We start from the raw sequence: 453,633 nt of genomic DNA on the forward strand, positions 1-453,633 counted from the left end.
CAGTACGCGGCCATGCCGTCCCTGCACTTCGGCTGGTCGCTGTGGTGCGGGCTCACGATCGCGCTGGTCGCGCCCAGGGCGTGGATGAAGGTGCTGGGCCTGCTGCATCCCTTCCTCACCGTCCTGGCGATCGTGGCGACCGGCAACCACTGGGTCCTCGACGCGGCCGGCGGCGCGGTGGTGGTGGGCGCGGGCTTCGGCCTGACGTACCTCCTGACGGGGCCGAGGACCATCGTGCCCCGGCAGGAGCCCGGAGAACCGGATGAGCGCCCACGCGTGGACCGCGGCCTGTCGCCGGTCTCCCGGCAGAACGACGGAGGCAGGGGCGGGGCGTAGGGGGCTGCGCCCCTGCCTCCATCGGGACGGGCCGACGGCGCCGGGAGGCCGTCGGCCCGAGCACTGCGGGGCGAGGCCCTCAGGCCGTGGTCACCTGCAGGTGCTTGACTCCGTTGATCCATGCGGAGCGCAGCCGGCTCGGTTCGCCGGCCAGCCGGAGACCGGGCATCGCGTCGGCGATCGCGTTGAAGATCAGGTCGATCTCCAGGACGGCCAGGGACTTGCCGAGGCAGAAGTGCGGGCCTCCGCCGCCGAAACCGAGGTGGGGGTTGGGGTCACGGGTGATGTCGAAGGCGTCGGGGTCGGTGAAGACGTCCGGGTCGTGGTTGGCGGAGGCGTAGAAGATGCCGACGCGGTCCCCCTTCCTGATCCGCCGGCCGCCGAGTTCGAGGTCCTGGGTGGCGGTGCGCTGGAAGGCGTTGACCGGGGCCGCCCAGCGGACGATCTCCTCGGCCGCCGTCGCCGGCCGTTCGCGTTTGTAGAGGTCCCACTGGCCGGGGTGGGTGAGGAAGGCGTGCATGCCGTGGGTGATGGCGTTGCGGGTCGTCTCGTTGCCGGCGACCGCCAGCATCAGCACGAAGAAGCCGAACTCGTCGGAGGCGAGGTTCCCCTCGTCCTCGGCGGCCACCAGGGTGGTGACGATGTCCTTCGCCGGGCACTGCTTGCGGTCGGCGGCCATGTTCATGGCGTAGGCGATGAGTTCCATCGCCGACTGCTGGCCGACCTCCTCGGTGATCGCGTACTCCGGGTCGTCGTAGGAGATCATCCGGTTCGACCACTCGAAGATCCGGATGCGGTCCTCCTGCGGGATGCCGATCAGCTCGGCTATGGCCTGCAGGGGGAGTTCGCAGGCGACCTCGGTGACGAAGTCGAAGGGCCCGGCGTGGGCGCCGGCCTCCCGGGCGATGGCGAGGGCGCGGTGGCGCAGGTTGTCCTCCAGCGCGCGGATCGCCCGCGGGGTGAAGACGCGCTGCACGATCTGGCGGACCCGGGTGTGCTCCGGCGGGTCCATGTTCAGCAGGATCAGCCGCTGGGCGTCGATCGCGTCGCGCTCGATGTGCTCGTTGAAGCGGATGATCGCGGTGTTGACCGTCGAGGAGAACAACTCCGGGTGCGTGGAGACGTACTTGACGTCCGCGTGCCGGGTGACGGCCCAGTAGCCCTCGTCCGCGAAGCCCGCGATGCCGGGTGCCTGCGGAATCCAGTGGACCGGTTCCGTGCGGCGCAGTTCGGCGAACTCCGGGAGGGGGACACGGTGGTGCAGCAGGTCGGGGTCGGTGAAGTCGAACCCGTCGGGCAGCGCTGGACAGGGCATCGGCGACTCCTGACGGAGCATCAGACAGAGAGAATTGCGGTGACCGTAGTAACGGGTTCTACAACAAGCAAGGGGTACGGGCTTTTCAGTTGCCGCACGCCCCTTGCGGTGGCGGAGCCGCGCTCAGCAGACTGCTGAGGAGAACTAGAACGCGTACTAGTTCTGCGTGGCGGGCCGGGCCGGGACGCCCCGCGCCGCGCGGGTAACCGTTGAGAGGAATCCCCATGGCCGCGGAACCCGTGATCGTCGAAGCCGTACGCACCCCCATCGGCAGGCGCGGTGGCGCGCTCGCCAACCTGCACCCCGCCTACCTGCTGGGCGAGACCTACCGTGAACTCCTCGGTCGTACCGGCATCCCCGCCGACTGCGTCGAGCAGATCGTCGGCGGCACGGTGACCCACGCCGGCGAACAGTCCATGAACCCCGCGCGCACGGCCTGGCTGACCATGGGCCTGCCGTACGAGACGGCCGCGACCACGGTCGACTGCCAGTGCGGTTCCTCGCAGCAGGCCTCGCACATGGTGGCCAACATGGTCGCGGCGGGCGTCATCGACGTCGGGATCAGCTGCGGCGTCGAGGCCATGTCCCGGGTGCCGCTCGGGTCGGGGTCCAAGCACGGGCCCGGCAAGCCGTTCCCGGAGGAGTGGAACGTCGACCTGCCCAACCAGTTCGAGGCGGCGGAACGGATCGCCCGGCATCGGGGGCTCACCCGGGAGAACGTGGACGCGCTCGGGCTGCTCTCCCAGGAGCGGGCCGCCGCCGCGTGGGCCGAGGAGCGGTTCAAGAAGGAGACCTTCGCCGTCCAGGTGCCGACGACCGAGGCGGAGCAGGGGGCCGGGCAGGGCATGTGGCGGCTCGTCGACCACGACGAGGGGCTGCGGGACACGTCCGCGGAGGCGCTGGCCCGTCTGAAACCGATCATGCCGACGGCGGTCCACACGGCGGGCAACTCCTCGCAGATCAGCGACGGCGCGGCGGCGATCATGTGGGCCTCGAAGCGGATGGCTCGGGCGCTGAAGCTGCGGCCCCGGGCGCGGATCGTCGCCCAGGCGCTGGTCGGCTCCGACCCCCACTTCCACCTCGACGGACCGATCGACGCGACCAAGGCGGTGCTGGGGAAGGCGGGGATGTCGCTCAAGGACATCGACCTCGTCGAGATCAACGAGGCCTTCGCGTCGGTGGTGCTGAGCTGGGCGCAGGTCTTCGACCAGGACCTGGCGAAGGTGAACGTCAACGGCGGCGCGATCGCCCTCGGACACCCGGTGGGAGCGACGGGCGCGCGGCTCATCACGACCGCCCTGCACGAACTGGAGCGGACGGACAAGGAGTTCGCGCTGGTGACGATGTGCGCGGGTGGGGGGCTGGCGACGGGGACGATCATTCAGAGGCTGTGAGGCTGTGAGGCTGTGAGGCTGTGAGGCTGTGAAGCGGGGAGGGCGACGGTTCTGACGGGCTGGGGGCGAAGGTCTCCGGCTCGTGGGGCTGTGGCCGTGGGCTGTCCGGCCCCCGGGGCGGGGCGGCCGGTGGTTCGTGGCGGCGGACCGTGGCGCCAGGGGTGCGCGGTCTCGGAGCGCTGGCGCGGGCGGGGGCTGTCGGGGCCGGAGGCAGAGGTGGCCCTGCTGGTCGTCCCGCGGCCAGCAGGGCCTTCCCCCGTGCGGCCACGTCCCCCGTGCCGCCTCTTCCCCCGTGCGGCAGGTCTCCGTGCCGCCTCTTCCCCCGTGGCGGCCGGTCGCGCCGCCCTTTCCCCCGTGAGCGGCATGTCCCCCGTGGTCGTGCCGCTCCGTGCGTGGCCCCCGTACCGCCCACAGCACCGATTCCACCGGATCGCGCATTGTCAGGCAGGGGTGTCGAGCCTGCCAAACAATGGCCGGACGCCATCTCTCCGCTTAGGTGGCCGGATGCGTACGTTGGTTGTCCGGGACGGTACGGGTGTGGCGGAGGGGAACAGCGCGGTGGCGGGTCGTCGTGAGGTGCCGGTCGATCCGGGGGCCGGACCGGTGCAGCGGTTCGCGTTCGAGCTGCGGAAGCTGCGGACCGAGGCGGGCGGCCTCACCTACCGGGCGATGGCCACGCGCGCGGGCTACTCGATCACCACCCTCTCCCAGGCGGCCGGCGGAGAGCAGTTGCCCACGCTGCCGGTGGCCCTGGCCTTCGTCGGGGCCTGCGGAGGCGACCTCGCGGAGTGGGAGAGCCGCTGGCACCGGGCGGTCGAGGAGGCCGCCACGTTCGACCCGGAGAACGAGGGGGCGGAAGCGGAACCGCCGTACCGCGGGCTGGCCAGGTTCGAGACCGGCGACAGCGGGCTCTTCTTCGGCCGGGACCGCCTCACCGCCGAGCTGGCCGGACTGCTGAGCCGCCGCAGGTTCGCGGCCGTCTTCGGTCCGTCGGGGATCGGCAAGTCCTCCCTGCTGCGCGCCGGTCTGATACCCCTCCTCAGGGAGTCGAGGGAGTCGAGGGAGTCGAGGGAGTCGAGGGAGTCGAGGGAGTCGAGGGAGTCGAGGGAGTCGAGGGAGTCGAGGGAGTCGAGGGAGCAGGGCCGCCGGCTGTCCGGGATCCGGATCCTGACGCCCGGCGACCAACTGGCCCGCACTCACGAGCTGCTCCGGGAGGCGAGCGCTCCGGGCGATTCCAGCGCCGCCGGCGACACCCTCGTGGTCGTCGACCAGTTCGAGGAGGTCTTCACCCTCTGCCACGACACGGCCGAACGGACCCGGTTCATCGACCTGTTGCTCACCGCCCGCGATCCCGGGAGCCGGCTGCGCGTCCTGATCGCCGTGCGCGCGGACTTCTACGGCCGCTGCGCCGAACACCGCGAGCTGGCCGCGGCGCTGGGGGACGCCAACCTGCTGGCCGGGCCGATGAGTCCGGCGGAGCTGCGCGAGGTCGTCGTCAAGCCCGCCGCGGCCGCCGGACTGACCGTGGAGCGGGCCCTGACCACACGGCTGGTCGAGGAGATCACCGACGCGCCCGGCGGTCTGCCGCTGCTGTCCCACGTACTGCTGGAGACCTGGCGGCGCCGCAGGGGCAAGACGCTGACCCTCGCCGGGTACGAGGCGGCCGGTGGCCTGGACGGGGCCATCGCCAAGACCGCCGAGGACGTGTACGGCCGGTTCACCGAGGCCCAGGCGGTGACGGCCCGCCGGGTGCTGCTGCGGCTGATCTCCCCCGGCGACGGCACGCCCGACACCCGCAGGCCCGCCGACCGGGCCGAGCTGGAGGCCACGGGCACCGGCCGGGAGGAGGTCGCCGAGGTCCTGGAGGCCCTGACCCGGGCCCGCCTGCTCACCCTCGACGGCCCGGCCGTCGACCTCGCCCACGAGGCGCTCATCACGGCCTGGCCCCGGCTGCGCGGCTGGATCGAGGAGGACCGGGACCGTCTGCGGGCCCACCGGCAGCTGACCGAGGCGGCCCGCGCCTGGGAGGAACTGGGCCGCGACGCCGGCGCGCTGTACCGGGGGAGCCGGCTCGCCACGGCACGGGAGTACTTCGGCGGGCCGCGCCACACCGACGACCTGACCGACCGCGAAGCCGCGTTCCTCGCCGCCGGCATCTCCGCCCTCGACCAGGAGGAACGCGCCCGCGCGCGGACCACCCGCCGGCTCCGCGTCCTCGTCGGCTCCCTCGCCTGCCTCCTCGCCCTCGCGCTCACCGCGACCGCCGTCGCCTACTGGCAGCGCCGCAGCGCCCTGGACGCCCAACGGGACGGCCTCTCCCGTCAGTTGGCCGCCCAGTCCGCCGCGCTGCTGGACAGCGACACCGATCTCGCCTCGCTGCTGGCCATCAAGGCGTACCGGACGAGCCCCACCCGCGAGGCCACACGGAGCCTGTACGCCGCCGCGGCCGTACCCCTGGAGCACCGGCTGACGGGACACACCGCGACCGTGTCGGCCCTGGCCTACAGCCCCGACGGCAGAACCCTCGCCAGCGGAGCCTTCGACGGCACGGTACGGCTGTGGGACCCGGCGACCGGCCGTACCCGGAAGGTGTTCGGCGGCCGTGCGGACCAGGACACCCCCGCGTTCGTCCGCACCCTGGCCTTCGGCCCGGACGGCAGGACCCTCGCCACCGGCGGCAGCGACGAGGCGCGGCTGTGGAACCCCGACACCGGGCGCGTCCGGGCCTCGGTCGCCGTCCGTGAGCCCGACGACGACAACATGGCGGCGGTGGGCTTCGACGGCGACGGGCGCGCGCTGGCCGTCACGGAGAGCGGGCAGGTGCTGGACGTGGCCGGCGGCCGCGTCACGACCACGCTCCGGGGGCCCACCGGTCTGGAGATGGCGGTCGCGTTCGGTCCCGACGGACGCACCCTCGCCACCAGCGTCCGGGACCACACCGCGCAGCTGTGGGACCTGGAGACCGGTCGCGTGCTGTTCACCCTCAGGAGCGCCACGGGAGTGGTCAGTTCACTGGCCTTCGACCGCGCCGGGAAGACCCTGGCCACCGGCACCGAGGACGGCACCGTCCATCTGTGGAACGTGGCCGACGGCAGACAGCGGACCACGCTCACCAGCGCCAGCAGCCGCGTGGAGTCCATGGCGTTCGCCCCGGACGGCAGGACCCTGGCCGCCGGCAGCTACGACGGCACGGTACGCCTGTGGGACCTCGCCACCGGACGGGCCCGCACCACCCTCACCGGCCACACCAGCCCCGTGATGTCGGTGGCGTTCAGCCCCGACGGGGACCGGCTGGCGACGGGCGACGAGGCCGGCAGCTTCGGCGGCGGCGACGTCGGGGTCCGGCTGTGGAAGGTGGGCACGGACCGCCCCCGCGCCACGCTGGACGTCCCCGGCGGAGACCTGCAGTCGGTGGCCTACGGCCCCGACGGCGACACCATCGCCACCAGCAGCGTCGAAACGACGGTGCGCGAGGGGAGGACCCGTGGTGTGATCCGGCTGTGGGACGCGGACACTCGCCGTCCGCGGGGCACCCTCGCCGACGGGCTGACCGGCGGCGGACCGGTTCTCTTCAGTCCCGACGGCAGGACCCTGGCCGTCACCGAACGCTCCCGGGGACAGCTGTGGGACGTCGCCACCCGTCGCATCCGGACCACGTTCCCGGTCCGGTTCGTCAACGGGATGGCGTTCAGCCCCGACGGAAGGACGCTGGTGACGGTGGGCGAGGGACTCGTGCTGTGGGACGTCCGCACCGGGCGCCCGCGGGCCGAACTCCCCGAGGCCGAGGAGGGCTCGCCACTGGCGTTCAGCCCCACGGGAGACGTCTTCGCCACCACCGGGAGCGGGGACGCAGAGATCCGGCTCCGTGACCCGGCCACCGGGCGGGTCCGGTCCACGCTCGGCGAACCCCGCAGCAGCGTCTCGCCGAGGACGGCGAAGGGCGGCCCGCCCCCCTTCTTCCGGCAGGTGGAGGCGATGGCCTTCAGCCCGGACGGCCGTACGCTCGCCTCCGCCGACTCCGACGGCACGGTACGGCTGTGGAACACCGGCACCGGACACCTCGACGCCACGCTCACCGTCAGCCTCACGGAGGGCCCCGCCGAGCTGGCGTTCAGCCCCGACGGCCGTACGCTCGCCACGGTCGGCGGCGGCGCGGTGCGGCTGTGGGACACCGCCACGAGGTACGCGCGCGCGAGCTTCCCCGACGGGGGCGGCGCGGTGCGGCCGGCGTTCAGCCCCGACGGCCGCACCCTCGCCGTCGGCGACCGCCGCGACCGCCTGAGCCTGTGGGAGGTGGACCTGCCGCTCCCGGCCGAGGCGGTCACCGGCATCTGCCGGGCGGTCCACCGCGACCTCACCCGGCAGGAGCGGGCGCTGTACCTGCCGGACGGGGAGCCGGGCCGGGTGTGCTGAACCCGGGGTGTGCTGAACCCGGGGTGGGCGGGGCGCCGGGGCCGTGTCGAGGGCGCTCACAGCTCCGGTGGGTCGAGGGCCGTCAGGTCGGACGGGAGCAGCCCGGGGTGGTAGGCGGCGAGAGCGGCGCCGCCGAGCCACCAGCCCCGGTGGATCAGGGCCCGGCACAGGGACGGGCTGAGACGGTCGAAGACGGTGGGGACGAGGGCGAGGTCGCGGCCGTCGTGCGTGCGGTGTTCCGGGAAGGCCGCGCGCCAGCGGCGCGGGAGCGGGTCCGCGGCCGGGAAGTCCGTGGAGAGCTGGACCAGGATGCCCCGGCGGGCCCCGGCGGGGAGTTCGCCGACGGGGCCGAGCGCCGCGGCGCGCTGGAAACGCTCGATCGTGGCCCGGGTGCGGAGCGTGGTGCTCTGGCGGTAGAGGAGCGAGTTGGCCCTCGCCAGGTCGCGGATCACCGGGACGCGGCCGTACATGCCGGGACGCAGCAGGCCGCCCGCGTTGAGGGCGCACAGGAACGTATGGCGGTAGCGGTCGCTGTCGATGGCTTCCAGGCCGGTGTTGTCGTAGGTGCCGCCGTCCAGGAGGGCCGGGTCGTGGCCCGCGCAGGGGAAGGGGGAGCCGTCGAGGACCACGGGCGGGAGGAGTCCGGGCACGGCGGCCGAGGCCGAGACGGCGCGGCTGAGGCGCAGGCCCGTGCCCGCCGTGCGGGCGAGACCGATGGAGTAGTCGCCGTACACGTCGCGTTCGAAGGTGAAGCGGACGCCGGTGGTCATGTTGGCGGCGTTGACGATCCAGCGGACCTGGGGGTCCAGGTCCGCCAGCTCGGTTCCGCCGAGGAACCAGTCGTCGAGGCGCCGGGCCAGCAGGTCGGTGCGGGTGGTGGGGCCGAGGGTGCGCCAGATGTCGCGCAGCAGCGAACGCTTGAGGGAGTGGGCGCAGACGTGGTCGACGACCGGGGCGGTCACCAGCTCGTCCACGGCTCGCGGGGTGAAGTTCCGCTCCCGCAGGGCCGGCCAGGCGGTGGCCAGGCATGCGTTCGCTATCGAGCCGCCGGACACGGACGACGAGTAGCGCAGGTGGCGGAGCAGCCCGGCGTCGGCCAGCAGACGGACGAAACCCAGGGCGGAGAGCGTGGCGCGGAAGCCTCCGCCGGAGAGGGCGAGGGCGACCGGGGTGCCGGTGGCGGGCGGCGGTTCGGCCGGGCGGAGCGGGTCCCCGCAGGGGCGGGCGGTCAGGCCGGTGCCGAGGGCGGGGGAGTCGACGGCCCAGGACGGGCCGTCGGACGGGCCGGTGCGCGCCGCGGGGGAGGGGGCGGCGTCCGGCGGTGCGGGGTGGGGGGCGGGTCGCGTGAAGGTGTCCTGCGCGTGCCGGGACTTGGTCATGGCCGGTCTCCCATCGTGATGACGAGCGCCTGGTCGGCGGGGCCCCTGACATCGACCTCGAAGGCCCGGTCCGCCCGCAGTTCCGCCAGCGCCTCCTCGGCGAAGGGGATGTGGTTGGTGAGGTGGACGACGTACTCGTCCTCGGGCGCGCGGGACTCGACGAGCCACCGCAGGGTGTCCTCGCCCGGGTGGTGGTGGCGGACGCCGTCGGCCGAGATGACGTAGTGGTCGGCCCGGATCCGCTCGAAGAAGTCCGGCTCCACGTTGCGGTCGCTGCCGTGGTGCGGGAGCTTCAGCAGGCCGACGTGGAACGGGGCGGCGTCGTCGAGCAGGTCGAGGGCGCGCAGCCCGGCGAGGACGTGGTCGCCGCGGGCGTCGCCCGTGAGCAGGGCGGTGCCGTCCGCGTGCCGCAGGAGCAGCACGATGCTGGAGAGGTTCGGCACCGAATCGTCCGCGTAGGCCGCCGAGATGACCTCCGGGTCGCCGCGCTTTCTCGCCTCGTGCCACTTCTCCGCCAGCTCGGCCAGCGCGCCCTCGTCCGGCGCGACGACCGTGACGTCCAGGTCGTGCAGGGTGGCCTCGGCACCCTCGGTGAGGGGGCCGCGGAAGGGGGCGTTGCCGTCTAGGCGCAGGGCGACGGCCGCGTCGCGGATGTCCCGGCCCTGGTTGTAGCTGGCGGTCACCGCCGCCTCGGAGGCGGCGGCGCGTTCGAGGAGCGGGTGGACGGAGGCGCTCAGGCCGGGAGCGTGCCGGTCGACCAGCTCCTCCACGGCGTTGAACCACAGTGCGTCCACCTCGTACGGCAGGGCCTCACCGTCCTGCTGGGCCTGCCGCATGTCCCGGAAGAGGCGGACGAGTCCGCCCGCGTGGTCGTCGTCGACGTGGGAGAGGCAGACGACGTCGAGGTGGGGAGGGGAGCCGTCGCGCGGGGGGTCGTGCGCGGGCGGGTCGCCGCCCCGGCCGGCGCGGTCCCCGTCCGGGCCGGTGAGCCGGTGCAACCGGCCCTGGAGGGAGGCCCGGTAGACACCGGCCGGGCCGCCGTCGACGAGCATGACCCGTTCGTCGTCCGGGCCGCGCCCCTTCTCGGGGGCCTGTCCGTCCTGCTCCGCGCCCCAGCGGACGAGGAAGCAGTCGCCGTGGCGGGCGTCGAGGAAATCGAAGGTCAGCATGGTCGCCTGCCTCGCCGGACCGGTGGCTCGGCCGTCACACGGACTGCATGGCGCGCAGCACGTCGACGAGCCCATGGCCCTGGAAGTCGCGTTCACGGGCGAGGTCGGTCGCCGTCGCGCAGAGGATCTCCTTCACGCGCTCGGGGCGGCCGAGCAACTCGCGGTAGCGGGCCAGCAGCATGGCCGCTGCCCCGCTGACGTGTGCCGCCGCCTGGCTGGTGCCGTGCATGGCGGCGATACCCTCGCCGGGGATCGGTCCGTCGATGTCCTCCCCCGGCGCCACCAGATCGGGTTTGGGCCGTCCGTCGCCGGTGGGACCACGGCTGGAGAAGTAACTGACGCCGTGGCGGTGCGGATTGCTGCGGTGGGTGGAGCCGACCGTGATGACCGACTCCGCGTTGCCGGGATCGGAGATGCTGATGTCCTGGAAGCCGGTGCCCAGCGTGCGTACGGCCCCGGTGAATCCGGCGTTCCCGGCCGCCGTCACCACGACCACCCCCGACCGGGTCAGCCGGTCGCACTCGACGCACACCGGTGTCCACCCCGTGGAGTGGGTGGCGACGTCGTGCGGCACCGACAGACTGAGGTTGACCCCGGCGATGACGAACCGCCCGGCCTGTTCGTTGATGTGACGGATCGCCTGCAGCGCGGTGACGATGGAGAACTCGTCGCCCTCGCCTTCGTCGTTCAGCACCCGGAAGTCGTACAGCCGGATGCGTGGACAGATGCCCCTGAACTCCAGCTCCGGCCACCACCCGCCGATGATCCCGGCGATGTGCGTGCCGTGCTGGTCGCCCGGTGGTACGTAGGGGTCCGGCTGACCCGGGGCGGGCGGGCCGGGGGCCGGGCCGCTCTCCACGGACGGCAGGGCGGCCGACCAGTTCACCAGCCCGTTGACCAGTGCGTCGTCCGGGAGTTTCGCCCGTACGCAGGTGAAGTCGAAGGAGCGGGCGATGCGCGACTCCAGTCTGCGCGGCGGTGTGGCGGCGGTGTCCCACTCGTGGAACGCCGAGTGCCGCGCGTCGATGCCGCTGTCCACGACGGCCCAGCCGATGGAGGCGCTGTCCACCGAGAACACCTGCTCGGCGGCGTCGGCTTTGATGGTCCGCCGGGACCGTACGACCGCGCGGGTGGCCCGGCGGTTCGTCGTCACGGAGACCACGGGGTACTTCTGCCGCCGGTCGACGACCTGTCCGACCGGGCTGTGGGCGCCCCGCACCGGATACACGTCCGGGAGGGCCTCGGCCAGCATGCGGACGAGCACGCCGGTGACGTCCCGTTCGCGCGGACGCCCGCCCGCGTCCGCCACCACCCTCGCCAACAGGTTGAGGAACCAGGTGAGTTGCCGGCCGCGTTCCTGCCGGCGCCGCATGTTGTCGTGGATCTCGCTGGTCGCCGGTGCCCGGATGTGCCCCCGCAGTGCCGCGTCGATCCCCTCCGCGCCGCTCTCGACGGCGAGTTCGTGGGCGACCCGCACCACCCCGGCGAGACTGGTCAACGGCAGCAGCGCCGTCACCAGTTCCTCCAGCGTCAGCTGCGCCACGACGAAGCTCCCGGCCGCGACCGGCCGGGCCGCCTCCGTCAACCGCAGCCCCTGCAGGCGTTCCAGGGCCCGCTCGACCCCGTACTCCTCGCGGACGGCGAGGATCAGATCCTGCCGGTACGAGGAGGAGGACGAGGCCGAGGGTGAGGACGGTGGCGTCGGCGGGGGAGTCGGCGGCGGTTCGGCGAAGGCCAGCCACACGTCGAAGTGCACGGGACAGTCGGTCGCCCAGAGGACGGGGACGGGACCCGTTCCGTAGAACACCGCCAGGAGTTCCGATCGGTCCATCATGGCTCCCGATGCGCAGGGCGTGGGAGGGACTTCAGGGACTCCCTCCATTCTCCGCCCCGGCCCCGGCCCCCGCATCCGGGACCGACACGACGAAGAAAGCGGCGGCCCCGGGGATCGGGGGCCGCCGCCTTCGGTCCGGTTCGGCCGGTTCGGTAGGTTCGGCCGGGTGGAGCGAGTCGTGCCGGATCAGTACCAGTTGTTGGCCTGCCAGAAGTTCCACGCGCCACAGGGGCTGCCGTAGCGGTCCTTCATGTAGTCCACGCCCCACTTGATCTGGGTGGCGGCGTTGTTCTTCCAGTCGGAGCCCGCGGAGGACATCTTCGAGCCGGGGAGCGCCTGGACCAGGCCGTAGGCGCCGGAGGACGCGTTCGTCGCGTGGATGTTCCAGTCGCTCTCGTGGTCGACGATGTGGGAGAAGCACGTGTACTGGGCCGAGTTCCCGATCATCTTCTTCGCGACAGCCTGTGCCTGGGAGGCCTCCGACGCGGCCTGGGCGGGCGCGGCGGCGAGCAGCGCACCCGTGGCGGCAGCGGCCAGGGTGACACCGGCGAGGGCCTTCTTCGGGGAGGCGATGCGGCGGAGAGCGGAGCGGGTCACGGGGATCCTTTTCTACGGGGACATGGTCGTCGCGGGCATGCCTTCACCACGCGGTGTGCGGTGGGGGCGTACGTCGGCGCCGAGGCCCGGGTGGGCTCGTCGGCGCCGTGCGACTCATCCAGAGAAACAGCCCGAGCGGACGTCCGCAATGACCCCTTTTGCTAGTTGTGGTCGTATCCGCGTCGAGAGCCCCGTCTGTGACGTGGCTCTCATTGCGCAGGTCAGCGGGCATTTCCTCATGCGCATGCCATGAACTTCGATCTACGACCCCGGTTCGTATGTGATGTGGGCCCTGTGGGGTGGTTCACGGCTCGTGCGACGGACGGTGAGCCTCGCTGCGCGGAGCGTTCACCGGGAGGGCGGGCTGAACGTGACCGCGCTCTCGAACGCGGCCCTGCGGGTGGCCCGGCGCAGCGCCTTCAGCAGCGGGGTGCCGAGGGTGAGGGTCAGGGCGGCGGTGACGACCGCGCGGCCCAGGTCCCAGCCGAGGGACGTGGCCAGGCAGTACGCGAGGAAACGGGCGAGGTTCGCGGCCGGGTCCGCCGACGCGTCGAAGGCGATGTTCGAGGCGAGTGTGTCGATGAAGGGCCAGCCGTACAGGTTCATGACCGTGCCGTACGCGAAGGCGGCGACGAAACCGTACACGGCGAGCAGGGCGAGTTCGCCGCGGCCGCGCAGGCGGTGCGCGCCCGGCAGCAGCCCGGCCCCCATCGCGAACCATCCCATCGACAGCATCTGGAACGGCAGCCACGGCCCCACGCCCCCGGTGAGCAGCGCGGACGAGAACATCGTCACCGCTCCGAGGGTGAACCCGAAGCCGGGGCCGAGGACCCGGCCGCTGAGCACCAGGAGGAAGAACATGGGCTCGATGCCGGCCGTTCCGGCCCCGATGGGGCGCAGCGCGGCGCCGGTCGCCGCGAGCACGCCGAGCATCGCCACGGCCTTCGCGCCCAGCCCGGCCTCCGAAAGCGTCGCGCCGACGACCCCGACCAGCAGGACGAGCAGCCCCGCGAACAGCCAGGGCGCGTCCTGCGCGTGCGCGGTGACCCGCGATCCGGGGTCCGCGAAGAAGGGCCAGCCGAAGGCCGCCGCGCCGACGAGGCTGACGAGGAGGAGGGCGGCCACGGTGCGGGGGGAGAGGGGGACGGGGCGGGGGTTCTTCGGCCTCGGGGTCGGGGTCGGGGTCGGCCTCAGGGCCGGGTCCGGGTCCGGGTTCGGAGCCGGCCTCGGATCCGGGTGGGCGGAGGTGTGGGGGTTCGTGGGGGAGGGGCCGCTCATGGCTGTTCCTCGGAGTGGGGCGGGACGGCTCGCAGGGCGCCGCGCACCTGCGTCGTGGTCAGCCATGTCTGGGGCGCGAGGATCTTCGTGACCTGCGGGGCGAAGGACGGGGAGCCGACGACGACCTCGGAGGTCGGGCCGTCGGCCACGATCTCGCCGTCGGCGAGGATCACGACGCGGTGGGCCAGCTCGGCGGCCAGTTCCACGTCGTGGGTGGCCAGGACGATCGCGTGGCCGGCCGCGGCGAGCGCACGCAGGGTCGTGACCAGGCGGGACTTGGCCGCGTAGTCGAGGCCACGGGTCGGCTCGTCGAGGAGCAGCAGCGGTGGGCGGGCCGTGAGGACGACCGCGAGCGCGAGGGCCAGCCGCTGCCCCTCCGACAGATCCCGGGGGTGCGTACCGTCCCCGACCCCGGGCAGCAGCTCCGAGACGAGCTCCCGGCACGTGCCCGGCTCCGCCCCCGCGTCCCGGTCGGCCGCCGAGCACTCCGCCGCGACCGTGTCGGTGTAGAGGAGGTCGCGGGGCTCCTGCGGTACGAGCCCGACCCGGCGTACGAGATCCCCGGGCGCCGTCCGGTGCGGGACCAGCCCGCCCACCCGCACCGAACCGGCCGCCGGTTCCACCAGTCCGACCAGGGCCGCGAGCAGCGTGGACTTTCCGGCGCCGTTGCGGCCCATGAGGGCGATCGTCTCGCCGGGGGTGACGGTGAGGTCGATGTGGGCGAGGGCATGGACATGGCCGCGGTGGACATCGAGGGCCGCGACGGCCGCCGGTGTGCTGGGCAGGGGGAGGGGGTGGGGGGCGGCGTGCCTGCCGAGGAGACGCCGGAGCAGGGGGAGCTTCGGCGCCGGGAAGAGTTCGGGAGCGTCGGTGAGACGCGGGGCGCGGGTGGCGTGTGGCTGATCTCGCGGTTCCCCGCGGCCCTGAAGGGCGCATGCGGCGTCCGGCGTCAGCGTCGCGAGGCGTTCCCGCAGCGGGCCTGCCGCGCGGCGTGCGGCGCGGACGGTCAGGGGGAGGGGGGACCAGCCGGCCGCCCGGCCCAGGTCCACCACCGGCGGGTAGACCGGGGAGACCGCCATCACCTCGGCCGGGGTGCCGAGGACCGGCGGGGCGCCGGGGGCCGGGAGGAGGGCGACCCGGTCGGCGTACTGGACGACGCGCTCCAGGCGGTGCTCGGCCATGAGCACGGTGGTGCCGAGGTCGTGCACGAGCCGCTGGAGAACGGCCAGGACCTCCTCTGCGGCGGCCGGATCCAGTGCGGAGGTCGGCTCGTCGAGGACGAGCACCCGCGGGTGCGGGGTGAGGACGGACCCGATGGCGACGCGCTGCTGCTGGCCGCCGGAGAGCGTGGCGATGGGCCGGTCGCGGAGACCGGCGAGCCCCAGCAGGTCGAGCGTCTCCTCCACCCGCCGCCGCATCACGTCCGGAGCGATCCCCAACGACTCCATCCCGTAGGCGAGTTCGTCCTCGACGGTGTCGGTCACGAAGTGCGACAGCGGATCCTGCCCCACGGTGCCGACCACGTCGGCGAGTTCACGCGGTCGGTGCGTACGGGTGTCCCGTCCGGCCACCGTGACCCGGCCGCGCAGGGTGCCGCCGGTGAAGTGCGGCACGAGTCCGCTCACCGCGCCGAGCACCGTCGACTTGCCCACGCCCGACGGCCCGACGAGCAGCACGAGTTCACCCTCCAGGACTTCGAAGTCCACGCCCCGGACGGTGGGTTCGGCCGCTCCGTCGTACGTCACGGAGACATCCTCGAAGCGGATCACGCGGGTTCCTTCGTCGGTGGGGCGGTGGTCGGCGGGGAGCCGGGCCGGGTGGCCCTCGGCGGGGCGGGCACGACGAACGCGGGCAGCAGACCCAGCAGGACGGCGGCGGCCGGCCGGAGGGGGAGGTCCGGGGAGGTCGGGGGGACGACGGTGGGGTGCAGGGCGGCGGAGTCGTACGCGGCGAGGACGATCAGCAGCACGGCGACGGCGATGCCGGAGCCGGCCACCAGCCAGGCGCGCACGCCCCACGCGTCCGGCCGGTAGCGGGTGCGCGGCGAGCGCCGGCCGCCCAGCCGCAGGCCCGTGAGCGCGGCGGCCAGTCCGGTGAGCAGGACGGGGAGGCCGTAGGTGCCGCCCTCGGCGGTCAGTACGCCGTACGTTCCCGCGCACACGCCGAGGAGCCCGCCGAGGGTGAGCGCGGCGGTCGTACGGCGGACCGGGGCGGGGACCCGAGCGGTACGGCCGTAGCCGCGCGCGTCCATCGCGGCCGCCAGCGCGACCGACCGCTCCAACGCGCCCTCCAGCACCGGCAGTCCGACCTGCAGCAGCCCCCGCACGCCCCGGTCCGGCCGCCCGCGCAGGCGTCGCGCGGACCGCAACCGCTGGACGTCCGCCACCAGATGCGGCGCGAACGTCATCGCCACCACCACCGTGACGCCCGCCTCGTACAGGGCGCCCGGGAGGGACTTGAGCAGCCGCGCCGGGTTCGCGAGGGCGTTGGCGGCGCCGACACAGATCAGCAGGGCGGCCAGCCGCAGCCCGTCGTACAGCGCGAACAGCACCCCCTCCGTCGTGACCCGGCCGCCCAGCCGGATGCCCTGCGACCAGGCGGGGAGCGGCACTTCGGGCAGGGTGAACAGGGTGTGCGTACCGGGGACGGGCGAGCCCAGCACGACCGCGAAGCCCAGCCGGACGACCAGAACGGCCAACCCCAGCTTCACGAACGCGGCGTACGACCGGGCCCAGGGCGCGTCGGTCCGGTGCGTGGCCACGACATACCCGGCGACCGCGACGAGGAGGCAGAGCAGCAGGGGGTTCGTGGTCCGGGACGCGGCGACCCCCAGCCCGAGCGCCCACGACCACCAGGCGAGGGCATGCACACCGGCCCCCCGGACCGCGGGCCGGCCCCCGAGCGCCCGCACCGCGAAACCGTCCGTCCGCCGCGCCGCGGGGCCGGTCGCCTGTCCCGCCGAGTCGCGGGACCGACCTCCGGCCGACTCCGCCTCGGGGCGTCCCGAGAACCACCGCATCAGGCTCCCCTACCCCCGGCGCCGCCGCGCCTGCCACACCGCCGCGCCCCCGAGCACGGCGACGGCCCCCACACCCACGAACAGCCCGACGGAGGGCCCGCCCTCCGTGTCGGAGGCGGCGGAGGGCGACGAACTCGCGGCACCGGTACGCCCGTCGGCACCCGCGTCCGTACCCGCCCCCGCACCCGCACCCGCGTCCGCATCGGATCCGACCGCCTCCCCACACCCCCTCCCCGGATATCCGGCGATCGCGCAGAGCATCGCGTTCGTGTCGTACCGCAGCGGCTTCGCGACGGACGCCAACGCCTCCGCCGTACTCGCGTCGTCCGGAATCCGCGCACACGCCGTACGTGCCACCGGAGGTGTCTCACCGTCCGGTGCGTCCGCCGCCGTACCGAAGTCGACGACCAGCGCGACCCGCTTCTCGCCGTCCCGCGCGGCAGTCCTCCCGCAGATCGCGGCGAAGCCGGCGCCCCCGCGCGGCCGGGCCGCGTCCGCGGAGTCGCGGCTGACCGCGAACCGGAACCCCTGGACGTCCCCGTCGGACGGCCGCGCGGTCGACGGCCCCTGCGTGGCGTACGCCCAGGCCGAACCGTCCCGCTCCCAGAACGACCAGTAGCGGTAAGCGGCGGCCTGGGCCTGCCCCGCGCCCACACCCCCCAGCACGAGCAGGATGCCGCCCAGCAGCACGCCACCACGCAACCGGAGCCAGAGCCGCGAGGCCGGCCCCGGTCCCCCGTCCCGCCGGTGCCCGGTCACGCCTCCCCCCGCTTCCTGCCGGCCCGCACCGCCACGAACCCGGCCACGGCCGCGACGACGAGCCCGAGCCCGGCACCGGCCGTCCACCACACCCCCGCACCCGGCCCGTCGCCGTCCCCCGAACCGGCCGAGTCGTCGCTCGGCACGGAGGAGTAGTCGTCCACGTCGCGCGCGGGACCGGTGTCCTTCAGCCGGGCCACGAGGTCCGCGCCGCCGAAGTCACGCGGGTCGGCACCGGCGGCGTTCGTGGCGAAGACGAGCTGGGCGTACGCGGCGGGCCCGGCCTTGGCCGCCCAGGCGCCGTAGTTCTTCGCCAGCCAGGCGAGCGGCTTCTCGGTCGCGCCCCGGTCCCCGGCGGCGGCGAGCGCGACGACGGCGTCGGCGGTGTTGCCGTGGTCGGGCTGGTCCTCGGCGCCCGCGAGGGCGGACGTCAGGTGGCCGTCGGCGGCGAGGTCGCCCGCCAGGTGGACGGCCCCGTTGTGGGCCAGGTCCGCCGGGGAGTCACCCGGGACACACTCCTTCGCGAAATCCCCGCGGGCCCCCGATCCGCTCCCCGCTCCGGCCGCGAACCCCGCACCCAGGCTGCCGAGTACGGCGGCCGCCGTGGCGTCGGCGTTGGCGGTGAGACCGCCGCCCTTCTTGTCGGGCTGATAGGCGAAGGCGCCGCCGTCCTTCGCACCCCCCTTGCCGCCCTTGCCGCCCTTGCCGTCCCCGCAGGGCAGGGCGAGGGCGCGGAGGGCGTCGTAGGGCGTGCTGCCGTCCTTCGACTGCTTCTCGGGGGCGTCGCCCACGGCGGTCAGCGCGCCGATGACGACGGACGTCGAGTTCGCGTCGCTGGGCCCGCCGGCGGTGTAGCCCCAGCCGCCGTCCTCGTTCTGCTCGGCCTTCAGCCAGCGCACGGCCCGCCGGGCGGCGGCGTCCTGCCCGCCGACAGCGGCGAGCGCCTGCACGGCGGCGGCCGTGCTGTTTGTGTCGACCGCCGTCCCGGCGTCGCAGGGAGCGGTGGCGTCGGGACGGTACGCCGGGAACGCCCCGTTCGCGCACTGCTGGCCGACGAGCCACTCCACCGCCCCGGCACCGGGCTCCTCGCCCACCGTGTCCAGCGCGAGCAGCGCCAGGGACTGCCGCCAGACACCGTCGTAGGTGGGGTCGGTGGAGCCGTACAGCCCGGTGGGGATCGCCTGCGAGGGCGAGGCGGCGGGAGCGGGGGAGGAGTCGGTGGACACGGAGGCGGCGTCGTCGGCGGAGGCGACCGGCGCGAAACCGGTCCCGAGTCCGGCTGTGACGGCCAGTACGGCGACCACCGTGGCGCTGCGGCGGACATGCATGATCGGCGGCTGCCTCTCCCTGACGGGAGCCGGGCACACGGCGAAGCGCCGCGCGGCTCGGCTCCGTATTCCTCGACGGTGCCGTACACCGGCGGGCCGCCGGTGACGCGAGCCGGTCACAACTTCGCTCAGGGCAGTCCGACTTGCCGCCCCCTTGGCGGGGCCGGCTCACGGTTGCGGGTCAGCGCCGGATTTGCACCGGCTTCCCCCTGTACGGGTGTGATGACGACCCGGTCACTGTACCTGCCGGTAGCAAAAAGCCGGAGGGCCGTCCGGGCGCCGGGATAGGTTCGGGCCATGCGCACGGGGAGACTGCTGGGGTCGGGCCGCACGGCCGATGTGTACGAACTCCACCTCGACGAAGGCGAGTCCACGCCGCCCGTCCACGCCGCCCGCACCTCCTTCGCCGAACCCCCCGCCCCCGGCGGGCGCGACGACCGTGACGGAGCCGACAGACATACCGGACGCGACGGCGCCGACGGCCGTGCCGGGGCCGGCGACCGTGTCGGAACCGACGGCCGTGCCGGCGCCGACGACCATGCCGGAACCGGCGGCCCCGCGAGCTCGGGAGGGGGCACCGCGGCCTGGGTGTTGAGGCGCTACCGGGACGGCTGGGGCGACGCGGCGGCCGAGGCCGAGGTCATGGCGTACGTCCGGCGTCACGGATACCCCGTCCCGCGCGTGCGCTCGGCGACCCGCACGGAGATGGTGCTGGAGCGCCTGACCGGCCCCACGATGCTGGAAGCGCTGGCCGCCGGCCTGCTCGACCCGGCGCGGGCGGGCGCCGTCCTGGCCCGCCTCCTCCACACCCTCCACGCTCTGCCGCCCCACGACCGGGCTCCCGCCGCCCCCCTCCCCGGCTCCCGTGTCCTCCACCTGGACCTGCACCCGGACAACGTCATCCTCACGCCCCGAGGTCCGCAGGTCATCGACTGGAGCAACGCCGAGGAGGGGCCGCCCGGCCTCGACTGGGGCATGTCGGCGATGATCCTGGCGCAGGTCGCCGTCGACGTGGCCGACTCGCGCGCGGCGATGGCCCACGCCGTCCTCGTCTCCCTCCTCGCCCACCAGCCCGAAGGCCCCTCCGCCCTGACGGAGGAGGGGCTCGTCGAGGCGGGGCGACGCCGGGCGGCCACCCCGACGATGACCGACCGCGAGGTCGAACTCATGTCAGCCGCAGAGGAGTTGGCCCGAAATGTCATGGACCCGAGGGCGACGGCCCTCAGAGCGCCACGTACGTGACCGGATCGCTCCCCGTCACCGCCTCGGCCCGCCCCAGCTTCACCAGTCGCCGTAGATGCGCCTCCGCCTCGGAGACCGCGATGTTGCGGGAGCCGAAGGGGATCTGGGACCAGGGGCGGTTCCACTCCATGCGTTCGGCGAGCTGCCAGGGGGTGAGGGGGGTCGCGAGGAGGGTGAGCAGGCCGGTGAGCCGGGACTCGTGGTGGGCCAGCAGTTCCCCCACACGGGCGGCGGCGTCGGTGAACGCGTACTGATGGGCGGGCAGGACCTCGGCGGGGCCGAGGCGGCCGATGCGTTCCAGGGAGTCGAGATAGTCACCGAGCGGATCGGTGACGGTGTCGTCGTCCGGGTCCTCGTAGAGGCCGATGTGCGGGCTGATCTCGGGAAGGAGATGGTCGCCGGAGAACAGACGCCCCCGGCCGGGCAGCCGGGAGGGGTGCGCCTCCTCCAGGTGGAGACAGACGTGCCCCGGGGTGTGCCCCGGCGTCCAGATCGCGCGGACGCGGCGGCCGGGGAGGTCGAGGAGTTCGCCGGGGACGATCTCACGGTCGGGGAGCGCGGGCGAGAAGCCGGGCAGGGCACGGGGGCGGCGCGGGGCGCGCAGCGGCGCGAGGTGTTCCTCGGGCGCGCCCGCCGCCGTGAGCTTGTCCGTCATGTACGTGAACCAGCGGTCCGGGCCGGTCCCGCGCGTGCGCCGCACGATCGCCGTGTCCGCCGCGTGCATCGCGATCCACGCCCCGGACGCCTCGCGCACCGCCCCCGACAGGCCGTGGTGGTCCGGATGGTGATGCGTGATCACGACCCCGTGGACCTCCGCGACCGACGTGCCGCACGCCGTCAGCCCGGCGGCGAGCGTGTCCCAGGACGCCGGGTCGTCCCAGCCGGTGTCGACGAGGACCGGCCCCCGGTCGGTGTCGACGACGTACACGAGGGTGTGGCCGAGCGGATTGTCCGGGATGGGGACCTCGATGGACCGTACGCCTCCGCCGTGATCGGTCACGTGTGTCATGAACTCACTATAACTAGAACGAGTTCCACCAGGGATGGGTGTGCGAGCGTACGGCCGTGGCCGTGCGTCGGTGGACGACATGGACTCCTCCCCCGGGAACTGGTATCAGTTCTCTACCAGAAACTGACGGTACGTCAGAGAAGTGGAAAGTGGCTCCGGGAGGCAGCGGCCATGACCGAACTCGTGGAACACGGACAGCTCTTCATCGGCGGGGAGTTGACCGACCCCCTGGGCACCGACGTCATCGAGGTGGTCTCACCGCACACCGAGGAGGTCATCGGCCGCGTCCCGCACGCGTCGCGCGCGGACGTCGACCGGGCCGTGGCCGCCGCGCGCCACGCCTTCGACCACGGCCCCTGGCCGCACATGACCCTCGACGAGCGCATCGAGGTCGTCACCCGGATCAAGGACGCCTTCGCCGTACGCCACGAGGAGTTCGCCCGGATCATCAGCTCCGAGAACGGCACCCCGGTCACCTCCAGCGTGATGGTGCAGGCGCTCGCGTCGATGCTGGTGTGGGACGCCGCGATCACGACGGCACGCGGATTCACGTACGAGGAGGGGCGCGACGGCGTGCTCGGCAAGATCCTCGTACGGCGCGAGCCGGTCGGGGTCGTCGCGGCGGTCGTCCCCTGGAACGTCCCGCAGTTCACCGCCGCCGCGAAACTCGCCCCCGCCCTCCTCGCCGGCTGCCCGGCCATCCTGAAGGTCTCGCCCGAAACCCCTCTGGACGCCTACCTGTTGGCGGAGATCGCCGCCGAGGCGGGCCTGCCCGAGGGCGTGCTGTCCGTCCTCCCCGCCGACCGCGAGGTCAGCGAGTACCTGGTGGGTCACCCGGGCGTGGACAAGGTCTCCTTCACCGGTTCGGTCGCCGCGGGCAAACGGGTCATGGAGGTCGCCGCCCGCAACCTCACCCGCGTCACTCTGGAACTGGGCGGCAAGTCGGCGGCGGTGATCCTGCCGGACGCCGACGCGCAGACCGCCGTCAACGGCATCGCCCCCTTCGCCTGGATGATCAACGGCCAGGCGTGCGTCGCCCAGACCCGCATCCTCGTGCCCCGCTCCCGCTACGACGAGTTCGCCGAGGCCTTCGCGGGCCACGCCTCCGCGCTGAAGATCGGCGACCCCCTCGACCCGGCCACCGAACTCGGCCCCCTGGTCGCCCAGCGCCAGCAGCGCCGCAGCCTCGACTACATCCGCATCGGCCAGGAGGAGGGCGCCAAGATCCTCACCGGCGGCGGCCGCCCCGCCGGCCTGGAGCGAGGCTGGTACGTGGAGCCCACCCTCTTCGGCGACGTCGACAACTCCATGCGCATCGCCCGCGAGGAGATCTTCGGGCCGGTGATCTGCCTCCTCCCGTACGGCGACGAGGCCGAGGCCGTAAGCATCGCCAACGACTCCGACTACGGTCTCAGCGGCAGCGTCTGGACCGCCGACGACGAGCGTGGCATCGACATCGCCCGCCGGGTCCGCACCGGCACCTACTCCGTCAACACCTTCAGCCTCGACATGCTCGGCCCCTTCGGCGGCTACAAGAACTCAGGACTGGGGCGGGAGTTCGGCCCCGAGGGCTATGGCGAGTACCTGGAACACAAGATGATCCACCTCCCGGCCGGGTACGAGCCGCCCGGCGTCGCCACCCTCACCGTCGACGGGGAGGAGTGACCGGCGATGGGTGACCGCTGGCACGTGGAGGTCGACCGCGCCGTCTGCATCGGCTCCGCCCAGTGCACGCACCTGGCCCCGGACGCCTTCCGCCTCGACTCCGCCATGCAGTCCCACCCCGTCGCCCCCGACACCGATGCCGACGAACGCATCCTGAAGGCGGCCGAGGGCTGCCCGGTGGAGGCGATCGCGATCGTCCTGCCGGGCAGCGGGGAGCCGGTGTTCCCGCCCGAGGAGTAGCGGCCTACGCTCTGCGGTCGGTACGAGAACGATCGGGAAGTCGGGGCGGGAAAGCGTGCGGAAGTCCGAGGCCAGGGAACTGATCAGGCAGGCGCGGGAGGCATGGGACGCCGAGGAGTGGCAGCGCGCCGCCGACCTCTACGAACAGGTGCTCGCCCATTTCCCGGACGAGAGACCGAGCGCGGAGTGGTGGTACGACGCCGCCCTCGGCCACAAGTTCCTGCGCAACTGGGACAAGGCGTACGAACTCGGTGTCCAGGCCGCCGCCCGCGCACCGCGCGGAGAGGGCGACCCCGCCTTCTGGAACCTGGGCATCGCCGCCACGGTCCGCCGCGACTGGGCCGTCGCCCGCGACGCCTGGGCCGGCTTCGGCATCACCCTGCCCGACGGCGAGGGTGAGATCCACGGCCGCTTCGGCCATGCCTGCGTCCGCCTGGACGCCGACGGCGCGGCTGAGGTGGTGTGGATAGAGCGGCTGTGCCCGACGCGCGGCCGCGTGCTGAACGTTCCCGTGACCGGCGGCCGCCGCCACGGCGAGATCGTCCTCCACGACGGCGAGCCCAACGGCGAACGCGTCGTCGACGGCTCGACCTTCCCGGTCTTCGACGAGCTGCTGCTCTTCGAGCCGTCCGACCTGCCCACGTTCCAGGTGACGGTCGCGGCCGGTGAGCCGGACGACCTGGACACCCTCGTCACCCTCTTCGCCGACCACGGCTTCGCCGCCGAGCCGGCCGACACCCTGACGACCCACTGCGCCTGCTGCAGCGAGGGCACCCTCCACAAGGAGCCCCGGGCGACCCGCGCGGGCGCCCAGCGTGTCTCCCTCGCGGCCCCGGAGGACGAGGCCCGCCGGCTGCTCGACCGGTGGGCGGGGGAGAAGGCGATCGGGCGGAGCTGGAGCGGACTGGAGGCCGTGGCGTAGAAGGAGGCGCATCCGACCGGAATGCCGGAAATAGTAGAAAAAGTTCCCTTCAGGGGGTTGTCTTCTGCGAGGGGCGTTCTATTGTGGAAATCGGCCTACGAGACGAGTGAGGGAGCCGACCGAAGTAGCCGACAGCGGCGTGAGGCAGCAGATCCGCCGGTGCCGACGTCGACGGTCGGGCTGAGAGGCCGGAAGGCAGCAGGACAGGGCCTGACGGTGACCCCAGCACCTGATGCCGGATGAGTGGTACCGGCACAGGAACCCGTCTCGTAGGTCTTTTTCCTGCCGTACCTGCCGTACCTGCGGCTTCCCTGTCGTTCCTGCGGCTTCCCTGCTGTTCCTGATCGTTCCTGCGGCTTCCCTGCCCGCTTCAGGCCTGCGTCCGCCGGTCCGGGGCCGTCAGGTCGAGCAGGCGGCACACCGTCTCGATGTCGATCTTCACCTGGGCGATCGAGGCGCGGCCGGACAGCCAGGTGATGAGGGCCGAGTGCCAGGTGTGCTCGATGACCCGGACCGCCGACAGCTGCTCCGGGCCCGGGTTCTCCACCCCCATGGCGTCGAGGATGATCGCGGTCGTCTGGTGGGAGACCTGGTCCACCTCGGGGCTGACGCTGCGGTCGGCGAAGGTCAGTGCGCGGACCATGGCGTCGGCGAGATGGGGCTCACGCTGCAGCGCGCGGAAGGCGCGCATCAGGGTCTCGGCGACGCGCTCGGCCGCCGTCGCGCCGCTCGGGGGCTTCTTGCGGAGCGTGCCGTGCATGTGCTCCAACTGGTCCTGCATCGTGGCGACCAGCAGATGGATCTTGGACGGGAAGTAGCGGTAGAGCGTGCCGAGCGCGACCTGCGAGGACTCGGCGACCTCCCGCATCTGCACGGCGTCGAAACCGCCCCGGCTGGCCAGCTGGGCACTCGCGTGCAGGATGCGGCGCCGACGGGCCTCCTGCCGCTCCGTGAGGGGCGGGGAGTCCGGTCGCCCGGCGCCGGCTTCCACCTTGACTTCCGCAGGCATGGGTCTCGTTCCGTGACAGTCGTGACGGTCGGTGAGGGTATGCGATCAAATAGCATGCCAGGGCGTGTGCCGTGGCGTGAATCACCTGATCCACCTCTCACAGCCGTTCTACCAGCCGGTAGATTCAGAGCCTCTTGAACGATCAACTCTGAAACTTGTTCTAGATTACCGTCTCGTCGTAATCTCACGGGAAATCGCAGTGAGAAGGGGGCCAGGAGTGACCGCGGAGGCCAGTCAGGCGGGGTCCCGACGTGACCTCGCCGCGGACGGCGAGCGACCGCTCACCATCGCCCTCCTCACCTATAAGGGGAACCCGTTCTGCGGGGGACAGGGCGTCTACGTACGGCACCTCTCGCGCGAGCTGGCCCGCCTCGGCCACCGGGTCGAGGTGATCGGCTCCCAGCCGTACCCGGTGCTCGACGAGGACGCCGTATCCGTCGACGGTCCGGGCGGGGTCTCCCTCACCGAGCTGCCGAGCCTCGACCTCTACCGCCAGCCCGACCCCTTCCGCACCCCGAAGCGGGACGAGTACCGCGACTGGGTGGACGCCCTCGAAGTGGCGACGATGTGGACCGGCGGCTTCCCCGAGCCCCTGACGTTCTCCCTGCGCGCCCGCCGCCATCTGCGCGCTCGGCGCGGGGAGTTCGACGTCGTCCACGACAACCAGACCCTCGGGTACGGGCTGCTGGGCGACGTGGGTGCCCCCCTGGTCACCACCATCCACCACCCCATCACCGTGGACCGGCAGTTGGAGCTGGACGCGGCCGAGGGATGGCAGCGGCGGATGTCCGTGCGCCGCTGGTACGCCTTCACGCGCATGCAGAAGCGGGTCGCGCGCCGGCTGCCGTCCGTGCTCACCGTCTCCGGCACCTCCCGCCAGGAGATCGTCGACCACCTCGGCGTCCGCGACGACCGGATGCACGTCGTGCACATAGGCGCCGACACCGACCTCTTCTCGCCGGATCCGGCCGTGGCCCGGGTGCCGGGCCGGATCGTCACCACCTCCAGCGCGGACGTGCCGCTCAAGGGGCTCGTCTTCCTCGTCGAGGCGCTCGCCAAGGTGCGCGCGGAGCACCCCGCCGCCCATCTCGTCGTCGTCGGCAAGCGGCCCACCGAGGGCCCGGTCGCCCAGGCCGTCGAGCGCTACGGCCTCGAAGGCGCCGTCGAGTTCGTCAAGGGCATCTCGGACGCCGAACTCGTCGACCTGGTCCGCTCGGCCGAGGCCGCCTGCGTGCCCTCGCTGTACGAGGGGTTCTCGCTGCCCGCCGCCGAGGCCATGGCCACCGCCACGCCGCTGGTCGCCACCACCGGCGGAGCGATACCGGAGGTCGCCGGACCCGACGGCGAGACCTGCCTCGCGGTGCCCCCGGGCGACGCGGGCGCCCTGGCCGCCGCCCTGAGCCGGCTCCTCGGCGACCCGGAACTCCGGCGCCGGCTCGGCCGCGCCGGCCGCGAACGGGTGCTCCGGCGCTTCACCTGGGCCCGCGCCGCCGAGGGCACGGTGGCCCACTACCGCGAGGCCATGGCCCGCGCCGAGGGCCGCCGGCCGACGGCCGCCGCGAGCGTCGCACCGGCGGAGCGCCACTCCGCCGAAGCCCCCGCAGCCCCCGCAGCCCCCGAAACCTTCGATGCCGCCCATGCCGCCGAGGACGGGGAGACCCACGAGGGCGTCCCGGCCGTCGGCGACACAGTCGAGACCAACCGCGAAAGCGCCAACCGCGAAAGCAGGGCCACGTGCTGACCGTCGATTTCTCCCGGTTCCCGCTCGCCCCGGGGGACCGGGTCCTGGATCTCGGCTGTGGAGCGGGCCGGCACGCCTTCGAGTGCTACCGGCGCGGCGCCCAGGTCGTGGCCCTCGACCAGAACGGCGAGGAGATCCGCGAGGTCGCCAAGTGGTTCGCGGCGATGAAGGAGGCCGGGGAGGCCCCGGAGGGCGCGACCGCCACCGCGATGGAGGGCGACGCCCTCGCGCTGCCCTTCCCCGACGAGTCCTTCGACGTCGTCATCATCTCCGAGGTGATGGAGCACATCCCCGACGACAAGGGCGTCCTGGCCGAGATGGTCCGGGTGCTGCGGCCCGGCGGCCGCATAGCCATCACCGTCCCGCGCTACGGCCCCGAGAAGGTCTGCTGGGCGCTCTCCGACGCCTACCACGAGGTCGAGGGCGGCCACATCCGCATCTACAAGGCGGACGAACTGCTGGCCAGGATCCGCGAGGCGGGCCTCAAGCCCTACGGCACCCACCACGCGCACGCCCTGCACTCGCCGTACTGGTGGCTGAAGTGCGCGTTCGGCGTCGACAACGACAAGGCGCTGCCCGTGCGGGCGTACCACAAGCTGCTGGTCTGGGACATCATGAAGAAGCCGCTGCTCACCCGGGTCGCCGAGGAGGCGCTGAACCCGGTGATCGGCAAGAGCTTCGTGGCCTACGCCACCAAGCCGCACCTGCCACCACTGGCCGACCGGGACGCCGGTGGCGTGTCCGAGGCGGCCGCCAAGTGACGACGCCCCGGACAGAACACCTGGTCCTGCCCGGGGTCCTCACCGCGGAGGAGGCCGCCGCCACCGTGCGGGGCATCCTCGCGGTGCAGCGCGAGGACGGTGCCATCCCGTGGTTCCGCGGACACCACCTCGACCCCTGGGACCACACCGAGGCGGCCATGGCCCTGGACGCGGCCGGCGAGCACGAGGCCGCCGAACGCGCCTACGCCTGGCTGAGCCGGCACCAGAACCCCGACGGCTCCTGGTACGCCGCCTACGCCGACGGGGACCCCGACGACGTCACCGACCGGGGCCGCGAGACCAACTTCGTCGCCTACATGGCCGTCGGCGTCTGGCACCACTACCTGGCCACCGGCGACGACACCTTCCTCGACCGCATGTGGCCCGCCGTGTACGCGGCGATCGAATACGTCCTGCGGCTCCAGCAGCCCGGCGGCCAGATCGGCTGGAAGCGCGAGGACGACGGCACACCGGTGAACGACGCGCTGCTGACGGGCAGTTCGTCCATCCACCACGCACTGCGCTGCGCCCTCGCCATCGCCGAACAGCGCGAGGAACCGCAGCCCGACTGGGAGTTGGCGGTCGGCGCGCTCCGGCACGCGATACGCCGGCACCCCGAGCGGTTCCTCGACAAGGACCGCTACTCGATGGACTGGTACTACCCCGTCCTCGGCGGGGCGCTGACCGGTGCCGAGGCCAAGTCCCGGGTGGAGGAGGGCTGGGACCGCTTCGTCGTGCCAGGCCTCGGCGTCCGCTGCGTGGTCCCCAACCCGTGGGTGACCGGCGGCGAGTCGGCCGAACTCGCCCTGGCGCTCTGGGCGATGGGCGAGTCCGACCGCGCCCTGGACATCCTCCAGTCCATCCAGCACCTGCGCGACCCCGGCTCGGGGCTGTACTGGACGGGTTACGTCTTCGAGGACCAGGCCGTCTGGCCCGAGGAACTGACCTCCTGGACCGCCGGCTCCGTGCTGCTGGCCGTGGCCGCGCTGGGCGGCGACGAGGCGACCTGCGCGGTCTTCGGCGGGGAGCGCCTGCCGCGCGGGCTGGACGACTTCGACGACTCGGAGTGCTGCTGAGGTGAGGGGGGCGGCTGCCCCGGCTCCTCAGCGGTGCGGGGAGCTGCGCGACCTGCCCCCACCGGACCCGCACCCGCTCAGTGGCGGTGCATCCGGTTGGCGATGGCGTGCCCCAGGAACAGGTACACCACGGCCGCCAGGCCGTAGCCCGCCACCACCCGCGCCCACTGCTCGTCGAACGTGAACAGGTCGTGCGACCAGCCGGCGAGCCAGCGGGCCGCGTCATGGATGAACTGCACGAAGTCGTTCGCGCCGTTCGCGCCCAGCAGATACATCAGGATCCACAGGCCCAGGATGAAGGCCATGACGTCGGCCACGATCGCTATGACCCGGCCCGCCTGATTGGAACCGCTATATCGAGACATGCTCAACGGGTTGCCCGTCGGTCCGTCTTGAAACCCCCGCCTCCTCTACGAGTTGAGCTCCGCCAGCACCCGCAGCGTGTGCGGATCGGGCGCCAGCACCAGCAGATCCGTCACCGGTCCCTTGCGCCACGACTCCAGCCGCTCCGCGATCCGTTCGCGCGGCCCGACCAGGGAGATCTCGTCGGCGAAGGCGTCCGGCACGGCGAGCACGGCCTCCTCGCGCCGCCCGTCGAGGAAGAGGCGCTGGATGTGCCGGGCCTCCTCCTCGTACCCCATGCGGGCCATGAGGCCGGCGTGGAAATTGCGCCTGGCGTGCCCCATCCCGCCGATGTAGAAGCCCAGCATGGCCTTGACGGGCAGCAGTCCCTCGGCCACGTCCTCGCAGACCTTCGCCCGGGCCATGGGCGCGACGAGGAAGCCGTCCGGCACCTCGGTCAGCGACGCCTCGTAGGCGTCGGTCCGGAACGGTGACCAGTACAACGGCAGCCAGCCGTCCGCGATCCGGGTCGTCTGCGCGATGTTCTTCGGCCCCTCGGCGCCGAGCAGTACGGGCAGGTCCGCGCGCAGGGGATGGGTGATGGACTTGAGCGCCCTGCCGATGCCGGAGCCGTCCGGCCCGTCGTACGGGAGCGGATGAAAGCGCCCGTCGAGCGTGACAGGCCCCTCGCGTCTGAGGACTTGGCGTACGACGTCGACGTACTCCCTGGTCGCGGTCAGCGGGGACTTCGGGAACGGCCGCCCGTACCAGCCCTCGACGACCTGCGGTCCGGAGAGCCCGAGTCCGAGCAGGGCCCGCCCGCCGGAGAGGTGGTCCAGGGTCAGGGCCTGCATCGCGGTGGTGGTGGGTGACCGGGCGGCCATCTGCGCGACGGCCGTGCCCAGCTTGATCCGCGATGTGTGCGCGGCGATCCAGGTGAGCGGGGTGAAGGCGTCCGAGCCCCAGGACTCGGCGGTCCACACCGAGTCGTAGCCGAGCCGCTCCGCCTCCCGGGCGAGCGGGACATGGTCCGCGGAGGGACCGCGCCCCCAGTAGCCGAGTGCCAGACCGAGCCGCATGGCTGCCTCCTGACGATGCGTCAGCTTCATGGGCGGGAGGCGACTGTACGACAGCGGCCCCCCGCTCGGAAGAGCGAGGGGCCGGCCGTACGACTGCGGGCTTCGTGCCGATCAGCCGCGCTGGATACCGCTGGTGTCCTGCAGCACGCCACGACGGCCGTCCTGCGTCTGGGCCACCAGGTTGGCGCCGCGCTGCTCGACCGCCAGGTACCAGGTGCCCGGCGCGAGTTCGGCGATCGTGGACTGGGAACCGTCCTCGGCGAACAGCGGACGGGCCACCGGCACCGCGAACCAGAACGGCGAGAAGTCACCGGCGGGCGGCTGCGGGGCCGCGGCCTGCTGCTGCGGAGCGCCGCCGAACGGCGCGCCCGGCCCCGGCTGACCGGGTCCGGGCTGACCCGGCCCCGGCTGCCCCGCACCGAACGGGCCCGGCGCACCGGCACCCGGGTACCCGTAACCACCGGGCGGCTGGGCCCCGTACGGCTGCGGCGCGGCCGGACGCGGGGCACCGACCAGGGCGACCTTGAGGGCGGGGACGAGGGGGGTGGCGATGGCGGCGGCAGCCAGGAGGAGGGCAGCGATCAGGCCGAGGATGAGGCCGGCTCCGGAGTCGGGCTCCGAGCCTCCGAAGCTGCCGAAGAGCTCCTCCATCGCGCCCAGTGGGTCGATGATCGACCAGAACGAGGTCCACGCGGCGAAGATCGTCAGCGCCACCCCGAGCTGGCCCAGGTCGAGACCGATGACCTTGGGCGGCTGCGGCAGCGCACGGGCGATGACGATCAGCACCGCACCGATGATGCCGCCGACGTACATGCTCATCACCAAGCCGAGGTTGTCCCAGGCATTGGGGATGTCGTCGCCGGAGCCGTCGAACGTGTCGAGGAACGACGCGATGAACAGCAATACCGCTGCTCCGATCACGACGCCGTCGCCTCTGGTGAGGGAGCGGATATTCACTTCAGGTCCTTCGTCAGTCGTCTCGTCATCGGTGGAGGCGTCGCCGTCACCATGTCGCCGTCAGGCCGTGGTGGGAAGCGCGGGGGTGGCCCCTCATCGTAGGGACGACCTTATCGTCCGGCCGACTTGGGTGTCCGCCGGGATCATCCCGGCGATCACGACCCGCCCGCTACCCTCGCAGGAAAATCACGATTTCCTCAGAGTCCCCCCGCTCCGCTTTCTGCCGCCGGGCACCGCTGGTCAACGGTGCCGGGTCATGGATATCGCGCATCGCGGCGCGTAAGACGAACACGGCGGGAACCGTTGACAGATTGAGACCGCTCGCACTTCATTCCGTGGCGCACCGGGTTAGCGCCCGGAGTTCTCCAAGGGGAGAGTTGTTCAATTTTCGAGGAAGCTCGCGATGCCGTCCGAGATTCCCTGGGCCGCTTTCTGGCGCCAGGGTCCGCTGGTGAGCCGGGCCGCGTCCTTGCCGTCACGCATGTTGCCGCACTCGATGAACACCTTGGGCACGGTGGAGAGGTTGAGGCCGCCGAGGTCGGTGCGGGTGACGATGCCGGTGCCGTCGCCGACGTAGTTGGAGGGGGCGCTGCCGGTGGCGCGCACGAAGTAGCCCGCGATGCGTTCGCCGAGGTCGCGGGAGGGGGCGACGATCGGCCGGGTGTCGGCGGAGCCCTTGTGGACCGAACCCGGCAGGATCACGTGGAAGCCGCGGTTGCCGGAGCCGGAGCCGTCGGCGTGGATCGACACCACCGCGTCCGCCTTCGCCTCGTTGCCGATCCGCGCCCGCTCGTCGATGCACGGGCCCCAGGCCCGGTCGTCGTCCTGCGTGAACTTCACCGTGGCGCCCTGCTGTTCGAGGAGCGTCCGCAGCCGACGGGAGACGTCCAGCGTGAACCGGGCTTCCGGGTAGCCGTCGTTGGTGGTCGTCCCCGTCGTGTCGCACTCCTTGGCGTTCGTCCCGATGTTCACCTTGCGGTTGATCTCGGCCGTGTGCTGGAAGTTGCCGGGGTTGTGACCGGGGTCGACGACGACGACCTTGCCCTTGAGGGGGCCGGTGGCGGCGGGCCCGGAGGGGCTCGCCTGCTCGCCGTCCCCACCGCTCGTGCCGCTGCCGGTGTCCTTGCCGTCGTCGGAGGCGGTCGGTGCGCCGGACGGCTCGGGGGACGCGGCCGGCGTCCTCGCCGACCGGGTCTGCGGCCCCGCCACGCCACCCGAACCGCCGTCCCCGGAGTCCCCGACGGCCTGCCAGACCCCCCACCCGGCCACCGCCCCCACCACGACCGCGGCCACCGCCACGGTCAGCGGACGGCGCAGCGCGGAACGGCGGGACTGGGGCGGATCGAAGTCCGGACCTACATACGACACGTCTGCCACCTTACGGGTCGGGCCCGGCACCGAACGCCCCCGCTCCGTGTGACGCCGCCGGCGGCCCCGTCCCTTCGGACCCGCCCGGTCCGGAACGACGGGGAGCCGGACCGGGGGAGCCGAGTCGCTGACCAGCGGTAGGCGCGGACGCCGTCACGGGATAAAGTCGGGCGGTTACGTCTGAGAGCCGGACGGTCACGTCTGGTGGTGGGGGCGGGGTCCCGGCGCGCTGTCGGTGGGCCCCGGTGGGAGGGCCTGCAGCGCATGAGTCGTCGCTCCAACGGGTTGGCCGGCATCTGGGCCGAGGCACAACGCCAGCAGCAGCGTCAGTCGGAGGAACGGACCCGGCAGCAGCGCGAGTACGAGCGGCAGCAGCGCGCGTACCAGCGCGAGGTGGCGCGCAGCCAACGCGAGCAGCAGGCGGCGTACCGCCAGCAGCGCGAGGCGGAGGCGCGGCGGCGTACCGAGGAACTGGACACGCAGGTCCAGGCGCTGGAAGGGCTGTTGGTCGCGGGCTGCCGGGCCCCGGCGTTCCGGGCCGCGTCCCTCACCCGCACCGAGCGGCTGGAGCCGTTCTCCCCCGGGCCGCTCGCCCAGCCGGTGCCCATGCCGGACCCCGGCCACTACCAGGCGCAGGGGGGCTGGACCGCCCAGCGCCGGGCGCAGGCGCAGGCCGAGGCGCGCGCCCGGTACGAGCACGACTGGCAGGCGGCGCAGGCCGCCGAGCAGCAGCGCCAGCGTCAACTGGCGCAGTACCAGCGGCAGTACGAGCAGTGGGCGGAAGGGCAGCGGGCGGAGATCCGGCGGCACAACGCCGGGCTCGCGCAGATGGCGACGGCCCTGCGCGACGGCGACCCGGAGGCCGCCGTCGACTACTTCTCCGCCGCCCTCTACGCCTCACCCGCCTGGCCCGAGGGCTTCCCCCGGGGGATCTCCGCCGCCTACGACTCGGCGGCCCGGCAACTGGTGCTGGACTGGGAATTGCCCAGGTACGACGTCGTCCCCGAGGCCAAGAGCGTCGTCTACATGCCGAGCGTCGACCAGGACAAGGAGCGCCCGCGCCCGGTCACCCAGCGGCGTGCCCTCTACCGTGACGTCCTCGCGCAGTGCGTCCTGCTCGTGCTCCACGACCTCTTCGCCGCCGACGAGTTCGGCGCCCTGGAGTCGGTCGCCCTGAACGGGTTCGTGGACGACCACGACCCGGCGACCGGCCGTCGCACCCAGCTCGTCCTGGCGACCGTCACCGTGTCCCGGTCGGTCTTCGCCGAACTTCATCTGGAACAGGTCAGCGCCGTGGACTGCCTGACGGACGGGCTCCGGGGCCGGCTCTCCGCCCGCCCCGACCAGCGCACCCCCGTCCGCCCCGAGCGCAGGCCCGACGACGTGGGCAACGGCGTCGTCACCCACGGCGGCGAGGACGAGCCCGACCTGCTGGAGATGGACCCCCTCGCCTTCGAGGCCCTGGTCGCCGAGCTGTTCAGGGCCATGGGCATGCAGGCGGTCACCACCCAGCGCTCGGGCGACGGCGGGGTGGACGTCGACGCCCTGGACCCGGCCCCGATCCGGGGCGGCAAGATCGTCGTACAGGTCAAGCGGTACCGCAACACCGTCCCGCCGACCGCCGTCCGTGACCTCTACGGCACGGTCCAGGACGCCGGCGCCAACAAGGGCGTCCTGGTGACGACGTCCAAGTTCGGGCCCGGCTCCCACACCTTCGCCAACGGCAAGCCGCTGGAGCTGGTCTCGGGCCGCGAACTCGTCGACCTGCTGCACCGGCACGGGCTACGGGGGCGCCTGGCCACCGGCGAACGCCCCGCGCCCGCCTCCTCGACCGCCCCCACCGTGGTGCTGCCCGCCCAGCGGACCCCGGCGGACTCCGCGGATGCCGCTGACTCCGGCCCGGCCTCCGCCCCGGACGACCACAGCGTGCTCGGCATGTACTGGACCGGCGGCGTCGCCCTGGACGTCTGCGCGCTCGTCTGCCACGGCAACCGGGTCCTCAGCGACGATCACTTCGTCTTCTACAACAACCTTCGCACCCCCGACGGCACCGTCCGCGCCGTCCCGCCGACCGCACCCGACAAGGCCGCGATCCTGGTCGCCTTCGACGCGCTGCCGGCGCAGGCCGACCGTCTGGTCCTGGTCGCGGCGATCGACCCCGCCGTGAACCCCGACGCCGACCTCTCCGGCTTCACCGACGCCGGCATCCGCCTCCTGGACCCCTCCCGGGCCGAACAGGGCCGCCTCGACGTCTCCGACGGCCGCGCCGGCGAAACGGCCCTCACCCTCGGCTCCTTCCGCCGCCGCGCGGGCGGCGACTGGGACTTCGTCGTCGGCGGCAAGGGGTACCGGGGCGGCCTGGAGGAACTGGTCCAGGACCACGGCATAGAGGTGGCGTAGCCCGCCGGCCCGGCGGCCCGGCGGTCGAGGTGCCGCGGGTCAGATCCCGGCCCCGGTCCGCCGCAGCACCCGCAGGGAGTCCGTCGCGGAGACCTCCGTGAAGGCCCCGGAGGCCAGGGCACGGAGGTAGACGCGGTACGGGGCCTGCCCGGTGAACTCGTCCTCGGGGTCCGGGAAGACGTCGTGGATGACGAGGAGGCCGCCCGGGGCGATGTGCGGGGCCCAGCCCTCGTAGTCGGCGGTGGCGTGCTCGTCGGTGTGGCCGCCGTCGACGAAGACGAGGCCGAGGGGGGTGCCCCAGAAGGCGGCGACCTGTGGGGAACGGCCGACGACCGCGACGACGTGCTCCTCCAGGCCCGCCCGGTGCAGGGTGCGACGGAAGGTGGGGAGCGTGTCCATACGGCCCACCTCGGGGTCGACGGTGGACTCGTCGTGGTACTCCCAGCCCGGCTGCTGCTCCTCGCTGCCCCGGTGATGGTCGACCGTGATCGCCGCCACCCCCGCCGCACGGGCGGCGTCGGCCAGCAGGATCGTCGACCGACCGCAGTACGTCCCCACCTCCAGCAACGGCAGCCCCAGCCGCCCCGCTTCCACCGCCGCGGCGTACAGGGCCAGCCCCTCACCGGCCGGCATGAACCCCTTCGCCGCCTCGAACGCGCGGAGGATCTCCGGCGCGGGCGCCGGCGCGGGCGGGGGGCTCGAAGCCGCGGACATGGGGTCCTCCGTGTGGTCGTACGTCAGTGGGGGCGCCTCATGCTGTCATGCGGTGATCGGTGGGAGGACTCGGGGAGACCCCTGGCCTACCGGGCCACGGCAGCCCTGTCCTCCTCAGCCCTGTCCTCCTCAGCCCTGTCCTCCTCGGAAACCGCGTCGGCACCCTCGCTGCCGGCGAGCAGCCGGTGCCCGGTCGCCCGGCGGTCGCGCCCCGGCAGAAGCAGGGCCAGGAGAAGGCCGACCCCGACCGCGCCCGTGGCGATGAGGAAGGAGACGCGGAAGCCGTGCATGGTCGGGATCGCGACCCCGCCGACGTGGTGCGCGGTGTTGGCCAGCACCATGCCGACGACGGCGCTCGACACCGACGTCCCGATGGACCGCATCAGCGTGTTGAGCCCGGTCGCCGCACCCGTCTCGGACGGGTCCACGGCACCGATGATCAGCGCGGGGAGCGAGGAGTAGGCGAGGCCGATGCCCGCGCCCAGGACCACCGACACGACCACGGTCTGCCAGGCGGCGCTCATCAGGCCGAGGCCGGCGCCGTAGCCGACGGCGATGATCAGCAGGCCCAGGATGAGAGTGGTCCGGGGGCCGTACTTGGCGGAGATCCGGGCGTAGACCGGCGCGGTGAACATCATCGTCAGACCGAGCGGAGCCACGCACAGGCCCGCGACGATCATCGACTGCCCGAGGCCGTAGCCGGTGGCGGAGGGCAGCTGGAGGAGCTGCGGCAGGACGAGGGAGACGACGTAGAAGGAGACACCGACCATGATCGAGGCGAGGTTGGTGAGGAGGACCTCGCGGCGGGCGGTGGTGCGCAGATCCACCAGGGGGGCGGGAATCCGCAGCTCCCAGACGCCCCAGAGGAGCAGGACCACGGCCGACGCGGCGAACAGGCCGAGCGTGGTCATGGAGGTCCAGCCCCAGTCGCTGCCCTTGGTGATCGGCAGGAGGAACAGGACGAGGCCGGCGGAGAGGCCGAGTGCGCCGAGGTGGTCGAAGCTGCCCGGTGCGCGTGTCTTCGTCTCCGGTACGGCGACGAGGGTCAGCACGATGGACAGGACACCGAGACCGGCGGCGCCGAAGAAGAGGAGGTGCCAGTCGGCGTTCTGGGCGACCGCGGCGGCGAGCGGCAGGGCGAGTCCGCCGCCGACGCCTATGGAGGAGCTCATCAGGGCCATGGCGGAGCCGAGGCGCTCGCGGGGCAGTTCGTCGCGCATCAGACCGATGCCCAGCGGGATCGCGCCCATGGCGAAGCCCTGGAGGGTACGGCCGACGATCATCGGGAGGAGCGCGCTGGTGAAACCGCTGATCAGTGCGCCCGCCACCATGACGGCGAGGCTGGCGAGCAGCATGCGGCGCTTGCCGAAGAGGTCGCCGAGGCGGCCCATGATCGGGGTGGCCACGGCACCGGAGAGCAGCGTGGAGGTCAGTACCCAGGTCGCGTTGCTGGGGGAGGTGTCCAGCAACTGCGGGAGGTCCTTGATCACCGGGACCAGCAGGGTCTGCATCACCGCGACGACGATTCCCGCGAAGGCCAGCACCGGGACGATCGCTCCGGGGGCTTTCGTCGGGCCCGCGCCCTCTGCGGCGGGGCGATCGGCCGTCGGCGGTGTGTGGTGCGTCATGGGGCGGGGCCTCCTGGCCGGGTCAAGGTATGTGCCAGCTGAACCTCGTGTGCCTGGGCAACTATTCCGTTGTTTCGAGTGACTAACGAAAACTTGACCCGCTCATGGAGAAGTGACGGCACGTCAGGGGGTGGCGGGGCGGCGGGGAGCGGCTGGGAGCGGCGGGGACGGTTGAGGAACGGCTGGGACGGTTGAGGAACGGCTGGGACGGCTGGGTACGGCGGGGACGGCTGTGTCTTTGGAGGCCCTTCAGGGCAGGACTCGATTGAGGGTGTCGCGTTCGTGGCCGGTGAGCGGGTTGGGGCCGGCGCTCAGCGCGGCCGCGGCGAGGGCCGGATCGACGACGGTCTCGCCGGTCAGCACCCGGCGGATCGCCTGGGCCAGCTCCTCCACGGGCCCGTCCTTGACCAGGAACCCGGCGGCGCCGGCGTCCATGGCCCGGCGCAGATACCCGGGCCGGCCGAAGGTGGTGAGGATCAGCACCCGGCAGTCGGGCACCTGGTCCCGCAGCGCGGCGGCGGCGTCCAGACCGCTCATCCCCGGCAGTTCGATGTCCAGCAGCGCGACATGCGGCCGATGGATCAGCGCCGCGTCCACGATCGCGTCCCCCGTACCGACCTGCGCCACGACCTGGATGTCCGCCTCCATGCCCAACAGCAGCGCCAGCGCGCCCCGCATCATCCCCTGATCCTCGGCGAGCAGAACCCTGATGGACTTGGCGGTCCGGTGATCCCGGGGCATCTCGTTCACGACCCAAGAGTAGGACGGAGGCGACGATTCGGACGGGTGAGTGAGGCGGGCCGTGCGGGGACACCCCCTACGGATGCCGCCCCCGTCCGCACCCGGCGCCACGCCCGCCAACCCCGCGTCGTCCGCTCCCCGGAGAGTGACCGGCGGTGCGGTGACGGGCAGCTCCGCCCTGACCGCGAAGCCGTCGCGCGGTGCGGGCCCGGCCCGGAGCGTGCCGCCGGCCGCGGTGAGGCGTTCGGTGAGGCCGGTCGTGGGTCTCATGGGTTCGACAGTACGAAGGCGGGGTGCGGCCCTGCAGACGCGTGTGTACGGAGTGTGCGGCAGGACATAGGGCCTGGGCGGAGCGAGAGGTATCTGACGTAGTGTCAGGAGTCTTCACAAGTGCACGGGGCTCGGCTATACAGAGGGTCGCCGGACTGGAACGCGTTCTAGGTGGGCGGGTTCCGGGCCGGCCGTGGCGACCTCGGTGCGACCGCTGGTGCGGACGGTCGTACCGAGGTTTCTCAGCGCGGGCCGGCGTCCCCCGGCTCACCCTCCGCCGGCTGACCCTCCGCCGGTCCCCCGTCCGCCACCCACCGCCCACAGGAGCCCCATGCCCATCGACGCAGCCAAGGCGCTCGCGGCCGAGCCCCGTTCCGCCGAGATCGCGTGGAGTCGCAAGGACGTCCTGCTCTACCACCTCGGTATCGGCGCCGGTGTCCCGGCGACCGACCCCGACGAGCTGCGCTACACGCTGGAGTCCCGGCTGCATGTCCTGCCGAGCTTCGCGACCGTCGCGGGCGCGGGCTCACCGGACGTCATCGGCGGCCTGAACGCACCCGGCGTCGACGTCGACCTGGCCAAGGTCCTGCACGGCGGCCAGCGCGTCGAGGTGCACCGGCCGATCCCGGTCCAGGGGCGGGCGACCGCGACCTCACGGGTGGCGGCGGTGTACGACAAGGGCAAGGCGGCCGTCCTGGTCATGCGGACCGAAGTCGCCGACGCCGAGGGCCCGTTGTGGGTGAACGAGGCACAGATCTTCGTAAGGGGCGAGGGCGGCTGGGGCGGTGAGCGCGGGCCGTCCGCCCGGCAGGAACCGCCCACGACCGCGCCCGACAAGGAGGTCGAGCGGACCGTCCGCGAGGACCAGGCTCTGCTCTACCGCCTCTCGGGCGACTGGAACCCGTTGCACGCCGACCCGGAGTTCGCCGGGCGGGCCGGGTTCGACCGGCCGATCCTGCACGGGCTGTGCACCTACGGGATGACGCTGAAGGCCGTGGTGGACACGGTGCTCGGCGGGGACGTCGGCCGCGTCCGCTCCTACGGGACGCGCTTCGCGGGCGTCGTCTTCCCGGGCGAGACCCTCCGCATCCGGATGTGGCGGCCGGACGACCGCTCGGTGCGGGTGGCGGTGAGCGCCGCCGAGAGGGACGACGCGCCGGTGCTGGCGGACACGCTGGTCGCACACGAATGAGCCCATCGGTACAGACGCAGGTCAGGTACTTCTGAGGGGAGCCGCACCATGCGCGCAGCCGTACTGCACGAGATCGGTCAGGACAAGCTCGACGTGCTCGACGACGTCGAGGCGACGGGCTTCGGACCGGGGCGGGTGAGGATCCGGGTGCGGGCCACGGGGCTGTGCCACTCCGACCTGTCCGCGATGGCCGGGGTGCTGCCGCAGCCCGGACCGTTCGTGCCGGGGCACGAGGGCGCCGGCGAGATAGTCGAAGTGGGCGAAGGGGTCGGCCACCTGAAGCCCGGCGACCGGGTCGTCGTGTGCTGGCTCCCGGCCTGCGGCACGTGTCCCGCCTGCAAGCGCGGTCAGACGCAGCTCTGCCTCGCCGGATTCCTCAACGCCGGCACGCCCAACTTCAAGCGGCCCGCCGGGGACGTCTTCGGCTTCGCGGGCACCGGCACCTTCGCCGAGGAGGTCGTCGTCGACGCCGGCTGCGCGGTGCCGATACCGGACGACGTGCCCTTCGACATCGCCGCCCTCATCGGCTGCGGCGTCACCACCGGTCTCGGCGCGGCCCTCAACACCGCCGATGTGGAGGCCGGTTCGTCGGTCGCGGTCATCGGCTGCGGAGGCGTCGGCATCTCGGCGATCCAGGGTGCCCGGCTCAAGGGCGCCGCCGAGATCGTCGCCGTCGACCCGGTGGTCTCGCGGCGCGAGGCGGCGCTCAGGTTCGGTGCCACCAAGGCGATCGCGCCGGAGGAACTGGCCGACACCAAGCAGTCCGTCACCGCCGGCGAGGGCTTCGACTACGTCTTCGAGGTCGTCGGCCGCTCGGCCACCGCCCGCACGGCGTACGAGGCGACCCGGCGCGGCGGCACCCTCGTCGTGGTCGGCGCGGGCGCTCTGGACGACTTCCTGCAGCTCAGCATGTTCGAGCTGTTCTTCGACGAGAAGCGGATCCTGCCGTCCATGTACGGCGGCGGTGACGTCCTGCGCTCCTACGAGCGGACCATCGCCCTGTGGCGGGCCGGCCGCATCGACCTCGCGGGCCTGATCACCCACCGAGTGCCCCTCGCCGACATCAACGAGGCGCTCGACCAGATGCGGACCGGTGTGGCGCTGCGGACCTGCATCGAGATCTGACCATCGCGCGCGTGCGAGAGAGGAGAGGGGCTCGGATGACTTCGCCGCTCGAAGGACGAACGCTCGAAGGACGAACGCTCGAAGGGCGGCCGCTCGAAGGGCTGTCCGCGATCGTGACCGGCGCGGGGCGCGGACTCGGCCGGGCCGAGGCGCTGGAGCTGGCCCGGCTGGGCGCGGACGTGGTCGTCAACGACTACGGTCGGCCGGGGCGGGACGGTTCCGGTGAGGTGTCCACGGGGCCCGCCGAGGAGGTCGCGGCGTCGATCCGCGCGGCGGGCGGCCGCGCGGTGGCGCACATAGGTGACGTGTCCGACCACGAACAGGCCAGGGAACTGGTCGCGTTGGCGGTCGCCCGGTTCGGCAAACTGGACATTCTCGTCAACAACGCGGGCATCCTGCGCGACCGCATGGTCTTCTCCATGTCCGAGGACGAGTGGGACTCGGTCGTGCGGGTGCATCTCAAGGGCCACTTCAACACGATCCGGTTCGCCTCCGCCCACTGGCGAGCCCGGGCGAAGTCGGGCGAGGGCGGGGGCGACGGCAGAGGCGGGGGACGGGTCTACGGGCGCGTCGTGAACACCTCCTCCGAGGCGTTCCTCGCCGGCTCGGCCGGGCAGCCCAACTACGCCGCCGCGAAGGGCGGCATCGTCGGGCTGACCACCTCCACGGCCCTCGCGCTCGCCAAGTACGGCGTCACCGCGAACGTCATCTGCCCGCGCGCCCGGACCCGGATGACCGAGGACGTCTTCGCGGGTCTCCCGGGGGCCACGACGGACGGCGACGGCACCGGCCTCGACCCGCTCGCCCCCGAGCACGTCGCCCCGCTCGTCGGCTACCTGGCCTCACCCGCCGCCGCGCGGGTCAACGGCCAGCTCCTCGTCGTGCACGGCGGCATGGTCGCGATCGTCGAACGGCCGCGCGTGCGGGCCAAGTTCGACACCAAACAGGACGCCTTCACCTACGACGAGCTCGACGGCCTGCTCACGCCGCACTATGCCGGCCGGCCGGAGGGGGAGACGTTCGCGGCGGCGGAGGTGCTGGGGCTGAGACATGGCCGGGGGGCGGCGGAGGGATAGGGCCCTTCCGGCGGATCTCGGCCCGGGCGTCGCGACGCCCGGCCCGCGTCCCCGTCGGGCCCCCCGCCCGGCCCGCGTCCCCGTACGGGCCGTACCCGCAACGGCGAAGCCCCGCTCGTCGAGGACGAGCGGGGCCCGGTGCCGTGGTGGTCCGCTCCGGCGTCGCATGGACGTTTCTCCAGAGGTGACCGGAACAGAAGCCTGCCGCCGGTCAGGCGGACGTCGTCGGCTCCGTGTGTTCCGCCGGCTTGCGGTGGCGCCCGCGAGGGCTCGTCCTCTCGGCCTCCTGGGCCGCGAGCTGACCCCGGTGCTTTCCGTGGCCGTCCGCCTCGTGGGAGTCGGCCGTGGGCGGCTGGATCGTGTGCACGTCGCTCATTGGAAGTGTTCCCCGTCGAATGATCTTCTTATCGGCGGGTGATTTTAACGGGCGAACCCGACCGCCTCGAAGGCACCCAGCAGGCGTGTCGCCGGGCCGCGTCCACCTCACCCGAGTCCCGCACCCCGCCTTCACCCGACGGTCACCTCCTCGGGCACACGCCCCTCCAACGGCGCCTGTTGCAAGGGCACGGGCCGAGCGGCGACGGGCACGGCCGGCTCCGCCCCGGACACCCCCGCACCTGAGGCTCCGGACGAGGGTGACGCGTCAGTGTCCCCCGGCCCCGGAGCCTCTCCGTAACCAGGCTCCTCCTCTCTCTCCCGGGATGCCTCCGGTGATCCCTCCGGACACTCCGGCTCGTCCGGGTCCCAGGCCACCCCCGTCCGGGCCACCCCGCACCTCACCAGCCCGGTCGCGTAGGGCAGTTGCAGCACTCCCTCCCGGCTCCACAGTCCGGCGCCCGTCAACCAGCCCTCGGGGGCAGGTAGATGGAGGATCCGCCGTGCCGCCGGACGCCACACGCCGACCCAGCTGCCCCGGGGGCCGTCCAGGCGCAGCGCGACCGCGCAGCTCTCGGGGGTCAGGATCTGCCCCGGCTGGATGGCGAACGGGGTGACGCTGTGGCCGTCGGGCACCCGCAGGCACTCGGGGAAGCGGACCGGGAGCGTACTGCCGAGCACGCCCCAGCCGAGCCGGCCGTGACCAGGGGAGGGCGCGTCCGAACGGATCAGGAGCAGTCCGCTGTCGGGGTCGGCGAGCAGGACCCGGTCGTCGCTGTCGTCCGCGATCTGCAGCAGCGGAGAGACCGCGCCGCCCTGCTCCAGATCGACGGCCACCGACTTGGTCCGGCCGTCCCGCTCCTGGTCCAGGGCGAGCAGCCGGCCCGCACCGTCCAGCCAGACCCCGCCCGAACACCGCCCCGGCACCTGCGCCACCACTTCCGGCCCGAAGGCCCCGCCCGCCACCAGCCACACGGTCGTGGCGCTGCGGCCCAGGGCGAGGGCGTACGCCCGCTGCCCGCACGGCGCGGGTGGCAGCAGCCTCATCTCGGTCGTCGGGTCGGCGCATTCGACCGCGCCGAGCGGGAGTTCGCCGGTGCCGGGGCCGGTCGGGTAGAGGAGCGAGAACAGGTGCCGGTCGGCGGCCAGCCGGTGGATGAGGACCCGGCCGTCGGCCAGGGGGAGCACTTCCGTGCCGGGTTCCTCGGGCTGGTTGCCGGGCAGGGGCACGGCGTACGGTTCGGGGCCGTCGAGGGTCCAGCGCTCGGGGAACCAGGACTCGCCGTCGAGCGCGAGGCGCGCCGCGTACGACCCGTCGGCGGTGATCACACAGCCGGGCCCGGTCGCGGTCCGCCCCAGGGGCGCGGGCCGACCCGGCCGGTCCACCCCGCCACCACCGCCCCCCGCGTGCACGCCGGGCCGCCCCGGTTGCGCGCCAAACGGTCCCGCTTGCGCGCCAGGCGCCGCGTGCGCGTCGGCCCCCCCGTGCGTATCGGTCCCCGCGTGCGCGTCGGTCCCCGCGTGCGCGTCGGTCGCGAGTCCCTCGCTCCCGTATCTCTCTCCGGTCGCGTCCGCGCCCTTCTCCTCGTCCCCCGGTCCCGACTCGTTCCCGTGGCCCGTCGAGGGTGGTGGGGAAGCACAGGCCGTCATGGTTCGATCACCTCCGGCGACGAAGCTAGTTTTCGCACGCACAGACGTGGGACAACCCGCACCCCCTTCACACATAAGGATGCTCGTCCCTCGATTCACCTGAGGGAACGCCGATTCATGTGCTGCGGGACGGGCGACAGGGGGGAAGCCGTCCCCCGGGGCGGGAGAGGCGGCCGAGGGGCGGCTGGTCAACCGACCCGCGGCCGGTCTGGGACGGGAGCGGTGCAGGTAGCCTTTGTCCGTGCCCCGTCTGTCTGAAGTCATCGCCGCGCTCGACGCCCTCTGGCCGCCCGAGAGGGCCGAGGGGTGGGACGCGGTCGGCACGGTCTGCGGCGACCCCGACCAGGAGGTCACCCGGGTCCTGTTCGCCGTCGATCCGGTACGGGAGATCGTCGAGGAAGCGGTGAAGCTGGGCGCGGACCTGCTGGTCACCCACCACCCGCTCTATCTGCGCGGTACGACGACGGTGGCGGCCTCGACCTTCAAGGGCCGGGTCGTGCACACCCTGATCAAGCACGACATCGCGCTGCACGTGGCCCACACCAACGCCGACACCGCCGACCCCGGCGTCAGCGACGCCCTCGCCGGCGCGCTCGACCTCAGGGTCGTACGCCCCCTCGTACCGGACCCCGCCGACCCCACCGGCCGGCGCGGTCTCGGCCGGGTCTGCGAGCTGGACCACCCGCTGACGGTCCGGGAGCTGGCCGCGCGGGCCGCCGAGCGGCTGCCCGCCACCGCGCAGGGCATCCGCGTCGCCGGCGATCCCGAGGCGGTCGTCCGCACGGTCGCCGTCAGCGGCGGCTCCGGCGACAGCCTGTTCGACGCCGTCCGCGCGGCCGGTGTCGACGCCTTCCTCACCGCGGACCTGCGCCACCACCCGGCCTCCGAGGCGGTCGCCCACGCGACGGAAGGCGCCCACACACCTCTCGCGCTGCTCGACGCGGCGCACTGGGCCACCGAATGGCCCTGGTGCGAGCTGGCCGCCGCCCAGCTCGACGAGATCTCCGACCGGGAGGGGTGGGGCCTGCGCGTCCACGTCTCCAGGACGGTCACCGACCCCTGGACCGCCCACGCGGCGTCCGCCCACCCGTCGCCCACTTCTTCTGACCCACTGGGAGCCCCCAACTGAACGCCGAGCCCGCCGACCAGATCCGACTCCTCGACGTCCAGGGCCTGGACGTACGCCTCCAGCAGCTCGCGCACAAGCGGAGGTCTCTGCCCGAGCACGCCGAGATCGAGTCACTGACGAAGGACCACACCCAGCTGCGCGACCTGCTCGTGGCCGCGCAGACCGAGGAGAGCGACACCGCCCGCGAGCAGACCAAGGCCGAGCAGGACGTCGACCAGGTGCGCCAGCGCGCCGTCCGCGACCAGCAGCGCCTGGACTCGGGCGCCGTCTCCTCCCCGAAGGACCTGGAGAACCTCCAGCGCGAGATCGCCTCCCTCGCCAAGCGGCAGGGCGACCTGGAGGACATCGTCCTGGAGGTCATGGAGCGCCGGGAGTCCACGCAGGAGCGGGTCGCCGAGCTGACCGAGCGGGTCGGTGCCGTGCAGGGGAAGATCGACGACGCCACCGCGCGCCGGGACGCCGCGTTCGAGGAGATCGACGGCGAGGTGGCGACCGTGACGAAGGAGCGCGAGGTCATCTCGGCTGCCGTCCCCGCGGACCTCCTCAAGCTCTACGACAAGCTGCGCGACCAGCAGGGCGGCGTCGGCGCGGCCAGGCTGTACCAGCGCACCTGCCAGGGCTGCCGCCAGGAGCTGTCGATCACCGACTTCAACGACGTCCGCAAGGCCACGCCCGACACGGTCGTCCGCTGCGAGAACTGCGGTCGCATCCTGGTGCGTACGTCCGAGTCGGGCCTCTAGAGGCAGTCGCGGGCGGGCAGCACAGGGCGGTCGAGGGCGGTCGAGGTCAGTGGGAGGCTTCTGACGTGCGGGAGTTCATCGTCGAGGCCGACGGCGGTTCCCGGGGCAACCCGGGGCCCGCGGGCTACGGTTCCGTCGTCCTCGACGCGGTGACGGGCGAGACGTTGGTGGAGGCCGCCGAGTACATCGGCGTCGCCACCAACAACGTCGCCGAGTACCGCGGGCTCATCGCGGGTCTGAAGGCGGCGTACGAGCTGGACCCGGAGGCGTCCGTCCGGGTCCGGATGGACTCCAAGCTGGTCGTCGAGCAGCTGTCGGGCCGCTGGAAGATCAAGCACCCCGACATGAAGCCGCTGGCCGCCGAGGCCGCGCGGGTCTTCCCGCCCGGCCGCGTGACGTACGAGTGGATGCCGCGCGACCAGAACAAGCACGCCGACCGGCTGGCCAACGAGGCGATGGACGCGGGCAAGCGGGGTGAGCAGTGGTCGCCCGCCGCGTCCACCGCGGACCTGGACACGCGCGCGGCACGGTCCGCCGCGGCCGCCGCACCCGAGCCGTCGGGCCCGCCGGGTGACGCGGCGGCGGGCGCCGCGAAGGCGAGGGCCGCGCTGGCCGGGGCCAAGGGGGACCCCGCGCCGGGGGGAGGGCCGGGCGCCGGACGGGACGCGGGCAGGGCCTTCGGCCGCCAGGCCGCGCCGGCGTCACACGAGACTGCCGGTACCCCCCTCGCCTCCTCGGGCGGCAGCCGGTCCGCCGTGACAGGCGCCGACTCCTCCGGCGGCAGCCGGTCCCCCGAAGCCGGCCCCCGGGCGGCCGCCGATGGCCCCCGAACCGCCCCCGACGCCCGTGCCGCCGCCGCTGCCGCTGACGATCTCCGTGCCGCCAAGAACGTCGCCTCCGCCGCCCCCGATCTCGGGACCCCGGCCACCTTCGTGCTGCTGCGCCACGGCGAGACGCCGCTCACCCCGCAGAAGCGGTTCTCGGGGAGCGGTGGTTCGGATCCGTCGCTCTCCGAGGTCGGCCGGTATCAGGCCGAGCGGGTCGCCGCGGCGCTCGCCGCCCGCGGCACGATCCAGGAGATCGTGTCGTCGCCGCTGGCCCGCTGCCGGGAGACGGCGGGTATCGTCGCGGCCCGGCTCGGTCTCGGCGTGACGGTCGAGGACGGGCTGCGGGAGACGGACTTCGGCGCGTGGGAGGGGCTGAGCTTCGGTGAGGTGCGGGAGCGGTACCCGGACGACATGAACGCCTGGCTGGCCTCCCCGGACGCCGAACCCACCGGCGGCGGCGAGAGCTTCGAGGCCGTCGCGCACCGAGTCGCCGCCACCCGCGACGAACTGGTCGCGACGCACCGGGGCCGGACCGTCCTGCTCGTCAGCCACGTCACGCCGATCAAGACCCTCGTCCGGCTGGCCCTCGGCGCGCCCCCGGAGTCCCTGTTCCGCATGGAACTCTCGGCGGCCTCCCTGTCGGCCCTGGCCTACTACGCCGACGGCAACGCCACTCTCCGCCTCCTCAACGACACGTCACACCTGCGCTGAACGACGGCCACCGAGGCCCGCCGCCTCCCGCGCCAGCCCCTCGATCCGCGCCCAGTCCCGCGCGGCCACGGCATCGGGCGGCAGCATCCAAGTGCCGCCCACACAACCGACGTTGGGGAGGGCGAGATACTCCGGGGCGTTGCCCGGCCCGACCCCGCCGGTCGGACAGAAACGCGCCCGCGGCAGCGGCCCGGCGAGCGACTTCAGATAGGTCGTACCGCCCGCCGCCTCGGCCGGGAAGAACTTCATCTCCCGCACCCCGCGTTCAAGGAGTGCCACGACCTCCGACGCGGTCGACACCCCCGGCAGGAACGGCACCCCGGACGCCCGCATCGCCCGCAGCAGCATGTCCGTCCACCCCGGGCTGACCAGGAAGCGCCCGCCCGCCGCGACGGCCTCCGTCACCTGCGCGGGCGTGATGACCGTGCCCACTCCGACCACCGCCGCCGGAACCTCCGCCGCGATCGCCCGTACGGCGTCCAGCGCACCCGGCGTCCGCAGGGTCACCTCGATCGCCGGCAACCCGCCCGCGACCAGCGCCCGCGCGAGCGGCACGGCGTCGGCGGGGTCGTCGACGACGACCACGGGCAGGACCGGCGCCAAGTCGAGGACGGAGCCGCGCGAGGACGGAGGCGGAGGCGGGGACGGAGGCGGAGGCGGAGGCTGGGACGGAGGTGGGAACGGAGGTGGAGACGGGGCCGCGGGCGGGGGCGAGGGCATGCCGTCATCCTGCCCGGAGCGAGCAGTATGCACAACGCTCGTTGCACATACTGCAATGCCGCCGCAGCAGAGAGGAGAAGACAGTCAGTGGACCTCGTCCACCAGCACATCCAACGTCCACGCCTTCCCCGCCCCCACCGGAGGCTCCACCTCCACCACGTACCCGAGGTCCCGCAGCGCCTCCACCAGCTCCGCCGGGCCCTTGGGCGCGATCCCGGCCGTCAGCAGGCTCCGTACGATGCGGCCCTTGGTCGCTTTGTTGAAGTGGCTGACGACCTTCCGGGTGGGCGCGTGCAGCACCCGTACGGTCGCGGTCCGGCCGGCCACCTCGCCCTTCGGCTTCCACGCGGCCGTGTACGCCGAGGACCGCAGGTCGAGGACGAGTCCGCCGCCGGCGGCCTCGGGGAGCGCGGACGCCATCGGCGTACGCCAGTGCGTACCGAGCGCGCCGACGCCAGGCAGCTTCACGCCCATCGAGCAACGGTAGGAGGGGATCCGGTCCGTCACGCGGACGGCGCCCCACAGCCCCGAGAAGACCAGCAGCGAGCGCGCCGCGCGCTGCTTCGCGGCGGTCTCCAGGGTGGCGAGGTCGAGGGCGTCGTACAGCACCCCCGTGTAGACCTGCCCGGCCGGCCGCGTACCCGCCGTCAGCAGCTCCGCGTTCTTGGCCACCTCCCCGCGCAGCCCCTCGCTAAGCCCGAGCACCTCGCGCGCCTTGTCCTCGTCGCCGGTGCACAACTCCACCAGCTCACCGATCACCGCCTCCCGCGCCCCGTTGAGTGCCGGCAGCGACAACCCCTCCAGCTTCAGGGGAGCGCCACCCGCGGAGGGGGCCTTGCCTTCGGACGGGGGCAGCAGGACGAGCACGGGTGCTCCTTGTTCTCAGGGGGTTCTCGGGGTTCTCGGAGAGCTTTCCGGGGGTTCGGGCTCCGCGACAGCGTACGGGGTGGCAGGGCGGGGCTCCGAAACGCCGAGGGCGGCGGAGGCGGCGTTCCGGTTGCCGCTGTCCGGCGTGGTGGTTCCGCCTGTGCACGGGTCGGCCGGTGCTCTCATGAGGGTGCCGCCCCCCTCGCCCGCGCACCCGACCCGGGGCCCGACAGGGTGCCGTCCGGCCCGCCCGGCCCTACGCTCGACCCATGCCCCGCCGCCACCTCCGTGTCACGGGCGCCGCCGAGGCCCCGCTCCGGGCGGCCCTGCGCGCGCTGCGCGGGGAACTCGGCGTGCCCGACGCCTTCCCGCCCCAGGTCCTCGCCGAGGCGGAGCAGGCCGCGAAGTCACCGCGCCTGCCGTCGTACGACGCCACGGACCTCCCCCTCTTCACCATCGACCCGCCTACCTCCACCGACCTCGACCAGGCCATGCATCTGTCACGGCGGCCGTCCGACGAGGGCCGTGGACGCCACGGCGGCTACCGCGTCCGCTACGCCATCGCGGACGTCGCCGCCTTCGTCACCCCGGGCGGCACCCTCGACGCCGAGGCCCACCGCCGGGTGACGACCCTCTACTTCCCCGACGGCAAGGTCCCCCTCCACCCCACCCGCCTCTCCGAGAACGCGGCCAGCCTGCTTCCGGGGCACACCTGCCCGGCGGTCCTGTGGACGCTGGACCTCGATGCGGACGGCCGCACCGAGACCGTCGACGTCCGCCGGGCCCTCGTACGCAGCCGCGCCAAGCTGAACTACGCCGACGTACAGAAGCAGATCGACGCGGGCACCGCCGAGGAACCCCTCGCCCTGCTGAAGGAGATCGGGCAGCTGCGTGAGCGCCTGGAGATCGAACGCGGCGGCATCTCGCTCAACATCCCCGAGCAGGAGATCACCGAGCACCCTGCCCCGGACGGCGTCAACAGCGGCGACGGAGGCAACAGCGGCGACGGAGGCAACAGCGGCAACGGCGGCGACGGAGGCAAGAGGGGAAACGGCAGCGCACGCTACGAGCTGACCTACCGCACCCCGCTCCCCGCAGACGGCTGGAACGCCCAGATCTCCCTCCTCACGGGCATGGCCGCCGCCGAACTGATGCTCGCCCATGGCACCGGCGTACTGCGCACGCTCCCCGCCGCACCGGACGGCGAGGTCGGCCGCCTGCGCCGTACCGCCAAGGCCCTGCACATCGACTGGCCGCACCATGTCTCGTACGCGCAGCTCGTCCGCTCCCTCGACCCGCACGACCCGCGCCACGCCGCCTTCCTCCTGGAGTGCACGACCCTGCTCCGGGGCGCGCACTACACGCCCTTCCGTGACGGGCACCTCCCCGACATCACCTCGCACTCCGCCGTCGCCGCCCCCTACGCCCACTGCACGGCCCCGCTCCGCCGCCTCGTGGACCGCTACGCCTCGGAGATCTGCCTCGCGGCGGCGGCCGGCACCCCGGCGCCCGACTGGGTCCTGTCGGCCTTCGACACCCTCCCCGACGAGATGACCGCGGGCACCCGACGGGCCGGACGCGTGGAGCGAGAGTGCGTGGACATCGTCGAGGCGGCACTGCTGAGGGACCGCGTGGGGGAGGTCTTCGAGGGCTGTGTGGTGGACGTCGAGGAGGATCAACCGGCCGCAGGAACAGTGCAGTTGGAGATGCCGGCAGTCATCGGCCGTGTCGTGGGCACCCCTGGCGACCGGCTGCCGCTGGGGGAGCGGTTGCGGGTACGGCTCACGCAGGCCGAACCGGGAGCGGCGAAGGTGCGGTTCGTTCCGGCGTGAACTCCCGCACCAGGCGCACGAGTTGATCGGACTCGTCGGCGTGGAAACGCACCAGACGCACCTCTCTGGGACGCCCGAAGAAGGTCAGGTACGTGACGGGCGAGGCCAGTTCGACAGTGACGGTGGTCTGCGAACCCACCTCCATGTTCAGCTCACCGTCCCGCTTCTCGTGCGTCGTACGCAGCTCACGCCGTACCGAAACGATGGCGTCGAGCGGTACGCGCAGATCCACGGTGGCGAAGCGGCGCAGGCGCAGGGTCGTGCCGGTGAGGACGTGGGGGCGGGTCACGGAGGCGGCGTGGAGACCCACGACGATGAGGATCGTGTAGAGGTCGAGGACGAGGAAGGCCCCGTGCGCGAGGGGATGGTCACGCAGCAGTACGGCCATGGTCACGGTCTCGACGACACACACGAAGCCGAACCCGAACATCATGGCCCCCTGCCCGCGCGCGTACCCGAACGCCCGCCCACCGTCCTCGACCCCGTGCGGTCGCCGGGCCACCCAGCGCAACAGGCTGCCCAGCAGCAGGAATTCATGCCGGACGAGAGAGCAGGCGATCCGCCAGGCGCTCCTGAATCCCGCCGCCGTCCTGGCCGCACCTGCCGTCCTGGCCGCACCTGCCGTCCTGGCCGCACCCGCCGTCCTCGCCGTCCTCGCCGTCCGCGCGGTGCTCGCCGTCCTCGCCGTCCTCATGGGCGGTCCTCTCTCAGTGTCCGAAGCGTGCGGCGGATGGCCTCCGCCTGGGCCGGGGCGAAGTCGGCGTAGAAGGCGCGGAGGAAACCGCCGCTGCCGCCGTCACCGCCGTCGATGTCCAAGTCGGTGTCCGGCGGGACCATGTCCGGCGGCACCAGTTCGGCGAGTACACGGGCGGCCTCCGCCACGCGGGGGTCGTCGGGCTCGGCGTCGGCGAGCGCGTCGAGCAGCGCGTACGCCTCACGCACCCGCTCCACCGCGCCGGGGGCGTCCATCATGCTCTCCAGCGCGGCGAGCATCTCCGCACGAACCTGCGGCGTCGCGGTGGTCTCCAGCAGCGCGAAGACCTCCCGGTCCTTGGCGGCCATCGGGGACTGCGGCGCGGGCTCGAACCTCCCGAAGAGCGAGGCGAGTTCGGTGGACACGAGCCCCTCGGCCGGCAGCCGCCCGGCACGCGCGTCCTCGATCAGGACGCGCAGTCGCCCCCGCCGCTCCCGGATCTCCTTCTCCTGCCGGGCCAGATCCTCGTCCAACTCCCCGAGTACCTCGACGAGTTCGCGCCCGGCATCGTCCGCGAGCACGTCCCGCACCTCGGCCAGCCCGAGCCCCAGCTCCGTCAGCCGCCGGATCCGCGCCAGCACCACCGCGTGGCGCAACGTGTAGACCCGATACCCGTTCGCCCGTCGCCCCGGCTCCGGCAACAGCCCGAGATGGTGATAGTGCCGCACGGCCCGCGGCGTGACACCGACGGTCGCGGCCAGCTCTCCGATCCGCATGCGACCAGTAGAAACGTTGACGCTGCGGCAAGGTCAAGCCGCGGGGTCGCGGCCGACCGCGAGGTCTGGAGACATCGGACCTCCTCCGCGTCCGCCGGGCGTAGCCTGGAGACGGGCGAAGGGGGAGACCGGAGTGAGCGCACGCGGCGAGACACGGTGGACCCGAGCGACCCTCGGGCATCCCGACCGTCCCCTCGACCTCCTCACGGCCCGCTTCGACCGGCATCGCTACGCCCCGCACACGCACGAGGAATTCAGCATCGGCATCTGCGTCCAGGGCGCCTCGTGCATCGACTACCGGGGCGGCGCCCTCACGGTGGGGGAGGGCTCCATCGTCGTCCTGGACCCGGGCGAGGTCCACACCGGAGAGTCGGCCTTCGGCACCTACGCCTACCGCGGCCTCTACCCGGCCCCCGACCTCCTCACCGACGGCATCCTCGGCGGCATCCCGCACTTCCGCGACCCGCTCCTCCACGACCCCGAACTCGCCGCCGCCCTGCGCACCGCCCACACCGAGCTGAGCACGGGCCCCGACCCCCTGGAAGCCGAGTCCCGCCTCCCCTGGCTGCTCACGGCACTGGCCCGCCGGCACTCCACGTCCCGTCCCACCTCCGACACCATCCCCGGCGCGAACGGCATCGCCCTGACCGTACGGGACCGTCTCGCCGACGAGCTGGCGGCTCCCCCCTCCCTCGCCGACCTCGCCGCCGACCTGGGCCTCTCCCGCTACCAGCTCCTGCGCGCCTTCCGTACGACCATGGGCATGCCCCCGTACGCCTGGCTCGCGCAGTACCGGGTGAGCCGGGCGCGGGCGCTGCTGGAGGCGGGCGGCCGCCCGGCGGAGGTGGCCGGTCAGGTGGGCTTCGCGGACCAGGCCCACATGACGCGCTGGTTCAGCAGGGTGCTGGGAGTGACGCCCGCGGCGTACCGCAACAGCGTTCAAGACGTACACCGCTGACCGGGCGAAAATCGTCCCATGACTGCACGCGGCTGGGCCTTGTTCTCCTTGATGGGAGTCCTCTGGGGCATTCCCTACCTGATGATCAAAGTGGCGGTGGACGAGGTGTCGCCGTCCATGGTCGTCTTCGTACGCTGCGCCCTGGGCGCGGCCCTCCTGCTCCCCTTCGCGATCCGCCAGGGAGGACTGCCGCGCGTCGTCCTGCAGCACTGGCGCCCGATGCTGGCCTTCGCCGTGATCGAGGTCATCGGCCCCTGGTGGACCCTGACCGACGCCGAACGCCACCTCTCCAGCTCCACGGCCGGCCTCCTGATCGCGGGCGTCCCCATCGTGAGCGTCCTGCTGGCCCGCTTCTTCGGCGACACGGAGCGCCTGGACGCCCGCCGGACGACGGGCCTCGCCCTCGGCCTCGGGGGCGTGGCGGTCCTCACGATCCCCCACCTGACCGGCGGAAACGTCCTCTCCCTCACCGAGGTCCTGATCACGGTCATCGGCTACGCGACGGCACCCCTGATCATGGCCCGCCACCTCAAGCAGGTCCCCACCCTCCAGCTGATAGCCCCGGTCCTGCTCCTGTCGGCCGTCGTCTACGCCCCCGCGGCGGCCCTCACCCGCCCGTCCACCCTCCCGTCGACCCCGGCCCTGATCTCGCTGGCCGCCCTGGGCGTGATCTGCACGGCCCTGGCCTTCGTGGCGTTCCTGGAGCTGATCCGGGAGGTGGGCCCGACCCGGGCGACGGTCTTCACGTACGTCAACCCGGCGGTGGCGGTGGCGGCGGGAGCGGTCTTCCTGGACGAACGCCTGACCCCCGGCATCCTGGCGTCCTTCGCCCTGATCCTGGCGGGCTCGTTCCTGGCGACGGCATCGTCGGCATCGACGGCATCGACGGGACGGAGGACCGGCGGCCGCCGGGTAGCATGGTCGACACGGCAGACGAGCCGGGCGGACGGCCGCGTGGAGTCCCCCTGACGGGGAACTTCCCGAGGAACGTCCGGGCTCCACAGGGCAGGGTGGTGGCTAACGGCCACCCGGGGTGACCCGCGGGACAGTGCCACAGAAAACAAACCGCCGGGGACCTCGGTCCTCGGTAAGGGTGAAACGGTGGTGTAAGAGACCACCAGTGCCCAGGGTGACCTGGGCAGCTAGGTAAACCCCACCCGGAGCAAGGTCAAGAGGGGCCGCCGTAAAAAGCGACCCTGCGCGGACGTTCGAGGGCTGCCCGCCCGAGTCCGCGGGTAGACCGCACGAGGCCGGCGGCAACGCCGGCCCTAGATGGATGGCCGTCTCCCCGGCCGCCGCGAGGCGACCGGGCGACAGAACCCGGCGTACAGCCCGACTCGTCTGCCGCTAAGGGACCCATGACCAGGGAACATGCTGGTCAGGGGCCCCTTTTCCGTAAGTCGAAGGGCTTCATCAGGCCCCGGTTCGTACCGGTTCAAACCGGTACACGCGGCTGTGAACGTAGCCACCAAGGTAGCCACGAAGGTAGCCACCCACGCGGCCACTGCGGGCACTCGTCCTGATCAATGGGCTGCGGTGATTCTCCGCGCATTACAGCCCGGCTTGCCCGAACGCACGACACCCTCCATCGGCGGAAGGCTGGTGGAGGGTGTCAGGGGTTCGATGCGGGAAGCCTGGAAGGCGTTACGCGGCGATGAGGGCGGCGGTCGGCTTCGGCCGCGCTGTCAGGCCGGCCGCAAGGGTCCCATGCGTCTCGCCGTGGTCCTTGAGGAGGTGGCTGTAAGTACGCCGAATCTCCTCGACGGTGTCACCCACCCATGCGGCTACGGTGTGCTCAGGGATCCCGTTCTGGAGGCAGGTGGAGATAAAGGTGTGCCTGAGGTCGTGGAAGGTAGGAAGGCTCCCTTCCTCGTCCTTGTTGCCCAGCCTCCGCAGGGCGGGTTTCCATAAGTCATCGTTGAAGGTGTTGCGGTTCAGCAGGTTGTTGCGCGGAGTCGAGAAGTAGGCGCGTGCTGGACCGCGCTTGCACTCGTTGATCTTCCGCTTGTGCTCCCACAGCACGGTCTCCGTGAGTCGTGCCGGGAAGCGCGCCTGGTGCTCCACCAGGGCCTCCAGGAGGTACGGGGGTGCTGGCACGACCTTCGAAGGCGTGGGCTCGTCTTGAGCCGGTCGACGAGAAGGCACTTGTAGTCGGTTTCCTTGATCCTCAGCACCTGACGACGCACGCTCAGCAGGCAGCGGTCCCAGTTGATCACGTCCTCGCGCACTCCGAATGCCTCCGCCTGCCGGGTGCCGCACGCGAAACCGAACATGGGGATGAGACGGTAGCGCTTGGGGAACTCGTCATAGATCGCCCAGCACTCCTCCGGGGTGAAGACGTACGACGTTGACCGGCCCACGTACGGGCCGTCGACCTCGTACGTCGGGTTGGAAGCGATCTTCCGTTCTGGAGCGCGTCCTTCATGATCATCTGGAAGACCTTCCAGTGATCGTCCGCAGTGGAGTTGGCGATGTCCTTGTTCGCCTCAAGCTCCTGGAACCCAGGTCTCGACGATGTTCTCAGTCGCCTGTCGTCATAGAGAGCAGGTCAGGAACAGGCTCTCGCCGTCCTTCCACTCGTTGGTCTGATGGTCGAACGAGCGGTGGGCGAGGTGGCGCGGAACTGGGCCGCCGCGGCGTCGGAGGAAGTGAACCGGAGTTCGGGTTGTCGACCAGGTTGCAAACGCGCACGCTTTCATGGGCTCCTTTTTGCGTTCTTCCCAGTCGTAAGAACCCGCTGGTCACAGACAGGCTGACACTTACTCCAGGGGAGCTGTACCCCTTTGGAAAAGGCCCTGTGTGTCCCAGATGGGCTTCCCGCTGGGGTGACGGATCACTACGTTGCCGACATCCTCGATCACCAGGTAGCTGCCGGGATTGCCGCTGGTACCGGTGTTCCTCATCTCGTGACCGTCGGCGTCATTGATGACAAGGCTGCCGTCCTCTCGCATCGTGCAGCGGCCGGGAGATGTTCCAGAGGTCCCCCAGTCCCAAATGGGAATATTATCCTGGTTTTGGTAGAGCACCAGATTTCCATCCCACTGATAAACGAGCCGGTAAGCGCCTGAGCGTGAGAGGAGGGCTCGTCCGGTGGCCAAGGTCTGGCCGGAGGGGATTGAGTCGCTGCTTGACGTGGCACCGGAAGCACTTTCGTCCGCGCTCTCGTCAGCAGGTCTCGGCTCGGGCCCGAGAGGAGTATGCGGCCAGAGATGCCTCGATGCGTGGTCCGAAGTGTCCAGTCGGACAGGGTCGCCGCCGGTGGCGGACGCATCGTTCATCGGTACGGAGACGGCGACGGGGGCACTGCGATCTTTGAGCACACTCTGCAGCGTGTCGTCAGTCCCGTACGCGCGGTTGACGACAAAGGTGATCCTGCCGCCGAGTTCCGCGTTCTTCTGCTGAGGTCTAGGCAGGCCTCGTGCCGGAAGGATTTGAAGGAGCCTCTCATAGACAGTGTTCATGTCCAGGTTCGCCTCCTTTCCGTGGATACCGTTCCAATAGATACTCAGGAAAGCGCCAGTGAATCCGGTGTAGAGCTCACCAGGGGGAGACAGTGCCATGCTGGTAGGGGAAGTGGCGGTCAAGACATAACTTCCTCTGATGTCTGCGAAGTTATTCAGTCCGTCTGGTTCGCCCAGTCCGCCGGCCAAGCCGGAGAAGCAGCAATCGAGGATAACTACCTTGCGTTTGGTGAGGACCGTGGGGTCCAGCAGTACGCGCCGGACATCTGCGTACGAGAGGCTTCGCCAGGGGCGGTCTTCCGCCTTCGCCCTTGTCAGCGCGAGCAAGAGTTGATTGTCCGCGCCCAGAGTATCCGCCAGCCCGTGCCCGGCGTAGTAGAAGATCAGAGTGTCGGTCGCGCGAGCGGCGGCGTCCGCGAGAACCTCCAGGACGGCGGACGGCTCATCTTGGTCTAGAAGTACAGTGCAGTGCTCCGATGGCAGCCCCCAGGGTCCGTGGGTGAACGCCGCATGCAGCGCCTCAAGATTGTTCTTGACTGCTGGCAGATCGGCCAAGCTGCGGTCCCTGTAGCGGGCCGTCCCGACCAGTACAACGTGAGACTCGGTCCCATTGGAGAGCACCTGATTCACGACTGCCGGGTTTCCTGTTCGCCCTCCGCACCGTCGCTCAGGCGTGCGATAATTTCCTCGGCCGATACCTGTGTTCCAGGTTCAATCGTGACTACGACGCCTTGCGTCTCAAATCGTATTGAGCCACTAGAATTCCCGCGTCTCGTGCTCCGGTATGTCAGCACAGCGACGACAAGGCTGCCCAAGGCAGCCGCATTGGCAAGGATGACGTTTACTGCCTCAAACGTTCCACCTTGCTCGCCCGGAGAAGTCGGCGTCACGACGGGCGACATCCGGCCTTGATAGGCCAAGTCCGGGTCCCGGGCCAACCAGCGATACAGGGTGGCGGATCCCCCCTCGCCATCCACGCCGATACGAAGCTCCACGGTGCCCCCGGTTCATCGTGGTCTTCTGTGCCCCATCAGCAGACTTCACACAGAAGATCATCTTCTCTCATGGCCTTCAGCCCTATGTGACCTTCTGGCCAGGTCCATTATGATGTACACCAGCGTTACGCAGTAGTGAATCCGTCAAGAGGCGCCTGTGGGCAGCCCGGCCGCTGCGCGGTCTCCTGTCACGAGCAACGCTCATGAACTGTGAATTGGGGCTCGGGGAGCGTGCGAAAGACGTGTCTTTCCAGGTTCCCGACGACGGTGATGACGGTCTCGCCTGCCACGGACAGGCCCTTTCAGGGGTAGGCCGGCCCGCGGGTGCGGGCCGGCCGGGGCGGTCAGGCGAACAGGAGCTTTCAGGTGAGTGGGCCGGGGATGCCGTCCGCGCCGCCCGTGAGGGAGTCGTGCGCGAGCTGGAAGTCGCGGACACTCTGGCGGTCCGCGTCCGACCACTTCGGACCGGGCCCGCTCGTGTAGTGCTTCCCGTAGTCCTTCCGAACGAGCTGCTGCCCGAGCAGGGTGATGTTCACGTTGGACTTGCCGGGACCGAACTTGCCGACGCCGGGGAACGGCGGCGCGGGCTTCGCCGTGACCTTGCCCGGGAGGGTGCCCAGGAGCTTCTTGAGCGAGGTCTCGCCGGGGACACCGTCCGCGTCATCGCCGCTGAGGCCCAGGGACTCTTTGGAACTCCCGGTAGTTCAGGGTGTCAGCGTCCGTCCAGGTCGGGCCGGCGCCGCTGGTGTAGTGCTTGCCGAACCCGGCCTTGACCAGGGCCTGACCGACCTTGGTGACGTGGTTGCCCTTGGCACCGTAGCCGTACTCCAGGCCGTTGATGGTGACCTTGTAGCGGGCCACCGTGGAGCCGCCGCCGCTTGGAAGGGAACCGCCCGGGTTCGGGGCCGCCTCGTAGTCGCCAGCGGGCATCCCCGCCTTGACCCGCGCGTGGAGCTTGGTGCCGGGGCACGCGGTCGCGAACCCGTCGCGGTGCCCCTTCTTCGCGAGGGCGCGGCCGGTCTTCTTGCACGCCTCCTCGTGCAACGCGCGGCACGCCGCCAGGGTTGCTGCTAGGCAGGCATGGAGCGGGACGGGAAGCCCAAGCCATCAAGGTAGCCACAGAAACGCCCTCCCTGCATGTTTGTGCAGGTCGTAGCGTTGCGGTGATTCTCCCCGGCGTACAGCCCGACTCGTCTGCCGCCACCTGCGGCTTTGCCTCGTTCGAAGATCTTGGGTAGGGCGCTGAGCGCTCTGAACGCCGGAGCCGTACCGCGCCCCCGCGGGCGGCACCTGCGGCAGCGGGCCGTGATCCGAATGGGGTGGGGAATGTCGAGACACCGGCTGTCCAGAAGAGGCCGCTACATCGCGTGGTCGACGGCGGCCTTGATGTGAGCGACGGTTGTTGGGTGGGAGGCCAGCCACTCACCGCACACCCGCCAGCGAGGACTGGTGCCGTCGCTGAACTCGGGGCGCACCTCCGCGACGAATATGTGGTCGCAGTCGCTGCGCGAAGCCATGGAACAGATCACCTCGCCGTGTTGCTTCCGGGCGGGCACGTACGGATGGATCGACAGAATCGGAGAGCGCGTCTCCCGCACCGCACGATGCATGGTGCGAGGGTAACAACGTGGCCTCGCGTCGTAGTCGGCCTTCGGGACCTGGTGGACGGCCGACTCCGGGATGCGCACCCTGCGCCGTGGCGTGTGCACGCGATGGACTACGAGTATTTTGCGACGCGAGCCGAACCGCACGGCCAGCCGCCGCTTCCGCTCGGTGGTGCGCAGGTCGAGGCCAAGTGAGATGCGGAACCGGCTCCGCGCGTGAGGGTGTTGGGGCTCGCCCCGCATGAGGAGGCGGCGCTGGACATCCTCTTGGAAGACGTTGAGCAAGACAGGGGAGAAGACAGAATGGTGGACGCTCTCACCGAGGCGAACCTCAGAGCGTTGGCCGGCCCCCGCTCCTTCGAGCGGGGGCTCGGTTACGTCGATGCGGTGTCAGGGGTCGAGGTCGGTGACGGCTGGGTGACCGCGAGTGTCCACGGCACGGAGCGGTACGAGGTGGAGCTGGCCCTGGACGGGCCCGGCGGGCTGGGCGGTGAGTGCGACTGCCCGTACGGGATGGAGGGCAACTTCTGCAAGCACCTGGTGGCCCTCGGCCTGACCGTGCTCGGCCAGGGGGCGAGCCTGCCTAGGCAGCGGGAGGCGGCCCAGGACCGCGCACAGGACCTCGACCTGTGGCTGTCGGCGCTGTCCAGGGACGAGTTGCTCGACCTGGTGAGGGAACAGATGGGCGAGGACCGGCAGTTGCGGCGACGCCTGGAGCTGCGGGCGGCGGGCGCCCGGGGCGACCTCGCCGGGGTCCGGGCGAGCGTCCGTGAGCTGCTCGACGTACGCCCGTTCGCGCGGTACGGACACGTCGAGTACGCCGACGCCCGTGCCTACGCCGAGCAGGCCGGGCAGGCGGTGTCCGCGATCGCGGCGCTCACCGGCTCCGGACGGGCCGCCGAGGCGATCGACCTGACGCGGGAAGCGATGCGACTGCTGGCCGAGGCCGCGGAGAGCGTCGACGACTCCGACGGATGGCTCGGACAGGTCGGTGCCGATCTCGCCGCCGCCCACCTCGAAGCATGCCGCTCGGCATGTCCGGACCCGGAGGAACTCGCACGCTGGCTGGTCGGCCAAGCACTCGGTGACATCGACGAGGGCCTCACCGAGATCGATCCGCTCGACTACCGGGACGTCCTCGGTGACGCGGGGATGGCCGTCGTGCGCAAGCTGGTGGTCGAGGCATGGCGGGGCAACCGCACCGGGTGGGCCGAGAAGTACCTGCTGGAACGCCTGGCAAAAGCGGGAGGCGACGTCGACACGGTGATCGCCGTGCACGCGGCCGACCTCGCGCCGAACGGCCACACACATCTGCTCATCGCCCGCGAGCTGGACACCGCCGGGCGCCCCGACGAGGCCCTGACCTGGTCTGAGCGTGGCGTCCGGGAGATCCAGGACCTCGCCGCCGTCGACACCGCCCTCGTCGACCACCTCTGCGAACGCTACGCCCAGGCGGCCCGGCTCCCCGACGCCGTCGCCCTGCGCCGTGACCACTTCGCCGCTCGCCGCTCCCTGCTGACCTACCAGCAACTGCGCGCCGCCGCACGGGCCGCCGACTGCTGGCCGGCCGAGCGCGAGGGAGCGCTGGCTGTGCTGCGCGCCGACGCGGAGCGACAGCAACAGGGCTGGTACGGCGGCCCGGTCCTGGTCGACGCCCTGCTCGACGACAAGGACGAGGCCGCCGCGTGGCAGGCCGCAGTGGAGACCGGCGCCCACGACCGACAGTGGCTCATTCTCGCCGACCAGATCCGTCCCGACCGCCCCGCCGACGCACTCGACATCTACCTGCGCCTGGCCGAGCCGCTGTCCACGCAGACCGGCAACACGGTCTACCAGCAGCTCGTCGCCCTGCTGCTGAGCATCCGGGACTGCCACCACCGCCTGGGCACACCGGACATGTTCACCGCGTACATCGCCGCCCTGCGCGACTCCCAGAGACGCAAGCGGAATCTCATGCGGCTGATGGACGACCAGGGGCTGTGAGCTGGGGCCCCGCAATGCCGGAGCCACCCATGGTGTGTGCCCACAGCTCACGTCGCCGATGTCTTGGGGCCCGCCTCTTCCCACGACTCGTTGAGAAGCGGGCTCGGCTTTCCATCCCAGAACGCGTCCACGCCGTCGTGTGCTCTTGTCGCCGCCACGAACAGCAGGGACCGAGCCCGTTGAATCTCCTGCCGGTGGCGGACCGGGTCCGTATCACGCAATCTGTTGACGGCCTCGCGGGGTACCGAGTCCGGCCGCGAGGCCCGCGGTGATCATTCGCTGGCACTCAAGCCCCTGGCACCGGAACATCGTGCCGATGTGTACGCCATCTTCCAGTGGGCGGGGCGGAGGTCCTGCGGACTCGACGAGTCCCAGCAGCTGGTCCTCGGTGGCGAGGGTGCGGTTGACGGGCAGCAGGGGTTCCGACACCGACACCTACGCGGGCCAGAACTGCAACACGTGTTCCTCCACCTCGTACGCGGCCACGAGAAGGCGAGCGTTCCAGTGGTAAGGGGGCTCCAGGCCGGGCCGGTTGAAAAGGTGCTCCGGCGGCAGGGGGTCCTCGAACATGTCGTCGGAGTCGGTGCCGGTGGTGAAGTCGGCCGGGGTGTCGGTCGCGGTGCACGTGAACGTCTCGGTGTGGGTCCATTCACCCGGCAGCGGCTCGGGTTCCCGGTCGTAGACGAGGAAGCTGATCTTGACTGGTTCCCATTCGTTCGATCCCGCGGTGACGGTGAGGCAGCTCCTGCTGTCGGTGGCGGTCACGCGGGTGCGGGAGTCCGTGGACGGCAGGGCGATCCCGTCGGGTTCTCCCATTCCGATGACGTAGAAGGCGTGGCTCAGGGTCGCCATCCCGGTGTACTCGTCCACCGGCAGGATCTCGGGCATGGATCGTCTTCCTTCGTGGCGTTCGGCACGGGGGCAGGCCCCCTGCGCCCAGGGGGCGTGAGGGGCCTGCCGGTGTCGGGTCGGTCGGCGGTGTCTAAGCGCCGGCCTGCACGTAGAACTTGTCTCCGGGCAGGATGTGGTAGCGGCCGAAGAAGGTGCGGATGATGCCGCCCTGCGTGCGGTTCTCCTTCAGCGGCACCCACTTGATGGCCCGGTTGGGCGGGTTGTAAGTGTTGCCGCCCTGTGTGGTCTCGGCAAACGGGTACTCGTCACAGGAGGGCTTGGTGCCGTCGTCGTCGGGGTCCACGGTCCACCAGATGTCACCCGGCGCAGGCCTGACGTTGGGGCCGCAGGCCTCCTTGCGGTTCTCGGTGGCCTTGGCCTTGGTGGCTCGGGTGAGCGGAACCTTGGAGCCGGGGTATCCGATCTTGAGACCGGCCCGCTGGACCTTGCGTATGTTGTCGCCTATCCCAGGCAGGTTCGCCATGTCGGACAGCTTGGTCCAGTCCTTCTCGACGGACATGCGGGTCGGGTAGACGCAGCCCGCGCCGTACTGCCGGTCCTCGTCGTCGCAGCGGTAGGTGGACCCGACATACGCGGCCTCACCGCTGCTGTAGCCCGGCTTCTTGAAGCTGAACTCGTAGCGGGTGTTGCTGGAGCGCGGGTGCCCCTTGCTGACGGTGAAGGTGTGGTCCGCCGAACCGGTGCGGGCGGCACCGAGGGTGAAGGGGCGGGCGAGGTTGCCGCCGGCGCGGACCTGGCAGCCCGAGCGGCATGACGGGTGGAAGCTGGTGCTGATGCCCCGGGCCTCGCCGACGATCGTGGCCTTGCTGACGGTGATCTTCTCGGACCACTTGACCTTCTTGAGGTTCAGGTGGATCTCATGCCACGAGGTGAACGAGGCGGTCCCGACCAGGCGGCCGTTCCTCTTCACGTCGACCTTGATGTCCATGTGGTAGCAGTCCATGGTGCGGTTGACCGCGGTGGTCATCGGGTTGGGCTGCTTGCAGTACCCGGCGGGCTTGCCCGCCGCCTGCGGAGTGACCGCCTCGGCCTTGAAGTCGGCGGTGAAGTCGGAGGACTTCGCCACGGCGGCGGTGACCGTGAGCTCGCTCCTCGCACCCGCCTCCGCGGTTCCGCCGTCGGGGGCTGAGGCGCCGATGGTGCCGGTGGCTGCGACGATCAGCGTCGCGGCTGTGGCGATCAGTTTTTTACGGGATTTCATTCGACCGTGCATGCATTTCTCCCCGTGTTGTTCGAACCTGGGTGACAGCTGTGAAAGGACTGTCGCCCGTGGTGATCACATCACAGGTCGAAATGCTCATGACAGGCATTTATGAGTCGAACTGCCGTTCTATATTGGCCAGTTCCGGTAGCTCCGAGGGTGGCTGATTCTCGTCGTCGGGTGGGGCTGTTCGCTGCGCCCCTCGTACCTGTACCGACGCCGCCCGTCACGTGATCCTCGCGAGCCGGTGTGGGTCGTGGCAGGCAGGCCCGTTACGAGGGAGCGCAGGGTGGCCCTCATGGCGGTTCAGTGGCGGCTTGGCGGGCGCGCTGGGCCCGCGTTGCCGTGCCGCCTCTCAGTCGAGGACCAGCGGCAACTTCGCTGTCAGTAGGCCCAGTTCAGCCAGCACCCCCCTCCCGTCCCGGTGGAACTTGAGGGGGCCGGGTCCTCGTAGGCCGCGGCCAGCGGGTCCTCGCCGGTCGGGGGCTCGTGCGTGACGTGCCAGTACGTCGTCGCGTCGGTCGCGAGGGCGGTGTCGGCGGGGGCCGCCGGCGTGATCAGGACGTCCTGCGCGTCGATGACCAGGTGGCGGACGAGGTCTCTCACGAGCCGGCCGGTGCAGCCCGACGGTCGCTCGACGTCCTCGTCCGCGAGGTCGGCGTCCGCGAGGTCGACGACCGCCGGGCGCAACGTGCCCAGGAAGGCGCGGAAAGGTCCACCTCCGCAAGGTGGTCCGATGCATTGACCCTTCACGGGTCACACGCTTTCATCGCCTGCACCACCCTCGTGAGTCCTGTGCGCAGGGCCGGGGCGGCGGGGTGCGGGGGGCGGCTGGGGTCGTCCCTGGTCGAAGGGGGAGCCGGGTTGATGAGACCGTCCTTACGCATGCTCGTGAACGCCGCTCTGGTGGCTGCCGTCGTCACTCCCGTCCTGCCCGCGCACGCCGATGGCGGGGACGCGGCGCCGTCGCTCGCCCCGCGCACCGAGCGGATCAGCGTGGCCCCCGACGGCATCACCGGCGGCAACGGCCACTCCACCGACCCCGTCGTCAGCGCGGACGGGAGCGTCGTGGCCTTCGTGTCGTCGGCCACCAACCTCGGGCCCGGCACGGACGTGCGGAACAGCGTGTACTACCGGCCCGGGCCCGGGGAGCCGTTGCGGCGCGTCGCCGTGCCGGGGGAGACGACCTCGACTCCGCAGTTGTCCGAGTCGGGGCGGTTTCTGACCTTCGGTTCGTACGCGGCCACGACCGCCACCTCCTCCGTGCATGTCATGGACCTGAGTACGGGGGACACGCAGCGGCTGGCGCCCGCCACGGGTGACGGCTACCAGATCTCCTACGGCATCGCGCCGGTCAGCGCCGACGGGCGGTACGTCGCCTTCGTCGCCCGGCCCGCCGCCGATCCGAACGGGGCGTTCTCCTGCCGGGTCATGCTGCTGGACCGGAGCACGGGCACGGTGCGGCGGGTCAGCCGGGACTCGGACGGGTCCAAGAACTTCCATCGGTGCGACCAGATCTCGATGAGCGCGGACGGACGCAAGGTCGCCTATCTCGAGGGCTACTCGGGGCCGTCCGACGATGACCAGGGTGACATCCTGGTCTACGACCGCAGGAGCGGACGTACCGTGCACGCCGATGCCACCCATGACGGGGCGGTGGCCGACAAGTCGGCGATCGCCCCGGTGCTGAGCGCCGACGGCTCCAAGGTCGGCTTCAATTCCGTAGCCAGCAACCTGGTACCCGGCGTCGATCCCAACGGGAACACCAGCACCTCGTGGAACGCCTTCGTCCGCGACCTGCGCACCGGCACTCTCCGGCGGTACGACGGCCACGCCCCCACCGATCTCACCCTGGTCTCGGATCTGTCCCGCGACGGTTCGAAGCTGCTGCTGAACACGGCGGACATGAACCGCACCTCCCTCGGGCTGACCCTGCGCGACCTGTGCACCGGGAACGAGGAGCTCCTGTCGCCGGGGCAGGACGGCAAGCCCGTCACCGTGGGGGACGCGGCGCTGAGCGGGGACGAGTCGACCGTCGTCTTCGAGTCGTACCACCCCGGCCTCGTGCCCGAGGACACGAACCTGATCGGGGATGTGTTCGTCCGCAGCCGCCTCTGAGGGGGCGAGGCGTCCGGCAATCAGGGTGATAGGGGGGGCATACGTCGTACGGTGTTGTGGCGGTGTCAGAGGCACGCCGTGCGAGGGAGGCCGCTGGTGACCGGGCGGGAGCGACGTTGATCCGTGTGCTGCTTGTCGAGGAGACGGAGTTGATGCGCGGGGCCCTCGCCGCCTTGCTGGCCCGTGAGGAGGACATCGAGGTGGTCGCTGCGTGTCCGACGCCCGAGCAGACGGTGGCGCGGGCGCTGTCGCACCGGCCCGATGTGGTCGTCATCGACAGCGACGGCGGCAGCGGTGAGGACGGGGCACTCGGTACGTCACGGGAACTGGCCCTGCGGTTGCCGGAGTGCCGGACGCTGTTGGTGACCCAGTCGGCGACCGCCGGTTTCCTGCGGCAGGCGCTGGCGTTGCGGGTCGCGGGCCTCATCGGCAAGAACGGTCCCAGCGGCATCCTGGCGGAAGGGGTGCGCAAGGTGGCGGCGGGGGAGCGGTTCGTCGATCCGGAGCTGGCCCTGCTGGCGCTGTCCTCGGCGGAGAGTCCGTTGACGCCGAGGGAGCTGGAGGTGCTGCGGCTGGCGGCGGACGGCGTTCCGACCCGTGAGATCGCCGAACGGCTGTCGTTGTCGGTGGGGACGGTCCGCAATCATCTGAACGCCGTCTCCAGGAAGACCGAGGCGCGCAACCGCATCGACGCGATCCGGATCGCCCGGGAGTCGGGGTGGTTGTAGGCAAGACCAACCGGTGACCCCGCTGGATCAGTGCCGGACACCGCTCGCCGTGTCGGCCCGGCCGGTCCAGCCGGCTCGGTCCGCCGTATCCGCCGTATCCGCCGTATCCGCCGTGTCGGTCGTCTCGTGGTCCCAGTGGCCGATCAGGTCGCGGTAGAGGGCGCAGTCGGCCATCAGGCGGTCGTGGGTGCCAAGGTGGTGGCGTGGGCCGTCCAGGACGAGGACCAGGTCGGCGCGCAGGGCGGAGCTGATCCGGTGGGCGCAGACGATCAGGGTGGCGGGGCGTTCGGCGAAAGCACGTTCGGCGACCGCCTCGGCGGCCGGGTCGAGGTGGCAGGTGGCCTCGTCCAGCAGGACCAGGCGGGCGGGGGGCAGCAGGGCGCGGACCAGGGCGATCAGCTGGCGCTCCCCGGCGGAGAGCTGGGCCGGGTCCACCGGTGCGTCGTAGCCGCCCAGGCGTTCGGCGAGAGGGGCCGCGCCGATGGCGTCGACGGCCGAGTCGAGGTCGGCCGGTGTGGCCGTGGGGTGGAGGTAGGAGAGGTTCTCGCGCAGCGTGCCGGTGAAGACGTATGCCTCCTGCGGGATCAGCACACGCGAGCCCGACAGCCCGTGCGGAGCCGTCGGCGAAGGGTCCCCGTCCGGCGGACGGACGGGGGCGCCGCCCAGCCGCACAAGGCCCTCCTGCGGTTCCAGCACCCCGGCGACGAGCGCGGCGAGCGTGGACTTGCCGGCGCCGCTGGGGCCGACCACCGCCAGATGGGTGCCCGGCGTGAGAGTGAGGTCGAGGTCCCTGACGACGGGTTCGGCGGATCGGGCGTAACCGAAGGTGACCCCACGCAGTTCGACGCCGCCGTCCGCGGGCCACGGCTCCGGCGCCGTCCCGGGCGTCGCTCCGGCAGCCCCGTCGCCCGGCCCGGACGACACGGATCCCTCTTCCGCCGGGGACGCGGACCCCGCCCGCTCCGAATCCGCCGGCGACGCAGGCGCCCGTGTCGCCCGGGCGGACGTCGTCTCCAGGATGCGGGCGGTGGTGACGAGGAGCCACAGGCCGCTGGCGCCGACGCCGCGGACGAAGTTCTGGAGGGCCGGCTGGAGGCTCTGGGAGAGGTAGGTCAGGGCGCCCAGGATCGCGCCGATGGTCATTCCGCCGCGGAGCAGCCAGGGGGTGCCGGCCAGGATGAGGACGAACGGCAGCCAGCCGCCTATGCCCAGGGCGGCGGTGCGCAGGGCGGTGAGGCGGGCCAGGGCGCGGGCCGCCTCGGCGGCCTTGTCGACGCGGGCGTCGATCCGGCGGCGTACCAGATGCTCGGCGCCGCAGGCCGTCACGTCCCGGAGCCCGCCGGCCACCGTGCTCACCTGCTCGGCGATCGCCTCGTCGGCGAGTACGACCGCGCGCTGCCGGGCCGCCAGGGCGCGCAGGGCCAGGAGGAACAGGGTGAGCCCGGCCGTGAGGGGCGGTACGACGAACAGGAGGAGAGCGGGGTCGAGCGCGGTCAGACCGAACAGCACGCTCACCGCCGTCACCGCGAAGGTCTGCACGAACATCACGACCGCCCCGTACGACTCCCGGGCGATCTCCACCTGTTCGGTCAGCCGGGCCACGCCCGCCGTGTCGGGGGGCAGGCCCAGACGCGCGGAGCGGTGCAGTGTGCCGGTGGTGACGAGGGCGACCAGGTCGTCCCGGAACGGTTCGACGACCTCGGCCAGTTGGAGCGTGGTCTGCCGCGTGCCCCAGGCGCCGACCAGGGTGGCGACGGCCAGCAGCCCGAGCCAGCCGAGGCCCTCGGGGACGTGGTCCGCGAGGAAGCCGTCGTCGACGGCCCGGGCGACCAGTAGGCCGGACAGCAGTGCGGGTACGGCCTGGACCAGCGACCAGCCGGCGAGCCGGACGAACTGACGGCGTCGTGTGCGGAGCGTGGAGCGCAGCAGACGACGTGCCCCCGGGTTCACCGCCCGCCTCCGTGGGACTGCGAGGCGGGGCGTCCGCCGTCGTGGGACGGCGTCGGGCGTGGGCCGGGGCGTTCGGGACGGGACGTGGCGTTCTCGGCAGGGTGTGGGCGTGGCGTCTCGCCGTCCGGGCGGAAGACGGCTCGGTATCCCGCATCGGTCCACAGTGCCCGGTGGGTGTCCCGGCCTCGGACGCGGCCCGCGTCGAGCCAGACGACGAGGTCGGCGCGGGCGGCGGTGGAGGCGCGGTGGGTGACGACGAGCCGGGTGCGGGCGGCGAGGGGGCCGGAGCCGGTGAGGACCTGGGTGATCTCGTGCTCGGTGACGGTGTCGAGGCTGGCGGTGACATCGTCGAGGACGAGCAGGCGGCCGACCCGGGCGGACTGGGCGAAGGCGCGGGCCAGGCCGACCCGTTGGGTCTCCCCGCCGGACAGCGGGGCGGTGGCGACGGCGGACGCGTAGCCGTCGGGCATGGTCCGTAGGAAGGTGTCCGCGCGGGCGGTGGCCGCGGCCTCCCGCACCGCCGCGTCCGGCACGCGCTGTGGCGAAGGGCCGAGGGCGATCGCCTCGGCGAAGGTCTCGCCCAGCAGTGTGGGGCGTTCGAAGCCGTAGGCGACGGCCTGCCGCAGGTCGCCGTGGGTCAGGTCGCGCAGTGGTACCCCGTCGAGCCGTATCTCGCCGTCGTCGGGGTCGGTGAGCCGGCCGGCGAGTGCGGCCAGCAGGGACTTGCCGGAGCCCGACCGGCCCACGACGGCGGTCAGGGTGCCCGGCACCACCTCCAGGTCGATGCCGTCCAGGACGGTGGCGCCCTCGGGAGCGCGTACGGTCACGCGGTGGAACTCCAGCCGGCCGCCGCCTCCGGTGGGCAGCCGTGCGTCGCCGTAGGTCATCGGGGGTGAGTCCATCACCTCGGCGACCCGCCCGGCGGTGGCGCGGGCGAGGGCCAGTTTGCCGACGGAGGCGACCAGGGAGCTGACGCCGGTGGCCAGGACGACGTACTCGGTCGCGGCCAGCAGCTGTCCCGGGGTGATGCGGTCACGGGCGAGTTCCAGTCCGGCCACGGCCAGGACGGCGATCTCGAGCAGGGGAACGATCGTGGCGTCCCCGGTGGAGACGCGTGAGAGGGCGCGCCACATTCCCCGGCCGTGGCGGTGGAGTTCGGGCAGGGGAGCGAGGACGCGGTCGGTCTCGCGGGCCAGGGTCCCGGCGGCGGTGATGGTGCGGATTCCGGTGAGGGCGTCGGCGAGCCGGGTGGCGATACGGCCCTGGGCGGCGAAGTAGCGGTCGTTGACGTCGGAGACGTCGCGGGCGAAGGCGTGGACCACGAGGACGATCAGCGGGAGCCCGGCGACGAAGGTGAGGCACAGCCAGGGGTCGATCAGGGCAAGCGCCACCACGGCTCCGAGGGGCGGGATCAGTTCGGTCACCGCCCACACCAGCCCCGAGGGGGCGCTGCCCGCCCGGCTCGTGTTGCCCACCAGACGCGCCGTCAGGTCGCCGGGGGTGTGGCGGCGGGTCGCCCGGGGGCCCATGTCGAGGACGTGCCCGAGCAGGGTGTGCCGCAGCCAGGCGGTGGACCGGGCGTTGGCGACGGCTCCGGCGTAGTCGTCCAGCGCGTCGCACACGATCAGCAGCGCGACGGCGACGGCCGACAGCGTCAGCCACAGGGTGACGTCACCGGAGCCCAGGACGGCGTCGACGGTACGGCCCATGAGGGCGGGCAGGACGACGTACACCCCGGAGAGCAGCAGGGACGTGGCGGCCAGGACCGCACCCCAGGCTCCGCCTCGCCGGACCACCGTCAGCAGCAGACGGTCCGCCGCGCGTCGGTCCCCGCGTTGGTCGCGTCGCTTCACGGCCGCTCCCGTCTCGTACGGTTCCCCCGGCCGGACTTTCGGTTCCTGGGCCGAGGGGGCAAGGGGCGGGGGCACCCGAGGTGCCCCCGCCGTCGTGCCAGGAGCCTGGCCACTAACAGAACAGGAGGCTGAAGAGGCTTCCTCCTCCGAGGAAACAACCCTTGCTCGCCCGGCTGCCCGGCGGCGGCTTCAGGCCGGTCTCCGACTCGATGGTCAGACCCTGCAGTTCGAGGAGTGACATACGTGTTCACCTCCTTTCTCGAACGTCGTCGGGGACGGTGATGTCGAGCGCGGACAGGCCCGGTGTCAGGAAGGGCAGTCCGGTGGGGGCGGAGTGGCACGCGGCGCCCAGGGCGAGCACGACGCCCGCGCCGCCGGTGGCCAGGTCCATGGACAGCCGCATCAACTGCTCGCCGGGGAAGGCGAGTCGGCCGTCGAGTACGCAGGCGTGGCGGGCCAGCCGGCGGATGTGGGCCGCGACCACGGGGTCCCGCGCGGCGGCGGTGCCGGGCGGGTGGGCGCGACTGCGGTGGAGGATCATCCCGGCGACACCGTCGAAGAGACCGGGTTCGACGTAGAACGACGCCCGGGAGGCCTCGCGGATCGCGTCGGCGGCGGTCGCGAACTCGTCGTCCGCGCGCCGGGCCAGGAAGTCTTCGAGGACCATGCCGATGCCGACGCTGCCGTCGGCGAGATAGGGCATGGTGCGGTACCCCTCGTTCACCTCCATCGAGCCTTCCTCGCGGACCACGCAGCGGCGCAGGTCCTGGCGCAGGGCGGTCGCGGCGAGGTCCAGATGAGCCGGGTCGCCGTCGTGTTCGTACAGGCGCAGGAACAGCAGCGCGGGCCCGGACGAGCCGTACATCAGCCCTGCTCGCGGGTGGTCGCCGCCGCTGGTCTCCGGTACTGCGTCGGCGGGTCCCAGCCGGTCGGCGACGGCCGCCGCCACGCGCCGGGCGGCGTCGCGGAAGGCGGCGTCGCCGGTGGTGACGGCGAAACGCAGCAGGCCGAGGCCCAGGCCGGACAACCCGCCCTTGAGGTCGAGGGCCAGGTTCTGCCAGCGCTCGCCGAGACACATGTCGACGATCTTGACGGCTTCCTCGTGGTGGCCGAGGCGGTCGAGGACGAACGCCACGCCGAGCAGGCCGTCGTAGAGGCCGAGGCGGCTGCCGGGCGGTGGCTGGAGTGCGTGCCGGATCAGCCAGTCCTCGTGGTCCTCGTGGCGTCCGGCCCCTGTCACGTCCAGCGCGTACAGCACCCCGGCCGCGCCGTGGGCCAGGCCGAGGCCGCCGCCGGGCGCGGTGAACTGCTCGATGTCGCCCGGGAAGAGCCGGTCGTCGCGTTCGGGCGTGGCGGAGGCGAGGATCGCGGACGTGATCGACTCGCGGGCGCGCAGCCAGCCGGCGTGGTCGGGTTCGAGACGGGTTCGGCGTCGGTCCCGCCGGTGCTCGCGGGATGCGTCCCGGTGTCCGTCCGGCCGTCGCCGGTGATCGTGCGCACGGCCTCGTCGAGGAGGCGGCCGGGGAGCGGGAACAACCGGCCGGCCTCCCCGGCCAGCTGGGCCGCCTTGCCGCGGTCCAGCTCGATCAGTCCGGTCAGCGGCAGGAACAGACAGATCTCCAGGCAGGCCAGCGCGTAGCGGTCGATGTCGAAACCGGTGGCGGTGCGCGGGGCGTGGAAGCCGGGGGCCGCGAGGACCTGGTGCCGGGCGTGTGCCACGTCCGACGCGCCCTCGAAGTCGATCAGGACCACCGTGTCGTCGGGGCGGACCATGACGTTGAAGGTGTGCACGTCACCGATGACGATGCCCCGCTCATGGACCGCCGCGACGGCGTCCCGCACCCGCCGGAACACGTCCAGCGCCCAGGTGGTGTAGTCGGCGAAGGCGGCCGGGTCCGGGTCCAGCGCGGCGAGCGGGCTGCGCTCGACGATCAGCTGGTGCAGGGGCTTTCCCTCGATGAGGTCCTCGACGACGAAGTGGTGGCCGCCGAGCTCGAAGTGGTCGCGGAGCGCGGGCACGCAGGCCAGTCCGCGCAGCCGTTCCAGGGCCTCCCGCTCACGCCGCAGCCGGGTGACGGCGTCCGCGCCGTCCGGGGTCAGTCCCGCGTGGGGCCGGGCCTCCTTGAGGACGACACGGTCCTCGGTACGCCTGTCCACCCCGGCGTACAGCCCGCCGCCGTTGGAGAAGTGCAGTGCCCTGTCGATGCGGTAGGGCAGGTCGGCGACAGTGGTCCGGCGGCTCGCGGCGAGGTGGGGTTCGAGGAAGCCGGGCAGCTCCACCCACTCCGGCAGCCGGAAGACGGGGCCGCGCACGTCGGGCACCAGACGTCCCGAGGGGTCCGCCACCGCTTGCTCCACCACCCCGTCGGCCGACACGCAGTAGCGGTCGGCGAAGGCGCCGTACCTGACGTGGAGCGGGCCGTCGCGCCAGCGCAGATCACTGAGTATGTACGGTCCGGGACGGCCGTCGAGGATGTCGCCCAGTTCGGTGAGGACGCGCTCGCACTCGGCCTCGTCCGTCGGGTACACGGTCACGAACTTCCCGCTGGAACCGCGGTGCGCGTATTTGGCGTTGGCGAGGAACAGGGTCTCCAGGCCGGGGAGGAACTTGAACGCGATACGGCGCGGTACGCAGTAGTCCCACACCTCGTCCAGGACGGTCTGGGCGTTGTCCAGGCAGGCCGAGACGTGGATCTTCCAGCCCTGCGGGGGGAGACGTATGCCCACGGGACGCAGGGCAAGCCACTCGCCGATCTTCTCGCGCTGCCACGATCCGGGGACGGGGGCTCCCGTCTGCCGGAACCGGCCGTGTGTCCCGCCGTGCGAGGACGGGGCGTCATAGAAGTGCGGGTGGGTGAGGCAGTAGACCTCGTACCGCTTGTCCACGGAAGCCTCCCGATCAGGTGCCCTCCTGAGCGGTTGTCCTGGTCCGATGTCTTCCTCTCCCACCATGACAGAGCGGGGGAGCACGGACATCGTTCGTCTGTCACCGGACCCTTGTGAGATGCGCACGAACCCGACCATGCACATTGCACGGGCGGCCTGTGCGCTCGGCACGCACGGCCCGTGCACTCAGCACACCCGGCCCGTGCACTCCGCACGCTCGGGCCCGGCGTGCGCCCTCGTGGCCACTACCCCCGGGCCCGCGCGCGAGCACCACCGGAGCGCCTCGCACGGACATCGCGGTGCGACCTCGCGCGGGCACCGGCGACGACGGAACCTGTCGCATCCATTGACGTCTCTCGCGCCTCACCCTTACCTTCTGGCCGAAGTTACGCACACTGTTCGTTATTTCGGACAAGGTCGTTTCGAGCCGCTCCCGGAAGGGACTTGTCGTGTTTCCCACCCCCGCTCGCGTGCCCACCCCTCGGTGGTCGCCTCGGCGCTGGACGGCGCTGAGCGCCGCGCTGCTGGCCCTCTTCGCGTCACTCCTCGCCGTCCAGCCGGCCCCGCCCGCCGCAGCGGCCGACGGCAGGCCGTACACCAACCCGGTCAAGTCGCAGAAGGGCGCCGACCCGTGGCTGGAGTACTACAACGGCAACTACTACCTGGTGACGACCTCGTTCACCGGTGAGCTGACCATGCGGAAGTCGCCCACGCTGGCCGGGCTGAGCACCGCGCCCAGTGTGCAGGTGTGGTCGGACAGTACGAGCAGCCGCAACTGGAACATGTGGGCCCCGGAGATCCACTTCCTCGACGGCAAGTGGTACCTGTACTACTCCGCCGGGCCGCGCAACTCCGCCTGCTGCGACGACCAGCGCACGTACGTGCTGGAGAGCGCCGGGTCCGACCCGATGGGGCCGTACACCTTCAAGAACCAGCTCGCCGGATCCAACCTCAACCCGGGCGGCTGGCTGATCGACGCCAGCGTGCTCAAGCACGACAACAAGCTGTACCTGGTCGGCAGCGGTTCGGCCGGGGGCAGCAAGCAGAGCCTCGTCATCGCGCCGCTCAGCAACCCCTACACCCTCGCCTCCTCCACCTTCACCGTCATCTCCAGCCCGACGCTGAGCTGGGAGACGCAGAGCGGTGAGGTGAACGAGGGCCCCGAGCCGCTCTACCGCAACGGCCGCACCTTCCTCGTCTACTCCGCGAGCGCCTGCTGGGGCCCCGACTACAAGCTCGGTCAGCTCGAACTCACCGGTTCCGACCCGCTGCTGGCCTCCTCCTGGACGAAGAAGCAGACGCCGGTCTTCGAGCGCAGCGACGCCAACGGCGTGTACGCGCCCGGCCACAACGGCTTCTTCACCTCGCCGGACGGCACCGAGAACTGGATCGTCTACCACGCCAACGACGCCGCGAGCGACGGCTGCGACAACGGCCGTACGACCCGTGCCCAGAAGTTCACCTGGAACGCGGACGGCACGCCGAACTTCGGCACCCCGGTCGCCCTCGGCGCGACCGTCGCCGGCCCGTCCGGCGAGACGGCGACGACACCGACCGCGTACACCATCGTCAACCGCAACAGCGGCAAGTGCCTGGACGTCAACGGCGGCAGCACCGCCGACGGCGCCAACATCTTCCAGTGGACCTGCAACGGCGGGGCCAACCAGAAGTGGCGGATCGAGGACCGCGCCGACGACACCAGCCGTCTGGTCAACGTCGGCAGCGGCAAGGTCGCCGACATCGCCGACTGCGCGAGCGCCGACGGCACCGACGTGCGCCAGTGGTCCTGGCTGAACAACAACTGCCAGAAGTTCCGCATGGTCTACCTCGGCGGAGACCAGGTCCGGATCGTCAACGCCTCCACCGGCAAGGTCATGGACGTCGCCGACTGCGGCACCGCCAACGGCACCGACGTACGCCAGTGGTCCTGGCTGAACAACAACTGCCAGCAGTGGCGGCTCGTCCCCACGACCGCCTGAACCAGGAGACACCCCTACCCATGAGACAACTCTTCACCAAGGCCGCCGTGGCCGGTGCCGCGGCGCTCGCCGTGCTCACCACCATGACCACTCCCGCCCAGGCGGCCGCCCCCGCGTCCCCCGCCGTCACCTTCACCAACCCGATAGCCACCCAGCGGGCCGACCCGCACATCTTCAAGCACACCGACGGCTACTACTACTTCACGGCCACCGTCCCCGCGTACGACAAGATCGTGATGCGGCGGGCCACCACCCTCCAGGGCCTCGCCACGGCCGCGGAGACCACCATCTGGACCAAGCACGCCAGCGGTGAGATGGGCGCCCACATCTGGGCCCCGGAGATCCACTTCATCGACGGCAAGTGGTACGTCTACTTCACCGCCGGTTCCTCCAACGACATCTGGAAGATCCGCCCGTACGTCCTGGAGACCAGCGCCGCCAACCCGATCACCGGCACCTGGACGGAGAAGGGCCGCATCGCCCTCCCGCTCGACACCTTCTCGCTCGACGCGACGACCTTCACCGTCGGCGGCACCCGCTACCTGAGCTGGGCGCAGAACGACCCGGCGGTCGGTGACGGCACCAACATCTACCTGGCGAAGATGTCCAACCCCTGGACGATCCAGGGCAGTCCGGTCATGATCTCCCGGCCCACCGCCGCCTGGGAGAAGGTCGGCCACACCGTCAACGAGGGCCCGGCGGTCATCCAGCGGGGCGGCAAGGTCTTCATGACCTTCTCGGCCGCCGCCACCGACGCCAACTACTGCCTCGGCCTGCTGACCGCCTCCGACTCGGCCGACCTGATGAACCCGGCCTCCTGGGTCAAGACCCCCAACCCGGTCTTCAAGAGCAACGACCGGACCGGCCAGTACGGCCCCGGCCACAACACCTTCACCACGTCCGAGGACGGAAAGTCCGACATCCTCGTCTACCACGACCGCAACTACAAGGACATCAGCGGCGACCCGCTCAACGACCCCAACCGCCGAACCCGTTACCAGAAGCTGTACTGGAACGCCGACGGCACACCCAACTTCGGCATCCCCGTCGCCGACGGCGCGACCCCGGTCCGGCTGTCCTCGTTCAACTACCCGGGCAAGTTCATCCGGCACTGGGAGTACCGCGCCAAGCTGGAGGCCGACGTCACCAACCTGGCCGACTCGCAGTTCCGGATCGTCACCGGTCTGACGGGCAGCGGCACGGTCTCGCTGGAGTCGGCGAACTTCCCCGGCTACTACCTCCGCCACAAGAACAACGAGGTGTGGGTGGAGAAGGACGACGGCACGGCCCTCTTCGACGCCGATGCCTCCTTCTTCCAGCGGGCCGGTCTGGCCGACACCGCGGCCGGGGTCTCGTACGAGTCGTACAACTTCCCCGGCCGGTACATCCGGCACTACGAGAACCTGCTGTACACCCAGCCGGTCGGCACGGCCCTCGACCGGCAGGACGCCACGTTCTACAAGGAGTAGACCGGGAGCAGCGGTCACTCCGGCGGTGTGACCCGCACCAGGCCCGACTGGTACGCCATGACGACCAGTTGGGCCCGGTCGCGGGCCCCCAGCTTCGTCATCGCCCGGTGGACGTGGGTCCGTACCGTCAGGGGGCTCACGTACAGCTTCTCCGCGATCTCGTCGTTGGAGCTGCCCTCGGCGGCCAGGGACATCACCTCGCGTTCGCGGCTGGTGAGCGTGCCCAGCCGGTCGGGGGTGGTGAGCCGGCTGCCGGGGGCCGGGGCGGCGAGGAAGCGGGTGATGAGGGTGCGGGTGGCGGCGGGGGAGAGGAGGGTGTCGCCCGCGGCCACGGTGCGGATGCCGTCGAGGAGCAGGTCGGCGGTGACGTCCTTGCCCAGGAAGCCGCTGGCGCCGGAGCGCAGTGCCTGGGCCACGTACTCGTCGATCTCGAAGGTCGTGAGGATCAGTACGCGGGTGTCGGTCAGTTCCTCGTCGGCGCAGATCACGGACGTGGCGGTGAGCCCGTCGGTGCCGGGCATCCGGATGTCCATGAGGACCACGTCGGGGCGGTGGACGCGGACGAGGTCGACCGCCTCCTGACCGTCGGCGGCCTCGGCGACCACCTCCATGTCCGGGCAGGAGTCGACGAGAATCCGGAACGTGGCCCGCAGCAGGGCCTGGTCGTCGGCGAGCAGGACGCGAATGGTCATGGTGCTGTTCTACTTCCGCAGGTCATGGGTGGCTGCCGCGTCCGGTTCGGGGAGGGCGGGGCGGGTCCGGGCGCGGGGGCGCAGCGGGAGGTCGGTGGTGACCTCGAAGCCGCCCTCGGGACGGCGGCCGGCGCTCAGACAGCCGCCGACGGACTGGGCGCGCTCGCGCATGCCGATGAGCCCGAAGCCCCGGCCGGGTCCGGGAGGGCCGCCGGGGGCGGGCGCGCCGTCGTCGGTGACGGTGATCGTCAGACGGGACTCCTCGTACACGAGGCGGATGCGCGCCGCGTCCACCGCCGCGTGCTTGCTGACGTTGGTGAGGGCCTCCTGCACGATCCGGTAGGCGGTCAGGTCCACTCCGGGGTCGAGCGGCCCGGGGACGCCCTCCGTGGCGACGGAGACCGTGAGACCGGCGGACTCGCAGGCGCTCGTCAGCTCCGGGAGCTGGCCGAGGCCGGGGGTGGGGGCCAGCGGGGCCTCGGGGTCGTCGGGCCGGCGCAGCACCCCGACCGTGCTCTTCAGCTCGCGCAGCGCCGCCGAGGTGGTGGCGGTCAGGTCGGTGAGGATGCGGTGGGCCTGCTCCGGATCCGTACGGGTGAGGTGCGCGGCGGTGCCCGCCTGGGCGTTGGCCAGGGCCAGATGGTGGGCGACCACGTCGTGCAGGTCGCGGGCGATGCGCATCCGTTCCTCGGTGACCCGCAGACGGGCCTCCTCCTCCCGGGTGCGCTCGGCGTGCTCGGCTCGGGACTGCACCGACTTCAGATAGGCCCGCCGCGCCAGTGTGCCCCGGCCCGCGGCGAGCGGCAGCAGCAGCCAGAATGCGGGGCCGATGGTCCTGAGCACCAGCGAGAGCTGGTCCATGGAGTCGGAGAACACCGCGGCGAGCGTCATCGCCGCGATGGTGGTGCAGCCGTAGACGCGGGTGGTCCGGCGGTCGGTGAGCGAGGCCAGCCAGTACAGCGAGGCCATGATCGGCGCCAGCAGCAGGGGGGTGAGCAGATAGCCCAGCGCGACGGCGACGCCGGTGCAGACCGCGGTCACGACGAGGGTGAAGCGCGGGTAGGCGCGGTGCTTCAGCAGCGCGAGACAGGACACGCCCATGAGCGCCACACCGACCTTGTCCTGGTCCGGCGGCCTGGCGCCCGGCAGGGTGAGCGCGCTGCCGAGGGTGGCGCAGCCCATCAGCGCCAGGGCCAGGACCAGGTCGACGACGAAGTGGTGGCGGTCGGAGAACTCCTCCAGACGGTCCGTGTAACGCCGTTCCCGGCTGAGGGGACGAAGGCTCATCGGTGACTCCGGTCGGTGGACTGGGACCATCGTGGTCGACGCGGTGGGTGAACGCCCCGGGGGCCGCCCGTGTCCTTCGCCACGGGCGGCCCCGGTGGGGGGTGGGGGAGGGAGGGGAGCGGCCGGATCAGGTGCGGGTCACTTCCAGCTCGGCCGTCTCGGCCGGGGCCGGAGCCGCGTCGGCGTGACGGGTCAGCGCCTCACCCTCCACATCCACCCGCGGCAGCGCCCGGTCCAGCCACTTCGGCAGCCACCAGGCCCGGTCGCCGAGCAGGGTGAGCACGGCCGGCACGATCGCCATCCGGACGACGAACGCGTCGAACAGGACCGCCGAGGCCAGCCCGAACCCGATCATCTTGATCATGGAGTCGCTCTCGCCGATGAAGCCGGCGAACACCGCGATCATGATCAGGGCGGCGGCCACCACCACCCGGGCGCTGTGCCGGAAGCCGCTGGTGATCGCCTCGTCGGCCCGGTCGCCGTGGACGTACGCCTCCCGCATCCGCGAGACGAGGAACACCTCGTAGTCCATCGCGAGGCCGAACACGATGCCCACCAGGAAGATCGGCATCAGGCTCATGATCGGGCCGGTCTGCTCCACCCCCAGCAGCTCCGCGCCGTGACCCTGCTGGAAGACCAGGACCACCACGCCGAGCGAGGCGAGCACCGACAGCAGGAAGCCGGCGGCGGCCTTCAGCGGGACGAGCAGGGAGCGGAAGACGACCATCAGCAGGATGACGGCCAGACCCACCACGACCAGCAGATACGGGACCAGCGCGGACTGCACCTTGCCGGAGATGTCGATGTTCAGCGCGGTGGTGCCGGTGACCTCGAACGTCGCTCCCGTCTCGGACTCGATCGCGGGCCGCTCGTCGCGGATGACGGTCACCAGGTCCTTGGTCTTCTCGTCGGTCGGCGCCGTCACGGGCACCGCCGAGAAGACGGCGGTGTCGCCGGCCTCGTTGAAGCGCGCGGGGGAGACCGACACGATCCCTTCGGTGGCCCCGATCTCCTTCGCGACCTTCTCCGCGGCGCCCTTCGCGTCGTCGGCGCCCTTGGCGTCCACCACGATCGTCAGCGGCCCGTTGAAGCCGGGCCCGAAGCCCTCGGCTAGCGCGTCGTAGGCCCGCCGCTCGGTGGTGGACGTCGACTTGGCCTCGTCACCGGGCATGCCCAGCTGCAGATCGGTCATCGGGACCGCGAGGGCGCCGAGACCGACGACGCCGAGGAGCAGCACCGGCACCGGGCGGCGCAGCACGAACCGGGACCAGCGGGTGCCGCCGTTGTCCTTGGCCTCCTCCTCGATACGGCCGCTCCTGCGGGCCTTGCGCGAGAGCACGGCGTTCGGCCAGCAGCCGAGGACGGCCGGCACCAGGGTCAGCGCGATCAGTACGGCGACGACGACCGCGCCCGCGGCGGCCAGCCCCATCTTCGTCAGCATGGGGATGCCGACCACGGTCAGTCCGGCCAGCGCGATGACGACGGTGAGCCCGGCGAACACCACCGCCGAGCCGGCCGTGCCGGTGGCCAGCGCGGTCGCCTCCTCGGGCGTACGGCCCCCGGCACGCTCCTCGCGGTAGCGGGAGACGACGAACAGGGCGTAGTCGATGCCGACCGCGAGGCCCAGCATCATCGCGAGCGTGCCGGTCGTGGTGGACAGGCCGAAGGCCTCCGACAGGGCGAGGATCGTGGCCATGCTGAGGCCGACGCCGACGAGCGCGGTCAGCAGCGGCAGCCCGGCGGCGGCCAGCGAGCCGAAGGTCACCAGCAGCACGACGGCGGCGAGAGCGACACCGATGATCTCGGCCGCCCCGCCCGGACCGCCCTGCTCGGCCACCGCGGTACCGCCGGCCTCGACGGTCAGCCCGGACTTCTGGGCCTCCTGCAGCGCGTGCTCCAGGTGGGTCCTGCCGGCGTCGCTGAGCTCGGCCGCCGTGACCTTGTAGGTGACGGTCGCGTAGGCCGTCGAGCCGTCCTGGCTGACCGCCCCGGCCTGGAACGGGTCGACGGCGCTCGCCACCTGCGAGCCGTCCGCCAGATCGGCCACGGTCTCCTCGACGGCCTTCTTGTTCTCGGTGGCGGTGATCTTCTCACCGTTCGGGGCGACGAACACGACCCGGGCGGTGGCGCCGTCCGCGGTGACACCGGGGAAGCGCTGCTCCAGCAGGTCGAACGCCTTCTGGGACTCGATGCCCGGCATGGAGAACTCCTCGTCGGAGGCTCCCGGGGCCTTGAGGGCGCCGACACCGACGGCGCCCAGTACGGCCACCCACATCAGGATGACGTACCAGCGTTTGCGGAAGGCCAGCCGGCCCAGCCGATACAGGAAGGTTGCCATGAGGCGCGGGTCTCCACGTCAGAGGTCGGGGAAGAGGTCTCGGATACCCGCCCAGACTCCCGGCAGGAGCCCCCTCACGTCGTCGTGCGGCTGCCGACAATCCCCGGTACTCAGAACGCAGTACGGCACGGCCTCCGGGTCAACCCGGGGTATGACCGGGGTGACCCGGAGGCCGCTCTGCACGGTGCCTCTCCACGGAGTGCCTCTGCGTGAAGTGTCTCTGCACGGGGTTGCACGGAGTGCCTCTGCGTGAAGTGTCTCTGCACGGGGTGCCTCTACATGGAGTGCAGGGTGTCGCGGGATGCCTTGATGAAGGCCCTCAGCGCGTCCCAGAACGGCGCGTAGCAGCCGTCGAACCGCGCCACGGCACCGGTGTCGCCCTCGATCATGGCCTCGATCGCCTTGTGGAAGGGGTTCGTCGCCCGCCGGACGGTGTTGGCGAGTGCGGCGACGTCCTCGGGCCCCTCCAGCGAGACGACCCAGGTGAGGTTCCGCAGTGCGGCGTACTCGTCCCGCTGCCGTTCCCGCAGCCGCCGCAGTTCCTCGATCCGCTCCGGCCCGAACCCGTCCTCGGCGCCCCGGACCACGTCGGACACCTTCCAGTGCACGTCGTTCAGCCGCTGCGCCTGCTCCATGAACTCCGCGTACGCCGCCCGCCGCGCCGCCCGCAGCCGCTCCACGCGCTGCGCGTCCGCCGTCGTGTCCGCCTGTATCCGCGCCGCCCGCGCGGTCCCCCGGCTCGTCACCCAGCTCGCGAGGACGGCGGTGCCGGCGGTGAGCGCGGCGATCCAGAACGCGCCGTCACCCACGGCCGGGGCCCAGCGAACGTGCGGTGACCCCGTCCAGATGGGCCGTGAAGACCGCGCGGGCGTCCGGGGTGAGGGTGCGCAGGGCGACCAGGGCCGTGACGACCACGTCGCACAGCTCCGAGCCGACGTCGTCCCAGGTGTGGGTGACGCCCTTGCGGGGGTTCTGGCCGGTCACGCCGATGACCGCCTGCGCGACCTCGCCGACCTCCTCCTGCAGCTTCAGCATCCGCAGCAGCAGGCCCTCCCGGCCGCCGTGCGGTTGGTCCGCCTCCAGCCAGGCGTGCAGGCGGGAGACGGACTGCCAGAGGTGGTCGTCGGGGTCGGCGGAGTGCCGCTGCTCGCTCATGGGCGCAGCCTGTCACGCCCCTGTGACAGCGAGGGCCGGTCCGGGAAAGTGACGGCCGCCGGGCAGGGGCCGAGGCCGACGTCGGCCGTGAGAAGGGCCGCTGGGCAGGGGCCGAGGCTGTCGTCCGCCGGGAGAAGGGCAGTTGCCGGGCTCCTCAGGCTCCCCGGGCTCCTCGCGTTCCCCGGGCTCCCCGGGTTCGGGAGCGACGGGTCACTCCTCGAACAGCGCTTCCTGCTCGCCCTCCTTCTCCTTGCGCACCCGCTGGTTGCGCAGGCCCACGACCACCGCCGTGACCGCGGCCGTACCGGCCAGCGCCACCGGGACCATCCAGCCCCGGTCGAAGACATGGCGGAACGCGTGGTCGAGGGAGAGCCGGCCGGGGCCGGCGATCGCGAGACCGGCGGCGGCCAGGCCCAGGGTCGCGGCGTACTCGTAGCCACCCTCGGCGGCGAAGAACCCGTTGGGCGCGTGGATCGCGGTGGCGCCGCCCATCGCTCCCGCCGCGGCCGCACCGGCCGCGGGCGTCGCGAGGCCCAGCGCGAGCAGCGCCCCGCCGCCCGTCTCGGCCAGCCCGGCGGCGGTGGCGCTCGCCCGGCCGGGCGTGTACCCGACGGACTCCATGAAGGCGCCGGTCCCCTCGATGCCGTGTCCGCCGAACCAGCCGAACAGCTTCTGCGTGCCGTGCGCGGCGAGGACGCCGCCCGTGCCCAGCCGGAGCAGCAACAGCCCCAGATCACGTCGGTCGAACGAGGTCATGACCACTCCCGAACAGCAGAGGTACCGGCGGTACCGGCGGAGAACCCGACAGTGCGAACGTGCCTGCATCCCCCAGTGCGAACGCGCGTACGTCCCCCCGCGTATCCACCGTCGCACCGATGACACCTCCCCGACCCGCCCGCGCGCCCGTTCGGGTGGGGGTCGCCCCGTCGCGCGCCTCCGGTGGCGGGTGGCCGCCCGGGGTGTGAGGCTGGCCGCCATGACGATCGCACCCGCCAAACTCAGCGACCCGGCCGTCCGGGCCTTCGTCGCCGCGGTGAACGCCCACGACCAGAACGCCTTCTTCGCGCTCCTCACGGACGACGCGACCATGTCGGACGACGGGTCCGACCGTGACCTCACGGACTGGACCGACCGGGAGATCTTCTCCTCCCACGGCCACATGGAGGTCCAGCGCGAGTCCGCCGGCGGCCGCGCCCTGGTCGCCAACTACCGCAACGACACCTGGGGCGAGATGCGCACCGCGTGGCGCTTCACGGTGTCGGAGGACGGCCGGATCAGCCGCTTCGAGACGGGCCAGGCGTAGCGCGGAACCCGCACCGGGGGCCGGGGGCTTGTGCCGGGGGCTTGCGTTCGTGTGCGCTCCAACCCCTAACGTCCGTGGTCATGGAGACGAACACGCACACCGACCCGTACACCCGGACCCTCGGCCGCAGCGGCATCCGGGTCAGCGCCCTCGGTTTCGGCTGCTGGGCGATCGGCGGCGAGTGGCAGGCCGCCGACGGACAGCCGCTCGGCTGGGGGAAGGTGGACGACGAGGAGTCCGTACGGGCGATCCACCGCGCCCTCGACCTCGGCGTCACCTTCTTCGACACGGCCGACGCGTACGGCACCGGGCACAGTGAGCGGGTCCTCGGCCGCGCCCTCGGCAAGCGTCGCGCGGACGTCGTCGTGGCCACCAAGTGGGGCAATGTCTTCGATGCGGCCACCCGCACCCTCACCGGCCAGGACGACACCCCGGCCCACGCCCGCCGCGCCCTCACCGCCTCCCTGGACCGCCTGGGCACCGACCACGTCGACCTGTACCAGTTCCACCTCTCCGACGCCGACCCCGAGCGCGCGGCCCTGCTCCGCGACGCCTGCGAGGAGTTCGTGCGGGAGGGGCTGATCCGGGCCTACGCATGGAGCACCGACGACCCGGACCGCGCCGCCGTGTTCGCCGAAGGGCCGCACTGCGCGGCCGTGCAGCACCGGCTGAACATCCTCCAGGACGCGCCCGGACTCCTCGCGTTGTGCGAGGAGTCCGACCTGGCGAGCATCAACCGCAGCCCGCTCGCCATGGGGCTGCTCACCGGCAAGCACGCCCCGGGGCGCGCCCTGGAGGCCGGCGACATCCGCAGCACCCCGCCCGCGTGGCTGGAGGGCTTCACCGTCGGCGGAGGCGGCGACCCCGAGTGGCTCGGCCGGGTCGAGGCGCTGCGCGAGATCCTCACCACCGAGGGCCGTACGCTCGCGCAGGGTGCCCTCGCCTGGATCTGGGCCCGCAGTCCGCGGACCGTGCCCATCCCCGGTTTCCGGTCGGTCGCCCAGGCCGAGGAGAACGCGGGCGCGCTCGCGAAGGGACCGCTCACCCCGGACCAAGTGGCCGAGATCGACCGGATCCTGGGACGGTGAACGGCGCGGAAGGCCGTCGGTGAACGGCCCGGAGGGCGGTTGGTGGGGAGAGGCTGTCGACGTCGGGGAGGCACCGCCGCCCTCGACGCGCGGCCGGCCGGACCCGCCGGACACCCGCGCTCGGGCACGGCCCGTAGCAGCGGTCCGGTGGGCAGCCGCTCCGCGCTCCGGTGCTTACCCCGCGGTCCCACGCGAGGTCCGCCCCCTTCCGGAGCATGGAACGGCTGCCACCTCCCCCCTCGGGTTGGTCACGGAAGCCGCTGCCTCCAAGTGTGAAGCTCTCGTGGAGGCGAGCCCTGAGCATATGCCCGCCACGTGCCCGAATGGACCGGAGGAACAGCTTCCGTTTGTGGAAGTTGAGGACTGGAAGACCGTCCGTCGCGGCCCGGCGGGGAGGGCTCGCCGGCCTTCGGGCCGCGGACCGGGCCTCCCGGCGGTGGCTCAGCCCCGTCCGACGTACGGCATCGTCGTCGCCATCACCGTCGCGAACTGCACATTCGCCTCCAGCGGCAGCTCGGCCATGTGCCGTACCGTCCGCGCCACATCGGTCACGTCCATCACCGGCTCGGGCAGGAGCTGCCCGTTGGCCTGCAGCACACCGTTCGCCATGCGCTCGGTCATGTCCGTCGCCGCGTTGCCGATGTCGATCTGACCGACCGCGATGCCGTACGGCCGCCCGTCCAGGGAGAGGGACTTGGTCAGGCCGGTCAGCGCGTGCTTGGTCGCGGTGTAGGCCACGGAGTGCGGGCGCGGCGTGTGCGCGGAGATGGAGCCGTTGTTGATGATCCGGCCGCCTTGCGGATCCTGCTCCTTCATCTGCCGGTACGCCGCCTGCGCGCACAGGAACGCCCCGTTGAGGTTGGTGTCCACGACGTGCCGCCAGGCCGCGTAGTCCAGCTCCTCCACCGGCACCCCGCCCGGCCCGAACGTGCCCGCGTTGTTGAACAGCAGGTCCAGCCGTCCGAACCGCTCGCGCGCGGCGGCGAGGAGCGCGTCCACGTCGCCGGGCCGTGAGACGTCCGTACGGACGACCAGCGCCTTCGGGGCGGCGGTGCCCGGGCGCGCCGCTGTGCCGGCGGCGGCACCGGAATCGGTATCGACACCGGCACCGGCACCGGCACCGGCACCGGCACCGGCACCGGCCTGGGCCGCGGTCTCGGCGAGCTTCTCCTCGCGGCGGCCCGCCAGCGCCACCGACCAGCCGGCGCGCAGCAGTTCCACCGCCACGGCACGGCCGATCCCGGAGCCCGCACCCGTCACGATCGCGATCTTGGTCTCTTCAGCCTTCATGGGCTCGCAGCGTAGGGGAGGCCGTGTGTCGGGCGGCGCAGGTGAGGCCCGGAATATGGAACTCATTCGTCCGCCATCTGGGTGTTGTGTACGTGACACAAGATCGTCGAATCTGGCCACTCCACTACCGAAGCACAACTACCTTCAGAAGAGGGCCAGATGCCACTCCCCACCCATGGACCGACCCCGTCCCGCTCGTCCCACGCACCCGAACTGCGCGCCGCCGCCCGGCACTTCGACCGCCGACGCTTCCTCACCGTCACGGGGGCCGCCGCCGCGCTCGCCTTCGCCACCAACCTCCCGGCGGCCGGCGCCGCGGCCGCCGCCACGCTCGACCCCGGGCAGATCACCGAGGACCCGTTCACCCTCGGGGTGGCCTCCGGCGACCCGCTGGCCGACTCCGTGCTCCTGTGGACCCGGCTCGCCCCGGCCCCCTACCAGCCGGACGGCGGCCTGCCCGCCGAACGCGTCAGGGTCGCATGGGAACTGGCCTACGACGACAGATTCCGACGCGTCGTCAGACGCGGCACCGCCACCGCCCACCCCGAGTTCCACCACACCGTCCACGTCGAGGTCGGCTTCCTCGCCCCCGGCCGCGTCTACTACTACCGCTTCCGCGTCGGCACCTGGATCAGCGAGACCGGCCGCACCCGCACCGCCCCCGGCCACCTGACCGGCTCCACCGCGCTCAACTTCGCGGCCGTCTCCTGCCAGCGCTACGACCAGGGCTACTACACCGCCTACCGGCACCTCGCGGACGAGGACCTCGACGTCGTATTCCACCTAGGCGACTACCTCTACGAGTACGCCGTGAACTCCGTCGGCGGCGCCCGCAACTACACCGACCGCGTCCTGCCCGACGTCTTCAACCACGAGACGGTCACCCTGGAGGACTACCGCCTGCGCTACGCCCTCCACAAGACCGACCCCGACCAGCGGGCCGCCCACGCCGCGCACCCCTTCGTCGTCACCTGGGACGACCACGAGACCGAGAACAACTACGCCGGCGACAACCCCGACGGCGGCGAGCCCTCAGAGGAGTTCCTGCTGCGCCGCGCCGCCGCCTACCGGGCGTACTGGGAGAACCAGCCCCTGCGCCGCCCCCAGCGCCCCGACGGCCCCGACATGAAGCTGTACCGCCGCTTCCGGTGGGGCCGCCTCGCCCAGTTCGACATACTCGACACCCGGCAGTACCGCTCCAACCAGGCGCAGGGCGACGGCTGGCAGATCCCCGGCCCGGAGTCCGCCGACCCGGCGCGCACGATGACGGGCGCCACCCAGGAGCGCTGGCTCCTGAACGGCTGGGACCGGTCCGACGCTGTCTGGAACGTCCTCCCGCAGCAGGTCACCTTCTCCCAGCGCCGCAACGCCGTCGGTGAGGTCTACAAGGTGTCGATGGACTCCTGGGACGGCTACCGCGCCTCCCGCGAACGCCTCCTCGCCGGCGCCGAAGCCGCCGGCATAGAGAACCTCATGGTCCTCACCGGAGACGTCCACGTCGGCTACGCCTTCGACATCAAGCGCGACTTCGACGACCGCTCGTCCCGGATCGTCGGCACGGAACTCGTCGCCTCCTCCATCAGCAGCGGCGGGAACGGCTCCGACAAGCCCGCCAACTGGGACACCTACATGACCGCCAACCCCCACATGCGCTTCTACAACGGCCGCCGCGGCTACACCACCGTCACCCTCGACCGTCATTCCGCCCGCGCCGACTTCAAGGCCGTGCCGTACGTGACGACGACGGGGGCGGGGATCTCCACGGTGGCGTCCTTCGCGGTGGAGGCGGGGGTGCCGGGGCTGCAGCCGGTGTAGGTGGGGAGGGGGCGGGGGCGGGCACCGCGAACGAACCTTCGTTTTGTGCAGGGGGCGGCGGGCGGGCGGAGGTTCGGCGTTGGGGGAGGGGGCGGAACGAACCTTCGTTTTCCCTGGCGCCCACCGCCGTGACCCGGCCCCGTCACCCCGGCCCCGTCACCCTCCAGGGGAGCGAACCTTCGTTTTCGCGGCCCCCGCCCCCGCCCCACCCCCAACCCCACCTACACGAACGAACCTTCGTTCAGCCGCTCCTCGCCGGGATACCGCACCCCCACCCGCTCCCGCAGCGCGTCCAGCGTGCGCATCACGGCGAGGGTGCCGTCGAGAGGTACGAGCGGGGACTCGGTCTCGCCGGCGCGCAGGGCCCGCATGACCTCGATGGCCTCGTGGCGGAGGCTGTTGCGGGGGCCGTCGACCGGATCGGCGGTGAACGTCTGCGCCTCGCGGCCGTCACGGTGCAGGACGAACCGCTCCGGGAAGAAGAACCCGGACGGGATGTCGATGCGGCCCTCGGAACCGGTCACCGACGCGGACGTGCCCGTGCCGCCCACGATGGAGCAGTGCACCGATGCGAGGGCGCCGCTCTCCCACGAGAGCAGTGCTCCGGTCTGGAGATCGACGCCCTCGTCGGAGAGCACCGCTCTCGCCGTGACGTCCGACGGCTCCCCGAGCAGCAGCTGCGCGAACGACACCGGATACACGCCGAGGTCGAGCAGCGCGCCCCCGCCCTGCGCCGGATCCCGCAGCCGGTGCGAGGGCGGGAAGGGCCCCGCCAGCCCGAAGTCGGCCTGCACGGTGCGCACTTCACCGATCGCGCCGTCCCGCACCACCTCGACCAGCCGTCGGACCAGCGGATTGCAGTACATCCACATGGCCTCCATCAGGAACCGCCCGTGCTCCCGGGCCAGCGCGACCAGTTCCTCCGCCTCCCGCACGTTCAGCGTGAACGCCTTCTCGCACAGGACGTTGCGCCCCGCCTCCAGGCACATCCCGGCGGCGGCCCGGTGCGCCGCGTGCGGGGTGGCGACGTACACCACGTCCACGTCCGCGTCCTCGGCGAGCGCGCGCCAGTCGCCGTACGCCCTCGGTATCCCGAAGCGTTCCGCGAAGGTCTTCGCCGAGGCCTCGCTCCGTGAGGCCACCGCCACGACCTCGGCGTCCGGCAGGTCGACGAGGTCCGCCGTGAAGGCCGCGGCGATCCCCCCGGTCGCCAGGATCCCCCATCGCACACGTCCGTCGTTCGACATCGCCACCCCTGTCCTCGGCTCCGGGGCGGGTTTGTGACCCCGCCCACGTCGTACGAGCTGAGAGCATAGGTGGCGGACCGAACGGAGAGGGAGGGGCACATGCCCGAGGGGCACATACCGGGCTCGGCGGCGGCCGAGCGGAGCACGACGGCGGGGGAGCACCCGCAACCGGCCGCGGCGGCGGACCCCCGGCCGTCGACAGCGCAGCCGCCGACACCGCAGCTGTCGAAGCCGAAGCCGAAGCCGAAGCCGACATCGCAGCCGAGGCCGCAGTCGCAGCCACCGAAGCCCTCGACGGGAGCCCCCCGGCCTTCGACGGCGGCCCCCGGGCCCGCCAAGGCGACGCCCGGCTCCGCGAAGGCGACCGCCGCCCTCCGCCGTACCGGTCTCCTCGTCACCCTCATTCTCGGCGGCCTCACCGCGACGCCGCCCCTCGCGATGGACATGTACCTCCCGGCCCTGCCGGAGGTCACCACCTCCCTCCACGCCCCCGCCGCCACGGTCCAGCTCACCCTCACGGCCTGCCTCGCCGGCATGGCGCTCGGCCAGCTCCTGATCGGCCCGATGAGCGACCGGTTCGGGCGCCGCCGCCCGCTGCTCCTCGGTCTCTCCGTCTACATCGTCGCCACCGCGCTCTGCGCCCTCGCACCCACCGTCGAGGCCCTCATCGCCCTCCGCCTGGTGCAGGGCCTCGCCGGTTCGGCCGGGATCGTGATCGCCCGGGCCGTGGTCCGCGACCTGTACGACGGCGACGCGATGGCCCGCTTCTTCTCGACCCTGATGCTGGTCTCCGGCGTCGCTCCCGTCGTCGCGCCGCTGATCGGCGGACAGGTCCTCCGCGTCACGGACTGGCGGGGCGTCTTCGTCGTCCTCACGGTCATCGGCATCTCGCTCCTCGCGGTCGTCTGGACGAAGCTCCCCGAGACGCTCGCCCCCGCCGAACGCCACGGCGGCGGCGTCGGCGAGACCCTGGGCGCGATGCGCGGCCTGCTCACCGACCGGGTCTTCATGGGCTACACGCTCGCCGGCGGCTTCGCCTTCGCCGCCCTCTTCGCGTACATCAGCGCCTCGCCGTTCGTGATCCAGGAGATCTACGGCGCCTCCCCGCAGACGTTCAGCCTGCTGTTCGGAGTCAACTCCGTCGGCCTCGTCGTCGTCGGCCAGATCAACGGCAAGGTCCTGGTGGGGCGGGTGAGCCTGGACAAGGTGTTCGCGGTGGGCCTCACCGTCGTCGCCCTGTCGGCGACCGCGCTGCTGCTGATGTCCCTGGGCGTCTTCGGCGAGGTCGGCCTGGCCCCGGTCGCGGCGGCCCTGTTCGTGCTGATGTCGGCGATGGGCGTCACGCTCCCCAACACCCAGGCCCTCGCCCTGATGCGGGTGCGCCACGCGGCGGGTTCGGCGTCGGCGCTGCTGGGTACCTCGTCCTTCCTGATCGGCGCGATAGCGTCGCCCCTGGTCGGCGTCGCGGGCGAGGACACCGCCGTGCCGATGGCCGTGGTCCAACTGGCGGCGGCACTGGTGGCCGCGACCTGCTTCGTGACACTGTGCCGTCCTTGGAACAGGCGTACGAAACCGGAGGGAGCGGAGAGCTGAGCGCGCCCAGACTGCGCACGGACACCCCGGAACGGGCCGGACTGGACCCCGAGGTACTGCGCCGTCTCGTACGGGACGTGCGCGCGCTGACGGAGGGAGAACGCCCCCTGGCCCCCGGTGCCGTCGTCCTCGCCGGACGCGGCCCCGTCATCGCCGTCGAGGAGGCGGCGGGCTGGGCGGTCCGCTACGAGTCCTACGACGAACGCGCCGACCGGGGACGGGAACTCCCGCCGGACTCCCGCGTCCCGGTGACCCCGCGCACCCCCTTCGACCTGGCCTCCCTCACCAAGCTGTTCACCGCCGTGGCGGCCGTGCAGCAGCTGGAGCGCGGCACCCTCGGCATCGACGCGAAGGTGGGGGCGTACCTCCCCGACTTCACGGGCGCCGCCGAACACGGCCTCACCGTCCGCCACCTCCTCACCCACACCTCCGGACTGCGCCCCGAACTCCCGCTGTACGACTGCCCGTCGGCCGCCGCCCGGCTGACGATGCTCCGCGCGGAGGCCCCGACGGAGCCTCCCGGAACGGTCCACCTCTACTCCGACCTGAACCTCCTGCTCCTGCAGCACGTCCTGGAGCGTCTGACGGGCCGGACCCTGGACGCCCTGATCCGAGACGGCATCACACATCCGCTGGGCATGGTGTCGACGGCCTTCGGCCCCTGCCCGGCCGCCGCGGCCACGGAGGACCAGCGCCGCCCCTGGGCGAAGGCGGACCGGGGCATGGTCCGCGGCCGGGTCCACGACGAGAACGCGTGGTCCCTCGGCGGTGTGGCCGGCCACGCGGGCCTCTTCTCGACCGCCCGGGATCTGGCCGTCTTCTGCCGCACCCTGCTCGCCGGCGGCTCCTACGGCCCCGCGCGCATCCTCGGACCCGACTTCGTCGAGCTGATGTTCACCCCGCCGGGCCTCGGCTTCGCCCTCGACCAACCGTGGTTCATGGGCGAGTTGGCGGGCCGGGGCGCGGCCGGACACACCGGGTTCACGGGCACGTCCCTGGTGCTCGACCCGGCGACGGACACGTTCCTGGTCCTCCTCACCAACGCGGTCCATCCCCGCCGCCGTGATCCCGTCAACGCGGCGCGGGCGGCGGCGGGGACCCGGCTGGCGCGGGCGGTGCGGGGGAGGTGAGCCGCACGGGGGTGCGCGGGCGCCGAGGAGGCGGACGGCGGCGTCCTAGAATCGCCACGTGAACGCCCCCGCCCCCGCCTCCGCCGCCGACACCCTCCGCACCGCCCTCGCCGGCCTCCTCGACGGTCTTCCGCCCAGGTCGGCCACGCGGGCGGTGGAGCGGCTGATCGCGAACTACCGGGGGCGCACGCCGACGGACGCGCCGGTGCTCAGGGACCGGTCCGACGTGGTGGCGTACGCGGCGTACCGGATGCCCGCGACGTTCGAGGCGGTGTGTTCGGCGCTGGAGGCGTTCGCGGTGACGGTGCCGGGGTGGGTGCCCGGCAGTCATGTCGACGTCGGCGGCGGCACGGGCGCGGCGACCTGGGCGGTGAACGCGACCTGGGCGGGCGGCCGTCCGGTGACGGTGCTCGACTGGGCGGAACCGGCGCTGGCCCTCGGCCGGGAGATCGCCGCGGCGAACCCGGAGCTGAAGGCCGCCGAGTGGCAGCGCTCTCGTATCGGATCAGCGCTCACCATCGAGAGCACTGATCTCGTCACGGTCTCCTACGTCCTCGGTGAGCTGACCGCCGAGGACCGCACGGCCGTGGTGGAGGCCGCCGCCACCGCCGCCCGGGCCGTCGTGATCATCGAACCCGGCACCCCCGAGGGGTACGCCCGCGTCATCGAGGCCCGCGCCCGTCTCGTCGCCGCCGGTTTCCACATCGCCGCGCCCTGCCCGCACAGCGCCGCCTGCCCCATCGTCCCCGGCGAGGACTGGTGCCACTTCGCCGCCCGCGTCAGCCGATCCTCCCTGCACCGCCAGGTCAAGGGCGGCTCCCTGCCGTACGAGGACGAGAAGTTCGCCTACGTCGCCGCCACCCGCTTCCCCCCGGCCCCGGCCCCCGCCCGCGTGGTCCGCAAGCCCCAGATCCGCAAGGGCCAGGTCCTCCTGGACCTCTGCGAGACCGAACCCGCCCTCGCCCGCACCACGGTCACCAAGCGCCACGGCGCCCTCTACCGGGCGGCGCGTGACACGGAGTGGGGCGACGCCTGGCCGCCGCCCGGGGACGACGAACAGCCGAGCGGGGCCTGACACGGGGGCGCCCGCCGCGAAAACCGGTTGCGGCGTCCGCACCTCCTACGGCTATCTCATGGATCATGTCCACCACCCCGCAGCTGGCCGAGATCACCCCCGCCAACCTCGAAGCGGCGTTCGCCGTACGCATCCGGCCCGACCAGGAACACCTGGTGGAGCCGGTCGAGAAGTCGCTGGCCGAGGCGTACGTCCGCCCCGGTGTCGCCTGGCCCCGGCTCATCCTGGACGGTGACCGGGCCGTCGGCTTCCTGATGGCCTTCCTCGACATCGACTGGAAGGACGACGGCTCGGGCACCGACATCCGCTCCGGGCTCTGGCGGCTCAACATCGCCGCGGACGCGCAGGGCCGGGGCTACGGCCGTTTCGCCGTCGAGTCGGTCGCCGCGGAGATCCGCCGCCGCGGCGGCGACCGTCTCTTCGTCACCTGGCACCCCGGCCCCGACGGCCCGGAGGACTTCTACCTCGGCCTCGGCTTCCGCACGACGGGGGAGACCAGCGGGGGCCAGACCGTGGGGGTGCTGGAGCTGACCGGCTGACCGCCCCCGCGTCGTGTGCGGCGGGTGAGCCCCCGCACGGGCCTCACCTCTCCTGGGGTTTCTCCTGGCGTTTCTCCTGGAGCTTGCGCAACAGCTCCCGCTTCTGTGCCTGGGGGTCGTGGCCGCCGCCGACGCGGCCGTTCGCGGGACCGCCGCGCAGGGCCTTGCGGCCGAGGTTCCGGCGGGAACCGCCCACTCCCAGCATGTTGCCTGCTCCACCACGGGTCATGACAGCCTCCTCGGTTCAGACGATACGGTTCGTCTCGCCTGTGGTCACCACCATGAGGCGAGACGCACCGTCTTGTCAACCTGCTAGATTCGGAGCATGGCCAACAAGACCGCCCCTGACTCAGCCCGGCGCAGCGAGAAGTCGCGCCGCGCCATCTACGACGCCGCCCTCGCCCTCGTCGGCGAGGTCGGCTACCAGAAGACGACCATCGAGGGCATCGCGGCGCGCGCCGGCGTCGGCAAGCAGACGATCTACCGGTGGTGGTCCTCCAAGGCGGAGGTGCTGCTGGAGGCGTTCATCGATCTGAGCGCCCAGGCGGCGGAGGCCGCCGCCCGGCCCGAGGTGATCGGAGAACGGGCCGCGTACGAGATCCCGGACACCGGTGACCTCGCGGCCGACCTCAAGGCGGTCCTGCGGGCCACCGTCGACGAACTCCTCGACCCCAGGTTCGAGGTCCCCTCCCGTGCCCTGGCCGCCGAGGGAGTGGTCAACCAACAGCTCGGCACCGAGTTCGTGGCCAAGCTGCTCGAACCTCAGCTCCAGCTGTACGTGAAGCGCCTGCGCGCGGCCCAGGAGCAGGGCGCCGTCCGCCCCGACATCGACCCGCGGATCGCCCTGGAACTCTTCGTCTCCCCGCTCGCCCAGCGCTGGCTGCAGTACACGGGACCCATCTCCTACGAGTACACGGACGCGCTCGTCGACTACGCCCTGTACGGCCTCGCACCCCGCTGACCCCGGTCAACCCGCCGCCCCTGGAGGCCGCTCCCGCGCGGGTGTGATCAATCCGACCGGACGGCGGCCGCCCGGGATCCGCGGCCGGGCGGTAAATCCCGTCAAAGCGGGTGATAGTCCACCATCCCTGTCCGTGCTCGGGCATCGCCCCGCCCGCTCTGGACGCGGGCTCCGGCCGTCCCCGGCGCAGGATGGTGGGACCATGGGGACATGCTGTCCGCACCACAGCGAGGCGAGGCGATAGATGAGCGCGACGTTCGGCGGCCGGAGCGGTCGGCAGGGCAGGTTCTCCGAGTGGCTGCGCGCCCGTCGTACCAGCCGCCCGCTCGACGGGGCCGCCGACGCAGCCGGGCGTGAGGAACTGCTGCTCTCCGCAGCCGCCGCCGGACTCCCGCTCGCGCCCGCCGCGTACCCCTCGGGCTACCGGTGTTCCTGCGACCGCGTCGGCTGTCCCACCCCCGCCAGGCACCCGGTGTCCTTCGCCTGGCAGACGCAGTCGACCACCGACCGCGGCCAGATCGAGCGCTGGGCCCGGCACCAGCCGCAGGCCAACTTCGTCACCGCGACCGGCATGGTCCACGACGTGCTGGACGTACCGTTCGCCGCCGGCAGCGAGGCCCTGGAGCGGCTGCTCGCCGCCGGGATCGAGGTGGGCCCCGTCGCGGAGGCCGAGTCCGAGTCGGGCGAGGGGCGGCTGCTGTTCTTCACCCACACCCGGGGCACGCCCGAGGACGAGGACGAGTGGTGGCCCTGCGAACTGGACTGCCACCCGGAGACCATGGACGAGCACCCGGGCCTGCGCTGGCACTGCCGCGGCTCCTACGTCCTCGTACCGCCGGCCCGGCTCCCCGGTGACCTCGCCGTGCACTGGGTGCGCGGCCCCGAGCACCCGCTGCCGGACCCGCTGACCCTGCTGGAGATCCTCACCGACGCCTGCTCCCGCCACCTGGACGAGCAGCCGGACGGCGCGCACACGGCCTGGCCCTCCCGGGGCTGACCCCCGGCCCGGCGGCCGTCCGCCGCACGTCCGGCCCCGTGTCACCGGCGCCCCGCCGTCACTCGCCCTTGGCCCCCGTGAGCCCGCCCACCTGGCTCAGGAACTTCACCGGCTGGTCCGAGTTCGTCTTCGCCGGGTCGAGGACCGCCTGGTTGTTCACGAACTCCAGGGTCAGGGACTGCTTGGGCTCGCCCGTCATCAGCGCCCTGACGGCCGCGTCCCGGACGGGGATGCTCACGCCCTGCGCGGCGGTCTGCTTCTGGTAGTGCCGGGTCGTGAAGAAGACCAGCGCCCCGCCGTCCGTGGTGCGCAGGCCGACCGGCGCGTAGTCGCCGTTGGTGAGAGCCTCGTCGATGAACTGCCGTGCCAGGCCCGGCTTCGTCGCGTTCCGCCGGCGTTCGGAACGCTTCTCCGAGGTGTACGGGCCGTCCGCGAAGAGGGCGCTGTCCTCCCGCAGGTACGTGACGTACTTGTCGGGCAACTCCGCCGGGGCGACGGAGAGTTCGGGGTCGTCCGGCGTGACCGCCTGGGCGTGGCCGCTCGCGTCCTTCTTGAACTCGGGCAGGTCGGCGCGGGGCACGACCGTGAGGAAGGAGACCTCCCACAGGTCGGTCAGCCCGTCCCGGGTGAACACGAACAGCCAACGGTCCTTGGCGTTGCCCTTGTTGGCGTCGGCGTCGGCCACGAACCAGCGCGGCCAGCCCGCCTTCTTCGGGATCGTGTACGTGACGTCGGTCAGCTTCAGCGCCACATGGTTCGGGTTGCCGCCCGGGTTGAGCTCGGCGCCCGAGCGGAGCTTGCCGCCGTCGATGTCGGCGAGCGCGCCGGTGACCCGGGAGGCGTCCTGGGACTGGTCGTAGGCCTTGTCCGCCTTGTTGTACGCGGTGGTGAAGTCCTTCAGCGCCCGCGCCGCCTCCCCCTGCGTCGTCGTGGGGACGACCTCCAGGTCGCCGCGGACCACCACGCACCCGCTCGCCGTCAGCGCCAGCGCGGTCACCGCCGTGGTCAGCAGCGCACCGCGGCCGTACGACGAAAACCCGCCGGACCGGCGAAGTCCGTCGTGCCGGCGGAGTCCGCGGGACCTTCCGCCTGTACGCACCGGACGAACCTCACGAGGCCTTCGTGGGCTCGGAACCCCGAGAACCCTGCTCATCAGGAATCTTCACCTTCCCCTTCCCGGAGGCGAACCCTACCGGGGCGAGGAACAGCGCGAGCGTCGGGATCAGATAGAGGAGCCAGACCGTGACTTGGAGGACCGTCGGGTCGGGCTGGAAGTTGAAGACGCCCTTCAGGAGGGTGCCGTACCAGCTGTCCGGCGGGATCGCCCCGGTGATGTCGAACGCCTTGTCCGTCAGGCCGGGCAGGAAGTCGGCCTCCTGGAGGTCGTGGAACCCGTACGCGAGGACTCCGGCCGCGACCACGACCAGCATGCCGCCGGTCCAGGTGAAGAACCGGGCGAGGTTGATGCGCAGCGCGCCCCGGTAGAACAGCCAGCCGAGCACCACCGCCGTCGCCAGGCCCAGCAGGACGCCGACGAGCGGACCCTCGGTGCCGTCGCCCGACGCCCGCACCGACGTCCACACGAACAGCGAGGTCTCCAGGCCCTCCCGGCCCACCGCGAGGAACGCGGTCGCCACCAGCGCGCCCGTGCCCATCCGCAGGGCCGCGTCCAGCTTGCCGTGCAGGTCGGCCTTGAGATGGCGGGCGGTGCGCCGCATCCAGAAGACCATCCAGGTCACCAGGACCACGGCGAGGATCGACAGGGAGCCGCCGAGCGCCTCCTGCGCCTTGAACGTCAGCTCCTGGGAGCCGAATTCGAGGACACAGCCGAAGGCGAGGGCGAGTCCGACGGCGACGCCGATGCCGGTCCAGATGGGCTTCAGGGCGTCCCGGCGCTCCGTCTTCACCAGATAGGCGATGAGGATGCAGACGACGAGACTGGCCTCCAGGCCCTCCCGCAGACCGATCAGATAGTTCGCGAACACGGTGTCAGTCCTCCGCGGCCGATGAGGAGGAGAACAGCGCCCGGCCCCACCAGTCGTCCGCGTCCCGGACGCCCGGCGGCACCGCGAAGATCGCCGAACCCACGTGCTGGATGTACTCGTTGAGCGCGTCCGTGGCCAGGTTGCGCTGGACCGGGATGAACCCCTCGCGCACGTCGCGCTGGTAGGCGAGGAAGAACAGGCCCGCGTCCAGACGGCCGAGCCCGTCCGTGCCGTCCGTGAAGGAGTAGCCGCGCCGCAGCAGCGTGACCCCGTGGTTGGAGTCGGGGTGCGCGAGCCGTACGTGCGCGTCCGGCAGCATCGCCTTCAGGAACGGCTCGTCGCGTTCCTTCGCCTTGCCGACCGGGGCGCCCTCGCCCTTGTCGCGGCCGAAGATGTCCTCCTGCTCCTGCAGCGAGGTCCGGTCCCAGGTCTCGATGTGCATGCGGATGCGCCGGGCGACGAGATACGAACCGCCCTTCATCCAGGCCGAGTTCGCGTCGACGTCCTTCTCGCCCACCCACACGAACTTCTTCAGGCGGTCCGTCTCCGTGCCGGCGATGTTGCGGGTGCCGTCCTTGAACCCCATGAGGTTGCGTGGGGTCTGCGCCTCGGGGGTGGTCGAGGAGGTCTTGCCGAATCCGAGCTGGGACCAGCGCACCGACACCTTGCCGAAGCCGATGCGGGCGAGGTTGCGGATGGCGTGCACCGCGACCTGGGGGTCGTCCGCGCAGGCCTGTACGCACAGGTCGCCGCCGCTGCGCGCCCTGTCCAGGTTGTCGCCGGCGAACTGCGGCAGGTCGACGAGGGCCTCGGGCCGCCGCCCGGCCAGTCCGAACCGGTCGAACAGGGACGGCCCGAAGCCGACGGTCAGCGTCAGCCGCGACGGCTTGAGCCCCAGGGCCTCGCCGGTGTCGTCCGGCGGGGCCTCGGCCAGACCGCCGTACGCGCCCTCGCCGACCGCCTTCCCCGCGGTCATCCGGCGTGCGGCGGCCGTCCAGTCCTTCAGCATGGCCACGAACGCGTCGCGGTCCTCGGTCTCCACGTCGAACGCGGCGAAATGCAGCCGGTCCTGCACGGGTGTGGCGATACCGGCCTGGTGGGCGCCGTGGAAGGCGACGGCCGCCCCGGCCGCGGGGGCCGCGCCGTCGTCGCCCGGGCGGGCCACGGCGACCGCGCCGCCGGCCGCGGCGGCACCGAGCGCGAGCCCGGCACCGCCCCAGCCGATCAGCGCACGCCGCGACGGGGTACCCGGGCTCTCGGACGCGGGACGGGGCTCGGGGGATTCCTCGGTGGTCATCGTCACTTCACCACGGCGGCCGCGAGCTGCGAGAGGGGCTCGGCGAGCGCGTTCACCGCGTCCGACAGCTCCTTCTGCTCCGCCTTGCCGACCTTGTCGTAGGAGACGAAGTCGTAACCCGTCTTGTCCTTGCGGTACTTGTCGAGCAGCGTGTTCAGGGCCGCGAACTGCTGGTCGAGTTCCTTCGTCAGCTCCGGGTCGTTCTCGGCGGCGACGGACTTCAGCAGCTCGTACGACTCCTCGGCGCCCTCGACGTTGGCCTTGAAGTCGACGAGGTCGGTGTGCGAGTAGCGCTCCTCCTCGCCGGTGACCTTGCCGGTGGCGACCTCGTCGAGGAGCTCCTTGGCGCCGTTGGCCATGGAGGTCGGGGTGATCTCGGCCTTGCCGACCCGCTTCTGCCAGTCCTCCAGGTCGGTCACCAGCTGGTCGGCCAGCTCGGAGTCACGGGCGGTGAGCTTGCCGTCCTTCCACAGCGAACGCTCCAGGCGGTGCCAGCCGGTCCAGTCCTTCTCCGGGTCCTGGCCCTCCTCCAGACCGTCCTCGCGGACATCGACCTTCGGGTCGATGTCGCCGAAGGACTCGGCGACCGGCTCGGTGCGCTCCCAGCCGATACGGGAGGGGGCGTACGCCTTCTTCGCGGCCTCCACGTCGCCGTCCTTGACGGCCTCGGCGAACACCTTCACCAGTGGGATCGTCTCGTCGGCCTGGGTCTGCGCGTACTTCCGGTAGGAGGCGACGGCCTCGTCCAGACGCGGATCGCGGGCGGCGACCTTGCCGCCACCGGTGGCCTTGACGTCCTGGCGGATGCCGTCGCCCTTCATGCCCGGCTTGCAGGCGATCCGGTAGTCGCCCGCCTTCACCTCGGCGGTGACCTTCTGCTTGGTGCCGGGGCCGATGTTCTCGCGCTCGGTGACCACGCGGTCGTCGGGGAAGAGGAGATAGACCTCGGTGACCTTGGAGCCCTTGTTCTCGATGTCCAGCTCGACGTGACCGGCCGGGAACTCCTTCTTCGACACCTCGCACGTGGTGTCGGTCGCGGTCACCGCGATGGCCCCGTCCGCGCCCGCGCTGCTCTTCTCGGTGCAGCCGGTGAGAGCGGTCAGGGCCGCCGCGGTGGTGGCGGCGGTGACGACGGACAGTCTGAGGGGGCGCATTTCGGCTCCAAGGCAGTACACGGAGGACACACAGAGAAGGTGAGGTGTGCCTCAGTTATCTGAGGCTTACCTCACCAGTTGCTGTCCCTCCAGTGAAACCCTCTCCACGGGGCCGTACGAGCACGGACCGATCACGGTGACTCAAAACAGCCCCCATGGTCCGGTCAAGAGCAGGTCAAGTGGCCCATTCCTCGGTCAAGAACGCGGTTTCACGCCCAAGCGCCGACTTTCGCCCCGTTTCGGCGTGATCAGGACATCGCCGTTCCGTGGATGCGGGAACACCTCCACCGGCCGGCCGTACACCTCCGACGGCAGTGCCTCCTCGAAGACCCCGGCCTGCGGCCCCTCGGCCATGATCCGCCCGTCCCGCAGCACGGCCACCCGGTCCGCGTACGCCGCCGCGAGCCCGAGGCCGTGCGGCACGACCACCACCGCTTCCCCGGCCGGCGCCGGCGCCGCTCGGGCGCGCTCACCGCCGCTCGGCGCGGAGAAGGGCCGGGCCGCGAACCCGGTGACCTCCGTCAGCGCCATCGCCTCCGCCGCGGCGGCCCCGTCCTCGCCGTACGCCTCCGGCCCCGCGCCCGGGGCGCCCGCCCCGTCCGTACGGCCTCCTCCCCCGTCGGACCTCTCCGGCTCAACCGGCTTGTCCGTGAAGGTCACTTGGACCGCTCCTCGGTGGGGCCGGGCCGGCCCGATCGCCGTCCGGAGGTGTGGTGACCTGGTACGACCCGGGGCCCGGTTGATGTTTCAATGCCGGGGTGACCGACTTCGATGTGCTGCGGGTGTTCTGCGGACCCCGCGGCGGATACGGCAACGAACTGGGCGTCGTCCGCGAGGGCTCCGTGATGCCCGACCGCGCCGACCGTCAGGAGTTCGCCGCCAAACTCGGCTTCAGCGAGACCGTGTTCGTGGACGACCCCGAGCGCGGTGTGATCGACATCTACACCCCCTCGCTGCGCCTGCCCTTCGCCGGATACCCCTGCGTGGGCGCGGCCTGGCTGCTCGACGTGCCCGAACTGGTCACCCCGGCCGGTGTCGTCGGGGCCCGGCTGGACGGCGAGTTCAGCTGGATCGAGGCGCTGCCGGAGTGGGCCCCGCCCCGCACCTTCCGCCAGTACGCCTCCGCCGCCGAGATCGACGACCTGCGCGTACCGCCGCCCGGCGAGTGGATCTACGCCTGGGCCTGGGAGGACGAGGCGGCCGGGCGCGTCCGTGCCCGTGCCTTCCCCGGCCGGGGCGACGGCATCGACGAGGACGAGGCCACCGGCGCCGCGGCCCTGCAGCTGACCGCCCAGCTGGGCCGGGCCCTGAACATCACCCAGGGCGCGGGCTCCCAGCTGCTCACCGCCCCGCAGCCGCACGGGTGGGTGGAGGTCGGGGGCAGGGTGTTCCTGGAGCGGTAGGGCGCCCGTGGGGTCAGGGGGTGATTGCTGTCCCCGGGACGCTCACGCGCTCAACGGGAACTCGTCCCCCAGGGCGCGAAAGACCGCGGTGTTCAGCGCGAACGCCCGCTTGCACTCGCTCACGATCCGCTGCTTCTCCAGGTCGTCGGCCCGCACCCGGTCCAGCAGCTCCCGGTAGCCCCGCTTGAACGCGGCCGGGTTGGTGATCTGCTCGAAGACGTAGAACCGGACGCCGTCGCCCTTCCTGGCGAAGCCCCAGGTCTTCTCGGCCCGGTCCCGGATGATCTGCCCGCCGGAGAGGTCGCCGAGGTATCGCGTGTAGTGGTGGGCCACGTACCCGCCGGCCCACGAGCGCGCGCACTCGGCGACCCGCGCCGCGTACTCCTCCGTCGCCGGGAGCGCCGTGAGCGTCGCGCGCCAGCCGGGGCCGCGCAGATGCTCCAGGTCCCGCTCCAGCGCGGCCAGCCGCATCAGCTCGGGCTGGACGAACGGCCCGGCGACCGGGTCGGCGGCCAGCCCCGGCGCCGCGCTCTCCAGCGCCTCGTACACGAACCACAGCTGCTCGGTGTACCGCGTGTACGCCTCGACGCCGAGCTTGCCGCCCAGCATGTCGCCCATGAACGTCGTGGACTCCGCCTCGGTGTGCTGCTCGTGCGACGCGGTGCGGATGAGCGTGGAGAACGCCGTGTCCGATGCGACCGACGCGTTCATGGGGCCTCCGGTGCCTGAGTGGGGAAGACGAGAAGCTGACGCCAGTTTCTATGGTTAGGCTTACCTAAGTCAACAGGTTTCCCGACTCCCTGTCGGTAAAACGGTACCCCGAGTACGGCCGGTGCATCCGCCCAGCGAAAAGCCCGCCGCCCGGCCGGAGCCGAGGGCGGGCTGTCTCGCGGGAACCAATCGCGGCGGACTACGGCAGCGTGAGGATCTCCGCGCCCGTCTCCGTCACCACCAGCGTGTGCTCGAACTGGGCGGTGCGCTTGAGGTCCTTGGTGACGACCGTCCAGCCGTCGTCCCACATGTCGTAGTCGTACGACCCCAGCGTGAGCATCGGCTCGATCGTGAACGTCATCCCGGTCTGGATCACCGTGGTCGCGTGCGGGGAGTCGTAGTGCGGGACGATCAGGCCGGAGTGGAACGACGAGTTGATCCCGTGCCCGGTGAAGTCCCGCACGACCCCGTACCCGAACCGCTTCGCGTACGACTCGATGACCCGCCCGATGATGTTGATCTGCCGGCCGGGCCTGACGGCCTTGACGGCACGGGCGAGGGCCTCCTCGGTCCGCTCGACGAGCAGCCGCGACTCCTCGTCCACGTCTCCCACCAGGTACGTGGCGTTGTTGTCGCCGTGCACGCCGCCGATGTACGCCGTCACGTCCAGGTTGACGATGTCGCCGTCGCGCAGCACGGTCGAGTCGGGGATGCCGTGGCAGATGACCTCGTTGACCGAGGTGCACAGCGACTTGGGGAAGCCCCGGTAGCCGAGCGTCGACGGGTAGGCCCCGTGGTCGCACATGTACTCGTGCGCGACCCGGTCCAGCTCGTCCGTGGTGACCCCGGGGGCGATGTGCTTGGCCGCCTCGGCCATCGCCCGCGCCGCGATCCGGCCGGCGACGCGCATCGCCTCGACGGTCTCGGGCGTCTGCACCTCCGGCCCGGTGTACGGAGTCGGGGCGGGCTTGCCCACGTACTCGGGTCGGCGGATGTGTCCCGGGACGGTACGGGTGGGGGAGAGCTTCCCCGGTGCGAGCAGCGACTGGCCAGACATGCCAGCGAGTTTAACCAGCGGTGGTGGGGGACCATGTCGGAGACGACTGCGGAAGGGAACTCAGGTCATGCCTCTGTTCAAACGGCGTACGGCCGGCAAGCCCGGCGAGTGGTTCTACTGCCTGGAGCACAAGAAGGTCGAGGAGGGCCCCGACTGCCCCGGCAAGGACCGTATGGGCCCCTACGCCTCCCGCCAGGACGCGACCCGGGCCATGGAGACGGCCCAGGAGCGCAACGCGGAGTGGGAGAACGACCCCCGCTGGCACGACACCCCCACGACGGACTCGAACACCGACTGACCGGCCCCGGCGGCCACCGGCCATGAGGGCGGCCATCGGCGGTGCGGGCGTCGCGGGCGGTGCCGGGCGGGATCGACCGCCGGCACCGCCCCACTCGTCCCCTCGGCGCCCGGGCAGCCGCGGTGCCTCGATGCCGGTGCCTGCGCGCCGCCCCCGGACGGCGCGCACGTAAAGTCGGCCCATGACCTCTACTGACAGTGCACAGCAGCCCCCCGCGAAGGCCCCGGCCAAGGATCCCTGGGACCTGCCGGACGTGTCGGGGCTCGTCGTCGGCGTGCTCGGCGGCACCGGGCCGCAGGGCAAGGGCCTCGCGTACCGCCTCGCCAAGGCCGGCCAGAAGGTGATCATCGGATCGCGGGCCGCCGACCGCGCCCAGGGTGTCGCCGAGGAACTCGGGCACGGTGTCGAGGGCGCCGACAACGCCGAGACCGCCCGCCGCAGCGACATCGTGATCGTCGCCGTCCCGTGGGACGGACACGGCAAGACCCTCGCCTCACTGCGCGAGGAGCTGACCGGCAAGCTCGTCGTCGACTGCGTCAACCCGCTCGGCTTCGACAAGAAGGGCGCCTACGCGCTGAAGCCGGAGGAGGGCAGCGCGGCCGAGCAGGCCGCCGCCCTGCTCCCGGACTCGCGCGTCACCGCCGCCTTCCACCACCTCTCCGCCGTCCTCCTCGAAGACCCGGAGATCGACGAGATCGACACCGACGTGATGGTGCTCGGCGAGGTACGGGCCGACGTCGAGATCGTGCAGGCGCTCGCCGGCCGCATCCCCGGTATGCGCGGCATCTTCGCCGGCCGGCTGCGCAACGCCCACCAGGTCGAGTCCCTGGTCGCCAACCTGATCTCGGTGAACCGGCGCTACAAGGCCCACGCGGGCCTCCGCCTCACGGACGTGTGAGGCGACGTACGTACGCGTACGGGCATGGGGGAGACTGGACGCCGTACCACTCGTCCGACCGCCCTCCCAGGAGCCGACCCCCATGCCCCCCTCGCTCCCACCCGACCCGGCCCGGCGACTCGCCGTCTACGCCCTCGTCGTCTGTCTCCTCGCGGTCACCGCGGCCGTGGTCTCCTTCAGCCGCGGCAGCTGGCTGGGTGTGGTGTGGGTGCTGATGGCCGGCCTGTCGTCCAACATGACCTGGTACTACGTGCGGAAGGCCCGGCAGGAGCGCCGGGCGGTCACATCCCGGTGAGGCAGATGTCGCTGTCCTCGCGCCAGAAGCGGTAGAGCCAGTAGCCGCAGTCGGACAGCTGGTCCTCGATACCCAGGCCGCGCATGAACGCGTCGATCACGTCCCAGAACACCCCGTTCACCGCCGGGATCCACAGCACCGCGAACACGAGCAGCAGCCCGAAGGGCGCCAGCGGCTCCACCTGGCGGCGGATCTTGTACGACAGCCAGGGCTCGAGGACGCCGTAGCCGTCCAGGCCCGGCACCGGCAGGAAGTTCAGGATCGCCGCCGTGACCTGGAGCATCGCGAGGAAGGCGAGGGCGAACAGGAACGCCGCCGGCACGCCGTCCGTGACGCCCAGCCAGAAGGGCGCGGTGCAGACGGCCGCGAACGCGACGTTCGTCAGCGGACCCGCCGCCGAGATCAGACTGTGCTTCCAGCGGCCCTGGATCCGGCCGCGCTCGATGAACACCGCGCCACCGGGCAGACCGATCCCACCCATGATCACGAAGACGACGGGCAGCACGATGCTGAGCAGGGCGTGGGTGTACTTCAGCGGGTTCAGGGTCAGATAGCCCTTGGCGCCGATGGAGATGTCACCGCTGTGCAGGGCGGTACGGGCGTGCGCGTACTCGTGCAGACACAGCGAGACGACCCACGCCGAGGTCACGAACAGGAAGACGGCCAGGCCCGGCTGCTCGGCGAACCCGGTCCAGGTGGCCCATCCGGTGACCGCCATGACGGCCACGATCCCCACGAAGACGGGGCTGATCCTCCGGTCGCTCCGGCGGGACGCGGCGGTGGTCATGGGGCTCCTAGGACTCTCGGCGGACAAGCGATCACTCGAACGGCCTGCCCGACGGTACCGGCCGCATGCCGAAAACGTCTCGCGATCCCCTCCTGGTTCCTAGCAAGGTGGAGGACGAACGGCCGACGGTCGCGCGGGAGAGTCCGACCCGGCCCGATGTACCGGACACGCGAACCGACTCCGTAGAGACGACCGACAGAGACAATGGACCTCGTGCGCTATCGCATCCTCGGCACCACCCAGGCACTGCAGCCCGACGGCACCCCCGTTCCCGTCGGGGGCGCCCGGCTGCGCGCCCTGCTGACCGTGCTCGCGCTGCGCCGGGGGCGTACGGTGCCCGTGGCCGTGCTCGTCGAGGAGGTGTGGGCCGGCGATCCGCCCGCCGACGCGCCGGCCGCGCTGCAGGCGCTGGTCGGCCGGCTGCGCAGGGCGCTGGGCCCGGACGCGATCGCCTCACTGAACGGCGGCTACCGCCTCGCCGCGACCCCGGACGACATCGACCTCCACCGCTTCGAACGTCTCGCGGACGAGGGCGCCCGCGCGCTCGCCGACGGCGATCCGGCCAAGGCCGCCGACCTCCTCGACGACGCGCTCGCCCTCTGGCAGGGCCCTCCGCTGGCCGACCTCCCCGACCGCGCCGCCGAGGCCGCCCGCTGGGAGACCCGCCGCCTCGACGCCCACCGCACCCGTCTCACCGCCGCCCTCGCCCTGGGCCGCGCCGACTCAGCCCTCCCGGACCTCATCGCCCTCTGCGACACCCACCCCCTCGACGAACCCCTCCAGATCCTCCGCCTCCGCGCCCTGCGCGACACCGGCCGCACGGCGCAGGCGCTGGCCGCGTACGAGGAGGTACGCCGCCTGCTGGCCGACCGCCTGGGCACGAGCCCCGGGCCGGCCCTCGGCGGACTGCACGCGGAACTCCTGCGATCGGACGAACCCGCGCCCCGTCAGGGGCGCCGGGAGCGGCGCGAGAACCCTCGCGAACCCGCGCCCGGCGCCGCACCTTCCGGCCTCGGGCCGCGGACGCGCCCGGAGCCGCACCCCACCCGCCCCCCGGGCAACCTCCGCGCCCGCCTCACCTCGTTCGTCGGCCGGGACACCGACATCGACACCATCCGCCACGACCTCACCACCACCCGCCTCGTCACCCTCCTCGGCCCCGGCGGCGCGGGCAAGACCCGTCTCTCCCAGGAGGCCGGCGAGGCGGTCGCCGAAGCCATGCCGGACGGCGTCTGGCTCGCCGAACTCGCCCCCGTGGACGACCCCGCGAACGTCCCGGAGACCGTCCTGACCGCCCTGGGCGCCCGCGAGACAGTCCTGCGGGGCGCCGGAGCCGAGGAGATGCGCGTCGCGGCGGACCGCAAGGACGATCCGCTGGCCCGCCTCGCCGAACACTGCGCCGGACGCCGCATGCTGCTGATCCTCGACAACTGCGAACACGTCGTGGACGCCGCCGCCCACCTCGTCGACCACCTCCTCCAACGCTGCCCGGAGCTGACCGTCCTCGCCACCAGCCGCGAACCCCTCGGCATACCGGGGGAGTTGCTGCGCCCGGTGGAACCGCTGACGCAGCCCCACGCGCTGCGGCTGCTCGCCGACCGGGGGGCGGCCGCCCGGCCCGGCTTCACCGTCGACGCCGACCCGGAGGCCGCCGCCGAGATCTGCCGCCGCCTCGACGGACTGCCCCTCGCCATCGAGCTGGCGGCGGCCCGGCTGCGCATGCTGACACCCCGCCAGATCGCCGACCGCCTCGACGACCGCTTCCGGCTGCTCACCTCGGGCAGCCGTACCGTCCTGCCCCGGCAGCAGACCCTGCGCGCGGTCGTCGACTGGTCCTGGGAGCTGCTCGACGAGGACGAACGGTACGTCCTCGAGCGCCTGTCGGTGTTCGCCGGCGGCTGCGACCTGGCCGCAGCCGAGGCCGTCTGCGGACCCGCCGCGCTGGAGGCGCTCGGCTCGCTCGTCGACAAGTCCCTGGTGGTGGCGTCCCCTTCGGCGGTTCCCGCGACCGGCACGGGCGGCGAGATGCGCTACCGGCTCCTGGAGACCGTCGTCGAGTACGCGGGCGAACGGCTCGACGAGACCGGCACCCGGCCGGCCGCCGAACGGGCGCACCTCACGTACTACCGCGAACTCGTCCGCACCACCGACCCGTTGCTGCGCGGCTCCGGTCAGCGTGCCGCGATCGAGCTGCTGGAGCTGGAGTACGAGAACATCCGCACCGCCCTCAGACACGCCCTCGCCGAGCGGGACGAGCAGGAGGCGCTCTGTCTGACGCTGTCGCTGTGCTGGTACTGGCAGATGCGCGACCTGAAGACCGAGGCCCGGCACTGGTCCGCCCAGGTCAAGGAACTCGGCCCGAACCCCTTCACCGCGCCCGCGCGCCCCGTCCCGGACCTGCGGGAGCGCACCGTCGAACGCCCGCCGCCGATGAGCCCCGCCGTCCTCGACGAGGCCCGGCGCGGGGTGCACCTCGTCCATCTGGCCTGCATGGACATGGAGCTGCCCGCCTGGCAGACCGCCGAGGCCCAGGAGAAGCTGCGGGTCATCAGCGCGACCTATCGGCCGGGCCAGCCGCAGACCTGCCGCTTCCCGGGCTTCATGTGGTTCTATGCCGTCCTGCTGACCGGCGACATGGACCGGCTGCGCGCCATCCTCGACGCCAACATCGACACCTGCCGCGCCCTCGGCTTCACCTGGGAACTGGGCTCGACCCTGCAGATGCGGGCCAACATCCTCGCCAACCGTACCGACTGGGCGGGCGACGCCCCCGCGGACGCCGAGGAGTCGCTGGAGATCTTCGACCGGCTCGGGGACGCCTGGGGCGCCGCCGAGGCGCTCTCGGCGCGCGGCGAGTTCCTGGAGCGCAAGGGCGAGTTCGAGCTCGCCGCCGCGGACTTCGAGCGGGCCATCGAGTACGCCGAACGGCTCGGCGCCAACGCCCAGTTGGGCATGCTCGGCGTCCGGCTCGGCAGCGTGTACATCGAGAGCGGCGACGCGGAGCGCGGCGAGAAGATGCTGTTCGACGTGTTGGAGGCCGGGCGCCGGGCCGCCGGCGGGGCGGTGCCCGCCGCCCGGCTCTTCCTCGCGATCCGGCTCGGCCGCAGCGGGCGCACGGACGAGGCCCGCGAGCAGCTCACCCTGCTGCGCGCCGACTTCCACGCCGCGGACTTCGTGCTCTTCGCCGGGTTCGTCATCGGCGTCGAGGGCTGGCTGGAGACGATGGACGGACGGTACGAGGAGGCGCTGCGGCTGATGCGCGAGGCGCTGGACCGGAGTCTGGACCGGCTGTCCCGGATGGTCGCGCCGCACTTGCCCGCCATCCATCTCGTGACCGCGGCGATATCCGTGACGGGCGCCGACGGCGGCTCCCGCGCCCTCGACGCGGCCCGGCTCCTCGGCGCGGCCGACGCGCTGCTGCCGCCCGGCCACTTCTCCAGCCCGATGGAGGCCGAGTCCCGCGCCAGGGCCGAGGCCGTGACGCGGGCTGCGCTGGGCGACGCCGCGTACGAGCGGGCGTACGCCGAGGGCGGCGGCCTCACCCCGCAGGAGGCCGTCGCCCTCGTATGACCCTCTGCCGTACCCGTACGGCCCCGGTGGTCAGCTCTTCGTCTTGAACTTGTGGATCGCGATCGGCGCCATCACCGCCGTCAGGCCCACCGACCAGCCGAGCGTGACCAGCAGGTCGTGCGCGATCGGGCCACCGGTCATCAGCCCGCGCGCCGCGTCCGCCAGGGACGACAGCGGGTTGTAGTCGGTGAAGACCTGCAGCCAGCCCGGCATCGACTGGGTCGGCGCGAAGATCGACGATCCGAACTGCAGCGGGAACAGCACCAGGAACCCCATGGCCTGCACGGACTGGGCGTTCTTCATCGTCACGCCCAGCACCAGGAAGATCCACATCAGGGACGACCCGAAGACGACGGCCAGGCCCACTGCGCCGAACAGCCCCGGCCAGCTGGTGATGTCGAAGCCGATCAGCACCCCGACGGTCAGCAGGATGGTCGTGGCGACCAGCATGCGCAGCAGCTCGACGGAGATCTTCGCGAGGAGCACCGAGGACCGGCCGATCGGCAGGGACCGGAAGCGGTCCATGACGCCCTTCTGGAAGTCCTCGTTGAAGCCCGTGCCCACCCCCATGGCGATGTTCATGCCCATCATCGCCATCAGCCCCGGCACCACGTACTGCACGTACTGCTCCTGGCCGCCGCCCAGCGCCTGCCCGATGGAGCCGCCGAAGACGTACACGAACAGCAGGGTGAACACGATCGGCATCAGGACCGCGTCGAACATCGACTCGGGGTCCTGGCGGATCCACAGCAGGTTGCGCCGGACGAGCGCGCCGGTGTGCCGGGCGTGCGCCCGCAGCCCGATCCGGCCGTCGGCCTCGACGGTGTCACCGGTCGTGGGGACGGTGGTGGCGGCACTCATACGGCGACCTCCTCGTAGGCGGGGGACGGGGCCGTGTCCTGCGCCGCACCGGTCTTGTGGCCGGTGAGGGACAGGAACACCTCGTCCAGGCTGGGCAGTTCGGTACTGATCGAGGCGATGGTCACCCCGCGCGCGGTGATCGCGCCGACGACGGCGGTCAGCTGCTCGTCGCTGAGGATCGGCACGAGGAGGGTGCCGGTCTCGGTGTCCACGGTGGTCGTGGCGAGCCCGGTGATGCCGAGGCCGTCCAGCTCCGCGGCCAGGGGCCGCAGGTGCACCGGATCGGCCGGCCGGACCCGCAGCGTGCGACCGCCGACCTGGGCCTTCAGCTCCTCGATACGGCCGCCCGCGATCACCCTGCCCTTGTCGATCACGGTCAGCTCGGAGGCGAGCTGCTCGGCCTCCTCCATGTACTGCGTGGTCAGCAGCACGGTGACACCGTCGCCGACCATGCGCTTCACCTCGGTCCACACCTCGTTCCGCGTGCGCGGGTCGAGGCCGGTCGTCGGCTCGTCCAGATACAGCACGGCCGGGCTCCCGATCATGGACGCGGCCAGGTCGAGCCGCCGCCGCATGCCGCCGGAGTACGTCGCCGCCGGGCGTCCGGCGGCGTCGGTCAGCGAGAACCGCTCCAGCAGACCGGTGGCCCGGCTCTTCGCCTCCTTGCGGGGCAGGTCGAGCAGCCGGCCGATCATGTACAGGTTCTCGAAGCCGGACAGCTTCTCGTCCACGGAGGCGTACTGTCCCGTCAGCCCGATCACGCGGCGCAGCTGCCGCGGCTGCCGCAGGACGTCGTAGCCGGCCACCGTCGCACGGCCCGCGTCGGGGGTGATCAGGGTGGACAGGCACCGTACGAGCGTCGTCTTGCCCGCGCCGTTCGGGCCGAGGACCCCCATCACGGTGCCCTCGCGCACATCCAGGTCGACACCGTCCAGCGCCCTGGTCTCGCCGTAGTGCTTGACCAGCCCCCGCACGGTCACAGCGCCCTTCGCGCCGCCGGAGTTCTTGTCGATTCGTGTCATGGGGACGACACTCCCAGCCCCCACCGACAAACCACCGACAGCCCGCCTACACGGCCGACGCTGCGCCGACACACCTGACGCTCGGGGGAGCGGGTGCGTCGGCGGGGTGCGGGCGCGGGTGCGAGTGCGTCGGCGGGGTGCGGGTGCGGTGGGTGGGGGCTGGTGCGAGTGCGGTGGGTGGGGGCTGGTCGCACCGTTTCCCGCGCCCCTGGGAGGCAGGGGCTGCGCCCCGTGCCTCCCGGGCCCGCACCCGGCGATGTCCGCTAGTGGACGGAGTGCTCCTCCTGCGGGAACGTCCCGCCCACGACGTCCTCCGCGAACGCCTTCGCCGCGTTCCCCATGACCGCCCGCAGATCGGCGTACTGCTTCACGAACTTCGGCATCCGCCCGCCGGTCAGCCCGAGCATGTCGGTCCACACGAGGACCTGCGCGTCGGTCTCGGGGCCCGCCCCGATCCCCACGGTCGGGATGTGGAGCACCCGGGTGACCTCCGCCGCCAGCTCCGCCGGAACCAGCTCCAGGACGACCGCGAACGCGCCCGCGTCCTGGACGGCCTTGGCGTCGCGCAGCAGCTGCTGTGCGGCCTCCTCACCGCGCCCCTGCACGCGGTAGCCCATCGCGTTGACGGACTGCGGGGTGAGGCCGATGTGGGCCATCACGGGGATCCCGGACTCGACCAGGAGCTCGATCTGGCGGTGCGACCGCTCCCCGCCCTCCAGCTTGACCGCGCCGACCCCGGCCTCCTTGACCATGCGGGTCGCCGAGCGCAGCGCCTGCACGGGACCCTCCTGGTAGGAGCCGAAGGGCAGGTCGCCGACGATCAGGGCGCGGCTGGTGCCCCGGACGACGGCGGCGGAGAGCATGGTCATCTCGTCGAGGGTGACGGGCACGGTCGACTCGTAGCCGAGGTGACAGTTGCCCGCGGAGTCGCCGACGAGCATGACCGGGATGCCGGCCTCGTCGAAGACGGAGGCGGTCATCGCGTCGTACGCGGTGAGCATGGGCCACTTCTCGCCGCGCTCCTTGGCGAGGGCGATGTCCCTGACGGTGATACGGCGTGTGCCCTTGCCCCCGTACAGCGCCTTGCTGCCGTCGGAGGATGTCGTCCGGGCAGCCGAAAGCTGCGTCATCGTCCAGCTCCTTCATGTCATCTCGAGGCACCCTGACGGTGTCCCCGGACCACATCCATGGTGGCACTTCGGCAGGAGGAGGGCTAGGGCACGCACGTGTGACCGTCCCGGCATGCGGCATGTAAGAACAGGGTAAAAGATTAACGATACGAGACGGTCCCGTATCGAAATAGGTCTAGGCTCGACGACATGACTACCGCAGTCCCTGATTCCCGCATACCGGCGGCGGTGCACCGGCGCCGCTGGGTGATCCTCGGCGTGCTGATGCTGAGCCTGCTGATCGTGGTGCTCGACAACTCGATCCTCAACGTCGCCATCAAGACGATCTCCACCCCCGAGCCCACCGGTCTGGGCGCCACCCAGAGCGAGCTGGAGTGGGCGATCAACGCCTACACGCTCGTCTTCGCGGGACTGCTGTTCTCCGCGGGACTGCTCGGCGACCGGCTCGGCCGCAAGAAGGTGCTGCTCGGCGGACTCGTGGTCTTCGGCCTCGGCTCGGCGCTGGCCGCCATGTCGGGCTCCCCGGCGCAGCTGATCGTCTTCCGCGCCGTGATGGGGCTCGGCGCCGCCTTCGTGATGCCCGCCACCCTCGCCGTCCTGATGAACGTCTTCGAGCGCGACGAGCAGCCCAAGGCCATCGGCATCTGGGCGGGCGGCGTCGGTCTCGCCATCGCCATCGGCCCGATCACCGGCGGTCTCCTGCTCGACCACTTCTGGTGGGGCTCGGTCTTCCTGGTCAACGTGCCGATCGTCGCCCTCGCGCTCGGTCTGATGATCTGGCTGGTGCCCGACTCGCGCGACCCCGACCCCGGTCGTATCGACCCCGTCGGGGTGGTGCTCTCCGTCGTCGGCCTCGTCCTGCTCGTCTACGGCATCATCCGCGGCGGCCAGCTCGCCGACTTCGCCGATGTCACGGTCCTCGCCACCGTCGCGGCCGGACTCGCGGTCCTCGCCGCCTTCGTGGTGTTCGAGAAGCGCAGCGACCACCCGTCCATCGACATGTCGTTCTTCCGGAACAAGGTCTTCTCCGCGTCCATCGGCGTCATCGGCCTGGTCTTCTTCGCACTGATGGGCGTGACCTTCTTCTCCGTCTTCTACACCCAGACCGTGCGCGGCTACTCCCCGCTCCAGACCGGCCTGCTGATGCTGCCGCTGGCCGTCGCGCAGTTCGTCTTCGCGCCGCGCGCCCGTCTCGTCGTGGACCGCTTCGGCAACAGCGCGGTGTGCACGGCCGCCATGACGCTGATCGCCGGGATGCTGGCCGCGTTCGCCGTACTGGAGGCGGACACGCCGATCTGGATCCTCGAAGTCATCTTCTTCCTCATGGGCGTGGGCATGGCCCATGTGATGACCCCGCTCAGCGTCGTCATCATGCAGGCGCTGCCGCGTGAGAAGGCCGGCTCCGCCTCCGCGCTCAGCAACACCTTCCGCCAGGTCGGCGGCGCCCTCGGCATCGCCGTCCTCGGCTCGGTGCTGTCCACCGCCTACCGCGGCGGCATCGAGGGCGAGCTGCCCCCGGGCGCCCCGCACGCCGCCGCCGAGTCCATCGAGGCGACCCTCGGCCTCGCCGCCCGTCTCGGCGAGCGGGGCGAGGCCCTGGTCGGCCCGGCCCACGACGCCTTCCTGCACGCCATGCACGTGACCGCCCTGTGCGGGGCCGGGGTCGCCCTGATGGGCGCCGTGGCCATGGCGATGTTCCTGCCGGGACGGCCGAAGGGCGGCCAGGAGGACAAGGAGGAGCCCGAGTTGGCGGCCGTCGACCACTGACCCGACAATCGGTCCGGTCCCACGACACACAGAGACGGAGTCGACCTTGAGCCTCGCCGAGAGCCACGCCGCAGACGGCCGCGTCCGGGACGCGGGGCCCGTCCGCGGACGTCCCCGCAGCGAGGCCGTGGAGCGGTCCATCGTCGAAGGCGTGATGAAACTCCTCGAGGAGGGCGTGCCGCTCGCGGAGTTGTCGATCGAACGGGTCGCCCGCACCGCCGGTGTCGGCAAGGCGACCATCTACCGGCGCTGGAGCGGCAAGGAAGCGCTCTTCGTCGACGTACTGCGCGCCGCGGAACCCCCGGACCCCGTGCTGCCCGGCACCTCGATGCGCGACGACCTGGTCGTCTTCCTGGAGGCGGCACGCAGGCGCGGCCTGCTCAACCGGCCGTCGGCGATCCTGCACAACGTCATCGCCCAGATGAAGAGCAGCCCCAAGATCTGGGACGCCTACCACGCGGAGGTCGTCGCCCCCCGCCGCCGGGCCCTCGCCGAAGTCCTGCGCCGGGGCCGGGACAACGGCGAACTCCGCGCCGACGTCGACCTCGACCTCGTCGGAGACCTGGTCTTCGGCCCCATGCTCGTGCGCACCGTCATGCGCCCGGAGGCGCCGCTGCCCGAGGGTCTCGCGGAGAACATCGTCGACACCGTGCTCGAAGGGCTTCGTCCCTCTGCGAAGTGAGTCACAGCGATGTGCGCGTTTCGTTACAGACGTCGGGTCCTGACGGCCGGTTCGGAACTCCGAACAGCGAGTTGTTCGTCCTCGTCCCCGCAAGGCCGCGACGCGGCGTCGGGATCGGCGGCGATCATCCCCTAGGGTCTTTAGTCGCGGGGAAGAGTGCACGGCAGGCAGTGAGGCGACGGTATGGCGCAGGCGTACATGACGGAGACGGGCGGCGGCGACACGGGCCAGGGCCGCGAACGAAACCGGCTCCGGCGCCTGCTGGGCCGCCTCTTCGGCGGCTGGAGAGGGGACCGTCGGATCTGGCGGCGTGGCATCGTCCTCGCCGTCCTCGCGGTCCTCGTCGCACTGGTCATGGTGCTGCACGCCCAGGTCCCCAACGCCGTGGGAAACCTCGGCAGTCTGACGGAGACGTTCCTGCCCTGGCTGGGCGTCGCGATCCCGCTGCTGCTGATCCTCGCGCTGGTGCGCAGGTCGGCGACCGCGCTCGTCGCGCTCCTGGTGCCCACGGTCGTCTGGCTGAACACCTTCGGCGGACTCGTCACCAGCAAGACCGTCAGCGGCGGTGACTTCACCGTCGTGACCCACAACGTCAACGCGGACAACGCCGATCCGTCCGGCACGGCCCGCGAGGTCGCCTCCTCCGGCGCGGACGTGGTGGCCCTGGAGGAACTGACCGAGAACGCGGTGCCGGTGTACGAGAAGGCGCTGGCGGCGACGTATCCGTACCACGAGGTCGTCGGCACCGTCGGCCTGTGGAGCAAGTACCGGATGAGCGGCACCGAGCCGGTCGACATCAAGCTCGGCTGGGAGCGCGCGATGCGTTCGACGGTGGCGACGCCGGTCGGGCCGGTCGCCGTCTACGTCGCCCATCTGCCCTCGGTGCGGGTGAAGCTGGAGGCCGGGTTCACCGCCCGCCAGCGCGACAAGAGCGCCAACGCCCTCGGCGAGGCCATCGCCGACGAGCCGATCGCGCAGGTCGCCCTCCTCGGCGACCTCAACGGCACCATGAACGACCGGGCCCTGAACGCCGTCACCGCCCAGATGCGCTCCACCCAGGGCGCGGCGGGCGACGGCTTCGGCTTCAGCTGGCCCGCCTCGTTCCCGATGGCCCGCATCGACCAGATCATGGTCCGGGGCATGGAGCCGCGGGCGTCCTGGACCCTGCCGGAGACCGGCAGCGACCATCTGCCGGTGGCGGCCCGGGTGACGATCGACACGTCCGGGAGCTGACGCCGCTGGTGAGGCGGCCGCGAGGGGGAGGGGAACAGATCCCCGGTTCGAGTTTGTTCCGTAGAGGAACATACGATGAAACGGAACCCCGCCATCCCCCCGCTCTCCCCGAAAGGTCCCGCCATGCCCTTGGCCCTGCTCGCACTCGCCGTAGGCGCCTTCGGAATCGGCACGACCGAGTTCGTCATCATGGGCCTCCTCCCCGAGGTCGCGGCCGACCTCGGCATCTCGATCCCCGCCGCCGGCCACCTCGTCTCCGCCTACGCGCTGGGTGTCGTCATCGGTGCCCCGCTGCTCGCCGCGCTCACGGCCAGGCTGCCCCGCCGCAAGGTCCTGATCGGGCTGATGGTCCTCTTCGTCGTCGGCAACGCGCTGTCGGCGCTCGCCCCCGACGAGCACTGGCTGCTCGCCGCCCGCTTCCTCAGCGGTCTGCCGCACGGCGCCTTCTTCGGCGTGGGCGCGGTCGTCGCGACCGGCCTCGTCGCCCCGGAGCGCAAAGCCCGCTCGGTCTCGCTGATGTTCCTGGGCCTGACGATCGCCAACGTCGCCGGCGTACCGGTCGCGACCCTCGTGGGCCAGCACTTCGGCTGGCGGATCACCTTCCTCGGTGTCAGTGCGATCGGCCTGGCGGCCATCGCCTCCCTGGCCTTCCTGCTCCCGCGCGACCACGCCGCCGCCCCGACGGCCGGTCTGCGCGGCGAACTGGGCGCCCTGCGCTCGCTCCCCGTCTGGCTCGCCCTCGGCACGACCGTCGCCGGCTTCGGCGCGCTCTTCTCCGCCTACAGCTACATCACGCCGATGCTCACGGAGTCCGCCGGGTACGCCGGGAGCAGCGTGACCCTGCTGCTCGCGCTGTTCGGCGTGGGGGCGACCATCGGCAACCTGGCCGGAGGCCGTCTCGCCGACCACTCCCTGCGGGGCACGCTCTTCGGCGGCCTGGCCTCGCTGATCCTGATCCTCGCGCTGTTCCCGGTCCTGATGTCCGCCCGGTGGAGCGCCGCCCTGGCGGTCCTGCTCCTCGGCGTCGCCGCCTTCGCCACCGGCTCGCCCCTCCAGCTGATGGTCATGGAGAAGGCCGCCGCGGCCCCCTCCCTCGCCTCCTCCGCCAACCAGGCCGCCTTCAACCTCGCCAACGCCGGCGGCGCCTGGACCGGCGGGCTGGCCCTCTCCGCCGGCCTCGGCGCGACCGCCCCGGCGACGGTGGGCGCGGGCCTCGCACTGGTCGGCCTGGCGGTCGCGGCCGTGGCCCGCACCGTGGACGCCCGCCGCACCGCCGCACCGGCACACGCCGGCCGGAGCCACGCGCGCGTGGTGGCATCCCACGTGCCGGGCGAGCGGGAGACGGTACGCGTCTGAGCCGAGCGCGAGCGGTACGCGTCTGGGCAGAGCGTGAGCGGTACGTGTCTGACCCGAGCGCGAGCGGTACGCGTCTGGGCTGGGCGGCCGTACGCGTCTGAGGCGAGCGCGAGCGGTACGGGCCCGAGGCGAGCGGCGCGTCATCGCTCTCGCCCCCCCGCGGATGACCCGCCCCCGGCCCCGGGCTCTCCCGGGACGGGGGCCGGGCGTGTCCCCGGGCCCCGCCGACCGCGTGCGGTAATCCGCTCGCGTCCGGGCCGCCCCGGGCCTACCCTCGCGGCCATGACGGCACAGGGCACGCCCACGGGCGCACGGACCGGTCCCCCCGCTACGGACCCGGTGATCCGGTGGGAGGCCGCCGACGACCACCGAGCGGTGCGCGAGGTGCACACCCGTGCGTTCGGTGACGGCGAGCGGATTCCCGGGCTCGTGGAGGCGCTGCGCACCGCGCCGGCGGCCACGGCGCCGATGTCCTTCGTCGCCACCGTCGACGACCGGGTCGTCGGGCACGTCCTGCTGAGCGCGGCGCGGCTGGACGCGCCGCGCCGGATCGTGGACGTCCTGACCCTGTCGCCGCTGGGCGTGGTCCCCGGCCTGCAGGGACAGGGCATCGGCACCCGGCTCGTCGCACACGCCCTCGCGGCGGCCGACGGGCAGGGGGTGCCGCTGGTCTTCGTGGAGGGTTCACCGCACTACTACGGCACGCGCGGCTTCGAGGGCGCCGTCGCGGCGGGCTTCCGCCCGCCGTCGCTGCGCATTCCCGAAGCCGCGTTCCAGGTCGCCCGTCTGTCCACGCACGAGCCGTGGATGACGGGCACCTTCGTCTACGCGGAGCCGTTCTGGGCCCTCGACTGCGTCGGGCTGCGCGACCCGGCGGCCTGAGAGAGCCCCGGTCCCGCCTACGCCTGCTCGCGCCACCGGTTCGTGATCGGCAGCCGGCGGTCCTTGCCGAACCCCTTCGGGGAGATCTTCGTGCCCGGCGGGTACTGGCGCCGCTTGTACTCGGCGGTGTCGACCATGCGGAGCGTCCTGACGACCAGCTCCCGGTCGAACCCGGCGGCCACGATCGCGTCGGCGCCCTGGTCGCGGTCGACGTAGAGCTCCAGGATCGCGTCCAGGACCGGATAGTCCGGGAGGGAGTCCGTGTCGACCTGGCCGGGACGGAGTTCGGCGCTCGGCGGCTTGGAGATGGAGTTCTCCGGGATCGGCGGGGTCTGGCCCCGCTCCGCCGCCGCCCGGTTGCGCCACTCGGCGAGCCGGAAGACCGACGTCTTGTACACGTCCTTGATCGGGCCGTACGCCCCCACCGAGTCGCCGTACAGCGTCGAATACCCCACCGCCAGCTCCGACTTGTTGCCGGGCGCCAGCACGATGTGGCCCTCCTGGTTGGAGATCGCCATCAACAGCGTTCCCCGGAGCCGGGACTGGAGGTTCTCCTCCGCCAGGCCCGTCAGCTCGGTCGACGCCATATACGCGTCGAACATCGGAGCGATCGAGATGGTCCGGAAGTTGAGCCCCGTGCGGCGCGCCAGCTCCGCCGCGTCGCCCTTGGAGTGGTCCGACGAGTACTTCGACGGCATGGACACGCCGTACACGTTCTGCGCCCCCAGCGCGTCGCACGCGAGTGCCGCGACGAGCGCCGAGTCGATGCCGCCGGAGAGGCCGATCAGGACGGACCGGAAGCCGTTCTTCGCCGCGTACGCCCGCAGACCGACCACCAGCGCCGAGTACACCTCCTCGTCGTCGTCGAGGCGCTCCGCGTACCCGCCGGTCAGCTCCGGCTCGTACGCGGGCAGCGGCTCCTCGGAGATGACGAGCCGGTCGACGCGCAGCCCGTCGTCGACGACCCCGGTGACCGGTTCGGCGGCGCCCGCGGGCAGCTCCAGGTCGAGGACGACGCACCCCTCGGAGAACTGCGGCGCCCGCGCGACCACTTCGCCGTGCCGGTCCACCACGATGGAGTCGCCGTCGAACACCAGCTCGTCCTGGCCGCCGATCATCGCCAGGTAGGCGGTGGTGCAGCCGGCCTCCTGCGCGCGCTTGCGGACCAGTTCGAGGCGGGTGTCGTCCTTGTCGCGCTCGTACGGCGAGGCGTTGATGGACAGCAGCAGCCCGGCCCCGGCGGACCGGGCGGCCGGCACGCGGCCGCCGTCCTGCCAGAGGTCCTCGCAGATGGCGAGGGCGATGTCGACGCCGTGCAGCCGTACGACGGGCATGGTGTCGCCGGGCACGAAGTAGCGGAACTCGTCGAACACGCCGTAGTTGGGGAGGTGGTGCTTGGCGTAGGTGAGCGCCACCTCGCCCCGGTACAGCACCGCCCCCGCGTTGCGCGGGGCACCCGCGGGCTGGCCGTACTTCGGGGCGGCGGACTCGGAACGGTCGAGGTAGCCGAGGATCACCGGCAGCTCCCCGAAGCCCTCGTCGGCGAGCCGCGTGGCGAGCGCCCCCAGCGCGGAGCGGGAGGCCTCCACGAAGGACTGGCGCAGCGCCAGGTCCTCGACGGGATACCCGGTCAGCACCATCTCGGGGAACGCGACCAGATGCGCTCCCTGCTCGGCGGAGTGCCGGGTCCAGCGGACCACCGCCTCGGCGTTCTGGGCGATGTCGCCGACCGTCGAGTCGATCTGATTCAAAGCGAGACGAAGTTGAGGCACGGGGCCAGTGTAATCGTCAGAGCGACACTATGGGGTGTGGGGCGCCCCACGTTCGGTGCGCCCCCATGCCCCCGTGCACCGGAGCCCCGTGCCCCGGCGTTCCCGTGCACCGGCGTTCCCGCGCCCCGTGCACCGGCGTTCCCGCGCCCCCCGCACGCCGGCCGAGAGCTACCGCGGCGCGGCCCCTCGCTTCTTCAGCATCCCCGTCATCAACGAGATCTCGGACTCCTGGGCGTTGACCATGCCCTGCGCGAGCTTCTTCTCCACGCCGACCGTGCACTTGGAGACACAGCCCTGCGCCATGTGGACGCCGCCCTTGTGGTGGTCGATCATCAGCTGGAGGAAGAAGATCTCCGCCCGCTTGCCGTTGAGCTCGCCGAGCTTGTCCATCTCGGCGTCGGTGGCCATGCCCGGCATCAGCGCGCCGTCCTCGCCGGAGGCCATGCCGCCCATGCCCATCCAGGCCATCGGCTCGTCCGACGACACCTTCGGCAGACCCCACAGATCGAGCCAGCCGATCATCATGCCGCGCTGGTTGGCCTGCGTCTGCGCGATGTCGTACGCGAGCCGCCGGACCTCCTCGTCGTCCGTCCGGTCGCGCACGGTGTACGACATCTCGACGGCCTGCTGGTGATGGACGGCCATGTCCCGGGCGAACCCCGCGTCCGCGGAGTCGGCGGCGGGGGCCTTGAGCCCGGACTCGTCGCCGTCGGCGACCGCGTAGGTGATCGCTCCGGCCGCGACGAGCACCGTCGCGGCCCCGGAGGCGATCCAACCGATGTGCTTCATGCTTCCCACTGTCCCAGGCCGCTGACGCTAGGAGATGCCGTTGGTGCAGGCGGCACCCGGCTCGGGCGTCTGCTCGCCCTGGACGTAGGACTCGAAGAACTTGTCGACGTTCGGGTCCTTCGCGCCGGTCACCGTGCGCTGGTGGCCCCACGCGCTGAGCATGATCGGGTCCTTCTGGTCCTCGACCGGGCTCATCAGCGTGTACGGCGTCTTCTTCACCTTCTCCGCGAGCGCCTTCACATCGGCCTCAGGGGCCTTGCTGTTGTACGTCACCCAGACCGCCCCGTGCTCCAGGGAGTGCACGGCGTTCTCGTTCTTGACGGCCTTGTCGTAGACGTCGCCGTTGCAGTTCTGCCAGACCGGGTTGTGGTCGCCGCCCACCGGGGGCTCCATCGGGTACTTCACGCTCTTGGTGACGTGGTTCTGGGTGAGCTTGGTGCTCCAGCTCTTGACGCCGTCGGACCCGGTCTTCCACTTGCCCGTGGACTTGGAGTCGCTCGCCACGCTGCCGCTGTCGCCGGACTGCGAGCGGATCAGGACGGTCCCGCCCACCACGAGGCCGGCGACTATCAGCACGCTGGCGCCGATCGTGAGGATCCGGTTCCGGCGCTCACGGGAGCGCTCGGCACGGCGCATCGCCTCGATGCGTGCCTTGCGGTCCCCGCTGCTGTTGGTCTTGGCGGCCATGGGGTGTGTCCTTAGTGGGGGATGGGTCGGATGGGGCGGTCGGATCAGCTGATCGTAAGTTGATCCGCTCCCTCTCGTAAACGAGGGATCCCGCCTCGCATGCCGCCCGGCCGGCGCCGCGGCCCGTCCACGGAACGGCACGGGCGTTACGGATATCGGCCCGAGCAGGCAAGATGGGCGGCAGAGCGGTTGAACGGCACCGAGAGCGGTACACCCGCACGGCGGGAGGTACACCTACCGTATGCCGGGCGTTCGGCCGGAGGCCGGTCAGCCGATCAAGGTGCGCAACGCGTACGAAATGGTGTTGTGGTGGGATGCTCAGGTGCCCGACCGCCTCCCGTCGCTCGGGAGCAAGGCGGCCTGACCAGCAAGGAATGGGTGGAAGCGGAAGATGGACAAGCAGCAGGAGTTCGTGCTCCGTACGTTGGAGGAGCGCGACATCCGTTTCGTACGCCTGTGGTTCACGGACGTGCTGGGCTTCCTGAAGTCCGTCGCCGTGGCCCCCGCCGAGCTGGAACAGGCGTTTGACGAGGGCATCGGCTTCGACGGCTCGGCCATCGAGGGCTTCGCCCGGGTGTACGAGTCCGACATGATCGCCAAGCCGGACCCGTCGACCTTCCAGGTCCTGCCGTGGCGCGCGGAGGCCCCCGGCACCGCCCGGATGTTCTGCGACATCCTCATGCCCGACGGCTCCCCGTCCTTCGCCGACCCGCGCTACGTCCTCAAGCGCGCCCTGGCGAAGACCTCCGACCTGGGCTTCACCTTCTACACCCACCCCGAGATCGAGTTCTTCCTCCTGAAGGACAAGCCGACGGACGGCTCCCGCCCGACCCCGGCCGACAACTCGGGCTACTTCGACCACACCCCGCAGAACGTCGGCATGGACTTCCGCCGCCAGGCGATCACCATGCTGGAGTCCATGGGCATCTCGGTCGAGTTCTCCCACCACGAGGGCGCCCCCGGCCAGCAGGAGATCGACCTCCGCTACGCCGACGCCCTCTCCACCGCCGACAACATCATGACGTTCCGCCTGGTCATGAAGCAGGTGGCGCTGGAGCAGGGCGTCCAGGCGACGTTCATGCCGAAGCCGTTCTCCGAGTACCCCGGCTCCGGCATGCACACGCACCTCTCCCTCTTCGAGGGCGACCGCAACGCGTTCTACGAGTCGGGCGCCGAGTACCAGCTCTCCAAGGTCGGACGCTCCTTCATCGCGGGCCTGCTCAAGCACGCGGCCGAGATCGCCGCCGTGACCAACCAGTGGGTCAACTCCTACAAGCGCATCTGGGGCGGCTCCGAGCGCACCGCCGGAGCCGGCGGCGAGGCCCCCTCGTACATCTGCTGGGGCCACAACAACCGCTCCGCCCTGGTCCGCGTCCCCATGTACAAGCCCGGCAAGACCGGCTCGGCGCGGGTCGAGGTCCGCTCCCTGGACTCCGGCGCGAACCCCTACCTGGCGTACGCGATGCTCCTGGCCGCCGGCCTCAAGGGCATCGAGGAGGGCTACGAGCTGCCGCCGGGCGCCGAGGACGACGTCTGGGCCCTCTCGGACGCGGAACGCCGCGCGATGGGCATCGAGCCGCTCCCCCAGAACCTGGGCGAGGCCCTGTCCCTCATGGAGCGCAGCGACCTGGTGGCCGAGACCCTGGGCGAACACGTCTTCGACTTCTTCCTGCGCAACAAGCGCCAGGAGTGGGAGGAGTACCGCAGCGAGGTGACCGCGTTCGAGCTGCGGAAGAACCTGCCGGTGCTGTAGGCGCAGGTCGGAGCGGGTTTCCTGCTGCAGCGGCGCGTGGGGCCGACGGTCGAGGACCGTCGGCCCCACGGCATGTCGCCCGCCGGAACGCGGGCGGGCGGGCACGCTGCCGCTAGCGCTGCTCCGCCAGGTCCGCCAGTACCTGGTGCAGGGGCTCCGTGGCCCTGCGGCGGTACTCCTGGATCGCCCACCCGTTGCCGTCCGGGTCCGTGAAGTACATGAAGGTGGCGCCGTCGTCGGGGGCGTACTGGACGGGGTCCGAGACGTCGAGGCCGCGTGCGCGGAGTTCGGCGTGGGCTGCCTTGATGTCGGCGACGCAGAGCTGGAGGCCCTGGTACGCGCCGGGAGTCGGCTTGGTCCCCTGGGCCATGTCCCAGATGGCGTCGCCGAGGGCGATGGAACAGCCGGAGCCCGGGGGAGTCAGCTGGACGATCCGCATGCCCGGCATGACCTCCTGGTCGATGTCGACGTGGAAGCCGACCTTGTCCCGGTAGAAGTCCCGGGCCCGGTCGATGTCGCTGACGGGCAGCGGAATCACTTCGAGCGTGTACTGCATCCCTCGTCCTCCAAGTCGCCGTCGACGGGAGTGTCCCTGCACGACGTACGTGCCGGGTCCCCGTGCTTCTCGCGTTTTCCGGTGCTTCTCGCGTTCCCCGCGCTTCTCGCGCGGGCCTTCGTGCCCGCCGGACCGCCACCGCGTCCGGCCGAACGGCTCCCCCTCACCGAAGCCGAAAACCGTGCCGGGCGCCACCGTGAAACCATGGGCGCCCGTGTCCGTCGTCCGCCGCGGCCGGACAGCGGCGCGCCTCGGCCTCCGGCAGGGCCGGGAAGAGCGCGGCGGCCGTGGACCGCGGGCCGGGGTCACGACGCCTCCGGGGTGCCGAGGAACCGGACCAGCACGGCCGTGCCGACGGGGATCGCGAGGGCGTAGCCGACGAGGAGACCGATGCCCGGGTCGGCCGTGGCGGGCAGCGCCCGGTTCACGGCCGTGGCCGCCAGCAGCGACACCGCAGCCAGCGTCAGGAAGGCGGCCGTCAGGGCACGCCCGCGCGGCGGTCGCGCGTCCCGGTACAGCTCCGCCGACGGCTGCCACGCGGGAATGCTCAGCGTGAGCGCGAGGAGACCGGGGTCGGGCAGCCACCCGAACGGCCACCCCACCAGGGCGATGAGCCCGGCGACGACGGCACCGGCCAGTTCCAGCAGCACGGTGGACGCCACCGTCTCCGACGACACCGCCGCCCGCCACGACCGGGGTCGTGCCGCGCCCCCGCCGCCCTCGCCGCCCTCAGCGTCCTCTTCGCCCCCCACGTCGGCAGGTTAGCGGCGATCGCGGCGCATGCGGCCCCCCGGGACGGCGGAACCGGCACGGACACCGGCCGCGGTCCGCGAAGTCCCTGGTCGCCGACGAGCGGGCACCGAACCCGGCCGACGGCCGACCGGCGCTTCCGTCCGCCACTCCGGTTAGGCTCGTGCCCGTACGACCTTGATCGACGAAGTCGGGTGATCGGGTGAGCGGATGAGCGGGCTTGATCCGACGGGAGGCCGGGGATGACGGCGCCGGGGCGCAGGAGCAGCACGTTCACACGACTGCTGCGGCACGGGTTCACCGATCCGAGCGCCGCCGAGCGGCTGCTGGACAGCGAGGAGCTGTCCGGCGTACGCAACGACCCGGTGCTGCTGGACGCGCTGGGGGCGACCGCCGACCCGAACCTCGCGCTGCTGGGCCTCGTCCGGCTGCTGGAGGCGCAGCCGGACCGTACGGCGCGGCGGGCGGTGCTGGACACGCTGATAGCGGCCAAGCCGCTGCGGGACCGGCTGCTGGGGGTGCTCGGCGCGTCCGCCGCGCTCGGCGACCATCTGGCCCGGCACGCGCAGGACTGGCAGGCGCTCGTGACGTACGAGTCCCAGGATCTGCATCCGGGCGTCGAGGAGTTCGAGCAGGGGCTCGCCGAGGCCACCGACCCGGTCTCGCTGCGGGTGGCATACCGCCGCTGTCTGCTCTCCATCGCCGCCCGTGACGTCTGCGGTACGACGGACCTCGCCCAGACCGCCGCCGAACTCGCCGATCTGGCCACCGCCACCCTGCGCGCCGCCCTCGCGATCGCCCGTGCCGCCGCACCGGAGGACGCGGCGCTGTGCAGGCTCGCGGTGATCGCGATGGGCAAGTGCGGCGGCCACGAACTGAACTACGTCTCCGACGTCGACGTCATCTTCGTGGGCGAGACCGCGGACGGCGCCGACGAGCAGAAGGCGGTCCGCGCCGCCACCCGCCTCGCCTCGCACATGATGCGGATCTGCTCGGAGACGACCGTCGAGGGCAGCATCTGGCCCGTCGACGCCAATCTCCGGCCGGAGGGACGCAACGGGCCGCTCGTCCGCACGCTGAGCAGCCATCTCGCGTACTACCAACGGTGGGCGAAGACCTGGGAGTTCCAGGCGCTGCTCAAGGCCCGGCCGGTCGCGGGGGACCTCGAACTGGGCGAGGAGTACGTCAGCGCGCTCCAGCCCCTCGTCTGGCAGGCCGCCGAGCGGGACAACTTCGTCGCCGACGTGCAGCGCATGCGCCGTCGGGTCGTCGAGAACATCCCGGCCGCCGAGGTCGACCGGCAGCTCAAGCTCGGGCCGGGGGGCCTGCGGGACGTCGAGTTCGCCGTCCAGCTGCTCCAGCTCGTGCACGGGCGGGGCGACACCTCACTGCGCAGCGGGACCACGCTCGACGCGCTGGGCGCGCTGGCCGCCGGAGGATACGTGGGACGGGCCGACGCGGCCCAGCTCGACGACGCCTACCGCTTCCTGCGGTCCATGGAACACCGCATCCAGCTCTACCGGCTGCGCCGCACCCACCTCGTCCCCGAGGACGACGAGGACCTGCGGCGCATCGGCCGCTCGCTCGGCCTGCGCACCGATCCGGTCGTGGAACTGAACCGGGAGTGGCGGCGCCACGCGGCCGTCGTCCGCCGGCTGCACGAGAAACTCTTCTACCGTCCGCTCCTCGACGCCGTCGCCCAACTCGCGCCCGGCGAGATCCGGTTGAGCGCCGACGCGGCCCGCGAACGCCTCGTCGCCCTCGGGTACGCGGACCCGGCGGCCGCCCTGCGCCATCTGGAGGCCCTCGCCTCCGGCGTCTCCCGCAAGGCGGCCATCCAGCGCACGCTGCTGCCGGTCCTGCTGGGCTGGTTCGCCGACTCCGCCGACCCGGACGCCGGACTCCTCAACTTCCGCAAGGTCTCGGACGCGCTCGGCAAGACGCCCTGGTACCTGAGGCTGCTGCGCGACGAGGGGGCGGCCGCCGAGAACCTGGCCCGGGTGCTCTCCGCCGGCCGTCTCGCCCCCGACCTGCTCATGCGCGCCCCCGAGGCCGTCTCGCTCCTCGGCGACGGGGACGGGGCCGCCGGTGGCGCCGGCGGACTCGACCCCCGTACGCGCGCCCACCTGGAGCAGGAGATCCTCGCGGCCGTGAACCGCGCCGACGGCGCCCAGCAGGCGGTCACGGCCGCGCGCGGGGTCCGCCGCCGCGAACTCTTCCGTACGGCCGCCAGGGACATCGTCGGCTCCTACGGCACCGAGGAGACCCCGGCCACCGCCGACCAGGGCGCCCTCGTCGACCTCGTCGGCGGCGCGATCTCCGACCTCAATGCCGCGACCCTGGCGGGCACGCTCCGGGCCGTGGTCCGCGACCGCTGGGGCGAGACCCTCCCCACGCGCTTCGCCGTCATCGGCATGGGCCGTTTCGGCGGCCACGAACTGGGCTACGGCTCCGACGCCGACGTCCTGTTCGTCCACGAGCCGCGAGAGGGCGTCGACGAGCAGGAGGCGTCCCGCGCCGCGAACGCGGTCGTCGCCGAGATGCGCCGCCTGCTCCAGATCCCGAGCGCCGACCCGCCCCTCCTCATCGACGCGGACCTGCGCCCCGAGGGCAAGTCCGGCCCCGTCGTACGCACGTTGAAGTCGTACGAGGCCTACTACCGCCGCTGGTCGCTGGGCTGGGAGTCGCAGGCCCTGCTGCGTGCCGAACCCGTGGCCGGTGACGAGGAGCTGGGCCGCCGCTTCGTCGACCTCATCGATCCGCTGCGCTATCCGGCGGACGGACTCGGCGACGACGCGGTGCGCGAGATCCGGCGCCTGAAGGCCCGGATGGAGACGGAGCGGCTGCCGCGCGGCGCCGACCCGACCCTCCACACCAAGCTCGGCCGCGGCGGTCTGTCCGACGTGGAGTGGACCGTCCAGCTCATCCAGCTCCGGCACGCCCGCAGCGAGCCGGGCCTGCGCACGACCCGCACCCGCGAGGCCCTGGCCGCCGCGCTCGCGGCCGGGCTGGTGAGCGCCGAGGACGCGGCGACCCTGGACGAGGCATGGGTCCTGGCCACCCGCGTCCGCAACGCCGTGATGCTCGTCCGAGGCCGGGCAGGCGACACCTTCCCCTCCGACGGCCGCGAACTCGGTGCCGTGGGCCGCTACTTGGGATACGGCCCCGGACACGTGGGCGACATGCTCGACGACTACCGCCGGATCACGCGACGGGCGCGGGGCGTGGTGGAGGAGTTGTTCTACGGGGGGTGAGACGGGCGCCGTCGAAGCCGCGGTGCGCTGCGACACGTGGGGCCTCCTCAGCGGGTGGGGCCCACCACCGGATCCGGAGCCGTGGCCGCGGCACGGCCCGCACCTGCCGCCCCGGCGCGCCCCGCGACCTGGGCCGCCTTCCCCCCAGCCGGGGCCACCCCCTTGCCCCGACGCGTCAACGCCACCCCCACCAGGACCACGGCCATCCCCCCGACCACCCGGGCCCCCACCCGCTCGTCCAGGAACAGCGCGCCCAGCGTGACCGACACCACCGGCAGCAGATAGCCGACCGCCGCCGCGCTCGTCGCGCCCTCGTCCTCGATCAGGCGGTAGTTGAGGTAGAAGGTCACGCCCGTGCCGAAGACGCCCAGGACGGTGACCGCGACCACGGCGGTCGCGTCCACCCCGGCGGTGCCCGGACCGCCGGCGGGCAGGGCCAGGGCGGCCCACCCCGTCGCGGTGAGGAGCTGCGCGGCGGACACCGCCAGCGGGGCGTCGCGGCCCGTCAGGCGGCGGCCCATGTACGCGAAGGCCACCGCGTAGCTGAGGGCCGCCCCGAGCAGCGCGAGCGCGCCCCCGGTCATCAGCCCCGCACGCTGCCAGGGCGCGAAGATCAGCAGGACGCCCGTGAAGCCGAGCAGCAGTCCGGTGAGGCGGGCGGGGGAGAGGGGGCGGTCGGTGCCGAGGAGGAGGCCGAGGAGGAGGGCCCACAGCGGGGTCGTCGCGTTGAGCACACCCGCCGTGCCCGAGTCGACGGTCTGCTCGCCGATGCCGAAGAGGGCGAAGGGCAGGGCGTTGCAGAAGAAGGCCGCCACCACGAGGTGCCCCCAGGTCCGCCGGTCGCGGGGGAGGCGCTGACGCGTGACGAGGGCGAGGACGAGCAGCACCCCCGCGCCCAGCGCGCAACGCGCGACGGTGATCGCCAGCGGGGACAGCCCGTGGTGGAGGGCGAGTTTGATCCAGAGGAAGCCGGAACCCCAGAGCAGGGCGAGCACGGCCATGCGGAGTGTGGACGCGAGAGGCATGCCCCCACCATCGGACCGCCGACACATAAGGACAAGCGAAGAATGATGCACATACCTTTAAGCTGGTCTACATGCTCGATGTGCGTCGGATGCAGGTGCTCAGGACCGTGGTGACCAGCGGCTCGGTGACGGCGGCCGCGACCGCCCTCGGCTACACCCCTTCCGCGATCAGCCAGCAGGTGGCGGCGCTGGAGAAGGAGGCCGGGACAGCCCTGCTGGAGCGGGTCGGACGCGGCGTCCGGCCCACGGCGGCCGGGCTGCTGCTCACCGAGTACGCCGGCGCGATCGGCCGGCAGGTCGCGGAGGCGGAGACCGCGCTGGCCGACCTGCGGGCGGGGCGCACGGGACGGCTGGCCGTGCGGTACTTCGCCACCGCCGGCGCCGCCCTGGTCGCCCCCGCCGTCGCCCGGCTGCGTGCCGAGCATCCCGGCGTCCGGGTCGAGCTGAGGCTCATCGACCCCGACGACCCGCTCCCGGCCGTCAAGGAGGGCGGGGCCGACCTCGCCCTCGTCGTACGGCCGCGCGGCGCCGCCCCCGACGGCCTACGGCTGCTGCACCTGCTCGACGACACCTACTTCGCCGTCCTGCCCGCCGCGCACCCCCTCGCGGGCCGGACCGACCTGGCGCTGTCCGACCTCGCCGCCGAACCATGGGTCGGCAGCGAGTGGCCTGGGCCGTGTCTGGACGCGCAGCTGGAGGCGTGCGCCGAGGCCGGATTCCGGCCCCGGTTCGTCGTCGAGAGCGAGGACTACACGACCGCGCAGGGCTTCGTCGCCGCCGGACTGGGCGTCGGACTCGTCCCCGGTCTCGGCCTCGGCAACCCCCACCCGGACGTCGTCGTACGCCGCCTCACCGGCCCGGAACCCCGGCGCTCCATCCACGCGGCCGTCCGCGAGACGGCTCCGCCGCAGCCGGCCCTGACCACGTTCGTCAGGGCGCTGCGGGAGGCCGCCGACGCCTCGGGCCCACGCGGAACGGCCCCCGGCTCCGGCGCTACGCCTTGACCGGGGCCGGCTCCCTCTCCCCGGTCCCCACCGCGACCTGGCGGGGCAGCGCGTACGGCAGCGACCCGTACCAGACCCGGGCCACCGCGTAGCCGAACGCGAGGCACAGCATGCCGCCGACCGCGTCCAGCCAGAAGTGGTTGGCGGTGGCGACGATCACGACCAGCGTCAGCGTGGGGTAGAGCAGGCCCAGCACCCGCACCCACGGCACCGACGCCAGCGCGAAGATCGTCAGCCCGCACCACAGCGACCAGCCGATGTGCATCGACGGCATCGCGGCGTACTGGTTCGACATGTTCTTCAGGTCGCCGGAGGCCATCGAGCCCCAGGTCTGGTGGACGACGACCGTGTCGATGAAGTGCTCGCCGGTCATCAGCCGGGGCGGGGCCAGCGGGTAGAAGTAGTAGCCGACCAGGGCGACGGCGGTGGTGGCGAAGAGGACCAGACGGATCGCCGCGTAGCGGCCCGGATGACTACGGTAGATCCACGTGAGGACACCGAGCGTGACGACGAAGTGCAGGGTCGCGTAGTAGTAGTTCATGCCGACGATCAGCCATGTCACCGAGTTCACGGAATGGTTGATCGTCTCCTCGACCGCGATCCCCAGGTGGTGCTCCACCTTCCAGATCCAGTCGGCGTTGGCGAGGGCCTGCGTCTTCTGCTCGGGAACCGCGTTGCGGATCAGCGAGTACGTCCAGTAACTCACCGCGATCAGCAGGATCTCGAACCACAGACGCGGGCGTCGCGGAGCCCTCAGCCGCTGCAGGAACCCCCGCCCCGGCGCGTCCGTGACGGACCGCGGAGCGGCCTGCTCCCGGCCTTCCTCCAGTGTCGTCACGGTCGCCTCACCCATGGGCACAGAGTCTGCCAGATAAGCGGTACCCCACCGATCATCCTCTGGTCGGGTTCATCACGCACGTTCGTCGGGGTACAGCGGAGGCACCTCTCCTCCGTACGTATCGCGCCCACCCCCGTCTTCTCCGTCCTAGGTACGACTCCGGTCCCCAGGAGCCGAAGCGGTCGACCCCCGCACCACCAGTTCCGGCATGAACACGAACTCACTGTGCGGCGCCGGGGTCCCGCCGATCTCCTCCAGCAGCGTACGCACCGCCGCCTGCCCCATCGCCGGGACCGGCTTGCGGACGGTCGTCAGCGGGGGATCGGTGAAGGCGATCAGGGGGGAGTCGTCGAAGCCGACGACCGAGACGTCCTGCGGCACCTGGAGGCCACGCTGGCGGGCCGCCCGGATCGCGCCGAGCGCCATCATGTCGCTCGCGCACACCACCGCCGTGCAGTCCCGGTCGATGAGCGCGAGGGCCGCCGCCTGGCCGCCCTCCAGGGTGTAGAGGGAGTGCTGGACCAGCTCCGCCTCGACCGTCGCGGCCGCCAGCCCCAGCTGGTCCTGCATCGTGCGGACGAAGCCCTCGATCTTGCGCTGCACCGGCACGAAACGCTTCGGGCCGAGAGCCAGCCCTATCCGGGTGTGCCCCAGCGACACCAGATGCGTCACCGCGAGGGCCATCGCCGCCCGGTCGTCCGGCGAGATGAAGGGGGCCTGCACCTTCGGCGAGAAGCCGTCCACGAGGACGAACGGCACGCCCTGGGCTCGCAGTTGCTCGTAGCGCTGCATGTCGGCCGAGGTGTCCGCGTGCAGACCGGAGACGAAGATGATGCCGGCGACCCCGCGGTCGACGAGCATCTCGGTCAGCTCGTCCTCGGTCGAACCGCCGGGGGTCTGGGTGGCGAGGACCGGGGTGTAGCCCTGCCGGGTCAGCGCCTGGCCGATGACCTGGGCCAGGGCCGGGAATATGGGGTTCTCCAGCTCCGGGGTTATGAGGCCCACCAGTCCCGCGCTGCGCTGCCGCAGGCGTACGGGCCGTTCGTAGCCCAGGACGTCGAGGGCGGCCAGAACGGACTGGCGAGTGGTCGCGGCGACGCCCGGCTTCCCGTTCAGGACGCGGCTGACAGTCGCCTCACTGACCCCCGCCTGGGCTGCGATGTCGGCAAGCCGTGTGGTCACAGCACTGGACTGTACCGGCCGGGCCTGCGCTTGCCCACCGGCCCGGCGTCGGGTGCGGGCGGGGGTGCGGCCCGCTGCGGGCTGCTGCGTCATCGCGGTCCCTCGTGATTCTGGTCGGTGTCCGTGGGGGGCGCCCTCGCGCGGGAACGGGGTGGCTGCCGCAGCCCACGACCCGCGCTCCGCAAGGCGCCGACGGAGTGATGATTGCCCGTACGCGCGCGTCGTGGCAAGAGCTTGCAGAGTCTTTCATAGCCGCCCCAAGGCCCACTGATCGGCCCGGATGCAGGGTTGCGCGGGGGTCAGCAGCAGGTCACGACGGAGTAACCATCACCGGTTCTTGCACTTTTTTGCAGCAAGGTCTTTCGTCCGGCTTACATCGCTGTTACGTTCGGCCACGCCCGGCGGCGGCAACGGCGCGCCGGCACTCGGCGGGGACGGCAGACGGGGCCCTCCCTCCCGGCACACGGGCTTTCACCCTCAAGGAGATCTCATGCGGCGTGGCATAGCGGCCACCGCGCTGGCGGCGTCGATCGCCCTCACGGCGACGGCCTGCGGCGGAAGCGACAGCGGCGACTCGGCCGGCGGTCCGGTCACCATCACCTGGTGGGACACCTCCAACGCCACCAATGAGGCACCGACGTACAAGGCCTTGGTCAAGGAGTTCGAGGCCGCCCACAAGGACATCAAGGTCAAGTACGTCAACGTGCCCTTCGACCAGGCGCAGAACAAGTTCGACACCGCCGCCGGTGCCACGGGCGCCCCGGACATCCTGCGCTCCGAGGTCGGCTGGACCCCCGCCTTCGCCAAGAAGGGCTTCTTCCTGCCGCTGGACGGCACCGAGGCCCTCAAGGACCAGGACAAGTTCCAGCCCAGCCTGATCAAGCAGGCCCAGTACGACGGCAAGACCTACGGCGTCCCGTTCGTCACCGACACCCTCGCGCTGGTCTACAACAAGCATCTCTTCGAGAAGGCCGGCCTCACCGAGGCCCCCAAGACCTGGGACGACCTGAAGAAGGACGCCGCCACGATCAAGGGCAAGACCGGCGTCGACGGCTACTGGGGCTCCACCCAGGCCTACTACGCCCAGTCCTTCCTCTACGGCGACGGCACCGACACCGTCGACGTCGCCGCCAAGAAGATCACCGTGAACTCCCCCGAGGCCGAGAAGGCGTACGGCACCTGGCTCGGCCTCTTCGACGGCAAGGGCCTGCACAAGGCGGACACCACCGCCGACGCCTACGCCCACATCCAGGACGCCTTCGTCAACGGCAAGGTCGCCTCGATCATCCAGGGCCCGTGGGAGATCACCAACTTCTACAAGGGCTCGGCGTTCAAGGACAAGGCCAACCTCGGCATCGCCACCGTCCCGGCCGGCACCTCCGGCAAGGCGGGCGCCCCGACCGGAGGCCACAACCTGTCGGTCTACGCCGGTTCGGACAAGGCGCACCAGGAGGCGTCGCTGAAGTTCGTCGACTTCATGACCTCGGCGAAGTCCCAGGAGACCATCGCCCTGAAGAACTCCACGCTGCCCACGCGCGACGACGCCTACACCGCCGAGGTCAAGGCCGACCCGGGCATCGCCGGCTACCAGACGGTGCTCGCCGCCGCCCGGCCGCGCCCCGAGCTGCCCGAGTACAGCTCCCTGTGGGGCCCGCTCGACACCGAGCTGCTCGCGATCGCCGGCGGCAAGGAGCCCCTCGACAAGGGCCTCGGCAACGCGGAGACCGCGATCGCCAAGCTGGTCCCGGACTTCAGCAAGTGACCCCGGGTGGCCGCCGCGTCCCGCCCCGGTGCTCCGGGGACGGAACACGGCGGCCACCGGCCGGCCCCCACAGCCCAGCCCCGAGCGGCCCAGCCCCTGATCTTCCAGAAGGTGTCGAACGATGACAGTCGCCATCGACCGTGCGACCGGCAAGCGCCGAGGCGGACCGGGCGGGCGCCCGGGCCGGCTGACGCGTCTGAGGCAGTCGTACCAGCGGTACTGGTACGCGTACGCGATGATCGCCCCGGTGGTCGTCGTGCTCGGCGTCCTGGTGCTGTATCCGCTGGTCCGCGGCTTCTACCTCACCCTCACCAACGCCAACAGCCTCAACTCGGCGCGCACGATCGGCGTCAACCGCATCGAGGCCACCTACGAGTTCATCGGCTTCGACAACTACGCCGACATCCTGTGGGGACCGACCTCCTACGACCGCTTCTGGTCGCACTTCGTCTGGACGATCGTCTGGACGGCCCTGTGCGTCGCCCTGCACTACCTCATCGGCCTCGGCCTCGCGCTGCTGCTCAACCAGAAGCTGCGCGGCCGCACCCTCTACCGGCTGATCCTGGTCCTGCCGTGGGCCGTCCCCACCTTCGTCACCGTGTTCGGCTGGCGGTTCATGCTCGCCGACGGCGGTGTCATCAACGCCGGCCTCGAAGCACTGCACCTGCCGGCGCCGCTGTGGCTGGAGGACACCTTCTGGCAGCGGTTCGCCGCGATCATGGTCAACACCTGGTGCGGCGTGCCGTTCATGATGGTCTCGCTGCTCGGCGGACTGCAGTCCATCGACTCGACCCTGTACGAGGCCGCCGAGATGGACGGCGCGAGCGCCTGGCAGCGCTTCCGCCACGTCACCCTGCCGGGCCTGCGCTCCGTCAGCTCCACCGTCGTCCTCCTCGGCGTCATCTGGACGTTCAACCAGTTCGCCGTCATCTTCCTGCTGTTCGGCGACACCGCGCCCGAGGCGCAGATCCTCGTGACCTGGGCGTACTACCTCGGCTTCGGGCAGCAGCCGCGTGACTTCGCGCAGTCGGCGGCCTACGGCATCCTGCTGCTGGCCATCCTGATCGTCTTCACCTCCGTCTACCGCCGCTGGCTGAACCGCGATGAGCAGCAGCTCGCGATCTGAGGCAGGAGCCCCCATGAGCACCACGACCGTCACCACCGAGGCTCACGCGGACTCCCCGTCGGCGCGAGCCGCCAGGAACGCGCCCCCGCGCCGCACCCGCCGCCGCGGTGAGAACAGCCCCGCCGGCACCCTCGCCTCCCACACGATCCTCGTACTGGCGAGCCTGGCCGCGCTGTTCCCGATCGCCTGGCTGGTCTTCCTGTCCCTCGGCCCGGACAAGGACGATTACCTGCATCCCGGGCGCATCTTCGGCAAAATGACGTTCGCCAACTATTCGTACGTGCTCCAGGAGACACCGTTCTTCGACTGGCTCGTCAGCACCCTCGTCGTCTCGCTCGGCACCACCGTCATCGGGGTGCTGATCGCGGCGACCACGGGCTACGCCGTCTCCCGCATGCGCTTCCCGGGCTACCGGAAGTTCATGTGGGTGCTCCTGGTCACGCAGATGTTCCCGGTGGCCGTGCTGATGGTGCCGATGTACGAGATCCTCTCGGAACTGAAGCTCATCGACAGCTACCTCGGCCTCGTCCTCGTCTACTGTTCGACGGCCGTGCCGTACTGCGCCTGGCTGCTCAAGGGCTACTTCGACACGATCCCGTTCGAGATCGACGAGGCCGGACGCGTCGACGGGCTGAGCCCCTTCGGCACGTTCGCGCGGCTGATCCTGCCGCTCGCCAAACCGGGCCTCGCGGTCGCCGCCTTCTACAGCTTCATCACCGCGTTCGGGGAGGTCGCCTTCGCCTCGACGTTCATGCTGTCCGACACGAAGTACACCTTCGCCGTCGGCCTGCAGAGCTTCGTCAGCGAACACGACGCGCAGCGCAACCTGATGGCCGCCACCGCGGTACTGGTCGCGATCCCCGTCTCCGCGTTCTTCTACCTCGTGCAGAAGAACCTGGTGACCGGCCTGACCGCGGGCGGCACCAAGGGGTGAGACCCCCTCCCGGGAACCCGGGGCGGCCGTGGTGTCCATCCGACCCCGCTGACACCGCGGCCGCCTCGTCACCCGGACCGAGACCCCCGACGACCCTCGTTCGACGACCGCACCTCCGTTACACACCAAGGACGTCATGAGCCAGCACTCCTCTGCCGACCCGGCCGACAACTCCGCGCTCGCCACCGTCGCCGCCCGCCCCGACTGGTGGCGCGACGCGGTGATCTACCAGGTCTATCCGCGCAGCTTCGCCGACAGCAACGGTGACGGCATGGGCGACCTGGAGGGCGTACGCTCCCGGCTCCCGTACCTGCGTGACCTGGGCGTCGACGCCGTGTGGCTCAGCCCCTTCTACGCCTCCCCCCAGGCCGACGCCGGCTACGACGTGGCCGACTACCGTGCGGTGGACCCGATGTTCGGGTCCCTGCTGGACGCGGACGCCCTGATCCGCGACGCCCACGAACTGGGCCTGCGCATCATCGTCGACCTGGTCCCCAACCACTCCTCCGACCAGCACGAGTGGTTCAGGCGGGCGGTCGCCGAGGGGCCGGGCTCGCCGCTGCGCGACCGCTACCACTTCCGTGAGGGCAAGGGCGCCTCCGGCGAACTCCCCCCGAACGACTGGGAGTCCATCTTCGGTGGCCCGGCGTGGACGCGGGTGACGGAGCCGGACGGCACGCCGGGCGCCTGGTACCTGCACCTGTTCGCCCCGGAGCAGCCCGACTTCAACTGGGACCACCCGGCGGTCGGCGACGAGTTCCGTTCCGTGCTGCGCTTCTGGCTCGACATGGGCGTGGACGGCTTCCGTGTCGACGTGGCCCACGGCCTGGTGAAGGCCGACGGCCTCCCCGACCTCGGCGCCCACGACCAGCTGAAACTGCTGGGCAACGATGTCATGCCGTTCTTCGACCAGGACGGCGTCCACGCGATCTACCGCGAATGGCGCCTGGTGCTGGACGAGTACGCCGGGGAGCGCATCTTCGTGGCGGAGGCATGGACCCCCACGGTCGAACGCACCGCGAACTACGTCCGCCCGGACGAGCTCCACCAGGCATTCAACTTCCAGTACCTGGCCACGTACTGGGACGCGGCGGAGCTGAAGACCGTCGTCGACCGCACCCTGGACGCGATGCGCCCCGTGAACGCGCCCGCCACCTGGGTCCTGTCCAACCACGACGTGACCCGCCACACGACCCGCTTCGCCAACGAACCGGGCCTCGGCACGCAGATCCGTCTCGCGGGCGACCGTGCGCTGGGCCTGCGCCGGGCGCGCGCCGCCTCGCTGCTGATGCTGGCGCTTCCCGGCTCGGCCTACGTCTACCAGGGCGAGGAACTGGGCCTGCCCGACGTCGTCGACCTCCCGGACGAGGTCCGCCAGGACCCGGCGTACTTCCGGGGCGCAGGCCAGGACGGCTTCCGCGACGGCTGCCGCGTCCCGATCCCGTGGACCCGGTCCGGCTCGTCGTACGGCTTCGGTGACGGCGGCTCCTGGCTGCCGCAGCCCGCCGAGTGGCGCGACCTCAGCGTCGAGGCCCAGAGGGGCGCGGCGGACTCGACCCTGGAGCTGTACCGCACCGCCCTGTCCGTCCGCCGGCGGGAGCCCGGTCTCGGCGCGGGCGACTCGGTCGAGTGGCTGAAGGCGCCCGAGGGTGTCCTGGCCTTCCGCCGGGGCGACTTCGTGTGCGTCGCGAACACCACGGGAGAAGCGGTCACGATCCCGGCGTACGGCCGTGTCCTGCTCGCCACCGCCGAGGTGGCCGTGGCCGGGGACGAGGCGAAGCTGCCGGGCGACACGACGGTCTGGTGGACCACCGGCTGAGCCGACGGACCACGGCGGCCGCGGGCGTACCCGCGGCCGGTCTCCAGGGCCCGCCGCCCCGCACCGGGGCGGCGGGCCCTGTCGCGTCGTCCGGCCGGGGTGCGTCCCGCGTGCCTCGGTAGCACAGTGGAAGGAGGTGGGGGCGACGGGGCGATCGGCCAACACCGGGATGTGAGCTAGATGGTTGACGGCACAACGAGCGGTCGGGACCCGGCCGAGGAGACCGTGGCCCCCGACTCGCACGAGCCGTCCCGTCCCGACCGTTCCCCCCACCGGGTCCGTATCCCCGGCTTCGCACGTGCGGACGGGGACATCGGGCTGGGCGACGCCGTCGCCCGTGCGACCGCGGCGGTGGGGATCCGGCCCTGCGGCGGCTGCGCGCGCCGGGCCGCGTCCCTGAACCGGTGGATGACGATCGAAGGCCGACGAGAACGCTGAGCACCGCGCGAGGCGCGTGCACGACGAGGATGCCCGGTGCGGGACCGCTCCGGGCCGGGAGCCCGACGAAGCGTGCGTGAGGAGTGACCCATGGACCCCGAGACCACCGACGGCGTCACCGACACGAGTCCTGCGCCTGCGCCGGAGACCGGGCCACGATCGGCGGCCCCGGCTCCCGCCCCGATCCCGGCGTCCGAACCCGACGACGTCCGTCCCGTGTCCGGCGAGTCCCGCGTCACCCAGGCCTGTTGCGGCTGCGCCGAGCCGGGTTCCCGCCAGGGCGACGGGACGGGCCACGGCGACACCGGCCCCGCTTACGTCTATGTCCTCGGACGCGTGCGCGCCGTGTTCCCCGATCTCTCCGTCCAGCAGGAGTTCTCGCAGGTGGCGGGAGCCGACGGCAGCCGTGACGCCACCGACGCCGACGCGCTGTACCGGGTTCTCTCCGCTCCGGAGAACCGCTACCTCGCGCGCCAGATGTGCTACGTCCTGTCCGTCCAGGGCGTCGACACCTACGTGGTGGAGCCCGTCGAACCCGCGGGCCTGGACGACCTGGTGGATGCCCTGCGCCCGGTACGGGACTGCCGCGACCTCGCCGTGGTCGTCGGCACGCTCGGCGCGCTCGTGCCGCCGGGCGCGTGTCAGGGACTCTCCGTCCCGGTCGTCCATGTCGAGAAGATCTGGGCCTTCGACAGCAGGGAGCTGATCGAGGCGATCGACCGCCCCGAGGACACCTCCCGCAAGGAGTTCGAGAGGACCGCCAGAGAAGTGCTCGACCGGGTGCTCCAGCTCAACAACAACGCCGGTCTCGACCCGACCCACCGGGCCCTCAACTATCTGACGGTGCGGGAGCAGGAGATCTACCGGAAGACCAGTGAGCTGCGCGCCGAGGGCTACACCCTGTCCGAGGTGGAAGCGGCGCCCTCCCGGCTCAGCGTCGGGTCCCAGAGCGTCGTGACGGTCGTCCTCTCCTACACCCACCGCCAGACCAACGTCACCGAGAAGCTGTTCGTCCGGGTCGGCGTCTCCGGGCTGTTCCCCTACCGGGTGACCCCGGTCCAGCGCTACTACGACCGCTGAGCGACGGGCGCCCGACCGCGACCACGAAGAGACAGAGACGACAGACACGAGAGGGAGAAGAGGCGAACGGACATGCGTATCCCCGGATTCGCCGTCGAGCCGACGGCGGCACGCGGAGCGAACGCCGGTGATCTGCTCGTTGCGCAGCAGTTCACCTGCGAGGAGGAACTGAGGCCGGTCTGCCGCCACCAGTGCCGCAACGCCCACAACCCCGCTGCGTGCGTACGGAAGTGCCTGGCGAGGCTCTGCGCGGAGAAGTGGTGACGTCACCATGAGCCTGCCAGGATTCACCGGGACACCGAAGAGCGTGACGGCCGGCGACCGGGTCGTCCCCCAGCAGTTCACCTGCGAGGAGGAACTCGGCCCACTGTGCGAGATCCAGTGCGAGCACTCCTGGAATCCCGCCCGCTGCCGACGCGAGTGCATCAAGGAGAACTGCTACGGCTCCAGGGGATCGTCATGACCTACCCCGGATTCGCGCGGGACTCCGCCCCCGCCGGCCCGGGTGATCTCCTGCACCCGCAGGAGATCACCTGCGAGAGCGTCGAGGGGCCGCTCTGCAGGTCGCGCTGCGAAGGGTTCGACGACTTCGAGGCGTGCTACGCCGCCTGCCTGACGGACCGGTGCCGGGACCCGGCGTGGTGGGGAGGCACGCCATGACCCTCCCCGGATTCACTGCCGCGGCCCCCGTCCCGCCCCTCCCGCCCGTCCGGCGGGCCGGCGGGGCCGACGGGCCCGGCGACCGGCTGTACACCCAACTCGACACGCACTGCGCCACGTTGTGCTCCAACCTCTGCGCCGACGAGTGCCAGGACGCGCCGCCCTACGAGGCTGGCGACTGCCTGAACCGCTGCGCGGAGACCTGCCTCGCGGCCTGCCTTCCGCCCGAGCCCGAGCCCGTGACCGAGTAGACCGGCCGTCCCGTCGAGCGGCCCGGAGGAGAGGGGCGTGCCATGGACCCCGTGGACCTGGTCGGCCTCGCGCCGCTCATGGCACACACCTCGGGCAGGCCCTCGGTCGTCGTCGGGGTGATCGACGGCCGTGTCGCCCTGGACCACCCCGCGTTCGCGGGCCACGCGGTCCGGGAACTGGGCCGGGCCGCCGGTCCGGGACGGTGCGGCCGCGCCGACGTCTGCTGCGCGCACGGCACCGCCGTGGCGGGCATCCTCGCCGGCGAGGGCGGTGTCGCCCCCGGCTGCACCCTGCTGTCCCGGCCCCTCTTCACGGACCGTCCCACCGACGAGGGTCCCGCGACCTGTCTCTCCGGTGTGCGCACCGGGGAACTGGCCAGGGCGCTCACGGAGATCGTCGACGCGGGCGCCCACATCGTGAACCTCAGCATGGCCCAGCCCGCCCCGTCCGGTGTCCGTGACCCCGCGCTGGAGGCGGCCCTCGACCGTGCCGCCGACCGGGGCGTGATCCTGGTGGTCGCCGCCGGGAACCAGGGCCGGGTGGGCTCCTCCGTCCTCACCGACCACCCGTGGGTCGTCCCGGTGACCGCGTACGACCGTGCCGGGCATCCCATGCCCCGGTCCAACCTGGCCGTGTCCATCGGCCGCCACGGGGTCGGCGCCCCCGGCGACCGGATTCCCGGGCCGGGGCCCGACGGCCGCCCCTTCCTGCTGAGCGGTACGAGCGCCGCCGCGCCCTTCGTCGCCGGCGCCTTCGCCCTGCTCCGCTCGGCCTTCCCGCACGCCACCCCGGCGGCCGTACGCTACGCCGTCACCCACGGCCCCGGCCCACGGCGTTCGGTGACCCCGCCGCTGCTGGACGCGTGGGCCGCGTACCGGGCACTTCGCGGTCCGGGTGGTGTGCGGAGCCGGTGACCGGGGCCGCCCCGTCCCAACCTCCCACCCTGTGAAGAGATTTCGGGCATGTGAAGAAGGCGTGTCCGCAGGGTTGACCATGCGTCAAGTGGACTCGTACCTTCCTGACGGTTGAAAATTTTCAGCCATCTTGCAGCAAGAACCGGCAAAAGATCTCGCCGTACGAGCCCCTCACGGCCCAGTGCCCCGCCCTTCGGACCCCTTCAACGGAGAAGGACCCCACACATGACCAGCAGAACCCTGTCCGGCGCGCTCGCTCTCGCGGCGGGCGCGTCGATCGCGCTCACGGCACCCGCCGGGAGCGCGTACGCGTCGCCGCCCGGGACCAAGGACGTGACCGCCGTCCTGTTCGAGTGGAACTTCGCCTCCGTGGCCAAGGAGTGCACCAGCACCCTCGGACCGAACGGCTACGGATACGTCCAGGTCTCGCCGCCCGCCGAGCACATACAGGGCTCGCAGTGGTGGACGTCGTACCAGCCCGTCAGCTACCGGATCGCCGGACGTCTCGGGGACGCCACCGCCTTCCGGAACATGGTCGACACGTGCCACGCGGCCGGCGTCAAGGTCGTCGTCGACACCGTCGTCAACCACATGTCGGCCGGGAGCGGCACCGGCACCGGCGGGTCGTCGTACACGAAGTACGACTATCCCGGCCTGTACTCCTCCTTCGACTTCGACGACTGCACCGCCACGATCAGCGACTACACCAACCGCGCCAACGTCCAGAACTGCGAACTCGTCACCCTCGCCGACCTGGACACCGGCGAGGAGTACGTGCGGTCGGCCATCGCCGGGTACATGAACAGCCTGCTCGGCTACGGCGTCGACGGCTTCCGGATCGACGCCGCCAAGCACATCCCCGCCGCCGACCTCGCCGCCGTCAAGGCGCGGCTGAACAACCCGTCCGTGTACTGGAAGCAGGAGGCCATCCACGGCTCCGGGGAGGCCGTGCAGCCGAGCGAGTACATGGGCAACGGGGACGTGCAGGAGTTCCGGTACGCCTTCGACCTCAAGCGGGTCTTCAACAGCGAGAACCTCGCCTACCTCAAGAACTACGGCGAGGGCTGGGGCTACCTGAACAGCTCCGTCGCCGGGGTCTTCGTCGACAACCACGACACCGAGCGCAACGGCTCCACCCTCAGCTACAAGGACAACGCCGCCTACACCCTCGCCAACGTCTTCATGCTGGCGTACCCGTACGGCGCGCCCGACATCAACTCCGGCTACGAGTTCTCCTCCACCGACGCCGGGCCGCCGAACAACGGTCGCGTCGACGCCTGCTGGCAGAACGGCTGGAAGTGCCAGCACGCCTGGCCGGAGATCATGCGCATGGTCCCCTTCCGCAACGCCACCCGCGGTGAGGCCGTCACCAACTGGTGGGACAACGGGGGCGACGCGATCGCCTTCGGGCGCGGCAGCAAGGGCTTCGTGGCCATCAACCACGAGTCGGGCAGCCTCAGCCGCACGTACCAGACCTCGCTCGCGGCAGGCACCTACTGCAACGTGCAGAACAACACGACGGTCACCGTCAACGCCTCCGGCCGGTTCACCGCGACCCTCGGCGCCGACACGGCACTCGCCCTCCATGCGGGCAAGACCGGCTGCTGACGCGCTTGTAAGCCCTTACCGTTACTTTCAAGCCTCTTGCTGAAACACTTTCGGCGGCGATACGGTCGCGCGGGGTCGGACCCACCAGAGCCGTCATCGCAAGGAGTCCATCCGTGATACCGAGATGGCCGGCGCCGTTCGGGCGCCGAACCACCCACGCCGGACGGGTCGCGGCGGTCGGCGCGGTCACCGTGACCGCGCTGACCGCGGCGCTCGTGCAGCCGCTCACCGCCGGAGCCGCCGCGCCGCCCGCACCTCCGTCCGACGCGAAGCTGGCGAAGACCGCCGCCCGCCACGACCTCACCCGCGAGCAGTTCTACTTCGTCCTGCCGGACCGTTTCGCCAACGGTGACCGGGCGAACGACAGGGGCGGCCTGACGGGCTCGCGCCTGGCCACCGGCTACGACCCCACCGACAAGGGCTTCTACCAGGGCGGCGACCTCAAGGGCCTGACCGAGAAGCTCGACTACATCAAGGGCCTCGGCACCACCGCCATCTGGATGGCCCCGATCTTCAAGAACCAGCCCGTGCAGGGGACGGGGGCCGACGCGTCCGCCGGCTACCACGGCTACTGGATCACCGACTTCACCCGGGTCGACCCGCACTTCGGCACCGACAAGGACCTGGAGACCCTGATCTCCAAGGCCCATGCCAAGGGCATGAAGGTCTTCTTCGACGTCATCACCAACCACACCGCCGATGTCGTCGGCAACGAGGAGAAGTCCTACGACTACCTCTCCAAGGGTGCCTTCCCCTATCTGACCGAGGACGGTGAGCCCTTCGACGACAGCGACCACGCGGGCGGGAAGAAGGACTTCCCGCCGGTCGACCGGGACTCCTTCCCCCGCACCCCCGTCGTCCCGGCCGCGAAGAAGAACGCCAAGGTCCCCGCCTGGCTCAACGACCCGGCGATGTACCACAACCGGGGCGACTCCACCTGGGCCGGTGAGTCCGCCGCCTACGGCGACTTCGTGGGTCTGGACGACCTGTGGACCGAACGCCCCGAGGTCGTCTCCGGCATGGAGAAGATCTACGAGAAGTGGGTGCGGGACTTCCGGATCGACGGCTTCCGGATCGACACCGTGAAACACGTCGACATGGACTTCTGGACGCGGTGGGCCACCGCACTCGACGCGTACGCGGCGAAGAAGGGCCGCGACGACTTCTTCATGTTCGGCGAGGTCTACTCCGCCGACACCGCGGTGACCTCCCCGTACGTCACCCGGGGCCGCCTCGACTCCACGCTCGACTTCCCCTTCCAGGACGCGGCGCGCTCGTACGCCTCCCAGGGCGGCAGCGCGAAGAAGCTGGCCTCGGTCTTCGGGGACGACTACCGGTACACGACCGACAAGGCCAACGCGTACGAGCAGGTCACCTTCCTCGGCAACCATGACATGGGCCGCGTCGGGACCTTCCTGAAGCAGGACGACCCCAAGGCCACCGACGCCGAACTGCTCGCCAAGGACCGGCTCGCCAACGAGCTGATGTTCCTCGGCCGGGGCAACCCGGTCGTCTACTACGGCGACGAGCAGGGCTTCACCGGCGCCGGCGGCGACAAGGACGCCCGCCAGACCATGTTCGCCTCCAGGACCGCCGACTACCTGGACGACGACCTGCTCGGCACGGACCGCACGCACGCCACGGACGCGTACGACACGAGCGCGCCGCTCTACCGGCGGATCAGCACGCTCGCCAAGCTCCGCAAGGCCCACCCGGCCCTCGCCGACGGCGTCCAGACCGAGCGTCACGCGGCCGACGGGGCGGGCGTCTACGCCTTCTCCCGCACCGACGCCGGCACCGGCACCGAGTACGTCGTCGCCTTCAACAACGCGGACGACGCCGAGAAGGCCACCTTCGCCACCGGGTCGGCCCGCATGACCTTCAAGGGCGTCTACGGGACCGACGACACGGTGACGAGCGGTACGGACAATAAGGTCACCGTCACCGTCCCGGCCCGCTCCGCGATCGTCCTCAAGGCCGCCGGCCCCCTCGCGAAGCCCGCCACCGAGCCGTCCCTCACCCTCGGGGCCCCGGCCGCCGGCGCCACCGGCACGGTCGAGATCGGCGCCGACGTCGACGGCGGACAGCTCAACCGGGTCGTCTTCGCCGCCCAGGTCGGCAACGGCAGGTGGAAGACCCTCGGCTCCGCCGACCACGCCCCCTACAAGGTCACCCAGACCCTCGGCGAGGACGTACCCGCCGGAACCGCCCTGCGGTACAAAGCAGTGGTGATCGACCGAACCGGACGTACGGCGAGCGCCACCGCCACCTCCACCACGGGCACCCCGCCCGCCCCCGAGGTCCCCACCGCCTCCTCGCGCGACCACGCGATCGTCCACTACAAGCGCGCGGACAACGACTACACGGACTGGCGGCTGTACGCCTGGGGCGACATCGCCGAGGGCGAGGGGACCACCTGGCCGGACGGCCACGACTTCGTCGGACGGGACGCGTACGGCGCGTTCGCCTACGTCAAGCTCAAGCCCGGTGCCACGAACGTCAGTTACCTCGTCATCGACAAGGACGGGAACAAGGACGTCCCCGCCGACCGGTCCATCGACGTCACGAGAACGGGCGAGATCTGGGCCGAGCAGGGCAAGGAGGCCGTCCTGACCGAGGCGCCCGATCCGCCGGCCCAGGACACCTCCAAGGCCGTTCTGCACTACCACCGCGCCGACGGCAGGTACGACGGCTGGGGCCTGCACGTCTGGTCCGGCGCCGCGAACCCGACGGACTGGTCCAAGCCCCTGGAGCCGGTGCGGACCGACACCTACGGCGCCGTCTTCGAGGTGCCCCTCACCGAGGGCGCGACCAGCCTCAGCTACCTCATCCACAAGGGCGACGAGAAGGACCTCCCCACCGACCAGGCGCTGGACCTCAAGGCCACCGGTCATGAGGCATGGCTGCTGAACGGGCAGGAGAAGTACCTCCTCCCGCAGCCCGCGGGCAGCGCCGCAGCCCTCGACCCGACCACCTCCAAGGCGATCTGGATCGACCGGAACACCGTCGCCTGGAACGGGAACGACACCGCCGCCTCCACCCAGCTGCTGTACTCCCGCACCGGCTCCATCGCCGCGAAGGACGGCACTCTCACCAGCACCGACGAGCGCTGGCTCCGCCTGACCAGGTCGGCCCTGACCGACGCCCAGAAGGCGAGGTTCCCGCACCTGAAGTCGTACACCGCCTGGACCGTCGACCCGCGCGACCGCGACCGGGTCCGCGAGGCGCTGCGCGGTCAGCTCGTCGTCTCCCAGCGCGCGGCGAACGGCGCGGTGCTCGCGGCGACCGGTGTGCAGATCGCGGGCGTGCTCGACGACCTGTACGACGGCTCCGGCGCCGACCTCGGCCCCACCTTCCGCGACGGCCGCCCCACGCTCGCCGTCTGGGCGCCCACGGCCCGGCAGGTCTCCCTCGACCTCGACGGCACCCGGGTCGCGATGCGGCGGAACGACACCACCGGCGTCTGGTCCGTCACCGGCAAGAAGTCCTGGAAGAACAAGCCCTACCGGTACGTCGTCGAGGTGTGGGCGTCGAGCGCCCGCGAGGTCGTCACCAACAAGGTCACCGACCCGTACTCCGTCGCCCTCACCGCCGACTCCGAGCGCAGCCTCGTCGTCGACCTGACGGACAGGTCCCTGGCACCGAGCGGCTGGTCGTCGTACACCAAGCCGAAGGCCGTACCGCTGAAGGACGCGCGGATCCAGGAGCTGCACGTCCGGGACTTCTCCATCGACGACAGGACCGTGCCCGCCAAGCACAGGGGCACCTACCTCGCCTTCACCGACAGGGCCGGCGACGGCTCCCGGCACCTGCGGAAGCTGGCGGAGGCGGGCACCTCGTACGTGCACCTCCTCCCCGTCGCCGACATCGCCACCGTCCCCGAGCGGAAGACCGACCAGGAGACCGTGGACTGCGACCTCGCCTCGTACCCCGCGGACTCCGAGAAGCAGCAGGAGTGCGTGGCGAAGACCGCGGCGGAGGACGGCTTCAACTGGGGCTACGACCCCTACCACTACACGGTCCCGGAGGGCTCGTACGCGACCGACCCGGACGGCACCCGGCGCACGGTCGAGTTCCGGAAGATGGTGAAGGCGCTCAACGCCGACGGCCTCGGCGTCGTGCTGGACGTGGTCTACAACCACACCCCGGCGAGCGGCCAGGCCGACAAGAGCGTCCTCGACAAGGTCGTCCCCGGCTACTACCACCGGCTCCTCGCCGACGGTTCGGTCGCCACCTCCACCTGCTGCGCCAACACCGCGCCCGAGAACACCATGATGGGCAAGCTGGTCGTCGACTCGATCGTCACCTGGGCGAAGGAGTACAAGGTCGACGGCTTCCGTTTCGACCTGATGGGCCACCATCCGAAGGCCAACATCCTGGCCGTCCGCAAGGCCCTCGACGCGCTCACCCCCAAGAAGGACGGCGTCGACGGGAAGAAGATCATCCTGTACGGGGAGGGCTGGAACTTCGGCGAGGTGGCCGACGACGCGCGCTTCGTCCAGGCCACGCAGAAGAACATGGCCGGCACGGGCGTCGCCACCTTCTCCGACCGGGCCCGCGACGCGGTGCGCGGCGGCGGCCCCTTCGACGAGGACCCGGGCGTGCAGGGCTTCGCGTCCGGCCTCTACACGGACCCCAACTCCGCGGCGGACAACGGCACCCCGGCCGAGCAGAAGGCCCGGCTGCTGCACTACCAGGACCTCATCAAGGTCGGGCTGAGCGGCAATCTCGCCCGCTACCGGTTCACCGACACCGCGGGCAAGGAGGTCGAGGGCTCCGAGGTCGACTACAACGGGACCGCCGCCGGGTACGCGGACGCCCCGGGCGACGCCCTCGCCTATGTCGACGCCCACGACAACGAGTCCCTGTTCGACGCCCTGGCCTTCAAACTCCCGAGGTCCACGAGCCCGGCGGACCGCGCCCGTATGCAGGTCCTCGCCCTGGCGACCGCCGCCCTCTCGCAGGGCCCGGCGCTCTCCCAGGCCGGCACCGACCTGCTGCGGTCCAAGTCCCTCGACCGCAACTCCTACGACAGCGGCGACTGGTTCAACGCGATCCACTGGGACTGCCGGGACGGCAACGGCTTCGGGCGCGGACTGCCCCTCGCCGCCGACAACCGGTCCAAGTGGCCCTACGCAAAGCCCCTGTTGACCTCCGTCGAGGTCGGCTGCGAGCAGATCGAGGGGGCCTCGGCGGCCTACCGCGACCTGCTGCGCATCCGTACGACGGAGGACGTGTTCTCCCTCGCCACGGTCGGGCAGGTGCAGTCGAAGCTGTCCTTCCCGCTGTCGGGGAAGGACGAGACCCCGGGCGTGATCACCATGGAACTCGGTGACCTCGTCGTCGTCTTCAACGCCACTCCCGAGCGGCGCGAGCAGACCGTGGACGACCTGGCCGGGAAGGAGTACGCGCTGCACCGGGTGCAGGCGGCGGGGGCGGACTCTACCGTCCGGACGTCGTCGTACGAAGCGGAATCGGGGACCTTCGCCGTTCCGGGGCGCTCCGTGGCGGTCTTCGCACGAACCGACCGTCAGGCGCGCTAGCTTGGGTGGTGCGGGCGGTGAGGGGACGGCCCGCACCACCCCGGCTTCAGCCACGACGAGAGCCTCATGAGTGCGATGGGCGACACAGCGGGCACCACGGTGCTGGTGGTCGACGACGCGGCCGCCGGCCGGTACGCGATGGGCGCGGTCCTGCGCCGGGCCGGACACGGCGTGGTGCCGGTCGCCAGCGCCGGGGAGGCCCTGGCCGAACTCGACCTGCGGCTCCGCTCCGGAACACTGCCCGATCTGGCCCTCGTCGACGTCGGCCTCCCCGACATGAGCGGCTTCGAACTGTGCCGCCGGCTCAAGGCCCGGCCCCTGACCGCGGCCCTGCCCGTCGTCCACTTCTCCGCCGCCTCCGTCGCCCCCGCCGACCGCTGCCGGGGACTGGACGCGGGCGGCGAGGCCTATCTGACGGTCCCCGCCGAGCCGGAGGAGATCCAGGCGGTCGTCCGCGCGGCCGTGCGCGGCGCCCGGACACGCAACGACGCCGAGGCCCTCGTCCGCCGGCTCACCCTGCTGTCCGAGACCATCGTCGACGTGCAGGCCGCCCGCACCCTGGACGAGCTGGCCGCGGCCGCCGCCGAAGGGACCGCCCGGCTCACCCGGTCGCCCGCCGCCGTGTTCGTGCTCGGCGAGGACGGCCACCTCTACAGCGGCACCTCCCGGGCAAGGGCCCGCACCACCCTGCCCGACGCCGGCGCGCACGAGACCGTGGCCCGGCTCATCCGCCGTCTCATCGACGGCGACCCCGGGCCGCGCGACACCGTCGTCCCCGCGCCCCTGTGGCCCCCGGGCTTCTTCCGGCCCGGCGTCACCGAGGACGCCCGGCTGGTCCTGGCCCGCACCGAGAACGGCACGCCCGTCTGTGTCGCCACACCCGTGCACGGCAGGCCGGGAGCGGTGAGCGGTGCCACGGGCCTGGTCGCGCGCCTCGCCCAGGCCACCGCGCTGGCCGCGCAGCCACTGCTGATGTACCAGGTCGAACGCCATGTCGCGCTCACCCTCCAGCACAGCTTCCTGCCCAAGCGGGTGCCCGAGTTCCCCGGCCTCGAAGTCGTCGTCCGCTATGTGCCGGCCTCCAGCCGGACCGAGATCGGCGGCGACTTCTACGCGGCCCTGTCCACCCCCGGCGGCGTGCTGACCGCCGTCGGCGACGTCGTCGGGCACTCGCTGGACGCGGCCACCGTGATGGTGGAGATCCGGCACGCCCTGCGCGCGTACTGCGTGGAGGAGTCCGACCCCGCGGCGCTCGCCCACCGTCTCGACCGGATGCTCCAGCACTACCACCCCGACCTGACCGCCACGGTCTGTCTGGCCCTGGTCGAGCCGGACAGCGGGCGCGTCCTGGTGGCCAACGCGGGCCACATCCCGCCGCTGATCGTCCGCGACCACGGGGAGGCCGAGTACGTGCGGGCCGCCGGGCCCCTCCTCGGGCTCGGCCTCGACCGGCCCGCGCCCACGCAGACGTCACTGCGGCCGACGGATCGGCTGCTCATGGTCACCGACGGGCTCGTCGAGACCCGCGGCATCGATCTCGCGCTCTCCCTGGAGCAGTTGCGGGCCGCCGCGGCGGACGCTCCGGCGGGGACGGCCGCGCTGTGCGACACGCTGCTGCACTGTTTCGGGCGGGACCGGGAGGACGACATCGCCATGCTGGCGTCACGGCTGCGGTTAGGGTGACCTCATGCCGCAGATCACTGTTGACTACTCCGCCGTCCTCTCCGAGGGCTTCGACCGGCCCACGTTCGCCAAGGCCCTGCACGAGGAGGTCGTGCGGACCGCCGCCGCGAAGCCGGAGGCGTGCAAGACGCAGTTCCGGGCGACCGAGGACACGGTCGTCGGGCCCGACACCGACGGTCACGCGATCGTGCACGTCACGCTCGGACTGCTCGCCGGGCGCACCGACGACACGAAGGTGACGCTGACCGAGAACGTGCTGGAGCTGGTCCGGCAGTACGTGAAGCCTTCCGCGGGGCTGGCGCTTCACGCGTCGGCGGAGGTGCGCGACCTCGACCCGTCGTACCGGAAGTTCGAGGTCTGAGCGCCGGGCCCGACAGGCCCTAGCCGCGTCCCAGGGCCACCAGGCGGCCCGCGAGGTCGCTGAACGGGCCGTCCTGCGGTTCGTCGGCGAGGATGCCGCGCAGCAGGGCCGCCATCTCCTCGTCCTGGGCCGCGCTCACCGCCGCCAGGGCCGCGAAGTCGTGGACGAGCTGGACCTCCAGCTCCTCCCGGGGGATACGGCGGCCGTCCAGCCAGATGAGGGCCGTGGACTCGGCGAGGGAGATCCAGGAGCGGATGACGAGTTCGAGCCGCGCGGGTGCCACGTCGACGTCGAGGTGCGAAAGGATCTGGACATAGGCGGCCTGGCGGACACCGTCGATGAGCGCGTTCGTGCGGGACGAGCCGACGGCCGGGCCGCCGCGCATCAGGGCGGAGAAACCGGGGCCGTGCTCGTCGACGAAGTCGAAGAAACGGTGCGTGACGCGGAGCAGCCGGGCACCGAGCGGACCCTGACGGGGCTCGACGAAACGGTTCGCCAGGTCGTCGGAAGCACGCGTCAACGCGGCCTCGTACAGGCTGAGTTTGCCGGGGAAGTAGTGGTAGACCAGCGGGCGTGAGATGCCCGCCGCCGACGCTATCTCGTCGATGGAGACCTCGTCGGGCGAGCGCCGGCTGAACAGCTCGAGGGCGACCCCGATCAACTGCTGCCGCCGCTCCTCCACACCCATCCTGCGGCGCGCACCGGTTCGCATACGAACACTCTACCGATTGATTCCGGCCCGCCAGGGGCGGGACCGGGCGGAGACGTCCGAGGCGCGGGCGGTCACCGGGCGGACTGCAGGGCGCTGATCTCCCGGCCGTTCGCCAGCTTGCCCTTCAACTCGGCTCGCACGCCGTCCCCGGCCGGTACGGCGAGGAGGTTGCCGGGCGCCGAACCGCTGACCCCGCCGCTCAGTTCGACGGACACCGTGTCCTTGCCGCCGGCGGCGAGCATGTACGACTCGCCGTTCGCGGACTTCCAGGGGCCGGCGGCGAGGACGTGCGGGTCCGCCGGGCCGCAGGCGGGAACCTCGTCGGCGGCGGCCGTCACGTACGCGCCCGCCGGAGTGTCGAACTGGGCCAGCACCCGCGTGCCCGCGCCCCGCCACGTCTCGGTGCGCGTGCACACCCAGTCGGCCGTGCCGCTCCCGTCGGGCAGCGGCTGACGGGCGAACTGCCAGGCGTTCACGGTCCGCACCCCCTGCGACCGTACGGCGGCCAGCGAACAGGCGAAGGGCGCCCAGACCGCCGGCGCGGCCGACGCCTCACGCCTCGCCGACACGGCCGACGGGCGCCCGATCGTGAGGTGCGCCGGAGTCACCTCCAACAGGTCGGTCAGCAGCCGCGTACCTCCCGAGGCGTCGGTGACCTGCAGAACGTCCCAGGACCGGCACGCCCCGGTCCGCACCGCCGGACTGGCGAACGGCGCCGTCGTCCCGTCCTTCGCCAGCGCGAGCGGACGCACCCGGGCGCCGGGCTCCGCCAGATCCCGTACGGCCGCCGCGCGCACCCAGGGTGCCGTCAGATAGCGGACGTTGCCGTCGGACCGGCCCAGCACCAGGGCGCTCGCGCCGGCACCGGTCGCTCCGTCGGCCCGGGTCAGGTCCAGGGCGGCCGCGCCCGGGTCGTCGAGGGGCTCGGCGTACCGGGCGATCCGCAGGCCGTCGTGGAGCAGGACGACCCGGAGGCTGTCGACCACCCCCGCGTACAGCAGTTGCGGCGGGCCGGGCGGGGGCCCGGCCTGGGTGCCGAGGGTGACCGCGACCTGCACGGACTCACCGGGGCGGGCCCAGACCGCGAGAGCGCGCCGCAGCAGGGCTCTGTCCTTGACGAGATCGCCGCGCGCGGGCCAGGTGGTGAAGTCGGTGCGCCCCGTCGTCCGCCACGCCGTGGCCGTCGCCGTCGTCAGCTGCCCCGGATCGAGTGCCGCCTGGGCCGCCGGGTTCCGCGCGTACGACGGCGCCGCCGCGCCGTCGGGCCCCCAGCTCTCCCCGGGCAGCCCGAGGAGAGCCCCGGACACGATCACGGCGGCCGTCGCCGCCAGCGCGGCCCTCGTGTGCTGGCGGCGGCGCATCAGATCGGTGGGGCGGGCGTGCAGCGAACAGGGGTCGTACTCGGGGGAGGAGAGCAGCGCGTACTGCCGCGCCGGCACCGAGTCGGCCTCCTGCAGCGCGGCGTCCGGAGCGTCGACCCCCGCCTCTTCGAGAAGCGACCTGATCACCGGGTCGGGGAGCCGCTCCAGGCCCCGCAGGACGTAGGCGGCGCGTCCCGGCGCGGAGAGCGCCGACAGCCGCTGGTCCAGGGCCAGTTCGTCGGCGCCGCCGGAGCGGGGGAAGAGCCTGAGGCCCCACACCCGCGGCAGCGGCGCCGGCAGTTGGGCCCGCTTCGGCCACGCCCAGCGCCGCAGCGGGAGGCCCGCCTCCAGGGCGGTGCGGACGACCTGGAGCCGGACGAAGGCGTACCCGGGGTTGCGCTCCCGGTCCGCGCCCGTCGCCTGCGCCGGGATGAGCGAGGTGGACCTGCGGCCCCTGGGCAGCGCCCGCTGGGTCAGCGCGTGCGCCGTCAGCACGCGGCGGTTCCGGCCCAGGTCCGACGGCAACGTCAGATAGGCCAGCCGCACCAGACGCGGATAGTGCTCGACGAGCGCGGCCTCCGCCTGCTCGACGTCCACGACCGACTCCTGGGCGCGGGACGATGCGGGGCGCGGGGCGACATCCTGTGACTGCACGTTCAGCAAAACGAGCGAATGGTCCGATGGTCACCAGAGCGCTCCGCCGGGTGGGGCGGGGGCGCCTGGGGGTGGGGCGACTGGGGTTGTGCGGGCGGGTGCGGGTGGGTGGGGGTTTCTCGCGCGGTTCCCCGCGCCCCTGAACGCGTCAGCCCCTGCGGGCCTGAAGGGCACGGGGCGCAGCCCCTGCTTTTCAGGGGCTCGGGGAACCGCGCGACCAGCCCCGACTCACCCGCACCCGAAGAACGCACCGAAGAACCCGAGGCCCGCACCCGCCTACGCCAGAGACCACCCGCTGAACTCCACCAGCCCCCGCACCCCGCTCCCCCCGTTCGCCGCACTCATGAAGAGCCCCACGTCCTGCCCCCCGTTCGCCGCCCCCGGCACGCTCACCGACGCCACCACCCGCCAGGTCGCCCCCTCGTCGACGGAGCACTCACCCACGTACGCCCCCACCCCCACCCGGCTCAGCCGCAACACCACCGGTGCCCCGACCCCCGTGATCCGCCGATACGTGTCGAGCGTCCCGTCCCCCGAGCCGTCGTAGGACAGCACCACCCCGTTCGCCGGAGTGACGGCCAGGTTCAGGAACCCGGCCGACCCGGCCGTACCGAGGCCGTTGCGCACCACGATGCCCGCCCGGGCCCAGTTCCCGGTCGCCGCCTGGGAGTCGACCCGGAGCGTCACGGACGTACCGTCCCGCAGCGCCCCCGCCCGATAGGCCGTGCCGAACTCCGAGGTCCCCCGCCACAGGTCCGCCCCGGCCCCGTCGATCGCGAACCGGTCCGCGAGCTGCCCGAAGACCGCCCCGTTGCTGGTGTAGGTGCGCCATCCCGCCTCCAGCGCCCCCGCCTCGTAGAGCGTCCCGTCGAAGCGCCCCTCGACCCGGTCCTCGCCACGGGGGCCGTACGCGGCCGTCACCGTGTAGGGGAGCGGTCGCAGCGGCCGGTCGAGCGGCGTACCCGGCGCGTCCGCGCGCCAGCTCACCGTCCCCGACCCCGCCGCGGCGACGCTCGGCAAGGATGTCGGGCCCTGAGGCTCGGCCGTACCGGCGAAGCCGCCGAGCGCGAAGTCGACCCGCCCGGTGTCCCGCAGCCCGTTGACGTTGCGCAGGACCGCCGACAGCCGCGCGCTCCCGCCGGGCGGCAGCACCGGCGGCTCCGCGGTGACGGTCAGCGTCCCCTGGTACGGCGCCCGCGCCAGCACGTCCCGCACCCGCGCCGCCGTCCGGTACGCGTCGCCCACCGGCCGCAGCGGATAGTCCTCGCGCTGCCGGGTCCACGGCTCCTCGAACGCGAACCAGTCCACGGGCGCCGGGGCGGTGCCCGTGGCGAGCGCGTCCTCCAGGGTGTCGAGCCACTTCTGCCAGCGCGGGACGTAGAAGTCGGCCATGAGGCCGCTCCACTCCCGGTTGCCGTACTCGTGCAGATCCCCCGTGTCGGAGGTGGCGCGCCCGCCCCACACCGTGATCAGGACCTTCGCGGTCCGCTCGAACTCGGCCCGCTCGGCGTCGTCCGTGGCCATCAGCCGTGCGTCGTTCACCCACGGGCCCAGCAGGAACGCGCCGTTCGTGCCCGTGACCTCGTCGGACAGCCGCATCAAGCGGAGCCAGAGCGTGGCCAGCGCGCGGAACGTCGTGAGGTCCCCCCGCCGGTGGGCCGCCCGCAGCTGGGGCAGGTACTGGCGGCTCCGGTGCGCGAGCGCCTGCCGTGCCACGTCCACCACGTCGTACCGGTACGCCGGGTTGCGGCGCCGCCCGGCCGCCACGTCCAGCAGTCCGGCGAGGGCCGCGTCGAAGCGGCCGGGGTCGTAGGTCAGCGTGCGCGGCGCGTACGCGGCGGCCCGGTCCGCGGCGAGGTCCGGGCGGGCGCAGAACAGCGAGTCGTGCGGGTCGCTGCGCTCCACGGCCCGCTGCTGGTACGCGGTCTCGTGCAGCGCCCGCCAGGCCGCGCGCGCCGCGTCGTCGCGGCCGCCGTAGCGGAAGTCGGCGTACGAGGAGAACCAGGCGGCCCGGTCGATCTTCGCCGGTGTCCAGGCCAGGTCGGAGAAGAGCTCGAAGGCCGCCGGGTCGCGGTCGGTGGCCTCCGGCATGTACGCCGTGCCCACGAGCGCGCTGTCCGCCTTGTCCCGCCAGGCGAAGAACTTGTCGTTCCACAGGTGCGCGCGGGCGCCGATGGTCGTCCGGCCGCCGAAGTTGGGGATCGTGCCGAAGCAGTACGGGGTGCCGCCCCAGTCGCGTTCGCGGTCGGTGACACCGGCGTAGCGGTCGGAGACGCCGTCCACGATCAGCATCTTCGACCGGTCGATGGCGTCCAGCAGCTCCGGCAGCGGGTTCTCCTGCCAGCCGAGGATCACCCAGGTGGCGCCCGGGTGGGCCTTCTGGAGGGCGCGTTCGACGCCCTGCGCCGCGTCCGGGACGGGGACGTCGCCCGCCGTGCCGCCCTCGTGCAGGAGGTCCATCTTGAAGTGGGCCGCCGCACCGAACACGTCCCGTGCGTGGCCGTAGAAGGAGGCGGCGACCCGGGCGAAGGAGTCGGTGCGCGGATCGAGCCAGTCGGGGCGTTCGAAACCGTGCCAGACGCCCTGCGGGACGACGTGCGCGTCCCCGCCGTTGCGCTCGACGAACTGCTTGGGGACGTGCCCGTAGTAGCCGGGGAGCACGGGGGACATCCCCAGCTCGCGCAGACGGTCGGTGATGCGCCGGCCGAGTTCGGCCCGGCGGGCGATCAGCGCGGGGGAGAGCGGGCCGCCGTACCCGGAGAGGTTCTGCAGCAGCCACCAGGGCTGGTGGGAGGGGGCGGGGAGCCAGGCGCGGGACTCCTCGTCCGAGTAGCCGAAGTCCTTCAGCAGCCGGTGGTAGACGGCCTCCGTCCCCGCGGTGACCAGCACCTCGTTGCAGCCGTGCGCCGCCAGGAGGTCGATCTGGCGTTCCCAGTACGGCCAGTCCGCGTACGGGGCGGTGTACCCGTCGTTGGTGTCGTTCAGGGCGAAGCGGTGGGGGAGGGCGGTGGATCCCTCCAGGGGGCGGGCGGGGGCGGGAAGGCGGCTCGGCAGGTCCAGTTGGCTGCCGTTCCAGGCCAGGTGGGCCCCGCAGACGTACTTCAGGTACCAGTGGACGCCCATGAGCGCCGTGGCCGGTGTGGTGGCCTCGACCTGGATGTCTCCCTTGGTGCCTGTGACACGGAAGCGGTCGACGGTGTCGCTCCGGTCGAGCAGACTGAGCCGGAACTGTCCGGCATGGCCGGGCAGCAGCCGATTGAGCGCCGAGCGCGCGGGAGCCGTATCGAAGGCGGGGCCCTCGCCAGGGCTCTCCGCGGCGTGGGCCGGGGCCGACCACCGCAGGTGGGTCCCGAGGCCGATGACACCGGCCGAGCCCAGCACCGTGCGTCGCGACGGACCGTTCATGTCTGTGTGCCCCCTGTGTCGACAGTGGCGGCACGCTAACGGGGCGACCGTCCGTGAACAACGGTGCGCACGGAGCTGGCGCGTTCATGTCGCCTGAACGGACCCGGAGGTACGGATGAGTTTGACGAGGAAGAGGCTTGCGGGGGCCGCGGCCGGCGCTGTCGTGGCGCTGCTGGCGCTGACCGGCTGCGGCGGGTCCGACGACGCGGAGACCGCCGTCCCGAAGACGGCGACGGGGACGCTGGAGCACATCGCGGGCGAAGTGGGCTGCAAGCCGGACATGCAGACGGACGCGGACACCATCCGCCAGGCCCTGTGCACGAACAAGGACGGCGACTTCGACGGCAAGTTCGTCCTCGCGACCTTCGCCACCGACCGGGGCCAGGCGGAGTGGCTCGCCGGCGCCAAGGACTACGGCGGCTACTACCTCGTCGGCCGCAAGTGGGTCGCCGTCGGCGAGAAGAAGACGGTGGGCGGGCTGCAGGGCACCCTCGGCGGGGAGATGCAGGAGGGGTCCGAGCACATGAACCCCGGTGGCAGCCACAACGACGGCAGCCACAGCGGCTGACCGTGTCGGCCCCGCCCCGGAACTCCGGGGCGGGGCCGACACGGATACATCCGCGGCGAGCCGGGTGATCCGGGTGACCGGGCGATCCGGGGAAGACCAAAGGCCGGCGGTGGGAGATCCCACCGCCGGCCTTTGGTCTGTGGCTCAGAAGCGCTCGGGTACTACGTGCAGTTCTGGCCGTTGTTGATGCACTGGACCATCTTGTTCATCGTCTCCTGGTTGAAGAAGTTGATGAAGTCGTTGTGGTCGGTGATCGGCTTGTGCAGGTTCTCCGGGAAGGAGTCGACCGCGTAGGGCTTCACGACCTGGCCGTTCTGGATCTGCGGGGCCGGGACGTTGTAGACCAGGCGGACCTGGAGCTGGGGGATGGCCTGGAAGCCGTTCGAGCAGCTGCCGTCCGCCTCGACGAAGTCGACGTGCGTGCGGTGGTTGGCGCTGTCGATGTTCTTGCCGTCCCAGCAGCTCTGGAAGAAGGACGTCCGCACCACGGAGCTGCCCTGCGGGCAGATCGGGTACTTGTCCGTCACCACACGGTCCTCGAAGCCGGTGCAGCTCCAGTTCGTGTTGGCGTTGTTCAGGCCGTTCACGAAGGCCTTGGCGTCACCGGTGATGATGCGCAGGGCCTGCGGCATCGCGACGACCGGGCCACGCTTGTTGCCGACGAACTTCAGCTGGGCCTGGCTCGGCTCGACGATCTTGCCGACGTTCTTGTCCGCGCCGCCGCCGGGCTTGTTGGCGTCGATGTCGTTCGAACCGTCCTGGATGCGGATGACCGGCCAGAAGTACGACGACTTGTCGCCCTGGTTCTGGCAGGACGTCTGCGCGTTGGCCAGGTCCTGGTCGCTCGCGAAGGCGTTGTTGCTCTGGTTGCCCACGTAGTCGTGCTGGTGCTGGGCGCCGTTGCTGACACCCGGGGCGACGATCACGTTGTCCGAGTTGCGCAGCTCGTTCTTGTTGACGCCGCAGTTCGTGGTGAAGGTGCCCCGCGAGCCACCGTTGCCGTTGGCGGCGAGACCGTTGCCGTTCACGCCCTTGGGGCCGCCGTTGGGCTGGACCTGGTTGATGTTGATGAAGTCGCCCGCGACCGGGCCGTTGCCGCCCTGCCCGTTGGCACCCTGGCCCTGACCCTGGCCGCCCTGGTTCTGGCCCTGGCCACCCTGGTTCTGACCGCCCTGGTTCTGACCGCCCTGGTTCTGGCCGCCCTGGTTCTGGCCCTGGCCGCCCTGGTTCTGGCCGCCCTGGTTCTGGCCCTGGCCAGCGCCGGCGTTGGTCTGAGCCTGGTCACCCTTGCCCTGGCAGGCCGCGAGCTGAGCCAGCCCCTGCGGAGCCTGGCCGCCCACGCGCCGGATGTTGATGCCGATCCGGTCGATGGTGGCCGTCCGCTTGGACTTCAGCGGGCCGAGAATGGCGTTGTTGACGAAGTTGGCGTCGCCCGCCTGAGCCTGGCGCGTGTCAGCCAGGCGCTTGTACGCCTCGGTGATCTGCCGGTCCAGCAGCGCCAGCTCCTTGGCGACACCCGCGCGCGCCTTCTTCGGCACCTTCGTCAGCTTCTGACCGACGTCCGGGCAGGCGATGGTGGCCACCTGAGCGGACGCCAGTGTCGCGTTGGGCTTGGACTTCGACTCGCCCGCTGAGGCGTAGAAGTTCGCCCAGACCAGGCCGCCGCCCGCGACCGCGAGCGCCGCGGATGCGGCAATGGCCCGAACGGCCAGCGGCGAGCGTCGTTTGCGTGTGTTGCGTCCCATGGAACTCCTCTGACTTCCTTGCGGGGCTATCGAGGCGCCCGACAGGAGTGAAGCGGCTCCATCAAGTACGCGCTGAGTCCCAGGAGTGTTCAGGCGACTCAGAAATTGATGAGAGATTCGTGGGACAAACTGGTTTCAACACCCCACGCGGCACCGGGAGTTGTCGATCCCCTACGGCGTGTGCGCGACGAGCGGCCCTGACCGGGCCCGTGAAGGGGGTGTTTCGGCTGCTCTGGCCAGGATGCGCGAGAACCGCCGTCACCGTGCCGGTTTGCCCGGTCGGAGTCCCAGCAGCCCCGCCTCCACCGACGCGTCCAGGCCCACCGCCGGCCGGTCCGGTCGATGCGGCGCGGCTCCGCCGAGTTCCGTCAGCCACTCCCAGGTGTCCCGTACGGTCTCCTCCACGGACCGGCAGCGGAGCCCGTCCCGTACGGCGCGGGACACGTCCGCCCCGTGCAGTGCGCCGTGCAGGTCGCTCCCCTCGGGCACCCACACCGGCAGCTGCGTCCACGGCTCGATCCCGGCCCCGAGAATCAACTCCGGTGCCGTCCAGCGGAGTTCGGCCGCACCGCCGGTCACCCGCACGCATGCGTCGAGCAGTTCGCCCATGGTGGCCGTACCGGTGGGGCCGATCAGGTTGTACGCGCCGCTCGATCCCCGTTCCGCGGCGCCGAGGATCCAGCCGGCGAGATCACGGACGTCGACGTACTGCAGGGGGAGGTCGCGGGGGCCGGGCGCCAGGACCGGACCGCCCCGGGCGACACGGGAGAGCCACCAGGGCAGCCGGCCGATGTTCTCGTACGGCCCGAGGATCAGACCGCAGCGTACGAGGAGCGAGCGGTCGGCGCCGAACGCCTCGACCGCGGCCAGCTCCCCGCCCCGCTTGTCGCGGGCGTAGTCCGTCCCTTCGGCGTCCGCCGACGCGTCGTTCACCAGGGGCGCCGACTCGTCGTACCCGGCGGCCGGCGGCCAGGCGTACACCGAGCAACTCGACACGTACACATACCGTTCGGCCACACCGGACAGCAGGCGCGCGGTGTCCCTGACGGCTCGCGGCGCCACCGACCAGGTGTCGACGACGACGTCCCATCCGCCCCCGCCCGCGCAGGCCGCGGCGGAGGCGTCGGCGAGCGCCGCGAGCCCGTCCGGGGCGGTGCGGTCGCCCAGCAACGACCGCACCCCGGCCGGAGGTGCGTGCCGTCCCCGGTGGAAGACGGTCACCTCCCAGCCGCGGGCCAGCGCCGACTCCACGACGGCGCGGCCCACGAACTCCGTACCACCCAGCATCAGAAGTCTCATGCCGCAGACTCTGCCCGCCGGGCGGCCGGTACGGAACGGGAATCTGCTCTCAGGAGATCCGGCTCCACGGACCCGCTCCCGGAAGCCCCGCTCTGGCAAGATCGCTCCGGGGGGATCGCTTCAGGAGATCCGTCAACGGCCCAGCGGGGGCGTGTACTTGTAACCGACCCGCCGTACCGTCTGGATCGCCTGACGGAACTCCGCGCCGAGCTTGCGCCGCAGCCGGGCGATGTGGACGTCGACCGTCCGCCCGTCTCCCACATGCCCGTAGCCCCACACCGTGGTGACCAACTGGTCGCGGGTGTGCACCCGGTGGGGGTGCGCGACGAGGTGGGCGAGCAGCTCGAACTCCAGATAGGTGAGGTCGAGCGGACGCCCGCCGACCTCGGCCGTGCGCCGCACGGTGTCGACCCGGACCAGCTCGTCCGCCGCCCCCGCGGAACCGGAACCGGCGGGATCGGCACCGGCGGAACCGGGACCGGCGGAACCGGGACCGGAACCGACGGCCGCACCGGCGTGGTCGAGGGACAGCTCGGCCTGGACCGCGAACGGCGGCACCGGAGGCTGCTGGTCGGCCGGCAGGAGCACCAGGTAGCCGACCATCGGGGGCCGGCCCGGCAGCGTGGGCAGGGTGTGCTGGGGTGCGGGCAGCCAGGTGGCGCCCGGCGGCAGGAAGTCCGTGATGTCCACGACCTCGTCCCGGCCCACGGCACGCAGCCGGTGCCGGGGGGAGGCGCCGGGCGCGGGGACGGCGACGGACGCGGGGCCCGGCGCGGAGGTCAGCGGGGCGGCGGTCGACAGAGAACGGGTGTTCGCCATGAGAGGTCAGCTCTTTCGCGCGGGAGGATCGTCCGGGAGACCTCGGCGACCGAGTTCGTGATCGGTCCCGCCGAGGGGCGTACGTCGTTCCGCGCCGACCGAAGGCCGGGGTGTACGGCTTTAGAGGGCCGGCGCGTTCGTCGCGCGGCAACACACCCGGTCGAAGTCGTGGTGCTGACGGGAAGGCCAGAAGGGCTCCAGGTCATGGTGACCCGTCGCGCGTGGGTTCTGGAAGCCGGCCATGCGTTCATTGAAGCAGACACACGCCCGTTGCATCAGTCTCCTCTCACTGCTTGGACGCTTCTTCGCCATCGCATCCGCCCCGCGCCGGTCCGGGCCGGCGGACCGGCGACGCCGAAGGGCGCCCACCGGACCGGTGGACGCCCTCTCGGACAGCGCGGGCTCACGGAGCCCCGGGGTGGATCAGACCTGGCCGGCCTTGTCGAGCGCGGTGCAGCAGGTGTCGACGATCAGCCGCGTCACGACGTACGGGTCGACGTTGGCGTTCGGGCGGCGGTCCTCGATGTAGCCCTTGCCGTCCTTCTCGACCTGCCACGGGATACGGACCGAGGCGCCACGGTCGGAGACACCGTAGGAGTACTCGTTCCACGGGGCGGTCTCGTGCAGACCGGTCAGGCGGTCGTCGATGCCGGCGCCGTAGTTCTTGACGTGGTCGAGCGGCTTCGAGCCCTCGCCCAGCGACTCGCACGCGGTGATGATCGCGTCGTAGCCCTCGCGCATCGCCTTCGTGGAGAAGTTGGTGTGCGCGCCGGCGCCGTTCCAGTCGCCCTTGACGGGCTTCGGGTCCAGGGTCGCGGAGACGTCGAAGTCCTCGGCGGTGCGGTAGAGCAGCCAGCGGGCCACCCACAGGTGGTCGGCGACCTCCAGCGGGCCGACCGGGCCGACCTGGAACTCCCACTGACCGGGCATGACCTCGGCGTTGATGCCGGAGATGGCGAGACCGGCCTTCAGGCAGTTCTCCAGGTGGGCCTCGACGATGTCGCGGCCGAAGATCTCGTCGGCGCCGACACCGCAGTAGTAGCCGCCCTGGGGGGCCGGGAAGCCGCCGATCGGGAAGCCGAGCGGGCGCTCGCCGTCGAAGAAGGTGTACTCCTGCTCGATGCCGAAGATCGGCTCCTGGGCGGTGAACTTCTCGGCCACCTCGCGCAGCGCGGCACGCGTGTTGGACTCGTGCGGCGTCATGTCGATGTTGAGGACCTCGCAGAGCACGAGGATGTCGTCGCCGCCGCGGATCGGGTCCGGGCAGGAGAAGACCGGCTTGAGCACACGGTCCGAGGAGTGCCCCTCGGCCTGGTTGGTGGAGGACCCGTCGAAGCCCCAGATCGGCAGCTCCGCACCCTTGGCGTCGTCGGCGAAGATCTTCGTCTTCGAGCGGAGCTTGGCCGTCGGCTCGGTGCCGTCGATCCAGATGTACTCAGCCTTGAAGGTCACGGGACACATCCTTCGGGGTGGGTCACTAGGCGCATGCGCGGGTGCTGCGGCGCTGCGGCACTGAAACGCCGCTGATGCCGGGCAGCCTGTCAACGTGCGATTTCCCGGCCGTTGCTCGAATGTGAACCCCGTGTTACCTGGTGGAGCTGTGGCACGGCTCACGTCCTGGCGGACGCGCAGGTCGTACGCGCGTACGAGGCCGGCCACCGCTTCGCGCGATGGCCGGCCTCACCGGACCGCGGTCGCCCTCCCGTCACCTCACCGTCACGAGAGGGCCCGCTCCGTACCTCGGTGTGCCGCCGTCCGGGCCGGTCTCACCCCACCTGCTCGATCAGCGCGCGGCGGATCAGGAACTTGCCGGGTTCCCGGACCTGTTCGAAGGCGGCGTTGTTCAACAGGGCGCAACTGCCGGAGACCGACGTGACCTCGACGGTCGTGGACTTGTTGTTGTCCAGGTTGGTCACCCGCAGCTTCGTGCCGGCCGGGAACTGGTTGCTGGACGCGGCCGGGGCGCCGCCCTCACCGGAGAGGGTGACGGTGGAGCCGTTGCAGACCTGCCGGCCGGCACCGGCGTTCCCCGTGCCGCCCGCGCCGCCGGTGCTCCCCGCGGCCTCGTCGCCCTGGGGGTCCTGAGCCGACCCCCCGGTCTCCGTGGCCGGTGCGGACGGCTGAGCGGGTTGCGCCGGCTGTGCGGCCTGGGAGCCCTGAGCCGACTCCCCGACCACGCAGTCCGACGCCTTCTGCTGGACCTTGATCTGTGCGACGACCGCCTCGCGGTTGGCGATCCGGGCCGCCGACTGGGCGTCGGGCTTCGCCCTCTGGTCCGCGATGAACCGCTCGTTGTTGCCGAGCGCGGTGGCCAGACCCTGACAGACGCTGGAATCCGCCGCGGTCTGCGCCGCGTTCGACGTGGCCGCCATGGCGAAGGCCCCGCCTCCCGCCACCGCCGCCGCGGTCACGAACAGCGCGACCTTCTTCTTCGTGCCGAGCGTTCTCCTACGCGACATGCGCGCCTCCTGTTCCCGGCGGTCCTTCGGATCGGCCACCGGATCGGACGAGTACGCCGCTACGTACGAGATGTCGAACGGAGCTACTCAACGGTCACAGCGAACTCTCAAGTAACCCACGTCACATGATGCTTGAGGAGTGAGCCGCCCGGACCGCCCGCTACCTGGACAAAGCATCCCGTACCGCCTCGTCCGTGCGGGCCACCACCGCCGTGCCGTCCTCGGCGGTGATGATCGGCCGCTGGATGAGCTTGGGGTGCTCGGCGAGCGCCTTGACCCACCGGTCGCGCGAACCGGCGTCCCGCGCCCACTCCTTGAGGCCCAGCTCCTTCGCCGCGGCCTCCTGGGTGCGGGTGATGTCCCACGGTTCGAGCCCGAGCCGGTCGAGTACGGCGCGGATCTCGTCCTCGCTCGGGACGTCCTCCAGGTAGCGGCGGACGGTGTAGTCGGCGCCCTCGGCGTCGAGCAGGCTGATCGCGCTGCGGCACTTGGAACAGGCGGGATTGATCCAGATCTCCATGCCGCCCACGGTAGCCAACCAGGCGTGAAAACTCGTGTTCCACGTCTGTCACAGGACCCCTCAGATGCCGTCTGGCCAGGGGCGATTGTCAGTGGGGGGTAGTAAAATAGAAGCAGTGTTCGAGGGTTGCCGACGGGGGATTCCGGCGGTGCCCAGACCGCGACAGGAGGATGTCCGTGCCCGCTGCCGCACTGAAGTCCAAGCCGCTGCCCACCCAGTCCACCGTCCAGCATCCCGTCCTGCTCGACCTGCCCTACGCGCCGGTGGTGAAGCACACCCTGCCGCCGGGCCGTCCGCGCGAGTGGTACATCACCCACAACCGGCGTCTGAAGGCCATGCGTCTCGCGATCGCCCTGCTCGACTCCGGGGTCCACGTGCCGAACCAGGCGCGCAACGAGACGATCCGGAGCACGGCCGAGGTCATCGGAGTGCACCCGCCGTCGGACACCACGTGCCACATGGTCCGGGCGCTGATGCGCTACACCCGCTAGGCCCGACCGGCCTGTCGGTGCCGTCCACTTCGTGAGGGGTGGGCGGCACCGGTGCGTTCGGGGGCGTGACGGCGGACGAGGCGGTCCGGCGGGCCGGAAAGAGGGGCGATCTCCGGCCGCCAGGGTTGGCCGGAGATCGCTCTAGCCCTGCCCGCCCGGACTCCATACGATGCGGTCGCCCCTCGGTCTTCACAGCTGCTTCACAGCCCGCGTTCGCACGGGCGGGTTTCTCGTAGGCCGCGGGGTTCTGGCACCTGTCTATTGACATGTGCATGACTAGATGGGAGAACCCCCCATGGTTCGTGGTCTCCTCCTGGGCGGCGCCGTAGCCGCCCTGTTCGCCAGTGCGCTTCCCGCGCAGGCCGATTCCCCCTTCGAGGACCCGCCCCCGGACAAGATCATCATCAAGGTCGCCACGGTGAACGGCTCCGGCTGTCCCCAGGGCACGGCCGCGGTCGCCGTCTCACCGGACAACACCGCGTTCACGGTGACCTACAGCGACTACCTCGCGCAGGTCGGCGGTGGGGCCCCGAGCACCGCGTTCCGCAAGAACTGCCAGCTCAACCTGATCGTCCATGTACCCGGTGGCTTCACCTACGCCATCGCCAGCGTCGACTACCGCGGCTTCGCCTCTCTCGCGCGCGGCGCGAGCGGCGTCGAGAAGGCCTCGTACTACTTCCAGGGTTCCCCGGACACGGCCTCCAGGACCCACACGTTCACGGGTCCCAAGGAGGACAACTGGCAGGCCACGGACGAGACCGACTGGGCCCAGCTGGTGTGGGCGCCCTGTGGGGTCGAGCGCAACTTCAACATCAACACCGAGCTGAGGGTCAACCGGGGGTCGTCGTCGGCCGGCAGCACGAGTTTCATGACCATGGACTCGACCGACGGTGACATCAGCACGATCTATCACCTGGCATGGAAGCAGTGCCCCTCCGGGTGAGCCGGTTTCGCCGGGTGCCCCCTGCTGCGGGGGCACCCGGCGCTCGTCGGTGCCGCAGGAGGAGAAGCACGGGGCGCAGCCCCGGCTTCTCAGGGGCGCGGGGAACTGCGCACCCGCGCCCTCACCGCACCCGCACCGCACCCGCAGATAACCCCTCACCGCACCCCACCCGCAGACAACCCCTCACCCCGCCCCGCAACGCCCACCCGCATCACGCCAGCTCCTTCTCCAGCGGCGTCCGGAAGCGCGGCGTGACGCGCGTGTCACCCACCCACCCCCGCAGCCGCGCGGCCTCCGCCCGGATCGCCCCCTCGGCCTCCCGCCCCACTCCCTCCGTGTCGAGCAGCCGCCACACGATCTCCCCGTCGGAGCGTTGGGCCCAGCCGCCGATCACCCGGCCGTTCCACCACACCGTCGGCCCGACGTTGCCGCTGTAGTCGAAGAGGGCCGGCCGGAGTGCGGGGGCGAGATACCAGTCGCGCTGCTGCCAGCCCATCGCCGTCGGGTCGAGGGCGGGCAGGAGTGCCGCCCAGGGCTCACCGGGGTCGGAAACCGGCGCCTCGTCCTCGGCGGTCACATACGCCGTGCCCTCGTCCAGCGCCACGGCCCGCGCCCCGATCGCCGCCAGCGCCCGGCGGACCTCGGTGACACGCCATCCCGTCCACCACTTCAGGTCGGCCTCGGTCGCCGGGCCGCAGGCCGCCAACCACCGTCCCAGCAGGGACGCCTGCGCCTGCGCCACGTCCAGCTCGGGGTGCGCGGGAGCCACCGCCCACCGGAACTGGTTCGACGTCCAGGAGCCGAGGGGCCGCCCCCGCACGACCCTGCCCTCCACCCCCAGCACCCTCAGCAGCCGCGTCGAGACCGTGTGCGTCCCCTCGTAGCTCTTCCCGGCCGCGTACACGAACCGCTCCCGCAACCTCGGTTCGTCCTCGGCGAGTTCGGACGCGGTGGCCTGGCCCCGGCGGGCCAGCGCGGCCAGCGTCGACTCCTCGACCTCCTTCAGCCAGGCCGCGTCCGGTGCCCCGGCCGCGGCCATGTCCTTCAGCAGCGAGGCCCGCTCCCTCGCGGCGACCGTGATGCCGGTCGAGGCGTGCACCACGGCGGTCAGTCCGGCCGGGAACACGAACACGGTGTGCCGCATCCCGTGCATACGGACGAGTGAGCGGTCCTCGTACAGCGCCCGTTCGGTCTCGGACACCGTCCGCTCCGCATCGGCGAGCCGCGCGCCCACCGCGAGAGGCACCGTCGCGGGGTCCGAACCGTGCAACGCCACCAGGGAATCAGCCACCTCCTCCGGCCTCTCCACCCGTACGGATCCGGCCAACCGCTGCCGCAGCCCCAGCCGCACCCGCCGCTCGGCCACTCCGACATACCGCCGCCGCTCACCAGCCATGCCCACCGCCTTCACCCGTGCGCCGCGCCCGTCCCGAGGATCCGAGGAGCGACCAGGTCCGGGCCCTCGACCGCATCCTCCCGGACCCCACTGACAATCGGGCCCCGAACCCGCCCCCGCCCCCGCTCCTGCCCCGCTACACGTATCGCTCCAGCAGCCCGCCCACGTACGCCTCCAGCCGCGCCCCCAGCACCTGCGGCGTCAGATCCGTCCGCCCCAGCTCCCGCCAGGGCACCGCGAGCTTCTCCGCGTCGGGTGCGTAGGCCAGCGCGTCCAGCAGCCGCCAGTACACGTGGTCCTGGTCCCCGGCCAGTCGACGCCCGCCTCGCGCCTCGTACCGCTCACGGAACCCGAGCCCGTGCTCCACCCCGTACAACAACGCCAGGGCGGTCGAGCAGTGCGCCACATCGAGGTCCGCCGGCCCCCACGAGGTCTCCACCCAGTCCACGACCCCGCTGATCCGAAGACCGTCGTCCGCACCGCCACCCGTACCCGCGAACAGGACGTTCCCGGGATGGAAGTCCCGGTGCAGGAAGCACCCTTCGAACGCGGGCGCCTCCCGCCCGATCACCTCCACCGCCCGCTCCCACAGCGCACCACCCGGCGTGCTGACCCGCTCGGGCGAGGTCCACGCCTGGTACGTGCGAGGCCGTCGCTCCGGAACGACCGCGTGGATCCGGGCGAGCTGCCCGGCGAGCAGGTCCAGCCGTGCCTCCAGGTCCCCGTCCTCCTCCACCCGCGGCGATCCCGGCAGCAGGGACATCAACAACGAGGGATGGCCGGCGAGTTCGGCGGTCGGGTCGACGGCGTGCAGACGTGGCGTCGGTATGCCGTCGTACGGCGCGAGGAGCGCGAGGACCGCGGCCTCACGCTCCAGCAGCCCGGGAGCGTGCAACCGGAAGAACGGCCGCACGAACGACCGCAGGACGAGCGCCGAGCCGTCGTCCAGCGTCAGCCGGCGCATCCGCGAGGTCCAACCACCTCGCAGATCAGCCCAGTTCCGTACGGTGCGGCCCTCAGGGAGCTGCGCGGCCACCCATGCCAGGGTCGCGTCCCACTCATGATCCTCTGATCCCATGGGAGCAGCATCCCCTGGAACCGGCGCCTCCGTCGGACACCGCCGACCGGCAACGGACCTCGACGGCCCGCGAATAAATGAGATGCTCCCGCGTCCTTCGCACGAGCATCCTGGACACGCGGAGCGAAGCCCCTCGGGCACCGGGCCCGCGCAGGACGGGCATCACGCACCGGCGCCGGGGGCCACGCCTCCCCGCACAGTCCTCACCCACGCCACGTCCCGAGGAGTCCCGTCATGGGCACCTTGATCCTCTCGGCGACCGCGGTCCTGGTCGTCATGGGTTTCTCCCACCAGGTCCTCTGGCCGGCCGCCGTCGCCCTGCTCTACCTGTACGTCCGCCACGGTCGCACGGAGCAAGGCTCGTCGGGTTCCCCGCCGGGCGGCGGCCCGGCCCCGCCCGGCTCCTACCGGGCCTACCGCGATCGCCGTGACCAGCAGGCCAGGTGGGAGCGCCGCTATCTCCGAGAACGCCCGTCGGCGACCCGTCGACAGGACCGCGACAAGGGCGCCAGGTAACGACGCGTACGGCCCGCCCGGCAGCCAAGCCGACCGACCGACGCCGCGCGGTACGACCGCTCAGTACGCCGACCGGTAGTTGACGTAACCGATCAGCGCGATGAGCCCCGCCACGCAGCCGAAGACGATCACCGTCGACACCCACGATGACCGCCGCGGTCCGGCCGGGCCTGGGTCGGCGCGGAAGGGCTGGGGCGCGGGAGGGTTCTCCTTCCAGCGAGCGGCGAGCATCCGGGCCCGTGCGGAGGGCTCCTTGTGCTCGGCGTCGTCCGCCCACTTGATGTCGAACTCCCGCTCCTGGTCGTCCTGTTCGGGCATCCTCGTGTCTCCCCGTCTTCATCGAACAGTCGTGCCAGAACAATACGACGGCGCCCCCGTCCCGGAAAGCGGGAACTGGGGCGCCGTCGCACGACTCAGCGGCCGACCGGAACCACACGCCTACGGCGCGGGCTCACGGGCTCGATCACACGTCGCAGAACTGATGAACCGCTCTCTCCATCTGGGGAAACGTCCCCGGGCGGCTCGTTGACCTGTCGGGGAGCGGCTGTCAGCCGTCATTGTCTGTCATCGTCGGCCGCCCTCGGACGGCCCACAGACGGACCGGCCACAGCCCCGATCTGCCGCCGCTCTTGCCCGTCCTGTCCGGTGCGGCGAATGCGCACCGTCCCCGCGTCCAGGTCCACGTGGAAGGGCGGTTCCTCCGCTGGTTTGACGTTCTTGCGCACACGTTCTTGTTCCATGGCACGTTTACCGGCCTGCGCTCCAGGAGTTATCCCCTGGACGAAGTCGACGCCGATGGACGACAAACCCTTCTGTTTGCGCCAGTAGACCCAGCCCCGTCTTTCCATCCATAACAGGACTCGGTCCGCAAGGAACAAGACCATGCCCAGTCCACCGGCTACCCCAACGTTCTGCCACACCAAGCTCACCATGGCCGGTGAACTCGTCAGGTACGCGCAGCGTTCCCGCGTTCGCTGAGGCCGGTGCTTCCTGGCAGCACCGTTGGCACGCCGGGCCGGGCTTGTCGTGTGGCTTGTCGGCTCGCAGGTCAGAGCCTGAGGTTCCCCCGAGATGCGGGAAAAGATGACAGCAGGTCAGATGGGTCTCATGAGAGGAGCCCAGACGATGCCTGCCCGAGGAAGTACCCGATGCAGGGACCGGGCGCGCCGGGCCATCGACTCAGCGTTCAGCATGGGAGTGCCTCCCGGATCCTGAGCGCAAAAGGCCGTCGGCCGTGCCCTTCCCGGAGCGGGAAGAACACGGCCGACGGCCCACAGACGGCCCAGGCGAGCGGAAACCCGCTCTGACCTGGGGCGATATCACACGTCGAAGTACAGCTCGAACTCGTGCGGGTGCGGGCGCAGCTGCAGCGGGGCGATCTCGTTGGCGCGCTTGTAGTCGATCCACGTCTCGATCAGGTCCGGCGTGAAGACGTCGCCCTGGAGGAGGAACTCGTGGTCGCGCTCCAGCGAGTCGAGGACGGCCGGGAGGGAGGTCGGGACCTGCGGGACGCCCGCGTGCTCCTCGGGCGCCAGCTCGTAGAGGTCCTTGTCGATCGGCTCGGCCGGCTCGATCTTGTTCTTGACGCCGTCCAGACCCGCGAGGAGCAGGGCCGAGAAGGCGAGGTACGGGTTGCCGGAGGAGTCGGGCGCGCGGAACTCGACGCGCTTGGCCTTCGGGTTCGAACCCGTGATCGGGATGCGCATGGCGGCGGAGCGGTTGCGCTGCGAGTAGACCAGGTTGACCGGGGCCTCGAAGCCCGGAACCAGGCGGTGGTACGAGTTCACCGTCGGGTTCGTGAAGGCCAGCAGCGACGGGGCGTGCTTGAGGATGCCGCCGATGTAGTAGCGGGCCATGTCCGACAGGCCCGCGTATCCGGCCTCGTCGTAGAAGAGCGGCGAGCCGCCGGCCCACAGCGACTGGTGGACGTGCATGCCCGAGCCGTTGTCACCGAAGATCGGCTTCGGCATGAAGGTCGCGGTCTTGCCGTTGCGCCAGGCCACGTTCTTCACGATGTACTTGAAGAGCTGGAGGTCGTCGGCCGCGGCGAGCAGCGTGTTGAACTTGTAGTTGATCTCGGCCTGGCCGGCGGTGCCCACCTCGTGGTGCTGGCGCTCGACCTGGAGGCCGGACTTGGCCAGCTCCAGCGAGATCTCGGCACGCAGGTCGGCGAAGTGGTCGACCGGCGGGGTCGGGAAGTAACCGCCCTTGTAGCGGACCTTGTAACCGCGGTTGTCCTCCAGCGCACCGGTGTTCCAGGCGCCCGCCTCGGAGTCGATGTGGTAGAAGGACTCGTTCTCCGAGGTCTTGAAGCGCACGCTGTCGAACACGTAGAACTCGGCCTCGGGGCCGAAGTACGCGGTGTCGGCGATGCCGGTGGACGCGAGGTACGCCTCGGCCTTCTTCGCCACGTTCCGCGGGTCGCGGGAGTACTGCTCGCCCGTGATCGGGTCGTGGATGAAGAAGTTGATGTTGACCGTCTTGTCGCGGCGGAACGGGTCGACGCGCGCGGTGGACAGGTCGGCGCGGAGCGCCATGTCGGACTCGTGGATGGCCTGGAAGCCGCGGATCGAGGAACCGTCGAACGCGAGCTCCTCGGCCGGGTCGAAGGCCTCGGCCGGGATCGTGAAGTGCTGCATCACGCCCGGCAGGTCGCAGAAGCGGACGTCGACGAACTTGACGTCCTCGTCCGCGATGAACTTCTTGGCCTCGTCGGCGTTCTGGAACATCCAGCTCCTCCTACTCCCGACGTCCTGCCGGGGTGGTAGTTCGTTCGTGCTGCCAGTGCGGTGGCACACGCTGTCGTCGACACTAGGGACGGGTGATTTCTCGTACGTGACTCATTTGTTTCGCACAAGTTAACCGGACATCCCGCCCCTCACCCCGCCTGTCCGTATGGCAAAACACTCGCAGTACGGTGGACGCGTGGACAAGAGGCAAGCACTCGGATCGTGGCTCTCCGGCCCCCGCGCCGCGGCGGAGGACGCCGGAGTCGACTTCGGATACAGGGGAGAGCAGCTCGGTCTGCCCGGGGAGGGGCCCGGCTCCATCGCCCGGCCCGGCCGCCGTCTCGGCGCCCTCGCCGTCGACTGGGGCCTGTGCCTCTTGATCGCATACGGCCTCATCACCGACGGCTACGACCAGGCCACCAGCAACTGGGCCCTGCTCATCTTCTTCCTGCTGCACGTCCTCACCCTGGGCACGGTCGGCTTCACCCCGGGCAAGCGCCTCTTCGGCCTCCGCGTGATCGCCCAGGACACCGGCACGGTCAACGCCTGGCGCGCCCTCGTCCGCACGGCCCTGCTCTGCCTCGCCATCCCCGCCCTGGTCTGGGACCGCGACGGCCGAGGGCTGCACGACCGGCTGGCGCGCACGGTGGAGGTGCGGGTCTAGCGTCGGGGTCGGGCACCCGGTCCGACGGCCGGTGCGAGACCGTACGACGACGCCGTACGACGAGGGGGCGCCCGGAGTGATCCGGGCGCCCCCTCGTCGTACACGTCTCGTCAGCGGGCCTTCGGGCCGCCCTTGGGCATGCGCATGCCCTTCGGCATCGGACCCTTGGGGAGCGGCATGTTGCTCATCAGGTCGCCCATCGCGCGCAACCGGTCGTTGGTGGCGGTCACCTGGGGGCCGGTCAGGACGCGCGGCAGCTTGAGCATGGTGGTGCGGAGCTTCTTCAGCTCGGTCTGGCCCTCGCCGGTGCCCACGACCAGGTCGTGCACCGGGACGTCCGCCACGATGCGGGCCATCTTCCGCTTCTCGGCGGCCAGCAGGCTCTTGACCCGGTTCGGGTTGCCCTCGGCGACCAGGACGATGCCGGCCTTGCCGACGGCGCGGTGCACCACGTCCTGGCTGCGGTTCATCGCCACCGCTGGGGTGGTGGTCCAGCCACGGCCCACGTTGTCCAGCACCGCCGCGGCGGCACCCGGCTGGCCCTCCATCTGCCCGAACGCGGCCCGCTCGGCCCGGCGTCCGAACACGATCGCCGTCGCCAGGAAGGCGAGCAGAAGGCCCAGGATGCCGAGATAGATGGGGTGACCGATCAAGAAACCGATCGCGAGGAAGACACCGAAGGTGATGATTCCGACAGCCGCGAGTACAAGACCGATCTTCTTGTCGGCCCTGCGGGTCATCTTGTACGTCAGAGCGATCTGCTTGAGTCGCCCGGGGTTCGCAGCGTCCGCTGCGGGTTCCTTCCTCGCCATGGCACGAAGTCTACGTGTCCGGGGAAGCGGGGACGACGGCGGTGCCGGTGGGGACCGGAGACCGGCGGCTGCGCCGGGGAAGCGGCGCCGGGCGGGCGGCGGTGCCGACGGTGGTGCTGCGCACGGGTTCGTGCCGTGAACGGGTGGTGCCGTGAACGGGGTCGTGCGGAGGGGCTTCGGCGGTTACGAGGTGCGCGAGGCGACGGCGGCCTCGAGAACACGCTCGGCCTCGAAACGGTCCTTGGCGCGGCGGCGGTCCTCCAGCACGGAGGTCCACGCGTTACGGCGGGCGGTGCGCTGGCCGCTGCTCAGCAGCAGCGACTCGACGGCACGGAGTGCATCGGTGAACGACGGGATCGGAGTGGCGCGGACGGGTGCGGCCTGCATGGGAGGTCCCCCCTCGGGATGGCTGCTCTGGCTAGGACTCTGTACCGGGTGTGAAACCAGGGTCACTGATTGGTGTTACCAGGGCATGACCGACCGGTCAAACGAGGGTGAAGCCTTGCTTGGTGCCCTTTAAACCCCGACGCGGTCCTGACAGTGCCCTCATCTGCGAGGACGGTCAGGACCGCGGTCAATCGGCCATTACTGGCGAGTAGCTGCTTGTGCTGGGATTCACACGACCTGATGGCACTGCGTGCCATTTGGCCGAGCGTCCGACGGAGGGGTCAGACGGCCTGCGAGGCGATGTACGAGCCCCGCTTCTCGACGGCCATCTGGTAGAGCCGGCCGGCGCGGTACGAGGAGCGGACCAGCGGGCCGGACATCACACCGGAGAAGCCGATCTCGTCGGCCTCCTGCTTCAGCTCCACGAACTCCTGCGGCTTGACCCAGCGCTCCACGGGGTGGTGGCGGACGCTCGGACGCAGGTACTGGGTGATGGTCACCAGCTCGCAGCCGGCGTCGTGCAGCTGCCTGAGCGCCTCGCTGACCTCCTCGCGGGTCTCGCCCATGCCGAGGATCAGGTTGGACTTGGTCACCAGGCCGAAGTCACGGGCCTCGGTGATGACCTTCAGGGAGCGCTCGTAGCGGAAGCCGGGACGGATGCGCTTGAAGATCCTCGGGACCGTCTCGACGTTGTGCGCGAAGACCTCGGGGCGGGACTCGAAGACCTGCTGGAGCAGCTCGGGTACGGCGTTGAAGTCGGGGGCGAGCAGCTCGACCTTGGTGTGGCCGCTCTCACGCTCGGCGGTCTGCCGGTGGATCTGGCGGACCGTCTCGGCGTACAGCCAGGCGCCGCCGTCCTCCAGGTCGTCGCGGGCGACGCCGGTGATGGTGGCGTAGTTCAGGTCCATGGTGACCACGGACTCGCCCACGCGGCGGGGCTCGTCGCGGTCCAGCGCCTCGGGCTTGCCGGTGTCGATCTGGCAGAAGTCGCAGCGCCGGGTGCACTGGTCGCCGCCGATGAGGAACGTGGCCTCGCGGTCCTCCCAGCACTCGTAGATGTTGGGGCAGCCCGCCTCCTGGCAGACCGTGTGCAGGCCCTCGCTCTTCACGAGGCTCTGCATCTTCGTGTACTCGGGGCCCATTTTCGCCCGGGTCTTGATCCACTCGGGCTTGCGCTCGATGGGGGTCTGGCTGTTCCGGACCTCCAGGCGCAGCATCTTGCGTCCGTCGGGTGCGACTGCGGACACATCGGCTCCCTGTGCATTCGATTCTTCGGCGTCCACCAGGGTACGCCCGTACGGTTCTGGCTCCCCGGGGTGGGCAACCTTCGGCTTCACGGCGGCATTCCCGCCGGCCCCCGCCGCCCCTGCCGGTCGCATCCCCGGCGGCCGCACCCCTGCGGTCCCCCCGGCCGACCCCCGGACGACGGTCCGGTGGGGGTCGCTCGCGCGGTTCCCCGCGCCGCTGAAAATGTCGCGGGCCCCCTTCAGAGGCGCGGGGGACCGCGCGAGAAGCCCCACGGGCCCCGCGCCCGACAACGCACCCCGCCCCGGGCTACACCGCCGCCCGCTCCACCACCCGCGGCTTCAGGTCCGCGTTCTCCAGGACGTCCCTGAGGTGCCGCTCGGCCACCGGCAGGACCTCGGCGATCGTGACGTCCCGGCCCAGCTCGCCCGCCAGGGACGCCACGCCGGCGTCACGGATCCCGCACGGGATGATCCGGTCGAACCACTTGTTGTCCGGGTTCACGTTCAGCGCGAAGCCGTGCATCGTGACGCCCTTCGCCACCCGGATCCCGATCGCCGCGATCTTGCGGTCCTCGCGCCGCTGCCCGGCGTTGGAGGGCGCGTACTCCGGCCCGTTCATCCGCGGGTCGAACTCGTCGTCGGTCATCCGGGGGTCGAGGTCCAGCGAGAGCCCGCCGAGCCGCCGCTCGACCGGATCGCCGAGCACCCACACCCCGCTGCGGCCCTCCACCCGCGTGGTCTCCACCCCGAACTCCGCGCACGTGCGGATCAGCGCCTCCTCCAGGCGCCGTACGTGGGCGACCACGTCCACCGGGCGGGGGAGCTTCTGGATCGGGTAACCCACCAGCTGGCCGGGACCGTGCCAGGTGATCTTGCCGCCGCGGTCGACGTCGACGACGGGCGTGCCGTCGAGGGGGCGCTCGTTGTCGGCCGTGCGCCGGCCGGCCGTGTAGACCGGCGGGTGCTCCAGGAGCAGCACGGTGTCGGGGACCTCGTCGGCGAAGCGCGCGGCGTGCACCCGGCGCTGTTCGTCCCACGCCTCCTGGTACTCGACGGCCTCCGTGCCGAACCCCATGCGGACGAACCGCAACCCACTCACGGCAAGCGCCTCCCTCGGCGGTACCGCCGGGCGGCGGTACCGCGATAGCCCTGTCAGGCGCGTGACGCGCCCAAGCCACTGTACGACCGCGCGGCCGGGCGGTGTTCGAGCGGTCTGCGGCGCCGGTGCCGGCCCCCGTCGTACAGGGCGCGGAGGCGGAGCCCGACGCTCGTCGTACGCCCCGGCCGCCGGGCGTACGAGGGGCCCAGCCGGCGCGTGTCGGAGCCCGACCACGTCAGCCGTGCGGCAAATCCTCACACGATCGGATGAATGGACGCGGAAGTGTGCGATCGGACGCTTACTCTCCGCTACATTCGCGCCGTTCACAAGGCCGCAAAAGGCTTCTCACCAGGCAATCCGGGAAACCCCGCCGACACCCGGAAGGCAGGAGACCGCACCGCAGATGACGGAACGACCCGCGCAGCGCACCCCCAACCGCCAGCTCGCCGCCCTCATCGCAGAAGCGGGGTTCTCGAACGCGGGACTAGCGCGCCGTGTGGACCAGCTCGGTCTCGAACACGGCCTCGACCTCAGATACGACAAGACGTCGGTCACCCGCTGGCTGCGTGGTCAGCAGCCCCGGGGGACGACACCCGCACTCATCGCCGAGGTGTTCACCCGCCGCCTCGGCCGCCGGCTCACCGCTCAGGACCTCGGCCTGGACGCCTGCGCCCCCGTCTACGCGGGCCTGGAGTTCGCCGCCACCCCCGAGGAGGCCATCGACATCGTCGGCGGCCTGTGGCGCAAGGACTCCGGCAGCCACGCCGAACTCCGCAAGATCGCGTTCACGCCCGCCGGGCTGGTCGTCCCCAGCCGGGACTGGCTGATCGGCCGTGCCGACGACCGGGTCGGCCGGGGTGATCCGGGCGCCACCCGGGTTCCCCCGCAAGGCCGCCCGGCCGTCCCCCGGCAGCGCAGCCAGACCGAGCGCGGTCCCGGCCAGAAGGTCACCGGCGGGGACATCGCCGCCCTGCGCTCGGTGGGGGAGCTGTTCCGCGCCCTCGACGACGCCTACGGCGGCGGGCACGCCCGCCAGGCCCTCGTGCGCTACCTGGAGCACGAGGCCGAGCCCATGCTGCGCGGCGCCTACGGCGAGCAGGTCGGCCGACGGCTGTTCGCGGCCGCCGCCGACCTGACCCGGCTGGCCGGCTGGACCTCGTACGACATCGGGGCGCACGGCCTCGCCCAGCGGTACTTCGTGCAGGCGCTGCGGCTGGCGCAGGCGGCGGGCGACCGGGCGTACGGGGCGTACGTGCTCGTCACGATGAGCCGTCAGGCGGTCTACCTGGGGCACGGCAGGGAGGCCGTGCAGCTCGCGCGCGTGGCCCAGCAGGGTGTCGGGTCCGCCGTGCCGCCGGTGGTGCAGTCGCTGCTGCACTCCGTCGAGGCACGGGGGCACGCGGTGCTCGGTGAGGTGCGGGCCTCCACGGCCGCGCTCGTGCGCGCCGAGCGCGCCCTGGAGACGGCCCGCCCCGGGGACGAGGTCCCCCACTGGGCACGGTTCTTCGACGAGGCCCAGCTCGCCGACGAGTTCGGGCACAGCCATCGCGACCTCCAGCAGTACCGGGCCGCCGCCCAGCACGCCGAGCGCTCCCTGCAGCTGCGGGCGCCCGCCTACGCCCGCAGCCGCCTGTTCTGCCGTGTCGTCCTCGCCTCCGCCCGTCTGGGCCTCGGCGAACTCGACCAGGCCTGCCAGCTGGGCGCGGAGGCCGCCGGCCAGGCCTCCGAGATGCGGTCCGTACGGGCCGTGGAGTACGTCCGCGACTTCGAGCGCCGACTGGAGCCCTACCGCGACGCGGCCCCGGTGAGGGGGTACCGGGACAAGGTGGCGGCGCTGGGGTAGGCGCGGGAACCGTGACAGGGGCGCCCGGTGCTGTGCCGGGCGCCCCTGTGGGGTCTTCGGGGGCCTGTCACGCGGCCGTTTCCAGAGACTCCTCCGGGAGCGCCGGGCGGACGTCCAGGTCGGTCAGGACGGCGTGGGCGGCCCGCCGGGCGGAGTGCAGGGCGCCCTGCACGGTGCTGGTGTCGCGGTGGTCGCCGCAGACGTAGAGCCCGGCCAGCAGGCGCACCGGCCTGCGCAGGTCGTGCGGCGCGGGCATCGCGGGGACCGCCTCGGGCACGTGGTGCGCGGCGAGGAGCTCCCAGCGGGTCGTGGACGTCCGGTAGAGACGGGCCAGTTGGGCGCGGACCGTGGCGTCGAGGTGGGCGGGGTCCGGGGGAGTGCCGAGGACCACGGAGGTGATCAGGGCACGGCCCACCGGTGCCCGGCTCGGGTCGACCTGGCTGATGACCGCCGTGTGCGAGACGGGCCCGCTGCGGTCGGCGTCGAGGAGTAGCGCCGGTTCGGTCAACGGGGGCTCGTCCGTGGCGTGGTGCAGGACCGTTACCGGGTGGAACGCCGGGACCCGCAGCCCCGGCAGCAGTTCGGCGGCGGACCGGGCGTCGGTGGCCAGCACCACGGCACGGCAGGTGAGCACGCCGTGGTGCACCGTCGTCACCGAGGTCGTGCTGATCGCGGTGACCTGGACCCCCGTCCGGACCGAGCCCGGCGGCAGCGCGGCCGCGAGCAGCTCCGGAAGGGTGTCGGCGCCGCCCTCCGGGATGCACAGCCGGCCCGTCGCGAACGTGTGCAGCGCCAGGTCGGCACAGCGGCTGGAGGTCTCCAGCGCCGGGTCGGCGAGCAGCGCGGCCAGCAGGGGCCGTACGAAACCGTCGATCGTGCGGGGCGGGAACCCCCGGGCGGCCAGGGCATGGGCGACCGGTACCTCCGCCCGGGTGAGCAGCCGCTCGGGCGCGGTCGCGGCGAGCCGGGCCAGGGCCATGGCCAGCCGGGACTGGTCCGCGGGGGCGCCCAGCCGGCCGGGCCGGGCGCCCGCGGAACGGCCCTGGTTCCGGGGGAGCCTGGGGGCGCTTGCGAGGGCGCGTGCGGCAGTGAGTGCGCCCCTCGCGCTCCGCAGGACAGGGGCGGCGCCGGCGCGCTGATGACGGCCGTCGGCGTGCAGCAGGACACCCGGGGCGAGCGGACGCAGGGGGAGCCTGTCCAGGCCCGGCGTGCGGCGCAGTTCCGGGTACGACGTGGACAGCAGCCGCGTCGTCCGGTCCAGACGGAAGCCGTCGACCTTCTCGGTGGACATGCGGCCGCCGACGGCGGGGGCGGCCTCAAGGACGGTGGTCCTCAGCCCCGCCCTGGTCAGATGTCCGGCCGCAGCGAGGCCGGCCACCCCGGCTCCTACGACGATGACGTCTGTGCTTTCGGCGTCCTCTGTGTCCGCCGGGAACGCCGACTGGTGCACCGACTCAAGCACGTGCCCCTCCCGAGGTCGCGCGGCTGCGGGGACGTTATGCCCCCAACATCCTTCTGAAACACCTGAGTTCGGCTTGAGAGTGAAGGTGGGGGCCGGTCCCGGGGAAGGAGCGCGGGACCTCGCACGGGGGCATGGGCGGGGTGCGCGTGCGCCGGGTGTCCGGGGCACGGACCGGCCGGCGACCGAAGCCCCGCCCCACCCGCGCCCGGGCACGCCCGCCCTCGGCCGCCCGTCCTCAGCCGTTCGCCGCCACCCGGATCGCGTCGTCGATCTCCGGATACGTGAACGTGAACCCCGACTCCAGCAACCGCGTCGGAACCACCCGCGTGCTGCCGAGGACATCGCCCGCGACGCCGCCGAGCGCGAGCCGCAGCGCCGGCGCGGGAACCGTGAACAGGGTGGGCCGGCGCAGCACCCGCCCCATCGCCGCCGTGATCTCACGGTTGGTCAGCGGGACCGGCGCGGTCAGGTTGAACGGGCCCGACAGCGACGGCGTGAAGAGCAGATGACGCAGGGCCGCGACCTCGTCGTGCAGGGAGATGAAGCTCCAGTACTGGCGGCCGTCGCCCATCCGCCCGCCGAGCCCGGCCTTGAACAGCGGGAACAGCGGACCCCAGGCGCCCCCGCCCCGGGCCACCACCAGCCCCGTACGCGCGAACGCGGTACGGATCCCGGCCTCCCGCGCGGCCGCGGTCGCCCCCTCCCACTCCACGCACAACGCGGACAGGAACTCCGACCCCGGCTCCGCCGACTCGTCCACGACCCGCTCGCCCGTGAAGCCGTAGAAGCCGATCGCGCTGCCGTTGACGAACACGCTCGGCGGGGTGTCGAGGCGGGCGGCGGCCTCGGCGAGCGTCCTGGTGCCGAGCACCCGGCTGTCACGGATCCTCGCCTTGTACGACTCCGTCCAGCGGCGGGACGCGACCCCCGCGCCGGCGAGATTGACCACGGCCGCGCATCCCGCGAGACCGGCCGTGTCGACCTGCCCCGCCTCCGGGTCCCAGCGCACCTCGCCCCGCGCCCGGGGCGCCCGCCGCACGAGCCGGAGCACCTCGTGGCCGTCGTCGGTGAGGGAGCGGGCGAGCGCCGAACCGATCAGGCCGGACGCCCCGGCGATCGCGATACGGGAGCCGGGTGGAACGGGCGATTCATCCGTCATGCCTCCATCCTGCCCGTCCCGCAGCCGGACAGCGGTCCCGGGGGCGCGAACCGGCCGTCCGGCCGCCCCGCCGCCGTACAGTGGCCGCCATGCCCGTTCCCCACATACGCGTCGCGACCTCGGACGACGAGGACACGCTCAGCCGGCTCGACCGCGACACCTGGTCCACCCTGCACTCCGTCCAGGCCCGCCCCGAGCAGCCGTACCCGTCGTTCTTCAACGAGCGCCACGGCCCGGGAGACCACCTGGTCGCCGAACTCGACGGGACGGTCGTCGGGTACGTCCGCCTCGCCGTGGCCTCCGGCCTGGCCTGTCACACGCACGTCCGCCAGATCCAGGGCCTCGCCGTCGCCGACCGGGCGCGCGGGACGGGCGTCGCGCGGGCGCTGCTGCGCGCCGTCCAGGACGAGGCGCGCCGCCGAGGCGCCCGCCGGCTGACCCTGCGGGTCCTCGGCCACAACACCGCGGCCAGGAAGCTCTACGAGTCCGAGGGCTTCGTGGTGGAGGGGATCCTGTCCGAGGAGTTCCTGCTCGACGGGCAGTACGTGGACGACGTACTGATGGGCCGTCGGCTCTGACCCGACCGCCCGTCAACCGCCCCTACCCCCGCCCTCGACGGGGCACGCGGTCATGAGGTCACGAGGTCACGAGGTCGCCCGTGTCCACCGCCGCCGTCGCGTTCGCCGCGCGCTCGGCGTCCGGGAGGACCTCGTCCACCGTGAGGACGTAACCCGTCTCGGCGTCCGAGGTGGAGCGGGCGAAGACCACGCCGAACACCCGGCCGTCGGTGGTGAGCAGGGGGCCGCCGGAGTTGCCGGGGCGGACCGTGGAACGGATGGAGTAGATGTCGCGGGTCACCGAGTCGGTGTTGTAGATGTTCCGGCCGGTCGCGTCGATACGGCTGGCCACCGTGGCCGCCTGGAGGTCCAGACCGCCGTCCTCCGGATAACCGGCGACGACCGCCGCGTCGCCGCGCCCGGCGCTGTCGTCGAAGCGCAGCAGCGGGGCCTTCAGCCCCGGGACGTAGAGCACCGCCACGTCCTTGTCGGAGTCGAAGAGCACGACCTTCGCCTCGTACGCCTTGCCCACGCCGCCCACCCGCACGCTCGGGGCGTCGATGCCCGCCACCACATGGGCGTTGGTCATCACGTGCTCGGTGGCGTACACGAAACCGCTGCCCTCGCGGCCCTGGGTGCCGGCCACGCCCTCGATCTTCACCGTGCTCCGCTTGGCGGCGCCCGTCGCTGCCGCGGTGACGCTGTCGCCGGACGGCTTGGCGACCTCGGCCGTCGCCTCGTTCTCGAACGGGTTGAAGACCTGCGGGAAGCCCGCCTCGGTGAGCGCTGACGTGGCGTCCGAGAACCAGGCCGGAGTGGTGTCCGGCATGGTGTCCTGCACGGCGCCGAGCAGCGCGGAGTTACGGATCGCGTTGGTCACCACCACCGACGAGGACGCCCCGAGGACGCTCGCGGCCACCCAGGCCACGATGAGGACGGCGAGCGTGTTGGCCGCCGCCCCGCCGATGCCGTCGGCCACCCGCAGCGGACTGCGGTCGATCTCCCGGCGCAGCCGCAGCGCCAGCCTGCCCGCCAGCTCGTGTCCGATCACCCCCGGCACCAGCACCGTCAGCACCGCCGTGACCGTCGCCGTCGGCGTGCCCGCCTCCACCAGCTCCATCATCCAGGGCAGCACCCAGACGCCGGTGGCCGCGCCGCCCACGAATCCGGCGAGGGACACACATCCCGCCACCAGGCCGCGACGGTAACCCGACGCCGCGTAGGCGAGGATCACCAGCATCAGCAGGATGTCGAGCACGTCCACTCCAGCCGCCTCTCTCTAGGGACCCAGTAGTACGCGCGCGGCGGCCCCAGTGATCAGCCGGGCCCCCGCGGCAGCCCGCCGGTCCGCGCGAACCGGCCACCACCGTGCCGCATCCGCCTGGAACAGTGAAAACGCCCCGGGCCACGGTGTTGGTTCCTTCCGCTTCCACCGGGTGGCCCACCCCACATCGCGGGCGGGGCGCATCCGGGTGACTCTGGGGACATGCGTGTGTTCCGGATGTCACGGGGGGCGCGAATACGGCGGCTGCGCCGCGCGTGGCGCCGTCGTACCCGGACCCCGCGCGCCCCGGGCCCGCTCCACCGGCGCTCGCGCCGGTCCCGTGACCGTGTGCGCCTGGCCTGGGAGCGCGCGGATCCGCCCCGGCGCCTCCTGCTGGTGCTGCTGGCCTGTCTGCCCGGTCTGGCGGCCGTCCTCGCGGTGGTCCTGTTCGCGATCGGTGTGGACCGCTCGGGACATCGCGCGGGCCGGCCCGCCGCCGCACGGCCCGCGCTGCCGCACCAGGCACCCAAGCCGCCCATCGTGCCGCGGGCCCGCTGGCTGGAGAAGGAAGCGCCCAGCCAGCCGCCCGCCCGCTACGACGACGAGGTGGCCGCCGTCTTCATCCACCACACGGACTCGCCCAACGGCTACGACTGCGCCGACGCGCCCCGCATCATCCGCTACCTGTACGCCGGCCAGACCGGAGCCAAGGACTGGGACGACATCGGCTACAACTTCCTGGTCGACCGCTGCGGCACCATCTACGAGGGCCGTGCGGGCGGCATCGACCGTGCCGTCACCGGCGCCCACACCCAGGGCTTCAACCACCGCACCACCGGCATCGCCGCCCTCGGCACCTTCACCGCCGGGGTCCCCGTCCCCCGGGCCATGACCGACGCGATCGCCGCCCTGGCGGCCTGGAAACTCGGCCTCTCCGACACCGACCCCCGCGGCAGCGTCCGGCTCACCTCCAGCAACAGCCTCAGCCGCTACCCCTCCGGCACCACCGTGCTGTTGCCCACCCTCGCCGGCCACAGCGACGGCTACATGACCAGTTGTCCGGGCGCGGCCCTCGCGGAACGCCTGCCCGCCATCAGGGAGCTGGCGGCCCGCCTCCAGGGCCGGCGTTGAACCGGATCTCATCAGGTTCACAGACAGCGCGCCGGAGTCTCACAGACTTCTCCCAGACACGCGCCCTACCTTCGTCGGTGTCACGCCGACCGGAGCCTGGGAGAGTGGTGGGGAAAATGATCGGCAGCCGTACGAAGAACGCGTCCCGTGACCCGAAGCGGTCCTGGACCTCGGCCCTGCGGAGCCCCTGGACGGTGGCCTGCGCGGCAGCCGCCGTCGTGCTCGGCCCGTCCGCCGTGACCGCGTCAGCGCTGGACCGCGCCAACGCCGCGCCCCTGCACGGGGTCTCGGCCCCCGAGCACCCAGCCCCCGGCCAGGAGCGACGCCACCACGCCCGGCCGTACACCGACGGGCAGTACGCGTACGTGCCGCGCGCGCAGAGCCGCGGCTCGCGTCCCTGAACCGTCCCGCGACGACGGACCGGCCCGGCCCCCTGCTCGCCGGAGGCACCCGGCTCAGCCCTCGCCTCGCCGGACGGACCGGCCCAGCCCTCGCCTCACTGGACGGACCGGATCAGCTCTCGCCCCGGAAGCGCTCCCAGAGCTTCGGGCAGCGCTCGGCGAGCGCCGCCTCGTCCTCGAAGTCCAGCGGGGTGCCCTCCGGTTCGCCGGGCGGGGGCGGGATACCGAGGTCCGGGGCGACCACACCGGTGAGCTGCTCGTACGCCTCGTCCGCGGCATAGCCCAGCTCCTCGCCGTCCCCGTCGACCTCGTCGTCGAAGTCGTCCAGCAGCCCGGCGAGCGAGTCGGGATCGTGGACCGCGCCCTCGAAGACCTCCCGGCCCTGACCGATCAGCCAGCACCGGAAGAAGTCGAACGCGTCGTCACTGGCGCCGTCGAGCAGTACCCACGCGGCGCCCCAGAGGTCCCAGGTGTAGGCGCGGTTGTAGCGGGACTCGAAGTGCCGGGCGAAGTCCAGCACCGCCTCCGGGTCCAGCCGGCCGAGCCGTTCCACGAGCAGGTCGGCCTGGTCCTCGGGATCGCCCTCGGCGTCCTCGCGGGCCGCGTCCACCAGCTCCCAGAACTCCGTCTCGTCCATCACGGGTCCAGCATCGTGCCTGGGCGGGTGCGACGCACGCGGAGGACGGCGGATTGTTATGACCGCCGCGGACTCCCGGCGGTCTCACGCGTCCGTGTAGAGCCCGGCGAGCCGGCGCGCGTCGCCCGCGAAGCGCTCCCGCAGCTCCGCCGGGGCCAGCACCTCGGCCTCCGGCCCCAGCGCCGTGAGCTGGGTGTGGGCCACCTCCTGCGACTCGACCCGGAGGGTGACCGTGGTCCGGCCCAGCTCGTCGGGGGAGTCCGCCGCCGCCAGGGCGTCGCGCGCGGACACGGGATCCACGACGTACGCCAGCCTCCGCAGCCCCCGCGCCGACAGCCGTACGACGACCTCGGTGTGCAGGATCGACCGGGCGAACCGTTCCGTCTGCTCGTCCCAGTAACCGGGCAGATCGAACTCCTCGTCGCGGGCGAAGCGGTCGCCGCCGTCCTCGACGGACAGGAAGCGGTCGATGCGGTAGGTCCGGAACGAGCCGGTGCCCTCGCCCGCGCTGGGAACGCGGGCGCACAGGTACCAGACACCGGCCTTGAGGACGAGACCGTACGGTTCCAGCTCCCGCCCGACCTCGACGTCGCCCCTGCGGTACCGCGCGACGATCCGGCGGTCGTCCCACACGGCGTCCGCTACGGCGGGCAGCAGCTCGGGGGTCTTCGGCTCCTGGAACCAGCTGGGCGCGTCGAGGTGGAAGCGCTGGGAGGCCGTACGGGAGGCGTCGCGGAGGGAGGGCAGCAGGGCGGCCGACACCTTCAGCCGGGCGGCGGAGGCCGCGTCCTCCAGCCCCATCTCCCGCAGCGCCCCCGGCACACCGCTGAGGAACAGCGCCTCGGCCTCGCTGCGGGCCAGCCCCGTGAGCCGGGTCCGGTACCCGCCGATCAGCCGGTACCCTCCGGCCCGCCCCCGGTCCGCGTACACCGGAACCCCTGCCTCCGACAGCGCCTGGGCGTCCCGGGTGACGGTGCGCTCGGACACCTCCAGCTCCCGGGCGAGTTCGGCGGCGGTCATGGAGGGCCGGGACTGAAGCAGCAACACCATCTTGATCAGCCGGGCAGCACGCATGCGGCCATGATGCCGGGCCGGGGTGACAACGGGGAGGTGCGTCGGCGGGCGCGGGTGCGCGGGGAACTGGGCGACCGGCCCCCACGCTCCCGCACCCGCCGACGAAACCCGCGCCCCGAGTGATGAGGGCCCTTACAGCCCGTACCGCTCCCGCGCCTCCTTGACCGCCGTCGCCTTGACCTCCCCGCGGCGGGCGAGCTGCGCGAGCGCGGCGACCACGACGGACTGGGCGTCGACGCCGAAGTGGCGCCGCGCGGCCTCACGGGTGTCGGAGATGCCGAACCCGTCCGCACCGAGCGAGGAGTAGTCCTGCTCGACCCACTGCGCGATCTGGTCCGGAACCTGGCGCATGTAGTCGGACACCGCCAGCACCGGCCCCTCGGCGCCCTGCAGCGCCTGCCGGACGTACGGCGTCCGCTCCTCCCCGCGCAGCAGCGCGGCATCCGCCTCCAGCGCGTCCCGACGCAGCTCGCTCCAGGACGTGGCCGACCAGACGTCGGCGGCCACCCCCCAGTCCTCCGCGAGCAGCTTCTGCGCCTCCAGGGCCCAGTGGATCGCCGTGCCGGAGCCGAGCAGCTGGACGCGCGGGGCGTTCGCCACCGGGGACAGCCCCGCCGACTCGGCCGTGTTGAAGCGGTACAGACCCTTGACGATGCCCTCGTCCACCCCGGCGGCACCGGGCTTGGCGGGCTGCGGCAGCGGCTCGTTGTAGACGGTCAGGTAGTAGAAGACGTTCGGGTCCTCGCCCGGGGCGGCCTCGCCGTACATCCGGCGCAGACCGTCCTTGACGATCGCCGCGACCTCGTACGCGAACGCCGGGTCGTACGTCAGCGCCGCCGGGTTCGTCGCCGCGATGACCGGCGAGTGGCCGTCTGCGTGCTGCAGGCCCTCACCCGTCAGGGTCGTACGGCCGGCCGTGGCGCCGACGAGGAAGCCGCGGCCCAGCTGGTCGCCGAGCTGCCACATCTGGTCGGCCGTGCGCTGCCAGCCGAACATCGAGTAGAAGATGTAGAACGGGATCATCGCCTCGCCGTGCGTCGCGTACGACGTCGAAGCGGCGATGAAGTCGGCCATCGAACCGGCCTCGGTGATCCCCTCGTTGAGGATCTGGCCGTCCTTGGCCTCCTTGTAGTACATCAGCTGGTCGCGGTCGACCGGCTCGTACGTCTGGCCCTTGGGGGAGTAGATCCCGAGGGACGGGAACAGCGACTCCATGCCGAAGGTGCGCGCCTCGTCGGGGACGATCGGCACCCAGCGCCGGCCGGTCTGCTTGTCGCGGACCAGGTCCTTGACGAGCCGGACGAAGGCCATGGTCGTCGCCACGTTCTGCGAGCCGGAGCCCTTGTCGAAGGCGGCGAAGGTCTTGTCGGCGGCGGCCGGCAGCGGGGCCAGCGCGTGCGTACGGCGGGCTGGGGCGGGACCGCCGAGCGCGGCGCGGCGCTCCTGGAGGTAGCGGACCTCGGCGGAGTCGGCGCCCGGGTGGCCGTATGGCACGACACCGTCGACGAAGTCGCTGTCCTTGATGGGGAGTTCGAGCAGATCACGCATCTGCTTGAACTCGTCCGTCGACAGCTTCTTCATCTGGTGGTTGGCGTTCTTCGACGCGAAGCCCTCGCCGAGGGTGAAGCCCTTGACGGTCTGGGCCAGGATGACGGTCGGGGCGCCCTTGAACTCGACGGCGGCCTTGTAGGCGGCGTACACCTTGCGCGCCTCGTGACCACCGCGCGAGAGGTGGAAGCACTCCAGGATCTTGTCGTCGCTCAGCAGCTTCGCCATCTCGACGAGCGCCGGGTCCTTGCCGAAGAAGTCCTGGCGGATGTAGGCGGCGTCGCGGGTCTGGTACGTCTGCACCTGCGCGTCCGGTACCTCGCGCAGGCGGCGTACGAGCGCGCCGGTGGTGTCGAGCTGGAACAGCTCGTCCCAGGCCGAGCCCCACAGGCTCTTGATCACATTCCAGCCGGCGCCGCGGAACTGGGCCTCCAGCTCCTGCACGATCTTGAAGTTGGCCCGGACCGGGCCGTCGAGGCGCTGCAGGTTGCAGTTGATGACGAAGGTGAGGTTGTCGAGGCCCTCACGGGAGGCCAGGGCGAGTGCCGCCGTGGACTCGGGCTCGTCCATCTCGCCGTCGCCGAGGAACGCCCAGACGTGGGAGTCCGAGACGTCCTTGATGCCGCGGCTGGTGAGATAGCGGTTGAAGCGCGCCTGGTAGATGGCGGAGAGGGGGCCGAGGCCCATGCTCACCGTCGGGAACTCCCACAGCCAGGGCAGGCGACGGGGGTGCGGGTACGACGGGAGGCCGTCACCGCCCGACTCGCGGCGGAAGTTGTCCAGGTGGGACTCGTTCAGCCGGCCGTCGAGGAAGGCGCGGGCGTAGATGCCGGGGGAGGCGTGGCCCTGGATGTAGAGCTGGTCGCCCGAGCCGTCCGCCTCCTTGCCCTTGAAGAAGTGGTTGAAGCCCGTCTCGTAGAGCCAGGCCGCGGAGGCGAAGGTGGCGATGTGGCCGCCGACGCCGTATTTGCTGCCGCGGGTGACCATCGCGGCGGCGTTCCAGCGGTTCCACGCGGTGATACGGCGCTCCATCGCCTCGTCACCGGGGATGCCCGGCTCGGCGGCGGTGGGGATGGTGTTGACGTAGTCCGATTCGAGCAGCTTGGGCAGCGCGATGCCGTTGCCCTCCGCGCGCTCCAGGGTGCGGCGCATCAGGTACGCCGCGCGGTGCGGTCCGGCCGCCTTGGTGACGGCGTCCAGGGAGGCCTGCCATTCGGCGGTCTCCTCCGGGTCCCGGTCGGGGAGCTGGTCGAGCGCGCTCGGCTGGATGGCGTGGGAGTCGGTCATTGCGCCGCCTTCCTCAGTCGAAGGGGGTTCCCTCATCGGTAAGCGTTCGGGGGTTGCCCTTGGTCTTTGGCAGGACAGGGCGACGGGCTCCTGTGGAAGCCCGTCGGTGACTGTAACCCGCTGATCGATGATCGATCAAAGGGTTGCGGGCAAAATATCTTGATCACGAGAAAGTCGGCACGGGGTGCCTTCGGTGGTGGCACCGGGTGACCCTGTGGGCCGGGGTTTGTGCAGGTGGGGCGGCGTTTGAGCGGGGGTGCGCTCAAGGGGTGCGAGGGTGCGGTGCGTGGGCGGCCGCGGGTGCGCGAGCAGCCCCGCCGGGCCGCCGCACGCCGTCGCGCCCTCACCCCCGAGCTGCTGGGCGCCCTACGCCGGCTCGTCGTCCGTGTGCGGGGCGCAGCCCAGCACGTGGGCCTTCACCAGGTCCGCGATCCGAGGATCGCGGCGACGGAACGCCGCCACCAACTCCTCGTGCTCCTCGGCGTACGACTGCTGCACCGTCCCCAGCCAGCGGATCGACAGCGCCGTGAACACCTCGATCCCCAGCCCCTCCCACGTGTGCAGCAGCACCGAGTTGCCCGCCGCCCGCACCAGTTCCCGGTGGAACGCCACCGTGTGCCGGACCTGGGACGTCCCGTCGGCGTTGCGGTCCGCCTCGTACAGCGCGGCCACGTGCGGCTCCAGCGCCGAGCAGTCCTCCGCCAGCCGCTCCGCCGCCAGCTCCGCCGCGATCGCCTCCAGACCCGCCCGTACCGGGTAGCTCTCCTCCAGATCGGCCGCAGTCAGATTCCGCACCCGTACGCCCTTGTTCGGCGCGGATTCGATCAACCGCAGCGACTCCAGCTCGCGCAGCGCCTCCCGCACGGGAGTCTGGCTGACCTCCAGCTCCGTCGCGATCCGCCGCTCCACGATCCGCTCACCCGGCTTCCACCGCCCGCTCACGATGCCTTCCACGATGTGCTCGCGGATCTGTTCGCGCAGCGAGTGGACGACGGGCGCGGTGGTCATGCGGGCTCCTTCGGCGGGGGACAGAGCCCCAAGGGCGTTGACCTCTAGACAATAAAGCCGTGGCCCTCCGGTGGAGAGGCGCACGGGGGTGCTTTCGCGCAGGTGAGACGAGACTTACACGCTCCCGAGGAGCGCCGGTTTGTAAAGACCCGTACCGGCCAGGCTCGACGGCCCCTTCCCCGCCCGGCCGGAGCGGAGCGCCGACGCACCGGTGCCCCGCCCGGAGGACTCCGGACGGGGCACCGTCGTACCGCGCTCAGTGGCCTCTGCTCAGAAGCCCCTGACCAAAGGCGTCACAGACCGAGCTCGACCTCGAACTCGCCCGCCTCCAGGATCGCCTTGACGGCCGTCAGGTAGCGGGCCGCGTCGGCGCCGTCGACCAGACGGTGGTCGTAGGAGAGGGTCAGGTACGTCATGTCGCGGACGCCGATGACGGCGCCCTCCTCCGTCTCGATCACGGCGGGGCGCTTGACCGTGGCGCCGATGCCGAGGATCGCGACCTGGTTCGGCGGCACGATGATCGTGTCGAACAGCGCGCCGCGCGAACCGGTGTTGGAGATGGTGAAGGTCGCGCCGGACAGCTCGTCCGGCGTGATCTTGTTGGCCCGCACCTTGCCCGCCAGGTCGGCGGTGGCCTTGGCGATGCCGGCGATGTTGAGGTCACCGGCGCCCTTGATGACCGGGGTCATCAGGCCCTTCTCGGAGTCCACCGCGATACCGATGTTCTCGGCGTCGAAGTAGGTGATCGTGCCCTCGCCCTCGTTGATCCGGGCGTTGATGGGCGCGTGCGCCTTCAGCGCCTGGGCCGCGGCCTTGACGAAGAACGGCATCGGGGAGAGCTTCACACCCTCACGCGCCGCGAACGAGTCCTTGGCCCGGGCGCGCAGCCGCATCAGGCGGGTGACGTCGACCTCGACGACCGACGACAGCTGCGCCTGCTCGTGCAGCGCCTTGACCATGTTGTCGCCGATGACCTTGCGGATGCGCGGCATCTTGATGGTCTGGCCACGGAGGGGAGAGGCCTCCAGGGACGGCGCCTTCTTGGCGGCGGTGGCATGGCCCCCGGCAGTCACAGCAGCGGCGGGAGCCGGAGCGGCGGCAGCGGCCTTCGCGGCCTCGGCGGCGGCGACGACGTCCTGCTTGCGGATACGGCCGCCGACGCCGGTGCCCTTGACGGAGCCCAGGTCGACACCCTGCTCCGCGGCGAGCTTGCGCACCAGCGGGGTGACGTACGCGCCCTCGTCGGTCGCCTTGGCGGCGGCCGGGGCGGCCGCGGCCGGAGCCGGGGCGGCCGGAGCGGCCGGTGCAGCGGCGGCGGGCGCCGGGGCCGGGGCGGCGGGGGCGGCCGGCGCGGGGGCCGGAGCCGGAGCCGCGGGGGCGGCCGGGGCGGGCGCGGGAGCAGCCGGGGCCGGTGCAGCGGCGGCGGGCGCCGGGGCCGGGGCGGCCGGGGCCGGAGCAGCCGCCGGAGCGGCACCCGGGGCGCCGATGACGGCCAGCTTGGCGCCGACCTCGGCGGTCTCGTCCTCGGCGACCGTGATCTCCAGGAGCACACCGGAGGTGGGCGCCGGGATCTCGGTGTCGACCTTGTCGGTGGAGACCTCCAGCAGCGGCTCGTCGGCCTCGACGGAGTCGCCGACCTCCTTCAGCCAGCGGGTGACGGTGCCCTCGGTGACGGACTCGCCGAGCGCCGGGAGGACCACGTCGGTGCCCTCGGCCGAGCCGCCGCCGGTGGCCGCCTCGGCGGTCGGGGCCGGCGCGGGGGCCTCCTGCTCGGTGGAGGGCGCGGCCGCGGCGGGCTCGGGGGCCGGAGCCGGGGCCTCCTCGGCGGCGGGGGCCGGGGCGGCGGCGGGCGCGCCCGAGCCGTCGTCGATCAGGGCCAGCTCGGCGCCGACCTCGACCGTCTCGTCCTCGGCGACCTTGATGGAGGCCAGGATGCCCGCGGCGGGGGAGGGGATCTCGGTGTCGACCTTGTCGGTCGAGACCTCGAGCAGCGGCTCGTCGGCCTCTACGCGCTCACCCTCGGCCTTCAGCCAGCGGGTGACAGTGCCCTCGGTGACGCTCTCGCCGAGCGCCGGAAGGGTTACGGAAACCGCCATGGTTTCTGTTGCTCCTTAACGAATTGCGGAAGTCTGGATCGTCGCTTCGTCGACCGAGGGGTCAGTCGTGCGAGTGCAGCGGCTTGCCCGCGAGGGCCAGGTGGGCCTCGCCGAGCGCCTCGTTCTGCGTCGGGTGGGCGTGGATGAGCTGGGCGACCTCGGAGGGCAGCGCTTCCCAGTTGTAGATCAGCTGGGCCTCACCGACCTGCTCGCCCATGCGGTCGCCGACCATGTGGACGCCGACCACAGCACCGTCCTTGACCTGCACGAGCTTGATCTCGCCCGCGGTCTGGAGGATCTTGCTCTTGCCGTTGCCCGCGAGGTTGTACTTCAGAGCGACGACCTTGTCCGCACCGTAGATCTCCTTGGCCTTGGCCTCGGTGATGCCCACGGAGGCGACCTCCGGGTGGCAGTACGTCACCCGCGGTACACCGTCGTAGTCGATCGGAACGGCCTTCAGGCCGGCCAGACGCTCCGCCACCAGGATGCCCTCGGCGAAGCCGACGTGCGCGAGCTGGAGCGTCGGGACCAGGTCACCGACGGCGGAGATGGTCGGGACGTTGGTCCGCATGTACTCGTCGACCAGGACATAGCCCCGGTCCATGGCGACGCCCTGCTCCTCGTAGCCGAGACCGGCGGAGACGGGCCCGCGGCCGACGGCCACCAGCAGCAGCTCGGCCTCGAACTCCTTGCCGTCGGCGAGGGTGACCTTGACACCGTCCTGGGTGTACTCGGCCTTCGAGAAGAAGGTGCCCAGGTTGAACTTGATGCCGCGCTTGCGGAAGGCGCGCTCAAGAAGCTTGGAGGAGTTCTCGTCCTCGAGGGGGGCAAGGTGCTTCAGCCCCTCGATGATCGTGATGTCGGTGCCGAAGGACTTCCAGGCGGAGGCGAACTCGACGCCGATGACACCGCCGCCGAGGACGATCGCCGACTTCGGGACCCGGTCCAGGACGAGGGCGTGGTCCGAGGAGATGATGCGGTCGCCGTCGATCTCCAGGCCCGGCAGCGACTTCGGCACGGAGCCGGTCGCCAGCAGGACGTGACGGCCCTGGACGCGCTGGCCGTTGACATCGACGGAGGTCGGGGAGGACAGACGGCCCTCACCCTCGATGTAGGTGACCTTGCGGGAGGCGATGAGCCCCTGCAGACCCTTGTACAGGCCGGAGATCACACCGTCCTTGTACTTGTGCACGGCGGGCACGTCGATGCCCTCGAAGGTGGCCTTCACGCCGAACTGCTCGCTCTCGCGGGCCTGGTCGGCGATCTCGCCCGCGTGGAGCAGGGCCTTCGTGGGGATGCATCCCCGGTGCAGGCAGGTGCCGCCGACCTTGTCCTTCTCGATCAGGGCGACGTCCAGGCCCAGCTGGGCCCCGCGCAGCGCCGCGGCGTAACCACCGCTACCACCGCCGAGGATCACTAGGTCGAAAACGGTGCTGGCGTCGTTCGCCACGTCACGTCCTCCATGCATGTGCGCCGTACGCCGGTCGTCCGAGACCCGCGCGGCGGCTGGTGTCCGGCCGCTCTTCTTCGGCCCTGTGGTGGGGGCCCTGTCCTGCCGAGCCCCATCTTCGCACTTGTCGGAAGGGAACGAGACGCCGGGCCGGGGTGTGAGACACCACACGCTCAGATGTGACGCCACGCCCCGCGGGGGCGTGGGGGACTGTGTGCTCAGCCCCCCACGCCCCCGCGGTCGCCGTGCGACGGATCGACCGAGCTAGCGCAGGGACGTCATCCCAGGTCGCCGGAGGCGGCACGCTCGGCGAGCCGCACCAGCGTCCGCACGGCGGTCCCGGTGCCCCCCTTGGGTGTGTACCCGAAGGGCCCGCCCTCGTTGAACGCCGGCCCCGCGATGTCCAGGTGCGCCCAGGTGATCCCCTCGCCCACGAACTCCTTCAGGAACAGCCCGGCGACGAGCCCGCCGCCGTACCGCTCGCCCATGTTCGCGATGTCGGCGGTCGGGGAGTCCATCCCCTTGCGCAGGTGGTCCGGCAGCGGCATCGGCCACGCGGGCTCACCGGACTCCTCGGCGGCCTCGTGGACCGCGGAGCGGAACGCGTCGTCGTTCGCCATGATCCCGAAGGTCCGGTTGCCCAGCGCCAGCATCATCGCCCCGGTCAGCGTCGCCACGTCCACGATCGCGTCCGGCTTGTCCTCGGACGCCTTGGCGAGCGCGTCGGCCAGCACCAGCCGGCCCTCGGCGTCGGTGTTCAGCACCTCCACCGTCTTGCCGCTGTACATGCGCAGCACGTCACCCGGGCGGGTGGCGGAGCCGGACGGCATGTTCTCGGCGAGGGCGAGCCAGCCCGTGACGTTGACCTCCAGCTTGAGCCGGGCGGCGGCGACGACCGCGGCGAACACGGCGGCGGCACCGCTCATGTCGCACTTCATCGTCTCGTTGTGCCCGGCGGGCTTGAGCGAGATGCCGCCCGAGTCGTAGGTGATGCCCTTGCCGACGAACGCCAGGTGCTTCTTCGCCTTGGAGCTGGTGTACGACAGCTGCACCAGGCGGGGCGTGGCCGCGGAGCCCGCGCCGACGCCGAGGATGCCGCCGTAGCCGCCCTTGGCGAGCGCCTTCTCGTCGAGGACGGTCACCTTGATGCCGTGCTCCTTGGCCGCGGTCTGGGCGACGGCGGCGAAGGCCTCGGGGTCGAGGTCGTTCGGCGGGGTGTTGATGAGGTCGCGGGCGCGGTTCAGCTCCTCGCTCACCGCGGTCGCGCGCTCGACGGCGGCCTTGTGGGCCTTGTCGCGCGGCTTCGCGCCGAGCAGGACGACATCGGCGAGCGGCGCCTTGCCGTCCTTCGCCTTGGGGTCCTTGGCGTTGTTCTTGTAGGCGTCGAAGGAGTACGCGCCGAGCAGCGCGCCCTCGGCGACGGCGCCCACGGCGTCGGCGTCGGCGACGGGCAGCGCGAACGCGGCCTTCTTCGTCCCGGACAGGGCGCGGGCCGCGGCACCGGCCGCGCGGCGCAGCGCCTCCGCGCCGAACGAGCCGTCCTTCTCGGGCACCGCGCCCAGGCCCACCGCCACCACGAGCGGCGCCTTGAAGCCGGACGGCGCGGGCAGCTTCGTCACCTCGCCCTCCGCGCCCGAGGCGCCGAGGGTCTCCAGAAGGCCGGCGAGCTTGCCGTCGTAGGCCTTGTCCACAGCTTCGGCGCCCGGCGCTACGACCAGGCCCCCAGGCCGAGAGGCAGGGCCCTTCGCGACACCGACCACGATCGCGTCGGCGCGGAGGCCGGGCGCGGCGGCGGTGCTGAGAGTGAGAGCAGTCACGGTGGTGAAATCTCGCTTCCGATTGAGTTTCGGTGGCCGAACGGATGGGTCGACGTGCAGAGAACGAGCCTAGGCCCTTGTTCGGCCCATCGGACCTGGGGCGTGGGCCGGTCGCGTTCTCGCCGTCCGCGCGGCGTCCGCTGCGACCAGCCTCCCCGACTTTCCGCTCCGGACGTGCAGGGAGATCCCCATGCCTGAGACATAGGGGGATCCCTTATCGCCCTGCCCGGGGCGCCGTTGAGGGTCTTCGCGCACGGCGCGGTCGGCGCGGCCCCCCGGCCATGGGGGCGCACGGGGCGCACGGGACGCACGCGCGCCGGCGCGGCCCCCGGCGTGGGGGATCATCACCGGGGTACGTCGTCGCACGCCCTGGAGCCCACCCGATGAGCCGCGCCCCCGCCCGCAGCGCCCCTGCCCGCAGCGCCCTGTTGTCCCTGCTCCTGCTGACCGCGGGATGCACCACCGCCCACGACGGCGCCGGCGAGGAGGCGGGCGCCCGCTGGCGGCCCGAGCCCGGTACGCAGTGGCAGTGGCAGCTCAGCGGGCGCCTGGACACCTCCGTCGACGTCCCCGTGTACGACATCGACGGCTTCGACCACTCCGCCGGCACGGTCGCCGAGCTGCACGACGACGGCCGCAAGGTCATCTGCTATCTGTCGACCGGCGCCTGGGAGGACTGGCGCCCGGACGCCGAGGCGTTCCCGGACTCGGTCCTCGGCAGGGGCAACGGCTGGGAGGGCGAGCGCTGGCTCGACATCCGGAGGACCGACGTGCTCGAACCCCTGATGGCCGCCCGCATCGACATGTGCGCGGAGAAGGGCTTCGACGCGGTCGAACCCGACAACATGGACGGCTACCGCAACCGGACGGGCTTCCCCCTCAAGGCTGCCGACCAGCTCCGCTACAACCGTCTCGTCGCCCGCCTGGCCCACGAACGCGGCCTCGCGGTCGGCCTGAAGAACGACCTCGACCAGATACCGGAACTCGTGGACGACTTCGACTTCGCCGTCAACGAACAGTGCGCCCAGTTCGAGGAGTGCGAGGACCTCACCCCTTTCATCGAGGCCGGCAAGGCCGTCTTCCACGTCGAGTACGAGATGAGGACGGCGGACTTCTGCCCCGAGGCCCGGCGCCTGGAACTCAGCTCGCTGCTGAAGAAGTGGGACCTGGGGGTGTGGCGCAGGGCCTGCTGACCACCCCGGGAGGCACCCCTGAGGTCACCCGAGGGCGAACACCACGAGGGCCGCCGTCGCCGCCGTCTCCGCCAGAGCGCCGAAGACATCACCGGTGACACCGCCGAACCGCCTCACGCAGTGGCGGAGCAGCAGCTCGGCGGCACCGCAGGCGACGACGACCGCGAGCACCGCGCGGACCGGGTCCCAGGTTCCGAGCAGCGCTCCCGCGCCCGCCGCCGCGCACCCCACCAGGGCGGCCACGGGCAGCGCGGACCCCGGCCGCACCACCCCCGCCACCGCCGCCCCCAGCCCCTCCGGCCGGGCCGGGGGGACGCCGGCGCGCGCGGCCAGGGTCAGGGCCAGCCGCGCGGCGGTCGCCGAGACGGCCGTCGCCAGCGCGCCCAGCGCCCAGGACTCGCCGTACGCCTCGGTGAGCGCGGCCGCCTGGGCCAGCAGCACCAGGACGAGGGTGACGACCCCGAAGGGCCCGATGTCCGACTGCTTCATGATCCGCAGGGCGTCCTCGGCGGGCCTGCCGCTGCCCAGCCCGTCGGCGGTGTCGGCGAGCCCGTCCAGATGCAGGCCCCGGGTGAGGGCGGCCGGTACGGCGACGGAGGCCACGGCGGCGAGCGGCGGACCGGCGCCCAGGAGCAGCAGAAGACCGCCGAGCGCGGCCGCGCCCAGGCCGACGACCAGCCCGGCGACCGGTGCGCACAGCATCCCGGCGCGCGCCGCCTCCCGGTCCCAGCGATGCACGGTCACCGGCAGCACGGTCAGGGTGCCGAACGCGAAACGCGGGCCGTCGAGGGGCGCGGCGCGGGGCGGGACGGAGGGCTCGGGGGGCGTGGACACCGGCGCAGGCTACCCGGCGGGCCCGACGGCCTCGGCGGCGGCCGGGGACGGTCCTGGATAAAGTTCGCATATGGGTACCTGGTGGGAGCGGAACATCATCGAGCCGGGCAAGTTGCCCCTGCTCCTCGCGCTCACCGCGTTCGTCCTGACGTTCCTGATCACCCGGGTCATCACCCGCCTCATCCGCGCGGGCAAGGGCCCCTTCCGGAACATCAGCGGCAGCGGTGGGGTCCACATCCACCACGTCGTCCCCGGCATCGTCCTCACGGTCGTCGGCGGCTTCGGCTCGGTGGCGAGCGACGGGCACGGTTTAGGCGCGCTGATCTCCGCCGTGCTGTTCGGCATGGGGGTGGGCCTGGTGCTGGACGAGTTCGCGCTGATCCTGCACCTGGACGACGTGTACTGGGGCGAGGAGGGCCGGCAGAGCGTCGAGGTGGTCGTCCTGACGGCGGCCCTGGTGGGCCTGCTGCTGGTCGGCTTCCTCCCCTTCGGCGTCAACGACCTCGACGAGTCGGAGCTGCAGGACCGGGGCGCCGTCATGCTCACCATGGGGACGAACTTCCTCGTCGCCCTGATCGCCCTCGCCAAGGGCAAGGCCCGCACGGCGATCTTCGGGGTGATCATCCCGGTCATCGCCGTCGTCGGAGCCGTCCGCCTCGCCCGCCCCACCTCCGCCTGGGCCCGCCGCTTCTACCGCCGTCGCCCGCGCGCCCGCGCTCGCTCCTGGAAGCGCGCCTACCGCCACGACCGCCGCTGGACCGGCCCCAGCCGCCGCCTTCAGGACTGGCTCGGCGGCACCCCGGACACGGCACCGGCCCTGGAGTCCGCCGCCCGCCCCGCGCTCCCCGCCGGTCCGCCGCGTCCGTCCGAGCGCACCGGTCCGTCCGGGCGCACCGGCCCGGCCGACCGGCCGGAGCGCCGCTGACGCGTGGCCACGATCCCGCACACCAGCAGCACCGCCGCGATCGCCGCCAGATGCTCCTTGCCCGCGAGGTTCTCCTTCACCAGCACCTCGACGATCATCGCCACCACGACCGCGCCCGCCGTGACGTACGCCCGGTGCCGCCAGCCGACGAACACCGCGAGTCCCACCACGGCCGCCGACGGCCCGGTGTCCACGACCCGCGCGTCCGACGCGGGCAGCCCCACGAAGAGGACGTCCGGCCCGAGGGCGATGCCCACGCGCGCGTACAGCGTGCCGGCCAGCGTGGCGGCGTAGGCGATCGCCAGCGTCCGCCGCCGGCCCAGTGAGATCTCCGCGATCCCGAACACGATCAGGATCTGCGCCAGCGCACCCCACACGGGCAGGTCCAGCGCCGGTACGAAGAGGGAGAGCGGCGTCCGCAGCAGCGCGAGCCCGAGCGGGTCCTCGGCCCGTACGGCACCGACGTCCTCGATGAACCGGTAGCCCCAGGGCTGCCGGTGCACCAGGTGCACGACGGTCGCGAGGCAGACGGCGGCGAGCGTCATGGGGGCGGCCCGCAGGCGCCGGCCCGCCAGGGCCGGGCGCACGGTTGCGTACAGGGGTCCCCATTCGGCGCGGGCCAGGCGGGCGGCCCTGTTCAACGGTCCGTCCTCATCCGTGCGACCTCGTCCGTGCGACTTCAGGAACCTGGCGCGCTGTCTCGCCCGCCATGGTCGAAGACCGGCCGGAAGGGTGCGAAGTTGAGCGGGGCCTGCGTGATCCCGGTCTCTCCCCGTCCGTTCGTCCTGTCGCGCGTGAGGAGTCGGGGACGCGGGCGGGCCGGCGGGTGCGGGCCCGGTGGGGCTTCTCGCGCAGTTCCCGCGCCCCTCAGAGCCCAGGCCCCGGTGGGCCTGAAAGCACGGGTTCAGGGGCGCGGGGAACTGTGCGACCAGCCCCCGCCCACCCGCACCCGAACAACCGACCCCCCGCCGGAACTCAGGTCGCGTCGTACTCCTCGACCGGCTTCGCCGGCTCCCGCTCCGTCGTGGCCGGCTCCGCCGGCTCCGCCTCGCGCTCGGGCAGCTCCGCCGCCAGCGCCGCCGCCGCCCGCACCAGCGGCAGCGCCAGCAGCGCCCCCGCCCCTTCCCCGACCTTCACACCGTGGTCGAGCAGCGGCTCGACGGCCATCCGGTCCAGCGCCTTGGCCTGGGCCGGCTCCCCGCTGCTCTGCCCGGCCAGCCACCAGTCCGGCGCCCGGAAGGCGACCCGCTGGGCGACCAGCGCGCACGCCGCCGACACCACGCCGTCCAGGATCACCGGCATCTTCCGCACCGCGCTCTGCAGCAGGAAGCCGGTCATCGCCGCGAGATCCGCCCCGCCCACGGCGGCGAGCAACTGCAGCTGGTCCCCGAGCACCGGGCGGGCCCGCCGCAGGGCGTCCCGGACCGCCGCGCACTTGCGCATCCACGCCAGATCGTCGATCGTCCGGCCGCCCCGCCCGGTGACGACGGACGCGTCGGTCCCGCACAGCCCGGCCACGAGGACGGCCGCCGCCGTGGTCCCGCCGACGCTGACATCGCCGAGGACGACGAGGTCGGTCCCGGAGTCCGCCTCCTCGTCCGCGAGGGCGACACCCACCCGGAACGCGGCCTCCGCCTCCTCGGCCGTCAGCGCGTCCTCGACATCGATCCGTCCCGACCCGCGCCGCACCCGATGCCGTACGACCTCCGCGGGCAGCGTCTCGGGATCGCAGTCCAGCGCGAGGTCCACCACGCGTACGGGTACGTCGAGCTGCCGGGCCAGCACCGCCACCGGGCTGCTCCCGTCGAGAACGGCCCGCACCAGCTCGTCGGCGGTGCCCGCGGCCCGCGCGGAGACGCCGAGTTCGGCGACCCCGTGGTCGCCCGCGAACAGCAGCACCCGGGCCCGGCCGATCGGCCGCACCGGTACGGCCGACTGCGCCGCCGCCAGCCACTCACCCAGTTCGTCGAGGCGGCCCAGCGCCCCGGGCGGCACGGTCTGCCGCTCCCGCCGCGCCTCGGCGTCGCGGCGCACCCCGCCGTCGGGGCGCTCGATCAGATCGGTGAAGTCGTCGAGATTAAGCGAGCTCATTCGCCGAACAGTACCGGCAGGGATCGAACACGACCGCGCCACACCGTGCCCCCGCGGCGTACGCACGTCCCACCGCGCCACGGGCACGTCATTGCGCCCGGGATCCCTCTCACGTACGTACCTTTTTGGGGCGAATGTCCGTACGTCGTCGCCCTGTCGCGTACGGGATCCCGTCGTTCCCAGGAGCCGCCATGCCCCCCACCCCGCGGCCGGAGCCCGGCCGACCCGCCACGGGAGCCGATCCCTTCCACGAACCGCGCCGGGACGACTGCCCCTGGTGCGGCTCACGGCAGTTGCGCACCCGGGTGCGTGCGCCGGAGGGCGGGCGGCGCACGCCGGGCACATTCGTGGTGGACGAGTGCCGGGACTGCGCGCACGCCTTCCAGAACCCCCGGCCCACCGCGGACGGTCTGCTGCTCGGGCGGAACCGGCACCTCGCGGAGGACGACGACCGGGCCGCACTCGACGGGCGCCGGCGCCGCAGACACCACCGGGGCGCCGCCCGCGCGCTGCTGGCGTACCCCGAACCGGAGAGCTGGCTGGACGTCGGCACCGGACACGGCCACTTCCCCCAGGCCGCGCGCGCCGTCCACCCCTACACCTCCTTCGACGGCCTCGACCCGACCCGGCGCGTCCAACGGGCGTGGGAGGAGGGGCGGGTGGAGGAGGCGTACCAGGGTCTGCTCACCGACCCGGAGATCACCGCGCGGCTGCGCGCCCGCTACGACGTGGTCAGCATGCTCCACCACCTCGAACACACCGCCGACCCGCGCGAGGAACTCCGCGCCGCCCACGCCGTACTGCGCCCCGGCGGCCATCTCCTCCTCGAAGTCCCGGATCCGGCACGGCCGTTCGGCAGCCGCCGCTACTGGAGGCCGCGCGATCGGCCCCGCCCCCTCCACCTCATGCCCCTGCGCAACCTGCTCACCGAACTGCGCTCCCTGGGCTACGAGATCCTCGCCGCCCGCCCCTGCACCCCGCTCCCGCCCCGCGCCCACCGCGTCCTCGCGCGCCGCACCGCGCAACAAGCGCCCTCGTAGGCTCCCGCGAGCCGTTCCTCACCCCCGTAGGGACAGGGCCTGCCCCGCCACCACCAGCAACACGTGCTCGCACTCCGCCCCGAAGGACGCGTTGAGCCGTCCGAGTTCGTCACGGAAGCGCCGGCCGGAGGCGGTGGCGGGGACGATGCCCGAGCCGACCTCGTTGGAGACGGCGACCACCGTGCGGCGCGTGTTCCGCACGGCGTCCGTCAGCTCGGTGACACGCGCCCGGAGCGCGCGCTCCCCGCCGTCGGCCCACTCCGCGTCGTCCCACGCCCCCACCTCGTCCATCACGTCCGTCAGCCACAGCGAGAGACAGTCGATGAGCAGCGGCGCCCCGTCGTCGTCCTTCAGCAGGGGGACGAGGTCACAGGTCTCGACGGTGCGCCAGGAGCCGGGCCGCCGCTCCCGGTGGGCGGTGACCCGCGCGGTCCACTCCCCGTCGCCGCCCCGCGTCCCGCCGGTCGCCACGTAGAGCACGTCCGGGAACGCCTCCAGCCGCCGCTCGGCCTCCACCGACTTTCCCGACCGCGCCCCACCGAGCACCAGCGTGCGCCGCGGTACGTCGGGCACGTCCTCGTAGACCCCCACCGTCAGCGTCGTCCCGTCCGGCACGGCGCGCGCGCCCGCCGCCGCGAGCCGGCGCGGCAACTCGCCGTCCGGCGGCACGTCGTGGTCGATGTGCACGGCCACGACATCGGTCGTCGGCCCGACGGCACCCGCCCTGCGCAGCCGCGCCAGCGCGTCCGGCCGGCCCAGGACATCGGCGAGCACCATGTCGTACGGCTCCGTCGCGTGCTCCTCCAGACCGGCGAGCGCCCCCCTCGGCGGCAGGTACAGCAGCCGCTGCCCGCCCGGCCCGGTCACCTCGTACCCGGTGCCCGGAGCGTCCAGGGCCAGGGCCCGGACCCGGTGCCCGGTCAGCAGCGCCAGCTCCCGTCCGTCCGGCACCCGGCCCGGCCGCGGCAGCCCCGGCGGCACCTCGACGGGGGGTCCGTCGTGGGGATGGGAGAGCAGCACCTGCCGCACCCCGGTCAGGGAGTGCCCGGCGCGGGCGGCCGCCAGGGCGGCGCCCGGAGTGAGGTCGAGCAGTAGTGCGCCGTCCACGAGCAGCGCGGTCGCCCCGCGCGCGGCATCACCGAGCGCGGTCGCGCACGCCGCGCACGGACAGTCGGGGCGGGGAAGCCCCGCGGGGGCGCCGGTGCCGAGCAAAGTCAGTTCCACGCCCCCGATTTTCGCGTGTCCCGATGAACACCCGCAGGTCTTGTGCGTCCGACTAGGCTCAGGGGAGGAACCGGATCTTGCTTGGCACCCTGTGTGCGGTGCCGGGCCGGTACTTACGGAGGCTCACATGGCGGCATGGACGTGGCGGTTCGAGAAGGCCGACGGGGCGGAGGTCCAGCCCGCGGTCCAGCCCGAGGAGTTCACGACCCAGGGGGACGCCGAGTCGTGGATCGGGGAACACTGGAAGGAACTCCTGGAGGGCGGCGCCGACCAGGTCCGTCTGTTCGAGGACACGACGGAGATCTACGGGCCGATGAGCCTGCACGCGTAGCGCTCCGCGGTGGGGCGGGGTTCCTGTCCGGGGCTCCGCCCCGATCCCCGTGGGAGAGCTCGGTCGGGGGTGGCGGTTCGTGGACGGGGCGGGTGCGTGGGGCTTCTCGTGCCGTTCCCCAGCCCTTGAGAAGCAGGGGCTGCGGGCCCCATGCTTCTCAGGCCCGCAGGGGCCTTGTCCTTCAGGCCCGCAGGGGGCCTGTGTCTTTCAGGGGCGCGGGGATCCGTGCGAGAAGTCCCCATTCACCCGCACTCGCCGACGAGACCCGCATGCCCGAGCTACGGGGCGCCCCTCACCCACGCACCCCGCACAGGTGCAGCAACGCCGCCACCTGCCGATACGGATCCGTCCGCCCCGCCCGCTCCTCCGCCGCGAGCAGCACCTCCAGATCCCCCTGCCCGTCGGGCACCCCCGCGTCGTCCGCGGCCAGATCCGTGAACACCCGTACCCCGTACCACGCGTGCAACGGCGCCCCGATCCCCGCCAGCGTGTCCGTAAGGGTCGTCAGCCGGTCCGCCCGCACATCCAGCCCGAGCCGGTTGCGGTACGCGGTGGTGTCGAAGGAGGCGAGCGCGCCGGCCCAGTCCCCGGCCAGCCCCGCCCGCATCGCGAGCGCGTCGCCGTTCCGTACGAGCAGCGACAGCAGCCCCCCGGGCGCCAGCATCCGCGCCAGCCCCGCCAACAGCGCGTCCGGCTCCTCGACGTACATCAGCACGCCGTGGCAGAGCACCACGTCGAAACTGCCCGGCAGGAAGTGCACACCCGTGTCGCGGCCGTCGCCCTCGACGATCCGCACCCGGCCCCGGATGCCCTCGGGCTCGGCGGCCAGTGCCTCCCGGGCGACGGCGATCAGCTTCGCCTCCCGCTCGATCCCGGTCACCGCGTGCCCGGCGCGGGCCAGGCGCAGTGCCTGCGTGCCCTGCCCCATGCCCACGTCGAGGACCCGGAGCCGCTGCCCGACCGGGAAGCGGCCCGCTATCTGCTCGTCGACCTGCCGGGAGACCAGCTCCTGCCGCACGACCTCACGCAGGGTGCCCAGCCGGTTCAGCCAGGCCTCGGCCGCACTGCCGGAGAAGGGAGTCGTGCTCAGGGCCGCTCTCCGCGCTTGACCTGCGGCTTCGGCAGCCGGAGGCGACGCATCTGGAGCGTGCGCATCAGGGCGTAGGCGACGGCGCCCTTCTTGTTCGCGTCGGGGAAGCGCTCGTTCAGCTGCTTCTTCAGACGGAAGGCGAGGCCGATGGAGTCGACCACGATCAGCACGATCACGAACAGCCACAGCAGCAGCGCGACGTTCTGCAGCGACGCCACCCGCACCATGCTCAGTACGAGGATGAGCACCGCCAGCGGCAGGAAGAACTCGGCGATGTGGAAGCGCGAGTCCACGTAGTCACGGGCGAACCTGCGCACCGGACCCTTGTCCCGGGCGGGCAGATAGCGCTCGTCGCCGGTGGCCAGCGCCTGGCGCTGCTTCTCCATGGCGGAGCGGCGCTCGTCGCGGGAACGCCTGGCGGCCTCCTTGCGCGTCGTCGGCGTATTGGCGACGCTCCGACGCTGGCCTTGGGCCACACTCCGCTTGGGAGTGGGCCGCCCCTTGGGGGCCTGCGGGTGACGGGTCTGCTTGGAGTCGGTCACCGGCGCCTTGTCGGCGGCCGATTCCTTCTCGCTCTTGGCGCGGCTACGGAACACAAAACCCAAGGGTACGGGGTGCCGGGGCATGGACCCCAGCCGAGTGGGGAACGATCCGGCAACACCCGGCGTCCGTACTGGAGACAGAGGTGGGGCGACAGTGGCCGGGGCAGCCCGGGAACCGGAAAAGGGGGAGCGCGGTGACGTCCCGTCCGTAGGAGGGCCGCGGTGTTCCGTGGGATCGGTGCGTACACGACCCCGGGGAACACCTACTCCCTACGCCGGAGCGCCGCCGTACACAGTCGTCCTTGGGGATGAGCGCATCGGTCCCCGAACAGTGCGGTAATAGAAGCAGGGCCCGTACTGTGGGTTCTGTCGCAGACCTGTGAGCTGGAGTCCGTCAGAAGGGGGCGCGCGAAGCCCATGAGCGGTGTCATGAAGCGTATGGGGATGATCTTCCGCGCGAAGGCGAACAAGGCCCTTGACCGGGCCGAGGACCCGCGCGAAACCCTCGATTACTCGTACCAGAAGCAGCTGGAGCTGCTCCAGAAGGTGCGCCGCGGTGTGGCCGACGTGGCCACGTCCCGCAAGCGTCTGGAGCTCCAGCTCAACCAGCTCCAGTCCCAGTCCTCGAAGCTGGAGGACCAGGGCCGCAAGGCGCTCGCGCTCGGCCGCGAGGACCTGGCCCGTGAGGCGCTCTCGCGCCGCGCCGCGCTCCAGCAGCAGGTGACGGACCTGGAGACCCAGCACACCACCCTCCAGGGCGAGGAGGAGAAGCTCACTCTCGCCGCGCAGCGCCTGCAGGCCAAGGTCGACGCCTTCCGGACGAAGAAGGAGACCATCAAGGCCACGTACACCGCCGCCCAGGCACAGACCCGGATCGGTGAGGCGTTCTCCGGCATCTCCGAGGAGATGGGCGACGTCGGTCTCGCCATACAGCGTGCCGAGGACAAGACGGCGCAGCTCCAGGCCCGCGCCGGCGCCATCGACGAGCTGCTCGCCTCCGGCGCCCTCGACGACCCGTCCGGCATGCACAAGGACGACATCCAGGCCGAGCTGGACCGCCTCTCCGGCGGTACGGACGTCGAGCTGGAGCTCCAGCGCATGAAGGCGGAGCTGGCGGGCGGCCCGTCCGCGCAGCAGCAGGCCATCGAGGGCGGCACCGGCCAGTCGGCCCCGCAGCAGCAGTCCCAGCGGCAGGACACTCCGCGCTTCGACAAGTAGCTGTCACGCGTCCCCGAGGAGGGCGACATGATCGTACGGATCATGGGGGAGGGGCAGGTGAGGCTGGACGACGCCCACTTCGCCGAGCTGAACACGCTGGACGACGTCCTCCTGGCGGAGATGGAGGTCGGTGACGGCCCCGGCTTCCGCCACACCCTCCACGCCCTCCTGGACAAGGTCCGCGAACTGGGCACGCCCCTCCCCGACGACGCCCTGGAGCCCTCGGAGCTGATCCTCCCGGCCCCGGACGCGACCCTGGAGGAGGTCCGGGAGATGCTGAGCGACGACGGCCTGATCCCCGGGTGAGGACCGTGGGACAGGCCCCACAAGGGCCGTACGCCCTCAAGGGGCGCGGGGAACCGCGTGAGAAGCCCCGCCGGACCCGCATGCACCCACTCACCCCGAGCCGCCCCACAGGCACCGTCCTCACAGGTGTCGCCACCACCCGTTCCGCCCCCGACCGGCGCCCCGTACCGTAATCGGTCGTGAGCACCCTCCACCGAGCCAGGACCTGGCTGACGGCGCACCCCCTCGCGCTGGACGCCGCCCTGGCCCTGGGCGTCCTCGCCGCCATGGTGGCGGGCGCCTTCGTCGACCCCCACGCCGAGCACGGCGGCAGGTGGGGCGCCCGGAGCCCCGCGCCCCTCAGCCTCGCGCTCATGGTGCCGGCCGCCGCCGTCCTCGTCGCCCGTCGCCGTGCCCCGCTGGCCGTGCTGGGGGCCACCTCCGCTCTCACCCTCGCCGAACTGGTGACCGGCGACCCGCGCGCCCCGGTCGCGATGTCCGCCGTCATCGCCCTCTACACCGTCGCCTCCACCACCGACCGCCCCACCACCTGGCGCGTGGGCCTGCTGACGATGACCGTGCTGACGGGGACGGCCATGCTCGCCGGCCCGCTGCCCTGGTACGACCAGGAGAACATCGGCATCTTCGCCTGGACCGGCATGGCCGCCGCGGCCGGCGACGCGGTGCGCAGCCGCCGCGACTTCGTGCACGCCATCCGGGAACGCGCCGAGCGGGCGGAGCGCACCCGTGAGGAGGAGGCCCGCCGCCGGGTCGCCGAGGAACGCCTGCGGATCGCCCGCGACCTGCACGACGTCGTCGCCCACCACATCGCCCTGGTCAACGTGCAGGCCGGGGTCGCCGCGCACGTCATGGACAAGCGGCCCGACCAGGCCAAGGAGGCCCTCGCCCACGTCCGCGAGGCCAGCCGCTCCGCACTGGGCGAACTCCGTGCCACGGTCGGTCTGCTCCGTCAGTCCGGCGACCCCGAGGCCCCCACCGAACCCGCCCCCGGACTGGTGCGGCTCGACGAACTCGTCGGCACCTTCCGCAGCGCGGGCCTCGCGGTCGAGGTGGTCCGTGCCGACGAGGGGGTGAGCCTCCCGGCCGCCGTCGACCTCGCGGCGTACCGCGTCATCCAGGAGGCCCTGACCAATGTGCACAAGCACGCGGGCGAGGCGGCGAAGGCCGAGGTCAGCGTCGTGCGCGTCGGCCCGAACGTGGAGATCACCGTCCTCGACGACGGCACCGGGCAGGCGAAGACGGGCGGGGCGGCCGACGGCGGCGGGCACGGACTCCTCGGCATGCGGGAGCGTGCCACCGCGCTGGGCGGCACCCTCACCACCGGTCCCCGCTACGGCGGCGGGTTCCGCGTCCATGCGATCCTGCCGCTCACGACCCGCACGACCGCCGCGCCGGCGGCACGACCGTGACCAGCGCCCCGGGGGACCCCGTATGACGATCCGTGTCCTGCTCGCCGACGACCAGGCCCTGCTGCGCAGCGCCTTCCGGGTGCTCGTCGACTCGGAGCCGGACATGGAGGTCGTGGGGGAGGCGTCGGACGGGGCGGAGGCGGTGCGGCTCGCGAAGGAGGAGCGGGCGGACGTCGTGCTGATGGACATCCGGATGCCGGGCACCGACGGGCTGGCCGCCACCCGCCTGATCAGCGCCGATCCGACGCTCGCCCAGGTCCGCGTCGTCATCCTCACCACCTTCGAGGTCGACGACTACGTCGTGCAGTCACTGCGCGCCGGTGCCTCCGGTTTCCTCGGCAAGGGCGCCGAGCCGGAGGAACTGCTGAACGCGATCCGCCTCGCCGCCGGCGGCGAGGCCCTGCTGTCGCCGACCGCGACCAAGGGCCTGATCGCCCGTTTCCTCGCCCAGCCGGACGACTCGGCCGACGGCGACCAGGGCGCCGCCCGCTCGGAGCGCCTCGCCACCCTGACCGGCCGCGAGCGCGAGGTGCTCGTCCAGGTGGCCGGCGGGCTCTCCAACGACGAGATCGCCGAGCGGCTGGAGGTCAGCCCGCTGACCGTGAAGACGCACGTCAACCGGGGCATGGCCAAGCTGGGCGCCCGCGACCGGGCCCAACTGGTGGTCTTCGCGTACGAGTCGGGCCTGGTACGACCGAAGGTGGACTGAGAGCGCCCGGGACTACTCCACCCGGAGTAGGCGCGGCGTAAGGAAATGGCCCTCGGGAGCGAGGGATAGGGGTACCCCTATGGCCCAGGGTATGAGGTGAGCGCTCACATCCGCTTCACACGGGCGACACATGGGGGGATCCAGCCGCGTGTGGCACGGGCGTTCGTCCTCCGCTCACGCCACGGAAGAGAGACCCTGACCCATGTCCTGGCTGTCCCGGTTCAGCCTCGCACAACGGGCCCTCGTCGGTCTGATGTCGATCATCGCGCTCGTCTTCGGGGCGATCGCGATACCCCAGCTCAAGCAACAGCTCCTGCCCACCATCGAACTGCCCATGGTGTCCGTGCTCGCCCCCTACCAGGGCGCGTCCCCGGACGTGGTCGAGAAGCAGGTCGTCGAGCCGATCGAGGACAGCCTCGAAGGCGTCGACGGCATCACGGGCGTCACCTCCACCGCCAGCGAGGGCAACGCCCTGATCATGGCGTCCTTCGACTACGGCCCCGGCACCGACCAGCTCGTCGCCGACGTCCAGCAGGCCGTCAACCGGGTCCGGGCACAGCTGCCGGACGACGTGGACCCGCAGGTCATCGCGGGCTCGACGGACGACATGCCGACCGTCGTCCTCGCCGTCTCCTCCGACCAGGACCAGCAGGCCCTCGCCGACCAGCTCGACCGGACGGTCGTGCCCACGCTGGAGGGCATCGACGGCGTCGGCCAGGTCACCGTCGACGGCGTACGGGACCTCCAGGTCACCGTCACCCCCGACGAGGCGAAGCTGGCGAAGGCGGGCCTGACCACGATGGCCCTCTCGCAGGCCCTCCAGGCCGGCGGCGTCACCGTCCCCGCGGGCTCCTTCGACGAGGACGGCGCCAACCGCACCGTCCAGGTCGGCGGCGGCTACACCTCGCTGGAGCAGATCGAGAACCTGAGGGTGCGCGGCGAGGGCGCCAAGAAGCCCGTACGTCTCGCCGACGTCGCGGAGGTCAAGGAGGAGCAGGCCAAGGCCGACTCCATCACCCGTACGAACGGCGAGCCGAGCCTCGCGGTCATGGTCACCATGGACCGGGGCGGCAGCGCGGTCGCCATCTCCGAGGCCGTCGAGGACAAGCTGTCCGACATGCGCCGCGACCTGGGCTCCGACGCCACCGTCACCGTGGTCAGCGACCAGGGCCCGGCGGTCTCCAAGTCCATCGACGGCCTGACCACCGAGGGCGCCCTCGGTCTGGTCTTCGCGGTCCTGGTCATCCTGGTCTTCCTGGCGTCGATCCGCTCGACCCTCGTCACCGCGGTCTCCATCCCGCTGTCGGTGGTCCTGGCGCTGATCGTCCTGTGGACCCGCGACCTCTCGCTCAACATGCTCACCCTCGGCGCGCTGACCATCGCCATCGGCCGGGTCGTCGACGACTCGATCGTCGTGCTGGAGAACATCAAGCGTCACCTCGGCTACGGCGAGGAGCGCGAGGAGGCCATCCTCAAGGCGGTCCGCGAGGTCGCCGGCGCGGTCACCTCCTCCACCCTGACGACCGTCGCGGTCTTCCTGCCGATCGGCCTCACCGACGGCATGGTCGGCGAACTGTTCGGCAGCTTCTCGCTGACCGTGACGGCCGCCCTGCTGGCCTCCCTCGTGGTCTCGCTGACGGTGGTCCCGGTCCTGTCGTACTGGTTCCTGCGTGCCCCGAAGGGCACGCCCGAGGACGCCGAGGAAGCCCGCCGCAAGGCCGAGGAGAAGGAGGCGAGGAGCCGCCTCCAGCGCTTCTACGTCCCCGTCCTGCGCTTCGCCACCCGCCGCCGGCTGACCAGCCTGGCCATCGCGGCCGTCGTCCTGGTCGGCACGTTCGGCATGGCCCCGCTGCTGAAGACGAACTTCTTCGACCCGGGCGACCAGGAGGTCCTCAGCCTCAAGCAGGAGCTGAAGCCCGGCACCAGCCTCGCGGCGACCGACGAGCAGACGAAGAAGGTCGAGAAGCTGCTCGCCGGCACCGAGGGCGTCAAGGACTACCAGGTCACCATCGGCTCCTCCGGCTTCATGGCCGCGTTCGGCGGTGGCACCGACACCAACCAGGCCTCGTACAGCGTCATGCTGGACGACTCGGCCACGGCCTCGGACGTCCAGGACACCATCGAGAAGGGCCTCGCCGGGCTCTCCGGCACCGGTACGACGACCGTCGCGGTCGGCGACGCCTTCGGCAGCCAGGACCTGAGCGTGGTCGTGAAGGCCGCCGACGCCGACGTCCTGCGCAAGGCCGCCGGGCAGGTCCGTGACGCCGTCTCGACGATGGACAACGTCACGGACGTCACCAGCGACCTCTCCCAGAGCGTGCCCCGGATCTCGGTGAAGGCCACCGACAGGGCGGCCGCGGCCGGCTTCGACGACCAGACCCTCGGCGCGGCCGTCTCCCAGGCGGTGCGCGGTACGACGAGCGGCCGGGCCGTTCTCGACGACACCGAGCGGGACATCGTCATCAAGTCGGCGAAGCCCGCCGAGACGCTGAAGGAGCTGCGGGACCTGCGGCTCGGCGCGGTGAAGCTCGGCGACATCGCGGACGTCGAGCTGGTGGACGGCCCGGTCGCCATGACCCGGATCGACGGCCAGCGGGCCGCGACGATCACGGCGAAGCCCAAGGGCGACAACACCGGCGCGGTCAGCGCCGACCTCACCGCCAAGCTGGACGCCCTGAAGCTGCCCGAGGGCGCCACCGCCTCCATCGGCGGTGTCTCCGAGGACCAGGACGAGGCGTTCGCCTCCCTCGGCCTCGCGATGCTCGCGGCGATCGCGATCGTCTTCATGCTGCTGGTCGCGACCTTCCGGTCCCTGGTCCAGCCCCTGATCCTGCTGGTCTCCATTCCGTTCGCGGCCACCGGCGCCATCGGCCTGCTGATCGTCACCGGCACGCCCATGGGTGTCCCCGCGATGATCGGCATGCTGATGCTGATCGGCATCGTGGTGACCAACGCGATCGTGCTGATCGACCTGATCAACCAGTACCGCCGCCAGGGCTACGGCACCGTCGAGGCGGTCATCGAGGGCGGCCGTCACCGCCTCCGCCCGATCCTGATGACGGCACTGGCGACGATCTTCGCGCTGCTGCCCATGGCCCTCGGCATCACGGGCGAGGGCGGCTTCATCGCCCAGCCGCTGGCCGTGGTCGTGATCGGCGGTCTGATCACCTCGACGCTGCTGACGCTCCTGCTGGTCCCGACCCTCTACACGATGATCGAGATCCGCAAGGAGCGCCGGGCGAAGAAGAAGGCCCTGAAGCGGGCGGGCAAGGCGTCCGGTCCGGCGAAGTCGGAGGCCGACGCGGAGTCGCCGGAGCCCGCGGGGGTCTGACCCGGATCGGGTGCGGGCCGACGAACCCGGATCGGGCGCGGGCCGACGAACCCGGTTCGGGTGCGGGCCGATGAGAAGAGCCGGGGGCGATGCCCCCGGCTCTTCCCACATCCGCGCTCCCGCCTACGGCAGTGCCAGCATCCGCTCCAGCGCCAGCTTCGCGAACGCCTCCGTCTCCTTGTCGACCTCGATGCGGTTGACCAGGTTGCCCTCGGCGAGGGACTCCAGGGTCCAGACCAGGTGGGGGAGGTCGATGCGGTTCATGGTGGAGCAGAAGCAGACCGTGCGGTCGAGGAAGACGATCTCCTTGCCCTCCGGCGCGAAACGGTTCGCCAGCCGCCGGACCAGGTTCAGCTCGGTGCCTATGGCCCACTTGGAACCGGCCGGAGCGGCCTCCAGCGCCTTGATGATGTACTCGGTCGACCCGACGTAGTCCGCCGCCGCCACGACCTCGTGCTTGCACTCGGGGTGGACGAGGACGTTGACGCCCGGGATCCGCTCGCGTACGTCGTTCACGGACTGCAGGCTGAAGCGGCCGTGCACCGAGCAGTGTCCCCGCCACAGGATCATCTTCGCGGCCCGCAGCTGCTCGACCGTGAGGCCGCCGTTCGGCTTGTGCGGGTTGTACAGGACACAGTCGTCGAGCGACATCCCCATGTCCCGCACGGCGGTGTTGCGCCCCAGGTGCTGGTCCGGCAGGAACAGGACCTTCTCGCCCTGCTCGAAGGCCCAGTCCAGGGCCCGCTTCGCGTTCGACGAGGTGCAGATCGTGCCGCCGTGCTTGCCGGTGAAGGCCTTGATGTCGGCGGAGGAGTTCATGTACGACACGGGCACGACCTGCTCGACCACACCCGCCTCGGTCAGCACGTCCCAGCACTCGGCGACCTGCTCGGCGGTGGCCATGTCGGCCATGGAGCACCCGGCGGCGAGGTCCGGCAGGACGACCTTCTGGTCGTCACCGGTGAGGATGTCGGCCGACTCGGCCATGAAGTGCACACCGCAGAACACGATGTACTCGGCCTCGGGCCGTGCCGCCGCGTCCCGCGCGAGCTTGAAGGAGTCGCCCGTGACGTCCGCGAACTGGATGACCTCGTCGCGCTGGTAGTGGTGGCCCAGCACGAAGACCTTGTCCCCGAGCTTCTCCTTGGCGGCGCGGGCGCGCTCCACCAGGTCGGGGTCGGACGGGGAGGGGAGGTCGCCCGGGCACTCGACACCCCGCTCGCTCCGCGGGTCGGCCTCGCGGCCGAGCAGCAGCAGGGCGAGGGGCGTCGGCTGTACGTCGAGCTCCTGGGTCTGGGCGGTGGTCACGGCACGCACCCTTTCTGTTCTGCGACTCGCCGCCCCGGGGGAGGGCCGGCGGGACATGCGGGCGATCCTTTTCGTCGATTTGACGCTATCTATCATAACCGCTTCACGTCAGTTTGACGATGCCCATAGTGTCCATGTGACATGAATCCCGGCGGCCGCGCCGCGTCCCCGGGCCGCCTCCGTCGCGTGGCGTTGTCCACAGCCCCGGCGACCCCGTGCCCCTGTCACGGACCATGTGCGAGCATGAAGGCAGAAGCGTGGCGAATCCACGCGGCCCGGAATGAATCCGGGGCTCCGGCGGTTGCACCCGTCGGCAAGCAGTCTCCGTACAACCCGGGAGAGATGTAGATGTCCGTATCGGACGAGACCGGCACCGTCACCGACGGCATCATCGTGACCGACGCCGCCGCGGCCAAGGTCAAGGCCCTGCTCGACCAGGAAGGCCGTGAGGATCTGGCGCTGCGCGTCGCCGTTCAGCCCGGCGGCTGCTCCGGCCTGCGGTACCAGCTCTTCTTCGACGAGCGCTCGCTCGACGGTGACGTGGAGAAGGACTTCGACGGCGTGAAGGTCGTCACCGACCGCATGAGCGCCCCGTACCTGGGTGGCGCCACGATCGACTTCGTCGACACCATCGAGAAGCAGGGCTTCACCATCGACAACCCGAACGCGACGGGTTCCTGCGCCTGCGGCGACTCCTTCAGCTAGGGTCCCCGCCCGCGCACGGCAGCCGTACGTGCACGGTGACGATCAGGTACGACGAAGGCGGCGTCCCCTCCGAGGGGGCGCCGCCTTCCGTCATGCGTGCCCGGGCGCGGAGCTGCCCGCCCCTGTGGCGACAGGGCCTAACGCGGCTCCAGCTCCGCGGCGCCGCCCTTGGGGAGCGCTTCGCCGTCCGATCCGACGACCTTCCGGTCGCCGAGCGGTTCGTCGAGCCGCACCGTCCGCTCCAGTGCCTTGGCGATCAGGATGCAGGCCTTGCCCTCCTGCGGGGTGTCGGTCACGGTGACCGTCACCTCGTCCGACTCCTCGCGCACCGAGGCCGAGTACTCACTGCACACCCCGCCCCAGAAGGTCACGGTCAGCTCGTCGCCGGCGGCCGTGTAGCCCTGGATCCGCACATCTCGCGAGGCCGCGCCGCCGGGGGGCGTGTCCCCGGGCCCCTGAGGCTTCCCGGTCGGCTCGGAGCGGGACTCGGGGCCCGCCAGGTAGTCGGGGTCGACCGCCGGATGCGTCACCGTGTAGGTGTCCGCTGCCCCGGCCGGCCGTACCTCGTACAGCCAGGACGGCACCAGCGCGGGGAGCCCGTCCACCTGGTGCGAGGCGAGCCCGAACACCGCCTTCTCGACGGCGACCGTCTCCGGCTTCGGCGCCGTGGTCACCCGCTCGCACGGTGTCTCGCCCGGCACGGCCGTCCCGCTCTCCACGGCCGAGCCGTTCTCCCCCTCCAGCGGGACGGGACCGGTGCAGCCGCCGATGCCGCCGCGCCCGGTGCCGACGCCCTGCCCGGAGTCGTTCAGCAGCTCCAGCGCCCGTTCCGCGTCCACGACGGGATACGTGTCGCCCTTCACCGGCGACTTCAGGTTGCCGCTGCCGCCGAGCACCTGTTCGTCGGCGCCGATCCGGATGCCGGTCGCCCAGCCGTACGTGGGCAGCCCGCCCACCTCGGGATCGGCGTTCACCACCCGTGCGGCGCCCATGAGCTGGGTGGCATCGAGCTTGGCGTTGTCCTGGCCGACGGCCTTGAGCACGGGCATCGCGGCCTTCCTGGCCACCGCCTCGCTCACCGGGTCACCGGCCCCGGCCGAGCCTTCGGACGCGCAGACGTCGGCCTTCCGGCAGTTGTCGGTGCCCGGCGTGTACCGGTCGAACGTCCATGCCCCCGGCGCCTGACGGCTCACCCGCAGCACCGGCTCCGTACCGTCCCCGGCCGCCCCCACCCGCCAGGTCTCGCCCTCGGGGGTGGGGCTGCCCTCGACGCCGAGCGCCTCGGCGAGCCGCGCCACCTCGGGGGCCGTCACCTCGCCCTTCAGCGTGTACACCGGAGCCGAGCCGGGGCCCTCGGGAAGGTCGCCGCCCGCGCGATAGGTCACCCCGTTGGGGTTCGGTTCACCGGGCGCGATGCCGTTCGAACCGCCGCCGGTGTATCCGTCGAGCGCCAGGGGCGGGGGAGTGCCGTCACCGCCCGGCGCGCCGGAGCCCTTGCCGTCGCCCCCGGATCCGTCGGAGGCGGTGGTGGCGAGGAGCGCCCCACCACCCCCGACCAGCAGCACGGCGGCGGCCACGGACGCGACGACCAGCCGGGAGCGCCGGCCGCCACCGCCGCTCACGATGTCGGCGTCACCGGCACGGTCGTCCACGTCACTCGCCGAAGCCGAAGCCGAAGCCGAAGCGTCAGCCGAAGCCGAGGAGTCAGCCGAAGCCGAAGCGTCAGCCGAAGCCGAGGAGGCTGTCGCATCCCCAGCCGCATCCCCAGCCGCATCCGCAGCCCCAGCCGCAGGCTCACCGGCCTGGTCGGCCTGGTCGGCCGCCTCGGCTCCGTCCGTCCCGTCCGCCCCGGTGACGTCATCCCCGGCAGCCCCGATCTCCTCGGCGGCGTCGGGCTCGGGGCCCTCGTCCGGGTTCTCGGGGTTGTCGGGTCGCTCGGAGTTCACCGCATCGCTCCTTCGGCAGGTCGTACACCGCATCCCCTCCTCGGGGGACAGCGATGGGACGCGGCGCGGGAGCGAGCGGTTCCCTCAGTAGCCGTACTCCGGCATCGCGTCCACCAGCCGCGCGGACGTCACCGGCACCGTGACCCCGTGAATGAGCGAAGGGGAGACGGGAGCCGTAATGACCTTCGCGGGGGCCGCCCAGTGCGGAGCCATCCGGGCACAGTCGCCGCGCAGCGCCGCGAGGCTGCCGCCGTCCGGGTCGAACGGAACGGAGCCGTTGATCTTGGGGTTCGTCATACGGGCACCGTACGCACGGCAGACCCTGCGAAGAAAGACCTACTATCGGGTAGTTTCGCCTGCTTCAGAGCAGGTGACCGACCCGGTAGCGTGAACTGTCAATCCCCTCTCCCTTCGCAGGAGTGTGTCCTCGCCGTGCGTATCGCAGTCTCCGGCTCCATCGCCACCGACCATCTGATGACCTTCCCGGGCCGTTTCGCCGACCAACTCGTCGCGGACCAGCTGCACACGGTCTCCCTCTCCTTCCTCGTCGACCAGCTCGACGTGCGCCGGGGCGGTGTCGGCGCCAACGTCGCGTTCGGCATGGGACAGCTCGGCACCCGCCCGATCCTGGTCGGTGCGGCGGGCTCCGACTTCGACGAGTACCGCGCGTGGCTCGACCGGCACGGGGTGGACACCGCCTCCGTGCGCATCTCCGACACGCTGCACACGGCCCGCTTCGTGTGCACCACGGACGCCGACCACAACCAGATCGGCTCCTTCTACACCGGCGCGATGAGCGAGGCCCGCCTCATCGAGCTGAAGACCGTCGCCGACCGTGTCGGCGGCCTCGACCTCGTCCTGATCGGCGCGGACGACCCGGAGGGCATGCTCCGCCACACGGAGGAGTGCCGCACCCGGGGCATCCCGTTCGCCGCTGACTTCTCGCAGCAGATCGCCCGCATGGACGGCGACGAGATCCGGATACTGCTGGACGGCGCCACCTATCTCTTCTCCAACGAGTACGAGAAGGGCCTCATCGAGTCCAAGACCGGCTGGTCGGACGCGGAGATCCTCGCCAGGGTCGGCCACCGGGTGACCACGCTCGGCGCGCGTGGTGTCCGCGTCGAGCGGGCCGGGGAGGACCCCATCGAGGTCGGCTGCCCCGAGGAGGAGCGCAAGGCCGACCCCACGGGCGTCGGCGACGCGTTCCGCGCGGGGTTCCTCTCGGGGCTGGCGTGGGGGGTCTCGCTGGAGCGGGCGGCGCAGGTGGGCTGCATGCTCGCCACGCTGGTGATCGAGACGGTGGGGACACAGGAGTACGCGTTGCGCCGGGCGCACTTCATGGACCGGTTCACCAAGGCGTACGGGGACGAGGCGGCCGCGGAGGTCAAGAAGCACCTGGGCTGAGGCGGGCCCCGCGACCACGGCCCTTCCGGGGTGCCGTGGTCGACGCGCGGTCCGCTGCGGGTCCGTCGGGACCGCTCGCGCAGGTCCCGCGCCCCTCGACAGCCAGGGGCGCGGGTCGCCCGCTACCGCACCCGGCGCACCACGTACGCCGAACCCTCCCGCGCCGGCTTCTCTCCCACGTACTCCTGGCCCCGCATCTCGCACCACGCCGGGATGTCCAGCCGGGCCGCCTCGTCGTCGGAGAGGACGCGGACCGTGCCGCCGACCGGGACGTCCCCGATCACCTTGGCCAGCTCGATGACGGGGATCGGGCACCGCTTGCCGAGGGCGTCCACGACCAGGACGTCCTCCTGCACCACGGTCGCGGGGGCCGGAGCCCCCAGCTTCTCCCGGACCGCCGCGACGGCCCCCGGCAGCACGGACAGGAACCGCTCGACGTCCTCGGCCGCCGCCCCCGCAGGCAGCGACACCCGCACGTTCCCCTCGCTCAGCACCCCCATGGCCCGCAGCACATGGCTGGGCGTCAGCGTGCTGCTCGTACACGAGGACCCGGAGGAGACGGAGAAACCCTCGCGGTCCAGCTCGTGGAGCAATGTCTCCCCATCGACATAGAGACAGGAGAAGGTGACCACCCCGGGCAGCCGGTGCTCCGGGTCGCCCACCACCTCCACATCGGGCACCAGCGACGGCACCCGCGCCCGGATCCGTTCCGTCAACTCCCGCAGCCGTACCGCCTCCGCGGCCGCCTCCGCCCGTACGGCCCGCAGCGAGGCGGCAGCCGCCACGATCGCCGGAATGTTCTCGAACCCGGCCGCCCGCCCCGACTCCCGCTCGTCGGCGGGCCCTTGCGCCGCGAAGCGCACCCCCTTGCGCACGACGAGGAGGCCGACCCCGGACGGTCCGCCCCATTTGTGCGCGCTGGCGGTCAGCGCCGACCAGTCACCGTCCACCGGCCCCCATCCGAGCGACTGCGCCGCGTCCACCAACAGCGGCACGCCCGCCGCCCGGCACGCCTGCGCGACCTCGGCCACCGGCTGCTCGGTCCCCACCTCGTGGTTGGCCGACTGCAGACACGCCAGCGCCGTGTCGGGGCGCAGGGCCTCGGCGTAGGAGGGAGCGGCCACCGATCCCGTACGGGCCACCGCCACCCGGGTGACCGCCCCGCCGTCGGCCTCGTGCGCCTCGGCCGCGTGCAGCACCGACGAGTGTTCGACGGACGACACGATCAGGTGACGCCCCACCCGCCGCCGCCCGGCCAGCACTCCCGCGATCCCCGAGTGCACCGCCCGGGTCCCCGACGAGGTGAAGACCAGCTCGTCCGCCCGGCATCCGACCGCCTCGGCGGCCGCCTCCCGCGCCGCGTCGAGCAGCAGCCGCGCCCGCCGCCCCTCCCGGTACAACCGCGCGGGATCGGCCCACCCCTCGTCCAGCGAAGCCATCAGCGCCTGCCGGGCGACGGGATGAAGGGGAGCGGAGGAAGCGGAGTCGAAGTAGGCCACAGGCCAACGCTAAAGCCTCGGGCCGACGACGAAGGGGCGGGGGAACTGCGCGAACGGCCACAACGCGCGCGCACCCGCCAAATCACCCGAACCCCCGAGCTATTAGGCGCTCGGCATGACCCGCGGAGTGTTGGGCCCCCCTCCCCGCGCGACCCCAAAACGCGTCCAGTAGGGTTTGGTCCGCATAAACATCCAAACCCCTGCCCGTCGCAGGGCGGCGACCGACCAGCGAGAAGGCCGCAGCCATACCGCGCGGGCGAGACTCTCGGGAAGGCGCTACGTGAGTCCCAACGGCTCCGACCGCTCGCCGCGGCGCCCGATGCGGCGGAAGCTGCTGCAGGCAATGACCGCAGGCCTGGTCCTGGCGACCGCCACCGGTTGCACATGGGAGGACTTCCCCCGCCTGGGTATGCCCACCCCGACCACGGAAGAGGCTCCGCGGATCCTCTCCCTGTGGCAGGGGTCGTGGGCGGCCGCGCTCGCCACGGGCGTGCTGGTGTGGGGCCTGATCCTGTGGAGTGCTTTCTTCCACCGGCGCAGCCGCACCAAGGTCGAAGTTCCCCCACAGACCCGGTACAACATGCCCATCGAGGCGCTGTACACGGTCGTCCCGCTGATCATCGTCTCGGTGCTCTTCTACTTCACCGCCCGTGACGAGTCGAAGCTGCTCGACACGTCCAAGAAGCCCGACCTCACGGTCAACGTGGTGGGCTTCCAGTGGAGCTGGTGCTTCAACTACATCGAGAACGTCGAAGGCTCCACCGGCGACGCGGCCACCGACGAGAACCTGGCCGCGATCCCGAACCGGTACAAGGAGGACTTCCCGGCGAACGCCGGCGGCGTCTACACCTGCGGCATTCCTGGTGACAAGAACCCGCAGACCGGCAACCCGGGCCCGACGCTCTGGCTCCCGAAGGGCAAGACGGTCCGCTTCGTCCTGACCTCGCGTGACGTCATCCACTCCTTCTGGGTGGTGCCGTTCCTCATGAAGCAGGACGTCATCCCGGGCCACACCAACGCCTTCCAGGTGACCCCCAACCAGGAGGGCACCTTCCTGGGCAAGTGCGCCGAACTCTGCGGCGTGGACCACTCGCGGATGCTCTTCAACGTGAAGGTCGTCTCCCAGGAGCGCTACGAGGAGCACCTCAAGTCGCTCGTGGAGAAGGGGCAGACCGGTTACGTCCCGGCCGGCATCGAGCAGACGCAGCACGAGAAGAACCGGGAGACGAACGTACTGTGAGCATCCTCAACGAACCTCAGGGTGCCGAGGCAGCGGGTTCCCACTACGAGGACGAGCTGCCGGTCCGGCGCCAGCGGCGTGGTGAGGTCATCGTCAAGTGGCTGACGACGACCGACCACAAGACGATCGGCACGCTGTACCTGGTCACGTCGTTCGCGTTCTTCTGCATCGGCGGCGTCATGGCGCTCCTCATGCGCGCCGAGCTCGCCCGCCCGGGCACGCAGATCATGTCGAACGAGCAGTTCAACCAGGCGTTCACGATGCACGGCACGATCATGCTGCTGATGTTCGCGACGCCGCTGTTCGCCGGGTTCGCGAACTGGATCATGCCGCTGCAGATCGGCGCGCCCGACGTGGCGTTCCCGCGGCTGAACATGTTCGCGTACTGGCTGTACCTCTTCGGCTCGCTCATCGCGGTCGGTGGCTTCCTCACCCCGCAGGGCGCGGCCGACTTCGGCTGGTTCGCCTACAGCCCGCTGTCGGACGCGGTCCGCAGCCCGGGCATCGGCGCCGACATGTGGATCATGGGTCTGGCCTTCTCCGGCTTCGGCACGATCCTCGGTTCGGTCAACTTCATCACCACGATCATCTGCATGCGCGCGCCCGGCATGACCATGTTCCGCATGCCGATCTTCGTGTGGAACGTGCTGCTGACCGGTGTCCTCGTCCTGCTCGCCTTCCCGGTCCTCGCGGCCGCGCTGTTCGCCCTGGAGGCGGACCGCAAGTTCGGCGCGCACGTCTTCGACGCGGCCAACGGCGGCGCGTTGCTGTGGCAACACCTCTTCTGGTTCTTCGGCCATCCAGAGGTGTACATCATCGCCCTGCCGTTCTTCGGCATCATCTCCGAGGTCATCCCGGTCTTCTCCCGCAAGCCGATGTTCGGCTACATGGGCCTGATCGGCGCGACCATCGCGATCGCCGGCCTCTCGGTGACGGTGTGGGCGCACCACATGTACGTCACCGGAGGCGTACTCCTGCCGTTCTTCTCCTTCATGACGTTCCTCATCGCCGTCCCCACAGGCGTGAAGTTCTTCAACTGGATCGGAACGATGTGGAAGGGCTCGCTGTCCTTCGAGACACCGATGCTCTGGGCCACCGGCTTCCTGATCACCTTCACCTTCGGTGGTCTGACCGGTGTCATCCTGGCCTCGCCGCCGATGGACTTCCACGTCTCGGACTCGTACTTCGTGGTGGCGCACTTCCACTACGTGGTGTTCGGCACCGTCGTCTTCGCGATGTTCTCCGGCTTCCACTTCTGGTGGCCGAAGATGACGGGCAAGATGCTCGACGAGCGCCTCGGCAAGATCACCTTCTGGACGCTGTTCATCGGCTTCCACGGCACGTTCCTCGTCCAGCACTGGCTGGGCGCGGAGGGCATGCCGCGTCGTTACGCGGACTACCTCGCGGCCGACGGGTTCACGGCGCTGAACACGATCTCCACGATCGCCTCGTTCGTCCTCGGGCTGTCGATCCTGCCGTTCCTCTACAACGTGTGGAAGACGGCCAAGTACGGCAAGAAGATCGAGGTCGACGACCCGTGGGGCTACGGCCGTTCGCTGGAGTGGGCGACCTCCTGCCCGCCGCCCCGGCACAACTTCCTCACCCTGCCGCGGATCCGCAGTGAATCCCCGGCGTTCGACCTGCACCACCCGGAGATCGCCGCGCTCGAACAGCTCGCGCACGGCGGCCCGGCGGCAGGCGAGCTCGCTGCCAGCGGCAAGGAGGCCGGCAAGTGAAGGTCCAAGGCAAGATGTTCATCTGGCTGAGCGTCTTCGTCCTCGCCATGGCGATCGTCTATGGCGTGTGGTCGAAGGAGCCGGCCGGTACCACGGCGCTCTTCCTGGCCTTCGGCCTGTGCATCATGGTCGGCTACTACCTGGCCTTCACGGCCCGGCGGGTCGACGTGGGCGCGCAGGACGACAAGGAGGCCGACGTCGCGGACGACGCCGGTGAGATCGGGTTCTTCAGCCCGCACAGCTGGCAGCCCCTCGCCCTCGGCATCGGTGGCGCGCTCGCCTTCATGGGCGTCGTCTTCGGCTGGTGGCTGCTGTACTTCTCCACCCCGATCATCCTGATCGGTCTGTGGGGCTGGGTCTTCGAGTACTACCGCGGCGAGAACCAGAACCAGTGACACCGCGCCCGTAGCACGCGCAGAGCGGACGGAAGCCCGGACACTCCGACAGGAGGTCCGGGCTTCCCCCTTTTGCCACGCCGTACGTAGCTCGGTCGGGTCACCCGGCGCGCCACGCTTGACGGGCGTTCCTACGGTGAACTCATGAGCACATCACCCCGTAACCGCACGGTCGCCGGCTGCATCCTGTTGGTGGTCTCCCTGGGAGCGGGCGTCACCGCCTGTGGTTCCGGTGGCCACCCGCTCTCGGGCACGCCCTACGACGCGGCCGACCAGGTCTCCTTCAACACCCCGACCGGTCAGGGCGAGAAGGCCGATCCCGACAAGCCGCTGGAGATCAGCGCGAAGGACGACGGCCGCATCACCGACGTCACCGCCGTGGACGCCGCAGGACGCTATGTGGCGGGCGAACTCTCCGAGGACGGAGACCGCTGGCACTCCACCTCACCGCTCGCCGCCAACGCCCGCTACACGGTCCGGGTGAGCACCGAGGACGAGGACGGCGCCCCCGGCCGCGAGACCGTCGCCTTCGCCACCGGCCGCCCCCTCACCAAGAAGCGCCTGAACGTCACCTTCGGACCGAGGGAGGGCAGGTACGGCGTCGGCCAGCCCGTCACCGCCGAACTGAGCCGGCCCGTGAAGGACAAGGCCGCCAGGGCCGTCGTCGAACGCGCCCTGAAGGTGGACTCCACCCCCGCGGCGGAGGGCGCCTGGCACTGGGTGGACGACAAGAAGCTCCACTTCCGCCCCAAGGAGTACTGGCCCGCCGAGGCCACGATCCGGGTGCACAGCAACCTGGAGGGCCTCAAGATCGGCGACCGGCTCTGGGGCGGGAAGGCCGACCCCATCCAGCTGACCACCGGCGCCAAGATAGTCGCCGTCACGGACGCCGCCTCGCACCAGATGACCGTCTACAAGAACGACGAGGTCATCAAGCAGATACCGGTCACCACCGGCATGCCCGGCTACGACACCCGCAACGGCGTCAAGGTCGTCCTGGCCAAGGAAGGCACCGTCCGCATGACCAGCGCCAGCATAGGCGCGTCGGACTTCTACGACCTGACCGTGCACCACTCCGTCAGGGTCACCAACAGCGGCGAGTACGTCCACGCCGCCCCCTGGTCGACAGGCTCCCAGGGGTACGCGAACGTCAGCCACGGCTGCACCGGCATGAGCATGGGCAACGCCCAGTGGTTCTACGACACCATCAACGAGGGCGACATCGTCGAGGTCGTCAACTCGGCCGGCGACACCATGGCCCCCTTCGGCAACGGCTACGGCGACTGGAACCTCGACTGGAAGAACTGGCGCGAGGGCAGCGCCCTGGTCGGCGGCACCGACGAGATGCCCGCGCCCCAGGTACAGGCCCGCCTGAGACCGGAGTCGGTGTAGGGGCGGGCCCGGTCCTCGGAGCCGGCTAGGCGCTCAGCGCCCGCTTCCCACGGAGCAGCGACGCCAGCGCCGACGCGAACTCCACCGGCTCCACCGGCAGCGTCACCGCCGCGTCCGCCCTGCTCCACGTCGCCAGCCACGCGTCCTGCGGCCGTCCGATCAGCACCAGCGAGGGCGGGCACTCGAAGATCTCGTCCTTGATCTGCCGGCACACGCCCATGCCACCCATGGGCACGGCCTCACCGTCCAGGACGCAGACGTCGATCCCGCCCCTGTCCAGCTCCTTGATCACGGCGGCAGGGGTCGCGCACTCGACGAACTCCACGGCCGGCACATCCGGAGCGGGGCGGCGACCGGTCGCGAGCCGCACCTGCTCCCGGGTGTTGGAGTCGTCGCTGTAGACCAGCACCGTGGCGGTCGGCTGCATTGTTCCTCCGTGACGTCAGCGTCTTTAAGGACAGGCCCGATGCGCGGATGCTACTCCCTCGAAGACCACGTCAGCACCGGTACGGAAGGGAGCAACACTCCGAACGGCACCCCCCGGAGTGAGGGCGGGATAAGCGACCGACATAATGTCGGTCGTGGCGACAGCAACGACAGTAGAAACCGGGCACGCGCACCCGTCGGTCAACCGGCCGAACCTCACCAGCGTCGGAACCATCATCTGGTTGAGTTCCGAGTTGATGTTCTTCGCGGCCCTCTTCGCGATGTACTTCACCCTGCGATCGGTGACCGGTCCGGAGTTCTGGCACGAGAAGGCCGGCACCCTGAACTTCCCGTTCTCGGCGACCAACACCACGATCCTGGTGCTCTCCTCCCTCACCTGCCAGCTCGGCGTGTTCGCCGCCGAGCGCGGGGACGTGAAGAAGCTCCGGATGTGGTTCATCGTCACGTTCGTGATGGGTGCGATCTTCATCGGCGGTCAGGTCTTCGAGTACACCGAGCTGGTCAAGCACGAGGGCCTGTCGCTCTCGTCCGACCCGTACGGCTCGGTGTTCTACCTGACCACCGGCTTCCACGGCCTGCACGTGACGGGCGGTCTCATCGCCTTCCTGCTGGTCCTCGGACGCACCTACGCGGCGAAGAGGTTCACCCACGAGCAGGCGACCGCGGCCATCGTCGTGTCCTACTACTGGCACTTCGTCGATGTCGTCTGGATCGGCCTCTTCGCCACGATCTACATGATCAAGTAGACCGGGCGGCCGGGCCGGGCGGACCGAACGCCTGCCTCGAACCGAGAACGACCCTTCCAGAAGCACCGACGCAGAAGATCCTGACACCGGGGTAATCCGTGAAAAAGCTCTCCGCACGACGACGCCATCCGCTGGCGGCGGTCGTCGTCCTATTCATCGCGTTGGCGGCCTGCGCGGGGCTGTACACCGCCTTCGCCCCCGCGGACAAGGCGCAGGCCGACGAAACCGCCCAGACCCTCACCATCGAGGAGGGCAAGAAGCTCTACGCCGTAGGCTGCGCCAGCTGCCACGGCACCGGCGGTCAGGGCACCTCCGACGGTCCGCCCCTGGTGGGTGTGGGCGCGGCAGCCGTCGACTTCCAGGTCGGCACCGGCCGTATGCCGGCCCAGCAGCCGGGCGCGCAGGTCCCGAAGAAGAAGGTCATCTACTCGCAGGCCGAGATCGACCAGCTCGCGGCGTACATCTCGTCGCTGGGTGCCGGCCCGGAGATCCCGACCGACAACGAGTACAACCCCGAGGGCGCGGACATCGCCGAGGGCGGCGAGCTCTTCCGGACGAACTGCGCTCAGTGCCACAACTTCACCGGCAAGGGTGGTGCGCTGTCCGAGGGCAAGTACGCGCCGAGCCTTGAGGGTGTCGACCCGAAGCACATCTACGAGGCCATGCAGACGGGCCCGCAGAACATGCCGTCCTTCCCCGACACCACGCTGTCGGAGGAGAACAAGAAGGACATCATCGCGTACCTCGACGCGGTCAACAGCGACGACACCGTGGAGCCCGGTGGCCTCAGCCTCGGCGGACTCGGCCCGGTCAGCGAAGGCCTCTTCGGCTGGGTGTTCGGGCTCGGCGCGCTGATCGCCGTCGCCGTCTGGGTCGCCGCTCGGACCGCAAAGGCCAAGAAGTCATGAGTAGCCAAGAGATTCCAGAAGAGAACCTGCCCACCGAGCAGGCAAACGCCCATGGTGCGGTGCAGGTCGCGGACGAGAAGAACCCCTTCGCGGACCCCGGCCTCCCGCCCCACGAACACCGTGTCCAGGACATCGACGAGCGGGCCGCGAAGCGGTCCGAGCGGACGGTCGCCCTGATGTTCACGGTGTCGATGCTGGCCACCGTCGCCTTCATCGCCTCGTACCTGGTGATCGATGTCGACAAGGCGGTCTACATCTGGCCGATCGGTCACATCAGCGCGCTGAACTTCGCGCTGGGTATGACGCTGGGCCTGTCGCTGTTCTGCATCGGCGCTGGCGCGGTCCACTGGGCCCGCACGCTGATGTCGGACGTGGAGGTCGCCGACGAGCGCCACCCGATCGAGGCCCCGCCCGAGGTCAAGGCGAAGGTCCTGGCGGACTTCGCGGATGGTGCCAAGGAGTCCGTGCTCGGCCGTCGCAAGCTGATCCGCACCACGATGTTCGGCGCGCTGGCCCTGTTCCCGCTCTCCGGTGTGATGCTGCTGGGCGGCCTCGGTCCGGCGCCCGGCACCAAGCTGCGGCACACCACCTGGGCCAAGGGCAAGAAGCTCCTCAACATGAACACCAACGAGCCGCTGCGTCCCTCGGACGTCGCGGTCGGGTCGCTGACCTTCGCCATGCCGCAGGGCCTGGACGAGCACGACCACGACTTCCAGAAGAACATCGCCAAGGACGCCCTGATGATCGTCCGGATCCAGCCGGACGACATCAAGGACAAGCGCGAGCTGGAGTGGTCCCACGAGGGCATCGTGGCGTTCTCGAAGATCTGCACCCACGTGGGCTGCCCGATCTCCCTGTACGAGCAGCAGACGCACCACGTGCTCTGCCCCTGCCACCAGTCCACCTTCGACCTCGCCGACGGCGGCCGGGTCATCTTCGGCCCCGCGGGTCACGCCCTTCCGCAGCTGAGGATCACCGTCGGTGAAGACGGCTACCTCGAAGCGGTCAGCGACTTCGATGAGCCCGTCGGTCCTGCCTTCTGGGAGCGCGGATGAGCACTACGACCACCACCGGCTCGCGCGACAAGCGCGAGAAGGCACCGGCCGGCGAGCGCGTCGCCGACTGGGCCGACGGCCGGCTCGGGATCTACTCCCTGGCCAAGTCCAACATGCGCAAGATCTTCCCCGACCACTGGTCGTTCATGCTGGGTGAGATCTGCCTGTACAGCTTCATCATCATCATCCTCACGGGTGTGTACCTGACGTTGTTCTTCCACCCGTCGATGAACGAGGTGGAGTACCACGGCCCGTACGTCCCGCTGCAGGGCCAGCTGATGTCCGAGGCGTTCAACTCGACCATGCACATCTCGTTCGAGGTGCGCGGTGGTCTGCTGATCCGGCAGATCCACCACTGGGCGGCGCTGATCTTCCTCGCCGGCATGTTCGTGCACATGATGCGCGTGTTCTTCACGGGCGCGTTCCGCAAGCCGCGTGAGGTCAACTGGCTGTTCGGCTTCCTGCTGTTCGTCCTCGGCATGTTCACCGGCTTCACCGGTTACTCGCTCCCGGACGACCTGCTCTCCGGCACCGGTGTCCGCTTCATGGAGGGCGCGGTCCTGTCCGTGCCGATCGTCGGCACGTACCTGTCGTTCTTCCTCTTCGGCGGGGAGTTCCCCGGCGGCGACTTCGTGGCCCGTTTCTACTCGGTCCACATCCTGCTGCTGCCGGGCATCATGCTCGGCCTGTTGGTGGCGCACCTGATCCTGGTCTTCTACCACAAGCACACGCAGTTCGCGGGCCCCGGAAAGACGAACAACAACGTCGTCGGCATGCCGCTGCTCCCGGTGTACATGGCGAAGGCCGGAGGCTTCTTCTTCCTGGTCTTCGGCGTCATCGCGGTCATCTCGGCGATCGCCACGATCAACCCGATCTGGACCATGGGTCCCTACCGGCCGGACCAGGTGTCCACCGGCGCCCAGCCCGACTGGTACATGGGCTTCTCCGAGGGCCTGATCCGTGTCATGCCGGGCTGGGAGGTCAACTTCTGGGGTCACACGCTCGTCCTGGGCGTGTTCATCCCGCTGGTGATCTTCCCGCTGGTCCTGGCGGCGATCGCGGTCTACCCGTTCATCGAGTCCTGGATCACCGGCGACAAGCGCGAGCACCACATCCTGGACCGCCCGCGCAACGCCCCGACCCGTACGGGCTTCGGCGTCGCGTGGATCACCTGGTACATGGTCCTGCTGATCGGTGGTGGAAACGACCTCTGGGCGACCCACTTCCACCTGTCGATCAACTCGATCACCTGGTTCGTCCGGATCGCGTTCTTCGTGGCCCCGGTCGTCGCGTTCGTCGTCACCAAGCGCATCTGCCTCGGCCTGCAGCGCCGGGACAAGGACAAGGTGCTGCACGGTCGCGAGACCGGCATCATCAAGCGTCTGCCGCACGGTGAGTTCATCGAGGTCCACGAGCCGCTCAGCCAGGAGCAGCTGCACACGCTCACGGCGCACGAGCAGTACGCGCCGGCCGAGATCGGTGCCGCGGTCGACGAGAACGGTGTCGCCCGCAAGATCACGCGCCTGTCGAAGCTCCGCGCCAAGCTGAGCAAGGGCTACTACGGCGAGGACAGCCAGATCGCCAAGCCCACCGTCGAGGAGTACAAGGAGATCACGAGCGGCCACGGCCACCACTGATCGTCCCGCTTCGCCACACCACGGTCGAAGGGCCCCCGTCCGATCTTCGGACGGGGGCCCTTCGCCGTGCCCGGGGCTGGATAGGGTGGGGTTCACCTTCTTCCACGTCTCGTCTACGACACCCAGGAGCGGCTATGAGCGCTGTGACCCCCGCTGGAGGCGACACCGCGGCGGGCCGTTCCTGGCCGGCGGTCCTGAACGCGCTGCTGTCCGGGCACGACCAGGACGCCGGCGCCACCTTCTGGGCGATGGACCAGATCATGCGCGGCGAGGCGACGGACGCGCAGATCGCCGGGTTCGTGGTGGCGCTGCGGGCCAAGGGGGAGACCGTCGACGAGATCACCGGCCTCGTCGACGCGCTGTACCAGCACGCCAATGTGATCGAGGTGGCCGGGGAGACCGTCGACATCGTCGGCACGGGCGGGGACGGCGCCAAGACGGTCAACATCTCCACGATGTCGTCGATCGTCGTCGCCGGTACGGGCGCGAAGGTCGTCAAGCACGGCAACCGGGCCGCGTCGTCGGCGTCCGGGGCGTCCGACGTGCTGGAGAAGCTGGGCGTCAATCTGGAGCTGACGCCGAAGCGGGTGGCCGAGGTCGCGGAGGAGGCCGGGATCACCTTCTGCTTCGCGGTGAAGTTCCATCCGGCGCTGCGTCATGTGGCCGCCGCGCGCGGGCAGTTGGGCATCCGGACGGTCTTCAACGCGCTCGGGCCGCTGGCCAACCCGGCGAAGGTGCGGGCCCAGGCGGTCGGGGTCGCCGACCCCCGGATGGCGCCCATCATGGCCGGTGTCTTCGCCGGACGCGGCAACTCCTCACTGGTCTTCCGCGGTGACGACGGGCTCGACGAGCTGACGACGACGGCGACCTCACGGGTGTGGGTCGTCCGGGACGGCAAGGTCACCGAGGAGGCGTTCGATCCGCGCGACGTGGGGCTGGAGCTGGTGCCCGTGGAGGCGCTGCGGGGGGCCGACGCCTCGTACAACGCGGATGTCGCGCGGCGGTTGCTGGGCGGGGAGACCGGGCCGGTGCGGGATGCGGTGCTGTTGAACTCGGCGGCTGCGTTGGTGGCGTTGGAGCCGACGTCGGCTTCGCTGGCGGAGCAGCTGCGCGGTGGGATGGAACGGGCCGCGGAGTCGATCGACTCCGGCGCGGCGCGGCAGGCTCTCGAACGGTGGGTCGCGGCCACCAACCGGTAGTCCTTCGGGCGCGGGTCCGGTGGGGCGGGGGGAAACGCGCGGGGCGCAGCCCCTGCTTTTCAGGAGTGCGGGGAACTGCGCGAGAAGCCCCACGGGACCCGCACCCGCTGACGAAGCCGCGCGAGAAGCCCCACCGGACCCGCACTCGTCGGCGAAACCCGCGCCCCCGACCCCTCAGGCCCCATCCCGCCATCCGGACACGAGTTGCGGCGCGACGATCACCTCGCGTACGTTCTGGTTCAGGTCATGAGTGACAGCCCATAGCCCCGGCTGGCTGTCCGGCAACCCTCCTTCCGTGGCGGGGTGCCCCGGGTGAAGACCGGGCCGTAGGCAGCGAGGTCTACGGCAAGCGCGGCTTCGAGGGAGTTCTTCCGTGAGCAAGCGAATGCGATAGGGCCGCCGAGCCCCGCCTCCGCGCACCCTTTTCTCTCTTTCCTCCGCATGCCTCGCTTCGGCATGCCCCTCACGGGAGTTCGCCATGTCTGTCTCCACCCTTGCCGCCGACCAGTCCGTTTGTGCCCCGCTGCCCGTTCTGGGGCGAGATGTCACCGTCCCGCTCGTCACCGGTGGCGAGGTCACCTACGCCGCCCTCGACTACGCCGCCAGCGCCCCGGCCCTGCAGCGCGTCTGGGACGACGTGGCGGCGTACGCGCCGTACTACGGGAGCGTGCACCGGGGCGCCGGGTACCTCTCCCAGCTGTCGACGGACCTCTTCGAGAACGCCCGGAAGACCGTCGCCGAGTTCCTCGACTGCCGGGCCGACGACCAGCTGATCTTCACCCGCTCGACGACGGACTCCCTGAACCTCCTGGCCGAGGCCCTGCCCACCGACTGCCAGGTCTTCGTCTTCGAGACCGAGCACCACGCCTCGCTGCTGCCCTGGCGGGACGCGCGGGTGACGTACCTGGACGCGCCCCGGACGCCGGAGCAGGCCGTCGCCGCCCTGGAGACCGCCCTCGCGGCACGCGACCCGTACGGGCCGGCGCTGGTGTGCGTCACCGGTGCCTCGAACGTCACCGGGGAGATCTGGCCGGTGCGGGAGCTGGCGGCGGCCGCGCACGCGCACGGTGCGCGGATCGTGCTGGACGCGGCCCAGCTCGCGCCCCACCACCCCGTCTCCGTACGGGAGCTGGACGTGGACTGGGTCGCCTTCTCGGGGCACAAGCTGTACGCGCCGTTCGGGTCCGGCGTGCTCGCCGGGCGCGCCGACTGGCTGCGCGAGGCCGACCCGTACCTCGCGGGCGGCGGTGCCAGCCGCAAGGTGACCCGGCGGACGGACGGCGGCGTGGACGTCGAGTGGCACGAGAGCGCCGCCCGCCACGAGGCCGGCTCGCCCAACGTCATCGGCGCCTACTCCATCGCCTCCGCCTGCAAGGCCCTCACCGAGGCCGGGTTCGACACCCTGGTCGCCCGGGAGCGGTATCTGATCGACACCGTACGGGCCGGGCTCGCCGAGGTGCCCGAGGTGCGGACCCTCACCCTCTTCGGCGACGACGCCCCGCGCGTCGGAGTCCTCTCCTTCGTCGTCGAGGGCTGGAACAGCTCCCACTTCGCCGCCGCCCTCTCCGCCGAGTACGGCATCGGCGTACGCGACGGCCTCTTCTGCGCCCACCCCCTCGTCCGTACCCTCCTCGGCACCGACCCGCAGACCCAGGGCGAGTGCGGCGCCCCCGAGGCGGCCCCCGGCGAACGTTCCCTCAACGCGATCCGGGTGAGCTTCGGAGCGGGCACCCCCGACGAGCACGTGGAGCGGTTCCTGGGAGCGGTCAAGGAGCTGGTGCGGGACGGCGCGCGGTGGAACTACCGCACGGAGGACGGCCGTTGCGTCCCGGCGGTCTGACCGCCACCGCCGGTGCGTCCGGCCGCGCGAGAGGCCGCTAGCCGTCCAGCCCGATGGCGAATGCGGCCTCCAGGTCGTGCTGGGAGTAGGCGCGGAAGGCGACGTGCGTGTCCGTGCCGAGAACGCCCGGGATCTTGCTGATACGGCCGGGGATCACGTCCGCGAGGTCCTCGTGCTCCTTCACCCGGACCATGGCGACCAGGTCGTACGTACCGGTCACGGAGAACACCTCGGTCACGGAGTCGATCGCGGCGATCGACTCCGCGATCTCCGGAATCCGGTCCACGCTGGTCTTGATGAGGACGATCGCGGTGATCACGGCTGGTTCTCTCCCTCGGGGGCCGGAGCAGGGACGTTCTTCGACGCGTCCGCTGGCGGTTTCACTCTAGCCCTACGGCCGTAACGCCCCCACGCGTAGACGAACCCCAGTCCGAACCCCACCAGGTGCGCCAGATAGGCGACGCCCGGCCCCGAGGTCTGCCGTCCCGCCGCCAGCCACTGCAGGCTCACCCAGAACGGCAGGGTCACCCACGCCGGGAACCGCAGCGGGAGGAAGAAGAGGAACGGCAGGAGGCTCGTCACCCGCGCCCGGGGGAACAGGTACAGGAACGCGCCGAGGACCGCCGAGATCGCCCCCGAGGCGCCGACCAGCGACTGGGGCGACCCGGCGTGCGCCGCCGCGTACGCCACCAGCGCGAGGTAGCCGCAGCTCACGTAGAACAGGGCGAACGCCACCCGGCCCATGCGTTCCTCGGCCATCGCCCCGAAGACGAAGAGGAAGAGCATGTTGCCCAGCAGGTGCAGCCAGCTGCCGTGGACGAAGAGCGCGGTGAGGGGGGTGAGCGCCGCACGCGGGGCGCCGCCGAAGAGTTCCACGGGGACGACGCCCCAGCGGTGGAAGTACGCCCGTTGCGCCGCGAGCAGCTCGTCCCCGGTGCCGTACACGGGGTTGACGCCCGCCGCCGGTCCGATCAGGAAGATCGCGCAGCAGACGGCGATCAGTCCGTACGTGACGGGCGCCGACTCGTTCCGTACGGCCCGGGCGGCCGGGGTGACCCACTTGCCGATCATGCGCAGAGCATGACGTAACCGGACCCACCAGCACAGACCGCCTCGCCGCCGGCGCGGATCGGGCGCCTCGCCGGAACCGTTCGGCGCCGCCGCCGTGGGCGAACAGGCGTCCGGTGCCGGTCAGGCCGTAGGGTTACGAGCCACAAGCACCGGGACGCCGGCGCTTCACGGAGACTGGAAGAAGGAAGAGCAGCCACGATGACGGTTCCCCTGCCGACGGACACCACCCGCTGGCGCTGCACGCTCTGTGGCAATCTCACGCGGTTCGACGTGACCCGCTCGTCGAAGGTCGTCGAGTACGTGCACCTCGACCTCGCCGGGCAGCCCAACGTCGAGGAGCGCGAGGTGGTCAGTGAGACCATCGAGTCGGTGCGCTGCCGCTGGTGCAACGCCGTGGACCAGGTGGAACTCGTGGACAGGCCGGACGCCGACTCCTGAGGGAGCCGGTCCGCACAGACATTGGGGTGACGGATGGTGGAGACCGCAGGCGGGGGGCCGGGCGACGGCGCCGCCGAGGTGCTCGACCGTCCGCTGCCCGAGGGCGTGCGCAGACGGGTCGTGCAGATCGTCTCGGACGGCTTCGGCGGCCTGACCGTCGGCGAACTGCCCGCACAGCTCAGGCAGTACGCCCGGTTCACCCCGACCCGCCGGGTGAAGTTCGCCGGGAACGCGATGGCGGCAGCCGTGGAGAGCGACACGCTGTTCAGACAGCGGATCGGCGAGCGGTTCCGTGAGGCCCACCCGGAGCTGGCCGGCGCCCTCGACACGGGCGCGCCGCCGCCGGCCGCGGACCCCCTGGACGTGGCGGCCGCGGCCTACGTGCTGCGTCCCACCGGCTGGGTCAAGCTGGTCGCCGCCGCCGGTGAGGAGGCCCTGCGGGCCGACGCCGAGCGCGCCGACGAGGAGAGCCGGGCCGAGCTGGACCGGCTGCGCGAGCAGCTCGCCGAGGCCCGCGCCCACACCAAGTCCGAGACGGAGCGGCTGCGTACGGAGCTGGAGGCGGCGCGGAAGGAGGCCGACTCCCTGCACCGCAAGCTCCGGGCCGCCCTCAGCGACGTCAAGCGGGGCGAGGCCGCCCTGCGCAAGCTGCACGCCGAGACGGAGACCGTGCGCGCCGAGAGCCACGCCCAGGTGTCCGCGGCCGAGAGCGAGAGCCGGCGGCTCAAGGCGAGGCTCGGTGAGGCGGAAGCCGCCCTGGAGGCCGCCCGGCGGGCCGCCCGGGAGGGCCGCAGCGTCGAGGACATGCGCGTACGGCTGCTGCTCGACACGGTGCTGGACGCGGCCCAGGGGCTGCGGCGGGAGCTGGCGCTGCCGCCGGTCTCCGTACGGCCCGCCGAGACCGTCGACGCGGTCGAGCCGGGGCGGATGACCCCGAAGGACATCGCCGCCCGCGCCCTGTCGGAGAACGACCCGGCGATCCTGGACCAGTTGCTGGCGCTGCCGCAGGCGCATCTCGTCGTCGACGGCTACAACGTGACCAAGACCGGCTATCCGCAGATGCCGCTGGAGAAGCAGCGCCTCAGGCTCCTCGGACAGCTCTCCCAGCTCGCCGCGCAGACCGGTGCCGAGGTCACCTGTGTCTTCGACGGGGCCGAGCTGGCCGCGCCGGTGCTGCTCGCGCCGCCGCGCGGGGTGCGGGTGCTGTTCTCCAAGCCGGGTGTCACCGCCGACGAGTTGATCCGTCAGCTGGTGCGGGCCGAGCCGCCCGGCCGGCCCGTCATCGTCGCCTCCACCGACCGCGAGGTGGCCGACGGGATCGCCAAGGCGGGCGCCCGTCCGGTGGCGTCCGCGGTGCTCCTCAAGCGGCTTTCCTGACCATTCGGAGCCGTCCGCCCGTAACGGCAACGAACAGGCGCTATGCCCGAATTGACGGAACTGTTGCGCAACGTAGCGTCAACCGGGCATTACTGGATGTGTGTTGAGTGTAAATTGTGCGCCGTGGGGTGGGAATTTTCCTGTGGGGGATTTGAAGTGATCACCATTGGGTCACTAGGGTCTGGGCTCAAACCTCTGAACGGGTGATCGTCGCCGGAGTCCCCGCCGGCCGGTCGCTCCTATGAAGGAGTTCACCTACCGTGGCGTCCCACCGTCGACCGAAGCAGCCGAGCCGAGCGCGTGTGACCGTGCTCACCACCGCTGCCGCCGCTGCCGTGGCCATCTCCTCGCAGGCCGCCAACGCCGCGCCCTCGGAGAAGCCCAGCAAGGACGAGGTCAAGGCCAAGGTCCACAAGCTCTACGAGGACGCCGGGCGGGCCACGGACAAGCTCAACGGGGCCGAGGAGAAGCAGGAGAAGCTCGAGAAGGAGATCTCCGCGATCCAGGACAACGTCGCCAAGGGTCAGGAAGAACTCAACGAGCTGCGTGAGGGCATAGGTCTGGCGGCCAGCGCCCAGTACCGCTCGGGCGGCATCGACTCCTCGATCCAGCTCTTCCTCTCCGCCGACCCGGACGACTACCTGGACAAGGCCGCCACGCTCGACCAGCTGACCAGCCAGCAGGTCGACGCGCTCAAGAAGATCCAGGACAGGCAGCGCGCGCTCGCGCAGCAGCGCCAGGAGGCCACGGAGAAGCTGGAGGACCTCGCGGACACCCGCGAGACCCTGGCCAAGAAGAAGAAGGAAGTCCAGAACAAGCTGGCCGCGGCGAACAGGCTCCTCAACAGCCTGACGGCCGCGGAGAAGGCGTCCCTGGACGAGCAGGAGACCCGCGCGAGCCGCGACGCCGGGGACCGCGTCGAACTCGGCGACGAGGCGCCCGCCTCCAGCTGGGGCGCCGCCGCCCTCGCCGCCGCGGACACGCAGCTCGGCAAGCCCTACGTCTCCGGCGGCAGCGGCCCCAACTCCTACGACTGCTCCGGGCTGACCCAGTGGGCGTACGCCCAGGCCGGTGTGTCGATCACCCGGACCACGTACACGCAGCAGAACGACGGTACGAAGATCGGCCGCGACCAGCTCATGCCGGGCGACCTGGTGTTCTTCAACAACCTCGGTCACGTCGGCCTGTACGCCGGCAACAACACCGTCATCCACGCCCCGTATCCGGGCAAGGTCGTCCGCTACGAGTCGATGGACACCATCGGTTCCTTCCAGTTCGGTGTCCGCGTCGTCGGCTGACACTCCCGCGCCTGAAGAAAACGGGGCCGACCGTCACACCGTGTGACGACCGGCCCCGTTCTTCTTCAAGATCAGGACACAGTGCCGCCCGAACGGGCGAATTCCCTCATCTCGCGCTGACCCCTTTCCCCGCCGGTGACCTGGGTCCCAGCCCTGACGTCACGCTGTGTGGTCGCCGAGGTCTTTGGCTGTGACACGGTCACGCGGCTACTGTCGGCCGCGCCTCCCTCACCCGCCGTGAGCACGCCCCCGGCGGGGCCGTCCCCCGGCCACGGGAGGGCCCTGTCCGTCGTCGAAGGGAGTGCGGCTTCCCGTGGTGTCCCACAGTCGCCTTGTACCGTCCGGGTTCGACCGGGGCGCGGCCGCCGCCCTCGGTGTGCTGTCCGCCGCTGCCGCCGCCCTCGGCGCCATCCCCGTCCAGCAGGCCGCCGCCGCGCCGCACGACACCACCCGGGCCGAGGTGGACCGGCTGTACGAGGAGGCCGAGCGGGCCACCGAGGCCTACAACAAGGCCGACGAGCGCGCCGACGAGCTGCGCGAGCAGGTCGGTACCGCGCAGGACTCGATCGCCCGCCAGCAGGACCGCGTCAACGCCATGCGGGAGTCGCTGGGTTCGCTCGCCGGCGCCCAGTACCGCTCCGGCGCCGTGGACCCCTCGATCGCGCTGCTGTTCTCCGACGACCCGGACGACTACCTCGACACGGCAGCCGCCCTGGACCGCATCAGCGTCCACCAGGCGGGCGAACTCCACGACCTGCGGCAGGCCATGCGCGAACTCTCCCAGGACCGTGCGGAGGCCGGCGGCAAGCTCGCCGAGCTGGAGAAGAACCGCAAGGCCGTCGCCGAGCACAAGCGGGCCGTCGAGGGGAAGCTCGCGGCGGCCCGCCGGCTGCTCAACTCCCTCCCGGACGAGGAGCGCGCCGCGTACGACCGGGCCTCCCGCTCCACCGCCTCCGGCCGGACCGGCATGCCCGACCCCTCCGCGGCCGTGGCACCCAACGGCCGCGCGGCCGCCGCCGTCGCCGCCGCCCGCTCCGCGCTCGGCAAGCCGTACGTATGGGGCTCCACCGGGCCCCACGGCTTCGACTGCTCCGGCCTGATGGTCTGGTCGTACGGACAGGCCGGTGTCGGCCTGCCACGCACCTCGCAGGCCCAGCGGTACGCCGGCACCCAGGTGCCGCTCTCCCAGGCCCAGCCCGGTGACATCGTCACCTACCGGCCCGACGCCAGCCATGTCGGCATGTACGTCGGCAACGGCCAGGTCATCCACGCCCCCTACCCGGGCGCCCCGGTCCGCCACGACCCCGTCGGCATGATGCCGATCGCCTCGGTCACCCGTCCCTGACCGCGGCACGGTCCCGGCCGCCCCGCCGGCCGGCGACCGGGGCCCCGTACGATCGGAACGTGGCTGGTCGAAGGCGCACGACACGTGACGGGTCCGGGGTGCTCCCGGGCCCCGGACGGGTCCTCCCGGCGGCCGCGCTCGCGCTCGCCCTCCTCGCCGGCTGCGGGGGGCCCGCGGCGCCCGACCCGGACCGCGCCGACGTGCGGCGGATGCTCGACCGCCGCGCCACGGCGGTGCTGGAACGGGACGGGGCGGCCTACCGCGCCACCGAGGCGGCTTCCCCCGGCACCGGTCAACTGGCCACCGGAGAGGCCGAGTTCACCAACCTCCGCGGCCTGCCGCTGGCCTCCTGGTCCTACGACCTCACCACCTTCCACCGCTCCGGCGACCGGGCCACGGCCGAGGCCGCCCTCCGCTACCGGATACGCGGCTACGACCGGGCGCCCGTCACCGCCGCACGGACGCTGAGCCTCGTCCGGGACGATGACGGGAAGTGGCGGGTCGCCGCCGACGAGCCCTCGGAGGAGGGCACCGAGCAGCTGTGGGAGCAGGGGCGGATACGGGCCGTGCGCGGGGCGCACAGCCTCGTGCTGGGGGTCGGGCGGCCGGCGGCGGACCTACGGGAGTACGTGGCGCTGGCGGACCGGGCCGTGCCCGCCGTCACGAAGGCGTGGGGCGGGGACTGGGCGCGGCGGGTCGTGGTGGTCGTCCCCGAGTCGCTGGAGGAGATGGCGGGGCTGCTGGGGGCGCCGGCGTCCGGGTACCGGGGGATCGCGGCGGTCACCACCGGGGAGGCGGGGGGCGCGGCGAAGGCCCCGGCGGACCGGATCGTCGTCAACCCCGACGCGTACGCCCTGCTCGGCGACCTCGGCAAGCAGGTCGTCCTCACCCACGAGACGACCCACGTCGCCACCCGCGCCCATACCGACGCGTCCACCCCTCTCTGGCTCTCCGAGGGCTACGCGGACTGGGTCGGTTACCGCGGTACCGGCCGCACGGCCGCCGACGTGGCCCCCGAACTGCGGCGCGCCGTCGCGGACGGCAGGGCCCCGGCCGACCTGCCCGCCGATTCCGACTTCGGCTTCTCCGGCGACTCCGGCCGGCTCGCCGAGGCGTACGAGGGGGGCTGGCTGGCCTGCCGCATGATCGCCGACCGCTGGGGCGAGGCCCGCCTCGACGCGTTCTACCGGGCGGTCGGTGCGCACGCGTCGCGGGAGGGGGCGGTGGAGGGGGCGCTGCGGGAGGTGCTGGGGACGACGGCCGGGGACTTCACGGGGCGATGGCGGGAGTACATGCGGGTCCAACTGGGGTGAGGTGGGGGTGCGTGGTCGAGTGCGGGTGGCGGGCCGGACAGGCGCGGGGCGCAGCCCCGGCCTTTCAGGGGCGCGAAGAACTGCGCGACCAGCCCCCACCGGACCCGCACCCGACACGCACCACCGGACCCGCACCCGACCACGCACCCCCGGACCCGCACCCGACCACGCACCCCCGGACACCGCCGCTCAGGACCCCAGCCGCTCGGCCGCGCGGGCGCCCCGGCCCGGCACGGGTTCCGGCACGGGCCCCGGCACGGCCCCCGGCACCGTCTCCCGCCACAGCCCCACCGCCGCGAGCAGCGCCGCGAGCACGAGCAGGCCGTTGCGGACGAGGAGGAGCGTGACGCCCAGCCAGTCGCTGGCCACGACACGGTCGAACCAGATCGGAAACTCCAGGACGGTCACGAAGGACGCCCCCAGGACCAGGGCGGCGGGCAGACCCATACGGCTCGCCCGGAAGCAGAGGCACACCGCGGCGAGGCCGACCAGCCACACCATGTACTGCGGGCTGATCACCCGGCTCGTGACCGTGAACATCAGCACCGCCACGAACGCCGCGTCCGCGAGCGTGTGCGGCGCGAACCGCCGGGCCCGCGCCCGCCACAGCAGCAGCCAGGCGAACGCCACCCCGCTGAGCAGCAGGGCCGCGTCGCTCACGGTGTCCACATGCTCGCCGAGGAACTCCACCGAGCCGTAGTTGAGCAGCACCTCGCCGTCCCAGCCGAACTGCCGGGCCACGTGGAGGACGAGGGCGCCCAGCGACTCCACCTCGGTGCCCCGGTCCCGCTGGAACGTCAGGAAGGCGAAGGCGCCGGGCATGGAGACGGCGAAGAGGGCGGCCACCGTGAGGCCGGTGCCCACCGCCCACGCCCAGGTCGTACGCCCGCGCGCGCCCAGGAGCAGCAGCGCCGGCCAGACCTTCAGCAGGGCCGCGAAGGCCGTCAGCGCCCCCATCGCGCGCGGATGGCGGCTCCCGGCGAGGAGCGCGGCGACCGCCACCGCCGTCACCATCACGTCGTAGCGGGCGTACGCGGTCGGGCCGAGCAGCGGCAGGCCCACCGCCCACACTCCCGCGCCGCGCAGGGTCTTCCCCGGCCGGGTGCCCGCGTACAGGAGCAGCGCGAACACCGTCAGGTCGGCGAGGAGGGCGAGGACGAAGAACGCCGACGCGTAGTCCAGGAACGGCAGCAGCGCGGGGGAGAGGATCGCGAGGGCGGCGGCGGGCGGGTACTGCCAGGTGACATCGCCCTGGGGATACGTTCCCGTGCGCAGGGTCTCGTACCAGCCGTGGTAGATCACCGAGACGTCGCCGGTGACGTCCGGGCCCGGGAAGACGTACACCTTGAAGACGAACAGCAGCAGGAGCAGCCGGGTCGCGGCCCAGAGCGTGAGCAGTCCCGACGGCAGCCGTCGCGAGCCCGTCATGTCCTTGTGAGCCACGTGAGTCCCTGTCCGTCCGCCCCGCGTTCCGCGTCTGTGAGGGACATGATCCCCCGCCTGCCTGTGAAGCGGCCGTGCGACGTGGCCGGGGCCGGGGCCGGGGCCGAGGTGCCGGGGCGGGTGCCGGCGGCGGTTCGGTAGGGTCGGCGGCGATGCACAAGACCCTGATCGTCACCAACGACTTCCCGCCCCGGCCCGGCGGTATCCAGGCGTTCCTGCACAACATGGCGCTGCGGCTGGACCCCGAGCAGGTCGTCGTCTACGCCTCGACGTGGAAGCGGAGCCGTGAGGGCGTCCGGGCGACGGCCGACTTCGACGCCGAGCAGCCCTTCACCGTCGTACGCGACCGGACGACCATGCTGCTGCCGACGCCCGCCGTCACCCGCCGCGCGGTCTCGCTGCTGCGGGAACACGGCTGCACGTCGGTCTGGTTCGGCGCCGCGGCCCCGCTCGGTCTGATGGCCCCCGCGCTGCGCCGGGCGGGCGCGCGGCGGCTGGTGGCCACCACGCACGGCCACGAGGCGGGCTGGGCACAGCTGCCCGCCGCCCGGCAGCTGCTGCGGCGGATCGGTGAGGGCACGGACACGATCACCTACCTGGGCGAGTACACCCGCTCCCGGATCGCCGCGGCGCTCACGCCGGACGCGGCCGGGCGCATGGTCCGGCTGCCGCCCGGTGTCGACGAGAAGACCTTCCATCCCGGTTCCGGCGGCGCGGAGGTCCGGGCCCGGCTCGGGCTCACCGACCGCCCGGTCGTCGTGTGTGTCTCCCGGCTGGTGCCGCGCAAGGGGCAGGACACACTGGTCCGCGCGATGCCCGGCATCCTGGCGAAGGAGCCGGAGGCGGTGCTGCTGATCGTCGGCGGCGGACCGTACGAGAAGGAGCTGCGCCGGCTCGCCGACGAGACGGGGGTCGCCGGCCACGTCCGGTTCACCGGTGCCGTCCCCTGGGCCGAGCTGCCCGCCCACTACGGCGCCGGTGACGTCTTCGCCATGCCGTGCCGCACCCGCCGGGGCGGACTGGACGTGGAAGGGCTGGGGATCGTCTACCTGGAGGCCTCCGCGACCGGACTGCCCGTCGTCGCGGGCGACTCCGGCGGCGCCCCCGACGCCGTCCTGGACGGCGAGACCGGCTGGGTCGTACGCGGCGGCTCCCCGGAGGAGGCCGCCGACCGCGTCACCACCCTCCTCGGCGACCGGGAGCTGCGGGAACGCATGGGGCAGCGGGGGCGGGAGTGGGTCGAGGAGAAATGGCGCTGGGACCTGTTGGCGGAAACTTTGAAATCGTTGCTGTAGCCCCGCGCGGGGTGCGGGGAAGCGTGCGACCAGCCACAAGACGACCGGAAGTCGTCTTCCGGGATCACCCCGTACCCCGATAGTGGGCGAGCGCCCCGGACGAGCCCCTAGCCGGAGCCCGAGAATCCGCACATGCTGCGCACATGACAGCAAAACTGATGCAGCGTCAGCTGACGAGACGTCACATCCTCGGTATGGCCGCTCTCCAGACCGCGGCCGGCCTCGGCCTCACCCGCATCGGCCTCCAGTCCGCCCGGGCGGCCGAGCCCGACGCGGTCGACAACGCCCCCGCGATCGTCATCGGCTCCGGCTACGGCGCCGCCGTGGCCGCCCTCCGCCTCGGCCAGGCCGGTATCCGCACCCTCGTCCTGGAGATGGGCCGGGCCTGGACGACCCCCGGCGCCGACGGCAAGATCTTCTGTTCGACCAGGGAACCGGACGAGCGGTCCATGTGGTTCAAGACCCGGACCGAGGCCCCGCTCGCCACCTTCCTCTGGCTGGATGTCGTCAACCAGGAGATCAGCCGCTACCCCGGCGTCCTGGACCGCGTGCGCTACGCCAACATGTCGGTCTTCCTGGGCCGCGGTGTCGGCGGCGGCTCCCTGGTCAACGGCAGCATGGCCGTCACCCCGCTCCAGTCGTACTTCGCCGAGCAGTTCCCGACCGTCGACACCGCCGAGATGTACGCCACGTACTTCCCGCGCGCCCGCTCCATGCTCGGCGTCAGCACCGTCGACCCCGCGTGGTTCGAGTCCACGGAGTGGTACCGCTTCAGCCGGGTCTCCCGCGCCCACGCCGAGAAGGCGGGGCTCAGGACCACCTTCGTGCCGAGCGTCTACGACTTCGGCCACATGCAGCGCGAGGCCGCCGGCACCGCGACGAGGTCGGCCCTCGCGGGAGAGGTCATCTACGGCAACAACCACGGCAAGAAGAGCCTCGACAAGACGTACCTCGCCGCCGCCCTCGGCACCGGCAACGTCACCATCCACACCATGGAAAGGGCCAGGGGCATCCGCCGGCTGGGCGACGGGACGTACGTCGTCACCGCCGACCGGATCGACGCCACGGGCGCGGTCGTCGAGACCAAGGAGTACGGCTGCACCTACCTGTTCCTCGGCGCGGGCAGCGTCGGCACCACCGAACTCCTCGTACGCGCCCGGGCGAAGGGCACCCTGCCCGCGCTGAACGCCAGTGTCGGCGCCGGCTGGGGCTCGAACGGCAACGTGATGCTCGGCCGGGCCAACCACCTGTGGGACACGGTCGGGGCGAACCAGTCGACGATGCCGGTCATGGGCATCGACGACTGGGCCAACACCGCCAACCCCGTCTTCGCCGAGATCGCCCCGCTGCCCACCGGCCTCGAACACTGGGTGAGCCTCTATCTGGCGATCACCAAGAACACCGAGCGTGCCTCCTTCACCTACGACGCCGCGAGCGACTCGGCGAAGCTCGGCTGGAGCGCCGCCCAGAGCGCGGTCTCCTCGTCCATGGCCAAGAAGCTCTTCGACCGGATCAACTCCGCCAATTCCACGATGTACCGGTACGACCTGTTCGGTTCGTCCAACAAGGTGTTCGCCGACGACTTCACGTACCACCCGCTGGGCGGCTGCGTGCTGGGCAGGGCGACCGACGACTACGGGAGGGTGAAGGGGTACTCGAACCTGTACGTCACCGACGGCTCGCTCGTGCCCGGCTCGATCGGGGTGAACCCGTTCGTCACGATCACCGCGCTCGCCGAACGCACGATGGCGCGGGTCCTCGTGGAGGACACCGCGCCATAGTCGTCGTACGTGTCTGACTACTTCTGGTAGATCGCCTCGATCTCGTCCGCGTAGTCCTTGGCCACCACGTTGCGCTTGAGCTTCAGGGACGGCGTCAGGTGCCCCGTCTCCTCCGTGAACTGGGAGGGCAGAATGCGGAACTTCCGCACCGATTCCGCCTTCGACACCGCGGCGTTGCCGTCGTCGATCGCGGCCTGCACGGCCGCGTTCAGATCGGCGTCCGCGCTCAGCGACGCCGCGGTGGAGCCCGCGGGCTTGCCGTGCTCGGCGGCCCAACGGCCCAGGAACTCCTCGTCGATGGTGACCAGCGCGCCGACGAACGGCCGTCCGTCGCCCACCACCATGCACTCCGCGACCAGGGCGTGCGCCCGGATCCGGTCCTCGATCACGGCCGGGGCGACGTTCTTGCCGCCCGCGGTGACGATGATCTCCTTCTTGCGGCCCGTGATGCTGAGATAGCCGTCCTCGTCCAGGGTGCCGATGTCGCCGGTGTGGAACCAGCCGTCGGCCAGCGCCTCCTCGGTCGCGCCCGGGTTGTTCCAGTACTCCTTGAACAGGTGTTCGCCGTGCAGCAGCACCTCCCCGTCGCCCGCGATCCGGATGACGGAACCCGGCAGCGGCTGCCCGACCGTACCGATCTTCTGTCGGTCCCAGGGGTTGAACGCGGTGGCCGCACAGGACTCGGTGAGGCCGTAGCCCTCCAGGACCGTGAACCCGATGCCCCGGAAGAAGTGGCCGAGACGCTCGCCCAGCGGGGCGCCGCCCGAGATCGCGTACTCGCCCTTGCCGCCGAGCACCGCGCGCAGCTTGCTGTAGACGAGCCGGTCGAACACCTTGTGTTTGATCTTCAGGCCGAGGGCCGGACCCGACGCGGTGTCCAGCGCCCTGCTGTACGCGATCGCCGTGTCCGCGGCCTTGTCGAAGATCTTGCCCTTGCCGTCGGCCTGCGCCTTGGCCCGCGCCGAGTTGTAGACCTTCTCGAAGACCCGCGGCACCCCGAGGATCAGCGTCGGCCGGAAGGAGGCCAGCTCGTCGGTGAGGTTCTTGATGTCGGGCACGGTGCCCAGCTTGATCGGCGCCATCATCGGCGCGACCTGCACGAGTCGTCCGAAGACGTGGGCGAGCGGGAGGAAGAGCAGGACCGAGCACTCGCCCGTGCGGAAGAGGGGCCGCAGCCGCTCCACCACGTTCCCGCACTCGGCGAAGAAGCTGCGGTGGGTGAGCACGCAGCCCTTCGGGCGGCCCGTGGTGCCGGAGGTGTAGACGATGGTCGCCGGGTCGTCGGCCTTCGCCAGCGAGCTGCGCTCGTCGACGGCCGCGTCGGAGACGTCCTGGCCGAGGCGGCCCAGCTCCTCCACCCCGCCGCCCTCGATCTGCCACACGTGCTTCAGCGCGGGCAGCCGGTCGCGCACCGACTCTACGGCGGCCGAGTGCCCGTCCAGCTCCACGATCATGGCGGTGGCGCCCGAGTCGGAGAGGATCCACTGCACCTGCTCCGGCGAGCTGGTCTCGTACACCGGCACGGTCACCGCGCCGGCCGTCCAGATCGCGAAGTCCAGCAGGGTCCACTCGTACCGGGTGCGGGACATCAGCGCGACCCGGTCGCCCGGCTGCACCCCGGCGGCGATGAGCCCCTTGGCGGCCGTCCGCACCTCGGCCAGGAACCGGACGGCGTCGACGTCCTGCCAGACGCCGTCCACCTTGCGGGCGATGACGGCGACATCGGGGTGCTGCGCGGCGTTTCTACGGACGATGTCCGTCAGATTGCCGTCCGTCGGGACCTCGTACAAAGCCGGAAGGCTGAACTCGCGCAAGACTGCTGCTCCTCATAGGGCGCCGGCGCCACGACTCTGTGTGCTGCGACGGTGCGGTCCAAGGACGGGAGAGCGCTCAGGTCCGCCTTTTATCGTTCCTACTGGTTGAAAACCTGAGCACAACTGGACTGCCCGGACGTTACCCGTCGGTATGGCCTCTCCGCGAGGGGGGCCGGGTGAGATGTTCTTCGAGTCACACACGGGGGGTTCCCGAGCAGAATAATCCCCCAACTTACTGACTGGCCAGTAACCGCACGTCCGACCGGCTCTGTTCACGTATGCCGCACACGCCTACGCTTGATCGTCATGGCACGCACACCGGGCGGTAACGACAGGACACGCATTCACGTGGTCAGCGACGTGCACGGCAACGCAACGGACCTGGCCAGGGCGGGTGAGGGCGCCGACGCCCTGGTGTGCCTGGGCGACCTGGTCCTCTTCCTCGACTACGCCGACCACTCCCGGGGCATCTTCCCCGACCTCTTCGGCGCCGAGAACGCCACCAGGCTCGTCGAACTGCGCACCGCCCGCCGCTTCGAGGAGGCGCGCGAACTCGGGGCCCGGCTGTGGGCGGGCTTCGGGGAGGAGCGCTCCGCCGTGATCGAGAAGGCCGTACGCAGGCAGTACGCCGAGATGTTCGCGGCCTTCCCCACACCGACGTACGCCACCTACGGCAATGTCGACATGCCCACGCTCTGGCCCGAGTACGCCGGTCCGGGTACGACCGTGCTGGACGGCGAACGCGTGGAGATCGGCGGACGGGTCTTCGGCTTCGTCGGCGGCGGCCTGCGCACCCCCATGCGGACGCCGTACGAGATCGGCGACGAGGAGTACGCGGCCAAGATCGAGGCGGTGGGGGAGGTGGACGTGCTGTGCACGCACATCCCGCCGGAGGTCCCCGAGCTGGTCTACGACACGGTGGCGCGCCGCTTCGAGCGGGGGAGCCGGGCGCTGCTGGACGCCATCCGCAGGACCCGTCCCCGGTACGCGCTGTTCGGGCACGTCCACCAGCCGCTGGCGCGGCGGATGCGGATCGGGGCGACGGAGTGTGTGAACGTGGGGCACTTCGCGGGGACCGGGAAGCCGTGGGCGCTGGAATGGTGAGCCCCGGCAGGCGGTAGCCTTCACGCTGCACATACGTGCGCACCCACCTCCCTCACCGGACAGTCTCTGGAGGAGCCACGGCGATGGCGGAATTCACCAGTTCGAGCATCACGATCGAGGCTGCGGCGGCCGACGTCATGGGAGTGATCGCCGACTTCGCCCGCTACCCCGACTGGACGGGCGAGGTGAAGGAGGCGGAGGTGCTGCAGACCGACGGCCAGGGCCGCGCCGAGCAGGTCCGGCTCGTCATGGACGCGGGCGCGATCAAGGACGACCAGACGCTGGCGTACACCTGGACCGGGGCGAACGAGGTCTCCTGGACGCTGGTCAAGTCCCAGATGCTGCGGTCGCTCGACGGCTCCTACATCCTGAAGCCGGTCGGCGACTCGATGACCGAGGTGACGTACCAGCTCACCGTCGACGTCAAGATCCCGATGCTCGGGATGATCAAGCGCAAGGCGGAGAAGGTCATCATCGACCGGGCCCTGGCGGGCCTGAAGAAGCGCGTCGAGTCCGGGAAGTAGAGAGCCGGGCCGCCGTCCCGGCCGCGGGCACCCCTACGACCGGGGCGGCCGGGCCCGGCCCGCTCGCCGCGCCGGTGTGTCGGTGACCCCCCTTTCGCTGGGTTACCGTTCACCCTCATGCGCACCATCCTGATCACCGGGCCAGGCGGCAGCGGCCGTACGACGGTCGCGGCGGCCACGGCCGTCGAGGCGGCCCGCGAGGGCGCGCGGACGCTCGTGCTGAGCGCGGACCGGGCCGACGGCCTCGGGGCGGTGCTCGGGGTGGCGACCGGGCCGGAGCCCGTGCGCGCGGCACCGAACCTCACCGCATGGCGGCCCGATGCCGCGGCCGGATTCCGTGAGGACCTCGTCGCCTTCCAGGAACGGGCCGCGTCCGTGCTGGGCATGCTCGGCGCCGCCCGGCTGGACGCCGAGGAACTCACCCCCCTTCCCGGCGCCGAGGAACTGACCCTGCTGCGCGCGCTGCGCGACGCCGCGCTGTCGGAGGCGTACGACCTGCTCGTCGTCGACCTGCCGCCCGCCCCGCAGGCCCTCGCGCTGCTGGCCCTCCCGGAGGAGCTGCGGCGGTATCTGCGACGGCTGCTCCCGCCCGAGCGGCAGGCGGCCCGAGCGCTGCGGCCGGTCCTCGGGCGGCTCGCCGGAGTGCCGATGCCCGCCGAGTGGCTCTACGAGACGGCCGCCCGCTGGGACGTGGAGCTGGCCGCCGTCGCGGCGGTCGTCGAGGACCCGGGGACGACCGTACGGCTGGTCGCCGAGCCGGGCCCGGCCGGCGCCGACCACGTACGCCTCGCGGGCGTCGGACTCGCCCTGCGGGCCCTGCCCGTGGACGTGCTGATCGCCAACCGCGTGCTGCCCGAGGGCGCGCACGAGACCTGGCTCGCCGGCCTCGTCGCCCAGCAGCGCAAGGCGCTGGAGGAATGGGAGGAGCCGCCCGCGGCGGGCGGCGCCCGTTCCGTACGGCGCGTCGCCCACCTCGGCCACGACCCCCGCGGCGGTGACGATCTCGCCGCCCTCGGTGTCCCCGGCGCGGGTGACGTGCCGGCCCGGGTCGAGTGGGCCGTCACCGACAACCTCGGGGACGAGGGCGTGCTCGTGTGGCACATCCCGCTGCCCGGGGCGATACGGGACGAGCTGGATCTCGTCCGGCGCGGCGACGAGTTGGTGCTCACGGCGGGACCGTTCCGCCGTATCGTTCCGCTCCCGTCGGCTCTGCGCCGCTGCACGGTCGACGGCGCGGCCCTGCGCGAGGGCGAACTGAGGATCCGCTTCGCGCCGGACCCGCGGTTGTGGCCCCGGACACGGTGAACCGCATACGTCCGTTCGGGTAACGTCGACAGTACGAACCGTAGGCAGGAGCCCGCCATGAGCGAAGAGCGCCCCACGTCCGACGCCGGTCGTCAGGACGCGCCCGAGGAGGCACGGTCGGCCGAGCAGGACCGCACGACCGACCGGGTGCGCGCGACCGACTCCGACGCCTGGGCCACCGCCTGCGAGGAGGACCTCGCCGCGGAGAAGGCCCGCCGCCGGGCGCAGCACGGTCCGCAGCCGGGCTCGGCCGCCGAGGAACTGCGCAGGCTGGTCGACACCGTCGCGGACAAACTGTCCGGGCTGCAGTCGCCGTTGCTCGGCGCCGTCGCCGGGGGAGCGGCCCAGCAGATGGTCAGCCAGGTCGTCCGGCAGGCCAAGGCCGCCGTCGAACCGGTCATCGAACGCAACCCCGACGTCTTCGACCACCTCGCCTCCGCGGGCAGCGAACTGCTCGCCGCGTACCGCTCGGCCGTCGAGGCCCAGGAGCGCCGCTGGACGAGCCGGGACGCCTCCCACCGGGAGGACCGCGGTCAGGGCGACGACCCGGGCCCCGGCGAGCGGATCGACCTGGACTGACGCGGGGCCGTCCGCCCGGCGGACGCCGGGACTGCGGGGGCAGGGCCTCGGGTACGGTTGGCCGTAGCGGGGCTCGACCGAAACTGAGGGATTCATGGGACTCACCATCGGCGTCGACATCGGCGGTACCAAGATCGCGGCTGGTGTGGTCGACGAGGAAGGCAACATCCTCTCGACCCACAAGGTGCCGACCCCGGGCACGCCCGAGGGGATCGTGGACGCCATCGCCGCCGCCGTCGAGGGCGCGCGAGCCGGACACGAGATCGTCGGTGTCGGCATCGGCGCGGCCGGTTACGTCAACCGGCAGCGGTCGATGGTCTACTTCGCCCCCAACATCGACTGGCGCAACGAGCCGCTCAAGGAGAAGGTCGAGGCCCGTGTGGGCCTGCCGGTCGTCGTGGAGAACGACGCCAACGCCGCCGCGTGGGGCGAGTACAAGTTCGGCGGCGGCAAGGGCCACCGCAACGTCATCTGCATCACCCTCGGCACCGGCCTCGGCGGTGGCATCATCATCGGCAACAAGCTGCGCCGCGGTCACTACGGTGTCGCCGCCGAGTTCGGCCACATCCGGATGGTCCCCGACGGACTGATGTGCGGCTGCGGCTCACAGGGCTGCTGGGAGCAGTACGCGTCCGGGCGGGCCCTGGTCAGGTACGCCCAGCAGCGCGCCAACGCCACCCCCGAGAACGCGGAACTCCTCCTCGGCCTCGGTGACGGCACCCCCGACGGCATCGAGGGCAAGCACATCTCCATGGCCGCCCGCCAGGGCGACCCGGTGGCCGTCGACTCCTACCGCGAACTCGCCCGCTGGGCCGGCGCCGGTCTCGCCGACCTCGCCTCCCTCTTCGACCCGTCGGCGTTCATCGTGGGCGGCGGCCTGTCGGACGAGGGCGAACTGGTCCTCGACCCGATCCGCAAGTCCTACAAGCGCTGGCTCGTGGGCGGCAACTGGCGCCCGGTGGCCGAGGTCGTCGCCGCCCGACTCGGCAACGACGCGGGCCTGGTGGGCGCGGCGGACCTGGCGAGAGAGCCCGACCCGATCATGTAGGCACCGGTCGCCACCCCGCGCCCCGTTTCCGGGGGGCGCGGGGCCGTATCGCCACGCGGCCCCGCCGCGGGGGCGCGACCACCCCGCCACCGGCCGTCAGCCGAACGAACGATCCGTGGTTGCCCGGCCCTCCCGGCGGAGCGCCGCCGCGTACATTGATCCACATGACGCCGCTGCCCGACTCCCGCACGAACCCCGACGGTTCGGCGACCGTCCGCGTCCTCAGCTACAACATCCGCTCGATGCGCGACGACACCGACGCCCTCGCCCGGGTGATCGCCGCCTGCGCCCCCGACCTGGTGCTCGTCCAGGAAGCCCCCCGTTTCTTTCGCTGGCGCAAGAAGCTCGCGAGGCTCGCCGCCGCCTCCGGCCTGGTCACCCTCTCCGGCGGCGCCACCGCCTCCGGCCCCGCGCTGCTGTGCAGCCTCCGCGCCACCGTCGAACACACCGACGACGTGCTGCTGCCCCTCACCCCCGGCCTGCACCGACGCGGCTTCGCCACGGCCGTGGTCCGCTTCGGCCGCGCCCGCCTCGGCGTCCTGTCCTGCCACCTCTCCCTGCAGAAGGACGAGCGGTACGAGCAGGGTGGCCTGCTCCTGGACCGGCTGGCCGGTCTGGGCGTGACCCACGCGGTCGCGGGCGGCGACCTCAACGAGCGCCCGGACGGCCGCACCTTCCGCCGCCTCGCCGGAGAACTCCAGGACTGCTGGTCCACCACCCCCTGGGGCGGCGAGTACAGCTCCACGCCCACCGACCCGCACCAGCGCATCGACGCGATCCTGGCCACCCCCGGTATCGAGGTCCTCGGCTGCGGCGTCCCCCTCGACCACCCCGGCATCAGCGAGGACGACCTGAGGACGGCCACGGACCACCTGCCGGTCCTGGCCGCCCTCAGGGTCCCCGCCGAGTCCTAGCCGGCGGCGGGCGGGTACTGCTTGACCCTGTCGACGATCGCCCAGCTGTCCAGGTACGACAGCTGGGTGTAGACCTTCATGTCCTTGCCGTGGCCCGTGGAGCGCTCGTCACGGAAGCCGAGGAAGGCGTAGGTCACCGGGTCGAAGATGAAGCGGTTGCTGTCGGAGCCCGGCGGCCTCCAGGACGCGGCGGGGGCCGCGTACACGATGGCCACGCCGACGCGTCCCTTGGCGTCCTTCTGGTGCGGCAGCGCCTTGACACCCGGCACCATCCCGAGCGCCTCGTACGCCGCCGGGCGCAGCCCCTCGGGCATCACGGGCACCAGCTTGAGCAGTCCGCCGAGGAGGTGGTACAGCTGCCACCACTGCTCCTCGGAGATGTCCTTCAGGGAGGTCCGGCTGTCGCCCGCGGTCCAGTGCTCCTGGAGGGTGAGGATCAGGCGCTCGGGGTCGGTCGGCAGTTCCACGAGCCGGTCCCACTCCTGCGGCGGCCAGCTGCTCATGTTCTTCTCGCGCGGCGGCGACCACCACCCCTTGCCGATCTCCTCGACCCAGGAGCGCCGGGAGCCGTCCACGGAGCGCCAGTTCTCGGCGACGTGCGTCTTCGTCCTGCCGGTCTTCCGGTCGGTCTCCCTGATGATCTCCTTGCTGTAGACGAACTGGTCGTCCCGCGGACTGACCGGCTTCTCGTTCCTGCGCGCGTACGCGGCCGCCCCGTCGAGCACGGTCCGCGCGCTCACGTTCCGCATCGGCGGCAGGTCCGTCACCCGGGGCGTCGCGCTCCTGCCGGGGCCCTCGCCGTCGTGCCGCACGGCGACCAGGACACCGGCCGTGACCGCGGCGGCGACCAGCCCGGCCAGGGCGAGGCGCCGTACGGGGCGGTGGCGCACCGGCGGGGCCTGCCGTGCGGCCGTCCGCCTCGACCGGCTCCCGTCCGACGCGGTGATCGTGGCCAGCAGGCGGGCCCGCCCCCGCCGCCGGGTCTCGTCGTCCAGCGCAGGAGTCCCCGCGTCGAAGGCGGCGAGGTCCCGCAGATCCCTCGCCTCGTCGGTGTCACGCATGGGCGTCTGCCTCTCGGAAAGCGGTCGGGTCGGATCCGCCCAGTGCCTCGCGCAGTCTGCCGCGAGCCCGGTTCAGCCGGGATCTGACCGTGCCGACGGGCACGTCGAGGGCGCGGGCCGCCTCCTCGTAGTCGAGGCCGGCCCAGGCCACCAGCAGCACCACGTCGCGGTGCCGGGCGGAGAGCCCGGCCAGCGCGGCAGCCAGCTCCCGGCGCACCCCCGTGGCACCGGCCCTGGCGACCGCGCGGTCCGCGACCGGCTCCGCGTGCTCCACCGGCTCCGGCAGCCGGGCGAGCGCCCTGAACCGGCGCGCCTCGGCCCGCCGGTGCCGGCCCACGAGGTTGGTGGCGATACCGAACAGCCAGGGGCGGGCGTCGGGCCGCCCCAGGTCGTAGGTGTGCCGCCGCTGGAAGGCGGTGGCGAAGGTCTCCGCCATCAGATCCTCCGCCGCCTCCGGGCCGAGCCGCCGGGCGGCGTAACGGTGCACGGTGCCGGCGTACCGGTCGTAGAGGACGGCGAACAGTTCGGGCTCGTCCCGGGACCGCTCGATCACCCGGGCATCACTCTCCTCGCGATCCTCGTCGCGGGGGCCGACGCCCGGTGGGCCGACGGTCATCGGGACTCCTCTCGTTCGTCCGAACGCCTCGCAGCCTGGGCTCGTTCGGGTCGCGCACCCGTACTTCGCCGTTCCCCGGGATCGGGTTCCATTCCGCGCAACGGCGACCGGCTCCCCGGCCCCGTCCGCGGCAGCGGCGAGGGCCCGCCCGGAACACTCCCGGACGGGCCCTCGCAGGACTGTGGCCGTGGGGTCAGACGACCGCTCCCCGGCCCGGATCGTCCTCGCCCTCGTCGTCGCCGCTCATCCGCATGACCAGCGTGGCGAAACCGCCGAGGAAACCGCCGATGCCCAGGGTGGTGAGCCACCAGGTCATGTCCCAGCCGAGCAGAACGGCGAGCAGCAGCAGGACCGGGCCGCCGATCACCCCCAGCCAGGCGAACTTGGCGGTGGTGTCGGCCTCCGGCAGCGGGGGCGGCTCGGGCGGTACGAAGTGGCCCTCCCCGTCCTCGTCGTCGGCGTCCGGGTCGTCCGGGTCCGGGTCCTCGCCGACCGGGTCGGGCACGCTGTAGTCGCGCGGGCCCGCGCCGACGCCTGGTGCGAACGCGACCGAGCTGCCCAGCGGCCTGGGAGCCGCCGGGCCGCCGGTGTCCGAGGACTTGTCCTCGGCGTCCTCCGGCTCGGCCTCCAGCAGCGCGAGGTCCTCCACCGACCGGAACGGCTTGGCGCCCGGCGGGTCCGGCGGCTCGGTGCCGAACCCGGCCACGATGGCCCGCCACGCGGCGTCCTCGTCGAAGGGCACGTGCTGCTCCTCGCCCGCATGCTGCTCCTCACCGGCGGACCCGCCCGGCGACTCGCCGGACGAGGCGCCCGCCGAGCCGCCCGAGGAGCCGCCCGGGGTGTCGCCGGGCGAGGCGCCGAGAGGCGCTCCCTTCTCCTCCGGCTCACGCTCGGAGTCGTGCTCAGCCACCAGTGGCCGTCCCTTCCCTCTGCTCCAAGGTTCCCGGGCCGGTCCGCTCCGCGGATCCCGGGTCGGACTGCTGTACGGATTCCGCGTCGGACTCCTTCACATCCGCCGCCCCGGACTCCGGGACGAGCCGCGTGACGAACGCGAGGCTCTCCTCGAAGATCCGGCCCGCGTCGTGGTCCAACGTCGCGACGTGATGGCTCTGTTCCAGCAGGATCTCCGTGACGTCCGTGGACGACACCCGGCCGAGGACGCGCTCGGAGTCGACGGGCGGCACCACATGGTCCCGCGGGCTGTGCAGCAGCAGCAACGGCTGGGTCACCTGGGGCAGTTCACCGTCGACGAGACGGAGGAAGTTGCGCAGCGAGTGCGCCGCGTGCAGCGGCACATGGCCGTACCCCACCTCCTCGACGCCCTCCTTCGCGATGTCGCTGGTGATCCCCTTGGTGGTGGGGACGAAGTGCCGGAGCAGCGGCAGGGCGTGCGCGGCCGGGCCGTGCACCTTGTTCGCCGGGTTGACGACCACCACGCCGTCGACCGCGTCCCCGTGCTTGGCTGCCAGGCGCAGCGCCAGCGCGCCGCCCATGGACAGCCCCGCGACGAAGACGTGCGCGCAGCGCTCGCGCAGGGCCCGCAGCTCGCGGTCCACCTCCGCGTACCAGTCCTGCCAGCCGGTCGGACGCAGGTCCTCCCAGCGGGTGCCGTGCCCCGGCAGCAGGGGCAGCGCCACGGTCAGCCCCTGTGCGGCGAGATACTCCGCCCAGGGGCGCAGCGACTGCGGGGACCCGGTGAAACCGTGGCAGAGGAGGACGCCGACCTCCCCGCCCTCGTGGTGAAACGGCTCGGCTCCAGGAAGGACCGGCACGGTTCGGTCTCCTGTTCGTGAGAAGGGTGTGAATACAGTCCGGATGTGGTTCACCGTACGCGACCGCTCCGACACCGACCAGGGGCTTCGCGCGGCGGGGGCCGACACCGGCCAGGGGCGCCGGACTGTTGTCCGGGCGTCCGGGTTAAGGTCTGATCCACGGAACAGAGAGAGGCACTCGGGTGTTGTACGGCGCGATGAAGGTCGCTATCGGGGGACCGCTCAAGGTCACTTTCCGGCCCTGGGTGGAGGGCCTGGAGAACATTCCGCCCGAGGGCGCCGCGATCCTCGCGAGCAACCACCTCTCCTTCTCGGACTCGTTCTTCCTCCCCGCGGTCCTGGACCGCAAGGTCACGTTCATCGCGAAGGCGGAGTACTTCACCACCCCCGGGATCAAGGGCAAGCTGACGGCCGCCTTCTTCAAGGGCGTCGGCCAGCTCCCGGTGGACCGCTCCGGGGCGCGGGGCGCGGGTGAGGCCGCCATCAACAGCGGCATACAGGTCATCGAGAGCGGCGAGCTGTTCGGCATCTACCCCGAGGGCACCCGTTCGCCCGACGGCCGCCTCTACCGGGGCAAGCCCGGCGGTCTGGCGCGCGTGGCCCTCGCCACCGGCGCGCCCGTCATCCCCGTCGCCATGATCGACACCGAGAAGATCCAGCCCCCCGGCAAGGTCCTGCCGAAGGTGATGCGTCCCGGGATCCGGATCGGCAGGCCCCTCGACTTCAGCCGCTACCAGGGCATGGAGCACGACCGCTTCGTCCTGCGGGCGCTGACCGACGAGGTCATGTACGAGATCATGAAGCTCTCGGGCCAGGAGTACGTCGACATCTACGCGACCGCCGCCAAGCGGCAGATCGCGGAGGCGGCGAAGGCCGACAAGGCCGCCAGGGCCGCCCTCGCCAAGGCCGGGAAGGAACAGCCGGGCCGGGGCGGGCCGGCCGGGGAACAGCGGGAACAGGCGCAGGACACCCGGGCGGACCGGGGGCGGCCGGCTTCGTAACGGCCGCTTTCCCGGGTACGGTCGCGTTCCCGGGCGCGATCGTCGCGGGGTGGGGTGGGGTGGGGTGGGGGATATGCCTGAGCGTGAACGAGTCATGCGCATGTCGGTCGAGCAGCCGCTGTGGCGTGCCCTCACCGGCTACCGGGTCCTGACGGTGATCTACGCCATCGGCCTCTTCGCCAGCGCCTACGACAAGTTCGAGCGCCCCTGGCTGGCCATCGCCTACCTGACGGTGCTGGCAGCCTGGACGCTGCTGACCCTGCCGAGAGTGGCGAGCGCGGCCGGCTGCACCAAGCGGTTCCTGGCGGCCGACCTCACCGTCGCGATCGTCGGCATCCTGCTCACCCGGCTCGCCGACTCCGCCGCCCGGGTGGAGGCCGGCGGCCCCACCCTGCCGTCGATATGGACCGCCGGCGCCGTGCTGGCCTATGCCGTCAAGGGCGGCTGGCGCTGGGCCGCCTTCGCCTCCACGCTCGTCGCCGTCGCCAACCTGATCCACCGCGGCGCCCCCACCCGCGACACCGTCCACAACGTGCTCCTGGTCTGGGTCGCCTCCATCGCCATCGGGTACGTCGTCGAGGTGGCCCGCGCCTCCGAGCGCACCCTTGCCCGCGCCCTGGAGATCGAGGCCGCCACCCGCGAACGCGAGCGCCTCGCCCGGGACATCCACGACGGTGTGCTCCAGGTCCTCGCCATGGTCCAGCGGCGCGGCACCGCCCTCGGCGGCGAGGCGGCCGAGCTGGGCCGGATGGCGGGCGAGCAGGAGGTGGCGCTGCGCACCCTGGTCTCCGGCGGCCTGGTCCCCGTCTCCCGGGTCTCGGAGGACGCGGCCGAGGGAGCGCTCGTCCGGGCGGTGGACGAACCGGACGAGGCCGGCGGCAGCGGGGACCCCGTGGACCTGCGGGCCCTCCTCGCCCCCTACGCGAGCGCGAGCGTCACCTTCTCGGAGCCCGGCGGCCCGGTGCCGCTCGCCACGGGCGCCGCGCGGGAGCTGGCGGCGGCCGTCGGCGCGGCCCTGGACAATGTGCGCGAGCACGCGGGCGACGGGGCCCGTGCCTGGATCCTGGTCGAGGACTGGCCGGAGGAGATCGTCGTGACCGTACGGGACGACGGCCCCGGCATCCCCGAGGGCCGGCTCGTCCAGGCCGAGGGCGAGGGGAGGCTCGGAGTGGCCCTCTCCATCCGGGGGCGGCTGCGCGACATCGGCGGCACGGCCGAACTGATCTCGGTGCCCGGCCAGGGCACCGAAGTCGAACTGAAGGTGCCCAGGGCCGCGGAACGGGCCAAGGGCGTACGGGGGAAGGCGGAGAAGCGGTGACGGAGAACGTGCGGAGCGAGGAGAACGTGGGGAGCGGCGGGCCGGCGGACGCGGGCGCACAGCCCGGTGGGAGCGGTCCGCTCAGGGTCATGGTGGTCGACGACCACCCCATGTGGCGCGACGCCGTCGCCCGTGACCTGGCCGAGTCGGGCTTCGACGTGGTCGCCACGGCGGGCGACGGCGAGCAGGCGGTGCGGCGCGCCCGCGCCGCCGGGCCGGACGTCCTCGTCCTGGACCTGAACCTGCCCGCGAAGCCCGGGGTGCAGGTCTGCAAGGAACTGGTCGGCGCGAACCCGGCACTGCGGGTGCTGGTCCTGTCGGCGAGCGGGGAGCACGCGGACGTCCTGGAGGCGGTGAAGTCCGGCGCGACGGGCTATCTGCTGAAGTCGGCCTCGACGGAGGAGCTGATCGACGCCGTACGCCGCACCGCGGCCGGCGACCCCGTCTTCACCCCGGGCCTCGCGGGCCTGGTCCTCGGCGAGTACCGCCGTCTCGCCTCCGAGCCCGCCCCGGCGCCGGGCGCCGACGGGCCCAAGGCACCGCAGCTCACCGACCGTGAGACCGAGGTGCTCCGGCTCGTCGCCAAGGGGCTGAGCTACAAGCAGATCGCCGAGCGCCTCGTCATCTCGCACCGCACGGTCCAGAACCATGTGCAGAACACCCTCGGCAAGCTCCAGCTCCACAACCGGGTGGAACTGGTCCGCTATGCCATAGAGCGCGGCCTCGACGACGAGTAAACGCCACGAATCACCCCATAGGGTGAAGGCGATTTGATCAACTACGATCAACTCACCCTCTATCAACAGCAATTCGCCGAATTGACCTTCCCGCGCATGTCGAAGTGACCTGGATCACTATTAGCGTGACCCTCACCAGGCAACCGCGGCGAAGGGACTTTTCCATGCGCGTCGGAGTACTCACCGGAGGCGGCGACTGCCCCGGGCTCAACGCCGTCATCCGGGGCGCCGTCCGCAAGGGCGTGCAGGAGTACGGCTACGACTTCGTGGGCTTCCGGGACGGCTGGCGGGGTCCGCTGGAGAACGACACCGTCCGCCTCGACATCCCCGCCGTCCGCGGCATCCTGCCCCGCGGCGGCACCATTCTCGGCTCCTCGCGCACCAACCCGCTCAAGGAGGAGAACGGCATCCGCCGCATCAAGGACAACCTCGCCAAGCAGGAGGTCGAGGCGCTCATCGCCATCGGCGGCGAGGACACGCTGGGGGTGGCTGCCCGGCTGTCCGACGAGTACGGGGTGCCGTGCGTGGGCGTCCCGAAGACGATCGACAACGACCTCTCCGCCACGGACTACACCTTCGGCTTCGACACGGCCGTCGGCATCGCGACGGAGGCCATCGACCGCCTCCACACCACCGCCGAGTCGCACATGCGTGTGCTGGTGGTGGAGGTGATGGGCCGGCACGCCGGCTGGATCGCCATCCACTCCGGCCTGGCCGGCGGCGCCAACGCCATCCTCATCCCCGAACAGCGCTTCGACGTCGACAAGGTGTGCGCCTGGGTGACGTCCCGCTTCAAGGCCTCCTACGCGCCGATCGTGGTCGTCGCCGAGGGGGCCATGCCGAAGGACGGGGAGATGGTCCTCAAGGACGGCTCGCTCGACTCCTTCGGCCATGTCCGGCTCTCCGGGGTCGGTGAATGGCTGGCCAAGGAGATCGAGAGGCGGACCGGCAAGGAGGCCCGTACGACCGTCCTCGGCCACGTCCAGCGAGGCGGCACCCCTTCCGCGTTCGACCGCTGGCTCGCCACGCGCTTCGGGCTGCACGCGATCGACGCCGTCCACGACCGGGACTTCGGCAAGATGGTGGCCCTGCGCGGCACGGACATCGTCCGCGTGCCGATCGCCGACGCGACGGCCCGCCTGAAGACGGTCGACCCGAAGCTGTACGAGGAGGTCGGGGTCTTCTTCGGCTGAGGGCGCGCGTGAGGGCGCCTGAGGGCTCGGGGGTGCGGGTTTCGTCGGCGGGTGCGGCCCGGTGGGGCTTCTCGCGCAGTTCCCCGCGCCCCTGACAGCCCAGGCCCTGCGGGCCTGGAAGCGCCGGGCCGCCCCTGCGGGCCTGAAAAGCAGGGGCTCAGCCCCGCCTTTTTCAGGGGCGCGGGGACTGCGCGACCAGCCCCTTACCCACCCGCACCCGACAGCGACCCCGAGACCCACCCACCCCCCGGCCCCTAAACCGGACGCAGTGACTGAACCCCCGCCACCAGCTGACGCACCACACTCACCCCGTCCAGCGTCAGCACCGACTCCGGATGGAACTGCACCCCCGCGAACCCGGGCCCGCGCAGCGCGTGCACCTCACCGCTCCCGCTCCGGCTGACCTCCACCCCGTGGGCCGCCAGCTCCCCGGCCGTCTCGTCGTCGCAGCGGGCCACGAAGCTGTTGTAGAACCCGACGGTCTCGGAGTGCCCGAACAGATCGATCCCGGTCTGCGCCCCCTGATAGGGCACCTCCTTGCGCACGATCTCCAACCCCAGCTCCAGCGCGATGAGTTCGTGCCCGAGGCACACCCCGAGCACCCCGTACCGATGCCCCCGCAGCACCTCGGCGGTCAGCGACCGCAGGAACCGCATCTTGGGGTCGCGCACGTCCTCCGGGTCCCCGGGCCCCGGTCCCAGCACCACCACGCCCTCGTGCGCGAGCACATCGGCCCGCAGCCCCGGCTCGTCGTACCGCCGTACCGTGACCTCCAGCCCCGAGGACCTGAGCAGATGCGCGAGCATCGCGGTGAAGGTGTCCTCGGCGTCCACGACCAGCGCGTGCCCGGTCAGCTCGGCCGTCCGCTCCCGCATCCGCAGCCAGAACGGCGCCAGCGCCCCCCGCCGCCCGTCCAGCGCGGCCCGCACCCGGGGGTCGTCCGCCAGCGCCGGCCCCACCCGTCCGGGCCCGGGCCGCCCCGGCCGCACCCCCAGCGCGGCCAGCACCCCCGCCGCCTTCGCGTGCGTCTCGGCGACCTCGCCCGCCGGATCGGACCCCCGCACGAGCGTGGCCCCCACCGGCACCTTCAGCCGCCCGTCCGCCGCGATGTCGGCCGTACGGATCAGGATCGGCGAGTCCAGGGTCTGCGCCCCTCCCGAGTCCCGTCCCAGGAGCGCCAGCGCCCCCGCGTAGTACCCGCGCCCGACACCGTCCCGCCCGAGGGGCTCGTACCGCTCGATCACCCGGCACGCGTTCTGCACCGGCGATCCGGTGACGGTGGCGGCGAACATCGTCTCCCGCAGCACCTCCCGCACGTCCAGCGAGGACCGCCCGCGCAGCTCGTACTCGGTGTGGGCGAGGTGGGCCATCTCCTTCAGCCGGGGCCCCACCACGACCCCGCCCATGTCGCCGACCGTGCACATCATCTTGAGCTCCTCGTCGACGACCATCGACAGCTCCTCGATCTCCTTGCCGTCGGCGAGGAAGGCCAGCAGCCCCTCCGCTGTCGGCCCACCGGCCGGATAGCGGTAGGTCCCGCTGATCGGGTTCATCACGACCGTCCCGCCGGACATCCGCACGTGCACCTCCGGGCTGGCGCCGACCAGCGTGCGCTCCCCGGTGTGCACCACGAACGTCCAGTACGCGCCCCGCTCGCCCTCCAGCAGGCGCCGGAACAGCGCCAGCGCGTCGGCGCGGCCGAAGCCCCGGATCTCGCCCTCGTACGTCCGCCGGATCACGAAGTTGGCGCCCTCGCCCCGCCCGATCTCCTCGCGCAGCACCCGGTCCACGATCCGCGCGTACTCCTCGTCGTCCACGTCGAAGCCCCCGCCCTCGACCCGGACGTCATGGGCGGGCAGCTCCGCGAGGACCCGGTCCAGGGGCAGCTCGCAGCTCTCCTCCGGCACCAGCACCGACAGGGGCGTCCCGTCGTCGCGGACGTCGAAGCCGCGTTCGCGGATCTGCCGGAAGGGCACGAGCGCCAGCCCCTCGTCGGGGAGGTCGGCGAGCCGCTCGCAGGTGGTCACCGGGCCGATCAGCAACTCCACCGTGTCGTGGTCGTCGAGGCCCGGTGTGCGGCGGCGCAGCAGGGCGAACGGGCGGTCGTCGGACAACAGCCGGGTCAGGTCCATGGGTTCCTCTTCCCTCGGGATCACGGTCGTCGCGGTGATCGGGGAGGAGCGGCCGGGCCCTGGAAACACCGAAGGCCGCCCCTCGGGCGGCCTTCGCGAAGTCTTGCGTACGCGCAGTCAGTGGGCCGCCGGATGAGCGGTCCACCACCAGTTCTGGATCGAGTGCGCGAACATGCGCCGCACCCTACCGGACATCTCGCGAGAACTCATGTGATCCGCGCGGGCGTTCGTCCTAAGATCCTCTACGTTCAGTCTTGACATGTTCGAGTCGATTTGTGGATACGGAAGGGCGAGTGTGTCACCCATAGGGAGAATGAGGCCCCTGGCCTTCGTCGCGACGGCGGCCGTTCTGTTCACCGGGCTCACGGGGCAGCCGGCGGCGGCCGTGGACGAGCCGGTGATGACGAAGCTGACGCTGAGCGGCGACAGGTTCAAGATGACCGACACCAGCACCGTGTCGGCGGCCACCACCCTCGACGGCAAGCTGGCGGACGCCGACCTCGCCGACGTCGTCACCACCGAGTACACCAAGAACTCCGCCGGGGCGAGTGACCCCTGGATGAACCTGCGCACCATGCGCGCGTGCGCCGGCGACGAGACGAAGGCGCTGCCGCCGGTGAGCCGGAAGGTCTCCTGGTGCTGGTCCTCGGCGCACGGCGACGACACCACCCCGCGCTGGTGGCCGCAGGGCATGAGCAGCACCGGCGCCGCCGACGGGGCCGACGGCGCCATCCAGGGCAAGCGCGTCACCGCGGTCGCCTGGCACTACGAGACGTTCAAGACGAACGCGGCCGGCGACTACGAGGCCAACGACAAGTGCAAGACGAACAACCTGCTCAAGCTCACCCTCATCGACCGTGACACCAAGAAGTACCGCCACGTCCTCCTCGCCGAGCCGACGGAGGGCGGCGCGGACTTCAAGTTCGTCACCGGCCACGGCGGCGGCATCGTCTGGTACGGCAACTACCTCTACGTCACGGACACCTCCAACGGCATCCGCGTCTTCGACATCGACAAGCTCGGCAAGGTCGACACCTACGGGTCCGGCATCAACTCCTACGGCATCGACGGCTCGGGCAGGTCCAGCGCCTGCGGCTACCCGTACGTGCTGCCGCAGGTCCACTACTACAAGCAGACCTCCCCGCCGCCCTCCGGCGCGTGCGACTCGGACGCCGTCAACGGCACGCCCGACGCCGACTCCCTGTGCTACTCCTGGCTCTCCCTCGACAAGTCCGGCGGCAGCCCGTACAAGCTGGTCACCGGTGAGTGGTTCGGCACCGCCGCGGGCGGCCGGGTGGTGCGCTACCAGCTCAATCCGACGAGCGCCTCGACCTACCCGGGGCTGCTCAACATGTCCGGCGGCAAGACCGTGATCCAGGACGCCTACGCAGCGTCCCGCTATGTCGGCCTGCAGGGCGGCATGACCTGGACCGACAGCACCGGACTGCTGAACTTCGCCTTCCACAAGGGCTGCGCCCTGCAGCCCGCCGTCTTCTCGCACACCTGGGTGGGCGACACCCGGGCCACCACCGCCTGCAACCGCACGGTCGGGACGACGGTGTACGCGAACGGGAACTGGGCGGTCGGCACACCCCAGGCCCTGAGCTACTGGCCGAGGCTCGGCGCGGACCAGGTGGAGGAGCTGTGGGGGCTCACCGAGCACATCTGCGCCGGTACGACGCTGCGCGGCAGCTTCCCCCACGAGTTCCAGGCCGTGGAGGAGCCGGACGAGAAGAAGAACGCCTGTGACGGCTACAACGCCGCCGCGAACCTCTCGCTGCGCACGGTCTTCGCCGTCGGCTTCGACGACAGCGCGGTCATGAACCTGCACTGACACCGGCGGCCCCGCCGTACCGGTCCGACGAACCCCGCTCCCGATCGAGCGGGGTTCGTCTCACTTGATGAGCATGGGGATGGACGCCCGACACGACCCCGTAATGTGGAGGTCGTGACCGTGAACGCTAAGTCCAGCGCGAGCGCTGGCAACACCTGGCGAGACCTGCCCGCGGCGCAGCAGCCCGAGTACCCCGACACCGAGGCTCTGCGCGCAGTCGTTGCGGAGCTCGAGTCGTATCCGCCGCTCGTCTTCGCGGGCGAGTGCGACCAGCTGCGCGCCCGGATGGCGTCCGTCGCCAAGGGAGAGGCGTTCCTCCTCCAGGGCGGCGACTGCGCCGAGGCCTTCGACGCCGTGTCGGCCGACCACATCCGCAACAAGCTGAAGACCCTGCTCCAGATGGGCGCGGTCCTCACGTACGCGGCCTCCGTGCCGGTCGTGAAGGTCGGCCGTATCGCCGGGCAGTACTCCAAGCCGCGCTCCAAGGGCACCGAGACCCGCGACGGCGTGACCCTGCCGACCTACCGCGGCGACTCGGTCAACGGCTTCGACTTCAACGAGGCCGCCCGCATCCCGGACCCCGAGCGCCTGAAGCGGATGTACCACGCCTCCGCCTCCACGCTGAACCTGGTGCGCGCCTTCACCACCGGCGGCTACGCCGACCTGCGCCAGGTGCACGCCTGGAACCAGGACTTCGTGAAGTCGTCCCCGTCCGGCCAGCGCTACGAGCAGCTCGCCCGCGAGATCGACAACGCGCTGAACTTCATGCACGCCTGCGGGACCGACCCGGAGGAGTTCCGCACCGTCGAGTTCTTCTCCTCGCACGAGGCGCTGCTGCTCGACTACGAGTCGGCGCTGACCCGCGTGGACTCGCGCACGGGCCGCCTGTACGACGTGTCGGCGCACATGGTGTGGATCGGCGAGCGCACCCGGCAGCTGGACCACGCGCACATCGAGTTCGCCTCGCAGATCCGCAACCCGATCGGGATCAAGCTCGGCCCGACGACGACGGCCGAGGACGCGCTGCGGTACATCGAGCGCCTCGACCCGGACCGCGAGCCGGGCCGGCTCACCTTCATCGTGCGCATGGGCGCGGACAAGGTCCGCGACAAGCTGCCCGAGCTGGTCGAGAAGGTCACCGCCTCCGGCGCGACCGTGGCCTGGGTCACCGACCCGATGCACGGCAACACCTTCGAGGCGGCCTCCGGCCACAAGACCCGCCGCTTCGACGACGTGCTCGACGAGGTCAAGGGCTTCTTCGAGGTCCACAAGGGCCTCGGCACCCACCCCGGCGGCATCCACGTGGAGCTGACCGGCGACGACGTCACGGAGTGCGTGGGCGGCGGCGACGAGATCTTCGTCGACGACCTGCACCAGCGCTACGAGACCGCCTGCGACCCCCGGCTCAACCGCAGCCAGTCCCTGGACCTGGCGTTCCTCGTCGCGGAGCTGTACCGGGACTAGGAGCCGATCAGCAGGGATGCTCCTGGTGCGGGAGCGTGAGGTGGGGCGCGGATCACATACGATCCGCGCCCCACTCCACTTTTGCCGTTCCCGCCCGCCGGGTAAGGTTAGGTTAGCCTCACCGATCATCGGGATGGCGCCTCGTACTCGATCCCGGCGGGAGGTGAACCGCGTGTTCGTCTGCAGTTGCTTCGGTGTCACCGAGCAGCAGGTCAAAAAACATGCGGCGGACGGAGCCTGCACACCTCGCCAGATCGCGTCGGCCTGCAAGGCGGGCACGGACTGCGGCTCGTGCGTGCGCCGGATCCAGGCGATCCTCGGCAGGGGCGCGTGTCCGCGCCCGGAGCCGGCCGGCCAGGGGGTGGCGGTCTACGCCGATCTCGGGGAAGCGGCCGAACTCGGGGAAGCGGCCTAGGTCAGCTCTCCGGCTGCTCGATCAGCTGTGCGATGTAGAGCGCCTCGCCCAGCTTCTCCAGAAGTTCCAGCTGGGTGTCGAGGTAGTCGATGTGGTGCTCCTCGTCCGCGAGGATCGACTCGAAGATGTTCGCCGAGGTGATGTCACCCTTGTTGCGCATCACCTCGATGCCGCGCTTGAGGCGGTCGATGGCCTCGACCTCGACCTGCCGGTCGGCCTCGAACATCTCCTTGACCGTCTGCCCCACCCGGACGTGGAACAGTCGCTGGTAGTTCGGCAGTCCGTCCAGGAACAGGATCCGGTCGGTGAGCACCTCCGCGTGCTTCATCTCGTCGAACGACTCGTGACGCGTGTACTTCGCGAGCTTCGTCCAGCCGAAGTTCTCCTGCATCTTCGCGTGCAGGAAGTACTGGTTGATCGCGGTGAGCTCCGCGGTCAGCTGCTCGTTGAGGAATTCGATGACCTCGGGGTCGCCCTGCATCGCAGAAGCTCCTTCCAAGCGGGGGAACTGGGAGGTTGCGCCGCGATGATTGCACCGCCGTCGAAGATCGTCCAGTAAGTGCGAGCTTAGTAAGTAAGTACAGCCTTAGTTCTAAATGTCCGAGTCGGGTGGACCCTGGTCATGTGCACCGGCCGAGGTCTGTCAGGATGGAGTCATGGGTCAGCCGGTGGAACGCGCATCAGGAGATCGCGCAGCTGAGAACGCGGCGTCCTCGCAGCTTCCGCCGGGACAGCGGCTCCAGCGCGGCTGGCCGGTCACCCACTACGGGCCCGTCCCCAAGTTCCGTCCCGAGCGCTGGGACTTCCGGGTCTTCGGCGCCACCGCCGACGGCGAGAAGCACGCCTGGAACCACGACGAGTTCACCGCCCTGCCGTACGCCTCGGTCGTCGCCGATCTGCACTGCGTGACGAAGTTCAGCATGGTCGGCGCCGAGTGGGGCGGCATCCCGGCCCGCACGATCCTGCGGACCGCGCCGCCCGCCCCCGAGGTCACCCATGTGATGGTGTGGGCCGAGTACGGCTTCAGCTCCAACCTCCGCCTCGCCGACTTCGCCGACGACCGCACGATCTTCGCCACCCACAAGGACGGCGAACTCCTCACCGCCGAGCACGGCTTCCCGCTCCGCCTCGTCGTCCCCCATCTGTACGCCTGGAAGGGCCCCAAGTGGGTCCGCGGCATCGAGTACATGACCGCCGACCGCCGCGGCTTCTGGGAGGAGCGCGGCTATCACAACATCGGCGATCCCTGGCAGGAGCAGCGCTACTCGTACCAGGAGGAGCCGGGGGACGGCCCCGAGCTCTGACCGGCCCTGGTCTCGGCCCCTCAGCCGTCCCTGAGCTTCTTCAGCCGCTCGACGTCCGCCGCGTGGCCCTCCTTGCCGCCGGGCGTCTCGATGATCAGGGGGACGCCCTCGGTGGCGGGGTGGGTCATCAGGGCGCGGAACGGGTCCTCGCCGATGTGGCCGGAGCCGATGTTCTCGTGGCGGTCCTTGTGGGCGCCGACCACGTCCTTGGAGTCGTTGGCGTGGATCAGCTTCAGCCGGCCCTCGCCGACCGTGTCCACGAGCAGGTCCAGCGTCCGGGGCATGCCCTCGGGGCCGGTCAGGTCGTGTCCCGCCGCGAAGATGTGGCAGGTGTCCAGGCAGACGCCCAGCTTCGGATGGGCGTCCAGCGCCTCGAAGTACGGTCCGAAGTCCCAGGTGCGCGAGCACAGCGACGACCCCTGGCCGGCCGTCGACTCCAGCAGCAGGAACGGGTCGTCGTCGTGGGTCAGCTCGTCCAGCAGCGGCAGCAGGTACTCCCGCACCTGCTTCAGCGCCACCGACCGGTCCCGCCCGCCGGTCGCGCTCCCCGTGTGCACGACCACCCCGAGCGCGCCGATCTCCCGGCCCCGGCGCAGCGAGTGCCGCATCGACTCCACGGACCTCTCCGCCGTCGCCTCGGTGTGCGACCCGAAGTTGATCAGGTACGGCGCGTGCACGTACGCGGGGATCGACTCCTCGGCGCAGGCCGCCCGGAACTCCTCGTCCTGCCGGGGGTTCCCCACCGGAGTGGCCCAGCCGCGCGGATTGGCGACGAAGACCTGGACCGTCTCGGCCCGTAGATCACGCGCGTACGTCAGCCCGACGGAGTTCAGCCCACCGGCGACGGGGACATGCCCGCCGACGGGGTTGCGGGACGGCCCGGCGAGGCCGGACGACGGGACGGGAAGGGCGGGGGACTGCTGGGTGCTCACGGCACCCAGGGTGCCATGCGGCCGCCGGCGCCCTGCCGCCACCTACGCGGAGCCGACCTCGGGCCCGGTGAGCCCGGGGTCTGCGGGGCGGGGCTCACCGAGGCAAGCGGACCGGCCGGGTCCTGCCGACCGGGTCCGTCGAGCGGGACCCGCCGATCGGGCCCCTCGGCCGAAGCACGTCGGCCGGAGCCCCGGCGGCGGGCATGTCCCCGTCGCCGGTGGCTTCGAAGGGCCGGCCGCCCGTCAGCCGATCTCGATCGTGATCTTCGAGCCCTTGGGTGCCGTGTCGCCGCCGTCGACGGACTGGCCCTTCACCTCGTCGGCGAAGAAGTCGAGGATGCCCCGGTCCTCCTCGACCTCGAAACCGGCGGCCTTCAGCCGGCTCGTGGCCTCGTCGACGCTGTCGCCCACGACGTCGGGGACCTCGACCAGCACGGGCCCCTTGGAGAGCGTCAGGGTGACGGTGTCGCCCGTGCCGACCTGCTTGCCCGCGCCCGGTGACTGCTCCGCGACCAGGCCCTTGTCGAACTCGGAGTTGACCCGCCCCGAGGCGATCTCCCCCTTGAGGCCCTCCGCCTCCAGCTGGGCGGTGGCCTCCTCGACCGAGGCCCCGGACAGCTCGGGCACCTCCACCGGGGCTCCCCGGCTGACCACGATCCTGACGACCGTGCCCGAGGAGACCTCGGTGCCGGAGCCCGGACGGGTGCTGATCACCTGGCCCCGAATGACCTCGTCGCTGAACTCCCTGGTCACCAGGCCCGGTTCGAGCCCGTCGCCTTTCAGCCGGTCCTTCGCGAGGTCCAGCCGGAGGCCCTTCAGGTCGGGCACCCTCACGGTCTCCGGGCCCTTGGAGACCGTCACCGTCACGGAGTCGTTGTCCCGGATCCGTTCACCCGGGGCCGGGTCGGTGCTGATCACCCGGCCGCGCTCGACGGTGTCGCTGTACGCCTGCTTCACGTCGACGTCCAGCCCCGCGCCCTCCAGCCGCGCGGTGGCGTCCGCCTCGCTCTGCCGCAACACGGCCGGGACCTGCGTGAACTGACCCGAGTTGATGTACCAGACGCCCCCGCCCACACCGAGGACGAGCAGCACCGCCACGACGACCGCCAGCACCCCGCGCCGGGACGCCGGGACGCCGCGCGTGCGCCGGGGCGGCGGTGGGGGCGACTGGAAGCGGCTCGTGCGGTCGATCGGGTCGGGATCCAGTCCCACGGACCGCGACACGGCCAGCGAGCGCGGGATCACGCTCGTCCGGTCCTCCGCGGTGTCGTGCCCGCCGGCTATCGCCTGCGGCGGCACCGCGTCCAGCTGCTCCTCGCTCAGCCCGGCCCGCGCCTGAAGCGTCTGCGCGAGCAGCGCGACGGCGTCGTGGGGCCGCAGCTCCGGATTGCGCGCGGTCGCGGAGGCGACCAGCGCGTCCAGCTCGTACGGCAGCCCCGGCACGACGGCCGACGGCGGCGGCACATCGTCGTGCAGCGCGTGGTAGAGCACCTGGGCGGGGGATTCCCCGGCGTGCGGTTTGCCGCCGGTGAGCATCTCGTAGAGCGTCACCCCGCACGCGTACACGTCGACGCGGGCGTCGGTCGTGCCGTGCTCCAGCTGCTCGGGTGCGAGGTAGGAGACGGTGCCGAGGACGCTGCCGGTGGTGCTGGTGACAGTGTCCACGGCCCGTACGAGCCCGAAGTCGGCGACCTTGACCCGGCCGTCGTCCCCTATCAGCACGTTCTCCGGCTTCATGTCCCGGTGCACGAACCCGGCGCGGTGCGCGGCGCCGAGCGCGGCGAGCACCGGCTCCAGGATGTCCAGCGCCGCCCGGGGCTGCAGCGCCCCCCGGTCGCGCAGCACGTCACGGAGGGTGCAGCCGGCCACGTACTCCATCGCGAGGTAGACGTACGAGCCGTCCGTGCCCTGGTCGTAGACCCCCACCACGTTCGGGTGGGACAGGCGCGCCACCGACTTGGCCTCGCGGATGAACCGCTCGACGAACGTCCGGTCCGCGGCCAGCGTCGGATGCATCACCTTGAGCGCGAGGACGCGGTCGAGGCGGGTGTCCACGGTCCGGTAGACCGTGGCCATCCCGCCGACCGCGATCCGCGCCTCGACTCGATACCGGCCGTCGAGCACCTGGCCGACAAGCGGGTCCTGAAGGGTCGTGTCCACGCAGGCGAGTGTACGAGCCGACGCCGATCGGCCCACGGGCCGCACGGCACCGGGGCCGTACTGCAGCAGAGCTGTGACCCGGGCCGGAGGCCCGTGACGGGCGGACGCGCGGCGGTATTCGTTCGACTGTTCGGGTGACGGCGGGCCGGCGTGAGATCCGGCTCAGAACGCGGGGCGCTCCGGATCCAGCCGGGCCAGGCCCTCGCCCGGCGACGACGCCTCGGCGAAGTGCCGGCGGGGGATGCGGCCCGCCCGGTACGCCAGCCGGCCCGCCTCCACCGCGTGCCGCATGCCCTCGGCCATGAGGACCGGCTCCTGGGCCCGGGTCACGGCGGAGGCGAGCATGACCCCGGCGCACCCCAGCTCCATCGCGAGAGCGACGTCCGAGGCCGTCCCCGCGCCCGCGTCGAGGATCACCGGCACGCCCGCGTGCTCCACGATCAGCTGGAAGTTGTGCGGGTTGCGGATGCCGAGCCCCGACCCGATCGGCGAACCGAGCGGCATGACCGCGGCACAGCCCACGTCCTCCAGCTTCCGCGCGAGCACCGGATCGTCGTTCGTGTACGGCAGCACGGTGAAACCGTCGTCGACGAGCGTCTCGGCGGCGTCGAGCAGCTCGACGGGATCGGGCAGCAGCGTGCGCTCGTCGGCGATGACCTCCAGCTTGACCAGAGACGTGCCGAGCGCCTCCCGCGCGAGGCGGGCCGTCAGCACGGCCTCGCCCGCCGTGAAACAGCCGGCCGTGTTGGGCAGCACCCGGATGCCGAGCCGGTCGAGCACGGACAGGACGGAGCCGTGCACGGAGGCGTTCACGCGGCGCATCGCCACGGTCGTCAGCTCCGTGCCGGAGGCCACCAGCGCGCGCTCCAGGACGTCCAGGCCGGCCGCCCCGCCGGTGCCCATGATCAGGCGGGACGAGTAGGTCGTACCGCCGAGGACGAAGGGGTCGTCTGCCATGCGGTCAGCCTCCTTGGACGGCGGTGAGGACCTCGACGCGGTCCCCCTCGGCGAGGGCGGTGGTCGTCCACCGCGCGCGCGGGACGACGGTTTCGTTGAGCGCGGCGGCGACACCGGAGGGCGACGGGGTGAGCGTGCGCACCAGTGCGTCGAGCGCCGTGCCGGGAGCGATCAGCCGGCGCTCCCCGTTCACCAGCACGGTCAGGGTCCCGGTGGTGTTCATACGGGCTGCTCCATGAGTCGGCGGGCCGCGCCGGCGCGGAACCGCAGCGGTGTGAAGTCGCGGGCCTCCTCCGGCAGTTCGCCGGTGGTCAGCACATGGGCCAGCACGTCGCCGGTGACCGGGGTGAGGAGCACTCCGTTGCGGTGGTGCCCGGTCGCGAGGATCAGGCCGTCGAGCCCGGTGGGCCCTAGGAGCGGCGCGTTGTCCGGGGAGGCGGGCCGCAGGCCCGCGCGGGTCTCGGTGAGCGGGAGTTCGGTGATCCCGGGGACCAGTTCATGGGCGTCCCGCAGCAGTTCGTACACCCCGCCCGCGGTCACCGTGGTGTCCCAGCCCTGCTCCTCGCTGGTCGCGCCGACGACGAGTTCACCGTTCTCGCGCGGCACCAGATAGACGTGGCTGCCGCGCACCACGGCCCGCACGGTGCGGCTCAGGAAGGGCGCGTACGGCTCCGGCACGGTCAGCCGCAGCACCTGTCCCTTCACCGGCCGCACCGGCGGCACCACGTCGTCCGGGACCCCGGCGAGCCGTCCGCTGAGGCTGCCGGCGGCGAGGACGACCCGCCCCGCGGACAGCCGGTCGTCCTCGCGGGTACGGACCCCGGTGGCCCGCTCCCGGACCACCGTCAGCTCCTCGGCCCGCGTCCGGTGGAACACCACCCCGGCGCGCCCGCAGGCCGCCACGAGGGCCCTGGAGAGCCGCCTCGGGTCGATCTGGTGGTCCCCGTCGGCCCGCAGCCCGCCCCGCACCCCCGGTGCGAGCATCGGCTCCAGCCGGCGGCAGTCGCGGCCGCTCAGCCACTCCGGGTCCAGGCCCGACCTGCGCTGCAGGGCGTGCAGTTCACGCAGATGGGCGCGGTCGTCGGCGTCCAGCGCGACGGCGAGCGTGCCGCAGCGGCGGTAGCCGAGGCCGAGACCGGTCGCCTCCGTCAGCTCGGCCACGAAGTCCGGATAGCGGCGCGCGGACTCCACGTTGAGCCCCAGCAGCGTCTGCTCGCCGTAGTGCAGTTCGGTGACGGCGGCGAGCATCCCGGCCGCCACCTGCGCGGCCCCGCCGCCCGGCTCGGGATCGACCACGGCCGTCGCGAACCCGCGCAGCGCGGCCCGCCACGCCGTCACGAGCCCGATGATTCCGCCCCCCACGACGAGGACGTCTGACGTGTGCGTACGCGACATGGGCGTCCAGCCCCTCCCTTCGCCGGCATGACCCGGATCAGGTTCGTACGGTCGGAGGCCGCCAGCCTCCCTCTCAGCCCGGTGCGTCCGGGCTCCCGCGAGTGCTCTACGGTGGCCCACCCTAGCCCTCGCCGTTCGCCTCAGAAAGGGAGCCTCGGCCCATGGCCCGCTCGCTCGACGGTCTCGTCCTCGCCCCGGTCGCCGACCAGGCCCCCGGCCAGGTGGGCACCCGCACCCGGTTCGTCTACCACGAGCGGGACGGCGAGATCTGGGCCGAGTACGCGGGCGGCGACGTCGTGCGCGGCCGTCTCGTGGGCACGCGCGCGGGGGACCGGCTGGACTTCCGGTACGTGCAGTTGAAGGCCGACGGGACCACCGCGTCCGGGCACTGCGTCTCACTGGTGGTCGAACTGGCCGACGGGCGCGTCCGGCTGGAGGAGACCTGGGAGTGGGAGTCGGGGCCGGGCCGTGGCACGAGCGCGGTGGAGGAGGTCGCGGGGGAGTGACCGTGGCCCCACCGGCTGACCGACCGGATGCCGGTTGTCTATGGTGACCGGGTGAGCGAGCAGATGCGGCACAGGGGCGGGACGCCGGCGCGGCGCGTGGTCGTCGTGGGCGCGGGCATGGCGGGCGTACAGACCGCGGTCGCACTGCGCGAACAGGGCTTCACCGGCGACGTGACGCTGATCGGGGCCGAGCCCCATCAGCCGTACGACCGTCCGCCGTTGTCGAAGGCCGTACTGCTCGGCAAGGCCGAGGGCTCCGCCTTCGACGTCGACTTCGAGGCGCTCGGCATCGAACTCCTGCTGGGCCGCGAGGTGTCCGGCCTGCGCCCCGCCGACCACGCGCTCGACACGCCCGCCGGACCCGTCCCCTACGACCTCCTCGTCCTCGCGACCGGCGCGGAACCGATCATGCTGCCCGGCGCCGAGGGCGTGCCGGGGGTGCATCTGCTGCGGACCCTGGACGACGCCGAGCGGCTGCGGCCCGTACTGGCCCGGCAGCACGACATCGTGGTCGTCGGCGCGGGCTGGATCGGCGCCGAGTTCGCCACGGCCGCGCGCGAGGCGGGCTGCGCGGTGACGGTCGTCGAGGCGGCCGACCGCCCGCTCGCGGGCGCGCTCCCGGCGGAGGTGGCCGCACCGATGGCCGCCTGGTACGCCGACAGCGGGACCACCCTGCGCACCCACGCGCGCGTGGAGCGCGTCGAGCCCGGGACGGTGGTCCTGGACGACGGCACCCGGGTGCCGGCCGACGCGGTCGTCGTGGGGATCGGTGCCCGCCCGGCCACGGCCTGGCTCAGGGACTCCGGCATCGAGCTGGGCGCGCACGGCGAGGTGGTGGCCGACGAGCACCTGCGCGCCTCCGCGCCCGACGTCTACGCGGTCGGCGACTGCGCCTCCTTCCCCTCGGGCAGGTACGGCCGGCGCCTCCTCGTCCACCACTGGGACAACGCCCTCCAGGGCCCCCGCACGGTCGCCGCGAACATCGTCGGCGAGTCCCCCGAGCCCTACGACCCGGTTCCCTACTTCTGGTCCGAGCAGTTCGGGCGCTTCGTCCAGTACGCCGGTGACCACGCCCCGGCCGACACCATGGTCCGGCGCGGCGACCCCACGGGTGCCGCCTGGTCGGTGTGCTGGCTCCGCGAAGGCCGGCTGGTCGCCCTGCTGGCCGTGGGCCGCCCCCGGGACCTGGCCCAGGGCCGCCGCCTGATCGAGGCGGGCACGCCGGTGGACCCCGGGCTGCTCCAGGACCCGGCCCGGCCCCTGAAGGCGGCGGTGACCTAGGGCCCTGTCCGCCAGAGCCGGCGGCCGCCCGGCGCCGTCGCGGGTACCCCGGCCGGCCGCCGCCGCGGGAGGCCCGGCTACCCACTGTCAGTCCCAGATGGCAGTCTTGGAGACGTGACCGAGATTGACGCAAAGATCGATGCTCTCGTCCCCGCGTGGCTGACCCTCCCCGACATCGCAGAGATGCTGGACGTCGAGGTGACCCGTGTGCGACAGCTGGTGAAGGAAGGCCAGCTCATCGCTGTACGCCGGGGCGAGAACCGCGCACTGCACGTCCCCGCCGCGTTCATCGACGAGGACAAGGTGGTCAAGGGCCTGACCGGCACCCTGACCCTGCTGAGGGACGACGGCTTCACCGACGAGGAGATGCTGGAGTGGCTCTTCACTCCGGACCCGAGCCTGCCCGGCACGCCGGCCCAGGCCCTGAGCGAGAATCGCGGCACGGAGGTGAAGCGCCGCGCCCAGGCGCTCGCCGTCTGACCCGGGACACCGGGAACGCTCGCAGCACCTGAGACGCGCGACACCTGAGACGCGCGACACCTGGAACAGACACCGAAGCAGTCGTCCGGACGGCGTACGGGAGCCGTGGCCCGCGAGGGGCGCGGTCCCGTCACGCCGTGCCGGCGACGCACCGCTCGACGGGGGACCCACGCATGCCCGACGCAGCCGCCCGGCTCGCCGACGCCCGGCTCTACCTCTGCACGGACGCCCGCAAGCGCCAGGCCGACCTGCCGGAGTTCCTGGACGCGGTCCTGGCCGGCGGTGTGGACATCGTGCAGCTGCGCGACAAGGGCATGGAGGCCGCCGAGGAGCTGGAGCACCTCCAGGTCTTCGCGGACGCCTGCCGCCGGCACGGCCGGCTGCTCGCGGTCAACGACCGCGCGGACGTCGCCCACGCCATCGGGGCGGACGTGCTGCACCTCGGCCAGGGCGACCTTCCGGTCCCCGCCGCCCGCGCCGTCCTCGGTGAGCGCGTCCTCGTGGGCCGCTCCACACACGCCGAGGAGGAGGCCGCCTCCGCGGCCGTCCAGGAGGGCGTGGACTACTTCTGCACGGGCCCCTGCTGGCCCACCCCCACCAAGCCCGGCCGCCACGCCCCCGGCCTGGACCTCGTGCGGTACACCGCCGGCCTGGGCACCGACCGCCCCTGGTTCGCCATCGGCGGCATCGACCTCGGCAATCTCGACGAGGTCGTCGAGGCGGGCGCCCGCCGGGTCGTCGTCGTACGGGCCCTCACCGAGGCCGACGACCCCGGGGCCGCCGCGGCGGAGTTCAGCAAGCGCCTGCGCGCTCTCTGACCGGCCCCGCCCTGCCCACGGCTGTCCAAGGCGTGGACAGCGAGTCGGCAAAGCGGACAAAATACCCCGCTCTGGTTGGGGGACGGCCCCGACCTGACTAACCTGCCCGTATGGCCCTAGGAACCGCTTCGACCAGGACTGATCACGCACGCACCGTGCGGGAGATGCTCGCCACGGGCAGGACCACGTACTCCTTCGAGTTCTGGGCGCCCAAGACGGAGAAGGGCGAGCGGAACCTGTGGAACGCCCTCCGCAGGATCGAGGCGGTCGCACCCAGCTTCGTCTCCGTGACCTACGGCGCCGGCGGCTCCACCCGCGCCGGCACGGTGAAGGCCACCGAGCAGATCGCCGCCGACACCACCCTCACGCCCGTCGCCCACCTCACGGCGGTCAGCCACTCCGTCGCCGAACTGCGCAACATCATCGGCCAGTACGCGGACGCCGGGATCCGCAACATGCTCGCGGTCCGCGGCGACCCGCCCGGCGACCCCATGGGTGAGTGGATCGCGCATCCGCAGGGCCTGACGTACGCCGCCGAACTCGTCCGGCTCATCAAGGAGTCGGGGGACTTCTGTGTGGGGGTCGCGGCCTTCCCGGAGATGCACCCGCGCTCCCCGGACTGGGACAGCGACGTGGCGCGCTTCGTCGACAAGTGCCGCGCCGGCGCCGACTACGCGATCACGCAGATGTTCTTCCAGCCGGAGTCGTACCTGCGTCTGAGGGACGCGGTGGCGAAGGCCGGCTGCGAGACGCCTGTCATTCCCGAGGTCATGCCCGTCACCAGCGTGAAGATGCTGGAACGGTTGCCGCAACTCAGTAACGCCGCCATCCCGAACGCCCTGAAAGAGCGGATCGTCACAGCCAAAGACGATCCGGCCGCTGTACGCTCCATTGGCATCGAGTTCGCCACGGAGTTCTGCGCGAGGCTGTTGGACGAGGGAGTCCCCGGGCTCCACTTCATCACCCTGAACAACTCCACCGCGACTCTGGAAATCTACGAGAACCTGGGCCCGCACCACCCACCACGGGCCTAGACCGGTCGCACTCGCGTACGACACACTGCGTTGCGGCCACAGGGAGAGGGGCGTACATGGGCTGGACGGTCCTCTACATCGCGTTCGGTGTCGTCGCGTTGTGGCTGCTGGGTGAGGTGCTGCTGCAGTACAAGGCGCGGCTGCGCTGGCGACTGCTCGCCTTCGCCGGTTTCCTGTGCGTGGTCCTCGGTGTGCTCATCCCGAACGTGATCGTCATCGCGCTGGGCGCCATCGCGTTCGCGGTCGGGCAGACGTACGTGACCCTCTCGTTCCGCCGCGGCTTCGAGGCCGGCTGGGCGGTCCGCCCGCGCCCCGAGGAGGGCGAGGACGGCGGCAAGCTGCCCCGGGCCGGGTTCCCCAAGGCGGGCAAGAAGCGGCGGCGCGGTGAGCCGGACCGCCAGGATGCGGCCCTGGAGCCCACGGACCTGGACTCCACGGCTGCCGGAACGTACCGCCGGGGCGACGACGCGCTCGACGACGACCACGACGACGACGTGTTCGTCCGCCCGCAGTCCACCCCCGCCGCGGCCACCGTCTACTCCCCGGAGCCCATGCCGGACGACACCAGCACGTACGGCGTCTACCGCGACGACAACAACACCTATGCGGGCGCGGGCGAGGAGTCCTACGCGACGGCCGACCGGTCCGCGCAGGACGAGGCATTCGCCTACTACGGCTACGACCAGCAGGGGTACGGCTACGACCCGAACCAGCAGCAGTACGCCGCCTACTCCGACCCGTACATCGGCACGCAGACGTACGACGCCACGGCCTCGTACGACCAGTCCTACGGCCAGCAGGGGTACGGGCAGCAGGGCTACGGCCAGGACCAGTACGGCAACGGCGGCTACGGCGGCGAGACCCCGCCCGGCGGTGTGTGGGTCCCGCAGCAGCGCAACACCGACGACCCCTTCGGCTCAGACCTCCCGGCGGACCAGCAGTACCCGTACCAGGGCAACGGGAACGGCAACGGCAACGGCAACGGCCAGAACGGCTACGACGAGCAGCAGTACCGTTTCTGAAGGCGCCCCCGCAAGCTTCTCCGAAGGCGTCCCGAAGGCGTTTCCGAAGGGCGGCCGGGGTCCCCGGTGAACCCCGGCGTCTCACTGTGAGCCGCGGAAACCGGGTCCCTCCACGATCAGCCCGGCCACCAGCGCGCCCGACATCCCGGCGTGCGGCAGGCCGCCGCCGGGGTGGGACCAGCCGCCGACGGTGAACAGGCCCGGTGTGGCGGTGCTGTTGGACGGATGCAGCAGCCGCCCGTCGCCCGCGGCGAGCGTCGGCGCCGGGACCGCGCCCCCCTCGGCACCCGTCGTCCGCGCGATGTCGGCCGGGGTGCGGATCTCGTGCCAGGCGAGGCGCTCCCGCAGATCGGGGACGGCCCGCTCGGCCGCGGTGATCAGCCGTTGCGCGTACCCCTCCACCGCCTCCGCCCCGCTCACCTCGTGCCCGGCCGGGACCACGCAGGTGACCGTGACCGCCTCGTGGCCGGAGTCCGGCACCAGGGCCGGATCGTCGGGGCGCAGCACCGTCACCGTGGGCCGCGCGACCGTCCCGGCGGCGGGGCCGAACAACAGGTCCAGCTCGGCGTCGCGGTCCTGTGTGTGCACCACCGTCCGGTGCGGCGCACCGTCCGGCCGACGGCCGCGCAGCGCCAGCAGCACGGTCAGCCGGCTCGTCGTCCCCCGCTGCGCAGGGACCTCACCCTCGCTCCGCACGGCCGGCTGCCGCACCCATCGGCCCAGCACCTCGGGCGCGACCCCGGCGACCACGAAGTCGGCCTCCGCGACCGTGCCGTCGGCCAGCTCCACCCCGGCCGCCCGGCCGTCCTTCTCGATGATCCCGGTGACCTCGGAGCCGAAGACGAACTCGACCCGCCGGGCCAGGCACCGCTCGTGGAGCGCCCGCGCCAGTTCCCGCAGACCGCCCCGGACGTACCAGGTGCCGAAGGCGTGCTCCATGTACGGCAGGACCGCCGCGCTCGCCGGCACGGTCCGGGGATCCAGGCCGTACGCGAGGGCGTGGCACTCCAGCAGGGCCGCCAGCCGGGGGTCGCGCAGCTCCCACGCGCCTACCTCGGCGAGCGTGGTGGCGCGGCGGGTGCGCAGGAGACGCCGGTGGGGCACCGAGGGGTACGGTTCGCGCTCGGCGAGCACCTTCCAGTCGGGCCACAGCGGCTCCTCCAGAAGAGGCCGGCGGGTGCGGTCCCATGCCTCGCGGGCCCGCACCAGGAAGTCGCCCCAGCGGTCGCCGGCGCCCGGGCCCAGCGCGGCGTTCAGGGCGGTGACCACGCCCGCGCGTGAGGCGTTGGGAAGCAGCAGATCGGTGCCGTCCGCGAAGACGTGCCGCGCCGCCGGGTCCACCTGGACCAGCTCGACGCGGCTCTCCAGCGACTCCTTGCCCGTCTTGAGGAACAGATCGCGGTACACGGCGGGCAGCGTCAGCAGTCCGGGGCCCGTGTCGAACGCGAAGCCGTCGCGCTCGAAGCGGCCCACGGCCCCGCCGTAGGTCTCCGTGCTCTCGTGCACCACCACGTCGTGGCCGGCGACGGCCAGCCGGGCGGCGGCCGCCATGGCGCCGAGACCGGCGCCGATCACCGCGATTCTTGCCATGCCGGCGACCTTATCGGGCGCCGCTTCCCCGGGGTCTCGCGGGCGTGATCGTCACCGGTCGGAAACAGCCGGGGCCGGTACTGAGTACACAGGGCTGAGTACACGTACTCAGCCGGTGAGATGAGTACGCGCGCGGATGGGCTCCCACCTGCGCGAAGGAGAAGGTGGAGACACGGGAAGGGGCGCGACCGCGGTACCGCCGACACGGGGCGGCGGAACGGCATTCGCGCCCCCACCGCTCCTTCCGCCGACGCGAGTCGACGGGAGCGAGGCACGGGGGAGCACGGGGAGCGGGGGAGCACGGGGGAACGGGGAGAGCGCCGGTTCGAGGTGGCACGCGGGGGACGCTGCCAGTTCGGGCCGGCGCTCTCCCCGTTCCCCCCGCCCGGCGCTCCGGCTCGTCCGGCGCTTCCGTCCCTCCGTCCCGGCCCGGTCAGCGGGTTCCGCCCACCCGGCCCTGGAGCAGCCGGGACAGTGCCGCGTGGACATCGTCCAGGGAGCGGTCCGGCTGGAACGCCTTCCAGTCCAGCGCGGCCACCAGGACCATGCCGACCAGGGCCGACGCCGTCAGGCCGACATCGATCTCGTCGCTCAGCTCGCCCCCCTCGACAGCCTCGCGCAGCACCCCCTCGACGACCGCGACGGCGTCCTGCCGGACGACCATCAGCGTGGACTGCCAGGCACGGTTGGTGCGCCACAGCTCCGCCACGTAGAGCTGGGTGAAGGAGGGGTAGCGGTCGATGAAGAGGAGCCCGGCCCGGATCATCGCGTCCAGCGAGTCGACCCTGCTGCCGCCCTCCTGAGCGGTCCGCTCGGCGGCCTCGCGGAGGGAGGCGGTGAGGAGCCCCACTCCGTGCCGCAGCAGCTCCTCGAAGAGGACCGACTTGCTCGCGAAGTTGTAGTAGACCGTGCCCTTGGCGACACCGGCGCGTTCGGCGATCTCGTCGACCGTGGTCGCGGAGAACCCCTGCTCCGCGATGAGGGTGACGGCCGCTTCGTAGAGTTTCTGCCGGGTCGCCTCGCGACGGCCCCCGCCTGCGCCGCCGGGGGAGTTGCTGCTTTCCATGGCCCTGATTGTCACAGGAACCGTGCCGTGCGCGGTCACAGGCTCAACTCCGGGTGCAACCGGTCCAGGGTCCACACCTGCTTGCGGCGGGCGGACACGGCGGTCAGCGCGAGGGAACCGACGGTGAAGGCCACCAGCACCGCGCACGCCTGCCAGACCGGGCCGAGGCCGCCGCCGGTGATGAGCCTCCTGAGCGCGTCGACGACATGGCTCATCGGCAGGAAGGGGTGGACCGCGTTGAAGAATCCGGGGCTGGTCTGCACGGGGTACGTACCGCCCGCGGACGTCAACTGGAGCATCAGGAAGGCGAGGACGAGGATCCGGCCCGCCGCCCCGAACCGCGCGTTGAGCCACTGCACGATCGCCGCGAAGCACGCCGTCACCAGGAACAGGAAGCCCACCGTGCCGGCCGCCCGCGCCATCTCCAGGCCGACCGCCCAGTGCAGCACCGCCATCAGCGCGACCGTCTGCAGCACGCCCAGCGCGGCCACCGGCAGCCAGCCCGCCACCGCGATCCGCCAGGCCGAGGCGCCCGCCGCGAGAGCCCGCCGGTTGAGCGGCTGGATCAGCATGTACGCCACCATGGCGCCCACCCACAGGGACAGCGGGATGAAGTACGGGGCGAACCCGGTGCCGTAGTTGGGCGCCTTGTGCAGGTCCTTGGTGGCCAACTGCACAGGGTCGGCCATCACTTCGGTGCGCTTGTCGCGGTCCCGCTCGTCGTAGTCGGGGATCTTCTCGGCCCCGTCGTGCAGACCGCCCGCCAGCTTCCCCGAGCCGTCGGCCAGCTTGTACATGCCGCCCTTGAGGTCGGCCGCGCCCGTCTTCAGCGCGCCGACGCCCGTGTCCAGGTCCGCCGCGCCGGTCTTGGCGGTGCCGAGGCCGGTGTGCAGGGTCTTGGCACCCTTGGCGACCTTCGTGGCACCGGTGTCGAGCGCGTTCACCTTGGCGACGGCGTCGTCGAGGTCGGTGGACAGGGTGGGCGCGGCCTTCGCGAGGGCGCGGGCCTGCTTCTCCAGGGTCTGCAGGTCCTTGTCGAAGGCCTTCATGTCACCGCCGTAGTTCTTCACCACGGTGTTGACGTCCTCGGCGAGCACGGCCGCCTTCGCCGCCGCCTCCTTGGCCTTCTTCAGGTCCGCGCAGGCCGCGTCGGGCAGAACCGGGTCCTCGCACCGGCGCCGGTAGACGTCGTCGAGGGTGTCGGAGGCGGTACGGGTGCCGGTCGCGGCGGCCGGTGCCGTCGTCACGAACGCGTCGAGGTGCTCGCGGATCGTGGCCGCCGAGTCGGCGACCAGGGTGGCGGTGTCGGCGATCGTGTCGCCGTTCTTCGCGAGGAAGGGCCGTACCTGGTCCGCCGCGGCGCCCACCTTGTCGGCGAGCTTCCCGGTGCCGTCCGCGACCTGCTGGGCGCCGTCCTCCAGGTCCCCGGCGCCCTTGTCCAGGTCGCTCAGACCGCCGGACAGCTTTCCGCTGCCCTCCTTGGCCGTCCGCAGGCCGTCCGCGAGGTCCCTGGACCCCTTCTCGGCCTTGTCGATGCCGCCCTTGAGGTCGTCGGCGCCGTCGGCCGCCTCCTCGGTCTTCCCGTGCAGGTCCGAGAACGAGATGAAGATCCGGTCCAGGAACGACCGCGACGCCTTCGTCGACGCCGCCGTCCGCACCTCCGAGAACACGGTCCGCGAGATCTGCCCGACGATGTAGTTGTTCGCGTCGTTCGTCCGCACCTGCAGGGCGCCCGTCTCCGGAACGTCTCCGGAACTCGACGCGATCCGCTCGCTGAAGTCCTTCGGCATGGTCAGCGACAGGTAGTACGTGCCGTCCTCGACACCGGCGCGGGCCTCGGCGGCGCTCACCCGGTGCCACTCGAAGGTGTCGCTCTCGCGCAGCCCGTCGGCGATGTCGTCGCCCGCCGTCAGCCTCTCCTTGCCGACCGACGCTCCCTTGTCGTCGTTCACCAGGGCCACGGGGATGCGGTCGAGCCGTCCGTACGGGTCCCAGAAGGACCACAGGTACAGGGCGCCGTACAGCAGCGGCAGCAACAGGAGCGAGACCAGCGCGGCGCGCGGCAGTTTTCCGCGGCCGAAGCGCTTCAGCTCAAGCGCGGCGAGTTTCGGCGAGCGCATCGGCCGTCTCCTTGTCGGTGTCCGTGGCGGTGTCCGTGTCCGTGGCGGTGGCGGTGGCGGTGGCGTCGTCCGGGTCGTCGGTGGCGTCGGTGGACACCACGACCGCCCCCTGAGGTGCTTCGCTGCAGACCGCCACCACCGTGATGCCGGACTCGGTGAGGGACCTCAACAGGGCCCACATCGCGGCCCGTTCGGCGTCGGAGAGCTTCAGGTCGGTGTCGTCGACCCCGAGCAGCCGGGGCCGCCCGACGAGGGCGAGGGCGACGGACAGCCGCAGGGCCTCCATCCGGTCCAGGTCGCGCACCGCGGTCCGGGAGCCCTTGGGCAGGGTCGCGCGGTCGAGCCCGGCAGCGGTCAGGGCGGCCTCGATCCGGCCCTCGGCCTCGGCGGCGCGCTCGGCGCGGGGCCGCAGCAGCCCGCGCAAGGAGCCGTCGAACCGCCGCTGCAGCAGCGCCCGTTCACGCAGGTGCTCGCCGACGGTCAGGGCCGGGTCCAGGTCGGTCACGCCGGGGACATGGGCGAGGGCGCTGACCCGGCGTACGTCCGCCATCCGCTTCGGCAGCCGCAGGGAGCCGACCGTGGCGTGGCCCTCGCTCGGCTTCATACGGCCGGTCAGCGCGAGCAGCAGGCAGGTGCGGCCCGACCCGGACGGCCCTTCGACCGCGATCAGTGAACCGGCCTCGGCGTCGAACCCGACACCCCGGAACGCCCACCCCCGCGGCCCCTTCAGCCCGAACCCCTCGGCGCCGACGGCGACGCCCTCGGCCGTCCCCTGCCGGGCGTCCGCCTCCCGCGGCTCTCCCATGCCCTCAAGCCCCTCTGTGTTTCTTTGAACTGACTGGTCAGTGCAAAAAGTACTCCGAACTTCTGCTCGAAGCAAAAGAGCAGGTCAGAACGGATTGTCAGTGGCATACCGCACGATGAGCACATACGGCACCTCGTATCAGAGCGTGCCGTCCGAAGACGACAGGAGGTTCGTCATGGCCAGCCACCCCGCAGCAGCCGCCAACCGGCGCCGCGCCACCGGCCCTGCCCCCTCACTGACCGGCCCGGTGAGCGACGTGCACCCCGTGCTGCGCCGGGCGACGGCCCCGCCCGCCGCCCTCGACCTGCTCGCCCAGGCCCGCTCCGGACTCGACGAGGCCTCCGCCCACCAGGCGCCCAACGAGCGGTACGCCACCGCCCACCTCGCCGCCCTGCGCACCGCCGCCGCGGTGCTCGCCGCCCGGGGCCGCCCGGAACCCACCCCGAAGCGCCGCGCGAAGATCCGCAGCGCCTGGGAGGTGCTCCCCGAGATAGCGCCCGAACTCGCCGAGTGGAGCGCGCTGTTCGCTGCCGGCGCCGCCCGCAGGGCGCGTGCCGAGGCGGGAATCCGGGGCGCGGCGAGCGCCCGGGACGCCGACGACCTGATACGCGACGTGGCGATGTTCCTGCGCCTGGTCGAACGGATGCTGGTGCTCCAGCCGGTGCTGCCCCAGCCCCGGCGGGACGGCGATCCGGGGGTCCCGGACGCGGGCTGACCGACCGCCCCGGCGCCGCCCATTAGGGTTGGGGCAGTCGCCACCTCCGCCGCGGCCCCCGGCCCGGCGGAGACGCAAGTCCATCGCTCCGCCGTACACCAGGCGGTGCCGCGCCGAGGAGTCAACTGCCGTGTCGGACCCGATGCGCCCCCGCGCCTCCCTCCGTACCGCCGTGGTCTGGGAGGTCCTGCGAGACGCCCTCGACCGCCGGGTGAAGGCCACGGCACGCGAGTCGCTCGACGTCCTGGACACCGGGGGCGGCAGCGGCAACTTCGCCGTGCCCGTGGCCCGTCTCGGCCACCGCGTCACCGTCGTCGACCCCAGCCCGAACGCGCTGTTCGCGCTGGAGCGCCGGGCCGCCGAGGCCGGCGTCGCCGACCGGGTGCGCGGTGTCCAGGGCGACGCGCACGGCCTCTTCGACGTCGCCGAGCGCGGCGGGTACGACGCCGTGCTCTGCCACGGCGTCCTGGAGTACGTGGACGACCCCGCCGAGGGCATCGGCAACGCGGTCGCCGCGCTGCGGCCCGAAGGCGTGCTCAGCCTGCTCGCCGCCGGCCTGGGCGGGGCGGTCCTCGCGCGAGCCCTCGCCGGACACTTCAAGGAAGCCCGGCAGGCGCTCGACGACCCGAACGGACGCTGGGGCGAGGGTGATCCGGTTCCCCACCGGTTCACCGCCGAGCAGCTCACCGCGCTCGTCGAGGGCGCGGGCCTGGAGGTCGCCGCCGTGCACGGCGTGCGGGTCTTCGCCGACCTGGTCCCCGGCGTCCTCGTGGACACCGAGCCCGGCGCCATGGACGCCCTGCTCAAGCTGGAGGCCGCGGTCGCCGAACTGCCCGCCTTCCACTCCGTGGCCACACAACTGCACGTGCTGGGCGAGACGCGAGGGGCCGCCGGGTCCTGATCCGTCCCCCGGGACGAATGGGGTGACCCCCTGATCAGGGCCTCGGCGGCGGATGGAGTACGCCACAGGCCCCCCGATCGGGCGCCGGGAGCCGTATGATCGAGGGAGACCGTTCCGGCATGACGGGCCGTCCGCTGGGGAATTCACACCTCAGCGAGTCGGGGTGCCATGGCGGGTTCCGGTTGGCGAATTGGCGTAGAGGGGCGGGTTTCAAGGGGGCGATTCCCTGCCTATCCTGAAGAGGACCCCCCGGGTCGCCCCGGCGACCGCACGATGAGGAGGACTCCGTGCCGCTCTCAGAGCACGAGCAGCGCATGCTCGAGCAGATGGAGCGAGCGCTGTACGCCGAAGATCCCAAGTTCGCGTCAGCGCTCGAGGGAAGCGGGCTGCGTACGTACACCCGGCGGCGGGTCTACCAGGCGGTCGCGGGCTTTCTGGTGGGTATCGCGCTCCTCATGGCCGGAATGGTCGCACAGCAGATCTGGGTCAGCGTGGTGGGGTTCCTCGTCATGCTGGGCTGCGCCGTGCTCGCCGTCACCGGTTGGCGCAAGGCCCCCAAGCCGGGTGAGCAGCCCACGGGTGCCGCAGGCTCCGCCGGTGGGCGTCGTCAGGCCCGACAGCGCCGCTCCATGATGGACCGAATCGAACAGCGCTGGCAGCGTCGTCGTGACGAGCAGGGCGGCCACTGAGTCCGCCGGATCGCCGATCCGACAGCCACAGCTGAACTGAACACGCACGAAGGGTGACCACCCGAGGGGCGGTCACCCTTCGTGCATGCCCGAAATTCGAACAACCTCACCGCCTCGGGGTGGCCGCGCTCTGCGCCGGCCGGAGCGGACCACAGCCGGCCCGGCCGAGCGCGGCCCCGTACGACGTCTCCTCCACCCACCCCCGCGCCCCCTGCGCACGTCTGCCCCCGCCGGGCGAAGCCGGCGGGGGCAGACACGTGCGGAGCCGTAGGCCTGGCCGCCGCTAGCCGGGCCGGCCCGGCGAGGGGCGTCGCCGGGGCAGCCTCAGCGTCTGGACGCGGACCAGCAGCTCGTCCATGGCCCGCCCCCAGCGTGCGGAGAGGTCCCAGACCACCCGAACGGTCGAACGCGGCAGCAGCAGTGCCCGCAGCTTCGTCCGGCGGTCGGCGTGCGCCCGGAGGCCGACCCCGACCTGGTGCGCGTCCCGGGCCAGACCAGCCGGTACCTGCGGACGCGGAGCGAAGAGGACCTGCTCCACCGCCGCCGCCACCCGGTGCACCGCGTCCGCGGCCGACGGTTCGAGTTCCCCGAGCCGTACGATCCGCGCGGCGGCCTTGCGCGGCGTCTGCGACTCGTCCGGCCCGATCCCGAAGTCCCAGGCCGTGTCGGTCACCTCCTGCCAGGCGGCCAGCGCGTGTGCCGCCGCGGCCTCCGTACGGCCGTACCCGCCGGCTCCGCCCGGATGCGCGGGAGAGCCCGGCGGTCCGTCCGCCTCCTCGGTCACCTCCCGCGCGCCGGCGGGCGCGCGGGCCCCCTTCGGGATCGCGCCGTCATGCGCGCCCAGCCGTACGGAGCGGACTCGCAGCCGCCACAGCATGGGCAGCAGCGGGATCGCCAGCAGCAGGAGTGCCCCCGGCAGGACCAACAGGGTCCAGGGGGAGAAGAACAGCAGCCCCCACAACGAACGCTCCTCGTCGTCCGGACCCGCCACGGCCACCGCGGACTCGCTCGCGCAGGCCGCCAGCTTCACCTCCTGCGGGGTGCAGCTCTCGCTCGCCGACGGCGCGGCCGACGGGGCCGTGGACGCCGACTGCGAGGGCCGGGGCACGTCGGGCAGACCACCCGTGCCGGGGTCCTCCGCCACCGTGTACTGAGGAGTCGAGCCCCGGTTGGGGGTCGGCTCGAAGCGGGTCCAGCCCACACCCTCGAAGTACAGCTCGGGCCAGGCGTGCGCGTCACGCAGGCCCACCGACATCGTGCCGTTCGTCTGCGGGGTGCCGGGCGTGAAGCCCACGGCCACCCGGGCCGGTATGCCCAGGGTCCGGGCCATCGACGCCATCGCGAACGAGAAGTGGACGCAGAAGCCCTCCTTGTCCTGGAGGAACCGGGCTATCGCCCGCGCGCCCGTCCCGGAACGCACCTCGGTGTCGTACGTGAACTCGCCGCTGAACGCGAACCAGTCCTGCAGCTTCACCGCCCGCTCGTAGTCGTTCGTCGCGCCCTCGGTGACGTCCAGCGCGGTCTGCGCCACCACCGGCGGCAGCGAGGCCGGGACCTTGGTGTACTCCCGCCGCAGGGACGGCGGCGGCTCCGGCGCCGAGGCCAGCTGCTCCGCCGTGGGCTGCACGATCAGGCTCTCGACCTTGTACTGGGCGCCCTTGGTGTCCTGGCCGTGGTCGCCGACCAGGGTGCGCCCCACGGGCTCGTACCGCCAGTCGCCGTCGATGTCGACGCTGGAGACCGGGTACGGCATCGGCAGCCAGTTCTGCTCGTAGTCCTCCGCCGCGACGATCCGGGTCTCGATCGAGGTCCGCTTCACGTCCGAGGCGAGCCCGATGGGCGTGCCGAACTCCTCCGGCACCTCGGTGATGGAGCGCTCGGTCGGCGTCCAGGAGGTGCCGTCGAACCTGTCCAGGGACACGATCCGCAGATACATCTCCTGCGTGTTGTCCGTGTTGGTGCGGTAGGAGAGCACCTGGCGGTCCTCGTCCACGTTCAGGCTGCCGCTCAGCGCCACCACGGGGTTCACCGCGGAGATCGTGCCGCCGCCCGAGCCCCCGCCGATGCCGGTGCCCGTGCCGCTCAGCAGTCCCCCGTCTAGGGAGGGCAGCCCGAGCGGCACCACCAGGGCGATGCCCAGCGCGACCGCGCCGATGCGCCGCCCCGTGCGGACCGGGGCCACCGCGCCGCCCGCGGACTCCGCGCGCGGGCCGTGCGGCGCGCCGCCGAAGACCCGGCCCCACTGCGAGAGCCGGTCGCGGCTCTCGGTCAGGAGCAGCAGCAGATAGCCGGCGGAGGCCAGCAGGAACCACAGCCACGCGGCGCCGTCGGACAGGCCCGCCGCGACCGAGTACAGCGCGAGCAGCGGCAGGCCGGCCGGGGCCGCGCTGCGGAACGTCACCGCGAGCGCGTCGACCATGAGGCCTATCACCAGCACACCGCCGATGATCATCAGCTGGATGCCGTCGCTCAGCGGCGCCGGGATGGCGTACCGCCCGACATCGTCCGCGCCCGACCGCAGCAGCTCCGCGAAGTGCTGCAACGCCTCCGGGCCGGGGACGATCCCGGCCACCGCCTGCTCGCGGGCGAAGACCAGCGTCAGCATCATCAGCGCGGCCAGCGCCTGCGCGGCCACGGTCAGCGGCCGCGCCAGCGGGACCCGGCGGGTGAGCGCTCCCACGGCGGTCAGCACACCCAGCATCAGGGCCGCCTGGAAGATCCACGTCGCCGGGTCGACCAGCGGCAGCAGCGCGCACGCCGCCATGATCGTCGCGGCCCAGGCGCACAGCGCCAGCCTCGCCCGCCCGCTCATGACCGTCCCTCCATGCCGCTTCCGGACAGCACACCGAGACGCTGCCGGTCCGCCTGCCGCCACAGGTCCGCCAGCGAGGCGCCGCGCGGGACGGTCAGCGCCGTCCAGCCCGCCTCGTGCAGCAGCTGCAGCGACTCCTCGCTCGCGCTCCCGGCACCGGGCACCTCGCCCGTCTCGGTCGTCCACGTCTCGCTGTCCAGCAGGAAGGCGACCGCGCCGCCGCCGCGCCGGCGCATCTTGCCGATCACCGTCGCCTGCTCCTCGTCGAGGTCGCCGAGGAAGGCGATCAGCAGCCCCTCGTTGCCGCCGCGCAGCGCGTCGTAGGCGGGGGAGAGGCCCGAGCCGTCGGAGTGGTCGATCACCGCGAGGGTGTCCATCATCAGCCCCGCCGCGTCGGCGGACCCCTGGCCGGCACCCGCGAACCCGTCCGCCCCCTCGCCGGGCACCGAACTGCCGGTGTCCGTCAGCAGCCGTACGGAGAAGCCCCGTTCGAGCATGTGGACCAGCGCGGAGGCGGCGCCGGAGACGGCCCACTCGAAGGCCGAGTCCGGGCCCGCGCCGAGGAACGCCTCGGCCCGGGTGTCCAGCAGCACCGTGCAGCGGGCGCGCTGCGGCTGCTCCTCGCGGCGCACCATCAGCTCGCCGTAGCGCGCGGTCGAGCGCCAGTGCACCCGGCGCAGGTCGTCGCCGTGCCGGTAGCCGCGCGGGAGCACGTCGTCCTCGCCGGCCAGCGCCAGCGAGCGCTGCCGACCGTCGCCGTACCCCTTCGCCTCCCCGCCGAGACGCACCGGTGGCAGCGCCTCCACCCGCGGGACGACGGTCAGGGTGTCGTACGTGGAGAAGGAGCGGGTCAGCTCGCACATGCCGAACGGGTCGGTCAGGCGCAGCTGGAGCGGGCCGAGCGGATACCGGCCGCGCAGATCGGAACGGACGCGGTACGACACCTCGCGGCGGCCGCCCGCCTCCACCCGGTCCAGCACGAACCTCGGGCGCGGACCGAGCACGTAGGGCACCCGGTCCTGGAGCATCAGCAGCCCGGTGGGCAGCCGCGAGACGTTGTCCATCCGCAGATGCACACGGGCCTCGCCGCCCGCCGGCACCCGCGCGGGGGACAGCCGGCGGCTGCCCGCGACCCGGTAGCGGGTGCGGTACAGCACGGTCGTGCAGACCAGCGGCAGCACGGCCAGCAGCAGGCCCACCCGCAGCAGATCGCTCTGCCCGAGGACGTACGCGCAGACGGCGGCCGCCATCCCGGCGGCCAGGAAGGAGCGCCCGCGGGTGGTGAGGCCGGCGAGGGCCGTCCGCAGCCCGCCCTTGTCCTGCTCCGGGGTGGGCGCCGGCCCGGGGGTGGTCATCCAAGCCTCCGCGGCGGCTGCTGCGGATACGCGGGCGTGGAGTGGACCGAGCCGAAGCCGCTCTGCGCCTGGGGCGCCTGCGGTACGGGCGTGCGCTGCAGGATCTCCTGCACGACCTGCTCCGGCGTACGGCGGTTGAGCTGGGCCTGGGCGGTGGGCAGCAGCCGGTGGGCGAGGATGGCCACGGCCAGCGACTGGATGTCGTCCGGCAGGGCGTACTCCCGGCCGCTCAGGGCGGCGGTCGCCCTCGCCGCACGCAGCAGATGCAGCGTGGCGCGCGGCGAGGCGCCGAGTCTGAGATCCGGGTGGCTGCGGGTGGCGCCGACCAGGTCCACCGCGTACCGCCGGACCGTTTCCGCGACGTGCACGCCCCGGACGGCCTCGATCAGCTTCACGATCTCGTGCGCGTGCGCCACCGGCTGCATGTCCTCCAGCGGCGAGACGCCGCCGTGGACGTCGAGCATCTGCAGCTCGGCCTCCGGGCTCGGGTACCCCACGGAGACACGGGCCATGAAGCGGTCGCGCTGGGCCTCCGGCAGCGGGTAGGTGCCCTCCATCTCCACGGGGTTCTGCGTGGCCACCACCATGAAGGGGCTGGGCAGCTCGTAGGTCGTGCCGTCGATGGTGACCTGGCGCTCCTCCAGGGACTCCAGCAACGCGGACTGCGTCTTCGGCGAGGCTCGGTTGATCTCGTCGCCGATCACGATCTGAGAGAAGATCGCGCCGGGCTTGAACTCGAACTCCTTGCGCTGCTGATCCCAGATGGACACGCCCGTGATGTCCGACGGCAGCAGGTCCGGCGTGAACTGGATACGCCGCACCGAGCAGTCGATGGACCGCGCCAGTGCCTTGGCCAGCATGGTCTTGCCGACGCCGGGGACATCCTCGATCAGAAGATGTCCCTCGGCGAGCAGCACTGTCAGCGAAAGCCGTACGACCTCAGGCTTGCCCTCGATCACTCGTTCGACAGAACTGCGGACTCGCTCCACAGTGCTGGTCAGATCAGTGAGGCTCGCTCGATCGTCATAGGTCGTCACCCGGCCCTCCTCGGCCCGTTCTTTCTCCGGGCCGTCGCTCTGCGATGCGGACCGGCCCACCCCGAAACACGGACACCACGCGCGAACTGCTCAGCGTGACGTCACATCCGCATTCTTGCTGCCGTTACCAATCCGTGTCACTCGCCTGTGGACAACGGTCTGCGATATGCCGGATCTGTGGTCTTTTGTCAGTCGAGATGCCAGCAGATTGACAGGAAACCGGGGCTGCGCGGGACCGCTCTCCGGCGGTAGGAGAAGGGTCCCGCACGGCCCGGTTCGACTGCTCAGGCCGGGTCGATCTCCCGCAGCAGGCCCGTCTTCACATCGAAGACGAAGCCGCGCACGTCGTCGGAGTGCAGCAGGAACGGGTTGGTGCGCACCCGCTGCATGGACTGCCGTACGTCCTGGTCCACGTCCCGGAAGGACTCCACCGCCCAGGCCGGACGCTGACCGACCTCCGTCTCCAGCTCGGTGCGGAAGTCCTCGGTGAGGGCCTCCAGACCGCAGCCGGTGTGGTGGATGAGGACGACGCTGCGGGTGCCGAGCTTGCGCTGGCTGATGGTCAGGGAGCGGATCACGTCGTCGGTGACCACGCCGCCCGCGTTGCGGATGGTGTGACAGTCGCCCAGCTCCAGGCCGAGCGCGTCGTGGAGGTCGAGGCGGGCGTCCATGCAGGCCACGACCGCGACGCGCAGGACGGGGCGGGCGTCCATCCCGGGGTCGGTGAACGCGGCCGCGTACCGCTGGTTCGCCTCGACGAGACGGTCGGTGACGGTGCCGTCGGATATGGCGCCTTCGGGGCCGGTGGGAATTGCTGCGGAGGTCGTCATAACCATGACGGTACTGGTCACGGCCGCCGAGGGCGCTCTGTGAGAGAGGACAAAGAACGTCATCGAGACTTGTTGTGAGGTAACCCACACGAGTGGCCGAATCTCGACCGTACAGGTGATTTCTCCTGCGTCACCGGTTCACCCGCAGGAGGCACCGCGACGCGCAGGCCGGTTGATTGACCGCGATGGACCGTGGACTAGAGTGACGCGGAGCGGGGGCGAGGCCCCTCGCTGGACTTGAATCCCCAGGAGAACCGGCGACACCCCGGCGTCTCCCCGCGTGCGCGGCGCGTACGTGCGGCTCGCGCCGGACCTGAGAGGGCCCCTTGAGCAACAGCCGCCACGTCCCCGTCATGCTCCGGCGCTGCCTGGACATGCTGGCCCCGGCCCTCACGGAGCCCGGCGCGGTGGTGGTCGACTGCACACTCGGCCTCGGCGGCCACAGCGAGGCCCTCCTCACCCGGTTCCCCGAGGCGCGGCTCGTCGCCCTCGACCGTGACAAGGAGGCGCTGCGCCTCTCCGGTGAACGGCTCGCCCCCTTCGGCGAGCGCGCCACCCTCGTGCACGCGGTCTACGACGAACTCCCCGACGTACTGGACCGCCTGGGTCTCCCGCGCGTCCAGGGTGTGCTGTTCGACCTCGGCGTCTCCTCCATGCAGCTCGACGAGGCCGACCGGGGCTTCGCGTACGCCCAGGACGCCCCCCTCGACATGCGGATGGACCAGACGACCGGCATCGGCGCGGCCGAGGTCCTGAACACCTACCCGGCGGGCGAACTCGTCCGGATCCTGCGGGCGTACGGCGAGGAGAAGCAGGCCAAGCGGATCGTCTCCGCGATCGTGCGCGAGCGCGACAAGGAGCCCTTCACCAACAGCGCCCGCCTCGTCGAACTGATCCGCGACTCCCTGCCGCAGGCGGCCAAGCGCACCGGCGGCAACCCCGCCAAGCGCACCTTCCAGGCGCTGCGCATCGAGGTCAACGGCGAACTCACCGTCCTGGAGCGGGCGGTCCCCGCCGCCGTGAAGGCCCTCGCGGTCGGCGGCCGGATCGCCGTGCTGTCCTACCACTCGCTGGAGGACCGCCTCGTCAAGCAGGTGTTCGCCGCCGGGGCCGCCGTCACCGCGCCCCCCGGACTGCCCGTGGTCCCCGAGCGCTACCAGCCGAGGCTCAAGCTCCTCACCCGCGGTGCCGAACTTCCCACCGAGGAAGAGGTCGCCGAGAACCGGCGCGCCGCCCCCGCGCGTCTGCGCGGTGCGGAGCGCGTGCGGGAGAACCTTGAATGAGGTGCGTGAGGCGAACGAGCCCCACGAGGCGGCCGTACACGGTGCGTGAGGGGTGACGGTGAGTGAGTCCGACAAGCGAACTCGCGGGGACGGTGAGTGAGTCCGGGAACCGAACTCACTGGGAGGACGCGTGAGCAGGAAACCCGAACTGAGAGGCAGGGCCGCCCGTCTCGCGCGGCTCCTGCCCGTGCGGCCCAAGGGGGCGGCGCGCACTCCCTTCGTCCTCCTCGTCGTCCTGCTGCTGGGCGGCGGCCTCATCGGTCTCCTCGTACTGAACTCCGCTCTCAGTGAAGGGTCGTTCAAGCTCGACGACCTCCAGGACGACGTCAAGAGCTACACCGACGAGGAACAGGCGCTCCAGCGCGACGTGGACGCCTACTCCGCCCCCGACGCCCTCCAGCGCCGCGCCCGCGAACTGGGCATGGTCCCCGGCGGAGACCCGGCCTTCCTGAACCCCGACGGCACGGTCGAGGGCGTACCGAGCGCCGCCCGGCAGGCCGTGGCCCGGATGCCGCTCGTCCTCGCGCCCGAGATCCTCGACCCCGGCCCGCCGCCCCCGAGCCCGGCCCTCGCTCCCAGCACCACTTCCAGGACCACTCCGAGCCCCACGCCCCACGCCACCGCGACGCCGGCGCAGCCGCCCGCGTGGACCCCGGCGGCCGGGGACACCCCCGCCCCGCCCCCCACACCCACCAGCCCGTCCGTACAGTCCACCCAGCTCCCGACGACCCCCGGCAGGTGACGGAAGTGGCCGATTCAGGCAGGCAGCCCCCCCGCCGCCGCGTACCCGGACCCGCCCGGCCGGCGCGCCCGGGGGGCCAGCAGCGCCGGCCGGGCCCCGGCGCGCGTCCCGCCGCGCAGCGCCGCCCGGCCCCGCCCCGGCAGCCGGCCGCGCGCACCATCCGGCTGGGCAGCCCCCGCCCCCGGCTGCGCATGGTCAGCCTCGCGCTGACCCTGGTGATGATCGCCTTCGTCGTACGGCTCCTGCAGGTGCAGGCCGTCGACGCGAGCGAGTACGCCTCCAAGGCCGACCGGAACCGGTACGTCGGCCGGGTGCTGGCCGCCGAGCGGGGCGGGATCACCGACCGCAACGGCGTGGCCCTGGCGATCAGCACCGACGCCAACGACATCACGGCCGACCCGACGATGTTCACGCGCGACCAGCTGAAGATCGACGACGGACCCGAGCAGGCGGCCGCGCTCCTCGCGCCGATCCTCGGCGCGGACCAGGAGGCGCTCACCGAGAAGCTGAGCGCCCGGAACACGCGCTACGTCGTCCTCGCCCGCCGCCAGACCCCCCAGGTCTGGAACCAGATCAGCGACCTGAGGTCCGCCCTCGTGCAGCGGTCCGGCGACGAGAAGGGCACGGTCAACGTCCTGGCCGGCGTCTTCCAGGAGCCCAGCAGCCAGCGCGTGTACCCCAACGGCGGCCTCGCCGCCGGGATACTGGGCTGGGTCAACGCCGAGGGCAAGGGCGGCGGCGGCATCGAGCAGCAGTGGAACAGCCGGTTGTCGGGCAAGGACGGCAAGATCCGCTACGCCCAGTCCGGCGGCCGTCTCGTGCCCACCGCGGGCTCCACCGAGACCCCCGCCGTGGCCGGCTCCGACGTCGAGCTGACCATCGACCGCGACATCCAGTGGGCCGCGCAGAACGCCATCACCGACCAGGTGAAGAAGTCCAAGGCCGACCGCGGGTACGTCATCGTGCAGGACACCCGCACCGGCGAGATCCTCGCTATGGCCAACTCGCCCGGCTTCGACCCCAACGACCTCACGAAGGCGAACCCGGACGCGCTCGGCAACGCGGCCCTCCAGGACGCCTACGAGCCCGGCTCCACCGCCAAGGTCATGTCGATGGCCGCCGTGCTGGAGGAGAACGTCGCCACCCCGGGCACCCATGTCACCGTGCCCAACCGGCTGCACCGCGGCGACCGGCTGTTCAAGGACGACATCGACCACCCGACCTGGTACCTGACCCTCAACGGCGTCCTCGCCAAGTCCAGCAACATCGGCACCATCCTCGCCACCGGCGAACTCGGCAGGAACCAGCGCGAGTCCAACAAGATCCTCTACTCGTACCTGCGCAAGTTCGGCATCGGCAGCTACACCGGCCTCGGCTTCCCCGGCGAGACCAAGGGCATCCTCGCCGCGCCCGGCGACTGGTCGACCTCGCAGCAGTACACGATCCCTTTCGGCCAGGGCGTATCGATGAACGCCATGCAGGCGGCCTCCGTCTACTCCACGATCGCCAACGGCGGCGTACGCGTCGAGCCGACCCTCGTACGGGGCACCAAGGGACCGGACGGCCGTTTCACCCCCGCCCCGAAACCCGGCAAGAGCCGGGTCGTGAGCGAGAAGACGGCGAAGACCCTCGCCCGGATGCTGGAGTCCGTCGTCGACGACGAGGAGGGCACCGGCACCAGGGCGCGCATCCCCGGCTACCGGGTCGCGGGCAAGACGGGTACGGCCAACCGTGTGGATCCGGCCACCGGCCGCTACCGCGGCTACACCTCGTCCTTCGCCGGGTTCGCGCCCGCCGACAACCCGAGGATCACCGTCTACTGCGCGATCCAGAACGCCACCAAGGGCAACTACTTCGGCGGCCAGATCTGCGGACCCATCTACAAGGAGGTCATGGAGTTCGCCCTGAAGACCCTCCAGGTCCCGCCCACCGGGGCGAAGCCGGCGAACCTGCCGGTCGCCTTCACGCCCTGACCCGCCTCCGCCCCCACCCGATCCGCCCGCCGATCAGCGCAACCAGCCAGGAACCGCCTCGTGACCATGATCACTCCCGGCCCGGGGGACCACCCACCGCGGCCCCGCTCGCACAAACCCTCGCTTCGCCCCGCCGGGGGTGCGCCCGGTACGCTCACCGCCGTGCCACACGCTGATCAGTCCCAAACCACCCAGAAGGACGTTCCCGTGACATATCCGGGACCGCCCAGGCCGCTCCAGGTCTCCGCCACATCCCTCGCGGACCTCGCCGGCCAGCTGGGCGCCGAGCACCCGGGGAGCGCCGCGGAGGTCACGGGCATCACCCATGACTCGCGCGCCGTGCGACCCGGCGACCTGTACGCCGCCCTGCCCGGCGCCCGGCTGCACGGAGCCGACTTCGCGGACCAGGCGGCCGGCCTCGGCGCCGTCGCCGTGCTCACCGACCCGAGCGGCGCCGAGCGCGCCGCCACCGCCGGACTCCCGGCGCTCGTGGTGGACGACCCGCGCGCGCGGATGGGCGAGCTGGCGGCCACGATCTACGGTCACCCGGGCCGAGACCTGCTCCAGATCGGCATCACCGGCACCTCCGGCAAGACCACCACCGCGTATCTCGTCGAGGGCGGTCTGCAGGCCGTGCGTTCCACGGGCCTCATCGGCACGGTCGAGATGCGCGTCGGCGACGAGCGCATCAAGTCCGAGCGGACCACCCCCGAGGCCACCGACCTGCAGGCCCTGTTCGCGGTCATGCGTGAACGCGGTGTCGACTCGGTCGTCATGGAGGTGTCCAGCCACGCACTGGTCCTCGGCCGGGTCGACGGCTGCGTCTTCGACGTGGCGGTCTTCAACAACCTCAGCCCGGAGCACATGGAGTTCCACTCCGGCATGGAGGACTACTTCCAGGCCAAGGCACAGCTGTTCACACCGGAACGCAGCAGGCTAGGCGTCGTCAACCTCGACGACGCCTATGGCCGGCGGCTCGTCGACGAGGCCACCGTCCCGGTCGTGACCTTCTCCGCCGAGGGGCACCCGGACGCCGACTGGCGCGCCGAGGACGTCCGCGTCGGCCCCATGGACTCGACGTTCACGGTGGTGGGACCCAAGGGCGAGCGGATCAGCGCCAGGTCGCCGCTGCCCGGCTCCTTCAACGTCGCCAACACCCTCGCGGCCGTCACCGCGCTGGCCGTCGCCGGGATCGACCCGCAGACCGCCGCGGACGGCGTCGCCGCCGTACCGGGCGTGCCGGGCCGGCTGGAGCGCGTGGACGCCGGTCAGCCCTACCTCGCGGTCGTCGACTACGCCCACAAGACGGACGCCGTCGAGTCGGTCCTCAAGGCACTGCGCAAGGTCACCGAGGGCCGTCTGCACATCGTGCTCGGCTGCGGCGGCGACCGGGACACGACCAAGCGCGCGCCGATGGGCGCCGCCATGGCCCGGCTCTCCGACACGGCCGTACTGACCTCCGACAACCCCCGCTCCGAGGACCCTCTCGCGATCCTCGCGACGATGCTCGAAGGCGCGGCGTCCGTCCCGGCGCACGAGCGCGGCGAGGTCCTCCTCTTCGAGGACCGGGCCGCCGCGATCGCCGCGGCGGTGGCGCGCGCACAGCCGGGCGACACCGTGCTGGTCGCGGGCAAGGGCCACGAGCAGGGCCAGGACATCGCCGGCGTGGTCCGTCCCTTCGACGACCGCCAGGTGCTTCGCGAAGCTATCCAGCAGACCCAGGGATGAACTTGTGATCGCCCTCTCTCTCGCCGAGATCGCAGAAGTCGTCGGCGGGCAGACGCACGACATACCGGATCCGTCGGCGCAGGTCACCGGACCGGTCGTCCGGGACTCCCGTGAGGTGGTGCCCGGCAGCCTCTTCGTCGCCTTCGCGGGCGAGCGCGTGGACGGTCACGACTTCGCGGCCGCGGTCGTCGAGGCGGGTGCGGCGGCTGTGCTGGCGTCCCGTCCCGTCGGTGTGCCCGCGATCGTCGTGCCCGACGTCCAGACGGCGCTCGGCGCCCTCGCCCGGCACGTCGTCCGCAAGCTCGGCACCACCCTCGTGGCCCTCACCGGCTCCGCGGGCAAGACCAGCACCAAGGACCTCGTCGCCCAGGTGCTCCGGCGCAAGGCGCCGACCGTGTTCACGCCCGGCTCCCTCAACAACGAGATCGGGCTGCCCCTCACCGCGCTCAGCGCCACCGAGGAGACCCGTTTCCTGGTGCTGGAGATGGGGGCCCGGGGCATCGGCCACATCCGCTACCTCACCGGTCTGACCCCGCCGAGGATCGGCCTCGTGCTGAACGTCGGCACCGCCCACATCGGCGAGTTCGGCGGCCGCGAGCAGATCGCGCAGGCCAAGGGCGAGCTGGTGGAGGCCCTGCCGCCCGCGGAGGAGGGCGGCGCCGCGATCCTCAACGCCGACGACCCCCTCGTGCGGGCCATGGCGTCCCGTACGAAGGCCCGGGTGATCCTCTTCGGCGAGTCCGGCGAAGCGGACGTACGGGCCGAGAACGTGACGCTCACGGACGCCGGACAGCCCGCCTTCAGGCTTCACACACCCTCCGGTGCAAGCGATGTGACCATGCGCCTGTACGGTGAGCACCACGTGTCGAACGCGCTCGCCGCGGCCGCCGTCGCCCATGAGCTGGGCATGTCCGCAGACGAGATCGCCACCGCGCTCTCCGAGGCGGGCTCCCTCTCCCGCTGGCGCATGGAGGTCACCGAGCGCCCGGACGGCGTGACGGTCGTCAACGACGCCTACAACGCGAACCCCGAGTCCATGCGGGCCGCTCTGCGCGCGCTCGCGGCCATGGGCAAGGGGCGGCGGACCTGGGCGGTGCTCGGCAAGATGGCCGAGCTCGGGGACGAGGCGCTCGCCGAGCACGACGCGGTCGGACGGCTCGCCGTCCGACTCAATGTCGGCAAGCTCGTCGCGGTCGGGGGCAGGGAAGCGTCCTGGCTGCAACTGGGCGCATATAACGAGGGTTCGTGGGGTGAGGAGTCGGTGCACGTGTCCGACGCACAGGCGGCGATCGACCTGTTGCGCAGTCAGTTGCGCCCGGGGGACGTCGTGCTCGTGAAGGCGTCCCGGTCGGTCGGGCTCGAGAGCGTGGCGCAGGCGCTGCTCGACAGCGGCAACGAGGGTGAGGTCGCCGCCCGATGATGAATCAGATCCTGTTCGCAGGAGTCATTGGTCTCTTCCTGACCCTGGTCGGCACCCCGTTGCTGATCAAGCTGCTGGCCCGCAAGGGCTACGGCCAGTACATCCGCGACGACGGCCCGCGCGAGCACGCCAGCAAGCGCGGTACGCCGACCATGGGTGGTATCGCCTTCATCCTGGCGACGATCGTCGCGTACTTCCTCGCCAAGGTGATCTCGGGCCAGCCGCCGACCTTCTCCGGTCTGCTGGTGCTCGGTCTGATGGCGGGCATGGGCCTCGTCGGCTTCCTCGACGACTACATCAAGATCGTCAAGCGCCGTTCGCTCGGCCTGCGGGCCAAGGCGAAGATGGCCGGCCAGCTGATCGTCGGCATCGGCTTCGCGGTCCTCGCGCTGCAGTTCCCGGACGCCCGCGACCAGACGCCGGCCTCCACCAAGATCTCCTTCGTCCAGGACTTCGGCTGGACCATCGGCCCGGTGCTGTTCGTGATCTGGGCGCTGTTCATGATCCTCGCCATGTCGAACGGCGTGAACCTGACCGACGGCCTCGACGGTCTCGCCACCGGCGCCTCCGTCCTCGTCTTCGGCGCGTACACCTTCATCGGCGTCTGGCAGTTCCAGGAGTCCTGCGCCAACACGCAGACCCTGACCAACCCCTCCGCCTGCTACGAGGTACGAGATCCACTGGACCTCGCGATCGTGGCCTCCGCGCTGATGGGCGCCTGCCTCGGCTTCCTGTGGTGGAACACCTCGCCGGCCAAGATCTTCATGGGCGACACCGGTTCGCTGGCCCTCGGCGGCGCGCTCGCCGGTCTGGCGATCTGCTCCCGCACCGAGCTGCTGCTCGCGCTCCTCGGCGGTCTGTTCGTCCTCATCACCATGTCGGTCGTCATCCAGGTCGGCTCGTTCAAGCTGACCGGCAAGCGGGTCTTCCGGATGGCCCCCCTCCAGCACCACTTCGAACTCAAGGGCTGGTCCGAGGTCCTCGTCGTGGTCCGCTTCTGGATCATCCAGGGCATCTGTGTGATCGTCGGACTGGGCCTCTTCTACGCGGGATGGGCGGCCGACAAGTGACCGACTGGCAGGGCAAGCGCGTCACCGTCGCCGGGCTCGGCGTCTCGGGCATCCCGGCGGCCAAGGTCCTGCACGGCCTCGGCGCCGCCGTCACGGTCGTCAACGACGGCGACGACGAACGCGCCCGCGCGCAGGCCGCCGACCTGGAGGCGCTCGGCATCACCGTGCGCCTCGGCGACGGCGCCACCCTGCCCGCGGGCACCGAACTCGTCGTCACGGCCCCCGGCTGGAAGCCCGACAAGCCGCTGTTCGAGGCGGCGCGCGCGGCCGGCCTGGAGATCTGGGGCGACATCGAGCTGGCCTGGCGGCTGCGGGGACCGGATGCCGCCCCCTGGCTGGCCGTCACGGGCACCAACGGCAAGACCACGACCGTCCAGATGCTCGCCTCGATCCTGACGGCGGCGGGCCTGCGCACGGCCGCCGTCGGCAACATCGGCGTCTCGCTGCTGGACGTCGTCCTCGGTGACGAGCCCTACGACGTCCTCGCCGTCGAGCTGTCCAGCTACCAGCTGCACTGGGCGCCCTCCCTGCGCGCCCACTCCGCCGCCGTCCTGAACCTCGCCCCCGACCACCTCGACTGGCACGGCTCCATGGAGGCGTACGCCGCCGACAAGGGCCGCGTCTACGAGGGCAACCGGGTCGCCTGCGTCTACAACGTGGCCGACAAAGCCACCGAGGACCTGGTGCGCGAGGCGGACGTCGAGGAGGGCTGCCGGGCCGTCGGGTTCACCCTCGGCACCCCGGGACCGTCCCAACTCGGCGTCGTCGACGGCATCCTGGTCGACCGCGCCTTCGTCGAGAACCGGCAGAAGAACGCCCAGGAACTCGCCGAGGTCGCGGACGTGAACCCGCCGGCCCCCCACAACATCGCCAACGCCCTCGCGGCGGCCGCCCTCGCGCGGGCCTACGGGGTGCCCGCCAAGGCCGTACGGGACGGGCTGCGGGCCTTCACGCCGGACGCCCACCGCATCGCGCACGTGGCCGACGTGGACGGCGTCGCGTACATCGACGACTCCAAGGCCACCAACACGCACGCGGCGCAGGCCTCGTTGGCGGCCTACGAGTCGATCGTGTGGATCGCGGGCGGCCTCGCCAAGGGCGCCACCTTCGACGAACTCGTGGCCGGTGCGGCCGGGCGGCTGCGGGGTGCCGTGCTGATCGGCGCGGACCGCGCGCTGATCCGGGAAGCGCTCACGCGACACGCGCCCGAAGTGCCGGTCGTCGACCTCGACCGGACCGACACTGGGGCGATGCTCGCCGCGGTCCGCGAGGCGCGGACGCTGGCGCGGGCGGGCGACACCGTGCTCCTGGCGCCGGCCTGTGCGTCGATGGACATGTTCGTCAACTACAACAAGCGTGGGGACGCGTTCGCGGAGGCTGTCCGCGAACTCTCCTCCGCGGACGGCTGACCCGGCCCGGCCTGGCCTGGCCTGGCGGCGCCGGGTGACACTGGGAGGGACGCGTGACACGGATCCGGTCGGTCGGCGGCGAGGGCGCCCCCGATGCCCAGTAGCCGTACGAGCCGTGCGCCCCTCCAGCGCGTCACCCGGCGGCCGCCCGTCTCCCGGCCGCCGCGCGAGAACCCCCTGCGGCGGTTCCTCACCCGGGCCCGCAGGGCCTGGGACCGGCCGCTGACGGCGTACTACCTGATCCTCGGCGGCAGCCTGCTGATCACCGTGCTGGGCCTGGTGATGGTCTACTCGGCCTCGCAGATCACGGCGCTGCAGAAGTCGCTGCCGGGGACGTTCTTCTTCCGCAAGCAGTTCCTCGCGGCCGCCATCGGCACCGCGCTGCTGCTCGTGGCCTCCCGGATGCCGGTCAAGCTGCACCGGGCACTGGCCTACCCGCTGCTGGCCGGCTGTGTGTTCCTGATGGCCCTGGTTCAGGTGCCCGGAATAGGGCAGTCGATCAACGGCAACCAGAACTGGATCGCCATCGGCGGCTCCTTCCAGATCCAGCCCAGCGAGTTCGGCAAGCTGGCGCTCGTGCTCTGGGGGGCCGACCTGATGGCCCGCAAGGAGGACAAGCGGCTGCTGACGCAGTGGAAGCACATGCTGGTACCGCTCGTTCCGGTGGCGTTCATGCTGCTCGGGCTGATCATGCTCGGCGGCGACATGGGCACCGCGATCATTCTCACGGCGATCCTGTTCGGCCTGCTGTGGCTGGCCGGGGCGCCGACGCGGCTGTTCGTGGGCGTGCTGTCCGTCGCCGGGCTCATCGGGTTCGTCCTGATCAGGACCAGCGAGAACCGCATGGCCCGCCTGGCCTGCATCGGAGCCACCGAACCCCGTACGGACGGCGCCGACTGCTGGCAGGCCGTGCACGGCATCTACGCGCTCGCCTCGGGCGGGATCTTCGGCTCGGGACTGGGCGCCAGTGTGGAAAAATGGGGCCAACTCCCGGAAGCGCACACCGACTTCATCTTCGCCGTCACCGGCGAGGAACTGGGCCTCGCGGGGACGCTGTCGGTGCTCGCCCTCTTCGCGGCTCTAGGCTATGCGGGTATCCGCGTGGCCGGACGCACGGAGGACCCCTTCGTCAGGTATGCCGCGGGAGGCGTGACCACCTGGATCACCGCTCAGGCAGTGATCAACATCGGTGCGGTGCTCGGTCTGTTGCCGATCGCCGGAGTCCCGCTCCCGTTGTTCTCCTACGGGGGATCCGCCCTGCTGCCGACCATGTTCGCCATCGGGTTGCTGATCGCCTTCGCGCGCGACGAGCCCGCAGCGCGGGCGGCGCTTGCCATGCGGCAACCCCGCTTTGGTAGAAAGCGTGGCGGCGGCCCTTCGGGGCCCGGGAGATGGAACACGATGCGACGGCGTGCCTCGGCACGTTCGTCCGGAGAGCGGTGAATTTCGGTGCATGTCGTACTCGCCGGTGGCGGAACCGCCGGTCACATCGAGCCCGCGCTCGCCCTCGCGGACGCCCTGCGCAGGCAGGACCCGACCGTGGGCATCACGGCCCTGGGCACGGAGCGCGGCCTCGAGACACGCCTCGTCCCCGAGCGCGGCTACGAACTCGCGCTGATCCCCGCCGTACCCCTGCCGCGCAAGCCCACCCCCGAGCTGATCACCGTGCCCGGCCGGCTGCGCGGCACGATCAAGGCGACCGAGCAGATCCTGGAGCGCACCAAGGCCGACTGTGTCGTCGGCTTCGGCGGGTATGTCGCCCTGCCGGGCTATCTCGCCGCCAAGCGCCTCGGCGTACCGATCGTGGTCCACGAGGCCAACGCGCGCCCCGGCCTCGCCAACAAGATCGGCTCCCGGTACGCCGCGCAGGTCGCCGTCTCCACCCCGGACAGCAAGCTCCGTGACGCCCGCTACATCGGCATCCCGCTGCGCCGCGCCATCGCCACCCTCGACCGGGCCGCCGCCCGTCCCGAGGCCCGCGCCCTGTTCGGCCTCGACCCGAACCTGCCGACCCTGCTGGTCTCCGGCGGCTCCCAGGGCGCCCGCCGCCTCAACGAGGTTGTCCAGCAGGTGGCGCCCTACCTCCAGCAGGCCGGGATCCAGATCCTTCACGCGGTCGGCCCGAAGAACGAACTGCCGCAGGTGCACCAGATGCCGGGGATGCCCCCGTACATCCCGGTACCGTACGTGGACCGGATGGACCTCGCGTACGCCGCGGCCGACATGATGCTGTGCCGCGCGGGCGCGATGACCGTCGCCGAACTCTCCGCCGTCGGGCTCCCGGCCGCCTATGTCCCGCTGCCCATCGGCAACGGCGAACAGCGGCTGAACGCCCAGCCGGTGGTCAAGGCCGGCGGCGGGCTGCTGGTCGACGACGCGGAGCTGACCCCGCAGTGGGTGCAGCAGAACGTCCTGCCCGTCCTCGCCGACCCGCACCGGCTGTACGAGATGTCCCGCGCGGCCAGCGAGTTCGGCCGCAGGGACGCCGACGACCTGCTCGTCGGGATGGTGTACGAGGCGATCGCCGCCCGGCGTGGACACCGCTAGGGAGCGGCGCGGCGACTGAGGCGCCCGGGGGCGAACCGGGCCAGGGGAAGGAGTGGGCGTGGCCGGACCGACCACCGCCGAACGCGGCGCAGACGAGGATCTGGACCCCGGCCCGCCGCCCCGGCGGCGGCTCCCCGGCCCCCGGGGGCTGATCGCCGCCGCGGTCGTGCTGGTGCTGGTCGGCGGCGCCTCGCTCTGGGTCCTGTACGGCTCCTCGTGGCTGCGGGCCGAGCGGGTGTCCGTGTCGGGCACCCGCGTGCTCGCCGAGGCGCAGGTGCGCGAAGCCGCCGGCGTCCCCCTCGGCGACCCGCTGATTTCCGTCGACCTCGACGGGATCGAGTCACGACTGCTCCGGGAATTGCCCCGAATCGACTCGGTCGAGGTCACCCGTTCCTGGCCCCACGGAATCGGGCTGAAAGTGAGCGAACGTACTCCGGTCCTCATTGTCGGAGCAGCCGGAAATGCGGGCAAGTACGTCGAAGTGGACGCGAAAGGGGTGCGTTTCGCCACGGTTTCGCGCGCTCCGGAAGGGGTGCCCCTACTGGAAATGGCGGTATCCCGGTCCGGTTCGTCGGCCGCCGGTCTGCGGCGATTCGGCGAGGACCGGCTCGTGCGGGAGGCCGTGCGGGTCGCCGGTGACATTCCGGCCGTGATCGCGCACGACACCCTGGTCGTCAAGGTCCGCTCCTACGACTCCATCTCGCTGGAGTTGACCGGGGACCGCACGGTCGCCTGGGGAAGCTCGGAGAAGGGGCGCGCGAAGGGCCGTGCGCTCACCGCCCTGATCAAAGCCGCCCCGGACGCGGGGCACTTCGACGTGAGCGTTCCCACCGCGCCCGCGTCATCAGGGAGTTGACGCGCATCCGTGCAGGCCAGCACCCTGGTTGGGCATCGCTATGGCTGATCACATAGGGTGAAAAGAAAAACGGGAGGTTCGGCGTGTTCGTTGAACGTGCGCCACTTGTCGACTTAGTGTCCTGTTCGGAAGAGTCCAAGGAACAGTCACACTGGTAACCCTAAACTTCAGCGTTAGGGTTCGGGTCGGCGTTCGGACCGTCCCACTTCGGCATCAGTCGTCGCATCACGGGTACCCCGCGAGGCGGCGACACGTAACTCGAGGCGAGAGGCCTTCGACGTGGCAGCACCGCAGAACTACCTCGCAGTCATCAAAGTCATCGGTGTCGGCGGCGGTGGTGTCAATGCCATCAACCGGATGATCGAGGTCGGTCTCAAGGGCGTCGAGTTCATCGCCATCAACACCGACGCGCAAGCTCTGTTGATGAGCGACGCCGACGTCAAGCTCGACGTCGGCCGCGAACTCACCCGCGGACTCGGCGCCGGTGCCAACCCGGCCGTCGGCCGCAAGGCGGCCGAGGACCACCGCGAGGAGATCGAGGAGGTCCTCAAGGGGGCCGACATGGTCTTCGTGACGGCCGGCGAGGGCGGCGGCACCGGCACCGGCGGCGCGCCCGTCGTGGCCAACATCGCCCGTTCGCTCGGCGCCCTCACCATCGGCGTGGTCACCCGCCCCTTCACCTTCGAGGGCCGCCGCCGCGCCAACCAGGCCGAGGACGGCATCGCGGAGCTCCGCGAAGAGGTCGACACCCTCATCGTCATCCCCAACGACCGGCTGCTGTCGATCTCGGACCGCCAGGTCTCGGTGCTCGACGCGTTCAAGTCGGCCGACCAGGTCCTGCTCTCCGGTGTCCAGGGCATCACCGACCTCATCACCACGCCCGGCCTGATCAACCTCGACTTCGCCGACGTCAAGTCGGTCATGTCCGAGGCCGGTTCGGCCCTCATGGGCATCGGCTCGGCCCGCGGCGACGACCGCGCGGTGGCCGCCGCCGAGATGGCGATCTCCTCGCCGCTCCTGGAGGCGTCCATCGACGGCGCCCGGGGTGTGCTGCTCTCCATCTCCGGTGGCTCCGACCTCGGCCTCTTCGAGATCAACGAGGCCGCGCAGCTGGTCAGCGAGGCCGCCCACCCCGAGGCCAACATCATCTTCGGCGCGGTCATCGACGATGCGCTCGGCGACGAGGTCCGGGTCACGGTCATCGCGGCCGGCTTCGACGGCGGCCAGCCCCCGGCCAAGCGGGACAACATCCTCGGCTCGGCCGCGGCCAAGCGCGAGGAGCCGGCGCCGGTCCGGCCCGCCGAGACCCGTCCCTCCTTCGGCTCGCTCGGCAGCGTCAAGCCGAAGGAGGAGCCGGCGCCCGCCCCGGAGCCGGTGAACGACGTGCAGGTCGCCCCGCCCGTCCCGCCGTCCCGGTCCTACTCGGACAGTGCGGCGGAGGAGCTGGACGTGCCGGACTTCCTCAAGTGATAGAACGGCGTGGATCCGTGAGCGGCGCGCACTTCGCCTTCACCGACAGGTGGGGCGGGGTGAGCGCCGCTCCGTATGACCAGCTCAATCTCGGTGGGGCGGTCGGGGACGACGCCGGCGCCGTGACGGCGAACCGGGAGCTGGCGGCCAAGTCGCTGGGCCTGGAGCCGGAGCGGGTCGTCTGGATGAACCAGGTGCACGGCGCGGACGCGGCCGTGGTCGACGGGCCGTGGGGCCCCGGCGACCTCCCGTCCGTCGATGCGATCGTCACCGCCCGGCGCGGCCTCGCGCTCGCCGTCCTCACCGCCGACTGCGTACCCGTCCTGCTGGCCGACCCCGTCGCCGGGGTCGCGGCCGCCGCCCACGCGGGCCGGCCCGGCATGGTCGCCGGGGTCGTCCCCGCCGCCGTACGGGCCATGACCGAACTCGGCGCCGATCCCGCCCGGATCGTCGCCCGCACCGGACCCGCCGTCTGCGGCCGGTGTTACGAAGTGCCCGAAGCGATGCGCGCCGAGGTGGCCTCCGTCGAGCCGGCCGCGTACGCCGACACCAGTTGGGGCACGCCCTCCGTGGATGTGTGCGCCGGAGTGCACGCACAACTGGAGCGCCTCGGGGTGCACGACCGGGAGCAGTCGCCGGTGTGCACGCTGGAGTCGCGCGACCACTTCTCGTACCGTCGCGACGGCGCCACAGGGCGACTCGCGGGATATGTCTGGCTGGACTGATGGGCATGACGGACCGTAAGGCGCAACTCGCCGGAAACCTGGCGAAGGTGGAGAGTCGTATCGCTGCCGCGTGCGCGGCAGCGGGGCGTGAGCGGGACGAGGTCACCCTGGTCGTGGTGACCAAGACCTACCCGGCGGACGATGTGCGGATCCTGTCGGAACTCGGTGTGCGTCACGTCGCCGAGAACAAGGACCAGGACGCGGCCCCCAAGGCCGCTGAATGTTCGGATCTGCGCCTTGTGTGGCATTTCGTGGGGCAGTTGCAGACCAACAAAGTCCGGTCTGTGGTGCGTTATGCGGATCTCGTGCAGTCCGTCGATCGTTCCAGGCTTGTCACGGCTCTGTCGAAGGAGGCCGTCCGGGCCGGGCGCGAGGTGGGATGTCTCATCCAGGTCGCGCTCGACGCCGACGCGAGCGGCCGGGGGGAGCGAGGAGGTGTCGGGCCGGACGGGATCGAAGGGTTGGCCGACCTTCTCGCGGAGGCGCCGGGGCTGCGGGTCGATGGTCTGATGACCGTCGCGCCGCTCACCGGGGAGTACGCCGGACGGCAACGGGCGGCTTTTGAGCGGTTGATGGATTTGTCGACCGACCTGCGCCGAGCCCATCCGGCTGCCACCATGGTCTCCGCCGGGATGAGTGCGGACCTCGAGGAGGCCGTGGCGGCCGGAGCGACACATGTGCGCGTCGGCACCGCGGTACTCGGAGTCCGTCCCGGGCTCGGGTAACGTCGCCAAGAAGTCGGACCACAGCAGAAAATATGGTCATTCCGCCGAGAGGCGGGCGCAACGACCTCGTGGATCGCGGGCACTTGGAAGTCGTCGGTGGATCCACCACAGAGCGGAGGACTCAGAGCATGGCCGGCGCGATGCGCAAGATGGCGGTCTACCTCGGCCTCGTGGAGGACGATGGGTACGACGGCAGGGGATTCGACCCCGATGACGACTTCGAGCCCGAGCTCGACCCGGAGCCCGAGCGGGACCACCGCCGGCACGAGTCGGCGCATCAGGCACATCAGGCACATCAGTCACACCAGTCCCAAAGGGATGAATCGGTGCGAGTGGTGCAGCCCCCCGTCCAGCGTGAACCGGTGTCGCACGCCACTTCGCTTCCCGCGGAATCGGTGCGACCCGCCCGGATCGCGCCCGTGGCGTCCATCACACAAGAACGTTCGAGTCTGGAGAAGAACGCACCGGTGATCATGCCCAAGGTCGTGTCCGAGCGAGAGCCTTACCGGATCACCACGTTGCACCCGCGGACCTACAACGAGGCCCGTACCATCGGGGAACACTTCCGTGAGGGCACCCCGGTGATCATGAATCTGACTGAGATGGACGACACAGACGCGAAGCGACTTGTCGACTTTGCGGCCGGTTTGGTGTTTGGTCTTCACGGCAGCATCGAGCGGGTGACGCAGAAGGTGTTCCTGTTGTCGCCTGCTAACGTCGATGTCACGGCGGAGGACAAGGCCCGTATCGCAGAGGGCGGGTTCTTCAACCAGAGCTGAGACGCAGGACCGGAACAAGGCGTGGGACAGGGGAGAGGGAAGCACGGATCATGAGCGTGGTTTGGCAAGTGCTCTGGGTCGCTCTGATGTGTTTCCTCATCGTGCTGATCTTCCGGTTGGTCATGGACTATGTGTTCCAGTTCGCCCGCTCGTGGCAACCCGGCAAGGCGATGGTGGTCGTTCTGGAGGCCACCTACACTGTCACTGATCCACCGCTGAAGCTTCTGCGGCGGTTCATCCCGCCGCTGCGTCTCGGGGGCGTGGCGCTCGACCTGTCCTTCTTCGTACTGATGATCATCGTCTACATCCTGATCAACATCGTGGGTGGACTCGCGAGGTGACTGTGGACGATCCGGTCTTGCCGACTGCCGATGACTACGTTGAGGTGAAGAGATGCCGTTGACCCCCGAGGACGTGCGGAACAAGCAGTTCACGACCGTCCGCCTCCGAGAAGGCTATGACGAGGACGAGGTCGATGCCTTCCTCGATGAGGTCGAAGCCGAACTGACGCGTCTGCTACGTGAGAACGAGGACCTGCGCGCCAAACTGGCCGCGGCCACGCGTGCTGCTGCCCAGAACCAGCAGAACATGCGCAAGCCCCCGGAGCCTCAGGACCAGCAGCAGGGCGGCATGCAGCAAGGTGGCATGCAGCAGGGCGGTATGCAGCAGGGCGGCATGCAGCAAGGTGGCATGCAGCAGGGCGGTATGCAGCAGGGCGGCATGCAGCAGCAGGGTATGCGCGGTCCCGGTGGACCCGTACCCGCTGGGATATCGGGCCCGCCGCAGCAGATGGGGGGCCCCATGGGTGGCCCGCCCCAGCTGCCGAGCGGTGCTCCGCAGTTGCCCGCCGGCCCTGGTGGCCAGGGTGGGCAGCAGGGTCCCGGCCCGATGGGTCAGGGACCGATGGGCCAGGGCCCCATGGGTCAGGGCCAGATGCAGCAGCAGATGGGCCAGGGCCAGATGGGCCAGGGTCCCATGGGCGGTCAGCCTCCCATGCAGCAGATGGGCGGCCCGATGGGCGGTCCCATGGGCGGTCCGATGGGCGGCCCCGGTCAGGGTCCCGGCGGCGACAGCGCCGCGCGTGTGCTCTCGCTGGCCCAGCAGACCGCCGACCAGGCGATCGCCGAGGCCCGTTCCGAGGCCAACAAGATCGTCGGCGAGGCCCGTAGCCGCGCCGAGGGTCTGGAGCGGGACGCCCGAGCCAAGGCCGACGCGCTGGAGCGGGACGCGCAGGAGAAGCACCGCGTCGCGATGGGCTCCCTGGAGTCCGCCCGCGCCACGCTGGAGCGCAAGGTCGAGGACCTGCGCGGCTTCGAGCGCGAGTACCGCACGCGTCTGAAGTCCTACCTGGAGTCGCAGCTGCGTCAGCTGGAGACCCAGGCGGACGACTCGCTGGCCCCGCCGCGCACCCCGGCGACCGCGTCGCTGCCGCCGTCCCCGGCGCCCTCCATGGCTCCGGCCGGCGCGAGCGCCCCGTCGTACGGCGGCAACCCGGGCGGTATGGGCGGAGGCATGGGTGGAGGCATGGGCGGCGCTCCCGCTCCGGCCGCGCCCTCCTACGGCGGTCAGCAGCAGATGTCGCCCGCCATGACCCAGCCGATGGCTCCGGTCCGGCCGCAGGGTCCCTCTCCGATGGGGCAGGCTCCCTCGCCGATGCGCGGGTTCCTCATCGACGAGGACGACAACTGACGATTACTGGTACGCCGTAGGCGTCGGCAGCGTTCAGGGCGGGGCCCCGGATTTCCTCCGGGGCCCCGCCCTTTTGCCGTGCGCGTCCGTGGATGTCCGTGCGAGGCCGGGGCGGCCGGGGCGCCCGTTCGGGCGGGGGCGCACATGTGCGGCGTACACGACGCCGAAGGCCCGGAGCACCGATCCTTCTCGGTGCCCCGGGCCTTCCGGGTGCCTGGCGGGGCTGTCGGTCAGACCTTGCGCAGACGGAAGGTCAGCGTGAGGGCCTCGTCCGTGAAGGGCGAGCCGTACGCGGCGTCGGCCTCACCCTGGGCGAAGTCCGTGGCGAGGACCTCGTCGGCGATCAGCGGCGAGTGTTCGGCCAAGGCCGCGGCGACCGCCGGGTCCGTGGCCGTCCAGCGCAGGGCGATACGGTCGGCGACGTCGAGGCCGCTGTTCTTGCGGGCCTCCTGGATCAGGCGGATCGCGTCCCGGGCCAGGCCCGCCCGCCGCAGCTCCTCCGTGATCTCCAGGTCGAGGGCGACCGTGGCGCCCGAGTCGGAGGCCACCGACCAGCCCTCGCGCGGGGTCTCCGTGATGATGACCTCGTCGGGGGCGAGGGTGACGGTCTCCCCGTCGACCTCGACCGAGGCGGTGCCCTCGCGCAGGGCGAGGGACAGGGCGGCCGCGTCGGCGCCCGCCACGGCCTTGGCCACGTCCTGGACGCGCTTGCCGAAGCGCTTGCCCAGCGCGCGGAAGTTGGCCTTGGCGGTCGTGTCCACCAGGGAGCCGCCGACCTCGGAGAGCGAGGCGAGCGAGCTGACGTTCAGCTCCTCCGTGATCTGCGCGTGCAGTTCGGGGTCGAGGGAGTCGAAGCCCGTGGCGGCCACCAGGGCGCGCGACAGGGGCTGGCGGGTCTTGACGCCCGACTCCGCGCGCGTGGCGCGGCCCAGCTCCACCAGGCGGCGGACCAGGACCATCTGCTTCGACAGCCCGGGGTCGATCGCGGAGAGGTCGGCCTCCGGCCAGGAGGCCAGGTGCACGGACTCGGGTGCGTCCGGGGAGACCGGCACGATCAGGTCCTGCCAGACCCGCTCGGTGATGAACGGGGTCAGCGGGGCCATCAGCTTCGTGACCGTCTCGACGACCTCGTGCAGGGTGCGCAGCGCGGCCTTGTCGCCCTGCCAGAACCGGCGGCGCGAGCGGCGCACGTACCAGTTCGACAGGTCGTCCACGAACGCCGAGAGGAGCTTGCCGGCGCGCTGGGTGTCGTACGCCTCCAGGGCCCCGGTCACCTGGTCGGTGAGGGCGTGGAGCTCGGACAGCAGCCAGCGGTCCAGGACCGGGCGGTCGGCCGGGGCCGGGTCCGCCGCGCTGGGCGCCCAGTTCGACGTGCGGGCGTACAGGGCCTGGAAGGCGACCGTGTTCCAGTACGTGAGGAGGGTCTTGCGGACGACCTCCTGGATCGTGCCGTGGCCGACGCGGCGGGCCGCCCAGGGGGAGCCGCCGGCGGCCATGAACCAGCGGACGGCGTCGGCGCCGTGCTGGTCCATGAGCGGGATCGGCTGCAGGATGTTGCCCAGGTGCTTGGACATCTTGCGGCCGTCCTCGGCGAGGATGTGGCCGAGGCAGACGACGTTCTCGTACGAGGACCTGTCGAAGACCAGGGTGCCGACCGCCATCAGCGTGTAGAACCAGCCGCGGGTCTGGTCGATGGCCTCGCTGATGAACTGGGCCGGGTAGCGGGACTCGAAGAGTTCCTTGTTCTTGTACGGGTAGCCCCACTGCGCGAACGGCATCGAACCCGAGTCGTACCAGGCGTCGATGACCTCCGGGACGCGGGTGGCGGTGGCACCGCAGCCGCCCTCGGGGCACGCGAACGTGATCGCGTCGATGAACGGGCGGTGCGGGTCCAGCTCCGACTGGTCGGTGCCGGAGAGCCGGCTCAGCTCCTCGCGGGAGCCCACACAGGTCAGGTGGTTCTCCTCGCAGCGCCAGATCGGCAGCGGGGTGCCCCAGTAGCGGCTGCGGGAGAGCGCCCAGTCGATGTTGTTGTTCAGCCAGTCGCCGAAGCGGCCGTGCTTGACCGAGTCCGGGAACCAGTTGGTCTTCTCGTTCTCCTGGAGGAGACGGTCCTTGACGGCGGTGGTGCGGATGTACCAGGACGGCTGCGCGTAGTAGAGGAGCGCGGTGTGGCAGCGCCAGCAGTGCGGGTAACTGTGCTCGTACGGGATGTGCCTGAAGAGGAGGTCGCGCTGCTGGAGGTCCTCGGTGAGCCTTTCGTCCGCCTTCTTGAAGAACACGCCGCCGACGAGGGGGACGTCCTCCTCGAAGGTGCCGTCGGGACGGACCGGGTTCACCACGGGCAGGCCGTACGAGCGGCAGACCTTGAGGTCGTCCTCACCGAAGGCGGGAGACTGGTGGACCAGACCCGTACCGTCCTCGGTCGTCACGTACTCGGCGTTCACGACATAGTGCGCCTCGGCCGGGAACTCCACGAGCTCGAACGGACGTTGATAGGTCCAGCGCTCCATCTCGGCGCCGGTGAAGGTCTGGCCGGTGGTCTCCCAGCCCTCGCCGAGCGCCTTGGCGACGAGCGGCTCGGCGACGACGAGCTTCTCGCTGCCGTCCGTGGCGACCACGTAGGTGACCTCGGGGTGGGCGGCGACCGCGGTGTTGGACACCAGCGTCCATGGCGTGGTCGTCCACACCAGGAGCGCGGCCTCACCGGCGAGCGGACCGGAGGTGAGCGGGAAACGGACGTACACCGAGGGGTCGACGACCGTCTCGTAGCCCTGCGCCAGCTCGTGGTCCGACAGACCGGTGCCGCAGCGGGGGCACCAGGGGGCGACGCGGTGGTCCTGGACCAGCAGACCCTTGTTGAAGATCTCCTTGAGCGACCACCAGACGGACTCCACGTACTCGGGGTCCATGGTCCGGTAGGCGTCGTCGAGGTCGACCCAGTAGCCCATGCGGGTCGTCAGCTCGGTGAAGGCGTCGGTGTGCCGGGTCACCGAGTCGCGGCACTTGGCGTTGAACTCGGCGATGCCGTACGCCTCGATGTCCTTCTTGCCGTTGAAGCCGAGCTCCTTCTCGACCGCCAGCTCCACGGGGAGGCCGTGACAGTCCCAGCCGGCCTTGCGGGCCACGTGGTAGCCGCGCATCGTGCGGAAGCGGGGGAAGACGTCCTTGAAGACGCGTGCCTCGATGTGGTGGGCGCCCGGCATGCCGTTGGCGGTGGGCGGGCCTTCGTAGAACACCCACTCGGGGCGGCCCTCGGACTGCTCCAGGCTCTTGGCGAAGATCTTCTGCTCGCGCCAGAAGTCGAGCACCGCGTGCTCGAGCGCGGGCAGATCGACCTGGGCGGGCACCTGGCGGTACGTCGGCTCTGTCATGAGCGGGCTTCCTCCAACGGACTTGCTGCCTTCCGTCGGAGGGACGAGAGCTTCGATCCTTCGTACGCCGTGTGCGGCGCGCTCCCGCGGTACCACCCTCCTTGGCTCCCCCGCGCGCCGTACGCGCCGGTGAGCCCCCTCATTGGGGTCGCGATACCGGGTCTACTGGTCGTGCCCCGTGCGCGGCGGCAGGGGGTGCGGCTTTCTTCCGGCGGCTCCGGGGTGATCTTCACATCGCGCTCGCCCCCGGGCTTCCACCGTCCCCGGGTCGCTCTGGGCTGCGTACGACGCTACTCGTCCCCATCCACGCTTCTCGCTGCGCCCAGTGTACGGCGCCGCGCGGGCCGCGGCCGACCGGATTTCCGGGGCCGCGGCAGGGGCGCGGTGGGGCTCTCGGCCGGTTGCGCGGCCGGGGCCGCGGTGACCTGCGGGGTGACCCGAATGGAGCGGGCCGCGCGTCCGGATCCTGGGACGTCCGCCGGGGCGGAATACCCGGCGGGGAGCTGGGCACAACGCTTGCAGGCTCGTCGCGCGACGGCCGTGAGGTGGGAGAATCGGGTGGTCTGCCCCGTTGCCGAGGGACTCAGGTCGATTTATCGTCCCAGCACGATTCGCGTGCAAGATCACCATATGTGAAGGGGCCGCGGCCATGGTGGCGAAGAAGACCGCCGTACAGCAGCCGGCGTCCGGCAGATCCACGGTGGCCTCCGGCGGCGGAGGCGAGGGCACGAAGGCCGCGGCGGTGAAGGCGGCCGGCAGGAAGACGGTGGCGAAGAAGGCGGTGGCGAAGAAGACGGCGGCCGGGAAGACGGCCGTGAAGAAGGCCGTCACGAAAGCCGTGAGGAAGGCCACGACCGGGAAGACGGTGGAGTCCGGCGAGACGGCGGCGGCCGGGAAGAGCGCGGGCAGGAAGAGCACGGCGAAGAGCGCGGCCAAGAGCCCCTCTGCGAAGAAGAGCACGGAAAAGAAGGCGGACGCGGCCGAGGCCGCCGAGACGACGGGAGCCACGACAGTGGTTGCGAAGAACACTCCTGGTACGGCTACGGCGGCGAAGAGGAAGCCCTCCGCCGTCCCCAAGGCGCGGCCCGCGGCGGTGGAGCCCGGCGAGCTGGCGGTACGGCCCGGTGAGGACCCCTGGAGCCCGGACGAGGTCGCCGAGGCCCGCACGGAGCTGCAGTCCGAGGCCGTGCGGCTGAGGGCCGAGCTGGAGGCCTCCGAGCGGTCGCTCACGGGCCTGATGCGGGACTCGGGGGACGGCGCCGGCGACGACCAGGCCGACACCGGGGCCAAGAACATCACGCGCGAGCACGAGCTGTCGCTCGCCCACAACGCGCGCGAGATGCTCGACCAGACCGAGCGCGCCCTGGACCGGCTCGCCTCCGGTACGTACGGCCTCTGCGAGAACTGCGGCAATCCGATCGGAAAGGCGCGGATGCAGGCGTTCCCCCGGGCCACGCTCTGCGTGGAGTGCAAGCAGAAGCAGGAACGCCGGTAGCGATGACGGCCTGAGCCCCTGGTCCGTGAGGGTCGTGTCGTACCTTTGTCCTCAGTCAGGAACCTAGGTTGAGGGACTCACGTGGCAGAGGCGGAGCGCATCATCGGTACGCCGGACATCCCGGACCGGGCGGGGGCCGACCCGGAGCAGTCCGACGACGGGAGCGGTGCCGCGGCGGCGGAGCGGGCCGACGCGGCCGCCCGGCCGCGCGGCAAGCGCCGCATCGCCGTGCTGTTCGGGGTCGCCGCGCTGGCGTACGCGCTCGACCTGGTCAGCAAGATGATCGTGGTCGCCAAGCTGGAGCACCACGAGCCGATCGAGATCATCGGGGAGTGGCTGAAGTTCGAGGCGATCCGCAACGCGGGTGCGGCCTTCGGTTTCGGCGAGGCGTTCACGATCATCTTCACGGTGATCGCGACGATCGTGATCGTGGTGATCGCCCGGCTCGCCCGCAAGCTCTACAGCCTGCCCTGGGCGATCGCGCTCGGCCTGCTGCTCGGCGGCGCGCTGGGCAACCTCACCGACCGGATCTTCCGGGCGCCGGGTGTCTTCGAGGGAGCGGTCGTCGACTTCATCGCGCCGAAGGGGTTCGCGGTGTTCAACCTCGCGGACTCGGCCATCGTGTGCGGCGGCATCCTGATCGTGCTGCTGTCGTTCCGGGGGCTCGACCCGGACGGGACCGTGCACAAGGGCTGAGGACGCCCGTGCCGCGCCGGGGAGGTTGTCCACAGGCACGGTCGGGCGGCTCTCACCCGTCCGGCATACTCGACGGGTGAGCACGATTCCCGAGATCCGTACCCTGCCCGTGCCCGACGGCCTGGAGGGCGAGCGTGTCGACGCCGCCATCTCCCGCATGTTCGGCTTCTCCCGTACCAAGGCGGCCGAGCTCGCCGCCGCGGGGAAGGTCACGGTCGACGGGTCGGTGGTCGGCAAGTCGGAGCGGGTGCACGGCGGGGCCTGGCTGGAGGTCGAGATGCCCCAGGCGCCCGCGCCGGTGCAGATCGTCGCCGAACCGGTCGAGGGCATGGAGATCGTGCACGACGACGACGACGTGCTGGTGATCGTCAAGCCGGTCGGCGTGGCCGCGCACCCCAGCCCCGGCTGGTCCGGGCCGACCGTCATCGGCGGGCTCGCCGCCGCCGGCTACCGGATCTCGACGTCGGGCGCCGCCGAGCGCCAGGGCATCGTGCACCGGCTCGACGTGGGCACCTCGGGACTGATGACGGTCGCCAAGTCCGAGCGGGCGTACACCTCCCTGAAGCGCCAGTTCAAGGAGCGGACCGTCGACAAGCGCTACCACGCGCTGGTCCAGGGGCACCCCGACCCGACGAGCGGCACCATCGACGCGCCCATCGGACGGCACCCGAACCACGACTACAAATGGGCCGTCACCGCCGAGGGCAAGCCGTCGGTCACGCACTACGACCTGGTCGAGGCGTTCCGGGCCGCCTCGCTGCTCGACATCAAGCTGGAGACCGGCCGCACCCACCAGATCCGCGTCCACATGTCCGCCCACCGGCACCCGTGCGTCGGCGACCTGACGTACGGCGCCGACCCCACGCTCGCCAAGCGCCTCGGCATCACCCGCCAGTGGCTGCACGCCGTGCGGCTCGGCTTCGAGCACCCCGGGGACGGCAGCTGGGTCGAGTTCGAGAGCGACTACCCCGCGGACCTGCAGCAGGCCCTCGACACGGTGCGGGAGGAGACGTACGCGTGAGTCCCGAGCCGGTGCCCGTGTCCTTCGAGGTCCGTGTCGCCGACGGTCCCGGCGACCGGGCGGCCTGCTTCGCGGTGCGCAAGGAGGTCTTCGTCGTCGAGCAGGGGGTGCCGGAGGACCTGGAGTACGACGCGTACGACGCCGGGGCCGTGCACGTGCTCGCCGTCCGGGAAGACGGGACGCCCCTCGGGGCCGGGCGGCTGCTGTACGGGGAGGCCGCCGCCGGGAAGACCGGTGGGGCTGCGGGAGTGGGGTCCCTCGGGCGGCTCGCGGTCGTGGCGGAGGCCCGGGGGCTGGGTGTCGGGGTCGCGCTGGTGCGGGCCGTCGAGGACGCGGCGCGCGAGCGCGGGCTGACCGCGGTCGACCTGGGGGCGCAGACTCACGCGCTCGGGTTCTACGAACGGCTGGGATACGCGGCGTACGGGGCGGAGTTCCTGGACGCCGGGATACCGCACCGGGCGATGCGACGGTCGATTCGGCGTTCGACGGTGCGGGTGGGGCACCCTGAAGATCCGGCGTCTTGATCGTCTAGCACCAGCGGAGCGCCCCCATGGATCAGTTGGCCCTGTTCTTCGTCCTCCTGGTCGGAGCCGTGGTCAGTGTGCCGGTGGGGGAGCGGCTGAAGCTGCCCGCGCCGGTGCTGATGACACTGCTGGGCATCGCGCTCGCCGTACCCGGGTTCGTGCCCAATGTGCAGATCCCGCCGGAGCTCATCCTGCCGCTGCTGTTGCCGCCGTTGCTGTACGCGGCGGTGCGGCGGACCTCCTGGCGGCAGTTCACGGCGAACCTGCGGCCGATCCTGCTGCTGGCCGTGGCGCTGGTGTTCGTGACCACCGCCGCGGTGGCCGCCGTGGCGCACGCGATCGTGCCGGGTCTGCCGATCGCGGCGGCCCTCGCGCTCGGCGCGCTCGTCGCACCGCCCGACCCGGTCGCGGCGACGGCCGTGGCGGGGCAGCTCGGGCTGCCGCGCCGGCTGGTGTCCATCCTGGAGGGCGAGGGGCTCTTCAACGACGTCACGGCCATCGTGCTCTACCACGTGGCCATCGCCGCGGCCGTCAGCGGATCCTTCTCCTGGCCCCACGCCGCGCTCCAGCTCGTGCTGTCGGGGGTCGTCGCCGTCGCCGTGGGGATCGGGCTCGGCTGGGCCGCCAACAAGCTGATGGACTTCCTCGAGGACGCGACGCTGCAGATCGGGCTGACGCTGCTCGTGCCGTACGCCTCGTACGTGACGGCCGAGGAGCTGCACGGGTCGGGGGTGCTCGCGGTGCTCACGACCGCGCTGTTCCTCGCGGAGTACGCGCTCGGGGCGGACGACGTCCTGACCCGGCTCGCCGGGCACACCGTCTGGGACGTCGTGGACACGCTCGTCACCGGCGTCGCCTTCGGGCTGATCGGGCTGGAGCTGCACAACGCGATCCGTACGGCGTCCGGGCGGTGGCAGGAGATGCTCGGCTGGGCGGCCGCCGTCGTGGCCGTCGTCGTGCTCGTCCGGCTGGCCTGGCTGCTGCCGGCCACCTGGCTGGCGCGCCGGTTGCACGCGAAGCGGGACTACGACGAGGAGATCCCCGTGTCGTGGCGCGAGACCGTGGTGATGTGGTGGTCGGGGATGCGGGGGGTGGCGTCCGTGGCGCTCGCGCTCGCGATTCCGCTGGAGACCGAGAGCGGGGCGCCGTTCCCCGACCGGGACGAGATCGTGTTCATCGCGTTCGGGGTGATCATGGCGACGCTGGTGCTGCAGGGGCTCACCCTGCCCGCGCTGGTGCGGCGGTTGGGGGTGCGGGCGGACGAGGGCGCCGAGAAGGAGTTCGAGAAGGCGCTGGCCGTGCGGGCGGCGAAGGCGGCGAAGCGGCGGCTGAAGGAGATCGAGGAGACGGAGGAGCTGCCGGAGGAGATGTCCGAGCGGTTGCTGCGGCGGGCCTTCGAGATCGGGGTGCGGATCAGTCCGGAGGTGGGGGAGGACGAGCGGCGGGAGGGGCACGAGCAGCGCGTGCGGCGGCTACGGCGGATGCGCCGGATCCAGGGGGAGATGCTGAGCGCGGCCCGGCACGAGGTGCTGGCCGCGCGGAGTGAGCCGGGGGCGAACCCCGAGGTGGTGGATCGGGTGCTCCGGCATCTGGATGTGCGCAGTCTGCGGTGAGGTGCCGGGTGGGGGTGGCTGAGGGCGCTCGCCGCCAGGTCTCCCACCCGCGCACCGCCCGCGGGCCCGCCGCCCTCGCCGTTCGTCCGCGGGTCGACGGGCGCGCGGCCGCGGGCTCGGTGTCGGTCCTCCGAGCCCGCGGCCATGACGTTCCATCCCCTGCCGGCTACCCCCTGCCCGTCGGCCTCGGCGGCTCGTGGACGCGGCTGCGGGGCAGGCGGGGGACACGGCCGTCGGCGTGAGCGTCGGGGTGGCCCGGGGGCAGGACCGCGTCGGCGGTGTTGACGCGGGGGAGGGCGTAGGGGTGGGTCTCGGTGAGCCAGTGGATCAGCTGCTCGCGGACGGCGACGCGGACGGTCCACAGGTCGTCCGGGTCCTTGGCGGTCATCAGGGCGCGCACCTCCATGGTGGAGGGGGTCGAGTCGGTGACCGTCAGGTCGTAGTAGCGGCCGTCCCAGGCCGGGCAGGAACGCAGGATGTCCCGGAGCCGGTCGCGCATCGCGGGCAGCGGTGCGGCGTGGTCGACGTGGAGGAAGACCGTGCCGGTCATCTGGGCACCGCCGCGGGACCAGTTCTCGAAGGGCTTCGAGGTGAAGTACGAGACCGGCATCGTGATGCGGCGCTCGTCCCAGGTGCGGACCGTCAGGAAGGTGAGGGTGATCTCGTCGACCGTCCCCCACTCGCCCTCCACCACGACCACGTCACCGAGGCGGACCATGTCGCCGAAGGCGATCTGCAGCCCGGCGAAGAGGTTGCTCAGGGTGGACTGCGCGGCGATACCGGCGACGATGCCGAGCAGCCCGGCCGAGGCAAGCAGCGAGGCGCCGGCCGCGCGCATCGCCGGGAAGGTCAGCAGCATCGAGGCCGCGGCCACCACCCCGACGATCGCCGAGACCACCCGCATGATCAGCGTCACCTGCGTCCGCACCCGGCGCACCCGGGCGGCATCGCGGTGGGCGCGGGCGTAGCGGCTGTACGTCGTCTCCACGATGGCCGCCGCGATCCGGATCACCAGCCAGGCCGCGGCGCCGATCAGCACCAGCGTCAGGCTGCGGCCGATGGTGGTCCGGTGCTGCTCCAGCAGCTGCGCCTCGTCGTACGACGCTCTGAGGAACGCCGCGCACAGGACCAGCTGGTAGGGGATGCGACCGCGGCGCAGCAGGCCCCACAGAGGTGTCTCGTGGTGCCGCTGGTCCGCTTTGCGCAGCAGCAGGTCGGTCGTCCAGCCGATGAGCAGCGTGAGGACGACCGAGCCACCGATGACGATCAATGGGCGGAGTAGATTCTCCATGCCTTCGAACGTAACCGGCCTCGCGGGGTGATGAACATGTGACTTCCGACGCCTTCGGGGTACGGGCGTCGGGACCGGTCGGCGGACCGGTTGTCCGACCCGGCTGGCACGATGGCCTCATGAACATCGTGCTCTTCCACTCGACCTACGGATTGCGGCCCGCGGTGCGCGGGGCCGCGGACCGGCTGCGCGCCGCCGGACACCAGGTGTGGACCCCCGACCTCTTCGCCGGGCGGACGTTCGACACGGTCGAGGACGGCATGGCCTTCAACGAGGAGCTGGGCAGGGAGGAGCTTCTCAAGCGGGCGGTCCTGGCCGCCGCGCCCTACTCGGAGCGAGGGCTCGTCTACGCCGGGTTCTCGCTGGGCGCCGCGACCGCCCAGACCCTGGCCCTGGGCGACAAGAACGCGCGGGGGCTGCTGCTTCTGCACGGCACCTCGGACATCGCCGCCACCGCGACCGTGGACGACCTGCCCGTCCAGCTGCACGTCGCCGAGCCCGACCCCTTCGAGCCGGACGACTGGCTGAGCGCCTGGTACCTCCAGATGCGCAGGGCCGGCGCCGACGTCGAGGTCTACAGATACGCCGGGGCCGGCCACCTCTACACCGACCCCGAGCTGCCGGACTACGACGAGGAGGCGGCCGAGGCCACCTGGCGGGTGGCGCTCGGCTTCCTCGAAACCCTCTAGGGCCGCGGCCCCGGGTTCCCGCGCTCTACACGGGGTCGTACGTCCGCTCCACCTTCTGCGTCCCGCTCCGCGTCCGGTACGAGCGCGCCCAGGACGACGTCGCGTCGGCCTTCGTACGGTCGGAGAGGACGTAGAAGTCCATCTGCGCCCGTGCGGCGGTGATGTCCAGGACGCCGTAGCCGTGCCGGTCGGTGTCGACCCAGTGCACATGCCGGTTGGCGGCGCGGATCAGCGGGGAGGCCAGCGCGGACACGGTGCCCTCGGGGACCTTCACGAGGTCGTCGAGGTTGTCGGAGGTGACCGAGGTGACGACGAACTCGGTGGCCGCGGAGGCCGACAGCGGGTACGTCCCGGCGTTGACGGGCACGTCGTTGGCCCAGGCCATGTGGATGTCGCCGGTGAGGAAGACCGTGTTGCGGATCGCGTTCTGCCGCAGGTGGGCGAGGAGTTCGCGGCGGTCGTCGGTGTAGCCGTCCCACTGGTCGGGGTTGAGGGCGAGGCCCTCCTTCGGCAGACCGAGCAGCTCCGCGAGGGGCTCGAAGAGGTCCGCCGTGAGATTGCCGAGGGCGAACGGCGCGATCATCACCGAGTTGCCGACCAGCCGCCACGTCGTGTCGGACGACGTCAGCCCGGCCTTCAGCCAGTCGAGCTGGGCCCGGCCGGTCAGCGTGCGGTCGGGATCGTCGACCTCGCCGTCGCCGACGCCCACCTGCTGCGAGCGATAGGACCGCAGGTCCAGCAGCGAGAGATCGACGAGCTTGCCGAAGCGCAGGCGGCGGTAGGTGGTGCCCGCGACCGCCGGGCGCACCGGCATCCACTCGAAGTACGCCTGCTTGGCCGCCGACTGCCGGGCCGCCCAGGCGCCCTCCGTGCCCTCGGTGTGGTTCTCGGCACCGCCCGACCATGCGTCGTTGGCGATCTCGTGGTCGTCCCAGATGGCGACGACCGGCGCGACCGCGTGCAGGGCCTGAAGGTCCGGGTCGGTCTTGTAACGGCCGTGCCGGATCCGGTAGTCGGCGAGGGAGACGATCTCGTGGGCCGGCGCGTGCGGCCGTACGACCTTGCCGCGCGTGGCGTACTCGCCGGTGCCGTACTCGTAGATGTAGTCACCGAGGTGCAGCCAGGCGTCCAGGTCGCCGCGCGCGGCCAGATGGCGGTAGGCGGCGAAGTGGCCGCCCTCCCAGTTGGCGCAGGAGACCACGCCGAAGCGCAGGTTGGCGGTGGCGGCCTCGGTGGCCGGGGCGGTGCGGGTGCGGGCGGCGGGCGAGTCGGTGCCGTCGGCCGAGAAGCGGAACCAGTAGTCCGTGGCGGGCGCGAGGCCGCGTACGTCGGCCTTGACGGTGTGGTCGGAGGCGGCGGTCGCGGTCGTCGAACCCTTCGCGACGATGTTCGTGAACGCCTTGTCCAGGGCGACGGTCCAGCCGACCTCGACGTCCGGGCCGAGACCGGAGCCGGGTGTCGCGGCGGCGGTGGGCGTCACGCGGGTCCACAGCAGGACACCGTCGGGCAGCGGGTCACCGGAGGCGACGCCGTGCAGGAAGGCGGGGGACTCCGCCGCGTGCGCCGGTAGGGCGGCGGCGAGCGGCGCGGCGAGAACGGCCCCGGCGGCGGCCGCCTTGACGACCGTACGGCGGCTCGGGGCGGCCGAACCCACGGGCTGGGCAGGGGAGTCGGGGCTGGAGTGAGATCTGCGACTGGTCACGGCCGATGAGATTACTGATCAGTAGGGCCGGGGGTAAGGCAGAAGCCCGAATTCCGTGCGAAGTTCGGACGATCGTTCGCCGCGCGTCGGGTGAGGAGGGGCGAGCGGTGACCGACCGGGGAGGCGGTGAGGCGGTGAGGTGGGAAGGCGGGGAGGCTGGGAGCGCTGACCGGCTGAGGGGTCGTCAGCCGCTCCGTCGCGGCCCGTCGTCACCTCTCGTCGGCGTACTTCCTGGCCAGGGCGATCAGGGCGGCGCGGTCGGGGCGGCCGGTGCGGTCCCGGAGGCTGGCGAGGTGCTTCTCCACGGTGCGGGGGGAGAGGAACAGGTGCTCGGCGATCTCCTGGTTGCCGAGCCGGGCGCCCAGCAGGCGCAGGACCTCGTACTCCCGCGCGGTCACGCCCGCACGCCGGAGTTCCCCCGGGACGGCGTCGTGGCCCTGACGGCGGCGGGGCACGGGCGAGCCGGACTCGCGCAGCAGGGCCCGGCACGCGGCGGACACACGCGTGGTGCCCCGCTCGTGGAAGAACTGCTCGGCGGCGCGCAGCCATTCGACGGGCCGGCCCCAGCCGTCGGCGAGCGCGGCCTCGGCGCCCAGGCGCAGACAGAGGTGCGCGGCCAGGGGGACCGTGGCCGTTCCGGTCAGCGCCTCCTCGGCCGTCTTGGCGGCCTCGGCGGCGCGGCCCTCGCGGCCCAGCAGGACGGCCCGGGACCAGCCGGCGAAGGGGCGGTCCCACTGGACCTGGGCGAGCCGTTCCGTGCCGGGGCCGTCCAGTTCACCCCAGCCGATCGCGCCGCGCAGGGTGCGCAACAGGAGGTACGGGCCGAGGAAGCCGGTGACGCCGCCGGTACTGGGCAGCGCGCGCATGACGCCGTCCGCCTCCGTGAACTCGGCCAGCGCACGGTCGGGTTCCTCGCGCAGCAGCGAGCAGATGCCCTGCGCCCAGCCCCACACGGAGGTGTCGGCGTAGCCCCAGAGCGCCCCGGCGCTCCGCCCGGCGAGGGCGCGCTCCAGGGTGCGCAGCGTGGTGTCGAGCTTCTCCCGCTCCCCGAGCGAGGCGGCGATGATGCCGTCGACGCCGACACCGATCAGTTCCACCTCCCTCAGCCGCAGTCTGCGGGCCGTCGCCTGCAGCCGGCGCGCGGACTCCGTCGCCCGGTCGTGTTCGTCGCGCAGGATGTGGGCGAGGGTCAGATGCATGTCGGCCCAGGCCGTCATGAGCACCGCGCCGGTGTCCTCGGCGGCTCTCCGCGCGGCGAGCAGCCGGTCCGTGCCGGTGAACCGGACACGGTCGAGCACGCCCAGTTCCAGCAGACCGCGGATCCGCCAGACCGGCAGCGCATGGGCCTCGGCGGTGGCCACCAGCCGGGCGAACGCCTCCTCCGCCTCGCCGAGGTCCCGCGGCCGCAGGCAGTAGCCGAGCATGTTCAGCGCCTTGCACGCCACCTCCGGCAGCCCGACCTCCTCGGCGGTCGCGACGGCACCCTCGGCGAGTGCGCGGGCGCTCTCCAGCCGGTCCGGGCGCTGCGAGTTGAGCACGAGGTGGGCGGCGACCGCGTCCAGGGCGGCGCGGGCCGCCGGGTCGGGCATGTCGCCGAGCAGGTCCCGCGCCTGCCGTACGGCGGCCAGGCCCTCCTCCCACTGCTGGGCGGTCGCGGCGGCCCGCGCGCGGGCGAGAAACCCCGCCGCCCGGCGTGTGGCCGGCGCGCCCCACACCGTCAGGACGCGGTCCAGCCGGTCCCCGAGCTCGGGCACGCGCCGTACGTCACCGGTGAGGACCAGCGTGCTGAGCAGTTGCTCCAGCAGCCGGGCCACGGCCTCGGGCGGCGCGTCCGGCGTGCCGGCGGTCAGCTCCAGGCCCCGGTCGAGGAGTTCGACGGCGGTCAGCAACGCACCCCGCGCGACGGCCTGCCGCCCGGCCCGGACGAGCAGCACGGCCGCCCGCGCCGGCCGCCCCGCGGCCACGCACAGCTCCGCGGCGAGCCGGTACAGGTCGTCGCCGGCGTCCGCGCCGAGGGGTGGGTGCGGCCGGCCCGGATCGGGGGACGGACCGGGGGCGGCGGGCGTGTCGGGGTGTGTCACGCCGGGTGTGTTCGGGAGTGTCGGACCGTCCCCGCCGGCGGTCGCGCCGTCGCGGCGCGCCGCCCCGTCGCGGCGCGTCACGGCGGGACGCGCCGTGTCGTGGTGCGGCCCGGTGTGATCCGCCCCCGCAGGGGCCACTTCCGCAGCCCTCGTGCCCACGTCGGCGGATCCCTCGTCCGCGGTCTCTTCTCGCCCCACCCCCTTCGCCGCCTCGATCGCGTCCGCGGCCGCCAGGCACAGGGCCGCGCGTTCCGGTGGGAGGAGGCTCTGGGTGATGGCGTCGGCGGTGAGGGCGTGGCGGAAGGTGTGCCAGCCGGGGTCCGAGGCGGTGGTGGCGCCGGAGACGAGATGGGCACGGGCCGCGTGGCGGAGCTGGGTGAGGGCGGTGGCGTGGTCCAGGCCCGCGGCGCGGGCGGCGATGTCGACGGGGAAACGTCTGCCGAGGACCGCCGCCGCCTCCAGCAGGGCGATGCCGGCCGGGGGCAGCTGGTCCACGCGCTGCAGGACGGCGGCGGCGACGGTGTCGGGCACCCTGGCGTCCAGCGAGCCCGCCACCGTCCAGCGGGAACCCTCGTCCTGGACGAGACCGCCGCCGTCGACCATGGCCCGCAGCAGCTCCTCCACCACGAAGGGGACGCCCTCGGAAACGGTGTGCAGCCGCTCCAGCACCGCCGCCGGGACGTCCTCGGCGGTGTCGTGGCCCAGGCAGCGGGCGGCCAGCTCGGCGGTGCCGGCCGGCCCGAGGCGGGCGAGGCGGACCGTGCGCGCCGTACGACGGGACGCGGCGGCCTCGGCGAGGTCGAGCGCCGGGCCGGACTCGCCGCGCAGGGTGGCCAGCAGGACCGTCCGCTGACCGGTGAGGTTGTCCGTCAGATAGTCGACGACGGCGAGCGTGTCGGCGTCCGCGTCGTGCAGATCCTCCAGCACCAGGACGCAGCCACCGTCCCGGCCGAGGACGTGCAGGAGCCGGAGCACCGCCTCGGCGTACCCGACCAGGGGTGCGCCGTCCTGCGGTGCCGGCCCGCACAGCCGGGACAGCAACGGTTCGTAGAGGCCGAGGTCCCCGTCCGAGGGCGCCCCCTCGCCCCGTAAGCCCGAGAACACCGCCTCCGCCAGCGGGCGCAGGGGCACCGCGCGCCCGGCGGACGCGGCGCGCCCGCGCAGGACCCGTGCGCCGGTGCCCGCGGCGGCCGACGCGGCGTCCTCGACGAGCCGGGACTTGCCGATACCGGGCTCGCCCAGCACGAAGACCGACGAGCCCCGCCCATCCCGGGCCGCCCGGGCGGCGGCCGCCAGAAGATCACTCTCGGCCCGCCTGCCGACCAGCGCGGGCGACGACAGCGACGAGAAGGACGCGAAGGAGGCGTTCGACGTGGACGAGACCGACGTGAACGGCGAGGACCGCGTCGAGGAGAACGGCGACGGCACGGAAGAGAACGACGACAACTGCAGGCCCCCTGCGCCCTGTCGGGATGGTCGTGGCAACCCTCGTACGCCCGCGTACGCACCCCCCGCCGGGCATCCCTCGAAAGCGTCTTCGAGGCGCGTACAGGGTAGCCCCCACTTCCACAGGGGTCGCACAACTACATGGGGGATCTTCCCCGATATCCGGGGGCCCGGCGTCCGGCAGGCTCGTGTTCGGCAGGGCAGGGGGGACAGGGCATGCCCCGGGGGGACATGCCCTGCCTGCCTCTTTTTCTTTCGGCAGGGAGGTCGTCATGCAGCGTGCCCGGATCTGGGTCGCCGCGGGAGTGCTGGGCGCGGTCCTGTGCGGGTGTTCGTCACCCGCCTCGACCACCGGGGCCGGGAGCGGCGGCGGATCGTCGTCGGGCGGGGCCGCCGCGGACGAGCCGGAGGTCCCGGTGACGACCCAGGACCTGGAGCGGGTCTGCGCCGACAACCTCGGCTTCAAGGGGCTGCCGGCCTACGACCGTGGCAAGAGGACCGTGCACCCGGCACAGCTCATGAACAGCACCGGCGACGGCTGGACGAGCAGCGTGCCCGCCGACGGCGACTTCCCCAAGGGCTGGTTCCTCGGCTACGAGGACAAGCCGGAGGAGGCGGAGCTGGTCGTCTGTGTCGAGCGCACCAAGGCCACCGCGACCGGCAAGGTCTGCGACATGGAGGCCGACGGCAAGCCGCTGAAGATCAGGACGTACAACACCTCGTACCGGGTGCGGGTCGTCGAGGCCCGTACGGGCAAGGAGCAGTTCGGGTACAAGGGCAAGGCCGAGTCCGACGAGTGCCCGGTCTACATCTTCACCTCGGACGACGAGGACGCCGACAAGTACTACAACGAGGTCCGTCCCGAGGACTACCGCAAGCGGGTGAAGCCGTACATCGCGCCGTAGCTGCCGTAGCCGTCGTCGGGCGGGCGCCCCGGAGTCGTCCTCCCGGGCGCCCGCCCGTTCACGCGTGCGCTGAGGCGGCCGCCTGCCGCCGCCTACGGCCCGCTACTTGGTGACGCCCGCGTCCTTGAGCGCCTTCTCCCAGTCCGCGACCGTCGACGGGTTGGTGATCACCTTGTCGTTGATCTTGATGGTGGGGGTGGACTTGACCCCGTCGGCGTCGTCGAAGGACTTGCTCATCCTCATCGCCCAGGCGTCGTAGGTGCCCTTCTTCACGGCGTCCTGGAACTTCTTGTTGTTCTTCAGCGCGTCGACCGTGTTCGCCACCTTGATCAGATAGCTGTCCTTGGCGAACTCGTCGGTGGTCTCCTCCGGGTGGTACTTCACCGAGTACAACGCGGCCTTGTAGTCGAGGAACGCCTCGGGGCTGACGTTCAGGGCGGCGCCGAGGGCGCTCAGCGAGTTCTTCGAGCCCTCGCCGGTGAGGTTGCCGTCCAGGAAGGTGCCCAGCGTGAAGGAGAGCTTGTAGTCGCCGTCCTCCATGCCCTTGTTCACCGTCTCGCCGACGGTCTGCTCGAAGGCGGCGCAGGCCGGGCAGCGCGGGTCCTCGTACAGGTGGACCACGTTCTTGGACGTGGAGTCGCCGATCAGCACGGTGGTGCCGTTCTTGCCCGAGGTGTTCGCCGGGGCGACCACCGTGGCCTTGGCGGCCTCCTCCCACTGGGTGGGCTGGTTGTTCTGGACGACGGCGTAACCGATGCCGCCGGCTATCGCGAGGACCGCGACGATCGAGGAGGCGACGATCGCCTGCCGCCTGACCTTGGCGCGCTTGGCCTGACGCTCGCGCTCCAGACGCAGCCGCTCACGGGCCGCCGACTTCGCCGCGCTGCTGTTCCGCTTGCTCATGTGGATGAACTCCCTGGGAGACCGCGCACACGTGGTGCGCGGATGGGTGTGAGGGGGACCTGCTCGTGCTCAGGAGGTGGTCACGCGAAGGTGACCGAGCACGGCGGTCCACGCCGCCCCAGGGAGTGCGTGTGGAGAAGGGTGCGGGCACTGGCCGTACGGTGCGCGGTGCGCGTCGGCCGGTGCTGCGCCCGCGGGGGCCGCACCAGGACCGAGGCGAACGCGATCATTAGCGGGCGGAAACCGGTGGCGACCGCCGCGCCCAGCAGCCGGGCCAGTGCCCGCTCACCGCGCCGCAGCCAGGCGGCGGCCAGCAGTCCGACGCCGATGTGCGCGGCGAGCAGCAGCCAGGCGGCCCCCGGACCCGCGCCCGCGAGCAGCGCGGCCGCCCGCTCGGAGCCGCCGGCGACCCGCGCCAGCGGCGCGCCGACGCTGCCACCGCCGCACAGCACGTCCAGCCCGACCTGGCGCAGCGGACCCGTGACCGGGCCGCCCGCCTCGCCGTAACAGGCGTGCTGACCGGTGGTGAAGACCGTGTCGGCGGCCAGCTCCAGCGGGATCAGCACGCCGGCGATCCGCCCGAAGCCGCGCTCACGGCCGGCCAGGGCGAAGGCGACGAGGAAGACCGCGGCGGTGATGGCGGCGACGGTGGTGAGCGGGAGCGGGACCCCGGACAGCAGGACGTGCGACGCGGTGCCGAGCGTCACGACGACAGCCGTGAACAGCGCCGCGCGTACGGCTCTGAAGGGGGTCCCGGATATGTCCATGCCGTTGGAGAGTCTCCCACGCGGGCACGTAAGGGACCGCTAAAAGGTCCCTGTGAGTGCGCGAGGTCTCGTCTCCGCCGAAGTCCCTCCCGGGGGCTTCAGTGGTTGCGCAGGCCGGGGATCCGGCCGTTGCGGAAGAGGTCGACGAAGATCTGGTGGTCCTTGCGCGCGCGTGCCCCGTACGCGTGCGCGAAGTCCACCAGGAGCGGGGCGAAGCCCTCCTCGTCGGCCGCGATCGCCGCGTCGATGGCCCGCTCCGTGGAGAACGGCACCAAGGACTGCCCGGTCAGGTCGTCCGCCGCCGCGTGCATCGTGGCCGTGGCCCGGCCGAGGTCGGCGACGACCGCCGCGATCTCCTCCAGGTCGTCGATGTCGCTCCAGTCCAGGTCCACCGCGTACGGCGACACCTCCGCGACCAGCTGCCCGGCGCCGTCCAGCTCGGTCCAGCCCAGCCATGGGTCCGCGTGCGCCTGGAGGGCCCGCTGGGAGATGACCGTGCGGTGGCCCTCGTGCTGGAAGTAGTCGCGGATCCGCTGGTCGGTGATGTGCCGGGAGACGGCCGGGGTCTGGGCCTGCTTGATGTAGATCACCACATCGTTCTCCAGGGCGTCGCTCTGCCCCTCCAGCAGGATGTTGTACGACGGCAGGCCCGCCGAGCCGATGCCGATGCCCCGGCGGCCGACGACGTCCTTCACCCGGTACGAGTCCGGGCGGGTCAGCGAGGACTCCGGGAGCGTCTCCAGATAGCCGTCGAAGGCGGCCAGCACCTTGTAGCGCGTGGCCGCGTCCAGCTCGATGGAGCCGCCCCCCGGCGCGAACCGGCGCTCGAAGTCACGGATCTCCGTCATCGAGTCCAGGAGGCCGAAACGGGTCAGCGAGCGGGCGTCGCGCAGCGCGTCCAGCAGCGGACCCTGGGCCGTGTCCAGCGTGAACGGAGGCACCTCGTCCCGCTTGGCGCCGGCCGCCACGGCGTGGATCCGCTCGCGGTAGGCGGCCGCGTAGGTCTCCACCAGCTCCGTGATCTGCTCGTCGCCGAGCGCCTTCGCGTACCCGATGAGCGCCACGGAGGCGGCGAACCGCTTCAGGTCCCAGGTGAAGGGGGCGACGTACGCCTCGTCGAAGTCGTTCACGTTGAAGATCAGGCGGCCCGTGGAGTCCATGTACGTGCCGAAGTTCTCCGCGTGCAGGTCGCCGTGGATCCACACGCGCGAGGTGCGCTCGTCCAGGTAAGGACCGGAGCCCTTCTCGTCGTCCAGGTCCTTGTAGAACAGGCACGCCGTGCCCCGGTAGAACGCGAAGGCCGAGGCCGCCATCTTCCGGAACTTCACGCGGAACGCGGCCGGGTCGGCGGCCAGGAGCTGGCCGAAGGCGGTGTCGAAGACGGCGAGGATCTCCTCGCCGCGTCGCTCGTCGTCGAGCTGGGGGACCGACATCGCTGGGTGCCTCCTGGTGATCACGGGTGGGTCGACTTCTCAACGTGCGAAGGCGCGCGCGAGTGCCCGCGACTCCACTGTCGAAAGGTACGGGGGAGACCCCTCGCGGTGTCAGTCCCGAGGCATAGACTTCGACGCTGTCCCCCAGACTGTCCGCAGCCCGTGGGGAAGTCGTTCACGCCTGTTTCCCCTGTTGTGTCCCTTGGAGGCCGAAGCCGTGTCAAAGCCGCCGTTCACGCACCTGCACGTCCACACCCAGTACTCGCTGCTGGACGGTGCCGCGCGGCTCAAGGACATGTTCAACGCGTGCAACGAGATGGGCATGACCCACATCGCCATGTCCGACCACGGCAACCTCCACGGGGCCTACGACTTCTTCCACACCGCCAAGAAGGCCGGCGTCACCCCGATCATCGGCATCGAGGCGTACGTCGCCCCCGAGTCCCGGCGCAACAAGCGCAAGATCCAGTGGGGCCAGCCGCACCAGAAGCGGGACGACGTGTCCGGTTCGGGTGGTTACACGCACAAGACGATCTGGGCGGCGAACAGGACGGGCCTGCACAACCTCTTCAAGCTCTCCTCGGACGCGTACGCCGAGGGCTGGCTGCAGAAGTGGCCCCGGATGGACAAGGAGACCATCTCCCAGTGGTCCGAGGGGCTGATCGCCTCCACCGGCTGCCCCTCCGGCGAACTGCAGACCCGGCTGCGCCTCGGCCAGTTCGACGAGGCGGTGAAGGCGGCCTCCGAGTACCAGGACATCTTCGGCAAGGACCGCTACTTCCTGGAACTGATGGACCACGGCATCGACATCGAGCACCGGGTCCGCGAGGACCTGCTGCGCGTCGGCAAGAAGCTCGGCATCCCGCCGCTGGTCACGAACGACTCGCACTACACGTACGCGCACGAGGCGGCCGCGCACGACGCGCTGCTGTGCATCCAGACCGGCAAGAACCTCTCCGACCCGGACCGCTTCAAGTTCGACGGCACCGGCTACTACCTCAAGTCCACCGACGAGATGTACGCCGTCGACTCCTCGGACGCCTGGCAGGAGGGCTGCGCCAACACCCTGCTGGTGGCCGAGCAGATCGACACCTCCGGCATGTTCGAGGCCAAGAACCTCATGCCGAAGTTCGACATCCCCGAGGGTTTCACCGAGGTCACGTGGTTCCGCGAGGAGACCATGCGCGGCATGCACCGCCGCTTCCCGGACGGCATCCCGGACGACCGCATGAAGCAGGTCGAGTACGAGATGGACACCATCATCTCGATGGGCTTCCCGGGATACTTCCTCGTGGTCGCCGACTTCATCATGTGGGCCAAGAGCCAGGGCATCGCGGTCGGCCCCGGCCGAGGCTCCGCGGCAGGCTCGATCGTCGCGTACGCCATGGGCATCACCGACCTCGACCCGATCCCGCACGGACTGATCTTCGAGCGGTTCCTCAACCCCGAGCGCATCTCCATGCCCGATGTCGACATCGACTTCGACGAGCGCCGGCGCGTCGAGGTGATCCGGTACGTGACCGAGAAGTACGGCGCCGACAAGGTCGCCATGATCGGCACCTACGGCAAGATCAAGGCGAAGAACGCCATCAAGGACTCCGCGCGCGTGCTGGGCTACCCGTACGCGATGGGCGACCGGCTCACCAAGGCGATGCCCGCCGACGTCCTCGGCAAGGGCATCGACCTCAACGGCATCACCGACCCCTCCCACCCGCGCTACAGCGAGGCGGGCGAGATCCGGTCGATGTACGAGAACGAACCGGACGTGAAGAAGGTCATCGACACCGCCAAGGGCGTCGAGGGCCTGGTCCGGCAGATGGGCGTGCACGCGGCCGGCGTGATCATGTCCAGCGAGCCCATCGTCGACCACGCCCCGATCTGGGTGCGGCACACCGACGGCGTCACGATCACCCAGTGGGACTACCCGCAGTGCGAGTCGCTCGGCCTGCTGAAGATGGACTTCCTGGGCCTGCGCAACCTCACGATCATGGACGACGCCATCAAGATGGTGAAGGCCAACAAGGGCATCGACCTGGAGATGCTCGCCCTCCCGCTGGACGATCCCAAGACCTTCGAACTGCTCTGCCGCGGCGACACCCTCGGCGTCTTCCAGTTCGACGGCGGCCCGATGCGCTCCCTGCTCCGCCAGATGCAGCCCGACAACTTCGAGGACATCTCCGCCGTCTCGGCCCTCTACCGGCCGGGCCCGATGGGCATGAACTCGCACATCAACTACGCGGAGCGCAAGAACAAGCGCCAGGAGATCACGCCGATCCACAAGGAGCTGGAGGAGCCGCTCGAAGAGGTCCTCGCGGTCACCTACGGCCTGATCGTCTACCAGGAGCAGGTGCAGAAGGCCGCCCAGATCATCGCCGGGTACTCGCTCGGCGAGGCAGACATCCTCCGCCGGGTGATGGGCAAGAAGAAGCCCGAGGAGCTGGCGAAGAACTTCACCATCTTCCAGGCCGGCGCCAAGAAGAACGGCTACAGCGACGAGGCCATCCAGGCCCTGTGGGACGTCCTGGTCCCCTTCGCCGGCTACGCCTTCAACAAGGCCCACTCCGCCGCGTACGGCCTGGTCTCCTACTGGACCGCGTACCTCAAGGCCAACTACCCGGCCGAGTACATGGCCGCGCTGCTCACCTCGGTCAAGGACGACAAGGACAAGTCGGCGGTCTACCTCAACGAGTGCCGGCGCATGCGCATCAAGGTGCTCCCGCCGAACGTCAACGAGTCCGAGCACAACTTCGCCGCCCAGGGCGACGACGTCATCCTGTTCGGCCTCGAAGCCGTGCGCAACGTCGGCACGAACGTGGTCGAGTCGATCATCCGCAGCCGCAAGGCCAAGGGGAAGTACGCCTCCTTCCCCGACTACCTCGACAAGGTCGAGGCCGTCGCCTGCAACAAGCGCACCACGGAGTCGCTGATCAAGGCGGGCGCGTTCGACACGATGGGGCACACCCGCAAGGGCCTCACCGCGCACTTCGACTCGATGATCGACAACGTGGTCGCGGTCAAGCGCAAGGAGGCCGAGGGGCAGTTCGACCTCTTCGGCGGCATGGGTGAGGAGGAGAGCAGCGAGCCGGGCTTCGGACTCGACGTCGAGTTCACCACCGACGAGTGGGAGAAGACCTATCTCCTCGCCCAGGAGCGGGAGATGCTCGGTCTCTACGTCTCCGACCACCCCCTCTTCGGACTGGAGCACGTGCTCTCCGACAAGGCCGACGCGGGCATCGCCCAGCTCACCGGCGGCGAGCACGCGGACGGCGCGGTCGTCACCATCGGCGGCATCATCTCCGGCCTCCAGCGCAAGATGACCAAGCAGGGCAACGCCTGGGCCATCGCCACCGTGGAGGACCTCGCCGGTTCCATCGAGTGCATGTTCTTCCCGGCGTCGTACCAGCTCGTGTCGACCCAACTCGTCGAGGACGCGGTCGTGTTCGTCAAGGGCCGCCTCGACAAGCGTGAGGAGGTGCCGCGGCTGGTCGCCATGGAGATGCAGGTCCCCGACCTGTCGAACGCGGGCACCAACGCGCCGGTGATCCTCACCATCCCGGCCACCCGTGTCACTCCGCCCATGGTCAGCCGGCTCGGCGAGATCCTCACCCACCACAAGGGCGACAGCGAGGTCCGGATCAGGCTCCAGGGCCCCACGAAGACGACCGTGCTGCGCCTGGACCGGCACCGGGTGAAGCCGGACCCGGCCCTGTTCGGCGATCTGAAGGTGCTGCTCGGCCCGTCCTGCCTGGCCGGCTGAGCGGAGCCCGGCGGGCCGGGGTGGCGTGAACGCGCGAGGGGCGCATCCGGTGTTCCGGACGCGCCCCTCGGTGTGTCCGGGCTGCAACAGCCCGTCCCGCCGATGTCAGTTGTGACCGAAACGCTTCTGCCGGCCCTTGCGGGCCATGTCGCCGGGTGTCACCTGCGTCATGCGGGTCTCGGTCTGCGACTCCAGCGAGGACTGCTGGGACTCCTGCTGACCACGCTCGGACTGCGGCTGCTTACGGTCCTGCTTCTTGTTCTTGGCCATGGTGATCTGCCTCCTGAAGGGGGTCTAGGGGCCAGGGCCGCGACCAGATTCACATAGCATGACAAGGCGCGCATTTCGGAACATCACCGTCCGTGACGAGAGTTGTCGACCGTGTGCCGTGTCACGGGAGGCCGTGCGGTGAAGACGCCACGCCGAAGATCGAGTTCCGGCCGTTAACCTCCGCGCGGTCGGGCAGACTCGAAGGAAGCCCGAAGCAAACCTCCCGGAAAGAGGGTGGATCGCGTGGACCGCTGCATCGTCCTGGTGGACGCCGGGTATCTGCTCGGCGCGGCCGCCAGCCTCCTCGCCGGGGAACCCTCCCGCTCCCGCATCACCGTCGATCACGCCGCCCTCATCCAGGGGCTGCGCGAGCGCGCCGAGGCCGACACCGAGCGGCCGTTGCTGCGCATCTACTGGTTCGACGGCGCCCCCGACCGCGTCCCGCAGCCCGAGCACCGCAGGCTGCGCGTGATGCCCCGGGTGACCGTGCGGCTCGGCGCGCTGACCCGGAGCGACGGGCGGTGGGCCCAGAAGGGCGTGGACGCCGCCATGCACGCCGAACTGACCGAACTGGCCCGCAACCGCGCCTGCTCCGACGTGGTCCTCGTGACCGGTGACGGAGATCTGCTGCCGGGCATGATGGCCGCCAAGGAGCACGGCGTCGCCGTCCACCTGTGGGCCGTGCAGGCCGCCGACGGTGACTACAACCAGTCCGAGGACCTGGTGGCCGAGGCCGACGAACGGCGTGTGCTCGACCGGATGTGGATCACCAAGGCCGTGCGGGCCAAGGATGTCGGCGGGGTCTGCGCGCCGCAGCCGGTGCCGAGGCCGGAGATCGCCGCGATCCTGTCGGCGCCGCTGCCCGAGTCGGCCCTCGCGGCCGCCGCCGAGCGGGCGCCGGGGGAGGCCGAGCACGCCTCGGCGGCGGGCGCCGCGCGCAACGGGGCCGAGGAGCGGGCGGCCCCGCACAAGGGCGTACCGACACCGAAGGACCTCGCGGCGATGCGGGCACCGGGGGCACACACCTCCCAGCACCCGGCGACGGCCACCCTGCGGTGGTCCTCCGACAAGGGCTGGGTGGACCGGCCCGGCGGCGCGGCGGAGCCGCCCGAGGCGGCGGCGATGCCGACACTGGCCCAGCTGACCAGTGCGGAGCAGCGGTGGGCCGACCGGGAGGAGGACATCACCACGGTCGGCGGCGACCCCTTCGAGGTCGGACAGGTGTTCGCCCGGCGGTGGATGGCCCGGCTGACCGACCAGACGCATCTGCAGAAGCTGTCGGGGATGTATCCGCGGGTGCCGCACCGGGTCGACGGGGAACTGCTGCGGTACGCGGCACGGTTCGGACTGCTGGCGCACAAGGACGATCAGATCGACGAGCACGACCGGTACGCGATCAGGGCCGGGTTCTGGCGGGAGATCGACGCGCGGACGGGGGTCGAGCATGCGCCGGCCGGGGAGCGGTGAGGGCGCCTCTCGGGCCGGCGCCGGCTGTTTTCGGGCGACCGCGGGCTGATTCCGGCTGGTCGCGCGGTTCCCCGCGCCCCTGACGGAGCACGCTGCGGTGCCCCGGAGAGGGGACGGCCCTCCGGACCCCTTAGGCTCGTTCCTCGTGAGTACGCGTACGGCACAGGCGGTCCGGCATGGTGGGGATGTCGTGTGTGCCGTGCGGGGGCTCACCAAGACGTATCCGGCGGCCCGGGGACGCCGCGGGACGCCGGGGACTCCCGAGGTGCGGGCCAACGACGCGGTGGCGCTGGAGATCCGGCGCGGTGAGATCTTCGGACTGCTCGGACCCAACGGGGCGGGCAAGACCACGCTCGTACGGCAGCTCACCGGGCTGATGCGGCCCGACGACGGCACCGTCGAGATCCTGGGCCACGACATCGTGCGCCATCCTGAGCGGGCCGCGCGGATCCTCGCCTATCTCGGGCAGGAGTCGACCGCCCTGGACGAGCTCACCGTGGCCCTCGCCGCGGAGACCACGGGGCGGCTGCGCGGCCTGGAGGTACGACGGGCGCGGGCCGAGCGGGACGCCGTGCTGGAGGAGCTGGGTCTGACCGGGCTCGCCGCACGGCCGCTGAAGAAGCTGTCCGGCGGGCAGCGGCGGCTCGCCTGCTTCGCCACCGCGCTCGTCGGGGAGCGGCCCCTGCTGGTGCTCGACGAGCCGACCAGCGGTATGGACCCGGTGGCCCGGCGGGCCGTGTGGGCCGCCGTCGACCGGCGGCGGGCACAGTCCGGGACCACCGTCCTGCTGGTCACCCACAACGTCATCGAGGCGGAGACCGTGCTCGACCGCGTCGCCGTCCTCGACCAGGGACGGGTCATCGCCTGCGACACCCCCGCCGGACTGAAGGAGCGGGTCGCGGGCGAGGTGCGCGTCGAACTGGTGTGGCGGGACAGCGCCCCGCTGGACGTGCCCGAGGTCGCCGCCCTGCGCCCGCGCGCCGTGGAGTCCGGGCGCCGCTGGACGCTCCGGCTCGCCCCCGAGGAGGCGCGCGCGGTGGTGGCCACGGTGACCGGGGGCGCCGCCTTCGTGGCGCTCGACGACTTCACCCTCGCCACGCCGAGTCTGGAGGACGTCTACCTGGCCCTCGGCGGCAGCGCGGGCAGCGCACACGGACTGGTCAAGGGGTGAGGGACACGGGCGTGAACCGGAGCAAGGCCGGTGCGGACGTGAACGGCAGGGCTGCCGCGACCGTACGACAATGGGCGACAGCCGAAGCGCAGAGGAGCAGCACGACGTGAGTGTCGTACCCGCCGAGATCCTGCCGGGCCAGGCCCTGGCCGCAGAGGGGCGCGTGGCGCGCGAAGCCGCCGAGCTGGGGCCCCGCGCGCGCCTGTGGCCCTCGCTGTGCGCCGTGTACCGGGCGCAGCTGTCCCGGGCCCGGGTCGCGCGGATCCCGCTGCTGTTCGTGGCCACGTTCCAGTCCGTCGGGATCATGATCCTGATGCGCGGAGTGGTGGACGGCGGGGCCGAGGCACACGCCGTGGTCGCCGGTTCGGCGGTCCTGGTCGTCGCCTTCGTCGCCCTGAACCTGCTGGCCCAGTACTTCGGGCAGCTGCGGTCCAACGGCGGACTGGACCACTACGCGACGCTGCCGGTGCCGCCGGCGGCGGTGGTGCTGGGCGCGGCGGGGGCGTACGCCTCGTTCACCGTGCCGGGGGCCGTCGTGACCGCCGTCTTCGGCTGTGTGCTCTTCGGACTGCCGCTGGCCCACCTCTGGGTGCTCGCCGCCGTGATCCCGCTCGCCGGGGCCGCGCTCGCCGGGCTGGGCGCCGCGCTGGGTCTGCTCGCCCCGCGTCCGGAACTGGCCACCGTCCTCGGGCAGCTGGGTATGTCGGCGGCGCTGCTGCTGGGGGTGCTGCCGGCCGACCGGATGCCGGGCTTCGTGCAGTTCGCCCGGGACCTGCTGCCCTCGACGTACGGCGTGGAGGCCCTCGCGCGGACCTTCGGGCCGAACCCCGACTGGGCGTTCGTGCTCGGGGACCTCGCCGTGTGCGCGGGGGTCGGGGTCGTCTCGCTCGCCGTCGCCACCTGGGCATACCGGCGGGCCGCCGTCCGGTGACGCGGCGCGCGGCCGGGCCTGGCACGATGGCAGGGTGACCGCACCGTTGACTCCCCCTCCGCCGCCGCACAACCAGTCCCCGAACGACCCCTGGGGTCCGCCGCCCGCCGGCGGCGGGGGCGAGGCGGACCTCTGGTACGAGCCGCAGAAGCCGGCCGGTCCCGGACTGCGGACCGAGTTGACCGAGGCCGCCGTCGTCACCGTGGTCACCGCGCTGGTCGGCGGGGTGCTGCTGGGTCTGCTGTGGTGGTGGCTCGCGCCGCACGTGCCGCTCGTCTCCGACGGGTCGGCGGTCTACTTCAAGGACACCGAGGGCGAACAGGCCGTGGGGGTCGACGGGACGTTCATACTCCTGGCCCTCGGTGCCGGCGCGCTGTCCGCGCTCGTCGTCTTCCTGCTGCGCCGGCACGGCGGGGTGCCGCTCGTCGTGGCGCTCACCGTCGGCGGCCTGCTGGGAGGCGTGCTGGCGTGGCGGCTCGGGGTCTGGCTCGGGCCCGAGACCGATGTCGCGGCGCGGGCGAAGGAGGTCGGGCAGGGGGTGACGTTCTCCGCGCCTCTGAAGCTGGCGGCGAAGGGGGCGCTGCTGGTGTGGCCGATGGCGGCGATGCTGGTGCACCTGTGTCTGACCGCGGTGTTCGGGCCGCGGGATCCGGAGCCGGGTGTGTCCGAGGACGGGTACGGCTCGCCGAGCGCGTGAGGGCCCTCGGCGCGTTCGGGGTGCGCGTTCGGGCGCGGGTGGGCGGGGGCCTGCGGGCGCGGGGAACCGCGCGGGAAGCCCCACCGGACCCGCACCTCACGTACGTACCGCGCCCCCCGGAGGGTCACCCGCGGCCGATGGGCGCCGCGACCGCCTCCGTCAGCTTCAGCAGGTCCTGAGGGGACAGCTCGACCTCCAGGCCGCGCCGCCCCGCCGAGACGCAGATCGTGTCGTGGCCCTCCGCGGACGCGTCCAGCACCGTGCGGAGCCTCTTGCGCTGGCCGAGGGGGGAGATACCGCCCCGGACATAGCCCGTCGTGCGCTCCGCCAGAGCGGGGTCGGCCATCGCCGCCCGCTTGCCGCCGACCGCCGTCGCCAGCGCCTTCAGGTCCAGCGAGCCCGCCACCGGCACGACCGCGACCACGAGCGCGCCGTCGACGTCCGCCACCAGGGTCTTGAAGACCCGTTCGGGGGACACACCCATCGCCTCGGCCGCCTCCTCGCCGTAGGACGGATGCGCCGGATCGTGCTCGTAGGCGTGCACGGTGAACTCCACGCCCGCCGCGCTCAGGGCCACCGTCGCGGGCGTGCCGCCCGCCTGCTGCTTCTTCGACTTCTTCGCCATCGGCCTATCCGTGTACGTCAGTTGAGGCTCGTCGGGCTCCGCGTCAGCTCCGACGCGGGCAACGACGGCAGACTACGGATGATGGCGGACTCGGCGCGCAGGAGTTTCAGCTCGTCGCGCAGCCGGGACGCCGTGTCGGGGGCCTGCAGCAGCCGCTGCTTGGCGGGCGTGTCGAGCATCATCGCGGCGGCGACCAGGTACGAGACGACGGCCGGCTCGTCCGGCAGGTCCGCGCCCGTGGACAACGAGCGCTCCCGGGCGCCCGCGAGCCGTTTCTGGTACTGGCGGAACGCCCGCAGCACGCCCTCCGCGAGCGCGCCCGCCTCGTCACCTGCGTCCTCCGGCAACTCCTCCAGATCCGCCACGAGGAACGGGCCCGAGGTGTCCACCGAGAGCAGCCGCACCCGGGTCGTCCCGGTCGCGAGCACCTCGTACGTGCCGTTGTCGCGCTCCCGGATCGTCGCCGCGTCCGCGATGCAGCCCACGGAGTGGAACGCCTTGGTCGGCTCGCCGCCGAAGCCCGCGGTGGGGCCCCGGTCGGGCTGGGCGGTCGGATCGGGCATGCCGGGAGCACTCGGCGCGACCTCGTGGCCGTCGCGGATGGCGACGACGGCGAAGCGGCGGGGTTGGTCCTCGGGGGTCTTCAGCAACTCGCGCATCATCGCGCGATAGCGCTCCTCGAAGATGTTCAGAGGTAGCACGAGCCCCGGGTACAACACCGAGTTCAGGGGGAAGAGCGGCAGCCGGACGGTGGTCACGAGGCCAGAGCCTAATGCTCGTCGGGGCGCGCGCGTTCGTCCGTACTCGTTTGGTGACCTCCGGCGGACGCTATCCCGCGGCCCGTCCCGGCCGCTGGGGCCGTGCGCGCAGCGGGATCGAGCACGCCACTTCCAGCCGTACGCCGTCCCGCAACTGCAGGAACTGGCCCAGCGGATCGCCCGACATCCGGTCCCACGGGAAGGACGTGGCGTACGGGCCGATCATGCGCAGCTGGGCCAGCGCGTCCGGCCAGCGTTCCAGGCGGACCAGGACGTACGTCAGCAGGTTGCGGACCTCCGCCGGCCAGGGGTCGCCCGGCTCGTACTCGGCGGAGAGCGCGATCGCGCCGTCCGCCGCCGCGTCCAGCCGCGCCCGGGGGATCACGGACCCGCCGTCCTCGGTGAGGTACGCCAGGGCCGCCCGGACCGGCAGCGCCCGGACGAGGGAGCCGGGCAGCGCGTCCTCGGCGGCCCGCTCGGCGAAGTCGAAGCACTCGCGGTGCGAGCCGTACCAGGCGGCCGAGAGGTACTTCAGGGCCGATACATGACATCCGTAGTGGTGCGGGGAGCGACGGACGGCCTCCGCCCACAGCCGCTCGAACCCGGTGTGGCCGAGGCCCGTGCCCCGGGCGTGGTCGAGGGCGATCCGCCAGGGCACCGGGTCGCGCGGCTCACCCTCCGCGGCGGCGGCGATCAGCGGACCCACCTCGCGCAGCAGTTCGACGCGGGCGGGGGAGCGCCAGCCGCGGGCCACCGCCAGCTCGGCCCTGATCAGCAGGGCGTCCGGGTCGTGCGGCGCCGCCGCGTGCCAGGCCCGCAGCCATGCGTCGCGCGCGTGGGCGTAGGTGGCGAGCCGTAACGCGTACCGGTCGCGGTTCTCCCACTCGGCGGCCTCCCGGGTGGTCGCCAGCAGCTTCGCCGCCGGCGCGTACTCACCGCGGCCGGCCGCCACCAGCGCGGGCCCGAGCCGCTCGTCCGGTGCGTCGAGCAGCACTTCGTCGTCGGCGACCAGCCCGGCGGCGAGCCGGGAGGTGTGACGTGCCATCCGGACGGTACGCACGAGCGCGCGCAGCGGCCCCATGACACCCCCTTGCGCTTGAACCGGCCCCGCTCGCGCGGACCGGGTTCCCGCTGTCGTGCCGCGCGGTCGGCGATGTCGCGACCGGCGGTTCCGCTAACAAGACGGCGGGACGGCGAGTCCGGTTGTGTGCTGCCCACATTAAGGTCCCCGGCACCGGGCGGCCCGCGGGAGGAACGGGTTCAGTTCCTGCTCAGGAGCCGGGTGGCGCCCGCCGCCACCGTCGTCGCCAGGATCCAGCCCAGGATGATCACCACCGCGGCCAGCCACTGCCAGCCGCCGCGCAGCTGCCAGTAGCCGACCTGACCCAGGTCGACGATCGGCAGCAGCAGGTCCAGGGCGAACAGGGAGGCGCTCCAGTGCGGGTGCTCGCCGCTCTTCATCGGCGGATGGTCCGACTGGGAGAAGGCCAGTGAGGTCAGCGCCCACAGCACCGCCATCCACACCGCCGCCCGGCCCGGCCGGTACCCGTAGGCGACGGTCCAGTCCTGCGCGTGGCCCCAGAGCTTGGCCGCGAGCGGCAGGCCCTGCCGCCGGTGGCGCTGCTTGGCGAGGAGCACCTCGCGGGCGCCCTCGTCGTCCCCGCCGGCCCGCAGCACGCTCGCCAGCCGCTCGTACGGCTCCGGGCTGTACTCGGCGGTCGCCGCCGCCACCCAGTCCAGCCGCCTGGCCAGCGGGAACCGGTCGCGCGGCACCAGCGACTCGTACTGGAAGCCGCCCATGTGGAGGTTGCCGGGGCCGGGCCAGCTCTCCGAGCTGTCGATCAGGACGCCGACGCGCGCCCCGGACAGGACGACCTTGCCGCGCTCCGGCCGGTCGCCGAGGAACCGCAGCTCGGGCACCTGGACGCGGCGCAGCGACAGCTCCTGTTCGTCCGTGAAGGTGAAGCGGGCCCGCTCCAGGTCGACGGAGTCGCCGAACCGCCCGTCGTCCAGCCGGATGCCGCCCGCGCACTCGAACCGCTGCACGCGGGTACCGCGCGCGGGCGTACTGCCGCTGGTGTGCAGCGGATTGCCGATGCCGGCCGGCGTCAGATACAGGGTGCGTTCGACGGTCAGCTGGGGCGCGTTCAGCGCGAGGCGGCCGTAGGGGTTGGCGAGGCGGCTGCCGCGCAGGCTGAGCGAGGCGCCGACGGTCGCGCCGCGCAGGCTCAGCTCCCCGTGCGACTCCAGCATCTCGGCCTGGACGTCCTGGGCGACGGTCAGCCCGTCGGCGGAGAGCGAACGGCCGTGCCGGTCGCGGTAGACGACCGCCTGGTTGAGCAGCAGATCGGTGCCGATGTGGGCGTCCGCCAGCCGCACCCCGTTGTGGAACCGGCAGCGCGGCAGATGCAGATCACCCTCCGTGTGCAGCCGGGCCGCCTCCAGCCGGGGCACCGAGCAGTCCACCAGACGCACGGTCGTGAACCGGGCCTCCGGCAGCAGGATCTCCTTCTCGAACCGGCAGCCCTTCATCTCCACGTACGGCACCACCTGGCCGCCCGCCAGCTCCAGGACGCCCTTGATCTGGACACCGACCAGCTTCAACGCCGAGACCCGCCCGGCCAGCGCGGGCGGCCCGTCCAGCAGCAGCCAGGCCACGATCCGTGCCCGTACGCTCCGCTCGGGTCCCCAGGGGTGGCCCCCGTGCGGGTCGTCCACGGCGAGGTCGCCGTTGCGCAGGTCGTACACGCTGCCGTTGCGGAAGGCCTGCCACATGCCCGCTTCGGCGGCGGTCAGGTCGTCCGGCAGCTCTCCGTCGTCCCGGATGCCGGGCCCCTCGCTCACAGCTCTTCCTTCCCCCGTCCTGTGTCACTCCGGCGCACCCGAGTGCACTCACGTGTATCGCGCAACTGTTTACGCTGGTGATGCCCGCTGAGTGACGTCCTGAACGCAAGACGTGAAGGTGATCTTCCGGGTTCCCGGGCCGCCTCGTATCAGCCAGTGGAACGCGCGGATGTCGGCCGACGCGGGTCTGAGAGAATTGGGAACGTGATCTCCCGAATCGATCTGCGCGGCGACGCCCTCCCGGAGGGACCCGCCCTGCGCGACCTGCTGCCCCGAGCCGACTTCGACGTCTCGGCCGCCCTGGAGAAGGTGCGTCCGATCTGCGAGGCCGTGCATCATCGGGGAGACGCGGCGCTGATCGACTTCGCGGAGAGGTTCGACGGGGTGCGCCTGACCTCCGTACGGGTCCCGGCGAAGGCCGTCGCCCAGGCGCTGGAGCAGCTCGACCCGGCCGTCCGCGCGGCCCTGGAGGAGTCGATCCGCCGCGCCCGTATCGTCCACCGCGAGCAGCGCCGCACCACGCACACCATCCAGGTCGTCCCCGGCGGCACGGTCACCGAGAAGTGGGTACCGGTCGAGCGCGTCGGCCTCTACGCCCCCGGCGGCCGCTCGGTGTATCCCTCCTCCGTGATCATGAACGTGGTCCCGGCGCAGGAGGCCGGCGTCCCCTCGATCGCCCTCGCCTCCCCGGCGCAGGCAGAGTTCGACGGACTCCCGCACCCCACGATCCTCGCGGCCTGCGCGCTGCTCGGCGTCGACGAGGTGTACGCGGCCGGTGGCGCCACCGCCGTGGCGATGTTCGCGTACGGCACCGAGTCCTGCCCGCCCGCCAACATGGTCACCGGGCCGGGCAACATCTGGGTGGCGGCCGCCAAGCGGTACTTCACCGGTGTCATCGGCATCGACTCCGAGGCGGGCCCGACCGAGATCGCCGTCCTCGCGGACGACACCGCCGACCCGGTGCACGTCGCCGCCGACCTGATCAGCCAGGCCGAGCACGACCCGCTCGCCGCCGCGGTGCTCGTCACCGACTCCGTCGCCCTCGCCGACGCGGTCGAGAAGGAACTGGAGCCGCAGGTCGAGGCCACCAAGCACGTCGAGGACCGGATCCGTCCGTCGCTGGCCGGCCGGCAGTCCGCGATCGTGCTGGTCGACGGCGTCGACGAGGGCCTCAGGGTGGTCAACGCGTACGGCGCCGAGCACCTGGAGATCCAGACCTCCGACGCCGCGGCCGTCGCCGAGCGCGTCGTCAACGCCGGCGCGATCTTCATCGGCCCCTGGGCGCCGGTCTCCCTGGGCGACTACGCGGCCGGCTCCAACCACGTGCTCCCGACCGGCGGCTGCGCCTGTCACTCCTCCGGTCTGTCCGTCCAGTCCTTCCTGCGCGGCATCCACGTCGTCGACTACACGAAGGACGCGCTGGCCGAGGTCGCGCACCACGTGGTGACGCTGGCGGAGGCGGAGGACCTGCCCGCGCACGGCGCGGCGATCAAGGCACGGTTCGGCTGGAAGGTACCCGGCAAGTGAGCTTCGGAATCGACGATCTCCCCGTACGGGACGAACTGCGCGGCAAGAGCCCCTACGGCGCGCCCCAGCTCGACGTCCCCGTCCGGCTGAACACCAACGAGAACCCCTACCCGCTGCCCGAGGCGCTGGTCGAGCGGATCACCGAGCGGGTGCGGGAGGCGGCGCGCGACCTCAACCGCTATCCGGACCGGGACGCGGTGGAGCTGCGGACCCGCCTCGCCGAGTACCTGACGGACACCTCCGGCCACGAGGTCGGCCTCGCCGACGTATGGGCCGCCAACGGCTCCAACGAGGTCATCCAGCAGCTGCTGCAGACCTTCGGGGGGCCCGGCCGCAGCGCGATCGGGTTCGAGCCCTCGTACTCGATGCACGGCCTGATCTCCCGCGGCACCGGCACGGAATGGATCTCCGGCCCCCGCAACGACGACTTCACGATCGACCTCGCCGCCGCCGAGAAGGCGATCGCCGCGCACCGGCCCGACGTCGTCTTCATCACCACCCCCAACAACCCCACCGGCACCGCCGTCCCGGGCGAGACCGTCCTGGCGCTGTACGAGGCCGCACAGGCGGCGAAGCCGTCGCTCGTCGTGGTCGACGAGGCGTACGTCGAGTTCAGTCACGGCGACTCGCTGCTGCCCCTCATCGAGGGCCGGCCGAACCTCGTCGTCTCGCGCACGATGTCGAAGGCGTTCGGCGCGGCGGGCCTGCGCCTCGGCTACCTCGCCGCCCACCCGGCGGTCGTCGACGCCGTCCAGCTGGTCCGGCTGCCGTACCACCTGTCGGCCGTCACCCAGGCGACCGCCCTGGCCGCCCTGGAGCACACCGGCACACTGCTGAAGTACGTCGAGCAGCTGAAGTCGGAGCGGGACCGGCTGGTGGGCGAACTGCTGGCGATCGGCTACGAGGTGACCGCGTCCGACGCCAACTTCGTGCAGTTCGGCCGCTTCGACGACTCCCACACCATGTGGCAGAGGATCCTCGACCGGGGCGTCCTGGTCCGGGACAACGGAGTACCGGGCTGGCTCCGGGTCACCGCCGGCACCCCCGAAGAGAACGACGCGTTCCTCGACGCGGTACGTGAACTGAAGAAGGAGACGGACGCATGAGCCGCGTAGGACGCATAGAGCGGACGACCAAGGAGACGTCGGTCCTCGTCGAGATCAACCTCGACGGCACCGGCCGGACGGAGATCTCCACCGGGGTCGGCTTCTACGACCACATGCTCGACCAGCTCGGCCGGCACGGCCTGTTCGACCTGACCGTGAAGACCGACGGCGACCTGCACATCGACTCCCACCACACCATCGAGGACACCGCGCTCGCGCTGGGCGCCGCCTTCAAGCAGGCCCTCGGCGACAAGGTGGGCATCTACCGCTTCGGCAACTGCACGGTCCCGCTGGACGAGTCGCTCGCCCAGGTGACCGTGGACCTGAGCGGCCGCCCCTACCTCGTGCACACCGAGCCCGAGAAGATGGCGCCGATGATCGGCGAGTACGACACCACGATGACCCGGCACATCCTGGAGTCCTTCGTCGCCCAGGCCCAGATCGCGCTGCACGTGCACGTGCCCTACGGCCGCAACGCGCACCACATCGTCGAGTGCCAGTTCAAGGCGCTGGCGCGGGCCCTGCGCTACGCCTCCGAGCGCGACCCGCGCGCGGTCGGCATCCTGCCCTCCACGAAGGGCGCGCTGTGAACGGCCTGTCGACCGTCCTGATCGTCGTCGGCCTCTTCCTGGTCGGCGGGATCATCTCCTTCGTCAAGCAGGGGATGCCGAAGCAGCTCGTCGTGCTGCTCTCCGTCGGCGCCGCGATGTGCCTGGTCGCCGGTGTCATGAGGCTGGAGGTGTGGAATTGAGCGCCCCCAAGAAGGTCGTCGTCTTCGACTACGGCTTCGGCAACGTGAGGTCCGCCGAGCGGGCCCTCGCACGCACCGGTGCCGAGGTCGAGATAACGCGTGACTTCGACCGGGCCATGAACGCCGACGGGCTGCTCGTGCCCGGCGTCGGCGCCTTCGCCGCCTGCATGAAGGGGCTGAAGGAGGCGCGCGGCGACTGGATCATCGACCGCCGGCTCTCCGGCGGCCGCCCGGTGATGGGCATCTGCGTCGGCATGCAGATCCTCTTCGCCCGCGGCATCGAGCACGGCGTGGAGACCGAGGGGCTCGACGAGTGGCCCGGCGCCGTCGAGCCGCTCCAGGCCGAGATCGTGCCGCACATGGGCTGGAACACCGTCGAGGCCCCGGCCGGCACGCGGCTGTTCGCCGGCCTCGACGCCGACGCCCGCTTCTACTTCGTGCACTCCTACGCCGTCCACGACTGGTCCCTGGAGACGCACAACCCCGCGCTCACCGCGCCCAAGGTCACGTGGTCGACGCACGGCAAGCCCTTCGTGGCGGCCGTGGAGAACGGCGCGCTGTGGGCCACCCAGTTCCACCCCGAGAAGTCCGGCGACGCCGGAGCGCAGCTGCTGAACAACTGGATCGGAACCCTGTAGCCATGGCAAAGCTCGAACTCCTTCCCGCCGTCGACGTCCGTGACGGCCAGGCGGTCCGGCTCGTCCACGGCGAGTCCGGCACGGAGACCTCCTACGGCTCACCGCTCCAGGCCGCCCTCGCCTGGCAGCGCGCGGGCGCCGAGTGGCTGCACCTGGTCGACCTGGACGCCGCGTTCGGCACCGGAGACAACCGGGACCTGGTCGCCGAGGTCACCCGGGCGATGGACATCAAGGTCGAACTGTCCGGCGGCATCCGGGACGACGCCTCCCTGGCGAAGGCGCTGGCCACCGGCTGCACCCGCGTCAACCTGGGCACGGCCGCCCTGGAGACCCCCGAATGGGTCGCCAAGGTCATCGCCGAGCACGGGGACAAGATCGCCGTGGGCCTCGACGTGCGCGGCACGACGCTGAAGGGCCGCGGCTGGACCCGCGACGGCGGCGACCTCTACGAGACGCTGGAACGCCTCGACAAGGAGGGCTGCGCGCGGTACGTCGTCACCGACATCGCCAAGGACGGCACCCTCCAGGGCCCCAACCTGGAGCTGCTGCGCAACGTGTGCGCCGCGACGGACCGCCCGGTCGTGGCGTCCGGCGGCGTGTCGTCCCTCGACGACCTGCGGGCCATCGCCGAGCTGGTGCCCCTCGGTGTCGAGGGTTCCATCGTCGGCAAGGCCCTGTACGCGAAGGCGTTCACCCTGGAAGAGGCCCTTGCGGCCACGTCCTGAGAGGACTCGGTGTCATGACGTCCGAAGCCGTGCGGCGGGTGCAGAGCGGGAGTCCCTGGGAGGAGTCCTTCGGTTTCGCGCGCGCCGTCGCGGCGGGCGACCGTGTTCTGGTGGCGGGCACGACGGCCTTCAGGGGCGACGTGCTGCACGGGGAGGGCGACCCCTACGAACAGGCCAAGGCGGCCTTCACCAACGCGGTCCGGGCGCTCGACGAGTTCGGGCTCGGCGCCGAGTCGGTGATCCGTACCAGGATGTACCTGACCCACATGCGGGACGTGGAGGACGTGGGGCGGGCCCACAAGGAGATCTTCGACCCGGTGCGTCCCGCCGCGACCCTGCTGGTCGTGGAGGGCTTCGTCGACCCCCGCATCCTCGTCGAAGTAGAGATCGAAGCATTCAGAGGCTAGGCGCTCGCGGGCCTTCGCCGGCCCTCCCGAGGCCATCAGGCCATTCCTAAGGAGCCGTGGATTTCATGACCCTGGCGGTCCGAGTCATCCCCTGCCTGGACGTGGACAACGGCCGGGTCGTCAAGGGTGTCAACTTCCAGAACCTGCGCGACGCGGGCGATCCCGTCGAGATGGCGAAGGTGTACGACACCGAGGGCGCCGACGAGCTGACGTTCCTGGACATCACCGCCTCGTCGGGCAACCGCGAGACGACGTACGACGTGGTGCGCCGCACCGCCGAGCAGGTCTTCATCCCGCTGACGGTCGGCGGCGGCGTCCGCACGGCCGAGGACGTGGACAAGCTGCTGCGGGCGGGCGCGGACAAGGTCGGCGTCAACACGGCGGCGATCGCCCGCCCGGACCTCATCCGCGAGATCGCCGAGCGCTTCGGCCGCCAGGTGCTGGTCCTGTCGGTCGACGCCCGCCGCACGGAGGCCGGATCCTTCGAGGTCACCACCCACGGCGGCCGCAAGGGCACCGGCATCGACGCCGTCGAGTGGGCCCACCGGGCCGCCGAACTGGGCGCGGGCGAGATCCTGCTCAACTCCATGGACGCGGACGGCACCAAGGACGGCTACGACCTGGAGATGATCGCCGCCGTCCGCAAGCACGTCACCGTCCCCGTCATCGCCTCCGGCGGCGCCGGACGGCTCGCCGACTTCCCCCCGGCCGTCGAGGCGGGCGCCGACGCCGTCCTCGCCGCCTCCGTCTTCCACTTCGGCGACCTGCGCATCGGCGAGGTCAAGAACGCGCTGCGGGCGGCCGGGCACCCGGTGCGCTGACGCCCGTGCCCCGCACGGATCCCGGCCGCCCCGAGGGGGCCGGGATCCGTGCGTCGGCGGGCCCGCGGCGAGATCCGCGGCAACCGGCTACCCGCCGGTCCCGCTCAGATCCCCAGCTGCTTCGTCTCGTGCAGCTTGGCGATCGCCTCCTTCTCGCCCTCCAGCTCGACATCGGCGACCTGCTGGCGGCCGTAGAGGAACAGCAGCAGCTCGGCGGGCTCGCCGGTGACGGTGACGACGGGGGCGCCGCGGTGGGCCACCGCCGTCCGCCCGTCGGGGCGGCGCAGGACCAGGCCGGTGGGGGAGCGGCGGCCCATGAGGCGGGCCGTGCGCTCCAGGCGGGACCACAGGGCGTCCTGGAAGACGTGGTCGAGCTCGCGCGGGGTCCACTCGGGCCGGGCCCGGCGGATGTCCTCGGTGTGGACGTAGAACTCGATCGTGTTCGACGCCTCGTCGATCTGCTTGAGGTTGAAGGGCGAGAAACGCGGCGGACCGGTCCGCACGAGCTGGATCAGCTCCTCGTACGGCTTGGCGGCGAACTCCTCCATCACCCGGTCGAGGCGCGACGCGAGCTGCTTGATGAGTATGCCGCCGGCGGCATCGGGGCGGCGCTCGCGCACGACCACGTGCGCGGCCAGATCACGGGTCGTCCAGCCCTCGCACAGGGTGGGGGCCTCGGGGCCAGCGGTCTCCAACAGGTCGGCGAAGAGAAGCCGTTCACGCTTGGCATGGGTAGACATGCCAGCCAGCCTACGACCGGGCCACCGCCCCGCCCAGCACAGGTCGCGCCGATCCCCGCACACGGGTACCCGGACGGTGGTCATACGGGCCGGTCATTCGTACGACAAGAGGGTCCGGCCTGTGGACAACCGGCGAGGCCGGCCGGCGCGGCGCGGCACAATGGCACGCATGACCAGCACGCCGTCCTCCAGCCGCCCCCACAGCCCGGGAGCCTCCGCCGGCCCCGGCACTCCCAGCGCGCTGGACCCCGAGATCGCCGCCCGCCTCAAGCGCGGCGCCGACGGGCTCCTGCCTGCCATCGCCCAGCAGTACGACACCGGTGAGGTGCTCATGCTCGGCTGGATGGACGACGAGGCCCTGCACCGCACGCTCACCACCGGCCGCTGCACCTACTGGTCGCGCAGCCGCCGCGAGTACTGGGTCAAGGGCGACACCTCCGGCCACTTCCAGTGGGTGAAGTCCGTCAGCCTGGACTGCGACGCCGACACCGTCCTCGTCAAGGTCGACCAGGTCGGCGCGGCCTGCCACACCGGCGCCCGTACCTGCTTCGACGAGGACGTCCTCAAGGCCGAGCAAGGCTCCCCGGGCGGCGCCGATTCCGACGTACCGTCACTGGATCAGTAAGGTCAGCCGCCATGGACCTCGAGACGTTCCGCAAGCTGGCCGGCGACCGCCGGGTCATCCCCGTCAGCCGCAAGCTCCTCGCCGACGGCGACACCCCCGTCGGGCTCTACCGCAAGCTCGCCGCCGAGCGCCCCGGCACCTTCCTCCTGGAGTCCGCGGAGAACGGCCGCTCGTGGTCCCGCTACTCCTTCGTGGGCGTCCGCAGCCACGCCACCCTCACCGCCCGCGACGGCCGGGCCCACTGGCTCGGCACCCCGCCCGTCGGCGTCCCCGTCGACGGCGACCCCCTCGCCACCCTGCGCGCCACCATCGAGGCCCTCCACACCCCCCACCAGGAGGGCATGCCCCCCTTCACCGGCGGCATGGTCGGCTACCTGGGCTACGACATCGTGCGCCGCCTGGAGAAGATCGGCCCCGGCGGGCGGGACGACCTGCAGCTGCCCGAGCTGACCATGCTGCTGACCAGCGACCTGGCGGTCATGGACCACTGGGAGGGCTCGGTCCTGCTGATCGCCAACGCCATCAACCACAACGACCTGGACACCGGCGTCGACGAGGCCCACGCCGACGCGATCGCCCGCCTCGACGCCATGGAGGCCGACCTCGCCCGGCCCGTGGCCCAGCCCCCGGCGGCGCTCCCGCCCTCCGAGCTGCCCGAGTACACCGCGCTGTGGGGCGGCCCCGACTTCCAGGAGGCCGTCGAGGACATCAAGGAGCGCATCCGGGCCGGCGAGGCCTTCCAGGTCGTCCCCTCCCAGCGCTTCGAAACCCCGTGCACGGCAAGCGCGTTGGACGTCTACCGCGTCCTGAGGGCGACCAACCCGTCCCCGTACATGTACCTGTTCCGCTTCGACGGCTTCGACGTCGTCGGGTCCTCCCCCGAGGCCCTGGTCAAGGTCGAGGACGGGCAGGCCATGGTCCACCCCATCGCCGGCACCCGGCACCGGGGCGCGACCCCGCAGGAGGACCAGGCCCTCGCCGACGAACTGCTCGCCGACCCCAAGGAGCGCGCCGAGCACCTGATGCTCGTCGACCTGGGCCGCAACGACCTGGGCCGGGTCTGCGAGCCGGGCTCGGTCGAGGTCGTCGACTTCATGTCCGTCGAGCGGTACTCCCACGTCATGCACATCGTGTCCACCGTCACCGGCCGGGTCGCGGCGGGCCGCACGGCCTTCGACGTCCTGACCGCCTGCTTCCCCGCCGGCACCCTCTCCGGCGCCCCCAAACCGCGCGCGATGCAGATCATCGACGAGCTGGAGCCGTCCCGCCGGGGCCTGTACGGCGGCTGCGTCGGCTACCTCGATTTCGCCGGCGACTCCGACACCGCCATCGCCATCCGCACGGCACTGCTGCGCGACGGCACGGCGTACGTCCAGGCCGGCGCCGGCATCGTCGCCGACTCCGACCCCCTCGCCGAGGACACCGAGTGCCGCAACAAGGCGGCGGCGGTCCTGCGCGCGGTGCACACGGCGAACCGGCTGGGCGAGTAGGGCGCTTCTCACGTGCGCCCCGGGTGACAACCCACCCGGGGGGCAGGCGATAGTGGGGTACGTGACCGCAGCACCTGACCACCCCCGTTCCGAATCCGCGTCCGTCCGCGCCGGCCGGCGCAGTCTCGCTCTGGCGCTGCTCAGCGGTGCCCTGGGCGCGGCCGTCGTGCTGCTCGCCAGCCGGCAGCGCTGGTCGGAGGGCACCATCTCGGTGGCGGGCGGCGACTTCCCGCTGACCGCCCAGGGCAGCGACGTCACGGGCGTGCCCGCGGCGCTCGCCGTGGTGGGTCTGGCCGCGCTCGTCGCCGTCTTCGCCGTGCGCCGCTCCGGGCGCGTCCTGGTCTCCGCGCTGCTCGCCCTCTCCGGGGCGGGCACCATCGCCGCCGCGCTGCTCGGCGCCCGGGACAGTGCCGCGCTCGACGACAAGGCGGCCGAGGCCTCCGGCGACACCGCCGCGACCGTCGACGCGCTCAGTCACACCGGCTGGCCGTACGTCGCGGCCGCCGGCGGCGCGCTCATCCTGCTCGCCGGACTGCTCGCGCTGCGCCACGGACGGCGGTGGCCCGCGATGTCCGGCCGCTACGAACGCGACGGCACCCCCCGGCCGCGCAGAGCCCGGCCGGTCGACCCCGACCGGCCCGAGGACATGTGGAAGGCCCTGGACCGGGGCGAGGACCCGACGGGACCGGGCCCCGCCTAGGCCGCAACCGGGTCGCACCCGCGGAGCGACCCCCCGAACGCGGGAGTGGACACCCCCGCTCAAGGCACCCGTACCCGTACGGGACAATGGACGACGAGCGTCCGACTCAGCACAGGCATCGAGCGACACGCATCGAGCACCACGCAATGGACAACGAGGAGCAAGTCATGGCGGGCAGCAGCCACGGTCACACCCCGGCCGCCTGGACCGGCGTCACCATCGCCTTCATCGGTTTCTGCGTCTCGGGCGCCTTCATGGTGATGGCCGAGCCGCTGGGATTCTGGGCTGGCATGGTCATCACCGTCCTCGGCGGCGTCGTCGGCATGATCATGCGCGCCATGGGCATGGGCCAGCCGAAGGACGCGCACGCCGCGTACGAGACGGCGGCGGTGCGCGCGCAGGCCGGGACGACCCCCGAGCCGGCCGGCGCCCAGGGCTGACATCCGCCCCGGGGACGGTTCCGCGTCACCGCGGGCCGTCCCTCCGGCGCGTACGCCCCGCGCGGGGCACAATGCGGGGTGTGAACGCCGAGACCCAGCCGACCGCGCCACCGCCCCGCGACGTGACCGCCACGGCGGGCCGCGCGCTCCGCGCGCTCGCGGTGCCCGCCGGGGTGCTCGCGGCCGTCGGCGGTGCCTTCGCGTACGTCGCGGCCGTGGACCCCAACGAACCCGGCCACTACCCGGTCTGCCCGTTGTGGCGCCTCACCGGCCTGTACTGCCCCGGCTGCGGCGGTCTGCGCAGCGCGCACGCCTTCGCGCACGGGGACGTCGCGACCGCCCTCACCGACAACGCGCTGGCCGTGGCGGGCTTCCTGGGCTTCGCGGTGCTGTGGACCGTCTGGGTGGTCCGCGCGGCGCGCGGACGGCCCCTGCGCCCGCGCCTCGGCCCCGTGCACCTGTGGTCCCTCGGCACGTTGGCGCTGGTCTTCACGGTTGTCCGGAACCTGCCGTTCGGTGGCTGGCTCCATCCTTGATCGAACCGCGAACGTCCAGGTAGTGGGACCGCCGTCAACCGGATGCGAGGCCCACGCCCTCCTGCGGATACCATCGCAGTGAACTGCCTCAACCCTGAGAACCGCTCGACTGTCAATACATGACCGTCAAACGTTGTCACTGATTTTTGGCGTTTTCATCGTTCCCACCGTCTGAAAGGGGGCCGCTCGCGTGAGTGTGCTCGACGAGATCATCGACGGAGTCCGTGCCGACCTCGCGGAACGGCAGGCGCGCGTCAGCCTCGACGAGCTCAAGGAGCGCGCGGCGAAGGCTCCGGCGGCCAAGGACGGCGTGGCCGCGCTCCGCGGCGACGGCGTCAAGGTGATCTGCGAGGTCAAGCGGTCCAGCCCCTCCAAGGGCGCGCTCGCCGCGATCGCCGACCCGGCCGGTCTCGCCGCCGACTACGAGGCGGGTGGCGCGGCGATCATCTCCGTCCTCACCGAACAGCGCCGCTTCGGCGGCTCGCTGGCCGACCTGGAGGCCGTCCGCGCGCGCGTGGACATCCCCGTCCTGCGCAAGGACTTCATCGTCACCTCGTACCAGCTGTGGGAGGCGCGGGCCTACGGCGCCGACGTCGTCCTGCTGATCGTCGCCGCGCTCGACCAGCCGGCGCTGGAATCGCTCATCGAGCGCGCCGAGTCCATCGGGCTCACCCCGCTCGTCGAGGTCCACGACGAGGACGAGGTCGAACGCGCGGTCGACGCCGGAGCACGGGTGATCGGCGTCAACGCCCGCAACCTCAAGACCCTGGAGGTCGACCGCTCCACGTTCGAGCGGGTCGCCCCCGAGATCCCGGACTCCGTCGTCAAGATCGCCGAGTCCGGCGTCCGGGGCCCGCACGACCTCATCGCCTACGCCAACGCCGGCGCCGACGCCGTCCTCGTGGGCGAGTCCCTCGTCACCGGCAAGGACCCCAAGACCGCCGTCGCCGACCTCGTCGCCGCGGGCGAGCACCCCGCCCTGCGGCACGGGCGGGGCTGACCCGGCCATGACCGGCCGTACCTTCGCCGCCGACCGGCCGGGATCCGTCCCGGCCGGGGCGTCGGGGTGCGACGGAGCCGCCGGATCGGTCGTGGTCACCCACACGGGTGAGCCCGGGCCGGTAGGCTGTGCCCCGATGTTCTCGATCACCATGACTCCCCGGGACCCCTACGCCCGCCTCGCGCGCGGGTGCCGTCCCCGTGGCTGCCGGGCCCCCGCCCGTCGCGTCCACGGGCGCCGGGTCCGCTACGTCATCGGTGACGAGCCGGGTCAGGTGAACGGCATGCGATGGCCCAGGACACGTACGCGCCGACGCCCTGCGGGCGGCTGAGCCGCGTCCCCTCCCGCCGAACGCCGGGTGCCGTGTCCCCGGCGGCCGGTGAGCGGTGGCGGTCGGGCACGGCGTCCCACCGAAGTGCGGGGACCCCGGTACCGCGGGGCGGTGTGTGCGTACGTGATCGCTGTGAGCCGGATTCCGATCGACGACGGGGCCACGCCCCTGCGAGGTATGCGCATGTCCAGTGAGTTCTTCATTCCCGACCCCGAGGGTCGGGTTCCCAGCGCCGAGGGGTATTTCGGCGCGTTCGGCGGCAAGTTCATCCCGGAGGCGCTGGTCGCCGCCGTGGACGAGGTCGCCGTGGAGTACGACAAGGCCAAGCACGACCCCGAGTTCGCGCGTGAGCTCGACGATCTGCTCGTCCACTACACCGGCCGGCCGAGCGCGCTGACCGAGGTGCCCCGGTTCGCCGAGCACGCCGGCGGGGCGCGGGTGTTCCTCAAGCGCGAGGACCTGAACCACACCGGATCACACAAGATCAACAATGTGCTCGGGCAGGCCCTGCTCACCAGGCGCATGGGCAAGACCCGGGTCATCGCCGAGACGGGAGCGGGCCAGCACGGCGTCGCCACCGCCACGGCCTGCGCGCTGTTCGGCCTCGACTGCACCATCTACATGGGTGAGATCGACACCCGGCGACAGGCCCTGAACGTCGCCCGCATGCGCATGCTCGGCGCCGAGGTCATCGCCGTGAAATCCGGTTCGCGGACCCTCAAGGACGCCATCAACGAGGCGTTCCGGGACTGGGTCGCCAACGTCGACCGCACGCACTACCTGTTCGGGACCGTGGCCGGGCCCCACCCCTTCCCCGCGATGGTCCGCGACTTCCACCGTGTCATCGGCGTCGAGGCGCGGCGCCAGATCCTCGAACGCGCCGGACGCCTGCCCGACGCGGCCGTCGCCTGTGTGGGCGGCGGATCGAACGCGATCGGGCTCTTCCACGCCTTCATCCCGGACGCAGGAGTCCGCCTCGTCGGCTGCGAGCCCGCCGGTCACGGCGTCGAGACCGGCGAGCACGCGGCGACGCTCACCGCCGGTGAGCCGGGCATCCTGCACGGCTCGCGCTCCTACGTCCTGCAGGACGAGGAGGGCCAGATCACCGAGCCGTACTCGATCTCGGCGGGCCTGGACTACCCCGGCATCGGCCCCGAGCACGCGTACCTCAAGGACAGCGGCCGGGGCGAGTACCGTGCTGTCACCGACGACGCGGCCATGCAGGCACTGCGTCTGCTGTCGCGCACCGAGGGCATCATCCCGGCGATCGAGAGCGCCCACGCGCTCGCCGGCGCCCTGGAGGTCGGCAGGGAACTGGGCAAGGACGGGCTGATCGTCGTCAACCTGTCCGGGCGCGGCGACAAGGACATGGACACGGCCGCGCGCTACTTCGGCCTGTACGACACCGACGCCGAGGTCGCGGCCGACGCGGCCGATCTCGCCGAGATCGAGGGGGACGCCAAGTGAGCGGCAATATCCAGCTGTTGAGCGACACCCTCGCCGCCGCCGAGGCGGAGGGCCGGGCCGCGCTCATCGCCTATCTGCCGGCCGGGTTCCCCACCGTCGACGGCGGCATCGCCGCGATCAAGGCGGTCTTCGAGGGCGGCGCCGACATCGTCGAGGTCGGGCTGCCGCACAGCGACCCGGTCCTCGACGGACCCGTCATCCAGACCGCCGACGACATCGCCCTGCGCGGCGGAGTCAAGATCGCGGACGTGATGCGCACGGTCCGGGAGGCGTACGAGGCCACCGGCAAGCCCGTCCTCGTCATGACGTACTGGAACCCCATCGACCGCTACGGCGTGGAGCGCTTCACGGCCGAGCTGGCGGAGGCGGGCGGCGCGGGCTGCATCCTGCCCGACCTGCCCGTCCAGGAGTCGGCGCTGTGGAGGGAGCACGCCGACAAGCACGGCCTCGGCACGGTCTTCGTGGTCGCGCCCAGCAGCAGGGACGCCCGGCTCGCCGAGATCACCGCGGCGGGCAGCGGCTTCGTCTACGCCGCCTCGCTGATGGGGGTCACGGGCACCCGGGAGTCGGTGGGCGCGCAGGCCCAGGACCTGGTGGAACGCACCCGGGCCACGGGCTCCGGCCTGCCGGTCTGCGTCGGCCTCGGCGTCTCCAACGCCGAGCAGGCCGCCGAGGTCGCCGGATTCGCCGACGGTGTGATCGTCGGCTCCGCGTTCGTGAAGCTGATGCTGGACGCCCCCGACGAGGCGGCCGGTCTGGACGCCGTACGGGAACTGGCCGGCGACCTCGCCAAGGGTGTGCGCCGGGGCGCCTGACCCGGCGCGTCGGACGCTCGTGACGTTCACCCGTTTGTCGTACGGGGATCGCTGAACGTGACGGGCAATCCGCTCACTCGAACGGGTGGAAGTGGGACCGGGGAGGCGCGGTGCGCCTCCCCGGTTCGTTCTGCGGGATGTGAGCGAGAAGAACCGTGAGGGAAAGCGCACCGCCCGTGAACGGCTGGCGGAGGAGCGCGAGAAGCAGAAGACCGCCGAGAAGCGCCGCCGGGTACTGATCGTGGGCGCCTCCGTGGTGTGCGTCCTGGGGCTGGCCGCCGTCATCGGCGTGGTGGCGGCGAACGCGGGCAAGGACGACGAGTCCGACGCCTCGGGCCCGGTCGTGGCGCCCTCGGGGGCGAACGGCGAGGACAGCCTCGCGATCCCGGTCGGGGACGCCGGAGCCAAGTCGACCCTCTCCGTGTGGGAGGACTTCCGCTGCCCGGCCTGCAAGTCCTTCGAGGACGCCTACCGCTCGACCGTCCACGAGCTGACCGAGGCCGGGAAGCTGAAGGTCGAGTACCACCTCGCCACCCTGATCGACGGGAACATGGGCGGCAGCGGCTCCCGCAAGGCCGCCAACGCCGCCGCGTGCGCGCAGAACGAGGGCAAGTTCCCGGAGTACCACGACGTGCTCTACGAGAACCAGCCGCCCGAGACGAACGACGACTTCGCCGGCGAGGCCAGACTGCTCGACCTGGCGAAGAAGGTGGACGGACTGGACACCGCCCCCTTCCGCACCTGTGTCGAGGACGGCAGGCACAACAGCTGGGTCGCCAAGTCGAACGAGGCGTTCAGCAAGGGCGGCTTCTCCGGCACGCCGAGCGTCTTCCTCAACGGCACCAACATCTACGCGGACCAGTCCATGACCCCCGCCAAGCTGAAGCAGATGGTGGAGGCGAGGGCCCAGGGGTGAGCCGCGGGTGAGCCGGAAGGGGCCACCGGGGACCGTGGGGCGTCAAGGAAGGTGTGACGCGGTGTTATGGACCCGTTGCCGGGCCGCCCGTCGTCGGCCGGGCCCGGCAAGGTAGCGTCGACCCTGCCATGGAACTTGCCTACATTCCCAGCCCGTCGCGCGGGGTGCTGTACCTCGGTCCCGTCCCGCTGCGCGGCTACGCCTTCTGCATCATCATCGGTGTCTTCGTAGCCGTCTGGCTCGGCAACAAACGCTGGGTCGCACGGGGCGGACAGGCCGGCACGATCGCCGACATCGCCGTCTGGGCCGTGCCCTTCGGCCTGGTCGGCGGGCGGCTCTACCACGTGATCACGGACTACGAGCTGTACTTCAGCGAGGGCCGTGACTGGGTCGACGCCTTCAAGGTCTGGGAGGGCGGGCTCGGCATCTGGGGCGCGATCGCGCTCGGCGCGGTGGGCGCGTGGATCGGTTGCCGCCGGCGAGGTATCCCGCTGCCCGCGTACGCGGACGCCGTCGCGCCCGGTATCGCGCTGGCGCAGGCGATCGGGCGGTGGGGCAACTGGTTCAACCAGGAGCTGTACGGCAGGCCGACGGATCTGCCGTGGGCGGTGGAGATCACGTCCTCCACGGACGGACGGCTGCCGGGTACGTACCACCCGACCTTCCTCTACGAGTCGCTGTGGTGCATCGGCGTCGCGCTCCTCGTCATCTGGGCGGACCGCCGGTTCACCCTCGGGCACGGGCGGGCGTTCGCGCTGTACGTCGCCTCGTACTGCGCGGGGCGGTTCTGGATCGAGTACATGCGGGTCGACGAGGCCCACCACATCCTCGGCCTGCGCCTCAACAACTGGACCGCGCTGTTCGTCTTCGTCCTCGCCGTGATCTACATGGTCCTGTCGGCCCGCAAGCGGCCCGGGCGGGAAGAGGTCGTCGAGCCCGGTGTCTCCGACGGGGACGAGGGCGAGGGCGGTGCCGCCGCGGATGCGGACAAGGGTGACGAGGGCTCGGGCGAGGTCGGCGTGAAGGACGCCGAGGACGCCGAGGGGAAGCCGGGCACCAAGGGGACCCCCGAGGCCGAGGCAGTGCCGGGCGTCGAGGGGGAGAAGGGCGCGGAGGTCTCCGACTCCGTGGCCGGGAAGAAGGCCGAGTCCGCGGAGAAGAGCTGACGTCGTGCTTCGGCTGCGGTGATCCGCCGCTTCGGCGCTCCGTGAGGATGTGCGAGCACCCATCCGCCCCCAGGGGGTGGGTGGGTGCTCCGGGTTCGGGGCGGGTGCGGGCCCGGTGCGGCCTCTCGTGGCAGCTGCCCGCGCCCCGGAAGGACCAGGCCGGAGGTCAGTGTCTGGTGGGGCGGTCGGCCAGGGAGAGGGTTCTGTGGGCGGCGGCCACGATCGCCGGGTCGATGAAGCGGCCGTCGGGGAGGGCCTGGGCGCCGGGTGCGGCGGTCGCGGCCCTGAGGGTCTCCTCGGCCGACTCCACCTCCTGCGGGGTGGGCGCGTAGGCGCGTTCGATGACCGGGAGCTGGCGGGGATGGATGGCGGCGCGGCCCAGGAAGCCGAGGGAGCGGCCGTGGGCGCAGGAGGCGGCCAGGCCGTCCAGGTCCTTCGTGTCCGGGTGGACCGACTGGGCCGGTGAGGGCAGCCCCGCGGCGCGCGCGGCGACGATCACGCGGGAGCGGGGCCAGTCGAGGGCCCGGTCGTGGTGGACGGCCAGGTCGGCGCGGAGGTCCGCCTCGCCGAGCGTGATGCCGTGCAGCGCGGGGTGGGCCGTCGCGATGGCGTAGGCGCGCTCGACGCCCAGGGCCGATTCGAGGAGGGCGTACAGCGGGATCGCGCCTCCTTCGGCGGGGGCCGTTCCTTCCGCGACGGCGGCGATCTCGGCCGGTGACGTGACCTTCGGCAGGCGGAGCGCCGACAGACCGGGCAGGGGGGAGAGGGTCTTGAGGTCCTGTTCGGCCTCGGGGGTGTGCAGGGCGTTCACGCGTACGTGGACCGGCACGGGGGGAGGGGCCGAGAGCAGGTCGGCGGTGGCGGCGCGGGCGTAGCCCTTGCGGTCCGGGGCGACCGCGTCCTCCAGGTCCACGATCACCACGTCGGCGCCGCTGTCCAGGGCCTTGGCGACCACCTCGGGGCGGTCACCGGGGACGTACAGCCAGGTCAGGGGGAACGGGGTGGCCGGCCGGGGGGTCACAGGGCGCCCTCCTGACGGAGGGCCGCGATGTCCGGCTCCGACAGGCCCAGCTCGGTGAGGACCGCGCCCGTGTCGGCGCCGTGCGCGCGGCCCGCCCAGCGGATCGCGCCGGGGGTGGCGGAGAGCCGGAAGAGGACGTTCTGCATGCGCAGGGGCCCGAGGTCGGGGTCGTCCACGGTGGTGACGGTGTCCAGGGCCCGGTACTGCGGGTCGGTCATCACCTCGGTGATGTCCTGGATGGGGGCGACGGCCGCCTCCGCCCGCTCGAACACCTCGATGACCTCCTCGCGGGTGTGGCGGGCGATCCACGCGCCGACCGCCTCGTCCAGGACGTCCGTGTGGCGGGCCCGTTCCGCCCCCGAACCGAACCAGGGCTCGTCGATCAGCTCGGGGCGGCCGACCAGGCGCATCACCCGTTCCGCGATCGACTGGGCGGAGGTGGAGACGGCCACCCAGGAGCCGTCCGCCGTGCGATAGGTGTTGCGGGGGGCGTTGTTGGCGGAGCGGTTGCCGGTGCGCGGCTGGACGTGGCCCAGCTGGTCGTACCAGAGGGGCTGGGGGCCGAGGACGGTGAGGATCGGCTCGATGATCGCCATGTCGACCGTCTGCCCCTGACCGGTCCGGTCACGCGCGGCGAGCGCGGTCATCACCGCGTACGCCGTCGCCAGGCCCGCGATGGAGTCGGCGAGTCCGAAGGGGGGCAGGACCGGCGGGGCGTCGGGCTCCCCGGTGATCGCGGCGAAGCCGCTCATCGCCTCGGCGAGCGTGCCGAAGCCGGGGCGGTGCGCGTACGGGCCGAACTGGCCGAAGCCGGTGACCCGGGCGAGGACCAGGCCGGGGTTCGCCGCCGAGAGCTCCTTCCAGCCCAGGCCCCATTTCTCCAGGGTGCCGGGGCGGAAGTTCTCGATGACGACGTCGGCGGTGGCGGCAAGGCGCAGGAGGGTGTCCCGGCCGCCGGGGGTGGAGAGGTTCAGCGTCAGGGTGCGCTTGTTGCGGCCCAGCAGTTTCCACCACAGGCCCACGCCGCCCTTCGACGGGCCGTGGCCGCGGGACGGGTCCGGCTTCGTGGGGTGCTCGACCTTGATGACCTCCGCGCCGAAGTCGCCGAGCATCGTGGCGGCGAGGGGACCGGCGAAGAGGGTGGCGAGATCGAGGACACGCAGGTGGGAGAGCGGGGGGTCGTACGCCTGGGTCATGGGTGGGGGGTCTCCCGGAGGGTGAGGTGGGCCAGGGTGTCGAAGCCGACGCCGTTGAAGTCGGCGATCGAGGTGGCCAGGCGGTTCTTGAGGGGGGCCGTCCAGCGCTCGGGGAGCGCGTCCGGGGAGCCGGTGAGGAGGCCGGCGATGCTGCCCGCCGTCGCGCCGTTCGAGTCGGTGTCCCAACCACCGGACACCGCGCGGCAGATGGAGGCCGTGAAGTCGCCGTCCGCGTGGGTGAGGGCGGCGGTGAGCAGAGCGGTGTTGGGCACGGCGTGGACCCAGTGGTGGTCGGCGTGGGCGGTGTGGAGTGCGTCGACGACCGCCTCGAAGTCCCGGGTACGGGTGGCGAGACCGACGGCGTGGGTGATCGCCCTCGCCAGGCGGGAGCCCGGGGGGACGACCGTCAGGCCGGTGCGCAGGCAGTGGTGGATGTCGTGGGTGCCGGCGGCCGCCTCCGCGATGGTGGCCGCGACGAACATCGCCGCGTAGACGCCGTTCGCGGTGTGGGTGAGGGTGGCGTCGCGGTGGGCCTGCTCGGCCGCGGCGCCCGGGTCGCCGGGGTTGGTCCAGCCGTGGACGTCGGCGCGGATGAGGGCGCCGATCCATTCGCGGAACGGGTTGCGGTGGCGGGCGGTGTGTGGGGGGTCGATACCGCAGAGGAGGTTGCGGTAGGCGATGCGTTCGGCGGTGAAGGTGCGGCCCGCGGGGAGTTCGTCCAGCCAGAGCGTGGCTACGTCGGTGGTGGTGAAGTCGCGGCCGTGACGGGTGAGCAGGAGGAGGTTGAGGAGGGGGTAGTTGAGGTCGTCGTCCTCGGGCATGCCGTCGATGTTCTCGGCGAGGGAGGTGGGGGCCGAGCGGCGGTTCCAGGGGTGGGCGGCGAGGAGTTCCGCAGGGACGCCCCGGGCGGTGAACCAGGTGCTGAGGGGCCAGTTGCCGGTCACCCGCGCCAGGTCGCGGATCGCGGCGAGAGGGAGTTTCTCGACGGGCTTGCCGAGGAGGCAGCCGGCGGCGCGCCCCAGCCACGCGGCCTCCAGGCGGGGGAGGTACGCGGCCGGGGTGGAGCGGGGTGGCGCGCCCGGCGTGCCGGGGGCGGCCGGGGGTGCCGGCCAGTGGGGGCACAGTGCCTTGATCCCGCTCAGGGCCGTCGGCTCGACGTCGCTCAACCCGCTCGGCAGGTCGGCGAGTTCGTCCAGCAGGTCCTCGGCGAGCTGCCGCAGGTAGCGGGAGACGCGCCCCGGGGAGGCGCCGGCGCGGAGGGGGGCCGGGGGGCCGCCCGCCGCTCGCCAGCGGGCGGCGACGGCCGACGGTTCACGGCCGTCCTGGACCGCCTGGTGGAGTTCGTGGCCCAGGAGGTCCTCCGGCTGGACCCAGGTCAGACGCAGCGGGGTCACCGGAGGGAGGCCAGCGTGGCGAAGGCGGACTCGTGGGCGCGGCGGCGCCGTACGTCCCGCGCGTGGATCTGGAGGGCGACCTCCGTCAGGGTCGTGGCCGGGGCGTGCAGGTCCAGGCGGCTGGCCTCCGCGACGGTCTTGGCCCAGTCGGACGGGACGTCCGAGCCCAGTGCGCCCGCGAGGGCACCCGACATGGTGGCGATCGAGTCGCAGTCGCGGCCGTAGTTCACCGAACCCAGGACCGCGTGGCGGTAGTCGCCGCGGGCCACGAGCAACATGCCCAGGGCGATGGGGAGTTCCTCGATCGCGTGGAGGCGGGAGGGGCGGCGGGCGCCCAGTGAGGGAGCGCGGTAGTCCGGGCCGACCGTGTCGAAAGGCGTCACCGCCTCACGCAGCGGGCGCAGCGCCGACTCGAAGTCCGTGTGGCGGGCGGCCGTCTCGCACACGGCCTCGATCGCCGCGCGGGTGCCGTCCTTCGCCAGGGCGAGGCACGTCTCGACCACCGACTCGGCGGTCGCGCCCGGCGTGCACGCCGCCGCGACCCCCGCCGCGAACACGCCCGCCGCCTCCCTGCCGTACGACGACTGGTGGGCGCCCGCGACGTCGAGCGCCTCCGCGTACGCGCCGGGCGGGTCGGCCGCGTTGACCAGGCCGACCGGGGCCATGTACATCGCGGCGCCGCAGTTGACGATGTTGCCGGTGCCCGCCTCGCGCGGGTCGACGTGGCCGTAGTGGATGCGGGCCACCAGCCACTTCTCGGCGAGGAAGACCCGCTGGAGGGGGAGGGCCTCCGCCTCCAGCTCGGGGATCCAGCGCGGGGTCGTCATCATGTCCGGCACCAGGTGCTCGGCGACGGCGTACGCGTCCAGGTGGTCGCGTACGCGGTCGTACACCCGGACCAGCGCGTGGGTCATGAGGGTGTCGTCGGTGACGTGTCCGTCGCCCTTGTGGTACGGCGCGATGGGGCGGGCGGTGCGCCAGTCGTCGCCGTTCCAGGGGCCGACGACGCCGTGCACGCGGCCGCCGTGGCGTTCGGCGATCTGCTCCGGGGTGTAGCCCTCGACGGGGCCGCCGAGGGCGTCGCCGACGGCGGCGCCGACGAGGGCGCCGGTGATGCGTTCTTCGAGGGTCATCGCGGTGGGGGGTTCCTTCGAGGGCGTCATGCCCGAATCATCCTCCGGGGGCGGCGAGTTCCGTGGTTGCGAGAAGTTCGGCGAGGTGTACGAGATCGGTGCCGGTGAGGCGGGGGAGGACACAGCCGGAGAGGGTGCGGCAGGCGTCCCGCCAGGAGGCCGGGATGGCGGGGGCCCCGCCGAGCGCGCCGGTCAGGGCGCCGGCGAGGGCCGGGGCGGAGTCGGCGACGCGGGAGAGGCAGGCGGCGGCGGGCACGGCCTCCGCGATGCGGCCCTCGGCGGCGGTGGCCAGGGCGAGTGCCACGGGGACGGTCTCGGCGGCGGCGATGCCGTAGCTGTAGACGTGGTCGACGATCTGGTGCTCCAGGAGCGGTACCAGAGCGAAGGTTCCTTCTCTTCTGTGGCGGTGGGCGAGGTCCAGGGCGTGGCGGGCGTTGCGGCCGATCTCCGTCCCGGCGGGGAGTTCGGCCAGGGCCGCCGCCGTGCAGTCGTCGACGTTCGCGCCGACGAGCGCCAGCGCGAGCGCGGCGGCCATCGCGCGTGCGCCGTGCACGCCGTCGCCGTCCTGGGTGTAGCGGGCGTCGAACTCGGCGAGATCGGCGGCACCTCGCGGGTCGCCGGGGTGGGCCACGGCGAGGACGCAGGCGCGTACGCAGGCCGCGTCGTCGAAGTAGTGCGGGTTGTCGTGACCGGTGGCGGGTGGGCGCAGGCCGGTGGCGAGGTTGCCGAGACCGGCGCGTACGGAGATACGGGCGCGCAGGGGGAGCACGGCGGACTCGACCTCGGGGGCGCGTTCGGCGGCGGCGGCGATCTCGCTGGCCACGGCGTTCCAGGAGAGGTCGATCGAGGCGCGGGTGCGGCGTTCCAGGCTGAGGTCTCCGAGTGCGGCGGCGTCGCCGGCGCGCAGCAGGGCCTCCGCGGCGAAGGCCGCCCATTCCGCGTCGTCGGAGGGGCCGAGACGCAGGGGCTCGGGCGGTTGGTTGAGGGCGATGGGGACCGGGAGTGTGGTGGTGGCGTTCTGCTCGGCGAAGGTGTCCAGTTCGCGGGTGAGACGGCGGGTCCACTCCGGCATGCGGGCGGCCCGGTGGCGGCCGGCGGGCCAGCCGGCGGCGTCACCCGCGGCGAGGCCCAGGAGGAGGCCCTCGACGCGGGTGCCCGGCGGGCGGCGGAGCGCCGATCCGGCCTCGGCACCGCCGTCGGCCGGTTGCTTCCCGCCCGCACCGCCGCCCGTGCGGATCTCGTCGTCGGGCGCGGGCGGCCCCTGCGGGGGGACCTCGCCGTCGGCGACCGCGGGCCCGGACGAGGGGGGCTTCTCCGTGAGCGGCAGCCCCGCGATCGTCGGCTCCGCCGGGGGCGCCGGCGTGCGGGCGGGCTCCTCGTGCGGCGTGTGGGCGGGCATGTGCGCAGGCGTGCGCGCGGGCTCCTCGTACGCCGTCGGCGTCGGCGCGCGGCGCGTGTCGTCGTCCGCCGTCGAGGGTGCCGTGGGCGTCGTCTCGTCCCACGGTGTCGGTGGGGTCATGAAGGGGTCTCCGGTCGGGTGGGCGGGGCCAGGGTGAAGGCGGTCGGCGGGCGCTCGTCGTGGGGGAGGGGGGCCGCGGTGCCGGTGGCCCATTTGCCGCCCTCGCCGGGGACCAGGAGTTCGGCGACGTCGAGGACGTGGTGGCCCGCCATGGACGGCAGGCAGCTGCCTCGCGCCGGGCCGATGGCCGCCGCCCACTCGGACGGGATCGAGGACACGCCCCGGGTCGCTCCGGCCAGCGCGCCGGCGACGGCGGCGGTCGTGTCGGCGTCGCGGCCCATGTTCACCGCCGTCAGCACCGACTCGGTGAAGTCGCCGTCGGCCGCCGCGTAGGCGCCGAAGGCGAGGGCGACGGCCTCGGGGGCGAGGTCGGTCCAGGGGTAGCCGCCGATGACGACGGCGGAGCGGACCGCACGTTCGCCGCGGTGGGCGACGGCGACCGCCCGGCGCAGGGAACGGGCCGTCCAGGAGTCGTCGGGGATCACGGCGAGCGCGGAGGCCACGACGGCGATGGTGGGGGCGCCCGCCATCGCCGCCGCCACTCCGGCCGCGACCGCCTGACCGCCGTAGATGCCCTCGCCGTCGTGGCTGACGGAGCCGTCGACGGCGACCAGCCGGGCGGCCTCCGCCGGGCGGCCCGCGGCGAAGACGCCGAAGGGGGCCGCACGCATGGCCAGTCCGTCGCTCCAGGCGTGCCGGTGCTGCGCGGAGATCGGCGCGGCGAGGCCCCGGCGGAGGTTCTCCAGGGTGCCGCGTTCGCTGAAGCCGGCGCCCCGGAACGGGCCCTCGTCCCGGTCCGCGATCCACTGGTGCCAGGCCGTCTCCACATGCGTGGCGGTGAGCGCCGAGCCGTGCCGGGCCAGCAGCAGCCCGGAGAAGATGGCGTACTCGGTGTCGTCCGTGCCCGCGGGGTGCTCGGCCACGTACCCCGTGATGCGCCCCCAGCGTGCGCGGATCTCGGAGGGTTTCATGTTCTCCGCGGGCGCCCCCAGCGCGTCCCCGACGGCGAGCCCGAGCAGGGCTCCGCGTGCCCGTTCGCGCAGATCGGCGGCGTCCCCCGGCGCCGGTACCGAAGGAATGCAGGCGATGGAAGGCATATGGCGCCTCTCTGGCCCTGAGGGCAGGTCTGGCCTCGGGGCACGTCCGGCCCGTGGGCGGTCGATCCGCTCTGAAGATCTGGAGATGCGGCGAGCCGACGCTGTGGAGATCGAAGACTCCCGCTGTGAAGATCTCTGCCACATCGGGCGCCCCACCGGCTGCCGGAACGCCCTCGTGTCACCCGGTCGACATCTGTGCAGAGCCCTGTACGAATGAGCGGCCGGAGTTCTCGAACAGTCGTCGGCCCCGCTGGGGTGCCTGGTAAGTACGGCCTTCCTTGCTGGCAGAAGAGATTTTCCGAGCGTACGTTCGACGCGAGGAAAGGGGCACGACCGTGGCGATCATCGACACCGAGGCCGCGCTGCACGAGGCGCACCGCGACAACCACACCCACCGGGACGTGAACGGAGGCTGGCTGCGGCCCGCCGTGTTCGGCGCGATGGACGGGCTCGTGTCCAACCTGGCCCTGATGACCGGTGTCGCGGGCGGCTCGGCCGGGCGGGAGGCGGTTGTCGTCGCCGGGCTCGCGGGACTCGCCGCCGGCGCCTTCTCGATGGCCGCCGGCGAATACACCTCGGTGGCCTCCCAGCGGGAACTGGTCGAGGCCGAACTCGACGTCGAGCGGCGGGAGTTGCGCAAGCACCCCAAGGACGAGGAGCAGGAGCTGGCCGCGCTCTACGAGAGCCGCGGCGTCGAGGCGGGGCTCGCCCGGGAGGTCGCGCGCCAGCTCTCGCGCGATCCCGAGCAGGCCCTGGAGATCCACGCCCGCGAGGAACTGGGCATCGATCCCGGCGACCTCCCGTCACCGACCGTGGCCGCCGTGTCGAGCTTCGGCTCCTTCGCGCTGGGCGCCCTGCTGCCCGTGCTGCCGTATCTGCTCGGCGCGGGCGCGCTGTGGCCCGCCGTGCTGGTGGCGCTCCTGGGGCTCTTCGGGTGCGGGGCGGTGGTGGCCAGGGTGACGGCCAGGAGCTGGTGGTTCAGCGGTCTGCGGCAGCTCGCCCTCGGGGGTGCCGCGGCGGGTGTGACGTACGCCCTGGGCAGCCTGATCGGGGCGGCCGTATGATGGATCGGATGGCTACGTATGCGCGGGACCGCATAAATAGTCGTTACCACGCGGTTTCGAACGCTTAACCGCTGGGCATGAGCCGTAAGCGCCGCAGGCAATGACGCCTGCCTAGCACCTGAAGCAGTGGCGACGACGCCCTCTGCGCCCCGCGGTCTGCCGACATGGAGCTGTCCGGTCGACCCCCCCGGTTTCACGCCTGTCGACGCCTGTCCACGCCACTGTGCGCGGCACCCCTCCGTGCCCGTGGCGTCCGCATGTTGGGACGCGGTATCCGCTTCCCGAGAACCGCTCCATCATGTAACCTGCACGAAATTTTGCACCTTACGCAGAGGGCCAGCGTCGTCCCTCGGCACACGCACATGCCAGATGACGACGACGGGAGAGCCGATGCGTACGCCGCGCCAGCCGTCCCAGCACTCCGCGAACGGCCAGAAGTGGTCCTTCATGGATGCTCGCCCTGCTGCGCAGGGTATGTACGACCCCCGCAACGAGCACGACGCCTGTGGCGTCGGCTTCGTGGCCACCCTCACCGGCGAGGCGAGCCATGCGCTGGTCGAGCAGGCGCTCACGGTTCTTCGCAACCTGGAGCACCGAGGGGCGACCGGTTCGGAGCCCGACTCGGGTGACGGCGCCGGCATTCTCTCGCAGGTCCCCGACGCGTTCTTCCGCGAGGTGACCGGGTTCGAGCTGCCCGAGGCCGGCGCGTACGCCGTCGGCATCGCCTTCCTGCCCCAGCACGGCGCCGACGACGCCGCGGCCCGTATCGAGGCCATCGCGGCCGAGGAGGACCTGACCGTCCTCGGCTGGCGCGAGGTGCCCGTCGCCCCCGCGCTGCTCGGCGCCACCGCCCGCTCGACGATGCCCTCCTTCCGCCAGGTCTTCGTCGCCGACGGCTCGGCCGCGTCCGCCACGGGCATCGACCTCGACCGCAGGAGCTTCGTGCTGCGCAAGCGCGCCGAGCGCGAGGTCGACGTCTACTTCCCCTCGCTGTCCGCGCGGACCATCGTCTACAAGGGCATGCTGACCACCGGCCAGCTGGAGCCCTTCTTCCCGGACCTGTCCGACCGCCGCTTCGCCTCCGCGATCGCGCTCGTGCACTCCCGGTTCTCCACGAACACCTTCCCGTCGTGGCCGCTCGCCCACCCGTACCGCTTCGTCGCGCACAACGGCGAGATCAACACGGTCAAGGGCAACCGCAACTGGATGGTCGCCCGCGAGTCCCAGCTCGCCTCGGACCTCTTCGGCCCCCAGGAGACGCTGGACCGGATCTTCCCGATCTGTACGCCGGACGCCTCCGACTCGGCGTCCTTCGACGAGGTCCTGGAACTGCTCCACCTCGGCGGCCGCTCCCTGCCGCACTCCGTGCTGATGATGATCCCGGAGGCGTGGGAGAACCACGACTCCATGGAGCCGGCCCGCCGCGCCTTCTACCAGTTCCACTCCACGATGATGGAGCCCTGGGACGGCCCGGCCTGTGTCACCTTCACCGACGGCCGTCAGGTCGGCGCGGTCCTGGACCGCAACGGCCTGCGCCCCGGCCGCTACTGGGTCACCGACGACGGACTCGTCGTCCTCGGCTCCGAGGTCGGCGTCCTCGACATCGACCCCGCCAAGGTCGTCCGCAAGGGACGGCTGCAGCCCGGCCGGATGTTCCTCGTCGACACCGTCGAGCACCGCATCATCGAGGACGACGAGATCAAGGCCCAGCTCGCCGCGGAGAACCCGTACGCGGAGTGGCTGGAGGCCGGCGAGATCGAGCTGTCCGACCTGCCCGAGCGTGAGCACATCGTGCACACCCACGCCTCGGTCACCCGCCGCCAGCAGACCTTCGGCTACACCGAGGAAGAGCTGCGCGTCATCCTCGCGCCGATGGCCAAGACCGGCGGTGAGCCGCTCGGCTCCATGGGCACGGACTCGCCGATCGCCGCGCTGTCCGCCCGTCCACGGCTGCTCTTCGACTACTTCACCCAGCTGTTCGCGCAGGTCACCAACCCGCCGCTGGACGCGATCCGCGAGGAGCTCGTCACCTCGCTGCGCTCGTCGCTGGGCCCCGAGGGCAACATCCTGGAGCCGACGGCCGCGTCGTGCCGCAGCGTCACCCTGCCCTTCCCGGTGATCGACAACGACGAGCTGGCCAAGCTCATCCACATCAACGCCGACGGCGACATGCCCGGCATGAAGGCGGCCACGCTCTCCGGTCTCTACCGGGTCTCCGGCGGCGGCGACTCCCTCGCCGCACGCATCGACGAGATCTGCGCCGAGGCCGACGCCGCCATCGCCAACGGCGCCCGGCTGATCGTCCTGTCCGACCGCCACTCCGACGCCGAGCACGCGCCGATCCCGTCGCTGCTGCTCACCGCGGCCGTCCACCACCACCTCATCCGCACCAAGCAGCGCACCCAGGTGGGCCTGCTCGTCGAGGCCGGTGACGTCCGCGAGGTCCACCACGTCGCCCTGCTCATCGGCTTCGGCGCCGCCGCCGTCAACCCGTACCTGGCGATGGAGACCGTCGAGGACCTCGTCCGCGCCGGCACCTTCCTCTCCGGCATCGAGTCCGAGCAGGCCATCCGCAACCTGATCTACGCCCTCGGCAAGGGCGTCCTCAAGGTCATGTCCAAGATGGGCATCTCCACGGTCGCGTCCTACCGGGGCGCCCAGGTCTTCGAGGCCGTCGGCCTCGCGGACGAGTTCGTCGAGAAGTACTTCAACGGCACGGCCACCAAGATCGGCGGCGTCGGCATCGACGTCATCGCCAAGGAGGTCGCCGCCCGCCACGCCAAGGCGTACCCGGCCAGCGGCATCGCGCCGGCCCACCGCGCCCTGGAGATAGGCGGCGAGTACCAGTGGCGCCGCGAGGGCGAGCCGCACCTGTTCGACCCGGAGACGGTCTTCCGCCTCCAGCACTCCACGCGCACGCGCCGCTACGACATCTTCAAGAAGTACACGGACCGCGTGAACGAGCAGTCCGAGCGCCTGATGACACTGCGCGGCCTGTTCGGCTTCAGGGCCGGGGAGCGTCAGCCGGTCCCGATCGACGAGGTCGAGCCGGTCACCGAGATCGTCAAGCGGTTCTCCACCGGCGCCATGTCGTACGGCTCGATCTCCCGCGAGGCGCACGAGACGCTCGCCATCGCCATGAACCAGCTGGGCGGCAAGTCCAACACTGGTGAGGGCGGCGAGGACCCGGACCGCCTGTACGACCCGGCGCGCCGGTCCAGCATCAAGCAGGTCGCCTCCGGCCGCTTCGGCGTGACCTCCGAGTACCTGGTCAACGCGGACGACATCCAGATCAAGATGGCCCAGGGCGCCAAGCCCGGCGAGGGCGGTCAGCTGCCCGGCCACAAGGTGTACCCGTGGGTCGCCAAGACCCGGCACTCGACCCCGGGTGTCGGTCTGATCTCCCCGCCGCCGCACCACGACATCTACTCCATCGAAGACCTCGCCCAGCTGATCCACGACCTGAAGAACGCGAACCCGCAGGCGCGGATCCACGTCAAGCTGGTCTCCGAGGTCGGTGTCGGCACGGTGGCGGCCGGTGTCTCCAAGGCGCACGCGGACGTCGTCCTCATCTCCGGCCACGACGGCGGTACGGGCGCGTCCCCGCTGACCTCGCTGAAGCACGCGGGCGGTCCCTGGGAGCTCGGCCTCGCCGAGACCCAGCAGACGCTGCTCCTCAACGGCCTGCGCGACCGCATCGTCGTGCAGACCGACGGCCAGCTGAAGACCGGCCGTGACGTCGTCATCGCCGCGCTCCTCGGCGCCGAGGAGTTCGGCTTCGCCACCGCCCCGCTGGTCGTCTCCGGCTGCGTCATGATGCGCGTCTGCCACCTGGACACCTGCCCGGTCGGCATCGCCACCCAGAACCCGACGCTGCGCGACCGGTTCTCCGGCAAGGCCGAGTACGTCGTGAACTTCTTCGAGTTCATCGCCGAGGAGGTCCGCGAGATCCTCGCCGAGCTGGGCTTCCGCTCCATCGAGGAGGCCGTCGGCCACGCCGAGACGCTCGACGTGACCCGCGCGGTCGACCACTGGAAGGCGCAGGGCCTGGACCTGGAGCCGCTGTTCCACGTGCCCGAGCTGCCCGAGGGCGCCGTCCGCCACCAGGTGATCGAGCAGGACCACGGCCTGGAGAAGGCGCTCGACAACGAGCTGATCAAGCTCGCCGCCGACGCGCTGGCCGCCTCGGACGCCACCGACGCCCAGCCGGTCCGCGCCCAGATCAAGGTCCGCAACATCAACCGCACGGTCGGCACCATGCTCGGCCACGAGGTGACCAAGAAGTTCGGCGGGGCCGGTCTGCCCGACGACACCATCGACATCACCTTCACCGGCTCGGCGGGCCAGTCCTTCGGCGCCTTCCTCCCGCGCGGCGTCACGCTGCGCCTGGAGGGCGACGCCAACGACTACGTCGGCAAGGGCCTCTCCGGCGGCCGGGTGATCGTCCGCCCCGACCGGGACGCCGACCACCTCGCCGAGTTCTCGACGATCGCGGGCAACACCATCGCCTACGGCGCGACCGGCGGCGAGCTGTTCCTCCGCGGTCGTACGGGTGAGCGGTTCTGTGTCCGCAACTCCGGCGCCCTGGTGGTGTCCGAGGGCGTGGGCGACCACGGCTGCGAGTACATGACCGGTGGCCACGCGGTGGTCCTCGGCGAGACGGGCCGCAACTTCGCGGCCGGTATGTCCGGCGGCATCGCCTACGTCATCGACCTTGACCGCGACAACGTCAACGTCGGCAACCTGGGCGCCGTCGAGGCCCTCGACGACACCGACAGGCAGTGGCTGCACGACGTGGTGCGCCGCCACGCCGAGGAGACCGGCTCCACGGTCGCCGAGAAGCTGCTCGCCGACTGGCCCGTCGCCGTGGCGCGCTTCAGCAAGATCATCCCCAGCACGTACAAGGCAGTGCTCGCCGCCAAGGCCGCCGCCGAGCAGGCCGGTCTCTCCGAGACCGAGATCACCGAGAAGATGATGGAGGCGGCGATCAATGGCTGACCCGAAGGGCTTCCTGAACCACGGGCGCGAGGTCGCCAAGTCCCGCCCCGTCGACGTACGTCTGAAGGACTGGAACGAGGTCTACGTCCCGGGCTCGCTGCTCCCGATCATCTCGAAGCAGGCGTCCCGCTGCATGGACTGCGGCATCCCGTTCTGTCACAACGGCTGTCCGCTCGGGAACCTCATCCCCGAGTGGAACGACTACGCCTACCGCGAGGACTGGGCGGCGGCGTCGGAGCGGCTGCACGCGACGAACAACTTCCCGGAGTTCACCGGGCGGCTGTGCCCGGCGCCGTGCGAGTCGGCCTGCGTCCTCGCCATCAACCAGCCGGCCGTCACCATCAAGAACGTCGAGGTCTCCATCATCGACAAGGCGTGGGACAGCGGCGACGTCGCGGCCCAGGCCCCGGAGCGGCTGTCCGGCAAGACCGTCGCGGTCATCGGCTCGGGCCCGGCGGGTCTGGCCGCCGCCCAGCAGCTGACGCGGGCCGGTCACACGGTCGCGGTGTACGAGCGCGCGGACCGCGTCGGCGGTCTGCTCCGCTACGGCATCCCCGAGTTCAAGATGGAGAAGCGGCACATCAACCGCCGCATCGAGCAGATGCGCGCGGAGGGCACCCGCTTCCGTACGGGCATCGAGATCGGCCGCGACCTCAAGGCCACGGACCTGAAGAAGCGGTACGACGCCGTCGTCATCGCCGCGGGCGCCACCACCGCCCGTGACCTCCCGGTCCCCGGCCGTGAGCTGAACGGCATCCACCAGGCCATGGAGTACCTGCCGCTGGCCAACAAGGTCCAGGAGGGCGACTTCGTGACGCCCCCCATCACGGCCGAGGGCAAGCACGTCGTGGTCATCGGCGGCGGCGACACGGGCGCGGACTGCGTGGGCACCGCCCACCGCCAGGGCGCGGCCTCGGTCACCCAGCTGGAGATCATGCCGAGGCCGGGCGAGGACCGTGCCCCGAACCAGCCGTGGCCGACCTTCCCCATGCTCTACAAGGTCACCTCCGCGCACGAGGAGGGCGGCGAGCGGGTCTACTCCGTCTCCACCACCCACTTCGAGGGCGACGAGGACGGCAACGTCCAGTTCCTGCACCTCACCGAGGTCGAGTTCATCGACGGCAGGCTGACCCCGAAGCCGGGCACCGAGCGCCGGATCCCCGCCCAGCTGGTGACGCTGGCCATGGGCTTCACGGGCACGGACCGCGAGAACGGTCTCGTGGACCAGTTCGGCCTGGACCTCGACGAGCGCGGCAACATCGCCCGCGACGCCGACTTCCAGACCAATGTGCCCGGTGTGTTCGTGGCCGGTGACGCGGGCCGCGGTCAGTCCCTCATCGTCTGGGCGATCGCCGAGGGCCGCTCGGCGGCCCGGGGCTGCGACCGCTTCCTGACGGGCGCGAGCGAACTGCCGGCCCCGATCCGGCCGACGGACCGCTCGCTGATGGTCTGACCACCGCTCGCCCGCCGGTGACCTGACGGTCACCCCGCACACGTCCCGTACAACGGCGTACGGAACGCGGACGGCGCCTGCCCTCCAGTCCCCGACCGGACGACTGGGCAGGCGCCGTCGCATGTCCGGGGACAGCCGGAAGCGGAGAGCGGGGCCCCGCGTCGCCGCTCGATCAGGCCGTCATCCCCGCGACCTTGAGGAGTGCCGCCACCACCAACAGCGCCGCCACCGCCGCACAGGCCCCCGCCTGCACGAGCACCCGTCGTCGGTCCCGGGGGGCGTAGGCGAGCGCGAGGGCGACCAGCCCGCCGGTCAGCAGTCCGCCCAGGTGCCCCTGCCAGGACGTCACGACCGCCGAGATGATCAGCCACACCAGCAGGCCGGCCATGAAGCGGTTGATCCCGGCCGGGTCGGCGCCGAGACGGCGGGCCAGGACGTAGTACGCGGTGCACACGCCGAAGATCGCACCGGAGGCGCCGACCGTGCTGGTGTCGGGGGCGAGCAGGAGAACCAGCACGGAGCCGCCGAGGGCGGACAGCAGATAGAGGGCGAGGTAGCGGGCGCGGCCGAGCTGGGCCTCGACGATCCTGCCGACGTTCCACAGCGTGACCATGTTCATCACGATGTGCAGGATGCCGAACGTGCCCTCGGTGGGCGGGAGATGGAGGAAGGCGCCGGTGAGGAGGCGGTACCACTCGCCGTCGATCACCCCTTCGAGGTGGAAGTCGGCGGGGTAGGAGCTCTGCCAGACGTAGTGCAGCCCGTCCGGGCCGAGCAGGCCCCGGCCCAGCATCGCGAAGTCGTCCACGACCTGCTCGCGGAGCAGTTCGGCGACATAGGCCATGACGTTCAGGCCGATCAGGACGTACGTCACCAGCGGGACGGTCGAGATCCGGCCGCCGAAGGCGGTGCGGGCCTGCCGGACGGTTCTCGCGCCCTCCTTCACGCACTCCGGGCACTGGTGGCCCACGGCCGCGTCCCGCATGCAGTCCGGGCAGATGAACCGCTCGCAGCGTGTGCAGCGAACGTACGACTCCACTTTCGGGTGGCGGTAGCAGGTGGTGACGGCGGGCTCGGACGACGACGGGGACTCGGGTTCCACGGCCGGCTCCTTGGGGATGCGGGGCTGCTGACGAGCCGGTGAGGACGGCGGCGAACAAAGTAGCGAACGATCAGGGCGGAGGGGACAGGGGGAGTGCCCTAACCTCGGGGCTGCCGCAGAGCCCTGAGGTCAGGAGGACCGCCGTATGTCCGCGATCAGTCTCACCAAGATGATGGAGACCGCCCCCGCTCTCGTGGACCTCTACAAGGCGGCCGGGGTCTCCCTCGACCGGCACGGGCTCAAGGGGCAGCGGGCCGCCGTCTACCTCGTGATCGACCACAGCGGTTCCATGCGGCCCTACTACAGGGACGGCAGTGTGCAGGCCCTCGCCGACCGGGTGCTCGGACTGTCCGCACAGCTCGACGACGACGGCACCGTGCCGGTCGTCTTCTTCTCCACCGGGGTCGACGCGGTGACGGAGATCGGTCTCGCCGACCACCACGGCCGGATCGACCGCATCGTGGCCGGGCTCGGGCACATGGGGAAGACCGACTACCACCTGGCCATGGACGCCGTCATCGACCACTACCTCGACTGCGGCGCCGAGGACCCGGCCTTCGTGGTGTTCCAGACCGACGGCGGGCCCACCAGCAAGCTCGCCGCGGAACGGTACATGTGCAAGGCGGCCCGGCTCCCCCTCTTCTGGCAGTTCGTCGGCTTCGGCGACCCCGGCAGCAAGCAGTTCGACTTCCTGCGGCGGCTCGACGACCTGGCCGTGCCGGGCAAGCGGGTCGTCGACAACGCCGGCTTCTTCCACGCCGGCCAGGACCCGCGGGCCGTGTCCGACGCCGACCTGTACGACCGGCTGGTGGGGGAGTTCCCGCAGTGGCTGGCGGCGGCTCGGGCCGAGGGCATCGTCGCCTGAGGGCGTGCCGGGGGATCAGCGGCGGCGACCGCCGTCGAGCACGGCGCCGCGGCACTCGGCCGGGGTGCCCCACACCGTCCGCAGTGCGCGGGCCCTGGTGAACCAGAGCGAAAGGTCGTACTCCGCCGTGTAACCGATCGCGCCGTGCAACTGGAGCGCCGTGCGCGCGGTCGTGTACGCCGCCTCGCACGCCGTCACCTTGGCCGCCGCCGCATCCGCCGGATCCAGCGTGACCGCCGCCCCGAAGACCAGCGGACGCGCGAACTCCAGGGCCACCTTCGCGTCCGCCAGCCGGTGCTTCACCGCCTGGAACGAGCCGATGGGCGCACCGAACTGGGTGCGCTGCCGCACGTACGCCACCGTCCTGTCCAGGAGCGCCAGCCCGACACCGAGGGCCTGCGCGGCGACCGCCAGCCGGGCCCAGACGAGGGCCCGGGCGAGGAGGGCCGGATCGGTGCCGAGGAGTGCGCCGCCCGGGGAGAGCGGGGTCGGGCGCCGGGCCGGGTCGAGGCAGGGGCGGACGGGGCCGTGGCCGGGACACAGGCGCAGTTCGCCCCTGTCCGGGTCGAGCGACAGACGGGTGGTCGCCGCGTCCCCGTCCAGCGCGTACGACTGCGGTGACGGTGCCACCGTCGCCATCGCCCTGCCGGACAGCAGCGCCGGCAGCAGACGCTCGGCCGGGCCCGGGTCCCGCAGACCGGCCAGCAGCACCACCGCCGTCACCGTCTCCACGAGGGGGCCCGGCACCGCGTGCCGCCCCAGCTCCACGAAGGCGACGGCCAGCTCCACCGGGAGGGGGCCGGCCCCCTCGTACGCCTCCGGCGCCGCCAGCGCGAAGACATCCGCCTCCGCGACCCGGGACCACAGCGCCCGCCCGGCCAGGTGCTCGCCCCGCCCCCAGGCCCGTACGGCCTTGGGGGTGTCCGCCGCCGTCAGCATGGCGTCCAGCGACCGGGCGAACGCCCGCTGCTCGGTGTCCAGGAGGAAACGCATCAGCGGTGGCCCTTCAGGATGAGGCCGCCCATCAGCGGCGGCCCTTCGGCAGGCCGAGGAGTCGCTCGGCGATGATGTCGCGCTGGATCTCGTTGGTGCCCGCGTAGATCGGCCCGGCCAGGGCGAAGACATAGCCCTCGGACCAGTGGGCGTCCGCCGCCCCGCCCTCCTCGCCGAGCAGGTCGAGTGCCGTCTCGTGCAGGGCCAGGTCGTACTCGGACCAGAAGACCTTGTTCAGGCTGGACTCGGGGCCCACGGGTGTGCCCTCCAGGAAGCGGGAGGCCGCCGCGCAGGTGAAGAGCTGGTAGGCGCGGGCGCCGATCAGCGCGTCGGCCACCCGGTCCCGGGCGGACACCGGGCTCCCCTGGGCGTGCCAGAGGTCCAGCAGCCGGTCCGCGGAGGCGAGGAAGCGCCCCGGCGGGCGGAGCGTCAGGCCGCGTTCGTTGCCGGCGGTGGACATGGCGATGCGCCAGCCCCGGCCGGGCTCGCCGACGACGTCCTCGTCCGGCACGAACACGTCGTCGAGGAAGAGTTCGGCGAAGGCGGGCTTGCCGTCCAGGCGGCCGATCGGGCGGACCGTCACACCCGGTGCGCGCAGGTCGAACATCAGATACGTCAGGCCCTGGTGGGGCTTCGGGGTGCCCGGCTCGCTGCGGAACAGGCCGAACGCCCGGTCCGCGAAGGCGGCCCGCGACGACCAGGTCTTCTGGCCGGTCAGCAGCCAGCCCCCGTCCGTGCGCCGGGCCCTGGAGGTGAGCGAGGCCAGGTCGGACCCGGCTCCGGGCTCCGACCACGCCTGCGCCCACACCACCTCGCCGGAGGCCATCGGGGGCAGCACACGGGCCCGCTGCTCGGGTGTGCCGTGGTCGAACAGGGTCGGGGCGAGGAGGCTGATGCCGTTCTGGCCGACGCGGCCCGGGGCGCCCGCCGCGTAGTACTCCTCCTCGAAGGCCAGCCTGCGCAGCAGGCCCGCGTCACGGCCGCCGTACGCGGCCGGCCAGTCGACCACCGACCAGCGGTCGGCGGCCAGTTCGGCCTCCCAGACGCGGTGGGCGGCGAAGCCCTCCGCCGTCTCCAGGGAGGGCAGCGGCTCGGCCGGGACATGGGCGCGCAGCCAGGCGCGGGCCTCGGCGCGGAAGGCTTCGTCGGCGGGGGAGGGGGTGAGGTCCATGGGGGCGCGCCTCTTTGCCTGACCGGGGGTGGAGGGTGCAGGTCCGTGGAGGGTCCGGCCGATCCGGCGAACGCGCGGGCGGCGTACCGGACGAACGCTCGGCCTTCCCTAACAAGTGTTTGGTAGGTTAGCGTGCCCCCATGAAGAACGTCGACCCCCCGGCGTATCCCGCGGCCCACGGCCTCCTCGCCGGCCGCACCGCCGTCATCACCGCCGCGGCCGGGGCGGGCATCGGCGGAGCGACCGCGCGGCGCTTCCTGGAGGAGGGCGCGCGCGTGCTGATCAGCGACGCCCACACGCGCAGGCTCAAGGAGTCCAGGACCGAGCTGGCCGCCGAGTTCGGGGAGCGGTCCGTCGAGGCGGTGCCGTGCGACGTCACCGACGACGACCAGGTGCGGGCGTTGTTCGAGGCGGGCGCCCGGCTGCACGGGCGACTCGACATCGTCGTCAACAACGCGGGTCTCGGCGGCACGGCCGAGGTCGTCGACATGACGGACGAGCAGTGGTCCAGGGTGCTGGACGTGACCCTGAACGGCACGTTCCGGTGCATGAGGGCCGCTCTGCGGCTGATGCGGGAGGACGAGGGAGGCGGCGGGGGTGTGATCGTCAACAACGCCTCCGTCGTCGGCTGGCGCGCCCAGGCCGGTCAGGCGCACTACGCTGCGGCGAAAGCGGGCGTGATGGCGCTGACCAGGTGCGCGGCCGTCGAGGCGGCCGAGTACGGGGTCCGGGTCAACGCCGTGTCGCCCAGCCTCGCCATGCACCCGCACCTGGTGAAGGTCACGACCCCCGAGCTGCTGGCCGAGCTGACCGCGCGGGAGGCATTCGGGCGGTACGCCGAACCCTGGGAGGTCGCCAACGTGATCGTGTTCCTCGCGTCCGGCTACTCCTCGTACATGACGGGCGAGACCGTCTCCGTCAGCAACCAGCACCCGTGAGGACGACGAACAGCGTGCCGACCAAGAAGAACCCCCAGGTCCCCGCCGCCGGGCTCGCCCGTCGTCGTGAGCTTCTCGACAAGGCCGCCGGAGTCTTCGCCGACCAGGGGTACAACGCGACCACCGTGCGCAGGATCGCGGACGACGCGGGCATGCTCGCGGGCAGCCTCTACTACTACTTCTCGTCCAAGGACGCGATGCTGGAGGAGATCCTGCGGACCTTCCTCGACGAACTCTGGGAGCGCTACGACGCCGTCCTGGACGCCGCAACGGGCCCCCGGGAGACCTTCGAAGCCCTGGTCACCGAGTCCTTCAGGGCCATCGGCCGGCACTGCGACGCCGTCCGGATCTACCAGAACGAGGCGAAGCAGCTGATCGCCCGGGAACCGCGCTTCCTCTTCCTGGAGCAGTCGCAGACCAAGTTCGAGAAGGCGTGGCTGACCACACTGGAGAGCGGAGTCGCGCAGGGAGAGTTCCGGGCCGACCTCGACACGAGGGTCACCTACCGGTTCGTGCGCGACACGGTCTGGGTCGCCGCGTCCTGGTACCGGCCCGGCGGAAAGTACGGCCCGGAGGAGATCGCCCGACAGTACCTGTCCATGGTCCTCGACGGCATCGCCGTACGGGAGAGCGGTACGTGACATGAACGTCCTCTGACACCGAGGGAGTCGACATGGCCGAGGCCTACATCGTCGAAGCGGTCCGGACGCCCGTCGGGCGGCGCGGGGGAGGGCTCGGCCGGGTCCATCCGGCCGACCTCGGCGCGCACGCCCTCACAGCGCTCGTCGCGCGCGCGGGCGTGGACCCCGCCGCCGTGGAGGACGTCGTCTTCGGCTGCCTGGACACCGTCGGACCGCAGGCCGGCGACATCGCGCGGACCAGCTGGCTGGCGGCCGGGCTGCCCGAGGAGGTGCCCGGTACGACCGTCGACCGGCAGTGCGGCTCCTCGCAGCAGGCCGTGCACTTCGCCGCCCAGGCCGTGCTGTCCGGCACCCAGGACCTGGTGGTCGCGGGCGGCGTGCAGAACATGACGATGATCCCCATCGCCTTCGCCTCCCGCCAGGCCGCCGTCCCCCTCGGTCTCACCGACGGGCCCTTCGCGGGCAGCGAGGGATGGCGGGCGCGGTACGGGGACCGGCCGGTGAACCAGTTCGCCGGCGCCGAGATGATCGCCGCCAAGTGGGGCATCGGCCGCCGCGACCAGGAGGAGTACGCGCTGCGCTCCCACCGGCGGGCGGTACGGGCCGTGGACGAGGGCCGCTTCGCACGCGAGACCGTGCCCTACGGGGACGTCACCGTCGACGAGGGACCGCGCCGGGACACCTCCCTGGAGAAGATGGCCGCCCTGAAACCGGTCATCGAGGGCGGCACCGTCACCGCTGCCTGCTCCTCCCAGGTCTCCGACGGCGCCGCCGCGCTCCTCCTCGCCTCCGAACGCGCCGTACGGGAGCACGGGCTGACGCCGCGCGCCCGCGTGCACCACCTCTCCGTGCGCGGCGAGGATCCCATCCGGATGCTCACCGCGCCGATACCGGCGACGGCGTACGCCCTGAAGAAGACCGGACTCACCCTCGACGCCATCGACCTCGTCGAGATCAACGAGGCCTTCGCGCCGGTCGTCCTGGCCTGGCTGAAGGAGACGGGCGCCGATCCGGAGAAGGTCAACGTCAACGGTGGCGCGATCGCCCTCGGCCACCCGCTGGGCGCGACCGGCGCCAAGCTCATGACGACGCTCCTGCACGAACTGGAGCGCACGGGCGGCCGGTACGGGCTCCAGACGATGTGCGAGGGCGGCGGGCAGGCGAACGTGACGATCATCGAGCGGCTGTGACGGTCGCCGGACGGCGGTGAGCGGCGGGCCCTGGCGGCCGTGACGGTCGCCGGGCCCCGCGACGGTCGGTGTGCGGCGGCGAGGGGCCCTGGGCGCCCGTGACGGTCACCGCCGGGCGTCGAGCCGTCCCAGGGACGTCAGCGCCTCCTCGGCCTCCTTCATGATCCGGTCCACCAGCTCCACGCACGACGGCAGGTCGTCGATCACCCCGGCGACCTGCCCGGCCGCCATCACCCCGAGGTCCGTACGGCCGTCGACCATCGCCGACCTGAGCAGCACGGGTGTGTTGGCGGCGAGGAGGACCTGGCTCCAGGTGAGGTCCTTGCCGTGCCGCAGCGCGAGGCCGTCGCGGACCATGCGCCGCCAGGTCAGCCCGGAGAGCCGGCGGAAACCCGCCGCGTGGCGCACGGCGCGCGCCAGGGCGCGCGCACGGCCGGACGCCTCCAGCGCGCTCACGAACTCCGTGCGCAGCATGCGGTGCGGCAGCCCGTCCACGGCCCTCGTGACGGTGACGTCCTTGACCGTCGCGGCCAGATAGCGGGCCTTCACCGCGTCGGGCACCGTCGAGTCCGAGGTGAGCAGGAACCGGGTGCCCATCGCCACCCCGGCCGCCCCGAACGCCAGCGCGGCCACCAGCCCCCGCCCGTCGTGGAAGCCCCCCGCGGCGACGACGGGGATGTCGACGGCGTCCACGACCTGCGGCAGCAGTACGGTCGTCGCCACCTCCCCGGTGTGCCCGCCGCCCTCGCCACCCTGGACGATCACGGCGTCCGCGCCCCACGCCGCCACCTTCTCGGCATGCCGCCGGGCACCCACGGACGGGATCACGACCACGCCCGCGTCCTTCAGCTCGGCGATCAGCTCCCGCGACGGCGCGAGCGCGAACGACGCCACGCGGACGCCCTCCTCCACGATGATCCGCACCCGCTCCCGCGCGTCCCCCGCGTCGGCCCGAAGATTCACCCCGAAGGGCGCCCCGTCCGCCCGGGACTTCACCTCCCGTACGGCCGCCCGGAGTTGCTCGGTCGTCATGGTCGCCGAGGCCAGCACGCCCAGTGCCCCCGCGTTCGCCGTCGCCGAGACCAGCCGGGGGCCGGCCACCCAGCCCATCCCGGTCTGCACGATCGGCCGGCGGACGCCGACGAGCCGGGTCAGAGCCGTCTCCATCAGCCGGCCACCTCCCGCGCACGCGTGTTCCCGGGGTCGATCACCTCACGGATCAGCCGCAGCTCCTCCCCGGTCGGATCACGGGTGTACGGCACGTCGTCCGGGACGGTGAGCGCGAAGCCCGTCGCCTCCTCGACCCGCTCCACCGTGACGCCCGGATGCAGCGACACCAGCCGCATGGTGCGGTCGGGGGTCGCGAAATCGAAGACCCCGAGGTCGGACACGACCCGGGGGAGGTGGTGGAAGCGGGCGGCGGCCGGATACTCGGCCACCCGGTCGTGGCCGACCCCGCACACCATGTCGACCTTCTCCACGAAGACCCGCCGGGAGTGCCTCGGGATCCAGTAACTGGTCGGGTTGTTCAGGGTGTTGACCGGGGCGCCCCGCACCCCGAGCAGCTGCCGCCTCGGCCGCGCCCAGTCGCCGACGCAACTGATGTTCTGGTTGCCGTACCGGTCGATCTGGCTCGCGCCCATCATCACGTGCCGGCGGCCACCGGTGACCAGGGCCAGGTGCCGCCGGTAGGGCAGCCATCCCTCGACGGTGCCGTCGAGACCGACGAGCAGTGCCTCGCCGTCGGTCAGCAGCAGATCCGGCGAGAACGTCCGCCTGGCGAGGCGCGCGCCCAGGGACGGAACGAGCCCCATGGGGCTGGCGAGGATCTCCCCGGCGCCGCGCCATGCCTCGGCGCAGGCGATCACGCAGTACTCGGCGCGGGTCGCACCGTTCACGGCCGTCCCGCTCATGAGTCCTCCTGGTGCCACGCCCGCACGGCCGACCGGTACGCGGGCTCGTCGCCCGTCAGGAACCGCCCCGCGAAGTCCTCCCAGGGCGCGCCCGCGTACGCCTTCTGGAAGGCCTCGTCCCGGCCGTAGTCGGGGGCGCAGGACGTGAAGTGCGCGCCGCCCGGGGCCTCGATCACACCGGTCACCACATGGCGGCCGACCAGCAGCGACTGGGGCGGGGCGTCCTTCGTCAACTCGGCCGTGTCCACGATCCGTTCGCACGAGACGTACGCCGTGTCGGCGGCCTCGCAGAAGAGGTCGTCGAAGTAGGGGTCGGGGCCCAGGTACTGCCCGTTGCCCTGCCGGTCGGCCCGGTTGACGTGGACGAACGCCGCGTCCAGGCGCAGTGCCGGCATGGCGACGAAGGTCTCCCCGTCGTCGTACGGCGACGTGACCGTCCGCAGACCGGGGTTGACCCGCATCACGTCCGAGCCGATGCCCGCCCGCACCGGCAGGAAGGGCAGCCGGTGCGCGGCGGCCCGCAGCCCCCACATGAACATCGCCTCGTCGACCTCCATCATCTCGAACGCGCCCCGCTCGCGCGCCGCGCGGAAGTGCGGTTCGAGGGGGATGGAGTCGAGGGTGGCGAAGGCGGCGACGAGCTTGCGCACCCGTCCGGCGGCGGCGAGCATCCCCACGTCCGGACCGCCGTACGAGACGACGGTGAGATCGGTGATCCCGGACCGGAGGAGTGCTCTCACCAGGGCCATCGGCTTGCGGCGCGACCCCCAGCCGCCGATGCCGAGGGTCATCCCGCTCGCCAGCCGCGAGACGGCCTCGTCGGCGGTCATCGTCTTGTCACCCACCCGGCTCCTCCTGAACGACATCGTCACCGTCGACCCGCCCGTGTGCCCCGGCCGTCCCGAAGGCGGCGCGGACCTCGCCGGCCACCCCGCTGAGGTTCGCCTCGAAGGTGAAACCCTGCTCGAAGCGGTAGCTGCGGCGGACGTCGACCGGGTCGATGCCGTTGATGGCGGCCTTGGCGAGCCGGAGCAGCCGCCCGTCCTTCGCGGCGATCTCCCGCGCCAACTCCAGCGCCGCACCGCGCAGTTCCGGGGCCGGGACCACCCGCCACACCGAGCCGTGCGCCCGCAGCTCGGCGGCCGTCACCGTACGCGAGGTGTAGTACAGCGCCCGCATCAGATGCTGGGGCACGAGCCGCGCCAGATGCGTCGCCGCGCCCAGCGCGCCCCGGTCCAGCTCGGGCAGTCCGAAGACCGCGTCCTCGCCGGCCACGATCGCGTCCGCGTTGCCCACCAGCCCGATGCCGCCGCCCAGACAGAAGCCCTGCACGGCGGCGACCACCGGTACCTCGCACTCGTACACCGCGGCGAAGGCCGCCGCGCAGCCCTGGTTGGCGCCGATCAACGCGTCGTGGCCCGCCGCCTGGATCTCCTTGATGTCGACCCCGGCGTTGAAACCGCGCCCCTCGGCCGCCAGCACCACACACCGGACCTCCGGATCGCGGCCCGCGTCGCGCACGGCACCGGCCAGCTCGAACCAGCCGCGCACCGGCAGCGCGTTCACCGGCGGGTGGTCGACCGTGACGACGGAAATCCCCTTTTCCGGGGACGAGGTGGAGACACTCATCGGCGCATCAGCTACCTTCCACCTAACGTTTGTTAGGTACGTCTCTTGGGTGGAAGGTAGCAGCGGATGCGGCTCAACGGGAAGCTCGCCGTCGTCACCGGCGGTACGCGCGGTGTCGGCGCCGGCATCGCCCGCGCCTTCGCCGAAGCCGGCGCCGAGGTCGTGACCTGCGCCCGCCGCCCGCCCGAAGTGCCGCTCAAGGGCGCCGAGTTCATGCCCCTGGACGTCCGGGACCCGGACGCCGTGCACCGCTTCTTCGCCGAACTGCCCCGCGTGGACGTCCTCGTCAACAACGCCGGCGGCACCCCCCACCGCACGCTCGCCCAGGCCGACGCGCGCCACCACGCCCGCGTCCTCGAACTCAACCTCACCGCCCCGCTGACCGTCTCCCTCGCCGCGCACGCACACCTGCGGCGAGCCCGGGGCGCGATCGTGATGATCGGCAGCGTGAGCGGGAGCCGCCCCTCGCCCGGCTCGGCGGCCTACGGCGCGGCCAAGGCCGGCCTGGAACACCTGGCCCGCTCCATGGCGGTCGAGTGGGCCCCGGAGATCCGGGTCAACACCCTCGTCCTCGGCATGGTCCGCACGGAACTCTCGCACCTCCACTACGGGGACGAGCAGGGCATCGCCGCCGTGGCCCGCACGGTCCCCCTCGGCCGCCTCGCCACCCCCTCCGACATCGGCGACGCGGCGGTCTTCCTCGCCTCCGACGCGGCCGCCTACATCACCGGCGCGTCCCTCCACGTCCACGGCGGCGGCGAACGCCCGGCCTTCCTGGACGCGGCGACGGCCGACGGGGCGCGGCCCCCGGGGGGCGGCGCGCAGCCGACGGCCTCCAGGGCACAGCCCTCCAGGGACGCGGGCGGCCCCGCGAGCCGCGCGCGCCAGCCCGCGGCCGGCGAGACGCGGCCCACGGAACACACGGCCCGGCACCCGGCCGACGCACCGAGGCCCCCCGCCGACGCCCGTGGATCCGAGGCCGCCGCGCACAGACCCCCCACCGACGGCCACACGCCGACCTGACGGCTCGGCCCTCCGCCCCCGTCCCGCAGCACCTCCCCCCAGGACGACGAGAAAGGCGAACCGTGATGAGCGTGAGCAACAGCGCGCACCCGCTCTGCGAAGGGCGTGTCGTGGTCGTGACCGGCGCCGGGCGGGGGCTCGGGCGGGCGCACGCGCTCGCGTACGCCGCCGAGGGCGCCCGGGTGGTCGTCAACGACCTCGGGGTCGGACTCGACGGCACGCCCGACCCCGACAGCCCGGCCGCCCGGGTCGTCGAGGAGATACGTGCCCGGGGCGGGGAAGCGGTCGCGCACGGCGGGGACATCGCCACCACCGACGGCGCCGTCTCCCTCGTCCGCACCGCCCTGGACACCTACGGCCGCCTCGACACCCTCGTCAACAACGCCGGCTTCCTGCGCGACCGCATGCTCGTCAACCTCGACGAGGACGACTGGGACGCCGTCCTCCGCGTCCACCTCAAAGGCCACTTCCTCCCCCTGAGACACGCCGCCGCCCACTGGCGCGCCGAGGCCAAGGCCGGCCGCACCCCCACCGCCAGGATCATCAACACCAGCAGCGGCGCGGGCCTGCTGGGCTCGCTCGGCCAGGGCAACTACAGCGCCGCCAAGGCCGGCATCGTCGGCCTCACCCTCGTCGCCGCCGCCGAACTCGCCCGCTACGGCGTCCAGGTCAACGCCATCGCCCCCGCGGCCCGCACCAGGATGACCGAGACGGTCTTCGCCGAGACGATGACCGCCCCGGGCGCCGGCTTCGACGCCATGGCCCCCGAGAACGTCTCGCCCCTGGTGGTCTGGCTGGGTTCCGCCGCGAGCGACGGCGTCACCGGCCGCGTCTTCGAGACGGAGGCCGGCCGCATCACCGTCATGGAGGGCTGGCACCCGGGCCCCACCGAGGACAAGGGCGCCCGCCGCACCCCGGGGGAGGCGGGAGAGACCGTACGCAAACTCCTGGCGGAGGCGGAGAGGCCACACCCGGTGTACGGCGCCTCATGACCGTGCCGGAGCTTGGAAGGGGCGCGGGGAACGGCGCGACAAGCCCGCACCCACCCGCACCAGCCGACGCACCGACCCGCCCCGCCTCTCCCGCGCCCCCGCGCACCCCCGCACCCCCAGAACTACGTGTCGCACTCCAACACAGTCCGGCACAACCCGCACCGAGCCCGCACCCGCCCCCGCACCGGCACTCGAATCCGCTGATGACATGTCGGACAGGGAAACGACACCCGCAACACCCCCCGCTCCTCCGGCGTGAACGTATACGAGACTCCCGCCCCCGCGCCCCCCGGCCGAGCCGACCGCAGGTCGTCCCGCGCATGGCGCCGATCGCGCGCGTACCGCCGCCGCCCCGCCCACCCCGCCGCCGTGAGCGGCGGCTGCCGCTCGTCCCTCAGGGCCCGCACCCGGCCCTGCGCGAACGCGGTGTACGCCTGGGCACTGGTGAACCACACCGAAGGATCCTCCCCGAACACCTGCGCCCGCTTGGCCAGCACGTACCCGAACTCCTCCGGCGTCAGATACCCCAGCTTCTGCGACGACGCGGCATCCTCCCGGTACGCGTCCAGCAGCAGCCACCCCGCCCCCAGATACGTCGCCGCCGTGTCCGTGAGGATCTCGTTCTCACGAGTGCCGGGGAAGGACAGCCCGAGCCGGTGCAGATACACATGCATCACCTCGTGCGCCAGAGCCGCCCCGATGTCCCGCCGATGCGTCCGGAAACGGTCGTTCAGTTCGACGAAGTACTCGGGCCCCGCCGCCAGCTCCACACTCGCCGCATGGGTCATCTCCCGGAAACCGACGACCATCCGCGCCTCCGGCAGCCGGTAGTGCCGCACCAGCTCCCGCGCCACCCGCTGCGCACCGAGATGAAGATCGTCGCTGTCGCAGAACGCCACGTCGACCGGCGCCACACTGGTGGCGAACAGCTGGATCGTGTCGTAGGACAGGCGCCTGTACAGCGCGGTGATCGACGCCCGCACGGTGTCCAGATGCGGGTAGCCGTGCTCGACAGGTCCGCCGTCCGCCACGTCCGTACCCCCAAAGACGCCTCGATACGTTCCACTCTAAGCCGGTGCCCACCCGCGTCCCGCCCGGCCGAGCGCCCACGCGAGCGCCGAACACCGCCCCACGCGGCCGGCCGGCCACGGCGTCGTTAGGGTGACGACCATGACCACCAGCGACACCGACGACGCGAACACCGCGGCCACCCCGGCCGCCGAGATCGACGCGGACGTGCGGGCCGAACTCACCCGGCTGCGCGACAGCATCGACAACATCGACGCCGCCGTCGTCCACATGCTCGCCGAGCGCTTCAAGTGCACCCAACGGGTCGGCCACCTCAAGGCCGCGCACCAACTGCCGCCCGCCGACCCCGGCCGCGAGGCACAACAGATCAACCGGCTGCGCGCACTCGCGACAAGTGCCAAGCTGGACCCGGCGTTCGCGGAGAAGCTGCTGAACTTCATCATCGCCGAGGTCATCCGCCACCACGAACGCATCGCGGACGACGCCCTGAACGGCACCGCCGGAACGACGGGCACCACCGGCACCACCGGCACGGCGCCGGACACGGGGGAGTGACATCCGGCCCGCCGACGGGCATGCTGCCTGAGCACTCCTTGTCAGGGAACGACTACACGCGGTGAGAGGCCATGCCGTCACAAGCCACGATCCTCATCGTCGACGACCATGAGGACACGCTGTACGCCCTGGAGAGCGCCCTCGCCCCGCTGGGCCACCGGCTGACGCGCGCCACCAGCGGCGACGCGGCACTCAAGGAAGTCCTCCGCGGACACGTCGGCCTGCTCCTCCTCGACGTCCGCATGCCCGGCGTCAGCGGCCTCGACGTCGTCCGCTACATGCGCGGCGTGGAACAGACCCAGCACATCCCCGTCATCCTCCTCACCGGCTTCGGCCCCGACGCCGAACTCACCGCCGCCGCCTTCCGCCTCGGCGTCGCCGACCTCGTCATGAAACCCGTCGACCCCTGGGCCCTGCGCACCAAGGTCCGCTACCTCTACGACGCCCACGCCCGCTCCCACACCCTGGAACGCGAGGTCCGCGCCCTCCGCGCCCGCCTCAAGGAACACGAGAACCTCAAGGCCGCCGACGGCGCCCGCCGCGAACGGGGGCGCGTCCCCGCCCAGCACGACGGCGCGAACGACCGGGCATAGGCCGCATACGGCCGGACACGCGGCGCACACGACCGGACATAGGTCGCGTACCAGGCCCGCCCCTGTCCTGCGCCAGGACCATCAGGCAGCATGTCCCTCATGTCCGTACTGACGCGCGACGAAGCGCAAGCCCGTGCTCGGCTCCTCGACGTCCACCGCTACGAGATCGCACTCGACCTCACGCGCGGCGACGAGACCTTCGACTCCCGTACCGTCATCCACTTCACCGTACGGGGGAAGAAAAAGGCCGCGGACACCTTCGTCGAGCTGAAGCCCGCCGAACTGCGCTCGGTCACCCTCGACGGAGAACCCCTCGCCCCCGGGACCCTCGACGGCAACCGCCTCACCCTCAAGGGCCTCACCGCGGGCCCCCACGAACTCCGCGTCGACGCCGCCATGCGCTACTCCCGCACCGGCGAGGGCATGCACCGCTTCACCGACCCCACCGACGGCGAGACCTACGTCTACACCCAGCTCTTCATGGACGACGTCCAGCGCGTCTTCGCCGCCTTCGACCAACCCGACCTCAAGGCCGCCTTCGACCTCACCGTCACCGCCCCCGAAGGCTGGACCGTCCTCGCCAACGGCATCACCGAGCGACAGGACGACGGCACCTGGCAGGCCGCCACCACCCCACCGATCTCCACCTACCTCGTCGCCGTCGCCGCCGGCCCCTGGCACACCGTCCGCACCGAACACCGCGGCCTGCCCTTCGGCATCCACTGCCGCCGCTCGCTGGCCCCCCACCTCGACGCCGACGCCGACGAGATCCTCGACATCACCCGCGCCCTCTACGACCGCTACCACGCCAAGTTCGAGGAGCCGTACCCCTTCGACTCCTACGACCAGGCCTTCGTCCCCGAGTTCAACGCCGGCGCCATGGAGAACCCCGGCCTCGTCACCTTCCGCGACGAGTTCGTCTACCGCTCCGCCGTCACCGACACCGAACGCCAGACCCGCGCCATGGTCATCGCCCACGAGATGGCCCACATGTGGTTCGGCGACCTCGTCACCCTCCGGTGGTGGGACGACATCTGGCTCAACGAGTCCTTCGCCGAGTACATGGGCTACCAGACCCTCACCGAGGCCAGCCGCTTCGCCGACACCTGGGTCGACTTCGGCATCGCCCGCAAGGCCTGGGGCTACGACGCCGACCAGCGCCCCTCCACCCACCCCGTCGCCCCCGAGGCCGTCGACGACACCGCCGCCGCCCTCCTCAACTTCGACGGCATCTCCTACGCCAAGGGCGCCTCCGCCCTGCGCCAACTCGTCGCCTGGCTCGGCGAGAAGGACTTCCTCGCCGGCATCAACGCCCACTTCACCCGCCACCGCTTCGGCAACGCCACCCTCGCCGACTTCATCGACAACCTCGCCGGCGCCACCGCACGCGACGTCCACGCCTGGGCCGACGCCTGGCTCCGCACCACCGGCGTCGACACCCTCACCCCGAAGATCACCCGCGCCGCCGACGGCACCCACACCCTCACCGTCGCCCGCACCGGCAGCCGCCCCCACCACATCGCCGTCGGCGTCTACGACCGCGACCCCGGCGACGACCACGGCCACCTCACCCTCCGCGACCGCGTCGAACTCGACCTCCCCCAGGCCGCCGAGCAGCCCATCGGCAAGCGGCCCGCACTCCTCCTCCTCAACGACGGCGACCTCACCTACGCCAAGATCCGCTTCGACACCGAATCCGCCGCCGCAGTCACCACCCACCTCAGCGGCCTCCCCGACCCGCTCACCCGCGCCGTCGTCTGGAACGCCCTGCGCGACGCCGTACGCGACGCCGAACTCCCGGCCACCGCCTACCTGGAAGCCGCCCGCACCCACCTCCCCCACGAGAGCGACCTCGCCATCGTCCAGGGCGTCCTCTCCTTCGCCACCACCCAGGTCGCCGACCGCTACCTCACCCCCGAGCAGCGCCCCGCCGGCCTGTCCACCCTCGGCTCCCTGTGCCGCGACCTCATCCGCCGCACCGAGGACGGCGACAACCCCGGCCTGCGCCTCACCGCCGTACGCCACTTCATCGACGTCGCCGCCCACCCCGAGACCATCGCCGCCTGGCTCGCCGACGGCACCGTCCCCGGCGGACCCGAACTCGACCCCGAACTGCGCTGGCGCGTCCTCGTCCGGCTCGCCGTCCTCGGCGCCGTCGACGCCGCCACCATCGACGAGGAACTGGAACGCGACCCCAGCGCCAGCGGCCGCGAGGGCGCCGCCCGCTGCCGGGCCGCGCTGCCCGAACCCGAGGCCAAACAGGCCGCCTGGGAGGCGATGTTCACCACCGACGACCTCTCCAACTACCTGTTCACCGCCACCGCCCAGGGCTTCTGGCAGCCCGAGCAGGCGGCACTCCTCACGGAGTACCTCGAACGCTACTGGGCCGACGCCGTGTCCCTGGCCGCCCGCCGCGGCCCGGCCATCGCGGAGGCCGCCGGACGGTGGGCGTTCCCGGTGTACGCGGTGGATCCGGAGACGCTGGAACTGGGTGAGCGGTGCCTGCAGGACGGCGAGGTGATCCCGGCGCTCCGGCGGAAGCTGGTGGACCAACTGGACGATCTCGCCCGTGCGCTGCGGGTGCGCGAAGCCTAGGGGCCGCTCTTCCGGCTCCCGCCGTGGAGGTTCGGGTGTTCCGCGGGCCTGTCGTCGTACGCGGCCGGTCGCGCGGTTCCCCGCGCCCCCTCGGCGCACGCCGCACTACCCTCTTTCGGTGGTAATCAGCCGCCTTTTCGGGCCCGGCACCCGATCGGCGTACAAGATGGTATTCCCCGTGCCCGGAGGAATTCCATGACCGCTGCGCCCCTCGCCTCGGGACCCCGAGGTCCCGACGCGCTCCGGCCGTTGCTCGCCACCGTGCTCGACGCGCTGCGGGAAGGGGCCGAGGCACGAGGCGGCCCCCTCCCCGCCGGTGGCCCGGAGGCGGTCGCCGCGATGGTGCGGGACGCGCTCGGTGAGCCGCTCCCCGCCGAAGGCGAACCGGACGCCCTCCACCGCCTCGTCCGCGCCCTCGCCGCCGGCGCCGCCGACCCGGCCGACCCCCTGTGCGCGGCCCACCTCCACACCCCGCCCCTGGCCGTGGCCGCCGCCGCGGACCTCGCCGCCTCCGTGCTCAACCCCTCCCTCGACTCCTGGGACCAGGCCCCGGCCGCCTCCACGCTCGAAGCACTGGTGACCCGGGCCCTCGCCGACGAGACGGGCGCCGCCGACGCCCTCGTCACCACCGGCGGCACCGAGTCCAACCACCTCGCCGTGCTACTGGCCCGCGAAGCGCACCCGGGCGTACGGCTCGTCACCGCGGCCGGCGCCCACCACTCCCTGACCCGCGCCGCCTGGCTCCTCGGCCTCCCCGAACCCGCCGTCCTGGCCGCCCCGGCCGGCACCCTGGACCCCACCGCCCTGGACGACGCCCTCACCCACCTCACCGGGCCCCTCCTCGTCGCCGCCACCGCCGGCACCACCGACGCCGGACTCATCGACCCGCTGCCCGAGATCGCCGACCTCTGCGAGGCCCACGGCGCCCGCCTCCACATCGACGCGGCGTACGGCGGCGGCCTGCTGTTCAGCGACCGGCACCGCCACCGCCTCGACGGCCTCGCCCGCGCCCACACCGTCACCCTCGACCTGCACAAACTCGGCTGGCAGCCGGTCGCCGCCGGACTCCTCGCCGTACGCGACGCGACCGACCTCGCCACCCTCGGCCACCGGGCGGACTACCTCAACGCGGACGACGACACCGAAGCCGGCCTGCCCGACCTGCTCGCCCGGTCCCTGCGAACCACCCGACGCCCCGACATCCTCAAGATCGCCGTCACCCTCAAGACCCTCGGCCGCCACGGCATCGGCCGGCTCGTCGACCAGGTCTGCGCACACGCCCAGGAACTCGCCGCCGCCATCGAGGCACACCCCGGCCTCGAACTCCACGACCGGCCCACCATCAGCACGGTCCTCTTCCGACCCGCCGGCGCCGCCGACGACACCGTCGCCGCCGTACGCCGCCGGCTCCTCCACGACGGCCGCGCCGTCCTGGGCCGCGCCGCACTCGACGGCCGCCTCTGGCTCAAGGCCACCCTGCTCAACCCCCACACCCGGCCGGACGACCTCACCACCCTGCTGAAACTCGTGGAAGCCGCCGCGGCCACCGAAGCCGCCGAGCCCACCGCACCCACGCCCCCCGCGGCACCCGCAGCACCGGAAGAACTCCCCGAAGGACACACCCCCGCATGAGCACGCCCCCACCCCACGACCGACCCGACCCCGAAGCCCCCCGCGACCTCGTCGGCATCGGTATCGGGCCCGCCAACCTCTCCCTCGCCGCCCTCGCCCAGCCCCTCACCGAACTCGACGCCGTCTTCTACGAACAGCGCCCCGGCTTCGACTGGCACCCGGGACTGCTCATCGAGGGCGCCACCATCCAGGTCCCCTTCCTGGCCGACCTGGTGACCCTCGCCGACCCCCGAAGCCCCTGGTCGTTCCTCAACTACCTCAGAACCCGCGACCGGCTCTTCCCGTTCTACTTCGCCGAACGCTTCCACATCCAGCGCGCCGAGTACGACGCCTACTGCCGCTGGGTCGCCGAGAACCTGCCCGGACTACGCTTCGGCCACCAGGTCGACTCGGTGCGCTGGAACCCCGAACGCGACCTGTTCGAGGTCGACCACACCCGCCTCGACGGCCACGGACAGGCCGAGGAACTCGGCCGCACCTACGCACGCAACATCGTGCTCGGCGTCGGCACCGAACCCTACGTCCCCGAACCCCTCAAACCGCTCGTCGAGGCGGCCGCCGTGCCCGTCGTCCACGCCGCGGACTACCTCGACGCACGCGACCGCCTCCTGGCCGCCGGACACATCACCGTCATCGGCGCGGGACAGTCCGGAGCCGAGGTCTTCCTCGACCTGCTCCGCCACCGGCCCCCCGGCCGGGAACGGCTGCACTGGCTCGGCCGCACCGAGGCGTTCGCCCCCATGGAGTACTCGAAACTGGGCCTGGAACACTTCACACCCGACTACACGCGCTACTTCCACGCCCTCACCGAACCCACCCGGGACCGGCTCGTCGCCGCCCAGTGGCAGCTCCACAAGGGCATCGGCGCCGACACCATCGCCGCCATCCACGACGAGCTCTACCGCCGCACCCTCGACGGCGGCTGGCCCGACGCCGTCCTCACCCCCGGCGTACACGTCCGCACCGCCGGCCGACTCGCCACCACCAGAGTCGAACTCCACCTCGAACACAGCGAGCAGGGCACCCGCTCCCGCCTCACCACCGACGCCGTCGTCCTCGCCACCGGCTACCGCGAACGCCCCCTCGACCGCGTCCTCGCCGGCCTCGACCCCTACATGCGCCGCGACAGCCGCGAACGGTCCCGCGTCGACGAGAACTACCGGATGATCCTCGACCCGTCCGTCACCGCCGCCGACCGCCACGTCTACGTCCAGAACGCCGAACTCCACACCCACGGCGTCGGCGCCCCCGACCTCGGCCTCGCCGCCTGGCGCAGCGCCACCATCCTCAACACCCTCACCGGCAAGGAGCCCTACCCCCTGCCGGGACGCACCGCCTTCACCACCTTCGGCCTCGAACCCCGACCCAGGATTCCCGCCGCCCGGCAGGCGACGCCCCCCACCGCACTGACCCCGCTCGTCGACGTGCGATAACCCCGACCGGACATCGCCGCCGCCGCCGACACCGCCGCCGCGGACCCGGACCCCCACCCGTGTCCGCATCCGCGACGACCCTCGACAGCGGCGACGACCGCCCCACCGCACCGCCGTACTAGAACACCGGCGTACCGTTCCGCGTCAGCTTCCAGTCCACCGACGCGAACGCCGCCGGGTCGATCGACCCCTTCGCCTTCACCCACGCGATCATCGTGTTACGGATCTCGTCCGAGTTCGACCACACCATCTTCGCAGCGGCGACATGCGGGAAGTTCCCACCACCGTTGGCCCGGTAGTTGTTCACCGCGAACACGAACTGCCGGTCGTCCGCCAGCGCCGCACCCTCGAACCGCACGTTCGTCACACGCGACCCCGCCGGCTTCGCGATGTCGATCTCGTACGACAGACCGCTCACCGCGTCGTAGTTGTAGTCCGGCGTCCCGTTCGCGTTCGTCAGCTTCGCCGGATCGATCACCGCGTCCGCCGCCGTCTGCACGAAGTAGTTCGCCGAGAACTCCAGATACGCCTTCATCTGCGCACCCGTCATCAGACGCGCCTCCAGCGTGTTCTCGAAGACATACAGACCCGCCACGTCCCGGATCGTGACATTCCCCGCCGGAATCACCGCACTCCGCGAGAACGCCGCCGCCTGCGACAGCACCGGCAGCGACGCGTACTCCGTGGACGCCAGCGCCTGCTTCACCGTGTCGGCCTGGATGTGGTTGATCAGATCGATGATCGCCACATCCTTGTACGGCGCCTCCACCGACGTCATCTCCGCCGCGTTCGTCCCGATGACCTGGTTGACGTACGCCACGACCTTCTTGTGCTCGTCCACGAGCATCGACACGATCTTCGGGTCCTCCTCCACCGTGTTGGAGTTGAGCACCTGCGCGCCGACCTTCTCCAGCTTCCAGGAGCCCTTGCTCCACACCATCTCGAAGTCGAACAACGTCAGCCGCTGCCCCCACTTCAAGGGCTCCGACAGCACGACCTGCTTGCCGGTCTCCTTGTTGGTGACGAAGTACTCCGGGATCTCCGTGTGCGCGTGACCCACCAGGATCGCGTCGATTCCCGGCACCTGCTCGGCCACCAGCCCGGCCGCGTTCTCGATGTACGGCAGCTGGTCACCGTACGAGGACGTACCCGACGACCCGCTGTGCGCCGACACGATGACGACGTCCGCACCCATCGACCGCAGCTTCGGCACCCACTTCGCCGCCTGCTCCTCCAGACCCGGGAACGTCATCTTCCCCTGCACATTGGCCTTGTCCCAGATCGCGATACCCGGGTTCGTGAGCCCCAGCACCGCCACCCGCACATCCGGCCCGTGCGGGGTACGCATCCGGTGCATGCTGTACGGCGGGAACGCCGGCAGCAGCGTCTTGGCGTCCAGCGCGTTCGCCCCCAGCAGCGGGAAACGACATTGCTTCTGGAACTTCCGCAGCACCGGGATGCCGTAGTTGAACTCGTGGTTCCCCAGCGCCGCCGCGTCGTAGTCCATCGCGTTCATCGCCTGCGCCATCGGATGCACCGGACCGCCCTTGGCGGTGATCGGGTCCACCTTCGCGTAGTAGTACGACAGCTGCGTGCCCTGGATGGTGTCACCCGCGTCGATCAGCAGCGTGTTCCGGCGGCCCTTCTCCCCCCGGATCCGGTTCACCAGCGTGGAGATCTTCGCCAGACCGACGTCGTTGTGCGCCTTGTCGTCGAACTCCTTGTCCGTGAAGTAGTCCCAGTTGAAGACGTTGCCGTGCAGATCGGTCGTCCCCATCACCGTGAAGCTGTAGCGGTCCGTGTCCTTCTTCCGGCCGGTGGCCTTCGCCTCCGCCGCCTGCGCGCTCGGAGCCATCGCCGAACCGGCGATGGCCACGCCCGCACCGGTCACGGCCGACTTCTTCAGAAACTTCCGGCGGTTCAGAGGCATCTCGGGTACTCCTCGGAGGAACGGAACGATCTCGACGCGCGTAGACCTGTAGGGACCTGCGTGGACCATGAACGACGGAACAGAGGGCCAAAGGGGACGACGCGCGTAGATTCTGACCCGTACCACCCCCACCGCAACAGACCCCCAGGGTTTCGATCTGGTGACCTGCGCGACCCTGTCACCAGGCCATCGGTGACAGAGTGGGGCGTTATGACCACCAGTGCAGAGGAAGTCCCACCCACAGCCGTCCCCTACGGCACCCCCGACGCACCCCGCATCGCCGTCCGCGGCGAAGCCCACCTCGAAGTCGACCCCGAGATAGCCCGCATCGCCGTCACCGTCCTCGCCCGCGGCAAGGACCGACGCGCCGCCCTCGACGACCTCACCCGCCGCAACACCACCGTCCTCGACCTCGTCAAGACCTACGGCCAAGCCGTCGAACGACTGGAGACCGGCGCCTTCTCCCTCACCCCCGAACTCAAGGAGAAAGGCCGAGGCGAACGCATCCAGGCCTACCACGGCCGCGTCCACATCACCGCCGACCTCACCGACTTCACCGCCCTCGGCGAACTCACCACCCGCCTCGCCGACCTCGACCTCACCCGCGTCGACGGCCCCTGGTGGTCCCTGCGCCCCGACTCGCCCGCCCACCGGCAGGCCAGACAGCAGGCCGTCAAGGAAGCCGTCCAACGCGCCCGTGAATACGCCGAGGCCCTCGGCACCACCCTCGCCGCCCTCGTCGAACTCGCCGACATCGGCGCCGAAGCCCCCCAGCCCGTCCGCCCCGCAGCCGGCGGCCTCATGCGCTCCGCCAGGGCCAAGAGCGCCGACGACACCGAGGCAGCCCCCCTCGACCTCGAACCCCAACGCCAACGCGTCCACGCACAGGTCAACGCACGCTTCACCATGCTGCCCCCGCGCCTGTGACCCGCCCCGACCCCCTGGGACGCCCCGGCCGCCGCCCGGCCGGGGCACCCTTCAGATCCTGGTGACTACTTGTCAAATACCCTTCACCCGAAGGCCGTTGAGTAGTCACGCCCCACCACCTCACTACCGGCCGGTAAGCCCTAGGGTCGAACCATGCGCCGAGCAAAGATCGTCTGCACCCTCGGGCCCGCCACCGACTCGTACGACCAGATCAAGGCACTGGTCGAGGCCGGCATGGACATCGCCCGCTTCAACCTCAGCCACGGCGGCCACGCCGAACACGACGAGCGGTACCGGAACGTCCGCAAGGCCGCCGACGAGACCGGCCGCAGCGTCGGCACCCTCGCCGACCTTCAAGGCCCGAAGATCCGCCTCGGCCGCTTCACCGAAGGACCCGTACTCCTCGAACGCGACGACACGTTCACGATCAACGTCGAGGACGGCGTGGAGGGGGACAGCGAGGGCTGCGGCACCACGTACGCCGGCCTCGCCGCCGACGTCAGCCCCGGCGACCACATCCTCGTCGACGACGGCAGGGTCACCCTCGAAGTCACCGCGGTCGACGGCCCACGCATCCGCACGAACGTCGTCGAGGGCGGGATCGTCTCCGACCACAAGGGAATCAACCTGCCCGGGACCGCCGTATCGGTCCCCGCCCTGTCGGCCAAGGACGAGGAAGACCTCCGCTGGGCCCTGCGCACCGGCTTCGACATCATCGCCCTGTCCTTCGTCCGCTCCGGCCGGGACATCGAACGCGTCCACCAGATCATGGACGAGGAAGGCCGCCGCCTCCCCGTCATCGCCAAGATCGAGAAACCGCAGGCGGTGGCCGCCATCGAGGAGATCGTCGCGGCCTTCGACGGCATCATGATCACGCGCGGCGACCTCGGCGTCGAAATGCCCCTGGAACAGATCCCCCTGGTCCAGAAACGCGCCATCAAGCTCGCCAAGCGCAACGCCAAGCCGGTCATCGTCGCCACCCAGATGCTCGACTCGATGATCCACAACTCCCGGCCCACGAGGGCGGAGGCCAGCGACGTCGCCAACGCGGTCCTCGACGGCACGGACGCGGTGATGCTCTCCGGCGAGACCAGCGTCGGCAAGTACGCGACGGAGACGGTCCGCACGATGAGCCGCATCGTCGTGGCGGCCGAGTCGGAACTGCTGGCGAAGGGCCTGCCGCCCCTCACCGAGCACAACAAGCCCCGCACCCAGGGCGGCGCGATGGCCCGCGCGGCCGCCGAACTCGGCGACTTCCTCGACGCCAGGTTCCTCGTCGCCTTCAGCCAGTCCGGCGACACGGCCCGCCGCCTCTCCCGCTACCGCTCCCCGATCCCGCTCCTGGCCTTCACCCCGGACCCGGCGACGCGCTCGCAGCTGAGCCTCACGTGGGGCGTGGAGACCTTCCTGGGGCCACGCGTCGACTCCACGGACGCGATGGTCGACCAGGTGGACGAACTGCTGCTCAGGTACGGCCGCTGCAGGAAGGGAGACGTGGTCGTGATCACGGCGGGCTCACCGCCCGGGGTGGCGGGCACGACGAACATGGTGCGGGTGCATCACATCGGGGAGGGTGGGGGTTCGAAGTAGGGGGTCAGTACTTGGGGCCGACGTGGGCGTCCATGAGGGCGACGGAGGTTTTGCGGGCGATGGAGATGTTGAACGGGTTGCTGCCGCGAGCGAGAGTCGTCCACCCGACGCCGACCTTGTCGAGGGTGTCCGTGAAGAGCTTCCGGATGTCGTCGGACTTGTTGGTGAAGAAGTACCGGGAATACTCGTAGCGCTTGCGCTCACCGGCGACGAGGCGGGTCGTCCAGTTGGTGATGCGGCATCCGTCGGAGTGGATGAGGCCCCGGATGAAGTCCCATGGGTGGGCGTCGACGATGGCTTGCTGCCAGGGTTCGAGGGAGATCTGGCGGTCGTGCTTCTTGCCGGGGCCGTGCTGGGGGAAGAGCTGGGGCCAATGGCGGGAGTAGCTGGTGACCATCGTGTAGCCCTCCTTCTGGAGGAGGTAGACACCGATGCCGGGGCGTACGTTCGTGATGGCTTCGCGGCACTGCTGCCTGAGGCCGGGCCAAGCGTCGGCGCAGGCGATGCGGAGGTAGTAGCCGCTGCGAGGGTGGGCGCTGATGCAGCCGTCACCCAGGTAGAGGCCCAGCAGGTAGGAGTACGCGCCATCATCCGCTGGTGGGCCGGGGTCTGTGGGCGCCATGCGAGGCAGCGGTTCGAGGCGCTGTTTCCAGGAACGGATGGCAGCTCGCGAGATACCCGTTTCCCGGCTCACCGAGTTGAGACTGCGCCCCTGGGAGACCAACGCGAGTGCTCGCTTGCGTGTGCTGACGTCGTACATGCGGCCACTCTGTGTTACTGACCGCATCTGTATGCAGCAAAAAGCGGATGTTCACGAGAACGTGGACATCCGCTTGCGTGTCGTGACCTTGGAAGTAAAGGAAAAGTGCCCCAGGTGGGATTCGAACCCACACTGTCCGCTGTTTGAGAGCGGCCTCTCTGACCAGTTGGAGTACTGGGGCCTTAGAAAGGAAGGCGAAGAGCGCCCCCTCGCATACTTACCTTACCGCAGCTAGGTAGTCTCTTGTCAGCAGTACCCCTGCCCAACAAGGAGCCCCCGTGACCGCCCCCGAGTCGCCCCAGCCCGTTGCCGACGACGATGACAAGTCGCACGTGCCTCCGCTGACGACCCGTGTCGTCATCGCCGAGGACGAGGCGCTGATCCGTCTCGATCTCAAGGAGATGCTCGAAGAGGAGGGCTACTCCGTCGTCGGGGAGGCCGGTGACGGGGAGCAGGCCATCGAGCTGGCGCGAGAGCACCGGCCCGACCTCGTGATCCTTGATGTGAAGATGCCGAAGATGGACGGTATCTCGGCGGCGGAGAAGATCGCCGAGGAGCGTATCGCGCCGGTGCTGATGCTGACCGCGTTCTCGCAGCGCGACCTGGTCGAGCGGGCGCGGGACGCGGGGGCGATGGCGTATCTGGTGAAGCCGTTCAGCAAGAGTGACGTGGTGCCGGCGATCGAGATGGCGGTGTCGCGGTTCACGGAGCTGAAGGAGCTGGAGAACGAGGTCGCCGACCTCACGCTCCGTCTGGAGACCCGCAAGCTGGTGGACCGGGCGAAGTCGATTCTGCAGACGGAGTACGGGCTGACGGAGCCGGCGGCGTTCCGTTGGATCCAGAAGACGTCGATGGACCGTCGGATGTCGATGCAGCAGGTCGCGGAGGCTGTCATCCAGGACGCGGACGAGAAGAAGTCCGCGAAGGGCTGACCGGCCCGGTAGGCGTACGTACGACGAGGCCCGCACCCCCCATCTGAAAAGGGGGTGCGGGCCTCGTCGTCGTACAGGAACCGGCTAGTCCTCGCCGAGGTACGCCTTGCGGACCGACTCGTCGTGCAGCAGGTCGGAGCCCGTGCCGGAGAGGACGACCTTGCCGATCTCCATGACGTGGCCCTGGTCGGCGAGGGAGAGCGCGGCCTGCGCGTTCTGTTCGACGAGCAGGATCGTGGTGCCCTGGGACTTCAGTTCGGCGATCGTCGCCATGATCTTCTGCATCATGATCGGCGAGAGGCCCATGGAGGGCTCGTCGAGCATGAGCAGCTTGGGCTGGGACATGAGCGCGCGGCCCATGGCCAGCATCTGCTGCTCACCGCCGGAGAGGGTTCCGGCGGCTTGCTTGCGGCGCTCTCCCAGGATGGGGAAGAGGTCGTAGGCGCGCTGGATGTCCCTCTCGATGCCGGGCTTGTCGCTGCGCAGGAAGGCGCCGAGGCGGAGGTTGTCCTCGATGGTCATGCGCGGGAAGATGTGCCGCCCCTCGGGGGAGTGGGCGAGTCCGAGCGCGACGATGTCGTGCGCGGGGATCTTCTTGAGCGATTTGCCGTTGAACTTGATCTGGCCGCTGACGGGCTTGAGGAGGCCCGAGAGGGTGCGCAGGGTGGTGGTCTTGCCGGCGCCGTTGGTGCCGATGAGGGTGACGACCTCGCCGGCGTCGACCTTGAAGGAGATGCCCTTGACGGCTTCGATCTTGCCGTAGGCGACCCGGAGGTCCTCTACTTCGAGCAGTGCGGTCATCGGTCGTTCTCCTTGCCGGGCACGGTGTCCGTGGTGGGCTCGGCGTTCGCTTCGGCGGCTTCGACCTCGGCGACCTCGTCCTGGCCGGGTGCGTCCTCGAAGGGTTCGCCGAGGTAGGCGGCGACGACGCGTTCGTCGCCCTGGACGGTGGCGCTGTCGCCCTCGACGAGTTTCTCGCCCTGGACGAGGACGGCTACGCGGTCGCAGAGGTTGAAGATGAACCGCATGTCGTGCTCGATGACGAGGACGGCGATGCCCTTGTCGCGGATGGCGAACACCAGTTCTTCGGTGGTTCGCGTCTCCTGGGGGTTCATGCCGGCGGTGGGCTCGTCGAGGAGGAGCAGGCCCGGCTCGCTCGCCAGTGCTCGGGCGATCTCCAGCTTGCGCTGTTCGCCGTAGGGCAGGTTGCGGGCGAGGTGTTCGGCCTTGGCGTCGAGGCCGACGAACTCCAGGAGTTCCATGGCGCGTTCGCGGGAGGCCTTCTCCGCCTTGTGGAAGCCGGGGCCGCGCAGGAGGGCGGACCAGAGGCCTTCCTTGGTGCGGGTGTGGCGTCCGACGAGGACGTTCTCCAGGACCGTCATGTTGGCGAACAGGCGGATGTTCTGGAAGGTGCGGGCGATGCCGGCCGCGGTGACCTTGAAGGACTTGGGCGGCAGGATCTGGCCCTTGTAGCGGACCTCGCCCTCGGTGGGGATGTAGAGGCCGGTGAGGCAGTTGAAGAAGGTCGTCTTGCCGGCGCCGTTGGGGCCGATGAGTCCGACGATCTCGCCGCTGTTGACGGTCAGGTTGACGTTGCGTACGGCGGTGAGGCCGCCGAAGCGCATGGTGACGCCGCGGGCGTCGAGGACGGTCTCGCCGGTGGCGCTGGAGCCGGGGGCGGTGTCCTTGGTGGTGGTGTCGGTAGTCATGGTGGTCAGGCCCCTGCCTTGCTGAGCACTGCGGGCGCTTCGGCCTCTTCGTGGAATTCGAGCTGGCGGCGCCGGTTGGGGATGAGGCCCTCCGGGCGGAAGCGCATCAGCAGGACGAGCGCGAGTCCGAAGGCGAAGAGCTGGTAGTCGTCCAGGAACTGGAGCTTGGACGGGATGAGGTAGAGCAGTGCGGCGCCGACGAGGGGGCCGCTGATGGTGCCCATGCCGCCGAGGACGACCGCCGCGAGGAGGAAGGCCGAGTTGGGCGGGACGACCGCGGCGAACTGGTACTGCTCGGGTGTCACGGTGTAGGTGACGTGGGCCTGGACCGTGCCGGCGAGGCCGGCGAGGGCGGCGCCGAGGGCGAAGGCGATGAGCTTGACGCGGAAGCCGTTGATGCCCATGGCGAGGGCGGCGGTCTCGTCCTCGCGGATGGCGATCCAGGCGCGGCCGATGCGGGAGTCGCTGCTGCGCCGGAAGACGACGACCACGACCAGCGTGATGAGGAGCATCAGCAGGAAGTAGTTGGCGAAGCGGGCGATGGTGAAGCCGAGGAAGGTGTGTTCCTGGCCGAAGTCGAACCCGAGGATGTTGAGGTTCGGGATCGAGGAGATGCCGTTGGAGCCGTTGGTGATGTCGGGGCCGGAGGTGCCGTCCATGTTGAGGACGGTGATCCGGAAGATCTCACCGAAGCCGAGCGTCACGATGGCGAGGTAGTCGCCGCGCAGTCGCAGGGTGGGGGCGCCGATGATGACGCCGAAGATCATGGCGACGGCGGCGCCGAGGATGGCGGAGGCCCAGAACGGCAGGTGGATGTCGAAGGGGGAGGAGGGGGAGCCGGAGACCATGGCCGCGGTGTAGGCGCCGACGCCGAGGAAGGCGACGTATCCGAGGTCGAGGAGGCCGGCGAGGCCGACGACGATGTTGAGGCCGAGGGCGACGGTGGCGAAGATCAGGATGTAGACGCCGATGGTCGCGTACTGGTCGTCGGACTGGGTGAAGGGGAAGGCGGCGGCCGCGACGAACGCGCCGATCATCGTCACGTTGCGGTGCTTGGCGGTGAGCGCCGAGATCCGGCCCACGAGGCCGGCCTTTGCGGCTGCGCCGAAGCCGAAGCCCGCGGTGATGAGGAAGCCGATGAACAGTTCGTCGTACTCGGTGCCGATGCCGTAGGTGAAGACGGTGAGGCCGAGGGCGAGTGCGGCGACGATGATCAGGATCTCGGCGTACGCGGGCAGTTGGCGCGCGGGTGTGGCGGTGCCGGAGGCGAAGGCCGCCTTGATGACGGTCCGCTGGTTGCGTGCCCTGTGGCGGAACTGGTCCCAGCCGGTGTCGTCGGGGTCGCCGGGTTCGGTCTCGGGCCGTGCGTAGGGCAGGGCGAGGGCGCCGAGGAGGGCGAGGAGGGTCGCGATGCCCGCGACCCAGCCGCCGGGCTCCAGGTTGACGACGCCGCCGAGCTTGGCGCTGATCGCGATGATCGTGTACCAGGCGGTGGCGAAGGTGCCGAGGGCGGCCAGCTTGAGGGCGCTGTCGGCTCCTGCGGGGGTGAGCCAGCGCAGGCCCGTGATGCCGTAGGAGGACAGGCCGAGGAGTGTGGTGAGGGCTCCGCCGATGAGGACGAGGACCTGGAGGCCGCCGGGGTAGCCGTAGACGGTGAGGTCGCCGGGGAAGGCGGAGGTCCAGGTCCAGGCCAGGAAGGTGGAGACGACGGCGAGTGCTCCACCGCCGGTGGCGAGGGCGCGGCCGATGTGCGGGGGGATGCCCACGAGGCTGTGCGGCGTGCCGGCGGTGGCCGTGCCGGTGGTCCGGGGTGCGGTGGTCTGTGTGGTCATCGGTGTCACGCCCTGTCCGACACGCGCTCGCCGAGAAGGCCCTGTGGCCTGACGAGGAGTACGAGGATGAGGAGTACGAACGCCCAGACGTTGGCCCAGGACTGGCTGCCGAACTGGTCCATGCCGGGGATGTCGGAGATGTAGGCGGTGGAGAGGGCTTCGGCGACGCCGAGCACCAGGCCGCCGAGCATGGCGCCGTAGATGTTGCCGATGCCGCCGAGGACGGCCGCGGTGAACGCCTTGAGGCCGAGGATGAAGCCCATGCGGAACTGGACCTCGCCGTACTTGAGGCCGTAGGCGACGGAGCCGACGGCGGCGAAGGCGGCGCCGAGGGCGAAGGCGACCACGATGATGCGGTCGGTGTTGATGCCCATGAGCTTGGCGGTGTCGGGGTCCTGCGCGGTGGCCTGCATGCCGCGGCCGGTGCGGGTCTTCATCACGAAGTAGGCGAGGATCGCCATGCTGATGGGGGCGGCGAGCAGCAGGAAGATGTCACCGGTCTGGATGGTGACGTTGCCGATCTCGAAGGGGCCGCCCTCGATCTGGGGGAAGGTGATCGCGGACCGGGCGTTCGGGTACCAGGCCCATACCGCCTGCTGGAGGGCGAGGGAGAGGCCGATGGCGGTGATGAGGGGTGCGAGGCGGGGTGCCGTGCGCAGGGGCCGGTAGGCGAATCGTTCCGCTCCGACCGCGACGAGCACGGCGACGAGGATGCCGCCGATGAGCATGAGGGGCAGGGCCACCCACATGGACGTGCCGTCGGGCAGCACGTACAGGTACATGGTGAGGGCGCCGAATCCGCCCACCATGAAGATCTCACCGTGGGCGAAGTTGATGAGCTGGACGATGCCATAGACCATCGTGTAGCCGATGGCGACCAGCCCGTACATGGATCCCAGTAGCAGGCCGTTGACCAGCTGCTGCGGCAGTTCGTTCACCGCATGTCCTCCGAGACTTCGGATATATCGAGGGATGTGACCGGATGTGAGTCCGCGCGGGGCGCCAGTGGTGCGGCGCCCCGCGCGGCTCTGGGGTTTGGGTGCGGGTGTGGGTCAGCCGGCGTAGGTGCCGGACTTGACGGCCTTCCACTCGCCGCCCTCGACGGAGTACACGGTGAGCTGCTTGTTGGTGGCGTCACCGTACTCGTCGAAGGAGACCTTGCCGGTCACACCGTCGAAGGAGACGTTCTGCACGGCCTCGGTGACCTTGGCGCGGGCGTCGTCCGGCAGCTTGCCGTCGTTGTCCTCGACGACCTTCTTGACGGCCTCGATGATCGCCCAGGCGGAGTCGTAGGAGTAGCCGCCGTAGGCCTCGTAGGCCTCCTTGTAGCCCGCGGTCTTGTAGTTGGCGACGAATTCCTTGGCGGAGTCGAGTTCCTCGACCGGGGCGCCGACGGAGGTGGCGAGGTCGCCGGTGCCGCTGGCGCCGGCGAGCTTGATGAAGTCGGCGCTGTAGATGCCGTCACCGCCGACGACGGGGACCTTGGCGCCCGCGGCCTTGATCTGCTTGCTGAGCGGACCGGCCTGGGGGTACTCGCCGCCGTAGTAGACGACGTCGGCGCCGGAGGACTTGACCTTGGTGGCGACCGCGGAGAAGTCCTTGGTGTCGGGGTCGATGTGCTCGGTGCCGACGATCTTGCCGCCGAGCTTCTTGAACTCGGCCGAGAAGGTGGCGGCCAGGCCGGCGCCGTAGGTCTTCTTGTCGTCGATGACGAAGACCTTCTTCTTCTTGGCGTCCTTGAAGACGTACTGCGCGGCGAACGGGCCCTGGATGGCGTCCGTGGTCGCGGTGCGGAAGTACGACTTGTACGGGCGGACCTTGCTCTTCTGCCAGTCCGGGCCCTGGGTCAGCGCCGGGTTGGTGTTGGCCGGGGAGACCTCGACGAGCTTGGCGTCGTCGAAGACCTTCTGCATGGACTCGGCCACGGAGGAGTTCAGCGGGCCGACGACACCGAGGACGCCCTTGTCGGCGACGAGCTTGGTGGCGTTCTGCTGGCCCGAGGAGGGCTGCGCCTGGTCGTCCAGCGCCTCGACCTTGAAGGTGACGCCTTCGACGTACTTGTCCTTGTTGGCCGTCTTGGCGGCGAGGTCCACGGAGTTCTTGATGCCGAGGCCCAGCGCGGACAGGTCGCCGGTCAGCGGGGCGTCGACGCCGATGACGACAGTGGTGCCACTGCCGGTGTCCGAGCCGCCCTTGTCCTCGTCGCGCGAACCACAGGCGGTGAGAGTGAGTGCTCCCGCCGCCAGCGCGGCGGTGATGGCTATGAGCGAACGTTGACGCACGATCAGTCCTTTCCCTGGCACGGCCCTTCCTGTTTGAAAGGGGCCGAGTCGAGCGCTGGGCCGAAGACGTGACTTCGATTCCTGTGGCGCGGTGACTGGCCGTGACTCTAAGCGGGTGTAGGGAATGTGTAGGAGAGTCTGGCCAAGGCTGTGACGCTCTTGTTATGACACGAGGTAATGCAGAGCGGTACTCAGTGGGTGGTTCCGCGGAATTCCGGCTGATTCGCCCTGTCCACATAGTGAGAATCCGCAGGATCGACGCGGGTAGGTTCAGGAGTGTTCACGCTTTTGGTGATGACACGGAATCGTTGCTACAGGCGACCTGAAGGGCGTCCGAGAGGTCCTGCGCGTAGCGCTCGCCCAGCATGAAACTGTGCTCTTCCATTGCGCGCGTATTACGTAGAGTTACGTCCAGGAAAGGCAGCCCGGGGTTCTCGGGTGCCTTCCCGCATTCGGTGACGCGCATGGTGACGACGATCCGCCGGGGCCCGTCCGTCCCGATCCGTACCGGAGTACGCGGGTCCGTACGCAGGGAGAGCCCCGCGTAGGGCTGGGTCATCCGCTCGACGGTCACCGGGGGGCCGGACAGGACGCGCAGCTCCACCTCGAAGCCGAAGGTCGTGCGCGGTGCTCCGGCGGGCAGGGTCACCCGGCCCAGATAGCCGAGGCCGACCGCCTGGGACGGGTAGGGCGGGGCCGCCCCGCGCCGCGGTGCCGGCTCGGGCCGGGTCGCGTACAGGTAGCCGCCGCCCGCCAGCACGACGACGGCCGCCGCCACCGGGAGCACGGCACGGCGGTGGCGGGCGTACGCCCGCGCGCACCGCCCGCGGGGAGGGTCCGGCACGGGCGCGGTGTCCGCCTCGACGACGTCCCGGGGGTGCGTCCCCTCGCCCGGCTCCACGGGGCCGATCCCGCTCACCGCCAGGGTTCCTCGCCGGGCCCGCCGGAGCGGTACCACGCCTCGCAGTCCGTCCGCGCCCGCCGCTCGATCAGCCGGTCCGCGGCCCGGGGTCCGGTGCGCCCGCTCTCCGCGCGTGCCGCGTCCACGACCGTCCGCAGGATCTCGTACTGCCCGTTCGACAGCCCCATCGACTGGTAGTCGCCGTAAGCGCCGCTGTCCAGCACCTCCCGCGCCCAGTACGTCACGAGCTTCGCGCACACCTCCTCGCGCGGGGTGGGGGACGGGGACGGCGCACCGCCGTCCCGCGCGGACGCCGTCGCGCCCGGCGTGTCCGGCGTCGTGCACCCGGTGGCGAGCACGCCGGCCAGCAGCGCCGGCACGAGCGCCGCTCGCGCCCAGGGTGCTCTTCCCGTTGCCATGCCCCGACGCTAGAGCCTGTCCGCCGTTCGGGACCAGAGGCGAAGTCGCCTTCGTGGCGGCCCGCCCCCCGCCCGCACGCATCAGCCGGACGTCCCCGTCCGCCCGTCCGCGGCCCCTGGGGCGTCACGCAGCAGGCAGGTCAGGCGGGCCGTGCACACCCGCCTGCCGGCCTCGTCGCTGACGACGATCTCGTACGTGGCCGTCGAACGCCCCTGGTGCAGCGGGGTGGCGACACCGGTCACCAGCCCGGAGCGCGCGCCCCGGTGGTGCGTGCAGTTCAGGTCGACGCCCACGGCGATCTTGGAGCTGCCGGCGTGCAGCATGGAGCCGACCGACCCCAGCGTCTCCGCCAGCACGGCGGACGCGCCGCCGTGCAGCAGTCCGTACGGCTGGGTGTTGCCCTCCACCGGCATCGTCCCGACGACCCGGTCGGCCGACGCCTCCACGATCCGCACGCCCATCCGCGTACCCAGATGCCCGGCGGAGAACATCGCCACCAGGTCGACGCCGAGGGCCGCGTACTCGTCGATGACCTCTTGCGGGAACTTCACGTCGTGCTGCTCGCCCATGGGGCTCCGTCCGTCGTCGGTCGAAAGCGCGGCCGGCGATCGCGTGCCGGCCCCTGAGCAAACGCTCAGTCGGTCGACGATTGTTCCAGACGGATCACGACGGACTTGCTGGCCGGGGTGTTGCTGGTGTCGGCGGTGGCGTCCAGCGGCACCAGGATGTTGGTCTCCGGGTAGTAGGCGGCAGCACAGCCGAGGGCCGTCGGATAGTGCACCACCCGGAAGCCGTCGGCCCGGCGCTCCACGCCGTCCCGCCACTCGCTCACCAGGTCCACGTACGAGCCGTCCGCGAGCTTGAGCGCCCGCGCGTCCTCGGGGTTGACCAGGACGACCCGCCGGCCGTTCCTGATCCCCCGGTAGCGGTCGTCCAGGCCGTAGATCGTGGTGTTGTACTGGTCGTGCGAGCGCAGCGTCTGCAGCAGGAGCCGGCCCTCGGGCAGCCGCGGGTACTCCACGGGCGCGGCCGTGAAGTTGGCCTTGCCGGTGGCCGTGGGGAAGCGCCGCTCGTCGCGCGGGGCGTGCGGGAGGGCGAAGCCGGCGGGGTCGGCCACGCGCGCGTTGAAGTCCTCGAAACCGGGCACCACGCGCGCGATGCGGTCGCGGATCGTCGCGTAGTCCTTCTCGAACTCCTCCCACGGCGTACGGCTGTCCTCGCCGAGCACCCGGCGGGCCAGCCGGCACACGATCGCCGTCTCGGACAGCAACTGCCCGCTCGCGGGCTCCAGACGGCCGCGGGAGGCGTGCACCATGCCCATGGAGTCCTCGACGGTCACGAACTGCTCGCCGCCGCCCTGGAGATCGCGCTCGGTGCGGCCGAGGGTGGGCAGGATCAGGGCCCGCGCGCCCGTGACCGCGTGCGAGCGGTTCAGCTTCGTCGACACGTGCACGGTGAGCCGGGCGCGGCGCATGGCCGCCTCGGTGACCTCGGTGTCGGGGGAGGCCGACACGAAGTTGCCGCCCATGGCGAAGAAGACCTTCGCCTTGTCGTCGCGCATGGCCCTGATGGCCCGGACGACGTCGTAGCCGTGCTCCCGGGGCGGGGCGAAGCCGAACTCCCGCTCCAGGGCGTCCAGGAAGGCCGGGGCGGGCCGTTCGAAGATGCCCATCGTGCGGTCGCCCTGCACGTTGGAGTGGCCGCGCACCGGGCAGACCCCCGCGCCGGGGCGGCCGATGTTGCCGCGCAGCAGGAGGAAGTTGACCACCTCGCGGATGGTCGGCACCGAGTGCTTGTGCTGGGTGAGGCCCATCGCCCAGCAGACGATGGTCCGCTTCGAGGCGAGGACCATGCGCAGCGCCTCGTCGATCCGCTCGCGCGTGAGCCCGGTCGCCGTGAGCGTCTCGTCCCAGTCGGCCGCGCGGGCCGCCTCGGCGAACTCCTCGTACCCGTGGGTGTGTCCGCGGACGAACTCCTCGTCGACCGCGCCCTCGGTCTCCAGGACCAGCTTGTTGAGGAGACGGAACAGGGCCTGGTCGCCGCCGATGCGGATCTGCAGGAACAGGTCGGTGAGGGCGGCGCCCTTGAGCATGCCCTGCGGGGTCTGCGGGTTCTTGAACCGCTCCAGGCCGGCCTCGGGCAGCGGGTTGACGGTGATGATCTTCGCGCCGTTCGCCTTGGCCTTCTCCAGCGCGGAGAGCATCCGGGGGTGGTTCGTCCCCGGGTTCTGCCCGGCCACGATGATCAGATCGGCCTTGTACAGATCCTCCAGGAGGACACTGCCCTTGCCGATGCCGATCGTCTCGGACAGGGCGGAGCCCGACGACTCGTGGCACATGTTGGAGCAGTCCGGCAGGTTGTTGGTGCCGAACTCGCGGGCGAACAGCTGGTACAGGAACGCGGCCTCGTTGCTCGTCCGGCCCGAGGTGTAGAAGAGGGCCTCGTCGGGGGAGGCGAGGGCCTTCAGCTCCTCGGCGACGATGTCGAAGGCGCGCTCCCAGGTCACCGGCTCGTACCGGTCGCCGCCTTCGGGCAGGTACATGGGGTGGGTGAGCCGCCCCTGCTGGCCGAGCCAGTAGCCGCTGCGCGTGGCGAGGTCGGCCACGCCGTGGGCGGCGAAGAACTCGGGGGTGACCCGGCGGAGCGTGGCCTCCTCGGCGACCGCCTTGGCCCCGTTCTCGCAGAACTCCGCGGCGTGCCGGTGCTCCGGCTCGGGCCAGGCGCAGCCCGGGCAGTCGAAGCCGTCCTTCTGGTTGACCCGCAGCAACGTCAGCGCGGTCCGCTTCACACCCATCTGCTGTTGCGCGATCCGCAACGTGTGCCCGATCGCCGGCAGGCCCGCGGCCGCGTGCTTGGGCTCCGCGACCTGCGGCGCGTCCTGAACCGGGTCACTCTTCGGCGCCTTGCCGGCCATCGCTGCTCCCCATTCGCATACACGTGCTGTTCGGGCGTGAGGCTACGCCTCCGATCCTCGCACGTGTCACCGACGGCGAGGGGCCGGGGACGGTGGGGGCCGGGCGGGGGCGAACGCGGCCCCGCCCGGCGGCGCTCGGCCGGCTCCCGGCTCCGTGGGGGCGGGCGGTCTCCGCGTCCGGAGCGGGGCTCGGTACGTCCCTGGGGTCCGGCTGTCAGTGGTACGTGGCAGGATCGGGTTCGTGGCAGAGACTGGATCGAAGAAGACCGACAGCACCCCCGGCGGCAGCCGTCCCCGGCTCATGCTCATGGACGGGCACTCGCTGGCCTACCGCGCGTTCTTCGCGCTGCCCGCGGAGAACTTCACGACGGCGACGGGCCAGCCGACCAACGCGATCTACGGCTTCGCGTCGATGCTGGCCAACACGCTGCGCGACGAGGCCCCCACCCACTTCGCGGTCGCGTTCGACGTCTCCCGCAAGACCTGGCGCTCCGAGGAGTTCACCGAGTACAAGGCGAACCGCTCGAAGACCCCGGACGAGTTCAAGGGCCAGGTCGAGCTGCTCGGTGAGCTGCTCGACGCGATGCACGCCGTCCGCTTCGCCGTGGACGGCTTCGAGGCCGACGACATCATCGCCACCCTCGCCACCCAGGCCGAGGCGGAGGGCTTCGAGGTCCTCATCGTCACCGGCGACCGCGACTCCTTCCAGCTCGTCAGCGAGCACACCACCGTGCTCTACCCGACGAAGGGCGTCTCGGAGCTGACCCGGTTCACCCCGGAGAAGGTTTTCGAGAAGTACGGTCTCACCCCGGCCCAGTACCCGGACTTCGCGGCCCTGCGCGGCGACCCGTCCGACAACCTCCCCGGCATCCCCGGCGTCGGCGAGAAGACCGCCGCGAAGTGGATCAACCAGTTCGGTTCGTTCGCCGATCTCGTCGAGCGCGTCGAGGAGGTCAAGGGCAAGGCCGGGCAGAACCTCCGAGACCACCTGGAGGCCGTGAAGCTCAACCGCCGCCTCACCGAGATGGTGCGCACGGTCGACCTGCCCAAGGGCGTCGCCGACCTGGAGCGCGCCGCGTACGACCGCAAGGCCGTCGCGATGGTCCTGGACACCCTGGAGATCCGCAACCCGTCGCTGCGCGAGCGCCTGCTGGCCGTCGACCCGGGCGCCGAGGAGGCCGAGGCCGGCCCGCCGGCCGCCCCGGGCGTCGAGGTGGACGGCACGGTCCTCGGCTCCGGCGAGCTGGCCCCCTGGATCGCCGAGCACGGCACGGAGATCCTCGGCGTCGCCACGGTCGACACCTGGGCGCTCGGCGCGGGCTCGGTCGCCGAGATCGCGCTCGCCGCGGCCGGGGGAGCGGCCGCCTGGTTCGACCCGACCGGGCTGGACGAGGCGGACGAGACCGCGTGGGCGGCCTGGCTCGCCGACCCCGCGAGGCCGAAGGTGTTCCACAACGCCAAGGCCGCGATGCGGGTCTTCGCCGAGCACGGCTGGACCGTCGAGGGCGTCGGCATGGACACCGCCCTCGCCGCGTACCTGGTCAAGCCTGGCCGTCGCTCCTTCGACCTGGACGCGCTCACCCTGGAGTATCTGGGCCGCGAGCTGGCCCCCGCCGCCACGGCCGACGGCCAGCTGGCCTTCGGCGCGGACGAGGGCGCCGAGGCCGACGCTCTGATGGTGCAGGCCCGCGCGATCCTCGATCTCGGCGAGGCCTTCGGCGAGCGCCTGGACGAGGTCGGCGCGGCCGGCCTCCTCCGGGACGTGGAACTGCCCACCTCCGCGCTCCTGGCCCGGATGGAGCGCCACGGCATCGCGGCGGACCGGGCCCATCTGGAGGCCATGGAGCAGATGTTCGCGGGCGCCGTGCAGCAGGCGGTGAAGGAGGCGCACGCGGCGGCGGGGCACGAGTTCAACCTGGGCTCGCCCAAGCAGCTCCAGGAGGTCCTCTTCGGCGAGCTGGGTCTGCCCAAGACCAAGCGGACGAAGACGGGCTACACCACGGACGCGGACGCCCTCGCGTGGCTCGCGGGCCAGACGGACAACGAACTGCCGGTCATCATGCTCCGCCACCGTGAGCAGGCGAAGCTCCGCGTCACGGTCGAGGGCCTGATCAAGACGATCGCCGCGGACGGCCGCATCCACACCACGTTCAACCAGACGGTCGCCGCCACGGGCCGCCTGTCGTCCGTGGACCCGAACCTCCAGAACATCCCGGTCCGCACCGACGAGGGCCGCGCCATCCGACGCGGCTTCGTCGTCGGTGAGGGCTTCGAGTCCCTGATGACGGCGGACTACAGCCAGATCGAACTGCGGGTGATGGCCCACCTCTCCGAGGACGAGGGCCTGATCGAGGCGTTCACCTCCGGCGAGGACCTGCACACCACGGCGGCCGCACAGGTCTTCGGGGTGGAGCAGTCGGCGGTGGACGCGGAGATGCGCCGCAAGATCAAGGCGATGTCGTACGGCCTGGCCTACGGGCTGTCCGCGTTCGGCCTCTCCCAGCAGCTGAACATCGAGGCGGGTGAGGCGCGCGCCCTGATCGACGCGTACTTCGAACGCTTCGGCGGCGTACGGGACTATCTGCGCCGCGTCGTGGACGAGGCGCGGGCGACCGGGTACACGGCGACGCTGTTCGGGCGCCGGCGCTATCTGCCCGACCTCAACAGCGACAACCGCCAGCGTCGCGAGTCCGCCGAGCGGATGGCCCTCAACGCGCCCATCCAGGGCACCGCCGCCGACATCGTCAAGATCGCCATGCTGAACGTCGGCCGGGCTCTGGACGAGGCCGGTCTCGCTTCCCGCATGCTCCTCCAGGTCCACGACGAAATCGTCCTCGAGATCGCCCCGGGTGAACGCGACCGCACCGAGCAGCTCCTGCGCCACGAGATGGCCAACGCGGTGCACCTGAGGGCCCCGCTGGACGTCTCGGTGGGCCACGGCCCGGACTGGGAGTCGGCGGCGCACTAGCCGGCCACGGCCGGGCCTCGGGGGCGGGGCCCGGTGGGGGTCTCGCCCCGGTTCCCCTCGCCCGTCGAGACGACGGACCTGCGGGCCGGCGAAAGGCACGGGGCGCAGCCCCTGTCCTTCAGGGGCGCGGGGAACCGCGCGACGAACCCCCACCGGACCCGCACCCGTCGACGGAACCCGCGCCGACGGCCGGCACCCGTCGAGGAACCCGCACCCACGGCCCGCCCGCGTTCACCCGCCCGGCCCACACCAGGGCGCCCCCACCCGCGCCCAGCCGCAAGGATGCCCGCATGGGCATACGCACGCTCCGCCGCCGAACAGCGACAGCTGCCACCCGCCTGTCAGGGGTGCGGACCCGTCTCACCCAGGGCCCCTGGGCCCGCCCACGCGTCCGGCGGCCGCACAGCCTCTACCCCTGGCCGCTGACCCACCCCCTGGCGGCCCTCCTCGGCCACGTCCCCCCGTACGCCGCCCGCGCCGCCAGGCCCCGCATCCCCAGCGGCGCCCCCACCCGGCGTTCGGCACTCAGCGGCGGACCGGGTTGTCCGCCTCCGCGTCGGCTGCGGGCGCCGCAGCGGCAGGAACCGGGCGCCGCGCCCTGACGCCGACGCCGTAGAGGACCACGCCGGCCACCAGCCCGGCGCCCGCCCCGAAGCACACGGTCGGGATCACCTCGTACGGCTTGGCCACCGACCCCCAGGTCGCCCACCAGCGGGCCACCCGCTGGACGGCCGCGACCAGCGCGCAGCCCCCGATGACGGCGCCCGCCACCCACCGGTCGGCCGAGGAGAGCACGGGCACGCCCACGGGGTCCGCCGGGGGTTGCCGGCGCAGGGCCACCACGACGAAGACGGTGATCGCGACCGCCGCGACCGCGGAGCCGCCGTACTGGAGGTACCAGTAGAGCGGCGAGCCCGCGATCTCCTCGCCGAGGACGGGGAACAGCCGCATCCCCCACCGGTCGAGATGGGTGAACGCGTCCCACACGACATGGGTCAGCGAGCCGAGGGCCGCGGAGACGTACCACCACAGGGCCAGCGAGGGACTGAACCCCCGCGCCCCCGCGCCACAGCGCACCAGAGCGGCCACCCGCCCCTGCCGCCCCCTCGGCAGCAGGGCGACCAGCGGCTCCCGCAGCACCAGCCACAGCCCGACCAGCGCCCAGGTGACGAGGACGTCGACGGTGAACACCCCGGCGAAGGAGTGCGTGACGTCGCCGAACTCCATGGCCTCCGGCAGCACACTCGCCACGTAGTAGGTCAGGTCGGGCGCGAACGAACCGGCGACGAGCACCGACGGCACCAGAGGCCCGCGCCCGGTCCCGTTCCCCCGCAGGGCGGGCAGTACGGCGGCCGCGTGGCTGAGCGTGAAGGGCAAGTCGTCCCCCTGTGACGGACTTTGGCCGGACGTGCCGGCCCGGCGATGACCGGTCGCCAGTATGCGTGACCTGTCCCCAGCCGTCCGAAGGGTGCCCGCGTGACAGCAATCCGATATGGCCAATCGGTGAATATCGGGCGCGAACGGGTGTCCGGGCAACGGAAGTTGTCGTAGGGTCGCCTGGGTCGTCGCGCCGGTCGAAGGGTTGGCCGCCGGAGTTCTGGAAAAGGAATGCCGGAACAGGGCAACCAAGACCGGAACTCCGGAGTCGGTGTACCTGTGCGGGAAAGCCGGTCCGTCGAAACCGGAAAAACGCCCGAGACGTCAAGAAGCGGTACTACACGGCAGTAAGCGGAATGAACGTTGACGCGTTCGACCACCGGGGAGGGGTTCACTCAATGGCGGCGCAGTTCGGTTTGAGGCTCCGCAAGGGGGCGGCCACGACCGCCCTGGCCGCGGCCACGGTAGCGGCGCTCGCCGCCTCCCAGGCCCCGGGGGTGACCACCGACAGCTCCGGCAGACAGACCATGGGCTCACCCTCGCCGGAGATGAGCACCCAGGCCGACGAGACCGCCACGGGCAACTCGCAGTACTACACGGACCTCCCGCCCCTGGACAGCCCCACCCCGACCACGGGACCGGGTGGCGCCCCGGGCGCGACCGGCGCCGGCGAGAGCGGGATACCCGCGACCGTCCTCGACGCCTACAAGAAGGCCGAGGCGGCCCTGCGGGAGTCCAAGCCCGGCTGCAACCTGCCCTGGCAGCTCCTCGCCGCCATCGGCAAGGTGGAGTCCGGTCAGGCCGGTGGCGGCCGTGTCGACGCCGAGGGCACCACGATCGGCAAGAAGATCCTCGGCCCCCCGCTCAACGGCAACGGCTTCGCCAACATCAGCGACACCGACAACGGCGTGTACGACGACGACAGCACGCACGACCGCGCGGTCGGCCCCATGCAGTTCATCCCGTCCACCTGGAAGTGGGCGGGCCGCGACGGCAACGCCGACGGCGCCGAGGACCCCAACAACGTCTACGACGCCGCCCTCGCCGCCGGCCACTACCTGTGCCGCTTCGACTGGGACCTGTCGAACGCCGCGAACCTGCGCAGCGCGATCCTCAGCTACAACAACTCGACGGAGTACTACAACACCGTCATGTCGTGGCTGGCGCACTACCGCAAGGGCGCCCACGAGATCCCGGACGGCACCGGCTCCCTGCCCGAGACGCCGAGCGGCGGCAGCAACAACGGCACCGGGAACGGCACCGGAACAGGCAACAACACCGGCACCGGGAACGGCACCGGCGGCTCCGCACCGAGCCCCAAGCCCACCCCGCCCAAGCCGGGCAAGCCGGGCAAGCCCAAGCCCAAGCCCGGCGGGCCGGGCGGCGGCGGCACCACCCCGCCCCCGCCGAGCACCAACCCGCCCACGACACCGGGCACCCCCACCGACTCGGTCCACCACCTGGAGAACGCGGGTGCGGCGAGTCTGACCGCCATGGCCGGCGACACCTTCACCGGCAAGCTCGCCGCCCGCACGGAGACCAAGGCGGGCAAGGCCGTGGCGAAGGTCCGGGTCCGCTTCACCGTCGTCGGCGACACGGACACCACCTTCACCGGCGGCGAGAAGGTCGCGACCGTCCTCACCGACAGCACGGGCAAGGCCACCGCGCCCGCGCTCGTGGCCGGCGAGAAGACCGGTGGCCTCACGATCCGCACCACCGTCGTGGGCCGCACCGTGGCCGCCCTGGAGCACAAGGCCATCGTCACCGCCCGCGCGGCGGACGCCCTCGCCCGCGTCGGCACCGCCGCGCTGACCTGCGTCCCGGGCGGGGAGTTCGCGGAGCAGATCACGGTGAAGGCCACCTACCGGGGCGAGATCGCGGACAAGGTCGCCGCCCGGGCGACCCTCGTCACCTCGCTCCTCGACCCCACCGAGAACGACAAGGGCCCCTACTTCAAGGACGCGGGCGACAAGCCCGTGCGCACCTTCGCCCTGGAGACCGACGAGGACGGCGTCCTCAAGCTCCCGAAGCTCTACGCGGACGACGCCACCGGCACGTTCCTGCTCCGCGTCGAGACCGAGGGCGGCGCGACCCTCACCCTCGAACTGACGGTGCAGGCGCCCGCGGAGACGACCGCCCCGACCGAGTCGGCCGAGCCCACGACGCCGAGCCCCAGCGCGTCCTGACCCGCATGGCCGCGCCCGCGGCCACGACGGCGGCGCCCCTCTTCCGGAGGGGCGCCGCCGTCGTTGTGTGTGCAACGTGTTCTCATCTCGCCCGGCCGTTGCTACGGTGCCAGATCTGACGCAGTATCAGTTTCCGTTCGTCAGGCCCGTAGTCGTCAGGCCGTACTCGTTAGGCCCGTACTCGTAAGGCCGTAGTTGTAAGGCCCGTAGTCGTCAGACCGGTGGTCGTCAGGCCCCGTAGTCATGACACCCGTAGTCGTAAGGCCGTAGTCGGGAGGTCCGTATGCGCGCTCTGATCGCCGCCGCCACCGGTCTCGTCCTCGCCTTCGCCCTGGTGTTCACGGTCACGGCGCTGGGCTCACCGACGGGCGAGACCTCACCGAAGCCGTTGCTGACGACGGTCCCCGCACATCCGTAGCCGCACGTCCACAGCCGCACAGCCGAGGGTGGCCGCACACCCGCAACCGCCCGGGAGGGAGGCCGAGATGCGTCGTAGGGCCGGCCTGATCCTGCTCGCGCTCGCCGTGTTCTTCACCGCCCTGTCCCCGCTGGTGCGCTGGTACGCCTTCCCACGCCTGGCCAAGATCCCGGCGAACCAGTACCAGGACATGGTCCTGGAGGCGAAGGACGCCACCCTCCTCGACTACGCCACCATGACGGCCCGCAGGGTCCCGAAGGTCACCATCGTGCAGACCCTCAAAGGCGACGTGGAGGCATCCGAGGAGATCGAGAAGCACACCGACCGGGACGTCGTCGTCTGGGACGGCCTGTCGTACGTCCAGGGCCCCGACGGCGAGATGGTCTCCCGCATCCCCGAGCGCTACATCTTCGACGCCCACACCCAGGAACCCGTGCACGCCAAGGGCGAGTCGGTCGACGGCGACCCCGTGAAACGGGAGGGCCTGGAATTCAAGTGGCCCTTCCTCACGGAGAAGAGGGACTACGAGTACTTCGACGCCCAGGCCCGGATCACCGCCCCCATCCACTACAAGGGCACCCAGGACTTCCGGGGCGTCGAGGTCTACTACTTCGAGCAGACCGTCCCCTGGACGAAGGTCCCCTTCCCCCGGGTGATGCCAGTCGAGGGCATCACCCGGGAGACCGTCGCCGGAACCGGCACGACCCGCTGGTACACCACGGTCCGCAAGTTCTGGGTGGAACCCGTCACCGGCGCCCCCGTCTACGGCGAGGAGATCCACAAGGAGGAACTCCGCGGCGGCACCCTCCTGGGCGACCGCGAGAAGGTGACTGCCTTCGCCGGGCACGTGAAGATGCGCGAGGACTACATCGAGCACACCGTCGACCTCGTGACGTCCCAGCGCCTGATCGTCCTCCTCATGACCTCGTACCTGCCCTGGGGCTTCCTCGGCCTCGGCATCGCGCTCCTCGCCCTCTCCCTGTGGGTCGAGGCCCGCGGCCGCCGGCCCGGCGCCGCCGAGTCCAGCAGGCCCCCGGCGTCGGAGCCGGTCAACGCCTGAGCCGCGCGTTCGTGTACCGGGTGGGCTCGGCCGTCGCCGGGTCCTCCGGCCAGGGATGCCGGGGATACCGCCCGCGCAACTCCGCCCGCACCGCCCGGTACCCGTCCTTCCAGAAGGACGCGAGATCGGCGGTGACGGCGGCGGGCCGCCCGGCGGGGGACAGCAGATGCACCAGCACGGGCACCCCGGCCAGCACCGGCGACTCCCGCAGCCCGAACATCTCCTGCAGCTTCACCGCCAGCACCGGCTGCTCGGGCCGCGCGTAGTCGACCCGGATCCGGGACCCGCTCGGCACCTCGATCCGCTCGGGCGCCAGCTCCTCCAGCCGTACGGCGTCTCCCGTGGCCCACGGCAGCAACCGCTTCAGTGCCTCCCCGGCGTCGATCCGCCCGAGGTCCGCCCTACGCCGTGCCCGGCCCAGCTCGGGCTCCAGCCACTCCTCCACGCGCGCGTGCAGAGCGGCGTCGGACACATCGGGCCAGGGTGCGCCGAGCCGCGCGTGCAGAAAGCCCAGACGCTCCCGCAGCCGAATGCCGTCCTGCGACCACCGCAGCAGCCCGAGCCCCTCGACCCGCAGCCCTTCCAGCAACGCCTCCCGTACGAGCCCGGGGGCCGCCTCCCGCAACGGCCGCACCGCCAGCTCCACGGCCCCCAGCCGTTCCACCCGCCGGGCGACGACGTCCCCGTCCCGCCACCCGACCTCCTCACCGCGGCCGTACAGGCTCCCGGCCGCCTCCCGCGCGATTCCCTCGTCGACGGCGACGCCGAGCCGCACGCGCGCGTGCCCCGCCCCCGCCGCCCGGTCGGCGACGGCCACGGCGATCCAGGGCGCCCCTCGCAGCCCGGACCCCTCGCCCACCTCGGCCCGCGTCCCGGACACCATCAGATACGCGCCCCCGTCCTCCCGAGCCACCCGCTCCGGAAACGCCAGCGCCGCCACCACCCCCACCCCCCACTCCTCACCGGCACCCGCGCCGCCACCGGCACCCGCGCCGCCACCGCCACCCGCGCCGGCGTCCGCCGCCGCGGACCCGGACGCCGACGCGCTCCGCAGACGCCGCACCTCCGTGCGCCAGCGAGCCGCGTAGGCGTCACCCCCGCGCCGGGCGGACCGCAGCGCCCCGCCGAGGTCGTCGCCGTAGGCGCGCGGGGGCTCCTCGCTCAGCAGCGCGACGACCTCGGCGGCCCGCTCGGCCCCCACCAGCGGTGCCGCGTCCAGGAGCGCACGGGCCAGCCGGGGGTGCAGGCCGAGCCGGGACATGCGGGCGCCCCGGTCCGTGGCGTGTCCGGTGGGGGAGACCGCGCCGATCGCGGAGAGGACGTTCCTGGCCGCCGCCATCGCCCCGCCCGGCGGCGGGTCCAGAAGGGCGAGCCCGGAGGCGTCCGGATCGCCCCAGCAGGCCGCCTGGAGGGCGAACGCGGTCAGGTCGGCCACCTTGATCTCCGGCGAGGGGAAGCGCGGCAGACGGCCGTCCTCGGCCTCGGACCAGCAGCGGTAGACCGTGCCGGGGGCCTCGCGCCCGGCACGTCCGGCCCGCTGCCGCCCGGCCGCCCGCGAGGCCCGTACCGTCGTCAGCGAGCCGATCCCGCGCGCGTGGTCGACGCGCGGCTCCCGCGCGAGCCCGGAGTCGACGACCACCCGCACCCCGGGCACGGTCAGGGAGGACTCGGCCACCGAGGTCGCGAGGACCACCCGACGCCCGTCCCCGCCCGTGAGCACCGCGTCCTGCACGGCCGCCGGCGCCCGGCCGTGCACCTGGAGCACCTCCACGTCACCGAGGCCCCCCAGCTGCCCGGCCACACGCGCGATCTCCCCCACCCCCGGCAGGAAACAGAGCACGTCGCCCTCCCGCTCGGCCAGCGCCCGCCGCACCACCGACGCCACATGCGTCAGCGCCGCCGGGTCCACCCGCATCCCGTGCGGCGGCCGCACCGGACGCGACGGCGGCGCCCACACCACCTCGACGGGGTACGAGACGCCCTCCGCCGCGACCACCGGCGCCCCGCCGAGCAGCCGTGCCCAGCCCTCCGCGTCCGTCGTCGCCGACGCCGCCACCAGCCGCAGCCCGGGCCTCAGCGCCGCACGCACGTCGAGCAGGAACGCCGCCGCCGTGTCCGCGTCCAGATGCCGCTCATGGCACTCGTCGAGCACCACGACGTCGACGCCCGGCAACTCCTGGTCCCGCTGCAGCCGTTGCAGCAGGACACCCGTCGTGACGACCTCCACGCGCGCGTCGCGCCCGACGACCCGCTCGCCGCGCACGGTGTAGCCGACGCTCGCGCCGACCTCCTCGCCCAGCAGCCACGCCATGCGCCGCGCCGCCGCCCGCGCGGCGATCCGCCGAGGCTCGGCGACGACCACCCGCCGTACGGGGCCGCCGTCCAGCAGCCCCGCCAGGGCCAGGGGCACCAGTGTCGTCTTGCCGGTCCCGGGCGGTGCGACGAGCACCGCCGTGCCGTGCCCGTCCAGGGCGTCGTCCAGCGCGGGCAGGGCGTCGCGCACGGGCAGTGCGTCCAGGGCGTGGTAACGGATCACGCCCCCAGTGTCGTACGCCGCCGGAAAGGTCCCACCCCCGCGCGTGCCGCTCCTTCTCTCCTCCCTCTACGCGAGCCTCACCCGTACGCGAGGGAGCCGCGTTCCGGCGCCCGCCGGACCCGCCCCCTCCCGGTCCGGTCTCAGTCCCGCTCGCACACGAAGATCGCCGACCCCGGGATCAGGTTCCCGCGCAGCGGGGACCAGCCGCCCCACTCGGAGGTGTTCCAGGCGGGCCACTCCGGCTCGACCAGGTCGACCAGCCGGAAGTCCGCCGCGACGACGTCCCGGACGCGGTCGCCGACCGTCCGGTGGTGCTCGACGTACACGGCGTTCCCCTCCTCGTCCTGCTCGACGTACGGCGTGCGGTCGAAGTAGGAGCCGGAGACGGACAGGCCCTCGGGGCCGGGCTCGTCGGGGAACGCCCAGCGGATCGGATGGGTCACCGAGAAGACGAAGCGGCCGCCGGGGCGCAGCACGCGACGGACCTCCCGCAGCACGCGCACGGGGTCGGCGACGAAGGGCAGCGCCCCGTACGCCGAGCACGCCAGGTCGAAGGAGCCGTCCGCGAAGGGCAGATCGCCGGCGTCGGCGCACACCAGCGGGAACGACCCGCCGATGCGCAGGGCGTGCTGGAGCTGACGGTGGGAGAGGTCCAGGGCGACCGGGCGGGCACCCTGGGCGGCCAGCCAGCGCGAGCACTGCGCGGCGCCGGCCCCGATCTCCAGGACGTCCTTGCCCTTCAGGTCCTCGGGCGGCCCCAGCAGCTCCGCCTCCACCTCGTCGAGCCCCTCCGGGCCCCACACGAAACGGTCGTCGCCGAGGAAGGTGCCGTGCTCGATCTGGTACTCGTCGGCGTTGCGGTCCCACCAGCCCCGGTTGGCCCGGGAACTCTCGGTCACGCCGGCCTCGCGCCGGGTGGCCTCCGCCTCGTCGGCCCCGGGTGCGCCGGGGGCCCCGTGGACCTCGGGGGTTTCGTGGACTTCGGGCTCTTGGATGATCGGCTCCCTCGTCGTACTCTTCCGTAACCTGCGTGGCGGACCCGCTCCGGTGGTGTCACGGAAGGGGTCTTCCAGGCCTGCGTGGCCTCAAGGGACAGGTTTTGTGCCGGGTATGCGGCGTTCCGCCCCGGGTGTGCGCCTTCGCGCATTGACCCTGCCTGGCTGCCCCCGTATGCTACAAGTTGCGCTGCGGGCCTGCGCACCTCAGACCTAGCAGGCTGCGCTCGCATCTGTCGTATGTCCCCTCGGTTGTCGAGGCGCCACCGGATTTCCGTGGCGCTTCCTAGGCTGTCCGGCTTCTTCAGAGCGATACGGGCTCCCGGCGTAGCAGTACCTACGACTCACCGTCCGTACCGGAGCCCTTTCCCACATGACGAGCAGCACCGAGACCACCGCCACCACCCCGCAGGTAGCGGTCAACGACATCGGTAACGAGGAAGCCTTCCTCGCCGCGATCGACGAGACGATCAAGTACTTCAACGACGGCGACATCGTCGACGGCGTCATCGTGAAGGTCGACCGGGACGAGGTCCTGCTCGACATCGGTTACAAGACCGAAGGTGTCATCCCGAGCCGCGAACTCTCGATCAAGCACGACGTCGACCCCAACGAGGTCGTCAAGGTCGGCGACGAGATCGAAGCCCTCGTTCTCCAGAAGGAGGACAAGGAAGGCCGCCTGATCCTCTCGAAGAAGCGCGCCCAGTACGAGCGCGCCTGGGGCACCATCGAGAAGATCAAGGAAGAGGACGGCATCGTCACCGGCACCGTCATCGAGGTCGTCAAGGGTGGTCTCATCCTCGACATCGGCCTCCGTGGCTTCCTGCCGGCCTCCCTCGTCGAGATGCGTCGCGTCCGCGACCTCCAGCCCTACGTGGGCAAGGAGCTCGAGGCGAAGATCATCGAGCTGGACAAGAACCGCAACAACGTGGTCCTGTCCCGCCGTGCCTGGCTGGAGCAGACCCAGTCCGAGGTCCGCCAGACGTTCCTCACGACCCTCCAGAAGGGTCAGGTCCGCTCCGGCGTGGTCTCCTCGATCGTCAACTTCGGTGCCTTCGTGGACCTGGGTGGCGTCGACGGTCTGGTCCACGTCTCCGAGCTGTCCTGGAAGCACATCGACCACCCCTCCGAGGTCGTCGAGGTCGGCCAGGAGGTCACGGTCGAGGTCCTCGACGTCGACATGGACCGCGAGCGCGTCTCCCTGTCGCTGAAGGCGACCCAGGAAGACCCGTGGCAGCAGTTCGCCCGGACCCACCAGATCGGCCAGGTCGTGCCCGGCAAGGTCACGAAGCTGGTTCCGTTCGGTGCGTTCGTCCGCGTGGACGAGGGCATCGAGGGTCTGGTCCACATCTCCGAGCTGGCCGAGCGCCACGTGGAGATCCCGGAGCAGGTCGTCCAGGTCAACGACGAGATCTTCGTCAAGGTCATCGACATCGACCTCGAGCGTCGTCGCATCAGCCTCTCGCTGAAGCAGGCCAACGAGTCCTTCGGTTCGGACCCGGCCTCGGTCGAGTTCGACCCGACGCTGTACGGCATGGCCGCGTCGTACGACGACCAGGGCAACTACATCTACCCCGAGGGCTTCGACCCCGAGACCAACGACTGGCTCGAGGGCTACGAGACCCAGCGCGAGGCTTGGGAGGGCCAGTACGCCGAGGCGCAGCAGCGCTTCGAGCAGCACCAGGCCCAGGTCATCAAGTCCCGCGAGGCCGACGCCGCTGCCGCGGCCGAGGGCGGCGACGCCGCGGGTGCGGCTCCGGCCGCGGGTGGAGGCTCGTACTCCTCCGAGGGTGCGGACACCTCCGGTGCCCTCGCCTCGGACGAGGCCCTGGCCGCGCTGCGCGAGAAGCTGGCCGGCGGCCAGAGCTGAACGCACACACGGCTGAGCACTAGCCGATGACACTTCGGGCCCGCGTCCACCAGGACGCGGGCCCGAAGTGCGTTCCCGGGCCGCGTCGGCACCGGCCTCCAACTCCGCTGCCGCGTCCGGGATCTGCCGCCCGGGACACCGGAACTCCCCGCCCCGCGCGCGGAGTCGACGACCGGGGAGCGTGAACCGTGGCCGCCCGGCGTGCGCGGGTACGCGCGACGGCGTGACCGTGCTCCCCGCGCGCGTGCCGCACTCGTGGCGGGGCACCCCGCATTCGTGGAACGGTCGGGGGAATGCCCCGCCCCCGATCCGCGTTGTGGAGTAGGAACACGAGGAGGAGCGGTCACAGTGCTTGATCCGCAGGGTTTGTACGCATGGGAGCCGAAGGGCCTGGCCGTCGTCGACGTGGCGCTCGCCCAGGAGTCGGCGGGACTTGTCATGCTCTACCACTTCGACGGATACATCGACGCGGGTGAGACGGGCGACCAGATCGTCGAACGGCTCCTCGGCTCGCTGCCCCACCAGGTGGTGGCGCGCTTCGACCACGACCGGCTCGTGGACTACCGGGCCCGCCGCCCGCTGCTGACGTTCAAGCGCGACCGCTGGACCGAGTACGAGGAGCCGGCCCTGGAGGTGCGGCTCGTCCAGGACGCCACCGGAGCGCCCTTCCTGCTGCTGTCCGGCCCCGAGCCGGACGTGGAGTGGGAGCGTTTCGCGGCCGCCGTCCGGCAGATCGTGGAGCGGCTCGGCGTACGCCTGTCGGTGAACTTCCACGGCATTCCCATGGGCGTGCCGCATACCCGCCCGGTCGGCCTCACCCCGCACGGCAACCGGGCCGAGCTGGTCCCCGGCCACCGCAGCCCCTTCGAGGAGGCCCAGGTGCCCGGCAGCGCCGAGGCCCTCGTCGAGTACCGCCTCATGGAGGCCGGGCACGACGTGCTGGGCGTCGCCGCGCACGTACCCCACTACATCGCCCGCTCGCCCTACCCGGACGCCGCCCTGACCGTCCTTGAGGCCGTCACGGCGGCCACCGGCCTGGTGCTCCCCTCCGTCGCGCACGCCCTGCGCACGGAGGCCCACCGCACGCAGACGGAGATCGACCGGCAGATCCGGGAGGGCGACGAGGAACTGGTCGCCCTCGTCCAGGGTCTTGAGCACCAGTACGACGCCGCCGCGGGCGCCGAGACGCGGGGCAACATGCTCGCCGAGCCCGTCGACATCCCGTCCGCCGACGAGATCGGACGCGAGTTCGAGAAGTTCCTGGCGGAGCGGGAGGGCGAGGGCTGAGCCCCGCCCGGGTCGGCCTCGGCTCCGTCAGCGGCAGGGCCTAAGCTGCCGGGCATGCTGAAAGTGGGTCTCACCGGCGGTATCGGCGCCGGCAAGAGCGAGGTGTCCCGGCTGCTCGTGGAGTGCGGCGCCGTGCTGATCGACGCGGACCGCATCGCCCGCGAGGTCGTCGCACCGGGCACCCCCGGGCTCGCGGCGGTCGTCGAGACCTTCGGGGAGGGCGTGCTCGCGCCGGGCGGCGGCCTGGACCGGCCCAAGCTGGGCTCCCTCGTCTTCGCGGACCCGGCGAAGCTCGCCGCCCTGAACGCGATCGTGCACCCCCTGGTGGGCGCCCGCTCCGCTGAACTGGAGAGGTCCGCCGCCGAGGACTCCGTCGTCGTCCACGACGTCCCCCTGCTCACCGAGAACGGCCTCGCCCCGCTGTACGACCTGGTCGTCGTCGTGGACGTGGCCCCCGAGACCCAGCTCGACCGTCTGCTGCGGCTGCGCGGGATGACGGAGGAGGACGCACGCGCGCGCATGGCCGCCCAGGCCACCCGCGAGAAACGTCTGGAGATCGCGGACATCGTCATCGACAACGACGTCCCCCTGGACGATCTCCGGCGGCGGGTGCGGGACGTCTGGGCGGATCTCACCCGGCGGGCCCACGCGGCCGGGGAACGATCCGAACACACACAGGAATAGCCGGGTCCCGGGGCGCGTTGAACCCGTCCTGCAAGGGAAGGACTCAGCCGTGCCCGAGACCAGCGGTTCCACCGGACGTACCCCGGAGACGCACGTCATCGACTTCCGCGCCGCCGAGCAACTGCTCGCCGCGCGCGATCCGCGGGGTGCGGTCAAGCTGCTCGACCGCGTCATAGCCGAGCACCCCGAGAACACCGCGGCCCGGCTCCTGCGCGCCCGCGCGTTCTTCGCGGCGGCCCAACTGCGGCCCGCCGAACTGGAGTTCACCATCGTCCTGGAGCGCGAGCCGGACAACGCGTTCGCGCACTTCGCCCTCGCCCGCACCTATCAACGCCAGGCCCGCGACGACGAGGCCAAGCGGCACTTCCGGCTCGCCGCGGCCCTCGACCCCAACCCGCAGTACCTCGAAGCGGCACGCTTCGACTCCTGACGACGGCGGCCCGTCCGTGCCTTTGGTTCGCGCTGCCGCTGGCGTCTACGGGCGGCCGGGCGGTCGCGGTGGTTCGTACGGCGGGATGTCCCGGCCCGGCTGATAGTGCGGACCCTGGCGGATGTGACGCAGGACCACGACCAGGTCGACGGTGACGATCAGCCACAGCACCCCGCAGGCGGCGGCCCAGCCGGGGCGGCCGGCCAGAGCGAAGGCAGTCGTCCCCGCGATCGCCCAGATCAGCCCCCATACGCTCAGCCAGAACCGCATCCGCAGAGGACTGCGTGCTGTCGTGGGTTCACTGCCGGTACGCATCGGACCGCCGCTCCGTTCCTCGTCGTCCCCTCCCTCGTCCTACTCGGAAACGTACTCCCCGCCCCGTACGTTCTCCAGGAGACCGAGGCGGTGCGACGGGGGAGACGAAGGTGTTGCTGGACGCGGTGCGGGCGGACGAGAGGCTCGCCGACTGGCTGAACGGCCTGGAGGAGGGCGAGAGCCCCCCGGCGACGGAGGCCCGGGTGCCGGACGCCGACGACCTGCCGGACGTGCTGGTGGACCTCGCCGTGCCCTACGAGGACATCAACGACCTGGTCGCGCTGCGCCGCACACTGGCCGCCGACGAGGGGGCGACGTGGCTGCTCGGGCGATGCGTCGACGGACTCGTGCGGGACATGGGGAAGATCGGCAAGGGCCCGAGACTCCTGCCGCTGCCCCAGGAGTCGGGCCCGCTCGGCCGCTACTTCCACGTGTACGTCTTCGTCGCGGCCCTGCCGTACGTGCGCGCCCACCACCGTGAGCGCGGCATCCCCGACGACATCTCCCGGCGCACCCTCGCGGACCTCGGCCGCGGCCTGGTGCTGCACCGCCGGCGGTACGGCGTGGGCGGGCTCGTCGCACCGGGCTGGTACTCGCTGCACTTCCACGGAGAGCTGTTCCAGCTCGGCCGGCTGCAGTACCAGCGCTCACGCGTGAGCGGACGGGAGGGTGTCGCGCTGGCGGCGGCGGGCCTGCCGCTGGGGCCCGGGGAACCCTGCGTCGACCTGCACGTTCCCGACTACGCGGGACCCCTGACCCCACAGGCGATCGACCGTTCGCTGGCGACCGCCCGGGAGTTCTTCGCACGGCACTTCCCCCGGGAGCGCTACACGGCGGGCTGCTGCCACTCCTGGCTCCTCGACCCGCAACTGAAGCGGTACCTGCCGGCGGACGCCAACATCGTCCGGTTCCAGGAGCGGTTCCGGGTCTCCTGCGGCACCGGCGAACCCGAGGACGACCTGCCGGTCCGCTTCGTGTTCGGGGACCCGGACCTGCCGGTGGAGACCCTGCCCCGCCGGACGAGTCTCGAACGGGCCGTGGCCGATCATCTGCGGGCGGGCGGGCACTGGTACAGCGGCCATGGCTGGTTCGCCTGGTGAGATCCGGCCGGACGTGCGGGCCTGACCGACTCGGGTCACCCAGGTTCACCCCATCGGGTGATGGGTGACAGGAACGACCCGTGTCCGACCGGCCGTTGGACGGACATGAGCACACGCATGCGTGAGGGACACGAGGGGACCGGACCCGGCGCGATCACCCCGGACGGCTGCGCGGTCGAGCTGTACACGCGGCTGCCGGTGGGCGACGAGCCGGACGTGATCGCGGGCGTCGCGCCCGCGGGCGCGCGCATTCTCGAACTGGGCTGTGGCGTGGGCCGTATGACCCACCCCCTGATCGAGCGGGGGTTCACCGTCACGGCCGTCGACGAGTCGGCGCAGATGCTGGAGCGGGTGCGCGGGGCCCGCACCATATGCGGCCCGATCGAGGAACTGGACCTGGGCGAGACGTTCGACGTGGTGCTGCTCGCGTCGTTCCTCGTCCACACCGGGGACCCCGAGGTGCGGCGCGGGATGCTCGCGGCCTGTCTGCGGCATGTCGCGGACGACGGCTTCGTGCTGATCCAGCGCGAGGGGGAGGACTACCACACGAACGTGCCCCGGGAGCGGGTCGATCCCCGAGGCTTCACCGTCCGCGTGGTCTCGGCCGAACCGGTCGGGGACGGGGTCGACTCGGTGTTCGTGGAGTATCTCTTCCCGGACGGTGAGTGGACCCAGACGTTCCGGGCGCGGCCGCTGACCGAGGAGCAGTTCGAGGAGGCGCTGGCGGAGGCGGGACTCCAGGTGGAGCGGTATCCGACGGAGGACCGGACGTGGGCGAAGGCGGTGCCGACCGTGCGCGCAGGATGAGGCGGGCGGGGATCCCGGCGTGAATGTCCCGCGGGCGGCGATGAGTTCGGCGGAGAGGCCCGGTCTACCTCCGTGACAGCACCACGGAACCGCTTCCCCAGGAGATCCCATGTCCGAGCCCACCGTTCCCGCCGCCGGCACCGCTCCCGCCGCCGTCACGACAGGCACCGCACGCGGCAGGGCCGCACGCCTCTCGCTGCGCGCACTGCAGATCGCGCTCGCGCTGTTCTACGCGTGCGCGAGCGCGCTGCCGAAACTGATCGCTCACCCGTCGGCCGTCGAGTCCTTCGACACGCTGGGTTGGGGCAGCGCGGGCATGTACACCATCGGCGCGCTCGAACTGGCCGGTGCCATCGGGCTGTTGATCCCGGCGCTGGCCTCGGTCGCGGCGGTGTCGTTGGGCGCGCTGATGGTGGGGGCGTTCATCACGCAGATCACAGCCTTCGACGGGGAGTACGCGGCGACCCCGGTCATCCTGATGATCCCGCTCGCCCTGATCGCCTGGACGCGCCGCCAGGACGTGGCAGGGCCGGCGCAGTGGCTGCGCCGGCCGAGCCGGGACGTGTGAGGGCCGCGGCCGCCCGGGGGAGCGGGCGGTCCTACGTCGGGCGGCGGTGACGCTCGGCGTTCGCGGCTTCGGCCAGGCCCCGGAGGCGTTCGAGGTCACGGCGGTCGCGCTTGGTGGGACGGCCGGTTCCCCGGTCACGCAGACCCGCAGGAGCGACGGCCTCGCGAGGCGGGGGCGGAGGGGAGTTGTCGACGTAGCACTCGGCGGCGACGGGCGCCCCGACCCGCTTGCGGATCAGGCGCCGGACGACGACGATCCGCTCGTGCCCCCCGGCCTGGCGCAGCCGCACCTCGTCGCCGACACGCAGCGCGTGGGCGGGCTTGACGCGTTCGCCGTTGACACGGACGTGCCCGCCGCGGCAGGCGGTGGCGCCCATCGAGCGGGTCTTGACCAGGCGGACCGACCAGATCCAGCTGTCCACGCGCACGGTCTCGCCGCTCGCCGGGCGGGCGGCCCTGGCGGCCTCGGCCGCCGAGGACGCCGCCCCGGGCTCGTAGGCGCCCTCGTCCGCGGTGTCCGGACCGCTCGTCCGCTCCTCCGTACCTTCAGAAGCCATGCCTCGACCTTAGCCTCCGGCCGGCCGTGCGGGGCGGGCGATCACCGGACGTACCGTGGGGACATGGGCGGCGGCAGCGGTGGTGACGACGGCAGCGGCGGCGGTGGCGGAGGGACGGCCGGGCTGGCCGCGCTGGACGCGCGGATCAGCGGGTGCCGGGCCTGTCCCCGGCTGGTCGAGTGGCGGGAGGAGGTGGCGCGGACCAAGCGGGCCGCGTTCGCCGACCAGGAGTACTGGGGGCGGCCGGTGCCGGGCTTCGGGCCACCGGACGCCGCGCTGCTGATCGTCGGACTCGCCCCCGCCGCCCATGGGGCGAACCGGACGGGCCGGATGTTCACCGGTGACCGCTCGGGCGATGTGCTGTACGCGGCCCTGCACGACGTGGGCCTGGCCTCGCGCGGCACGGCGGTCGGCGCGGACGACGGTCTGGAACTGTACGGCGTGCGGATCACCTCGCCCGTGCACTGCGCGCCGCCCGCGAACAAGCCGACGCCCGAGGAGCGGAACACGTGCCGGCCCTGGCTGGTCCGGGAGCTGGAGCTGCTGCGGCCGACGCTGCGGGCCGTGGTCGTGCTCGGGGCGTTCGGCTGGCAGGCCGCGCTGCCCGCGCTCGCCGAGGCCGGCTGGGACGTGCCCCGGCCGCGACCCGTCTTCGGGCACGGCACCCACGCACCGCTCGACGGGCTCGACCTCTACGGCTGCTTCCACGTCAGCCAGCGCAACACCTTCACGGGCCGGCTGACCCCCGCGATGCTGCGCGAGGTCCTGCGTACGGCGGCGCGGTCCGCGGGGCTGGCCGTCACCTCGTAGCGGCGGTGTCCGGGGCCCGGAAAACCGGCTGCCGACCGCGCCTCGGGCCGGGTAGGGTCGCGCGATGCCCCTCTACCCGGAGATCGAACCGTACGACCACGGCCTGCTCGACGTCGGCGACGGCAACCGCGTGTACTGGGAGGTCTGCGGGAATCCGCGCGGCAGGCCGGCGGTCGTGCTGCACGGCGGTCCGGGGTCCGGGGCCAACGCCTGGTTCCCACGTCTCTTCGACCCCGAGGCGTACCGGATCGTGCTGCTGGACCAGCGCGGCTGCGGACGTTCGACGCCGCCCGCGAGCGCGTACGAGACCGACATGGGCGTCAACACGACCGGCCGTCTGATCGCCGACCTGGAACTGCTGCGGCGGCATCTGGGGATCGGGCGGTGGCTGGTGTGGGGCGTGTCGTGGGGGTCGGCGCTCGGCCTGCGGTACGCGCAGACGCATCCGCAGGCCGTGACGGAGCTGGTGCTGACGGGGGTCACCTCGGCCTCCGACGCCGAAGTCGCCCTGCTGACCCGGGGACTCGGACAGTACTTCCCGGAGGCGTTCGAACGGTTCCTCGCCGAACTGCCCGAGGACGACCGGGACGGGAACCTCGCGGCCGCCTACAACCGGCTGATCGAGTCGCCCGACGAGGCCGTGCGGGCGCGGGCCGCGAGGGCCTGGACCGACTGGGAGACGGCCATCGCGGCGCAGCCGCCCCGTTCCGTACCCCGCTACGAGGACCCGGTGTTCCGCTACGCGTTCGCCCGCACCGTCACCCACTACTGGGGCAACGGCCACTTCCTCGACGGCGGCGGTGACGGTGTGGTGCTGCGGGAAGCGCCGCTGCTCAAGGGCATCCCGGGCACCCTCGTCCAGGGCAGCCTGGACCCCGGCAACCTGCTCGGCATCGTCTGGCGCCTCCACCACGCCTGGCCGGGCAGTGAGCTGATCCTCGTCGACGACGTGGGACACGACGCGGGCGCCCCGGGCGTGGCCGAGGCGCTGGTGGCGGCGACGGACCGGTACGCCAGGGGCTGAGCCGCCGGGTTCACGGGCTGCCGTGCGCGTTCCCGGCACGGCCCGCGGTGCCCCCGGTCTCTTCGCCGTGCGCGCCGAGGCCGCACTCCCCGGCGCCGTCGTCACCCGTGCCGTCCTCGCCGAACAGATGCCGCACCGTCGACCGGTAGTTGGTCCGCACATGGGTGAGGGCGTGCGCGCGGGCGCGGGCGGGGTCGCCGGAGGCGATGGCGTCGTACAGTTCGCGGTGCTCGGTGAGGAGTTGCGGCCACTCGGTGTTCTGGCTGGTCAGCCAGCGCAGTCGGCCGTCGACCGGCTCCATGACGGAGATGAGCAGGCTGTTGCCGGCCATGGCGAGGACGCGGTCGTGGAAACGGGTGTTGATGTCGGTGATCGTCTCGGCGTCGTCGGCGCGGGTCGCCTCCGCCGCCCGGTCCAGCAGTGCGGCCAGCTCCGCGAGGGACTCCGGGGTGGCGCGGGAGGCGGCGAGCCCGGCGGCGTACACCTCCAGCGCCTCGCGCAGTTCGAAGAGCTCGGCCACGTCCGCCCGGGTCAGACGGCGGACGACCGTGCGGCGTGGGGTCTCGAAGTGGACGAAGCCCTCGGCGACCAGCGCGCGGATCGCCTCACGGACCGGGACGCGCGAGACCCCGAAGCGTTCGGCCAGCTCGCGTTCGACGAGCCGGTCGCCCGGACGGAGGCGTCCCGCGATGATGTCCTGCCGCAGCGTGCCCAGGACACGTTCACGCACCGCGCCCAGGGGTTCGATCTTCGCTCCTTCCGGAGCCAGGGAGCTCATGGGGCAATCTTCGCCGACTCCGGCGGGCTTTTACCGACCGTTAACAACAACGACATCGGTCAGAACTGTTGACGGGAGGACGATGAGCCCAGTTTGGTATACCAAACAGTCGAGGTGCTCCCCTGGTCCCCCACTCCGGGGCCGCCCCTCCCCGCCACCCGACCCCGTCTCCCAGCTCGCTCCTGGAGGCCCCGTGTCCCTCGCCGACAGTGCCGAAGCCACCGGCACCACAGCGTTCGTCCCCGATCCCCGCCTCACCAACGAAGACCTCGCCCCCGCGAAGAAGCGGAACTGGAAGGTCTTCGACCTCTTCGCCCTGTGGATGTCCGACGTCCACAACCTCGGGAACTACACGTTCGCCGCGGGCCTGCTGGTCCTCGGCATGAACGTCTGGCAGGTGTTCACCTCGCTGCTCGTCGGCTTCGTGATCATCTACATCGGGATGAACTGGATGGGGAGGATCGGGCAGCGCCACGGCGTGCCCTTCCCCGTGGTCAGCCGCATCAGCTTCGGCGTCTGGGGCGCCAACATCCCGGCCCTCATCCGGGCCGTGATCGCCATCATGTGGTACGGCATCCAGACCTATCTCGCGTCCGTCGCGGTCAACATCATGCTGATGGCCGCCTGGCCGGGCCTGGAGTCCTGGACGCACCACTCCTTCCTCGGCCTGCACCAGCTCGGCTGGTGCACCTTCGTCGCCCTCTGGCTCATCCAGGCGCTGATCATCAGCCAGGGCATGGAGTCCGTCCGCAAGTTCCAGGACTTCTGCGGCCCCGCGATCTGGCTCGTCATGATCGCGCTGGCGGTCTGGGTCCTCGCCAAGGCCGGCTGGACCATCTCCCTCACCACGACCCCCCATCCGGTCTCCGTGGGCGAGCAGTGGCGGCAGTGGTTCGGCGCGATCGGACTCGTCCTCGCCACCTACGGCACGCTGATGCTCAACTTCTGCGACTTCTCCCGCTTCGCGCCCGACTACAGGACCGTCAAGCGAGGCAACTTCTGGGGCCTGCCGATCAACTCGACCGCCTTCGTGGTCGTGTCGGTCATCGTCACGGCAGGCTCGCTGGAGGTCTTCGGCGAGGCCATCACCGACCCCGCGGAACTCGTCGCCAAGGTCGGCAACACCTGGGTGCTCGTGCTGGGCGCCCTGACCTTCGCCATCGCCACCATGGGCGTCAACATCGTCGCCAACTTCGTCTCACCGGCGTACGACCTCGCCAACGTCTGGCCACAGAAGATCACCTTCAAGGTGGGCGGCATGATCAGCACGGTCGCGGCGCTGGTCGTGACCCCGTGGAACCTCTTCTCCAACCCCACCGTCGTCCAGTACTTCCTCGGCGGCCTGGGCGCCTTCCTCGGCCCGCTGTTCGGCGTCATCATGCTCGACTACTTCTGGGTCAAGCGCGGCCGCATCGACGTCGACCAACTCTTCGACGCCACGCCCGGCTCCCGCTACTACTACCGCAAGGGCGTCAACCCCAAGGCCCTGTGGGCGTTCCTGCCGGCCGCCGCGGTCTCGGCGGTCCTCGCCCTGGTGCCGACCTTCGGCGGCGTCGCCCCGTACTCCTGGTTCATCGGGACCGCGCTGTCCGCCGGGCTGTACGCCGTGCTCTGCCGGGACGAGCGGGCCGCCGCCCCGGCCCCGTCCGGACCGGCAGCCGTGGAGGGCTGAGCGTGCGCATCGTCGTCACGAACTGCAACACCACGCAGGGGATGACCGAGGAGATCGTGCGAGGTGCCCGGGCCGCCGCAGGCCCGGGCACCACCGTGACCGGACTGACCCCGGCCTGGGGCCCCGAGTCCGTGGAGGGCTGGCTCGACAGCTACCTCTCCGCCGCCGCCGTCCTCGACACCTTGCGCACCTACGACAAGCCCTACGACGCGGTCGTCATGGCCGGGTTCGGCGAACACGGGCGCGAGGGCGCACGCGAACTGGTGGACGCCCCCGTCGTCGACATCACCGAGGCCGCCGCCCACCTCGCCTGCCTCCTCGGCCGGCGCTACGGCGTCGTCACCACCCTCGAACGCTCCTGCGGGCAGATTGAGGACAGCCTCGACGCCGCCGGAGTGGGCCGCAACTGCGCGGCGATCGTCGGCACCGGGCTGGGCGTCCTCGACCTCGCCGACACCGACCGCACCGCCCGCGCCTTCCTCGCGGCCGGGCAACGGGCCCGGGACGCCGGGGCCGAGGTGCTGGTCCTCGGGTGCGCCGGCATGACCGGACTGCAGCGGACGGTGGGGGAGAAGCTGGGGATGCCGGTCGTCGACGGGGTGGGAGCGGCCGTGAAGCTCGCCGAGTCGCTGGTGACGCTGGGGCTGACCACCAGCCGCGTGGGCGGGTACGCGAAGCCGCTGCGGAAGCGGAGGAGCTGGGGGGCCGCAGGACCGGCCGAACCGGGGAGCGGGTGAGCAGGACGCGGCACCAGCGCCCTCCAGACCGTCCGGAGCCCTCGCCTACACGGCCGGGGGCTCCGGCACCACCGCCGTCGCCGTGATCTCCACCAGCTGGCCCGTGTAGCCCAGACAGGCCACGCCGAGGAGAGTGGAGGAGTGGGGGCCGATGCTGAGACCGGACGCCTCGACGACGTCCCAGACCGCGGAGAGAGCCGCGGGCTCGCCGCTGACGACATACACGTCGGTGCACACGACATGCTCGAAGTCGCTGCCCACCGCCCGCAGTTGCTCCCCGAGGTTCGCCAGCACCTGCTCGGCCTGCCGTACCGGGTCCCCCTCCCCGACCAGCTTCCCGTCGGCGTCCAGCGGAACGGCCCCGGCGAGGAACGCGAGTTTCGTCCCGGCCTCCACGACGGACGCGTGCGCGTACACGGGCGGCGTGAAGAGACCGGGGACGGTGGTGCGCTGGATCATGAAGGCTCCTCGTGATGGACGACCAGTCGATGATGCGGACCTCTCGCCACGGCCGCATCCGAATTCCGGGCCGGGCCACCCCCTCTGCTCCGTCATGACCCGAGCCGCCGCTGAGCCCCGGCCCACGCCCGGGGGCCCCGATTGCGTTCATAAAGAACGTGGCATCTGCAGCGATCGTCACCTCGCGGTAATACGAGCGTTCCACATCCTCCAGGCCCGGCACCTACCGTGGAGGGCACCGAGGACCGACACAACGAGCGGCGCCCTCCCCTCGCCGCCGCACCGTCCGCGTACCGTCCACGCCCCGGCCGCCGTCGCCCGAAGGCACACCCCCGCCCTCACCCGACGACAGGAGCCCCGTGATCCGCCCCGCCGCCCTGACCCTTCCTCCCTGGCTCGCCCATGCCCTGCGTGCCCAACGAGGACCGGTGCCCTGGAACGCGGTGGTCCGAGGGGCGCTGGCCGGCGGGCCGCTGCTGTTCGTGGCCGTGCTGCTCGGGCGGCCCTCCATCGGGGTCCTCGCCGCGCTCGGCGCCATGCTCGCCGGGATCAACGACCGCCCCGGAAGCCGGCGCGCCGCCGTGCAACGGCTCGGGGTGCCCGCGCTCGCCGGGGCCGTGGGGTTGCTCGCCGGAACGTACGCAGGGCAGTACGCCGGGGCCGTCGTCCTCACCCTGCTGCTCACCGCGCTCGGGCTGCTCGCCGGCGGGATGAGCGCGGTCGGTCTCGTGGCGTCCGGAGCGGGCACGCAACTGCTGGTCGCGGCCGCCATCGGGGCCGGGATGCCGTTGCCGGAACCGGGATGGGAGCGGGCGCTCGCCTACCTCGCCGGCGCCGGATGGCTGCTCGCGCTGCGCCTCGCCCTGCCCACGCCCGCGGTCCTCACCGCCGGTGACTACCGCTTCGACGGGGAACGGGACGCCGTCGCCGCCGTCTACGACGCGATCGCCGGGCTGCTGGACGCCGTCGGCACCCCCGGCGCGCTCGCCCGGCGGGCCGCGCTGACCGCCGCCCTCGACCATGCCCAGGACGCGCTCGCCGGACCCCGGATACGGCGGTACGCCAGCTCGTCGGCCGAGCGGCGGCTGCACGCCCAGTACGCCGCCGCGCTGCCCCTTGCGGAAGCGGCGACGGCGCTGGCCTGGGCCGGGGACGCCGTGGTCGGCCGCGCATCCGAAGGACCCCGGCGGCTCGCCGCGGCCGTGCGGGGCAACACCACGACCGGACCGCTGCCCGCGCCCGTCCTGCCCCGCGACGCCCTTGCCCGCCCGCCCGCCGGCGTCCCCGTCGAGCCGGCGCTGCGCGCCCTCGACGACGCACTCCTGCGCGCCGCCGAGACCTTCGACCGGGGCGGTGACCCCCGCGCCCTGCACACCCGCCGCCGCACCCCCGGCTCCCTGCTCCGGCTCGGCCTCGGAGCCGGCGGCCGCGAGTACGGGCTGCGGGTAGCCCTGTCCTTCGGTGCCGCCGCGGCCGTGGCACAGGCACTGCACCACGAGCACTGGTACTGGCTGCCCGCGACCGCCGTCTTCCTGGTCAAGCCGGATCTGGGGCCGCTGGTGTCCCGCGTGCTGTGCCGGGCCGCCGGGACCGTGCTCGGCGCGGTGCTCTTCGCCGGGTTCGCCGCCGTACTGCCCCGGCCCGAAGGGCTCGTCGCGCTCGTCGCGGTCAGTGGGGCGCTGATCCCCGTCGCCACCCGGCACTTCGCCGCCCAGACAGCCGTCGTCACCGTCCTCGTCCTCGCTCTCGTCATGGTCGGCGGAGACTCCCAGGCATCCTGGAGCCGTATCGGCGAAACGCTGCTGGCCTGCGCCATCGTCCTGGTCGTCGGCCATCTGCCGATGCCGAAGGGGCAGCGCGGCGGGGGCGTGCGCACCCGGCTCACCGAGGCGGGCACCGCGGCGTACGCCTATCTCGCGCACGTCCTGGACGAGTCGCGCGCGCCGGGCGCCCGCTCCGGGGCGAACGGGACGTCCCCCGCGAGCGGTTCGGCCACGCCCAACGGCGTCACCGTGTCCGTCGGCGCGGCCCTGCCGGGCGCGGCCGACGAGAGGGCGGCACGCTGGGCCCTGCGCCGCGAGGCGTACCGCGCGCTCGCCCGCGCCCGAGGTGCGATCGCCCTCTCCGGGGCCGAACTGCCCGCCCTGGCCCGGCACACCGAGGGCACCGACGAGGTCGCCGCCGTCCTCGAACGACTGGTCGACACCACCACCGCCTGTGCCGTGCATCTCGACGACACCGGCCGGCTCAGCCGCCACCACACCGACCGTCTCACCGCCCTCCTCGACGAACTCGCCCGCCACCGGAGGCACATCGGCACCGGCTTTCCCGAGGCGCCGGGCATGGCCGGGGTACCGGGCGCACCGGGCGAGGCCGACGGATCGGGCGCGGTGGAAGCGCCGCCGGGACAGGGCCTGCACGCGTGAGCCCGCGCACGCCGGGCGGTCGGGCCGTCGGGCGGTCGCACGGTCGGGTCGTAGAGCGGACCGGCAGCCCGGCCTCGCCCCCGCCCGCCCCGCCGACGTACGCCCTCGATCGCCGACGGCCGCGTCCTGACGCGGGACCATGAACCGCTCACCGCCGTGGGGTCGGCGACCGTATTCAAGGCACGCATGGGATGGACGGTGGCCTGGTACTCGCCCTTCGGTCACACGTTCGGCCATGACCACGACGCCGAGGAGCGGCCGGGAGTGAGCTGCTTCCTACGGGAGCGCGAGCGGGGTCTTCCGCACGTACTCGGAGTACGGGCGCGGTCTCGAGGCGCTCGGCTCCACGGCCGGACTGATGGCCCTCCCGGCGCTGGGAGGGGTGGGCGACGAGCCGGTCCGCTACCACGACGAATATGAGGAGTGACTATAAGCGCAAGATTCGGCACGTAGCGTCACCGGAATGTGTGATTTCTGCGAGGTACCTCACGATCCACCGTTGACCTCGTGTCAACTACGTCTCAGTACCGTCACTTCCCGAGCCGTTCACCCCGCGGTTGGCGTTTATATCTACAAGCTGCCCGGCCGTGATCACGGAACCACGGGTGCAGCGGGACATGGAGGTGCAGCGTGAACGGGCGAACGGTGCTGGGGCGCTTTCCCGCCGGTGGGCCGCGCGGCTCGTGGCCGGCCGAGGAGCTGGCGCACGCGGCCCGCCTCGAGGGGCAGCAGGCCGAGGTCGTGATGGACATCGCGACCGACATGTTCCTGGTCATCGTGCGCGGCGCCGACACCGCCGCGACCGCGTCGGCCTGACCTCACCCCGGCTTCGGCGCGGGCACCTTCGTCGAGGAGGCCCCGCCCGGCGCCGTCGGGGCGACCCGCGCGGGCGTGGGTACCTTCGCCGCGAACTGCTCCGCCTGGAGCGAGTACAGCTCCGCGTACACCCCGCCCGTGGCCAGCAGCTCGTCCGGGGTGCCGGACTCCACGAGGCGGCCCTGGTCGAGGACGTGCACGAGGTCGGCGTGGCGCACCGACGCCAACCGGTGCGTGATCAGGACGACCGTCTGACCGGTGCCCGCCAGCGCGCGGATCTTCTCGAAGACCTCCAGCTCGGCGCGGGCGTCGAGGGCCGCCGTCGGCTCGTCGACGATCAGGACGCGCCCGCGCCGGTAGGCCGCCCGCGCGATCCCGAGCCGCTGCCACTGACCGCCCGACAGTTCGTGCCCGCCGCTGAACCCCCTGCCCAGCAGCGTGTCCAGGCCGCGCGGCAGGTCCTCCACGACGTCCTGCGCCCCGGCCTCCGCGACGGACGCGGCGAGCCGCTCCTCCGTCAGCGGCGCCGAGGGGCGGCCGATCGCCAGGTTGACGCGGGCCGTGAACGGCCACCGCTTGAAGTCCTGCGCGACCATCGCGATGCGCTCGGCCAGCCGCCGCCGGTCCACGCGCGCCGCGTCCACGCCGTCCCACATGATCCTGCCCCGGTCGGGGGCGTACAGACCGGCGAGCAACTTGACCAGGGTCGTCTTGCCCGAACCGTTCTCACCGACGAGGGCCACGATCTTGCCCAGCGGCACGGTCAGGGTGACATCGCTCAGCGCGGGCCGGGCGGCCTTGCCCGGGTAGGTGAAGGTCACGTTCTCCACCCGGATCTCCCGCGGGTCCTCGGGCAGCGGATCACCGCCCTCCGGGATCGCGCGCTTGGCGGCCTCCACGTACAGCCGCTGCATGTCGCCCACGAAGAGGGCCTCCTCGTGCAGGGAGTTCACCTCCAGCACCAGGGTGTCGAGGCTGGCGGAGCCGGTGCGGATCGCGATGACCGCCGTCCCCGCCACCGACAGTGCCATCGCGCCGCCGAGCAGCAGAGCGCCCAGCGTCGCGTACGTCGCCACGGTGGCCAGCCCGGTCCACAGCGCCGCGTACAGGCCCGTACGGGCCGCCAGCCGGGCCAGGCGGGCCTGCTCGGCCTCCGCCGTCTCCGACATGGAGCGGAAGTGACGCAGCAGGAACGGGCCGACGCCGTGCACCCGGATCTCCGGGGCCGCCTCAGGCTCGATCAGCAGGGAGCCGATCAGATACCCCGCGCGCGCGTGCTGCACCCAGGCGTGGAAGGACGTGTAGCGGCGGCGGGCGATCGTCAGGGAACTCCAGGCGCTCGGCAGCGTCATCGTCACCAGCAGCGGCAGGAGTGCCGGGTGCAGCACGGTCAGCACACCGGCCGCCGCGATCAGTGAGATCAGCGCGTTCACCACGCGCGCCGAGTAGCTGATCATCCTGCGGGCCGACTGGGCGCCGTACTTCGCGGTGTCGAGCAGCTTGTGGAAACCGTCGTCCTCGATCGCGGACAGCTCCACCGCCGCCGCGCGCTCCAGATACAGCTCGGTCGCGACGCGCTCCACCTTCGGCTCCAGCCGGCCCGTCGCGTACGTCGAGGCGGCCCGCAGCAGAGTGGACACCAGCATCACGGCGGCGATGGCGACGAGCGCGGGGGCGGCCCCCCGCAGCCGCTGCTCGACGGTGCCGTCCGCGATCAGCCGGGCCAGGACCGAGTTCATCGCGAGCAGACTCACCGCCTGGGCGAGGCCGCGGCCCGTCTCGGACGCCAGCACGGTCCGGGCGGCCCACCGGTCCGCCTGCCAGGCCAGCCGGAAACTCGACGCGAGCAGCGACGGCAGCCGCCGCACCATCGCGCGGAAGTTCAGCTCAAGAAACGCGTTCGCATGCTGCGACCAGCCCATGTCGTACCGCAGCGGCCCCCCGAACAGCAGCAGCTCCGACTCCGACGTCTCCGGCCTGTCCCCGTCACGCGCCTTGCCCACCCGCGGCCTCCCCCGAGTCGTCGCCGACAGGCAACTATCCCGGCGCGCCCGGCCCCCGGCCAGGGCGCACGACGAAGCGACCCCACCCGCCCGGAGCACGCGGGGCGCGAAGAGGGGAGGAGAGGCGGGGAATGCGAGGAAGGGAGAGGAGGGAGAGGCGGGAGGGGAGAAGTGCGCTGAGAACGTCGAGTCGAGAGTGCGCAGACCGGGCGCCGCTCGTCCGGGGAGCGTGGCCCGGCCGCCGGAGCGCTACGCGGTCATCGTGCGGGACCACGACGGCGTCGTCCCGGTGACCCGGCACAACGCCAGGTACAGAGGTATCGGCGGGGTGTAGGGAATGGCACCCTCCGGCCGCAGGATCAGACCGGGTACGTCCGCGCCGTCGGGGACCAGGGCTCCGGTGGTGTAGCGCACCGGGGCGGGCCACTGCAGCGCGTAGTCGGAATCGGAGGGCACGATCCACCACCAGTGCGCCCGGTCGGCGTAGACGCAGCCCACGCGGGGCAGCCGGGGCAGGACCAGCGGCCCGAAGCGGGCCGGGACGGCCACCGCGTCGCAGCCCATCGGCGCGGTCATGCCCTCGGGCAGAGGGAGGGGGCGGGGCGTCGCAGCGGTTCGCTGGGCGCGGCGCAGTCGGGTCAGGGTGTCGAGGCTCACCACGCGAGCCACTCTGCCCCCACCGGGGGGCCGAGCGGGACCGATCGACGCGCTCACACCCATTCGGCCCCCGACCACCGTCCGACTTCCGGCCGGACCTCGACTTCCGTACGACTCTCCGCACCCGCACCCGCACGGCCCCCGGCCACGGTGAGACCGACGATGCCCCTGCGGGCCTCGGTGCCCCGGCGGGCGTCGCCACCCGTACAGGACTCGGTACTCCTGCGGACCTCGGTACTCCTGCGGGGCGCGGTGTCCCCTCGGGCCCCTGCATCCCCGAGGCCACCGGCACCCGTGAGGCGGAACGCCTCCGGCTCACCGTCCCGGTCCTCCGCCGGCGGCTTCTTCGCGCCCCAGCCCAGATCGGACCGGGCCTCGGTGTCCGCGTTCGCGGCCGGGCCCGTGACGACGACCGCGCTCTCGCCCGGGCAGGGGGAGACCGCGTCGGGGACCAGCCCGCGCGGCACGTCCGCCCACACCAGCAGGCCCAGACCGACCGGCTGCGCCCCCCAGGAGCGGCACAGGGACTCTATGAGGAGCAGCCCCCTGCCGTGTTCCTCCTCCGGCCGCTGCGGCGAGGGGTGCGGTTCACCGGGGGCGCAGCCCTCGTCGCGTACCGCTATGCGCACCAGTTCGTCGCCGTCGACCAGCTCGCAGACGATCTGGGCGCTCGCGGTGTGCACGATCGCGTTGGTCACCAGCTCGGACACGACCAGCGCGGCCGTGTCGCAGGCGTCCTCGCAGACGGCCCAGCCGGTGAGCTGGGTACGGGTCACGCGCCGGGCCTGGGCCACGGCACCCGGGTGCGCGGCCAGCTCGAAGCGGAACCGGCGCTCGGCGATTGTCTCGGGGCGCGCCCCGGAGGCCGGACCGGGACCGACACGGTCTCCGGCGGCGTCTGTTCCTAACGGCGCAGGGGGCGGAATCACGCTTGCCACTATCGCCCCGCCATGAACACTTGGCAAGTGTCACTCTGAAAATTGCAGAGTGCCGTATGACTCTCTGAACGCTCATGGCACACTGCACGCAACAGCACGTGTAGCGGCGCCAGTTGGAAATCCCTCGCACAACATTCATAAGCACGCACAGTGTTCGTATGTGTACACGGAACCGCGTGGCGCGCGAGACCTCCGAGCGGCGCCGCCCGGCTACCGGGACCGGGACCGGGACCGGACAGGCCGCCCGTCAGACACAGGCCGGCGCAGAGTTCAGAGACAGAGAGGGGCGAGATGAGCGAGCCGCGGTCCGCGCCGACGGTGGGTCAGGTCGTGCTGGGCCGACGCCTGTTGGACCTGCGCGAGCGCGCGGGCATCCGGCGCGAGGAGGCCGGACGCATCCTGCACGTCACCGCCGCCACGGTCCGCCGGATGGAGACCGCCGAGGTCGCCCTCAAGATTCCCTACCTCCAACTCCTGCTGAAGGCGTACGGAGTCGGCGACGAGGAGGCCGAGACCTTCGTCCGGCTCGCCGAGGACGCCAACAAACCCGGCTGGTGGCAGCGCTACCACGACATCCTGCCGGGCTGGTTCTCCATGTACGTCAGTCTGGAGGGCGCCGCCGGCCTCATCCGCGGCTACGACCCCCATTTCGTCCCCGGCCTGCTGCAGACCGAGGACTACGCGCGGGGCGTCATGACCTCGGGCGCGATCGGCCAGACCAAGCCCGACGACATCGAGCGCCACGTCGCCCTGCGCATGCAACGGCAGCAACTGCTCACCCGTGACGACGCGCCCCGGCTGTGGTGCGTCATGGACGAGACCGTCCTGCGCCGCTCGGTCGGCGGACCGGCGGTCATGCGCGCCCAGATCGACCGACTGCTGGAGGCCATGGAACTGAGGCATGTGACCCTCCAGGTCGCCCCCTTCGACACAGGACCGCACCCCGGCACCTACGGGCCGTTCGTCCTGTTCCGTTTCGCCATGCCCGAACTCCCGGACATGGTCTACAGCGAGTACCTGACCGGCGCCGTCTATCTGGACGACCGCTCCGAGGTGGCGACCCACCTCGAGGTCATGGACCGCATGGCGGCGCAGGCCGCCACGGCACAACGCACGAAGGAGATCCTCCGGGATCTCCGCAAGGAGCTCTGAAGACACCGAATGGAATACATCAAGTCGCAGTCGCAGTCGCAGCCGCGCACGCGCAGGCAGTCGCGCACACGCGTCTACAACGGCATGCCCGCCCGGGAACTCGGCAGCGAGGGCTGGCACAAGCCCTGGAGCGGAGGCAACGGAGGCAACTGTCTGGAGGCCATGAAACTCGCCGACGGCCGCATCGCCGTACGGCAGTCCACCGATCCCGACGGACCGGCGCTGATCTACACACCCGACGAGATGAACGCCTTCATCCAGGGCGCCAAGGCGGGGGTGGCCGACTTCCTCCTCTCCTGAGGCATGTTGCGCACTCCCTGTTGTTCAGCCGTTTTCCCTATGTTGACCTTGAGTTGATCACCTACCACCGCACCTTTCCATGGAGTCCGTCATGAACGGGAGTCCCCCCGTCGAGATCGATACGAGCAGGCCCCACCCTGCACGTATGTACGACTGGTATCTCGGCGGCAGGGACAACTACCCCGTCGACGAGGCCATGGGCAGGCAGATGCTGGCCCTCGACCCCCGTGTGCCGGTGATGGCACAGGTCAACCGGGCCTTCATGCACCGCTCCACACGCTGGCTCGCGGAGAACGGCGTACGGCAGTTCCTCGACATCGGCACCGGCATCCCGACCGAACCGAACCTCCACCAGCTCGCCCAGCGCGTCGTCCCCGACGCGAACGTCGTCTACTGCGACAACGACCCCATCGTGCTGGCCCACGCCGCCGCCCTGCTGCGCGGCACCCCCGAGGGGCGCACCGAATACCTGCAGGCCGACGTGCGCGACCCGCACGCCGTCATCGAGGGTGCCAAAAAGGTCCTGGACCTCACCCGGCCCGTGGCGCTCTCCCTCATCGCACTGCTGCACTTCGTCTCCGACCAGGACGGCGCACACACCCTCGTCCGACGGCTGATGTCCGAACTGCCCTCCGGCAGCTACCTGGTCGTCACCCACGCCACCGCCGACTTCACCCCCGAGGAGTCCAGGGCGGCCACGGAGAAACTCAAGGCCGCCGGCGTCACACTGGCACTGCGCTCCCGCGAGGAGTTCACCCGCTTCTTCGACGGCCTCGAACTGGTCGACCCCGGCGTCGAGGTCCCCCAGCACTGGCACCCCGAACTCGGCGAACCCGTCCCCGGCCAGGACGACGGGGTCATCCCCGGCTACGGAGCGGTGGCGCGCAAGCCGTAAGGCTTCGCGGACCCTCCTGCCACGAGCGCCGCGCGGGCCTCTCGGCACGCGCCGCGCGTCCACGCGGTCGCCGCGCACGGGTGCGCGGGGCGCACGTCCAGGTGTCGGAGCGCCGGCGCGGCCACATGTACGAGCACAACGCCCCGGCGGGCGGCCAGGAGCACTCCGGCGACCGGGAGAACCTTCCGGCGACCGGGCACGCCGCGGCCTCCGGCACACCGACCACCACACCCCGCCGACCTGACCGCCGCACCCCGCTCACGACACACAGGAGCGCCCCGCTCACCCGCGCGGGAGCCGCCCCCGCTCACGCACGCGGGAGCCGGCCCCGCACACGCACACGCACCCGGGAACCGTCCCCGCTCACCCCGGCGGCAGCACCCCGCACAGCGCCTCCAGCGCCGCCCCGTACGCGTGCTCCGGCGGCGTCGCATACCCCACGACCAGCCCGTCCGGCGCGTCCCCCACGGCACCCGGATGCCGGAACTCCGCGAGGCCGTCGAGCGCGACCCCCCGCCAGACCGCCGCCCTCACCACGGACCGCTCGGTCCCGGGCGGCAGCCGCAGCACGGCGTGCAGCCCGGCGGCGATCCCGGTGACCTCGATGTGCGGCGCCTGCGCGGCGAGGGCCGCGACGAGCCGGTCCCGCCGCGCCCGATACCGCTGCCGCATCCGCCGCACATGACGGTCGTACGCCCCGGAGACCACGAAGTCCGCCAGCGCCAACTGCTCCGGCACACTCGCCCACGCCTCCCGCTCACCCTTCGCCTCCAGCACGGACCCCACATACCGCTCCGGCAGCACCATCCACCCCAGCCGCAACGCCGGCGACAGGCTCTTGCTCACCGACCCGATGTACACCACCCGCTCCGGATCCAGCCCCTGCAACGCCCCGACGGGCTTGCGGTCGTAACGGAACTCACCGTCGTAATCGTCCTCCAGGACCACCCCGCCACGCGCGCGTGCCCAGTCCACGACAGCGGCCCGCCGGACCGGATGCAGCGGTCCACCGGTCGGGAACTGATGCGCCGGAGTGAGCAGCACGGCCCGCTCCCGGTCCAGCCCGTCCACCCCGGCCCCGTCCGCGTCGAGCGGCAACGGAACCGTCCGAACGGAGGCCGCCGACAGCAGCTCACGATGAAAACCCAGACCGTACGACTCCACGGCCAGCGGCCCCCGCAGCACCCGCCCGTGGAACAGCAGCCGCAGCGCGTGCGCGAAACCGGAACAGATCACGATCCGCGACGGCTCGGTCCGCACGCCCCGCGCGCGAGCCAGATACTCGGTGAGCGCCTCCCTCAGCTCGACCCGGCCGGCCGGATCACCGGGCCCGAACACCTCGTTGGGCGCCCGCGTCAACGCCCTGCGGTACGACGCCGCCCAGGCCGCCCTCGGGAACGCCGACGCGTCCGGCGCACCCTGCCGCAGGTCGTGCCGGGGCCCACGCGCGCGGGCAGGCGCCTCCCGGGACCGGCGCGCGGGAACACCCAACGGTTCGGCCCGCTCGGCGACCCGCGTACCCGAGCCCTGCCGCGCCGTCAGCCAGCCCTCCGCGACCAGCTCCGCGTACGCGTCGGCCACCGTGTTCCGGGCGACACCCAGATCCGCGGCCAGCGAGCGGTACGGGGGCAGCCGGGTCCCCGGAGCGAGCTGCCCACCACGCACCGCGTCCCGCAACGCCCGGATCAACGCCGCCCGCCGCCCACCCCCGCCCGACAGTTCGAGATGCAGATCGGCCCCGATCCGCTCCGCCGAATTGACCCACGAATCCACCATGGAAGTGCACCCTACGGGAGGTCTTTCCGGGCCGTAGATTCATGGTCATGACGACGAACACGACGACGAACACGACGGCTCACATGACGAGGAACACGAAGACGGCGGGCGCGGCGGGCTCGACGGGCGCGGCGGACACGGTGGACGGCACGAACACGACGGACCCCACCACCGCGCCCCCTCGCCTCGACTTCGCGAAGTCCGCCCGGAACGTCTTCCGCGCCCTCGTCGGCTTCGACGCGGCGGCCCGCGAGGGCCTCGACCCGGCCCTGGTGGAACTCATCCAGATCCGCGCCTCCCACCTCAACCACTGCGCCTACTGCCTCCACATGCACACCACCGACGCCCGCAAGGCCGGCGAGAGCGAGGACCGGCTGCACATGATCCCGGTCTGGAAAGAGGCCCGGCACTTCTTCACCGCCCGCGAACAGGCCGCGCTCGCCCTCACCGAAGCGGTCACGCTCGTCGCCGACAGAGGCGTCCCCGACGACGTCTACGCGGAAGCCGCCGCCCACTTCGACGACACCGAACTGGCCCACGTCCTCGCCCTGATCCTCACCATCAACACGTGGAACCGCATCGCCCTCTCCACCGCCAAACGCGCCGGCACCGACACCCGCTGAACAGCCCGCCGGCCCCGGCGCGGCCACCACCCGCCCCCACCGCTGCCCGCCGGGCCCCGGGCCCCGCCCGGGACGCGGCCCGGCAGCACCGCCCCTCCGGCAGGTGGTCATGCCGTCATGCCGTCACGACGTCATGCCTTCACGACGTCACGCCGTCATGGGCCGGTCGTACGGTCCGATCGGGGCCGGCAGGCCAGCCGTACCGGTCAGTTGCCGGTCCACCGCGGCGGCCACCGCGCGCCCCTCGGCGATCGCCCAGACCACGAGGGACTGCCCGCGCGCGGCGTCCCCGGCCGCGTACACGCCGGGCACGGTGGTCGCGAAGTCCGGCCCCCGCCTGATCGTCCCGCGCGGATCAAGAGCCAGCCCGAGCTGCTCCACGAGCCCGTCATCAAGGTCCGGCCCGGAGAACCCGAGCGCCAGCAGAACCAGATCGGCGGGCAGCGTCCGCCCGGTACCGGGCCGGGCCCGCCGCCCTCCGTCGACCTCCACCAGATGCAACGCCCGGACCCGCCCCGACTCGTCCCCCGTGAACCGGAGCGTGGACGCCGCGAAGAGCCGCGCGTCCGCGTCCGCCGCCGGCGCGGACCGAAGATCGCGCGCCTCCTCGTGCGCCGCCGAGAGCCGGTAGATCTTCGGATACGTCGGCCACGGCTCCGCATCCTCGTCACGCTCCGCCTCCGGCAGCGGATAGATGTCCAACTGCGTCACGGACGCGGCCCCCTCCCGCACCGCCGTCCCCAGACAGTCCGCCCCCGTGTCACCGCCCCCGACGATCACCACATGCTTCCCGGCAGCCGAGAGCGGCGACACCTCCAGGTCCCCCTCGCACACCCGGTCGGCCAGCGGCAGATACTCCATCGCCTGATGAATACCGCCCAACTCCCGCCCCGGCACCTGCAGTTCACGCCAGGCCGTGGCCCCCGTGGCGATCACCACCGCGTCGTAGCGGGCCCGTAGCTCGGCCGCCCCGACGTCCCTCCCCACGGCGGTCGACGTACGGAACTTCGTGCCCTCCGCCCGCATCTGCTCCAACCGCCGGTCCAGATGCCGCTTCTCCATCTTGAACGCCGGGATCCCGTACCGCAGCAACCCCCCGATCCGGTCCGCCCGCTCGTACACGGCCACCGTGTGACCGGCCCGCGTCAGCTGCTGCGCCGCCGCCAGCCCGGCGGGCCCGGAGCCGACGACGGCGACCGTCCTCCCCGACAGCCGGTCCGGCGGTCGCGGAGGCGTGAAACCGTCCGCCCAGGCCCGGTCCGCGATCGCGACCTCGACGTTCTTGATGGTCACCGCGGGCTGGTTGATCGCCAGCACGCAACCCGCCTCGCACGGCGCGGGACACAACCGTCCGGTGAACTCCGGAAAGTTGTTCGTGGCGTGCAGCCGGTCGCTCGCCGCCCGCCAGTCCTCCCGCGACACCAGGTCGTTCCACTCGGGGATCAGGTTCCCCAGCGGACAGGCTTCGTGACAGAACGGGATCCCGCAGTCCATGCACCGGTCCGCCTGCTTGCTCACGATCGGCAGAAGTGCCCCCGGGACATACACCTCGTCCCAGTCCCGCACCCGCTCCTCCACGGGCCGACGGCGCCACTCCTCACGCGGCGTGGTCAGAAAACCCTTGGGATCGGCCATGGCCGTCTCCCTCACGTATGACGTACGCGTACGGCTACTGCCGGGCACGGCAGTAGCCGGCGGACTGGACCGGCATGAGGGGCTGGGGGCGCGAAGCGCGAGGCCGTACGCCGTCGGGCGACACTCTCTTCCCGCCACGATACGACGCGCCCGCCGCCCCCGCCTCAGGCCAGCGCGAGCAGATACGCCAGGGCTGCCGCGGCCGACGTGACCGCCCGGACGGTGTTCCACGTCGTCCACCGGCTCACGTACTCACGCCAGTACGCGGCGGCCTCCGCCGTACCCGCCTCCAGCCCGGCGAGCGTCTCGTTGCGCGGCACGTTCGCCACCATCGTGACCCCGAAACAGCCGAACAGATACAGCGCGCTCCCCAGCAGCAGTTCCACCCTGCCCTCGTCCGGCCACAGCACGAACGTCACGACGGCCAGCACGGCACACAGCACCGCCGTACCCACGAACACGAGCATGAACGCCGGCGTCAACGCGCTCACGTTGATCGCCTGCATCGCCGCCACGCCCTGCGCGGGAGGCAACGATGCCAGCCCTTTCATCACGAACGTCGAGAACCCGCAGAACACCCCCGCCACGATCGCTGTCCCGAGCAGCCCCAGCACCGTCAGCACGAAGTACGGCCCATCGATCATGTCCGCTCCCACCTCGATCCCCCGAATCCCCAAGATCCTGCCCCGCACCCAGTGTCACCACAAGTGAACATCCGTACATCCTCAGTCACCGGGGGAGGGGGCTCCCCCTCCCCCTCCCCCTCCCACCCCTCTCCCCACCCCCCGCCACTCCCGCAGCCTCGCCTCCACCGCCCCCGTGATCCGTCGCCGCGCCTCGTGCCGGGGCACGCCGGTCATCAGCAGCCGGTCGTAGGGCGTGTCCACGTGCCGTACGGACGCGATGACGGCGGAGGTCACCGCGACCTGTGTCAGTGCGCGGCCGGCCGCGCTGCGGCCGACACGACCGCTGCCGCGCAACGACGCGTGGGTGGCGATCTCCCGGGCCCGCTCGGCCGGACACGCGGGGAACAACCGTCGTATCTCCGCGGCGAACGCGTCCGTGAAACGCACGTCCTCCACCGCCCGCCGCCGCGCGTCCCGCAGCCGGCGCCGGCGCCGCACCTCGGCGTCCGCCAGGCACCGCTCCTCCGCGCGGGCGAGTGCGCAGTTTTCGACCAGGACACCCTGCCGCTCGTACCGGCTCCGGCGCCGGTTGAACCGTACGACCACCGCCGACAGCGAACTCTCCTCCCGAGCCCGCCGTGTGAGCGCGGTGTCACCGCGGGGCACGAACACCAGGTGCCCGAGGTCCGCGCAATCCAGGCAGCGTGGTGCCCCCTCCTCCAGCACCAGCAGCGCCACCGGACCGCTCCGGCACTCGGCGCAGTGCTTCTTCCTGAGTGCCTGCACGACGACGATCCCGGTACGGGACGGGGGAGTAGCGAGCGCTGCCATACGCGGTTCATTCCCCCTGGTGGCCGCACGGTCACGCCGTCGTCGGAGCAGCGTCTCGCTCCGCGCGCCGACCGGGTTCTCGCTCCGCGTCCCGACCGGGGTCCCGACCGGCGCGGGTGTGGTCGGCCGGGCGCGGCATCATGGGCCGTGTGCGACTCGCAGCGATCACCTGGGAACGGCTCGGCGACCTCCTTGCCGACCGCATCGTCGACCTGGAGCCGGACGACGGATCGCCCTGGCCACGCATCGCCTTCGACGGAGCCCCGGCCGCCCGCCCGGGAGATCTCGCCGACCGGGTGTCGCAGGCACTGCGCATACGTGGCAGGCCCTCGCTCGTCGTGGGCACCGAGGGGTTCCTCCGGCCCGCCTCGCTCCGGTTCGAGTACGGCCACGAGGACGTGGAGGCGTACTACGACGGCTGGTTCGACGCCGCCGCCCTGTGGCGTGAGGTCTTCGGCCCCCTCGACCCTGGTGGCACGGGCCGGGTCCTGCCCGATCTCTGGGACCCCGCCACCGACCGGGCGACCCGAAGTCCCTACGTCCAACTCCCGGCCGGCGCGATCCTGTTGACGCATGGTCCTCTCCTCCTCAAGCACTGGTTCCCCTTCGACCTGACCGTCCACGTCCTCCTCTCCTCGGGCGCCCTGCGCCGCCGCACCCCTGAGCGCGAGCACTGGACCCTCCCCGCGTTCGAGCGCTACGAGGCCGAGACGGACCCCGCCGCCACCGCGGATGTACTGGTGCGCGCCGACGACCCGCGACACCCGGCCTGGCGCGGCTGACGCGCGGAGCCCGCGGGGTCCGTGGGTCAGCGGGTCCGCGGGTCCGCGGGTCCGCGGAGCCTGTCGACCCGCGACGTGGTCGTCCGCATCGTCCGGGATTACCCGAAGCGCTCGGCCGCTCGGCCGCCCGCCCGCCCTTCCGCCCTGGTTTCACTCACGTCCCCGTGGCCGGGTGGGCCTTCTCCGAGTGCGCTTCGCTCCGGTCGCGGCAAGAATGAAGGGCGCCGGGACCAGCGGCGCCTCCTGCGCCGCGCCGGCCGTCCGGCATCGGGAGGTACCACATGACCACCGCCGGAGACATCATGCACCGCGGAGCCCAGTGGATCCCCGCCCACGAGACCCTGGACCGCGCCGCGCAGCTGATGCGTCAGCTGAACGTCGGGGCACTCCCCATCAGCGACCAGAACGAACGGCTCTGCGGCATTCTCACCGACCGCGACATCGTCGTCGGCTGTGTCGCCCTGGGCCACGACCCGTCGACGATCACGGCGGGTGAGATGGCCAAGGGGACCCCGCGCTGGATCGACGCCGACGCCGACATCACCGAGGTGCTGGAGGAGATGAAAGGGCACCAGATCCGCCGGCTCCCGGTGATCGAGAACAAGCGGCTCGTCGGCATGATCAGCGAGGCCGACCTCGCCCGTCATCTGTCGGACGACCAGATCGCCGCGTGGGCCGAGAGCGTCTACGCCAAGAGCACGACGCCCTGATCCGACTGTCCGGTCCGACCGTCCGGCGACCCCTGGGCCGCCGCGCCGTCCTCGCTTCCACCGGGGTCACAGCCACCCGTTGCGCTTGAAGCCCCGGTAGAGGGTGGCACAGGCCATGGCTATGACTCCCAGGACGAGCGGATAGCCGAACTTCCAGTGCAGTTCGGGCATGTGCTCGAAGTTCATGCCGTAGACCCCGCACACCATGGTCGGCACGGCGATCAGCGCCGCCCACGCCGTGATCCTTCGCATGTCCTCGTTCTGAGCGACGCTGACCTGCGCCAGGTGTGCCTGAAGGATCGAGTTGAGCAGTTCGTCGAAAGCGGCGATCTGCTCCGTGGCCCGCAGCAGGTGGTCGGAGACGTCCCTGAAGTAGGCCTGTATCTCCGGCTCGACCACCCGGATCGGTCGTGAGGTCAGTTCCAGCAGGGGGCGGGCGAGCGGGGCCACCGCCCGCTTCAGTTCGAGCAGTTCGCGCTTGAGCTGGTAGATCCGCCCCGGGTCGACGCGCGCGCCGTTCGCGGCGAACACATCCGTCTCGACCTGGTCGATGTCCGTCTGGACCGAATCCGTGACGTTCAGATAGTCGTCGACCACGTGGTCCGCGATCGCGTGAAGCACCGCGGCCGGTCCTTTCGACAACTGCTCGGTGTTCGCCTCCAGTTCCTCCCGCAGCGGACCGAGCGAGCCGTGCCGCCCGTGCCGGACCGTGATCACGAAGTCGGCGCCGACGAACACCATGATCTCGCCCGTGTGCACCACCTCGCTGGTCGCGGTCAGTTCCGTGTGCTCGACGTAGCAGACCGTCTTGAACACCGCGAACAGGGTGTCGCCGTAACGCTCCAGCTTGGGACGCTGATGCGCCTCGACCGCGTCCTCGACCGCGAGTGGGTGCAGGTCGAAGAGTTCGGCGATGCCGGCGAACTCCCGCTGCGTCGGCTCGTGCAGCCCCAGCCAGACGAAGCCGTTGTCGTGCTTGCGGACCTGCTTGACGGCCTCGACGACATCGCGACCGCCGGGAGACCGGACACCTTTGTGATACGTCACGCAGTTCACCACCGAGGTGCCCAGTGGGGAGCGGGCCGGATGGCTGAGGTCGACGCGGGGGCGCCGTCGGGCCAGCCGTGCCATCCTGCGGAGGCCACCGACCTTGTCGAGGCCGGCGACCTTCCGCAGATTCCCTGCCATGGACATCTGGATCTCCTTGTGTGAATCCCCTCGCACCGCACTTCGTGCCCTGTCGCGCCAGTTTGCCAGGGCCGGACGAGTGTCGGGTAAGGCTGTGGGAACGGAGCGTTCCACTTCGTTTGTAGACGTGCTCGCCGGTCCGGTCGTTCCGGCCGAGCCGTTCCCGTCCGGTCGCCGGATCCGGTGGCCGTCGGGCGACCTCGCGTGCCGCTGGAGCGTCGCCATCAGTGACAAGTCGGTCAAATGGGATGATCGCTGCATGATGCGAACCGACGGGTATCTCCTCGACCAACGGCGGGCCGAGACGGGCCAGGGCCCCGACGCCTTCGCCACGCTCTTCGACCCCACGACGTTCCGGCACATGGAGGGCTTCGGCCTGGGTTCGGGCTGGCGCTGCTGGGAGGTCGGCGCGGGCGGCACCAGCGTGGTCTCCTGGCTGGCCAAGAAGGTCGGACCGACCGGCAAGGTCATCGCGACCGACACCGACATCTCCTGGGCCGTCCCCTCGGTCACCCGCCCACCGGTCGAGGCCCTCGTCCACCACGTGGGCGTCGACCAGCCGCCGGGCGACGGCTTCGACCTCGTCCACGCCCGCCTCGCCCTGGCCCATGCGCCGGACCGCGAGAGGGCTCTGCTGTCGATGGTCAGGGCCCTGCGGCCCGGGGGACGGCTCCTGATCGAGGACGCCGACCTGGCTCTCCAGCCCCTGGCCTGCCTGGAGGGGTCCGGCCCCGAGCAGCAGCTGGCGAACCGGCTCCGCGAGGCCGTCCGCGCGGTGCTCGCCGAACGCGGGATCGACCCGGCGCACGGCCGCCGACTCCCGCGCCTGCTTCGTGCGGCGGGACTGCGCGGTGTGGAGGCCGACGCGTACTTCCCCGTGGCCTCACCCGCCTGTGCCGCGCTGGAGTCGACGACCGTCGGCCGGCTGCGGGCGGCGCTCGTCACGGCGAACCTCGCCGCGGAGGAGGAGATCGACCGGCATCTGGCCGACGTCGCCTCCGGCGCCCTGGACGTCGCCGCTCCACCGCTCATCTCGGCCTGGGGCCGGAAGCCGTAGCGACGGGCCCGGCTGCGCACCCGAACACGGAGGCCAGCCGTGGGCCGTGAGCCCACGGACCACAGCCCGCACCGTCCACCCACCGGTCCGTCCCACTCGCCCACCCGCCTGCCCCACGCATCCCACCCGCCCCGCACGGGCACCCGGAAACCTCAGCCCGCCACCGGCGGTCTCCCTCCCACCTTCTCCACCGCCCGCGCCCCCGCCCCGCACCCCTGCGTCGCCGCCTCCTCGGCCTCCGCGCCCGCGAGCAGCGTGGCCAGGAACGCCCCGGTGAAGGCGTCGCCGGCGCCGGTGGTGTCGCGAGGCACCGCGGGAGCCGCCGGAATCCGTGACACCACACCGTCCCCGTTCCGGGCGACCAGCGCGCCCTCGGCGCCCTGCTTGACCACGACCAGGGGAGCGAGACGGCTCAACCTGGCCGCGGCGTCGGCCGGATCGGGCAGTCCTGTCAGCAGGCTCGCCTCGTCGCGGCTGGGCAGCAGCAGGTCGACCCCCTCGACGAGCGAGAGGAAACGGGCCACGCCCAGCCGCCGGAGGAACCCCGCAGACGCGGGATCGACGCTGACCGGCACGCCACGCGCGCGGGCGGACCGCAGAGCGACGGACACGAGCGCGCGACTCGGTTCCGAGAAGAACAGATAGCCCGACAGGTGCAGCCGCGCGACCCCGTCGAGCAGCGACGGCGACCAGTCGTCCGGGTCGAGCCGCAGCGAGGCACCACTGTCGGTGAGGAACGTACGTTCGGCCGCGTCGCCCGTGTCCACCAGGCAGATCACCGTCCCCGTGGCCGCGTCCGGGTCGACCACGAGATGGGGCCGTACCCCCGAGGCCCGCAGCTCCCGCTCGTGCCAGACGGCCCCGTCCGTGCCCACACGCCCCAGCAGCCGTACGTCGGCGCAGCCCCAGTGGGCTGCCCAGCAGGCCACGTTGGCACCCGCCCCGCCCGGCAGCGTCCGGATCGCGGAGGCCGTGTCGGTGCCCGCGGCGAGCGGTCCGCGGTGCCGGGCGACGACGTCCGTGACGACGTCGCCCACGACGAGCAGCGCCCCGCTCATGTCACGCCCCGGCCCAGGCCGCCGCGATCCGTGACGCGAGCCGTACGTTGCCGCGTACCGCCGCCAGATTGGCGGTGAGGGAGGCGCCGTCGGTGTGCCTGACCAGGTAGCTCAGCAGGAAGGGCGTGACGCCCTGTCCCGTGACGCCCTCCGCCTCGCAGGCCCGCAGCGCCTCGGCGAGCACGCGTGCGTGCAGTTCGGGATCGAGCTGTTCCTCCTCCGGTACGGGGTTGGCGACGATCAGCGCCGACTCCGGGCCCTTGAGCGCGTCCTGCGCCCGCATGACGTCCGCGACCTCGTCCGGCGAACGGAGCGTCCACTCCACCGGATGCCCCGAGTCGGAGAGGTAGAAGCCGGGGAAACGCTCCGTGCCGTAACCGGCGACCGCGACACCCAGCGTCTCCAGGCGCTGCAGGGTGGCCGGGACGTCCAGAATCGACTTCACGCCGGCGCACACCACCGTGATCCGGGTGCGGGCGAGAAGCCCCAGGTCGGCGGATTCGTCCTGGGTCGACGTCCACTCCCGGTGCACACCCCCCAGCCCGCCCGTCGCGAACACCCGTACGCCCGCCAGGGCCGCCAGTTGGGCGGTCGCCGACACGGTGGTCGCGCCGCTCACCCCGGAGGCCACCGCGAGGGGCAGGTCCCGGTGTCCGAGCTTGCGGATGCCGTCCTCGTTCGCGACCCGCTCCAACTGGTCCTTGCCGAGGCCGATGTGCGGCCGCCCGTCGAGCACGGCGATCGTCGCGGGTACGGCCCCCTCCTGCCGTACGACCTCCTCCAGTTCCAGTGCCACCTGCAGATTGCGCGGGCGGGGAAGCCCGTGCGCGATGATCGTGGACTCCAGCGCCACCACGGGTCGACGCGCGTCAACCGCTTCCCGCACCTCTTCGGACACCACCAGCACGCGCTCGCCTCCTGTCTGTCGTTCTTCCCTCATCCCTGGCGGACGGCGCGCCCGGCCAAACCCTTGCGCCCTGTGGTGCAGGACACCAGCCTGAGGTGCATGAAGGAGAACACGACACGTCTCGACCACGTGGTCCTCTGGGTACGGGAGCCGGTCGCCGCGGCCGGTTTCTACGAGGAGGCCGTCGGCCTGGAGCCCGTGCGGGTGAGCGCGTACGCGGAGGGGAGCGCTCCCTTTCCGTCCGTGCGTCTCAACGACGAGACCCTGCTCGACCTCATGCCGCTCGCCATGGCCGAGACCCTGACCATGGTGCCCGGAGCCGCCGACAGCGCGGGGCACCCGGTCAACCACGTCTGCCTGGCCCTGCCCGGCCACGCCTTCGACGAACTGCGCGCTCGTCTGGAGGAAAGGGCGGTTCCCGTCTCCGCCTTCTCCTACGACTCCTTCGGGGCACGGGGAGCGGCCCGGCGCAGCTTCTACTTCCGGGACCCGGACGGCAACGTCCTGGAGGCCCGTCACTACGACTGACCATGATCGGTTTTCGGCCGCTCTCCGCGGACCGGAACGACGCCCGATGACCGATTCGAGCCACGGCCTCCGCCCCCGGAGCTCCCTACCGCACCGGCACAGGCCGCAGACGGACACACGAGGCCCCCCGTCGCCGCCTCAGAACAGGGGCTCCGGCAGCACGCCCTCCAGTGCCAGCAGCTTCCGCTTGGTCTCCAGCCCGCCGCCGAACCCGCCGATGCCCCCGTCGCTCTCCACCACCCGATGGCACGGCACGACCACGGGCAGCGGATTCGACCCCATGGCGATTCCGACGGCCTGGGCCGCGCCCGGCTGCCCCACGCGCCGCGCGAGGTCGCCGTAGCCCACGACGGAGCCGTAGCGGACGCCGGACGCCAGCTCGCGCAGCACCTGACGGTTGAACCCCGAGATCAGCGACCAGTCCAGCGGCAGCTCGAAGTCATGACGCTCGCCCGCGAAGTACGCCTCGACCTGGCGTATCGCCTCGGCCAGCTGAGGAGCGCCGGGTGCCTCCACGGGGGTGGTGCCCAGGCGGGAGGCGAGCCGGCCGAGTGTCCGCTCGCGCACCGCGTCCGTGGCGTGGAACGCGACGTTCACCAGGCCCTCGTCCGTCGCGGCCAGCAGCAGCGGCCCGATGTCCGTGCCGACGACGGCCCACACGACCCGCTGCTCGCCCTGCGCATGGCTGTTCATGCGACCACCGTACGGGGCGCCACTGACAACGGCGCCGGCGTGCGTTCCGGTCCGGGCCCGCACGCCCTCGCCGTCGGACCTCCCTCAGCCCTGCGTGGCCTCTCTGACCACATCGGGCTTGTTGGTGATGATGCCGTTCACGCCGTAGCCCGCCACCCGGCGGGCGTTGACCGCGTCGTTCACGGTCCACGTGAGGATCTCCAACGGTCTGCCGTGCGGGCCCTCGAGCGCGTGGAGCGTGGCGACGTACGACTCGGAGACGGTCGTGTACGAGGAGTTGATCTGGTCGCTGAACGTCGCGTACTCGGGCAGGTCGGCGATGTCCGGGGTGCCGAGGAGGCCGGTCTTCACCGCGGGGCGCAGCTCGTGCACCCGCCGGACGGTGTCGGCGCCGAAGCTCTGGATCACCAGTCGGTCCAGCTGCTCCGGGCCGAGCCAGCCCTCGTTGCCGAGGACCTTCAGGGTCTGCTGCTCGATGCCCGGATAGAGCTGCGGGTTCTTGATCTCCAGGAGGAGCTTCTGGTGGTTGCGCGACACACGCCTCATGTACTGCTCCAGCGTCGGCACGCGCGCGCCCGCGTAGTCGCTGCCGAACCAGCTGCCCGCGTCCAGGCGGGCGATCTCCGCGGCCGTGAAGTCCGCCACGTTCCAGGGTGCGCGCTCGGGGTAGAGCTCCTCGACGTTGGTCGTCCGCGTCAGTGTCGCGTCATGGACGACGACGAGCCTGCCGTCCTTCGTCCGCTGGACGTCGTTCTCGACCCACTCGAAGCCCATCTCGTCGGCCTTGTCGACGGCGGCCAAGGTGTTCTCGGGCGCGTAGGCGGATGCTCCGCGATGCGCGACGACCAGCGGATTCTCGGCATCGGCGGCCGCATGGGCGGCGGAAGAGGGGAGCAGGAGGACGGTGGCCCCCAACAACGCTGTGGTCGCGGCGGCAACTGCGCGCACATGCATGCGTACTCCTCGCGTCGAACGATCACGGTCAGCTCAAGAGTGACAGCAGAGGGTCAACGGCAGAGGGGCGCAGGATGACCACGAATTGAATGGAGTTGCCCAAGTCCGCTCACGGGCACCGCACAAGTGAGGCAAGGACGTGTTTCTTTGCCGGAAAATCGTTCGACCATTCCGGTGGGGGTCATACTCTCTGCGACACCCTGACCGTCGTGGCGGTCCCGGGGCGGGGCACGACAGGGAAACCGACAGGGACGCGACAGGGCGGGAAAGGCAGCCGCGAATGCAGGGCACGGTCGACGGCTTCAGCTACGGACTCGTCACACCGGTGGTGGCCTATCTCATGGCCTGCCTCGGCGGCGCGCTCGGTCTGCGCTGCACCACCAGATCGATGCTCGTGGACGGGCGGCGGCGGATCGGCTGGCTCGCACTGGGCTCGGCGGCCATCGGCTCCGGGATCTGGACGATGCACTTCGTGGCGATGATGGGGTTCAAGGTCCTGCAGACCCCGGTCGGGTACGACCCCCTGACCACCTTCGCGAGTCTCGCCGTGGCGATCGTCATGGTCGGTATCGGCATCTTCATGGTCACCTCCAAGGGGGCGACGGGGGCCGCGCTCTTCACCGGCGGCACCATCACCGGACTGGGCATCGCCTCCATGCACTACCTGGGCATGGCCGGACTGCGTCTGAACGGGACGCTCGAATACGAGACGGTCACCGTGGCCGCGTCCGTCGTGATCGCCGTGGTGGCCGCCATCGCCGCCCTGTGGGCCGCCGGTCAGGTCCGCGGCTTCCTGTGGAGCGTCGGCGCCAGCCTCGTGATGGGGATCGCCGTCAGCGGCATGCACTACACGGGCATGGCCGCCCTCGACGTCCATCTGCACGGTGCCGCCACCGCCCCGGCCGACGGTGCCTCGTCCGCCGGTCTGCTCGCCCCGCTCATCATCGGCCCGCTGGTCTTCCTGCTGCTCGCCGGCGTCGTCGTGATGTTCGACCCGTTCATGATCATGGGAAGGTTCCACACGGTTCCGGTCGAGCGGCGGCCCGGCATTCCGGCCCAGGCCACCGCGCACACCTGCCGGCACCCGGAGTCCCGCGTCGCCCGGGAGCACCGCGACAGCCGCTCCCGCACCCCGCAGAACCGCTGATCGGAGCCCGTTGTCAGTGCGGGGTCGTACGGTTGATTCATGCGGCCCGTTTCCAAGATCGAACGCACGGTGGCGCCCCTCGAGGTCGTCAGCCCCTACCAGCCGAGCGGTGACCAGCCCACCGCCATCGCCGAGCTCGCCCAGCGCATCGGGGCGGGTGAGAAGGACGTCGTCCTGCTCGGCGCGACCGGTACCGGCAAGTCCGCCACCACCGCGTGGATGATCGAGAAGCTCCAGCGCCCCACCCTGGTGATGGCGCCGAACAAGACCCTGGCCGCCCAGCTGGCCAACGAGTTCCGCGAGCTGCTGCCGAACAACGCGGTCGAATACTTCGTCTCGTACTACGACTACTACCAGCCCGAGGCGTACGTCCCGCAGTCGGACACCTACATCGAGAAGGACTCCTCGATCAACGAGGAGGTGGAGCGCCTGCGCCACTCCGCGACCAACTCGCTGCTCACCCGGCGGGACGTCGTCGTGGTCGCCTCGGTCTCCTGCATCTACGGCCTCGGCACGCCCCAGGAGTACGTGGACCGCATGGTCCCCCTGCGGGTCGGCGAGGAGTTCGACCGGGACGAGCTGCTGCGCCGCTTCGTGGACATCCAGTACACGCGCAACGACCTGGCGTTCACCCGCGGCACCTTCCGCGTCCGCGGCGACACCATCGAGATCTTCCCGGTCTACGAGGAACTCGCCGTCCGCATCGAGATGTTCGGCGACGAGATCGAGGCCCTCTCCACGCTCCACCCCCTCACCGGCGAGATCATCAGCGACGACCAGCAGCTGTACGTGTTCCCCGCCTCGCACTACGTCGCGGGCCCCGAGCGTCTGGAGCGCGCCGCCAACGACATCGAGAAGGAGCTGGGGGAGCGCCTGGCCGAGCTGGAGAAGCAGGGCAAGCTACTGGAGGCCCAGCGGCTGCGCATGCGCACGACCTACGACCTGGAGATGCTCCGCCAGATCGGCTCCTGCTCCGGCGTGGAGAACTACTCGATGCACTTCGACGGCCGCGAACCCGGCTCCCC

At 71.9% G+C, this 453,633-nt stretch carries 393 protein-coding genes, 1 tRNA gene, 1 other RNA gene, 9 pseudogenes and 2 riboswitches (1 of these 406 only partly in view); of the genes and pseudogenes, 217 read left to right on the forward strand and 187 right to left on the reverse strand.

What is annotated here, in order from left to right:
- Window positions 1-336 (forward strand): phosphatase PAP2 family protein (locus ACZ6BB_RS15735; protein WP_471615751.1); only part of this gene is annotated, 336 nt, incomplete at its 5' end.
- Between the two features lie 79 nt (window positions 337-415).
- Here the strand turns inward: ACZ6BB_RS15735 and ACZ6BB_RS15740 are convergent.
- Window positions 416-1,651, reverse strand: coding sequence for a cytochrome P450 (locus ACZ6BB_RS15740; RefSeq protein WP_471615752.1), 1,236 nt, complete (start codon window positions 1,649-1,651; stop codon window positions 416-418).
- 224 nt (window positions 1,652-1,875) lie between these two features.
- Between ACZ6BB_RS15740 and ACZ6BB_RS15745 the strand changes: the two genes are divergently transcribed.
- Entirely contained in the window at window positions 1,876-3,045 is a 1,170-nt protein-coding gene (locus tag ACZ6BB_RS15745; RefSeq protein WP_390803492.1) for a steroid 3-ketoacyl-CoA thiolase, read from the forward strand.
- A gap of 504 nt (window positions 3,046-3,549) precedes the next feature.
- Window positions 3,550-7,458: an nSTAND1 domain-containing NTPase gene (locus ACZ6BB_RS15750; RefSeq protein ID WP_471615753.1), complete on the forward strand. Its 3,909-nt coding sequence runs from the start codon at window positions 3,550-3,552 to the stop codon at window positions 7,456-7,458.
- A gap of 56 nt (window positions 7,459-7,514) precedes the next feature.
- On the opposite strand, the gene ACZ6BB_RS15755 is transcribed toward ACZ6BB_RS15750, so the two are convergent.
- From ACZ6BB_RS15755 to ACZ6BB_RS15795, 9 genes are all read right to left on the reverse strand, one after another.
- Window positions 7,515-8,837, reverse strand: coding sequence for a patatin-like phospholipase family protein (locus tag ACZ6BB_RS15755; RefSeq protein WP_471615754.1), 1,323 nt, complete (start codon window positions 8,835-8,837; stop codon window positions 7,515-7,517).
- Window positions 8,834-10,006: a ComEC/Rec2 family competence protein gene (locus ACZ6BB_RS15760; RefSeq protein ID WP_471615755.1), complete on the reverse strand. Its 1,173-nt coding sequence runs from the start codon at window positions 10,004-10,006 to the stop codon at window positions 8,834-8,836. Before ACZ6BB_RS15760 ends, ACZ6BB_RS15755 begins: the two co-directional genes overlap by 4 nt.
- Window positions 10,007-10,040: 34 nt before the next feature.
- Entirely contained in the window at window positions 10,041-11,840 is a 1,800-nt protein-coding gene (locus ACZ6BB_RS15765) for a S8 family serine peptidase (protein WP_471615756.1), read from the reverse strand.
- 186 nt (window positions 11,841-12,026) lie between these two features.
- Window positions 12,027-12,437, reverse strand: coding sequence for an aggregation-promoting factor C-terminal-like domain-containing protein (locus ACZ6BB_RS15770; RefSeq protein ID WP_471615757.1), 411 nt, complete (start codon window positions 12,435-12,437; stop codon window positions 12,027-12,029).
- Window positions 12,438-12,785: 348 nt separating this feature from the next.
- A complete protein-coding gene (locus tag ACZ6BB_RS15775; RefSeq protein ID WP_471615758.1) occupies window positions 12,786-13,715 on the reverse strand; it encodes an ECF transporter S component in 930 nt (309 codons plus the stop codon).
- Complete coding sequence (locus ACZ6BB_RS15780) at window positions 13,712-15,484, reverse strand: ABC transporter ATP-binding protein (RefSeq protein WP_471615759.1); 1,773 nt, start codon at window positions 15,482-15,484, stop codon at window positions 13,712-13,714. The genes ACZ6BB_RS15775 and ACZ6BB_RS15780 overlap by 4 nt, the downstream gene beginning before the upstream one ends.
- A complete protein-coding gene (locus ACZ6BB_RS15785) occupies window positions 15,481-16,734 on the reverse strand; it encodes an energy-coupling factor transporter transmembrane component T (RefSeq protein ID WP_471615760.1) in 1,254 nt (417 codons plus the stop codon). The genes ACZ6BB_RS15780 and ACZ6BB_RS15785 overlap by 4 nt, the downstream gene beginning before the upstream one ends.
- 9 nt (window positions 16,735-16,743) lie before the next feature.
- The gene (locus ACZ6BB_RS15790; RefSeq protein ID WP_471616151.1) at window positions 16,744-17,436 is read right to left on the reverse strand and encodes an SCO2322 family protein; all 693 of its coding nucleotides are present in this window, start codon (window positions 17,434-17,436) and stop codon (window positions 16,744-16,746) included.
- 53 nt (window positions 17,437-17,489) lie between these two features.
- Window positions 17,490-18,821: a prenyltransferase/squalene oxidase repeat-containing protein gene (locus ACZ6BB_RS15795; protein WP_471615761.1), complete on the reverse strand. Its 1,332-nt coding sequence runs from the start codon at window positions 18,819-18,821 to the stop codon at window positions 17,490-17,492.
- 297 nt (window positions 18,822-19,118) lie between these two features.
- Here ACZ6BB_RS15795 and ACZ6BB_RS15800 point away from each other — a divergent pair, with 297 nt between their 5' ends.
- Complete coding sequence (locus tag ACZ6BB_RS15800; RefSeq protein ID WP_471615762.1) at window positions 19,119-20,063, forward strand: phosphotransferase; 945 nt, start codon at window positions 19,119-19,121, stop codon at window positions 20,061-20,063.
- Here the strand turns inward: ACZ6BB_RS15800 and ACZ6BB_RS15805 are convergent.
- Window positions 20,044-21,072, reverse strand: a complete 1,029-nt coding sequence (locus ACZ6BB_RS15805) for an MBL fold metallo-hydrolase (protein WP_471615763.1) — start codon at window positions 21,070-21,072, stop codon at window positions 20,044-20,046. The two genes, ACZ6BB_RS15800 and ACZ6BB_RS15805, sit on opposite strands and share 20 nt — an antisense overlap.
- Before the next feature lie 171 nt (window positions 21,073-21,243).
- Between ACZ6BB_RS15805 and ACZ6BB_RS15810 the strand changes: the two genes are divergently transcribed.
- Genes ACZ6BB_RS15810 through ACZ6BB_RS15820 form a run of 3 tightly spaced genes read left to right on the forward strand, consistent with a single transcriptional unit; the run spans window position 21,244 to window position 23,899 of the window.
- A complete protein-coding gene (locus ACZ6BB_RS15810) occupies window positions 21,244-22,737 on the forward strand; it encodes an aldehyde dehydrogenase (RefSeq protein WP_471615764.1) in 1,494 nt (497 codons plus the stop codon).
- Between the two features lie 6 nt (window positions 22,738-22,743).
- A complete protein-coding gene (locus ACZ6BB_RS15815; protein WP_471615765.1) occupies window positions 22,744-22,977 on the forward strand; it encodes a ferredoxin in 234 nt (77 codons plus the stop codon).
- 55 nt (window positions 22,978-23,032) lie between these two features.
- Window positions 23,033-23,899, forward strand: coding sequence for a tetratricopeptide repeat protein (locus tag ACZ6BB_RS15820; protein WP_471615766.1), 867 nt, complete (start codon window positions 23,033-23,035; stop codon window positions 23,897-23,899).
- Between the two features lie 370 nt (window positions 23,900-24,269).
- On the opposite strand, the gene ACZ6BB_RS15825 is transcribed toward ACZ6BB_RS15820, so the two are convergent.
- On the reverse strand, window positions 24,270-24,908 hold the full coding sequence (locus tag ACZ6BB_RS15825; RefSeq protein ID WP_471615767.1) for a TetR family transcriptional regulator: 639 nt from the start codon (window positions 24,906-24,908) through the stop codon (window positions 24,270-24,272).
- A 217-nt stretch (window positions 24,909-25,125) separates the two neighbouring features.
- Here ACZ6BB_RS15825 and ACZ6BB_RS15830 point away from each other — a divergent pair, with 217 nt between their 5' ends.
- From ACZ6BB_RS15830 to ACZ6BB_RS15840, 3 genes are read left to right on the forward strand one after another with little or no spacing between them, the layout of a single operon-like run.
- Window positions 25,126-26,649, forward strand: coding sequence for a glycosyltransferase family 4 protein (locus ACZ6BB_RS15830; protein WP_471615768.1), 1,524 nt, complete (start codon window positions 25,126-25,128; stop codon window positions 26,647-26,649).
- Window positions 26,643-27,410, forward strand: coding sequence for a class I SAM-dependent methyltransferase (locus ACZ6BB_RS15835; protein ID WP_471615769.1), 768 nt, complete (start codon window positions 26,643-26,645; stop codon window positions 27,408-27,410). Before ACZ6BB_RS15830 ends, ACZ6BB_RS15835 begins: the two co-directional genes overlap by 7 nt.
- Window positions 27,407-28,486: a prenyltransferase gene (locus ACZ6BB_RS15840; RefSeq protein WP_471615770.1), complete on the forward strand. Its 1,080-nt coding sequence runs from the start codon at window positions 27,407-27,409 to the stop codon at window positions 28,484-28,486. The genes ACZ6BB_RS15835 and ACZ6BB_RS15840 overlap by 4 nt, the downstream gene beginning before the upstream one ends.
- A gap of 77 nt (window positions 28,487-28,563) precedes the next feature.
- On the opposite strand, the gene ACZ6BB_RS15845 is transcribed toward ACZ6BB_RS15840, so the two are convergent.
- The 4 genes from ACZ6BB_RS15845 to ACZ6BB_RS15860 all read right to left on the reverse strand — a co-directional run bounded on the left by ACZ6BB_RS15845 (window position 28,564) and on the right by ACZ6BB_RS15860 (window position 32,232).
- Window positions 28,564-28,851 carry a hypothetical protein gene (locus ACZ6BB_RS15845; protein WP_037627623.1) on the reverse strand — a complete coding sequence of 96 codons (288 nt, stop codon included), beginning with the start codon at window positions 28,849-28,851 and terminating at the stop codon, window positions 28,564-28,566.
- A gap of 45 nt (window positions 28,852-28,896) precedes the next feature.
- A complete protein-coding gene (locus ACZ6BB_RS15850; protein WP_471616152.1) occupies window positions 28,897-29,907 on the reverse strand; it encodes an LLM class F420-dependent oxidoreductase in 1,011 nt (336 codons plus the stop codon).
- A 111-nt stretch (window positions 29,908-30,018) separates the two neighbouring features.
- Window positions 30,019-30,864, reverse strand: a complete 846-nt coding sequence (locus ACZ6BB_RS15855; protein WP_471615771.1) for a hypothetical protein — start codon at window positions 30,862-30,864, stop codon at window positions 30,019-30,021.
- Between the two features lie 381 nt (window positions 30,865-31,245).
- Complete coding sequence (locus ACZ6BB_RS15860) at window positions 31,246-32,232, reverse strand: N-acetylmuramoyl-L-alanine amidase (protein ID WP_471615772.1); 987 nt, start codon at window positions 32,230-32,232, stop codon at window positions 31,246-31,248.
- Between the two features lie 264 nt (window positions 32,233-32,496).
- Between ACZ6BB_RS15860 and ACZ6BB_RS15865 the strand changes: the two genes are divergently transcribed.
- Complete coding sequence (locus ACZ6BB_RS15865; RefSeq protein ID WP_471615773.1) at window positions 32,497-34,632, forward strand: restriction endonuclease; 2,136 nt, start codon at window positions 32,497-32,499, stop codon at window positions 34,630-34,632.
- A 39-nt stretch (window positions 34,633-34,671) separates the two neighbouring features.
- On the opposite strand, the gene ACZ6BB_RS15870 is transcribed toward ACZ6BB_RS15865, so the two are convergent.
- The 3 genes and pseudogenes from ACZ6BB_RS15870 to ACZ6BB_RS15880 all read right to left on the reverse strand — a co-directional run.
- Window positions 34,672-35,346 carry a class I SAM-dependent methyltransferase gene (locus ACZ6BB_RS15870; RefSeq protein ID WP_471615774.1) on the reverse strand — a complete coding sequence of 225 codons (675 nt, stop codon included), beginning with the start codon at window positions 35,344-35,346 and terminating at the stop codon, window positions 34,672-34,674.
- An 86-nt stretch (window positions 35,347-35,432) separates the two neighbouring features.
- Complete coding sequence (locus ACZ6BB_RS15875) at window positions 35,433-36,974, reverse strand: MFS transporter (protein ID WP_471615775.1); 1,542 nt, start codon at window positions 36,972-36,974, stop codon at window positions 35,433-35,435.
- A gap of 264 nt (window positions 36,975-37,238) precedes the next feature.
- Window positions 37,239-37,715: pseudogene (locus ACZ6BB_RS15880) on the reverse strand (response regulator); the annotation flags it as partial.
- Window positions 37,716-38,316: 601 nt separating this feature from the next.
- Here ACZ6BB_RS15880 and ACZ6BB_RS15885 point away from each other — a divergent pair.
- The 3 genes from ACZ6BB_RS15885 to ACZ6BB_RS15895 are packed head-to-tail and all read left to right on the forward strand — an operon-like array spanning window position 38,317 to window position 41,378.
- Window positions 38,317-39,177, forward strand: coding sequence for a MaoC/PaaZ C-terminal domain-containing protein (locus tag ACZ6BB_RS15885; protein ID WP_471615776.1), 861 nt, complete (start codon window positions 38,317-38,319; stop codon window positions 39,175-39,177).
- 48 nt (window positions 39,178-39,225) lie between these two features.
- A complete protein-coding gene (locus tag ACZ6BB_RS15890; protein ID WP_471615777.1) occupies window positions 39,226-40,302 on the forward strand; it encodes a Zn-dependent alcohol dehydrogenase in 1,077 nt (358 codons plus the stop codon).
- Between the two features lie 35 nt (window positions 40,303-40,337).
- Complete coding sequence (locus ACZ6BB_RS15895; RefSeq protein WP_471615778.1) at window positions 40,338-41,378, forward strand: 3-oxoacyl-ACP reductase; 1,041 nt, start codon at window positions 40,338-40,340, stop codon at window positions 41,376-41,378.
- Window positions 41,379-41,589: 211 nt separating this feature from the next.
- Here ACZ6BB_RS15895 and ACZ6BB_RS15900 read toward each other — a convergent pair whose 3' ends face one another.
- Both ACZ6BB_RS15900 and ACZ6BB_RS15905 read right to left on the reverse strand, forming a co-directional pair.
- Entirely contained in the window at window positions 41,590-41,754 is a 165-nt protein-coding gene (locus ACZ6BB_RS15900) for a hypothetical protein (protein ID WP_471615779.1), read from the reverse strand.
- Between the two features lie 131 nt (window positions 41,755-41,885).
- The gene (locus ACZ6BB_RS15905; RefSeq protein ID WP_471615780.1) at window positions 41,886-43,403 is read right to left on the reverse strand and encodes a hypothetical protein; all 1,518 of its coding nucleotides are present in this window, start codon (window positions 43,401-43,403) and stop codon (window positions 41,886-41,888) included.
- A gap of 241 nt (window positions 43,404-43,644) precedes the next feature.
- Here ACZ6BB_RS15905 and ACZ6BB_RS15910 point away from each other — a divergent pair, with 241 nt between their 5' ends.
- The 3 genes from ACZ6BB_RS15910 (at window position 43,645) to ACZ6BB_RS15920 (ending at window position 46,810) form a co-directional block, all read left to right on the forward strand.
- On the forward strand, window positions 43,645-44,532 hold the full coding sequence (locus ACZ6BB_RS15910; RefSeq protein ID WP_471615781.1) for a Nif3-like dinuclear metal center hexameric protein: 888 nt from the start codon (window positions 43,645-43,647) through the stop codon (window positions 44,530-44,532).
- The gene (locus tag ACZ6BB_RS15915; RefSeq protein WP_471616153.1) at window positions 44,529-45,272 is read left to right on the forward strand and encodes a zinc ribbon domain-containing protein; all 744 of its coding nucleotides are present in this window, start codon (window positions 44,529-44,531) and stop codon (window positions 45,270-45,272) included. The genes ACZ6BB_RS15910 and ACZ6BB_RS15915 overlap by 4 nt, the downstream gene beginning before the upstream one ends.
- Window positions 45,273-45,337: 65 nt before the next feature.
- Window positions 45,338-46,810, forward strand: coding sequence for a bifunctional RNase H/acid phosphatase (locus ACZ6BB_RS15920; RefSeq protein ID WP_471615782.1), 1,473 nt, complete (start codon window positions 45,338-45,340; stop codon window positions 46,808-46,810).
- Here ACZ6BB_RS15920 and eda read toward each other — a convergent pair.
- Both eda and yaaA read right to left on the reverse strand, forming a co-directional pair.
- Window positions 46,796-47,530 (reverse strand): bifunctional 4-hydroxy-2-oxoglutarate aldolase/2-dehydro-3-deoxy-phosphogluconate aldolase, encoded by a 735-nt coding sequence (eda, locus tag ACZ6BB_RS15925; protein ID WP_471615783.1) that lies wholly within the window; start codon window positions 47,528-47,530, stop codon window positions 46,796-46,798. The genes ACZ6BB_RS15920 and eda overlap by 15 nt on opposite strands.
- An 84-nt stretch (window positions 47,531-47,614) precedes the next feature.
- Window positions 47,615-48,397, reverse strand: a complete 783-nt coding sequence (gene yaaA, locus ACZ6BB_RS15930; protein ID WP_471615784.1) for a peroxide stress protein YaaA — start codon at window positions 48,395-48,397, stop codon at window positions 47,615-47,617.
- A 269-nt stretch (window positions 48,398-48,666) separates the two neighbouring features.
- On the opposite strand from yaaA, the gene ACZ6BB_RS15935 reads away from it, so the two are divergent.
- Entirely contained in the window at window positions 48,667-50,229 is a 1,563-nt protein-coding gene (locus tag ACZ6BB_RS15935; RefSeq protein WP_471615785.1) for an RNB domain-containing ribonuclease, read from the forward strand.
- Here ACZ6BB_RS15935 and ACZ6BB_RS15940 read toward each other — a convergent pair.
- Complete coding sequence (locus ACZ6BB_RS15940; RefSeq protein WP_471615786.1) at window positions 50,180-50,923, reverse strand: hypothetical protein; 744 nt, start codon at window positions 50,921-50,923, stop codon at window positions 50,180-50,182. The two genes, ACZ6BB_RS15935 and ACZ6BB_RS15940, sit on opposite strands and share 50 nt — an antisense overlap.
- Entirely contained in the window at window positions 50,920-51,699 is a 780-nt protein-coding gene (locus ACZ6BB_RS15945; RefSeq protein ID WP_471615787.1) for a MerR family transcriptional regulator, read from the reverse strand. The genes ACZ6BB_RS15940 and ACZ6BB_RS15945 overlap by 4 nt, the downstream gene beginning before the upstream one ends.
- A gap of 133 nt (window positions 51,700-51,832) precedes the next feature.
- Between ACZ6BB_RS15945 and ACZ6BB_RS15950 the strand changes: the two genes are divergently transcribed.
- The 3 genes and pseudogenes from ACZ6BB_RS15950 to rnpB all read left to right on the forward strand — a co-directional run bounded on the left by ACZ6BB_RS15950 (window position 51,833) and on the right by rnpB (window position 54,001).
- A complete protein-coding gene (locus tag ACZ6BB_RS15950) occupies window positions 51,833-52,657 on the forward strand; it encodes a helix-turn-helix domain-containing protein (protein ID WP_471615788.1) in 825 nt (274 codons plus the stop codon).
- 81 nt (window positions 52,658-52,738) lie between these two features.
- Window positions 52,739-53,455, forward strand: a pseudogene (locus ACZ6BB_RS15955) (DMT family transporter); the annotation flags it as partial.
- A 136-nt stretch (window positions 53,456-53,591) separates the two neighbouring features.
- Window positions 53,592-54,001, forward strand: an RNA gene (gene rnpB, locus ACZ6BB_RS15960) — RNase P RNA component class A.
- A gap of 300 nt (window positions 54,002-54,301) precedes the next feature.
- Here rnpB and ACZ6BB_RS15965 read toward each other — a convergent pair.
- From ACZ6BB_RS15965 to ACZ6BB_RS15990, 6 genes are all read right to left on the reverse strand, one after another.
- On the reverse strand, window positions 54,302-54,721 hold the full coding sequence (locus ACZ6BB_RS15965; RefSeq protein ID WP_471615789.1) for a tyrosine-type recombinase/integrase: 420 nt from the start codon (window positions 54,719-54,721) through the stop codon (window positions 54,302-54,304).
- A 695-nt stretch (window positions 54,722-55,416) separates the two neighbouring features.
- The gene (locus ACZ6BB_RS15970) at window positions 55,417-56,748 is read right to left on the reverse strand and encodes a caspase, EACC1-associated type (RefSeq protein ID WP_471615790.1); all 1,332 of its coding nucleotides are present in this window, start codon (window positions 56,746-56,748) and stop codon (window positions 55,417-55,419) included.
- On the reverse strand, window positions 56,745-57,113 hold the full coding sequence (locus ACZ6BB_RS15975; protein WP_471615791.1) for an effector-associated constant component EACC1: 369 nt from the start codon (window positions 57,111-57,113) through the stop codon (window positions 56,745-56,747). Before ACZ6BB_RS15975 ends, ACZ6BB_RS15970 begins: the two co-directional genes overlap by 4 nt.
- A 362-nt stretch (window positions 57,114-57,475) precedes the next feature.
- Window positions 57,476-57,793, reverse strand: coding sequence for a peptidoglycan-binding protein (locus ACZ6BB_RS15980; RefSeq protein ID WP_471616154.1), 318 nt, complete (start codon window positions 57,791-57,793; stop codon window positions 57,476-57,478).
- The gene (locus tag ACZ6BB_RS15985) at window positions 57,774-58,157 is read right to left on the reverse strand and encodes a hypothetical protein (protein WP_471615792.1); all 384 of its coding nucleotides are present in this window, start codon (window positions 58,155-58,157) and stop codon (window positions 57,774-57,776) included. Before ACZ6BB_RS15985 ends, ACZ6BB_RS15980 begins: the two co-directional genes overlap by 20 nt.
- 314 nt (window positions 58,158-58,471) lie before the next feature.
- Window positions 58,472-58,630 carry a hypothetical protein gene (locus ACZ6BB_RS15990; RefSeq protein WP_471615793.1) on the reverse strand — a complete coding sequence of 53 codons (159 nt, stop codon included), beginning with the start codon at window positions 58,628-58,630 and terminating at the stop codon, window positions 58,472-58,474.
- Between the two features lie 390 nt (window positions 58,631-59,020).
- Between ACZ6BB_RS15990 and ACZ6BB_RS15995 the strand changes: the two genes are divergently transcribed.
- Complete coding sequence (locus ACZ6BB_RS15995; RefSeq protein WP_471615794.1) at window positions 59,021-60,700, forward strand: SWIM zinc finger family protein; 1,680 nt, start codon at window positions 59,021-59,023, stop codon at window positions 60,698-60,700.
- Between the two features lie 47 nt (window positions 60,701-60,747).
- Here ACZ6BB_RS15995 and ACZ6BB_RS16000 read toward each other — a convergent pair.
- The 4 genes and pseudogenes from ACZ6BB_RS16000 to ACZ6BB_RS16015 form a co-directional block, all read right to left on the reverse strand.
- Window positions 60,748-61,027, reverse strand: a pseudogene (locus ACZ6BB_RS16000) (UvrD-helicase domain-containing protein); the annotation flags it as partial.
- 108 nt (window positions 61,028-61,135) lie between these two features.
- Complete coding sequence (locus tag ACZ6BB_RS16005) at window positions 61,136-61,588, reverse strand: hypothetical protein (RefSeq protein ID WP_471615795.1); 453 nt, start codon at window positions 61,586-61,588, stop codon at window positions 61,136-61,138.
- Window positions 61,589-61,682: 94 nt separating this feature from the next.
- Window positions 61,683-62,825: a NucA/NucB deoxyribonuclease domain-containing protein gene (locus ACZ6BB_RS16010; RefSeq protein WP_471615796.1), complete on the reverse strand. Its 1,143-nt coding sequence runs from the start codon at window positions 62,823-62,825 to the stop codon at window positions 61,683-61,685.
- Window positions 62,826-63,213: 388 nt separating this feature from the next.
- Window positions 63,214-63,532, reverse strand: a pseudogene (locus ACZ6BB_RS16015) (maleylpyruvate isomerase N-terminal domain-containing protein); the annotation flags it as partial.
- 148 nt (window positions 63,533-63,680) lie between these two features.
- Here ACZ6BB_RS16015 and ACZ6BB_RS16020 point away from each other — a divergent pair.
- Both ACZ6BB_RS16020 and ACZ6BB_RS16025 read left to right on the forward strand, forming a co-directional pair.
- Complete coding sequence (locus ACZ6BB_RS16020) at window positions 63,681-64,931, forward strand: hypothetical protein (protein WP_471615797.1); 1,251 nt, start codon at window positions 63,681-63,683, stop codon at window positions 64,929-64,931.
- 116 nt (window positions 64,932-65,047) lie between these two features.
- The gene (locus tag ACZ6BB_RS16025) at window positions 65,048-65,659 is read left to right on the forward strand and encodes a response regulator transcription factor (protein ID WP_471615798.1); all 612 of its coding nucleotides are present in this window, start codon (window positions 65,048-65,050) and stop codon (window positions 65,657-65,659) included.
- A 27-nt stretch (window positions 65,660-65,686) separates the two neighbouring features.
- Here the strand turns inward: ACZ6BB_RS16025 and ACZ6BB_RS16030 are convergent, their stop codons facing one another.
- From ACZ6BB_RS16030 to lanKC, 4 genes and pseudogenes are all read right to left on the reverse strand, one after another.
- Entirely contained in the window at window positions 65,687-67,609 is a 1,923-nt protein-coding gene (locus ACZ6BB_RS16030; protein WP_471615799.1) for an ATP-binding cassette domain-containing protein, read from the reverse strand.
- Window positions 67,606-69,462, reverse strand: a complete 1,857-nt coding sequence (locus ACZ6BB_RS16035) for an ABC transporter ATP-binding protein (RefSeq protein WP_471615800.1) — start codon at window positions 69,460-69,462, stop codon at window positions 67,606-67,608. Before ACZ6BB_RS16035 ends, ACZ6BB_RS16030 begins: the two co-directional genes overlap by 4 nt.
- 112 nt (window positions 69,463-69,574) lie before the next feature.
- Window positions 69,575-69,703 (reverse strand): SapB/AmfS family lanthipeptide, encoded by a 129-nt coding sequence (locus ACZ6BB_RS16040; RefSeq protein WP_005478547.1) that lies wholly within the window; start codon window positions 69,701-69,703, stop codon window positions 69,575-69,577.
- A gap of 6 nt (window positions 69,704-69,709) precedes the next feature.
- A pseudogene (gene lanKC, locus ACZ6BB_RS16045) lies at window positions 69,710-72,348 on the reverse strand (class III lanthionine synthetase LanKC).
- A 470-nt stretch (window positions 72,349-72,818) separates the two neighbouring features.
- Between lanKC and ACZ6BB_RS16050 the strand changes: the two are divergent.
- On the forward strand, window positions 72,819-74,327 hold the full coding sequence (locus tag ACZ6BB_RS16050) for a family 43 glycosylhydrolase (RefSeq protein ID WP_471615801.1): 1,509 nt from the start codon (window positions 72,819-72,821) through the stop codon (window positions 74,325-74,327).
- 20 nt (window positions 74,328-74,347) lie between these two features.
- Window positions 74,348-75,796 carry a family 43 glycosylhydrolase gene (locus ACZ6BB_RS16055; RefSeq protein ID WP_471615802.1) on the forward strand — a complete coding sequence of 483 codons (1,449 nt, stop codon included), beginning with the start codon at window positions 74,348-74,350 and terminating at the stop codon, window positions 75,794-75,796.
- Window positions 75,797-75,810: 14 nt separating this feature from the next.
- On the opposite strand, the gene ACZ6BB_RS16060 is transcribed toward ACZ6BB_RS16055, so the two are convergent.
- The 6 genes from ACZ6BB_RS16060 to ACZ6BB_RS16085 all read right to left on the reverse strand — a co-directional run bounded on the left by ACZ6BB_RS16060 (window position 75,811) and on the right by ACZ6BB_RS16085 (window position 82,024).
- Window positions 75,811-76,488, reverse strand: a complete 678-nt coding sequence (locus ACZ6BB_RS16060) for a response regulator transcription factor (RefSeq protein ID WP_471615803.1) — start codon at window positions 76,486-76,488, stop codon at window positions 75,811-75,813.
- 9 nt (window positions 76,489-76,497) lie between these two features.
- Window positions 76,498-77,775, reverse strand: a complete 1,278-nt coding sequence (locus ACZ6BB_RS16065; protein WP_471615804.1) for a sensor histidine kinase — start codon at window positions 77,773-77,775, stop codon at window positions 76,498-76,500.
- Window positions 77,776-77,902: 127 nt separating this feature from the next.
- Window positions 77,903-80,113: an MMPL family transporter gene (locus ACZ6BB_RS16070; RefSeq protein ID WP_471615805.1), complete on the reverse strand. Its 2,211-nt coding sequence runs from the start codon at window positions 80,111-80,113 to the stop codon at window positions 77,903-77,905.
- A gap of 275 nt (window positions 80,114-80,388) precedes the next feature.
- A complete protein-coding gene (locus tag ACZ6BB_RS16075) occupies window positions 80,389-80,922 on the reverse strand; it encodes a hypothetical protein (protein WP_471615806.1) in 534 nt (177 codons plus the stop codon).
- Window positions 80,915-81,268, reverse strand: coding sequence for a MazG-like family protein (locus ACZ6BB_RS16080; protein WP_409094417.1), 354 nt, complete (start codon window positions 81,266-81,268; stop codon window positions 80,915-80,917). The genes ACZ6BB_RS16075 and ACZ6BB_RS16080 overlap by 8 nt, the downstream gene beginning before the upstream one ends.
- Before the next feature lie 210 nt (window positions 81,269-81,478).
- Entirely contained in the window at window positions 81,479-82,024 is a 546-nt protein-coding gene (locus ACZ6BB_RS16085; protein WP_471615807.1) for a DoxX family membrane protein, read from the reverse strand.
- 220 nt (window positions 82,025-82,244) lie between these two features.
- Between ACZ6BB_RS16085 and ACZ6BB_RS16090 the strand changes: the two genes are divergently transcribed.
- Both ACZ6BB_RS16090 and ACZ6BB_RS16095 read left to right on the forward strand, forming a co-directional pair.
- The gene (locus ACZ6BB_RS16090) at window positions 82,245-82,571 is read left to right on the forward strand and encodes a nuclear transport factor 2-like protein (protein WP_275458966.1); all 327 of its coding nucleotides are present in this window, start codon (window positions 82,245-82,247) and stop codon (window positions 82,569-82,571) included.
- Between the two features lie 80 nt (window positions 82,572-82,651).
- Window positions 82,652-83,659, forward strand: coding sequence for an aldo/keto reductase (locus tag ACZ6BB_RS16095; RefSeq protein WP_471615808.1), 1,008 nt, complete (start codon window positions 82,652-82,654; stop codon window positions 83,657-83,659).
- Between the two features lie 441 nt (window positions 83,660-84,100).
- Here ACZ6BB_RS16095 and ACZ6BB_RS16100 read toward each other — a convergent pair whose 3' ends face one another.
- Window positions 84,101-84,949 carry an SDR family oxidoreductase gene (locus tag ACZ6BB_RS16100; RefSeq protein WP_471615809.1) on the reverse strand — a complete coding sequence of 283 codons (849 nt, stop codon included), beginning with the start codon at window positions 84,947-84,949 and terminating at the stop codon, window positions 84,101-84,103.
- Window positions 84,950-85,108: 159 nt separating this feature from the next.
- Here ACZ6BB_RS16100 and ACZ6BB_RS16105 point away from each other — a divergent pair, with 159 nt between their 5' ends.
- Window positions 85,109-86,764: an alkaline phosphatase D family protein gene (locus tag ACZ6BB_RS16105; protein ID WP_471615810.1), complete on the forward strand. Its 1,656-nt coding sequence runs from the start codon at window positions 85,109-85,111 to the stop codon at window positions 86,762-86,764.
- Window positions 86,765-86,985: 221 nt separating this feature from the next.
- On the opposite strand, the gene ACZ6BB_RS16110 is transcribed toward ACZ6BB_RS16105, so the two are convergent.
- Window positions 86,986-88,011, reverse strand: coding sequence for a Gfo/Idh/MocA family protein (locus ACZ6BB_RS16110; protein WP_471615811.1), 1,026 nt, complete (start codon window positions 88,009-88,011; stop codon window positions 86,986-86,988).
- Window positions 88,012-88,110: 99 nt separating this feature from the next.
- On the opposite strand from ACZ6BB_RS16110, the gene ACZ6BB_RS16115 reads away from it, so the two are divergent.
- The 4 genes from ACZ6BB_RS16115 to ACZ6BB_RS16130 all read left to right on the forward strand — a co-directional run bounded on the left by ACZ6BB_RS16115 (window position 88,111) and on the right by ACZ6BB_RS16130 (window position 92,348).
- Complete coding sequence (locus tag ACZ6BB_RS16115; RefSeq protein ID WP_471615812.1) at window positions 88,111-89,604, forward strand: multidrug effflux MFS transporter; 1,494 nt, start codon at window positions 88,111-88,113, stop codon at window positions 89,602-89,604.
- On the forward strand, window positions 89,556-90,734 hold the full coding sequence (locus ACZ6BB_RS16120) for a serine hydrolase domain-containing protein (protein WP_471615813.1): 1,179 nt from the start codon (window positions 89,556-89,558) through the stop codon (window positions 90,732-90,734). The genes ACZ6BB_RS16115 and ACZ6BB_RS16120 overlap by 49 nt, the downstream gene beginning before the upstream one ends.
- A 58-nt stretch (window positions 90,735-90,792) precedes the next feature.
- On the forward strand, window positions 90,793-91,809 hold the full coding sequence (locus ACZ6BB_RS16125) for a small ribosomal subunit Rsm22 family protein (protein ID WP_471615814.1): 1,017 nt from the start codon (window positions 90,793-90,795) through the stop codon (window positions 91,807-91,809).
- A gap of 65 nt (window positions 91,810-91,874) precedes the next feature.
- Window positions 91,875-92,348, forward strand: a complete 474-nt coding sequence (locus ACZ6BB_RS16130) for a GNAT family N-acetyltransferase (protein WP_471615815.1) — start codon at window positions 91,875-91,877, stop codon at window positions 92,346-92,348.
- Between the two features lie 43 nt (window positions 92,349-92,391).
- Here ACZ6BB_RS16130 and ACZ6BB_RS16135 read toward each other — a convergent pair whose 3' ends face one another.
- A complete protein-coding gene (locus ACZ6BB_RS16135) occupies window positions 92,392-92,553 on the reverse strand; it encodes a DUF6243 family protein (protein WP_471616155.1) in 162 nt (53 codons plus the stop codon).
- A gap of 120 nt (window positions 92,554-92,673) precedes the next feature.
- Here ACZ6BB_RS16135 and ACZ6BB_RS16140 point away from each other — a divergent pair, with 120 nt between their 5' ends.
- The gene (locus tag ACZ6BB_RS16140; RefSeq protein WP_471615816.1) at window positions 92,674-93,309 is read left to right on the forward strand and encodes a TetR/AcrR family transcriptional regulator; all 636 of its coding nucleotides are present in this window, start codon (window positions 92,674-92,676) and stop codon (window positions 93,307-93,309) included.
- A 244-nt stretch (window positions 93,310-93,553) separates the two neighbouring features.
- A complete protein-coding gene (locus ACZ6BB_RS16145; RefSeq protein ID WP_471615817.1) occupies window positions 93,554-94,306 on the forward strand; it encodes a bifunctional DNA primase/polymerase in 753 nt (250 codons plus the stop codon).
- A 58-nt stretch (window positions 94,307-94,364) separates the two neighbouring features.
- On the opposite strand, the gene ACZ6BB_RS16150 is transcribed toward ACZ6BB_RS16145, so the two are convergent.
- The 5 genes and pseudogenes from ACZ6BB_RS16150 to ACZ6BB_RS16170 form a co-directional block, all read right to left on the reverse strand.
- Window positions 94,365-95,459: an SCO2278 family lipoprotein gene (locus ACZ6BB_RS16150; RefSeq protein ID WP_471615818.1), complete on the reverse strand. Its 1,095-nt coding sequence runs from the start codon at window positions 95,457-95,459 to the stop codon at window positions 94,365-94,367.
- On the reverse strand, window positions 95,416-96,291 hold the full coding sequence (gene efeU, locus ACZ6BB_RS16155) for an iron uptake transporter permease EfeU (protein ID WP_471615819.1): 876 nt from the start codon (window positions 96,289-96,291) through the stop codon (window positions 95,416-95,418). The genes ACZ6BB_RS16150 and efeU overlap by 44 nt, the downstream gene beginning before the upstream one ends.
- A gap of 4 nt (window positions 96,292-96,295) precedes the next feature.
- On the reverse strand, window positions 96,296-97,588 hold the full coding sequence (gene efeB / locus ACZ6BB_RS16160) for an iron uptake transporter deferrochelatase/peroxidase subunit (RefSeq protein ID WP_471615820.1): 1,293 nt from the start codon (window positions 97,586-97,588) through the stop codon (window positions 96,296-96,298).
- Window positions 97,589-97,590: 2 nt separating this feature from the next.
- Window positions 97,591-98,742 carry an iron uptake system protein EfeO gene (gene efeO / locus ACZ6BB_RS16165; RefSeq protein ID WP_046918472.1) on the reverse strand — a complete coding sequence of 384 codons (1,152 nt, stop codon included), beginning with the start codon at window positions 98,740-98,742 and terminating at the stop codon, window positions 97,591-97,593.
- A gap of 195 nt (window positions 98,743-98,937) precedes the next feature.
- Window positions 98,938-99,356, reverse strand: a pseudogene (locus ACZ6BB_RS16170) (hemin ABC transporter ATP-binding protein); the annotation flags it as partial.
- 144 nt (window positions 99,357-99,500) lie between these two features.
- Between ACZ6BB_RS16170 and ACZ6BB_RS16175 the strand changes: the two are divergent.
- On the forward strand, window positions 99,501-100,145 hold the full coding sequence (locus ACZ6BB_RS16175) for a PhzF family phenazine biosynthesis protein (protein ID WP_471615821.1): 645 nt from the start codon (window positions 99,501-99,503) through the stop codon (window positions 100,143-100,145).
- A gap of 42 nt (window positions 100,146-100,187) precedes the next feature.
- Here the strand turns inward: ACZ6BB_RS16175 and ACZ6BB_RS16180 are convergent, their stop codons facing one another.
- Both ACZ6BB_RS16180 and map read right to left on the reverse strand, forming a co-directional pair.
- Entirely contained in the window at window positions 100,188-100,856 is a 669-nt protein-coding gene (locus tag ACZ6BB_RS16180) for a biliverdin-producing heme oxygenase (RefSeq protein WP_471615822.1), read from the reverse strand.
- Window positions 100,857-101,055: 199 nt separating this feature from the next.
- Window positions 101,056-101,913 (reverse strand): type I methionyl aminopeptidase, encoded by an 858-nt coding sequence (gene map / locus ACZ6BB_RS16185; protein ID WP_471615823.1) that lies wholly within the window; start codon window positions 101,911-101,913, stop codon window positions 101,056-101,058.
- A gap of 67 nt (window positions 101,914-101,980) precedes the next feature.
- On the opposite strand from map, the gene ACZ6BB_RS16190 reads away from it, so the two are divergent.
- The 3 genes from ACZ6BB_RS16190 to ACZ6BB_RS16200 all read left to right on the forward strand — a co-directional run bounded on the left by ACZ6BB_RS16190 (window position 101,981) and on the right by ACZ6BB_RS16200 (window position 103,404).
- Window positions 101,981-102,211 (forward strand): hypothetical protein, encoded by a 231-nt coding sequence (locus ACZ6BB_RS16190; protein WP_013004186.1) that lies wholly within the window; start codon window positions 101,981-101,983, stop codon window positions 102,209-102,211.
- Between the two features lie 181 nt (window positions 102,212-102,392).
- Window positions 102,393-103,109, forward strand: coding sequence for an NADPH-dependent F420 reductase (gene npdG / locus ACZ6BB_RS16195; protein WP_471615824.1), 717 nt, complete (start codon window positions 102,393-102,395; stop codon window positions 103,107-103,109).
- 82 nt (window positions 103,110-103,191) lie between these two features.
- On the forward strand, window positions 103,192-103,404 hold the full coding sequence (locus ACZ6BB_RS16200) for a hypothetical protein (protein WP_471615825.1): 213 nt from the start codon (window positions 103,192-103,194) through the stop codon (window positions 103,402-103,404).
- Here the strand turns inward: ACZ6BB_RS16200 and ACZ6BB_RS16205 are convergent.
- The gene (locus ACZ6BB_RS16205; protein WP_471615826.1) at window positions 103,391-104,191 is read right to left on the reverse strand and encodes a site-2 protease family protein; all 801 of its coding nucleotides are present in this window, start codon (window positions 104,189-104,191) and stop codon (window positions 103,391-103,393) included. The two genes, ACZ6BB_RS16200 and ACZ6BB_RS16205, sit on opposite strands and share 14 nt — an antisense overlap.
- Window positions 104,192-104,395: 204 nt before the next feature.
- Here ACZ6BB_RS16205 and ACZ6BB_RS16210 point away from each other — a divergent pair, with 204 nt between their 5' ends.
- On the forward strand, window positions 104,396-107,761 hold the full coding sequence (locus ACZ6BB_RS16210; protein ID WP_471615827.1) for an AfsR/SARP family transcriptional regulator: 3,366 nt from the start codon (window positions 104,396-104,398) through the stop codon (window positions 107,759-107,761).
- A gap of 30 nt (window positions 107,762-107,791) precedes the next feature.
- Here ACZ6BB_RS16210 and ACZ6BB_RS16215 read toward each other — a convergent pair whose 3' ends face one another.
- The 3 genes from ACZ6BB_RS16215 to panB form a co-directional block, all read right to left on the reverse strand.
- Complete coding sequence (locus ACZ6BB_RS16215) at window positions 107,792-108,622, reverse strand: ABC transporter permease (protein WP_471615828.1); 831 nt, start codon at window positions 108,620-108,622, stop codon at window positions 107,792-107,794.
- Entirely contained in the window at window positions 108,619-109,644 is a 1,026-nt protein-coding gene (locus ACZ6BB_RS16220) for an ATP-binding cassette domain-containing protein (RefSeq protein WP_471615829.1), read from the reverse strand. The genes ACZ6BB_RS16215 and ACZ6BB_RS16220 overlap by 4 nt, the downstream gene beginning before the upstream one ends.
- Before the next feature lie 263 nt (window positions 109,645-109,907).
- On the reverse strand, window positions 109,908-110,774 hold the full coding sequence (gene panB, locus ACZ6BB_RS16225; protein ID WP_013004195.1) for a 3-methyl-2-oxobutanoate hydroxymethyltransferase: 867 nt from the start codon (window positions 110,772-110,774) through the stop codon (window positions 109,908-109,910).
- Between the two features lie 189 nt (window positions 110,775-110,963).
- Here panB and ACZ6BB_RS16230 point away from each other — a divergent pair, with 189 nt between their 5' ends.
- From ACZ6BB_RS16230 to ACZ6BB_RS16250, 5 genes are all read left to right on the forward strand, one after another.
- Window positions 110,964-112,541, forward strand: a complete 1,578-nt coding sequence (locus ACZ6BB_RS16230; protein WP_471615830.1) for an MFS transporter — start codon at window positions 110,964-110,966, stop codon at window positions 112,539-112,541.
- Between the two features lie 46 nt (window positions 112,542-112,587).
- On the forward strand, window positions 112,588-113,223 hold the full coding sequence (locus tag ACZ6BB_RS16235; RefSeq protein WP_471615831.1) for a TetR/AcrR family transcriptional regulator: 636 nt from the start codon (window positions 112,588-112,590) through the stop codon (window positions 113,221-113,223).
- A gap of 183 nt (window positions 113,224-113,406) precedes the next feature.
- Window positions 113,407-114,456, forward strand: a complete 1,050-nt coding sequence (locus ACZ6BB_RS16240; RefSeq protein ID WP_471615832.1) for an endonuclease/exonuclease/phosphatase family protein — start codon at window positions 113,407-113,409, stop codon at window positions 114,454-114,456.
- A gap of 123 nt (window positions 114,457-114,579) precedes the next feature.
- Complete coding sequence (locus ACZ6BB_RS16245) at window positions 114,580-115,812, forward strand: MFS transporter (protein ID WP_471615833.1); 1,233 nt, start codon at window positions 114,580-114,582, stop codon at window positions 115,810-115,812.
- 339 nt (window positions 115,813-116,151) lie between these two features.
- Window positions 116,152-116,694 carry a GNAT family N-acetyltransferase gene (locus ACZ6BB_RS16250; protein WP_471616156.1) on the forward strand — a complete coding sequence of 181 codons (543 nt, stop codon included), beginning with the start codon at window positions 116,152-116,154 and terminating at the stop codon, window positions 116,692-116,694.
- Between the two features lie 17 nt (window positions 116,695-116,711).
- Here the strand turns inward: ACZ6BB_RS16250 and ACZ6BB_RS16255 are convergent, their stop codons facing one another.
- From ACZ6BB_RS16255 to ACZ6BB_RS16265, 3 genes are all read right to left on the reverse strand, one after another.
- Window positions 116,712-118,466, reverse strand: coding sequence for an NAD+ synthase (locus ACZ6BB_RS16255; protein WP_471615834.1), 1,755 nt, complete (start codon window positions 118,464-118,466; stop codon window positions 116,712-116,714).
- A gap of 168 nt (window positions 118,467-118,634) precedes the next feature.
- Window positions 118,635-119,255 carry a DUF305 domain-containing protein gene (locus tag ACZ6BB_RS16260; protein ID WP_471615835.1) on the reverse strand — a complete coding sequence of 207 codons (621 nt, stop codon included), beginning with the start codon at window positions 119,253-119,255 and terminating at the stop codon, window positions 118,635-118,637.
- Window positions 119,256-119,282: 27 nt separating this feature from the next.
- Window positions 119,283-119,942, reverse strand: a complete 660-nt coding sequence (locus ACZ6BB_RS16265) for a DUF3105 domain-containing protein (RefSeq protein ID WP_471615836.1) — start codon at window positions 119,940-119,942, stop codon at window positions 119,283-119,285.
- Window positions 119,943-120,183: 241 nt separating this feature from the next.
- On the opposite strand from ACZ6BB_RS16265, the gene ACZ6BB_RS16270 reads away from it, so the two are divergent.
- Window positions 120,184-120,306 (forward strand): hypothetical protein, encoded by a 123-nt coding sequence (locus ACZ6BB_RS16270; RefSeq protein ID WP_471615837.1) that lies wholly within the window; start codon window positions 120,184-120,186, stop codon window positions 120,304-120,306.
- Window positions 120,307-120,333: 27 nt separating this feature from the next.
- Window positions 120,334-121,695: a glutamine synthetase family protein gene (locus ACZ6BB_RS16275; protein ID WP_471615838.1), complete on the forward strand. Its 1,362-nt coding sequence runs from the start codon at window positions 120,334-120,336 to the stop codon at window positions 121,693-121,695.
- A 112-nt stretch (window positions 121,696-121,807) separates the two neighbouring features.
- On the opposite strand, the gene ACZ6BB_RS16280 is transcribed toward ACZ6BB_RS16275, so the two are convergent.
- Together ACZ6BB_RS16280 and ACZ6BB_RS16285 are read right to left on the reverse strand one after the other, a co-directional pair.
- Window positions 121,808-122,251 (reverse strand): VOC family protein, encoded by a 444-nt coding sequence (locus ACZ6BB_RS16280; protein WP_471615839.1) that lies wholly within the window; start codon window positions 122,249-122,251, stop codon window positions 121,808-121,810.
- A 305-nt stretch (window positions 122,252-122,556) separates the two neighbouring features.
- Entirely contained in the window at window positions 122,557-123,003 is a 447-nt protein-coding gene (locus ACZ6BB_RS16285; RefSeq protein WP_471615840.1) for a hypothetical protein, read from the reverse strand.
- A gap of 240 nt (window positions 123,004-123,243) precedes the next feature.
- Between ACZ6BB_RS16285 and ACZ6BB_RS16290 the strand changes: the two genes are divergently transcribed.
- A complete protein-coding gene (locus ACZ6BB_RS16290; RefSeq protein WP_471615841.1) occupies window positions 123,244-126,255 on the forward strand; it encodes a bifunctional [glutamine synthetase] adenylyltransferase/[glutamine synthetase]-adenylyl-L-tyrosine phosphorylase in 3,012 nt (1,003 codons plus the stop codon).
- 47 nt (window positions 126,256-126,302) lie between these two features.
- Here ACZ6BB_RS16290 and ACZ6BB_RS16295 read toward each other — a convergent pair whose 3' ends face one another.
- Window positions 126,303-127,280, reverse strand: a complete 978-nt coding sequence (locus tag ACZ6BB_RS16295) for a DMT family transporter (protein ID WP_471615842.1) — start codon at window positions 127,278-127,280, stop codon at window positions 126,303-126,305.
- Between the two features lie 71 nt (window positions 127,281-127,351).
- On the opposite strand from ACZ6BB_RS16295, the gene ACZ6BB_RS16300 reads away from it, so the two are divergent.
- Window positions 127,352-128,284 carry a LysR family transcriptional regulator gene (locus tag ACZ6BB_RS16300; protein WP_471615843.1) on the forward strand — a complete coding sequence of 311 codons (933 nt, stop codon included), beginning with the start codon at window positions 127,352-127,354 and terminating at the stop codon, window positions 128,282-128,284.
- Here ACZ6BB_RS16300 and ACZ6BB_RS16305 read toward each other — a convergent pair.
- The gene (locus ACZ6BB_RS16305) at window positions 128,274-129,137 is read right to left on the reverse strand and encodes a phosphatase PAP2 family protein (protein ID WP_471615844.1); all 864 of its coding nucleotides are present in this window, start codon (window positions 129,135-129,137) and stop codon (window positions 128,274-128,276) included. The genes ACZ6BB_RS16300 and ACZ6BB_RS16305 overlap by 11 nt on opposite strands.
- 132 nt (window positions 129,138-129,269) lie before the next feature.
- The gene (locus tag ACZ6BB_RS16310) at window positions 129,270-130,304 is read right to left on the reverse strand and encodes a LacI family DNA-binding transcriptional regulator (RefSeq protein ID WP_471615845.1); all 1,035 of its coding nucleotides are present in this window, start codon (window positions 130,302-130,304) and stop codon (window positions 129,270-129,272) included.
- Window positions 130,305-130,794: 490 nt separating this feature from the next.
- Between ACZ6BB_RS16310 and ACZ6BB_RS16315 the strand changes: the two genes are divergently transcribed.
- The 15 genes from ACZ6BB_RS16315 to ACZ6BB_RS16385 all read left to right on the forward strand — a co-directional run bounded on the left by ACZ6BB_RS16315 (window position 130,795) and on the right by ACZ6BB_RS16385 (window position 148,484).
- On the forward strand, window positions 130,795-132,066 hold the full coding sequence (locus ACZ6BB_RS16315; protein WP_471615846.1) for an extracellular solute-binding protein: 1,272 nt from the start codon (window positions 130,795-130,797) through the stop codon (window positions 132,064-132,066).
- A 121-nt stretch (window positions 132,067-132,187) separates the two neighbouring features.
- Complete coding sequence (locus ACZ6BB_RS16320; RefSeq protein WP_471615847.1) at window positions 132,188-133,192, forward strand: carbohydrate ABC transporter permease; 1,005 nt, start codon at window positions 132,188-132,190, stop codon at window positions 133,190-133,192.
- Window positions 133,193-133,205: 13 nt separating this feature from the next.
- Window positions 133,206-134,126, forward strand: coding sequence for a sugar ABC transporter permease (locus tag ACZ6BB_RS16325; RefSeq protein WP_471615848.1), 921 nt, complete (start codon window positions 133,206-133,208; stop codon window positions 134,124-134,126).
- A gap of 136 nt (window positions 134,127-134,262) precedes the next feature.
- The gene (locus ACZ6BB_RS16330) at window positions 134,263-135,945 is read left to right on the forward strand and encodes a glycoside hydrolase family 13 protein (protein ID WP_471615849.1); all 1,683 of its coding nucleotides are present in this window, start codon (window positions 134,263-134,265) and stop codon (window positions 135,943-135,945) included.
- 180 nt (window positions 135,946-136,125) lie between these two features.
- Window positions 136,126-136,383 carry a hypothetical protein gene (locus tag ACZ6BB_RS16335; RefSeq protein ID WP_471615850.1) on the forward strand — a complete coding sequence of 86 codons (258 nt, stop codon included), beginning with the start codon at window positions 136,126-136,128 and terminating at the stop codon, window positions 136,381-136,383.
- Window positions 136,384-136,473: 90 nt separating this feature from the next.
- On the forward strand, window positions 136,474-137,463 hold the full coding sequence (locus tag ACZ6BB_RS16340) for a cyanobactin maturation protease PatG family protein (RefSeq protein ID WP_471615851.1): 990 nt from the start codon (window positions 136,474-136,476) through the stop codon (window positions 137,461-137,463).
- Between the two features lie 72 nt (window positions 137,464-137,535).
- Window positions 137,536-137,727 (forward strand): hypothetical protein, encoded by a 192-nt coding sequence (locus tag ACZ6BB_RS16345; protein WP_471615852.1) that lies wholly within the window; start codon window positions 137,536-137,538, stop codon window positions 137,725-137,727.
- A 7-nt stretch (window positions 137,728-137,734) separates the two neighbouring features.
- Window positions 137,735-137,926: a hypothetical protein gene (locus tag ACZ6BB_RS16350; RefSeq protein ID WP_471615853.1), complete on the forward strand. Its 192-nt coding sequence runs from the start codon at window positions 137,735-137,737 to the stop codon at window positions 137,924-137,926.
- Window positions 137,923-138,123 (forward strand): hypothetical protein, encoded by a 201-nt coding sequence (locus tag ACZ6BB_RS16355; RefSeq protein ID WP_471615854.1) that lies wholly within the window; start codon window positions 137,923-137,925, stop codon window positions 138,121-138,123. Before ACZ6BB_RS16350 ends, ACZ6BB_RS16355 begins: the two co-directional genes overlap by 4 nt.
- Window positions 138,120-138,374, forward strand: coding sequence for a hypothetical protein (locus tag ACZ6BB_RS16360; RefSeq protein WP_471615855.1), 255 nt, complete (start codon window positions 138,120-138,122; stop codon window positions 138,372-138,374). Before ACZ6BB_RS16355 ends, ACZ6BB_RS16360 begins: the two co-directional genes overlap by 4 nt.
- 42 nt (window positions 138,375-138,416) lie before the next feature.
- Entirely contained in the window at window positions 138,417-139,289 is an 873-nt protein-coding gene (locus ACZ6BB_RS16365) for a S8 family serine peptidase (protein WP_471615856.1), read from the forward strand.
- 225 nt (window positions 139,290-139,514) lie between these two features.
- On the forward strand, window positions 139,515-140,897 hold the full coding sequence (locus ACZ6BB_RS16370; protein WP_471615857.1) for an alpha-amylase: 1,383 nt from the start codon (window positions 139,515-139,517) through the stop codon (window positions 140,895-140,897).
- A 113-nt stretch (window positions 140,898-141,010) separates the two neighbouring features.
- Window positions 141,011-146,440 (forward strand): pullulanase-type alpha-1,6-glucosidase, encoded by a 5,430-nt coding sequence (pulA, locus tag ACZ6BB_RS16375; RefSeq protein ID WP_471615858.1) that lies wholly within the window; start codon window positions 141,011-141,013, stop codon window positions 146,438-146,440.
- Window positions 146,441-146,515: 75 nt separating this feature from the next.
- Window positions 146,516-148,123, forward strand: a complete 1,608-nt coding sequence (locus ACZ6BB_RS16380) for a SpoIIE family protein phosphatase (RefSeq protein WP_471615859.1) — start codon at window positions 146,516-146,518, stop codon at window positions 148,121-148,123.
- A gap of 4 nt (window positions 148,124-148,127) precedes the next feature.
- Window positions 148,128-148,484, forward strand: a complete 357-nt coding sequence (locus ACZ6BB_RS16385; RefSeq protein ID WP_471615860.1) for a 5-carboxymethyl-2-hydroxymuconate Delta-isomerase — start codon at window positions 148,128-148,130, stop codon at window positions 148,482-148,484.
- 19 nt (window positions 148,485-148,503) lie between these two features.
- Here the strand turns inward: ACZ6BB_RS16385 and ACZ6BB_RS16390 are convergent, their stop codons facing one another.
- The 3 genes from ACZ6BB_RS16390 to ACZ6BB_RS16400 all read right to left on the reverse strand — a co-directional run bounded on the left by ACZ6BB_RS16390 (window position 148,504) and on the right by ACZ6BB_RS16400 (window position 154,616).
- Window positions 148,504-149,196: a TetR/AcrR family transcriptional regulator gene (locus ACZ6BB_RS16390; protein ID WP_471615861.1), complete on the reverse strand. Its 693-nt coding sequence runs from the start codon at window positions 149,194-149,196 to the stop codon at window positions 148,504-148,506.
- Window positions 149,197-149,267: 71 nt separating this feature from the next.
- A complete protein-coding gene (locus ACZ6BB_RS16395; RefSeq protein WP_471615862.1) occupies window positions 149,268-151,211 on the reverse strand; it encodes a hypothetical protein in 1,944 nt (647 codons plus the stop codon).
- A 276-nt stretch (window positions 151,212-151,487) separates the two neighbouring features.
- Complete coding sequence (locus tag ACZ6BB_RS16400) at window positions 151,488-154,616, reverse strand: alpha-N-acetylglucosaminidase (RefSeq protein WP_471615863.1); 3,129 nt, start codon at window positions 154,614-154,616, stop codon at window positions 151,488-151,490.
- A gap of 115 nt (window positions 154,617-154,731) precedes the next feature.
- Between ACZ6BB_RS16400 and ACZ6BB_RS16405 the strand changes: the two genes are divergently transcribed.
- Window positions 154,732-155,184, forward strand: a complete 453-nt coding sequence (locus ACZ6BB_RS16405; protein WP_471615864.1) for a hypothetical protein — start codon at window positions 154,732-154,734, stop codon at window positions 155,182-155,184.
- Between the two features lie 161 nt (window positions 155,185-155,345).
- Here the strand turns inward: ACZ6BB_RS16405 and ACZ6BB_RS16410 are convergent, their stop codons facing one another.
- The 6 genes from ACZ6BB_RS16410 to ACZ6BB_RS16435 form a co-directional block, all read right to left on the reverse strand.
- The gene (locus tag ACZ6BB_RS16410) at window positions 155,346-156,929 is read right to left on the reverse strand and encodes a DUF1996 domain-containing protein (RefSeq protein ID WP_471615865.1); all 1,584 of its coding nucleotides are present in this window, start codon (window positions 156,927-156,929) and stop codon (window positions 155,346-155,348) included.
- A gap of 258 nt (window positions 156,930-157,187) precedes the next feature.
- Complete coding sequence (locus ACZ6BB_RS16415) at window positions 157,188-158,228, reverse strand: NAD-dependent epimerase/dehydratase family protein (RefSeq protein ID WP_471615866.1); 1,041 nt, start codon at window positions 158,226-158,228, stop codon at window positions 157,188-157,190.
- Window positions 158,229-158,360: 132 nt separating this feature from the next.
- Window positions 158,361-159,047 carry a winged helix-turn-helix domain-containing protein gene (locus ACZ6BB_RS16420; protein ID WP_471615867.1) on the reverse strand — a complete coding sequence of 229 codons (687 nt, stop codon included), beginning with the start codon at window positions 159,045-159,047 and terminating at the stop codon, window positions 158,361-158,363.
- Between the two features lie 423 nt (window positions 159,048-159,470).
- Window positions 159,471-160,499 carry a glutamine synthetase gene (gene glnII, locus ACZ6BB_RS16425; protein WP_471615868.1) on the reverse strand — a complete coding sequence of 343 codons (1,029 nt, stop codon included), beginning with the start codon at window positions 160,497-160,499 and terminating at the stop codon, window positions 159,471-159,473.
- 314 nt (window positions 160,500-160,813) lie between these two features.
- Window positions 160,814-161,506, reverse strand: a complete 693-nt coding sequence (locus ACZ6BB_RS16430) for an RlpA-like double-psi beta-barrel domain-containing protein (protein WP_471615869.1) — start codon at window positions 161,504-161,506, stop codon at window positions 160,814-160,816.
- A 160-nt stretch (window positions 161,507-161,666) separates the two neighbouring features.
- Window positions 161,667-162,026 (reverse strand): arsenate reductase family protein, encoded by a 360-nt coding sequence (locus ACZ6BB_RS16435; protein ID WP_319365196.1) that lies wholly within the window; start codon window positions 162,024-162,026, stop codon window positions 161,667-161,669.
- A gap of 176 nt (window positions 162,027-162,202) precedes the next feature.
- On the opposite strand from ACZ6BB_RS16435, the gene ACZ6BB_RS16440 reads away from it, so the two are divergent.
- Complete coding sequence (locus ACZ6BB_RS16440) at window positions 162,203-162,517, forward strand: hypothetical protein (protein WP_037728323.1); 315 nt, start codon at window positions 162,203-162,205, stop codon at window positions 162,515-162,517.
- Window positions 162,518-162,812: 295 nt separating this feature from the next.
- A complete protein-coding gene (locus ACZ6BB_RS16445; RefSeq protein WP_471615870.1) occupies window positions 162,813-163,460 on the forward strand; it encodes a DUF4360 domain-containing protein in 648 nt (215 codons plus the stop codon).
- A 211-nt stretch (window positions 163,461-163,671) separates the two neighbouring features.
- Here ACZ6BB_RS16445 and ACZ6BB_RS16450 read toward each other — a convergent pair whose 3' ends face one another.
- Entirely contained in the window at window positions 163,672-164,856 is a 1,185-nt protein-coding gene (locus ACZ6BB_RS16450) for a winged helix DNA-binding domain-containing protein (RefSeq protein ID WP_471615871.1), read from the reverse strand.
- 136 nt (window positions 164,857-164,992) lie between these two features.
- Window positions 164,993-165,934 (reverse strand): phosphotransferase family protein, encoded by a 942-nt coding sequence (locus tag ACZ6BB_RS16455; protein ID WP_471615872.1) that lies wholly within the window; start codon window positions 165,932-165,934, stop codon window positions 164,993-164,995.
- 234 nt (window positions 165,935-166,168) lie between these two features.
- Between ACZ6BB_RS16455 and ACZ6BB_RS16460 the strand changes: the two genes are divergently transcribed.
- The gene (locus ACZ6BB_RS16460; RefSeq protein ID WP_471615873.1) at window positions 166,169-166,450 is read left to right on the forward strand and encodes a hypothetical protein; all 282 of its coding nucleotides are present in this window, start codon (window positions 166,169-166,171) and stop codon (window positions 166,448-166,450) included.
- 60 nt (window positions 166,451-166,510) lie between these two features.
- Here ACZ6BB_RS16460 and ACZ6BB_RS16465 read toward each other — a convergent pair whose 3' ends face one another.
- From ACZ6BB_RS16465 to glnA, 3 genes are all read right to left on the reverse strand, one after another.
- Window positions 166,511-166,768: an SCO2583/SCO2584 N-terminal domain-containing protein gene (locus ACZ6BB_RS16465; RefSeq protein WP_471615874.1), complete on the reverse strand. Its 258-nt coding sequence runs from the start codon at window positions 166,766-166,768 to the stop codon at window positions 166,511-166,513.
- A gap of 236 nt (window positions 166,769-167,004) precedes the next feature.
- Complete coding sequence (locus ACZ6BB_RS16470; protein ID WP_471615875.1) at window positions 167,005-167,370, reverse strand: hypothetical protein; 366 nt, start codon at window positions 167,368-167,370, stop codon at window positions 167,005-167,007.
- A 399-nt stretch (window positions 167,371-167,769) separates the two neighbouring features.
- Complete coding sequence (gene glnA / locus ACZ6BB_RS16475; RefSeq protein ID WP_013004243.1) at window positions 167,770-169,179, reverse strand: type I glutamate--ammonia ligase; 1,410 nt, start codon at window positions 169,177-169,179, stop codon at window positions 167,770-167,772.
- Between the two features lie 196 nt (window positions 169,180-169,375).
- Here glnA and ACZ6BB_RS16480 point away from each other — a divergent pair, with 196 nt between their 5' ends.
- A complete protein-coding gene (locus tag ACZ6BB_RS16480) occupies window positions 169,376-169,843 on the forward strand; it encodes an RDD family protein (protein WP_471615876.1) in 468 nt (155 codons plus the stop codon).
- Between the two features lie 110 nt (window positions 169,844-169,953).
- On the opposite strand, the gene ACZ6BB_RS16485 is transcribed toward ACZ6BB_RS16480, so the two are convergent.
- Window positions 169,954-170,655: a DUF4191 domain-containing protein gene (locus tag ACZ6BB_RS16485; protein WP_275459036.1), complete on the reverse strand. Its 702-nt coding sequence runs from the start codon at window positions 170,653-170,655 to the stop codon at window positions 169,954-169,956.
- A gap of 14 nt (window positions 170,656-170,669) precedes the next feature.
- On the opposite strand from ACZ6BB_RS16485, the gene ACZ6BB_RS16490 reads away from it, so the two are divergent.
- Window positions 170,670-170,810, forward strand: a complete 141-nt coding sequence (locus ACZ6BB_RS16490) for a hypothetical protein (RefSeq protein WP_471615877.1) — start codon at window positions 170,670-170,672, stop codon at window positions 170,808-170,810.
- A 28-nt stretch (window positions 170,811-170,838) separates the two neighbouring features.
- Here ACZ6BB_RS16490 and ACZ6BB_RS16495 read toward each other — a convergent pair whose 3' ends face one another.
- From ACZ6BB_RS16495 to lipB, 3 genes are all read right to left on the reverse strand, one after another.
- Complete coding sequence (locus ACZ6BB_RS16495) at window positions 170,839-171,042, reverse strand: SCO2195 family GlnR-regulated protein (RefSeq protein ID WP_013004246.1); 204 nt, start codon at window positions 171,040-171,042, stop codon at window positions 170,839-170,841.
- Between the two features lie 281 nt (window positions 171,043-171,323).
- Window positions 171,324-172,289 (reverse strand): lipoyl synthase, encoded by a 966-nt coding sequence (gene lipA, locus ACZ6BB_RS16500; protein WP_471615878.1) that lies wholly within the window; start codon window positions 172,287-172,289, stop codon window positions 171,324-171,326.
- A 307-nt stretch (window positions 172,290-172,596) separates the two neighbouring features.
- Window positions 172,597-173,388: a lipoyl(octanoyl) transferase LipB gene (lipB, locus tag ACZ6BB_RS16505; RefSeq protein WP_471615879.1), complete on the reverse strand. Its 792-nt coding sequence runs from the start codon at window positions 173,386-173,388 to the stop codon at window positions 172,597-172,599.
- A gap of 403 nt (window positions 173,389-173,791) precedes the next feature.
- On the opposite strand from lipB, the gene ACZ6BB_RS16510 reads away from it, so the two are divergent.
- On the forward strand, window positions 173,792-175,231 hold the full coding sequence (locus ACZ6BB_RS16510) for a hypothetical protein (protein ID WP_013004249.1): 1,440 nt from the start codon (window positions 173,792-173,794) through the stop codon (window positions 175,229-175,231).
- Between the two features lie 67 nt (window positions 175,232-175,298).
- On the opposite strand, the gene ACZ6BB_RS16515 is transcribed toward ACZ6BB_RS16510, so the two are convergent.
- Together ACZ6BB_RS16515 and ACZ6BB_RS16520 are read right to left on the reverse strand one after the other, a co-directional pair.
- Window positions 175,299-176,693: an NAD(P)/FAD-dependent oxidoreductase gene (locus tag ACZ6BB_RS16515; RefSeq protein ID WP_471615880.1), complete on the reverse strand. Its 1,395-nt coding sequence runs from the start codon at window positions 176,691-176,693 to the stop codon at window positions 175,299-175,301.
- Window positions 176,694-176,928: 235 nt separating this feature from the next.
- The gene (locus ACZ6BB_RS16520) at window positions 176,929-177,852 is read right to left on the reverse strand and encodes a TIGR01777 family oxidoreductase (protein ID WP_471615881.1); all 924 of its coding nucleotides are present in this window, start codon (window positions 177,850-177,852) and stop codon (window positions 176,929-176,931) included.
- 89 nt (window positions 177,853-177,941) lie between these two features.
- Between ACZ6BB_RS16520 and ACZ6BB_RS16525 the strand changes: the two genes are divergently transcribed.
- Window positions 177,942-178,430 (forward strand): GNAT family N-acetyltransferase, encoded by a 489-nt coding sequence (locus ACZ6BB_RS16525; protein WP_471615882.1) that lies wholly within the window; start codon window positions 177,942-177,944, stop codon window positions 178,428-178,430.
- A gap of 58 nt (window positions 178,431-178,488) precedes the next feature.
- Here ACZ6BB_RS16525 and ACZ6BB_RS16530 read toward each other — a convergent pair whose 3' ends face one another.
- A complete protein-coding gene (locus ACZ6BB_RS16530) occupies window positions 178,489-179,673 on the reverse strand; it encodes a MarP family serine protease (RefSeq protein WP_471615883.1) in 1,185 nt (394 codons plus the stop codon).
- Between the two features lie 348 nt (window positions 179,674-180,021).
- Here ACZ6BB_RS16530 and ACZ6BB_RS16535 point away from each other — a divergent pair, with 348 nt between their 5' ends.
- Together ACZ6BB_RS16535 and ACZ6BB_RS16540 are read left to right on the forward strand one after the other, a co-directional pair.
- Window positions 180,022-180,804 (forward strand): peptidoglycan recognition protein family protein, encoded by a 783-nt coding sequence (locus tag ACZ6BB_RS16535; protein ID WP_471615884.1) that lies wholly within the window; start codon window positions 180,022-180,024, stop codon window positions 180,802-180,804.
- Between the two features lie 116 nt (window positions 180,805-180,920).
- Window positions 180,921-181,205 carry a hypothetical protein gene (locus tag ACZ6BB_RS16540; RefSeq protein ID WP_471615885.1) on the forward strand — a complete coding sequence of 95 codons (285 nt, stop codon included), beginning with the start codon at window positions 180,921-180,923 and terminating at the stop codon, window positions 181,203-181,205.
- Between the two features lie 112 nt (window positions 181,206-181,317).
- On the opposite strand, the gene ACZ6BB_RS16545 is transcribed toward ACZ6BB_RS16540, so the two are convergent.
- The 7 genes from ACZ6BB_RS16545 to ACZ6BB_RS16575 all read right to left on the reverse strand — a co-directional run bounded on the left by ACZ6BB_RS16545 (window position 181,318) and on the right by ACZ6BB_RS16575 (window position 192,122).
- Window positions 181,318-181,842, reverse strand: coding sequence for a DUF4240 domain-containing protein (locus ACZ6BB_RS16545; RefSeq protein ID WP_471616157.1), 525 nt, complete (start codon window positions 181,840-181,842; stop codon window positions 181,318-181,320).
- An 84-nt stretch (window positions 181,843-181,926) separates the two neighbouring features.
- Window positions 181,927-182,916 carry a helix-turn-helix transcriptional regulator gene (locus ACZ6BB_RS16550; protein WP_471615886.1) on the reverse strand — a complete coding sequence of 330 codons (990 nt, stop codon included), beginning with the start codon at window positions 182,914-182,916 and terminating at the stop codon, window positions 181,927-181,929.
- 132 nt (window positions 182,917-183,048) lie between these two features.
- Window positions 183,049-185,751: a pyruvate dehydrogenase (acetyl-transferring), homodimeric type gene (aceE, locus tag ACZ6BB_RS16555; protein WP_471615887.1), complete on the reverse strand. Its 2,703-nt coding sequence runs from the start codon at window positions 185,749-185,751 to the stop codon at window positions 183,049-183,051.
- A gap of 366 nt (window positions 185,752-186,117) precedes the next feature.
- A complete protein-coding gene (locus ACZ6BB_RS16560; protein WP_045555398.1) occupies window positions 186,118-186,759 on the reverse strand; it encodes a GntR family transcriptional regulator in 642 nt (213 codons plus the stop codon).
- 293 nt (window positions 186,760-187,052) lie between these two features.
- Window positions 187,053-188,855 (reverse strand): 2-oxoglutarate dehydrogenase, E2 component, dihydrolipoamide succinyltransferase, encoded by a 1,803-nt coding sequence (gene sucB, locus ACZ6BB_RS16565; protein ID WP_471615888.1) that lies wholly within the window; start codon window positions 188,853-188,855, stop codon window positions 187,053-187,055.
- Window positions 188,856-188,916: 61 nt separating this feature from the next.
- Complete coding sequence (gene lpdA / locus ACZ6BB_RS16570) at window positions 188,917-190,305, reverse strand: dihydrolipoyl dehydrogenase (protein ID WP_471615889.1); 1,389 nt, start codon at window positions 190,303-190,305, stop codon at window positions 188,917-188,919.
- A 278-nt stretch (window positions 190,306-190,583) separates the two neighbouring features.
- Window positions 190,584-192,122: a leucyl aminopeptidase gene (locus tag ACZ6BB_RS16575; RefSeq protein WP_471615890.1), complete on the reverse strand. Its 1,539-nt coding sequence runs from the start codon at window positions 192,120-192,122 to the stop codon at window positions 190,584-190,586.
- Between the two features lie 383 nt (window positions 192,123-192,505).
- Between ACZ6BB_RS16575 and ACZ6BB_RS16580 the strand changes: the two genes are divergently transcribed.
- Window positions 192,506-193,315, forward strand: coding sequence for an endo alpha-1,4 polygalactosaminidase (locus ACZ6BB_RS16580; RefSeq protein WP_471615891.1), 810 nt, complete (start codon window positions 192,506-192,508; stop codon window positions 193,313-193,315).
- A 24-nt stretch (window positions 193,316-193,339) separates the two neighbouring features.
- Here the strand turns inward: ACZ6BB_RS16580 and ACZ6BB_RS16585 are convergent, their stop codons facing one another.
- The gene (locus tag ACZ6BB_RS16585) at window positions 193,340-194,149 is read right to left on the reverse strand and encodes an adenosylcobinamide-GDP ribazoletransferase (RefSeq protein WP_471615892.1); all 810 of its coding nucleotides are present in this window, start codon (window positions 194,147-194,149) and stop codon (window positions 193,340-193,342) included.
- Window positions 194,150-194,219: 70 nt separating this feature from the next.
- Between ACZ6BB_RS16585 and ACZ6BB_RS16590 the strand changes: the two genes are divergently transcribed.
- Entirely contained in the window at window positions 194,220-195,074 is an 855-nt protein-coding gene (locus tag ACZ6BB_RS16590) for a hypothetical protein (RefSeq protein WP_471615893.1), read from the forward strand.
- Window positions 195,075-196,049: 975 nt separating this feature from the next.
- Here ACZ6BB_RS16590 and cobT read toward each other — a convergent pair.
- On the reverse strand, window positions 196,050-197,165 hold the full coding sequence (cobT, locus tag ACZ6BB_RS16595) for a nicotinate-nucleotide--dimethylbenzimidazole phosphoribosyltransferase (RefSeq protein ID WP_471615894.1): 1,116 nt from the start codon (window positions 197,163-197,165) through the stop codon (window positions 196,050-196,052).
- Between the two features lie 191 nt (window positions 197,166-197,356).
- On the opposite strand from cobT, the gene ACZ6BB_RS16600 reads away from it, so the two are divergent.
- Window positions 197,357-198,205, forward strand: coding sequence for a class I SAM-dependent methyltransferase (locus ACZ6BB_RS16600; RefSeq protein ID WP_471615895.1), 849 nt, complete (start codon window positions 197,357-197,359; stop codon window positions 198,203-198,205).
- An 18-nt stretch (window positions 198,206-198,223) separates the two neighbouring features.
- Here ACZ6BB_RS16600 and ACZ6BB_RS16605 read toward each other — a convergent pair whose 3' ends face one another.
- Window positions 198,224-199,429, reverse strand: coding sequence for a bifunctional adenosylcobinamide kinase/adenosylcobinamide-phosphate guanylyltransferase (locus tag ACZ6BB_RS16605; RefSeq protein ID WP_471615896.1), 1,206 nt, complete (start codon window positions 199,427-199,429; stop codon window positions 198,224-198,226).
- A 127-nt stretch (window positions 199,430-199,556) separates the two neighbouring features.
- Between ACZ6BB_RS16605 and ACZ6BB_RS16610 the strand changes: the two genes are divergently transcribed.
- On the forward strand, window positions 199,557-199,760 hold the full coding sequence (locus ACZ6BB_RS16610) for a hypothetical protein (RefSeq protein WP_471615897.1): 204 nt from the start codon (window positions 199,557-199,559) through the stop codon (window positions 199,758-199,760).
- Between the two features lie 292 nt (window positions 199,761-200,052).
- Here ACZ6BB_RS16610 and ACZ6BB_RS16615 read toward each other — a convergent pair whose 3' ends face one another.
- On the reverse strand, window positions 200,053-200,766 hold the full coding sequence (locus tag ACZ6BB_RS16615; protein WP_471616158.1) for a class I SAM-dependent methyltransferase: 714 nt from the start codon (window positions 200,764-200,766) through the stop codon (window positions 200,053-200,055).
- An 80-nt stretch (window positions 200,767-200,846) separates the two neighbouring features.
- On the reverse strand, window positions 200,847-201,476 hold the full coding sequence (locus tag ACZ6BB_RS16620; RefSeq protein WP_471615898.1) for a DUF3043 domain-containing protein: 630 nt from the start codon (window positions 201,474-201,476) through the stop codon (window positions 200,847-200,849).
- 333 nt (window positions 201,477-201,809) lie between these two features.
- Between ACZ6BB_RS16620 and ACZ6BB_RS16625 the strand changes: the two genes are divergently transcribed.
- From ACZ6BB_RS16625 to ACZ6BB_RS16645, 5 genes are all read left to right on the forward strand, one after another.
- Window positions 201,810-202,610, forward strand: a complete 801-nt coding sequence (locus tag ACZ6BB_RS16625; RefSeq protein ID WP_471615899.1) for a PspA/IM30 family protein — start codon at window positions 201,810-201,812, stop codon at window positions 202,608-202,610.
- A 27-nt stretch (window positions 202,611-202,637) separates the two neighbouring features.
- A complete protein-coding gene (pspAA, locus tag ACZ6BB_RS16630) occupies window positions 202,638-202,916 on the forward strand; it encodes a PspA-associated protein PspAA (protein ID WP_059080745.1) in 279 nt (92 codons plus the stop codon).
- A 179-nt stretch (window positions 202,917-203,095) separates the two neighbouring features.
- Window positions 203,096-204,325, forward strand: coding sequence for a sensor histidine kinase (locus ACZ6BB_RS16635; RefSeq protein ID WP_471615900.1), 1,230 nt, complete (start codon window positions 203,096-203,098; stop codon window positions 204,323-204,325).
- Window positions 204,326-204,347: 22 nt separating this feature from the next.
- On the forward strand, window positions 204,348-205,034 hold the full coding sequence (locus tag ACZ6BB_RS16640; RefSeq protein WP_471615901.1) for a response regulator: 687 nt from the start codon (window positions 204,348-204,350) through the stop codon (window positions 205,032-205,034).
- Between the two features lie 202 nt (window positions 205,035-205,236).
- Window positions 205,237-208,365, forward strand: coding sequence for an efflux RND transporter permease subunit (locus ACZ6BB_RS16645; protein ID WP_471615902.1), 3,129 nt, complete (start codon window positions 205,237-205,239; stop codon window positions 208,363-208,365).
- Window positions 208,366-208,488: 123 nt separating this feature from the next.
- Here ACZ6BB_RS16645 and nadA read toward each other — a convergent pair whose 3' ends face one another.
- Window positions 208,489-209,673 (reverse strand): quinolinate synthase NadA, encoded by a 1,185-nt coding sequence (nadA, locus tag ACZ6BB_RS16650; RefSeq protein ID WP_471615903.1) that lies wholly within the window; start codon window positions 209,671-209,673, stop codon window positions 208,489-208,491.
- Between the two features lie 348 nt (window positions 209,674-210,021).
- Between nadA and ACZ6BB_RS16655 the strand changes: the two genes are divergently transcribed.
- Window positions 210,022-210,378: a HesB/IscA family protein gene (locus tag ACZ6BB_RS16655; protein WP_013004278.1), complete on the forward strand. Its 357-nt coding sequence runs from the start codon at window positions 210,022-210,024 to the stop codon at window positions 210,376-210,378.
- 137 nt (window positions 210,379-210,515) lie between these two features.
- On the opposite strand, the gene ACZ6BB_RS16660 is transcribed toward ACZ6BB_RS16655, so the two are convergent.
- Complete coding sequence (locus tag ACZ6BB_RS16660; RefSeq protein WP_471615904.1) at window positions 210,516-212,357, reverse strand: hypothetical protein; 1,842 nt, start codon at window positions 212,355-212,357, stop codon at window positions 210,516-210,518.
- A 51-nt stretch (window positions 212,358-212,408) separates the two neighbouring features.
- Window positions 212,409-212,621, reverse strand: a complete 213-nt coding sequence (locus ACZ6BB_RS16665) for a hypothetical protein (protein ID WP_013004280.1) — start codon at window positions 212,619-212,621, stop codon at window positions 212,409-212,411.
- Window positions 212,622-212,756: 135 nt separating this feature from the next.
- On the opposite strand from ACZ6BB_RS16665, the gene ACZ6BB_RS16670 reads away from it, so the two are divergent.
- On the forward strand, window positions 212,757-213,731 hold the full coding sequence (locus ACZ6BB_RS16670) for a carbohydrate kinase family protein (protein WP_471615905.1): 975 nt from the start codon (window positions 212,757-212,759) through the stop codon (window positions 213,729-213,731).
- Between the two features lie 122 nt (window positions 213,732-213,853).
- Here ACZ6BB_RS16670 and ACZ6BB_RS16675 read toward each other — a convergent pair whose 3' ends face one another.
- Window positions 213,854-215,230, reverse strand: coding sequence for an aminotransferase class V-fold PLP-dependent enzyme (locus ACZ6BB_RS16675; protein ID WP_471615906.1), 1,377 nt, complete (start codon window positions 215,228-215,230; stop codon window positions 213,854-213,856).
- A gap of 280 nt (window positions 215,231-215,510) precedes the next feature.
- Here ACZ6BB_RS16675 and ctaC point away from each other — a divergent pair, with 280 nt between their 5' ends.
- The 4 genes from ctaC to ACZ6BB_RS16695 all read left to right on the forward strand — a co-directional run bounded on the left by ctaC (window position 215,511) and on the right by ACZ6BB_RS16695 (window position 219,993).
- Window positions 215,511-216,470 (forward strand): aa3-type cytochrome oxidase subunit II, encoded by a 960-nt coding sequence (gene ctaC, locus ACZ6BB_RS16680; protein ID WP_471615907.1) that lies wholly within the window; start codon window positions 215,511-215,513, stop codon window positions 216,468-216,470.
- On the forward strand, window positions 216,467-218,206 hold the full coding sequence (gene ctaD / locus ACZ6BB_RS16685) for an aa3-type cytochrome oxidase subunit I (RefSeq protein WP_471615908.1): 1,740 nt from the start codon (window positions 216,467-216,469) through the stop codon (window positions 218,204-218,206). The genes ctaC and ctaD overlap by 4 nt, the downstream gene beginning before the upstream one ends.
- Window positions 218,203-218,601: a cytochrome c oxidase subunit 4 gene (locus tag ACZ6BB_RS16690; protein WP_059080735.1), complete on the forward strand. Its 399-nt coding sequence runs from the start codon at window positions 218,203-218,205 to the stop codon at window positions 218,599-218,601. Before ctaD ends, ACZ6BB_RS16690 begins: the two co-directional genes overlap by 4 nt.
- Before the next feature lie 144 nt (window positions 218,602-218,745).
- On the forward strand, window positions 218,746-219,993 hold the full coding sequence (locus tag ACZ6BB_RS16695; RefSeq protein WP_471615909.1) for a L,D-transpeptidase: 1,248 nt from the start codon (window positions 218,746-218,748) through the stop codon (window positions 219,991-219,993).
- Between the two features lie 25 nt (window positions 219,994-220,018).
- Here the strand turns inward: ACZ6BB_RS16695 and ACZ6BB_RS16700 are convergent, their stop codons facing one another.
- A complete protein-coding gene (locus tag ACZ6BB_RS16700) occupies window positions 220,019-220,420 on the reverse strand; it encodes a response regulator (protein ID WP_383896334.1) in 402 nt (133 codons plus the stop codon).
- 145 nt (window positions 220,421-220,565) lie between these two features.
- Between ACZ6BB_RS16700 and ctaE the strand changes: the two genes are divergently transcribed.
- The 6 genes from ctaE to ACZ6BB_RS16730 all read left to right on the forward strand — a co-directional run bounded on the left by ctaE (window position 220,566) and on the right by ACZ6BB_RS16730 (window position 227,825).
- On the forward strand, window positions 220,566-221,186 hold the full coding sequence (gene ctaE / locus ACZ6BB_RS16705; protein WP_005478323.1) for an aa3-type cytochrome oxidase subunit III: 621 nt from the start codon (window positions 220,566-220,568) through the stop codon (window positions 221,184-221,186).
- 98 nt (window positions 221,187-221,284) lie between these two features.
- Window positions 221,285-222,094, forward strand: coding sequence for a cytochrome bc1 complex diheme cytochrome c subunit (gene qcrC, locus ACZ6BB_RS16710; protein WP_471615910.1), 810 nt, complete (start codon window positions 221,285-221,287; stop codon window positions 222,092-222,094).
- Window positions 222,091-223,149, forward strand: a complete 1,059-nt coding sequence (gene qcrA / locus ACZ6BB_RS16715) for a cytochrome bc1 complex Rieske iron-sulfur subunit (RefSeq protein WP_471615911.1) — start codon at window positions 222,091-222,093, stop codon at window positions 223,147-223,149. Before qcrC ends, qcrA begins: the two co-directional genes overlap by 4 nt.
- Window positions 223,146-224,786 (forward strand): cytochrome bc1 complex cytochrome b subunit, encoded by a 1,641-nt coding sequence (gene qcrB, locus ACZ6BB_RS16720; protein WP_471615912.1) that lies wholly within the window; start codon window positions 223,146-223,148, stop codon window positions 224,784-224,786. Before qcrA ends, qcrB begins: the two co-directional genes overlap by 4 nt.
- Window positions 224,787-224,920: 134 nt before the next feature.
- Complete coding sequence (gene trpD / locus ACZ6BB_RS16725) at window positions 224,921-225,985, forward strand: anthranilate phosphoribosyltransferase (protein WP_471615913.1); 1,065 nt, start codon at window positions 224,921-224,923, stop codon at window positions 225,983-225,985.
- 242 nt (window positions 225,986-226,227) lie between these two features.
- A riboswitch (SAM riboswitch) is annotated at window positions 226,228-226,343 on the forward strand.
- Window positions 226,344-226,463: 120 nt separating this feature from the next.
- On the forward strand, window positions 226,464-227,825 hold the full coding sequence (locus ACZ6BB_RS16730; RefSeq protein WP_471615914.1) for an aminotransferase class V-fold PLP-dependent enzyme: 1,362 nt from the start codon (window positions 226,464-226,466) through the stop codon (window positions 227,823-227,825).
- Between the two features lie 37 nt (window positions 227,826-227,862).
- Here the strand turns inward: ACZ6BB_RS16730 and ACZ6BB_RS16735 are convergent, their stop codons facing one another.
- Both ACZ6BB_RS16735 and ACZ6BB_RS16740 read right to left on the reverse strand, forming a co-directional pair.
- Window positions 227,863-228,144, reverse strand: a complete 282-nt coding sequence (locus ACZ6BB_RS16735; protein WP_005478309.1) for an Lrp/AsnC family transcriptional regulator — start codon at window positions 228,142-228,144, stop codon at window positions 227,863-227,865.
- The gene (locus ACZ6BB_RS16740; RefSeq protein WP_471615915.1) at window positions 228,141-228,896 is read right to left on the reverse strand and encodes a rhomboid family intramembrane serine protease; all 756 of its coding nucleotides are present in this window, start codon (window positions 228,894-228,896) and stop codon (window positions 228,141-228,143) included. The genes ACZ6BB_RS16735 and ACZ6BB_RS16740 overlap by 4 nt, the downstream gene beginning before the upstream one ends.
- A 198-nt stretch (window positions 228,897-229,094) precedes the next feature.
- Between ACZ6BB_RS16740 and ACZ6BB_RS16745 the strand changes: the two genes are divergently transcribed.
- The 5 genes from ACZ6BB_RS16745 (at window position 229,095) to ACZ6BB_RS16765 (ending at window position 234,667) form a co-directional block, all read left to right on the forward strand.
- A complete protein-coding gene (locus tag ACZ6BB_RS16745) occupies window positions 229,095-229,334 on the forward strand; it encodes a hypothetical protein (RefSeq protein ID WP_383889656.1) in 240 nt (79 codons plus the stop codon).
- A gap of 33 nt (window positions 229,335-229,367) precedes the next feature.
- The gene (locus tag ACZ6BB_RS16750; protein ID WP_471615916.1) at window positions 229,368-230,711 is read left to right on the forward strand and encodes an NYN domain-containing protein; all 1,344 of its coding nucleotides are present in this window, start codon (window positions 229,368-229,370) and stop codon (window positions 230,709-230,711) included.
- A gap of 260 nt (window positions 230,712-230,971) precedes the next feature.
- Window positions 230,972-232,009, forward strand: a complete 1,038-nt coding sequence (locus ACZ6BB_RS16755) for a C40 family peptidase (RefSeq protein WP_471615917.1) — start codon at window positions 230,972-230,974, stop codon at window positions 232,007-232,009.
- Window positions 232,010-232,322: 313 nt separating this feature from the next.
- Window positions 232,323-233,354 (forward strand): C40 family peptidase, encoded by a 1,032-nt coding sequence (locus ACZ6BB_RS16760; RefSeq protein ID WP_471615918.1) that lies wholly within the window; start codon window positions 232,323-232,325, stop codon window positions 233,352-233,354.
- Window positions 233,355-233,452: 98 nt separating this feature from the next.
- Window positions 233,453-234,667, forward strand: a complete 1,215-nt coding sequence (locus ACZ6BB_RS16765) for a Cif family virulence factor (protein WP_471616159.1) — start codon at window positions 233,453-233,455, stop codon at window positions 234,665-234,667.
- Between the two features lie 189 nt (window positions 234,668-234,856).
- Here ACZ6BB_RS16765 and ACZ6BB_RS16770 read toward each other — a convergent pair whose 3' ends face one another.
- Entirely contained in the window at window positions 234,857-236,095 is a 1,239-nt protein-coding gene (locus tag ACZ6BB_RS16770; RefSeq protein WP_471616160.1) for a glycosyltransferase 87 family protein, read from the reverse strand.
- Window positions 236,096-236,262: 167 nt separating this feature from the next.
- On the opposite strand from ACZ6BB_RS16770, the gene ACZ6BB_RS16775 reads away from it, so the two are divergent.
- Together ACZ6BB_RS16775 and ACZ6BB_RS16780 are read left to right on the forward strand one after the other, a co-directional pair.
- Window positions 236,263-237,405: a glycosyltransferase family 4 protein gene (locus ACZ6BB_RS16775; protein WP_471615919.1), complete on the forward strand. Its 1,143-nt coding sequence runs from the start codon at window positions 236,263-236,265 to the stop codon at window positions 237,403-237,405.
- Between the two features lie 143 nt (window positions 237,406-237,548).
- Complete coding sequence (locus tag ACZ6BB_RS16780; RefSeq protein WP_471615920.1) at window positions 237,549-239,186, forward strand: GMC oxidoreductase; 1,638 nt, start codon at window positions 237,549-237,551, stop codon at window positions 239,184-239,186.
- 17 nt (window positions 239,187-239,203) lie between these two features.
- Here ACZ6BB_RS16780 and ACZ6BB_RS16785 read toward each other — a convergent pair whose 3' ends face one another.
- On the reverse strand, window positions 239,204-241,000 hold the full coding sequence (locus tag ACZ6BB_RS16785; protein WP_471615921.1) for an AMP-dependent synthetase/ligase: 1,797 nt from the start codon (window positions 240,998-241,000) through the stop codon (window positions 239,204-239,206).
- 306 nt (window positions 241,001-241,306) lie between these two features.
- On the opposite strand from ACZ6BB_RS16785, the gene ACZ6BB_RS16790 reads away from it, so the two are divergent.
- The 6 genes from ACZ6BB_RS16790 (at window position 241,307) to ACZ6BB_RS16815 (ending at window position 246,474) form a co-directional block, all read left to right on the forward strand.
- Entirely contained in the window at window positions 241,307-242,104 is a 798-nt protein-coding gene (locus tag ACZ6BB_RS16790) for a metallophosphoesterase family protein (RefSeq protein ID WP_471615922.1), read from the forward strand.
- An 83-nt stretch (window positions 242,105-242,187) separates the two neighbouring features.
- The gene (locus ACZ6BB_RS16795) at window positions 242,188-242,628 is read left to right on the forward strand and encodes an SRPBCC family protein (RefSeq protein WP_471615923.1); all 441 of its coding nucleotides are present in this window, start codon (window positions 242,188-242,190) and stop codon (window positions 242,626-242,628) included.
- Between the two features lie 117 nt (window positions 242,629-242,745).
- Window positions 242,746-243,933 (forward strand): ArsA family ATPase, encoded by a 1,188-nt coding sequence (locus ACZ6BB_RS16800; protein WP_471615924.1) that lies wholly within the window; start codon window positions 242,746-242,748, stop codon window positions 243,931-243,933.
- Between the two features lie 57 nt (window positions 243,934-243,990).
- On the forward strand, window positions 243,991-244,512 hold the full coding sequence (locus tag ACZ6BB_RS16805; RefSeq protein ID WP_471615925.1) for a DUF5304 domain-containing protein: 522 nt from the start codon (window positions 243,991-243,993) through the stop codon (window positions 244,510-244,512).
- A 94-nt stretch (window positions 244,513-244,606) separates the two neighbouring features.
- On the forward strand, window positions 244,607-245,560 hold the full coding sequence (locus tag ACZ6BB_RS16810; RefSeq protein ID WP_059080715.1) for an ROK family glucokinase: 954 nt from the start codon (window positions 244,607-244,609) through the stop codon (window positions 245,558-245,560).
- Between the two features lie 164 nt (window positions 245,561-245,724).
- Window positions 245,725-246,474, forward strand: a complete 750-nt coding sequence (locus tag ACZ6BB_RS16815) for an endonuclease/exonuclease/phosphatase family protein (RefSeq protein ID WP_471615926.1) — start codon at window positions 245,725-245,727, stop codon at window positions 246,472-246,474.
- On the opposite strand, the gene ACZ6BB_RS16820 is transcribed toward ACZ6BB_RS16815, so the two are convergent.
- The 4 genes from ACZ6BB_RS16820 to ACZ6BB_RS16835 form a co-directional block, all read right to left on the reverse strand.
- The gene (locus ACZ6BB_RS16820; RefSeq protein ID WP_471615927.1) at window positions 246,471-247,535 is read right to left on the reverse strand and encodes a CU044_5270 family protein; all 1,065 of its coding nucleotides are present in this window, start codon (window positions 247,533-247,535) and stop codon (window positions 246,471-246,473) included. The genes ACZ6BB_RS16815 and ACZ6BB_RS16820 overlap by 4 nt on opposite strands.
- Complete coding sequence (locus ACZ6BB_RS16825; protein ID WP_471615928.1) at window positions 247,528-248,151, reverse strand: RNA polymerase sigma factor; 624 nt, start codon at window positions 248,149-248,151, stop codon at window positions 247,528-247,530. The genes ACZ6BB_RS16820 and ACZ6BB_RS16825 overlap by 8 nt, the downstream gene beginning before the upstream one ends.
- Before the next feature lie 193 nt (window positions 248,152-248,344).
- The gene (locus ACZ6BB_RS16830) at window positions 248,345-249,061 is read right to left on the reverse strand and encodes a hypothetical protein (protein ID WP_471615929.1); all 717 of its coding nucleotides are present in this window, start codon (window positions 249,059-249,061) and stop codon (window positions 248,345-248,347) included.
- Window positions 249,054-249,923 (reverse strand): alpha/beta hydrolase, encoded by an 870-nt coding sequence (locus ACZ6BB_RS16835; RefSeq protein ID WP_471615930.1) that lies wholly within the window; start codon window positions 249,921-249,923, stop codon window positions 249,054-249,056. Before ACZ6BB_RS16835 ends, ACZ6BB_RS16830 begins: the two co-directional genes overlap by 8 nt.
- Before the next feature lie 197 nt (window positions 249,924-250,120).
- Between ACZ6BB_RS16835 and ACZ6BB_RS16840 the strand changes: the two genes are divergently transcribed.
- The 4 genes from ACZ6BB_RS16840 (at window position 250,121) to ACZ6BB_RS16855 (ending at window position 254,172) form a co-directional block, all read left to right on the forward strand.
- Window positions 250,121-250,924: a lysophospholipid acyltransferase family protein gene (locus ACZ6BB_RS16840; RefSeq protein WP_471615931.1), complete on the forward strand. Its 804-nt coding sequence runs from the start codon at window positions 250,121-250,123 to the stop codon at window positions 250,922-250,924.
- A gap of 73 nt (window positions 250,925-250,997) precedes the next feature.
- Window positions 250,998-252,242 carry a MacS family sensor histidine kinase gene (gene macS, locus ACZ6BB_RS16845; RefSeq protein ID WP_471615932.1) on the forward strand — a complete coding sequence of 415 codons (1,245 nt, stop codon included), beginning with the start codon at window positions 250,998-251,000 and terminating at the stop codon, window positions 252,240-252,242.
- Window positions 252,243-252,331: 89 nt separating this feature from the next.
- Window positions 252,332-252,979, forward strand: coding sequence for a response regulator (locus ACZ6BB_RS16850; RefSeq protein WP_471616161.1), 648 nt, complete (start codon window positions 252,332-252,334; stop codon window positions 252,977-252,979).
- 164 nt (window positions 252,980-253,143) lie between these two features.
- Window positions 253,144-254,172, forward strand: coding sequence for a 6-phosphofructokinase (locus tag ACZ6BB_RS16855; RefSeq protein ID WP_471615933.1), 1,029 nt, complete (start codon window positions 253,144-253,146; stop codon window positions 254,170-254,172).
- A gap of 254 nt (window positions 254,173-254,426) precedes the next feature.
- Here ACZ6BB_RS16855 and ACZ6BB_RS16860 read toward each other — a convergent pair whose 3' ends face one another.
- Together ACZ6BB_RS16860 and ACZ6BB_RS16865 are read right to left on the reverse strand one after the other, a co-directional pair.
- On the reverse strand, window positions 254,427-256,304 hold the full coding sequence (locus tag ACZ6BB_RS16860) for an anthranilate synthase family protein (RefSeq protein WP_471615934.1): 1,878 nt from the start codon (window positions 256,302-256,304) through the stop codon (window positions 254,427-254,429).
- A gap of 117 nt (window positions 256,305-256,421) precedes the next feature.
- A complete protein-coding gene (locus ACZ6BB_RS16865; protein WP_471615935.1) occupies window positions 256,422-256,610 on the reverse strand; it encodes a trp operon leader peptide in 189 nt (62 codons plus the stop codon).
- A 7-nt stretch (window positions 256,611-256,617) separates the two neighbouring features.
- Between ACZ6BB_RS16865 and ACZ6BB_RS16870 the strand changes: the two genes are divergently transcribed.
- The 3 genes from ACZ6BB_RS16870 to ACZ6BB_RS16880 all read left to right on the forward strand — a co-directional run bounded on the left by ACZ6BB_RS16870 (window position 256,618) and on the right by ACZ6BB_RS16880 (window position 260,017).
- On the forward strand, window positions 256,618-258,138 hold the full coding sequence (locus ACZ6BB_RS16870) for a hypothetical protein (RefSeq protein ID WP_471615936.1): 1,521 nt from the start codon (window positions 256,618-256,620) through the stop codon (window positions 258,136-258,138).
- A gap of 114 nt (window positions 258,139-258,252) precedes the next feature.
- Window positions 258,253-259,602 carry a class II 3-deoxy-7-phosphoheptulonate synthase gene (locus ACZ6BB_RS16875; protein WP_383889613.1) on the forward strand — a complete coding sequence of 450 codons (1,350 nt, stop codon included), beginning with the start codon at window positions 258,253-258,255 and terminating at the stop codon, window positions 259,600-259,602.
- 163 nt (window positions 259,603-259,765) lie between these two features.
- A complete protein-coding gene (locus tag ACZ6BB_RS16880; RefSeq protein ID WP_471615937.1) occupies window positions 259,766-260,017 on the forward strand; it encodes a (2Fe-2S)-binding protein in 252 nt (83 codons plus the stop codon).
- A 1-nt stretch (window position 260,018) separates the two neighbouring features.
- Here the strand turns inward: ACZ6BB_RS16880 and bfr are convergent, their stop codons facing one another.
- Window positions 260,019-260,498 (reverse strand): bacterioferritin, encoded by a 480-nt coding sequence (gene bfr, locus ACZ6BB_RS16885; RefSeq protein ID WP_046918646.1) that lies wholly within the window; start codon window positions 260,496-260,498, stop codon window positions 260,019-260,021.
- Between the two features lie 175 nt (window positions 260,499-260,673).
- Between bfr and ACZ6BB_RS16890 the strand changes: the two genes are divergently transcribed.
- Window positions 260,674-261,321: a sulfite oxidase-like oxidoreductase gene (locus tag ACZ6BB_RS16890; protein WP_319368446.1), complete on the forward strand. Its 648-nt coding sequence runs from the start codon at window positions 260,674-260,676 to the stop codon at window positions 261,319-261,321.
- A 20-nt stretch (window positions 261,322-261,341) separates the two neighbouring features.
- Here the strand turns inward: ACZ6BB_RS16890 and ACZ6BB_RS16895 are convergent, their stop codons facing one another.
- The 5 genes from ACZ6BB_RS16895 to thiO all read right to left on the reverse strand — a co-directional run bounded on the left by ACZ6BB_RS16895 (window position 261,342) and on the right by thiO (window position 266,765).
- Window positions 261,342-262,253, reverse strand: a complete 912-nt coding sequence (locus ACZ6BB_RS16895) for a deoxyribonuclease IV (protein WP_471615938.1) — start codon at window positions 262,251-262,253, stop codon at window positions 261,342-261,344.
- 243 nt (window positions 262,254-262,496) lie between these two features.
- Window positions 262,497-264,413, reverse strand: coding sequence for a Stk1 family PASTA domain-containing Ser/Thr kinase (gene pknB / locus ACZ6BB_RS16900; RefSeq protein ID WP_471615939.1), 1,917 nt, complete (start codon window positions 264,411-264,413; stop codon window positions 262,497-262,499).
- A gap of 162 nt (window positions 264,414-264,575) precedes the next feature.
- Window positions 264,576-265,370 (reverse strand): thiazole synthase, encoded by a 795-nt coding sequence (locus tag ACZ6BB_RS16905; protein WP_471615940.1) that lies wholly within the window; start codon window positions 265,368-265,370, stop codon window positions 264,576-264,578.
- A 4-nt stretch (window positions 265,371-265,374) separates the two neighbouring features.
- Window positions 265,375-265,575, reverse strand: coding sequence for a sulfur carrier protein ThiS (thiS, locus tag ACZ6BB_RS16910; protein WP_383889672.1), 201 nt, complete (start codon window positions 265,573-265,575; stop codon window positions 265,375-265,377).
- 14 nt (window positions 265,576-265,589) lie between these two features.
- A complete protein-coding gene (thiO, locus tag ACZ6BB_RS16915; protein WP_471615941.1) occupies window positions 265,590-266,765 on the reverse strand; it encodes a glycine oxidase ThiO in 1,176 nt (391 codons plus the stop codon).
- A riboswitch (TPP riboswitch) is annotated at window positions 266,763-266,874 on the reverse strand. It overlaps the preceding gene by 3 nt.
- A 52-nt stretch (window positions 266,875-266,926) precedes the next feature.
- Here thiO and ACZ6BB_RS16920 point away from each other — a divergent pair.
- The 6 genes from ACZ6BB_RS16920 (at window position 266,927) to ACZ6BB_RS16945 (ending at window position 271,906) form a co-directional block, all read left to right on the forward strand.
- Window positions 266,927-267,271 (forward strand): avidin-fold protein, encoded by a 345-nt coding sequence (locus ACZ6BB_RS16920; protein ID WP_471615942.1) that lies wholly within the window; start codon window positions 266,927-266,929, stop codon window positions 267,269-267,271.
- A 63-nt stretch (window positions 267,272-267,334) separates the two neighbouring features.
- A complete protein-coding gene (locus tag ACZ6BB_RS16925; protein ID WP_471616162.1) occupies window positions 267,335-268,552 on the forward strand; it encodes an NAD(P)/FAD-dependent oxidoreductase in 1,218 nt (405 codons plus the stop codon).
- A gap of 114 nt (window positions 268,553-268,666) precedes the next feature.
- Window positions 268,667-269,032: an Rv2175c family DNA-binding protein gene (locus tag ACZ6BB_RS16930; protein WP_013004329.1), complete on the forward strand. Its 366-nt coding sequence runs from the start codon at window positions 268,667-268,669 to the stop codon at window positions 269,030-269,032.
- A gap of 173 nt (window positions 269,033-269,205) precedes the next feature.
- A complete protein-coding gene (thiE, locus tag ACZ6BB_RS16935; protein ID WP_471615943.1) occupies window positions 269,206-269,850 on the forward strand; it encodes a thiamine phosphate synthase in 645 nt (214 codons plus the stop codon).
- Window positions 269,851-269,960: 110 nt separating this feature from the next.
- Entirely contained in the window at window positions 269,961-270,884 is a 924-nt protein-coding gene (gene metF / locus ACZ6BB_RS16940; protein WP_471615944.1) for a methylenetetrahydrofolate reductase [NAD(P)H], read from the forward strand.
- Between the two features lie 56 nt (window positions 270,885-270,940).
- The gene (locus ACZ6BB_RS16945) at window positions 270,941-271,906 is read left to right on the forward strand and encodes an SCO2102 family sporulation regulator (protein WP_471615945.1); all 966 of its coding nucleotides are present in this window, start codon (window positions 270,941-270,943) and stop codon (window positions 271,904-271,906) included.
- A gap of 81 nt (window positions 271,907-271,987) precedes the next feature.
- Here the strand turns inward: ACZ6BB_RS16945 and ACZ6BB_RS16950 are convergent, their stop codons facing one another.
- From ACZ6BB_RS16950 to ACZ6BB_RS16965, 4 genes are all read right to left on the reverse strand, one after another.
- Entirely contained in the window at window positions 271,988-273,496 is a 1,509-nt protein-coding gene (locus tag ACZ6BB_RS16950; protein ID WP_471615946.1) for a phytoene desaturase family protein, read from the reverse strand.
- A 433-nt stretch (window positions 273,497-273,929) separates the two neighbouring features.
- Entirely contained in the window at window positions 273,930-274,562 is a 633-nt protein-coding gene (locus ACZ6BB_RS16955; RefSeq protein WP_471615947.1) for a TetR/AcrR family transcriptional regulator, read from the reverse strand.
- Window positions 274,563-274,597: 35 nt separating this feature from the next.
- Complete coding sequence (locus ACZ6BB_RS16960) at window positions 274,598-276,682, reverse strand: YhgE/Pip family protein (RefSeq protein ID WP_471615948.1); 2,085 nt, start codon at window positions 276,680-276,682, stop codon at window positions 274,598-274,600.
- Complete coding sequence (locus ACZ6BB_RS16965) at window positions 276,654-277,487, reverse strand: ATP-binding cassette domain-containing protein (RefSeq protein WP_471615949.1); 834 nt, start codon at window positions 277,485-277,487, stop codon at window positions 276,654-276,656. The genes ACZ6BB_RS16960 and ACZ6BB_RS16965 overlap by 29 nt, the downstream gene beginning before the upstream one ends.
- A 175-nt stretch (window positions 277,488-277,662) precedes the next feature.
- On the opposite strand from ACZ6BB_RS16965, the gene ACZ6BB_RS16970 reads away from it, so the two are divergent.
- From ACZ6BB_RS16970 to ACZ6BB_RS16980, 3 genes are all read left to right on the forward strand, one after another.
- Window positions 277,663-278,202 carry an SAV_6107 family HEPN domain-containing protein gene (locus tag ACZ6BB_RS16970; RefSeq protein WP_471615950.1) on the forward strand — a complete coding sequence of 180 codons (540 nt, stop codon included), beginning with the start codon at window positions 277,663-277,665 and terminating at the stop codon, window positions 278,200-278,202.
- A gap of 130 nt (window positions 278,203-278,332) precedes the next feature.
- Entirely contained in the window at window positions 278,333-279,103 is a 771-nt protein-coding gene (locus tag ACZ6BB_RS16975; protein ID WP_275459106.1) for a methyltransferase, read from the forward strand.
- A 287-nt stretch (window positions 279,104-279,390) separates the two neighbouring features.
- Complete coding sequence (locus tag ACZ6BB_RS16980; protein ID WP_471615951.1) at window positions 279,391-279,792, forward strand: DUF3040 domain-containing protein; 402 nt, start codon at window positions 279,391-279,393, stop codon at window positions 279,790-279,792.
- Window positions 279,793-280,075: 283 nt separating this feature from the next.
- Here the strand turns inward: ACZ6BB_RS16980 and ACZ6BB_RS16985 are convergent, their stop codons facing one another.
- The 4 genes from ACZ6BB_RS16985 to ACZ6BB_RS17000 form a co-directional block, all read right to left on the reverse strand.
- Window positions 280,076-282,604 carry a transglutaminase TgpA family protein gene (locus tag ACZ6BB_RS16985; RefSeq protein ID WP_471615952.1) on the reverse strand — a complete coding sequence of 843 codons (2,529 nt, stop codon included), beginning with the start codon at window positions 282,602-282,604 and terminating at the stop codon, window positions 280,076-280,078.
- Window positions 282,601-283,959 (reverse strand): DUF58 domain-containing protein, encoded by a 1,359-nt coding sequence (locus tag ACZ6BB_RS16990; RefSeq protein WP_471615953.1) that lies wholly within the window; start codon window positions 283,957-283,959, stop codon window positions 282,601-282,603. The genes ACZ6BB_RS16985 and ACZ6BB_RS16990 overlap by 4 nt, the downstream gene beginning before the upstream one ends.
- Window positions 283,956-284,996: an AAA family ATPase gene (locus ACZ6BB_RS16995; protein ID WP_471615954.1), complete on the reverse strand. Its 1,041-nt coding sequence runs from the start codon at window positions 284,994-284,996 to the stop codon at window positions 283,956-283,958. The genes ACZ6BB_RS16990 and ACZ6BB_RS16995 overlap by 4 nt, the downstream gene beginning before the upstream one ends.
- A gap of 284 nt (window positions 284,997-285,280) precedes the next feature.
- Entirely contained in the window at window positions 285,281-285,826 is a 546-nt protein-coding gene (locus tag ACZ6BB_RS17000; RefSeq protein ID WP_037727961.1) for a beta-class carbonic anhydrase, read from the reverse strand.
- A 326-nt stretch (window positions 285,827-286,152) separates the two neighbouring features.
- On the opposite strand from ACZ6BB_RS17000, the gene rsmH reads away from it, so the two are divergent.
- From rsmH to ACZ6BB_RS17080, 16 genes are all read left to right on the forward strand, one after another.
- Window positions 286,153-287,109, forward strand: coding sequence for a 16S rRNA (cytosine(1402)-N(4))-methyltransferase RsmH (gene rsmH / locus ACZ6BB_RS17005; protein ID WP_471615955.1), 957 nt, complete (start codon window positions 286,153-286,155; stop codon window positions 287,107-287,109).
- A 130-nt stretch (window positions 287,110-287,239) separates the two neighbouring features.
- Window positions 287,240-287,851, forward strand: a complete 612-nt coding sequence (gene ftsL, locus ACZ6BB_RS17010; protein WP_471615956.1) for a cell division protein FtsL — start codon at window positions 287,240-287,242, stop codon at window positions 287,849-287,851.
- 5 nt (window positions 287,852-287,856) lie between these two features.
- A complete protein-coding gene (locus ACZ6BB_RS17015; RefSeq protein WP_471615957.1) occupies window positions 287,857-289,824 on the forward strand; it encodes a peptidoglycan D,D-transpeptidase FtsI family protein in 1,968 nt (655 codons plus the stop codon).
- Between the two features lie 60 nt (window positions 289,825-289,884).
- Window positions 289,885-291,552 (forward strand): UDP-N-acetylmuramoyl-L-alanyl-D-glutamate--2,6-diaminopimelate ligase, encoded by a 1,668-nt coding sequence (locus tag ACZ6BB_RS17020; protein ID WP_471615958.1) that lies wholly within the window; start codon window positions 289,885-289,887, stop codon window positions 291,550-291,552.
- Between the two features lie 4 nt (window positions 291,553-291,556).
- Window positions 291,557-292,972: a UDP-N-acetylmuramoyl-tripeptide--D-alanyl-D-alanine ligase gene (locus ACZ6BB_RS17025; protein ID WP_471615959.1), complete on the forward strand. Its 1,416-nt coding sequence runs from the start codon at window positions 291,557-291,559 to the stop codon at window positions 292,970-292,972.
- Window positions 292,969-294,042, forward strand: a complete 1,074-nt coding sequence (gene mraY, locus ACZ6BB_RS17030; RefSeq protein WP_381200234.1) for a phospho-N-acetylmuramoyl-pentapeptide-transferase — start codon at window positions 292,969-292,971, stop codon at window positions 294,040-294,042. Before ACZ6BB_RS17025 ends, mraY begins: the two co-directional genes overlap by 4 nt.
- Window positions 294,024-295,451: a UDP-N-acetylmuramoyl-L-alanine--D-glutamate ligase gene (gene murD / locus ACZ6BB_RS17035; RefSeq protein ID WP_471615960.1), complete on the forward strand. Its 1,428-nt coding sequence runs from the start codon at window positions 294,024-294,026 to the stop codon at window positions 295,449-295,451. The genes mraY and murD overlap by 19 nt, the downstream gene beginning before the upstream one ends.
- A 93-nt stretch (window positions 295,452-295,544) precedes the next feature.
- Entirely contained in the window at window positions 295,545-296,894 is a 1,350-nt protein-coding gene (gene ftsW, locus ACZ6BB_RS17040; RefSeq protein ID WP_471615961.1) for a putative lipid II flippase FtsW, read from the forward strand.
- A 6-nt stretch (window positions 296,895-296,900) separates the two neighbouring features.
- Window positions 296,901-297,998 carry an undecaprenyldiphospho-muramoylpentapeptide beta-N-acetylglucosaminyltransferase gene (murG, locus tag ACZ6BB_RS17045; RefSeq protein WP_471615962.1) on the forward strand — a complete coding sequence of 366 codons (1,098 nt, stop codon included), beginning with the start codon at window positions 296,901-296,903 and terminating at the stop codon, window positions 297,996-297,998.
- A gap of 58 nt (window positions 297,999-298,056) precedes the next feature.
- Window positions 298,057-298,854 carry a cell division protein FtsQ/DivIB gene (locus ACZ6BB_RS17050; RefSeq protein WP_471615963.1) on the forward strand — a complete coding sequence of 266 codons (798 nt, stop codon included), beginning with the start codon at window positions 298,057-298,059 and terminating at the stop codon, window positions 298,852-298,854.
- Between the two features lie 279 nt (window positions 298,855-299,133).
- Window positions 299,134-300,324: a cell division protein FtsZ gene (gene ftsZ, locus ACZ6BB_RS17055; protein WP_471615964.1), complete on the forward strand. Its 1,191-nt coding sequence runs from the start codon at window positions 299,134-299,136 to the stop codon at window positions 300,322-300,324.
- Window positions 300,321-301,049: a peptidoglycan editing factor PgeF gene (gene pgeF / locus ACZ6BB_RS17060; RefSeq protein WP_471615965.1), complete on the forward strand. Its 729-nt coding sequence runs from the start codon at window positions 300,321-300,323 to the stop codon at window positions 301,047-301,049. The genes ftsZ and pgeF overlap by 4 nt, the downstream gene beginning before the upstream one ends.
- Before the next feature lie 5 nt (window positions 301,050-301,054).
- Window positions 301,055-301,774: a YggS family pyridoxal phosphate-dependent enzyme gene (locus tag ACZ6BB_RS17065; protein ID WP_471615966.1), complete on the forward strand. Its 720-nt coding sequence runs from the start codon at window positions 301,055-301,057 to the stop codon at window positions 301,772-301,774.
- Between the two features lie 128 nt (window positions 301,775-301,902).
- On the forward strand, window positions 301,903-302,553 hold the full coding sequence (locus ACZ6BB_RS17070; RefSeq protein ID WP_471615967.1) for a cell division protein SepF: 651 nt from the start codon (window positions 301,903-301,905) through the stop codon (window positions 302,551-302,553).
- A gap of 50 nt (window positions 302,554-302,603) precedes the next feature.
- A complete protein-coding gene (locus ACZ6BB_RS17075) occupies window positions 302,604-302,894 on the forward strand; it encodes a YggT family protein (protein WP_059080677.1) in 291 nt (96 codons plus the stop codon).
- A 52-nt stretch (window positions 302,895-302,946) separates the two neighbouring features.
- Window positions 302,947-304,242, forward strand: coding sequence for a DivIVA domain-containing protein (locus ACZ6BB_RS17080; RefSeq protein ID WP_471615968.1), 1,296 nt, complete (start codon window positions 302,947-302,949; stop codon window positions 304,240-304,242).
- Between the two features lie 230 nt (window positions 304,243-304,472).
- Here the strand turns inward: ACZ6BB_RS17080 and ileS are convergent, their stop codons facing one another.
- Window positions 304,473-307,616: an isoleucine--tRNA ligase gene (gene ileS / locus ACZ6BB_RS17085; RefSeq protein ID WP_471615969.1), complete on the reverse strand. Its 3,144-nt coding sequence runs from the start codon at window positions 307,614-307,616 to the stop codon at window positions 304,473-304,475.
- A gap of 649 nt (window positions 307,617-308,265) precedes the next feature.
- Between ileS and ACZ6BB_RS17090 the strand changes: the two genes are divergently transcribed.
- The 5 genes from ACZ6BB_RS17090 (at window position 308,266) to ACZ6BB_RS17110 (ending at window position 312,965) form a co-directional block, all read left to right on the forward strand.
- Window positions 308,266-309,111: a TraR/DksA family transcriptional regulator gene (locus ACZ6BB_RS17090; protein WP_471615970.1), complete on the forward strand. Its 846-nt coding sequence runs from the start codon at window positions 308,266-308,268 to the stop codon at window positions 309,109-309,111.
- Between the two features lie 81 nt (window positions 309,112-309,192).
- Window positions 309,193-309,807 (forward strand): signal peptidase II, encoded by a 615-nt coding sequence (lspA, locus tag ACZ6BB_RS17095; RefSeq protein ID WP_471615971.1) that lies wholly within the window; start codon window positions 309,193-309,195, stop codon window positions 309,805-309,807.
- A 76-nt stretch (window positions 309,808-309,883) separates the two neighbouring features.
- Window positions 309,884-310,828: an RluA family pseudouridine synthase gene (locus ACZ6BB_RS17100; RefSeq protein ID WP_471615972.1), complete on the forward strand. Its 945-nt coding sequence runs from the start codon at window positions 309,884-309,886 to the stop codon at window positions 310,826-310,828.
- Complete coding sequence (locus ACZ6BB_RS17105; RefSeq protein ID WP_471615973.1) at window positions 310,825-311,352, forward strand: GNAT family N-acetyltransferase; 528 nt, start codon at window positions 310,825-310,827, stop codon at window positions 311,350-311,352. Before ACZ6BB_RS17100 ends, ACZ6BB_RS17105 begins: the two co-directional genes overlap by 4 nt.
- A gap of 26 nt (window positions 311,353-311,378) precedes the next feature.
- A complete protein-coding gene (locus tag ACZ6BB_RS17110) occupies window positions 311,379-312,965 on the forward strand; it encodes a Na+/H+ antiporter (RefSeq protein WP_471615974.1) in 1,587 nt (528 codons plus the stop codon).
- Window positions 312,966-313,131: 166 nt separating this feature from the next.
- Here the strand turns inward: ACZ6BB_RS17110 and ACZ6BB_RS17115 are convergent, their stop codons facing one another.
- The gene (locus tag ACZ6BB_RS17115; protein ID WP_471615975.1) at window positions 313,132-314,256 is read right to left on the reverse strand and encodes a mechanosensitive ion channel family protein; all 1,125 of its coding nucleotides are present in this window, start codon (window positions 314,254-314,256) and stop codon (window positions 313,132-313,134) included.
- 38 nt (window positions 314,257-314,294) lie between these two features.
- Here ACZ6BB_RS17115 and ACZ6BB_RS17120 point away from each other — a divergent pair, with 38 nt between their 5' ends.
- Window positions 314,295-314,945, forward strand: a complete 651-nt coding sequence (locus ACZ6BB_RS17120) for a dienelactone hydrolase family protein (RefSeq protein ID WP_471615976.1) — start codon at window positions 314,295-314,297, stop codon at window positions 314,943-314,945.
- A gap of 25 nt (window positions 314,946-314,970) precedes the next feature.
- Here the strand turns inward: ACZ6BB_RS17120 and ACZ6BB_RS17125 are convergent, their stop codons facing one another.
- Both ACZ6BB_RS17125 and ACZ6BB_RS17130 read right to left on the reverse strand, forming a co-directional pair.
- Window positions 314,971-316,647: an alkaline phosphatase D family protein gene (locus ACZ6BB_RS17125; protein WP_471615977.1), complete on the reverse strand. Its 1,677-nt coding sequence runs from the start codon at window positions 316,645-316,647 to the stop codon at window positions 314,971-314,973.
- 209 nt (window positions 316,648-316,856) lie between these two features.
- Window positions 316,857-320,174 carry a helix-turn-helix transcriptional regulator gene (locus ACZ6BB_RS17130; RefSeq protein ID WP_471615978.1) on the reverse strand — a complete coding sequence of 1,106 codons (3,318 nt, stop codon included), beginning with the start codon at window positions 320,172-320,174 and terminating at the stop codon, window positions 316,857-316,859.
- A gap of 272 nt (window positions 320,175-320,446) precedes the next feature.
- On the opposite strand from ACZ6BB_RS17130, the gene ACZ6BB_RS17135 reads away from it, so the two are divergent.
- Window positions 320,447-321,079, forward strand: coding sequence for a hypothetical protein (locus ACZ6BB_RS17135; RefSeq protein ID WP_471615979.1), 633 nt, complete (start codon window positions 320,447-320,449; stop codon window positions 321,077-321,079).
- Window positions 321,080-321,181: 102 nt separating this feature from the next.
- Here the strand turns inward: ACZ6BB_RS17135 and ACZ6BB_RS17140 are convergent, their stop codons facing one another.
- From ACZ6BB_RS17140 to ACZ6BB_RS17150, 3 genes are all read right to left on the reverse strand, one after another.
- The gene (locus ACZ6BB_RS17140) at window positions 321,182-321,982 is read right to left on the reverse strand and encodes a DsbA family protein (RefSeq protein ID WP_471615980.1); all 801 of its coding nucleotides are present in this window, start codon (window positions 321,980-321,982) and stop codon (window positions 321,182-321,184) included.
- An 80-nt stretch (window positions 321,983-322,062) separates the two neighbouring features.
- On the reverse strand, window positions 322,063-322,749 hold the full coding sequence (locus ACZ6BB_RS17145) for a hypothetical protein (RefSeq protein ID WP_471615981.1): 687 nt from the start codon (window positions 322,747-322,749) through the stop codon (window positions 322,063-322,065).
- Between the two features lie 98 nt (window positions 322,750-322,847).
- Window positions 322,848-324,182, reverse strand: a complete 1,335-nt coding sequence (locus tag ACZ6BB_RS17150; protein WP_471615982.1) for a DUF2252 domain-containing protein — start codon at window positions 324,180-324,182, stop codon at window positions 322,848-322,850.
- A 217-nt stretch (window positions 324,183-324,399) separates the two neighbouring features.
- Here ACZ6BB_RS17150 and dnaE point away from each other — a divergent pair, with 217 nt between their 5' ends.
- Complete coding sequence (dnaE, locus tag ACZ6BB_RS17155) at window positions 324,400-327,939, forward strand: DNA polymerase III subunit alpha (protein WP_471615983.1); 3,540 nt, start codon at window positions 324,400-324,402, stop codon at window positions 327,937-327,939.
- Between the two features lie 105 nt (window positions 327,940-328,044).
- Here the strand turns inward: dnaE and ACZ6BB_RS17160 are convergent, their stop codons facing one another.
- Complete coding sequence (locus ACZ6BB_RS17160; RefSeq protein ID WP_471615984.1) at window positions 328,045-328,209, reverse strand: hypothetical protein; 165 nt, start codon at window positions 328,207-328,209, stop codon at window positions 328,045-328,047.
- A gap of 243 nt (window positions 328,210-328,452) precedes the next feature.
- Here ACZ6BB_RS17160 and ACZ6BB_RS17165 point away from each other — a divergent pair, with 243 nt between their 5' ends.
- From ACZ6BB_RS17165 to ACZ6BB_RS17180, 4 genes are all read left to right on the forward strand, one after another.
- A complete protein-coding gene (locus ACZ6BB_RS17165) occupies window positions 328,453-329,676 on the forward strand; it encodes an NYN domain-containing protein (protein WP_471615985.1) in 1,224 nt (407 codons plus the stop codon).
- 145 nt (window positions 329,677-329,821) lie between these two features.
- On the forward strand, window positions 329,822-330,847 hold the full coding sequence (locus tag ACZ6BB_RS17170; RefSeq protein ID WP_471615986.1) for an ABC transporter ATP-binding protein: 1,026 nt from the start codon (window positions 329,822-329,824) through the stop codon (window positions 330,845-330,847).
- 70 nt (window positions 330,848-330,917) lie between these two features.
- The gene (locus tag ACZ6BB_RS17175) at window positions 330,918-331,778 is read left to right on the forward strand and encodes an ABC transporter permease (RefSeq protein ID WP_471615987.1); all 861 of its coding nucleotides are present in this window, start codon (window positions 330,918-330,920) and stop codon (window positions 331,776-331,778) included.
- A 34-nt stretch (window positions 331,779-331,812) separates the two neighbouring features.
- Window positions 331,813-332,475, forward strand: coding sequence for a DUF2567 domain-containing protein (locus ACZ6BB_RS17180; protein ID WP_471615988.1), 663 nt, complete (start codon window positions 331,813-331,815; stop codon window positions 332,473-332,475).
- Window positions 332,476-332,599: 124 nt separating this feature from the next.
- Here ACZ6BB_RS17180 and ybaK read toward each other — a convergent pair whose 3' ends face one another.
- From ybaK to ACZ6BB_RS17200, 4 genes are all read right to left on the reverse strand, one after another.
- Entirely contained in the window at window positions 332,600-333,100 is a 501-nt protein-coding gene (gene ybaK, locus ACZ6BB_RS17185; RefSeq protein ID WP_471615989.1) for a Cys-tRNA(Pro) deacylase, read from the reverse strand.
- A gap of 17 nt (window positions 333,101-333,117) precedes the next feature.
- Window positions 333,118-333,858 (reverse strand): LON peptidase substrate-binding domain-containing protein, encoded by a 741-nt coding sequence (locus tag ACZ6BB_RS17190; protein ID WP_059080661.1) that lies wholly within the window; start codon window positions 333,856-333,858, stop codon window positions 333,118-333,120.
- Between the two features lie 70 nt (window positions 333,859-333,928).
- Complete coding sequence (locus tag ACZ6BB_RS17195) at window positions 333,929-334,939, reverse strand: hypothetical protein (RefSeq protein ID WP_471615990.1); 1,011 nt, start codon at window positions 334,937-334,939, stop codon at window positions 333,929-333,931.
- 179 nt (window positions 334,940-335,118) lie between these two features.
- On the reverse strand, window positions 335,119-336,702 hold the full coding sequence (locus ACZ6BB_RS17200) for an oxidoreductase (protein WP_471615991.1): 1,584 nt from the start codon (window positions 336,700-336,702) through the stop codon (window positions 335,119-335,121).
- Window positions 336,703-336,906: 204 nt separating this feature from the next.
- Here ACZ6BB_RS17200 and hisD point away from each other — a divergent pair, with 204 nt between their 5' ends.
- The 8 genes from hisD (at window position 336,907) to hisF (ending at window position 342,677) form a co-directional block, all read left to right on the forward strand.
- The gene (gene hisD / locus ACZ6BB_RS17205) at window positions 336,907-338,229 is read left to right on the forward strand and encodes a histidinol dehydrogenase (protein WP_471615992.1); all 1,323 of its coding nucleotides are present in this window, start codon (window positions 336,907-336,909) and stop codon (window positions 338,227-338,229) included.
- Window positions 338,226-339,335 (forward strand): histidinol-phosphate transaminase, encoded by a 1,110-nt coding sequence (locus ACZ6BB_RS17210; protein ID WP_471615993.1) that lies wholly within the window; start codon window positions 338,226-338,228, stop codon window positions 339,333-339,335. The genes hisD and ACZ6BB_RS17210 overlap by 4 nt, the downstream gene beginning before the upstream one ends.
- Window positions 339,332-339,925, forward strand: a complete 594-nt coding sequence (gene hisB, locus ACZ6BB_RS17215) for an imidazoleglycerol-phosphate dehydratase HisB (protein WP_329899018.1) — start codon at window positions 339,332-339,334, stop codon at window positions 339,923-339,925. The genes ACZ6BB_RS17210 and hisB overlap by 4 nt, the downstream gene beginning before the upstream one ends.
- Entirely contained in the window at window positions 339,922-340,086 is a 165-nt protein-coding gene (locus tag ACZ6BB_RS17220; protein ID WP_005478154.1) for a hypothetical protein, read from the forward strand. Before hisB ends, ACZ6BB_RS17220 begins: the two co-directional genes overlap by 4 nt.
- Window positions 340,077-340,724, forward strand: coding sequence for an imidazole glycerol phosphate synthase subunit HisH (gene hisH / locus ACZ6BB_RS17225; protein ID WP_383889874.1), 648 nt, complete (start codon window positions 340,077-340,079; stop codon window positions 340,722-340,724). The genes ACZ6BB_RS17220 and hisH overlap by 10 nt, the downstream gene beginning before the upstream one ends.
- Window positions 340,725-340,726: 2 nt before the next feature.
- Window positions 340,727-341,449 (forward strand): bifunctional 1-(5-phosphoribosyl)-5-((5-phosphoribosylamino)methylideneamino)imidazole-4-carboxamide isomerase/phosphoribosylanthranilate isomerase PriA, encoded by a 723-nt coding sequence (gene priA / locus ACZ6BB_RS17230; protein WP_471615994.1) that lies wholly within the window; start codon window positions 340,727-340,729, stop codon window positions 341,447-341,449.
- A 14-nt stretch (window positions 341,450-341,463) separates the two neighbouring features.
- A complete protein-coding gene (locus tag ACZ6BB_RS17235) occupies window positions 341,464-341,856 on the forward strand; it encodes a RidA family protein (RefSeq protein ID WP_471615995.1) in 393 nt (130 codons plus the stop codon).
- Between the two features lie 65 nt (window positions 341,857-341,921).
- The gene (gene hisF / locus ACZ6BB_RS17240; RefSeq protein ID WP_471615996.1) at window positions 341,922-342,677 is read left to right on the forward strand and encodes an imidazole glycerol phosphate synthase subunit HisF; all 756 of its coding nucleotides are present in this window, start codon (window positions 341,922-341,924) and stop codon (window positions 342,675-342,677) included.
- A gap of 104 nt (window positions 342,678-342,781) precedes the next feature.
- Here the strand turns inward: hisF and ACZ6BB_RS17245 are convergent, their stop codons facing one another.
- Window positions 342,782-343,417, reverse strand: coding sequence for a TIGR03085 family metal-binding protein (locus tag ACZ6BB_RS17245; protein ID WP_020115242.1), 636 nt, complete (start codon window positions 343,415-343,417; stop codon window positions 342,782-342,784).
- A 169-nt stretch (window positions 343,418-343,586) separates the two neighbouring features.
- On the opposite strand from ACZ6BB_RS17245, the gene hisI reads away from it, so the two are divergent.
- From hisI to lgt, 11 genes are all read left to right on the forward strand, one after another.
- The gene (hisI, locus tag ACZ6BB_RS17250; RefSeq protein ID WP_471615997.1) at window positions 343,587-344,042 is read left to right on the forward strand and encodes a phosphoribosyl-AMP cyclohydrolase; all 456 of its coding nucleotides are present in this window, start codon (window positions 343,587-343,589) and stop codon (window positions 344,040-344,042) included.
- A gap of 11 nt (window positions 344,043-344,053) precedes the next feature.
- Window positions 344,054-345,532: an anthranilate synthase component I gene (locus tag ACZ6BB_RS17255; protein WP_471615998.1), complete on the forward strand. Its 1,479-nt coding sequence runs from the start codon at window positions 344,054-344,056 to the stop codon at window positions 345,530-345,532.
- A 52-nt stretch (window positions 345,533-345,584) separates the two neighbouring features.
- Complete coding sequence (locus ACZ6BB_RS17260; protein WP_471615999.1) at window positions 345,585-346,232, forward strand: TIGR02234 family membrane protein; 648 nt, start codon at window positions 345,585-345,587, stop codon at window positions 346,230-346,232.
- Between the two features lie 167 nt (window positions 346,233-346,399).
- Window positions 346,400-346,672, forward strand: a complete 273-nt coding sequence (locus tag ACZ6BB_RS17265) for an HGxxPAAW family protein (protein WP_471616000.1) — start codon at window positions 346,400-346,402, stop codon at window positions 346,670-346,672.
- A gap of 71 nt (window positions 346,673-346,743) precedes the next feature.
- Window positions 346,744-347,208, forward strand: a complete 465-nt coding sequence (locus ACZ6BB_RS17270) for a DUF2752 domain-containing protein (RefSeq protein ID WP_471616001.1) — start codon at window positions 346,744-346,746, stop codon at window positions 347,206-347,208.
- Between the two features lie 190 nt (window positions 347,209-347,398).
- Window positions 347,399-348,208 carry an indole-3-glycerol phosphate synthase TrpC gene (gene trpC, locus ACZ6BB_RS17275; RefSeq protein ID WP_471616002.1) on the forward strand — a complete coding sequence of 270 codons (810 nt, stop codon included), beginning with the start codon at window positions 347,399-347,401 and terminating at the stop codon, window positions 348,206-348,208.
- A gap of 151 nt (window positions 348,209-348,359) precedes the next feature.
- A complete protein-coding gene (trpM, locus tag ACZ6BB_RS17280) occupies window positions 348,360-348,539 on the forward strand; it encodes a tryptophan biosynthesis modulator TrpM (protein WP_471616163.1) in 180 nt (59 codons plus the stop codon).
- 183 nt (window positions 348,540-348,722) lie between these two features.
- On the forward strand, window positions 348,723-350,006 hold the full coding sequence (gene trpB / locus ACZ6BB_RS17285; protein WP_471616003.1) for a tryptophan synthase subunit beta: 1,284 nt from the start codon (window positions 348,723-348,725) through the stop codon (window positions 350,004-350,006).
- Window positions 350,003-350,821 carry a tryptophan synthase subunit alpha gene (trpA, locus tag ACZ6BB_RS17290; protein ID WP_471616004.1) on the forward strand — a complete coding sequence of 273 codons (819 nt, stop codon included), beginning with the start codon at window positions 350,003-350,005 and terminating at the stop codon, window positions 350,819-350,821. Before trpB ends, trpA begins: the two co-directional genes overlap by 4 nt.
- A gap of 139 nt (window positions 350,822-350,960) precedes the next feature.
- A complete protein-coding gene (locus ACZ6BB_RS17295) occupies window positions 350,961-351,737 on the forward strand; it encodes a thioredoxin domain-containing protein (RefSeq protein WP_471616005.1) in 777 nt (258 codons plus the stop codon).
- Between the two features lie 128 nt (window positions 351,738-351,865).
- On the forward strand, window positions 351,866-352,903 hold the full coding sequence (lgt, locus tag ACZ6BB_RS17300) for a prolipoprotein diacylglyceryl transferase (RefSeq protein ID WP_471616006.1): 1,038 nt from the start codon (window positions 351,866-351,868) through the stop codon (window positions 352,901-352,903).
- A 166-nt stretch (window positions 352,904-353,069) separates the two neighbouring features.
- Here lgt and ACZ6BB_RS17305 read toward each other — a convergent pair whose 3' ends face one another.
- From ACZ6BB_RS17305 to ACZ6BB_RS17330, 6 genes are read right to left on the reverse strand one after another with little or no spacing between them, the layout of a single operon-like run.
- A complete protein-coding gene (locus ACZ6BB_RS17305) occupies window positions 353,070-353,924 on the reverse strand; it encodes an HpcH/HpaI aldolase/citrate lyase family protein (RefSeq protein WP_471616007.1) in 855 nt (284 codons plus the stop codon).
- Window positions 353,921-355,120, reverse strand: a complete 1,200-nt coding sequence (locus ACZ6BB_RS17310; RefSeq protein WP_471616008.1) for a CaiB/BaiF CoA transferase family protein — start codon at window positions 355,118-355,120, stop codon at window positions 353,921-353,923. Before ACZ6BB_RS17310 ends, ACZ6BB_RS17305 begins: the two co-directional genes overlap by 4 nt.
- Entirely contained in the window at window positions 355,117-356,514 is a 1,398-nt protein-coding gene (locus ACZ6BB_RS17315) for an ADP-ribosylglycohydrolase family protein (protein ID WP_471616009.1), read from the reverse strand. Before ACZ6BB_RS17315 ends, ACZ6BB_RS17310 begins: the two co-directional genes overlap by 4 nt.
- The gene (locus ACZ6BB_RS17320; RefSeq protein WP_471616010.1) at window positions 356,511-357,677 is read right to left on the reverse strand and encodes an ADP-ribosylglycohydrolase family protein; all 1,167 of its coding nucleotides are present in this window, start codon (window positions 357,675-357,677) and stop codon (window positions 356,511-356,513) included. Before ACZ6BB_RS17320 ends, ACZ6BB_RS17315 begins: the two co-directional genes overlap by 4 nt.
- Before the next feature lie 7 nt (window positions 357,678-357,684).
- Window positions 357,685-359,166, reverse strand: a complete 1,482-nt coding sequence (locus tag ACZ6BB_RS17325) for an ADP-ribosylglycohydrolase family protein (RefSeq protein WP_471616011.1) — start codon at window positions 359,164-359,166, stop codon at window positions 357,685-357,687.
- Window positions 359,163-360,263, reverse strand: coding sequence for an ADP-ribosylglycohydrolase family protein (locus ACZ6BB_RS17330; protein WP_471616012.1), 1,101 nt, complete (start codon window positions 360,261-360,263; stop codon window positions 359,163-359,165). The genes ACZ6BB_RS17325 and ACZ6BB_RS17330 overlap by 4 nt, the downstream gene beginning before the upstream one ends.
- Before the next feature lie 335 nt (window positions 360,264-360,598).
- Between ACZ6BB_RS17330 and ACZ6BB_RS17335 the strand changes: the two genes are divergently transcribed.
- The 3 genes from ACZ6BB_RS17335 (at window position 360,599) to ACZ6BB_RS17345 (ending at window position 367,778) form a co-directional block, all read left to right on the forward strand.
- The gene (locus ACZ6BB_RS17335) at window positions 360,599-361,327 is read left to right on the forward strand and encodes a VIT1/CCC1 transporter family protein (protein ID WP_471616013.1); all 729 of its coding nucleotides are present in this window, start codon (window positions 360,599-360,601) and stop codon (window positions 361,325-361,327) included.
- Between the two features lie 390 nt (window positions 361,328-361,717).
- The gene (gltB, locus tag ACZ6BB_RS17340; RefSeq protein ID WP_471616014.1) at window positions 361,718-366,325 is read left to right on the forward strand and encodes a glutamate synthase large subunit; all 4,608 of its coding nucleotides are present in this window, start codon (window positions 361,718-361,720) and stop codon (window positions 366,323-366,325) included.
- A complete protein-coding gene (locus ACZ6BB_RS17345) occupies window positions 366,318-367,778 on the forward strand; it encodes a glutamate synthase subunit beta (RefSeq protein WP_471616015.1) in 1,461 nt (486 codons plus the stop codon). Before gltB ends, ACZ6BB_RS17345 begins: the two co-directional genes overlap by 8 nt.
- A 172-nt stretch (window positions 367,779-367,950) precedes the next feature.
- Here the strand turns inward: ACZ6BB_RS17345 and ACZ6BB_RS17350 are convergent, their stop codons facing one another.
- Entirely contained in the window at window positions 367,951-368,880 is a 930-nt protein-coding gene (locus ACZ6BB_RS17350) for a rhomboid family intramembrane serine protease (protein ID WP_471616016.1), read from the reverse strand.
- A 145-nt stretch (window positions 368,881-369,025) separates the two neighbouring features.
- On the opposite strand from ACZ6BB_RS17350, the gene ACZ6BB_RS17355 reads away from it, so the two are divergent.
- Window positions 369,026-369,745 carry a vWA domain-containing protein gene (locus ACZ6BB_RS17355; RefSeq protein WP_471616017.1) on the forward strand — a complete coding sequence of 240 codons (720 nt, stop codon included), beginning with the start codon at window positions 369,026-369,028 and terminating at the stop codon, window positions 369,743-369,745.
- Between the two features lie 15 nt (window positions 369,746-369,760).
- Here the strand turns inward: ACZ6BB_RS17355 and ACZ6BB_RS17360 are convergent, their stop codons facing one another.
- Window positions 369,761-370,738 (reverse strand): acyl-CoA dehydrogenase family protein, encoded by a 978-nt coding sequence (locus tag ACZ6BB_RS17360; protein WP_471616018.1) that lies wholly within the window; start codon window positions 370,736-370,738, stop codon window positions 369,761-369,763.
- 31 nt (window positions 370,739-370,769) lie between these two features.
- Window positions 370,770-371,909, reverse strand: a complete 1,140-nt coding sequence (locus tag ACZ6BB_RS17365) for an acyl-CoA dehydrogenase family protein (RefSeq protein WP_471616019.1) — start codon at window positions 371,907-371,909, stop codon at window positions 370,770-370,772.
- Window positions 371,910-372,049: 140 nt separating this feature from the next.
- Here ACZ6BB_RS17365 and ACZ6BB_RS17370 point away from each other — a divergent pair, with 140 nt between their 5' ends.
- Genes ACZ6BB_RS17370 through ACZ6BB_RS17380 form a run of 3 tightly spaced genes read left to right on the forward strand, consistent with a single transcriptional unit; the run spans window position 372,050 to window position 374,678 of the window.
- Window positions 372,050-372,847 (forward strand): SDR family oxidoreductase, encoded by a 798-nt coding sequence (locus ACZ6BB_RS17370; protein WP_471616020.1) that lies wholly within the window; start codon window positions 372,050-372,052, stop codon window positions 372,845-372,847.
- 14 nt (window positions 372,848-372,861) lie between these two features.
- On the forward strand, window positions 372,862-373,488 hold the full coding sequence (locus tag ACZ6BB_RS17375; RefSeq protein ID WP_471616164.1) for a TetR/AcrR family transcriptional regulator: 627 nt from the start codon (window positions 372,862-372,864) through the stop codon (window positions 373,486-373,488).
- Window positions 373,489-373,520: 32 nt separating this feature from the next.
- Window positions 373,521-374,678 (forward strand): acetyl-CoA C-acetyltransferase, encoded by a 1,158-nt coding sequence (locus ACZ6BB_RS17380; protein ID WP_471616021.1) that lies wholly within the window; start codon window positions 373,521-373,523, stop codon window positions 374,676-374,678.
- 105 nt (window positions 374,679-374,783) lie between these two features.
- On the opposite strand, the gene ACZ6BB_RS17385 is transcribed toward ACZ6BB_RS17380, so the two are convergent.
- Genes ACZ6BB_RS17385 through ACZ6BB_RS17400 form a run of 4 tightly spaced genes read right to left on the reverse strand, consistent with a single transcriptional unit; the run spans window position 374,784 to window position 378,220 of the window.
- Entirely contained in the window at window positions 374,784-375,845 is a 1,062-nt protein-coding gene (locus ACZ6BB_RS17385) for an NAD(P)H-dependent flavin oxidoreductase (RefSeq protein WP_471616022.1), read from the reverse strand.
- Window positions 375,845-376,591, reverse strand: a complete 747-nt coding sequence (locus ACZ6BB_RS17390; protein WP_471616023.1) for a CoA-transferase subunit beta — start codon at window positions 376,589-376,591, stop codon at window positions 375,845-375,847. Before ACZ6BB_RS17390 ends, ACZ6BB_RS17385 begins: the two co-directional genes overlap by 1 nt.
- On the reverse strand, window positions 376,588-377,436 hold the full coding sequence (locus ACZ6BB_RS17395; RefSeq protein WP_471616024.1) for a CoA transferase subunit A: 849 nt from the start codon (window positions 377,434-377,436) through the stop codon (window positions 376,588-376,590). The genes ACZ6BB_RS17390 and ACZ6BB_RS17395 overlap by 4 nt, the downstream gene beginning before the upstream one ends.
- Entirely contained in the window at window positions 377,429-378,220 is a 792-nt protein-coding gene (locus tag ACZ6BB_RS17400; RefSeq protein ID WP_471616025.1) for an enoyl-CoA hydratase family protein, read from the reverse strand. The genes ACZ6BB_RS17395 and ACZ6BB_RS17400 overlap by 8 nt, the downstream gene beginning before the upstream one ends.
- Before the next feature lie 66 nt (window positions 378,221-378,286).
- Here ACZ6BB_RS17400 and ACZ6BB_RS17405 point away from each other — a divergent pair.
- Together ACZ6BB_RS17405 and ACZ6BB_RS17410 are read left to right on the forward strand one after the other, a co-directional pair.
- A pseudogene (locus ACZ6BB_RS17405) lies at window positions 378,287-379,015 on the forward strand (SDR family oxidoreductase); the annotation flags it as partial.
- Window positions 379,016-379,308: 293 nt separating this feature from the next.
- Window positions 379,309-380,235, forward strand: coding sequence for an SDR family oxidoreductase (locus tag ACZ6BB_RS17410; protein ID WP_471616026.1), 927 nt, complete (start codon window positions 379,309-379,311; stop codon window positions 380,233-380,235).
- 122 nt (window positions 380,236-380,357) lie between these two features.
- Here the strand turns inward: ACZ6BB_RS17410 and ACZ6BB_RS17415 are convergent, their stop codons facing one another.
- Entirely contained in the window at window positions 380,358-381,266 is a 909-nt protein-coding gene (locus tag ACZ6BB_RS17415; protein WP_471616027.1) for a hypothetical protein, read from the reverse strand.
- A gap of 139 nt (window positions 381,267-381,405) precedes the next feature.
- Between ACZ6BB_RS17415 and ACZ6BB_RS17420 the strand changes: the two genes are divergently transcribed.
- The 5 genes from ACZ6BB_RS17420 (at window position 381,406) to ACZ6BB_RS17440 (ending at window position 388,072) form a co-directional block, all read left to right on the forward strand.
- The gene (locus tag ACZ6BB_RS17420; RefSeq protein ID WP_471616028.1) at window positions 381,406-381,819 is read left to right on the forward strand and encodes a chorismate mutase; all 414 of its coding nucleotides are present in this window, start codon (window positions 381,406-381,408) and stop codon (window positions 381,817-381,819) included.
- 71 nt (window positions 381,820-381,890) lie between these two features.
- On the forward strand, window positions 381,891-382,412 hold the full coding sequence (locus ACZ6BB_RS17425; RefSeq protein ID WP_471616029.1) for a response regulator: 522 nt from the start codon (window positions 381,891-381,893) through the stop codon (window positions 382,410-382,412).
- A gap of 90 nt (window positions 382,413-382,502) precedes the next feature.
- Window positions 382,503-385,007 (forward strand): aminopeptidase N, encoded by a 2,505-nt coding sequence (gene pepN, locus ACZ6BB_RS17430; RefSeq protein ID WP_471616030.1) that lies wholly within the window; start codon window positions 382,503-382,505, stop codon window positions 385,005-385,007.
- 195 nt (window positions 385,008-385,202) lie between these two features.
- The gene (locus ACZ6BB_RS17435) at window positions 385,203-386,639 is read left to right on the forward strand and encodes a pyridoxal phosphate-dependent decarboxylase family protein (protein WP_471616031.1); all 1,437 of its coding nucleotides are present in this window, start codon (window positions 385,203-385,205) and stop codon (window positions 386,637-386,639) included.
- Window positions 386,636-388,072, forward strand: coding sequence for a lysine N(6)-hydroxylase/L-ornithine N(5)-oxygenase family protein (locus tag ACZ6BB_RS17440; RefSeq protein WP_471616032.1), 1,437 nt, complete (start codon window positions 386,636-386,638; stop codon window positions 388,070-388,072). The genes ACZ6BB_RS17435 and ACZ6BB_RS17440 overlap by 4 nt, the downstream gene beginning before the upstream one ends.
- 118 nt (window positions 388,073-388,190) lie before the next feature.
- Here the strand turns inward: ACZ6BB_RS17440 and ACZ6BB_RS17445 are convergent, their stop codons facing one another.
- Entirely contained in the window at window positions 388,191-390,002 is a 1,812-nt protein-coding gene (locus ACZ6BB_RS17445; RefSeq protein ID WP_471616033.1) for a 5'-nucleotidase C-terminal domain-containing protein, read from the reverse strand.
- Between the two features lie 210 nt (window positions 390,003-390,212).
- On the opposite strand from ACZ6BB_RS17445, the gene ACZ6BB_RS17450 reads away from it, so the two are divergent.
- Window positions 390,213-390,929 carry an SIMPL domain-containing protein gene (locus ACZ6BB_RS17450; RefSeq protein ID WP_471616034.1) on the forward strand — a complete coding sequence of 239 codons (717 nt, stop codon included), beginning with the start codon at window positions 390,213-390,215 and terminating at the stop codon, window positions 390,927-390,929.
- 153 nt (window positions 390,930-391,082) lie between these two features.
- Window positions 391,083-392,519, forward strand: a complete 1,437-nt coding sequence (gene pyk / locus ACZ6BB_RS17455; protein ID WP_471616035.1) for a pyruvate kinase — start codon at window positions 391,083-391,085, stop codon at window positions 392,517-392,519.
- A gap of 4 nt (window positions 392,520-392,523) precedes the next feature.
- Here pyk and ACZ6BB_RS17460 read toward each other — a convergent pair whose 3' ends face one another.
- Together ACZ6BB_RS17460 and ACZ6BB_RS17465 are read right to left on the reverse strand one after the other, a co-directional pair.
- Window positions 392,524-393,279 carry a helix-turn-helix domain-containing protein gene (locus ACZ6BB_RS17460; RefSeq protein WP_471616036.1) on the reverse strand — a complete coding sequence of 252 codons (756 nt, stop codon included), beginning with the start codon at window positions 393,277-393,279 and terminating at the stop codon, window positions 392,524-392,526.
- 106 nt (window positions 393,280-393,385) lie between these two features.
- Window positions 393,386-393,460, reverse strand: a tRNA-Leu gene (locus tag ACZ6BB_RS17465).
- Window positions 393,461-393,557: 97 nt separating this feature from the next.
- Between ACZ6BB_RS17465 and ACZ6BB_RS17470 the strand changes: the two genes are divergently transcribed.
- Complete coding sequence (locus ACZ6BB_RS17470; protein ID WP_471616037.1) at window positions 393,558-394,211, forward strand: ANTAR domain-containing response regulator; 654 nt, start codon at window positions 393,558-393,560, stop codon at window positions 394,209-394,211.
- Window positions 394,212-394,295: 84 nt separating this feature from the next.
- Here ACZ6BB_RS17470 and ACZ6BB_RS17475 read toward each other — a convergent pair whose 3' ends face one another.
- From ACZ6BB_RS17475 to ACZ6BB_RS17515, 9 genes are all read right to left on the reverse strand, one after another.
- The gene (locus ACZ6BB_RS17475; protein ID WP_471616038.1) at window positions 394,296-395,012 is read right to left on the reverse strand and encodes an ABC transporter ATP-binding protein; all 717 of its coding nucleotides are present in this window, start codon (window positions 395,010-395,012) and stop codon (window positions 394,296-394,298) included.
- Entirely contained in the window at window positions 395,009-395,920 is a 912-nt protein-coding gene (locus ACZ6BB_RS17480; protein WP_471616039.1) for an ABC transporter ATP-binding protein, read from the reverse strand. Before ACZ6BB_RS17480 ends, ACZ6BB_RS17475 begins: the two co-directional genes overlap by 4 nt.
- 5 nt (window positions 395,921-395,925) lie before the next feature.
- Window positions 395,926-397,752, reverse strand: coding sequence for a branched-chain amino acid ABC transporter permease (locus ACZ6BB_RS17485; RefSeq protein WP_471616040.1), 1,827 nt, complete (start codon window positions 397,750-397,752; stop codon window positions 395,926-395,928).
- A 5-nt stretch (window positions 397,753-397,757) separates the two neighbouring features.
- Window positions 397,758-398,690: a branched-chain amino acid ABC transporter permease gene (locus tag ACZ6BB_RS17490; RefSeq protein WP_471616041.1), complete on the reverse strand. Its 933-nt coding sequence runs from the start codon at window positions 398,688-398,690 to the stop codon at window positions 397,758-397,760.
- 114 nt (window positions 398,691-398,804) lie between these two features.
- Complete coding sequence (locus ACZ6BB_RS17495; RefSeq protein ID WP_471616042.1) at window positions 398,805-400,034, reverse strand: branched-chain amino acid ABC transporter substrate-binding protein; 1,230 nt, start codon at window positions 400,032-400,034, stop codon at window positions 398,805-398,807.
- Window positions 400,035-400,314: 280 nt separating this feature from the next.
- The gene (locus ACZ6BB_RS17500) at window positions 400,315-400,953 is read right to left on the reverse strand and encodes a Tat pathway signal sequence domain protein (RefSeq protein ID WP_471616043.1); all 639 of its coding nucleotides are present in this window, start codon (window positions 400,951-400,953) and stop codon (window positions 400,315-400,317) included.
- Window positions 400,950-401,354, reverse strand: coding sequence for a hypothetical protein (locus ACZ6BB_RS17505; protein ID WP_471616044.1), 405 nt, complete (start codon window positions 401,352-401,354; stop codon window positions 400,950-400,952). The genes ACZ6BB_RS17500 and ACZ6BB_RS17505 overlap by 4 nt, the downstream gene beginning before the upstream one ends.
- A gap of 81 nt (window positions 401,355-401,435) precedes the next feature.
- The gene (locus ACZ6BB_RS17510) at window positions 401,436-401,924 is read right to left on the reverse strand and encodes a PaaI family thioesterase (protein WP_319363995.1); all 489 of its coding nucleotides are present in this window, start codon (window positions 401,922-401,924) and stop codon (window positions 401,436-401,438) included.
- 65 nt (window positions 401,925-401,989) lie between these two features.
- Window positions 401,990-404,269, reverse strand: coding sequence for an FdhF/YdeP family oxidoreductase (locus ACZ6BB_RS17515; protein ID WP_471616045.1), 2,280 nt, complete (start codon window positions 404,267-404,269; stop codon window positions 401,990-401,992).
- Window positions 404,270-404,510: 241 nt separating this feature from the next.
- On the opposite strand from ACZ6BB_RS17515, the gene polA reads away from it, so the two are divergent.
- On the forward strand, window positions 404,511-407,237 hold the full coding sequence (gene polA, locus ACZ6BB_RS17520; protein ID WP_471616046.1) for a DNA polymerase I: 2,727 nt from the start codon (window positions 404,511-404,513) through the stop codon (window positions 407,235-407,237).
- Window positions 407,238-407,762: 525 nt separating this feature from the next.
- Here the strand turns inward: polA and ACZ6BB_RS17525 are convergent.
- Entirely contained in the window at window positions 407,763-408,614 is an 852-nt protein-coding gene (locus ACZ6BB_RS17525; RefSeq protein ID WP_471616047.1) for a DUF4184 family protein, read from the reverse strand.
- A gap of 398 nt (window positions 408,615-409,012) precedes the next feature.
- On the opposite strand from ACZ6BB_RS17525, the gene ACZ6BB_RS17530 reads away from it, so the two are divergent.
- From ACZ6BB_RS17530 to pgfA, 3 genes are all read left to right on the forward strand, one after another.
- Complete coding sequence (locus ACZ6BB_RS17530) at window positions 409,013-410,800, forward strand: lytic transglycosylase domain-containing protein (RefSeq protein ID WP_471616048.1); 1,788 nt, start codon at window positions 409,013-409,015, stop codon at window positions 410,798-410,800.
- 283 nt (window positions 410,801-411,083) lie between these two features.
- Window positions 411,084-411,218 carry an SPW_0924 family protein gene (locus ACZ6BB_RS17535; RefSeq protein WP_275459200.1) on the forward strand — a complete coding sequence of 45 codons (135 nt, stop codon included), beginning with the start codon at window positions 411,084-411,086 and terminating at the stop codon, window positions 411,216-411,218.
- 67 nt (window positions 411,219-411,285) lie between these two features.
- Window positions 411,286-412,278 (forward strand): cell envelope lipid trafficking protein PgfA, encoded by a 993-nt coding sequence (gene pgfA / locus ACZ6BB_RS17540; RefSeq protein WP_471616049.1) that lies wholly within the window; start codon window positions 411,286-411,288, stop codon window positions 412,276-412,278.
- Here pgfA and hrpB read toward each other — a convergent pair.
- Both hrpB and ACZ6BB_RS17550 read right to left on the reverse strand, forming a co-directional pair.
- Entirely contained in the window at window positions 412,268-414,814 is a 2,547-nt protein-coding gene (gene hrpB / locus ACZ6BB_RS17545) for an ATP-dependent helicase HrpB (RefSeq protein WP_471616050.1), read from the reverse strand. The genes pgfA and hrpB overlap by 11 nt on opposite strands.
- Before the next feature lie 140 nt (window positions 414,815-414,954).
- Window positions 414,955-415,871: pseudogene (locus tag ACZ6BB_RS17550) on the reverse strand (class I SAM-dependent methyltransferase).
- Between the two features lie 311 nt (window positions 415,872-416,182).
- On the opposite strand from ACZ6BB_RS17550, the gene rpsA reads away from it, so the two are divergent.
- The 4 genes from rpsA (at window position 416,183) to ACZ6BB_RS17570 (ending at window position 420,080) form a co-directional block, all read left to right on the forward strand.
- Entirely contained in the window at window positions 416,183-417,679 is a 1,497-nt protein-coding gene (gene rpsA / locus ACZ6BB_RS17555) for a 30S ribosomal protein S1 (protein ID WP_086800035.1), read from the forward strand.
- Window positions 417,680-418,027: 348 nt separating this feature from the next.
- Window positions 418,028-418,966 carry a PAC2 family protein gene (locus ACZ6BB_RS17560; RefSeq protein ID WP_471616051.1) on the forward strand — a complete coding sequence of 313 codons (939 nt, stop codon included), beginning with the start codon at window positions 418,028-418,030 and terminating at the stop codon, window positions 418,964-418,966.
- 54 nt (window positions 418,967-419,020) lie between these two features.
- Window positions 419,021-419,650 carry a dephospho-CoA kinase gene (coaE, locus tag ACZ6BB_RS17565; RefSeq protein WP_471616052.1) on the forward strand — a complete coding sequence of 210 codons (630 nt, stop codon included), beginning with the start codon at window positions 419,021-419,023 and terminating at the stop codon, window positions 419,648-419,650.
- A gap of 49 nt (window positions 419,651-419,699) precedes the next feature.
- Window positions 419,700-420,080 carry a tetratricopeptide repeat protein gene (locus ACZ6BB_RS17570; protein ID WP_275459205.1) on the forward strand — a complete coding sequence of 127 codons (381 nt, stop codon included), beginning with the start codon at window positions 419,700-419,702 and terminating at the stop codon, window positions 420,078-420,080.
- Between the two features lie 45 nt (window positions 420,081-420,125).
- On the opposite strand, the gene ACZ6BB_RS17575 is transcribed toward ACZ6BB_RS17570, so the two are convergent.
- The gene (locus ACZ6BB_RS17575) at window positions 420,126-420,395 is read right to left on the reverse strand and encodes a DUF6343 family protein (protein WP_471616053.1); all 270 of its coding nucleotides are present in this window, start codon (window positions 420,393-420,395) and stop codon (window positions 420,126-420,128) included.
- A gap of 110 nt (window positions 420,396-420,505) precedes the next feature.
- Between ACZ6BB_RS17575 and ACZ6BB_RS17580 the strand changes: the two genes are divergently transcribed.
- The 3 genes from ACZ6BB_RS17580 (at window position 420,506) to ACZ6BB_RS17590 (ending at window position 422,870) form a co-directional block, all read left to right on the forward strand.
- Window positions 420,506-421,495 carry an acyltransferase domain-containing protein gene (locus ACZ6BB_RS17580; RefSeq protein ID WP_471616054.1) on the forward strand — a complete coding sequence of 330 codons (990 nt, stop codon included), beginning with the start codon at window positions 420,506-420,508 and terminating at the stop codon, window positions 421,493-421,495.
- A gap of 117 nt (window positions 421,496-421,612) precedes the next feature.
- Window positions 421,613-422,302, forward strand: coding sequence for a class I SAM-dependent methyltransferase (locus ACZ6BB_RS17585; RefSeq protein ID WP_471616055.1), 690 nt, complete (start codon window positions 421,613-421,615; stop codon window positions 422,300-422,302).
- Window positions 422,303-422,411: 109 nt separating this feature from the next.
- On the forward strand, window positions 422,412-422,870 hold the full coding sequence (locus ACZ6BB_RS17590) for a DoxX family protein (protein ID WP_471616056.1): 459 nt from the start codon (window positions 422,412-422,414) through the stop codon (window positions 422,868-422,870).
- A 31-nt stretch (window positions 422,871-422,901) separates the two neighbouring features.
- Here the strand turns inward: ACZ6BB_RS17590 and ACZ6BB_RS17595 are convergent, their stop codons facing one another.
- The gene (locus ACZ6BB_RS17595; protein ID WP_471616057.1) at window positions 422,902-423,426 is read right to left on the reverse strand and encodes an RNA-binding S4 domain-containing protein; all 525 of its coding nucleotides are present in this window, start codon (window positions 423,424-423,426) and stop codon (window positions 422,902-422,904) included.
- Between the two features lie 63 nt (window positions 423,427-423,489).
- Between ACZ6BB_RS17595 and ACZ6BB_RS17600 the strand changes: the two genes are divergently transcribed.
- Both ACZ6BB_RS17600 and pip read left to right on the forward strand, forming a co-directional pair.
- Complete coding sequence (locus ACZ6BB_RS17600; RefSeq protein WP_471616058.1) at window positions 423,490-424,236, forward strand: uracil-DNA glycosylase; 747 nt, start codon at window positions 423,490-423,492, stop codon at window positions 424,234-424,236.
- A gap of 64 nt (window positions 424,237-424,300) precedes the next feature.
- Window positions 424,301-425,260 carry a prolyl aminopeptidase gene (gene pip, locus ACZ6BB_RS17605; RefSeq protein ID WP_471616059.1) on the forward strand — a complete coding sequence of 320 codons (960 nt, stop codon included), beginning with the start codon at window positions 424,301-424,303 and terminating at the stop codon, window positions 425,258-425,260.
- 10 nt (window positions 425,261-425,270) lie between these two features.
- Here pip and ACZ6BB_RS17610 read toward each other — a convergent pair whose 3' ends face one another.
- Window positions 425,271-426,038 (reverse strand): GntR family transcriptional regulator, encoded by a 768-nt coding sequence (locus ACZ6BB_RS17610; protein ID WP_471616060.1) that lies wholly within the window; start codon window positions 426,036-426,038, stop codon window positions 425,271-425,273.
- 193 nt (window positions 426,039-426,231) lie between these two features.
- On the opposite strand from ACZ6BB_RS17610, the gene ACZ6BB_RS17615 reads away from it, so the two are divergent.
- Complete coding sequence (locus ACZ6BB_RS17615; protein ID WP_471616061.1) at window positions 426,232-427,710, forward strand: NCS1 family nucleobase:cation symporter-1; 1,479 nt, start codon at window positions 426,232-426,234, stop codon at window positions 427,708-427,710.
- 2 nt (window positions 427,711-427,712) lie between these two features.
- The gene (locus tag ACZ6BB_RS17620) at window positions 427,713-428,447 is read left to right on the forward strand and encodes an aspartate/glutamate racemase family protein (protein ID WP_471616062.1); all 735 of its coding nucleotides are present in this window, start codon (window positions 427,713-427,715) and stop codon (window positions 428,445-428,447) included.
- 45 nt (window positions 428,448-428,492) lie between these two features.
- On the opposite strand, the gene ACZ6BB_RS17625 is transcribed toward ACZ6BB_RS17620, so the two are convergent.
- On the reverse strand, window positions 428,493-428,906 hold the full coding sequence (locus tag ACZ6BB_RS17625) for a RidA family protein (RefSeq protein WP_471616063.1): 414 nt from the start codon (window positions 428,904-428,906) through the stop codon (window positions 428,493-428,495).
- Between the two features lie 359 nt (window positions 428,907-429,265).
- On the opposite strand from ACZ6BB_RS17625, the gene ACZ6BB_RS17630 reads away from it, so the two are divergent.
- From ACZ6BB_RS17630 to ACZ6BB_RS17640, 3 genes and pseudogenes are all read left to right on the forward strand, one after another.
- Entirely contained in the window at window positions 429,266-431,332 is a 2,067-nt protein-coding gene (locus ACZ6BB_RS17630) for an FUSC family protein (RefSeq protein WP_471616064.1), read from the forward strand.
- Window positions 431,333-431,506: 174 nt separating this feature from the next.
- A pseudogene (locus ACZ6BB_RS17635) lies at window positions 431,507-431,759 on the forward strand (DUF899 family protein); the annotation flags it as partial.
- Between the two features lie 203 nt (window positions 431,760-431,962).
- Window positions 431,963-432,148, forward strand: coding sequence for a hypothetical protein (locus ACZ6BB_RS17640; RefSeq protein WP_383989840.1), 186 nt, complete (start codon window positions 431,963-431,965; stop codon window positions 432,146-432,148).
- 2 nt (window positions 432,149-432,150) lie between these two features.
- Here the strand turns inward: ACZ6BB_RS17640 and ACZ6BB_RS17645 are convergent, their stop codons facing one another.
- The 3 genes from ACZ6BB_RS17645 to ACZ6BB_RS17655 form a co-directional block, all read right to left on the reverse strand.
- Window positions 432,151-434,151, reverse strand: a complete 2,001-nt coding sequence (locus tag ACZ6BB_RS17645) for an ABC transporter ATP-binding protein (RefSeq protein WP_471616065.1) — start codon at window positions 434,149-434,151, stop codon at window positions 432,151-432,153.
- Window positions 434,152-434,400: 249 nt separating this feature from the next.
- Entirely contained in the window at window positions 434,401-434,871 is a 471-nt protein-coding gene (locus tag ACZ6BB_RS17650) for a hypothetical protein (protein ID WP_471616066.1), read from the reverse strand.
- Window positions 434,862-435,584, reverse strand: a complete 723-nt coding sequence (locus ACZ6BB_RS17655) for an ATP-binding protein (protein ID WP_471616067.1) — start codon at window positions 435,582-435,584, stop codon at window positions 434,862-434,864. Before ACZ6BB_RS17655 ends, ACZ6BB_RS17650 begins: the two co-directional genes overlap by 10 nt.
- Window positions 435,585-436,037: 453 nt before the next feature.
- On the opposite strand from ACZ6BB_RS17655, the gene ACZ6BB_RS17660 reads away from it, so the two are divergent.
- The 3 genes from ACZ6BB_RS17660 to ACZ6BB_RS17670 all read left to right on the forward strand — a co-directional run bounded on the left by ACZ6BB_RS17660 (window position 436,038) and on the right by ACZ6BB_RS17670 (window position 438,093).
- Window positions 436,038-436,898: a helix-turn-helix domain-containing protein gene (locus tag ACZ6BB_RS17660; protein ID WP_471616068.1), complete on the forward strand. Its 861-nt coding sequence runs from the start codon at window positions 436,038-436,040 to the stop codon at window positions 436,896-436,898.
- A gap of 9 nt (window positions 436,899-436,907) precedes the next feature.
- Window positions 436,908-437,198: a DUF397 domain-containing protein gene (locus tag ACZ6BB_RS17665; protein ID WP_471616069.1), complete on the forward strand. Its 291-nt coding sequence runs from the start codon at window positions 436,908-436,910 to the stop codon at window positions 437,196-437,198.
- Between the two features lie 79 nt (window positions 437,199-437,277).
- Entirely contained in the window at window positions 437,278-438,093 is an 816-nt protein-coding gene (locus tag ACZ6BB_RS17670; protein WP_471616070.1) for an SAM-dependent methyltransferase, read from the forward strand.
- A 363-nt stretch (window positions 438,094-438,456) separates the two neighbouring features.
- Here ACZ6BB_RS17670 and pdxR read toward each other — a convergent pair whose 3' ends face one another.
- Window positions 438,457-439,869 carry a MocR-like pyridoxine biosynthesis transcription factor PdxR gene (pdxR, locus tag ACZ6BB_RS17675; protein WP_471616071.1) on the reverse strand — a complete coding sequence of 471 codons (1,413 nt, stop codon included), beginning with the start codon at window positions 439,867-439,869 and terminating at the stop codon, window positions 438,457-438,459.
- 41 nt (window positions 439,870-439,910) lie between these two features.
- Here pdxR and ACZ6BB_RS17680 point away from each other — a divergent pair, with 41 nt between their 5' ends.
- Window positions 439,911-440,492, forward strand: a complete 582-nt coding sequence (locus ACZ6BB_RS17680; protein ID WP_471616072.1) for a carboxymuconolactone decarboxylase family protein — start codon at window positions 439,911-439,913, stop codon at window positions 440,490-440,492.
- A gap of 147 nt (window positions 440,493-440,639) precedes the next feature.
- On the opposite strand, the gene ACZ6BB_RS17685 is transcribed toward ACZ6BB_RS17680, so the two are convergent.
- From ACZ6BB_RS17685 to ACZ6BB_RS17695, 3 genes are all read right to left on the reverse strand, one after another.
- A complete protein-coding gene (locus tag ACZ6BB_RS17685; RefSeq protein WP_471616073.1) occupies window positions 440,640-442,127 on the reverse strand; it encodes a glutamate synthase subunit beta in 1,488 nt (495 codons plus the stop codon).
- Window positions 442,128-442,291: 164 nt separating this feature from the next.
- Window positions 442,292-442,771, reverse strand: a complete 480-nt coding sequence (locus tag ACZ6BB_RS17690; RefSeq protein WP_471616074.1) for an anthrone oxygenase family protein — start codon at window positions 442,769-442,771, stop codon at window positions 442,292-442,294.
- 81 nt (window positions 442,772-442,852) lie between these two features.
- Window positions 442,853-443,584, reverse strand: coding sequence for a DUF2293 domain-containing protein (locus ACZ6BB_RS17695; protein WP_471616075.1), 732 nt, complete (start codon window positions 443,582-443,584; stop codon window positions 442,853-442,855).
- Between the two features lie 140 nt (window positions 443,585-443,724).
- On the opposite strand from ACZ6BB_RS17695, the gene ACZ6BB_RS17700 reads away from it, so the two are divergent.
- Together ACZ6BB_RS17700 and ACZ6BB_RS17705 are read left to right on the forward strand one after the other, a co-directional pair.
- On the forward strand, window positions 443,725-444,366 hold the full coding sequence (locus ACZ6BB_RS17700; RefSeq protein WP_471616076.1) for a nucleoside/nucleotide kinase family protein: 642 nt from the start codon (window positions 443,725-443,727) through the stop codon (window positions 444,364-444,366).
- A 281-nt stretch (window positions 444,367-444,647) separates the two neighbouring features.
- Entirely contained in the window at window positions 444,648-445,076 is a 429-nt protein-coding gene (locus ACZ6BB_RS17705) for a CBS domain-containing protein (RefSeq protein WP_471616077.1), read from the forward strand.
- Between the two features lie 66 nt (window positions 445,077-445,142).
- Here the strand turns inward: ACZ6BB_RS17705 and ACZ6BB_RS17710 are convergent, their stop codons facing one another.
- Window positions 445,143-446,270: a magnesium and cobalt transport protein CorA gene (locus ACZ6BB_RS17710; protein ID WP_471616078.1), complete on the reverse strand. Its 1,128-nt coding sequence runs from the start codon at window positions 446,268-446,270 to the stop codon at window positions 445,143-445,145.
- Between the two features lie 253 nt (window positions 446,271-446,523).
- Between ACZ6BB_RS17710 and ACZ6BB_RS17715 the strand changes: the two genes are divergently transcribed.
- Window positions 446,524-447,321 carry a methyltransferase domain-containing protein gene (locus ACZ6BB_RS17715; protein WP_471616079.1) on the forward strand — a complete coding sequence of 266 codons (798 nt, stop codon included), beginning with the start codon at window positions 446,524-446,526 and terminating at the stop codon, window positions 447,319-447,321.
- A gap of 152 nt (window positions 447,322-447,473) precedes the next feature.
- On the opposite strand, the gene ACZ6BB_RS17720 is transcribed toward ACZ6BB_RS17715, so the two are convergent.
- Window positions 447,474-448,379, reverse strand: a complete 906-nt coding sequence (locus ACZ6BB_RS17720; protein WP_471616080.1) for a carbohydrate kinase family protein — start codon at window positions 448,377-448,379, stop codon at window positions 447,474-447,476.
- A 1-nt stretch (window position 448,380) separates the two neighbouring features.
- A complete protein-coding gene (locus ACZ6BB_RS17725; RefSeq protein WP_471616081.1) occupies window positions 448,381-449,286 on the reverse strand; it encodes a pseudouridine-5'-phosphate glycosidase in 906 nt (301 codons plus the stop codon).
- 99 nt (window positions 449,287-449,385) lie between these two features.
- Here ACZ6BB_RS17725 and ACZ6BB_RS17730 point away from each other — a divergent pair, with 99 nt between their 5' ends.
- The gene (locus ACZ6BB_RS17730; RefSeq protein ID WP_471616082.1) at window positions 449,386-449,814 is read left to right on the forward strand and encodes a VOC family protein; all 429 of its coding nucleotides are present in this window, start codon (window positions 449,386-449,388) and stop codon (window positions 449,812-449,814) included.
- A 138-nt stretch (window positions 449,815-449,952) separates the two neighbouring features.
- On the opposite strand, the gene ACZ6BB_RS17735 is transcribed toward ACZ6BB_RS17730, so the two are convergent.
- Window positions 449,953-450,507, reverse strand: coding sequence for a methylated-DNA--[protein]-cysteine S-methyltransferase (locus ACZ6BB_RS17735; protein WP_471616083.1), 555 nt, complete (start codon window positions 450,505-450,507; stop codon window positions 449,953-449,955).
- Between the two features lie 84 nt (window positions 450,508-450,591).
- Entirely contained in the window at window positions 450,592-451,461 is an 870-nt protein-coding gene (locus tag ACZ6BB_RS17740) for a glycerophosphodiester phosphodiesterase (RefSeq protein WP_471616084.1), read from the reverse strand.
- 280 nt (window positions 451,462-451,741) lie between these two features.
- On the opposite strand from ACZ6BB_RS17740, the gene ACZ6BB_RS17745 reads away from it, so the two are divergent.
- Together ACZ6BB_RS17745 and uvrB are read left to right on the forward strand one after the other, a co-directional pair.
- Window positions 451,742-452,608: an MHYT domain-containing protein gene (locus tag ACZ6BB_RS17745; protein WP_471616085.1), complete on the forward strand. Its 867-nt coding sequence runs from the start codon at window positions 451,742-451,744 to the stop codon at window positions 452,606-452,608.
- Between the two features lie 39 nt (window positions 452,609-452,647).
- Window positions 452,648-453,633, forward strand: partial view of an excinuclease ABC subunit UvrB gene (gene uvrB, locus ACZ6BB_RS17750; RefSeq protein ID WP_471616086.1) — the start only. The gene runs 1,144 nt beyond the window's last position; 986 of the gene's 2,130 nt are visible here — the first part of the coding sequence; it begins with the start codon at window positions 452,648-452,650; its stop codon lies beyond the right edge, outside the window.

The organism is Streptomyces sp. NPDC041108 (assembly GCF_055592645.1).

What these genes read in the sequence shown, in the direction of transcription:
- ACZ6BB_RS15740 (WP_471615752.1), bottom strand. Translation starts at nt 1,651, where the DNA reads ATGCCCTGTCCAGCGCTGCCCGACGGGTTCGACTTCACCGACCCCGAC.
- ACZ6BB_RS15745 (WP_390803492.1), top strand. Translation starts at nt 1,876, where the DNA reads ATGGCCGCGGAACCCGTGATCGTCGAAGCCGTACGCACCCCCATCGGC.
- ACZ6BB_RS15750 (WP_471615753.1), top strand. Translation starts at nt 3,550, where the DNA reads ATGCGTACGTTGGTTGTCCGGGACGGTACGGGTGTGGCGGAGGGGAAC.
- ACZ6BB_RS15755 (WP_471615754.1), bottom strand. Translation starts at nt 8,837, where the DNA reads ATGACCAAGTCCCGGCACGCGCAGGACACCTTCACGCGACCCGCCCCC.
- ACZ6BB_RS15760 (WP_471615755.1), bottom strand. Translation starts at nt 10,006, where the DNA reads ATGCTGACCTTCGATTTCCTCGACGCCCGCCACGGCGACTGCTTCCTC.
- ACZ6BB_RS15765 (WP_471615756.1), bottom strand. Translation starts at nt 11,840, where the DNA reads ATGATGGACCGATCGGAACTCCTGGCGGTGTTCTACGGAACGGGTCCC.
- ACZ6BB_RS15775 (WP_471615758.1), bottom strand. Translation starts at nt 13,715, where the DNA reads ATGAGCGGCCCCTCCCCCACGAACCCCCACACCTCCGCCCACCCGGAT.
- ACZ6BB_RS15785 (WP_471615760.1), bottom strand. Translation starts at nt 16,734, where the DNA reads ATGCGGTGGTTCTCGGGACGCCCCGAGGCGGAGTCGGCCGGAGGTCGG.
- ACZ6BB_RS15795 (WP_471615761.1), bottom strand. Translation starts at nt 18,821, where the DNA reads ATGCATGTCCGCCGCAGCGCCACGGTGGTCGCCGTACTGGCCGTCACA.
- ACZ6BB_RS15800 (WP_471615762.1), top strand. Translation starts at nt 19,119, where the DNA reads ATGCGCACGGGGAGACTGCTGGGGTCGGGCCGCACGGCCGATGTGTAC.
- ACZ6BB_RS15805 (WP_471615763.1), bottom strand. Translation starts at nt 21,072, where the DNA reads ATGACACACGTGACCGATCACGGCGGAGGCGTACGGTCCATCGAGGTC.
- ACZ6BB_RS15810 (WP_471615764.1), top strand. Translation starts at nt 21,244, where the DNA reads ATGACCGAACTCGTGGAACACGGACAGCTCTTCATCGGCGGGGAGTTG.
- ACZ6BB_RS15815 (WP_471615765.1), top strand. Translation starts at nt 22,744, where the DNA reads ATGGGTGACCGCTGGCACGTGGAGGTCGACCGCGCCGTCTGCATCGGC.
- ACZ6BB_RS15825 (WP_471615767.1), bottom strand. Translation starts at nt 24,908, where the DNA reads ATGCCTGCGGAAGTCAAGGTGGAAGCCGGCGCCGGGCGACCGGACTCC.
- ACZ6BB_RS15845 (WP_037627623.1), bottom strand. Translation starts at nt 28,851, where the DNA reads ATGTCTCGATATAGCGGTTCCAATCAGGCGGGCCGGGTCATAGCGATC.
- ACZ6BB_RS15850 (WP_471616152.1), bottom strand. Translation starts at nt 29,907, where the DNA reads ATGCGGCTCGGTCTGGCACTCGGCTACTGGGGGCGCGGTCCCTCCGCG.
- ACZ6BB_RS15865 (WP_471615773.1), top strand. Translation starts at nt 32,497, where the DNA reads ATGAGTCGTCGCTCCAACGGGTTGGCCGGCATCTGGGCCGAGGCACAA.
- ACZ6BB_RS15870 (WP_471615774.1), bottom strand. Translation starts at nt 35,346, where the DNA reads ATGTCCGCGGCTTCGAGCCCCCCGCCCGCGCCGGCGCCCGCGCCGGAG.
- ACZ6BB_RS15875 (WP_471615775.1), bottom strand. Translation starts at nt 36,974, where the DNA reads ATGACGCACCACACACCGCCGACGGCCGATCGCCCCGCCGCAGAGGGC.
- ACZ6BB_RS15885 (WP_471615776.1), top strand. Translation starts at nt 38,317, where the DNA reads ATGCCCATCGACGCAGCCAAGGCGCTCGCGGCCGAGCCCCGTTCCGCC.
- ACZ6BB_RS15890 (WP_471615777.1), top strand. Translation starts at nt 39,226, where the DNA reads ATGCGCGCAGCCGTACTGCACGAGATCGGTCAGGACAAGCTCGACGTG.
- ACZ6BB_RS15895 (WP_471615778.1), top strand. Translation starts at nt 40,338, where the DNA reads ATGACTTCGCCGCTCGAAGGACGAACGCTCGAAGGACGAACGCTCGAA.
- ACZ6BB_RS15900 (WP_471615779.1), bottom strand. Translation starts at nt 41,754, where the DNA reads ATGAGCGACGTGCACACGATCCAGCCGCCCACGGCCGACTCCCACGAG.
- ACZ6BB_RS15905 (WP_471615780.1), bottom strand. Translation starts at nt 43,403, where the DNA reads ATGACGGCCTGTGCTTCCCCACCACCCTCGACGGGCCACGGGAACGAG.
- eda (WP_471615783.1), bottom strand. Translation starts at nt 47,530, where the DNA reads ATGCCCTCGCCCCCGCCCGCGGCCCCGTCTCCACCTCCGTTCCCACCT.
- ACZ6BB_RS15935 (WP_471615785.1), top strand. Translation starts at nt 48,667, where the DNA reads ATGCCCCGCCGCCACCTCCGTGTCACGGGCGCCGCCGAGGCCCCGCTC.
- ACZ6BB_RS15940 (WP_471615786.1), bottom strand. Translation starts at nt 50,923, where the DNA reads ATGAGGACGGCGAGGACGGCGAGCACCGCGCGGACGGCGAGGACGGCG.
- ACZ6BB_RS15945 (WP_471615787.1), bottom strand. Translation starts at nt 51,699, where the DNA reads ATGCGGATCGGAGAGCTGGCCGCGACCGTCGGTGTCACGCCGCGGGCC.
- ACZ6BB_RS15990 (WP_471615793.1), bottom strand. Translation starts at nt 58,630, where the DNA reads ATGGCTTCGCGCAGCGACTGCGACCACATATTCGTCGCGGAGGTGCGC.
- ACZ6BB_RS15995 (WP_471615794.1), top strand. Translation starts at nt 59,021, where the DNA reads ATGGTGGACGCTCTCACCGAGGCGAACCTCAGAGCGTTGGCCGGCCCC.
- ACZ6BB_RS16005 (WP_471615795.1), bottom strand. Translation starts at nt 61,588, where the DNA reads ATGCCCGAGATCCTGCCGGTGGACGAGTACACCGGGATGGCGACCCTG.
- ACZ6BB_RS16010 (WP_471615796.1), bottom strand. Translation starts at nt 62,825, where the DNA reads ATGCACGGTCGAATGAAATCCCGTAAAAAACTGATCGCCACAGCCGCG.
- ACZ6BB_RS16020 (WP_471615797.1), top strand. Translation starts at nt 63,681, where the DNA reads ATGAGACCGTCCTTACGCATGCTCGTGAACGCCGCTCTGGTGGCTGCC.
- ACZ6BB_RS16040 (WP_005478547.1), bottom strand. Translation starts at nt 69,703, where the DNA reads ATGTCACTCCTCGAACTGCAGGGTCTGACCATCGAGTCGGAGACCGGC.
- ACZ6BB_RS16055 (WP_471615802.1), top strand. Translation starts at nt 74,348, where the DNA reads ATGAGACAACTCTTCACCAAGGCCGCCGTGGCCGGTGCCGCGGCGCTC.
- ACZ6BB_RS16060 (WP_471615803.1), bottom strand. Translation starts at nt 76,488, where the DNA reads ATGACCATTCGCGTCCTGCTCGCCGACGACCAGGCCCTGCTGCGGGCC.
- ACZ6BB_RS16065 (WP_471615804.1), bottom strand. Translation starts at nt 77,775, where the DNA reads ATGAGCCTTCGTCCCCTCAGCCGGGAACGGCGTTACACGGACCGTCTG.
- ACZ6BB_RS16070 (WP_471615805.1), bottom strand. Translation starts at nt 80,113, where the DNA reads ATGGCAACCTTCCTGTATCGGCTGGGCCGGCTGGCCTTCCGCAAACGC.
- ACZ6BB_RS16080 (WP_409094417.1), bottom strand. Translation starts at nt 81,268, where the DNA reads ATGAGCGAGCAGCGGCACTCCGCCGACCCCGACGACCACCTCTGGCAG.
- ACZ6BB_RS16085 (WP_471615807.1), bottom strand. Translation starts at nt 82,024, where the DNA reads ATGACCTCGTTCGACCGACGTGATCTGGGGCTGTTGCTGCTCCGGCTG.
- ACZ6BB_RS16090 (WP_275458966.1), top strand. Translation starts at nt 82,245, where the DNA reads ATGACGATCGCACCCGCCAAACTCAGCGACCCGGCCGTCCGGGCCTTC.
- ACZ6BB_RS16095 (WP_471615808.1), top strand. Translation starts at nt 82,652, where the DNA reads ATGGAGACGAACACGCACACCGACCCGTACACCCGGACCCTCGGCCGC.
- ACZ6BB_RS16100 (WP_471615809.1), bottom strand. Translation starts at nt 84,949, where the DNA reads ATGAAGGCTGAAGAGACCAAGATCGCGATCGTGACGGGTGCGGGCTCC.
- ACZ6BB_RS16105 (WP_471615810.1), top strand. Translation starts at nt 85,109, where the DNA reads ATGCCACTCCCCACCCATGGACCGACCCCGTCCCGCTCGTCCCACGCA.
- ACZ6BB_RS16110 (WP_471615811.1), bottom strand. Translation starts at nt 88,011, where the DNA reads ATGTCGAACGACGGACGTGTGCGATGGGGGATCCTGGCGACCGGGGGG.
- ACZ6BB_RS16115 (WP_471615812.1), top strand. Translation starts at nt 88,111, where the DNA reads ATGCCCGAGGGGCACATACCGGGCTCGGCGGCGGCCGAGCGGAGCACG.
- ACZ6BB_RS16130 (WP_471615815.1), top strand. Translation starts at nt 91,875, where the DNA reads ATGTCCACCACCCCGCAGCTGGCCGAGATCACCCCCGCCAACCTCGAA.
- ACZ6BB_RS16135 (WP_471616155.1), bottom strand. Translation starts at nt 92,553, where the DNA reads ATGCTGGGAGTGGGCGGTTCCCGCCGGAACCTCGGCCGCAAGGCCCTG.
- ACZ6BB_RS16140 (WP_471615816.1), top strand. Translation starts at nt 92,674, where the DNA reads ATGGCCAACAAGACCGCCCCTGACTCAGCCCGGCGCAGCGAGAAGTCG.
- ACZ6BB_RS16145 (WP_471615817.1), top strand. Translation starts at nt 93,554, where the DNA reads ATGAGCGCGACGTTCGGCGGCCGGAGCGGTCGGCAGGGCAGGTTCTCC.
- ACZ6BB_RS16150 (WP_471615818.1), bottom strand. Translation starts at nt 95,459, where the DNA reads ATGAGCAGGGTTCTCGGGGTTCCGAGCCCACGAAGGCCTCGTGAGGTT.
- efeB (WP_471615820.1), bottom strand. Translation starts at nt 97,588, where the DNA reads ATGACCACCGAGGAATCCCCCGAGCCCCGTCCCGCGTCCGAGAGCCCG.
- efeO (WP_046918472.1), bottom strand. Translation starts at nt 98,742, where the DNA reads ATGCGCCCCCTCAGACTGTCCGTCGTCACCGCCGCCACCACCGCGGCG.
- ACZ6BB_RS16180 (WP_471615822.1), bottom strand. Translation starts at nt 100,856, where the DNA reads ATGAACGCGTCGGTCGCATCGGACACGGCGTTCTCCACGCTCATCCGC.
- map (WP_471615823.1), bottom strand. Translation starts at nt 101,913, where the DNA reads ATGTCTGGCCAGTCGCTGCTCGCACCGGGGAAGCTCTCCCCCACCCGT.
- ACZ6BB_RS16190 (WP_013004186.1), top strand. Translation starts at nt 101,981, where the DNA reads ATGCCTCTGTTCAAACGGCGTACGGCCGGCAAGCCCGGCGAGTGGTTC.
- npdG (WP_471615824.1), top strand. Translation starts at nt 102,393, where the DNA reads ATGACCTCTACTGACAGTGCACAGCAGCCCCCCGCGAAGGCCCCGGCC.
- ACZ6BB_RS16200 (WP_471615825.1), top strand. Translation starts at nt 103,192, where the DNA reads ATGCCCCCCTCGCTCCCACCCGACCCGGCCCGGCGACTCGCCGTCTAC.
- ACZ6BB_RS16205 (WP_471615826.1), bottom strand. Translation starts at nt 104,191, where the DNA reads ATGACCACCGCCGCGTCCCGCCGGAGCGACCGGAGGATCAGCCCCGTC.
- ACZ6BB_RS16210 (WP_471615827.1), top strand. Translation starts at nt 104,396, where the DNA reads ATGGACCTCGTGCGCTATCGCATCCTCGGCACCACCCAGGCACTGCAG.
- ACZ6BB_RS16215 (WP_471615828.1), bottom strand. Translation starts at nt 108,622, where the DNA reads ATGAGTGCCGCCACCACCGTCCCCACGACCGGTGACACCGTCGAGGCC.
- ACZ6BB_RS16220 (WP_471615829.1), bottom strand. Translation starts at nt 109,644, where the DNA reads ATGACACGAATCGACAAGAACTCCGGCGGCGCGAAGGGCGCTGTGACC.
- panB (WP_013004195.1), bottom strand. Translation starts at nt 110,774, where the DNA reads ATGACGCAGCTTTCGGCTGCCCGGACGACATCCTCCGACGGCAGCAAG.
- ACZ6BB_RS16230 (WP_471615830.1), top strand. Translation starts at nt 110,964, where the DNA reads ATGACTACCGCAGTCCCTGATTCCCGCATACCGGCGGCGGTGCACCGG.
- ACZ6BB_RS16240 (WP_471615832.1), top strand. Translation starts at nt 113,407, where the DNA reads ATGGCGCAGGCGTACATGACGGAGACGGGCGGCGGCGACACGGGCCAG.
- ACZ6BB_RS16245 (WP_471615833.1), top strand. Translation starts at nt 114,580, where the DNA reads ATGCCCTTGGCCCTGCTCGCACTCGCCGTAGGCGCCTTCGGAATCGGC.
- ACZ6BB_RS16260 (WP_471615835.1), bottom strand. Translation starts at nt 119,255, where the DNA reads ATGAAGCACATCGGTTGGATCGCCTCCGGGGCCGCGACGGTGCTCGTC.
- ACZ6BB_RS16265 (WP_471615836.1), bottom strand. Translation starts at nt 119,942, where the DNA reads ATGGCCGCCAAGACCAACAGCAGCGGGGACCGCAAGGCACGCATCGAG.
- ACZ6BB_RS16270 (WP_471615837.1), top strand. Translation starts at nt 120,184, where the DNA reads ATGCCGGGCGTTCGGCCGGAGGCCGGTCAGCCGATCAAGGTGCGCAAC.
- ACZ6BB_RS16275 (WP_471615838.1), top strand. Translation starts at nt 120,334, where the DNA reads ATGGACAAGCAGCAGGAGTTCGTGCTCCGTACGTTGGAGGAGCGCGAC.
- ACZ6BB_RS16280 (WP_471615839.1), bottom strand. Translation starts at nt 122,251, where the DNA reads ATGCAGTACACGCTCGAAGTGATTCCGCTGCCCGTCAGCGACATCGAC.
- ACZ6BB_RS16290 (WP_471615841.1), top strand. Translation starts at nt 123,244, where the DNA reads ATGACGGCGCCGGGGCGCAGGAGCAGCACGTTCACACGACTGCTGCGG.
- ACZ6BB_RS16295 (WP_471615842.1), bottom strand. Translation starts at nt 127,280, where the DNA reads ATGCCTCTCGCGTCCACACTCCGCATGGCCGTGCTCGCCCTGCTCTGG.
- ACZ6BB_RS16300 (WP_471615843.1), top strand. Translation starts at nt 127,352, where the DNA reads ATGCTCGATGTGCGTCGGATGCAGGTGCTCAGGACCGTGGTGACCAGC.
- ACZ6BB_RS16305 (WP_471615844.1), bottom strand. Translation starts at nt 129,137, where the DNA reads ATGGGTGAGGCGACCGTGACGACACTGGAGGAAGGCCGGGAGCAGGCC.
- ACZ6BB_RS16315 (WP_471615846.1), top strand. Translation starts at nt 130,795, where the DNA reads ATGCGGCGTGGCATAGCGGCCACCGCGCTGGCGGCGTCGATCGCCCTC.
- ACZ6BB_RS16320 (WP_471615847.1), top strand. Translation starts at nt 132,188, where the DNA reads ATGACAGTCGCCATCGACCGTGCGACCGGCAAGCGCCGAGGCGGACCG.
- ACZ6BB_RS16325 (WP_471615848.1), top strand. Translation starts at nt 133,206, where the DNA reads ATGAGCACCACGACCGTCACCACCGAGGCTCACGCGGACTCCCCGTCG.
- ACZ6BB_RS16330 (WP_471615849.1), top strand. Translation starts at nt 134,263, where the DNA reads ATGAGCCAGCACTCCTCTGCCGACCCGGCCGACAACTCCGCGCTCGCC.
- ACZ6BB_RS16335 (WP_471615850.1), top strand. Translation starts at nt 136,126, where the DNA reads ATGGTTGACGGCACAACGAGCGGTCGGGACCCGGCCGAGGAGACCGTG.
- ACZ6BB_RS16340 (WP_471615851.1), top strand. Translation starts at nt 136,474, where the DNA reads ATGGACCCCGAGACCACCGACGGCGTCACCGACACGAGTCCTGCGCCT.
- ACZ6BB_RS16345 (WP_471615852.1), top strand. Translation starts at nt 137,536, where the DNA reads ATGCGTATCCCCGGATTCGCCGTCGAGCCGACGGCGGCACGCGGAGCG.
- ACZ6BB_RS16350 (WP_471615853.1), top strand. Translation starts at nt 137,735, where the DNA reads ATGAGCCTGCCAGGATTCACCGGGACACCGAAGAGCGTGACGGCCGGC.
- ACZ6BB_RS16355 (WP_471615854.1), top strand. Translation starts at nt 137,923, where the DNA reads ATGACCTACCCCGGATTCGCGCGGGACTCCGCCCCCGCCGGCCCGGGT.
- ACZ6BB_RS16360 (WP_471615855.1), top strand. Translation starts at nt 138,120, where the DNA reads ATGACCCTCCCCGGATTCACTGCCGCGGCCCCCGTCCCGCCCCTCCCG.
- ACZ6BB_RS16365 (WP_471615856.1), top strand. Translation starts at nt 138,417, where the DNA reads ATGGACCCCGTGGACCTGGTCGGCCTCGCGCCGCTCATGGCACACACC.
- ACZ6BB_RS16370 (WP_471615857.1), top strand. Translation starts at nt 139,515, where the DNA reads ATGACCAGCAGAACCCTGTCCGGCGCGCTCGCTCTCGCGGCGGGCGCG.
- ACZ6BB_RS16380 (WP_471615859.1), top strand. Translation starts at nt 146,516, where the DNA reads ATGGGCGACACAGCGGGCACCACGGTGCTGGTGGTCGACGACGCGGCC.
- ACZ6BB_RS16385 (WP_471615860.1), top strand. Translation starts at nt 148,128, where the DNA reads ATGCCGCAGATCACTGTTGACTACTCCGCCGTCCTCTCCGAGGGCTTC.
- ACZ6BB_RS16390 (WP_471615861.1), bottom strand. Translation starts at nt 149,196, where the DNA reads ATGCGAACCGGTGCGCGCCGCAGGATGGGTGTGGAGGAGCGGCGGCAG.
- ACZ6BB_RS16400 (WP_471615863.1), bottom strand. Translation starts at nt 154,616, where the DNA reads ATGAACGGTCCGTCGCGACGCACGGTGCTGGGCTCGGCCGGTGTCATC.
- ACZ6BB_RS16405 (WP_471615864.1), top strand. Translation starts at nt 154,732, where the DNA reads ATGAGTTTGACGAGGAAGAGGCTTGCGGGGGCCGCGGCCGGCGCTGTC.
- ACZ6BB_RS16410 (WP_471615865.1), bottom strand. Translation starts at nt 156,929, where the DNA reads ATGGGACGCAACACACGCAAACGACGCTCGCCGCTGGCCGTTCGGGCC.
- ACZ6BB_RS16415 (WP_471615866.1), bottom strand. Translation starts at nt 158,228, where the DNA reads ATGAGACTTCTGATGCTGGGTGGTACGGAGTTCGTGGGCCGCGCCGTC.
- ACZ6BB_RS16420 (WP_471615867.1), bottom strand. Translation starts at nt 159,047, where the DNA reads ATGGCGAACACCCGTTCTCTGTCGACCGCCGCCCCGCTGACCTCCGCG.
- ACZ6BB_RS16430 (WP_471615869.1), bottom strand. Translation starts at nt 161,506, where the DNA reads ATGTCGCGTAGGAGAACGCTCGGCACGAAGAAGAAGGTCGCGCTGTTC.
- ACZ6BB_RS16435 (WP_319365196.1), bottom strand. Translation starts at nt 162,026, where the DNA reads ATGGAGATCTGGATCAATCCCGCCTGTTCCAAGTGCCGCAGCGCGATC.
- ACZ6BB_RS16445 (WP_471615870.1), top strand. Translation starts at nt 162,813, where the DNA reads ATGGTTCGTGGTCTCCTCCTGGGCGGCGCCGTAGCCGCCCTGTTCGCC.
- ACZ6BB_RS16450 (WP_471615871.1), bottom strand. Translation starts at nt 164,856, where the DNA reads ATGGCTGGTGAGCGGCGGCGGTATGTCGGAGTGGCCGAGCGGCGGGTG.
- ACZ6BB_RS16455 (WP_471615872.1), bottom strand. Translation starts at nt 165,934, where the DNA reads ATGGGATCAGAGGATCATGAGTGGGACGCGACCCTGGCATGGGTGGCC.
- ACZ6BB_RS16460 (WP_471615873.1), top strand. Translation starts at nt 166,169, where the DNA reads ATGGGCACCTTGATCCTCTCGGCGACCGCGGTCCTGGTCGTCATGGGT.
- ACZ6BB_RS16465 (WP_471615874.1), bottom strand. Translation starts at nt 166,768, where the DNA reads ATGCCCGAACAGGACGACCAGGAGCGGGAGTTCGACATCAAGTGGGCG.
- glnA (WP_013004243.1), bottom strand. Translation starts at nt 169,179, where the DNA reads ATGTTCCAGAACGCCGACGAGGCCAAGAAGTTCATCGCGGACGAGGAC.
- ACZ6BB_RS16485 (WP_275459036.1), bottom strand. Translation starts at nt 170,655, where the DNA reads ATGGCGAGGAAGGAACCCGCAGCGGACGCTGCGAACCCCGGGCGACTC.
- ACZ6BB_RS16495 (WP_013004246.1), bottom strand. Translation starts at nt 171,042, where the DNA reads ATGCAGGCCGCACCCGTCCGCGCCACTCCGATCCCGTCGTTCACCGAT.
- ACZ6BB_RS16510 (WP_013004249.1), top strand. Translation starts at nt 173,792, where the DNA reads ATGACGGAACGACCCGCGCAGCGCACCCCCAACCGCCAGCTCGCCGCC.
- ACZ6BB_RS16520 (WP_471615881.1), bottom strand. Translation starts at nt 177,852, where the DNA reads ATGACGGATGAATCGCCCGTTCCACCCGGCTCCCGTATCGCGATCGCC.
- ACZ6BB_RS16525 (WP_471615882.1), top strand. Translation starts at nt 177,942, where the DNA reads ATGCCCGTTCCCCACATACGCGTCGCGACCTCGGACGACGAGGACACG.
- ACZ6BB_RS16540 (WP_471615885.1), top strand. Translation starts at nt 180,921, where the DNA reads ATGATCGGCAGCCGTACGAAGAACGCGTCCCGTGACCCGAAGCGGTCC.
- ACZ6BB_RS16545 (WP_471616157.1), bottom strand. Translation starts at nt 181,842, where the DNA reads ATGGACGAGACGGAGTTCTGGGAGCTGGTGGACGCGGCCCGCGAGGAC.
- ACZ6BB_RS16550 (WP_471615886.1), bottom strand. Translation starts at nt 182,916, where the DNA reads ATGCGTGCTGCCCGGCTGATCAAGATGGTGTTGCTGCTTCAGTCCCGG.
- aceE (WP_471615887.1), bottom strand. Translation starts at nt 185,751, where the DNA reads ATGACCGACTCCCACGCCATCCAGCCGAGCGCGCTCGACCAGCTCCCC.
- ACZ6BB_RS16560 (WP_045555398.1), bottom strand. Translation starts at nt 186,759, where the DNA reads ATGACCACCGCGCCCGTCGTCCACTCGCTGCGCGAACAGATCCGCGAG.
- sucB (WP_471615888.1), bottom strand. Translation starts at nt 188,855, where the DNA reads ATGGCGGTTTCCGTAACCCTTCCGGCGCTCGGCGAGAGCGTCACCGAG.
- ACZ6BB_RS16580 (WP_471615891.1), top strand. Translation starts at nt 192,506, where the DNA reads ATGAGCCGCGCCCCCGCCCGCAGCGCCCCTGCCCGCAGCGCCCTGTTG.
- ACZ6BB_RS16590 (WP_471615893.1), top strand. Translation starts at nt 194,220, where the DNA reads ATGGGTACCTGGTGGGAGCGGAACATCATCGAGCCGGGCAAGTTGCCC.
- cobT (WP_471615894.1), bottom strand. Translation starts at nt 197,165, where the DNA reads ATGAGCTCGCTTAATCTCGACGACTTCACCGATCTGATCGAGCGCCCC.
- ACZ6BB_RS16600 (WP_471615895.1), top strand. Translation starts at nt 197,357, where the DNA reads ATGCCCCCCACCCCGCGGCCGGAGCCCGGCCGACCCGCCACGGGAGCC.
- ACZ6BB_RS16610 (WP_471615897.1), top strand. Translation starts at nt 199,557, where the DNA reads ATGGCGGCATGGACGTGGCGGTTCGAGAAGGCCGACGGGGCGGAGGTC.
- ACZ6BB_RS16620 (WP_471615898.1), bottom strand. Translation starts at nt 201,476, where the DNA reads ATGCCCCGGCACCCCGTACCCTTGGGTTTTGTGTTCCGTAGCCGCGCC.
- ACZ6BB_RS16625 (WP_471615899.1), top strand. Translation starts at nt 201,810, where the DNA reads ATGAGCGGTGTCATGAAGCGTATGGGGATGATCTTCCGCGCGAAGGCG.
- pspAA (WP_059080745.1), top strand. Translation starts at nt 202,638, where the DNA reads ATGATCGTACGGATCATGGGGGAGGGGCAGGTGAGGCTGGACGACGCC.
- ACZ6BB_RS16640 (WP_471615901.1), top strand. Translation starts at nt 204,348, where the DNA reads ATGACGATCCGTGTCCTGCTCGCCGACGACCAGGCCCTGCTGCGCAGC.
- ACZ6BB_RS16645 (WP_471615902.1), top strand. Translation starts at nt 205,237, where the DNA reads ATGTCCTGGCTGTCCCGGTTCAGCCTCGCACAACGGGCCCTCGTCGGT.
- ACZ6BB_RS16655 (WP_013004278.1), top strand. Translation starts at nt 210,022, where the DNA reads ATGTCCGTATCGGACGAGACCGGCACCGTCACCGACGGCATCATCGTG.
- ACZ6BB_RS16660 (WP_471615904.1), bottom strand. Translation starts at nt 212,357, where the DNA reads ATGCGGTGTACGACCTGCCGAAGGAGCGATGCGGTGAACTCCGAGCGA.
- ACZ6BB_RS16665 (WP_013004280.1), bottom strand. Translation starts at nt 212,621, where the DNA reads ATGACGAACCCCAAGATCAACGGCTCCGTTCCGTTCGACCCGGACGGC.
- ACZ6BB_RS16695 (WP_471615909.1), top strand. Translation starts at nt 218,746, where the DNA reads ATGAGCACATCACCCCGTAACCGCACGGTCGCCGGCTGCATCCTGTTG.
- ACZ6BB_RS16700 (WP_383896334.1), bottom strand. Translation starts at nt 220,420, where the DNA reads ATGCAGCCGACCGCCACGGTGCTGGTCTACAGCGACGACTCCAACACC.
- ctaE (WP_005478323.1), top strand. Translation starts at nt 220,566, where the DNA reads ATGTCGGTCGTGGCGACAGCAACGACAGTAGAAACCGGGCACGCGCAC.
- qcrA (WP_471615911.1), top strand. Translation starts at nt 222,091, where the DNA reads ATGAGTAGCCAAGAGATTCCAGAAGAGAACCTGCCCACCGAGCAGGCA.
- qcrB (WP_471615912.1), top strand. Translation starts at nt 223,146, where the DNA reads ATGAGCACTACGACCACCACCGGCTCGCGCGACAAGCGCGAGAAGGCA.
- trpD (WP_471615913.1), top strand. Translation starts at nt 224,921, where the DNA reads ATGAGCGCTGTGACCCCCGCTGGAGGCGACACCGCGGCGGGCCGTTCC.
- ACZ6BB_RS16730 (WP_471615914.1), top strand. Translation starts at nt 226,464, where the DNA reads ATGTCTGTCTCCACCCTTGCCGCCGACCAGTCCGTTTGTGCCCCGCTG.
- ACZ6BB_RS16740 (WP_471615915.1), bottom strand. Translation starts at nt 228,896, where the DNA reads ATGATCGGCAAGTGGGTCACCCCGGCCGCCCGGGCCGTACGGAACGAG.
- ACZ6BB_RS16745 (WP_383889656.1), top strand. Translation starts at nt 229,095, where the DNA reads ATGACGGTTCCCCTGCCGACGGACACCACCCGCTGGCGCTGCACGCTC.
- ACZ6BB_RS16750 (WP_471615916.1), top strand. Translation starts at nt 229,368, where the DNA reads ATGGTGGAGACCGCAGGCGGGGGGCCGGGCGACGGCGCCGCCGAGGTG.
- ACZ6BB_RS16770 (WP_471616160.1), bottom strand. Translation starts at nt 236,095, where the DNA reads ATGACGGGCTCGCGACGGCTGCCGTCGGGACTGCTCACGCTCTGGGCC.
- ACZ6BB_RS16775 (WP_471615919.1), top strand. Translation starts at nt 236,263, where the DNA reads ATGCACAAGACCCTGATCGTCACCAACGACTTCCCGCCCCGGCCCGGC.
- ACZ6BB_RS16780 (WP_471615920.1), top strand. Translation starts at nt 237,549, where the DNA reads ATGACAGCAAAACTGATGCAGCGTCAGCTGACGAGACGTCACATCCTC.
- ACZ6BB_RS16790 (WP_471615922.1), top strand. Translation starts at nt 241,307, where the DNA reads ATGGCACGCACACCGGGCGGTAACGACAGGACACGCATTCACGTGGTC.
- ACZ6BB_RS16795 (WP_471615923.1), top strand. Translation starts at nt 242,188, where the DNA reads ATGGCGGAATTCACCAGTTCGAGCATCACGATCGAGGCTGCGGCGGCC.
- ACZ6BB_RS16800 (WP_471615924.1), top strand. Translation starts at nt 242,746, where the DNA reads ATGCGCACCATCCTGATCACCGGGCCAGGCGGCAGCGGCCGTACGACG.
- ACZ6BB_RS16805 (WP_471615925.1), top strand. Translation starts at nt 243,991, where the DNA reads ATGAGCGAAGAGCGCCCCACGTCCGACGCCGGTCGTCAGGACGCGCCC.
- ACZ6BB_RS16810 (WP_059080715.1), top strand. Translation starts at nt 244,607, where the DNA reads ATGGGACTCACCATCGGCGTCGACATCGGCGGTACCAAGATCGCGGCT.
- ACZ6BB_RS16815 (WP_471615926.1), top strand. Translation starts at nt 245,725, where the DNA reads ATGACGCCGCTGCCCGACTCCCGCACGAACCCCGACGGTTCGGCGACC.
- ACZ6BB_RS16820 (WP_471615927.1), bottom strand. Translation starts at nt 247,535, where the DNA reads ATGCGTGACACCGACGAGGCGAGGGATCTGCGGGACCTCGCCGCCTTC.
- ACZ6BB_RS16825 (WP_471615928.1), bottom strand. Translation starts at nt 248,151, where the DNA reads ATGACCGTCGGCCCACCGGGCGTCGGCCCCCGCGACGAGGATCGCGAG.
- ACZ6BB_RS16840 (WP_471615931.1), top strand. Translation starts at nt 250,121, where the DNA reads ATGAAGGTCGCTATCGGGGGACCGCTCAAGGTCACTTTCCGGCCCTGG.
- macS (WP_471615932.1), top strand. Translation starts at nt 250,998, where the DNA reads ATGCCTGAGCGTGAACGAGTCATGCGCATGTCGGTCGAGCAGCCGCTG.
- ACZ6BB_RS16850 (WP_471616161.1), top strand. Translation starts at nt 252,332, where the DNA reads ATGGTGGTCGACGACCACCCCATGTGGCGCGACGCCGTCGCCCGTGAC.
- ACZ6BB_RS16855 (WP_471615933.1), top strand. Translation starts at nt 253,144, where the DNA reads ATGCGCGTCGGAGTACTCACCGGAGGCGGCGACTGCCCCGGGCTCAAC.
- ACZ6BB_RS16860 (WP_471615934.1), bottom strand. Translation starts at nt 256,304, where the DNA reads ATGGACCTGACCCGGCTGTTGTCCGACGACCGCCCGTTCGCCCTGCTG.
- ACZ6BB_RS16865 (WP_471615935.1), bottom strand. Translation starts at nt 256,610, where the DNA reads ATGGGTGACACACTCGCCCTTCCGTATCCACAAATCGACTCGAACATG.
- ACZ6BB_RS16870 (WP_471615936.1), top strand. Translation starts at nt 256,618, where the DNA reads ATGAGGCCCCTGGCCTTCGTCGCGACGGCGGCCGTTCTGTTCACCGGG.
- bfr (WP_046918646.1), bottom strand. Translation starts at nt 260,498, where the DNA reads ATGCAGGGCGACCCCGAGGTCATCGAATTCCTCAACGAGCAGCTGACC.
- ACZ6BB_RS16890 (WP_319368446.1), top strand. Translation starts at nt 260,674, where the DNA reads ATGGGTCAGCCGGTGGAACGCGCATCAGGAGATCGCGCAGCTGAGAAC.
- ACZ6BB_RS16905 (WP_471615940.1), bottom strand. Translation starts at nt 265,370, where the DNA reads ATGGCAGACGACCCCTTCGTCCTCGGCGGTACGACCTACTCGTCCCGC.
- thiO (WP_471615941.1), bottom strand. Translation starts at nt 266,765, where the DNA reads ATGTCGCGTACGCACACGTCAGACGTCCTCGTCGTGGGGGGCGGAATC.
- ACZ6BB_RS16920 (WP_471615942.1), top strand. Translation starts at nt 266,927, where the DNA reads ATGGCCCGCTCGCTCGACGGTCTCGTCCTCGCCCCGGTCGCCGACCAG.
- ACZ6BB_RS16925 (WP_471616162.1), top strand. Translation starts at nt 267,335, where the DNA reads ATGCGGCACAGGGGCGGGACGCCGGCGCGGCGCGTGGTCGTCGTGGGC.
- thiE (WP_471615943.1), top strand. Translation starts at nt 269,206, where the DNA reads ATGCCCGACGCAGCCGCCCGGCTCGCCGACGCCCGGCTCTACCTCTGC.
- metF (WP_471615944.1), top strand. Translation starts at nt 269,961, where the DNA reads ATGGCCCTAGGAACCGCTTCGACCAGGACTGATCACGCACGCACCGTG.
- ACZ6BB_RS16945 (WP_471615945.1), top strand. Translation starts at nt 270,941, where the DNA reads ATGGGCTGGACGGTCCTCTACATCGCGTTCGGTGTCGTCGCGTTGTGG.
- ACZ6BB_RS16950 (WP_471615946.1), bottom strand. Translation starts at nt 273,496, where the DNA reads ATGGCAAGAATCGCGGTGATCGGCGCCGGTCTCGGCGCCATGGCGGCC.
- ACZ6BB_RS16955 (WP_471615947.1), bottom strand. Translation starts at nt 274,562, where the DNA reads ATGGAAAGCAGCAACTCCCCCGGCGGCGCAGGCGGGGGCCGTCGCGAG.
- ACZ6BB_RS16960 (WP_471615948.1), bottom strand. Translation starts at nt 276,682, where the DNA reads ATGCGCTCGCCGAAACTCGCCGCGCTTGAGCTGAAGCGCTTCGGCCGC.
- ACZ6BB_RS16965 (WP_471615949.1), bottom strand. Translation starts at nt 277,487, where the DNA reads ATGGGAGAGCCGCGGGAGGCGGACGCCCGGCAGGGGACGGCCGAGGGC.
- ACZ6BB_RS16970 (WP_471615950.1), top strand. Translation starts at nt 277,663, where the DNA reads ATGGCCAGCCACCCCGCAGCAGCCGCCAACCGGCGCCGCGCCACCGGC.
- ACZ6BB_RS16985 (WP_471615952.1), bottom strand. Translation starts at nt 282,604, where the DNA reads ATGAGCGGGCGGGCGAGGCTGGCGCTGTGCGCCTGGGCCGCGACGATC.
- ACZ6BB_RS16990 (WP_471615953.1), bottom strand. Translation starts at nt 283,959, where the DNA reads ATGACCACCCCCGGGCCGGCGCCCACCCCGGAGCAGGACAAGGGCGGG.
- ACZ6BB_RS17000 (WP_037727961.1), bottom strand. Translation starts at nt 285,826, where the DNA reads ATGACGACCTCCGCAGCAATTCCCACCGGCCCCGAAGGCGCCATATCC.
- mraY (WP_381200234.1), top strand. Translation starts at nt 292,969, where the DNA reads ATGATGAATCAGATCCTGTTCGCAGGAGTCATTGGTCTCTTCCTGACC.
- murD (WP_471615960.1), top strand. Translation starts at nt 294,024, where the DNA reads ATGGGCGGCCGACAAGTGACCGACTGGCAGGGCAAGCGCGTCACCGTC.
- ftsW (WP_471615961.1), top strand. Translation starts at nt 295,545, where the DNA reads ATGCCCAGTAGCCGTACGAGCCGTGCGCCCCTCCAGCGCGTCACCCGG.
- ACZ6BB_RS17065 (WP_471615966.1), top strand. Translation starts at nt 301,055, where the DNA reads ATGACGGACCGTAAGGCGCAACTCGCCGGAAACCTGGCGAAGGTGGAG.
- ACZ6BB_RS17070 (WP_471615967.1), top strand. Translation starts at nt 301,903, where the DNA reads ATGGCCGGCGCGATGCGCAAGATGGCGGTCTACCTCGGCCTCGTGGAG.
- ACZ6BB_RS17075 (WP_059080677.1), top strand. Translation starts at nt 302,604, where the DNA reads ATGAGCGTGGTTTGGCAAGTGCTCTGGGTCGCTCTGATGTGTTTCCTC.
- ACZ6BB_RS17080 (WP_471615968.1), top strand. Translation starts at nt 302,947, where the DNA reads ATGCCGTTGACCCCCGAGGACGTGCGGAACAAGCAGTTCACGACCGTC.
- ileS (WP_471615969.1), bottom strand. Translation starts at nt 307,616, where the DNA reads ATGACAGAGCCGACGTACCGCCAGGTGCCCGCCCAGGTCGATCTGCCC.
- ACZ6BB_RS17090 (WP_471615970.1), top strand. Translation starts at nt 308,266, where the DNA reads ATGGTGGCGAAGAAGACCGCCGTACAGCAGCCGGCGTCCGGCAGATCC.
- ACZ6BB_RS17110 (WP_471615974.1), top strand. Translation starts at nt 311,379, where the DNA reads ATGGATCAGTTGGCCCTGTTCTTCGTCCTCCTGGTCGGAGCCGTGGTC.
- ACZ6BB_RS17115 (WP_471615975.1), bottom strand. Translation starts at nt 314,256, where the DNA reads ATGGAGAATCTACTCCGCCCATTGATCGTCATCGGTGGCTCGGTCGTC.
- ACZ6BB_RS17135 (WP_471615979.1), top strand. Translation starts at nt 320,447, where the DNA reads ATGCAGCGTGCCCGGATCTGGGTCGCCGCGGGAGTGCTGGGCGCGGTC.
- ACZ6BB_RS17140 (WP_471615980.1), bottom strand. Translation starts at nt 321,982, where the DNA reads ATGAGCAAGCGGAACAGCAGCGCGGCGAAGTCGGCGGCCCGTGAGCGG.
- ACZ6BB_RS17145 (WP_471615981.1), bottom strand. Translation starts at nt 322,749, where the DNA reads ATGGACATATCCGGGACCCCCTTCAGAGCCGTACGCGCGGCGCTGTTC.
- ACZ6BB_RS17150 (WP_471615982.1), bottom strand. Translation starts at nt 324,182, where the DNA reads ATGTCGGTCCCCCAGCTCGACGACGAGCGACGCGGCGAGGAGATCCTC.
- ACZ6BB_RS17160 (WP_471615984.1), bottom strand. Translation starts at nt 328,209, where the DNA reads ATGGCCAAGAACAAGAAGCAGGACCGTAAGCAGCCGCAGTCCGAGCGT.
- ACZ6BB_RS17175 (WP_471615987.1), top strand. Translation starts at nt 330,918, where the DNA reads ATGGGCGACAGCCGAAGCGCAGAGGAGCAGCACGACGTGAGTGTCGTA.
- ybaK (WP_471615989.1), bottom strand. Translation starts at nt 333,100, where the DNA reads ATGGCGAAGAAGTCGAAGAAGCAGCAGGCGGGCGGCACGCCCGCGACG.
- ACZ6BB_RS17195 (WP_471615990.1), bottom strand. Translation starts at nt 334,939, where the DNA reads ATGGGGCCGCTGCGCGCGCTCGTGCGTACCGTCCGGATGGCACGTCAC.
- hisB (WP_329899018.1), top strand. Translation starts at nt 339,332, where the DNA reads ATGAGCCGCGTAGGACGCATAGAGCGGACGACCAAGGAGACGTCGGTC.
- priA (WP_471615994.1), top strand. Translation starts at nt 340,727, where the DNA reads ATGGCAAAGCTCGAACTCCTTCCCGCCGTCGACGTCCGTGACGGCCAG.
- ACZ6BB_RS17235 (WP_471615995.1), top strand. Translation starts at nt 341,464, where the DNA reads ATGACGTCCGAAGCCGTGCGGCGGGTGCAGAGCGGGAGTCCCTGGGAG.
- hisF (WP_471615996.1), top strand. Translation starts at nt 341,922, where the DNA reads ATGACCCTGGCGGTCCGAGTCATCCCCTGCCTGGACGTGGACAACGGC.
- ACZ6BB_RS17245 (WP_020115242.1), bottom strand. Translation starts at nt 343,417, where the DNA reads ATGTCTACCCATGCCAAGCGTGAACGGCTTCTCTTCGCCGACCTGTTG.
- hisI (WP_471615997.1), top strand. Translation starts at nt 343,587, where the DNA reads ATGACCAGCACGCCGTCCTCCAGCCGCCCCCACAGCCCGGGAGCCTCC.
- ACZ6BB_RS17255 (WP_471615998.1), top strand. Translation starts at nt 344,054, where the DNA reads ATGGACCTCGAGACGTTCCGCAAGCTGGCCGGCGACCGCCGGGTCATC.
- ACZ6BB_RS17265 (WP_471616000.1), top strand. Translation starts at nt 346,400, where the DNA reads ATGGCGGGCAGCAGCCACGGTCACACCCCGGCCGCCTGGACCGGCGTC.
- ACZ6BB_RS17270 (WP_471616001.1), top strand. Translation starts at nt 346,744, where the DNA reads ATGCGGGGTGTGAACGCCGAGACCCAGCCGACCGCGCCACCGCCCCGC.
- trpM (WP_471616163.1), top strand. Translation starts at nt 348,360, where the DNA reads ATGACTCCCCGGGACCCCTACGCCCGCCTCGCGCGCGGGTGCCGTCCC.
- trpB (WP_471616003.1), top strand. Translation starts at nt 348,723, where the DNA reads ATGTCCAGTGAGTTCTTCATTCCCGACCCCGAGGGTCGGGTTCCCAGC.
- lgt (WP_471616006.1), top strand. Translation starts at nt 351,866, where the DNA reads ATGGAACTTGCCTACATTCCCAGCCCGTCGCGCGGGGTGCTGTACCTC.
- ACZ6BB_RS17310 (WP_471616008.1), bottom strand. Translation starts at nt 355,120, where the DNA reads ATGACCCAGGCGTACGACCCCCCGCTCTCCCACCTGCGTGTCCTCGAT.
- ACZ6BB_RS17320 (WP_471616010.1), bottom strand. Translation starts at nt 357,677, where the DNA reads ATGACGCCCTCGAAGGAACCCCCCACCGCGATGACCCTCGAAGAACGC.
- ACZ6BB_RS17325 (WP_471616011.1), bottom strand. Translation starts at nt 359,166, where the DNA reads ATGACCCCACCGACACCGTGGGACGAGACGACGCCCACGGCACCCTCG.
- ACZ6BB_RS17330 (WP_471616012.1), bottom strand. Translation starts at nt 360,263, where the DNA reads ATGCCTTCCATCGCCTGCATTCCTTCGGTACCGGCGCCGGGGGACGCC.
- gltB (WP_471616014.1), top strand. Translation starts at nt 361,718, where the DNA reads ATGCGTACGCCGCGCCAGCCGTCCCAGCACTCCGCGAACGGCCAGAAG.
- ACZ6BB_RS17345 (WP_471616015.1), top strand. Translation starts at nt 366,318, where the DNA reads ATGGCTGACCCGAAGGGCTTCCTGAACCACGGGCGCGAGGTCGCCAAG.
- ACZ6BB_RS17355 (WP_471616017.1), top strand. Translation starts at nt 369,026, where the DNA reads ATGTCCGCGATCAGTCTCACCAAGATGATGGAGACCGCCCCCGCTCTC.
- ACZ6BB_RS17360 (WP_471616018.1), bottom strand. Translation starts at nt 370,738, where the DNA reads ATGCGTTTCCTCCTGGACACCGAGCAGCGGGCGTTCGCCCGGTCGCTG.
- ACZ6BB_RS17365 (WP_471616019.1), bottom strand. Translation starts at nt 371,909, where the DNA reads ATGGACCTCACCCCCTCCCCCGCCGACGAAGCCTTCCGCGCCGAGGCC.
- ACZ6BB_RS17370 (WP_471616020.1), top strand. Translation starts at nt 372,050, where the DNA reads ATGAAGAACGTCGACCCCCCGGCGTATCCCGCGGCCCACGGCCTCCTC.
- ACZ6BB_RS17380 (WP_471616021.1), top strand. Translation starts at nt 373,521, where the DNA reads ATGGCCGAGGCCTACATCGTCGAAGCGGTCCGGACGCCCGTCGGGCGG.
- ACZ6BB_RS17385 (WP_471616022.1), bottom strand. Translation starts at nt 375,845, where the DNA reads ATGGAGACGGCTCTGACCCGGCTCGTCGGCGTCCGCCGGCCGATCGTG.
- ACZ6BB_RS17390 (WP_471616023.1), bottom strand. Translation starts at nt 376,591, where the DNA reads ATGAGCGGGACGGCCGTGAACGGTGCGACCCGCGCCGAGTACTGCGTG.
- ACZ6BB_RS17400 (WP_471616025.1), bottom strand. Translation starts at nt 378,220, where the DNA reads ATGAGTGTCTCCACCTCGTCCCCGGAAAAGGGGATTTCCGTCGTCACG.
- ACZ6BB_RS17410 (WP_471616026.1), top strand. Translation starts at nt 379,309, where the DNA reads ATGAGCGTGAGCAACAGCGCGCACCCGCTCTGCGAAGGGCGTGTCGTG.
- ACZ6BB_RS17420 (WP_471616028.1), top strand. Translation starts at nt 381,406, where the DNA reads ATGACCACCAGCGACACCGACGACGCGAACACCGCGGCCACCCCGGCC.
- ACZ6BB_RS17425 (WP_471616029.1), top strand. Translation starts at nt 381,891, where the DNA reads ATGCCGTCACAAGCCACGATCCTCATCGTCGACGACCATGAGGACACG.
- pepN (WP_471616030.1), top strand. Translation starts at nt 382,503, where the DNA reads ATGTCCCTCATGTCCGTACTGACGCGCGACGAAGCGCAAGCCCGTGCT.
- ACZ6BB_RS17435 (WP_471616031.1), top strand. Translation starts at nt 385,203, where the DNA reads ATGACCGCTGCGCCCCTCGCCTCGGGACCCCGAGGTCCCGACGCGCTC.
- ACZ6BB_RS17440 (WP_471616032.1), top strand. Translation starts at nt 386,636, where the DNA reads ATGAGCACGCCCCCACCCCACGACCGACCCGACCCCGAAGCCCCCCGC.
- ACZ6BB_RS17445 (WP_471616033.1), bottom strand. Translation starts at nt 390,002, where the DNA reads ATGCCTCTGAACCGCCGGAAGTTTCTGAAGAAGTCGGCCGTGACCGGT.
- ACZ6BB_RS17450 (WP_471616034.1), top strand. Translation starts at nt 390,213, where the DNA reads ATGACCACCAGTGCAGAGGAAGTCCCACCCACAGCCGTCCCCTACGGC.
- pyk (WP_471616035.1), top strand. Translation starts at nt 391,083, where the DNA reads ATGCGCCGAGCAAAGATCGTCTGCACCCTCGGGCCCGCCACCGACTCG.
- ACZ6BB_RS17460 (WP_471616036.1), bottom strand. Translation starts at nt 393,279, where the DNA reads ATGTACGACGTCAGCACACGCAAGCGAGCACTCGCGTTGGTCTCCCAG.
- ACZ6BB_RS17475 (WP_471616038.1), bottom strand. Translation starts at nt 395,012, where the DNA reads ATGACCGCACTGCTCGAAGTAGAGGACCTCCGGGTCGCCTACGGCAAG.
- ACZ6BB_RS17480 (WP_471616039.1), bottom strand. Translation starts at nt 395,920, where the DNA reads ATGACTACCGACACCACCACCAAGGACACCGCCCCCGGCTCCAGCGCC.
- ACZ6BB_RS17485 (WP_471616040.1), bottom strand. Translation starts at nt 397,752, where the DNA reads ATGACCACACAGACCACCGCACCCCGGACCACCGGCACGGCCACCGCC.
- ACZ6BB_RS17505 (WP_471616044.1), bottom strand. Translation starts at nt 401,354, where the DNA reads ATGGCAACGGGAAGAGCACCCTGGGCGCGAGCGGCGCTCGTGCCGGCG.
- ACZ6BB_RS17510 (WP_319363995.1), bottom strand. Translation starts at nt 401,924, where the DNA reads ATGGGCGAGCAGCACGACGTGAAGTTCCCGCAAGAGGTCATCGACGAG.
- ACZ6BB_RS17515 (WP_471616045.1), bottom strand. Translation starts at nt 404,269, where the DNA reads ATGGCCGGCAAGGCGCCGAAGAGTGACCCGGTTCAGGACGCGCCGCAG.
- ACZ6BB_RS17530 (WP_471616048.1), top strand. Translation starts at nt 409,013, where the DNA reads ATGGCGGCGCAGTTCGGTTTGAGGCTCCGCAAGGGGGCGGCCACGACC.
- ACZ6BB_RS17535 (WP_275459200.1), top strand. Translation starts at nt 411,084, where the DNA reads ATGCGCGCTCTGATCGCCGCCGCCACCGGTCTCGTCCTCGCCTTCGCC.
- pgfA (WP_471616049.1), top strand. Translation starts at nt 411,286, where the DNA reads ATGCGTCGTAGGGCCGGCCTGATCCTGCTCGCGCTCGCCGTGTTCTTC.
- rpsA (WP_086800035.1), top strand. Translation starts at nt 416,183, where the DNA reads ATGACGAGCAGCACCGAGACCACCGCCACCACCCCGCAGGTAGCGGTC.
- coaE (WP_471616052.1), top strand. Translation starts at nt 419,021, where the DNA reads ATGCTGAAAGTGGGTCTCACCGGCGGTATCGGCGCCGGCAAGAGCGAG.
- ACZ6BB_RS17575 (WP_471616053.1), bottom strand. Translation starts at nt 420,395, where the DNA reads ATGCGTACCGGCAGTGAACCCACGACAGCACGCAGTCCTCTGCGGATG.
- ACZ6BB_RS17585 (WP_471616055.1), top strand. Translation starts at nt 421,613, where the DNA reads ATGCGTGAGGGACACGAGGGGACCGGACCCGGCGCGATCACCCCGGAC.
- ACZ6BB_RS17590 (WP_471616056.1), top strand. Translation starts at nt 422,412, where the DNA reads ATGTCCGAGCCCACCGTTCCCGCCGCCGGCACCGCTCCCGCCGCCGTC.
- ACZ6BB_RS17595 (WP_471616057.1), bottom strand. Translation starts at nt 423,426, where the DNA reads ATGGCTTCTGAAGGTACGGAGGAGCGGACGAGCGGTCCGGACACCGCG.
- ACZ6BB_RS17600 (WP_471616058.1), top strand. Translation starts at nt 423,490, where the DNA reads ATGGGCGGCGGCAGCGGTGGTGACGACGGCAGCGGCGGCGGTGGCGGA.
- pip (WP_471616059.1), top strand. Translation starts at nt 424,301, where the DNA reads ATGCCCCTCTACCCGGAGATCGAACCGTACGACCACGGCCTGCTCGAC.
- ACZ6BB_RS17610 (WP_471616060.1), bottom strand. Translation starts at nt 426,038, where the DNA reads ATGAGCTCCCTGGCTCCGGAAGGAGCGAAGATCGAACCCCTGGGCGCG.
- ACZ6BB_RS17625 (WP_471616063.1), bottom strand. Translation starts at nt 428,906, where the DNA reads ATGATCCAGCGCACCACCGTCCCCGGTCTCTTCACGCCGCCCGTGTAC.
- ACZ6BB_RS17650 (WP_471616066.1), bottom strand. Translation starts at nt 434,871, where the DNA reads ATGGGTGTGAGCGCGTCGATCGGTCCCGCTCGGCCCCCCGGTGGGGGC.
- ACZ6BB_RS17660 (WP_471616068.1), top strand. Translation starts at nt 436,038, where the DNA reads ATGAGCGAGCCGCGGTCCGCGCCGACGGTGGGTCAGGTCGTGCTGGGC.
- ACZ6BB_RS17665 (WP_471616069.1), top strand. Translation starts at nt 436,908, where the DNA reads ATGGAATACATCAAGTCGCAGTCGCAGTCGCAGCCGCGCACGCGCAGG.
- ACZ6BB_RS17670 (WP_471616070.1), top strand. Translation starts at nt 437,278, where the DNA reads ATGGAGTCCGTCATGAACGGGAGTCCCCCCGTCGAGATCGATACGAGC.
- pdxR (WP_471616071.1), bottom strand. Translation starts at nt 439,869, where the DNA reads ATGGTGGATTCGTGGGTCAATTCGGCGGAGCGGATCGGGGCCGATCTG.
- ACZ6BB_RS17680 (WP_471616072.1), top strand. Translation starts at nt 439,911, where the DNA reads ATGGTCATGACGACGAACACGACGACGAACACGACGGCTCACATGACG.
- ACZ6BB_RS17685 (WP_471616073.1), bottom strand. Translation starts at nt 442,127, where the DNA reads ATGGCCGATCCCAAGGGTTTTCTGACCACGCCGCGTGAGGAGTGGCGC.
- ACZ6BB_RS17690 (WP_471616074.1), bottom strand. Translation starts at nt 442,771, where the DNA reads ATGATCGATGGGCCGTACTTCGTGCTGACGGTGCTGGGGCTGCTCGGG.
- ACZ6BB_RS17695 (WP_471616075.1), bottom strand. Translation starts at nt 443,584, where the DNA reads ATGGCAGCGCTCGCTACTCCCCCGTCCCGTACCGGGATCGTCGTCGTG.
- ACZ6BB_RS17700 (WP_471616076.1), top strand. Translation starts at nt 443,725, where the DNA reads ATGGGCCGTGTGCGACTCGCAGCGATCACCTGGGAACGGCTCGGCGAC.
- ACZ6BB_RS17705 (WP_471616077.1), top strand. Translation starts at nt 444,648, where the DNA reads ATGACCACCGCCGGAGACATCATGCACCGCGGAGCCCAGTGGATCCCC.
- ACZ6BB_RS17710 (WP_471616078.1), bottom strand. Translation starts at nt 446,270, where the DNA reads ATGTCCATGGCAGGGAATCTGCGGAAGGTCGCCGGCCTCGACAAGGTC.
- ACZ6BB_RS17715 (WP_471616079.1), top strand. Translation starts at nt 446,524, where the DNA reads ATGATGCGAACCGACGGGTATCTCCTCGACCAACGGCGGGCCGAGACG.
- ACZ6BB_RS17720 (WP_471616080.1), bottom strand. Translation starts at nt 448,379, where the DNA reads ATGAGCGGGGCGCTGCTCGTCGTGGGCGACGTCGTCACGGACGTCGTC.
- ACZ6BB_RS17730 (WP_471616082.1), top strand. Translation starts at nt 449,386, where the DNA reads ATGAAGGAGAACACGACACGTCTCGACCACGTGGTCCTCTGGGTACGG.
- ACZ6BB_RS17735 (WP_471616083.1), bottom strand. Translation starts at nt 450,507, where the DNA reads ATGAACAGCCATGCGCAGGGCGAGCAGCGGGTCGTGTGGGCCGTCGTC.
- ACZ6BB_RS17740 (WP_471616084.1), bottom strand. Translation starts at nt 451,461, where the DNA reads ATGCATGTGCGCGCAGTTGCCGCCGCGACCACAGCGTTGTTGGGGGCC.
- ACZ6BB_RS17745 (WP_471616085.1), top strand. Translation starts at nt 451,742, where the DNA reads ATGCAGGGCACGGTCGACGGCTTCAGCTACGGACTCGTCACACCGGTG.